Annotated in this window: 400 protein-coding genes, 5 tRNA genes, 4 rRNA genes and 15 pseudogenes (2 of these 424 running past the window's edge); 215 read left to right on the top strand and 209 right to left on the bottom strand. The window is 59.2% G+C overall.

The genetic code is table 11. The annotated features are described in order from the left end of the window. The 8 genes from ACA051_RS02380 to glnE all read right to left on the bottom strand — a co-directional run. On the bottom strand, nt 1-352 hold the start of the coding sequence (locus ACA051_RS02380; protein WP_497307348.1) for a lipopolysaccharide kinase InaA family protein. It extends 1,100 nt beyond the left edge of the window; only the first 352 of its 1,452 coding nucleotides appear in the window; its start codon is at nt 350-352; its stop codon lies beyond the left edge, outside the window. Next, a complete protein-coding gene (locus tag ACA051_RS02375; RefSeq protein ID WP_497307346.1) occupies nt 352-1,104 on the bottom strand; it encodes a lipopolysaccharide kinase InaA family protein in 753 nt (250 codons plus the stop codon). Before ACA051_RS02375 ends, ACA051_RS02380 begins: the two co-directional genes overlap by 1 nt. Beyond that, on the bottom strand, nt 1,101-1,835 hold the full coding sequence (locus tag ACA051_RS02370; protein WP_497307344.1) for a lipopolysaccharide kinase InaA family protein: 735 nt from the start codon (nt 1,833-1,835) through the stop codon (nt 1,101-1,103). The genes ACA051_RS02375 and ACA051_RS02370 overlap by 4 nt, the downstream gene beginning before the upstream one ends. Next, nucleotides 1,835-2,641, bottom strand: coding sequence for a lipopolysaccharide core heptose(I) kinase RfaP (gene rfaP, locus ACA051_RS02365; protein WP_497307343.1), 807 nt, complete (start codon nt 2,639-2,641; stop codon nt 1,835-1,837). The genes ACA051_RS02370 and rfaP overlap by 1 nt, the downstream gene beginning before the upstream one ends. Beyond that, a complete protein-coding gene (locus ACA051_RS02360; protein WP_497373368.1) occupies nt 2,641-3,762 on the bottom strand; it encodes a glycosyltransferase family 4 protein in 1,122 nt (373 codons plus the stop codon). The genes rfaP and ACA051_RS02360 overlap by 1 nt, the downstream gene beginning before the upstream one ends. Next, nucleotides 3,762-4,823 (bottom strand): lipopolysaccharide heptosyltransferase I, encoded by a 1,062-nt coding sequence (gene waaC, locus ACA051_RS02355; protein ID WP_497307341.1) that lies wholly within the window; start codon nt 4,821-4,823, stop codon nt 3,762-3,764. The genes ACA051_RS02360 and waaC overlap by 1 nt, the downstream gene beginning before the upstream one ends. Nucleotide 4,824: 1 nt before the next feature. Then, nucleotides 4,825-5,859 (bottom strand): lipopolysaccharide heptosyltransferase II, encoded by a 1,035-nt coding sequence (gene waaF / locus ACA051_RS02350; RefSeq protein ID WP_497307339.1) that lies wholly within the window; start codon nt 5,857-5,859, stop codon nt 4,825-4,827. A 307-nt stretch (nt 5,860-6,166) separates the two neighbouring features. After that, complete coding sequence (gene glnE / locus ACA051_RS02345; RefSeq protein WP_497373366.1) at nt 6,167-9,106, bottom strand: bifunctional [glutamate--ammonia ligase]-adenylyl-L-tyrosine phosphorylase/[glutamate--ammonia-ligase] adenylyltransferase; 2,940 nt, start codon at nt 9,104-9,106, stop codon at nt 6,167-6,169. A gap of 384 nt (nt 9,107-9,490) precedes the next feature. On the opposite strand from glnE, the gene aceE reads away from it, so the two are divergent. The 5 genes from aceE (at nt 9,491) to msrA (ending at nt 19,537) form a co-directional block, all read left to right on the top strand. Then, the gene (gene aceE / locus ACA051_RS02340; protein ID WP_497307336.1) at nt 9,491-12,136 is read left to right on the top strand and encodes a pyruvate dehydrogenase (acetyl-transferring), homodimeric type; all 2,646 of its coding nucleotides are present in this window, start codon (nt 9,491-9,493) and stop codon (nt 12,134-12,136) included. Nucleotides 12,137-12,147: 11 nt separating this feature from the next. After that, the gene (gene aceF / locus ACA051_RS02335) at nt 12,148-14,130 is read left to right on the top strand and encodes a dihydrolipoyllysine-residue acetyltransferase (RefSeq protein ID WP_497373364.1); all 1,983 of its coding nucleotides are present in this window, start codon (nt 12,148-12,150) and stop codon (nt 14,128-14,130) included. Nucleotides 14,131-14,399: 269 nt separating this feature from the next. Next, the gene (locus ACA051_RS02330) at nt 14,400-15,794 is read left to right on the top strand and encodes an alkaline phosphatase D family protein (protein ID WP_497373362.1); all 1,395 of its coding nucleotides are present in this window, start codon (nt 14,400-14,402) and stop codon (nt 15,792-15,794) included. Between the two features lie 194 nt (nt 15,795-15,988). Beyond that, nucleotides 15,989-18,682 carry a putative bifunctional diguanylate cyclase/phosphodiesterase gene (locus ACA051_RS02325; RefSeq protein ID WP_497373360.1) on the top strand — a complete coding sequence of 898 codons (2,694 nt, stop codon included), beginning with the start codon at nt 15,989-15,991 and terminating at the stop codon, nt 18,680-18,682. A gap of 207 nt (nt 18,683-18,889) precedes the next feature. After that, the gene (gene msrA / locus ACA051_RS02320; protein ID WP_497310528.1) at nt 18,890-19,537 is read left to right on the top strand and encodes a peptide-methionine (S)-S-oxide reductase MsrA; all 648 of its coding nucleotides are present in this window, start codon (nt 18,890-18,892) and stop codon (nt 19,535-19,537) included. A gap of 151 nt (nt 19,538-19,688) precedes the next feature. Here the strand turns inward: msrA and ACA051_RS02315 are convergent, their stop codons facing one another. Then, nucleotides 19,689-20,528: a 23S rRNA (adenine(2030)-N(6))-methyltransferase RlmJ gene (locus ACA051_RS02315; RefSeq protein WP_497373358.1), complete on the bottom strand. Its 840-nt coding sequence runs from the start codon at nt 20,526-20,528 to the stop codon at nt 19,689-19,691. Nucleotides 20,529-20,699: 171 nt separating this feature from the next. Here ACA051_RS02315 and ACA051_RS02310 point away from each other — a divergent pair, with 171 nt between their 5' ends. Continuing rightward, nucleotides 20,700-21,113, top strand: a complete 414-nt coding sequence (locus ACA051_RS02310; RefSeq protein ID WP_497373356.1) for a T6SS amidase immunity protein Tai4 family protein — start codon at nt 20,700-20,702, stop codon at nt 21,111-21,113. Nucleotides 21,114-21,132: 19 nt separating this feature from the next. Here the strand turns inward: ACA051_RS02310 and ACA051_RS02305 are convergent, their stop codons facing one another. From ACA051_RS02305 to putP, 7 genes are all read right to left on the bottom strand, one after another. Then, complete coding sequence (locus ACA051_RS02305) at nt 21,133-21,630, bottom strand: hypothetical protein (RefSeq protein ID WP_497373354.1); 498 nt, start codon at nt 21,628-21,630, stop codon at nt 21,133-21,135. 146 nt (nt 21,631-21,776) lie between these two features. After that, nucleotides 21,777-22,100, bottom strand: a complete 324-nt coding sequence (locus ACA051_RS02300; RefSeq protein ID WP_497373352.1) for a hypothetical protein — start codon at nt 22,098-22,100, stop codon at nt 21,777-21,779. A gap of 347 nt (nt 22,101-22,447) precedes the next feature. Then, nucleotides 22,448-22,756 carry a contact-dependent growth inhibition system immunity protein gene (locus ACA051_RS02295; RefSeq protein ID WP_497373350.1) on the bottom strand — a complete coding sequence of 103 codons (309 nt, stop codon included), beginning with the start codon at nt 22,754-22,756 and terminating at the stop codon, nt 22,448-22,450. Further along, nucleotides 22,753-27,411 (bottom strand): RHS repeat-associated core domain-containing protein, encoded by a 4,659-nt coding sequence (locus ACA051_RS02290; RefSeq protein ID WP_497373348.1) that lies wholly within the window; start codon nt 27,409-27,411, stop codon nt 22,753-22,755. The genes ACA051_RS02295 and ACA051_RS02290 overlap by 4 nt, the downstream gene beginning before the upstream one ends. Beyond that, nucleotides 27,411-28,148 (bottom strand): DUF4123 domain-containing protein, encoded by a 738-nt coding sequence (locus ACA051_RS02285; protein WP_497373346.1) that lies wholly within the window; start codon nt 28,146-28,148, stop codon nt 27,411-27,413. Before ACA051_RS02285 ends, ACA051_RS02290 begins: the two co-directional genes overlap by 1 nt. Continuing rightward, on the bottom strand, nt 28,138-30,156 hold the full coding sequence (locus ACA051_RS02280) for a type VI secretion system Vgr family protein (protein WP_497373344.1): 2,019 nt from the start codon (nt 30,154-30,156) through the stop codon (nt 28,138-28,140). Before ACA051_RS02280 ends, ACA051_RS02285 begins: the two co-directional genes overlap by 11 nt. Nucleotides 30,157-30,517: 361 nt before the next feature. Beyond that, a complete protein-coding gene (gene putP / locus ACA051_RS02275; protein WP_497373342.1) occupies nt 30,518-32,002 on the bottom strand; it encodes a sodium/proline symporter PutP in 1,485 nt (494 codons plus the stop codon). A gap of 462 nt (nt 32,003-32,464) precedes the next feature. On the opposite strand from putP, the gene putA reads away from it, so the two are divergent. Together putA and ACA051_RS02265 are read left to right on the top strand one after the other, a co-directional pair. Continuing rightward, nucleotides 32,465-36,415: a trifunctional transcriptional regulator/proline dehydrogenase/L-glutamate gamma-semialdehyde dehydrogenase gene (gene putA / locus ACA051_RS02270; protein WP_497373340.1), complete on the top strand. Its 3,951-nt coding sequence runs from the start codon at nt 32,465-32,467 to the stop codon at nt 36,413-36,415. A gap of 261 nt (nt 36,416-36,676) precedes the next feature. Then, nucleotides 36,677-38,479 (top strand): acyl-CoA dehydrogenase, encoded by a 1,803-nt coding sequence (locus tag ACA051_RS02265; protein ID WP_497307311.1) that lies wholly within the window; start codon nt 36,677-36,679, stop codon nt 38,477-38,479. A 132-nt stretch (nt 38,480-38,611) separates the two neighbouring features. On the opposite strand, the gene ACA051_RS02260 is transcribed toward ACA051_RS02265, so the two are convergent. From ACA051_RS02260 to ACA051_RS02245, 4 genes and pseudogenes are all read right to left on the bottom strand, one after another. After that, a complete protein-coding gene (locus tag ACA051_RS02260) occupies nt 38,612-39,319 on the bottom strand; it encodes a methyl-accepting chemotaxis protein (protein WP_497375493.1) in 708 nt (235 codons plus the stop codon). Between the two features lie 204 nt (nt 39,320-39,523). Further along, a pseudogene (locus tag ACA051_RS02255) lies at nt 39,524-40,402 on the bottom strand (cache domain-containing protein); the annotation flags it as partial. Nucleotides 40,403-40,664: 262 nt separating this feature from the next. After that, a complete protein-coding gene (locus ACA051_RS02250) occupies nt 40,665-40,967 on the bottom strand; it encodes a cell division protein ZapA (protein ID WP_010464343.1) in 303 nt (100 codons plus the stop codon). After that, nucleotides 40,964-41,194: a hypothetical protein gene (locus tag ACA051_RS02245; RefSeq protein ID WP_094469479.1), complete on the bottom strand. Its 231-nt coding sequence runs from the start codon at nt 41,192-41,194 to the stop codon at nt 40,964-40,966. Before ACA051_RS02245 ends, ACA051_RS02250 begins: the two co-directional genes overlap by 4 nt. 275 nt (nt 41,195-41,469) lie before the next feature. On the opposite strand from ACA051_RS02245, the gene ACA051_RS02240 reads away from it, so the two are divergent. The 4 genes from ACA051_RS02240 to selO all read left to right on the top strand — a co-directional run bounded on the left by ACA051_RS02240 (nt 41,470) and on the right by selO (nt 50,051). Next, entirely contained in the window at nt 41,470-43,095 is a 1,626-nt protein-coding gene (locus ACA051_RS02240; RefSeq protein ID WP_497373338.1) for a methyl-accepting chemotaxis protein, read from the top strand. Nucleotides 43,096-43,411: 316 nt separating this feature from the next. Further along, a complete protein-coding gene (locus tag ACA051_RS02235; RefSeq protein WP_497373336.1) occupies nt 43,412-45,154 on the top strand; it encodes a potassium/proton antiporter in 1,743 nt (580 codons plus the stop codon). Nucleotides 45,155-45,188: 34 nt separating this feature from the next. After that, the gene (gene mscK, locus ACA051_RS02230) at nt 45,189-48,539 is read left to right on the top strand and encodes a mechanosensitive channel MscK (RefSeq protein ID WP_497307306.1); all 3,351 of its coding nucleotides are present in this window, start codon (nt 45,189-45,191) and stop codon (nt 48,537-48,539) included. Between the two features lie 48 nt (nt 48,540-48,587). Then, nucleotides 48,588-50,051: a protein adenylyltransferase SelO gene (selO, locus tag ACA051_RS02225; RefSeq protein ID WP_497373334.1), complete on the top strand. Its 1,464-nt coding sequence runs from the start codon at nt 48,588-48,590 to the stop codon at nt 50,049-50,051. A gap of 30 nt (nt 50,052-50,081) precedes the next feature. On the opposite strand, the gene ACA051_RS02220 is transcribed toward selO, so the two are convergent. Then, nucleotides 50,082-50,291, bottom strand: a complete 210-nt coding sequence (locus ACA051_RS02220) for a hypothetical protein (RefSeq protein ID WP_497307303.1) — start codon at nt 50,289-50,291, stop codon at nt 50,082-50,084. A gap of 203 nt (nt 50,292-50,494) precedes the next feature. On the opposite strand from ACA051_RS02220, the gene trxC reads away from it, so the two are divergent. Continuing rightward, nucleotides 50,495-50,929 (top strand): thioredoxin TrxC, encoded by a 435-nt coding sequence (trxC, locus tag ACA051_RS02215; RefSeq protein ID WP_497307302.1) that lies wholly within the window; start codon nt 50,495-50,497, stop codon nt 50,927-50,929. Nucleotides 50,930-51,055: 126 nt separating this feature from the next. Here the strand turns inward: trxC and ACA051_RS02210 are convergent, their stop codons facing one another. Next, on the bottom strand, nt 51,056-51,826 hold the full coding sequence (locus ACA051_RS02210; protein WP_219093459.1) for a ParA family protein: 771 nt from the start codon (nt 51,824-51,826) through the stop codon (nt 51,056-51,058). A 354-nt stretch (nt 51,827-52,180) separates the two neighbouring features. On the opposite strand from ACA051_RS02210, the gene ACA051_RS02205 reads away from it, so the two are divergent. From ACA051_RS02205 to queC, 20 genes are all read left to right on the top strand, one after another. After that, on the top strand, nt 52,181-52,906 hold the full coding sequence (locus ACA051_RS02205; RefSeq protein ID WP_497373332.1) for a beta-ketoacyl synthase chain length factor: 726 nt from the start codon (nt 52,181-52,183) through the stop codon (nt 52,904-52,906). Continuing rightward, nucleotides 52,882-53,691, top strand: coding sequence for a lysophospholipid acyltransferase family protein (locus tag ACA051_RS02200; RefSeq protein ID WP_497307296.1), 810 nt, complete (start codon nt 52,882-52,884; stop codon nt 53,689-53,691). The genes ACA051_RS02205 and ACA051_RS02200 overlap by 25 nt, the downstream gene beginning before the upstream one ends. Next, nucleotides 53,672-53,932 carry a phosphopantetheine-binding protein gene (locus ACA051_RS02195; protein ID WP_008149626.1) on the top strand — a complete coding sequence of 87 codons (261 nt, stop codon included), beginning with the start codon at nt 53,672-53,674 and terminating at the stop codon, nt 53,930-53,932. The genes ACA051_RS02200 and ACA051_RS02195 overlap by 20 nt, the downstream gene beginning before the upstream one ends. Before the next feature lie 9 nt (nt 53,933-53,941). Continuing rightward, the gene (locus ACA051_RS02190) at nt 53,942-54,196 is read left to right on the top strand and encodes an acyl carrier protein (protein ID WP_007992314.1); all 255 of its coding nucleotides are present in this window, start codon (nt 53,942-53,944) and stop codon (nt 54,194-54,196) included. Continuing rightward, complete coding sequence (locus tag ACA051_RS02185; RefSeq protein WP_497307294.1) at nt 54,193-54,738, top strand: COG4648 family protein; 546 nt, start codon at nt 54,193-54,195, stop codon at nt 54,736-54,738. The genes ACA051_RS02190 and ACA051_RS02185 overlap by 4 nt, the downstream gene beginning before the upstream one ends. After that, complete coding sequence (locus ACA051_RS02180; RefSeq protein ID WP_497373330.1) at nt 54,735-56,414, top strand: ApeI family dehydratase; 1,680 nt, start codon at nt 54,735-54,737, stop codon at nt 56,412-56,414. The genes ACA051_RS02185 and ACA051_RS02180 overlap by 4 nt, the downstream gene beginning before the upstream one ends. 163 nt (nt 56,415-56,577) lie before the next feature. Then, nucleotides 56,578-57,312 carry a glycosyltransferase family 2 protein gene (locus tag ACA051_RS02175; RefSeq protein ID WP_497373328.1) on the top strand — a complete coding sequence of 245 codons (735 nt, stop codon included), beginning with the start codon at nt 56,578-56,580 and terminating at the stop codon, nt 57,310-57,312. Next, entirely contained in the window at nt 57,309-58,256 is a 948-nt protein-coding gene (locus ACA051_RS02170) for a lysophospholipid acyltransferase family protein (RefSeq protein ID WP_497307288.1), read from the top strand. The genes ACA051_RS02175 and ACA051_RS02170 overlap by 4 nt, the downstream gene beginning before the upstream one ends. Continuing rightward, nucleotides 58,237-59,781 (top strand): HAL/PAL/TAL family ammonia-lyase, encoded by a 1,545-nt coding sequence (locus ACA051_RS02165; protein ID WP_497307286.1) that lies wholly within the window; start codon nt 58,237-58,239, stop codon nt 59,779-59,781. Before ACA051_RS02170 ends, ACA051_RS02165 begins: the two co-directional genes overlap by 20 nt. Next, nucleotides 59,774-60,199 carry an acyl-CoA thioesterase gene (locus ACA051_RS02160; protein ID WP_497307284.1) on the top strand — a complete coding sequence of 142 codons (426 nt, stop codon included), beginning with the start codon at nt 59,774-59,776 and terminating at the stop codon, nt 60,197-60,199. Before ACA051_RS02165 ends, ACA051_RS02160 begins: the two co-directional genes overlap by 8 nt. Beyond that, on the top strand, nt 60,196-60,798 hold the full coding sequence (locus ACA051_RS02155) for an outer membrane lipoprotein carrier protein LolA (RefSeq protein WP_497373326.1): 603 nt from the start codon (nt 60,196-60,198) through the stop codon (nt 60,796-60,798). The genes ACA051_RS02160 and ACA051_RS02155 overlap by 4 nt, the downstream gene beginning before the upstream one ends. Then, on the top strand, nt 60,782-63,121 hold the full coding sequence (locus tag ACA051_RS02150; RefSeq protein WP_497373324.1) for an MMPL family transporter: 2,340 nt from the start codon (nt 60,782-60,784) through the stop codon (nt 63,119-63,121). The genes ACA051_RS02155 and ACA051_RS02150 overlap by 17 nt, the downstream gene beginning before the upstream one ends. Beyond that, on the top strand, nt 63,118-64,278 hold the full coding sequence (locus ACA051_RS02145; RefSeq protein WP_497373322.1) for a cation:proton antiporter: 1,161 nt from the start codon (nt 63,118-63,120) through the stop codon (nt 64,276-64,278). Before ACA051_RS02150 ends, ACA051_RS02145 begins: the two co-directional genes overlap by 4 nt. After that, nucleotides 64,265-65,512 carry an NAD(P)/FAD-dependent oxidoreductase gene (locus tag ACA051_RS02140; RefSeq protein WP_497307278.1) on the top strand — a complete coding sequence of 416 codons (1,248 nt, stop codon included), beginning with the start codon at nt 64,265-64,267 and terminating at the stop codon, nt 65,510-65,512. The genes ACA051_RS02145 and ACA051_RS02140 overlap by 14 nt, the downstream gene beginning before the upstream one ends. Then, entirely contained in the window at nt 65,509-65,991 is a 483-nt protein-coding gene (locus ACA051_RS02135; protein WP_497307276.1) for a hypothetical protein, read from the top strand. The genes ACA051_RS02140 and ACA051_RS02135 overlap by 4 nt, the downstream gene beginning before the upstream one ends. Continuing rightward, entirely contained in the window at nt 65,988-67,184 is a 1,197-nt protein-coding gene (locus tag ACA051_RS02130; protein WP_497373321.1) for a beta-ketoacyl-[acyl-carrier-protein] synthase family protein, read from the top strand. Before ACA051_RS02135 ends, ACA051_RS02130 begins: the two co-directional genes overlap by 4 nt. Then, nucleotides 67,181-67,642 carry a hotdog family protein gene (locus tag ACA051_RS02125; RefSeq protein ID WP_497307273.1) on the top strand — a complete coding sequence of 154 codons (462 nt, stop codon included), beginning with the start codon at nt 67,181-67,183 and terminating at the stop codon, nt 67,640-67,642. Before ACA051_RS02130 ends, ACA051_RS02125 begins: the two co-directional genes overlap by 4 nt. Further along, complete coding sequence (locus tag ACA051_RS02120; protein ID WP_497307271.1) at nt 67,639-68,367, top strand: 3-ketoacyl-ACP reductase FabG2; 729 nt, start codon at nt 67,639-67,641, stop codon at nt 68,365-68,367. The genes ACA051_RS02125 and ACA051_RS02120 overlap by 4 nt, the downstream gene beginning before the upstream one ends. After that, a complete protein-coding gene (locus ACA051_RS02115) occupies nt 68,367-69,593 on the top strand; it encodes a beta-ketoacyl-ACP synthase (RefSeq protein WP_497373319.1) in 1,227 nt (408 codons plus the stop codon). Before ACA051_RS02120 ends, ACA051_RS02115 begins: the two co-directional genes overlap by 1 nt. Nucleotides 69,594-69,721: 128 nt before the next feature. Further along, entirely contained in the window at nt 69,722-70,420 is a 699-nt protein-coding gene (queC, locus tag ACA051_RS02110; protein ID WP_497307267.1) for a 7-cyano-7-deazaguanine synthase QueC, read from the top strand. A gap of 33 nt (nt 70,421-70,453) precedes the next feature. Here queC and ACA051_RS02105 read toward each other — a convergent pair whose 3' ends face one another. Next, nucleotides 70,454-71,326: a queuosine precursor transporter gene (locus ACA051_RS02105; RefSeq protein WP_497373317.1), complete on the bottom strand. Its 873-nt coding sequence runs from the start codon at nt 71,324-71,326 to the stop codon at nt 70,454-70,456. Further along, on the bottom strand, nt 71,319-71,915 hold the full coding sequence (locus tag ACA051_RS02100) for a helix-turn-helix domain-containing protein (protein ID WP_497307264.1): 597 nt from the start codon (nt 71,913-71,915) through the stop codon (nt 71,319-71,321). Before ACA051_RS02100 ends, ACA051_RS02105 begins: the two co-directional genes overlap by 8 nt. Nucleotides 71,916-72,348: 433 nt before the next feature. Between ACA051_RS02100 and ACA051_RS02095 the strand changes: the two genes are divergently transcribed. From ACA051_RS02095 to ACA051_RS02085, 3 genes are all read left to right on the top strand, one after another. Further along, on the top strand, nt 72,349-72,720 hold the full coding sequence (locus ACA051_RS02095) for a DUF6124 family protein (RefSeq protein WP_497373315.1): 372 nt from the start codon (nt 72,349-72,351) through the stop codon (nt 72,718-72,720). A gap of 33 nt (nt 72,721-72,753) precedes the next feature. Further along, nucleotides 72,754-73,008 carry a hypothetical protein gene (locus ACA051_RS02090; protein ID WP_109627596.1) on the top strand — a complete coding sequence of 85 codons (255 nt, stop codon included), beginning with the start codon at nt 72,754-72,756 and terminating at the stop codon, nt 73,006-73,008. 160 nt (nt 73,009-73,168) lie between these two features. Beyond that, nucleotides 73,169-73,990: a hypothetical protein gene (locus ACA051_RS02085; protein WP_497373313.1), complete on the top strand. Its 822-nt coding sequence runs from the start codon at nt 73,169-73,171 to the stop codon at nt 73,988-73,990. 195 nt (nt 73,991-74,185) lie between these two features. On the opposite strand, the gene ACA051_RS02080 is transcribed toward ACA051_RS02085, so the two are convergent. From ACA051_RS02080 to ACA051_RS02070, 3 genes are all read right to left on the bottom strand, one after another. Further along, entirely contained in the window at nt 74,186-74,473 is a 288-nt protein-coding gene (locus ACA051_RS02080) for an addiction module antidote protein (RefSeq protein ID WP_166495958.1), read from the bottom strand. Beyond that, complete coding sequence (locus ACA051_RS02075) at nt 74,470-74,775, bottom strand: type II toxin-antitoxin system RelE/ParE family toxin (protein ID WP_497373311.1); 306 nt, start codon at nt 74,773-74,775, stop codon at nt 74,470-74,472. The genes ACA051_RS02080 and ACA051_RS02075 overlap by 4 nt, the downstream gene beginning before the upstream one ends. Nucleotides 74,776-74,852: 77 nt before the next feature. Beyond that, nucleotides 74,853-75,755: a LysR family transcriptional regulator gene (locus tag ACA051_RS02070; RefSeq protein WP_497373309.1), complete on the bottom strand. Its 903-nt coding sequence runs from the start codon at nt 75,753-75,755 to the stop codon at nt 74,853-74,855. Between the two features lie 166 nt (nt 75,756-75,921). Here ACA051_RS02070 and ACA051_RS02065 point away from each other — a divergent pair, with 166 nt between their 5' ends. Continuing rightward, entirely contained in the window at nt 75,922-77,148 is a 1,227-nt protein-coding gene (locus ACA051_RS02065) for an MFS transporter (RefSeq protein WP_497375491.1), read from the top strand. A 174-nt stretch (nt 77,149-77,322) separates the two neighbouring features. Here the strand turns inward: ACA051_RS02065 and hemE are convergent, their stop codons facing one another. From hemE to ACA051_RS02010, 11 genes are all read right to left on the bottom strand, one after another. Beyond that, nucleotides 77,323-78,390, bottom strand: a complete 1,068-nt coding sequence (hemE, locus tag ACA051_RS02060) for a uroporphyrinogen decarboxylase (protein WP_497307257.1) — start codon at nt 78,388-78,390, stop codon at nt 77,323-77,325. 252 nt (nt 78,391-78,642) lie between these two features. After that, complete coding sequence (locus ACA051_RS02055) at nt 78,643-80,061, bottom strand: FAD-dependent oxidoreductase (protein WP_497373307.1); 1,419 nt, start codon at nt 80,059-80,061, stop codon at nt 78,643-78,645. Between the two features lie 33 nt (nt 80,062-80,094). Continuing rightward, the gene (gene gltB / locus ACA051_RS02050; RefSeq protein ID WP_497307253.1) at nt 80,095-84,540 is read right to left on the bottom strand and encodes a glutamate synthase large subunit; all 4,446 of its coding nucleotides are present in this window, start codon (nt 84,538-84,540) and stop codon (nt 80,095-80,097) included. Nucleotides 84,541-84,890: 350 nt separating this feature from the next. Further along, nucleotides 84,891-86,489 (bottom strand): SPOR domain-containing protein, encoded by a 1,599-nt coding sequence (locus tag ACA051_RS02045; protein ID WP_497307251.1) that lies wholly within the window; start codon nt 86,487-86,489, stop codon nt 84,891-84,893. Nucleotides 86,490-86,499: 10 nt separating this feature from the next. Continuing rightward, nucleotides 86,500-87,600, bottom strand: a complete 1,101-nt coding sequence (aroB, locus tag ACA051_RS02040; RefSeq protein ID WP_497307249.1) for a 3-dehydroquinate synthase — start codon at nt 87,598-87,600, stop codon at nt 86,500-86,502. A gap of 151 nt (nt 87,601-87,751) precedes the next feature. Continuing rightward, entirely contained in the window at nt 87,752-88,270 is a 519-nt protein-coding gene (gene aroK / locus ACA051_RS02035; protein WP_010464421.1) for a shikimate kinase AroK, read from the bottom strand. Between the two features lie 4 nt (nt 88,271-88,274). Next, nucleotides 88,275-90,347, bottom strand: a complete 2,073-nt coding sequence (locus tag ACA051_RS02030) for a type IV pilus secretin PilQ (RefSeq protein ID WP_497307248.1) — start codon at nt 90,345-90,347, stop codon at nt 88,275-88,277. A 13-nt stretch (nt 90,348-90,360) separates the two neighbouring features. Beyond that, nucleotides 90,361-90,888: a pilus assembly protein PilP gene (locus tag ACA051_RS02025; RefSeq protein ID WP_497373305.1), complete on the bottom strand. Its 528-nt coding sequence runs from the start codon at nt 90,886-90,888 to the stop codon at nt 90,361-90,363. Then, a complete protein-coding gene (pilO, locus tag ACA051_RS02020; RefSeq protein WP_497307244.1) occupies nt 90,885-91,508 on the bottom strand; it encodes a type 4a pilus biogenesis protein PilO in 624 nt (207 codons plus the stop codon). The genes ACA051_RS02025 and pilO overlap by 4 nt, the downstream gene beginning before the upstream one ends. Then, nucleotides 91,505-92,071, bottom strand: a complete 567-nt coding sequence (locus ACA051_RS02015; protein ID WP_497307242.1) for a PilN domain-containing protein — start codon at nt 92,069-92,071, stop codon at nt 91,505-91,507. Before ACA051_RS02015 ends, pilO begins: the two co-directional genes overlap by 4 nt. Then, nucleotides 92,071-93,135 carry a pilus assembly protein PilM gene (locus tag ACA051_RS02010; protein ID WP_497307241.1) on the bottom strand — a complete coding sequence of 355 codons (1,065 nt, stop codon included), beginning with the start codon at nt 93,133-93,135 and terminating at the stop codon, nt 92,071-92,073. Before ACA051_RS02010 ends, ACA051_RS02015 begins: the two co-directional genes overlap by 1 nt. Nucleotides 93,136-93,352: 217 nt before the next feature. Between ACA051_RS02010 and ACA051_RS02005 the strand changes: the two genes are divergently transcribed. Then, a complete protein-coding gene (locus tag ACA051_RS02005; RefSeq protein ID WP_497375489.1) occupies nt 93,353-95,797 on the top strand; it encodes a penicillin-binding protein 1A in 2,445 nt (814 codons plus the stop codon). A gap of 256 nt (nt 95,798-96,053) precedes the next feature. Here the strand turns inward: ACA051_RS02005 and ACA051_RS02000 are convergent, their stop codons facing one another. From ACA051_RS02000 to rpmE, 3 genes are all read right to left on the bottom strand, one after another. Next, nucleotides 96,054-97,322, bottom strand: a complete 1,269-nt coding sequence (locus tag ACA051_RS02000; RefSeq protein WP_010464435.1) for a malic enzyme-like NAD(P)-binding protein — start codon at nt 97,320-97,322, stop codon at nt 96,054-96,056. A gap of 182 nt (nt 97,323-97,504) precedes the next feature. After that, nucleotides 97,505-98,305 carry a thermonuclease family protein gene (locus tag ACA051_RS01995; protein ID WP_497373303.1) on the bottom strand — a complete coding sequence of 267 codons (801 nt, stop codon included), beginning with the start codon at nt 98,303-98,305 and terminating at the stop codon, nt 97,505-97,507. Between the two features lie 14 nt (nt 98,306-98,319). Then, nucleotides 98,320-98,550 (bottom strand): 50S ribosomal protein L31, encoded by a 231-nt coding sequence (gene rpmE / locus ACA051_RS01990; RefSeq protein ID WP_008080648.1) that lies wholly within the window; start codon nt 98,548-98,550, stop codon nt 98,320-98,322. A 170-nt stretch (nt 98,551-98,720) separates the two neighbouring features. Here rpmE and ACA051_RS01985 point away from each other — a divergent pair, with 170 nt between their 5' ends. The 10 genes from ACA051_RS01985 (at nt 98,721) to ACA051_RS01940 (ending at nt 111,716) form a co-directional block, all read left to right on the top strand. Continuing rightward, nucleotides 98,721-100,940 (top strand): primosomal protein N', encoded by a 2,220-nt coding sequence (locus ACA051_RS01985; RefSeq protein ID WP_497373301.1) that lies wholly within the window; start codon nt 98,721-98,723, stop codon nt 100,938-100,940. A gap of 236 nt (nt 100,941-101,176) precedes the next feature. After that, nucleotides 101,177-102,913, top strand: coding sequence for an arginine--tRNA ligase (argS, locus tag ACA051_RS01980; RefSeq protein WP_497373299.1), 1,737 nt, complete (start codon nt 101,177-101,179; stop codon nt 102,911-102,913). A 1-nt stretch (nt 102,914) separates the two neighbouring features. After that, complete coding sequence (locus ACA051_RS01975) at nt 102,915-103,622, top strand: SPOR domain-containing protein (protein WP_497373297.1); 708 nt, start codon at nt 102,915-102,917, stop codon at nt 103,620-103,622. Between the two features lie 232 nt (nt 103,623-103,854). Further along, nucleotides 103,855-104,385 (top strand): ATP-dependent protease subunit HslV, encoded by a 531-nt coding sequence (gene hslV, locus ACA051_RS01970; RefSeq protein ID WP_007899242.1) that lies wholly within the window; start codon nt 103,855-103,857, stop codon nt 104,383-104,385. A 55-nt stretch (nt 104,386-104,440) separates the two neighbouring features. Continuing rightward, the gene (gene hslU, locus ACA051_RS01965; RefSeq protein ID WP_497307233.1) at nt 104,441-105,778 is read left to right on the top strand and encodes an ATP-dependent protease ATPase subunit HslU; all 1,338 of its coding nucleotides are present in this window, start codon (nt 104,441-104,443) and stop codon (nt 105,776-105,778) included. Between the two features lie 128 nt (nt 105,779-105,906). Further along, nucleotides 105,907-106,284, top strand: coding sequence for a gamma-butyrobetaine hydroxylase family protein (locus ACA051_RS01960; RefSeq protein WP_008149540.1), 378 nt, complete (start codon nt 105,907-105,909; stop codon nt 106,282-106,284). A gap of 258 nt (nt 106,285-106,542) precedes the next feature. After that, nucleotides 106,543-108,222: a class II poly(R)-hydroxyalkanoic acid synthase gene (phaC, locus tag ACA051_RS01955; RefSeq protein WP_497307230.1), complete on the top strand. Its 1,680-nt coding sequence runs from the start codon at nt 106,543-106,545 to the stop codon at nt 108,220-108,222. A gap of 147 nt (nt 108,223-108,369) precedes the next feature. After that, nucleotides 108,370-109,224, top strand: coding sequence for a poly(3-hydroxyalkanoate) depolymerase (phaZ, locus tag ACA051_RS01950; RefSeq protein WP_219093393.1), 855 nt, complete (start codon nt 108,370-108,372; stop codon nt 109,222-109,224). A gap of 129 nt (nt 109,225-109,353) precedes the next feature. After that, complete coding sequence (gene phaC, locus ACA051_RS01945) at nt 109,354-111,036, top strand: class II poly(R)-hydroxyalkanoic acid synthase (protein ID WP_497307228.1); 1,683 nt, start codon at nt 109,354-109,356, stop codon at nt 111,034-111,036. A gap of 59 nt (nt 111,037-111,095) precedes the next feature. Beyond that, a complete protein-coding gene (locus ACA051_RS01940; RefSeq protein WP_219093389.1) occupies nt 111,096-111,716 on the top strand; it encodes a TetR/AcrR family transcriptional regulator in 621 nt (206 codons plus the stop codon). A 191-nt stretch (nt 111,717-111,907) separates the two neighbouring features. Here ACA051_RS01940 and ACA051_RS01935 read toward each other — a convergent pair whose 3' ends face one another. The 3 genes from ACA051_RS01935 to ACA051_RS01925 form a co-directional block, all read right to left on the bottom strand. Then, nucleotides 111,908-112,768, bottom strand: coding sequence for a phasin family protein (locus tag ACA051_RS01935; RefSeq protein WP_497307224.1), 861 nt, complete (start codon nt 112,766-112,768; stop codon nt 111,908-111,910). Nucleotides 112,769-112,778: 10 nt separating this feature from the next. Then, nucleotides 112,779-113,201: a phasin family protein gene (locus ACA051_RS01930; RefSeq protein ID WP_497307222.1), complete on the bottom strand. Its 423-nt coding sequence runs from the start codon at nt 113,199-113,201 to the stop codon at nt 112,779-112,781. 225 nt (nt 113,202-113,426) lie between these two features. Beyond that, nucleotides 113,427-113,702, bottom strand: a complete 276-nt coding sequence (locus ACA051_RS01925) for a polyhydroxyalkanoic acid system family protein (RefSeq protein ID WP_497307220.1) — start codon at nt 113,700-113,702, stop codon at nt 113,427-113,429. A 155-nt stretch (nt 113,703-113,857) separates the two neighbouring features. On the opposite strand from ACA051_RS01925, the gene ubiE reads away from it, so the two are divergent. From ubiE to ACA051_RS01875, 10 genes are all read left to right on the top strand, one after another. After that, a complete protein-coding gene (gene ubiE / locus ACA051_RS01920) occupies nt 113,858-114,628 on the top strand; it encodes a bifunctional demethylmenaquinone methyltransferase/2-methoxy-6-polyprenyl-1,4-benzoquinol methylase UbiE (protein ID WP_007948968.1) in 771 nt (256 codons plus the stop codon). After that, complete coding sequence (locus tag ACA051_RS01915) at nt 114,628-115,251, top strand: ubiquinone biosynthesis accessory factor UbiJ (protein ID WP_497307218.1); 624 nt, start codon at nt 114,628-114,630, stop codon at nt 115,249-115,251. The genes ubiE and ACA051_RS01915 overlap by 1 nt, the downstream gene beginning before the upstream one ends. Further along, entirely contained in the window at nt 115,248-116,852 is a 1,605-nt protein-coding gene (gene ubiB, locus ACA051_RS01910; protein WP_497307216.1) for a ubiquinone biosynthesis regulatory protein kinase UbiB, read from the top strand. The genes ACA051_RS01915 and ubiB overlap by 4 nt, the downstream gene beginning before the upstream one ends. An 81-nt stretch (nt 116,853-116,933) precedes the next feature. Continuing rightward, nucleotides 116,934-117,335: a phosphoribosyl-AMP cyclohydrolase gene (gene hisI / locus ACA051_RS01905; RefSeq protein WP_010464478.1), complete on the top strand. Its 402-nt coding sequence runs from the start codon at nt 116,934-116,936 to the stop codon at nt 117,333-117,335. Further along, nucleotides 117,328-117,660, top strand: coding sequence for a phosphoribosyl-ATP diphosphatase (locus ACA051_RS01900; RefSeq protein ID WP_008047820.1), 333 nt, complete (start codon nt 117,328-117,330; stop codon nt 117,658-117,660). The genes hisI and ACA051_RS01900 overlap by 8 nt, the downstream gene beginning before the upstream one ends. A 25-nt stretch (nt 117,661-117,685) precedes the next feature. Further along, a complete protein-coding gene (locus ACA051_RS01895; RefSeq protein WP_497307213.1) occupies nt 117,686-117,964 on the top strand; it encodes a twin-arginine translocase TatA/TatE family subunit in 279 nt (92 codons plus the stop codon). A 10-nt stretch (nt 117,965-117,974) separates the two neighbouring features. Further along, the gene (tatB, locus tag ACA051_RS01890) at nt 117,975-118,424 is read left to right on the top strand and encodes a Sec-independent protein translocase protein TatB (RefSeq protein ID WP_497307212.1); all 450 of its coding nucleotides are present in this window, start codon (nt 117,975-117,977) and stop codon (nt 118,422-118,424) included. Then, nucleotides 118,421-119,215 (top strand): twin-arginine translocase subunit TatC, encoded by a 795-nt coding sequence (gene tatC, locus ACA051_RS01885; protein ID WP_497373294.1) that lies wholly within the window; start codon nt 118,421-118,423, stop codon nt 119,213-119,215. The genes tatB and tatC overlap by 4 nt, the downstream gene beginning before the upstream one ends. After that, nucleotides 119,212-119,919, top strand: coding sequence for a 16S rRNA (uracil(1498)-N(3))-methyltransferase (locus tag ACA051_RS01880; RefSeq protein ID WP_497307209.1), 708 nt, complete (start codon nt 119,212-119,214; stop codon nt 119,917-119,919). The genes tatC and ACA051_RS01880 overlap by 4 nt, the downstream gene beginning before the upstream one ends. A gap of 238 nt (nt 119,920-120,157) precedes the next feature. Next, nucleotides 120,158-122,074: a methyl-accepting chemotaxis protein gene (locus ACA051_RS01875; protein ID WP_497307207.1), complete on the top strand. Its 1,917-nt coding sequence runs from the start codon at nt 120,158-120,160 to the stop codon at nt 122,072-122,074. Between the two features lie 126 nt (nt 122,075-122,200). Here ACA051_RS01875 and ACA051_RS01870 read toward each other — a convergent pair whose 3' ends face one another. From ACA051_RS01870 to hutC, 21 genes are all read right to left on the bottom strand, one after another. Beyond that, nucleotides 122,201-122,935, bottom strand: a complete 735-nt coding sequence (locus ACA051_RS01870; protein ID WP_497307205.1) for an amino acid ABC transporter ATP-binding protein — start codon at nt 122,933-122,935, stop codon at nt 122,201-122,203. Beyond that, on the bottom strand, nt 122,928-123,887 hold the full coding sequence (locus ACA051_RS01865) for an amino acid ABC transporter permease (RefSeq protein WP_497307203.1): 960 nt from the start codon (nt 123,885-123,887) through the stop codon (nt 122,928-122,930). Before ACA051_RS01865 ends, ACA051_RS01870 begins: the two co-directional genes overlap by 8 nt. Before the next feature lie 162 nt (nt 123,888-124,049). Continuing rightward, nucleotides 124,050-124,847, bottom strand: coding sequence for a transporter substrate-binding domain-containing protein (locus tag ACA051_RS01860; RefSeq protein ID WP_497307201.1), 798 nt, complete (start codon nt 124,845-124,847; stop codon nt 124,050-124,052). Between the two features lie 192 nt (nt 124,848-125,039). After that, the gene (mdoH, locus tag ACA051_RS01855) at nt 125,040-127,610 is read right to left on the bottom strand and encodes a glucans biosynthesis glucosyltransferase MdoH (RefSeq protein ID WP_497373293.1); all 2,571 of its coding nucleotides are present in this window, start codon (nt 127,608-127,610) and stop codon (nt 125,040-125,042) included. Continuing rightward, on the bottom strand, nt 127,603-129,426 hold the full coding sequence (locus ACA051_RS01850) for a glucan biosynthesis protein G (protein ID WP_497373291.1): 1,824 nt from the start codon (nt 129,424-129,426) through the stop codon (nt 127,603-127,605). Before ACA051_RS01850 ends, mdoH begins: the two co-directional genes overlap by 8 nt. Nucleotides 129,427-129,747: 321 nt before the next feature. Then, nucleotides 129,748-130,185, bottom strand: coding sequence for a D-aminoacyl-tRNA deacylase (gene dtd, locus ACA051_RS01845; RefSeq protein WP_008149496.1), 438 nt, complete (start codon nt 130,183-130,185; stop codon nt 129,748-129,750). Beyond that, a complete protein-coding gene (gene pip / locus ACA051_RS01840; RefSeq protein ID WP_056741134.1) occupies nt 130,182-131,153 on the bottom strand; it encodes a prolyl aminopeptidase in 972 nt (323 codons plus the stop codon). The genes dtd and pip overlap by 4 nt, the downstream gene beginning before the upstream one ends. Nucleotides 131,154-131,266: 113 nt before the next feature. Then, a complete protein-coding gene (locus ACA051_RS01835) occupies nt 131,267-132,187 on the bottom strand; it encodes an alpha/beta hydrolase (protein WP_497373290.1) in 921 nt (306 codons plus the stop codon). Between the two features lie 195 nt (nt 132,188-132,382). Beyond that, nucleotides 132,383-133,330 carry a choline ABC transporter substrate-binding protein gene (locus tag ACA051_RS01830; RefSeq protein WP_497373289.1) on the bottom strand — a complete coding sequence of 316 codons (948 nt, stop codon included), beginning with the start codon at nt 133,328-133,330 and terminating at the stop codon, nt 132,383-132,385. A gap of 251 nt (nt 133,331-133,581) precedes the next feature. Continuing rightward, the gene (gene hutG / locus ACA051_RS01825; protein ID WP_497373287.1) at nt 133,582-134,385 is read right to left on the bottom strand and encodes an N-formylglutamate deformylase; all 804 of its coding nucleotides are present in this window, start codon (nt 134,383-134,385) and stop codon (nt 133,582-133,584) included. 10 nt (nt 134,386-134,395) lie between these two features. After that, nucleotides 134,396-135,601 (bottom strand): imidazolonepropionase, encoded by a 1,206-nt coding sequence (gene hutI / locus ACA051_RS01820; protein WP_497373286.1) that lies wholly within the window; start codon nt 135,599-135,601, stop codon nt 134,396-134,398. Between the two features lie 38 nt (nt 135,602-135,639). Beyond that, the gene (locus ACA051_RS01815) at nt 135,640-137,028 is read right to left on the bottom strand and encodes an amino acid permease (protein WP_497373284.1); all 1,389 of its coding nucleotides are present in this window, start codon (nt 137,026-137,028) and stop codon (nt 135,640-135,642) included. 109 nt (nt 137,029-137,137) lie between these two features. Then, nucleotides 137,138-138,670: a histidine ammonia-lyase gene (gene hutH, locus ACA051_RS01810; protein ID WP_497373282.1), complete on the bottom strand. Its 1,533-nt coding sequence runs from the start codon at nt 138,668-138,670 to the stop codon at nt 137,138-137,140. Nucleotides 138,671-138,785: 115 nt separating this feature from the next. Then, on the bottom strand, nt 138,786-140,309 hold the full coding sequence (gene hutH, locus ACA051_RS01805; RefSeq protein ID WP_497373280.1) for a histidine ammonia-lyase: 1,524 nt from the start codon (nt 140,307-140,309) through the stop codon (nt 138,786-138,788). A 179-nt stretch (nt 140,310-140,488) separates the two neighbouring features. Next, complete coding sequence (locus ACA051_RS01800; protein ID WP_497373278.1) at nt 140,489-141,319, bottom strand: quaternary amine ABC transporter ATP-binding protein; 831 nt, start codon at nt 141,317-141,319, stop codon at nt 140,489-140,491. Further along, entirely contained in the window at nt 141,316-142,167 is an 852-nt protein-coding gene (locus tag ACA051_RS01795) for an ABC transporter permease (RefSeq protein WP_074872803.1), read from the bottom strand. Before ACA051_RS01795 ends, ACA051_RS01800 begins: the two co-directional genes overlap by 4 nt. Nucleotides 142,168-142,237: 70 nt before the next feature. Continuing rightward, entirely contained in the window at nt 142,238-143,206 is a 969-nt protein-coding gene (locus ACA051_RS01790; protein WP_497307179.1) for an ABC transporter substrate-binding protein, read from the bottom strand. A 69-nt stretch (nt 143,207-143,275) separates the two neighbouring features. Further along, nucleotides 143,276-144,748 carry a purine-cytosine permease family protein gene (locus ACA051_RS01785; RefSeq protein ID WP_497307178.1) on the bottom strand — a complete coding sequence of 491 codons (1,473 nt, stop codon included), beginning with the start codon at nt 144,746-144,748 and terminating at the stop codon, nt 143,276-143,278. A gap of 147 nt (nt 144,749-144,895) precedes the next feature. Next, the gene (gene hutU, locus ACA051_RS01780) at nt 144,896-146,578 is read right to left on the bottom strand and encodes a urocanate hydratase (RefSeq protein WP_497373275.1); all 1,683 of its coding nucleotides are present in this window, start codon (nt 146,576-146,578) and stop codon (nt 144,896-144,898) included. A 499-nt stretch (nt 146,579-147,077) separates the two neighbouring features. Next, the gene (locus ACA051_RS01775; RefSeq protein ID WP_497373273.1) at nt 147,078-147,650 is read right to left on the bottom strand and encodes a HutD/Ves family protein; all 573 of its coding nucleotides are present in this window, start codon (nt 147,648-147,650) and stop codon (nt 147,078-147,080) included. A gap of 9 nt (nt 147,651-147,659) precedes the next feature. Further along, the gene (gene hutC / locus ACA051_RS01770; protein ID WP_154505298.1) at nt 147,660-148,370 is read right to left on the bottom strand and encodes a histidine utilization transcriptional repressor HutC; all 711 of its coding nucleotides are present in this window, start codon (nt 148,368-148,370) and stop codon (nt 147,660-147,662) included. A gap of 146 nt (nt 148,371-148,516) precedes the next feature. On the opposite strand from hutC, the gene ACA051_RS01765 reads away from it, so the two are divergent. After that, nucleotides 148,517-149,881: a formimidoylglutamate deiminase gene (locus ACA051_RS01765; RefSeq protein ID WP_497373271.1), complete on the top strand. Its 1,365-nt coding sequence runs from the start codon at nt 148,517-148,519 to the stop codon at nt 149,879-149,881. 119 nt (nt 149,882-150,000) lie between these two features. Here ACA051_RS01765 and ACA051_RS01760 read toward each other — a convergent pair whose 3' ends face one another. After that, nucleotides 150,001-150,570 (bottom strand): lipocalin family protein, encoded by a 570-nt coding sequence (locus ACA051_RS01760; RefSeq protein ID WP_497307170.1) that lies wholly within the window; start codon nt 150,568-150,570, stop codon nt 150,001-150,003. A 31-nt stretch (nt 150,571-150,601) separates the two neighbouring features. Then, complete coding sequence (locus ACA051_RS01755) at nt 150,602-150,856, bottom strand: hypothetical protein (RefSeq protein ID WP_497307168.1); 255 nt, start codon at nt 150,854-150,856, stop codon at nt 150,602-150,604. A gap of 283 nt (nt 150,857-151,139) precedes the next feature. Between ACA051_RS01755 and ACA051_RS01750 the strand changes: the two are divergent. Further along, a pseudogene (locus ACA051_RS01750) lies at nt 151,140-152,126 on the top strand (cache domain-containing protein); the annotation flags it as partial. Nucleotides 152,127-152,267: 141 nt separating this feature from the next. Further along, on the top strand, nt 152,268-153,032 hold the full coding sequence (locus ACA051_RS01745; protein WP_370694726.1) for a methyl-accepting chemotaxis protein: 765 nt from the start codon (nt 152,268-152,270) through the stop codon (nt 153,030-153,032). Between the two features lie 115 nt (nt 153,033-153,147). On the opposite strand, the gene ACA051_RS01740 is transcribed toward ACA051_RS01745, so the two are convergent. From ACA051_RS01740 to ACA051_RS01720, 5 genes are all read right to left on the bottom strand, one after another. Next, complete coding sequence (locus ACA051_RS01740; RefSeq protein ID WP_497373269.1) at nt 153,148-153,750, bottom strand: DUF924 family protein; 603 nt, start codon at nt 153,748-153,750, stop codon at nt 153,148-153,150. 3 nt (nt 153,751-153,753) lie between these two features. Then, nucleotides 153,754-154,764 (bottom strand): class 1 fructose-bisphosphatase, encoded by a 1,011-nt coding sequence (locus ACA051_RS01735; protein ID WP_497373267.1) that lies wholly within the window; start codon nt 154,762-154,764, stop codon nt 153,754-153,756. A gap of 272 nt (nt 154,765-155,036) precedes the next feature. Beyond that, entirely contained in the window at nt 155,037-156,410 is a 1,374-nt protein-coding gene (locus ACA051_RS01730; protein WP_497373265.1) for a DUF3999 domain-containing protein, read from the bottom strand. Next, nucleotides 156,407-160,006, bottom strand: coding sequence for a DUF2339 domain-containing protein (locus tag ACA051_RS01725; RefSeq protein ID WP_497373263.1), 3,600 nt, complete (start codon nt 160,004-160,006; stop codon nt 156,407-156,409). The genes ACA051_RS01730 and ACA051_RS01725 overlap by 4 nt, the downstream gene beginning before the upstream one ends. Before the next feature lie 288 nt (nt 160,007-160,294). Continuing rightward, entirely contained in the window at nt 160,295-162,745 is a 2,451-nt protein-coding gene (locus ACA051_RS01720) for a glycogen/starch/alpha-glucan phosphorylase (protein WP_497307159.1), read from the bottom strand. A gap of 261 nt (nt 162,746-163,006) precedes the next feature. Here ACA051_RS01720 and ACA051_RS01715 point away from each other — a divergent pair, with 261 nt between their 5' ends. Next, entirely contained in the window at nt 163,007-163,447 is a 441-nt protein-coding gene (locus tag ACA051_RS01715) for a YkgJ family cysteine cluster protein (protein ID WP_149416955.1), read from the top strand. A gap of 205 nt (nt 163,448-163,652) precedes the next feature. Here ACA051_RS01715 and typA read toward each other — a convergent pair whose 3' ends face one another. Both typA and thiI read right to left on the bottom strand, forming a co-directional pair. Next, on the bottom strand, nt 163,653-165,473 hold the full coding sequence (gene typA / locus ACA051_RS01710) for a translational GTPase TypA (RefSeq protein WP_131061253.1): 1,821 nt from the start codon (nt 165,471-165,473) through the stop codon (nt 163,653-163,655). A gap of 139 nt (nt 165,474-165,612) precedes the next feature. Next, the gene (gene thiI, locus ACA051_RS01705) at nt 165,613-167,067 is read right to left on the bottom strand and encodes a tRNA uracil 4-sulfurtransferase ThiI (protein WP_497307156.1); all 1,455 of its coding nucleotides are present in this window, start codon (nt 167,065-167,067) and stop codon (nt 165,613-165,615) included. A 330-nt stretch (nt 167,068-167,397) separates the two neighbouring features. Here thiI and glnA point away from each other — a divergent pair, with 330 nt between their 5' ends. The 5 genes from glnA to ntrC all read left to right on the top strand — a co-directional run bounded on the left by glnA (nt 167,398) and on the right by ntrC (nt 172,981). After that, complete coding sequence (gene glnA / locus ACA051_RS01700) at nt 167,398-168,804, top strand: glutamate--ammonia ligase (RefSeq protein WP_131061256.1); 1,407 nt, start codon at nt 167,398-167,400, stop codon at nt 168,802-168,804. Nucleotides 168,805-169,104: 300 nt separating this feature from the next. Beyond that, the gene (locus ACA051_RS01695) at nt 169,105-169,614 is read left to right on the top strand and encodes a DUF4124 domain-containing protein (RefSeq protein WP_497307155.1); all 510 of its coding nucleotides are present in this window, start codon (nt 169,105-169,107) and stop codon (nt 169,612-169,614) included. After that, a complete protein-coding gene (locus ACA051_RS01690) occupies nt 169,611-170,231 on the top strand; it encodes a DUF4124 domain-containing protein (RefSeq protein WP_497307153.1) in 621 nt (206 codons plus the stop codon). The genes ACA051_RS01695 and ACA051_RS01690 overlap by 4 nt, the downstream gene beginning before the upstream one ends. 231 nt (nt 170,232-170,462) lie before the next feature. Continuing rightward, nucleotides 170,463-171,548, top strand: coding sequence for a nitrogen regulation protein NR(II) (gene glnL, locus ACA051_RS01685; RefSeq protein ID WP_010464561.1), 1,086 nt, complete (start codon nt 170,463-170,465; stop codon nt 171,546-171,548). Beyond that, nucleotides 171,545-172,981, top strand: coding sequence for a nitrogen regulation protein NR(I) (ntrC, locus tag ACA051_RS01680; protein ID WP_010464563.1), 1,437 nt, complete (start codon nt 171,545-171,547; stop codon nt 172,979-172,981). The genes glnL and ntrC overlap by 4 nt, the downstream gene beginning before the upstream one ends. 541 nt (nt 172,982-173,522) lie before the next feature. Here the strand turns inward: ntrC and ACA051_RS01675 are convergent. Continuing rightward, nucleotides 173,523-173,963, bottom strand: a complete 441-nt coding sequence (locus tag ACA051_RS01675) for a hypothetical protein (RefSeq protein ID WP_497373261.1) — start codon at nt 173,961-173,963, stop codon at nt 173,523-173,525. Between ACA051_RS01675 and ACA051_RS01670 the strand changes: the two genes are divergently transcribed. Continuing rightward, complete coding sequence (locus ACA051_RS01670; protein WP_095634211.1) at nt 173,962-174,417, top strand: tRNA (cytidine(34)-2'-O)-methyltransferase; 456 nt, start codon at nt 173,962-173,964, stop codon at nt 174,415-174,417. The two genes, ACA051_RS01675 and ACA051_RS01670, sit on opposite strands and share 2 nt — an antisense overlap. Nucleotides 174,418-174,548: 131 nt before the next feature. Here the strand turns inward: ACA051_RS01670 and secB are convergent, their stop codons facing one another. From secB to ACA051_RS01655, 3 genes are read right to left on the bottom strand one after another with little or no spacing between them, the layout of a single operon-like run. Then, complete coding sequence (gene secB, locus ACA051_RS01665) at nt 174,549-175,040, bottom strand: protein-export chaperone SecB (protein WP_017336062.1); 492 nt, start codon at nt 175,038-175,040, stop codon at nt 174,549-174,551. Between the two features lie 41 nt (nt 175,041-175,081). Next, complete coding sequence (gene grxC, locus ACA051_RS01660) at nt 175,082-175,336, bottom strand: glutaredoxin 3 (protein ID WP_010464569.1); 255 nt, start codon at nt 175,334-175,336, stop codon at nt 175,082-175,084. Nucleotide 175,337: 1 nt separating this feature from the next. Next, nucleotides 175,338-175,751, bottom strand: coding sequence for a rhodanese-like domain-containing protein (locus ACA051_RS01655; RefSeq protein WP_497307151.1), 414 nt, complete (start codon nt 175,749-175,751; stop codon nt 175,338-175,340). Nucleotides 175,752-175,904: 153 nt separating this feature from the next. Between ACA051_RS01655 and gpmI the strand changes: the two genes are divergently transcribed. The 4 genes from gpmI (at nt 175,905) to ACA051_RS01635 (ending at nt 181,100) form a co-directional block, all read left to right on the top strand. Then, nucleotides 175,905-177,434, top strand: a complete 1,530-nt coding sequence (gene gpmI / locus ACA051_RS01650) for a 2,3-bisphosphoglycerate-independent phosphoglycerate mutase (RefSeq protein WP_497373259.1) — start codon at nt 175,905-175,907, stop codon at nt 177,432-177,434. A 241-nt stretch (nt 177,435-177,675) separates the two neighbouring features. Beyond that, complete coding sequence (locus tag ACA051_RS01645; RefSeq protein WP_497307147.1) at nt 177,676-178,968, top strand: murein hydrolase activator EnvC family protein; 1,293 nt, start codon at nt 177,676-177,678, stop codon at nt 178,966-178,968. A 34-nt stretch (nt 178,969-179,002) separates the two neighbouring features. After that, on the top strand, nt 179,003-180,322 hold the full coding sequence (locus ACA051_RS01640) for a S41 family peptidase (protein ID WP_497373256.1): 1,320 nt from the start codon (nt 179,003-179,005) through the stop codon (nt 180,320-180,322). Nucleotide 180,323: 1 nt separating this feature from the next. Beyond that, nucleotides 180,324-181,100, top strand: coding sequence for a divergent polysaccharide deacetylase family protein (locus ACA051_RS01635; RefSeq protein ID WP_497307143.1), 777 nt, complete (start codon nt 180,324-180,326; stop codon nt 181,098-181,100). Nucleotides 181,101-181,236: 136 nt separating this feature from the next. On the opposite strand, the gene ACA051_RS01630 is transcribed toward ACA051_RS01635, so the two are convergent. From ACA051_RS01630 to ACA051_RS01600, 7 genes are all read right to left on the bottom strand, one after another. Continuing rightward, complete coding sequence (locus ACA051_RS01630) at nt 181,237-181,992, bottom strand: substrate-binding periplasmic protein (RefSeq protein WP_497373254.1); 756 nt, start codon at nt 181,990-181,992, stop codon at nt 181,237-181,239. Nucleotides 181,993-182,070: 78 nt separating this feature from the next. Beyond that, nucleotides 182,071-182,841 carry an imidazole glycerol phosphate synthase subunit HisF gene (hisF, locus tag ACA051_RS01625; RefSeq protein ID WP_497307139.1) on the bottom strand — a complete coding sequence of 257 codons (771 nt, stop codon included), beginning with the start codon at nt 182,839-182,841 and terminating at the stop codon, nt 182,071-182,073. 9 nt (nt 182,842-182,850) lie between these two features. Further along, nucleotides 182,851-183,588, bottom strand: a complete 738-nt coding sequence (gene hisA, locus ACA051_RS01620) for a 1-(5-phosphoribosyl)-5-[(5-phosphoribosylamino)methylideneamino]imidazole-4-carboxamide isomerase (RefSeq protein ID WP_010464588.1) — start codon at nt 183,586-183,588, stop codon at nt 182,851-182,853. 42 nt (nt 183,589-183,630) lie between these two features. Then, the gene (locus ACA051_RS01615; protein WP_403104477.1) at nt 183,631-183,891 is read right to left on the bottom strand and encodes a DUF2164 domain-containing protein; all 261 of its coding nucleotides are present in this window, start codon (nt 183,889-183,891) and stop codon (nt 183,631-183,633) included. Further along, nucleotides 183,892-184,530 carry an imidazole glycerol phosphate synthase subunit HisH gene (gene hisH / locus ACA051_RS01610; RefSeq protein WP_090176778.1) on the bottom strand — a complete coding sequence of 213 codons (639 nt, stop codon included), beginning with the start codon at nt 184,528-184,530 and terminating at the stop codon, nt 183,892-183,894. Then, nucleotides 184,530-185,123 (bottom strand): imidazoleglycerol-phosphate dehydratase HisB, encoded by a 594-nt coding sequence (gene hisB, locus ACA051_RS01605; protein WP_003218037.1) that lies wholly within the window; start codon nt 185,121-185,123, stop codon nt 184,530-184,532. The genes hisH and hisB overlap by 1 nt, the downstream gene beginning before the upstream one ends. Before the next feature lie 226 nt (nt 185,124-185,349). Continuing rightward, nucleotides 185,350-187,014, bottom strand: coding sequence for an OFA family MFS transporter (locus tag ACA051_RS01600; protein WP_497307135.1), 1,665 nt, complete (start codon nt 187,012-187,014; stop codon nt 185,350-185,352). Between the two features lie 223 nt (nt 187,015-187,237). Here ACA051_RS01600 and ACA051_RS01595 point away from each other — a divergent pair, with 223 nt between their 5' ends. From ACA051_RS01595 to ACA051_RS01540, 12 genes are all read left to right on the top strand, one after another. Next, complete coding sequence (locus tag ACA051_RS01595; RefSeq protein ID WP_497373252.1) at nt 187,238-187,642, top strand: acetyl-CoA sensor PanZ family protein; 405 nt, start codon at nt 187,238-187,240, stop codon at nt 187,640-187,642. A gap of 78 nt (nt 187,643-187,720) precedes the next feature. Beyond that, a complete protein-coding gene (locus ACA051_RS01590) occupies nt 187,721-189,946 on the top strand; it encodes an AsmA family protein (RefSeq protein WP_497373250.1) in 2,226 nt (741 codons plus the stop codon). Further along, entirely contained in the window at nt 189,943-191,010 is a 1,068-nt protein-coding gene (mutY, locus tag ACA051_RS01585) for an A/G-specific adenine glycosylase (RefSeq protein WP_497307129.1), read from the top strand. The genes ACA051_RS01590 and mutY overlap by 4 nt, the downstream gene beginning before the upstream one ends. Then, entirely contained in the window at nt 191,007-191,279 is a 273-nt protein-coding gene (locus ACA051_RS01580) for an oxidative damage protection protein (protein WP_008149405.1), read from the top strand. The genes mutY and ACA051_RS01580 overlap by 4 nt, the downstream gene beginning before the upstream one ends. Nucleotides 191,280-191,382: 103 nt before the next feature. Then, a tRNA-Phe gene (locus ACA051_RS01575) sits at nt 191,383-191,458 on the top strand. Beyond that, complete coding sequence (locus ACA051_RS01570) at nt 191,426-192,682, top strand: hypothetical protein (protein WP_497373248.1); 1,257 nt, start codon at nt 191,426-191,428, stop codon at nt 192,680-192,682. The genes ACA051_RS01575 and ACA051_RS01570 overlap by 33 nt, the downstream gene beginning before the upstream one ends. Nucleotides 192,683-192,933: 251 nt before the next feature. Beyond that, complete coding sequence (locus ACA051_RS01565; RefSeq protein ID WP_497373246.1) at nt 192,934-194,853, top strand: type I restriction-modification system subunit M; 1,920 nt, start codon at nt 192,934-192,936, stop codon at nt 194,851-194,853. After that, nucleotides 194,850-196,199 (top strand): restriction endonuclease subunit S, encoded by a 1,350-nt coding sequence (locus tag ACA051_RS01560; protein WP_497373244.1) that lies wholly within the window; start codon nt 194,850-194,852, stop codon nt 196,197-196,199. Before ACA051_RS01565 ends, ACA051_RS01560 begins: the two co-directional genes overlap by 4 nt. Then, a complete protein-coding gene (locus ACA051_RS01555; RefSeq protein WP_497373242.1) occupies nt 196,196-197,146 on the top strand; it encodes a GIY-YIG nuclease family protein in 951 nt (316 codons plus the stop codon). Before ACA051_RS01560 ends, ACA051_RS01555 begins: the two co-directional genes overlap by 4 nt. Next, nucleotides 197,143-198,825, top strand: coding sequence for an RNA/DNA-binding domain-containing protein (locus tag ACA051_RS01550; RefSeq protein ID WP_497373240.1), 1,683 nt, complete (start codon nt 197,143-197,145; stop codon nt 198,823-198,825). Before ACA051_RS01555 ends, ACA051_RS01550 begins: the two co-directional genes overlap by 4 nt. 122 nt (nt 198,826-198,947) lie before the next feature. Beyond that, entirely contained in the window at nt 198,948-202,082 is a 3,135-nt protein-coding gene (locus ACA051_RS01545) for a type I restriction endonuclease subunit R (protein WP_497373238.1), read from the top strand. Nucleotides 202,083-202,091: 9 nt separating this feature from the next. After that, nucleotides 202,092-202,466 carry a hypothetical protein gene (locus ACA051_RS01540; protein WP_497373236.1) on the top strand — a complete coding sequence of 125 codons (375 nt, stop codon included), beginning with the start codon at nt 202,092-202,094 and terminating at the stop codon, nt 202,464-202,466. 37 nt (nt 202,467-202,503) lie between these two features. Here the strand turns inward: ACA051_RS01540 and ACA051_RS01535 are convergent, their stop codons facing one another. Continuing rightward, entirely contained in the window at nt 202,504-202,953 is a 450-nt protein-coding gene (locus ACA051_RS01535; protein ID WP_497373234.1) for a carboxypeptidase regulatory-like domain-containing protein, read from the bottom strand. Between the two features lie 261 nt (nt 202,954-203,214). On the opposite strand from ACA051_RS01535, the pseudogene ACA051_RS01530 reads away from it, so the two are divergent. The 6 genes and pseudogenes from ACA051_RS01530 (at nt 203,215) to vapC (ending at nt 207,063) form a co-directional block, all read left to right on the top strand. Next, a pseudogene (locus ACA051_RS01530) lies at nt 203,215-204,277 on the top strand (PDDEXK nuclease domain-containing protein). A gap of 69 nt (nt 204,278-204,346) precedes the next feature. Beyond that, nucleotides 204,347-205,321: an alpha/beta hydrolase family protein gene (locus tag ACA051_RS01525; RefSeq protein ID WP_497307123.1), complete on the top strand. Its 975-nt coding sequence runs from the start codon at nt 204,347-204,349 to the stop codon at nt 205,319-205,321. A gap of 38 nt (nt 205,322-205,359) precedes the next feature. Beyond that, the gene (locus tag ACA051_RS01520) at nt 205,360-205,776 is read left to right on the top strand and encodes a hypothetical protein (protein WP_497307121.1); all 417 of its coding nucleotides are present in this window, start codon (nt 205,360-205,362) and stop codon (nt 205,774-205,776) included. Nucleotides 205,777-205,781: 5 nt separating this feature from the next. Then, nucleotides 205,782-206,234 (top strand): hypothetical protein, encoded by a 453-nt coding sequence (locus ACA051_RS01515; RefSeq protein WP_497373232.1) that lies wholly within the window; start codon nt 205,782-205,784, stop codon nt 206,232-206,234. A gap of 191 nt (nt 206,235-206,425) precedes the next feature. Further along, nucleotides 206,426-206,656, top strand: a complete 231-nt coding sequence (gene vapB / locus ACA051_RS01510; RefSeq protein WP_497373230.1) for a type II toxin-antitoxin system VapB family antitoxin — start codon at nt 206,426-206,428, stop codon at nt 206,654-206,656. Continuing rightward, complete coding sequence (gene vapC / locus ACA051_RS01505) at nt 206,656-207,063, top strand: type II toxin-antitoxin system tRNA(fMet)-specific endonuclease VapC (protein WP_497373228.1); 408 nt, start codon at nt 206,656-206,658, stop codon at nt 207,061-207,063. The genes vapB and vapC overlap by 1 nt, the downstream gene beginning before the upstream one ends. Nucleotides 207,064-207,145: 82 nt before the next feature. Here vapC and ACA051_RS01500 read toward each other — a convergent pair whose 3' ends face one another. Together ACA051_RS01500 and gabP are read right to left on the bottom strand one after the other, a co-directional pair. Beyond that, nucleotides 207,146-207,472 carry a hypothetical protein gene (locus tag ACA051_RS01500; RefSeq protein WP_497307117.1) on the bottom strand — a complete coding sequence of 109 codons (327 nt, stop codon included), beginning with the start codon at nt 207,470-207,472 and terminating at the stop codon, nt 207,146-207,148. A 359-nt stretch (nt 207,473-207,831) separates the two neighbouring features. Next, nucleotides 207,832-209,223, bottom strand: a complete 1,392-nt coding sequence (gene gabP, locus ACA051_RS01495; protein ID WP_497373226.1) for a GABA permease — start codon at nt 209,221-209,223, stop codon at nt 207,832-207,834. A 553-nt stretch (nt 209,224-209,776) separates the two neighbouring features. Between gabP and ACA051_RS01490 the strand changes: the two genes are divergently transcribed. The 10 genes and pseudogenes from ACA051_RS01490 to ACA051_RS01445 all read left to right on the top strand — a co-directional run bounded on the left by ACA051_RS01490 (nt 209,777) and on the right by ACA051_RS01445 (nt 217,657). After that, on the top strand, nt 209,777-210,550 hold the full coding sequence (locus tag ACA051_RS01490) for an ABC transporter ATP-binding protein (protein WP_027922189.1): 774 nt from the start codon (nt 209,777-209,779) through the stop codon (nt 210,548-210,550). Between the two features lie 13 nt (nt 210,551-210,563). Then, nucleotides 210,564-211,310 (top strand): ABC transporter substrate-binding protein, encoded by a 747-nt coding sequence (locus tag ACA051_RS01485; protein WP_497307114.1) that lies wholly within the window; start codon nt 210,564-210,566, stop codon nt 211,308-211,310. Nucleotides 211,311-211,388: 78 nt separating this feature from the next. Then, nucleotides 211,389-212,084, top strand: a complete 696-nt coding sequence (locus tag ACA051_RS01480) for an ABC transporter permease (RefSeq protein ID WP_010464638.1) — start codon at nt 211,389-211,391, stop codon at nt 212,082-212,084. Further along, nucleotides 212,081-212,770, top strand: a complete 690-nt coding sequence (locus ACA051_RS01475) for an ABC transporter permease (protein ID WP_497307112.1) — start codon at nt 212,081-212,083, stop codon at nt 212,768-212,770. The genes ACA051_RS01480 and ACA051_RS01475 overlap by 4 nt, the downstream gene beginning before the upstream one ends. After that, nucleotides 212,751-213,980 (top strand): annotated as a pseudogene (locus tag ACA051_RS01470) (methyltransferase). The gene ACA051_RS01475 and the pseudogene ACA051_RS01470 overlap by 20 nt, the downstream one beginning before the upstream one ends. Nucleotides 213,981-214,322: 342 nt before the next feature. Continuing rightward, nucleotides 214,323-215,147, top strand: a complete 825-nt coding sequence (locus ACA051_RS01465) for an FkbM family methyltransferase (RefSeq protein ID WP_497307110.1) — start codon at nt 214,323-214,325, stop codon at nt 215,145-215,147. Nucleotides 215,148-215,225: 78 nt separating this feature from the next. Then, a tRNA-Thr gene (locus ACA051_RS01460) sits at nt 215,226-215,301 on the top strand. Nucleotides 215,302-215,411: 110 nt separating this feature from the next. Then, complete coding sequence (locus ACA051_RS01455; RefSeq protein WP_497373224.1) at nt 215,412-216,026, top strand: DUF4145 domain-containing protein; 615 nt, start codon at nt 215,412-215,414, stop codon at nt 216,024-216,026. Between the two features lie 645 nt (nt 216,027-216,671). Continuing rightward, a pseudogene (locus tag ACA051_RS01450) lies at nt 216,672-216,832 on the top strand (IS5/IS1182 family transposase); the annotation flags it as partial. A 504-nt stretch (nt 216,833-217,336) separates the two neighbouring features. Next, entirely contained in the window at nt 217,337-217,657 is a 321-nt protein-coding gene (locus ACA051_RS01445) for an addiction module antidote protein (RefSeq protein WP_497373222.1), read from the top strand. A 273-nt stretch (nt 217,658-217,930) separates the two neighbouring features. Here ACA051_RS01445 and ACA051_RS01440 read toward each other — a convergent pair whose 3' ends face one another. Further along, complete coding sequence (locus ACA051_RS01440; protein ID WP_497373220.1) at nt 217,931-218,206, bottom strand: hypothetical protein; 276 nt, start codon at nt 218,204-218,206, stop codon at nt 217,931-217,933. A gap of 1,083 nt (nt 218,207-219,289) precedes the next feature. Here ACA051_RS01440 and ACA051_RS01435 point away from each other — a divergent pair. Both ACA051_RS01435 and ACA051_RS01430 read left to right on the top strand, forming a co-directional pair. Next, the gene (locus tag ACA051_RS01435; protein WP_497373218.1) at nt 219,290-220,423 is read left to right on the top strand and encodes a hypothetical protein; all 1,134 of its coding nucleotides are present in this window, start codon (nt 219,290-219,292) and stop codon (nt 220,421-220,423) included. Further along, nucleotides 220,420-220,809, top strand: coding sequence for a hypothetical protein (locus tag ACA051_RS01430; protein WP_497373216.1), 390 nt, complete (start codon nt 220,420-220,422; stop codon nt 220,807-220,809). Before ACA051_RS01435 ends, ACA051_RS01430 begins: the two co-directional genes overlap by 4 nt. Nucleotides 220,810-220,847: 38 nt before the next feature. On the opposite strand, the gene ACA051_RS01425 is transcribed toward ACA051_RS01430, so the two are convergent. From ACA051_RS01425 to ACA051_RS01410, 4 genes are read right to left on the bottom strand one after another with little or no spacing between them, the layout of a single operon-like run. Next, nucleotides 220,848-221,573, bottom strand: a complete 726-nt coding sequence (locus ACA051_RS01425) for a hypothetical protein (RefSeq protein ID WP_497373214.1) — start codon at nt 221,571-221,573, stop codon at nt 220,848-220,850. A 19-nt stretch (nt 221,574-221,592) separates the two neighbouring features. After that, complete coding sequence (locus ACA051_RS01420) at nt 221,593-222,339, bottom strand: SGNH/GDSL hydrolase family protein (RefSeq protein ID WP_497373212.1); 747 nt, start codon at nt 222,337-222,339, stop codon at nt 221,593-221,595. Continuing rightward, nucleotides 222,336-222,713: a phage tail protein gene (locus ACA051_RS01415; protein WP_497373210.1), complete on the bottom strand. Its 378-nt coding sequence runs from the start codon at nt 222,711-222,713 to the stop codon at nt 222,336-222,338. Before ACA051_RS01415 ends, ACA051_RS01420 begins: the two co-directional genes overlap by 4 nt. After that, nucleotides 222,710-223,231: a head completion/stabilization protein gene (locus tag ACA051_RS01410; RefSeq protein WP_497373208.1), complete on the bottom strand. Its 522-nt coding sequence runs from the start codon at nt 223,229-223,231 to the stop codon at nt 222,710-222,712. The genes ACA051_RS01415 and ACA051_RS01410 overlap by 4 nt, the downstream gene beginning before the upstream one ends. A 5-nt stretch (nt 223,232-223,236) precedes the next feature. Between ACA051_RS01410 and ACA051_RS01405 the strand changes: the two are divergent. The 11 genes and pseudogenes from ACA051_RS01405 to ACA051_RS01355 all read left to right on the top strand — a co-directional run. Next, nucleotides 223,237-223,827 (top strand): annotated as a pseudogene (locus tag ACA051_RS01405) (phage terminase large subunit family protein); the annotation flags it as partial. After that, a pseudogene (locus tag ACA051_RS01400) lies at nt 223,739-224,473 on the top strand (phage portal protein); the annotation flags it as partial. The pseudogenes ACA051_RS01405 and ACA051_RS01400, both read left to right, overlap by 89 nt. Beyond that, nucleotides 224,459-225,487 (top strand): annotated as a pseudogene (locus ACA051_RS01395) (bifunctional DNA primase/helicase); the annotation flags it as partial. The pseudogenes ACA051_RS01400 and ACA051_RS01395, both read left to right, overlap by 15 nt. A gap of 18 nt (nt 225,488-225,505) precedes the next feature. After that, on the top strand, nt 225,506-225,829 hold the full coding sequence (locus ACA051_RS01390) for a hypothetical protein (RefSeq protein WP_497373206.1): 324 nt from the start codon (nt 225,506-225,508) through the stop codon (nt 225,827-225,829). A gap of 59 nt (nt 225,830-225,888) precedes the next feature. Continuing rightward, nucleotides 225,889-226,152 carry a hypothetical protein gene (locus ACA051_RS01385; protein WP_497373204.1) on the top strand — a complete coding sequence of 88 codons (264 nt, stop codon included), beginning with the start codon at nt 225,889-225,891 and terminating at the stop codon, nt 226,150-226,152. Beyond that, nucleotides 226,149-226,349 carry a hypothetical protein gene (locus ACA051_RS01380; protein WP_497373202.1) on the top strand — a complete coding sequence of 67 codons (201 nt, stop codon included), beginning with the start codon at nt 226,149-226,151 and terminating at the stop codon, nt 226,347-226,349. The genes ACA051_RS01385 and ACA051_RS01380 overlap by 4 nt, the downstream gene beginning before the upstream one ends. Nucleotides 226,350-226,505: 156 nt before the next feature. After that, nucleotides 226,506-226,718: a hypothetical protein gene (locus tag ACA051_RS01375; protein WP_497307027.1), complete on the top strand. Its 213-nt coding sequence runs from the start codon at nt 226,506-226,508 to the stop codon at nt 226,716-226,718. Beyond that, the gene (locus ACA051_RS01370; RefSeq protein WP_497373200.1) at nt 226,715-227,863 is read left to right on the top strand and encodes a site-specific integrase; all 1,149 of its coding nucleotides are present in this window, start codon (nt 226,715-226,717) and stop codon (nt 227,861-227,863) included. The genes ACA051_RS01375 and ACA051_RS01370 overlap by 4 nt, the downstream gene beginning before the upstream one ends. Before the next feature lie 98 nt (nt 227,864-227,961). Beyond that, nucleotides 227,962-228,378 (top strand): transposase, encoded by a 417-nt coding sequence (locus ACA051_RS01365; protein WP_497373198.1) that lies wholly within the window; start codon nt 227,962-227,964, stop codon nt 228,376-228,378. A gap of 102 nt (nt 228,379-228,480) precedes the next feature. Further along, nucleotides 228,481-229,224 (top strand): hypothetical protein, encoded by a 744-nt coding sequence (locus ACA051_RS01360; protein WP_497373196.1) that lies wholly within the window; start codon nt 228,481-228,483, stop codon nt 229,222-229,224. Between the two features lie 563 nt (nt 229,225-229,787). Further along, the gene (locus ACA051_RS01355; RefSeq protein ID WP_497375487.1) at nt 229,788-230,000 is read left to right on the top strand and encodes a hypothetical protein; all 213 of its coding nucleotides are present in this window, start codon (nt 229,788-229,790) and stop codon (nt 229,998-230,000) included. Between the two features lie 148 nt (nt 230,001-230,148). On the opposite strand, the gene ACA051_RS01350 is transcribed toward ACA051_RS01355, so the two are convergent. Genes ACA051_RS01350 through ACA051_RS01340 form a run of 3 tightly spaced genes read right to left on the bottom strand, consistent with a single transcriptional unit; the run spans nt 230,149 to nt 231,777 of the window. Next, nucleotides 230,149-230,859, bottom strand: coding sequence for an SDR family NAD(P)-dependent oxidoreductase (locus ACA051_RS01350; RefSeq protein WP_497373194.1), 711 nt, complete (start codon nt 230,857-230,859; stop codon nt 230,149-230,151). A 43-nt stretch (nt 230,860-230,902) separates the two neighbouring features. Then, the gene (locus ACA051_RS01345; protein ID WP_497373192.1) at nt 230,903-231,559 is read right to left on the bottom strand and encodes a DsbA family oxidoreductase; all 657 of its coding nucleotides are present in this window, start codon (nt 231,557-231,559) and stop codon (nt 230,903-230,905) included. Then, entirely contained in the window at nt 231,556-231,777 is a 222-nt protein-coding gene (locus tag ACA051_RS01340) for a tautomerase family protein (RefSeq protein ID WP_059406388.1), read from the bottom strand. The genes ACA051_RS01345 and ACA051_RS01340 overlap by 4 nt, the downstream gene beginning before the upstream one ends. A gap of 226 nt (nt 231,778-232,003) precedes the next feature. Here ACA051_RS01340 and ACA051_RS01335 point away from each other — a divergent pair, with 226 nt between their 5' ends. Both ACA051_RS01335 and ACA051_RS01330 read left to right on the top strand, forming a co-directional pair. Beyond that, nucleotides 232,004-232,192, top strand: coding sequence for a hypothetical protein (locus ACA051_RS01335; protein WP_497307018.1), 189 nt, complete (start codon nt 232,004-232,006; stop codon nt 232,190-232,192). 227 nt (nt 232,193-232,419) lie between these two features. Continuing rightward, nucleotides 232,420-232,701, top strand: a complete 282-nt coding sequence (locus ACA051_RS01330; protein ID WP_497307016.1) for a DUF3077 domain-containing protein — start codon at nt 232,420-232,422, stop codon at nt 232,699-232,701. Nucleotides 232,702-232,773: 72 nt separating this feature from the next. On the opposite strand, the gene ACA051_RS01325 is transcribed toward ACA051_RS01330, so the two are convergent. Beyond that, nucleotides 232,774-234,387, bottom strand: a complete 1,614-nt coding sequence (locus tag ACA051_RS01325) for a Fic family protein (protein WP_497307014.1) — start codon at nt 234,385-234,387, stop codon at nt 232,774-232,776. Nucleotides 234,388-234,924: 537 nt separating this feature from the next. Here ACA051_RS01325 and ACA051_RS01320 point away from each other — a divergent pair. Beyond that, complete coding sequence (locus tag ACA051_RS01320; protein ID WP_042932449.1) at nt 234,925-235,851, top strand: LysR family transcriptional regulator; 927 nt, start codon at nt 234,925-234,927, stop codon at nt 235,849-235,851. Here the strand turns inward: ACA051_RS01320 and ACA051_RS01315 are convergent. From ACA051_RS01315 to ACA051_RS01285, 7 genes are all read right to left on the bottom strand, one after another. Next, nucleotides 235,768-236,085, bottom strand: a complete 318-nt coding sequence (locus ACA051_RS01315; RefSeq protein ID WP_094469616.1) for an AzlD domain-containing protein — start codon at nt 236,083-236,085, stop codon at nt 235,768-235,770. The genes ACA051_RS01320 and ACA051_RS01315 overlap by 84 nt on opposite strands. Next, nucleotides 236,064-236,780, bottom strand: a complete 717-nt coding sequence (locus tag ACA051_RS01310; RefSeq protein ID WP_497307009.1) for an AzlC family ABC transporter permease — start codon at nt 236,778-236,780, stop codon at nt 236,064-236,066. The genes ACA051_RS01315 and ACA051_RS01310 overlap by 22 nt, the downstream gene beginning before the upstream one ends. Further along, nucleotides 236,777-237,190, bottom strand: coding sequence for a GNAT family N-acetyltransferase (locus tag ACA051_RS01305; protein ID WP_169857613.1), 414 nt, complete (start codon nt 237,188-237,190; stop codon nt 236,777-236,779). The genes ACA051_RS01310 and ACA051_RS01305 overlap by 4 nt, the downstream gene beginning before the upstream one ends. Nucleotides 237,191-237,236: 46 nt before the next feature. Beyond that, nucleotides 237,237-237,986, bottom strand: coding sequence for a 2OG-Fe dioxygenase family protein (locus ACA051_RS01300; protein WP_094469618.1), 750 nt, complete (start codon nt 237,984-237,986; stop codon nt 237,237-237,239). Between the two features lie 231 nt (nt 237,987-238,217). Continuing rightward, nucleotides 238,218-239,504, bottom strand: a complete 1,287-nt coding sequence (locus ACA051_RS01295) for an OprD family porin (protein WP_497373190.1) — start codon at nt 239,502-239,504, stop codon at nt 238,218-238,220. A gap of 239 nt (nt 239,505-239,743) precedes the next feature. After that, entirely contained in the window at nt 239,744-240,139 is a 396-nt protein-coding gene (locus ACA051_RS01290; RefSeq protein WP_497307005.1) for a nuclear transport factor 2 family protein, read from the bottom strand. 17 nt (nt 240,140-240,156) lie between these two features. After that, a complete protein-coding gene (locus tag ACA051_RS01285; RefSeq protein WP_497373189.1) occupies nt 240,157-240,828 on the bottom strand; it encodes a DsbA family protein in 672 nt (223 codons plus the stop codon). 254 nt (nt 240,829-241,082) lie between these two features. On the opposite strand from ACA051_RS01285, the gene ACA051_RS01280 reads away from it, so the two are divergent. Then, nucleotides 241,083-243,176 carry a TonB-dependent receptor gene (locus ACA051_RS01280; RefSeq protein ID WP_497373188.1) on the top strand — a complete coding sequence of 698 codons (2,094 nt, stop codon included), beginning with the start codon at nt 241,083-241,085 and terminating at the stop codon, nt 243,174-243,176. A gap of 220 nt (nt 243,177-243,396) precedes the next feature. Here the strand turns inward: ACA051_RS01280 and ACA051_RS01275 are convergent, their stop codons facing one another. From ACA051_RS01275 to ACA051_RS01260, 4 genes are all read right to left on the bottom strand, one after another. Beyond that, nucleotides 243,397-243,609, bottom strand: coding sequence for a hypothetical protein (locus ACA051_RS01275; RefSeq protein ID WP_094469623.1), 213 nt, complete (start codon nt 243,607-243,609; stop codon nt 243,397-243,399). 245 nt (nt 243,610-243,854) lie between these two features. Beyond that, nucleotides 243,855-244,961: an agmatine deiminase gene (gene aguA / locus ACA051_RS01270; RefSeq protein WP_497373187.1), complete on the bottom strand. Its 1,107-nt coding sequence runs from the start codon at nt 244,959-244,961 to the stop codon at nt 243,855-243,857. Between the two features lie 4 nt (nt 244,962-244,965). Further along, on the bottom strand, nt 244,966-245,844 hold the full coding sequence (aguB, locus tag ACA051_RS01265; RefSeq protein ID WP_497306998.1) for an N-carbamoylputrescine amidase: 879 nt from the start codon (nt 245,842-245,844) through the stop codon (nt 244,966-244,968). A 296-nt stretch (nt 245,845-246,140) separates the two neighbouring features. Beyond that, on the bottom strand, nt 246,141-249,053 hold the full coding sequence (locus tag ACA051_RS01260) for an aminotransferase (RefSeq protein WP_497373185.1): 2,913 nt from the start codon (nt 249,051-249,053) through the stop codon (nt 246,141-246,143). A 304-nt stretch (nt 249,054-249,357) separates the two neighbouring features. Between ACA051_RS01260 and rfbC the strand changes: the two genes are divergently transcribed. From rfbC to ACA051_RS01240, 4 genes are all read left to right on the top strand, one after another. After that, nucleotides 249,358-249,903, top strand: coding sequence for a dTDP-4-dehydrorhamnose 3,5-epimerase (rfbC, locus tag ACA051_RS01255; RefSeq protein WP_497306994.1), 546 nt, complete (start codon nt 249,358-249,360; stop codon nt 249,901-249,903). Between the two features lie 106 nt (nt 249,904-250,009). Then, nucleotides 250,010-251,818 carry a sensor histidine kinase gene (locus ACA051_RS01250; RefSeq protein WP_497373183.1) on the top strand — a complete coding sequence of 603 codons (1,809 nt, stop codon included), beginning with the start codon at nt 250,010-250,012 and terminating at the stop codon, nt 251,816-251,818. Continuing rightward, nucleotides 251,815-253,209, top strand: coding sequence for a sigma-54-dependent transcriptional regulator (locus tag ACA051_RS01245; RefSeq protein WP_497373180.1), 1,395 nt, complete (start codon nt 251,815-251,817; stop codon nt 253,207-253,209). Before ACA051_RS01250 ends, ACA051_RS01245 begins: the two co-directional genes overlap by 4 nt. A gap of 40 nt (nt 253,210-253,249) precedes the next feature. Further along, nucleotides 253,250-253,705, top strand: a complete 456-nt coding sequence (locus ACA051_RS01240) for a YiiD C-terminal domain-containing protein (RefSeq protein ID WP_497373178.1) — start codon at nt 253,250-253,252, stop codon at nt 253,703-253,705. A gap of 170 nt (nt 253,706-253,875) precedes the next feature. Here ACA051_RS01240 and cysQ read toward each other — a convergent pair whose 3' ends face one another. Beyond that, nucleotides 253,876-254,703, bottom strand: a complete 828-nt coding sequence (gene cysQ / locus ACA051_RS01235) for a 3'(2'),5'-bisphosphate nucleotidase CysQ (protein WP_497373176.1) — start codon at nt 254,701-254,703, stop codon at nt 253,876-253,878. Continuing rightward, a complete protein-coding gene (gene nudE / locus ACA051_RS01230) occupies nt 254,700-255,266 on the bottom strand; it encodes an ADP compounds hydrolase NudE (RefSeq protein ID WP_497306987.1) in 567 nt (188 codons plus the stop codon). Before nudE ends, cysQ begins: the two co-directional genes overlap by 4 nt. Before the next feature lie 90 nt (nt 255,267-255,356). On the opposite strand from nudE, the gene yrfG reads away from it, so the two are divergent. Further along, nucleotides 255,357-256,019: a GMP/IMP nucleotidase gene (yrfG, locus tag ACA051_RS01225; protein WP_497306985.1), complete on the top strand. Its 663-nt coding sequence runs from the start codon at nt 255,357-255,359 to the stop codon at nt 256,017-256,019. Nucleotides 256,020-256,136: 117 nt separating this feature from the next. Here yrfG and lysM read toward each other — a convergent pair whose 3' ends face one another. Further along, entirely contained in the window at nt 256,137-256,580 is a 444-nt protein-coding gene (gene lysM, locus ACA051_RS01220) for a peptidoglycan-binding protein LysM (protein WP_497296969.1), read from the bottom strand. A gap of 136 nt (nt 256,581-256,716) precedes the next feature. On the opposite strand from lysM, the gene ACA051_RS01215 reads away from it, so the two are divergent. The 4 genes from ACA051_RS01215 to ACA051_RS01200 all read left to right on the top strand — a co-directional run bounded on the left by ACA051_RS01215 (nt 256,717) and on the right by ACA051_RS01200 (nt 261,729). Next, nucleotides 256,717-257,604: a LysR family transcriptional regulator gene (locus ACA051_RS01215; RefSeq protein ID WP_497373174.1), complete on the top strand. Its 888-nt coding sequence runs from the start codon at nt 256,717-256,719 to the stop codon at nt 257,602-257,604. Between the two features lie 93 nt (nt 257,605-257,697). Then, complete coding sequence (fdhD, locus tag ACA051_RS01210; protein WP_497306981.1) at nt 257,698-258,537, top strand: formate dehydrogenase accessory sulfurtransferase FdhD; 840 nt, start codon at nt 257,698-257,700, stop codon at nt 258,535-258,537. Then, the gene (locus tag ACA051_RS01205) at nt 258,534-260,882 is read left to right on the top strand and encodes an FdhF/YdeP family oxidoreductase (RefSeq protein ID WP_497373172.1); all 2,349 of its coding nucleotides are present in this window, start codon (nt 258,534-258,536) and stop codon (nt 260,880-260,882) included. The genes fdhD and ACA051_RS01205 overlap by 4 nt, the downstream gene beginning before the upstream one ends. A gap of 358 nt (nt 260,883-261,240) precedes the next feature. Continuing rightward, nucleotides 261,241-261,729: a glycine zipper domain-containing protein gene (locus ACA051_RS01200; RefSeq protein WP_145309130.1), complete on the top strand. Its 489-nt coding sequence runs from the start codon at nt 261,241-261,243 to the stop codon at nt 261,727-261,729. Nucleotides 261,730-261,797: 68 nt separating this feature from the next. On the opposite strand, the gene ACA051_RS01195 is transcribed toward ACA051_RS01200, so the two are convergent. From ACA051_RS01195 to ACA051_RS01180, 4 genes are all read right to left on the bottom strand, one after another. Beyond that, on the bottom strand, nt 261,798-262,217 hold the full coding sequence (locus tag ACA051_RS01195; protein ID WP_497306977.1) for an acyl-CoA thioesterase: 420 nt from the start codon (nt 262,215-262,217) through the stop codon (nt 261,798-261,800). Nucleotides 262,218-262,247: 30 nt separating this feature from the next. Further along, nucleotides 262,248-263,474: a 3-hydroxyacyl-CoA dehydrogenase gene (locus ACA051_RS01190; RefSeq protein ID WP_497373170.1), complete on the bottom strand. Its 1,227-nt coding sequence runs from the start codon at nt 263,472-263,474 to the stop codon at nt 262,248-262,250. A 245-nt stretch (nt 263,475-263,719) separates the two neighbouring features. Continuing rightward, complete coding sequence (locus ACA051_RS01185; RefSeq protein WP_497306973.1) at nt 263,720-265,654, bottom strand: RecQ family ATP-dependent DNA helicase; 1,935 nt, start codon at nt 265,652-265,654, stop codon at nt 263,720-263,722. Between the two features lie 197 nt (nt 265,655-265,851). Further along, on the bottom strand, nt 265,852-266,355 hold the full coding sequence (locus tag ACA051_RS01180) for a polysaccharide deacetylase (RefSeq protein ID WP_497373168.1): 504 nt from the start codon (nt 266,353-266,355) through the stop codon (nt 265,852-265,854). A gap of 271 nt (nt 266,356-266,626) precedes the next feature. Between ACA051_RS01180 and ACA051_RS01175 the strand changes: the two genes are divergently transcribed. The 6 genes and pseudogenes from ACA051_RS01175 (at nt 266,627) to ACA051_RS01150 (ending at nt 269,953) form a co-directional block, all read left to right on the top strand. Continuing rightward, nucleotides 266,627-266,890, top strand: a complete 264-nt coding sequence (locus ACA051_RS01175) for a hypothetical protein (RefSeq protein WP_497373166.1) — start codon at nt 266,627-266,629, stop codon at nt 266,888-266,890. An 87-nt stretch (nt 266,891-266,977) separates the two neighbouring features. Beyond that, a pseudogene (locus ACA051_RS01170) lies at nt 266,978-268,099 on the top strand (hypothetical protein). Nucleotides 268,100-268,290: 191 nt separating this feature from the next. After that, the gene (locus ACA051_RS01165; RefSeq protein ID WP_497373164.1) at nt 268,291-268,587 is read left to right on the top strand and encodes a hypothetical protein; all 297 of its coding nucleotides are present in this window, start codon (nt 268,291-268,293) and stop codon (nt 268,585-268,587) included. 155 nt (nt 268,588-268,742) lie between these two features. Then, complete coding sequence (locus tag ACA051_RS01160; protein ID WP_497296958.1) at nt 268,743-269,186, top strand: antitoxin PaaA2 family protein; 444 nt, start codon at nt 268,743-268,745, stop codon at nt 269,184-269,186. Then, entirely contained in the window at nt 269,186-269,458 is a 273-nt protein-coding gene (locus ACA051_RS01155) for a type II toxin-antitoxin system RelE/ParE family toxin (protein WP_497373162.1), read from the top strand. The genes ACA051_RS01160 and ACA051_RS01155 overlap by 1 nt, the downstream gene beginning before the upstream one ends. Before the next feature lie 129 nt (nt 269,459-269,587). Beyond that, nucleotides 269,588-269,953 carry a DUF1493 family protein gene (locus ACA051_RS01150; RefSeq protein WP_497373160.1) on the top strand — a complete coding sequence of 122 codons (366 nt, stop codon included), beginning with the start codon at nt 269,588-269,590 and terminating at the stop codon, nt 269,951-269,953. A gap of 130 nt (nt 269,954-270,083) precedes the next feature. Here the strand turns inward: ACA051_RS01150 and ACA051_RS01145 are convergent, their stop codons facing one another. Continuing rightward, nucleotides 270,084-271,625: a phosphoenolpyruvate carboxykinase gene (locus ACA051_RS01145; RefSeq protein ID WP_497373158.1), complete on the bottom strand. Its 1,542-nt coding sequence runs from the start codon at nt 271,623-271,625 to the stop codon at nt 270,084-270,086. Between the two features lie 182 nt (nt 271,626-271,807). Next, a complete protein-coding gene (gene hslO, locus ACA051_RS01140; protein WP_497306962.1) occupies nt 271,808-272,710 on the bottom strand; it encodes an Hsp33 family molecular chaperone HslO in 903 nt (300 codons plus the stop codon). A 101-nt stretch (nt 272,711-272,811) separates the two neighbouring features. Between hslO and ACA051_RS01135 the strand changes: the two are divergent. Continuing rightward, nucleotides 272,812-273,030, top strand: a pseudogene (locus ACA051_RS01135) (phosphatase PAP2 family protein); the annotation flags it as partial. Nucleotides 273,031-273,203: 173 nt separating this feature from the next. Here the strand turns inward: ACA051_RS01135 and ACA051_RS01130 are convergent. After that, nucleotides 273,204-273,611 carry an RNA-binding S4 domain-containing protein gene (locus tag ACA051_RS01130; RefSeq protein ID WP_497373156.1) on the bottom strand — a complete coding sequence of 136 codons (408 nt, stop codon included), beginning with the start codon at nt 273,609-273,611 and terminating at the stop codon, nt 273,204-273,206. 116 nt (nt 273,612-273,727) lie between these two features. Here ACA051_RS01130 and rimA point away from each other — a divergent pair, with 116 nt between their 5' ends. From rimA to rimK, 3 genes are read left to right on the top strand one after another with little or no spacing between them, the layout of a single operon-like run. Then, a complete protein-coding gene (gene rimA / locus ACA051_RS01125; protein ID WP_497310521.1) occupies nt 273,728-274,507 on the top strand; it encodes a S6 modification regulatory phosphodiesterase RimA in 780 nt (259 codons plus the stop codon). 17 nt (nt 274,508-274,524) lie between these two features. Next, the gene (gene rimB / locus ACA051_RS01120; protein WP_010464766.1) at nt 274,525-275,004 is read left to right on the top strand and encodes a retropepsin-like aspartic endopeptidase RimB; all 480 of its coding nucleotides are present in this window, start codon (nt 274,525-274,527) and stop codon (nt 275,002-275,004) included. Continuing rightward, entirely contained in the window at nt 275,001-275,906 is a 906-nt protein-coding gene (gene rimK, locus ACA051_RS01115; protein WP_007949201.1) for a 30S ribosomal protein S6--L-glutamate ligase, read from the top strand. The genes rimB and rimK overlap by 4 nt, the downstream gene beginning before the upstream one ends. Before the next feature lie 129 nt (nt 275,907-276,035). Here the strand turns inward: rimK and ACA051_RS01110 are convergent, their stop codons facing one another. Continuing rightward, nucleotides 276,036-277,349, bottom strand: a complete 1,314-nt coding sequence (locus ACA051_RS01110) for an ATP-binding protein (protein WP_461978476.1) — start codon at nt 277,347-277,349, stop codon at nt 276,036-276,038. A gap of 101 nt (nt 277,350-277,450) precedes the next feature. Further along, the gene (gene ompR / locus ACA051_RS01105) at nt 277,451-278,191 is read right to left on the bottom strand and encodes an osmolarity response regulator transcription factor OmpR (RefSeq protein ID WP_010464774.1); all 741 of its coding nucleotides are present in this window, start codon (nt 278,189-278,191) and stop codon (nt 277,451-277,453) included. 360 nt (nt 278,192-278,551) lie between these two features. Here ompR and ACA051_RS01100 point away from each other — a divergent pair, with 360 nt between their 5' ends. The 7 genes from ACA051_RS01100 (at nt 278,552) to tauD (ending at nt 286,984) form a co-directional block, all read left to right on the top strand. Further along, a complete protein-coding gene (locus ACA051_RS01100) occupies nt 278,552-280,876 on the top strand; it encodes a Tex family protein (RefSeq protein WP_497373154.1) in 2,325 nt (774 codons plus the stop codon). Further along, entirely contained in the window at nt 280,876-281,259 is a 384-nt protein-coding gene (locus tag ACA051_RS01095; RefSeq protein ID WP_007949206.1) for a PaaI family thioesterase, read from the top strand. The genes ACA051_RS01100 and ACA051_RS01095 overlap by 1 nt, the downstream gene beginning before the upstream one ends. A 292-nt stretch (nt 281,260-281,551) precedes the next feature. Next, on the top strand, nt 281,552-283,135 hold the full coding sequence (gshA, locus tag ACA051_RS01090; RefSeq protein ID WP_497306954.1) for a glutamate--cysteine ligase: 1,584 nt from the start codon (nt 281,552-281,554) through the stop codon (nt 283,133-283,135). Nucleotides 283,136-283,378: 243 nt separating this feature from the next. Then, entirely contained in the window at nt 283,379-284,356 is a 978-nt protein-coding gene (tauA, locus tag ACA051_RS01085; RefSeq protein ID WP_497373152.1) for a taurine ABC transporter substrate-binding protein, read from the top strand. A 16-nt stretch (nt 284,357-284,372) separates the two neighbouring features. Continuing rightward, nucleotides 284,373-285,167, top strand: coding sequence for a taurine ABC transporter ATP-binding subunit (gene tauB, locus ACA051_RS01080; protein ID WP_497306951.1), 795 nt, complete (start codon nt 284,373-284,375; stop codon nt 285,165-285,167). Continuing rightward, on the top strand, nt 285,164-285,997 hold the full coding sequence (tauC, locus tag ACA051_RS01075; RefSeq protein WP_497373150.1) for a taurine ABC transporter permease TauC: 834 nt from the start codon (nt 285,164-285,166) through the stop codon (nt 285,995-285,997). Before tauB ends, tauC begins: the two co-directional genes overlap by 4 nt. Nucleotides 285,998-286,141: 144 nt before the next feature. Then, a complete protein-coding gene (gene tauD, locus ACA051_RS01070; protein ID WP_497306947.1) occupies nt 286,142-286,984 on the top strand; it encodes a taurine dioxygenase in 843 nt (280 codons plus the stop codon). A gap of 153 nt (nt 286,985-287,137) precedes the next feature. Here the strand turns inward: tauD and mgrA are convergent, their stop codons facing one another. From mgrA to ACA051_RS01050, 4 genes and pseudogenes are all read right to left on the bottom strand, one after another. Continuing rightward, nucleotides 287,138-288,175: an L-glyceraldehyde 3-phosphate reductase gene (gene mgrA, locus ACA051_RS01065; RefSeq protein WP_497373148.1), complete on the bottom strand. Its 1,038-nt coding sequence runs from the start codon at nt 288,173-288,175 to the stop codon at nt 287,138-287,140. Between the two features lie 136 nt (nt 288,176-288,311). Continuing rightward, the gene (locus tag ACA051_RS01060) at nt 288,312-288,776 is read right to left on the bottom strand and encodes a type II toxin-antitoxin system HicB family antitoxin (RefSeq protein WP_497373146.1); all 465 of its coding nucleotides are present in this window, start codon (nt 288,774-288,776) and stop codon (nt 288,312-288,314) included. Next, nucleotides 288,773-288,954, bottom strand: a pseudogene (locus tag ACA051_RS01055) (type II toxin-antitoxin system HicA family toxin). Before ACA051_RS01055 ends, ACA051_RS01060 begins: the two are co-directional and overlap by 4 nt. A 129-nt stretch (nt 288,955-289,083) precedes the next feature. Next, nucleotides 289,084-289,212 (bottom strand): annotated as a pseudogene (locus ACA051_RS01050) (LysR family transcriptional regulator); the annotation flags it as partial. On the opposite strand from ACA051_RS01050, the pseudogene ACA051_RS01045 reads away from it, so the two are divergent. Next, a pseudogene (locus ACA051_RS01045) lies at nt 289,195-289,314 on the top strand (SDR family oxidoreductase); the annotation flags it as partial. The pseudogenes ACA051_RS01050 and ACA051_RS01045 sit on opposite strands and share 18 nt — an antisense overlap. Before the next feature lie 136 nt (nt 289,315-289,450). Continuing rightward, entirely contained in the window at nt 289,451-289,711 is a 261-nt protein-coding gene (locus ACA051_RS01040) for a hypothetical protein (RefSeq protein WP_497306942.1), read from the top strand. A gap of 8 nt (nt 289,712-289,719) precedes the next feature. Here the strand turns inward: ACA051_RS01040 and betT are convergent, their stop codons facing one another. The 3 genes from betT to epsC all read right to left on the bottom strand — a co-directional run bounded on the left by betT (nt 289,720) and on the right by epsC (nt 294,763). Next, the gene (gene betT / locus ACA051_RS01035; RefSeq protein WP_497310519.1) at nt 289,720-291,675 is read right to left on the bottom strand and encodes a choline transporter BetT; all 1,956 of its coding nucleotides are present in this window, start codon (nt 291,673-291,675) and stop codon (nt 289,720-289,722) included. A 338-nt stretch (nt 291,676-292,013) separates the two neighbouring features. Further along, nucleotides 292,014-293,345, bottom strand: coding sequence for an IS110 family RNA-guided transposase (locus ACA051_RS01030; protein WP_497373144.1), 1,332 nt, complete (start codon nt 293,343-293,345; stop codon nt 292,014-292,016). Nucleotides 293,346-293,836: 491 nt separating this feature from the next. Further along, nucleotides 293,837-294,763: a serine O-acetyltransferase EpsC gene (gene epsC, locus ACA051_RS01025; protein ID WP_109627305.1), complete on the bottom strand. Its 927-nt coding sequence runs from the start codon at nt 294,761-294,763 to the stop codon at nt 293,837-293,839. A 190-nt stretch (nt 294,764-294,953) separates the two neighbouring features. On the opposite strand from epsC, the gene ACA051_RS01020 reads away from it, so the two are divergent. From ACA051_RS01020 to ACA051_RS00960, 13 genes are all read left to right on the top strand, one after another. Continuing rightward, nucleotides 294,954-295,946: a D-cysteine desulfhydrase gene (locus ACA051_RS01020; protein WP_497306941.1), complete on the top strand. Its 993-nt coding sequence runs from the start codon at nt 294,954-294,956 to the stop codon at nt 295,944-295,946. A gap of 250 nt (nt 295,947-296,196) precedes the next feature. After that, a complete protein-coding gene (tcyJ, locus tag ACA051_RS01015) occupies nt 296,197-296,997 on the top strand; it encodes a cystine ABC transporter substrate-binding protein (protein WP_497306939.1) in 801 nt (266 codons plus the stop codon). Further along, nucleotides 296,997-297,662 (top strand): cystine ABC transporter permease, encoded by a 666-nt coding sequence (gene tcyL / locus ACA051_RS01010; protein WP_010464804.1) that lies wholly within the window; start codon nt 296,997-296,999, stop codon nt 297,660-297,662. The genes tcyJ and tcyL overlap by 1 nt, the downstream gene beginning before the upstream one ends. A gap of 4 nt (nt 297,663-297,666) precedes the next feature. Beyond that, on the top strand, nt 297,667-298,422 hold the full coding sequence (gene tcyN / locus ACA051_RS01005; protein WP_403104331.1) for an L-cystine ABC transporter ATP-binding protein TcyN: 756 nt from the start codon (nt 297,667-297,669) through the stop codon (nt 298,420-298,422). Nucleotides 298,423-298,907: 485 nt separating this feature from the next. Further along, a complete protein-coding gene (locus ACA051_RS01000; RefSeq protein WP_497373142.1) occupies nt 298,908-299,672 on the top strand; it encodes a hypothetical protein in 765 nt (254 codons plus the stop codon). Nucleotides 299,673-299,995: 323 nt separating this feature from the next. Further along, nucleotides 299,996-301,237 (top strand): SfnB family sulfur acquisition oxidoreductase, encoded by a 1,242-nt coding sequence (locus tag ACA051_RS00995; protein ID WP_497373140.1) that lies wholly within the window; start codon nt 299,996-299,998, stop codon nt 301,235-301,237. Nucleotides 301,238-301,260: 23 nt separating this feature from the next. Then, the gene (locus ACA051_RS00990) at nt 301,261-302,454 is read left to right on the top strand and encodes an SfnB family sulfur acquisition oxidoreductase (protein ID WP_497373138.1); all 1,194 of its coding nucleotides are present in this window, start codon (nt 301,261-301,263) and stop codon (nt 302,452-302,454) included. Next, entirely contained in the window at nt 302,454-303,812 is a 1,359-nt protein-coding gene (locus ACA051_RS00985; RefSeq protein ID WP_497373136.1) for an LLM class flavin-dependent oxidoreductase, read from the top strand. The genes ACA051_RS00990 and ACA051_RS00985 overlap by 1 nt, the downstream gene beginning before the upstream one ends. A gap of 144 nt (nt 303,813-303,956) precedes the next feature. Then, nucleotides 303,957-304,766 (top strand): MetQ/NlpA family ABC transporter substrate-binding protein, encoded by an 810-nt coding sequence (locus tag ACA051_RS00980; protein WP_497373134.1) that lies wholly within the window; start codon nt 303,957-303,959, stop codon nt 304,764-304,766. 2 nt (nt 304,767-304,768) lie between these two features. Continuing rightward, nucleotides 304,769-305,890 carry a methionine ABC transporter ATP-binding protein gene (locus tag ACA051_RS00975; protein WP_497373132.1) on the top strand — a complete coding sequence of 374 codons (1,122 nt, stop codon included), beginning with the start codon at nt 304,769-304,771 and terminating at the stop codon, nt 305,888-305,890. Next, the gene (locus ACA051_RS00970) at nt 305,880-306,524 is read left to right on the top strand and encodes a methionine ABC transporter permease (protein WP_077747487.1); all 645 of its coding nucleotides are present in this window, start codon (nt 305,880-305,882) and stop codon (nt 306,522-306,524) included. Before ACA051_RS00975 ends, ACA051_RS00970 begins: the two co-directional genes overlap by 11 nt. Nucleotides 306,525-307,066: 542 nt before the next feature. Continuing rightward, nucleotides 307,067-307,423, top strand: a complete 357-nt coding sequence (locus ACA051_RS00965; RefSeq protein WP_497373130.1) for a DUF6124 family protein — start codon at nt 307,067-307,069, stop codon at nt 307,421-307,423. Nucleotides 307,424-307,598: 175 nt separating this feature from the next. Continuing rightward, nucleotides 307,599-308,225, top strand: a complete 627-nt coding sequence (locus tag ACA051_RS00960; protein WP_497306926.1) for a class I SAM-dependent methyltransferase — start codon at nt 307,599-307,601, stop codon at nt 308,223-308,225. A 144-nt stretch (nt 308,226-308,369) separates the two neighbouring features. On the opposite strand, the gene ACA051_RS00955 is transcribed toward ACA051_RS00960, so the two are convergent. From ACA051_RS00955 to ACA051_RS00945, 3 genes are read right to left on the bottom strand one after another with little or no spacing between them, the layout of a single operon-like run. Next, nucleotides 308,370-311,420 (bottom strand): efflux RND transporter permease subunit, encoded by a 3,051-nt coding sequence (locus ACA051_RS00955; RefSeq protein ID WP_497373128.1) that lies wholly within the window; start codon nt 311,418-311,420, stop codon nt 308,370-308,372. Further along, on the bottom strand, nt 311,417-312,484 hold the full coding sequence (locus ACA051_RS00950) for an efflux RND transporter periplasmic adaptor subunit (RefSeq protein WP_497306923.1): 1,068 nt from the start codon (nt 312,482-312,484) through the stop codon (nt 311,417-311,419). Before ACA051_RS00950 ends, ACA051_RS00955 begins: the two co-directional genes overlap by 4 nt. Further along, nucleotides 312,481-313,584: an efflux RND transporter periplasmic adaptor subunit gene (locus ACA051_RS00945; protein ID WP_497373126.1), complete on the bottom strand. Its 1,104-nt coding sequence runs from the start codon at nt 313,582-313,584 to the stop codon at nt 312,481-312,483. Before ACA051_RS00945 ends, ACA051_RS00950 begins: the two co-directional genes overlap by 4 nt. A gap of 284 nt (nt 313,585-313,868) precedes the next feature. Here ACA051_RS00945 and ACA051_RS00940 point away from each other — a divergent pair, with 284 nt between their 5' ends. Beyond that, nucleotides 313,869-315,029, top strand: coding sequence for an AAA family ATPase (locus ACA051_RS00940; RefSeq protein ID WP_497373124.1), 1,161 nt, complete (start codon nt 313,869-313,871; stop codon nt 315,027-315,029). Between the two features lie 118 nt (nt 315,030-315,147). On the opposite strand, the gene ACA051_RS00935 is transcribed toward ACA051_RS00940, so the two are convergent. The 8 genes from ACA051_RS00935 to ACA051_RS00900 form a co-directional block, all read right to left on the bottom strand. After that, entirely contained in the window at nt 315,148-316,011 is an 864-nt protein-coding gene (locus ACA051_RS00935; RefSeq protein WP_497373122.1) for a transporter substrate-binding domain-containing protein, read from the bottom strand. Continuing rightward, a complete protein-coding gene (locus ACA051_RS00930; protein WP_497373120.1) occupies nt 316,008-316,790 on the bottom strand; it encodes an amino acid ABC transporter ATP-binding protein in 783 nt (260 codons plus the stop codon). The genes ACA051_RS00935 and ACA051_RS00930 overlap by 4 nt, the downstream gene beginning before the upstream one ends. Then, entirely contained in the window at nt 316,787-317,446 is a 660-nt protein-coding gene (locus tag ACA051_RS00925; protein ID WP_403107649.1) for an amino acid ABC transporter permease, read from the bottom strand. The genes ACA051_RS00930 and ACA051_RS00925 overlap by 4 nt, the downstream gene beginning before the upstream one ends. Continuing rightward, nucleotides 317,427-318,092: an amino acid ABC transporter permease gene (locus ACA051_RS00920; protein WP_497306913.1), complete on the bottom strand. Its 666-nt coding sequence runs from the start codon at nt 318,090-318,092 to the stop codon at nt 317,427-317,429. The genes ACA051_RS00925 and ACA051_RS00920 overlap by 20 nt, the downstream gene beginning before the upstream one ends. A 569-nt stretch (nt 318,093-318,661) precedes the next feature. Beyond that, the gene (locus tag ACA051_RS00915) at nt 318,662-319,444 is read right to left on the bottom strand and encodes a MetQ/NlpA family ABC transporter substrate-binding protein (RefSeq protein WP_497306911.1); all 783 of its coding nucleotides are present in this window, start codon (nt 319,442-319,444) and stop codon (nt 318,662-318,664) included. 158 nt (nt 319,445-319,602) lie between these two features. Continuing rightward, nucleotides 319,603-320,538, bottom strand: a complete 936-nt coding sequence (locus ACA051_RS00910; RefSeq protein ID WP_497306909.1) for a sigma 54-interacting transcriptional regulator — start codon at nt 320,536-320,538, stop codon at nt 319,603-319,605. A 59-nt stretch (nt 320,539-320,597) separates the two neighbouring features. After that, nucleotides 320,598-321,179 carry an alpha/beta hydrolase gene (locus ACA051_RS00905; protein WP_497306908.1) on the bottom strand — a complete coding sequence of 194 codons (582 nt, stop codon included), beginning with the start codon at nt 321,177-321,179 and terminating at the stop codon, nt 320,598-320,600. A gap of 407 nt (nt 321,180-321,586) precedes the next feature. Next, complete coding sequence (locus tag ACA051_RS00900; protein WP_497373118.1) at nt 321,587-322,660, bottom strand: fatty acid desaturase; 1,074 nt, start codon at nt 322,658-322,660, stop codon at nt 321,587-321,589. Nucleotides 322,661-322,760: 100 nt separating this feature from the next. On the opposite strand from ACA051_RS00900, the gene ACA051_RS00895 reads away from it, so the two are divergent. Further along, on the top strand, nt 322,761-323,765 hold the full coding sequence (locus ACA051_RS00895) for an AraC family transcriptional regulator (protein ID WP_497373116.1): 1,005 nt from the start codon (nt 322,761-322,763) through the stop codon (nt 323,763-323,765). Between the two features lie 111 nt (nt 323,766-323,876). Here the strand turns inward: ACA051_RS00895 and ACA051_RS00890 are convergent, their stop codons facing one another. From ACA051_RS00890 to ACA051_RS00875, 4 genes are all read right to left on the bottom strand, one after another. Beyond that, complete coding sequence (locus ACA051_RS00890) at nt 323,877-325,109, bottom strand: type II toxin-antitoxin system HipA family toxin (RefSeq protein WP_497373114.1); 1,233 nt, start codon at nt 325,107-325,109, stop codon at nt 323,877-323,879. Beyond that, complete coding sequence (locus tag ACA051_RS00885; protein ID WP_497306900.1) at nt 325,102-325,350, bottom strand: helix-turn-helix domain-containing protein; 249 nt, start codon at nt 325,348-325,350, stop codon at nt 325,102-325,104. The genes ACA051_RS00890 and ACA051_RS00885 overlap by 8 nt, the downstream gene beginning before the upstream one ends. Before the next feature lie 114 nt (nt 325,351-325,464). Further along, nucleotides 325,465-325,830, bottom strand: a complete 366-nt coding sequence (locus ACA051_RS00880; protein WP_497306898.1) for a response regulator — start codon at nt 325,828-325,830, stop codon at nt 325,465-325,467. A gap of 244 nt (nt 325,831-326,074) precedes the next feature. Next, the gene (locus ACA051_RS00875) at nt 326,075-326,761 is read right to left on the bottom strand and encodes a Crp/Fnr family transcriptional regulator (RefSeq protein ID WP_497373112.1); all 687 of its coding nucleotides are present in this window, start codon (nt 326,759-326,761) and stop codon (nt 326,075-326,077) included. An 84-nt stretch (nt 326,762-326,845) separates the two neighbouring features. On the opposite strand from ACA051_RS00875, the gene ACA051_RS00870 reads away from it, so the two are divergent. Continuing rightward, nucleotides 326,846-327,364, top strand: a complete 519-nt coding sequence (locus ACA051_RS00870) for an Mpo1 family 2-hydroxy fatty acid dioxygenase (protein WP_497373110.1) — start codon at nt 326,846-326,848, stop codon at nt 327,362-327,364. Nucleotides 327,365-327,457: 93 nt separating this feature from the next. On the opposite strand, the gene ACA051_RS00865 is transcribed toward ACA051_RS00870, so the two are convergent. The 6 genes from ACA051_RS00865 to dibA form a co-directional block, all read right to left on the bottom strand. Further along, nucleotides 327,458-328,447: a sulfate/molybdate ABC transporter ATP-binding protein gene (locus tag ACA051_RS00865; protein ID WP_497306893.1), complete on the bottom strand. Its 990-nt coding sequence runs from the start codon at nt 328,445-328,447 to the stop codon at nt 327,458-327,460. Between the two features lie 3 nt (nt 328,448-328,450). Further along, entirely contained in the window at nt 328,451-329,320 is an 870-nt protein-coding gene (gene cysW / locus ACA051_RS00860; RefSeq protein WP_150702616.1) for a sulfate ABC transporter permease subunit CysW, read from the bottom strand. Nucleotides 329,321-329,332: 12 nt separating this feature from the next. Then, nucleotides 329,333-330,151 carry a sulfate ABC transporter permease subunit CysT gene (cysT, locus tag ACA051_RS00855; RefSeq protein WP_007899634.1) on the bottom strand — a complete coding sequence of 273 codons (819 nt, stop codon included), beginning with the start codon at nt 330,149-330,151 and terminating at the stop codon, nt 329,333-329,335. A 175-nt stretch (nt 330,152-330,326) separates the two neighbouring features. Beyond that, nucleotides 330,327-331,340: a sulfate ABC transporter substrate-binding protein gene (locus tag ACA051_RS00850; protein WP_497306891.1), complete on the bottom strand. Its 1,014-nt coding sequence runs from the start codon at nt 331,338-331,340 to the stop codon at nt 330,327-330,329. A 71-nt stretch (nt 331,341-331,411) separates the two neighbouring features. Beyond that, on the bottom strand, nt 331,412-331,594 hold the full coding sequence (oscA, locus tag ACA051_RS00845; protein WP_007945260.1) for a sulfur starvation response protein OscA: 183 nt from the start codon (nt 331,592-331,594) through the stop codon (nt 331,412-331,414). A gap of 147 nt (nt 331,595-331,741) precedes the next feature. Then, nucleotides 331,742-333,661: a phosphodiesterase DibA gene (gene dibA / locus ACA051_RS00840; RefSeq protein WP_497306889.1), complete on the bottom strand. Its 1,920-nt coding sequence runs from the start codon at nt 333,659-333,661 to the stop codon at nt 331,742-331,744. Between the two features lie 146 nt (nt 333,662-333,807). Between dibA and desA the strand changes: the two genes are divergently transcribed. Further along, nucleotides 333,808-334,992 carry a delta-9 fatty acid desaturase DesA gene (desA, locus tag ACA051_RS00835; RefSeq protein ID WP_497373108.1) on the top strand — a complete coding sequence of 395 codons (1,185 nt, stop codon included), beginning with the start codon at nt 333,808-333,810 and terminating at the stop codon, nt 334,990-334,992. A 290-nt stretch (nt 334,993-335,282) separates the two neighbouring features. Continuing rightward, complete coding sequence (locus ACA051_RS00830) at nt 335,283-336,272, top strand: GGDEF domain-containing protein (RefSeq protein ID WP_497373106.1); 990 nt, start codon at nt 335,283-335,285, stop codon at nt 336,270-336,272. 71 nt (nt 336,273-336,343) lie between these two features. Here the strand turns inward: ACA051_RS00830 and ACA051_RS00825 are convergent, their stop codons facing one another. From ACA051_RS00825 to gabD, 3 genes are all read right to left on the bottom strand, one after another. Further along, nucleotides 336,344-337,558, bottom strand: a complete 1,215-nt coding sequence (locus ACA051_RS00825; RefSeq protein ID WP_497373104.1) for an HDOD domain-containing protein — start codon at nt 337,556-337,558, stop codon at nt 336,344-336,346. A 139-nt stretch (nt 337,559-337,697) separates the two neighbouring features. Further along, a complete protein-coding gene (gene gabT, locus ACA051_RS00820; protein ID WP_497306884.1) occupies nt 337,698-338,975 on the bottom strand; it encodes a 4-aminobutyrate--2-oxoglutarate transaminase in 1,278 nt (425 codons plus the stop codon). Nucleotides 338,976-339,159: 184 nt separating this feature from the next. Further along, nucleotides 339,160-340,602 carry an NADP-dependent succinate-semialdehyde dehydrogenase gene (gene gabD, locus ACA051_RS00815; protein ID WP_010464868.1) on the bottom strand — a complete coding sequence of 481 codons (1,443 nt, stop codon included), beginning with the start codon at nt 340,600-340,602 and terminating at the stop codon, nt 339,160-339,162. A 349-nt stretch (nt 340,603-340,951) separates the two neighbouring features. Between gabD and ACA051_RS00810 the strand changes: the two genes are divergently transcribed. Then, nucleotides 340,952-341,028, top strand: a tRNA-Arg gene (locus tag ACA051_RS00810). 150 nt (nt 341,029-341,178) lie between these two features. Here ACA051_RS00810 and ACA051_RS00805 read toward each other — a convergent pair. From ACA051_RS00805 to ACA051_RS00785, 5 genes are all read right to left on the bottom strand, one after another. Next, nucleotides 341,179-341,445: a hypothetical protein gene (locus tag ACA051_RS00805; protein ID WP_462029503.1), complete on the bottom strand. Its 267-nt coding sequence runs from the start codon at nt 341,443-341,445 to the stop codon at nt 341,179-341,181. A 20-nt stretch (nt 341,446-341,465) separates the two neighbouring features. After that, complete coding sequence (locus ACA051_RS00800) at nt 341,466-342,098, bottom strand: hypothetical protein (RefSeq protein ID WP_497373102.1); 633 nt, start codon at nt 342,096-342,098, stop codon at nt 341,466-341,468. Then, nucleotides 342,095-342,661, bottom strand: coding sequence for an RNA polymerase sigma factor (locus ACA051_RS00795; protein ID WP_497306880.1), 567 nt, complete (start codon nt 342,659-342,661; stop codon nt 342,095-342,097). The genes ACA051_RS00800 and ACA051_RS00795 overlap by 4 nt, the downstream gene beginning before the upstream one ends. A 1-nt stretch (nt 342,662) precedes the next feature. Further along, nucleotides 342,663-344,363, bottom strand: coding sequence for a vWA domain-containing protein (locus ACA051_RS00790; RefSeq protein WP_497373100.1), 1,701 nt, complete (start codon nt 344,361-344,363; stop codon nt 342,663-342,665). An 89-nt stretch (nt 344,364-344,452) separates the two neighbouring features. After that, nucleotides 344,453-345,013 carry a YbhB/YbcL family Raf kinase inhibitor-like protein gene (locus ACA051_RS00785; RefSeq protein ID WP_497306876.1) on the bottom strand — a complete coding sequence of 187 codons (561 nt, stop codon included), beginning with the start codon at nt 345,011-345,013 and terminating at the stop codon, nt 344,453-344,455. An 85-nt stretch (nt 345,014-345,098) separates the two neighbouring features. Here ACA051_RS00785 and ACA051_RS00780 point away from each other — a divergent pair. Beyond that, nucleotides 345,099-345,591 (top strand): annotated as a pseudogene (locus ACA051_RS00780) (pyridine nucleotide-disulfide oxidoreductase); the annotation flags it as partial. Nucleotides 345,592-345,667: 76 nt separating this feature from the next. On the opposite strand, the gene ACA051_RS00775 reads toward ACA051_RS00780, so the two are convergent. The 10 genes from ACA051_RS00775 to ACA051_RS00730 form a co-directional block, all read right to left on the bottom strand. Next, a complete protein-coding gene (locus tag ACA051_RS00775; RefSeq protein ID WP_497306874.1) occupies nt 345,668-347,173 on the bottom strand; it encodes a YdgA family protein in 1,506 nt (501 codons plus the stop codon). 284 nt (nt 347,174-347,457) lie between these two features. Further along, on the bottom strand, nt 347,458-348,093 hold the full coding sequence (locus ACA051_RS00770) for an NADH:ubiquinone oxidoreductase subunit N (RefSeq protein WP_497306872.1): 636 nt from the start codon (nt 348,091-348,093) through the stop codon (nt 347,458-347,460). An 81-nt stretch (nt 348,094-348,174) separates the two neighbouring features. Further along, a complete protein-coding gene (locus ACA051_RS00765) occupies nt 348,175-349,623 on the bottom strand; it encodes an efflux transporter outer membrane subunit (protein ID WP_497373098.1) in 1,449 nt (482 codons plus the stop codon). Then, complete coding sequence (locus ACA051_RS00760) at nt 349,620-350,507, bottom strand: efflux RND transporter periplasmic adaptor subunit (RefSeq protein ID WP_497306869.1); 888 nt, start codon at nt 350,505-350,507, stop codon at nt 349,620-349,622. Before ACA051_RS00760 ends, ACA051_RS00765 begins: the two co-directional genes overlap by 4 nt. Further along, nucleotides 350,504-350,713: a DUF1656 domain-containing protein gene (locus ACA051_RS00755; protein WP_010464893.1), complete on the bottom strand. Its 210-nt coding sequence runs from the start codon at nt 350,711-350,713 to the stop codon at nt 350,504-350,506. Before ACA051_RS00755 ends, ACA051_RS00760 begins: the two co-directional genes overlap by 4 nt. Next, the gene (locus ACA051_RS00750; protein ID WP_497373096.1) at nt 350,710-352,782 is read right to left on the bottom strand and encodes an FUSC family protein; all 2,073 of its coding nucleotides are present in this window, start codon (nt 352,780-352,782) and stop codon (nt 350,710-350,712) included. The genes ACA051_RS00755 and ACA051_RS00750 overlap by 4 nt, the downstream gene beginning before the upstream one ends. Next, nucleotides 352,779-353,207 carry a MarR family winged helix-turn-helix transcriptional regulator gene (locus tag ACA051_RS00745; protein WP_154913457.1) on the bottom strand — a complete coding sequence of 143 codons (429 nt, stop codon included), beginning with the start codon at nt 353,205-353,207 and terminating at the stop codon, nt 352,779-352,781. Before ACA051_RS00745 ends, ACA051_RS00750 begins: the two co-directional genes overlap by 4 nt. 131 nt (nt 353,208-353,338) lie before the next feature. Then, nucleotides 353,339-354,814 carry a Fic family protein gene (locus ACA051_RS00740; protein ID WP_497373094.1) on the bottom strand — a complete coding sequence of 492 codons (1,476 nt, stop codon included), beginning with the start codon at nt 354,812-354,814 and terminating at the stop codon, nt 353,339-353,341. A gap of 101 nt (nt 354,815-354,915) precedes the next feature. Continuing rightward, the gene (locus tag ACA051_RS00735; protein ID WP_131060483.1) at nt 354,916-355,161 is read right to left on the bottom strand and encodes a DUF2789 domain-containing protein; all 246 of its coding nucleotides are present in this window, start codon (nt 355,159-355,161) and stop codon (nt 354,916-354,918) included. 140 nt (nt 355,162-355,301) lie between these two features. Then, the gene (locus ACA051_RS00730; RefSeq protein ID WP_497373092.1) at nt 355,302-355,763 is read right to left on the bottom strand and encodes an aminoacyl-tRNA deacylase; all 462 of its coding nucleotides are present in this window, start codon (nt 355,761-355,763) and stop codon (nt 355,302-355,304) included. Nucleotides 355,764-355,962: 199 nt separating this feature from the next. Here ACA051_RS00730 and ACA051_RS00725 point away from each other — a divergent pair, with 199 nt between their 5' ends. From ACA051_RS00725 to ACA051_RS00715, 3 genes are all read left to right on the top strand, one after another. Then, entirely contained in the window at nt 355,963-356,493 is a 531-nt protein-coding gene (locus ACA051_RS00725) for an NfeD family protein (protein WP_497310518.1), read from the top strand. A 2-nt stretch (nt 356,494-356,495) separates the two neighbouring features. Then, nucleotides 356,496-357,254 (top strand): slipin family protein, encoded by a 759-nt coding sequence (locus ACA051_RS00720; RefSeq protein ID WP_131060480.1) that lies wholly within the window; start codon nt 356,496-356,498, stop codon nt 357,252-357,254. A 327-nt stretch (nt 357,255-357,581) separates the two neighbouring features. Further along, the gene (locus ACA051_RS00715; RefSeq protein ID WP_497373090.1) at nt 357,582-357,965 is read left to right on the top strand and encodes a DUF6124 family protein; all 384 of its coding nucleotides are present in this window, start codon (nt 357,582-357,584) and stop codon (nt 357,963-357,965) included. 150 nt (nt 357,966-358,115) lie between these two features. On the opposite strand, the gene ACA051_RS00710 is transcribed toward ACA051_RS00715, so the two are convergent. From ACA051_RS00710 to ACA051_RS00680, 7 genes and pseudogenes are all read right to left on the bottom strand, one after another. Beyond that, nucleotides 358,116-358,982, bottom strand: coding sequence for an ABC transporter permease (locus ACA051_RS00710; RefSeq protein WP_497373088.1), 867 nt, complete (start codon nt 358,980-358,982; stop codon nt 358,116-358,118). A 20-nt stretch (nt 358,983-359,002) separates the two neighbouring features. After that, nucleotides 359,003-359,806 (bottom strand): annotated as a pseudogene (locus tag ACA051_RS00705) (ABC transporter ATP-binding protein). Between the two features lie 62 nt (nt 359,807-359,868). Continuing rightward, on the bottom strand, nt 359,869-360,894 hold the full coding sequence (locus tag ACA051_RS00700) for an ABC transporter substrate-binding protein (RefSeq protein ID WP_497373086.1): 1,026 nt from the start codon (nt 360,892-360,894) through the stop codon (nt 359,869-359,871). 17 nt (nt 360,895-360,911) lie between these two features. Next, a complete protein-coding gene (locus ACA051_RS00695; protein WP_497373083.1) occupies nt 360,912-361,799 on the bottom strand; it encodes a TauD/TfdA dioxygenase family protein in 888 nt (295 codons plus the stop codon). A gap of 302 nt (nt 361,800-362,101) precedes the next feature. Next, nucleotides 362,102-363,469, bottom strand: a complete 1,368-nt coding sequence (locus ACA051_RS00690) for an HlyD family type I secretion periplasmic adaptor subunit (RefSeq protein ID WP_497373081.1) — start codon at nt 363,467-363,469, stop codon at nt 362,102-362,104. Beyond that, nucleotides 363,459-365,615 carry a type I secretion system permease/ATPase gene (locus ACA051_RS00685; protein ID WP_497306849.1) on the bottom strand — a complete coding sequence of 719 codons (2,157 nt, stop codon included), beginning with the start codon at nt 365,613-365,615 and terminating at the stop codon, nt 363,459-363,461. The genes ACA051_RS00690 and ACA051_RS00685 overlap by 11 nt, the downstream gene beginning before the upstream one ends. Before the next feature lie 36 nt (nt 365,616-365,651). After that, a complete protein-coding gene (locus ACA051_RS00680) occupies nt 365,652-367,004 on the bottom strand; it encodes a TolC family outer membrane protein (RefSeq protein ID WP_497306848.1) in 1,353 nt (450 codons plus the stop codon). 361 nt (nt 367,005-367,365) lie between these two features. Here ACA051_RS00680 and ACA051_RS00675 point away from each other — a divergent pair, with 361 nt between their 5' ends. Together ACA051_RS00675 and ACA051_RS00670 are read left to right on the top strand one after the other, a co-directional pair. Next, nucleotides 367,366-382,098 (top strand): retention module-containing protein, encoded by a 14,733-nt coding sequence (locus ACA051_RS00675; protein ID WP_497373079.1) that lies wholly within the window; start codon nt 367,366-367,368, stop codon nt 382,096-382,098. 147 nt (nt 382,099-382,245) lie between these two features. After that, entirely contained in the window at nt 382,246-382,584 is a 339-nt protein-coding gene (locus ACA051_RS00670; RefSeq protein ID WP_497306846.1) for a tryptophan synthase subunit beta, read from the top strand. 137 nt (nt 382,585-382,721) lie between these two features. On the opposite strand, the gene lapD is transcribed toward ACA051_RS00670, so the two are convergent. Both lapD and lapG read right to left on the bottom strand, forming a co-directional pair. Next, nucleotides 382,722-384,668, bottom strand: a complete 1,947-nt coding sequence (gene lapD, locus ACA051_RS00665; RefSeq protein ID WP_497306845.1) for a cyclic di-GMP receptor LapD — start codon at nt 384,666-384,668, stop codon at nt 382,722-382,724. Nucleotides 384,669-384,682: 14 nt separating this feature from the next. Continuing rightward, nucleotides 384,683-385,375, bottom strand: coding sequence for a cysteine protease LapG (lapG, locus tag ACA051_RS00660; RefSeq protein ID WP_219097826.1), 693 nt, complete (start codon nt 385,373-385,375; stop codon nt 384,683-384,685). Nucleotides 385,376-385,595: 220 nt separating this feature from the next. Here lapG and ACA051_RS00655 point away from each other — a divergent pair, with 220 nt between their 5' ends. The 5 genes from ACA051_RS00655 (at nt 385,596) to ACA051_RS00635 (ending at nt 392,620) form a co-directional block, all read left to right on the top strand. Beyond that, nucleotides 385,596-386,306 (top strand): GntR family transcriptional regulator, encoded by a 711-nt coding sequence (locus tag ACA051_RS00655; protein WP_497306843.1) that lies wholly within the window; start codon nt 385,596-385,598, stop codon nt 386,304-386,306. A gap of 697 nt (nt 386,307-387,003) precedes the next feature. Then, nucleotides 387,004-387,780 (top strand): DUF3050 domain-containing protein, encoded by a 777-nt coding sequence (locus ACA051_RS00650; protein WP_497373077.1) that lies wholly within the window; start codon nt 387,004-387,006, stop codon nt 387,778-387,780. After that, nucleotides 387,777-388,706, top strand: a complete 930-nt coding sequence (locus tag ACA051_RS00645) for a diiron oxygenase (RefSeq protein ID WP_497373076.1) — start codon at nt 387,777-387,779, stop codon at nt 388,704-388,706. The genes ACA051_RS00650 and ACA051_RS00645 overlap by 4 nt, the downstream gene beginning before the upstream one ends. A 13-nt stretch (nt 388,707-388,719) precedes the next feature. After that, entirely contained in the window at nt 388,720-392,130 is a 3,411-nt protein-coding gene (locus ACA051_RS00640; protein ID WP_497306837.1) for an amino acid adenylation domain-containing protein, read from the top strand. Between the two features lie 22 nt (nt 392,131-392,152). Then, nucleotides 392,153-392,620, top strand: coding sequence for an SRPBCC family protein (locus ACA051_RS00635; RefSeq protein ID WP_497306835.1), 468 nt, complete (start codon nt 392,153-392,155; stop codon nt 392,618-392,620). A 127-nt stretch (nt 392,621-392,747) separates the two neighbouring features. On the opposite strand, the gene ACA051_RS00630 is transcribed toward ACA051_RS00635, so the two are convergent. From ACA051_RS00630 to ACA051_RS00585, 10 genes are all read right to left on the bottom strand, one after another. After that, a complete protein-coding gene (locus ACA051_RS00630) occupies nt 392,748-394,628 on the bottom strand; it encodes a methyl-accepting chemotaxis protein (protein WP_497306833.1) in 1,881 nt (626 codons plus the stop codon). Between the two features lie 347 nt (nt 394,629-394,975). Then, nucleotides 394,976-395,091 (bottom strand): 5S ribosomal RNA (gene rrf / locus ACA051_RS00625). A 107-nt stretch (nt 395,092-395,198) separates the two neighbouring features. Next, nucleotides 395,199-395,314: ribosomal RNA gene (gene rrf / locus ACA051_RS00620) — 5S ribosomal RNA — on the bottom strand. A gap of 173 nt (nt 395,315-395,487) precedes the next feature. Then, nucleotides 395,488-398,379, bottom strand: a 23S ribosomal RNA gene (locus ACA051_RS00615). Nucleotides 398,380-398,628: 249 nt separating this feature from the next. Then, nucleotides 398,629-398,704 (bottom strand) — tRNA-Ala (locus ACA051_RS00610). A gap of 27 nt (nt 398,705-398,731) precedes the next feature. Next, nucleotides 398,732-398,808: transfer RNA gene (locus tag ACA051_RS00605), tRNA-Ile, on the bottom strand. An 82-nt stretch (nt 398,809-398,890) separates the two neighbouring features. Then, nucleotides 398,891-400,429 (bottom strand): 16S ribosomal RNA (locus ACA051_RS00600). Together the 16S, 23S and 5S rRNA genes with 2 tRNA genes alongside form the textbook arrangement of a ribosomal RNA operon. 292 nt (nt 400,430-400,721) lie before the next feature. After that, nucleotides 400,722-401,042 (bottom strand): hypothetical protein, encoded by a 321-nt coding sequence (locus tag ACA051_RS00595; RefSeq protein ID WP_497306832.1) that lies wholly within the window; start codon nt 401,040-401,042, stop codon nt 400,722-400,724. Between the two features lie 29 nt (nt 401,043-401,071). Further along, nucleotides 401,072-402,292, bottom strand: coding sequence for a CaiB/BaiF CoA transferase family protein (locus ACA051_RS00590; RefSeq protein ID WP_497306830.1), 1,221 nt, complete (start codon nt 402,290-402,292; stop codon nt 401,072-401,074). Nucleotides 402,293-402,305: 13 nt separating this feature from the next. Next, a complete protein-coding gene (locus ACA051_RS00585) occupies nt 402,306-403,487 on the bottom strand; it encodes an acyl-CoA dehydrogenase (protein WP_497373075.1) in 1,182 nt (393 codons plus the stop codon). 157 nt (nt 403,488-403,644) lie between these two features. Here ACA051_RS00585 and ACA051_RS00580 point away from each other — a divergent pair, with 157 nt between their 5' ends. The 11 genes from ACA051_RS00580 to ACA051_RS00530 all read left to right on the top strand — a co-directional run bounded on the left by ACA051_RS00580 (nt 403,645) and on the right by ACA051_RS00530 (nt 413,744). Beyond that, the gene (locus ACA051_RS00580; protein WP_219094784.1) at nt 403,645-404,544 is read left to right on the top strand and encodes a LysR family transcriptional regulator; all 900 of its coding nucleotides are present in this window, start codon (nt 403,645-403,647) and stop codon (nt 404,542-404,544) included. Nucleotides 404,545-404,979: 435 nt separating this feature from the next. Continuing rightward, nucleotides 404,980-406,101: a Re/Si-specific NAD(P)(+) transhydrogenase subunit alpha gene (locus ACA051_RS00575; RefSeq protein ID WP_461983374.1), complete on the top strand. Its 1,122-nt coding sequence runs from the start codon at nt 404,980-404,982 to the stop codon at nt 406,099-406,101. 15 nt (nt 406,102-406,116) lie between these two features. Next, nucleotides 406,117-406,440, top strand: a complete 324-nt coding sequence (locus tag ACA051_RS00570) for an NAD(P) transhydrogenase subunit alpha part 2 (protein ID WP_003187010.1) — start codon at nt 406,117-406,119, stop codon at nt 406,438-406,440. Beyond that, entirely contained in the window at nt 406,440-407,876 is a 1,437-nt protein-coding gene (locus ACA051_RS00565) for an NAD(P)(+) transhydrogenase (Re/Si-specific) subunit beta (RefSeq protein ID WP_497373073.1), read from the top strand. Before ACA051_RS00570 ends, ACA051_RS00565 begins: the two co-directional genes overlap by 1 nt. A 179-nt stretch (nt 407,877-408,055) precedes the next feature. After that, nucleotides 408,056-409,549 carry a succinyl-CoA:acetate CoA-transferase ScpC gene (gene scpC / locus ACA051_RS00560; protein ID WP_497373072.1) on the top strand — a complete coding sequence of 498 codons (1,494 nt, stop codon included), beginning with the start codon at nt 408,056-408,058 and terminating at the stop codon, nt 409,547-409,549. A 380-nt stretch (nt 409,550-409,929) separates the two neighbouring features. After that, nucleotides 409,930-410,082 carry a DUF1127 domain-containing protein gene (locus ACA051_RS00555; RefSeq protein WP_370694728.1) on the top strand — a complete coding sequence of 51 codons (153 nt, stop codon included), beginning with the start codon at nt 409,930-409,932 and terminating at the stop codon, nt 410,080-410,082. Nucleotides 410,083-410,341: 259 nt separating this feature from the next. Continuing rightward, nucleotides 410,342-410,551 carry a DUF1127 domain-containing protein gene (locus tag ACA051_RS00550; protein ID WP_497375658.1) on the top strand — a complete coding sequence of 70 codons (210 nt, stop codon included), beginning with the start codon at nt 410,342-410,344 and terminating at the stop codon, nt 410,549-410,551. Between the two features lie 144 nt (nt 410,552-410,695). Then, nucleotides 410,696-411,013 carry a DUF2388 domain-containing protein gene (locus tag ACA051_RS00545; RefSeq protein WP_010465729.1) on the top strand — a complete coding sequence of 106 codons (318 nt, stop codon included), beginning with the start codon at nt 410,696-410,698 and terminating at the stop codon, nt 411,011-411,013. Nucleotides 411,014-411,119: 106 nt separating this feature from the next. Next, nucleotides 411,120-411,437: a DUF2388 domain-containing protein gene (locus tag ACA051_RS00540; protein ID WP_497306822.1), complete on the top strand. Its 318-nt coding sequence runs from the start codon at nt 411,120-411,122 to the stop codon at nt 411,435-411,437. 28 nt (nt 411,438-411,465) lie between these two features. Next, on the top strand, nt 411,466-411,786 hold the full coding sequence (locus tag ACA051_RS00535; protein ID WP_094469762.1) for a DUF2388 domain-containing protein: 321 nt from the start codon (nt 411,466-411,468) through the stop codon (nt 411,784-411,786). Beyond that, nucleotides 411,783-413,744, top strand: coding sequence for a DUF7844 domain-containing protein (locus ACA051_RS00530; RefSeq protein WP_497306820.1), 1,962 nt, complete (start codon nt 411,783-411,785; stop codon nt 413,742-413,744). The genes ACA051_RS00535 and ACA051_RS00530 overlap by 4 nt, the downstream gene beginning before the upstream one ends. A gap of 54 nt (nt 413,745-413,798) precedes the next feature. Here the strand turns inward: ACA051_RS00530 and ACA051_RS00525 are convergent, their stop codons facing one another. The 3 genes from ACA051_RS00525 to trpB form a co-directional block, all read right to left on the bottom strand. Then, nucleotides 413,799-414,254 (bottom strand): anti-virulence regulator CigR family protein, encoded by a 456-nt coding sequence (locus tag ACA051_RS00525; protein WP_497306818.1) that lies wholly within the window; start codon nt 414,252-414,254, stop codon nt 413,799-413,801. 121 nt (nt 414,255-414,375) lie between these two features. After that, nucleotides 414,376-415,188, bottom strand: coding sequence for a tryptophan synthase subunit alpha (gene trpA, locus ACA051_RS00520; protein ID WP_219094778.1), 813 nt, complete (start codon nt 415,186-415,188; stop codon nt 414,376-414,378). Next, nucleotides 415,188-416,423, bottom strand: coding sequence for a tryptophan synthase subunit beta (gene trpB / locus ACA051_RS00515; RefSeq protein WP_497373071.1), 1,236 nt, complete (start codon nt 416,421-416,423; stop codon nt 415,188-415,190). The genes trpA and trpB overlap by 1 nt, the downstream gene beginning before the upstream one ends. Nucleotides 416,424-416,535: 112 nt before the next feature. Here trpB and ACA051_RS00510 point away from each other — a divergent pair, with 112 nt between their 5' ends. Next, the gene (locus tag ACA051_RS00510) at nt 416,536-417,429 is read left to right on the top strand and encodes a LysR family transcriptional regulator (protein WP_497306813.1); all 894 of its coding nucleotides are present in this window, start codon (nt 416,536-416,538) and stop codon (nt 417,427-417,429) included. On the opposite strand, the gene ACA051_RS00505 is transcribed toward ACA051_RS00510, so the two are convergent. After that, nucleotides 417,426-417,752 carry an ElaB/YgaM/YqjD family protein gene (locus ACA051_RS00505; RefSeq protein WP_010465712.1) on the bottom strand — a complete coding sequence of 109 codons (327 nt, stop codon included), beginning with the start codon at nt 417,750-417,752 and terminating at the stop codon, nt 417,426-417,428. The two genes, ACA051_RS00510 and ACA051_RS00505, sit on opposite strands and share 4 nt — an antisense overlap. A gap of 157 nt (nt 417,753-417,909) precedes the next feature. On the opposite strand from ACA051_RS00505, the gene ACA051_RS00500 reads away from it, so the two are divergent. Next, a complete protein-coding gene (locus tag ACA051_RS00500; protein WP_497306811.1) occupies nt 417,910-418,125 on the top strand; it encodes a dodecin in 216 nt (71 codons plus the stop codon). A 123-nt stretch (nt 418,126-418,248) separates the two neighbouring features. Next, nucleotides 418,249-418,473, top strand: coding sequence for a DUF1161 domain-containing protein (locus tag ACA051_RS00495; protein WP_497306809.1), 225 nt, complete (start codon nt 418,249-418,251; stop codon nt 418,471-418,473). 64 nt (nt 418,474-418,537) lie between these two features. Here ACA051_RS00495 and ACA051_RS00490 read toward each other — a convergent pair whose 3' ends face one another. After that, nucleotides 418,538-419,539 carry an LLM class flavin-dependent oxidoreductase gene (locus ACA051_RS00490; RefSeq protein WP_497306808.1) on the bottom strand — a complete coding sequence of 334 codons (1,002 nt, stop codon included), beginning with the start codon at nt 419,537-419,539 and terminating at the stop codon, nt 418,538-418,540. A 243-nt stretch (nt 419,540-419,782) separates the two neighbouring features. Between ACA051_RS00490 and ACA051_RS00485 the strand changes: the two genes are divergently transcribed. Together ACA051_RS00485 and ACA051_RS00480 are read left to right on the top strand one after the other, a co-directional pair. Then, nucleotides 419,783-420,214, top strand: a complete 432-nt coding sequence (locus ACA051_RS00485; RefSeq protein WP_046044847.1) for an OsmC family protein — start codon at nt 419,783-419,785, stop codon at nt 420,212-420,214. 208 nt (nt 420,215-420,422) lie between these two features. Beyond that, a complete protein-coding gene (locus ACA051_RS00480; RefSeq protein WP_497373068.1) occupies nt 420,423-420,656 on the top strand; it encodes a DUF1161 domain-containing protein in 234 nt (77 codons plus the stop codon). Nucleotides 420,657-420,662: 6 nt separating this feature from the next. Here ACA051_RS00480 and ACA051_RS00475 read toward each other — a convergent pair whose 3' ends face one another. Both ACA051_RS00475 and ACA051_RS00470 read right to left on the bottom strand, forming a co-directional pair. After that, complete coding sequence (locus ACA051_RS00475) at nt 420,663-421,085, bottom strand: PA0061/PA0062 family lipoprotein (protein ID WP_497373066.1); 423 nt, start codon at nt 421,083-421,085, stop codon at nt 420,663-420,665. A 40-nt stretch (nt 421,086-421,125) separates the two neighbouring features. After that, complete coding sequence (locus ACA051_RS00470) at nt 421,126-421,548, bottom strand: PA0061/PA0062 family lipoprotein (RefSeq protein ID WP_497373064.1); 423 nt, start codon at nt 421,546-421,548, stop codon at nt 421,126-421,128. Between the two features lie 60 nt (nt 421,549-421,608). On the opposite strand from ACA051_RS00470, the gene ACA051_RS00465 reads away from it, so the two are divergent. Beyond that, nucleotides 421,609-422,685 (top strand): aminopeptidase, encoded by a 1,077-nt coding sequence (locus ACA051_RS00465; protein ID WP_497373062.1) that lies wholly within the window; start codon nt 421,609-421,611, stop codon nt 422,683-422,685. Between the two features lie 100 nt (nt 422,686-422,785). On the opposite strand, the gene ACA051_RS00460 is transcribed toward ACA051_RS00465, so the two are convergent. The 3 genes from ACA051_RS00460 to ACA051_RS00450 all read right to left on the bottom strand — a co-directional run bounded on the left by ACA051_RS00460 (nt 422,786) and on the right by ACA051_RS00450 (nt 424,642). Beyond that, complete coding sequence (locus tag ACA051_RS00460; protein ID WP_497373060.1) at nt 422,786-423,244, bottom strand: REP-associated tyrosine transposase; 459 nt, start codon at nt 423,242-423,244, stop codon at nt 422,786-422,788. Between the two features lie 175 nt (nt 423,245-423,419). Continuing rightward, on the bottom strand, nt 423,420-424,070 hold the full coding sequence (locus ACA051_RS00455) for an HAD family hydrolase (RefSeq protein WP_497373058.1): 651 nt from the start codon (nt 424,068-424,070) through the stop codon (nt 423,420-423,422). 26 nt (nt 424,071-424,096) lie between these two features. Then, nucleotides 424,097-424,642 carry a gamma carbonic anhydrase family protein gene (locus ACA051_RS00450; RefSeq protein ID WP_497306798.1) on the bottom strand — a complete coding sequence of 182 codons (546 nt, stop codon included), beginning with the start codon at nt 424,640-424,642 and terminating at the stop codon, nt 424,097-424,099. Nucleotides 424,643-424,731: 89 nt separating this feature from the next. On the opposite strand from ACA051_RS00450, the gene prlC reads away from it, so the two are divergent. The 3 genes from prlC to ACA051_RS00435 all read left to right on the top strand — a co-directional run bounded on the left by prlC (nt 424,732) and on the right by ACA051_RS00435 (nt 429,228). Continuing rightward, complete coding sequence (prlC, locus tag ACA051_RS00445; protein ID WP_497373056.1) at nt 424,732-426,783, top strand: oligopeptidase A; 2,052 nt, start codon at nt 424,732-424,734, stop codon at nt 426,781-426,783. Further along, nucleotides 426,780-427,067, top strand: a complete 288-nt coding sequence (locus ACA051_RS00440; protein WP_497306796.1) for a YheV family putative zinc ribbon protein — start codon at nt 426,780-426,782, stop codon at nt 427,065-427,067. The genes prlC and ACA051_RS00440 overlap by 4 nt, the downstream gene beginning before the upstream one ends. Nucleotides 427,068-427,179: 112 nt before the next feature. Then, nucleotides 427,180-429,228: a M3 family metallopeptidase gene (locus ACA051_RS00435; RefSeq protein WP_497373054.1), complete on the top strand. Its 2,049-nt coding sequence runs from the start codon at nt 427,180-427,182 to the stop codon at nt 429,226-429,228. 3 nt (nt 429,229-429,231) lie between these two features. On the opposite strand, the gene ACA051_RS00430 is transcribed toward ACA051_RS00435, so the two are convergent. Further along, on the bottom strand, nt 429,232-429,879 hold the full coding sequence (locus ACA051_RS00430) for a phosphatase domain-containing protein (RefSeq protein ID WP_497306792.1): 648 nt from the start codon (nt 429,877-429,879) through the stop codon (nt 429,232-429,234). Nucleotides 429,880-430,110: 231 nt separating this feature from the next. Continuing rightward, nucleotides 430,111-430,416, bottom strand: a complete 306-nt coding sequence (locus tag ACA051_RS00425) for a hypothetical protein (protein ID WP_497306790.1) — start codon at nt 430,414-430,416, stop codon at nt 430,111-430,113. 223 nt (nt 430,417-430,639) lie between these two features. Here ACA051_RS00425 and ACA051_RS00420 point away from each other — a divergent pair, with 223 nt between their 5' ends. The 3 genes from ACA051_RS00420 to ACA051_RS00410 all read left to right on the top strand — a co-directional run bounded on the left by ACA051_RS00420 (nt 430,640) and on the right by ACA051_RS00410 (nt 434,285). Next, on the top strand, nt 430,640-431,698 hold the full coding sequence (locus ACA051_RS00420) for a PA0069 family radical SAM protein (RefSeq protein ID WP_497373052.1): 1,059 nt from the start codon (nt 430,640-430,642) through the stop codon (nt 431,696-431,698). A gap of 243 nt (nt 431,699-431,941) precedes the next feature. Next, the gene (locus ACA051_RS00415; RefSeq protein WP_109627117.1) at nt 431,942-432,673 is read left to right on the top strand and encodes a carbonic anhydrase; all 732 of its coding nucleotides are present in this window, start codon (nt 431,942-431,944) and stop codon (nt 432,671-432,673) included. Nucleotides 432,674-432,758: 85 nt separating this feature from the next. After that, nucleotides 432,759-434,285, top strand: coding sequence for a SulP family inorganic anion transporter (locus tag ACA051_RS00410; protein WP_497306787.1), 1,527 nt, complete (start codon nt 432,759-432,761; stop codon nt 434,283-434,285). Between the two features lie 97 nt (nt 434,286-434,382). Here ACA051_RS00410 and ACA051_RS00405 read toward each other — a convergent pair whose 3' ends face one another. Beyond that, on the bottom strand, nt 434,383-435,033 hold the full coding sequence (locus ACA051_RS00405; protein ID WP_497373050.1) for a hypothetical protein: 651 nt from the start codon (nt 435,031-435,033) through the stop codon (nt 434,383-434,385). A gap of 372 nt (nt 435,034-435,405) precedes the next feature. On the opposite strand from ACA051_RS00405, the gene coxB reads away from it, so the two are divergent. The 4 genes from coxB to ACA051_RS00385 all read left to right on the top strand — a co-directional run bounded on the left by coxB (nt 435,406) and on the right by ACA051_RS00385 (nt 439,832). Continuing rightward, nucleotides 435,406-436,533, top strand: a complete 1,128-nt coding sequence (gene coxB, locus ACA051_RS00400; RefSeq protein WP_497306783.1) for a cytochrome c oxidase subunit II — start codon at nt 435,406-435,408, stop codon at nt 436,531-436,533. Between the two features lie 82 nt (nt 436,534-436,615). After that, entirely contained in the window at nt 436,616-438,202 is a 1,587-nt protein-coding gene (ctaD, locus tag ACA051_RS00395; RefSeq protein WP_461956485.1) for a cytochrome c oxidase subunit I, read from the top strand. Between the two features lie 165 nt (nt 438,203-438,367). Then, nucleotides 438,368-438,919: a cytochrome c oxidase assembly protein gene (locus ACA051_RS00390; RefSeq protein ID WP_497306781.1), complete on the top strand. Its 552-nt coding sequence runs from the start codon at nt 438,368-438,370 to the stop codon at nt 438,917-438,919. Nucleotides 438,920-438,944: 25 nt separating this feature from the next. Further along, a complete protein-coding gene (locus tag ACA051_RS00385) occupies nt 438,945-439,832 on the top strand; it encodes a cytochrome c oxidase subunit 3 (RefSeq protein ID WP_497306779.1) in 888 nt (295 codons plus the stop codon). 4 nt (nt 439,833-439,836) lie between these two features. Here ACA051_RS00385 and ACA051_RS00380 read toward each other — a convergent pair whose 3' ends face one another. Continuing rightward, complete coding sequence (locus tag ACA051_RS00380; protein WP_094469789.1) at nt 439,837-440,040, bottom strand: twin transmembrane helix small protein; 204 nt, start codon at nt 440,038-440,040, stop codon at nt 439,837-439,839. 70 nt (nt 440,041-440,110) lie between these two features. On the opposite strand from ACA051_RS00380, the gene ACA051_RS00375 reads away from it, so the two are divergent. The 5 genes from ACA051_RS00375 to ACA051_RS00355 are packed head-to-tail and all read left to right on the top strand — an operon-like array spanning nt 440,111 to nt 444,034. Beyond that, entirely contained in the window at nt 440,111-440,851 is a 741-nt protein-coding gene (locus ACA051_RS00375) for an SURF1 family protein (protein WP_497373048.1), read from the top strand. Then, on the top strand, nt 440,817-441,425 hold the full coding sequence (locus ACA051_RS00370; RefSeq protein WP_497306775.1) for a PA_0111/PP_0108 family redox-active disulfide protein: 609 nt from the start codon (nt 440,817-440,819) through the stop codon (nt 441,423-441,425). Before ACA051_RS00375 ends, ACA051_RS00370 begins: the two co-directional genes overlap by 35 nt. A gap of 10 nt (nt 441,426-441,435) precedes the next feature. After that, a complete protein-coding gene (locus tag ACA051_RS00365; protein WP_497373046.1) occupies nt 441,436-442,515 on the top strand; it encodes a COX15/CtaA family protein in 1,080 nt (359 codons plus the stop codon). Next, complete coding sequence (gene cyoE, locus ACA051_RS00360; RefSeq protein WP_497306773.1) at nt 442,503-443,402, top strand: heme o synthase; 900 nt, start codon at nt 442,503-442,505, stop codon at nt 443,400-443,402. The genes ACA051_RS00365 and cyoE overlap by 13 nt, the downstream gene beginning before the upstream one ends. Then, on the top strand, nt 443,399-444,034 hold the full coding sequence (locus ACA051_RS00355; protein ID WP_497306772.1) for an SCO family protein: 636 nt from the start codon (nt 443,399-443,401) through the stop codon (nt 444,032-444,034). The genes cyoE and ACA051_RS00355 overlap by 4 nt, the downstream gene beginning before the upstream one ends. A gap of 148 nt (nt 444,035-444,182) precedes the next feature. Here ACA051_RS00355 and ACA051_RS00350 read toward each other — a convergent pair whose 3' ends face one another. The 3 genes from ACA051_RS00350 to ACA051_RS00340 form a co-directional block, all read right to left on the bottom strand. Further along, nucleotides 444,183-444,953 carry a MetQ/NlpA family ABC transporter substrate-binding protein gene (locus ACA051_RS00350; protein WP_497306770.1) on the bottom strand — a complete coding sequence of 257 codons (771 nt, stop codon included), beginning with the start codon at nt 444,951-444,953 and terminating at the stop codon, nt 444,183-444,185. A 72-nt stretch (nt 444,954-445,025) separates the two neighbouring features. Next, the gene (locus ACA051_RS00345) at nt 445,026-445,700 is read right to left on the bottom strand and encodes a methionine ABC transporter permease (protein ID WP_497306768.1); all 675 of its coding nucleotides are present in this window, start codon (nt 445,698-445,700) and stop codon (nt 445,026-445,028) included. Further along, nucleotides 445,700-446,707 (bottom strand): methionine ABC transporter ATP-binding protein, encoded by a 1,008-nt coding sequence (locus ACA051_RS00340; protein WP_497306766.1) that lies wholly within the window; start codon nt 446,705-446,707, stop codon nt 445,700-445,702. Before ACA051_RS00340 ends, ACA051_RS00345 begins: the two co-directional genes overlap by 1 nt. A 260-nt stretch (nt 446,708-446,967) precedes the next feature. Between ACA051_RS00340 and katE the strand changes: the two genes are divergently transcribed. After that, nucleotides 446,968-449,106 carry a catalase HPII gene (gene katE, locus ACA051_RS00335; protein ID WP_497306764.1) on the top strand — a complete coding sequence of 713 codons (2,139 nt, stop codon included), beginning with the start codon at nt 446,968-446,970 and terminating at the stop codon, nt 449,104-449,106. A 123-nt stretch (nt 449,107-449,229) separates the two neighbouring features. Here katE and ACA051_RS00330 read toward each other — a convergent pair whose 3' ends face one another. Genes ACA051_RS00330 through zur form a run of 4 tightly spaced genes read right to left on the bottom strand, consistent with a single transcriptional unit; the run spans nt 449,230 to nt 452,032 of the window. Beyond that, complete coding sequence (locus ACA051_RS00330) at nt 449,230-449,946, bottom strand: PA5502 family lipoprotein (RefSeq protein WP_497306763.1); 717 nt, start codon at nt 449,944-449,946, stop codon at nt 449,230-449,232. A 37-nt stretch (nt 449,947-449,983) separates the two neighbouring features. After that, a complete protein-coding gene (gene znuB, locus ACA051_RS00325) occupies nt 449,984-450,772 on the bottom strand; it encodes a zinc ABC transporter permease subunit ZnuB (protein WP_497373044.1) in 789 nt (262 codons plus the stop codon). Beyond that, nucleotides 450,765-451,550 (bottom strand): zinc ABC transporter ATP-binding protein ZnuC, encoded by a 786-nt coding sequence (znuC, locus tag ACA051_RS00320; protein WP_497306759.1) that lies wholly within the window; start codon nt 451,548-451,550, stop codon nt 450,765-450,767. The genes znuB and znuC overlap by 8 nt, the downstream gene beginning before the upstream one ends. Next, nucleotides 451,550-452,032, bottom strand: coding sequence for a zinc uptake transcriptional repressor Zur (zur, locus tag ACA051_RS00315; protein WP_010465632.1), 483 nt, complete (start codon nt 452,030-452,032; stop codon nt 451,550-451,552). Before zur ends, znuC begins: the two co-directional genes overlap by 1 nt. Nucleotides 452,033-452,098: 66 nt before the next feature. Here zur and ACA051_RS00310 point away from each other — a divergent pair, with 66 nt between their 5' ends. Then, nucleotides 452,099-453,019, top strand: coding sequence for a zinc ABC transporter substrate-binding protein (locus ACA051_RS00310; protein ID WP_497306757.1), 921 nt, complete (start codon nt 452,099-452,101; stop codon nt 453,017-453,019). Nucleotides 453,020-453,137: 118 nt separating this feature from the next. Here the strand turns inward: ACA051_RS00310 and ACA051_RS00305 are convergent, their stop codons facing one another. Together ACA051_RS00305 and ACA051_RS00300 are read right to left on the bottom strand one after the other, a co-directional pair. Then, on the bottom strand, nt 453,138-454,088 hold the full coding sequence (locus ACA051_RS00305) for a homoserine kinase (protein WP_497373042.1): 951 nt from the start codon (nt 454,086-454,088) through the stop codon (nt 453,138-453,140). Between the two features lie 58 nt (nt 454,089-454,146). Further along, nucleotides 454,147-454,437 carry a DUF2782 domain-containing protein gene (locus ACA051_RS00300; RefSeq protein WP_076029142.1) on the bottom strand — a complete coding sequence of 97 codons (291 nt, stop codon included), beginning with the start codon at nt 454,435-454,437 and terminating at the stop codon, nt 454,147-454,149. Nucleotides 454,438-454,511: 74 nt separating this feature from the next. On the opposite strand from ACA051_RS00300, the gene polA reads away from it, so the two are divergent. Continuing rightward, a complete protein-coding gene (gene polA / locus ACA051_RS00295; protein ID WP_497306754.1) occupies nt 454,512-457,283 on the top strand; it encodes a DNA polymerase I in 2,772 nt (923 codons plus the stop codon). Between the two features lie 284 nt (nt 457,284-457,567). On the opposite strand, the gene yihA is transcribed toward polA, so the two are convergent. After that, nucleotides 457,568-458,212 (bottom strand): ribosome biogenesis GTP-binding protein YihA/YsxC, encoded by a 645-nt coding sequence (yihA, locus tag ACA051_RS00290; RefSeq protein ID WP_497306752.1) that lies wholly within the window; start codon nt 458,210-458,212, stop codon nt 457,568-457,570. A gap of 191 nt (nt 458,213-458,403) precedes the next feature. Here yihA and ACA051_RS00285 point away from each other — a divergent pair, with 191 nt between their 5' ends. The 5 genes from ACA051_RS00285 to ACA051_RS00265 all read left to right on the top strand — a co-directional run. Then, nucleotides 458,404-458,694: a c-type cytochrome gene (locus tag ACA051_RS00285; RefSeq protein WP_497306750.1), complete on the top strand. Its 291-nt coding sequence runs from the start codon at nt 458,404-458,406 to the stop codon at nt 458,692-458,694. Between the two features lie 46 nt (nt 458,695-458,740). Beyond that, nucleotides 458,741-459,352 carry a c-type cytochrome gene (locus ACA051_RS00280; RefSeq protein WP_461978199.1) on the top strand — a complete coding sequence of 204 codons (612 nt, stop codon included), beginning with the start codon at nt 458,741-458,743 and terminating at the stop codon, nt 459,350-459,352. Nucleotides 459,353-459,552: 200 nt separating this feature from the next. After that, the gene (locus tag ACA051_RS00275) at nt 459,553-460,194 is read left to right on the top strand and encodes a thiol:disulfide interchange protein DsbA/DsbL (RefSeq protein WP_497306748.1); all 642 of its coding nucleotides are present in this window, start codon (nt 459,553-459,555) and stop codon (nt 460,192-460,194) included. 14 nt (nt 460,195-460,208) lie between these two features. After that, nucleotides 460,209-461,084 carry an endonuclease/exonuclease/phosphatase family protein gene (locus ACA051_RS00270; protein WP_497373040.1) on the top strand — a complete coding sequence of 292 codons (876 nt, stop codon included), beginning with the start codon at nt 460,209-460,211 and terminating at the stop codon, nt 461,082-461,084. Next, nucleotides 461,085-461,373, top strand: partial view of a diguanylate cyclase gene (locus tag ACA051_RS00265; protein WP_497306746.1) — the 5' portion only. Its footprint extends 1,742 nt past the window's final position; the window shows 289 of its 2,031 coding nt (coding positions 1-289); the start codon lies at nt 461,085-461,087; its stop codon lies beyond the right edge, outside the window.

The raw sequence follows: 461,373 nt of genomic DNA, 5'->3' as shown, positions 1-461,373 counted from the left end.
TCCAGGTCTCCCCCAGGCTTTCGGCACCCTCAAGGAAATCGAACAGCAACCAGCCGCCCTCGCCTTCTTTCAGGCCGTCCACCAGCAACTGGGGCGTGGTCAGCCCTTGATCGGCGAGCAAACGCACGCCGTCCAGTTCACGCTGAAAATGCCGCGCCGCCTTGCTGCCGACCAACAACTTGGCCAGTACCGGCCGACCGCGCCACACGCCGGCGCCGACGTAACGCTGCCCCGGCAATACGCGCAACAAGCTCAGCAACTGCAGCTCGGCGGGCCCGGCGGCGTCGGCCAGTGAAATACTCATCGGCAAGCTCGGGCTGCGACCGGCGCCTTTCAATTCGGACAAGCGCATCAGCGCGCCTCCTTGTGACTGCGTCGCGCGGTCAGGCGCGAAACCCAACTGTCCACCAGCGAACTGTCCCGTGGCTGATCCACGTAAACCGACAACAACTCGCGCAACTGCGCTTCAGTCCATTCCGGGGCGCGGCGCAGCAGCGGCTCCAGGTCCTTGACCCGGTCACGCTGGCCGAACAGCAACGGCCGGGTTTTTTCCAGGTCGATCAACTGCGCCTGATAACCGTCGCCCGTGGCCTGCAGAAAAATGTGTTTGGGGTAGAAGCAACCGTGGACCTGGCGCACGCCGTGCAGGCGCCGCGCCAGTTCGCCACAGGCTTTCATAATGGCCGAGTGTTGCGCCTCGCTCAGGTCCGACCAGCGCTGCAACAGCGAATCCAGATCGTCCCAACCGTCCAGCGCGCGCGTCAGCAGAACCGCCCGCACTTCCCCGTCGACTTTGCGCTCACCAAAAAACGCCGCTTTCAGCGCCGGAATACCCAACTTCTGATAACGACTGATGTTGCGAAACTCGCGGGCAAAACTCGGTTCGCCGAACGGCGCATGGAAGGTGCGCGTCAGGTAGTTGCTCTGGCGCTTGAGGTAGAAGCCATGACCTTCCAGATCCAGCCGAAACACGCTGCTCCAGCCGCCACCGACGGTGTTGGGTTCATCCACCGCGTCGAGCTGCCGAGCCCACAGTGCGTCAAAAGTGCCGAGGCCGTGACGCTCAAGCAGCGCACGGTCTTCAGCGGCCAGAAAATCAGTCATTCGCGTCCCTCGAAAAATCTCACCACGTGCCGGATGCGTTTTTTGTCGTCGGCGTTCAGCCGGTCACGCTGGCGGTATTGCAGGTAAAAGCGCAAGCGCTGGGTGGCCGACAGGTGATATTTGGCCACCTTGTCGAGACAGGCCAGGTCCTTGGTGATCCGGTACTTGAGCCAGAAGCCGCGCCAGAAATCGCCGTTGGGGCAATCGATCAGGAACAGCTTGGCCTCGTCGTCGATCAACAGGTTGCGCCACTTCAAATCGTTATGGGTGAAACGGTTGTCGTGCATGGTCCGGGTGTAACCGGCCAACTGACGACTGACCGTATCGACCCAGGCGCGGTCCGCCAACTTGGGATCGTGCCGGTCTGCGAGGGCCGACAAGTCTTCGGTGTTGGGCAGTTCGCGGGTGATCATCGCGCCACGGGCATACGCCGCACCGCGCCGCTCCAGCCCCCAGGCAACCACTTCAGCGGTCGGAATGCCCCACTTGGCGAAACGCTTGAGGTTCTGCCATTCGGCCTTGACCCGAGGCTTGCCCAAATAACGGCGCAGGCCTTTGCCGGCACCTACGTAACGTTTGACGTAATAATTGACGCCGTTGCGATTGACGCGGATGACCTCGGACAACGGGTCGCGGGTCAAGCGTTCGCCCTGCAGCTCGAACACCGCTTCCAGGCTGCCAAAATCTTCCGCCAGGTCGCTGTATTCAGGTTCCAGTTTCCAACCCGGCATCAGAGCGCATCCCCGTATCGCTGTTTACGGTCGTAGAGTTTGTTGGCCTTGCCTTCGAGCCAGGCGAGCAATCCGGCTTCCTCGCCCAGAATCTGGCGCAAGGGCTGTTGGAAGTAGCCTTTGAGGAAGCGCAGCTTGTCGCGTCTGGTCAGACCGATGTCCAGGGCCGAAAAGTACAGCGCCGCCAGATCCTTGTTGCGCCAGCGCTGGGTGATCGCCGGGCGGGTCTGGGCGCGGTGCAGGTCGATCACCGAGAGCTTGAAGTCGTCGGCCGTCACCGGTTTATCGGTGTGCAGCAGGAAGTGACAGATGTAGCAGTCGCGGTGGTTGACCCCGGCGCGGTGCATCATGCCGGTCATGCGCGCGACCTCGGCGATCAGCGCGCGCTTGAGTTTGGGCTCGGGCGGGTTCTTGATCCAGTCGATGCTGAAGTCTTCGAGGCTGACGGTGGGCGCCAGCTCTTCGGTGACGATAAACGAGTGCTGATCCGCCGGGTTGCTGCCCTTCTCGCCGTAAGCGACGGCGGTCATGGTCGGCACGCCGACTTCTTTCAGGCGCTGAATGGCCTTCCACTCCTGGCCCGCGCCGAGTACCGGCAGCTTGGCCGTCAGCAGATTCTTGAAGATCTCGCCCCAACCGATGCCACGGTGGATCTTGACGAAAAAGCCATTGCCGTTCACTTCAGTGCGCAAGGTCCGGCGCGCTTCCAGTTCACGGTAAACCTCGCCCTGCAAGCCTTCGACTTCGGTGAACGCATCGCGTCCGGCCCAAAGGCTCTTGAACGGTTCAGCCAGCATCAACTTCATTAAGCGTGCTCCGCCAGAATCACATCGGCCGCGTGCTGCGGCATGCTGTAGAGGTCGGCCGTCTCAGCGAAGGCCAGACCGTTGCGGCTCCAGGCCGCCCGTGCTTGAGCGTCGTTCAACATGCCGGTCAGGTACTGGGTCAGTTGCGCCTGATCGAACGGTTCGTCCAACACCAGGCCAGCGTCGGCCTCGGCGATGTAATGGGCGTAACCACAGACCGCACTCACCAATACCGGCAATCCGGCCACCAAGGCTTCGAGCAACACAGTCCCGGTGTTTTCGTTATACGCCGGATGAATCAGCAGTTCGGCACCCAGCAGGAAACGCGGGATATCGCTGCGGCCCTTGAGGAACGTCACATTGTCGCCGAGCCCCAAGGTGGCGCTCTGCATCTGGAATAATTTGGGGTCATCCTGGCCAATTACAAACAGCCGGGTGCGTTTCTTCAGATCAGCGGGCAACGCAGCCAGCGCCTTAAGACTGCGATCCACGCCCTTGGTCTTGAACCCGGAGCCGATCTGCACCAGCAGCAGCTCATCATCCTTGAGGTTGAACTCGCGACGGAAATCGGCACGGATTTCAGCGGCATTCGCCGGCGCGCGACGGTCCTGGGAAATACCCGGTGGCAGCAAATGGAAGCGTTCCAGCGGTGTGTCGTAATGCTTGATGAACAGCGGCTGCTGGACTTCGGAAATCATCAGCACTTCAGTCTTGGCGTCCTTGGCGAACACCGCGCGCTCGTACTCGGCGAAGTGCCGGTAGCGGCCCCAACGGCGGTACAGCGAGTTGCGCAGGTTCTGCGCCTTGTCTTCGAAACAGCCGTCGGCGGCGTAGTAAACGTCCAGCCCCGGCATTTTGTTGAAGCCGATCAGACGGTCCACGGGACGCTTGGCCAGGTCCGCTTCCATCCACTCGCTGAGCTTTTCATTACGGCGATGGTTGAAGAAGGCTTTGACCGGTGCCACCAGCACTTCGAAACCCGGCGGGACATCGCCTTCCCAGATCAGCGTGTAGACGCGAATCTGATGGCCGCGCTGTTGGCACTCCAGGGCGATGCGCATGAAGTCGCGCTGCAAGCCCCCGAACGGAAAGTACTTGTACAAGACGAATGCCAATTGCATCAGCGCAGCTCCTCAGCCAGTAACAACGTGCTCAGTCGGGTCGCGACACGCTCGGGATTCAGACGCGTGAAGCACAGGGGCCACTCGCGTTTCAGGTCGAACTGACGGGCATCTTCGGCCGTCGGTTGATACGTACATTTCTTTTGCAGGCACGGCGCGCAGGGGAAGTCGCTGGCGATGTGAATCTGTGCCTTGCCGTAGGCGCCGGTCAGCCCCGGGTTGGTCGGGCCGAACAGCGACAGGGTCGGTACGTCGAGTGCGGCGGCCAAGTGGCCGAGGCCGGTGTCCACAGCCACGCAGGCCTGAGCGCTGGCGAGTACTTTGCCGACACCCGCCAGGTTCAGTTTGGGCAGCACTTCGACATGTCGAAACCCTGCGGCAATCCGTTCGGCCCGGGCTTTTTCAATGGGATTGCCCCACGGTAGTTTCACGGCGACACCCAGATAACCCACGCGCTCGGCCAGTTCACGCCAATAGGCTTCCGGCCAGTGCTTGGTGTCCCAGGTGGTGCCGTGCAGAAACAGCACGTACGGATTCTTGCGCGGCAGTTCCACCAGGCGTTCGACGTTCAGGCCGTAATCGCCCAGGCCTTTGGGCAAGTCGTAGCCCAGTGCCAGGGCGAACAATTGACGCACCCGCTCTACCGCGTGTTGTCCACGGCCCACCGCCAGGCGACGGGAATAAAAACGTGCGGCGATGGGCTCGCGCGCCGAGTCCTTGTCGAGCCCGGCGACCGGTGCTTTGACATAGCGCGTCAACCAGGCGCTTTTCAGCAGGCCCTGGGCATCAATCACCAGATCGTATTGGGTCGCGCGAACGCTTTGCTTGAAGCGCTTCCACTCGCCACTTTTTAGGGTTTGCCAGAGGTTCTTGCGCCAGCGACGGATCGCCACCGGAATCACCTTGCCCACGGCCGGGTGCCAGGTCGGGATTTCGGCGAAGCCTTCTTCCACAACCCAGTCGAACGTGATGCCGGGGATCGCCCGCGCCGCGTCGGTCAACGCTGGCAACGCGTGAATCACGTCGCCCAGCGAAGAAGTCTTGATCAGCAGAACGCGCAAACTATTTGACCTCGACCACAGTGCCTTGCAACCGCTGCAAGGCTTCGTTCACCGCTTGCGGCATGAGTTGGCGCAGACAGTTGTAATGACCGAAGCGGCAGGTGCGATCGAAGCACGGGCTGCATTCGAGGCCCAGACGCACGATCTCGACGTGCTCGGCCAAGGGTGGCGTGAAGCCCGGCGACGTCGAACCGTAGACCGCCACCAGCGGACGGTTCAGCGCTGCGGCGACGTGCATCAGGCCGGAGTCGTTGGACACCACCGAATCGGCGCAGGACATCAAGTCAATGGCCTCGGCCAGGGAGGTGCCGCCACTGAGGTTGACCGACTCTTCGCGCAGACCGGGAATCAGCCGCGCGCGGATATCTTCGCCGACCGCGTGATCGTTTTTCGAACCGAACAACCAGACCTGCCAGCCTTCGCGGATCTTCGCTTCGGCGACCTTGGCGTAGTGCTCGGACGGCCAGCGCTTTGATTCGCCGAACTCGGCGCCGGGGCACAGGGCCAACACCGGACGGTCGAGGGCCAGACCGAACTTGGCCAGCGCCGCCTCGCGGGTGACCGGGTCGATCTGCAGGCTCGGCCGTGGATACGGTGTCGGCAGTTCGGCACCGCGCTCATAAGCCAGCGCCATGAAGCGCTCGATCATCAGCGGATAACGTTCTTTATCCAGCGTACGCACGTCATTAAGCAGGCCGTAGCGGAATTCGCCGCGCCAGCCGGTGCGTTTCGGGATGCCGGCGAAGAACGGCACCAGCGCCGACTTCAAGGAGTTTGGCAGCAGGATCGCCTGGTCGTACTGGCCGGCCAGGGATTTGCCGATGCGCCGACGCGTCGCCAGCTCCAAGGCGCCGTGGCCGAGTGGAAAGCTCAAGGCCTGACGAACTTCGGGCATGCGCTCCAGGATCGGCCGGCTCCATTCGGGGGCCAGGACGTCGATTTCGCATTGCGGGTGGCGTTGCTTGAGACACTGAAAAAGTGTCTGCGCCATCACCATGTCACCGACCCAACTGGGCCCAACGATCAGAATTTTCATGTGGTTTCCATAAACGAGCCGGGGAGGCATACGCCTCCCCGCCTCGAGAATCCAGCACCCGCAGCCTTGGCTGCCAGGTCATTTGGACGAGCCGGTTGGGGCTCGTCGGATCAATTTCATACACATCAATTTCAGTCAGCATAAAACTGTGTGGCGAGGGAGCTTGCTCCCGCTGGGCTGCAAAGCAGCCCCAAAACCTGCCACTGAGTTTCATCTGGCGAACCGCGCCGACTGAGTTACGACTGCTTCGCAGCCGAGCAGGAGCAAGCTCCCTCGCCACAAAAGCCCGCCACCTTCCAGGTCAGTTTCAGCTTAACCCCAGCTCACGCCAAATCCGCAATACCTGCCGGCGTTCATCGACAAACTGGTCGCCCGGTATCACCCCGGCGTCCTTCTGCAAGGCCTGTCGGTGCGCGGCGGAGCGGTAGGCTTTGTAGGCCTCGCGCAACAGGCTGGCGTCTTCGGCGGGCATCAGCCCTTCGTGCTCCAGCTCTTCCAGAATGCGGATGTTATCCGTCCAGCGCAGCAATGGCGGGTGTGTTTCGGACCACGCCAGGGCCGCGTATTGCACCATAAATTCAATATCGACGATACCTCCGGCGTCCTGCTTGAGATCGAACGGCGCCGTGGCCTCGAAGGCGTTTGCCGCAGTGCCGGCCGCGGTGCTCTTGCTGCCGAGGTTATCGCGCATCTTGGCGCGCATTTCGCTGACCTCCTGACGCAAGGTCGTCAGGTCCCGTGGCTTGCCCAATATCGCCGCGCGCACCTTCTCGAATGCCTGGCCGACATCCTGGCTGCCCACCAGCACCCGCGCCCGCACCAGCGCCTGATGTTCCCAGGTCCAGGCTTCGTTTTCCTGATACCGGGCAAACGCCCCGACCGAACTCACCAGCAACCCAGAGGCGCCGGAAGGCCGCAGCCGCATATCGACTTCATACAGCTGGCCGGAGTTGGTCTGAGCCGTGAGCAAGTGAATGATCCGCTGCCCCAGCCGGGTGAAGAATTGCGCGCCGTCGATAGGTTTCGGCCCGTTGGTTTCCGCCTGTGGATCACCGTCGTGGATGAACACCAGGTCCAGGTCCGAACCATGCCCCAGTTCCAGGCCGCCGACTTTCCCATAACCGACAATGATGAAGCCCGGATCGCACAACGTGCCATCGGTGCGCAAAGGCGTGCCGTATTTGGCCACGGTCTGGCGCCAGGCCAGGGCCAGCACTTGCTCGAGGATCGCTTCAGCGAGCCAGGTCAGGTAATCGCTGACTTTCATCAACGGCAGGCTGCCGGCAATTTCCGAAGCGGCGACCCGTAAACGGTGCGCCAGTTTGAAATGCCGCAAGGCTTCCATTTGCTGTTCGAGGTCGTCTTCGGGAATCCGGGTCAGACGCTCACGCAATTCAGCGGCCAGTTCCGGCGCCAGGGGCGGTTTGAACAATCGCCCTTCATTGAGCAACTCGTCGAGCAGCAGCGGGAAGCGGGTGATCTGCTCGGCGATCCATGGGCTCGCAGCGCACAAGGTCAGCAAACGTCGCAACGCGCCGGGGTTCTCGGTCAGCAACACCAGATACGCCGAACGGCGGGCCACCGCCTCAACCAGCGGCAGCACACGCTCCAGCACCAGATCCGGATTGGCATGCTCGACCGCCTGAGCCAGCAACCTCGGAATAAACGCATCGAGGCGTTCGCGCCCCAAGCGTTGCATCGCGCGCAGTTGCGGGCTGCCGCGCAGACCGACCAACGCTTTCAGGGCCTTGGTGGGGTCGGCAAAACCGCCCTCTTCCAACTGGCGGCAGGCGGCTTCTTCATCCTGGGCTTCTTCCCACAGCGGCAGCCATTCGCCGCCGACCACCACTTCGCTTTCCGTGCCTTCCTCTTCATCGGGATCGGCAATCACCTGACCGAAGTGCCACGCCACGCGGCCCCGCCAGTACATCAATTGCTCATGGAAAGCCTCCCAGTCGGCAAATCCCAACATAAAGGCAATGCGCGCCTGATCCTGCGCGCCGTCCGGCAGCATCTGGGTCTGGCGGTCGGCAATCGCCTGGATCGCGTGCTCGGTGTACCGCAGGAACTCGTAGCCTTCGCGCAGTTCGCTGATCACGGCCGGTGGCAGGTAACCCTGACCTTCCAGGGTACTCAGTACTTTTAATAGAGGACGTTGCTGCAGGCTCAGGTCGCGACCGCCGTGGATCAGCTGGAACGCCTGGGCGATAAACTCCACTTCGCGGATGCCGCCGGAGCCGAGCTTGATGTTGTCGGCCATGCCCTTGCGCCGCACTTCCTGCTGGATCAGCTGCTTCATGGTGCGCAGCGCTTCGATCGCCGAGAAGTCGAGGTAACGCCGGTAAACGAACGGGCGCAGCATCTCTTGCAGTTGCGCGCCGGCCACTTGATCGCCAGCCACCACCCGCGACTTGATCATCGCGTAGCGTTCCCAGTCGCGGCCCTGGTCCTGGTAATACTGCTCCAGCGCGTTGAAGCTCAGCACCAGCGCACCGGCCGAACCGTAGGGCCGCAGACGCATGTCGACGCGGAATACAAAACCATCGACGGTCATCGGGTCCAGCGCCTTGATCAAGCGCTGGCCGAGACGAATGAAGAATTCCTGGTTATCCAGCGAGCGTTTCACACCAACGGTTTCGCCGCCCTCGGGGTAGGCGAAGATCAGGTCGATGTCCGACGACAGATTGAGCTCCACTGCCCCGAGCTTGCCCATGCCGAGAATGACCATCTGCTGCGGCTCGCCACTGCGCCGTCCGGTGGGCACGCCGAACTGCTGGCAATGCCGCGAGTACAACCACTGATAGGCCTGATCGATGCTCGCATCGGCCATGTCCGAGAGGTCGCGGCAGGTCTGGACCAGGTCGGCCTGGCGAGTCAGGTCGCGCCAGATGATCCGCACTTGCTGACGGGTGCGCTGACGGCGCAAGGCACGACCTAGCTCGTCGTCGGTTTCGGCCGCATTCACCGCCGCCGCGATCTGCCCGCACAACTCGCCGGGCGCGAAACTGCGGTCCAGTTCGCCGGACTGCACCAGCGCCAGCAACATCAAGGGGTCACGCACGCTCTGTTCGGTCACGAAGTCGCTGGCGGCGGTGACGCGGGCGAATTGCGCCCAGCGTTCAGGCGTCCAGGCAGACAGGCCATGGTCGTCGTCGAGTTCGGCAACGGCGGTGCGGAACGACTGCTCGGCGCGGGTGACAAACGGCAGGAGAATGCCGGGCAGTTCGGCAAGCGGAGGGAGGCTCATGGTCTATCCTTGATCGGCGTGTAGAGGGCGGCATGTAGTGAATTTTCAAAATGCACTACGTGATCGACTGTCGAACAAAGGTTAGAAATAGCTGAAATTTCTCTATTTTTGGCAGACCGCATCAAGCTTTCACCTTTTTCGGTTGGCAAAAGACCAACCTTAACGATTATTCTCACAACGCAGCCGGAGGCCACAAGCCGCTCATCTGTAGTTTTACTACTCGTATATACATCCAGATAGCTGAAATGCCCGATGATTTGTAGTAAAACTACACGCCGCCGGAACCTACCACTCGGCAATCCAAGAATTTATATCGTCTGCCCACAAGGCCAGTCGCAAACTCAGGCAACCGATTCTGGAAGCCTTTCCGCCCTGGAGCAAGCCATGCAAGACCTCGATCCCGTCGAAACCCAGGAATGGCTGGACGCCCTGGAATCGGTTCTCGACAAAGAAGGCGAAGACCGCGCTCACTATCTGATGACCCGTATGGGCGAACTCGCAACCCGCAGCGGTTCGCAGTTGCCTTACGCCATCACCACGCCATACCGCAACACCATTCCCGTTACCCACGAAGCACGCATGCCTGGCGACCTGTTCATGGAACGCCGCATTCGCTCGCTGGTACGCTGGAACGCGATGGCCATGGTGATGCGCACGAACCTGAAAGATTCGGATCTGGGCGGTCACATCTCCAGCTTCGCCTCCAGCGCCACCCTGTATGACATCGGCTTCAACTATTTCTTCCAGGCCCCGACCGACGAACACGGCGGCGACCTGATCTACTTCCAGGGCCACACCTCGCCAGGCGTTTACGCCCGTGCGTTCATGGAAGGCCGCATCACCGAAGACCAGATGAACAACTTCCGCCAGGAAGTCGACGGTCAGGGCCTCTCGTCCTATCCGCACCCTTGGCTGATGCCTGATTTCTGGCAGTTCCCGACGGTTTCCATGGGTCTGGGCCCGATCCAGGCGATCTACCAGGCACGTTTCATGAAGTACCTGGAAGCCCGTGGCTTCATTCCTGAAGGCAAGCAGAAAGTCTGGTGCTTCCTGGGCGACGGCGAGTGCGACGAGCCGGAATCCCTGGGCGCAATCTCGCTGGCTGGCCGCGAGAAGCTCGACAACCTGATCTTCGTCATCAACTGCAACCTGCAGCGCCTCGACGGCCCGGTTCGCGGCAACGGCAAGATCATTCAGGAACTCGAAGGCGTGTTCCGCGGTGCTCAGTGGAACGTGACCAAAGTTATCTGGGGCCGTTTCTGGGACCCACTGCTGGCCAAAGACGTCGACGGTATCCTGCAACGCCGCATGGACGAAGTCATCGACGGCGAGTACCAGAACTACAAAGCCAAAGACGGCGCGTTCGTGCGTGAACACTTCTTCAACACGCCGGAACTCAAGGCGATGGTTGCTGATCTGTCCGACGACGAGATCTGGAAACTCAACCGTGGCGGCCACGACCCGTACAAGGTCTACGCGGCGTACCACGAAGCGGTCAACCACAAAGAACAACCGACCGTCATCCTGGCCAAGACCATCAAGGGTTATGGCACTGGTGCCGGCGAAGCGAAAAACACCGCGCACAACACCAAGAAGGTTGATGTTGAAAGCCTGAAGCTGTTCCGCGATCGCTTCGACATCCCTGTGCGCGACGAAGAGCTGGAAAACCTGCCGTTCTTCAAGCCAGAGCCAAACAGCGCCGAAGCCCGTTACCTGAGCGAACGCCGCACGGCACTGGGCGGTTTTGTGCCACAGCGCCGCGCCAAGAGCTTCGATATCCCGACACCGCCACTCAATACCCTCAAGGCTATCCTGGACGGCTCGGGCGACCGTGAAATTTCCACCACCATGGCCTTCGTGCGGATCCTCGCGCAACTGGTCAAGGACAAGGAAATCGGCTCGCGCATCGTCCCGATCATCCCGGACGAAGCCCGTACCTTCGGTATGGAAGGCATGTTCCGTCAGTTGGGCATCTACTCGTCCGTCGGCCAGCTCTACGAGCCAGTCGATAAAGACCAGGTGATGTTCTACAAGGAAGACAAGAAGGGCCAGATCCTCGAAGAAGGCATCAACGAAGCGGGCGCCATGAGCTCCTTCATCGCTGCCGGTACTTCGTACTCCAGCCACAACCAGCCAATGCTGCCGTTCTACATCTTCTATTCGATGTTCGGCTTCCAGCGTATCGGCGACCTCGCCTGGGCCGCTGGCGACAGCCGCACCCGTGGCTTCCTGATCGGCGGCACCGCCGGCCGGACCACGCTGAACGGCGAAGGCCTGCAACACGAAGACGGTCACAGCCACATCCTGGCTGGCACCATCCCGAACTGCCGCACCTTTGATCCAACCTACGGCTACGAGCTGGCGGTGATCATCCAGGACGGCATGAAGAAGATGACCGAAGAGCAGCAGGACGTTTTCTACTACATCACCGTGATGAACGAGTCCTATCAGCAGCCAGCCATGCCGGCCGGTGTCGAGGAAGGCATCATCAAGGGCATGTACCTGCTCGAAGAAGACACCCGCGAAGCGGCGCACCACGTTCAGCTGATGGGCTCCGGCACCATCCTGCGTGAAGTCCGTGAAGCAGCGAAGATTCTGCGTGAAGAGTTCAACGTTGCCGCAGACGTCTGGAGCGTTACCAGCTTCAACGAACTGCGTCGCGATGGCTTGGCCGTCGAGCGCAGCAACCGTCTGCACCCGGGCCAGAAGCCTAAACTGAGCTATGTCGAAGAGTGCCTGAACGGCCGTAAAGGTCCGGTCATCGCGTCTACCGACTACATGAAGCTGTTCGCTGAGCAAATTCGTCAGTGGGTCCCGTCCAAGGAATTCAAAGTCCTGGGCACCGACGGTTTCGGCCGCAGTGATAGCCGCAAGAAGCTGCGTCACTTCTTCGAAGTCGATCGTCAATTCGTGGTGTTGGCAGCCCTGGAAGCACTGGCTGACCGTGGCGATATCGAACCTAAAGTGGTGGCTGAAGCCATCGCCAAGTTCGGGATCAACCCGGAAAAACGCAACCCACTGGACTGCTGAGGAGACACTCTGTGAGCGAACTCATTCGCGTACCTGACATCGGCAGCGGTGAAGGTGAAGTAATTGAACTGTTTGTGAAGGTCGGCGACCGAGTCGAAGCCGACCAGAGCATTCTGACGCTGGAATCGGACAAGGCGAGCATGGAAATTCCTGCGCCGAAGGCCGGTATCGTCAAAGCGATCAAAGTGAAGCTGGGCGACCGCCTGAAAGAAGGCGACGAACTGCTGGAGCTGGAAGTCGAAGGTGCCGCTGCTGCGGCCCCTGCGGCTGCCGCTGCGCCGGCGGCCAAGGCTGAAGCAAAACCGGCTGCTGCTGCTGCGCCTGCCGCCGCGCCTGCGCCTGCCGCCGCGCCTGCTCCTGCTGCTGCGCCGGCTGCTGCCACTGCCCAGCAAGTGCACGTGCCGGACATCGGTTCGGCGGGCAAGGCCCAGATCATCGAGATCCAGGTCAAGGTCGGCGACACCGTCGAGGCTGATCAATCGCTGATCACCCTGGAATCCGACAAGGCCAGCATGGAAATTCCATCGCCTGCCGCTGGCGTGGTCAAGAGCATCAGCGTCAAGCTCAACGACGAAGTCGGCACTGGCGACCTGATTCTGGAACTGGAAGTGGCAGGTGCTGCGGCCCCGGCTGCTGCCGCGCCAGCTCAGGCTGCTGCACCGGCTGCCGCTGCTCCGGCGCCAGCCGCTGCGGCCCCAACTGCACCAGTTGCCGACAGCGTTCAGGACATTCATGTCCCGGATATCGGTTCGTCGGGCAAGGCCAAGATCATCGAAGTACTGGTCAAGGCGGGCGACACCGTCACCGCCGACCAGTCGCTGATTACCCTGGAATCCGACAAGGCGAGCATGGAAATTCCATCGCCTGCCGCTGGCGTGGTGGAAAGCATTTCCATCAAGCTGGATGACGAAGTCGGTACTGGCGACCTGATTCTGAAGCTGAAAGTCAAAGGCGCTGCACCTGCTGCTGCCCCGGCGACCGCCGCTGCTGCACCGAGCGCTCCTGCCCCGACCGCAGCGACGCCTGCTGCTGCGGCACCTGTCGCACCCGCGGCTGCACCGGCCAAGCCAGGCGCCAAGGTTCACGCTGGCCCGGCGGTACGCCAACTGGCCCGTGAATTCGGCGTCGAGCTGAGCGCGGTCGGCGCAAGCGGCCCGCACGGTCGTGTGCTGAAAGAAGACGTGCAGGTTTACGTCAAAGCCATGATGCAGAAGGCCAAGGAAGCACCGGCCGCTGCCGCTGGCGCAACCGGTGGCGCGGGCATCCCGCCAATTCCGGTCGTGGACTTCAGCCGCTTCGGCGAAACCGAAGAAGTGCCGATGACCCGCCTGATGCAAATCGGCGCGTCGAGCCTGCACCGCAGCTGGCTGAACATTCCGCACGTGACTCAGTTCGATTCGGCTGATATCACCGACCTGGAAGCGTTCCGTATCGCTCAGAAAGCCGTTGCAGAGAAGGCCGGCGTCAAGCTGACCATCCTGCCGCTGCTGCTCAAGTCGTGCGCGCACCTGCTCAAGGAACTGCCGGACTTCAACAGTTCGCTGGCACCAAGCGGCAAGGCGATCATCCGCAAGAAGTACGTGAACATCGGCTTCGCAGTCGACACGCCTGAAGGCCTGCTGGTACCGGTCATCAAGAACGTCGATCAGAAGAGCCTGTTGCAACTGGCAGCCGAGGCCGCTGTGCTGGCCGCCAAAGCCCGCGACAAGAAGCTCACCGCTGACGACATGCAAGGCGCCTGCTTCACCATTTCCAGCCTCGGCCACATTGGCGGCACCGGCTTCACGCCGATCGTCAACGCGCCGGAAGTGGCGATCCTCGGTGTTTCCAAGGCAACCATCCAGCCAGTCTGGGACGGCAAAGCCTTCCAGCCGAAACTGATGCTGCCACTGTCGCTGTCCTACGATCACCGTGTGATCAACGGCGCCGCTGCTGCACGCTTCACCAAGCGCCTGAGCGACCTGCTGGCGGACATCCGCACCATCTTGCTGTAACACCGACGGCCCTCCTTCACCGGAGGGCCTGTCGCGTTCCACGTTTTCCGAGCGCCACGCTCGTACCTCAACCCCGCCAATTTGGCGGGGCTTTTTTTGCCTTGAATAAAGCATCTTCCTACACTCGTGGTTTACATCGCCCACAACTCATGGCGACTTTCGCTCGATATTTTTTGCTGCTTAATAACTAGGCTTAGTTCGACAGAATTTTCTTATAAATACTGAAAACCTCACTTGCTTAGTTAACGTTATTTCGAACGGACTCGAACATGCTCAAACCAACTGTCGGCCCTATTATTGGCCATACTACAACTAACCACGTACGTATTTTTTTGCGCGGAGAACTTCAGGGTAACTCACTGGTATTTGCCGGCATTCGTTATCGGCGCGCGGGAGAAGAGCGTTGGTCGCAAGGTGTCTTCGCCAAACTGTCGATCTTGCGCGATATGTCCGATGTGATTGCACTCAACAACCTCGCCACCGACACCGAGTACGAATACCAGGCTGGATGGTTCAGCCCCATGAGTCCGGTGCACACCGTGGAGACCGTTCAGGAACTGCCGCTGCAATGGCCACGGGAGATTTATCGCTTTCGCACCCTGCCCAGCAAGGCCAGCACACCGCGGGCGTACATCGTCGGCTCATGCCGCTACCTGCGCATGACCGCGGGAATCCCTTCGGCACCTCGTCTGGGCGACCGGATTTTTGCCTCGATCACCGAACTTGCGCAGCAGGCCGAGCCGCCCATCAGCGCGATGTTGATGACGGGTGATCAAATTTACGTCGATGACCTGAACGTTATTGCACCCGACCGGGAATACAAGGAAATACTCAGCAAGTATCGCGCGGCGTTTTCCCAGCCGAATATCGCCAGGTTAATGTCCAACATCTCGACTTATATGATCCTCGACGATCATGAAATAGAAGACAACTGGCCCGCCAACGAAAGCAAGGCCGACGCCTATTTATATAAGAATGCCATGGCAGCCTATGAGATATACCAAGCCAGCCACAGTCCGGCGCATGACTTATTGGCTAACGGTCAAGTAAGCCGAAAACTGGAACAGTATTGGTATCAGTTCGCCGACGGCGATATTGAATGGTTTGTCACCGACAGCCGAACCCGCCGCAACCTGTCGCCCGATGATCGACGCATCCTCGACGAAGATCAGGAACAGGCGCTGTGTAAATGGCTGATCCACAGCCCGGCGCGGGTCAAGTTCGTGGTCACCAGCGTGATGTTCTACCCCGACCGCAAACTCAACGGTGATGACGCCTGGAAAGCCTTCCCGGAACAACGACTACGGCTGCTGGAGACGATTCGTACGCACCGCATCAAGAACGTCATCTTCGTTTCCGGCGATGTCCACGGCTCCCTGAGCAGTCGCCTGACCCACAGCGAGGATCCGGACTTCGACGTGCACACCATCGTGTCGTCACCGCTGTGCAACAGCAAATTGCTGCCGTATGCCTCCGCGTCCACCTTCATTCTCGATCAGGCGCTGGCGCGAACCGCTGCGGGAGATTATCGACATGAATTGACCAGCAAGGTGGTCAGCGAAGACAACTTTGCCCATCTGGTGGTGGATCGAGAGCAGATTCAGGTCAATTACCATGACCGGAACGGCCAGCACCTGCATTCGACCAGCATCCCGTTGCGCTAAGGCAATGAAGGCCAAATGCATTAGTTTTCGGCTCTTGCTGGAGAAATCTTCGCCCCTGCCGACATATTCTTATAGCACTTGGCCTTCATGTCTCTTGTCAGTCAGTGTCGCAATGATGCAACCTTGCCGCAGGCAACAGTAAAGAGGGCGAGAGCCCGGCGCGATCAGCACATTCGAAGCGAGTTTCCCTCCATATGAAGAGCCAACCCGATGCCGCCAGCCGTATGGTGGCCGAGGTAGTGACGCAATTGCCAGTGCCCTCGCGGCTCGGCATGCTGCGTTTCGAACGGCTGAATGAAGCTAGCTGGGCGCTACTGTTTCTCGATCCCAATTGCGAACGACAGTTTGGTCTGCCGGCCGTGGAGCTTTGTGCCCTGGTCGACTCACCGTATGCCAGCCTGATGGAGCCCGAAGCGCGCTATCAGCTGCACGACGCGATTCAGCAGCAACTCAGCGACAGCCCGCATTACCTGATCCGCTACAACCTGCACACCGCCAAAGGCTCCCTGAGCCTGCTCGAGTTGGGCGAAGCCTACCGACAACACAATCGACACCTGCTGCGCGGTTACCTGATGGTCGTGGACGGTTTGTTCGAGGGTGTCCCCCTGCTGCCGTCGCTGGACCTGGAAACCCAGAACTCGCGCCTGCAAATCGCCCTGGAACTCAATCAGCGCGCCCAGCTGGAACAACTGCAGCATCTGGATCGGGTCCGCGCCCAGCAAGACTTGATCCTGCTGCTGACCCGCCAGCGCTACAGCACCAACAATTCCCTGCAAGAAGCCGCCGAACTGATCACCCGCTGCGCCTGCGATATCTACGAAATCGACTGCGCCAGCCTGTGGAACCTCGACGGCTCGATGCTGGTGCCGATCTCGGCCTATCACCGTGCCTCCGGGGTTTACCAACTGCCGGATCCGATCGACGTCAGCGGCTTCCCGGATTACCTCGACGCCTTGCACAGCAGCCGCGCCATCGATGCGCACAACGCCATGCGCGACCCGCGCACCCGGGAAATGGCCGAGAGCCTGCGCCCACGCGATGTGAACGCGATGCTCGACGCCAGTATCCGCGTCGACGGCCAGGTGGTCGGCGTGCTGTGCCTGGAACAGACCGGCGCGACCCGCGCCTGGCAGTCGGACGAAATCGCCTTCGCCGGCGAGCTGGCCGATCAGTTCGCCCAAGTCATCAACAACCACAACCGCCGTACCGCCACGAGTGCCTTGCACCTGTTCCAGCGTGCGGTCGAGCAAAGCGCCAACGCCTTTTTGCTGGTCAATTGCGATGGCGTGGTGGAATACGTCAACCCAAGCTTCACGGCGATCACCCAGTACACCACCGAAGAAGTCCACGGCCAGCGGCTGTCGGAACTGCCGGCCCTGGAAAACCTCAGCGAACTGCTGTTCGACGCGCCCTCGGCGCTGGCCAAGAGCAACAGCTGGCAGGGCGAGTTCAAGAGCCGCCGTAAAAACCTCGAACCCTACTGGGGCCAATTGTCGATTTCCAAGGTCTACGGCGACAACCGTGAGCTGACGCATTACATCGGCATCTACGAAGACATCACCCAGACCAAGCTCGCCCAGCAGCGCATCGAGCGCCTGGCCTACACCGACAACCTGACCAATCTCGGTAACCGCCCGGCGTTCATCCGCAACCTCGACGAACGCTTCGCCCGAGACACCGATACACCGATCAGCCTGCTGCTGGTGGACATCGACAACTTCAAGCGGATCAACGACAGCCTCGGCCACCAGACCGGCGACAAACTGCTGATCAGCCTGGCCCGGCGCCTGCGCAACAGCCTGAGCCCGAGCGGCAGTCTGGCGCGCTTCGCCAGTAACGAATTCGCCGTGCTGCTGGACAACACCGACATGCGTGCCGGCCAACAGATCGCCAATCAATTGCTGGCGACACTCGACAAGCCGATGTTCGTCGACAACCAGCTGATCAGCGTCACCGGCTCCGTGGGCCTGGCTTGCGCGCCGCTGCATGGCCGCGATCCACAGACATTGATGCGCAACGCCGGCCTGGCGCTGCACAAGGCCAAGGCCAACGGCAAACATCAGGTCCAGGTGTTCACCGAAGCACTGAACGCCGAGGCCAGCTACAAGCTGTTCGTCGAGAACAACCTGCGCCGCGCCCTGACCCAGAACGAGCTGGACGTGTTCTATCAGCCTAAATTGTGCCTGCGCAGCGGTCGCCTGCTGGGCATGGAAGCGCTGCTGCGCTGGAACCACCCGGAAAAAGGCATGATCCGCCCGGATCAGTTCATCAGTGTCGCCGAAGAAACCGGCTTGATCATCCCCATCGGCAAATGGATCGCCCGCCAGGCCTGCCGCATGAGCAAAGACCTGACCGCCGCCGGCCTGGGCAATCTTCAAGTGGCGATCAACTTGTCGCCCAAGCAGTTCTCGGACCCGGACCTGGTGGCGTCCATCGCCAACATCCTCAAGGAAGAAGCGCTGCCAGCGAACCTGCTGGAGCTTGAGCTGACCGAAGGCCTGCTGCTGGAAGCCACCGAAGACACCCACTTGCAGCTCGATCAGCTCAAGCGCCTGGGCCTGACCCTGGCCATGGACGACTTCGGCACCGGTTATTCGTCCCTCAGCTACCTGAAAAAATTCCCGATCGACATCATCAAGATCGATCGAAGCTTCATCCACGAAATCCCGGACAACCAGGACGACATGGAAATCACCTCCGCCGTGATCGCCATGGCCCACAACCTGAAACTCAAGGTCGTGGCGGAAGGCATCGAGACCGCCGAGCAGCTTGCGTTTTTGCGGCGTCACCGTTGCGATGTCGGCCAGGGCTACCTGTTCGACCGCCCCATCCCGGGCGCCGAGCTGATCGAAAAGCTCAAGCGCTACCCGCGCGGCCCCATCGCCTGAAACTGGCTGAATGCTCTTTCTGCCTAGACACAAAACCCTGTGGGAGCGGGCTTGCTCGCGAAAGCGGCGTGGCAGTCGACATCGTTGTTGCCTGACACACCGCCTTCGCGAGCAAGCCCGCTCCCACAGGGGTAGTGATTAACTTGGCATCATTGGGCAAACTGCGTGTCTGACAATTTACATTCAACCTGACTGAGGGGACTGATGATGGTCTTGCGCTCGGAAATCCTGGTGAACAAAAACGTGCTCCCTACCAAAGAACAAGCTCTGCCTGGCCGCGAAACCCCAATGAACCTGCCGGAAAAACACTTCGTCCACGACGCCCCGCTGCTGGGCCCGTTCGCGATGGACGTGGATTTCGCGATCTTCGGCCTGGGCTGCTTCTGGGGCGCGGAACGCAAGTTCTGGCAACGCGAAGGCGTGGTCAGCACGGTGGTGGGCTACGCCGGCGGCTTTACGCCGAACCCGACGTATGAAGAAGTCTGCTCGGGCCTGACCGGGCACAGCGAAGTGGTGCTGGTGGTCTATGAGCCGGCAAAAGTCAGCTACGAAGCACTGCTGAAAATGTTCTGGGAATTGCACAACCCGACGCAAGGCATGCGCCAGGGCAATGACATCGGCACTCAGTATCGCTCGGTGATCTATGCGACCAACCCGACTCAACTGGCAGCCGCCAATCACAGTAAGGACGTGTTCCAGGCTGAGTTGACCAAGGCAGGCAAAGGCGAAATCACCACTGAGATCGACGAAGCGCCGACGGTCTACTTCGCCGAGGCGTATCACCAGCAGTACCTGGCGAAGAACCCTGAAGGGTATTGCGGGATTGGCGGTACGGGCGTGACCTGCCCGATATAAATCTCGGGCCCTGAAAAGCTTCGCGGGCAAGCCTCGCTCCTACAGGGATCGATGTCTGAGCACAATTTTGTGATCGACATAAACTCCTGTAGGAGCGAGGCTTGCCCGCGAATGCGTCCTGTCAGACACCATCAAGGCATCTGATCAGCCATCAACTCTCTGCAATCAACCAATCCATCTGCCACCCACCTTGGGTCTGCCCAAGCTTCTTGGACAACCACGGCAGCAGTTCACGTAATTCCTCTTCCAGCCCCCACGGTGGATTCGCAATCGCCAACCCGGACCCGTTCAAACTGATCGGCGTATCCAGCGGATGCACCAGCAACTCCACGCGCAACAACTTCGGCGCGCCGCTACCTGCCAAATCCTGATAAAAACGACGCAACAGGCGCTGGTCCTTTACCGGATACCAGATCGCCGCCACCGTTTGACGCATCCGGCCAATCGCCTCTTTCAGCGACGCCGCACACCGCTGCATCTCATCGAGCTGCTCGAACGGCGGATCGATCAACATCACCGCCCGCTTCTCCTGCACCGGCAACATCGCCCGCGGCACATGCCAGCCCTCGCCCAGATGCACTTTCACCCGACGGTCGCCGGCCATATTGTCCTTGAGCAACACGCCATCCTCGGGGTGCTTCTCGTTAAGCATCACCCGATCCTGCGGCCGCGTCAGACGCCGCGCCAACTCCGGCGACCCCGGGTAATAGCGCAACTGGCCATCCGGGTTCATGTCGTGCAGCACTTTCATGTAATCGGCGGTCAGTTCCGGCAGATCCGGCTGATCCCACAACCGCGCGATCCCTTCCAGGTATTCACCGGTACGGCTCGCCTGATCGCCCTGCAAGTCATACAGACCAATGCCAGCGTGAGTGTCGAGATAGGCAAACGGCTGCTCCTTGCGCGACATCAGGGCGATGAGGCGGGTCAAAGTCAGGTGTTTGAACACATCGGCGTGATTGCCGGCATGGAAGGCGTGACGATAATTCATGGCTGCTCCTGCGAAGGGCGGGAAGTTTACCTTGTACGGGGCTGGACGTCAGGGGTGGCAGCCGAGCGGCCAGACGAAAACCCGCTGGCGAGGGCGCATGCGACCGGCACATACTTCTGACCCACCGAGCGACACACTCACCCCAACCAATGACACGGAGTCAAAAAACCGATGCGAACTCTATGGACGGCATTAGTTTATTTACTGTCGGCAAGCCACGTTTTTGCTGACGAGCCGCACATGGCAGAGGCGCGCCAATCCTTAAAAAATTACGGGCTTAGCCATTGCATTCTCAAGCACTTTAAAGAGAAGTCCGAGTTAGAAGCAGACATCGGGCGATCGGCGGGTGCTTACTCGTTCATGGGTAACGGCATGCATATCGTGATTCAGGATGAAGACACCTTGAAGGTCAAACATGATCCTTACATGAATACCCGAATCTACGTATTTAATGCTTATGACAACACCTCATCTGTCAGCAAATACACGGACAAGAAGCTGGTAATGCATGGATGCTTGAGCGTTTATAACTCGCCGGCGTTCGACGCCTTTATCAAGACCCAGGATCAATTCATTACCGAATAATCTTCTGAAAACCGACCATTCAGGTCAGATTAGTGCTGAACAGACTGAGATCCAGATTTTTCAAGCACTGATAATAAAACTCAGCGCTACCGCTGACTTGGTCATGCCTGAAATCAAGTATCTGCTTATAGAGCGACTGAATCGCGGGGTCCTTGATGGATCGCATACTGTCCAGGACAAGACAGATTTCATAAATCCTCTCCTCCCGTTCCTCGTTCATACGCCGATAGTCTTCTCTCGACATAATTCCAAGAAAACGAGAGAAATGAAAAGGTAGACCCGCGTTACTTCTAAACATCCATAGAAACTTCTTTGCCAGCAAGTCTACAAAGTATAGCCGTGCCAGACAGGCGGGATCGGCGGCAAAATCCAGCAGCCCCTTGACGCCGAAAAACTCAAAGACTGCGATTTCAAAGCGTGCTGCATCGCCATCATCACCACTTTCATAGGCATCGATGACGATATCGCTGTAAGCCCATTTTTCGATTAACGCCCGTGTTAGCTGTTGACCCGACATACCTACCCTCTTGTTTTCAGGAAACGCCTTTTAACGCGCCGCTCTGCGCTCCAGCCACGCTGCCGATTCGGGCCTGACACCGATGTGACGCAGAGCGTCACGGGCTGCATTCCCACGCAGAGCATGGGAACGCTCGCTCAGCAGCCCTACTCCGAAGACCGCGCCCGCAACCGCCGCCCAATCACATCCAGCACATCGCATCCATCCCGCAACGGAATGGCACACAGCAACGCAAAATCACTAAGAATGAACGACTCACACTCAACCGAACCGCGCATCGACATGTTCTCGAGCACCTGTGTCACGGCGCGAATTCGATAGCTGGCAGCGTCATATAAAACATCGAGCGGCGCGTGGGTATCGACGAACAGTGTGGGCATGTCGGTGCAGTTGCTGGTGAGGGCCATGAAGCGGCTTTTGGGGTGGGGAATAGGCTTTTCGTAAGGTGGATCGGGGTGAAGATTTTTCATTATTGAAACCTCTGGTAGAAGTGGAGCTACCATCGGCCTTCCTACAGGCTTGGGTGGCAGCTATACGCGGGGTAGGAATATCGAGACCAGAGAACTCGACCACACCGAAGCGTGCCCGCGCACAGCCGCCGCAACTGATCTTACGGACGCATGGTGATGGCCGCAATTCAGGTGTCGACGCCAAAGCGTCCTCTCTAGTCTTGAAGGGTTCCTACACCCCGCCACTGAGTTTTCAGTGACCACCAGAGACTATCGATTGAACACATTTCCCACCAGTTCATGAAAGCCGCCGCAGATTGAAGGAAATTTCCGACGACCTTGCCCAGAAATTTCGCAATCTTTTGCCATCATTGATGGTCAAGTCGACTAGCCAATCTGTCAGCTATATGGCGCAACCAAAGCTCGCCTGAATTCCATGCATGCCAGTAGCAGTAGTAACAGCTCAACTCTTTCAGCAAGTAATCCCGTAATACAAACTCCTCTTTCCGCTGGCCAAGCAAAATGTTGAGCTCATGCTGCACAGCCAATAGATCCTCAGGATCGGAGTCAGCTAAAAAAGCCTCAATCACCTGCTCAGCTGTGTCATGTTCGACTGTCCAATCTTGATGAAAGTAGGCGCCAAAAAAATCGTGTAACTCAGGAAACTCTATGCTCATATCTCTGGAAACCCCGTAAGTAAAAAGTATCCCTCAGGTCGCCGCGCGTCCTTTATCAACACCAACAATATCTTCGTCGCAGGCACAGCATCGGTACTTCCGTTCGGCACGCTGACCCCTACTGGGTAGGGAAACTTATGAGTAACTGTCGTCTTTACTTTCCTCCCATTAAGAAATTTTTGGATTTTTGTTCTATTTGCCTCTAATGCTCTCGCAGAAGCCGACTCAGCAGTAGCCCGATCAGGAAATGTTGATGCCGCAGGTATTCTGGGTTCCGCCTCTAGCCTTTTGACTAACTGCATATCCGTCCTACCTATGTGCTTAGCGATTAGGTGCCCACCTTGAGCTTCATGCGTCGCCAACCCACCACCAGGAACAATTTCGCTATACGGTCCATCGACATTTCTATCACCAGGGCACGGGTTACAAGCCAACCCCAACGGATCAACCCACCCCGTCGGATTCGGCGTGTACTGGTACTGATTCAGCCCACCCGCCAACTTCACCGGGTCCGGCGTCAGATACCGCCCAATCTCCGGATCATAGTACCGATGCCGGTTGTAGTGCAGACCGCTCTCGGCATCAAAGTACTGCCCCTGAAACCGTAACGGCTGCTCAAGCTGCTCGCCCCCGCCGAACGCCAGGTGCGTGACTTTGCCGTAGGCGTTGTACTTCGCCGACCACACGATCTCGCCACCAAAATCGGTCAGTTCCTGCGGCGTGCCGAGGTGGTCGAGTTGGTAGTAGAACGGGCAAGCCTTGCGTGGGCCTTTGCCGTCGAGCATGGCGAGCGGGCGGAAGGTGCCGGGTTCGTAGACGTAGCTGCGGTAGTGTTCGCGGCTGCTTTCGGCGATGAGATTGTCGCCTTGCCAGAAGAACTCGGTGGTGTTGCCGTCGATGGTTTTGGCGATGCGGCGGCCGAAGGCGTCGTAGCGGTAACTTGAGCAGCGGCCGTCCGGGGCCGTGACGCCGACCAATCGGTGCTGGCAGTCGTAGCGGTATTCGGTGACGAGTTTTTGCGCGGTGCCGCGGTGTTCGCGGATGAGGTTGCCGAAGGCGTCGTAGTCGTAATGCCGGTCGCCCTGCATCAGCAGGCGATTACCTTTTACGCTCGCCAAGCCAGGCCGATCCTGCATCAGCAGGTTGCCCGCCGGGTCGTGGGCAAAGCTTTCCGGCGGGTCGTCGCGGGTATGGCGCACGCGGGTCAGGCGGTTGAGCGGGTCGTATTGGTAGTTACGTTGGCCGTGACGGGTGTCGGCGATGCTGTCGAGATTGCCGTTGGTGCTGTAGGCATAGTCGCGACGATACTGCGTTTGGTGCTGTTGACTGACAGCATGGGCCTTCAATCGGCCCTGATCGTCGTAGGCATATTCGCTAAGCAGTTGACCTTGCTGGCGTTGCTGTTCGCGGCCGAAGACAAATTGGTGGGTGGTGAGCCGCGCGCCGTTGAGGTCGATGGCGGTCAGCGCCCCGCCCTTGGCGTGGTGGTAATCGAGTTTGCTGCCATCCGGCAGGCGCAGGCGATTGAGCTGGCCGCAGGCGTCGTAGCCATAACGCAACGTGCCCCAGCCCTGATGCTCGGTGATCAGGCGATCCTGATGGTCGTACTCGAATTCCAGCGGGTGGTCGTGGCCGTCATCGACGTCGATCAGTCGGCCGAGGCTGTCGTAGCGGTATTCGACCTTGATGCCGTCGGGCAGCGTTTTGACCAGAAGACGGCCGGCGGTATCGCGCTCGTATTGCGTGACGAGCTGCGAGCCGTCGTCGCCGAACTCGGTTTTTTCCAGCAGGTGGCCGTTGAGGTCGTAGGCATACGCCGTGCGTTGGCCGTCGAAGCCGGTTTCCTGTCGGATCAATCCATTGGGCGTGTAGTCCAGCTGATACTTTTCGCCGGATTCGTTTTCGATCTCGGTAAGAAGCAGCTGCGCGTTGTCGTAGCGATACTTCAGCTGGGTGCCATCGGCATTGATTCGGCGGCTGACCAGATGCAGATCGTCGACGTATTCGTAGCGCGTAACGCGGCCCAGTTCGTCGCGTTCGGCGGTGATTTTTCCGTAGGCGTTGTAGGTAAAGGCGCGAACGGCACCGGTAGGCAGCGTCGTCTGGATCAGTCGGCCAACGGCATCCCATTGAGACTTCGTGATCGTACCGTGTTCGTCCTGCCGGGTAATCTGCCGCCCCAGCGCATCGTAGGAAAACCGCCGTACACCACTGTCCGGCAGCGTCTCTTCGACCAGTTGCCCCAAGCCATTCCAGACGAAGACATGCCGACTGGTGTCCGGGGAGCGGATCGACAGCAGCTGACCTTTTTCGTCGTAGTGATAGTGGGTGACATGGCCGTCGGGATCGGTCGCTTCGGTGACATCGCCCTGGGCATTGCGCTGATATTTCCACACGGCTTTGCCGCGATAACGTGCGTGCAGGAAACCGTTGCGGTACTCGTAGGACGTCGGCTCGTCTTGCGGCGGAATCAGCGCCACGAGGCGTCCGACTTCGTCGTAGCGGTATTCGGTGACGGCGCCAAGCGGGTCTTGCTCGGCAGTCAGCCGGCCCTGGTCGTCGTAGGCCTTGAGGTGTTCGCCGCCATCCAGTTCGACCTTGCGCACCAGCCGCGCTCGGTCGTCGTGGACGTAAACCTCTTCGCTGCCATCGATGTTGTGGACGGTGACGCTGCCCTCGTCATCCCAGGTATACCGCGCATCCATCTGCGCAAACGACGCCCAGTGGCGGATGCATCGGGCAGCCTTGCCGGACCTTTCCCACTCCCAGAAGAAACTCGCCCCACCGGCCAGTTGCCGCTGAAGAATGACGTGCTGATCGTCGTAGTCGTAGCGCTCGCTTTCGCCGGCGGCGTTGGTGGCCTCGATGAGTCGACCGCGTTCGTCGCAGCTGTAACCGACCAGGGTCTGCTCGGTCTGCCACGCTTCTTCGAGGGTTTGGGCCGGGACAAAAATCTGATAGTCGACGGCAACCAGATGGCTGCGTTCATAGCGCAACAGCAAGGCTCGGCCGGCACCGTTGTCGAGGCGCTGGATGCGGCCCTGGCGGTCGCGGGTGATGCGCAGGCGGTTGTCGTAAGCGTCACTGATGGCTGTGAGAAAACCATGATGAAAATGGTAGAAACGTGTCTCCTCGCCGGCCTGGGCGAGGATCAGTTCTTCAGGTTCATTGCCGAGGTAAATTGCCGCGCGCGAGAGGCTGTTGTGGATCGCCGGGCGTGCCCTGTTCGGCAGCGGGAAGGTGGTGCGACGGTTCTCGTGGTCGATCCAGGTGACGGTGTCGCCGTTGATTTCCAGTCGATGGGAGAGCGAATGGCTCCAGCCAAATCCGAGGCCGACATCGATTTCAGCGGCACTTGTGCGATAGAGCCGGGTGAAGTCGAACGGCAGGATGCCGTCCAGCGAACCGTCGGTGAGGGTCAGCAGTTCTTCGCCGGTGACCATCGAAACCGGGCATTTGTTAGTGGCGGTTTTATCGACGGGGTCGGCGCTGTCGCCGTTGGGGTTTTTCGCCTGATCCGGAACGTTGTCGTGATGTTCGTTTTGCTTGAGCGTGGTATTGCGCTTGGCATCCCATCGCAGTTGCATGCGACCTTTTTTGAGGCCTGCCGCAACGCCGCGTGCGGCGACTTTTTTGTAGCGGTCGACGTAGTTGATGAAGTTATTGATGATCGTGAAAATTGCTTTGACGAGGCGCAGAACAGCGCTGAGCAACTGCGCGGCCCGATCAGCCAGACGCATCGTCAAATAGGCAATTCCAGCCCCCGCCCCGGCAAAGGTCAGAACGATACCGATCAGGATGTCGATCAATAGCTGCACCGCCACCGTCGAAACGGCTTCGGCGGTTTTACCGGCGATCTCGCTGGGCGGCAGCATGTCCAACCAGAGACTGGCGGAGCGCAACAGCAAACACAGCGCCGCTTCGTCGCTGGCCAGCAGCTGGGCTTTTTCCATGACCTTCGGTGCGATGTTCGCGAGCCTTTTCAGCTCTAAGGCACTCTCGCCCAACCGCTCACCAAACTTTCCGGGGTCCTTGAGGATTTCTGAAAGCAGACTGATGCCGTCCCACACGCCCTCGATGGCCGCCCAACTTCCCGCAAGCATTCCATTGCCTACAGCAACCGCAGACGATTCCGACCACTTCGGTTTAAACGTCTTCCACTCATCACGCAGCCACTTTTCCAGCTCCTTCGTCAGGCCGTCATAGGAAGAGAACAGATCTTCAACTTGCTGCGGTGTGACTTCGTCGTGAACGTGAATGCGGTAGAACTTGCCCTCTTTGCCCTCGAAGGTCCCTTTGCCATTTTCGTCGAGCGTGACCTGCTTTATCTCTCCGCTCTCAGCCGCAATCACATCGACCTGAATATTCCCCACGGGAATGTCATAAACCGATTCGAACTTGCTCTCGATCTCCAGCACCCCGCCCTTTGGGCACTGCACGACGGTGGAGATAAAATCGTCATCGCCGCTGCTCACAATGGTGCTGGCATTACCGAACCGAACGATCCGTTCCATCCCCATCAGCGAAGGCAAATCAGCCGTGCGACTGGCCTTGTCTGCCGCCTGGCTAAGCCAATGCTTTAGCTGTTCACGGTAGAGGGACAACGTGTTTGGAAAACCGTCGAGCTCCTGCTCGATGCGCACAATCTGATCCATCAGTTCAGCTCCGCCATCAGGTAATCCACCAAGTCATGTTTCGGCGATTGAGGCAGGTCCGGCGCCTGCAGAAAGATCGCGACTTTGTGCCGCAACACATGCTCAGAAAACGCTTCAAAAAGATCAGGACGGTCCTCGTTCAACCACTTCATCAAGTTGTTGATGCGGGTTATCGCGGACTCGGTGGCGAGGTCTTCGAGTAGCGATTCGCCAACTTCCCACCACGGAAAAACCCTGGAGGATTTCAACGCCCTGCCACCGATATCGAGCGGTTGTCCATTGATCAAGCAGCGGTCAAGTACCGGCATTAAGTGCGCGGCGTTAACGTCGGCGGACTGAAGAATCGGCAACAGATAACGCCCATCCCAGAAGCGAAAAAACACCGCATTACCGTTGGGCAATAGAACTTGCGTGAGGCTGCGCAGATGCTCGACCAGCACTTCTTGAGGGACAGAAGAAACCGCCAGCCAACCCCAATCCCGAGACTCGGTCGTGGCGACCCACTCCAAAAACTCACTGCCAGTGGCGACGATTCCGACATAGGGCATCACCGGTTCCCACTCGGCATACGCGGTGTCGGCCCAAATCGGACTCGGCGCTTGTGCCGGGGTCGAGAGCTGCCAGGCGTTCATCGGTTGCGACGCACTGGCGTTGCCAAAAATCGCGAACAACTGCTCACCAGGTTCGAGCGGTCGGCGTTCCAGCCAGGCGTGGGGTGACATGCGATCAGGCAGCACAGACACCGTCCTTGCAGCGCTCGCATTCTTCGCAGAATGGTGCATCGCTTTGCAGGCTCATGATCTGCGCGGCGCTCAGCAGGGCGGCCGGGGCGGCGACGAGTTTCAACGGTGTATTCGGCGACACGGGCGCCGCGGCCATCGGCGGCATCAACGCGCCACCGACCTGAATCGGCACGCTGCTGAAAATTCCACCAGGGCCAATGTTGATCCACTGCCCACCCGCCTGAATCGTCGCGCTGGCGCCACCGTCGATCACCACTTGCTGGCCAGCGCTGACATGGAATTGCTGACTGGCGGTGAGTGCCTGGCTCGTGACGCGGATGTGCCGGTCGCCGACCACCAGCAAGTGATCGTCGAGCTTCACTTCGGCCTGGCGCTGGCCGTGGGTGATGCGTTGTTCGTCAGCCTTCAGCTCATGGCGAGCGGTCCCCGTGACGACGATGCTGCGCTGGTTATCGACCTGCACCTGCTGATCGTTCAACACGTGCTGGGTCCAGTTTCGCTGGGCGCGCAGGTAGATTTCCTCGGCGCCTTTGCGATCCTCGATGCGCAATTCGTTGTAACCGCCGCCGCCCGGACTGCTTTGGCTACGGAAAATACTGCGGGTCTTGTCGGCGGGCAGATCCAGTGGCACCGGTGTTGCGGCGTTGGGCAGGCAACCCATTACCAGCGGTTTGTCGGCATCGGCGTCGATGAAACCCACCAGCACTTCCATGCCGACTCGCGGAATCAGCACGCTGCCGTAATGGTCGTGGGCCCAGCCCGTGGCGACCCGCAACCAGCAACTGGAATGTTCATTGAGCTGACCGTCGCGGTCCCAGGCAAGCTGGACCTTGACCCGACCGAACTCATCGCAATGGATTTCGCTGTCGACTGGGCCGGTGACCACGGCCGGTTGGTAACCGAGCATGCGGGGCTTTTCCGGCCCCAGCGGTGGGCGAAACGAAACGTCCCACGGCGTCACCAGAAAGGTATTGCGGTAACCCTGGAAATCATCCGGGTCGTCGCTGGTGGCGGACTCTTCCAGCACTTGCGGTTGTCGGCCACGGTGTTCAATGCCAGTGATCAGCCACAGATCGTTCCACGCCTGACGCGGATGCTCGGCGAGGTGCAGGAAATGTCCGCTGACCAAGGCAGCATCGTCGCCACGGCCTTCGGCTTGGCGGAAGTCCGCGTTGTGCCGCTCCAGTGCTCGCTGCGTTAGCTGTTTGCCATGCTTGCGGTCGGTGAATTGACCGGGAAAGTGGTAATCCTCCAGCACCGGACGCTGTTCGCTATCAACACGGCTTTCAAGTGTCAGACGCGGTTTCTGGAAGTCGTAATCGCGACGGGTGACCGCTGTGGTACGGGTCTCCAGGCGCACGTTGAAACGCTTGATGGCCGGCGCATCCGCTGCCATGCCGCTGCCCGGCAGGTACAACGTCGGCTCGGGCAGGCGCGGGAATACCGTCTGATCATCGCCAAACACCAGCAGATGCCCGTCGGGGCTGTGCTGGAAGTGGTAATGAATACCGATTTCGGCACACAGGCGCTGGATAAACGCGAGGTCGCTTTCGGCGTATTGCACGCAGTACTCGCGCGGTGAGTAATCGCTGCCGAGTTGAAATTCGAAGGCATCGCGCTGGATACCGTGGTCCTTGAGGACCTGGGCGATGATCGCCGGCACGTTTTTGTGCTGGAAGATCCGCTGATTGATGCGCTGACCGAGGTAGGCCAGCCGCGGTACGAGACTGATTTGGTAGCCCGTCAGACGTTTCCCGGAATCGCTTTGACCGACGCGAAAGATCTGACCGTGTATGCCGCAACCTTGTGCATCGAAACTCAGAAAGGCCTGACGATGCAGCAGGTTTTCGAGCTCGATGTCCGGCCGGTCGCTGACCAGTTCCAGGTCAAAGCGGTAGGGTTGGCTGATGGCTTCCGTGCCCGTGAACTCAAGCACCTTGAGCTCAATCTGGACGCCGTCGATCGTCAACGTGAAACGCGGTTGATTGGCAGGAGCGAACATCCGATGTGTCTCTGCAGAATGAGGGCGGGCGATTCTGCATGAGCGACAAGGGGTGTTGAGGGAGGGACAGTAAAATCAGATTTGCCCTACTTTTTTAGGGATTTGTCCTTCAAAAGTTGGGATGTTTGGCTACAGACATTTCCTGCAAAAGTAGTGTGTTGCTGCTGATGGCCTCTTCGCGGGCAAGCCTCGCTCCTACAGGATTTGCGATTCACCGCAAAACTGTAGGAGCGAGGCTTGCCCGCGAAGACGGCAACACTGACACCAAACCTTTCCTGCAAACCAAAAAAACGGCCCGCCTCCAAAAGGAAGCGGGCCGTTTTCATGTTCGGCGAAAGGTCAGAGCCTCAGCTCATCCCCATCACTTGTTCAGGCGGAAATCAGCCTCGGCAGCGGCGAAGCGCTGAAGCATGCCGTGAGTCGGCGCGCCCAGTTTGCTGACGATATAGATGGCCAGGCTGGCGAAGATGAAGCCTGGGATGATTTCGTACAGGCCCAACAGTTCGAAGTGTTTCCACACGATCACAGTGATCGCGCCGACCAGGATACCGGCCAGTGCGCCATTACGGGTCATGTCTTTCCAGATCACGGAGATCAGGACAACCGGACCGAATGCAGCACCGAAACCGGCCCAGGCGTAGCTGACCAGACCCAGTACGCGGTTTTCCGGGTTAGCGGCCAACGCGATGGCGATCAGGGCAACCAGCAGCACCATGGCGCGGCCGACCCAGACCAGTTCCACCTGGGAAGCGGTTTTACGCAGGAAGGTTTTGTAGAAGTCTTCGGTCAGGGCGCTCGAGCACACCAGCAACTGGCAGCTAAGGGTGCTCATGACGGCAGCCAGAATGGCCGACAGCAGTACACCGGCAACCCATGGGTTGAAGAGGATTTTGGCCAGTTCGATGAACACGCGCTCTGGGTTTTCAGCCACAGGACCAGCGACTTCAGGGTGCGCGGAGAAGTAAGCGATGCCGAAGAAACCTACCGCGACGGTGCCGCCCAGGCACAGGATCATCCAGGCCATGGAGATGCGGCGAGCGTTAGCGATCGACTTGACCGAATCCGCCGCCATGAAACGCGCGAGGATGTGCGGCTGGCCGAAGTAGCCCAGGCCCCAGCCCATCAGCGAGATGATGCCGATGAAGGTGGTATTTTTCAGCATGTCGAAATTGCTTGGATCTTGCGCTTCGATGGCCAGGAACGTGGTATCGACGCCGCCGGTGGCCAGCAGCACGATGATCGGCGTCAGCAACAGGGCGAAGATCATCAGCGTGGCTTGTACGGTGTCCGTCCAGCTCACTGCCAGGAAACCGCCAACGAAGGTGTAGGCAATCGTCGCCGCAGCACCGGCCCACAGCGCGGTCTCGTAGGACATGCCGAAGGTGCTTTCGAACAGACGGGCGCCGGCCACGATACCGGAGGCGCAGTAGATGGTGAAGAACACCAGGATCACGACGGCAGAGATGATCCGCAGCAGGCCGCTTTTATCTTCGAAACGGCTGGAGAAGTAATCCGGCAGGGTCAGTGCATCGCCGTTGTGCTCGGTCTGCACGCGCAGACGGCCGGCGACGAACAGCCAGTTCAGGTAAGCACCGATGATCAGGCCGATGGCGATCCAGCTTTCGGACAGACCGGACATGTAGATGGCGCCCGGCAGGCCCATCAACAACCAGCCGCTCATGTCCGAAGCACCGGCGGACAATGCAGTCACGACGCTGCCCAGGCTGCGACCGCCCAGAATGTAGTCAGAAAGGTTGTTGGTGGAGCGATAGGCCATGAAGCCGATCAGTACCATTGCTGCGATGTAGATCACGAAGGTGATCAGTGTTGGATTGCTAACGCTCATTAAGTTACGCCCTGGCTTTGTTTTTATGTAGCGGCGGCTGGTGAACCGCGCGCAAACGACGACGTTTGACAGACGATTTCAGATCCCGCGCATTTATGACTGATGTTTCCCCAGGAAAGCCATCAGCCGGTACACCTGTCTTTTATGACCGGTTGCACCTTGGGCGCGAATGCTATTCAACAAAGCAAATAAGGTGCAACCAGTTTCGCGAGAATAAGTTGCACCTAGTCGGATTTATCTGAAAAAGCCCTGTTTTTGCTCCCTTTTAGCGCAGTCTTGACGATTTACTAGAAGCAAAAGCACCAAGCAGGAGCGGTACGCTCGTACCGGAATTTAATTCCTGACGAACTGCTGATTTTTCCGACAAAAAAAGGGTTGCACCCGGTTGCACCTCGACGGTTGCGCAGCTAATCTTGCCGCCAGCTGATGCCACGCGGTCGTGGCAAACATGAGGATAAAAATATGGCTACCACCACCCTTGGGGTCAAACTTGACGACCCTACCCGCGAGCGCCTCAAGGCTGCCGCGACCTCGATTGATCGCACGCCGCACTGGCTGATCAAGCAGGCAATTTTCAATTACCTGGAAAAACTCGAGGGTGGTGCAACCCTGACCGAGCTGAGCGGTTTGACCAAGGATTCCGACGAAGCCGTCGATGCGCCTCTGGATCACGCCCACCAGTGCTTCCTCGAGTTCGCCGAAAGCATCCTGCCGCAATCGGTACTGCGCGCCTCGATCACCGCCGCCTACCGTCGCCCGGAACCTGAAGTGGTGCCGATGCTGATCGAACAGGCGCGCCTGCCTGCGGCGATGGCAGAAGCCACCAACAAGCTCGCCTCCTCGATTGCCGAGAAACTGCGCAATCAGAAAAGCGCCGGCGGCCGTGCCGGTATTGTTCAGGGGCTGTTGCAGGAATTTTCCCTGTCGTCCCAGGAAGGCGTAGCGCTGATGTGCCTCGCCGAAGCGCTGCTGCGCATCCCGGACAAAGGCACCCGTGACGCGCTGATCCGCGACAAGATCAGCACCGGCAACTGGCACCCGCACTTGGGCAACAGCCCGTCGCTGTTCGTCAACGCCGCCACTTGGGGCCTGCTGCTGACCGGCAAACTGGTCGCCACGCATAACGAAGCAGGTTTGACTTCGTCGCTGAGCCGCATCATCGGCAAGAGCGGCGAGCCGATGATCCGCAAGGGCGTCGACATGGCCATGCGCCTGATGGGCGAGCAGTTCGTGACTGGCGAAACCATCGCCGAAGCCTTGGCCAACGCCAGTAAGTTCGAAGCCAAAGGTTTCCGCTATTCCTACGACATGCTGGGTGAAGCCGCACTCACCGAGCACGACGCCCAGAAATACCTGGCTTCGTATGAACAAGCCATCCACTCGATCGGCAAAGCCTCCCACGGTCGTGGGATTTATGAAGGCCCGGGCATTTCGATCAAGCTCTCGGCACTGCACCCGCGTTACAGCCGTGCGCAGTACGAGCGCGTGATGGAGGAGCTGTACCCGCGCCTGCTGTCGCTGACCCTGCTGGCCAAGCAATACGATATCGGCCTGAACATCGACGCCGAAGAAGCCGACCGCCTCGAACTGTCGCTGGATCTGCTGGAACGTCTGTGCTTCGAGCCACAACTGACCGGCTGGAACGGCATCGGTTTCGTGATCCAGGCTTACCAGAAACGTTGCCCATATGTGATCGACTATGTGATCGATCTGGCTCGTCGCAGCCGTCATCGCCTGATGATCCGCCTGGTAAAAGGCGCGTACTGGGACAGCGAAATCAAGCGTGCCCAGGTCGAAGGCCTGGAAGGCTATCCGGTCTACACCCGCAAGGTGTACACCGACGTTTCCTACATCGCTTGCGCACGCAAACTGCTCTCGGTACCAGAAGTCATCTACCCGCAGTTCGCCACGCACAACGCCCACACCCTGTCGGCCATTTACCACATCGCCGGTCAGAACTATTACCCGGGTCAGTACGAGTTCCAGTGCCTGCACGGCATGGGTGAACCGTTGTACGAACAGGTTGTAGGCAAAGTCTCTGAAGGAAAACTGAATCGTCCGTGCCGCGTGTACGCACCGGTCGGTACTCATGAAACGCTGCTGGCGTACCTGGTGCGTCGCCTGCTGGAAAACGGCGCGAACACTTCGTTCGTCAACCAGATCGCCGATCAGTCGATCTCGATTCAGGCCCTGGTCGCCGATCCAGTGGCCAACATCGAGCAGATGGCGACGCTGGAAGGCGGCTTCGGCCTGCCGCACCCGCGTATCCCGCTGCCGCGTGATCTTTATGGTGCCGAGCGCGCCAACTCCAGCGGCATCGACATGGCCAACGAACATCGTTTGGCTTCGCTGTCCTGTGCTTTGCTGGCCACCGCTCACAACCACTGGAAAGCCGCACCGATGCTCGGTTGCGCCTCCAGCACTGAAACCCCGGCTCCGGTACTGAACCCGTCGGATCTGCGTGACGTCGTCGGTCATGTACAGGAAGCGACCGTCGACGACGTCGACAACGCGATCCAGTGCGCCCTGAACGCTGCACCGATCTGGCAGGCCACCCCGCCTGCCGAACGCGCTGCAATTCTGGAACGTGCCGCTGACTTGATGGAAGGCGAGATCCAGCCGCTGATGGGCCTGCTGGCTCGCGAAGCTGGCAAGACCTTCGCCAACGCCATCGCCGAAGTGCGTGAAGCCGTGGATTTCCTGCGTTATTACGCGGTGCAGGCACGCAACGATTTCACCAACGACGCCCACCGCCCATTGGGTCCGGTGGTCTGCATCAGCCCATGGAACTTCCCGCTGGCGATCTTCAGTGGCCAAGTCGCTGCAGCACTGGCCGCCGGTAACCCGGTACTGGCCAAACCAGCGGAGCAAACTCCGCTGGTGGCGGCTCAAGCTGTGCGTTTGCTGCTCGAAGCCGGGATTCCGGAAGGCGTGCTGCAACTGCTACCGGGCCGTGGCGAAACCGTCGGCGCCCGCCTGGTCGGCGACGATCGGGTCAAAGGCGTGATGTTCACTGGCTCCACCGAAGTCGCTCGTTTACTGCAACGCAACGTCGCCGGTCGCCTGGATGCTCAGGGCCGTCCGATTCCGCTGATCGCCGAAACCGGTGGCCAGAACGCAATGATCGTCGACTCCTCGGCGTTGACTGAACAAGTCGTGATCGACGTCGTATCGTCGGCCTTCGACAGCGCCGGCCAACGTTGCTCGGCCCTGCGCGTCCTGTGCTTGCAGGAAGATTCCGCTGACCGTGTCATCGAAATGCTCAAGGGCGCCATGGCTGAATGCCGTCTCGGCAACCCTGAGCGCCTGTCCGTGGACATCGGCCCGGTGATCGACGCCGAAGCCAAGGCGGGCATCGAAAAGCACATCCAGGCGATGCGCGACAAAGGTCGCAACGTGTATCAGGTGGCGATCGCCAACAGCGAAGAAGTCAAACGCGGCACCTTCGTGATGCCGACGCTGATCGAGCTGGAAAGCTTCGACGAACTGCAACGGGAGATCTTCGGCCCGGTGCTGCACGTGGTTCGCTACAAGCGCAAAGACATCGATCAGCTGATCGGTCAGATCAACGCTTCCGGCTACGGCCTGACGCTGGGTGTGCACACCCGGATCGACGAGACCATCGCCAAGGTGATCGATAACGTCAACGCCGGTAACGTCTACGTGAACCGCAACATCGTGGGTGCAGTGGTCGGCGTGCAGCCGTTCGGTGGCGAAGGCCTGTCGGGTACTGGTCCGAAAGCAGGTGGTCCGTTGTACCTGTACCGTCTGCTGTCGACGCGTCCTACCGGTGCGATCGAACAATCCTTCGCTCGCGGTGACGCAGTCGTTGCACCGGACGTTCGTCTGCGTGATGCCATGAGCAAACCGCTGAACGCCCTGAAAGCCTGGGCCGACAGCAATAAGTTCAGCGACTTGAGCGCCCTGTGTGGGCAGTTCGCGGCGCAATCGCAAAGCGGTATCACCCGTGTCCTGGCGGGCCCGACCGGCGAGCGCAACAGCTACGCCATCCTGCCGCGTGAACACGTGCTGTGCCTGGCGGAAGTCGAAGGCGACCTGCTGACTCAACTGGCGGCGGTATTGGCAGTCGGCGGGTCGGCGGTATGGCCGGAAGCTGAATTGACCAAGGCTGTGTTCGCACGTCTGCCGAAGGAAGTTCAGGCGAAGATCAAACTGGTTGCCGACTGGAACAAGGACGAAGTGGTGTTTGATGCGGTCCTGCATCATGGCCATTCCGACCAGCTGCGTGCGGTGTGCCAGCAAGTGGCCAAGCGTGCCGGAGCGATTGTTGGGGTTCATGGCTTGTCGCAAGGCGAGACCAGCATTGCGCTGGAGCGCCTGGTGATTGAGCGGGCGTTGAGCGTCAACACCGCTGCGGCGGGTGGTAATGCCAGCTTGATGACTATCGGCTAAACAGCTTCAAAACCAGGCGTACAGCAATGATTGCCTGGAATGCAAAACCCCTTGTGGGAGCGGGCTTGCTCGCGAAGGCGGAGTGTCAGTCGACATCTACATTGACTGGTACGCCGCCTTCGCGAGCAAGCCCGCTCCCACAGTTGTTTTGGGGTGTCTGGTAGGTCGGTGCTCTGATCTACCATCACGCTCATCAATCATCCTGTTCAGCCTCTATCCCCACGCCTAGACTCGGTCCATTCCAAAAAAAGGTAGGCCGCCATGTCCGAGACGTTGCTCAGTTCCCGCAATCTGGCTTTCGAGCTGTACGAAGTCCTCGATGCCGAAGGCCTGACCCAGCGTGAGCGTTTCGCCGAGCACAATCGCGAGACCTTCGATGCCGCCATCGGCACTGCCCGCAACATCGCCGAGAAGTTCTTCGCCCCGCACAACCGCAAGGGCGATGAGAACGAGCCGCGCTACGAGAACGGTCAGGCGATTCTGATTCCGGAAGTGAAACCGGCGGTGGATGCGTTTCTCGAAGCGGGTTTCCTCAACGCCGCGCGCAGTTTTGACGCTGGCGGCATGCAACTGCCTACGCTGTTGTCCCAGGCCTGCTTCGCACACTTCCAGTCGGCCAACGCGGCGTCGACCTCGTACCCGTTCCTGACCATGGGCGCGGCGAACCTGATCGAAAGTTTCGGCACCGATGAGCAGAAACAACGCTTCCTGCAACCGATGATCGACGGTCGCTTCTTCGGCACCATGGCCTTGACCGAACCGCATGCCGGCTCATCGCTGTCGGATATTCGCACCCGCGCCGAGCCAGCGCCCGACGGCACTTATCGCCTGAAGGGCAACAAGATTTTCATCTCCGGCGGCGATCACCCGCTGTCGGAGAACATCGTGCACATGGTGCTGGCCAAGCTGCCGGATGCGCCGGCCGGGGTGAAGGGCATTTCGCTGTTTATCGTGCCCAAGTTCCTGGTCAACGATGACGGCAGCCTCGGCAAGCGCAATGACGTCTTGCTGGCGGGCCTGTTCCACAAGATGGGCTGGCGCGGCACCACGTCCACCGCGCTGAACTTCGGCGATAACGGTGAGTGCGTCGGCTACCTGGTGGGCAAGCCGCACCACGGTTTGAGCTACATGTTCCAGATGATGAACGAGGCGCGGATCGGCGTCGGCATGGGCGCGGTGATGCTCGGTTACGCCGGGTATCTGTATTCCCTGGAATACGCCCGCGAACGTCCGCAAGGTCGCGTGCCGGACAGCAAGGACCCGAACACCGCGCCGGTGCCGATCATTCAGCACGCCGACGTCAAACGCATGTTGTTGACCCAGAAAGCCTACGTCGAAGGCTCGTTCGACTTAGGGCTGTACGCGGCACGGTTGTTTGACGACACCACGACCCTTGAGACTGAGGCCGAGCGCAAACAGGCCCATGAGCTGCTGGATTTGCTGACTCCCATCGTCAAATCCTGGCCTTCGGAGTTTTGCCTGAAGGCCAACGAACTGGCGATCCAGATTCTCGGTGGTCACGGTTACACCCGCGAATACCCGGTGGAGCAGTATTACCGCGACAACCGTTTGAACCCGATCCACGAAGGCACCCACGGGATTCAGTCGCTGGATTTGCTGGGGCGCAAACTGGCGCAGAACGGTGGCGCGGGACTCAAGCAGTTGATCCGCTTGATTGCCAACACCGCCGAACGGTCGCAGGCGCATGAGTCGTTGACCGCCCTGCGTGAACCGCTGGAGAAACTGGTGGCGCGCCTGCAAACGGTGACCATCGGCTTGCTGACGGACCTGGGCCAAGGCAAGGTCAACAGCAGCCTGGCGAATTCGGCGCTGTACCTGAAAGTATTCGGGCACACGGTGATTGGCTGGCGCTGGCTGGAACAGGCTATTCGCGCCGAGGAAGGGTTGGCCAAAGGGCACGCGGCGGATGTGAGCTTCTATAAGGGCAAGTTGCAGGCGGCGCGGTATTTCCTGACATGGGAAGTGCCGGGTTGCCACCATGAGCTGGCGATTCTCGAGGCTCGGGATGATGTGTGTTTGACGATGCAGGATGAGTGGTTCTAACTAGAGCCTTGTGGTGCTGCTGACATCCATTCGCGAGCAAGCCCGCTCCCACAGTTGACCGCGTTGTCTGATGCATCGCGGATCAAATGTGGGAGCGGGCTTGCTCGCGAAGGCGCCCGCACAGACAACTCATCAACTCAACTTGAACCCACCCACTTGCCGCGCCAAGTCATCCGCCAACCGCTGCAATGTCTGGCAGTCCTCCCGGCACGCTCTCACTTCGCCAGCCGTCGCCCGGGCCAAATCCGAAATCCCCTGCACATTGCGGTTGATCTCTTCCGTCACCGCCGACTGTTCTTCCGTGGCCGTCGCCACCTGATGGTTCATGTCGCTGATGCGCTCGACCTGTCCGGTAATCGCCGTCAACGATGCGCCGGTGCGCTGGCTCGACTCGACGCCGGTGCCCGTCGCTGCCTGCCCGGAATGCATGGATGAAACGGCATTCTCCGCGCCCTGCTTGAGGCTGCCGATCATCTGCTGGATCTCGTCGGTCGACGTCTGGGTGCGCCGCGCCAACGTGCGCACTTCATCCGCCACTACCGCAAACCCACGCCCCATGTCGCCGGCCCGCGCGGCTTCGATGGCCGCGTTCAGTGCCAGTAAATTGGTCTGTTCGGAGATCCCGCGAATCACTGCCAGCACCTGATCGATGGATGCGACCTGTTCGGCCAATTCGCCAACGGCACTGGCGGCGATGCCGATTTCGTCGGACATGCTTTCGATATGCCGGATCGAACCACCGACCACTTCCCGCGCCTGCATCGCTTCATCCCGGGCGCTCTGCGAAGCGACGGCGGCGTTACCCGCGTTCTGGGCGATTTCCTGCACGGTCAGGCCCATTTCGTGGACGGCGGTGGCGACCATATCGGTCATTTCCTGCTGACGACCGGAGCGTTCGGCGGTGTTGTCCACGACCTTCGCCACTTGGCCGACGGCCGTGCGCAAACGCTCGCTGGTGGTCAGCACCTCGCCGATCATTTCACGCTGGCTGTCGAGGAATCGATTGAAGCCGCGCGCCAAGTCACCCAGCTCATCGGCGCGACTGGAATCTAACCGATGGGTCAAATCTCCCCCACCGCTACCGATGGCTACCAGCGCGGCTGTTACCTGACGGATCGGCCGCACCAGCCCACGGGCCAGCAACACCACCAGCAACAGACACACCAGCGCCACCGCCAAACCAATTCCGCTGCTCATCCACATGGCGCGACGGGCTTCGGCGTAGATCTGCGACTGCGGCACTTCGGCCACCAGGGTCCAGCCCAGGTCGCGCAACGGCAGGCTCAACGCCAGATAATCTTCGCCATCGCGGACAAAGCTGCTGTGGGTGGCAGATGCTTTTGAGCTAGAAAGTTGACCCATGACCGCTTGCGCAGCGGGCGAGCCGATTTGCTCGGCCAAGGTGCGCTTGCCGCTGAATTGCGCCTCAGGGTGAACCTGGATCAAACCGTCGGAACGCACGAGATAGACCTTGCCGCGCTCACCGAAGTTGAAGTTGTGGATCAGTTCCGACAGCTCTTTCATGCTTAACCCAAGCCCGGCAACACCCACGACTTTACCGGCCTGCTCGACCTTGAGGTCGATGAACAGCGCCAACTCTCCGGTCGCGGTGTCATTGTCGATATTGAGGGTGCGCGGCTGGTTGCTGTCGAGGAATGCGTAGAACCAGGCGTCTTTGGGATTGGAACGGCTGAGGGTCCGGTCCAGGCCTTTTTCAGTGAAGTAATGGTTTGAAGCCGTGCCGACGATCAGCGCGGTGAAGGCCTTGTGTTCGGCGCGGATACCTTCCAGATACTCGACGAACGCGGCGGTTTGAGCACCGTTTTCACCCTCGGCCAGCCAGTCGCGCACCATGCTGTTGCTGGCGATGTCCTTGGCGGCGGTGAGGGGTTGGACGAGGACTCGTTCGATGTCGTTGCGCATCGCTTCGATGCTCGACGGCAGTGCCTGTTCGACCAGATAGCTCTGGGCGAGGCGGTTGACCACGAGGGTATAAATGCCAACCACGATCAGAATACTGACCAGCAGGGCAGTGCCCATACTCAGGATTAACTGCCATTGAATACTGCGTCGCCAGAACTGCATGGAGCACCCCCAAAGAATAAGAGGCTGAAACACTGCAACAGCCGTGCCGATTGTATACAACTCAAACGACAATCTATTCTTTGGTTGTGCGCAAAGCCGATCAGGCCTGATTGATCGTCTTGGAGATCACTTCAACCGTGGCGCTGACTTGCTCTTGGTAACGGTCGAGTTCCTGCTTGTGCTGCTTTTGCATTTCAATCTGCTGGGAACACAGATTCATCGCAGCCAGCACCAGCAGTCGGTCACCGATCAGCGTCGGGTACTTCCTTTTGGTGTCGGCCAAGGCAGCTTTCAACATCATCGCGGCGTCCAGCAGGGTTTGCTCTTCCCCGGCCGGCGCCTTGATCGAATAGTCCTCCCCCAGGATCGAGACGACTTTTACCCCTGCGGCGCCATGATTCATGCGCTGACCGGGCCGGCGCTGACGCGCTCAACCAGGGCCTGGATGCGGGCCGCGGTGGCGCCTTGTTTCTCTTCCTGTTCCATCAGGTTCAGTTGCAGGCTTTCGTTTTCATCCTTGGCCTGGGCCAGTTCTGCGCTCAGGGTCTGGTTGGTGGCGAGCAAGGTCTGGTTCTGTTGCACCAGGTCGCTGACCAGCTGTTCCAATTGGCTAAGGGATGCTTCCAACATTTTGATTTTCCAAGCATTTTCAAAGGGCGCGTACGATAAAGAAAAGTCATCATGGACGCCAGGGTTATTCAGGCGCAAAGCCTTGATTTTCCTGGCGGACGGCCTTCCTCGCGAGCTTTAAAGACTGTGATTGGCGGATCTGGTTCCTGCACTTCGTCGCCGGGGCCCTTGTGCGACAAAAACGCGCAGGCACTCAAGACTTTAGTCGCATGACCGATAAGTCACTCATACGTCAGCTTCAGCGCCGCACGGGTGCGCTCACTTTGGTAAACAGCATGTCCCTTCGTAATATGAATATCGCACCGCGGGCGTTCCTCGGTTTCGCCCTGATTGGCGGTTTGATGCTGGTTTTGGGGGTGTTTGCCTTGAACCAGATGAGCAAGATTCGCGGCGCCGGCGAGAACATCGTCGAGAGCAGCGTGCCGAGCATCAAAGCGCTGGATGAGTTCACCCAACTGACCCTGCGCCTTCGGGTTCTGTCCTATCGCTTGTTGACCAACCGCGAACCCGACGTGCAGCAAAAAACCATCGAGCTGTTCGACCAGCGCAACCAGCAGATCCGCGCCGCACAGACAGAGTATGAAAAATTCATCAGCAGCCCTGACGAGCGTGCGGCTTACGACCAATACGTGCAGTTGCTTGGCCAGTACCGTCAGCTTGAAGACCGGATGAAGAGTCTGTCGCGCAACAACCAGGTGGAAGAACTGCGCACCTTGCTCAACACCGATCTGTTGAACAACTCTGAAGCCGTCAACGCCGTGCTCAACCGCCTGATGCTGATCAACAACCAACAGGCGGTCGACCTTAATCAGCAAGCAACGGATCAGTATTCCTCGGCGTTCACCCTGGTCGTCACCCTGCTGGTGATCGCCACCGGCCTGACACTGCTGTTCGCCTGGCTCCTGACCAACAGCATTACCAAGCCGATAGCCAACGCCTTGAGCGCGGCCGAAGAAATCGCCGAGGGCAACCTGACGCGCCCGATTCATGTCGATGGCGAAGATGAAGCCGGCCGCTTGCTGCTGGCCATGTCGAAGATGCAGGACAAGCTGCGTGACACCCTGCAGCGGATTTCCGGCTCAGCCACGCAACTGGCGTCCGCCGCTGAAGAACTCAACAGTGTCACCGACGAAAGCGCTCGTGGCCTGACCCAGCAGAACAACGAAATCGAACAGGCCGCCACCGCCGTCAATGAAATGACCAGCGCCGTGGAAGAGGTCGCACGCAACGCCGTGAGCACGTCCGAAGCCTCGAAGAACGCCACCACCTCGGCCGGCGACGGTCGTGACCTGGTGCAGGAAACCGTCAGCGCCATCGAACGCATGAGCGCCGATGTGCAGAGCACCGCGACCCTGATTGGCGACCTGGCCAACGAGTCCCGTGACATCGGTAAAGTGCTGGACGTGATTCGCGGTCTGGCTGACCAGACCAACTTGCTGGCATTGAACGCAGCCATTGAAGCCGCGCGTGCCGGTGAAGCCGGACGTGGCTTCGCGGTGGTGGCGGATGAGGTACGTGCACTGGCGCATCGCACTCAGCAGTCGACCAGCGAGATCGAACGCATGATCGGCAGCATCCAGAGCGGCACCGAACACGCGGTGGACTCGATGCGCAACAGCACCGAACGTGCTGAGTCGACCTTGAACATTGCCCGCGGTGCAGGTCTTTCGCTGGACACCATCAACAGCGCCATTGTCGAGATCAACGAGCGCAACCTGGTAATCGCCAGCGCGGCTGAAGAACAGGCGCAGGTCGCCCGTGAAGTGGATCGCAATCTGGTGAACATCCGTGATTTGTCGGTGCAATCGGCGACCGGGGCGAATCAGACGAGTGCGGCGAGCAATGAGTTGTCGCGATTGGCGCTGGACCTGAACAACATGGTTGGGCGGTTTAGCCTGTAAACAGCGACACCTTCTCTGTGGCCAGGCGATTTATCTGTGGCTGAGGGATTTATCTGTGGTGAGGGGATTTATCCCCGTTCGGCGGCGAAGCCGTCGCAAGATCTGTTTGCGGTGTGTGCCTGAAAGAACGCAGGGGGCCGCTCCGCAGCCCAACGGGGATAAATCCCCTCGCCACAGGGATCAAGCTCAACCCGAGTGACGTTGTCGCTGCTGCAAAAGCTTTTTGACAGCATCACATTTCAACAGGTTAGAATCGCTGGCACGCAGACTGCATGGTCAGTTTGTGCCCGCCTTTCAGCTTTCTGGAGTACTGCCTTTGAATGCGACGACCATCAACAGCCTGTTCTTGATCGGCGCGTTGCTGGTAGGTGCGAGCATTCTGGTGAGCTCACTTTCCTCGCGCCTCGGCATCCCGATTCTGGTGATCATCCTCGCCGTGGGCATGGCCGCTGGCGTCGACGGCGGCGGCATTATCTTTGATAACTACCCAACGGCTTATCTGGTCGGCAACCTCGCCCTCGCGGTGATCCTGCTCGATGGCGGCTTGCGCACCCGCGTATCCAGCTTTCGCGTGGCGTTGTGGCCGGCGTTGTCGCTGGCCACGGTCGGGGTGTTGATAACCACCGCGCTGACCGGCATGGTCGCCGCCTGGCTGTTCAATCTGAACATGATTCAGGGCCTGCTGATCGGCGCCATTGTCGGTTCCACCGACGCCGCGGCGGTGTTCTCACTGCTGGGCGGCAAAGGCCTGAACGAACGGGTGACTGCAAGCCTCGAGATCGAATCCGGCAGCAACGACCCGATGGCGGTGTTTCTCACCGTCACCCTGATCGACATGCTCGCCAGCGGCCAGACCGGCCTGCACTGGAGCCTGCTCGGGCACTTCGTGCGCGAATTCGGCATCGGTGCCGTGATCGGCCTCGGCGGTGGCTGGGTCATGCTGCAATTGGTCAACCGGATCAACCTCGCCAACGGCCTCTACCCGATTCTGGTGATTGCCGGCGGCCTGGTCGTGTTCGCCCTGACCAACGCCTTGCACGGCAGCGGCTTCCTGGCGGTATATCTCTGCGGCCTGGTGATCGGCAATCGTCCGGTGCGCAGCCGCCACGGCATTCTGCACATGCTCGACGGCATGGCCTGGCTGGCGCAGATCGGCATGTTCCTGGTGCTGGGGCTGCTGGTGACGCCTCATGACCTGCTGCCTATCGCCCTGCCCGCTCTGGGTCTGGCGCTGTGGATGATTCTGTTTGCGCGGCCGCTGTCGGTGCTGGTCGGCCTGCTGCCGTTCAAGGCGTTCCATGGCCGCGAAAAGGCGTTTATTTCCTGGGTCGGCCTACGCGGCGCGGTCCCGATCATTCTGGCGGTGTTCCCGCTGATGGCCGGCCTGCCAAATGCCCAGCTCTACTTCAACCTCGCCTTCTTTATCGTGCTGGTGTCGCTGCTGGTGCAGGGCACGAGCCTGCCGTGGGTGGCGAAGCTTTTGAAAGTGACCGTTCCGCCGGAGCCGGCGCCGATCTCCCGCGCAGCGCTGGAGGTGCATGTCACCAGCGAGTGGGAGCTGTTCGTTTATCGCCTCGGCGCCGAGAAATGGTGCATCGGTTCGCCCCTTCGTGAGCTGAAAATGCCCGACGGCACGCGTATCGCCGCTCTGTTTCGTGGCCAGCAACTGCTCCATCCGTCGGGTAGTACGGTGCTCGAAGTCGATGATTTGCTGTGTGTTATCGGCCATGAACACAACCTTGCGGCCCTCGGAAAACTCTTCAGTCAGGCACCGCAACGCGGCCTCGATTTGCGCTTCTTCGGCGACTTCGTACTCGAAGGAGACGCCCAGCTGGCCGCGGTTGCGGCGCTGTACGGGTTGAAAGTCGAAGGCATCGACCCGGACATGTCGCTCGGCCATTTCATTGCCCAGAAAGTGGGTGGTGCCCCAGTTGTCGGCGACCAGGTGGAGTGGAACAACACCATCTGGACTGTCGCGGTCATGGAGGGGAACAAGATCGGCAAAGTGGGCGTCAGATTCCCCGAAGGAAGTCGCCCCGGCCCGGGCTTGTTCCTCTAAACTCCATTCTTCGTCTCGTTTTCGATCGGTCTCTATGTCAACCCTGCGCACTTTTTTCATCATGGCCCTACTGGGCTTGAGTCTTTCTGTCGGTACCTTGCAAGCGGCCGAACCGCCGACCAGCGAAGCCGTGCAGGCGAGTCTGAACAAGATCGCCGATCGCAAACTGCCGGAAGCAGATCAGAAAGCCCTGCAATCCGTCCTGCAAAGCACGCTGACCCAGCTCGGCAACCAGCGTGACTACGAACAAAAGCTGGTCGCACTCAAGCAGCAGCTGGCCACCGCGCCCAAGCAGAACATCGAAAACCAGCGTGAGCTGACCAAGCTCAAAGCCACCAGAATGCCGCCGGTGCCGCAACGCTACGCCAGCCAGTCGATCCAGCAGCTCGAGCAAATGCTCACCGAGCGCTCGACCCAGCAAAGCGACTTGCAGAAGGCGCTGGCCGATGCCAACAGCCTGGTGATCACCGCACAGACTCGCCCCGAGCGTGCACAGGCCGAAATTTCCGCCAGCCAGACACGCATTCAACAGATCAACAACATCCTCAAGGCCGGCAAGGACGCCGGCAAGACCTTGAGCGGTGAACAGCGTGACCTGCTGAATGCCGAGTTCGCGGCATTGAATGCGCTGATTCCGTTGCGTCGCCAGGAATTGGCCGGTAACAACCAATTGCAGGATCTGGGTAACAGCCAGCACGACTTGCTGAGCGAAAAATCCGATCGCCTGGATCAGGAAATCCAGGAGCTGCAAACCCTGATCAACCAGAAGCGTCTGGCCCAGTCCCAGGAGACGGTGACGCAACAGTCCATCGAAGCGCAGAAGTCCGGCGGCAGCGCGCTGCTGGCCACCGAAAGTTCGGCCAACCTGAAGCTCTCGGACTACCTGCTCAAAAGCACTGACCGCCTCAATGAGGTCACTCAGCAGAACCTGCAGACCAAGCAGCAGCTGGACAACGTGACCCAAAGCGATTCGGCGCTGGACGAACAAATCAACGTACTCAAGGGCAGCCTGCTGCTGTCGAAGATTCTCTACAAGCAGAAACAGGCCCTGCCACGTCTCAAGCTCGACCGCGACCTGGCTGACCAGATCGCCGATATTCGCCTCTACCAGTTTGAAGTGAGCCAGCAGCGGGAATTGCTCAGCAACCCCGCGACCTATGTCGACAACCTGTTGTCCACCCAGCCGCCGGAGCAAGTCACCCCGCAGCTGCGAAAAAGTCTGCTGGAACTGGCCACCACCCGCGCAGACCTGCTGGAACGCCTGAACCGCGAACTGAGTGCGGTGCTCAACGAATCCATCACCTTGCAACTCAATCAGAAACAGCTGCTCAGCACCGCGCAAAGCTTGCGGGCGACTCTCGATGAGCAAATGTTCTGGATCCCCAGCAACAAGCCACTGGACCTGGAATGGATGCGTGCGGTGCCGGAACGCCTGCAACGTCAGGTCACCACGCTGCCGTGGGCTTCCAGCCTGAGCGAATTGAGTGATGGCCTGATCCAGCGGCCGTTGCTGTTCCTGCCCCTGGTGTTGCTGATCGGCGCCCTGTTGTGGCGGCGTAAAAGTCTGTATGCCCGACTGAGCAAAGTTCACCAGGACATCGGCCACTTCAAGCGTGACAGCCAGTGGCACACGCCGCAGGCCATCCTGATCAATATCCTGCTGGCAATGCCGGTCTCGCTGGGCCTGGCCTTGTGCGGCCTGGCCTTGCAGATCGACGCCCGCGGGCAGAACGCCAACATGGGCGCGGCGTTGCTGCAAATGGCCCAGGCCTGGCTGGTGTTCTACACCGCTTACCGGATCCTCGCCCCCGGCGGCGTGGCTGAACTGCATTTCCGTTGGGAAAAGCCTCAGGTCGAGTTCCTTCAGGGCTGGGTCCGCCGACTCGGGTTGGTGGTGATGGCATTGGTTGCCGTGGTGGCGGTGGCCGAACTGCAACCCTCGACGCTGGCTGATGACGTACTGGGCATGCCCGTGGTGCTGATCTGCTACGCCTTGATGGCCTGGCTGCTCAGCCGCCTGCTGATCAGCAGCCCGACTCACCAGAACGCTTCGCTGTTCCGCAAAGCGGTCGGGGTGATGTTCACCGTCCTGCCCGTGGCGTTGTTCGTGGCGGTATGCTTCGGCTATTACTACACCGCGCTGAAGCTCAGTGACCGGTTGATCAACACCCTTTACCTGCTGATGTTCTGGCTGGTGATCGAGGCCACTTTCGTTCGCGGTCTCAGCGTTGCAGCACGACGCCTGGCCTACCAGCGCGCCCTGGCCAAACGCCAGGCTGCGAAAGAGGCTGGCGACGGCGAAGCGGTGATCGAAGAGCCGACGCTGGACATCGAGAAGGTCAACGAACAGTCCCTGCGCCTGATCCGTCTGGCACTGCTTGGCGGTTTCATCGCGGCGCTGTACTGGGTCTGGTCCGATCTGATCTCGGTATTCTCGTACCTCGACAACATCACCCTTTACGAATACACCAGCGGCACCGGGGCCAATATGAGCATGGTGCCGATCAGCATCGGCGATATGCTCGGCGCGCTGATCATCATCGGTATCACCTTTGCCCTCGCGCGCAACTTGCCAGGTTTGCTGGAAGTGTTGGTGCTGTCGAAGTTGAACCTGGCGCAGGGCAGTGCTTATGCCACGACCACGTTGCTGTCCTACGTGATCGCCGGCATCGGCTTCGTCTCGACCCTGTCGACCCTCGGCGTGAGCTGGGACAAGTTGCAATGGCTGGTGGCGGCGCTGTCGGTGGGCCTCGGTTTCGGGATGCAGGAGATTTTCGCCAACTTCATCTCCGGCATCATGATTCTGTTCGAGCGTCCGGTGCGGATCGGCGACACCATCACCATCGGCAACCTGTCGGGTACGGTCAGCAAGATCCGTATCCGCGCCACGACCATCACCGACTTCGACCGCAAGGACATCATTGTCCCGAACAAGACGTTCATCACCGGGCAACTGATCAACTGGTCCCTGACCGACACCATCACCCGGGTGACCCTCAAGCTCGGCGTCGACTACGGTTCGGACCTGGATCTGGTGAAAGAGCTGCTGCTAAAAGCCGCGCGCGATAACCCGCGTGTCCTGAAAGACCCGGAACCCCATGTGTACTTCCTGAACTTCGGCGAAAGCACCCTCGACCACGAGTTGCGCATGCACGTGCGCGACCTCGGTGACCGTAACCCGGTGCTGGACGAGGTCAACCGCTTCATCAATCGCGAGTTCAAGAAGCAGCACATCAACATTTCGTTCCGGCAGATGGAGGTTTACCTCAAGAACCTTCACGGTCAGGAATACAAAATGGTGCCGATCGAGCCGGAAGCCAAAACCATCGTGCCGCTGGTGGAAGGCAAGTCGCCCCTTCAACCCCCGCCCGCCAAGCTCGACTAACCACCCTATCCCTAGCAGAATGCTCGGACATTCTGCTGGAGATGGCCGGTGAAAGCCCTCGACGAACTGACCTTCGATAATCGCTTCGCCCGCCTGGGCGATACGTTTTCCGCCCATGTGCTGCCCGAGCCCATCGACAACCCGCGTCTGGTGGTGGCCAGCCCTGCGGCTATGGCGCTGCTGGATCTCGAGCCCGCCGTAGCGGATACCCCGGAGTTCGCCGAACTGTTCAGCGGTCATAAGCTCTGGGCCGACGCGGTGCCTCGGGCGATGGTCTATTCCGGGCATCAGTTCGGCTCCTACAACCCACAGCTGGGCGATGGTCGCGGCCTGTTGCTGGGCGAGGTCTACAACCAGGCCGGCGAACACTGGGATTTGCACCTCAAGGGCGCCGGCCAGACGCCCTTTTCGCGCATGGGCGATGGACGCGCGGTACTGCGCTCGTCGATCCGCGAGTTTCTCGCCTCCGAAGCACTTAACGCCCTGAACATCCCGACCACCCGCGCGCTGTGCGTGATCGGCTCCGACACCCCGGTGTGGCGCGAGAAGCAGGAACGCGCAGCCATGGTCCTGCGCCTTGCGCCGAGCCATGTGCGCTTCGGGCATTTCGAATATTTCTACTACACCAAACGCCCCGAGAAGCAGAAAGAACTCGGCGAGCACGTATTGGCCATGCATTTCCCGGAATGCCTGGAACAACCGGAACCGTACCTGGCGATGTTCCGCGAAATCGTCGAGCGCAATGCCGAGCTGATCGCCAAATGGCAGGCCTACGGTTTCTGCCACGGCGTGATGAACACCGACAACATGTCGATCCTGGGCATCACCTTCGACTTCGGCCCGTTCGCTTTCCTCGACGACTTCGACGCCCATTTCATCTGCAACCACTCGGATGATCAGGGCCGGTATTCCTTCAGCAATCAGGTGCCGATCGGCCAGTGGAACCTCAGCGCCCTCGCCCAGGCACTGACGCCTTTCATCAGCGTCGAGGCCCTGCGTGAAACCCTTGGCCTGTACCTGCCGCTGTATCAGGCCCACTACCTGGACCTGATGCGCCGCCGCCTCGGTCTCACCACCGCTGAAGACGATGACCAGAAACTGCTGGAGCACTTGCTGCAATTGATGCAGAACAGCGGCGTCGATTACACGCTGTTCTTCCGCCGCCTGGGGGATGAATCACCGGAACTGGCCGTCACCCACTTGCGTGATGACTTTGTCGACATCAAGGGCTTCGATGCCTGGGGCGAGCTGTATATCGCCCGGGTTGCCCGTGATGGCGAGGTTGATCAGGAGCAGCGGCGCATGCGGATGCATGCAGTCAATCCGCTGTACATCCTGCGTAACTACTTAGCGCAAAAAGCCATCGATGCGGCGGAGAGCGGTGATTATTCAGAGGTTAGGCGACTGCATGCGGTGCTGAGTAATCCGTTTGACGAGCAAGCGGGGATGGAAAGCTACGCCGAGCGGCCGCCGGAATGGGGGAAGCATTTGGAGATCAGTTGTTCGTCGTGAGAGTGAACACTGCACGCTTCAGATGGGCATTTACCGGTGCCCACGGTCATAGGCTTCGACATGGTCGCCTATGATCGACACCAAACCCTCCAGGGGGTGCAATTCATCACCGCCCATCATTTTTAACAACTCATCTCGTGATTCGACCAACCGATCATACTCAGTTTCCGATTCAGGTCGTTTTAACAACCATGATACGGATGGCCAGTGTTCTATGGCCTGTTTGACGATATCGCTCATTTTTCACCTCGTTGATCGCAGTCGGATTGAAGAAGTGAAGAATAAGAGTTGAACAACTCGCTACCTAGCAGACGGAACCGTCTTGACCTGTAAGTCGCTTCTCCAATTGCAGCAGGCTCCTGCCTACACATTCCTACCTTGATAAACAGGAACTTTGCCTCCAGATCCATTGCATTGACTGCCAATTCTCGAAGAGCCCGACCATGACCGACCCACTCCTCATCCCCTGCCCCCACTGCAACGGCCTCAACCGCATCCCCGCCGAACGCCTCAACGACCATCCAAAGTGCGGCCGCTGCAAGGCCGAGGTCTTGCTGAGCAAGCCGTTCGAGTTGAAGCAAGGCGATTACGCCAGTCAGATCAAGGGTGATCTGCCATTGCTGGTGGATGTGTGGGCGGAGTGGTGTGGCCCGTGCAAGTCGTTTGCGCCGGTGTTCGAGCAGGCGGCGGGGCAACTGGTGGGTAAATGCCGGCTGGCGAAACTGGACAGCGAGGCGAACCAGCAATTGTCGGCGCAGTTGGGGATTCGCTCGATTCCGAGTCTGATTTTGTTCAAGAACGGCCGGGAAGTGGCACGCCAGAGCGGCGCCTTCCCGTTACCGCAATTGATGAGCTGGTTACGCAGTCAGGGCATCTGAACAAGATCTCGTAATCACCACGGAACTGTAGGAGCGAGGCTTGCCCGCGAAGAGGGCATCACATTCAACACTATCGTTGACTGTCAGACCGTCTTCGCGGGCAAGCCTCGCTCCTACAGAGGACTGTCAGGCGTTTTCGAGCAGGTTGTGCAGCTCGACAAATTGCTGCGTCAACTTGTGCCGTGGGTCGAGGTGGATCAGCGGCGTATTGGCCTGATGGGATTCGCGCATGCGCACCGAGCTGGTCAGGTACACCGGCAGCACTGGCAAACCTTCAGCGATCAGCTCGTCGAGAATTTGCTGCGGCAGGCTGGCACGGGCCTGGAACTGATTGACGACGATGCCTTCAACTTCCAGGCCTTCGTTGTGGTCTTCCTTCAATTCTTCGATTTCCGCCAACAGACCGTACAGCGCCTGACGCGAGAAGCTGTCGCAATCGAAGGGGATCAACACTCGGTCAGCGGCAATCAATGCCGATACCGCATAAAAGTTCAGCGCAGGCGGGGTATCAAGGTAGATGCGGTCGTAATCTTCCCCCAGTTCCTCAAGCAATTTGCGCAGCTTGTTGATCTTGTGTTTGGCCTCAAGTTTAGGCTGCAGGTCAGCCAACTCGGCGGTCGCGGTGATGACGTGGAGGTTTTCGAACGGCGTTTCGTAGATGTCGACCTGGTTTTTCTTCGAGAACGGCCCAGAGGACAGGGTTTGCTTGAAGAAGTCGGCAATGCCCATCGGGATGTCATCCCCGGTGAGGCCCGTCAGGTACTGAGTGGAGTTGGCCTGGGCATCGAGATCCACCAACAGGGTGCGATATCCCTCGCTGGCGCTGACCGCCGCCAGATTGCAGGCAATGCTGGACTTGCCCACGCCACCTTTCTGATTGAAAACCACGCGCCGCATGTCAAAAACCTCCGTGTATCAAAGAATGACCGAGTGTAGTAGTCCACGGCGCTGCTTAGCTACCTCGCCGGCATGGGGACTACACAGTCAGCGGCAATCTCTTAATAAAAAAGCCGCCAAACCCACCATTGATTACCGACAGAGCTGACAGACATGCTCACCCCGATGTGGATAATGGCCAAACGACAGCTTTTCCACGAACCAACCAGTACGTTTCATTGAGCAAAATGTAACCATCGTTTGCTACACACCCGTCGCAACGGGATAATGCGCGCCACTCGGCGCCAAGCGCCACCTAGGCAGTTTGTTTTTTTGCGATTCGCCGCGTCAAGGAAGCCCGCAGGGGCGGGATGAATGCCTGTGATCAACTTCAACATCGCCCAATGGTGCGCGTGGGCTCCTGGGCTCGAAAGCGTGGACGATTGGCAGGCCTGGAGCCGACAACCGGTCGTGCTTCAGAGCAGCGATGCCGCCCCCGACGTGTCTTTTCTGCCGGCCATGCAGCGCCGGCGGCTCAGCCGCCTGGCGCGGATGGCGTTCAGCGTCGGCTGGCCCCTGGCCGACGGTCGCCAGGACCTACCGTTGGTCTTTATTTCCCGTCATGGTGAAACACCCCGGACGTTCGAAATCCTCAGCGACCTGGCTGCCGAACAACCGTTGTCGCCGACCCAATTCAGCTTGTCGGTGCACAACGCGGTCATTGGCCTGTGGTCGATCATGCGCGGTGAAACCAGCGAAATGACCGCCCTGGCCGCCGCCGGCGACGGCCTTGAACACGGCATGCTAGAGGCCGCGGCGCTGCTTGCCGAAGGCGCGCCGGCCGTGCTGCTGATCGTCACCGAAGAACAACCGCCCGAGGCCTATTCGGCCTGGATCGACGACGTGCCGTTCCCTTATGCAGTCGGCCTGTTACTGACACCGGGTACCGACTGGCAGCTGTCCTTGAACAGCGCTACGGATGCGTTGTCCAACGCCCACTGGCCCCATGCCTTGAATCTCTTGCGTACCCTGCTCGGCCAGCAGACTACCTGCCAACATGCCTGGAAAAATCGTGTATGGACCTGGCAACGCAACCTATAACCGAAAAAAACCGCGACGCCTATTACTGGCGCCTGCTGGCCACTGCCGCAAGCTTCACCCTGTTCGGGTTGGGCGGGCTGTGCCTGCGACTGGTGGTTTTCCCATTGCTGAGCTGCCTGCCCGGCGACGCCCAGACCCGTCGGCTACGGGCACGGAAAACCGTCAGTCGCTGCTTTTGGTTTTTTGTCCGGTTCATGGCCCGAACCGGCGTACTGACCTACGACATCCAGGGCGCAGAAAAGCTCGGTCGTCCGGGGCAGATGATCATTGCCAATCACCCGTCGTTGATCGACGTGGTGTTCCTGATCGGCCTGGTGCGTCACGCCAACTGCGTGGTCAAAAACAGCCTCTGGGAAAACCCGTTCACCCGCGGCCCGCTACGCCGCACCGAATACATCAGCAACGACGGCAGCATGGACATGCTCGACGCCGCGGCTGACGCACTGAAAAGCGGCCAGACCCTGATCATCTTTCCCGAAGGCACACGCACCCAGCCGGGCGAACCGCCGGCCTTTCATCGGGGTGGCGCGGCAATCGCCCTGCGTGGTGCGAAAATCCTCACCCCGGTCATTATCAAAGTCAGCCCGACCACACTGACCAAGGCCGAACCCTGGTATCGCATCCCGAAACGTCGCGTGCACTTCAGTTTCCGCGTCGGGGCCGATATAGACCCACAAGCCTTTGCCGCGTGTGGCCCTGCGCCTCAGGCTTCGCGCAAGCTCAACGATTATTTGCATTCTTACTTTATTAAGGAGCTCGCCGAAGATGAGCGATCTACACCGTGAAATCAAAGAACTGATCATCGACGCCCTGGGCCTTGAAGACATCAGCGCACAAGACATCGGCGACGACCAGACGCTGTTCGGCGAAGGCCTGGGCCTGGATTCGGTAGACGCCCTGGAACTCGGCCTGGCGATCCAGAAAAAGTACGGCATCAAAATCGACGCCGACGCCAAGGACACCCGTAATCACTTCAGCAACGTGGCGAGCCTTGCGGCGTTCGTCACCGCAAAACAGGCAGCTTGAGACCGGACCATGCAAACTCGTGACGACATTTTCAACACCCTGCGCGATGCCTTGGTCGAACTCTTCGAGCTGGACCCTGAGCGCGTGAGCCTCGAATCCAATCTGTATCAGGACCTGGAAATCGACAGCATCGACGCCGTCGACCTGATCGATCACATCAAGCGTCAGACCGGCAAGAAAATCGCCGCCGAAGAATTCAAATCGGTGCGCACCGTCAGCGACGTGGTCGAGGCGGTCTACCGTCTGGTTCAACCGGCCGCATGAGTCGACTGATCGGCCTTGGCCTGCTGCTGGCGGGCCTGTTTTACCCCTTTGCGGTGTATTTCGGCATGGAACACTTTGCTCCGTGGCAGTTCGGTCTGCTGCTGGGCAGCCTGTGGCTGGCGCGGGCGCTGCTCGGTGTCCATCGCCCCGGCAGTCTGTGGATGGCGATCACCGCTATTGGCTTTTGCCTGTTGCTGGCGCTGTTCGACAGTCCGCTGTTGCTGCGCTGGTACCCAGTGCTGATCAGCGCTTTCATGCTCGGTCTGTTTGGCCTGAGCCTGAAAGTCGGGCCGCCGATGGTTGAACGCCTGGCGCGCCTGCGTGAGCCGCACTTGCCGGCCAAGGCGATTGTTTACACCCGACAGGTGACCGTCGTCTGGTGTGTGTTTTTCCTCTGTAACGGTTTGCTCGCCGCCGCCCTGACCCTCTGGGCGCCGCTGAGTTGGTGGATGTTGTACACCGGCCTGATTTCCTATGGATTGATGGGCCTGCTGTTTGCCATTGAATGGCTCATACGACAACGGGTACGAGGCCACCCATGAATTGGATATCACTTGAGCAGCTGTTGCTCAAGACACAGCCAGAGCGTGCCATTACGGCCAAACCGGCGTTGAATCACGCACACCTGTGCGAACAGGCGTTGAGCCTCGCGGCCGGCCTGCAAACCCAGGGTGTGCAGCGCATTGCCGTGCACCTTGAAGATGCCGCTGACCTGGCGATTGCCCTGCTCGGCGCCTGGCGTGCCGGGGTCAGTGTGCTGCTGCCTGCCGACCTGCAACCGCAGACTCGCCAACGCTGGTCGAACGAAGTCGATCTGTGGCTGACCGATCAGGCAGACGACGCGCACCTGAGCGATTACCGGCATGCACCGCTGAGCACCGCCGCACTGGATCTGGATCGCTGCCAGCTGAGCCTGTGCACATCCGGTTCCAGTGGCGAACCCAAGCGCATCGACAAAACCCTGCGCCAGATTGCCAATGAAGTTGAAGCGTTGGAGCAGCTGTGGGGTGCAGATCTGGGCCAGGCGTGCATCATCGGCAGCGTCGCCACCCAACACATCTACGGTTTGCTGTTTCGGGTGTTGTGGCCGCTATGCGCCGGGCGGGCGTTCGTGCGCAAGCAACTGGCCTTCCCGGAAGACTTGCAGCGCGCCAGCCGCGAACACCCGGTGTTCGCCTGGGTCGCCAGCCCGGCGCTGCTCAAGCGCATGGGCGACAACCTGGACTGGCCGGCATTGAGTGCGGTTCGTCGAGTGTTTTCTTCCGGTGGCGCGCTACCGGCAGAGGCCGCACAAAGCCTTCACGAACGCCTGCAGCAATGGCCGACGGAAATCCTCGGCAGCTCGGAAACCGGTGGTATCGCCTGGCGTCAGGGTCACGATCTCTGGCAACCGTTTGCCGACGTCAAACTGACTCAGGACAGCGATGGAGCCCTGCTGGTCGCCTCTCCCTACTTGCCCGCCGGCCATATCGAACACACCGCTGATGCCGCCAGAATCGCTGCCGACGGCCGATTCGAATTGCTCGGACGACTGGACCGGATCGTCAAACTGGAAGAAAAACGCATCTCGCTGCCGATGCTGGAAAAGGCGCTGATGGACCACGGCTGGGTCGCCGACGCGCGCCTCGGCGTGGTCCAGGAAAACCGCGCCTCGCTGGGCGCGCTGCTGGTGCTGACGGACGCAGGCCTGCATGCCTTGCGCAATCAGGGCCGACGCACTGTCACGCAAGAATTGCGTCAGCACCTGAGCCAGCATTGCGAAGCCTTGGCCCTGCCTCGACGCTGGCGGTTGCTGCGGCAATTGCCCCTGAACACTCAAGGCAAACTGCCCCAGGCTGACGTCGAAGCCTTGCTGCTGGCACCCCGCCCGAAAGCGCCGGAAGTGTTGGATCAGGTCGAAGTCGATGGCGAATGGAGCCTGCAACTGGCCGTTCCGCCGGACCTTGCCTACTTCAGCGGGCACTTCCCGCAAACGCCGGTATTGCCCGGTGTGGTGCAGGTGGATTGGGCGCTGAGCCTCGGCCAGCAATTGATGGACCTGCCGGCCAAATTCGCTGGCATGGAAGTGCTGAAGTTCCAGCAACTGGTGCGCCCCGGCGATGAAGTGCAACTGCACCTGCGCTTCGATCCGGAGCGCGGCAAATTGTATTTCGCCTACCGCAATGAAACCGCGACCTGCTCCAGTGGGCGGATTTTGCTGGAGGCTGCCAATGGATAAGTTGAGATCCCCTGTAGCAGCTGCCGAAGGCTGCGTCCGAGTGCGAAGCGCTCGCATGGCAACCGCCACCATTTTTCTGAAACACCGCACATACCGGTTTACGACCGCTTCGCGGCCGAACGCAGGCTTCGCCAGCTGCTACAAGGGTGAGGTGTGACCCGGCATGCATAACCCCTGCGCAATCATCCCGGTCTACAACCACGAAACCGCGATCACCACCGTCGTCGACGCGCTGATCGCCAGTGGTCTGCCGTGCATTCTGGTGGACGACGCCAGCGATCAACCCTGCGCCAGGGTTCTCGATCAACTGGCCCAGCGTGAAATGGTCAACCTGATCCGCCTCGCCGCCAATCAGGGCAAGGGCGGCGCGGTCATGACCGGCCTGCGCGAAGCCTCGCGCCTGGGTTTCAGCCACGCTCTGCAAGTGGACGCCGACGGCCAGCACGACCTGCAGGATGTCGCGACCTTCATCGCACAATCACGCGCTCATCCCAACGCCGTGATCTGCGGTTATCCACAATACGACGCCAGCGTGCCGAAAGGTCGTCTGTACGCCCGCTACCTGACGCACGTCATGGTCTGGATCAACACGCTGTCATTGCAGATTCGCGATTCCATGTGCGGTTTCCGGGTCTATCCATTACCGCCAACCCTGTCGCTGATCGACACGGCGAAGATCGGCAAGCGCATGGACTTCGACTCGGACATCCTCGTGCGCCTGGCCTGGCGTAATCAGCCGATGCAGTGGCTGCCAACCAAGGTGCATTACCCGCTGGACGGTGTCTCGCACTTCCGAATGTTCCACGACAATGTGCTGATTTCGAGCATGCACACCCGGCTGTTCTTCGGCATGTTGCTGCGGGCCCCGGTGATCCTCTGGCGACGGTGGCGAGCATGAGCAGCAACGCAGACAAACAGCACTGGGCCGATCGCCAGGAGCGTGGCAGTTTCTGGCTGATGAAGCTCACCGCGTTCGGTGCCAGAGTGCTCGGCCGTCGGCTGTTGAGTCCGCTGCTGTATGGCATCGTCCTGTACTTCTTCCTGTTCGGTCGCAGCGCCCGCCGCAGCGCCTGGCAATACCAGCAACGCCTCGCGGACTGGAGCGGTCGCAACGAATTGCGTCCGACCCACTGGCGAGTGTTCAGCCAGTTCATGGCCTTCGCCGATTCGATGCTCGACAAGCTTGACGTGTGGAACGGCAAGTTGAGCATCGAACACATCGAAATCGTCGACCCGGCGCTGCTGCGCAGTCAGCTGCGTGGCACTCGCGGGCAGATGCTGGTGGGCGCGCATTTGGGCAATCTCGAAGTCTGCCGCGCACTGGCGGAAATCGGTGAGAAAGTCACCATGAACGTGCTGGTGCACACCAAGCACGCCGAGCAGTTCAACCGTTTGCTGGGCGAAGCCGGCGCGACCAATCTGCGGCTGATTCAGGTCAGTGAGCTGGACCCGGTGATCATGCTGCAACTGCATGAACGCCTGGAGCGTGGCGAGTGGCTGGCGATTGCCGGCGACCGCGTCCCCCTGCATGGCGGGCGTAGCGTGACCGTGGACTTTCTCGGCCATCAAGCCGCGCTTCCTCAAGGGCCGTGGCTGCTGGCCGGTTTACTGAAGTGCCCGATCAATTTGCTGATGTGCCTGAAGAAACCGACGGGCCAATATCGAGTAACCCTCGAACCGTTTGCCGAGGCCGTGGTGTGGAAACGCAGCGACCGCGAGCAGGTCATTCATCAGTGGGCTTCGCGCTACGCCGAACGCCTGGGTCACTATTGCCTTGAAGCGCCCCAACAATGGTTCAACTTTTACCCTTTCTGGAAGACCGATGACGACGCCAACGCTTGAGCCGGTAACCTTCGGCGAACTCCCTTTGCGCATCGAGGACGTGCTGGCCGCGGCCAACCGCCAGGTGCCAACGCAGTTGCAAAGCGACCCTGCGTACCGTGAGCGCATCGCCAAGGGCGCACGATTCCTCGACTCCCTGCTGGACAAGGAAGGCGTGATCTATGGCGTGACCACCGGTTACGGCGATTCCTGCGTGGTCGCGGTGCCGCTGCATCACGTCGAGGCATTGCCTCGTCATCTGTACACCTTTCACGGCTGTGGCCTTGGCAAACTGCTCGACGCCCAGGCCACGCGTGCCGTCCTGGCGGCGCGTTTGCAGTCGCTGTGCCACGGCGTGTCCGGGGTGCGCGTGGAACTGCTGGAACGCCTGCAAGCGTTCCTCGAACACGACATCCTGCCGCTGATCCCGGAAGAAGGGTCGGTGGGCGCCAGCGGTGATCTGACGCCGCTGTCCTACGTCGCCGCGACCTTGTCCGGCGAGCGCGAAGTGATGTTCCGTGGCGAACGTCGCCAAGCCGCCGATGTGCATCGCGAACTCGGCTGGCAGCCGCTGGTGCTGCGCCCGAAAGAAGCCCTGGCGCTGATGAACGGCACCGCCGTGATGACCGGCCTCGCCTGCCTGGCCTATGCCCGCGCCGATTACCTGCTGCAACTGGCCACCCGTATCACCGCGCTGAACGTGGTCGCGCTGCAAGGCAACCCGGAACACTTCGACGAACGTCTGTTCGCCACCAAACCGCATCCGGGGCAGATGCAAGTCGCCGCGTGGTTGCGCAAGGATCTGGCGATCGACGCGCCGACCGCGCCGTTGCATCGCCTGCAAGACCGCTACTCCCTGCGTTGCGCACCCCACGTGCTCGGCGTTCTGGCCGACAGCCTGAACTGGCTGCGTTCGTTCATCGAGATCGAACTCAACAGCGCCAACGACAACCCGATCATCGACGCCGAAGCCGAACGTGTTCTGCACGGTGGGCACTTCTACGGCGGCCACATTGCGTTCGCCATGGACAGCCTGAAAAACCTGGTGGCCAACGTCGCCGACCTGCTCGACCGGCAACTCGCGCTGCTGGTGGACGAGCGTTACAACCATGGCTTGCCGAGCAACTTGTCCGGCGCTACGGCTGACCGCGCGATGCTCAATCACGGCTTCAAGGCGGTGCAGATCGGCACCAGCGCCTGGACCGCCGAAGCGTTGAAAAACACCATGCCGGCCAGCGTCTTCTCGCGCTCCACCGAGTGCCACAACCAGGACAAGGTGAGCATGGGCACCATCGCCGCACGCGATGCGATCCGTGTGCTGGAGCTGACCGAACAAGTCGCCGCCGCCACCTTGCTCGCCGCCAACCAGGGCGTGTGGCTGCGCAGCAAGGCCGAGGATGCGCGCCCGTTGCCGCCAGCCCTGGCCGCGATGCACGAAGAACTGGCCAAAGACTTCCCGCCGGTCATCGAAGACCGTGCGCTGGAAGGCGAATTGCGCCTGTGCCTGAAACGCATCGCCGAGCAACACTGGAGGCTGCATGCGTAGCAAGGGAGTGCTTCACGCCGATACGGAAATCCTCGTGCCGTTCTTTGACGTCGACACCATGAACGTGGTCTGGCACGGCCATTACGTCAAATACCTGGAAGTCGCCCGTTGTGCGCTGCTGGACAAGATCGGCCACAACTACACCGCCATGGTTGAGTCGGGTTACGCCTGGCCGGTGATCGACCTGCAACTGCGCTATGTGCGCGGCGCCGTGTTCGGTCAAAAGCTGAACGTGCGGGCCAATCTGGTGGAGTGGGAGAACCGTTTGAAGATCAACTATCTGATCAGCGATCTGCAAACCGGTGAGCGTTTGACCCGCGCCAGTTCCGTACAGGTGGCCGTTGACATGAGCAGCCGTGAAATGCAGCTGGCCTCACCGAAGATCTTCACCGATGCCGTTGAAAGGATGCTGGCATGAACCCGTTTTTCAAATACCTCGCTGCGTTGGCGCTGCTCGGATTGTCATCGATTGCTTACGCCTTCGATTTGCAGCAGCTGAGCGATCAACTGGCCAAGCCCGATGTGATCCACGGCAACTTCATCCAGGAAAAACACCTGCGAGCATTGCCCAAGCCGCTGACCAGCAAGGGCACTTTCGTCCTCGCTAAAAACCACGGTTTGCTCTGGTTGTTGAAAACCCCGCTGCAACAGGATTACCGCATCACCAACAAAGGCATCGCCCGTCGCGACGCCAGCGGCTGGCAAATGCTCCCGGGCAAGAGCGCCGGCGCCGAGCAGAACCGCTTGTTTCTTGCCGTGCTGCAAGGCGACAGCAGCGGGCTGCAACGGGACTTCGAACTGTCCCTGAGCGGCGACGCGCAGAACTGGACACTGACGCTGATCCCGCGCTCATTGTTGCTCAAGCAAGTGTTCAACCAGATCAACATCACCGGCAGCGAATTGGTGCACAGCATCGAGCTGCTGGAAACCCAGGGCGACAGCACGCTTTTGCGCATGCAGGACAGCACCAGCACCCAACCGTTGAGCGACGCGGAGCAACATGACTTTGCCGAGTGAACGCAGACTTCCATGGCTGTTTCTGATCCTGCTGCTGGCGGTGCTCGCGCTCGCCGGTTGGCAATGGCGCGACGGCGCACCGCTGTCGGCCAACCTGATGGAACTGGTGCCGGGTACCGCGCCGGACGCGCTGGAACTGCGCGCAGAACAACGCATGCAAGAACCGCTGAACCGCGAAATGCTGGTGCTGGTGGGCCATAAGGATCGCCCGCAAGCCATCGCCATGGCGCAGAAACTGGGCGAGCAGTGGCAGGCCAGCGGTGTATTCGAGAAGGTTCAGTGGAACCTGCAAGCCGACTTGCCGGCGCTGCGCACGCAACTGCTGCAAGGCCGACTGTCGATGCTCTCGGCGATGGACCGGCAGCAGCTGATCGGACATCCCGACGCCTTTATCCAGCAGCGCGTGCAAGCACTGTTCGACCCGTTCACCGGTTTCAGCCTGGTGCCGAGCCAGGATGACTGGCTGGGCCTGACCGGGCGTATCCAGAACAGCCAGCCGCAACATGGTGCGGTGCAACTGGACATCGGCAGCGGTGCGCTGGTCGCCGATGCCGACGGCAAGAGCTGGGTGTTGCTGCGGGCAAAAACCACGGGCAATGCCTTCGACATGAGCCTGCCGCTGCAAGTGGCTGACCTGCTTGAACGCAGCCGCAAAGAAGCCGGCCAGGCCGACGTGCAACTGCTCGCCGCCAGCGGTTTGCTATACGCGGCCAACGGTCAGCAACAAGCCACCCGCGAGATGACGTGGGTCGGTGGCGGTGCCACCGTCGGCATTCTGTTGTTGCTGTTGCTGGCCTTCCGGCGCTGGCGTGTCTTGCTCGCTTTCGTTCCGGTGCTGGTGGGCATGCTGTTTGGTGCGGTGGCCTGCGTGGCGCTGTTCGGCCACATGCATGTGATGACGTTGGTGCTGGGCTCGAGCCTGATCGGCGTGGCCGTCGATTACCCGCTGCATTACCTGTCGAAAAGCTGGAGCCTGAAACCCTGGAACAGCTGGCCGGCGTTACGCCTGACCCTGCCTGGCCTGACGCTGAGCCTGATCACCAGTTGCATCGGCTACCTCGCCCTGGCCTGGACACCGTTCCCGGCCCTGACCCAGATTGCCGTGTTCTCCGCCGCCGGCCTGCTCGGCGCCTACCTGTCAGCGGTGTGCCTGCTGCCCGCGCTGCTCAAGGGCGTGAACCTGCGACCGGCGCAATGGCCGCTGCGTATCTGCGAGTGTTTGCTGAACCTGCGCGAGGCGCTGCTCAAACACGTCAGTACGCCAGTGTTATTGGCCCTGCTGATCGCCTTCTGCGTCGGCGGTCTGTTGCAACTCGACAGCAAAAACGATATCCGCCAGTGGATCGGCGCACCCCAGCAATTGACTGACGAAGCCCGGACCATTGCGCGCATCACCGGTTATCAGCCGACCAGCCAGTTCTTCCTGGTGCGTGCGGCCAATCAGCAGGAACTGCTCGAACGCCAGACCGCGTTGAGCGAGCGGTTGGATCAGTTGGTCAACCTGGAAAAACTCCAGGGTTATCTTTCGCTGAATCAATTGGTCAGCCAGCCAAGCGAACAACGACAAGTGCGCGAAGCGTTGAGCAAGTTGCCGCAGTTCTGGCAACCGTTGCTCGACCTCGGCGTGCCGGCAGAAGCACTGCAAGCGGAGCTTGCAACGTTGCTGGCGCTGCCCGCCGAAGACATCGACGCCTCGCTGGTCGGTCCGCTGGCGGAACCTTATCGCGCCCTGTGGCTGGGGCCGACCGATGACGGCGTGGCGGCGATGGTCAGCCTGCAAGGCCTGAACAACCCTTCGCTGTTGCGCGTTCAGGCGCTGGACTTGCCGGGCGTCGAATTGGTCGACCGTCTCGGTGAATTGAACAACGTTTTCGCTGCAACTCAGATCAGCGCCGCTGAATTGAAGCTCGCCTCCTGCGTGTTGATCGTGCTGGTGCTGATCCTGCCGTTTGGCTTCGGCGGCGCACTGCGAATCGTCGCCCTGCCGCTGCTGGCTGCGCTGTGCAGCCTGGCCAGTCTTGGCTGGCTGGGGCAGCCGCTGACCCTGTTCAGCCTGTTCGGCCTGTTGCTGGTGACGGCGATCAGCGTCGATTACGCAATCCTCATGCGCGAACAGGTTGGCGGCGCCGCCGTGAGCCTGCTGGGCACCTTGCTGGCGGCGGTGACCACATGGCTGTCGTTCGGTCTGCTGGCGGTGTCCAGCACGCCGGCGGTGAGCAACTTCGGTCTGTCGGTGAGCCTCGGCCTGGCCTTCAGCTTTATCCTTGCGCCGTGGGCCGGACGCCAAGTGCATGCCGCCGCCGTCGTGGAGCCTGCAGCATGATGATCGCCTTGTTTTGGCTCATGGCCCTGGTGATATTCGCCGTGGCCACCCGTGTGGGTCGTCACTTCGGCCTGATCCCGATCGTCAGCCAGTTGCTGCTGGCGACCTTCGGCCTGCCGCTGCTGATGTACTTCTGGATCGAACCGGACTGGCAACTCAGTGGCGCCGAACTGATCTCGCCGGTGTGGCTGAAAAACCTCTACAGCCTCAGTTTTGCCTTGCTGCTCGGGCACATCCTCAGCGACGTGATCGACCTGCGACTGGATCGCCAGAGTCTGAAAATCGCCTTGCCGAGTTTCTGCATTCCGTTCGCCTGTGGGCTGGCGACAGCGGTATGGCTGTTGCCGCCGCAACCATGGATCAGCTCGCTGGCGGTCGGCCTGGTGTTCGCCATCACCGCCATTCCGGTGTTGTATTTGTACCTGCGACACATCAATTACCCGCCCACCGCGACCCGACGCCTGGTGCAAACCGCGATTCTCATCGACCTGACGTGCTGGACGCTGTTCGGCTTTGCCCAGGGCAGTCTGCACCTGAGCAGTCTGCTGCTGCCGCTGGCCGGCGCCTGCCTGCCGGCGCTCCTGCGTTTGCTGGGTTTGCGCCAACCGTTGCTGCACAGCGGCTGCTTCTTTGCGCTGCTGGTGGTCGCCGAGCACTTCAAGCTCAATGCGCTGATTTTCGGCATCGGTTATCTGCTGTGCATGGCCGCGCTGAAAGTGCCGCTGGTGTTGCCGCTACCGGCGATCTGGATGAACCGTTTGCAAACCTGGATCGCCATTCCACTGATCCTCACCTTCGGCATCGTGCAGATCAACGTCCACGCCGCCATGGCCACTCTCGGCTGGGTGCAGTTGGCGGCGCTGCTGCTGTTGCCGATTGCCAGCAAACTGCTGGGCAACTGGCTCGGCCTCGGCTGGGCCGGCGCTTCATTTGAAGGCGCCAGTCGCTGGCGCGAAAGCCTGCTTCTGAACATTCGCGGTTTGAGCGAGATCGTCTTTCTCAACCTGCTGCTGCAACAACAGCTCATCAGCCCGGCGCTGTACTTCGCGCTGATGGTGATGGGCCTGATCGCGACACTGCTACCGGCACTCGCCGGCATGCACCAAACCCCTTTGAATATCGCCGCCCCGGCAAGGAGCCCCCGTGCCAACAGTTGAAATGGAACATCGCCAGGTTGTTGTCATTGGCGCGGGTCCTTCGGGCGCCATTGCCGCCGCGCTGCTCAAGCGCAAAGGCCACGACGTGCTGATGATCGAACGCCAGCACTTCCCACGGTTTTCCATCGGTGAAAGCCTGTTGTCGCACTGCCTGGATTTCGTCGAAGAAGCCGGCATGCTCGAAGCCGTGAACGCCGCCGGGTTCCAGATGAAAAACGGTGCCGCGTTCGCTTGGGGTGAGCACTACAGCGCCTTTGATTTCGGCGACACGTTCAGCAACGGCAAGCCGACCACCTTCCAGGTCCAGCGCGCCGATTTCGACAAACTGCTGGCCGATCAGGCCGCGCTGCAAGGCGTGGAAGTGCGCTATGGCGAAGCCATCGTCAGCGCCGATTTCGACCTGCCGAAGCCGCAGCTCGATGTGCTTCGCGAGGATGGCAGCCAGTACCGTGTCGAAGCTGATTTTGTGCTCGATGCCAGCGGCTACGGTCGCGTGTTGCCACGCCTGCTGGACCTTGAAGCACCGTCGAATTTCCCGGTGCGTCAGGCGGTGTTCACCCACATCGAAGACCACATCGACAGCCCGACCTTCGAGCGCGAAAAGATCCTCATCACCACCCATCCGACCCATCGCGACATCTGGTTCTGGACCATTCCGTTCAGCAACGGCCGCTGCTCGGTGGGCGTGGTCGCGGCCGCCGAACACTTCGAAGGCCGCATGGAGAATCTGGACGATTGCCTGCGCGGCTTCATCGCTGAAACCCCGAGCCTGGCCGGCGTCCTGAAAAACGCCGTGTGGGACACGCCGGCCCGCACCATCGGCGGCTACTCGGCCAACGTCAAAACCTTGCACGGCCCGGGCTTTGCGTTGCTCGGCAACGCCGCAGAATTCCTCGACCCGGTGTTCTCCTCCGGCGTGACCATCGCCATGCGCTCGGCCAGCATGGCCGCCGGCGTTTTGCATCGCCAACTGCAGGGTGAAAGCGTCGACTGGCAGACCGAGTTCGCCGCACCGCTCAAGCGCGGCGTTGACACGTTCCGTTGCTACGTCGAAGGCTGGTATGCCGGGACCTTCCAGGATGTGATTTATCATCCAGGCAGCTCAGCGGATATCCGCCGTATGATCAGTGCGATCCTCGCCGGTTATGCCTGGGACGAGCGCAATCCGTTCGTCAGCGAACCCAAACGTCGGCTGCGCGTGCTGTCGGAACTTTGCGCAAGAGATGCCACATGATCCGTTACTTGCTTCTGGGTTGCCTCCTGCTGCTGAGCGCTTGCGCCAGCCAGGCACCGCTGCCCGGGCAAACCCAAAACCTGCCGTTGCCGCAACAACTGCACATTCAGCGCTTGCTCGCTGATCAGCGTCAGGACTGGGTACTGGTGATTGCGCGCGAAGGCCCCGGCATTCGCTGGTCGATGATGGACTTGTTGGGCATTCCGCAGGCACGCCAGAAACTGATCGATGGCCAGTGGCAAGCCGACGGCCTGCTGCCGCCGAATCCGGAAGCACGGGAATTGTTCGCGGCGTTACTGTTCGCGCTGACCCCGCAAGGCGAGTTGCAGGGCAACTACCCCGACGCCTGGCAACATGGCTCGCAACGTTCCCTGCCCACTCGCTGGGACGTGCATTACTCGCAACCTCTGAGATTTGAGTTGAACCTGCCTAAAGGTCCGAAGTACCTGGTGACGCCCCTGAGCGGGGAGACGCCATGACCGCCTACCTGAATGCTCTCGGGGTGATCTGCGCCCTGGGTCGCGACAAACAGGAAGTCGCCCGCAACCTGTTTGCCGGCGATTGCTCCGGCATGCGCAGCGAGTCCGGCTGGGTGCCGGAGCGCTCGTTGCCAGTGGCGGCGGTGCGTGGTGAATTGGCGCCGATCCCGCCGGAACTGGTCGAGCAAAGCAGCCGCAACAACCAACTGCTGCTGGAAGCCGCGCTGCAAATTCGCGACGACATTGATCAAGCGATCCAGACTTACGGCCGCGATCGAATCGGCGTGATCCTGGGCACCAGCACTTCCGGCATCGATGAGGCCAGCCGTGGCTTGGCCCATTACATCCGCGAACATGAATTCCCCGCCGACTACGACTATCAGCAGCAGGAACTCGGCGCGCCGGCCAACTTCCTCGCCGACTGGCTGCAATTGAGCGGCCCGGCATATGTGATCTCGACCGCTTGCACCTCTAGCGCCCGGGCGCTGATGAGTGCCCAGCGCCTGCTGGATCTGGGTATGTGCGATGCGGTGCTGTGCGGCGGCGTCGACAGTTTGTGCAAGCTGACCCTCAACGGCTTTTCGGCCCTGGAAGCGGTCTCCGAGCAGCGCTGCAACCCGTTTTCGGTCAACCGCAACGGCATCAATATCGGCGAAGCCGCCGTGCTGTTTTTGATGAGCAAAAAAGCAGGCGCGAGCCAACCGATTGCCCTGCTCGGCAGCGGTGCCAGTTCCGATGCGCACCATATCTCGGCGCCGGAACCGACCGGCCGGGGCGCCCTTCAAGCCATGAGCAAAGCCCTGAACCGCGCGAAGGTGCAGCCCGGGCAAATCGGCTACCTGAACCTGCACGGCACCGCGACCCAACATAACGACGCGATGGAAAGCCTGGCGGTCTCGGCGCTGTTTCCGCACGGTGTGCCCAGCTCTTCCACCAAGCCAATGACTGGACATACGCTCGGCGCTGCCGGCGCACTGGAGGCGGCGTTCTGCTGGTTGAGCCTGAGCACGAACAACCAAGAAAACCTTTTGCCGCCGCATGTCTGGGACGGTCAGCCTGACCCCGACTTGCCAGCCTTGCAGTGGGTGACCCCGGCCGAGCGCCTGACGTCCATTGCACCTCGCTACCTGATGAGCAACTCCTTTGCCTTCGGTGGCAACAACGTCAGCCTGATTATCGGAGACGCCCCATGATTGACTGGCCGCTCGCCGAGCTGCTGCCGCACGCTGGCGACATGATCCTCATCGATCAGATCCTGGCGTTCGATGACGAGCAGATTCACACCCGCCTCACCGTCAAGCCCGGGGGCCTGTTCAACCGTCCCGACGGCAGCCTGCCGGCGTGGGTCGGTATCGAACTGATGGCCCAGAGTGTCGCGGCCTACGCCGGTTGCCATGCGCGCCAACGCGGTGATGCCGTGGAGCTGGGCTTCCTGCTCGGCACCCGTAAATTCGAATGCAACGTGGAGCACTTCCCGGCGGGCACCGAGCTGACCATCTACGGGCTGCGCTCGCTGGAAGACGACAACGGCATGGGCGTGTTCGAATGCCACATCAACGCCCCCGGCATTCACGCCACCGCCCGCCTGAACGTGTTCCGTCCGCCTCAGGCCGCTCAATACCTTCATGAATCCCCAGGAGTCCAGTCATGACTGAATCCGTACTGGTCACCGGTTCCAGCCGTGGCATCGGCCGTGCTATTGCGTTGCGTCTGGCCCAGGCCGGGCATGACATCGTGCTGCATTGCCGCAGCGGCCTGGCCGACGCCATCGCCGTCCAGGGCGAAATCCAGGCGCTGGGACGCAATGTTCGAATTGTGCAATTCGATGTCTCAGACCGCGCCAGCTGCAAAGCCATCCTCGAAGCCGATGTGGAAGCTCACGGCGCCTATTACGGCGTGGTGCTCAACGCTGGCCTGACCCGCGACGGTGCTTTTCCTGCGCTGAGCGAGGATGATTGGGATGTGGTGATGCGCACCAACCTCGACGGTTTCTACAACGTGCTGCACCCGGTGATGATGCCGATGATTCGGCGTCGTGCTGCCGGACGGATTGTCTGCATCACTTCGGTTTCCGGGTTGATCGGCAACCGTGGCCAGGTCAACTACAGCGCCTCGAAGGCCGGTTTGATCGGCGCGGCGAAAGCGTTGGCGATCGAATTGGGCAAGCGCAAAATCACCGTTAACTGTGTCGCACCCGGCCTGATCGACACAGCCATGCTCGATGAAAATGTGCCGGTGGAAGAACTGATGAAAATGATCCCCGCACAACGCATGGGCACCCCGGAAGAGGTGGCCAGCGCGGTGAATTTCCTGATGTCGGCGGAAGCGTCGTACATCACCCGGCAGGTTCTGGCCGTCAACGGAGGCCTGTGCTGATGAAGCGCGTCGTCGTCACCGGCATGGCCGGCATCACCTCACTGGGCAGCGACTGGGACACCATCGCCGGCAACTTCGCGGCCAACCGCAGCGGCATCCGCCGGATGGACGAGTGGGATCGCTTCACCGAACTCAATACGCGCCTGGCCGGCCCCATCGACGACTTCAAGGTCCCGAGCCACTGGACCCGCAAGCAACTGCGCAGCATGGGCCGGGTCTCGCGCCTGGCGGTCGCCGCATCCGAGCAAGCGCTGGCCGACGCTGGACTGCTGGGCAACCCGATCATCAAGGACGGGCGCATGGGCGTCGCCTGCGGCTCCTCCACCGGCAGCACCGACGAGATCAAGGCGTTCGGCAACATGCTGCTCAACTCGGTCGCCGAGGGCCTGAACGCCAACTCCTACGTGCGAATGATGCCGCACACGACGGCAGCGAACATCAGCATCTTCTTCGGCCTCACCGGTCGGTTGATCCCGACGTCCAGTGCCTGCACCAGCGGCAGCCAGGGCATCGGTTATGCCTACGAGTCAGTCAAGTTTGGCCGCCTGCCATTGATGCTCGCCGGCGGCGCTGAAGAGCTGTGCCCGACCGAAGCCATGGTCTTCGACGCGCTCTACGCCACCAGCCTGAAAAACGATGCGCCGCAGACTTCCCCACGCCCCTACGACAGCGGCCGCGATGGCCTGGTGATCGGTGAAGGCGGCGGCATGCTGGTGCTCGAAGAACTCGAACACGCATTGGCTCGCGGTGCGCACATCCACGCCGAACTCGTCGGTTTTGGCAGCAACGCCGACGGCCAGCACGCCACCCGTCCAGAGCAGGCCACCATGCGCCGGGCCATGGAACTGGCGCTGGAAGACGCCGGGCTACAGCCTTCAGACATTGGCTACGTCAATGGCCACGGCACGGCGACAGAACAGGGCGACATTGCCGAAACACTGGCCACCAGCGCGTTGTTCGGCGAACACATGCCGATCAGTTCGCAGAAGAGCTTCCTCGGTCACACCCTGGGCGCCTGCGGCGCACTGGAGTCCTGGTTCAGCATCGAAATGATGAACCGCGACCTATACGTGCACACGTTCAACCTCGACGAGGTCGATCCGCACTGCGGCAAGCTCGACTACCTGCGCGGCGAGTTCCGGCAGATGAGTAATGAGTACGTGATGAACAACAATTTCGCTTTTGGTGGCGTCAACACCTCGTTGATTTTCCGTCGCTGGTCATAAGCAACGAAAAGACACAATCGGAAACCGGAGTACACGATTTCGGAAACGTCCCACAGCCAGAATTTGAGCTTCGCGCTAGGGTCAATGCCCCCGTGACACATCGGGGGAATCCCAAGGAAGAACGAACCATGACTAAAAAGGCCGTTATCGTTTTCAGCGGTGGACAGGACTCCACAACCTGTTTGATCCAGGCGTTGCCGCTCTACGATGAAGTTCACTGTATTACGTTTGACTATGGCCAGCGTCACCGTGCAGAAATTGAAGTGGCTCAACAGCTTTCGAAAGCGCTCGGAGTGACGATCCATAAGGTGCTGGACACTTCATTGTTGAATGAGCTGGCCATCAGTAGTTTGACGCGCGATAACATCCCTGTTCCAAGCGCCAACACTTCCGAAGAAAATGTACCCAACACCTTCGTACCGGGTAGAAATATTTTATTTTTAACCTTGGCGTCTATTTATGCGTACCAGATACGCGCTGAAACTGTAATCACAGGCGTTTGCGAGACAGAAAGTTCTGGCTATCCTGATTGTGGCGATGCGTTTGTAAAATCTTTAAACAACTCCATCGAACTGGGCATGGATTATAAAGTACGCATTGATACTCCGCTTATGAGGTTAAACAAGGCTGAGACGTGGGCCTTGGCTGAGTATCACGGAAAATTCGAATTGATTCAGCACCATACGCTGACTTGCTATAACGGAATAATAGGCAGTGGATGCGGTGATTGTGACGCGTGTAATCTTCGAGCAAGAGGTATGGTAGCGTTTCTTGAAAACAAATCAGCGGTGATGAATAGTTTGAAAGAAAAACTGAACTCAAAATAGTTTAAAGCGCAGGGGAGAGAGCGTCCCCTGCGTTTATGCAACCTTGGCTTCAGCCACATACCGTTTAAATAAAGACCTTGCTCCATAGGCTGGAAAAACGTTAAAAACAGCGAAGCACATTTTTATGGCGATCTGAATATAAATTATATTAAGTATTTCCGCGCTAGTCATTGTTCCATAAAACGCAATAAAGCAGAAAATAAAGCTGTCGATTATTACTGCAAAAAACGTACTTAAAAACACGCGCAAAAACAGCAACCTCGCACTCGTAAGTTCCTTTATCTTGTTCAGCAAGTATGAGTTCACATATTCAGAAAAAATAAAAGACACAGAGGACGCTACCAACACTGAGGATACATGCGCCATGACTTCACTATATGGTGTATCGAGTTTCCAGCCCGTCAAACCGGGAAGATAGCTGGTAAAACTTAGCAGCACAGTAATTAGCGCGTTACTTGCGAATGCAAACAAGATGGCTTTTCTTGCCAATCTAAGCCCATAAAACTCATTCAACATATCAACTACCAAAAATGTCAACGGATACAGAAAAACTCCTGGGGTCACGATAACGTCGATCGACTCGATAAACACAAGCTTTGTCGCTGCAACATTAGTGAAAATATAGAGTGCGAAAAGCATTAAATTGAGCGCCACATAAACCATCCACGATTTTTCATGTCGATCATTTATCTCATAAGCCGTCAGTGCAGCCCCGCCAGAATAAAATTTCCTATACACCGACTTTATCTCTGACCTGCTTAAATCATCCACCATTTCACTTCTTAATAAATCATCAAGCTTTACTTTCGTGATCTTTCCTGTCGAGACAATCATGATAATGGCAAGACCTTTACTATTTTCAAAGCCTAACAACTTATACCGACTGTTCTCTAAAACACTATCCATTGAACCGCTCCTCCATTATCTCTCCGATGACAATAACAGCATCTGAGCAACAGAAGGGCTCAATGGTTATGAACAACCGTTTCGTCAACTTGTCATACGCCAGCTTCTCTTTGTTATTACTCACCAACCCCTTCTTGACTATTAACAAGTCTCCCGACTCGTTCACACCGATAATTTCATTCTCCAGAAGCACACCGATTAAATTGCAGGCTGTGCCGAAAAAATAAGTCAGAGGATGGGTAGCGACCAACTCGCCAATCCTCTTGCCCAGACTTTGCTCAAGCAAGCTCTCTTTGATGATAGGGACGGCTGCAGGATTCATATTACCTTGCAAAGAAACGCTACTTTCTATGATGTCTCTTTCTTCAAAGTCAACAGTCTCTATCTCCCTATAAGAGACACCGAAAAAATCAGAAATTTTGCGGATGGTGGACTGTTGAACATTGACAACCCGCCCCTCCAAAATGTTGTAGATAGTCGTCCTGGTCAAACCACTGGCATTGCACAGAGACAGCCGCGTTTCTCCGCGACTTTTTATCAAATACTTAATATTACTTTTCAACCTTTCAGTCTTTTCTCGCTTAAACATCAAGATACTTACCATTTGCTTGTAGTTAAAACAGACCATGCATGCTGACTGAATGGCTAAGAAAGTGACTGCCCGCCTTTTTCGCAATCTAAAGAGGCGGCACTGCACAGACAATATCTCAAACACATCAAACAAACGTCAAACATTGCTTCACACCGATACTGATAGGTAAAAAATCTGACAGCGATAACTTACTTCATTTAACGACACTTCTTACAACAACAAGGGAATTTGCTTGCAATGCAACCCACACCATTACTGACGCTCTTCTTAAACATGAATCATTTAATTACACAGATGTTAATTTATTTGATTAATACATCTGAATTTTCTGGTAATAAATCTACTGGCAGGTCAATTCACGCATTGCCGCCAACCAATCCCCCTGATGGTTTTGGACTGTCACTTCTTTAATCTTGCAAGGAACTTCGATATGAAAAGAACTCCCCCCAACTCTCCACAATCAGCCGACGACGATATTGATTCATCCAAACTATCCGATCTCACTGAACACCGCGTCAGCGCCCGCTTGCGCAAACCCGGGCAACCCGACCCTGTCAGCTATTTCTTCACCCTCCAGCCAGACATCGACACGCCTTCGCTGCTCGCTCATGCCTATGAAACGCTGGCCTCGCTCAATGTCATGAGCACGGACCTTGCCCGCAATCTCGAAAGCTCCCATCGCAACATTGCGCTGGCAATCCAACAGTTGGCGGTGCTGGCGGAACTGATGATAAATCGGGCACTGGACAACCTGGACCCACCCGGCGGGGCGTCTGAGGTTCCCTCCAATAATGCCCACTGAATCGTCGCGTTTTTTACCGAGTGGAGGTTTGTCATGGATCGATATATGCCTATCACCGGCACCGATAGCACCATCGCATCGCTGCTGATCGACACCGAAGCACCGCTGGACGTGTTGCATGAAACGGCGGCCTACCGGATCCGCACGGCAACTCAACTGCTGGAGAGTCTCGCCTTTAGCGAGGGGGTTTACAGTGAGTTGGCACGCGTATTAGTCACGTCATTGCGCGATGGTTGCGACTTGCTGGATGTCGTCGGACGGCGATTACAAATGCAGCTCTCAGCGTAAAAAAACAGGTCGACCTCATTGAGGTCGACCCGCGCTGACGCGTTCGGGCAGAATGCGCACCGAACACGTGATGAACAACAATTTTGCCTTCGGTGGCGTCTACACCTCGTTGATTTTCCGTCGCTGGCACTGATCTGAAAAAACGTCTGGAGTGAAGGGAATGACTCGGTTTCAGCGCATCGGCGCAGTATTCACCCTGGCCGTTGCACTGAGTGGCTGCACCAGCCCGGTGTACACCGCCAAGGAAAACTTTACCGCCGACAAGGGCCTGAGCGACGACCGGATGAGCCGCGCCATCGTCACCGCGCTGATTGAGCGCCGATGGACCGTGCAGTCCGCGCGCCCCGGCATGATCAAAGCGGCGATCACCGTGCGCGATCGGCACCACGCCGAAATCGACATCCCCTATACCTCCACCTCGTTCGAAATGGACTACCGCGACAGCCGCGGCCTGGATTACAAGGACGGCAGGATCCACGGCACCTACAACCGCTGGATCAATTACCTGCGCGACGACGTGGTCAAGCAACTGGCCTCCGACCCGGACGCTGATCAAGTCTTCGCCTCGCGGGGCGCCTATGAACCTACCTACCAGGACTTTCAGGAAGGCGTGAAACGCGCCACCGAAGTCGGCCTGCTCGACGGCAGCGTCAAGTTCTACCTGGCGGGAGAAGCGCTGCCGACTCAGGTGCACAAGCTGAATGCGGTGAGCAGCAGCCGAAGAGCCGACGACAACGAAGAAAAATCCGCTGAAGACGCCTGTTACTGGGCCTTGCAATCGACCTTGGCGACCTTGCAAAGCAAAGCCAAGAAGGCCGGTGCCAACGCCGTGATCAACATCGCCGGCATCAACAAGCGCAACCTGAGCCAGGACACCGGCAAATACCAGTGCAGCGACGACGAGGAAATACCTGGGCTGGAAGCGCTCAAGGCTGTGGTGACCGGGGTGGCGTTGCGTGGGGATCTGGTGCGGGTTGACTGAGGCAGGCGCCTCGAGAACGACAAAGGGCGCCTTTCGGCGCCCCTTCACAAACAGGTCGGCTTGTCATCGCCCTGTACCTGTCTGGCTCTGCGATGGCTGGTTGCCCAGGATCCTCAGAGTCTCACAAGCCCCTTACGGGAACGGGGGGAGTATTGCTTATGACACCACTAGTCGTCTTTTTTCTTTTGGTTCGACTCAGGTACTGGCGTGTAACTTCAGTCCTAAAGCCTTCACAACCTTAAGAATGGTACCGAATTCCGGATTGCCTTCACCCGAAAGTGCACGGTAAAGGCTTTCCCGAGAGAGCCCCGCATCCCGTGCGACCTGGGTCATGCCCCGAGCACGCGCAATAGTCCCAAGTGCTTTGGCGATAAATGCTGGATCATCTCCCGCTTCTTCCATGCTAGCGTCAAGATAATTGGCCATGTCCTCTTCGGTCTTGAGGTACTCAGCAGAGTCCCAGCGAGTGAATTGTTCGGTCATGGGTTTTGCTCCTGCCAGGATTTTGCAATGAGCCTGGCTTGTTTGATGTCACGTGTTTGGCTGCTTTTGTCACCTCCGCAAAGGAGGATGACTAACTGACGACCTTGCTGCATGAAGTAGACCCGATAACCGGGGCCGTAATCTATGCGGATTTCACTCACCCCTTCCCCGATGGCTTTGACATCACCGAATTGCCCATCGGCCATACGATCGATTCGCACCTGAATACGCATCCTGGCGCGGCTGTCGGCCAGCTTCAATAGCCAGCTAGAAAATGTTGAGCTTCGAAGGATCTCGGTCATGCTGCGAGTGTAGCTCTTGAGCTACACCCGCTCAACCAGAAATTTTAATCCGCCGAAATTCTATGACCGCAAAACAGTCACGACTTCAACGGCTCAACCTTCCTCGTCAACAACTCCACAAACGCCTTGGCCATCGGTGATTTCTGATCCTTGCGCTGCACCAGCCACACTGCCGACACCGCTTCCGGATCGAGCAACGGCCGATACACCACGCCTTCAATGCGCATTCGCTGATAAGACGCCGGCAACACCGACACGCCCAAGCCCGCCGCCACCAACCCGATAATGGTCATTGCCTCGCCCGCCTCTTGCGCGAAGTGCGGGCTGAAACCGGCATCGCGCGCCAGGCTGAGTAACTGTGCGTATAGACCACTGCCATAACTGCGTGGGAAGAATACGAACGGTTCGAGGGCCAATGCCGAGAGGAACAAACCTTCTTCGCTGTCGTTGACCAGCGGATGTTTGGAGCTGAGCACCGCGACCAGCGGCTCACGCATCAGCTCCACGACGCTCAGAGAATCCGGCAATCCCAGCGGTCGCATGATGCCGACCTCAATCGACTCATCAACCAGCGCATCGGCCACTTGGGTGCTGCTCATCTCCCGCAGATTCAAATGCACGGCCGGGAAGCGCTGGCGGAACGAGAAAATCGCCTGTGGAATGGTCGAGTTGAACGGCGCCGACGAGGTGAAGCCAATTTTCAGTTCGCCCAACTCACCCAGCTGCGCACGCCGTGCCACATCAGCGGCTTTGTCGACCTGCGCCAGCACCAGTCGCGCTTCTTCCAGAAACAACCGACCGGCTTCGCTGAGTTCGACCCGACGATTGGTTCGCTCGAATAACCGTGCACCGACTTCCTGTTCCAGCGCCTGAATCTGCTGACTCAGCGGCGGTTGCGAGATGCCCAGCACCTGGGCGGCGCGGCCGAAGTGCAGTTCTTCGGCGACGGCGATGAAGTAGCGCAGGTGACGCAATTCCATGAAAACTCCATTAGGTCGTTAAACCTATCAAACAGGTCGAACAATATATTGGATTGAATCATTAGGCAGCTATATGCTTTTTTCATTGCCTGACCGGCTGCGCCCTCCGAGGTCTGAAGTGAAAACTGCTGTCGCCCCTCTTGCCCATGAAGTTCCGCCCGCGGCGGTGGACGATGTTGTCGCCGAATTGAAAGAGATTTACATCGAGAAAGGCACGCCGATGTTCATGCGCACGGTACTGGCGCTGTTCTCCGGCGGCTTCGCGACCTTCGCCCTGCTCTACTGCGTGCAGCCGATGATGCCGCTGCTGTCCCACGAGTATTCGATCAATGCGGCGCAGAGCAGCCTGATCCTGTCGGTGGCCACCGGCATGCTCGCCATTGGCTTGCTGATCACCGGCCCGATTTCCGATCGTGTCGGACGCAAACCGGTGATGGTGGCGGCGCTGTTCGCTGCTGCGTTGTGCACCATGGCCAGCGCGATGATGCCAAGCTGGCAAGGCGTGCTGGTGATGCGGGCGTTGATCGGGTTGTCGTTGAGCGGCCTGGCGGCGGTCGCCATGACGTACCTGAGCGAAGAGATCCACCCGCAACACATCGGCCTGGCGATGGGCTTGTACATCGGCGGCAACGCGATTGGCGGGATGAGCGGGCGCTTGATCACCGGTGTGTTGATCGACTTTGTCAGTTGGCACACGGCGATGCTGGTGATCGGCGGTTTGGCGCTGATCGCGGCGACGGTGTTCTGGAAAATCCTCCCCGAATCACGCAACTTCCGCGCTCGCTCGCTGCACCCGCGCAGTCTGGTTGATGGCTTTACCATGCACTTTCGCGACGCCGGTCTGCCGCTGCTGTTCCTAGAAGCTTTCGTGCTGATGGGCGCGTTTGTCACCCTGTTCAACTACATCGGCTATCGCTTGCTGGCCGAGCCGTATCACATGGACCAGGTATTTGTCGGTCTGCTGTCGGTGGTGTACCTGTCGGGTATCTACAGCTCGGCGAAAATCGGCTCATTGGCCGACCAACTGGGCCGGCGCAAAGTGCTGTGGGCGACAATTGTGCTGATGCTCGCCGGCCTTGCGCTGACGATGTTCACACCGCTGCCGCTGGTGATTATCGGCATGTTGATCTTCACCTTCGGCTTCTTCGGCGCGCACTCCGTGGCCAGTAGCTGGATCGGACGGCGGGCGATAAAGGCCAAGGGGCAGGCTTCGTCGCTTTACCTGTTCAGCTATTACGCCGGATCGAGTATTGCGGGGACAGCGGGCGGGGTGTTCTGGCACTTGGGCGGATGGAACGGCATCGGCTTGTTCATTGGTGCGTTGCTGGTGATTGCGCTACTGGTGGCGTTGAAGCTGGCGAAGTTGCCGCCACTCGGCGATTTAAAAACCTGACACAAATCCCCTGTGGGAGCGGGCTTGCTCGCGAAAGCGGTTCGTCAGGCAACATCGATGCTGACTGACACCCCGTCTTCGCGAGCAAGCCCGCTCCCACCTTTGACCGAGTACGACCCGATTCCCCAAACAAAAACGCCCGGCATAAGCCGGGCGTTTTTTATTGGGCGACGATCACTCGTGATATTGCGCCGACAGCTCATGCACCGCGCGCATGAACGCCCCCGCATGTTCCGGATCAACTTCCGGCGTGATGCCATGACCGAGGTTGAACACGTGACCACTGCCCTTGCCGTAGCTCGCGAGGATGCGGCCGACTTCGGCGCGAATGGCTTCTGGCTTGGCGTACAGCACGGTCGGGTCCATGTTGCCTTGCAGGGCGACTTTGTTGCCAACGCGCCGGCGGGCTTCGCCGATATCGCAGGTCCAGTCCAGGCCCAAGGCGTCAGCACCGGCGTCGGCGATGCTTTCCAGCCACAGGCCGCCATTCTTGGTGAACAGGATGACCGGCACTTTGCGGCCTTCGTGTTCGCGGATGAGGCCGCTGACGATTTTGCGCATGTAGGCCAGGGAGAACTCCTGGTACGCCGCCGCCGAGAGGTTGCCGCCCCAGGTGTCGAAGATCTGCACCGCTTGCGCGCCGGCCATGATCTGGCCATTGAGGTAGCTGGTGACCGACTGCGCGAGCTTGTCCAGCAGCAGGTGCATGGCTTGCGGGTTGTCGTAGAGCATGGCTTTGGTCTTGCGGAAGTCTTTCGACGAGCCGCCTTCGACCATGTAGGTGGCCAGGGTCCATGGGCTACCGGAGAAGCCGATCAGCGGCACGCGGCCGTTCAGTTCGCGGCGGATGGTGCTGACCGCGTCCATGACGTAGCCGAGGTCTTTGTGTGGATCCGGAATCGGCAAGGCTTCGATGTCGGCCATCGTACTGACGACTTTCTTGAAGCGCGGACCTTCACCTGTTTCGAAGTACAGGCCTTGGCCCATGGCATCCGGGATGGTGAGGATGTCGGAGAAGAGGATCGCCGCGTCCAGTTGCGGATAGCGGTCGAGCGGCTGCATGGTGACTTCGCAAGCGAACTCCGGGTTCATGCACAGGCTCATGAAGTCACCGGCCTTGGCACGGCTGGCGCGGTATTCCGGCAGGTAGCGACCGGCCTGACGCATCATCCATACCGGCGTGACGTCTACGGGTTGCTTGAGCAGGGCGCGAAGGAAACGGTCGTTCTTCAGGGCAGTCATGTCGGCATCCGGAAAAAAAGTGCGGGCATTTTCTCAGAGCGCGACGCAAAAGGCACGGTTGCAGGTCAGCCTTTTGTCTATCGGGTCAATTTGTCGCGGTGGAACACGGCTTTCGCAACACCACAAAACCAATGTGGGAGCGGGCTTGCTCGCGAAAGCTGTGTGTCAGTCGAAATCAATTTTGACTGTTACTCCGCTTTCGCGAGCAAGCCCGCTCCCACATTTTGATCCCATTTCACGTCAGGATCGGGGTTAGACGCCCAGGTAATCCAGGATCCCTTCAGCCGCATTGCGGCCTTCGAAGATCGCCGTTACCACCAGGTCAGAACCGCGAACCATGTCGCCACCGGCGAAGATTTTCGGGTTACTGGTCTGGTGCTTGTATTTACCCTGCTCCGGTGCCACTACGCGGCCCTGGCTGTCGGTCTGGATGCTGAACTGCTCGAACCAAGGCGCCGGGCTTGGACGGAAACCGAAGGCGATGACCACGGCGTCGGCCGGGATGATCTCTTCGGAGCCCGGGATCGGCTCAGGGCTGCGACGGCCACGGGCGTCCGGTTCGCCGAGACGGGTCTCGACCACCTTCACGCCTTCGACCTTGTCCTCACCAACAATGGCGATCGGCTGGCGGTTGTAGAGGAATTTCACGCCTTCTTCCTTGGCGTTCTTCACCTCTTTGCGCGAGCCCGGCATGTTCGCTTCATCACGACGATAGGCGCAGGTCACCGACTTGGCGCCCTGGCGAATCGAGGTGCGGTTGCAGTCCATCGCCGTGTCGCCGCCACCCAGTACCACGACCTTCTTGCCTTTCATGTCGACGAAATCTTCCGGCGACTTTTCAAAGCCCAGGTTGCGATTGACGTTGGCGATCAGGAAGTCGAGCGCGTCATGCACGCCCGGCAAATCTTCACCGGCAAAGCCGCCCTTCATGTAGGTGTAGGTGCCCATGCCCATGAACACGGCATCGTATTCTTCGAGCAGTTGCTCGACGGTCACGTCCTTGCCCACTTCAGTGTTCAGGCGGAACTCGATGCCCATGCCGGTGAAGACTTCGCGACGATTGCTCAGCACGGTCTTTTCCAGCTTGAACTCGGGGATGCCGAAGGTCAGCAGACCGCCGATTTCCGGGTTCTTGTCGAACACCACCGGGGTCACGCCGCCACGTACCAGCACGTCGGCACAGCCCAAACCGGCCGGGCCTGCGCCGATCACTGCAACACGCTTGCCGGTCGGTATGACCTTGGACATGTCCGGGCGCCAGCCCATGGCGAACGCGGTGTCGGTGATGTATTTCTCGACCGAACCGATGGTCACCGCGCCGAAGCCGTCGTTGAGGGTGCAGGCACCCTCGCACAGACGATCCTGCGGGCACACTCGGCCGCATACTTCCGGCAAGGTGTTGGTCTGGTGCGACAGTTCGGCGGCCTGGAGGATGTTGCCCTCGGCCACCAGTTTCAGCCAGTTCGGAATGAAGTTGTGCACCGGGCACTTCCATTCGCAATACGGGTTACCGCAACCCAGGCAGCGGTGGGCCTGATCGGCCGAATGCTGGGGTTTGAAGGGTTCGTAGATCTCCACGAACTCTTTCTTGCGTTGACGCAACAGTTTCTTCTTCGGATCTTTGCGCCCGACGTCGATGAACTGGAAGTCGTTATTCAGACGTTCAGCCATTGTTAAAACCTCATCAAACTCTTCAGGCGCATATCACTGCGGGTTGGCACGGGTGCTGGAAAGCAACGATTTCAGGTTGGCAGCCTTGGGCTTGACCAGCCAGAAACGACGCAGATAGTCATCGAGGTTTTCAGCGAGGTTACGGCCCCATTCGCTGTCGGTTTCCTCGACGTATTCGTTCAGCACGCGTTGCAGGTGGCTGCGATAGGCTTCCATCGCCTCACCGCTGATCCGCTGGATTTCCACCAGTTCGTGGTTGACCCGGTCAACGAAGCTGTTGTCCTGGTCGAGCACGTAGGCGAAACCGCCGGTCATGCCTGAGCCGAAGTTGTAACCGGTCTTGCCCAGGACGCAGACGAAACCACCGGTCATGTACTCGCAGCAGTGGTCGCCCGTGCCTTCCACAACCGTGTGGGCACCGGAGTTACGCACGGCAAAACGCTCGCCCGCGGTGCCGGCGGCAAACAACTTGCCGCCCGTGGCGCCGTACAGGCAGGTGTTGCCGATGATGGCACTGTCCTGAGTCTTGTAGACGCTGCCCTTCGGCGGAACGATAACCAGCTTGCCGCCGGTCATACCCTTACCGACGTAGTCGTTGGCGTCGCCTTCCAGGTACATGTTCAGGCCACCGGCGTTCCACACACCGAAGCTCTGACCGGCCGTCCCTTTGAAGCGGAAGGTGATCGGCGCGTTCGCCATGCCTTGGTTGCCGTGCTTGCGGGCGATTTCGCCGGAGATCCGCGCACCAATCGAACGGTCGCAGTTGCAGATACTCAGCTCGAAATCAGCGCCGCTCTTGTCGTTGATGGCCGAAGTGGCCATGTCGACCATTTTCTCGGCCAACAGGCCTTTGTCGAACGGCGGGTTGCGGTCGACCTGGCAGAACTGAGGCTTGTCTGCCGGGATGTGATCGCTGCCCAGCAATGGCGTCAGGTCCAGGTGTTGCTGCTTGGCGGTCTGGCCTTCGAGGATGTCCAGCAGATCGGTACGACCGATCAGCTCTTCGAGGGAACGCACGCCCAGCTTGGCCAGCCACTCACGGGTTTCTTCGGCGACGTAGGTGAAGAAATTCACCACCATGTCGACGGTACCGATGTAGTGATCCTTGCGCAGCTTCTCGTTCTGAGTCGCGACGCCGGTGGCGCAGTTGTTCAGGTGGCAGATACGCAGGTACTTGCAGCCCAGGGCGATCATTGGCGCGGTGCCGAAGCCGAAGCTTTCAGCGCCGAGGATCGCAGCCTTGATCACGTCGAGGCCGGTTTTCAGGCCGCCGTCGGTTTGCACCCGGACTTTACCGCGCAAGTCGTTGCCACGCAGGGTCTGGTGGGTTTCGGCCAGGCCGAGTTCCCACGGTGCGCCCGCATATTTGATCGAGGTCAGCGGCGATGCGCCGGTGCCACCGTCGTAGCCGGAGATGGTGATCAAGTCCGCGTAGGCCTTGGCCACACCGGCGGCGATGGTGCCGACGCCCGCTTCTGCGACCAGCTTCACCGAAACCAGAGCCTTCGGGTTGACTTGTTTCAGGTCGAAAATCAGCTGCGACAAGTCTTCGATCGAGTAGATGTCGTGGTGCGGCGGCGGCGAAATCAGGGTCACGCCCGGCACGGCGTAACGCAGCTTGGCGATCAGACCGTTGACCTTGCCGCCTGGCAGCTGACCACCTTCACCAGGCTTGGCGCCCTGGGCGACTTTGATTTGCAGCACTTCGGCGTTGACCAGGTATTCCGGAGTTACACCGAAACGGCCAGTCGCGACTTGCTTGATTTTCGAGCTCTTGATAGTGCCGTAGCGCGCCGGGTCTTCGCCGCCTTCGCCGGAGTTGGAACGCGCACCGAGGCGGTTCATGGCTTCGGCCAGGGCTTCGTGAGCTTCTGGCGACAACGCACCAAGGGAGATGCCCGCGGAGTCGAAGCGCTTGAGCACCGATTCCAGCGGTTCGATCTCGCTGATGTCCAGCGGCGTGTCGAGGGTCTTGACCTTGAACATGTCGCGGATCATCGACACCGGACGGTTGTCCACCAGCGCCGTGTATTCCTTGAACTTGCTGTAGTCGCCCTGCTGCACAGCGGCTTGCAAGGTGCTGACCACGTCCGGGTTGTACGCGTGATATTCGCCACCGTGGACGAACTTCAGCAGACCGCCCTGCTGGATCGGCTTGCGCGGGCTCCAGGCTTCGGCGGCCAGGGCTTTCTGCTCGGCTTCGATGTCGACGAAACGCGCCCCCTTGATGCGGCTCGGAACGCCACGGAAGCTCAGTTCGCAGACTTCTTCAGACAGGCCGATGGCCTCGAACAATTGCGCACCGCGGTACGAGGTGATGGTCGAGATACCCATCTTCGACAGGATCTTGAGCAGACCTTTGGTGATGCCTTTGCGGTAGTTCTTGAACACCTCATAGAGGTCGCCCAGGACTTCACCGGTACGGATCAGGTCGCCCAGCACTTCGTAGGCCAGGAACGGATAGACCGCCGAGGCGCCGAAACCGATCAGCACTGCAAAGTGATGCGGGTCGCGAGCCGTCGCGGTTTCCACGAGGATGTTGGAGTCGCAACGCAGGCCTTTCTCGGTCAGGCGGTGGTGCACCGCGCCGGTGGCGAGCGAAGCGTGGATCGGCAACTTGCCCGGGGCAATGCGACGGTCACTCAGCACGACCTGGGTGCGGCCGGAGCGCACGGCTTCTTCAGCCTGATCGGCGACGTTGCGGATGGCCGCTTCGAGGCCGACGCTTTCGTCGTAGTTGAGGTCGATGATCGCACGCTCGAAGCCCGGACGATCCAGGTTCATCAGCGAACGCCACTTGGCCGGGGAAATGACCGGCGAGCTGAGGATCACGCGCGAGGCGTGTTCCGGCGACTCCTGGAAGATATTGCGCTCGGCACCGAGGCAAATCTCCAGCGACATGACGATGGCTTCACGCAGCGGGTCGATCGGTGGGTTGGTGACCTGCGCGAACTGCTGACGGAAATAGTCGTACGGCGTACGCACGCGCTGGGACAGCACGGCCATCGGCGTATCGTCGCCCATCGAGCCGACGGCTTCGTAGCCTTGCTCGCCGAGCGGACGCAGCACCTGATCACGTTCTTCGAACGTGACCTGGTACATCTTCATGTACTGCTTGAGCTGGTCCACGTCGTAGAACGCCGAACCGTGGTCGTTGTCTTCCATGGTCGCCTGGATGCGCAGGGCATTCTTGCGCAGCCATTGCTTGTACGGATGACGGGACTTCAAGCGGTTGTCGATCGCGTCGGTGTCGAGGATCTGACCGGTTTCGGTGTCCACGGCAAAGATCTGACCTGGGCCTACGCGGCCCTTGGCGATCACGTCCTCAGGCTGGTAATTCCAGACACCGATTTCGGAAGCCAGGGTAATGAAGCCGTTTTTGGTGGTGACCCAACGCGCCGGACGCAGACCGTTACGGTCGAGCAGGCACACCGCGTAACGACCGTCGGTCATTACCACGCCGGCCGGGCCGTCCCACGGTTCCATGTGCATCGAGTTGTATTCGTAGAACGCCCGCAGATCCGGGTCCATGGTTTCGACGTTCTGCCACGCAGGCGGAATGATCATCCGCACGCCACGGAACAGGTCGATGCCACCGGTGACCATCAGCTCGAGCATGTTGTCCATGCTGGAGGAGTCGGAACCGACACGGTTGACCAGCGGGCCGAGCTCTTCCAGGTCCATCAAATCGTTGCTGAACTTGGTGCGACGGGCCACGGCCCAGTTGCGGTTGCCGGTGATGGTGTTGATCTCGCCGTTGTGCGCCAGGAAGCGGAACGGTTGAGCCAGCGGCCATTTCGGCAGGGTGTTGGTGGAGAAGCGCTGGTGGAACACACAAATCGAGGTTTGCAGGCGCTGGTCGCTGAGGTCTGGATAGAAGGCGGTCAAGTCCGCCGGCATCATCAGGCCTTTATAAATGATGGTCTTGTGCGAAAAGCTGCAGATGTAGTGATCGGTGTCGGCGGCATTCGCCACGGACGAGCGACGACGGGAGGTGAACAGCTTGATCGCCATGTCCTGGTCGCTCAGGCCTTCACCGCCGATGTACACCTGTTCGATCTGCGGCAGGCGCTCCAGGGCCAGGCGGCCGAGGACGCTGGTGTCGATCGGCACTTTGCGCCAGCCGACGAGTTGCAGGCCGGCAGCGAGGATCTCGCGATTCATGTTCTCGCGAGCGGCTTCGGCTTTGACCGGGTCCTGGTTGAAGAAGACCATGCCTACGGCATATTGCTTGGGCAGTTCGACGCCGAAGGTTTCCTGGGCGATGGCTCGCAGGAACACATCCGGCTTTTGAATAAGCAGACCGCAACCGTCACCGGTCTTGCCGTCGGCGTTGATCCCACCGCGGTGGGTCATGCAGGTCAGGGCCTCGATGGCCGTTTGCAAAAGGGTATGACTGGGCTCGCCCTGCATATGAGCTATCAGGCCGAAACCGCAGTTATCCTTGAATTCATCTGGTTGGTACAGACCTGCTTTCATAGACACTTTCTCACCAGGCTGCCTCTTTTCGAGGCAAATTTCTTTTCAATTCAACCACTTGCGATCCGCGCCGAACGTTCGTCGGCTTAGCGGGGGCAAAAGGGTGGTCATTGTACACAGCGACACAGAGGCTCACAAATTTGACGACGAACTGTCGCAAATCTATGTCGCATTTGTGAAAGGTTTAAAGCGATCTGCTGTGCTAGTCAAAACTTTTTTAATTTTGACCGCAACGACTCAAAGACTACTGTAACGCAGACACCACAAGGCACGCGGCCTGGAGAGGCGGCGCGCACTTGCAGAAATTTTGAGGTGCTTGGAGAGGCGGCCTGGGTAAGGCCGCCGAATCTTCAGCGAGTTGTTGCCAGTTCCTGTTGGACGCTGGCGACAGTGCGAGGCCAAGGTTTACCAGCCTGAACCTTCGCTGGCAAGGCCTTGATGGCGGTCAGGGCTGCATCGCGGTTGGCGAAGTTACCGTAGGTGATGACGTAAAGCGGCTTGCCGTTGAGGACTTTCTTGAAATAACGGTACTCACCGCCTTGCTCTTTCACGAAGTTTTGCGCGGTCGCTTCGGAGCTGGTGCCGAGGATCTGCACCACGTAGTTGCTTGTAGGCTGCCCGGCGTACCAGGTGCCACCGGCGCCTTTCGCAGGAGCGGCGGCTGGCTTCTCGACCGGCTTGGCGGTAGCCACGACGGCCGGCTTGGCTGGCGCTGGAGTCGGCTTCACGGCAGGCGCAGTCGGGACTGGCTTGGCGGTCGCGACCTGAGTCGGCGCTGGGGCCGGTTTAGCGGCAGGCGTTGGCGCAGGGCCAGGCTGGATGCCCGCCGGCGGCGCAGTGGTGGTCACGGTTGGCGGTGTAGCGCTGGAACCTTCGACCGGCACACCGTCGTCGCCTTCGGTAATGCCACCGGCTGCTTCGGCCAGCGGACCGCGCATGACCGGTTGCGAGTTGCCGACCAGCGGCAATGGCATCGGTTGCGAATTACCGGCGAATTCGACGGAAGGCGCACCGCCGCTGTTCGGTTGCGGCGTGCCCTGGCCGAGTGGCAGTTGCGCCTGTTCGTTGGCAGGCGCGCCGGTGGTCGGTGCTTTGCTGCGCCCCGGCATCAACCAGGCGGCGGCTACCGCGACCACGACGACGGCGGAAATCGCCAATACGTGTTTCTTCGGCATGTTGAACCCCATACTTGGACGCTTGACCGCTGAGCGGCTGGCAATCATGGCTTCGATCATTGCATCGCGGGCAACCTGGTTGATGGTGCCAGGCCAGCCGTCGGAGCTTTCGTGAATATCAGAGATCTGTTCTGCGGTGAAAAGTTCGATACCCCGGCCGGCGCCTTCGAGCCGCTGGTCCAGGTATTCGCGGGTTTCTTCTTCGGTGTAAGGCTGCAACTCGATGACGTGGAAGCGCTCTTCCTCGAGGCTCAGCGCATCCAGTTGCGCAATCAGCGACGACTCACCGAACAGGAACACATGCGGACGACCTTCCGGCGCACCGGCGGCCAGCGCCAGCAGGGCCTCCAGCGCGGACTCGTCGAGCTGCTCGGCGTCATCCACCAGCAAATAGACTTCCTGCCCGGTAAGCGCAAGCTGCACGACCTGGGCCAGAATCGCGTTGACCTCAGCCTGGGCGACGTTCAGCGCCTGGGCCACCTGACGCAGCACGCCGGCCGCATCGCCAGCACCACGGGCGGAAACCACCACGCTTTGCACCGATTGCTTGTTGGTGCTGGCTACCAGGGCTTGGCGCAACAGGGTCTTGCCGCTGCCCTGCGGGCCGGTAACCACCAGCAGCAACTGGCTGTAACGTGCCAGGTGATGCAGTTGCCCCAGCACCGGTTTGCGCTGGGCCGGGAAGAATTTGAAGCCAGGCACCCGTGGAGCAAAAGGGTCATGACTCAACTGGTAATGGCCGAGGAAAGCCTCGTCGGCATGCAAACTAGTCATCGGGATCTTATTAACCTTTAAGCTGAGCCAGGGCGCGGTAATCCGCTCCCAGCGTGGCCTGTAAAACTTCTTTCGGATAATCGTCGGTCACCACTGCTTCGCCCATGCGGCGCAGCAGCACCAGGCGTAAACGACCGTCGATCACTTTCTTGTCAATTGCCATGTGTTCGAGAAAATCGGCTTCGGTCATCTCTTCCGGTGGGATGACCGGCAGGCCGGCACGCTGAAACAGGCGAATGCCGCGATCGCGCTCTTGCTCGCTGATCCAGCCCAGTCGCGCGGACATTTCCAACGCCATTACAGTGCCAGCAGCGACGGCTTCACCATGAAGCCAGACACCATAGCCCATATGGGTTTCGATAGCGTGGCCGAAGGTGTGACCCAGGTTCAACGTGGCGCGAACACCTGTCTCCTTCTCGTCAGCACCGACGACCTCGGCCTTGGCCGCACAGGAACGCTCGATGGCATACGTCAGGGCGACCTGGTCCAGGGCGCGCAGGCGATCGACGTTTTCTTCGAGCCAGGTCAGGAACGGCTCGTCGCAGATCAGCCCGTACTTGATGACTTCCGCCAGCCCCGCAGAGAGTTCGCGGGCCGGCAGGGTATTGAGGGTCGCGGTATCGATCAGCACGACGTTCGGCTGATAGAACGCGCCGACCATGTTCTTGCCCAGCGGATGGTTGATCCCGGTCTTGCCGCCCACAGAGGAGTCGACTTGCGACAGCAACGTGGTCGGGACCTGAATGAAATCAACACCGCGCTGATAGCAGGCAGCCGCGAAACCGGCCATGTCACCAATCACACCGCCACCGAGGGCGATTACCGTGGTACGGCGGTCGTGGCGTGCAGTCAGCAGGCCGTCGAAAATCAGTTGCAGGGTTTCCCAGGTCTTGAAGGCTTCGCCGTCTGGCAGCACCACGGAAATCACCGAGAACTGCGCGAGGCTGCGGGTCAGACGTTCAAGATAGAGCGGCGCAACGGTCTCGTTGGAGATGATCGCTACTTGCCGCCCGCGAATATGCGGGGCCAGCAGCTCAGGCTGATCCAACAAACCTTCGCCAATGTGAATCGGGTAGCTGCGCTCGCCTAGATCGACCTTGAGTGTCTGCATGTGTCCCCACAGTGAAGATGGAATCAGGCGTCCTGCCTTGAGTTAACGAATGTCCACGGCGTCTGCTGGTGTGACGCCGTTCGGTAGCCATCCGCCACAACCTTGAGCGGTCGTGACCGGACGCCGAGGATAGCGCATTTCGCGCTGCGCTTTAACGGGGAGGTAGCTGCTGCAAGCGCTCGAGAATATCGAGCACGACCATTCGCGGCGGCCGCTCATCGGTTTCCACCACCAGGTCGGCGATTTCCCGATACAGCGGATCGCGGATCGCCAACAGATCCCGAAGGGTCTTGGCCGGATCGGCGGTGCGCAACAAGGGTCGATTGCGATCGCGGGACGTGCGGCCGACCTGCTGCTCGACTGATGCATGCAGATAGACCACCCGCCCCCCGGCGTGCAGCGCCCGACGATTGGCTTCGCGCATCACCGCGCCGCCACCGGTCGCCAGCACCACGCCATCGCAGCCGCACAGCTCGGCAATCATCGCCTGCTCGCGGTCACGAAAGCCTGGTTCGCCTTCTTTATCGAAAATCCACGGGATATTGGCGCCCGTGCGCAATTCAATTTCCTTATCGGAATCTTTGAACGGCAGGCGCAGCTCTTTGGCCAGCAACCGGCCGATGGTGCTTTTTCCAGCCCCCATCGGTCCAACAAGAATCAAATTTCGCACAGAATCAATGACTCACAGCAATCGCCTGGTTATTCATGATACGCGGAGTGAGAAATACCAGCAGCTCGGATTTTTTCTCCGAAACCACGTCACGCCGGAAAAGGCGGCCAAGATACGGCACATCACCGAGAAATGGCACCTTATCTACAACCTTGCTCTGAGTATTTGAGAAAACCCCGCCGATCACGATGGTCTCGCCATCATTGACCAAGACCTTGGCATTGACCTCGTTTTTCTTGATCGGTGGTACATCCTGGACCTTGTTCAGGTAGTCCGGCTCATCCTTGGTGACTTTGACCTCCATGATGATCCGGTTGTCCGGGGTGATCTGCGGCGTAACCTCAAGGGACAGCGACGCCTCCTTGAACGACACCGACGTGGCACCGCTGGAGCTGGCTTCCTGATAGGGAATCTCGGTGCCTTTAAGGATTTTCGCGGTTTCCTTGTCGGACGTGACCACCTTGGGTTGCGAGACGATTTCGCCGTTACCGGTCTTCTCCATCGCGGTCAACTCCAGGTCCAGCAGCACGTTATCGGTGATGAAGGCGATGCCGATCCCCGAGGTGTTGCCCGCAGCGCCCAGGTCGACAAACGGCGAGTTGGTGCTGGTGCTGCCCGGAGTACCGATAGTGGTCGACGAACCATTGCTGACGCCGGATGTGTTCCAGTTGCCCTTGTTCTGCACCGAACCACCCCAGCGCACACCGAGGCTTTTGTCGTAGTCGACGTTGGCTTCGACGATTCGCGCCTCGATCATCACCTGACGCACCGGGATATCCAGTTGCGCGACGATGCGACGAAGTTCGTCGAGTCGGTCCTGGGTCTGGTAGGCAATGATGTTGTTCGTCCGCTCATCGACCGTAATCGAGCCCCGCTCGTCGATTTTCGATTCGGCACTGGTCACCGACGTGAACAGCTTGGCGATGTCCGCAGCCTTGGCGTAGTTGACCTGCAGCAATTCACGACGCAAAGGCGCCAGTTCGGAAATCTGCTTCTGCGATTCCAGTTCCTGACGTTCACGCGCGGCGATTTCATCGGCCGGCGCCACCAGCAGGACGTTGCCGATCATGCGTTTGTCCAGGCCTTTGGTTTTCAGCACCAGGTCCAGCGCCTGGTCCCACGGCACGTTCTGCAAACGCAAGGTGATGCCGCCTTGCACCGTGTCGCTGGCCACCAGATTGAGGTTGGTGAAATCGGCGATCAGTTGCAGCACCGAACGCACGTCGATGTCCTGGAAATTCAGCGAGAGTTTTTCACCGGTATAGGCAAAGCGTTCGGCGTTGCGCTTTTGCAGGTCATCGACGGTCATTGGCCGAATGCTGACTGTCAGCTTGTTGTCGGTCTGATAGGTCGAATAATCGAACGCTCCGCTGGGCTCGATACTGATCGTGGCCCGATCGCCCGTGGCGCTGGCATTGACGAACTGCACTGGAGTGGCGAAATCCTTGACGTCCAGTCGCACGCGCAACGGCTCTGGCAATTGGGTTTTGGCGAAACCGAGGATGATCTTGCCGTCGCGCTCCTGGATGTCCGGGGCGATGGACGGATCCGACAGATCAATCACCACGTTGCCTTCACCCTGAGTGCCGCGCTGGAAATCCACACCGCGGATGGCCTTGCCGACGGGCGCATAGGCTTTCGTCGGGGCGGGCGCTGCAGTCGCTGCGCGGGTAGTCGGCCGGGGCGCTTTGTTGTTGGCGCCTTGCCCGACCACCACGATCAGGTTGTTGCCCTCGACACGGGCGCTGTACGGGGTCAACTGGGTTAGATTGATGATTAGCCGCGTCCGGTCCTTGGCTTCCACCACCGTCGCGCTACGGGCATTGCCGCCGCCCAGCTCACGACTCTTGCTCGAAAGCTGATTGACCACGCCGGGCAGATCCAGCGCGATTCGTGCAGGCGACTCGGTCGTATAACCGTGAGGTTGCGGTGGCGGGCCATCGAAAGACAACTTCAACTCGACACGATCACCCGGCAGCGCGGCGACATCCAGCGCTTTGAGGTTGGCCGCTTGTACCATCGGCGACAGCAACGCTATCCATAGCGAGATACCGAGGGTTGAGAAAATCCTGTTCATTATTCGAGTTCCACTATGAGTGCTCTTTCAAAGGGATGGTCCGTGGCCGTTCCAGCCAGGCACCTTCGCCGTCGGGAACGATTTCGACCACATCGACTTGCGAGCCGCTGATGGCGACGATCCGTCCATCGTTACGCCCCAGGTAATCGCCGACTTTCAGCCGATGCACCCCGCCTGCCCCGCGCAACAGCGCAAAGGAGCCGGTCGCATTGGAGATCGTGCCGACCATTTCAAACTGCTCGATGTTGAAACCTTCGAGGTATTGCCGGGCGCGGTTGGGGTCGGGCTTGACGTTGCGCGAGCCGCGCTTCTGCCCCGCCAGGTCGACCCTGACCTGCCGGGAAAACGGGCTGCGCAGGTTGGCAGCGCTGTAGGTGAATGTGGGGTAAGACCGGAACGTCGGCGTTGGTTCAATCTTGCCCGGCGGCCTGAGACGCACTTCATTCATGAAAGCGTCGAGGTCGCCGACGTCATTGCCGTTGCCGCAACCGGCCAGGCCAGCGAGCAACACAACCATCAACAAGCAACGAATCGGGTTCATTTCTGCAACCCCTTGTCGTTGTAGCGATAGGTCTTGGCAAGGATGCTCATGCGCAGTTTCGGGCCGCCCTCGGGGTCGGCCGGCGCAAGGTCGAAATCATGCAGCGTAACGATCCGCGGCAACCCGGCCACGCCACTGACGAACGTCGCCAGGTCGTGATAGGCACCCGTCACGGTGATCTGGATCGGCAGTTCGATGTAGAACTGCTGGGTTACCTCCGGCAGCAGCTTGATCTCTTCGAACTCCAGCCCGCTACCGAGGCCAGTGCGGGTGATGTCCTCCAGCAGCCCGGGCACTTCGGTGTCACTGGGCAATTGCCGCAGCAGCACGCCAAAAGAGTTCTCCATCTCTTTCATCTGTTGGGTATACAGCTCCAGGTTTGCCGCCATGTGCGCCTTGTTCGCGAATTGCTCCTTGAGGGTCGACTCCTCTTCACGCTTGAGTTCGAGGTGATCTTCCTGATCGCTGATGTAAAAGGTGTAACCGAGGGCCAACACCAGAACCACGAGCAAGCCCCCCGCCAGCGCCTTGATCGCCGGAGGCCAGGAACCCATGTTGTTGGTGTCCAGATCGTTGATGTCGATCTTGCGCAGGCCTTCGAACCATTCCGAGGGGCTCATTTGCCAGCCTCCACAACGGCGGGCTGAGTCTGACGGACGGTCAACTGAAAGACGTTGGCCTGATCCAGCTGACCGGCGGTGGTGGCTTTGACTTCCGTGAGACTCGGCGCATCGAACCAGTCGGACGCATCCAGATTGCGCATCAGGTCCGAAACACGATTGTTCGATTCCGCCGCGCCGGTGATGGACAGGGTTTTGCCGGCCATTTTCACTTCGGTGAAATACACCCCGTCCGGCAGGGTACGCGCCAACTGATCGAAAATCCGCCCGCTGATCGGACGGTTGCCTTGCAGGTCCTGGATGATGCGCATGCGCTCGACGAGCTGCTGGCGACGGGACTTCAAGTCGCTGATCTGCTTGATGCGCTCGTCGACCACGGCAATCTGTTTGCCGATGAAATCGTTACGCGCCACTTGTCGGTCAATGGCGCCACTGATGACCTGGTCGGCAATGAAAATCGCGCCCACCGAACACGCCAAAACGCCGACCAGTGCCAGCAAAAAGCGTTTGCGACGCTCTTCACGAAGTTCTTCGCGCCAGGGTAAAAGATTGATCCGCGCCATCAGTCGAAACTCCTGAGCGCGAGCCCGCAGGCGATCATCAGTGCTGGCGCATCGCTTGCCAGGGCCCCGGCGTTGACCTTGCTGCTCAACGCCATGTCGGAGAACGGATTGGCCACCTGGGTCGGCGTGCCCAACCGCTGTTCGATCAGGCGATCAAGCCCCGGGACCGACGCGGTACCGCCAGCCAGCAGGATGTGATCGACCGCGTTGTACTGACCGGAAGCGAAGAAGAACTGCAGCGACCGGGAAACCTGCTGCACCAGCGCCTCGCGAAAAGGCTGCAAGACTTCGCTGACGTAGTCATCCGGCAACCCGCCCTGCTTCTTCGCCAGCCCCGCCTGCTCGATGGTCAGGCCATACCGGCGCTGGATTTCCTCCGTGAGCTGACGACCGCCGAACAATTGTTCCCGGGTGTAGATGATCCGCCCGTTGTACAGCACGCTCAGGGTGGTCATGGTCGCGCCGATGTCGACCACCGCCACGGTCAGCCCCTCCTGCGAGACCGCCAGTTGACCGGCCAGCAGGGAGAACGATCGCTCCAGCGCATAGGCTTCGACGTCCACCACTCGCGCCGTCAGGCCGGCCAGCGCCAGGGCAGCCTCACGCACCTCGACGTTTTCCTTGCGACAGGCCGCCAGCAGCACATTGACCCGCTCGGGGTTACGCGCCGACACGCCCTGGACTTCGAAGTCGATGGCGACTTCGTCCAAAGGATAGGGGATGTACTGATCGGCCTCGATCTTCAGCTGGTTTTCCATCTCGTCGTCGGAAAGACCTGCGTCCATCTCGATGGTTTTGGTGATGACTGCCGAACCGGCGACGGCCACGGCGACATTCCTGAGGTTGGTTTTGGCCTTGAGCAGCACGCGCGCGAGTGCCTGGCCCACGCCTTCGAGTTCGGCGATATTTTTTTCGACCACTGAGTTAGCGGGCAAGGGCTCGACCGCATAGGCCTCGACCCGATAACGCTCACCCTGGCGACTGAGCTCAAGCAGCTTCACCGACGTGGAGCTGATGTCGATGCCCAGAAGCGTATTGGCTTTTTTATTGAAGAGTCCTAGCACTACCAATTCCCTATGACTATCCGTGTCTTACGGACTCTGTAATACCCGTTGCGTTCAAACCACCCGTCTTGACAGCAGCGCAAATGACGCCCTCGACGGAAAAATGCTTATAATGCCCAGCGTTTTTTTCCGGTTTTACTGCAAGCGCGGGTTGCTCCCTGTTTATCTGAACCCTGTTGCCTAATTCATTCTTTGCCCTGGATATCCCAAAGCCTTGATTCGTCTGCTGAAATTTTTCGGTTGGTCCATCGTCGCCGTTTTCTGCGGACTGCTCCTTGGTCTGAGCGGCGCGTTTCTTTACCTTAGTCCGGGATTGCCATCTGTGGAGGCTCTGCGAAGCATCCAGTTGCAGATTCCATTACGGGTATACAGCAGCGACAACAAGCTGATCGCAGAATTTGGCGAAATGCGCCGCACACCGATCCGTTTCGCCGACATTCCCCCCAATTTCATCAATGCGTTACTAAGTGCTGAAGACGACAATTTCGCCAACCACTACGGTGTCGATCCCAGCAGCCTGATGCGCGCAGCGACCCAACTGATAAAAAGCGGACACATCCAGTCCGGTGGCAGCACTATCACCATGCAGGTGGCGAAGAACTTCTTCCTGACCAGCGAACGCAGTTTCTCGCGCAAAACCACCGAAATCCTCCTGGCCCTGCAGATCGAACGGCAGCTGAACAAGGACGAGATCCTCGAGCTGTACGTCAACAAGATTTACCTGGGCAACCGCGCCTACGGCATCGAAGCCGCCGCGCAGGTTTACTACGGCAAATCGATTCGCGACGTCAGCCTGGCGCAGATGGCGATGATCGCCGGCCTGCCAAAAGCCCCTTCGCGCTTCAACCCGCTGGCCAACCCGGCCCGCAGCAAGGAACGTCGCGACTGGATCCTGGGGCGCATGTACAAACTCGGCAAGATCACCGAAGCCGACTACACCACCGCGATCAACGAACCGCTGAACGCCAGTTACCACGTGCCGACCCCGGAAGTGAACGCCCCGTACATCGCTGAAATGGCCCGCGCCGAAATGGTCGGCCGCTATGGCAGCGATGCGTACACCGAAGGTTTTCGCGTGACCACGACGGTGCCGAGCAATCTTCAGGAAATGGCCAACACTGCGGTGCACGAAGGCTTGATGACCTACGATCAGCGTCACGGCTATCGCGGTCCTGAGTCGCGCCTGCCGGGCAAGACTCGCGAGGCCTGGGCCACCGAACTGACCAAACAGCGGACCATCAGCGGCCTTGAGCCGGCCATTGTCACTCAGGTCGACAAGAACGGCCTGCAAGTGATCACCCGCACCGGTGACGAACACATCGGCTGGGACAGCATGAAATGGGCCCGTCCATTCCTGAACACCAACAGCATGGGCGCCAATCCGAAGCAGCCGTCGGACGTGGCTCAGGTCGGTGACCTGATTCGCGTGCAGCGCCAACCGGATAATTCGCTGAAATTCAGCCAGATCCCGCAAGCGCAAGGCGCGCTGGTTTCCCTGGATCCGCAGAACGGCGCCATTCGCTCGCTGGTCGGCGGTTTTGCCTTCGAGCAGAGCAACTACAACCGCGCCATGCAGGCCAAGCGTCAGCCGGGCTCGAGCTTCAAGCCCTTCGTGTACAGCGCCGCGCTGGATAACGGCTACACCGCCGCCAGCCTGGTGAACGATGCGCCGATCGTGTTCGTCGATGAATACCTGGACAAGGTCTGGCGCCCGAAGAACGACACCAACACCTTCCTCGGCCCGATCCGCCTGCGTGAAGGGCTGTACAAGTCGCGCAACCTGGTATCGATCCGACTGGTACAGGCGCTGGGCATTGATCGCACCATCGACTACATCAGCAAGTTCGGCTTCAACAAGCAGGACCTGCCACGCAACTTGTCCCTGGCCCTGGGCACCGCGACCCTGACGCCAATGGAAATCGCCACCGGCTGGAGCACCTTCGCCAACGGTGGCTACAAAATCAGCCCGTACATCATCGACAAGATCGAAAGCCGCAATGGCGACACGCTGTTCGTCGCCAACCCGCCGAGTGTTCCTCAGGGCGACACAGCGACCAACGGCATCGCCGCACCGACCGACGCCCAGGCGTTCACGGTCAATGCGACGCCGGGGGAAGCGCCGGCCGCACCCGGCACTGCGCCGCAAACGCCGGCCGTGGCCGAACGCATCGTCGACGGTCGCACCACTTACATCCTCAACAGCATGCTTGAGGACGTGATCAAACTCGGCACCGGCCGCCGCGCACTGGCCTTGGGTCGCAGTGACATTGCGGGCAAGACCGGTACCACCAACGAATCCAAGGACGCCTGGTTCTCCGGCTACAACGCCGATTACGTGACCACCGTCTGGACCGGGTTCGATCAGCCTGAAAGCCTGGGCAAACGCGAGTTCGGTGGCACCGTCGCGCTGCCGATCTGGATGAACTACATGGCTGCCGCGCTCAAGGACAAGCCGCCCCACACCCAACCAGAGCCGGAAGGCATTCTCAGCCTGCGGGTTGACCCGGTCAGCGGCCGCGCGGCCAGCCCAGGCACGCCAGGCGCGTACTTCGAGCTGTTCAAGGCCGAAGACACGCCTCCGTCGGTGAATGAGCTGGGTAACGGCAATGCGCCGGGCAGCCCACTGCCTGCGGATGAAGCGGCGCCGATCGATTTGTTCTGATCGCGTAGCGCAACGCAAAAGCCCCGCCTTCGGAAGAAGAGCGGGGCTTTTTATGGCCTGCAGGTTTTGCTTTGTCCTTGAGGGCCTCTTCGCGGGCAAGCCTCGCTCCTACGGATATGGAAAGTTCCCAGCGTTTGCCCCTGTAGGAGCGAGGCTTGCCCGCGAAGAGGCCCTTACAGACACCACAAAAACCACAGACAAAAAAAAGCCCCGACTCACTACGAATCGGGGCTTTCGGTTGAAGCGCTACAACGGCTTAGCCGTTGAACACGTCATCCACGCTTTTCAGCGGGTAGTTCTTCGGATACGGCAGGGTCGCTACGCCGGTCTCGATGGCAGCCTTGGCCACGGCATCGGAGATCACGGTTATCAAGCGAGCATCCATTGGCTTCGGAATGATGTACTCACGACCGAACTCCAGCTTGATGCCGCCGTAGGCGTCGCACACTTCCTGAGGAACCGGCAGCTTGGCCAGTTCACGCAGGGCGTTGGCCGCTGCCACTTTCATCTCTTCGTTGATGCGCTTGGCGCGAACATCCAGGGCTCCACGGAAGATGAACGGGAAGCCCAGTACGTTGTTGACCTGGTTCGGGTAGTCCGAACGGCCGGTCGCCATGATCACGTCGTCACGGGTGGCGTGCGCCAGTTCCGGGGCAATTTCAGGATCAGGGTTGGAGCACGCGAACACGATCGGGTTGGCCGCCATGGATTTCAGGCCTTCAGCGCTCAACAGGTTCGGGCCGGACAGGCCAACGAACACGTCAGCACCGGTCAGGGCGTCAGCCAGGGTGCGCTTGTCGGTCGCGTGAGCGAAGACAGCTTTGTACTGGTTCAGGTCGTCACGGCCGGAGTGGATCACACCGGTACGGTCAACCATGAAGATGTTTTCGATGTTGGCACCCATGCTCACCAGCAATTTCATGCAGGAGATGGCGGCCGCACCGGCGCCCAGGCAGACAATCTTGGCGTCAGCCAGGGTTTTGCCAGCGATTTCCAGGGCGTTGATCATGCCGGCAGCAGTAACGATCGCGGTGCCGTGCTGGTCATCGTGGAATACTGGAATGTCGCACTGCTCGATCAGAGCGCGTTCGATCTCAAAGCACTCAGGCGCCTTGATGTCTTCCAGGTTGATGCCACCGAAGGTGATGGAGATACGCTTGACGGTGTCGATGAAGGCTTGCGGGCTTTCGGAGTCGACTTCGATGTCGAAAACGTCGATGCCGGCGAAGCGCTTGAACAGCACGCCCTTACCTTCCATCACTGGCTTGGAAGCCAATGGGCCGAGGTTACCCAGGCCGAGAATCGCGGTGCCATCGGAAATGACTGCAACCAGGTTGCCTTTGCCGGTGTATTTGTAGGCCAGTTCAGGATCGCGGGCGATTTCGCGTACTGGTTCGGCTACGCCGGGGCTGTAGGCCAGCGACAGGTCGCGGGCGGTAGCGGTGGCCTTGGTGAGCTCGACACTCAGCTTCCCTGGACGAGGATGGGCGTGATATTCGAGAGCGGCAGTTTTCAAATCAGACATGTGGGCATTCCGCTTTTACTGTTGGACAGACGGACCGCCGAGGATACGCGTGTCGCAAAGTCCCCACAAGACTGACCAGTCACCCCTGTCAAGCGCCCTGCCTTACGACTTTGGGCCAAGAGCCGCGAAACACAAGGGATAGACTGTTCACAATCTCCATAAAAAATGTCTACAATTTTTTATCAGGGTGCCGCTTGTAACATCGCCGGATCGGTCAGCGGTAGAAGCCAGCGCGCCTGCCCGGATTTCAAACCGCCCCGACGCGATCGATCCACCACCCAGCCACGCGCCTCGATCTGCCTGCCCTTCAGCCGTTCAAGCGATGCAACATCGAACTGCTCGAGCAAATTGGGTGCAACGCGCAATACAACCGCGTCCTGCAACTCAATCCAAACCCCGCCGCGATTGCGCTGAACCTTGCTCACGCGACCACTGAGCACGGCAAAACCGGAGGCGTTGATCTGCTCCGCTTTCAGTACAGGCGATTGCCGCCACAGGCCAAGGCCGGCCTGACGGGCGCTGCGTTCGGCGGCTTGCTGGCAGCTGACCAAATCGACATTCGGCGCAACCGCCACTTGAAAACCAAGGCCCTCGGCGAGCATCTGCGCTTCGAGGTTGGCGCCATTGGCGCCATAGACATGGGCCAGCGTGCGACCGTAATGATCTTTGCTCTCTTTACCGGGCAGTAAACCCACACGCCCGTCGCTGGCCGCCACCAGCGCTTCCAGGCGTTTGCGTGCGGCCACGGCGAACGGCTCGTCGGAACGGCCCTGCTTGCCCAGCTCAGGCGTATTCAAGCCGATCATGCGTACACTGCGGCCATCGCTCAGGCGCAGGGTGTCGCCATCCACCACACGCTGCACCGCCACCGAGGTCAGCCCGCTCGGCGCCGGACAGAAGGCCTGGGCACCGGAAAGCCAAATCGCAGACACAAAAAAGGCGCCCGCAAGGGACGCCTTTTTCAACAGCAAGGTAAAGCCCATGGGGCTTTTCAACCTTACTCTGCAGCAGCAGGAGCTTTCTTGCCGAAAGCGCCGAAACGGTCTGCGAAGCGCTGTACACGACCGCCAGTATCCAGAGTCTTCTGCTTACCGGTGTAGAACGGGTGGCACTCGTTGCATACGTCAGTACCCAGTGGCTTGCACAGGTTCGAACGAGTTTCGAACTTGTTGCCGCAGCTGCAAGTTACTTCGATGGTTTCGTACGCTGGATGGATATCGGCTTTCATGGTGTATTCCTCAGGCTAGTGTGCCGCCACTCAACACTATTGTTGAATACCGCACATAATTAGGCCGCGGATTCTACCAGACCTTTGCGATCACGCAAGCTGTCCCTTACACCGACCGTCTGCTAGGCTCCCGGCCTTCTTCACCGTCCCATCATCGAGTAAACCATCGCGTGCCCGACGCCATTTTGCGCCTCGCCCTGCCTTCGCCCCTGCGCCGCCTGTTCGATTACCGTGCCCCGGCCGGGATCTTGCGTGCCCAGTTGCAGCCGGGCATGCGCCTGCGGGTGCCGTTCGGCCGACGGGAGATGATCGGGATTCTGGTGGAGGTGACCGATCACAGCGAAGTGCCGGTAGAAAAGCTCAAGCCGGCGCTGGCCCTGCTAGACGCCACGCCGCCACTGCCACCGGCGCTGTTCAAGCTGTGCCTGTGGACCTCGCAGTATTACCAGCACAGCCTTGGCGACACCTTGAGCTGGGCGCTGCCGGTGTTGCTGCGCCAGGGCGAACTGGCCGAGGCGCGTCAGGAACGCTTCTGGTCCGCCGCGCCCGGTGCCAGCCTGGATGATCCGCGTATCGCCCGTGCGCCGCGCCAGCGCGAAGCCCTGGCCACGCTGGCCCAACATCCCCACGGCGTGGCCCATCAGCTGTTGAGCAAACTGATGCTGAGCAAGGACAGCCTGGATCTGTTGCTGGCCAAGGACTTGGTGCAGGTGGAAATCCGCAAGCACGCCCCCGGCGCCCGTCACGAACACTGGCTGGCGCAACCGGAGTTGCCGCTCAACCCTGAGCAGCGCGCCGCGTATGAAGCGATTCGCGCCGGGTTCGACAGTTATCACGCGTTCCTGCTGGCCGGCGTTACTGGCAGCGGCAAGACGGAAGTCTATTTACAGCTGATCCGCGAAACCCTCGAAGCCGGCAAGCAGGCGCTGGTGCTGATCCCGGAGATCAACCTCGGCCCGCAGACCCTGGCGCGCTTCGAGCAGCGTTTCAATGCGCGCATCGCGCTGATTCACTCGGCCGTCAACGACCGCGAACGCCTCGAAGCCTGGCTCGCGGCCCGGGATGGCGACGCCGACATCATTATCGGCACCCGTTCGGCGCTGTTCACGCCGATGAAAAACCCTGGCCTGATCATCATCGATGAAGAGCACGACGGCTCCTATAAACAGCAGGAAGGTCTGCGTTACCACGCCCGCGATCTGGCGTTGGTGCGCGCGCGACAGGAAAACATCCCGATTGTCCTCGGCTCCGCCACGCCTTCACTGGAAAGCCTGCACAACGCCTACACCGGTCGGTATGGGCTCCTACGACTGAACGAGCGCGCTGGCGGCGCCAAGCAACCGCGATTCCTGCGCCTCGATGTAAAAAGCCGTCCGCTGGACAGCGGTATTTCCGGGCCGATGCAGCAGGCCATCGGTCAGACCCTGGAGGCCGGTCAACAAGTGTTGGTGTTCCTCAACCGTCGCGGTTTTGCGCCGACGCTGCTGTGTCATGACTGCGGCTGGATGTCCGAATGTCAGCGCTGCGATGCGCGGATGACCGTGCACCAGCGCTCCGGCGAATTGCGCTGCCACCATTGCGGCTACGTCGAGCGCGTGCCTCGGCATTGCCCGAAGTGCGGCAAGGTCGATTTGCGGCCGGTGGGTGCCGGCACCGAGCGCGCAGAAGAACGCCTGGCGATTCTGTTTCCGGACGTCCCGGTGCTGCGGGTCGACCGCGACAGCACGTCGCGCAAGGACGCGATGAATCAGCTGTTCGCCACCATCCAGAAAGGCCAGCCGTGCATTCTGGTGGGCACGCAAATGCTCGCCAAAGGGCACCACTTTCCACGGGTGACGCTGGTGTCGATTCTCGATGCCGACGGCGGACTGTTCTCCGGCGACTTCCGCGCCAGCGAGCGCATGGCTCAGTTGATCGTTCAGGTGGCCGGGCGCGCCGGACGGGCGGAAGAGCCGGGCAGAGTGATTATCCAGACGCACCTGGCCGATCATCCGTTGCTGGTGCAATTGACCGAACAAGGCTATTTCGCCTTTGCCGAACAGGCCTTGAGCGAGCGTCGCTCTGCGGGATTGCCGCCGTTTGCGCACTTGGCGTTGCTGCGGGCCGAAGCGCACAAACCGGGACAGGCCGAAGGTTTTCTTGATGAGGCGTGCAGCGAAGCCGAGCGCGTGCTGGCTGAGCAGAACCTGACCGGGATTGAGCTGCTTGGCCCGGTGCCGGCACCGATGGAGCGCCGCGCGGGACGTTATCGTGCGCAGTTGTTGTTGCAGGCCACGGCCCGGGCGCCATTGCATCGACTGTTAAGCAGTTGGTTGCTGATGCTGGAGCAGATGCCGAGTGGGCGGGCGGTGCGTTGGTCGCTGGATGTGGATCCCGTCGATTTGTATTGATTGTTCGATCGCCTTCGCTGGCAAGCCTCGCTCCTACAGGGGGCGAGTCGTTTGCCAATATTGTGAACGACACGAACCTGTAGGAGCGAGGCTTGCCCGCGAAGAGGCCCGATTTGTCACCACATATCCATAACCTGCCCGCTATAGTTGGCAAGCACGTCTGGGCCACGGATAATGCCCAGTTTTTCCACTAGCGCATCGAAGCGCCGCCGCGCTTGCGGTCGAAAGAGAACACCATGAAAGACACCATTCGCCAGCTGATCCAACAAGCCATCACCCAACTCGTCAACGAAGGTGTGTTGCCTGAAGGCCTGTCGCCGGCGATCCAGGTGGAAAACTCCCGTGACAAGAAGAACGGCGACTTCGCCAGCAACATCGCGATGATGCTGGCCAAGCCTGCGGGCATGAAACCGCGTGACCTGGCAGAGAAAATCATCGCCGCGCTGCCGGCTGATGAAAACGTCAGCAAGACCGAAATCGCCGGCCCGGGCTTCCTGAATTTCTTCCAGAACACTGATGCCCTGGCCACTCGCCTGGATGCCGCCCTCGCCGACGACCGCATCGGTGTGCGCAAGGCTGGCCCGGTGCAGCGCACCGTCGTCGACCTGTCGGCCCCGAACCTGGCTAAAGAGATGCACGTCGGCCACTTGCGTTCGACCATCATCGGCGACGGTGTGGCACGTGTTCTGGAGTTCCTCGGCGACGATGTCGTCCGTCAGAACCACGTCGGCGACTGGGGCACCCAGTTCGGCATGCTGATGGCTTATCTCCAGGAAAACCCGATCACCAGCGACGAGCTGTCGGACCTGGAAAATTTCTACCGCGCCGCCAAGCAACGCTTCGACGAATCCGAAGAGTTCGCCGATCGCGCCCGCGGCCTGGTGGTCAAGCTGCAAGCCGGCGACCCGGACTGCCTGGCTCTGTGGACCAAGTTCAAAGACATCTCGCTGTCGCACTGCCAGAAAATCTACGAGCTGCTCAACGTCAAACTGACCATGTCCGACGTGATGGGCGAAAGCGCCTATAACGACGATTTGATCAACGTGGTCAACGACCTGAAAGCCGCCGGCATGCTGGTCGAAAGCAACGGCGCGCAATGCGTATTCCTCGACGAATTCAAGAATGCCGACGGCGACCCGCTGCCGGTGATCATCGTCAAGGCCGATGGCGGCTACCTCTACGCCACCACCGACCTGGCGGCCGCGCGCTATCGCAGCGGCAAGCTCAAGGCTGACCGCGCGCTGTACTTCGTCGACCAGCGCCAGGCGCTGCACTTCCAGCAAGTGTTCGCGGTCGCTCGCAAGGCCGGCTTCGTGACGCACCCGATGGAAATGGAACACATGGGCTTCGGCACCATGAACGGTAAAGATGGCCGCCCGTTCAAGACCCGTGACGGCGGCACCGTGAAGCTGATCGACCTGCTGACCGAAGCCCAGGAACGCGCCTACACCCTGGTGAAAGACAAGAACCCTGAGTTGGCCGAAGCGGAATTGCGCAACATCGCCAAGGTCGTGGGCATTGGCGCGGTGAAATACGCCGACCTGTCCAAGCACCGCACCAGCGACTACAGCTTCAACTTCGACCAGATGCTGAACTTCGAAGGCAACACCGCACCGTACCTCCTGTACGCCTACACCCGCGTAGCCGGTGTGTTCCGCAAGCTCGGCAAGGATTTCAGCGAAGTCGAAGGCCAGATCGTCCTCGAAGCGGCGCACGAACACGAATTGGCAGCCAAGCTCGCGCAATTCGGCGAAGTGTTGAACAACGTGTGCGAAAAAGGCACGCCGCACATCCTGTGCACCTACCTGTACGATGTCGCCGGCCTGTTCTCCAGTTTCTACGAGAATTGCCCGATCCTCAGCGCCGACTCCCCGGCGCAAATGCAGAGCCGCCTGCGCCTCGCCGCGCTGACCGGCCGCACTCTCAAGCAAGGCCTGGAACTCTTGGGTCTGGAAACTCTGGAGCGTATGTAAGTTGGCTGCCAAGAAAAAACCTGCACCCAAGCGTGGCGCCAGCCGTTATCAAGCTCCTGCAAAGCAACCGATCCCGGGGTGGCTGTGGATGGCCATCGGCCTGACGGTCGGCGCGTTCATTGTGTTCCTGATGAAACTGGAACCGGGCAAGGGCAGTGATAGCGTCAAGCGCGAGAAGATCGAACAGCAGAAAGCCACCAAGATAGCCGAGGCCAACAAGACCCCGCCGAGCCCGACGCAACCGGTGAAGCCGAAGTACGACTTCTACACCTTGCTGCCGGAATCGGAAGTCATCGTGCCGCCGGATGCCGTGCCGGAGAAAACCCTGCCGACGCCGCAAGTGCCGGCCATTCCGACGACGCCGGTCACGCCAGAGCAAGCGGCAAAAATCGACACCGCGCGGGCTCAGGCCGCACTGGCCGGGATCACGCCGCCGCCAGCGCCACCAGTGTCCAAAGCGGCCCCGGTGACCAAGTTCTTCCTGCAGGCCGGTTCGTTTCGCAAGGAGGCTGACGCGGACAAGGTTCGGGCGCAGATCATCCTGTTGGGTCAGGCGGTGGCGGTTGAATCCGGCACGGTCAAAGACGAAACCTGGTATCGGGTGCTGGTCGGGCCTTTCAGCAATCGCGAGCAGCTGACCACGGCGCAGAAACAACTGTCCGGCGCTGGCTTCAGCAACCTGTTGTTACAACAACGCCAGAACCGCTAATCCCGTCAGGGACACCGCGTCATCGTTCTTCGCGGGCAAGCCTCGCTCCTACAGGGATCACGCAGAACCTGTAGGAGCGAGGCTTGCCCGCGAAGGCGTCATACCGAACAACACATCCCTCCCCTGCTATACACCGCTCGTCCCCTCTCCCGCCCCGCAGTTGAAAAACGCATCACCACCCCCATATGAGTTGGCATAAGGCATTTTCGCCCCGCTGCGTGGAGACTCTCCCTTGACCACCATCGTTTCAGTTCGCCGCCACGGCAAAGTCGTCATGGGCGGCGACGGCCAGGTTTCTCTCGGCAATACCGTGATGAAAGGCAACGCGAAGAAAGTTCGCCGCCTGTACCACGGTCAAGTAATTGCCGGTTTTGCCGGGGCCACCGCTGACGCCTTCACCCTCTTCGAGCGTTTCGAAGGCCAGCTTGAGAAACATCAGGGCCACCTGGTTCGCGCCGCTGTCGAACTCGCCAAAGAATGGCGCACTGACCGCTCCCTCAGCCGCCTCGAAGCCATGCTCGCGGTCGCCAACAAAGACGCTTCCTTGATCATCACCGGCAACGGCGACGTGGTCGAACCCGAAGAAGGCCTGATCGCCATGGGTTCCGGTGGCGGTTACGCCCAGGCCGCCGCCAGCGCGCTGTTGAAGAAAACCGATCTGTCGGCCCGGGAAATCGTCGAAACCGCCCTCGGCATCGCCGGCGACATCTGCGTATTCACCAACCACACCTTCACCATTGAGGAGCAGGACCTCGCCGAGTAAGCCTGTTTTGGCCACCACGCCACGGCTCACTTTGACCTGAGGACCGCCAATTACTATGTCCATGACTCCCCGTGAAATCGTCCACGAACTCAATCGCCACATCATCGGCCAGGACGATGCCAAGCGCGCCGTCGCCATCGCGCTGCGGAACCGCTGGCGCCGGATGCAGCTGCCCGAAGAGCTGCGCGTTGAAGTCACCCCGAAAAACATCCTGATGATCGGCCCGACCGGTGTCGGTAAAACCGAGATCGCCCGTCGCCTGGCCAAACTCGCCAACGCGCCGTTCATCAAGGTCGAAGCCACCAAGTTCACCGAAGTCGGCTACGTCGGTCGCGACGTCGAATCGATCATTCGTGACTTGGCCGACGCGGCGATCAAGCTGCTGCGCGAACAGGAAATGACCAAGGTTCGCCACCGCGCCGAAGACGCCGCCGAAGAGCGCATCCTCGATGCCCTGCTGCCACCGGCACGCATGGGCTTCAACAATGACGACGCCCCGTCGGCCGACTCCAACACCCGCCAGCTGTTCCGCAAGCGTCTGCGCGAAGGTCAGCTGGATGACAAGGAGATCGAAATCGAAGTCGCCGAAGTGGCGGGCGTCGATATCTCCGCGCCACCGGGCATGGAAGAGATGACCAACCAGTTGCAGAGCCTGTTCGCCAACATGGGCAAGGGCAAAAAGAAAAACCGCAAGCTCAAGGTCAAGGAAGCACTGAAACTGGTGCGTGACGAAGAAGCCGGCCGTCTGGTCAACGATGAAGAGTTGAAGGCCAAGGCACTGGAAGCGGTCGAGCAGCACGGCATCGTGTTCATCGACGAAATCGACAAGGTTGCCAAGCGCGGGAATTCCGGTGGCGTCGACGTATCCCGCGAAGGCGTGCAGCGTGACTTGCTGCCACTGATCGAAGGCTGCACCGTCAACACCAAACTGGGCATGGTCAAGACCGACCACATCCTGTTCATCGCTTCCGGTGCGTTCCACCTAAGCAAGCCAAGCGACCTGGTGCCTGAGCTGCAAGGTCGCCTGCCGATTCGTGTCGAGCTGAAGGCGCTGACGCCTGAAGATTTCGAACGCATCCTCAGCGAGCCGCACGCCTCGCTCACCGAGCAGTATTGCGCTTTGCTGAAAACCGAAGGCCTGGTCATCGAGTTCCAGCCCGACGGTATCAAACGCATCGCCGAGATTGCCTGGCAGGTCAACGAGAAGACCGAGAACATCGGTGCCCGTCGCCTGCACACCTTGCTTGAGCGTCTGCTCGAAGAAGTGTCGTTCAGCGCCGGCGACCTGGCCAGCGCCCACGACGACAAGGTAATCCTGATCGACGCCGATTACGTCAACAGCCACCTCGGCGAATTGGCGCAGAACGAAGACCTGTCCCGTTATATCCTGTAAGCCAAACTTGTAGGAGCGAAGCTTGCTCGCGAAATCGGTCATTCATTCAACAGACATGTCGACTGACCTGACGCTTTCGCGAGCAAGCTTCGCTCCTACAGGGTTCCATCCATAACGGAACTCAGGTCATGACCCAACTCCCCACCGACATCAAACTGCACAAAGCCTCGAAAACCCTGTCGCTGAAATACGCGTCCGGTGAGGAACATCACCTGCCCGCCGAGTTCTTGCGCGTGCACTCTCCTTCCGCCGAGGTCCAGGGCCACGGCAAACCTATCCTGCAATTTGGCAAGATCGGCGTAGGCCTGACCAAAGTAGAACCGGCCGGTCAGTACGCACTGAAATTGACCTTCGACGACGGCCACGACAGCGGCCTGTTCACTTGGGAATATCTGTACCAGTTGGGAGTGCGCCAAGAGGATCTCTGGAACGATTATCTTGCCGAGCTCAAAGCCGCCGGAAAAACCCGCGATCCCAACGAATCCATCGTCAAGCTGATGCTCTAGGTCAGCCCTCTTGCTCTTTAGAGGGCATTTTCTAATTCCATCTGTTTGAATGCTCCGCTCCTGGGTCAATGATTGGCCCGCTTGCGAAAAAAATTAAACTCGGGTAACCAATGGAGCTGGCAAGTTCCCTGCCGTGCTCTCTGCCGTAAAAAGCAGCGATGCAGAATTAACGGTCACCCGAGCAGAAGTACCTGGCATTGGCTGTGTGATGACACGGCTGGACCCTGGTACTCGTCTCAGGACAATGGAGCGTCGTAGATGAGTAACAAGAATAACGATGACTTGAAGTATCAAGCCTCGGAAAACACCTTGGGGCTGAATCCTGTCGTTGGGCTGCGTGGAAAGGATCTACTGGCGTCTGCTCGAATGGTGCTCAGGCAGGCCATCAAACAACCCATTCACAGTGCCAAGCATGTTGCCCATTTCGGCCTGGAACTGAAGAACGTGCTGTTCGGCAAATCCGAGCTTCAACCGACGAGCGATGACCGTCGCTTCCACGATCCTGCCTGGAGCCAGAACCCGCTCTACAAACGTTATTTGCAAACTTACCTGGCGTGGCGCAAGGAACTCCACGACTGGATCGACGACAGCAATCTGCCGCCCAAAGACGTCAGCCGCGGGCATTTCGTGATCAACCTCATGACCGAAGCCATGGCGCCGACCAACAGTGCGGCCAATCCCGCAGCGGTCAAACGCTTCTTCGAAACCGGCGGCAAAAGCCTGCTCGACGGCCTCTCGCACCTGGCCAAGGATCTGGTACACAACGGCGGCATGCCGAGCCAGGTCAACATGGGCGCGTTCGAAGTCGGCAAAAGCCTGGGCGTGACCGAAGGCGCGGTGGTGTTCCGCAACGACGTGCTGGAGCTGATCCAGTACCGCCCGACCACCGAGCAGGTGCACGAGCGCCCACTGCTGGTGGTGCCGCCGCAGATCAACAAGTTCTATGTATTTGACCTGAGCCCGGACAAGAGTCTGGCGCGGTTCTGCCTGCGCAATCACGTTCAAACCTTCATCGTCAGCTGGCGCAACCCGACCAAGGAGCAACGCGAGTGGGGTCTGTCGACCTACATCGAGGCGCTCAAGGAAGCGGTCGACGTAGTCACCGCGATCACCGGCAGCAAAGACATCAACATGCTCGGCGCCTGCTCCGGCGGCATCACCTGCACTGCGCTGCTGGGCCACTACGCCGCGATCGGCGAGAAGAAGGTCAACGCCCTGACGCTTTTGGTCAGCGTGCTGGACACCACCCTGGACAGCGACGTCGCGCTATTCGTCGACGAGCAGACCCTTGAAGCCGCCAAGCGCCATTCCTATCAGGCCGGTGTGCTGGAAGGCCGCGACATGGCGAAAGTCTTCGCCTGGATGCGCCCCAATGATTTGATCTGGAACTACTGGGTCAACAACTACCTGCTCGGCAACGAGCCGCCGGTGTTCGACATCCTGTTCTGGAACAACGACACCACCCGGTTGCCCGCTGCGTTCCACGGCGACCTGATCGAGATGTTCAAAAGTAACCCACTGATCCGCGCCGATGCACTGGAAGTGTGCGGCACGCCGATCGACCTGAAGCAGGTCACGGCCGACATCTTTTCCCTGGCCGGCACCAACGACCACATTACCCCGTGGAAGTCCTGCTACAAGTCGGCGCAGTTGTTTGGCGGCAAGGTTGAGTTCGTGCTGTCCAGCAGCGGGCATATCCAGAGCATTCTGAACCCGCCGGGCAACCCGAAATCGCGCTACATGACCAGCACGGAGATGCCGGTCAAAGCCGAAGACTGGCAAGAAAATTCCACCAAGCACACTGACTCCTGGTGGCTGTACTGGCAGGCCTGGCAGGCCGAACGTTCGGGCAAGCTGAAGAAGTCTCCGACCAGTCTGGGCAACAAAACCTATACAGCCGGCGAAGCAGCGCCGGGCACTTACGTACACGAGCGGTAACCGACACACCTCGCGCCCTCTGTAGGAGCGAAGCTTGCTCGCGAAAGCGGTCTTTCATTCAACATGGATGTCGACTGACTTGACGCCTTCGCGAGCAAGCTTCGCTCCTACAGGGGACCGGGATAATTCACCCACAGGGCCTGAAGCATGCCGCAACCGTTCATATTCCGTACCGTCGACCTGGATGGCCAGACCCTCCGCACGGCGGTACGCCCCGGCAAGCCTCACTTGACGCCCTTGCTGATTTTCAACGGCATCGGCGCCAACCTGGAGCTGGTGTTTCCGTTCGTCGCAGCACTGGACCCGGACCTGGAAGTCATCGCCTTCGACGTCCCCGGTGTCGGCGGTTCGTCGACGCCGAATCGGCCGTATCGCTTTCCGGGCCTGGCGAAACTCACGGCGCGGATGCTCGACTATCTCGACTACGGACAAGTGAACGTCATCGGCGTTTCCTGGGGGGGTGCCCTCGCCCAGCAGTTCGCATACGACTATCCCGAGCGCTGCAAGAAACTCGTGCTGGCGGCCACGGCGGCCGGCGCGGTGATGGTACCGGGCAAGCCGAAAGTGCTGTGGATGATGGCCAGCCCACGGCGCTACATCCAGCCGTCCCACGTGATTCGCATTGCGCCGATGATCTATGGCGGTTCGTTCCGTCGCGACCCGACCCTGGCGGCCAGCCATGCGGCGAAGGTCCGCTCGGCGGGCAAGCTCGGTTACTACTGGCAGCTGTTCGCCGGGCTCGGCTGGACCAGCATTCACTGGCTGCACAAGATCAATCAGCCGACCCTGGTACTGGCCGGGGACGACGATCCACTGATCCCGCTGATCAACATGCGCGTGCTTGCCTGGCGGATCCCCAATGCCCAGTTGCACATCATCGATGACGGGCATTTGTTTTTGATTACCCGGGCCGAAGCGGTGGCACCGATCATCATGAAATTTCTCGAGGAAGAACGTCAGCGCGCAGTGATGCATCCGCATCCGGCGCCATTGGGCGGTTAACCGTCCCCGGCTTTTGTTAACGAAAAGGGGTCGGCAGGACGCCGCGCCGCGCAACAACCCGTAACAGCGTCTATGGTGTTCTGGTTCGGTGTATATGTATTTGGCCTGAAGACGAAGGAGTGTTGATTCATGCGCGAAAAACCAGCGAGGGACTTTTTACCCACTCCCGCCGCGTTCATCAACGCACAGAGTGCGATTACCGGCCTGCGCGGCCGCGACCTTTTTTCGACCCTGCGCAGCGTTGCCGCCCATGGCTTGCGCAACCCGGTGCACAGTGCCCGCCACGCCTTGAAATTGGGCGGTCAGCTGGGCCGGGTACTGCTGGGTGAAACGCTGCATCCGACCAATCCGCAGGACAGTCGCTTTTCCGACCCGGCGTGGAGCCTCAACCCGTTTTATCGCCGCAGCTTGCAGGCCTACCTGAGCTGGCAGAAACAGGTCAAAAGCTGGATCGACGAAAGCAACATGACACCGGACGATCGCGCTCGCGCCCACTTCGCCTTTGCCTTGCTCAACGACGCCGTGGCGCCGTCCAACACCCTGCTCAATCCGCTGGCGATCAAGGAAATCTTCAATTCCGGCGGCAACAGCCTGGTGCGTGGCATCAGCCATCTGGTCGACGATTTCCTGCACAACGACGGCCTGCCCAGACAAGTCACCAAGCAAGCGTTCGAGGTCGGTAAAACAGTCGCCACCACCACGGGCTCCGTGGTGTTTCGCAACGAACTGCTGGAACTGATCCAGTACAAGCCGATGAGCGAAAAGCAGTATTCCAAGCCGCTGCTGGTGGTGCCGCCGCAGATCAACAAGTACTACATTTTCGACCTGAGCCCGCATAACAGCTTCGTCCAGTTCGCCCTGAAAAACGGCCTGCAGACCTTCATGATCAGCTGGCGCAATCCGGATGTGCGTCATCGCGAATGGGGGCTATCGACGTATGTTGAAGCCGTGGAAGAAGCGATGAATGTCTGCCGTGCGATCACGGGCGCTCGCGAAGTGAACTTGATGGGCGCTTGCGCTGGCGGGCTGACCATCGCCGCGTTGCAAGGCCACTTGCAGGCCAAGCGACAACTGCGGCGGGTGTCCAGCGCGACTTACTTGGTGAGCCTGCTCGACAGTCAGATGGACAGCCCCGCCACCTTGTTCGCCGACGAGCAGACCCTGGAAGCGGCCAAGCGTCACTCCTATCAGAAAGGTGTGCTGGACGGGCGCGACATGGCCAAGGTCTTTGCCTGGATGCGTCCCAACGATTTGATCTGGAGTTACTTCGTCAATAACTACCTGTTGGGCAAGGAGCCTCCAGCGTTCGACATCCTCTACTGGAACAACGACAACACCCGGTTGCCGGCAGCCCTCCATGGTGACCTGCTGGACTTTTTCAAACACAACCCACTGAGCCATCCGGGTGGCCTTGAAGTGTGCGGCACGCCGATCGACTTGCAGAAAGTCACCGTCGACAGCTTCAGCGTGGCCGGCATCAACGACCACATCACGCCGTGGGACGCGGTCTATCGCTCGACACTGCTGCTGGGGGGCGAGCGACGCTTCGTGCTGTCCAACAGCGGTCATGTGCAGAGCATCCTCAACCCGCCGAGCAACCCGAAAGCCAACTTCGTCGAGAGCGCGAAACTGAGCAGCGACCCTCGGGCGTGGTATTACGACGCCAAGCAAGTCGACGGCAGTTGGTGGACCCAATGGCTGAGCTGGATTCAGGAACGCTCAGGGACGCAAAAAGAAACCCACATGGCCCTCGGCAACCAGAACTATCCACCGATGGAGGCGGCACCCGGTACTTACGTGCGTGTGCGCTGACTGACAACGAACCACGGCACACGCCTGCCGTGGCATGACTCGACCATTAAGAAGACTGGATGAAAACCCGCGACCGGATCCTCGAATGTGCCCTGCAGTTGTTCAATCAGAAGGGCGAACCGAACGTCTCCACCATGGAAGTTGCCAACGAAATGGGCATCAGCCCGGGCAACCTCTACTACCACTTCCACGGCAAGGAACCGTTGATTCTCGGATTGTTCGAGCGCTTCCAGGCAGAGCTTGCGCCACTGCTTGATCCGCCGGCCGATGTGGAATTGGCACCGGAAGATTACTGGTTGTTCCTGCACCTGATCGTCGAGCGCCTGGCGCACTATCGGTTCCTGTTCCAGGACCTGTCGAACCTGGCCGGGCGCTTGCCGAAACTGGCCAAGGGCATCCGCAATCTGCTCAATGCGCTGAAGCGCACGCTGGCTTCATTGCTGGCGCGATTGAAGGCTCAGGGGCAGTTGGTCAGCGATACGCAGGCGCTCGGGCAGTTGGTGGAACAGATCACCATGACGCTGCTGTTCTCGCTGGACTATCAGCGGATTCTGGATCGCGAGGGTGAAGTCAGGTTGGTGGTGTATCAGATCATGATGCTGGTGGCGCCGCATTTGCTGCCGCCGATCAAAGTGGCGACCGAGCACCTGGCGCTGCAATACCTCGAAGAACACGACTAACCCCTGAACACCGCTGCCCCTGTGGGAGCTAGCCTGCTAGCGATAGCGGTTCATCAGTCAACAACAATGTCGACGGATAAATCGCTATCGCTAGCAGGCTAGCTCCCACAGGGGCAGCGGTGTTTTCAAGATCGTGCACAAACAAAAACGCCCGACCTTTGCAGGCCGGGCGTTTTCTTGAGCCCTGAAAATCAGGACTGACTGGTTGGCGTCGATGGAGCTGGCGCGACAGTCGGGGTTGCAGCAGGGGTCGGTGCAGCGGCGGAGTTCGACGTGCTGATCGGGGTTGCCGGTTTGGCGGCAGCCACTGCTGGTTTTGGCGCGGCAGCTTTAGGCGCGGCCGGTTTTTTCACTGCTGGCTTCTTCGCTGCGGCAGGTTTTGCCGCTGGCTTGGCTGCCGGTTTAGCGGCAGCTGGTTTGGCAGCGGCTTTGGCAGCGACCGATTTGACCGCTGTCTTGGCTGCTGCAGGTTTGGCGGCGGCAGTTTTAGCAACAGACTTGGCGGCGGACGCGACTTTCGACGCGGCTTTGGCGACCGGTTTAGCAGCAGCTTTGGCCAGTGGCTTGGCTGCGCTTTTGGTTGCTGGTTTAGCTGCCGCAGGTTTGGCCGCTGCGGTTTTCGCCGCAACAGGCGCGACCTTGGCACCGGTCAGGCGCTCGATCTGCTTGGTCAGGGTATCGACCTTGCTGTGCAGCGCTTTCACTTCATTGCGGCTCGGTACACCCAGGCGCGAAATGGCGCTGTTCAGGCGCTTGTCGAAAGCCCCTTCCAGCTCATCCCACTTGCCCAGCGCACGATCTTTCACGCCGCTGATGCGCGACTTGGCCGACGAAGCGGAGTCCTTGGCAGCATCAACTTTCTTGCCGACAGCACTCTTGGTGAGCTTCTCGGCTTTCTCGCCATCTTTAACCAATGTATCGAAGAGCTTGCTGCCGTCAGTGTCGATCTTCGAGTACACGCCTAAACCAGCCAGCCAGATTTTGCGGGAGTAGTCTTCGACTTTCCCGATCCACGAGCTGCCTTCTTTTTCGGTGTTCTTTTTACCAGCCATCCCGTTCTCCTTAAGATTTACGCGCGACGCGTTCGAGCAATGCCGTCAGCTCATCGAGCTTAGCAGAGAGTGTCTCAACGTCATGTTTAGACGGAATGCCGATACGATTCAAGGCACTTGCGACACGCGAGTCAAAAGCCTTCTCGACCTTGTCGAGTTGAACTTCGACCTTGGCTTTGAAAGTGCTCACTTCACTCTTTGCTTCATCGATCTCTGAGTTAGCGGCTTCAAGTTTCTCGGCCACTACTTTTTTGCCTTTGGTTTCAACAGTTTGACCAGCCTTGATCAACTCTTGAAAGTACTCGCTGCCCTCTTGGCCGACCTTGGTGTAGGCCCCCAGGCCTGCCAGCCAGATCTTGCGGGCATAGGTTTTGACATCGCCCAGAGCAGTGGTCGATGCGTCGATTTTTTTCTTCAAAATAACTTTGGCCATGGTGCACCTCACGCGCAGAAGGTTTGAGGAACTGCCCGCGAAAGTGTCGGGCTCATGCACAAAGTAGGGAGAAAAATTAGAAACGGCACCCTAACAACCGCAACATTTGCGTGCCGTGAAACCTATAGGAGCGAGGCTTGCCCGCGAAGGCGTAGTTCCTGCCATAGAAGAAGGAGCGAATGTACCGGCCTCTTCGCGAGCAAGCTTCGCTCCTACAGGTATTAGTCAGACCAACGCTTTATCGAGGGCCTTTTCGATTTCCGATTTGATCATGCCGCTCATGGCCGACATCATCAGGCCCAACTCGACATCGACGCGGATCGAGTCTTCGCTGACATGCACCGCGCCTTTAACGCCGGAGCGTCTGAGGTTCAGCGTGTCACCGGACCACTGCGGCTCCAGGCCATATTGATCGGACAGTTTCTGCGCCAACTGGTCGGCCTTCTCGCGGGCCGCTTCCTTGCCCAGGCCGTGGGCACGTTCAACACTAATACGGGCCATCGAATGACTCCTGCTTTATGAATGCTTTCCTGAAGCATCTTGACCGCTGCTGCGGCAAAACGTCCCGGCGGTTGCCTATCTTACCTTCAGCCTTGCCAAGACAAAGCAGGCCACCGGGATTAGAATGTCCCGCATTCTCTTTTGGTGACAGCGATATGACTGATCAGCGCAAAGGCAGCGATGCCGAACCCACCACTCACTTCGGCTTCAAAAACGTTCCGGAAAGCCAGAAAGCGGAAAAAGTCGCTGAGGTTTTTCACTCGGTAGCCGCCAAGTACGACTTGATGAACGACCTCCTGTCGGGCGGCATGCACCGTCTGTGGAAGCGTTTTGCGATCGAGCTGTCGGGTGTTCGCACCGGTAACCGCGTGCTGGACATCGCCGGCGGCACGGGCGATCTGACCAAGAAGTTCTCGCACCTCGTTGGCCCGACCGGCCAGGTGGTGTTGGCCGACATCAACGAATCCATGCTCAAGGTCGGTCGCGACCGCCTGCTGGATCTGGGTGTGGCCGGCAACGTCGAATTCGTCCAGGCCGATGCGGAAAAACTGCCATTCCCGGACAACCATTTCGACTGCGTGACCATCGCCTTCGGCCTGCGCAACGTCACGCATAAAGAAGACGCCCTGCGTTCGATGCTGCGCGTACTCAAGCCGGGCGGCCGTTTGCTGGTGCTGGAATTCTCCAAGCCAACCAACGCGCTGATGTCCAAAGCCTACGATGCCTACTCGTTCGCCTTCATGCCGCTGATGGGCAAGCTGATCACCAACGACTCGGAAAGCTATCGTTACCTGGCCGAATCGATCCGCATGCACCCGAATCAGGAAACCCTGAAATCGATGATGGTCGAGGCCGGTTTCGACCGCGTGACCTACCACAACATGACCGCAGGCATCGTCGCCCTGCACCGCGGCATCAAACCCTGATGTTGCTGGCCGGCCTGCTCGCCAGCGTTGAACTCGGTCTGAACCGGGTGCTGCGTCTCGACAGCACGGCGCTGCCGCGGCTGGCGCATTTGAGCGGCAGGGTGATTGCGGTCGACTGCCGCAGCCCGGCGTTGCAGGTGTTCATCCTGCCCAGCGACGAAGGCTTGATGCTCGCCTCCCACTGGGAAACCGGCGCTGACTGTACGTTACGCGCACCGGCTTCAAGCCTGTTGAAACTGGCGATGAGCAAGGACAAGACCTCGGTCCTGCATGGCCCTGAAGTCGAGCTCGACGGTGACAGCGGTGTGCTGCTGGAACTGGCGGCGATCCTTCAGGACCTTGAGCTGGACTGGGAGTACGAACTCTCGCGCTGGCTCGGCCCGGTCGCCACGCAACTGGTCAGTGGCCACGTGCGCAGTCGCGCACGCTGGTATCAGCAAGGGTTCGCCAGCCTGAACCAGAACATGGGCGAATACCTGGCCGAAGAATCGCGCACCCTCGTCGGTCAGCGCGAAGCCGAAGCCCGTTTCAGTGAACTGGACCAGATCAAACTCGATCTGGAACGTCTCGAGGCGCGTTTCGAGCGCCTTTCCCGATCCCTCGACCCAAGCGATAACGCATGAAGCTGCTTGCCGTCCGCCGTTTGTTGCGCATCCAGCGCGTTGTGATTCGCTACCGCCTCGATGACCTGTTGTTCGCCCTGCCATTGCCCTGGTTCCTCCTCGCGCTGCGCTATGCGTTGCCGTGGCGCTGGTTCCCGCGCAAGACGCTGGACCTGAGCCGTGGTGCACGCTTGCGCCTGGCGTTGCAGGATCTTGGGCCGATTTTCATCAAGTTCGGGCAGATCCTTTCAACACGCCGCGACCTGCTGCCAGGAGACATCGCCGATGAGCTGATGAAGCTGCAGGACCGCGTGCCGCCGTTCGACTCGCAGGTGTCGGTCAACCTGATCGAAGAGCAGCTCGGCAAAAAGATCAGTGAAGTGTTCAGCCGTTTCGACGTTGAACCGCTGGCCTCGGCCTCGGTGGCGCAGGTGCATGCCGCGCAACTGAAGACCGGCGAAGAAGTGGTGGTGAAGGTGATCCGCCCGGGCCTGAAACCGATCATCAAACAGGACCTGGCATGGCTGTTCATCCTCGCCCGCGCCGCCGAAAAGCTCTCGGCCGATGCACGCCTGCTGCACCCGGTGGATGTGGTTCTGGACTACGAAAAAACCATCTACGACGAACTCGACCTGCTGCGCGAAGCGGCCAATGCCAGCCAGTTGAAGCGCAACTTCGAAGGCTCGCCGCTGCTGTACGTGCCGCAGGTCTACTGGGACTGGTGCCGGCCGAAAGTGCTGGTGATGGAGCGCATCTACGGCATTCAGGTCACCGACCTTGCGACCCTGGCCGACCAGCGCACCGACATGAAAATGCTCGCCGAACGCGGTGTGGAAATCTTCTTCACCCAAGTGTTCCGCGACAGTTTTTTCCACGCCGACATGCACCCCGGCAACATCTTCGTCAGCACCGTGAACCCATGGAGCCCGCAATACATCGCGATTGACTGCGGCATCGTCGGCAGCCTGACCCCGGAAGACCAGGATTATCTGGCGCGCAACCTGTTCGCGTTCTTCAAACGCGATTACCGGCGCGTCGCCCAACTGCACATCGATTCGGGCTGGGTACCGGCGGAAACCAAACTCAACGAATTCGAAGCAGCGATCCGCACCGTGTGCGAGCCCATCTTCGAAAAACCGTTAAAGGATATTTCGTTCGGTCAGGTGCTGATGCGCCTGTTCCAGACCGCACGACGCTTCAACATGGAAGTACAGCCACAGCTCGTGTTGCTGCAAAAAACCCTGCTGAATATCGAAGGCCTGGGCCGTCAGCTGTACCCGGACCTGGACCTGTGGAACACCGCCCAACCCTTCCTCGAACGCTGGATGCGCGAGCGCGTCAGCCCCAAAACCTTGCTCGGCAACGTACAGAGCCAGTTCGAACAGATTCCGCACCTGGCCAACATGGCCCGTGACCTGCTCGAACGCATGTCCCAGCCCCATGCCAACGACCCACCGCCACCGTGGCACAAGCGCAGGGATGACTGGTTCCTGCGACTGCTCGGCACTGCGCACCTGGCTGGCGGTGCCGTACTCGCGGCGGGTGGGCCGTTGAACGAACTGGGTCACTGGCCGGCCGGAATCATGATGGCGGTCGGTTTGTATCTGGTCGTTCGCCGATAGCCAGCGCCTTCGCACGCTGGCACACTGTTTGAACGCTTGGGTTCTGCTCATGAAGTGTGGAACCCGCTGTCGGAGTCGAAGATGAAAAACTGGCTGGACGAGATCAAGTGGGACGCAGACGGCCTGGTGCCGGCGATTGCCCAGGATCACAAGACCGGGCGCGTCCTGATGATGGCCTGGATGAACCGCGAATCACTGGAACTGAGCGCTGCCGAGAACCGCGCCATTTACTGGTCACGTTCCCGTGGCAAGCTATGGCGCAAGGGCGAGGAGTCCGGCCACGTGCAAACGCTGCATGAAATGCGCCTGGACTGTGACGCCGACGTGATCATTCTGATGGTCGAGCAGATCGGCGACATCGCCTGCCATACCGGCCGCCAGAGTTGCTTCTACCGTGTCTTCGAGAACGGCGACTGGAAAACCGTCGACCCGGTTCTGAAAGACCCGCACGCCATCTATTCCGCAGGACACAGCCATGAGTGACACATTGACCCGACTGGCCGAGGTGCTAGAGGAGCGCAAAGGCGCCGCCGCCGACAGCTCGTATGTCGCCAGCCTGTACCACAAGGGCCTGAACAAGATTCTGGAAAAAGTCGGCGAAGAGTCGGTCGAAACCATCATTGCCGCCAAGGATGCCGCCATCAGCGGTGACTGCAGCGATGTGATCTACGAGACCGCCGATCTGTGGTTCCACAGCATGGTCATGCTCGCCCAACTGGGGCAGCATCCACAGGCTGTACTCGATGAACTGGACCGTCGTTTCGGTCTGTCCGGACACGCCGAGAAAGCCTCGCGCCCGTCCGCCTGAATAACTATTAGAGAGGAGCAGCAACATGGGCATTTTTGACTGGAAACACTGGATCGTCATCCTGGTTGTTGTCGTGCTGGTGTTTGGCACCAAGAAACTGAAAAACCTCGGCACCGACGTCGGCGAATCGATCAAGGGCTTCAAGAAAGCCATGAACGATGATGACAAGCCGGTTGACCCAACGGTGACCCCGGCCCAACCGGTTCCACCTGCTCAGCCACAGACCACACAGTCCGTGAACCAGCCGCACACCATCGACGTGCAGGCGCAAAAAGTCGAAGAGCCGATCCGCAAAGACGTGTGAGCACTGACTAATGTTTGGTATCAGCTTCTCTGAACTGCTGCTCGTCGGCCTTGTGGCCCTGCTGGTGCTGGGTCCCGAGCGTCTGCCGGGCGCTGCGCGCACCGCCGGCCTGTGGGTCGGCCGTCTGAAGCGCAGCTTCAACGCGATCAAACAGGAAGTTGAACGTGAAATCGGTGCCGACGAGATTCGTCGGCAACTGCACAACGAGCACATCCTGTCGCTGGAACAGGAGGCGCGGAAGATCTTCACGCCGACCCAACAGGAAGCCACACCGGTTCAGCCGGTTGAACCGGTGGCGGAGCAGACGATTCATGCTCCCGCCGCCAAGCCAGCACCTGTTGTCGCGGCTGTAGAACCTGCGCCCGTTGTTGCAACGCCACCGGTTGAACCTGCCACGCCTGCGGCTGTGCCAGTTGCGCCGGCCCCTCATGACCCAACACTGCCGCCGCGAGCCCCATGAGCGATCTTCCTGAAAACGACCAGCACATGCCGCTGGTTTCGCACCTCACCGAGTTGCGTACCCGCCTGCTGCGTTGCGTAGCGGCGATCTTCATCATCTTCGCCGGGTTGTTTGCCTTCACCCAGCAGATCTACACCTTCGTCTCCACGCCGCTACGTCAATACCTGCCCGTGGGCGCGACGATGATCGCCACCGATGTTTCGTCGCCGTTCCTGACGCCGCTGAAGCTGACCATGATGGTCTCGCTGTTCCTGGCGATCCCGGTGATCCTGCATCAGATCTGGGGCTTCATCGCGCCGGGCCTCTACAAACATGAGAAGCGCATCGCCGTGCCGCTGCTGGTGTCCAGCATCATGCTGTTCTACGCCGGCATGGCGTTCGCCTATTACCTGGTGTTCCCGCTGATCTTCAAATTCTTCGCCGCCGCCACCCCGGCCGGCGTGGAAATGATGACCGACATCAGCAGCTACCTCGACTTCGTCATGACGCTGTTCTTTGCCTTCGGCGTGGCGTTCGAGATCCCGGTGGCCGTGGTGCTGCTGGTGTGGATCGGCGTGGTCGACGTCCAATACCTGAGGAAAATCCGCCCCTACGTGATCATCGGCTGCTTCGTGGTCGGCATGATCCTGACACCACCGGACATCTTTTCGCAGACGCTGTTGGCCGTACCGATGTGGCTGCTGTTCGAAATCGGCATCCTGTTCGGCGGCCTTATCAGCAAGCGTGGCGACCATCCTGACGATCAGCCGGTCGACGATCACAACGACCAGCCGCCAGCGACCCAGCCGTGAACCTGCTGCTCCTCGAGGAGGCCGATTTCATTGCGGCGGACCGGGTGATCCTGCGTGATCGCCGGTTGACGCACATGCAGGAAGTCCACCGTTGTGAAGTGGGGGACAGCATGCGCGTCGGGCGTATCGGCGGGCTAATGGGCTCGGCCGAAGTGCTGCGCCTGGACGCTGATGAAGCCGAACTGCGCGTCACCCTTGACCAGCCGCCACCGACCAAGCTGCCACTGACACTGATATTGGCCCTGCCACGGCCGAAAATGCTGCGCAGGGTGTTTCAGACCGTGGCAGCCATGGGTGTGCCACGAATCATTCTGGTGAACAGCTATCGCGTCGAGAAGAGCTTCTGGCAAACGCCGTTTCTGGAGCCAGAGGCGATTCGCGAGCAATTGATCCTCGGCCTGGAACAGGCTCGGGACAGCGTGCTACCGGAAATAGTCATCGAAAAACGCTTCAAGCCGTTCGTCGAAGATCGGCTGCCGGCCATTTCCGAAGGTACGCTCGGTCTGGTGGGTCACCCGGGCAATTACCCGCCCTGCCCTCGCGGCCTGAATGAACCGGTGACCTTGGCCATCGGCCCCGAAGGCGGCTGGATCCCTTACGAAATCGACCTGCTGGCCAAGTCCGGCCTGCAACCGGTACAACTCGGCGAGCGCATCTTGCGCGTCGAAACCGCCGTCACCGCGCTGCTCGCCCGGCTCTTTTAAGATCAAACACGGTCACTGTGGCGAGGGAGCTTGCTCCCGCTTGGGCGCGCAGCGGCCACCGCTTTTTTCCTGCAAAACCGTATCAGCCTGATTTGCGACTGCTTCGCAGCCGAACGGGAGCAAGCTCCCTCGCCACAGGGATTTACTCGACCCGAATACCGCGTTGCGCCTACAGATTCCCGGGCACCTGCCGATATAGCCCCCATAAAACCAATGAGTGGTCCGAGGGAGTAGCAGCATGTACCGTTGGCTAGCCGAGAGTCTGGGAAATGTAAGCGTCAATCGCAAACTGGGGATCGGTTTCGGTCTGGTGCTGCTGCTAACGCTGCTGATCACCTTCACTGGCTGGACCGGCCTGACGGGCGTGATGAGCCGTGGCGACAAGCTGGGGTTCATTGCCAGCCTCAACGACCTGACCAAAGACCTGCGCCTGGCCCGTCGGGACTACGAAATGCGCCGAGGCGAACAAGGCCCGGGCGCCGTCAACGATCTGTTGAGCCAACTCGACGCGGGCCTGCAAACCGCGCGCAAGTTGATCGAACAGCCGTCTGACGTGGCGATGATCGACCAGCAATTGGCCGCCGTCAGCCAGTACAAACAAGCCTTCATCGCGATGACCCAGGCCGGCGCCAACCGCGAAGACGCCCGCAGCAAACTGGGCGCGACCGCCGACAACGCCGTGGCCCGCGTCGCCGAAGTCGAAAAATCCATGCTGCAAGGCGACAGCGTCGCCGACTTCAACAGCGTGATCGACCTGAGCAAACTGATTCAGCAGGCACGCTTCCAAGTGCGCGGCTACACCTACAGCGGCAAGACCGAGGCCGAGCAACCTGCTCTGGACGCCATCGACAACGCCCTGAAGAACCTCGAAAGCCTGCCATCCAAACTGCCGGAACAGCACATCGCCAACCTGCAACAGGCCACCGATTCGCTCAAAGCCTACCGCGCCGCCGTCAGCCAGTTCCGCGACTCGCAAGTGGCTAGCGCCGCCGCCCTCAAGCGCATGGCCGAGCAAGGCGATACCTTGCTCGACGTGAGCAAAAAACTCACCGTGTCACAAACCATCGTCCGCGACACCGACGCCGCACACGCCAAGAACCTGCTGCTGATGGCGACTGTTCTGGCCCTGGCGTTTGGCTTGCTGGCGGCATGGGCGATCACTCGCCAGATCGTGATCCCGCTGAATCAGACCCTCAAAGTGGCCGAGCGCGTGGCGGCGGGCGACCTGACGCAAAACCTTGTTTCCGAGCGTCGCGACGAATTGGGCCAGCTCCAGCGCGCCATGCAGAGCATGACCCTGGGCCTGCGCGAACTGATCGGCGGGATCAGCGATGGCGTTACACAAATCGCCAGCGCCGCCGAAGAACTGTCCGCGGTCACCGAGCAGACCAGTGCCGGGGTCAACAGCCAGAAGATCGAGACCGACCAGGTGGCCACGGCAATGAACGAGATGACGGCCACCGTGCAGGAAGTCGCGCGCAACGCCGAAGAAGCCTCCGAAGCCGCCGTCGCCGCCGATCAGCAGGCCCGCGAAGGTGACAAAGTGGTTGGCGAAGCCATCGCTCAGATCGAGCGCCTGGCCCTCGAAGTTGGCAATTCCACGGCGGCCATGGGCGATCTGAAACGCGAGAGCGACAAGATCGGCAGCGTGCTGGACGTGATCAAATCCGTGGCCCAACAAACCAACCTGTTGGCACTCAACGCTGCGATTGAAGCCGCCCGTGCCGGTGAGGCCGGACGCGGTTTCGCGGTGGTCGCCGATGAAGTCCGTAGCTTGGCCCAGCGCACCCAGAAGTCCACCGAGGAAATCGAAGAACTGATCGTCGGCCTGCAAGCCGGCACCCAGCAAGTGGCCACCATCATGGACAACAGCCGCACCCTGACCGACAGCAGCGTCGAACTGACCCGCCGCGCCGGTAGCTCGCTGGAGAGCATCACCCGCACCGTGTCGGCGATTCAGTCGATGAACCAGCAGATTGCCGCCGCTGCCGAGCAGCAAACCGCGGTGGCCGAGGAGATCAACCGGAGCGTGCTGAACGTGCGCGATGTGTCCGAGCAGACCTCGGCAGCCAGTGAAGAGACCGCGGCCTCCAGCGTTGAGCTGGCGCGGTTGGGGACGCATCTGCAGATGTTGGTGGGGCGGTTCAAGGTTTGAAACCGAGGTGATGCCTTCGCGGGCAAGCCTCGCGCCTACAGGGCTTTGTGTATCGCTCGATTGAGCCACGACACAATACTGTAGGAGCGAGGCTTGCCCGCGAAGGCGTCAGGACAGGCGCTAAAGCTACAAAACCTGGCGCAAGAAGGCCTGCGCCCGCGGATCCTTCGGTGCATCGAAGAACTCGGCCGGCGATGCATCTTCCAGCAGTTTGCCGTGATCGAAAAACAGCACCCGATCCGCTACTTCCCGCGCAAAGCCCATTTCGTGGGTGACGCAGACCATAGTCATGCCTTCCACGGCCAGGGTTTTCATCACGTCCAGCACTTCGCCGACCATTTCCGGATCAAGCGCCGAAGTCGGCTCATCGAACAGCATGACCTTGGGTTCCATGGCCAATGCCCGGGCAATCGCCACACGCTGTTGCTGCCCCCCGGACAGGCGTGACGGAAACTCGTTGGCCTTCTGCGCAATACCGACCTTCTCCAGCAATGCCAAGGCCTTGGCCTCGCGCTCCTTCTTGCCGCGCTTGCGCACGACTTTCTGGGCCAGGCAGAGGTTTTCCAGCACGGTCATGTGCGGGAACAGGTTGAAATGCTGGAACACCATGCCGACTTCTCGGCGGTAGGCGTTCACGTCGGTTTTCGGGTCGGCCAGTTGCAGGCCGTCGATGCTCACCGAACCCGAATCGAATTCTTCCAGACCGTTGAGGCAGCGCAGGAAGGTCGACTTGCCGGAACCGGACGGGCCGATCACCACCAATACTTCGCCTTTCGCCACCTGCGTGGAGACGCTATCCACCGCGCGCACCACCTGGCCACGGGTGTCGAAGACTTTTACCAGATCGCGGACTTCAATCACTTTGCGCGAGCCTCCGCTCAAGCCGACTGGCGATTTTCGACAGCGGCAGGTTGATCAACAGGTACAACCCGGCCACGCAGAACAATATTTCGAACGGCGAAAACGAGGTGGTGATGACTTCACGGCCGCTTTTCAGCAGCTCGGTAATCGCGATCACCGACACCAGCGAGGTGTCCTTGACCAGACTGATGAACTGCCCGGCCAGCGGCGGCAGCACCCGCTTCAAGGCTTGCGGCAGCACCACGTGGCGCATCGACTGGCCAGCGCTCAAGCCCAGGGAACGCGCGGCTTCGTTCTGGCCACGGGCGATCGACTGCACGCCTGAGCGAATAATCTCGGCCACGTAGGCACCGGTGAACAGCGACAGCGCGGCGATCCCGGCGAACTCCCGGGACAGGTTCATTACGGTGCCAATGAAGAAGTAGAAAATGAAAATCTGCACCAGCAGCGGCGTGCCGCGCACCAGTTCGACGTAGATCGTCGAGAGATCGCGCAGCGTCGGGTTGCTCGATAGACGGCACAGGCCGGTGGCGAGGCCGATCAGCAGCCCGAGCACGCCAGACACCACGGACAACCACAAGGTGGTCCAAAGACCCCACATCAGCGGTCCGGCGGCCCAATGCCGGGTGACACCGATCACGTCGCCTTCAGCAACGTCATCGCCTTGGGCGACTTGCAGGCTGTTGTCGTCGACGGTCACGCGCTGCTCGTCACCCGCGTCATTACGCAGGGTGACTTCGGCCTTGTCGCCCTTGCGCACCAGTTCGCTGACGGTGGAGATGTCGACGGCGCGCTGGGACTCTTCGGCGTGGTAGGCGAAGTATTGCGGCACGCGGTTCCAGCGCCATTCGTAGGACATCAGCGAGGTGGCGTAATACAACGCGCCGGCCAGGCCGATCAGCAGCAGCACGGTTAGCACGTGCCAGGGCCATTGGGCTTTTTTCTGTTTCATTTGCTCTGAAAGTTCCGAATATTGTGCCGACAGGGATGCCGTCTTCGCGGGCAGGCCTCGCTCCTACAGCACTCACATTTGCCATCCAAACGTGGGAACGACACAAAACCTGTAGGAGCGAGGCTTGCCCGCGAATGGAGCGACTCGGTTTATCTGACCGAGTTACTCCATATCCTTGAGCCAGGCGGTGTCCTTGAACCACTTGTCATGGATGCGATCGTAGGTGCCGTCTTCGTGGATCTGGTGCAGGAAGTTGTTGATGAAGTTGAGGCTGTCGTAATCACCCTTCTTCAGGCCGAAGGCCAGCGGCTCGTAGGTGAACGGCTTGTCGAGGAACACCAGCTTGCCGGCGCCGACCTTGTTCACGGCCACGACGTTGTACGGCGCGTCGTAGATGAAGGCATCTGCCTTGCCGTTGACCACGTCGAGCACGGCTTCCTGCTCGTTGTCGTAGCCGTGGTACTTGGCTTTGGAGATCAGTTTTTTGGCGACCATCTCGCCAGTGGTGCCCAGCTTGGAAGTGATGCGGTAGTCGGCGGTGTTCAGGTCTTTGTAGGACTTGATGCTGCCTTCCAGCTCCTTGCGGATCAGCAGGGTCTGGCCGACCACGATGAACGGTTCGCTGAAGTTCAGGCGCAGGTTGCGTTCCTGGGTCAGGGTCATGCCGCTGCCGATCATGTCGAACTTGTCGGTGAGCAGGGCCGGGATGATGCCGTCGTAACCGGTGGACACCAGTTCCAGCTTGACGCCCATGGCCTTGGTCATGGCTTTGAGAATGTCGACTTCAAAGCCGATGATTTCGCCGCGTTTGTTGGTCATTTCGAACGGCATGTAAGTCGGATCCATGCCGACTTTCAGCGTGCCACGCTTGACCGCCTCATCGATGGCACCGGCCTGCGCCGCGCTGACTGCAACCAGTGCCGTGACGCCGACCAGCAGCATCGACAGATACTTCTTCATCATCAAGTCCCCAAAACCATTGCGGTGTGAGGCGCGCAAACGGCGGATTTCCTTCAGGAAACCGGCAGATACGAACAGAAAGTTGTCCAGGCGCACCAATTCGGGGACGGATGCTAACGCACTCGTCCGTTTGCACAAGGGTTTGGCAACGTTCAGGCGAAAAAAAGCCCCGCTGGCTAGCGGGGCTCTTTGTTACGCCAACTGAGGCTGCGCACTCAGCGGCTTGAGCGGCAGCAGCGGCGCATGGGGATCGGCTTTCACCGATTTGCGCCAGGCCTGCAGCCACTCGGGGTGGCCTTCATTCCAGATCTGCTCATGCAAGCGAGCCAATGCCACCGGATCGCTCAGCAATTGCACACGCTCATTGTTGTTCAGGCCGTCAGGCCCGACTTTCAATGCATGACGCACACGCTCGATCCGCAACCATTCGATCGGCTCGGCCTGACCGTGACGCGATGTCGCCAGCGAGCACGCCAAGGCGTTCTGCTGTGGATCGACCACTGCCCGGATGAAGCCGTCGTTCAGCGCATGCCAACGGTTTTCGTGGGTGTACTGGTCGGTCGCCACCAACGCCTGTGGCGGATTGTATTCCTCAGGGATCAGGAACAGGCTTTCGTCACGGGACTTGAGGCCCAGGCCGACTCGGCTGGAGATCACCGACACCGGAATCGACAGCATCAACGAACCGACGATCGGCACCAGCCACCAGAGGAAGCTCGGGTTCAGCCAGATCACCAGCAGGGCCCAGAAGAAGCCCAGCAAGGTTTGCGGGCCGTGGCGCTTGACCGCTTCGCTCCATGGCGTCGAGTCGTCGTCACGTTGTGGCGAGTTCCAGGTCGCAGCCCAGCCGAGGAACGCTGCGAGTACGAAGCGGGTGTGGAAAATCATCCGTACCGGCGCCAGCAGCATGGAGAACAGTACCTCCAGCAGCATCGACATCGTCACCTTGAACTTGCCACCGAACTCTTTCGCACCTTTGGCCCAGATCAGGAGGATGCTCAACAGCTTCGGCAGGAACAGCAGCACGATCGTCGTCGAGAACAGCGCAATCGCCTTGTCCGGGTGCCATTGCGGCCACAGCGGATAGAGCTGACGCGGTTCAAGGAAGTACTGCGGCTCCATCAGGGTGTTGACCGCCAGCAGCGCCGTCGACAACACGAGGAAGAAGAACCACAACGGCGCCGACAGGTAAGACATCACGCCGGTCAGAAACACCGCGCGGTGAACCGGGTGCATGCCCTTGACCAGGAACAGACGGAAGTTCATCAGGTTGCCGTGGCACCAGCGACGGTCACGCTTGAGTTCGTCCAGCAGGTTCGGCGGCAGCTCTTCATAGCTGCCCGGCAAATCGTAGGCAATCCACACGCCCCAGCCGGCACGGCGCATCAGCGCTGCTTCAACAAAGTCGTGGGAAAGAATCGCACCGGCGAAAGCACCTTTGCCGGGCAACGGCGCCAGGGCGCAGTGCTCGATGAATGGCTTCATGCGGATAATCGCGTTGTGGCCCCAATAGTGGGATTCGCCCAACTGCCAGAAGTGCAGGCCGGCGGTAAACAGCGGACCGTACACACGGGTCGCAAACTGCTGCATACGCGCATAAAGGGTGTCCATGCCCGACGCACGCGGCGCGGTCTGGATAATGCCGGCGTCCGGCGTAGCTTCCATCAAGCGCACCAGACTGGTCAGGCAGTCACCGCTCATCACGGAGTCTGCGTCGAGCACGACCATGTACTTGTAGTCACCACCCCAGCGACGGCAAAAGTCGTCGAGGTTGCCGCTTTTACGTTTCACACGACGGCGACGACGGCGATAGAAGATCTTGCCGAAGCCCTTGGCTTCACGGCAGACGTCCAGCCAGGCCTGTTGCTCGGCCACGCAGATGTCCGCGTCGTTACTGTCGCTGAGTACAAAGAAGTCGAAACGATCCAGGTCACCCGTGGCCGCCACCGATTCGAAGGTCGCCCGCAAACCGGCAAACACGCGCGGCACGTCTTCGTTGCAGATCGGCATCACCAGTGCGGTGCGCGCGTTCTTGGCGATCGGTTCGTTGCCGGCACTTTTACCGGAGATCCGGTATTTATCGTGGCCGGTGAGCAACTCGAGGAAGCCCATCAACGCCGTCCAGAAACCGGCCGACACCCAGCAGAACAGAATCCCGAACAGAATCAGGATGCTGGTTTGCAGCGCATACGGCAGCACTTGCGTGACGGTTTGCAGGATCGGTTGATGCAGGACTTCGTTCAGGTCGACGAACGACCAGCCCTGGTACGGCATGATGCCTTTCATGTACCAGCCGGCGACGATGGTCTGGCCAAGCATGAGGACCAGCAGGATGTAACGCCGGATCGAACCGACAGTGCGCCAGCGAGCAGCCGGCAGCACGTTCTCGTCTTTCGGCGGGGCCGGCGGATTGGTGCGACCGGTCAGACGACGCCAGCCACGCACCAGAATGTTGGTGCGCCACGGCTCCGGCACGACTTTGGTCCGGCGGATCGGCGGGGTGGCCTTGAGGCAAACCCGACCGCTGGCGTCGACCGCCAGCATCTCCGCCTCTTCCAGTTCCTCAGCGGAATTAAGGGTCAAGCGACGGCCCACCGAGGCTTGCGCAGCCTCGGTCGGAGCGTCGAACGTCGAAGACGACAGACGCTGGTGCAGTTCGCTGAAGGACTGGCAGCCCGCGAGTTCCGCGCGCTGCTGGTCGGTCATCGGTAGATGCGCCAGATACTCGGCAAGCGTCTCTGGCTGTACTTGAGAATTACTCATCGGCAGGCAACTGGTAGCTCCAGGTCTCGGTCAGGACTTCTTCCGTCGCTGCCGATTCCGGTGTGGCTGGGGCCGCGTCCGCAGCAACAGGCTGCTTGGCGTCTTTGTTGTCCTTGTCCTTGGTATCGGCGGCTGGCTTGGCGTCGGCCTGCTTGGCTTCTGCTTGCTTGGCGTCCTTGGCCTCCTTGTCGGCCTTCTCTTGTTGCTTGGCAGCGACCTTGTCGGCCTTGGCAACAGAAGAGTTGGAGACGGGCAGCGAGGTCTTGGCGAGATCGGCCGGCACGATGTTCTCGACCAGTGCAGCACGCATCTCGGTAGGCTTGCCCGGATCCTTGATTTTCATCCGCAGGGTCAAGCGCCAGCCCTTGGTTTCAGGGTTGTAACGCACGCTGTTCTCGACCAGCTCGGCATTGTCGCCAACGCTGACCTGGCTGCGAACGTCCGCAGTTTCCGGCAGTGCCGCCAGGGACGGACCTTCGAAGTCCACCAGATAGGCAACGCTGCCATCCGGCTGACGAATCAGGTTGGACTGTTTCACGTCACCCGTGGAGCGCAGGGTCTGTTGGACCCAGGCGCTGTCCGGTGCATGAAGAGCGGCTTCGTCGATAGTCCAGTGCATGCGATAAGCGACGTCCAGCGGCTGGCCAGGCTCAGGCAGTTTTTCCGGGCTCCAGAACGCAACGATATTGTCGTTGGTTTCGTCGGCAGTCGGAATCTCTACCAGATCGACGGAGCCCTTGCCCCAATCGCCTTTTGGTTCGATCCAGGCACTTGGGCGCTTGTCGTAGCGGTCGTCGAGGTCTTCGTAGTGGCTGAAGTCGCGGCCACGTTGCAGCAAGCCAAAACCACGCGGGTTCTCGATCGAGAAGTTGCTCACGGCCAGGTGTTTTGGATTGTTCAACGGGCGCCAGATCCACTCGCCGTTGCCGGCATGGATCGACAGACCGCTGGAATCGTGCAGTTCACGACGGTAATTCAGCACTTTCGACGGCTGGTTGGCGCCGAACAGGAACATGCTGGTCAGCGGCGCAACGCCAAGCTTGGTGACCTTGTCACGCAGGAACATCTTGGCCTTGACGTCGACAACGGTGTCGCTGCCCGGACGCACGGTCAGGCGATAGGCACCGGTAGCGCGTGGCGAATCCAGCAGCGCGAAGATCACCAGGTGCTTGTCACCCGGTTTTGGCTGTTGAATCCAGAACTCGGTGAAACGCGGGAATTCTTCACCGGACGGCAACGCGGTATCGATGGCCATGCCGCGAGCGGACAAGCCATAGGTGTGACCCTTGCCGACAACGCGGAAGTAGCTCGCGCCGAGCATGGTCATGATTTCGTCTTGCTTGTCGGCCTTGTTGATCGGGTAAAGCACACGGAAACCGGCATAGCCCAGTTGTTCGGTGGCTTTAGGATCGAACTTGACATCGCCGAAATCGAAACGACTTGGGTCGTATTTGATCTCTTCGACGGTGTTGGCCGTGATTTCGTTGATTTTCACCGGCGTATCGAAGTGCATGCCCTGGTGATAGAACGAAAGCTTGAACGGGGTTTTCTGATCGGCCCACTCGGCTTTTTCAGTGCGGAAACGAATTTTTTGATAGTCCGCGAATTTCATTTCACGGAATTCGTTCGGCAGGTTACTGCGCGGGGCTTCGTATTTTTGTCCGGCCAGCTCTTTCGCCTTGACCGATACATCATCCAGATTGAATGCCCAAATCTGGCCGGCGCTGAGCAGGCAGAGCAGTGCAGAGCCCGCTACCAGAGCGCTTCGGAACCGTTTGGCAGTCAATTTTGGTGCATTACAGGGACTAACAATCACGAGCAACCCTCGCCGAAAACAGATCAAAAAACCAACGGCCAGTTAAAGTGCCTGTGAGGTGTACGGCATGAAAAAACCGACCCTACAGACCACTCTTGCCAAGTTGGCGAGCATTGTTCCGACTCCTATGGGGCTAAATGATTCCCCAAGAGGTCCAGGACAAGTCTCTACCTAAGTCAAAATGGACCAACGAACGCTGATCCCCGTAGCGCGCGATTATCTAGTAGGCCGCGTTACAACGCATCAGGGGTAACAAAGTATTTATCGCGAAAAACGCCTGTTTTCAGTCGAAAAGCCCTTAAAAACATGTTTCAAGCGCTTTCAGGTCTGTAACAGGAAGGTTACCGGGCCGTCGTTGACCAGGTGCACCTGCATATCCGCGCCGAATCTACCTGATGCCACAGTGCCATGCACCTGTTTCGCCTTACCTAATAAATAGTCGAAAAGTTCCTCGCCCAGGGCCGGAGGGGCAGCGGTCGAAAAACTCGGGCGCAACCCGCTCTTGGTATCGGCGGCCAGGGTGAACTGTGAGACCAGCAGCAACCCACCGCCTACATCCGCCAGGGACAGATTCATCTTGCCCTCGGCGTCACTGAACACACGATAGTTAAGCAGTTTCTGCAGAAGTTTGTCGGCGCTGGCCCGAGTATCCTCGGGCTCGACCGCCACCAGCACCAGCAAACCCTGATCGACGGCGCCAACCACCTCCCCCGCTACCTCGACTCGCGCGCCGCGCACGCGTTGCAGCAGGCCCTTCATGCTTCTTCAGGGGCCAGGTCGAGCAGACGATGGGCCATCTGATCAGCGGCGCGAACCAATGCGTCAGTAATGCCAGGTTCGGAGGCGGCATGGCCGGCGTCACGGATCACCTGCAATTCACTGTTCGGCCAGTTCTGATGCAGTTCCCAGGCGTTGTCCAGCGGGCAGATCACGTCGTAGCGACCGTGGACGATCACGCCAGGCAAATGGGCGATCTTGCCCATGTCGCGGATCAGCTGGTTGGGCTCAAGGAACGCATTGTTGGTGAAGTAGTGACATTCGATGCGGGCAATCGACAGCGCGCGCTGTGGCTCGGAGAAACGATCGACCACCATCGGGTTCGGGCGCAGGGTGGCGGTCCGGCCTTCCCAGGTGGACCAGGCCTTGGCCGCGTGCATCTGGGCAATCTGATCGTTGCCGATCAGGCGCTTGTGGAAAGCCGAGAGCAAGTCTTCGCGCTCGTCCAGCGGGATCGGCGCGATGTAGTCCTGCCAGTAATCGGGGAACAGACGACTGGCGCCACACTGGTAGAACCACTCGATTTCCTGCGGACGGCAGAGAAAAATCCCGCGCAGAATCAGACCGTGCACACGCTCCGGGTGGGTTTGCGCGTAGGCAAGTGCCAGGGTCGAACCCCACGAACCGCCAAACAACACCCATTTATCAATGCCAAGGTGCTGGCGAATTCGCTCAAGGTCGGCGACCAGATCCCAGGTGGTGTTGTTTTCCAGGCTGGCGTGGGGCGTGGAACGACCGCAACCGCGCTGGTCGAAGGTCACAATGCGATACAGGTTCGGATCGAAAAACCGACGGCTCTGGGCATCACACCCGGCGCCGGGGCCGCCGTGGATGAATACAACCGGCAAACCTTCCGGCGAACCGCTTTCGTCGACATACAGCGTGTGGGTTTCATCGACGGCCAGATCGTGCCGGGCGTGGGGTTTGATCTGCGGGTACAAAGTCTGCATTGCGCGCTCCGTAAGGGGTCGAGGTCATCCCTGGGGGGACTTCTATTATTCTGCCGTCCGGCATCATAAACCCGAATTACGCCAATGAGCATGCCTTGCAGAGTCAGAGTTTTTCAGCCCGTTTTTTCAGACAAATAGCCGAGCAGCGTTTCATAGAGTGCATCGACCTCGGCGACCTGCCCCCGAGCCCGCAGACAGCCGTGAACCAACCCTTCCCCGTAATAAAGCGTCGCGGCCACGCCTGCTGCGTTCAGTCGCTCGGCGTAGAGCATGCCGTCATCGCGCAACGGATCGAATTGCGCCACGGCGATCAAGGCCGGCGGCAACCTACTGAAGTCCTCGGCGAGCAACGGCATCGCATAGGCCCCTGGCTGTCCAGTGCCACGCAAGTACAGGGCGTGATAACAATCCAGATCGCTGCTGCTAAGCAAGGGAGCATCGACGCATTCACTGCGCGACGGCAATCGGTGATCACCGCCCAGCCCCGGATAAATCAGCACCTGCGCCGCCGGCAAGGGCTCCCCCGCATCGCGCAACGCCAGACACAACGCCGCCGCAAGGTTGCCACCGGCGCTGTCCCCGGCCACCAGCGTTCGCTCGGGGTCGAGCCGGAATGGCCCGGTCCGCAGCGCGCGCCAGACACCCAGGCAGTCCTCGAACGCCGCCGGAAACGGATGTTCCGGCGCCAACCGATAATCGACGGCGATCACCAGCACGCCGAGCGTCGACGCCAGTTCGGCGCAGATGAAGTCGTGGGAATCCAGGTCTCCCACCACCCACCCGCCGCCGTGCAGATACACGATGCACGGGCAACCGCTGGTCGGCGGCGAAACCGGCGGTTGATACGACCGCACCGGCACGCCGGCCAATTCAAAGTCGACCACATAAAGCCCGGCGGGACGTGACGGAGTGAACGCCCGGCACATCCCGCTGTAGGCCTGACGCAAACCGGCGAGGCTGCTGTCGGTGCTGTTGAAGATGGCGGTTTTCTCGACGAAAGCCGTCATCTGTTGGGAGAGCGGATAAGGAGCCATGAGTCAGGTGCCGGTCAGTTCAGAGGATGTTGATTTGGAAATACGGCTTTTGTGGCGAGGGGCTTGCCCTCGTTCGAGTGCGCAGCGCTCGCAAAATCCAAGGTCAATCCGACATTTTGGGGCCGCTTCGCAGCCCAACGGGGGCAAGCCCCTTCGCCACAATGATCTCACTCACCCTGGCAAGGGTTCAGTTCGTCAGTTTTTCAAACTGGTCTGAACGGTCGCCACGCCATCCTTGCCATCAAAACTGGTGACACCTGCCAACCAGCGCTGCAAATCTTCCGGATGGTCGCGCAACCACTGCTTGGCAACGTCCTGAGGCGTTTTACGCTCCATGATCGGCACCATCAACTGGCTTTCCTGGGCGGCGGTGAAGGTCAGGTTTTCCAGCAGGCGATTCACGTTCGGGCAGCGCTGGGCGTAATCCGGGGCGGTCACGGTGGAGACGGTGGCGGCGCCTTCGTTCGGGCCATAAACGTTTTCACTGCCAGTCAGGTAGACGATTTTCATGTTGATGTTCATCGGGTGCGGGGTCCAGCCGACGAACACCACGAATTCCTTGCGATTCACCGCCCGCTGAACGGCGGCAAGCATGCCGGCCTCACCCGACTCGATCAGTTTGAAATCCTTCAAGCCAAATTGATTGGTCTCGATCATGGTTTTAATGGTGGTGTTGGCGCCGCTGCCCGGCTCGATGCCGTAGAGCTTGCCGCCGAGCTGATCCTTGAATTTGGCGATATCGGCGAAGGTTTTCAGGCCCGCTTCGGCAACGTACTCAGGTACGGCGAGGGTCGCCTGAGCATCGGCCAGGCTCGGTTTGTCCATGACCTTCACCTGATTGGCGGCCAGGAACGGCGCGATGTTTTTGTCCATCGCCGGTTTCCAGTAACCGAGGAAGATATCGAGACGCTTGTCGCGGATGCCGGCGAAGATGATTTGCTGCACGGCGCTGGTTTGTTTGCTTTCGTAACCGAGGCCGTTGAGCAGTACGTCAGCCATGCCGCTGGTGGCGATCACGTCGGTCCAGTTGACCACGCCCATGCGCACGGCCTTGCAGGAAGCGTCGTCACTGGCCAGAACGCTGGTGCTCAGGAGAGCAGTGCCGCAGAGGATTGAGAGACAGCGGGTGAACAGTCTTTTCATTGGGGGAGTCTCGTGCGGCAGATTATTGTGAGGGCCGGTGTCTTCGTGCACCGTGCCCGGAACATTACGCAGCGTCGAGAGGGTAAAAGCGAACTGTAGCGACCGTGTTTTGCACGGTGGCGACTGTTCCAATCAGGTATCGAGACAAACGCCAACCTGTGGGAGCGGGCTTGCTCGCGAAAGCGGTGTACCAAACAACATCAATGGCGACTGACACGCCCTCTTCGCGAGCAAGCCCGCTCCCACAAGGGTTACGCGCTGTAGTGCTTTTCGCCCCAGGCCAGCAGCCCTTGCAGCAATTCTTTGAGCACCACCTGCGTCGGCGCCGCCAGGTCCGGGCGATAACGGAACGGCTCGAACTCTTCCATGTAGGTGCACTGGCCCAACTCCAGTTGCACGGCATGGATGTTCTCGGCCGGATTGCCGTAATGCCGGGTGATGTGGCCGCCCTTGAAGCGACCGTTCAGCACATGGCTGTAATCGCCGTGGCACGCGCAGATGGCTTCCAGCTGAGTGGCCAACTGTGGATCGCAACTGGCGCCGTTAAAGGTGCCGAGGTTGAAGTCCGGCAGCTTGCCGTCGAACAGGTGCGGGATCACCGAACGGATCGAGTGCGCATCGAACAGCAGCGCGTAGCCGAACTCGGCCTTCAGTCGCGCCAGCTCGTTCTGCAACGTGCTGTGGTACGGCGTCCAGACTTGCTCCAGGTAAGTCGCGCGTTCTGCGGCCGACGGCTCATGCCCTTCGCGGAACAACGGAATACCGTCGAACAGCGTCGCCGGGTAAAGACCGGTGGTCGCGCCGACATACAAAGGCTTGTCGTCAGACGGTCGATTCAGGTCGATGACAAAACGCGAGTACTCGGCGGCCAAGGTGCTGGCACCCAGCTCGGCAGCAAATTCGTAAAGCTGCGGGATATGCCAGTCGGTGTCCGGCAGGCTTTTCGCGTCGGGGATCAACCCGGCTTCGACCGCCGGGGTCAGGCGCAGGCCGGCGTGGGGCATGCTGATCAGCAGCGGTACGCGACCTTGTTTGAAGTTCAGAACCTTATCCACAACTGTTCTCCTAAATGCTCACTTCAACGCCGTGACGCACGACGCGTTTTTCCAGGTCACCGCCCAGCCAGTACGACAGGTCGGCCGGACGATCGATTTGCCAGGCGACGAAATCTGCACACTTGCCGACTTCCAGCGAACCGTGGGTTTCAGCCATGCCCAGCGCCGTGGCGGCATGAATCGTTGCACCCGCCAAGGCTTCTTCCGGGGTCATGCGGAAACAGGTGCACGCCATGTTCAGCATCAAACGCAACGACAGTGCCGGTGAGGTGCCTGGGTTGAGGTCGCTGGCGATGGCGATTTTCACGCCGTGTTTGCGCAGAGCCTCCATCGGCGGCAATTGGGTTTCCCGCAGAAAGTAGAACGCGCCGGGCAGCAACACCGCGACGGTGCCGGACTTGGCCATGGCGATGGCGTCGTCTTCGGTCATGAATTCCAGGTGATCGGCCGACAGTGCGTGGTAACGCGCTGCCAGGCTCGAACCGTGCAGCGACGACAACTGTTCGGCGTGCAGCTTCACCGGCAAACCGAGCTGCTGCGCGGTGATGAACACCCGCTCGACCTGCGACGGCGAAAACGCCAGGTATTCGCAGAACGCATCCACCGCATCCACCAGCCCTTCGGCGGCCAGGGCCGGGAGCATCTCGGCGCAGATGTGATCGATGTAATCGTCGGCACGGTCCGCGTATTCCGGCGGCAAGGCATGAGCGGCCAGGCAGGTGCTGCGCACGCTGACCGGGAGCTCGGCACCGAGACGGCGGATGACCCGCAGGATCTTGCGTTCGCTGGCCAGGTCCAGGCCGTAGCCGGATTTCATTTCGACGGTGGTCACGCCGTCGCGCATCAGGCTCTTCAGACGCTTGGCGGCGCTGGCGAACAGTTCATCTTCAGTGGCCGCGCGAGTGGCGCGCACGGTGCTGGCGATGCCTCCACCGGCCGCTGCGATTTCTGCATAGCTGACGCCTTGCAGACGCTGTTCGAATTCACCGCTGCGGTTACCGCCGAACACCGTGTGGGTGTGGCAGTCGATCAGGCCCGGCGTCACCCAGGCCCCTTTAAGATCATTGACTGCCGGGTACTCGCCCGACGGCAGTTCGGCGCGTGGGCCGATCCACTCAATGTGCGCTCCTGACGTCACGATGGCCGCATCCTCGATGATCGAGTAGACGCCTTGCGCCATGGTTGCGACGTGGCAGTGTTGCCAGAGAGTTTTCATCCGTGGCCTCCGTTAGGTTATCGATGAGAAAAAGAGGGTTACCGCTCCACCGGTACTGCCTTCCCTGCCGCCGGTTTCACCCACGTCAGGTAGGCCAGCACCAGCAATACAATCCAGACCACGCCGACGATCAGCGCCGCCTGGGTGTCCGGGAAATAGCCCAGCACGCCAAAGATGAACAGCATGAAGGCAATCGCCGCCATCGGCGCATAGGGCCAGAACGGCACCGGGAATTTCAACTGTGCGGCCTGCTCCGCGCTCATGGAACGACGCATGGCCACTTGGGTGAACAGAATCATCAACCAGACCCACACCGTCGCAAAGGTGGCGATAGAGGCGATCAACAGAAATACGTTTTCCGGAATCAGGTAGTTCAGCAGCACGCCCAACAGCAACGCGGCACTCATTACCACCACGGTCATCCATGGCACGCCATTGCGCGACAAGCGGGCGAAGCCCTTGGGCGCATGCCCTTGCTGGGCCAGACCGTACATCATGCGGCCAGCGCCGAAGATGTCGCTGTTGATCGCCGACACCGCTGCCGAGATCACCACGATATTGAGAATGGTCGCCGCCGAACTGATCCCCAGGTTGTCGAAAATCTGCACGAATGGGCTGCCTTGGCTGCCGATCTGCTGCCATGGAAAGATCGACATCAACACGAACATCGTCAGCACGTAGAACAGCAGGATACGCAACGGTACGGCATTGATCGCCCTGGGCAGCACGCGCTGCGGGTCTTTGGCTTCACCGGCGGTCACGCCGATGATTTCAATGCCGCCGAAAGCAAACATCACCACCGCGAACGAAGCGATCAGACCGCCCACACCATTGGGCATGAAGCCGCCATGGCTCCAGAGATTGCTGATGTCGGTCGCCTGGGCGCCGGGGGCCGTGCTGATACCGAACAGCATGATACCGAAGCCACCCAGGATCATCGCGACGATGGCCGCGACCTTGAGCAGCGACAGCCAAAACTCCATTTCACCGAAAACTTTGACGTTGCACAGGTTCAAGCCACCGACCACCGAAACGATGCCCAGCACCCAGATCCAGCGGGCGACTTCCGGAAACCAGAAGCCCATGTAAATACCGAATGCGGTGACGTCGGCCATGCCGACGATGACCATTTCAAACGCGTAGGTCCAACCGAGGATGAAGCCCGCCATCGGCCCAAGATAGGTGCTGGCGTAGTGGCCGAAAGAGCCGGCCACCGGGTTGTGCACCGCCATCTCGCCGAGGGCGCGCATGACCATGAACACCGCTGCACCACCGATCAGGTAAGCGAGCAGTACCGCAGGCCCGGCCATTTGAATGGCCGAGGCAGAACCGTAAAACAGCCCGGTGCCGATCGCCGACCCCAGCGCCATGAAGCGAATATGTCGGGCAGAGAGCCCGCGTTTCAAACCCTTTTCTGACTGTTGCATTGCTCGTCCTTAATTATTCTTATTCGACGCTAAATCGAATCGCGAGCAAGCTCGCTCCCACAGGTTCAGCGCAATCCATGCGGGAGCGGGTTTGCCCGAGAAGAAGCCGTTACAGGCTAGGCAGCAACTTCGCCGGTACCAGCTCGTTCAAACAACGGGTCGCCAACAACTCGCTCGCCGCGTTGATGTCCGGCGCAAAGAAGCGATCCTTCTCATAGAAAGGCACTTGCGCACGCAGAATCCCGCGGGCCTCTTCCAGCTTCGAAGAAGTCTTCAAGCCATCACGCAGATCCAGACCTTGGACCGCAGCCAACCATTCCACCGCGAGAACGCCGCGAGTGTTTTCGGCCATTTCCCACAGACGCTTGCCGGCAGCCGGGGCCATGGATACGTGGTCTTCCTGGTTCGCGGAAGTCGGCAGGCTGTCCACCGAGTGCGGATGGGACAACGCCTTATTCTCGCTGGCCAGTGCCGCAGCGGTCACCTGGGCGATCATGAAGCCGGAGTTCACGCCGCCATTGGCCACCAGGAACGGCGGCAGTTGCGACATGTGCTTGTCCATCATCAGCGAGATACGACGTTCGCTCAGGGAACCGATTTCCGCGATGGCCAACGCCATGTTGTCGGCGGCCATGGCCACCGGTTCGGCGTGGAAGTTACCGCCGGAGATCACGTCGCCTTCAGCGGCGAACACCAGCGGGTTGTCCGAAACGGCGTTGGCTTCGATGGCGAGCACTTCGGCAGCCTGACGGAACTGGGTCAGGCAAGCACCCATGACTTGCGGCTGGCAGCGCAGGGAGTACGGGTCCTGGACCTTGTCGCAGTTCTGGTGCGAGTCGGACACTTCACTGCGCTCGCCCAGCAGATCGCGGTAAGCGGCAGCGGCGTCAATCTGGCCTTTCTGGCCACGAGCGGCGTGGATGCGAGCATCAAACGGCGAGCGCGAGCCCAATACCGCTTCAACGGTCAGTGCGCCCAGCGCCACAGCGCCAGCGAACAGATCCTCACCTTCGAACAGACCACGCAGCGCATAAGCGGTGGACACCTGAGTACCGTTGAGCAGCGCCAGACCTTCTTTCGCGGCCAGGGTCAGCGGGGTTAGACCGGCCACTTTCAGCGCTTCGGTTGCTTCCATCCACTCGCCTTTGTAGCGAGCTTTACCTTCGCCCAGCAGCACCAGCGACATGTGGGCCAAAGGCGCCAGGTCACCGGATGCACCGACCGAACCTTTCAATGGAATGTGCGGGTAAACCTCGGCATTGATCAGGGCGATCAGTGCGTCGATGACCTTGCGACGAATGCCGGAGAAACCACGGCTCAGGCTGTTGACCTTGAGCACCATGACCAAGCGAACCAGTGCGTCGCTGATCGGCTCGCCGACACCGGCGGCGTGGGATAGCACCAGCGAGCGCTGCAGGTTTTCCAGGTCTTCACTGGCGATACGAGTCGAAGCCAGCAGGCCGAAACCGGTGTTGATGCCATAAGCGGTGCGGTTCTCGGCGAGGATTTGTTCCACGCAGGCAACGCTGGCTTCGATCTGCGCCGAGGCGCTGTCGTCGAGGGTGATTTTGACCGGCTGCTGATAGATATCACGCAGTTGGGCAAGGCTCAGTTGGCCGGGAATCAGGTTTAGCGCAGTCATTTCGTGCTCCTTTTGAGAGTTTGTCATTAACTCACCAGACGCTCCGGAGATGTCCGTTGTCCGTCGCGTCTCGCCTTCTGGGGAGCCGCGCCTTGGCACGCTGGTGTGGTGGAAATCAGTTCAGGTTCGGTAACACTTTGTGCAGCAAAATCGGGTCTTTCAAAACGGCGGCGGCACTGGCGATGTCCGGTGCCAGCCAGCGGTCCTGGTCGTAGGCCGGAACACGTTCACGCAGCAGACGCCACGCTGCATCGGTGCCAGCGCCGAAGCGTTGATCTTTCAGGAATTCAAACGCCTGGGCCGCCAGCAAGTACTCGATGGCGAGGATCTGTGTGCAGTTTTCCAACGCGCGATGCAGCTTCAGCGCGGCATTGGTGCCCATGCTCAGGTGGTCTTCCTGCAGGCCTGAGGTGACGTAGTTGTCGAGCACTGCCGGTTGCGCCAACTGGCGGTTTTCTGCACACAGCGAAGCGGCGACGTACTGGACGATCATCATCCCGGAGTTCACTCCCGGATTGGCCACCAGGAATGCCGGCAAACCGCTGACATGCGGATTGATCAAGCGATCCAGACGACGTTCGGCGATGGAGCCGATTTCCGCCATGGCGATCGCCAGCAAATCCGCGGCGAGCGCGACCGATTGGCCGTGCGGGTTGGCTTGGGACATGACGCGGAAGTTGTCCGGCGTGCCCAGAAGCATCGGGTTGTCGGTGACAGAGTTGAGTTCGGTTTCGATCTGCTTTTTCGCGTGCTCAAGCTGATCGCGAGCGGCGCCGTGGACTTGCGGGATCGAGCGGATGCTCAGCGCATCCTGAGTACGAATGCCTTTGCTGCTGGCGATCACTTCGCTGCCATCGAGCAACGCACGCAGGTTGATGCCGACTTGCTGCATGCCTGGATGCGGTTTGAGCGCGATGATCTCGGCATCGAACGCAGCAATCTGACCGCGCTGGGCTTCGAAGCTCATGGCACCGATCACGTCAGCCCATTGCACCAGACGCGTGGCGTCGGCGAGTGCCAGGCAGCTGAGGCCGGACATGCACGGCGTGCCGTTGACCAGGCACAGGCCATCTTTGGCGCCCAGCTGAACTGGTTGCAGACCTTCTTCGGCCAGAGCTTGCTGCGCGGAAACGATCTGCCCGCGATAGCTGACATTGCCGACGCCCAGCAGCGTGATGCTGATGTGCGCCATGTGGGTCAAGTAACCGACCGAACCCTGGGACGGCACTTGCGGGGTAATGCCGCGATTGAGCAGTGCCAACAGCGCTTCAACCACCCGGCGATGAATGCCGGATTTGCCGTGGCTATAGTTGCGAATGGCGGCGCAGATGATTGCGCGGGTCTGTTCGTCGGCCAATGGTGCGCCAACGCCACAGGCGTGACTGAGCAAGGTGTTGCGCGACAGTTGGCTGAGTTGTTCGTCTTTGAGCGAGACGTTGCACAGCGCGCCGAGGCCGGTGTTGACGCCATAGGCGCGCTCACCGCTGACGACGATGCGCTGGACGATTGCCTGAGCATTTTCGATCCGCGCCCAGGTCTGTGGCGACAGTTCAAGCTGTGCGCCATGACGGGCGACGGCAACCACATCCTGCCAACGCCACGGGGCGTCGGCGATAACGATTTTTTCAGCCTGGGACATCTTGAGCCTCATACCAATTCTGCTGATCAATGAAACCCTGTGGCGAGGGGGCTTGTCGGATCGCCGCACCGCCCCGTTCGAGCGCGCAGCGGTCGCAAAATTTTTGGGGCTGCTCCGCAGCCCAACGGGGGCAAGCCCCCTCGCCACAATGGATTTTCACCACCTTCCAATCATCAACTTCAAACCACCGCAGCCCGACGCTGTACGAACCGGTCCACATACTCATCCGCCGGCGAATGCAGGATCTCTCTTGGCGTACCCACCTGAATCAGGCGGCCATCTTTGAGAATCGCAATGCGGTTGCCGATGCGCACGGCCTCGTCGAGGTCGTGGGTGATGAAGACGATGGTCTTGTGCAGGGTCTTTTGCAGTTCCAGCAACTGATCCTGCATCTCGGCGCGAATCAGCGGGTCGAGGGCGCTGAAGGCTTCGTCCATCAGGATGATGTCGGTGTCTGCCGCCAAGGCGCGAGCCAGGCCCACACGCTGACGCATGCCGCCAGAAAGCTGATGCGGGTATTTGTTTTCGTAGCCCTTGAGGCCCACGGTGCTGATCCAGTGCAGCGCGCGCTCGGAGCACATTTGCTTGGTCTCGCCACGCACTTTCAGGCCGTAGGCGACGTTATCCACCACGGTCTTGTGCGGCAGCAGGCCGAAGCTCTGGAAAACCATGCTGATTTTGTGCCGGCGAAATTCGCGCAGGGCTTCCATGTCGTATTGCAGGATGTCCACGCCGTCCACCAGGATCGCGCCGCTGGTCGGGTCGATCAGGCGATTGAAATGGCGCACCAGCGTGGACTTGCCGGAACCCGACAGGCCCATGATCACGAAGATCTCGCCGGTGCCGATGCTCAACGACAAGTCGTTCACGCCGACCACGCAGCCGGTTTCGGCCAGCACTTGATCCTTGGTCTTGCCCTGGCCAATCATGCCCAGCGCTTCCTTGGAACGGTTGCCGAAAATCTTGAAGACGTTTTTGACTTCGATTTTGCTGATGGCTTCGTTGTTCATTTGCTCACCTCATGCCGTGGCCGACCATACGCCTGAGTAATGCGGTCGATGACCACTGCCAGAATCACGATCGCCAGACCGGCTTCCAGGCCACGTCCGACGTTGAGGGTCTGAATCCCCACCAACACATCTTCACCCAGGCCTCGGGCACCGATCATCGAGGCAATCACCACCATCGACAGGGCCATCATGGTGGTCTGGTTGATCCCGGCCATGATGCTCGGCAGGGCCAACGGCAGTTGCACGCCGAACAGTTGCTGCCAACGGTTGGCACCGAAGGCGTTGATCGCTTCCATCACTTCACCGTCCACCTGGCGAATGCCGAGGTCGGTCAGGCGAATCAGCGGCGGCGCGGCGTAGATCACCGTGGCGAAAATCGCCGGGACCTTGCCCAGGCCGAACAGCATCAGCACCGGGATCAGGTACACGAAACTCGGCATGGTCTGCATGATGTCCAGCAACGGCATTAACACCGAACGCAGGCGATTGCTGCGTGCCGAGAGAATGCCCAGCGGAATGCCGATCAGCACCGAAATGACCGTCGCCACCATCATCAGCGCCAGGGTCTGCATCAGCTTGTCCCAGAGGCCGACCGCGCCGACCAGGAACAGCAGGCCGACGATGACCGCCGTGGTCACCACTTTACGAGTCGCGTGCCAGGCCACGCCCGCCACGATGGCCAGCATCAGCCACCAGGGCGCCGCACGCAGCAGCCCTTCAAGATTGACGATGGCCCACAACAGGGTGTCGGAGATGCTGCGGAACACATCGCCGTAGTTGGTGACCAGTGAATCGACCCAACTGTTGACCCAGTCGGCGATGGAAAAGGTAAAGCTTTCGGGAAACATAAGAGACTCTCAATCAAGGGGTTGCGATCAAGCGCCCGACTGCCGCTTACGGCAGTCGGTGAAGCTCGACCTACAAGGCCGCGTCGATCTTTTTGGCTGCGTCTTCGCTCACCCATGCGTGCCAGACTTCAGGATGTTCCTTCAAGAAGATCTTGGCCAGTTTTGGCGATTCGATCCGCTCTTTGGCCATGCGCCCGAGGTTCTGGTTGAGCAAGTCGATTGGCAGATTGACCTTTTCCAGCACAGCCACCAGTTCCGGGGCTTGCTCGTGGAAGGTTTTGGACAGGCCGACCTTGATGGTCACGGTCTTGTCCACGCCTGGTTTCTCTTCGAGTTTCACCAGATCAACTTGGCCCATCAGCGGGGTTGGCGACCAGTAGTAGAACAAGATCGGCTCGCCACGCTTGTAGCTCGACAGCACGGCGGCATCCAGCGCCGGGCCAGTGCCTGGACGGAAGTTGGTGTAGGTGCTTTCCAGGCCGTAGCTTTTCAGCATTTCGCTGTTGTCCAGCTCACAGGTCCAGCCGGCCGGGCAGTTGTAGAAACGGCCCTTGGAGGGCTCTTCCTGGTCCTTGAACACGGCGGCGTATTTGCCCAGATCGGCGATTGCTTTAAGGTCCGGGGCCTTGGGCTCCAGCTTGCGCTTGGCGTCGCCTTCGATCACGTAGCGTGGCACGTACCAGCCTTCGATTGCGCCAACGACCGGAGCGCCGACACCGACGACTTTGCCGGCCTTCTCGGCCTTGTTCCAGACTTCGCTGCGGCCGACCCATTCTTCGGCGAACACTTGAATGTCGTTGCTGCTCAGGGCGTTTTCCATGGTGATGGAGTTGCCTGGAAGGCTGTCGACCTTACAGTCGTAGCCCTTCTCCAAAACGATTTGCATGACGTCGGTCAGCAGCATGCCGCTTTCCCAGTTCAGGCCGGCGAACTTCACCGGTTTGCCCGACTCGCACCAACCGGCCGCCTGGGTGGCGCCAGCACTGGCCAGCAGGCCCATGGAAAGCAATGTGGTCAGCAGGGTCTTGTTCGATTTCATTGTAGTGACGCTCCTAATCATGAATTGGCTTACGGCAGTCAAGAGGCATCCAGCCCTGTCCACGTCCAATCAGGCCTGCGCCGCAGCGCGACCAGCCCCACTTGTTTTAGGTTTTACGATGCTGTCCTGCTCGACCGGCAGAATCAGTTGATCGGGTACGGTGCCATGCCATTTTTTCGCGCAGAGGTAATACAGGGCTGCGGGAAGCACCAGACCGATGATCCAGGAAACATCCACACCACCCAGGGCCTCCACCAGCGGACCGGTATAGAACTTGGTGGAGATAAACGGCAGTTGCACCAGCACACCGAAGACATAGACGCTGATACCGAGTGGGTTCCAACGGCCGTAGCGACCGTTCGGATCAGCCAGCGCCGGCACGTCATAGCGCTCGCGAGTGATGCAGTAGTAGTCCACCAGGTTGATCGCACTCCATGGCGTAAAGAACGCCAGCAGGAACAGGATGAAGGACTTGAACGCACCGAGGAACGAGTGCTGACCGAGCAACGCGATCAGGGTCGCCGTACCGACGATGAACAGCACGAACACCAGTCGCTGCAAGCGTGATACCTGCAGGTGACCACGGAAACCGCTGATGATGGTCGCAATGCACATGAAGCTGCCGTAGGAGTTCAGCGTGGAGATGGTGACCTTGCCGAACGCGATGCTGAAGTACAGCAGCGCAGCGGTGGCACCGGTACCGCCCAAACCAACGATATAGGCCACTTCGTGACCGGCGAATTGTCCGTTGGCCGAAGCAGCGGCAAACACGCCGAGGATCATCGCCACCTGTGCGCCAATGACCGAACCCGCGCCAGCGGCGAAAAAGGTTTTCACCGAGGAAGTCTTGCTCGGCAGGTAGCGTGAGTAGTCAGCCACGTAAGGACCGAAGGCGATCTGCCAGGACGCCGCGAGCGACACCGCAAGCAGGAAGCTGCTCCAGCTGAAGTGGCGGATTTGCAGGAGTGCACCAACGTCCGTCTGGCTCATCAGACGGCTGAACAGATAAACAAAGGCAATCACACCGATGACGCTGGCGACACGGCCGATGAAATGGATCACCCTATAGCCGAGCACCGTGACCAGCACGATGACACTGGCGAAGATCAGGATGCCGACGCTGTCGCTGACGCCAAACAACTGGCCCAGCGCCTGACCGGAAAGCACGGTGCCCGTTGCGGTGAAACCGAGGTACATCAAACAGACCAGCACGATCGGGATGGCTGCGCCATAAACGCCGAACTGCACGCGGCTGGAGATCATCTGCGGCAGGCCAAGCTTGGGCCCTTGCGCCGCATGCAACGCCATCACGCCGCCGCCGAGCAGTTGACCGATTAGCAAACCGATCAACGACCAGAACACGTCACCGCCCAGCACCACGGCGAGCGCCCCGGTGACAATCGCGGTGATTTGCAGGTTGGCACCCATCCACAGGGTGAACTGGCTCAACAGACGACCGTGTCTTTCCGCTTCCGGGATGTAGTCGATCGAACGGGTCTCGATCAACGGTTTACTGCCTGCACGATCGTTGTTAACAGCCATGATTCAACCTCTGTGGATTGTTCTGGAATTCAATGTGAAGCGGCTCTTTGTGGGAGCGGGCTTGCTCGCGAAGAGGCCGGCACATCCAACATCAATGCCGACTGGTCTACCGCTTTCGCGAGCAAGCCCGCTCCCACAGGTATTGCATTACTTGCCGGTAATCATCGGCAGGTTCAGGCCCTGTTCCTTGGCGCAGTCGATCGCGATCTGGTAACCCGCATCGGCGTGACGCATGACACCGGTAGCCGGGTCGTTGTGCAGGACGCGAGCGATACGCTCGGCTGCTTCGTCAGTACCGTCGCAGACAATCACCATGCCCGAGTGCTGGGAGAAACCCATGCCGACGCCGCCGCCGTGGTGCAGGGAAACCCAGGTCGCGCCGCTCGCGGTGTTGAGCAGGGCGTTGAGCAGTGGCCAGTCGGACACGGCGTCGGAGCCATCCTGCATCGATTCGGTTTCGCGGTTCGGGCTGGCCACAGAGCCGGAGTCCAGGTGGTCGCGACCGATCACGATGGGCGCGGACAATTCACCGCTGCGAACCATTTCGTTGAACGCCAGACCCAGCTTGGCGCGCTGGCCCAGACCCACCCAGCAGATACGTGCCGGCAGACCCTGGAAGCTGATGCGCTCGCGCGCCATGTCCAGCCAGTTGTGCAGGTGCGCGTCGTCCGGGATCAGTTCTTTGACCTTGGCGTCGGTTTTGTAGATGTCTTGCGGATCGCCCGACAGTGCAGCCCAACGGAACGGACCGATACCGCGGCAGAACAGCGGACGGATGTAAGCCGGTACGAAACCCGGGAAATCGAATGCGTTCTCGACGCCTTCTTCTTGGGCCATCTGACGGATGTTGTTGCCGTAGTCGAAGGTCGGAATGCCCATCTTCTGGAATTCGAGCATCGCTTTAACGTGCACGGCCATGGATTGCTTGGCGGCTTTGACCACGGCAGCAGGCTCGGTCTTGGCGCGAGCACGGTACTCTTCCCAGGTCCAGCCGGCTGGCAGGTAACCATTGAGCGGGTCGTGGGCGCTGGTCTGGTCGGTGACCATGTCCGGGCGCACGCCGCGCTTGACCAGTTCTGGAAGGATTTCAGCTGCGTTACCCAGCAGGGCGATGGAAATCGCCTTGCCTTCCTTGGTGTATTTGGCGATGCGGGCCAGCGCGTCGTCGAGGTCGGTGGCTTGCTCATCGACGTAACGGCTGTTCAGGCGGAAATCGATGCTGACCTGCTGGCATTCGATGTTCAGCGAGCACGCGCCGGCCAGGGTCGCGGCCAGCGGTTGAGCGCCACCCATGCCGCCGAGGCCTGCGGTCAGGACCCAACGACCTTTCAGGTCATCGTTGTAGTGTTGGCGACCGGCTTCGACGAAAGTTTCGTAGGTGCCCTGGACGATGCCCTGGCTGCCGATGTAGATCCAGCTGCCGGCGGTCATCTGGCCGTACATGGCCAGGCCTTTGGCGTCGAGTTCGTTGAAGTGTTCCCAGCTCGCCCAGTGTGGCACCAGATTGGAGTTGGCGATCAGTACGCGCGGGGCGTTGCTGTGGGTCTTGAACACGCCGACCGGCTTGCCGGATTGCACCAGCAGGGTCTCGTCGTCATTCAGGTTGGTCAGGCTTTCGACGATCTTGTCGTAGCATTCCCAGTTACGTGCCGCACGACCGATACCACCGTAAACCACCAGTTCTTTAGGGTTCTCGGCGACTTCCGGGTCGAGGTTGTTCATCAACATGCGCAGCGGCGCTTCAGTCAGCCAGCTCTTGGCGGTCAGCTTGTTACCGCGGGCAGCGCGGATTTCAACGTCACGAAACTTCGTAGGTTTATTGTCAGTCACGAAAAAGACTCCTCAGCGATCAATCCAAACCAACCCTGGCGGTGGGTAAGCCAAGCCTGTGCGCTTCAAAGCGACACAAGCGAATCAGTGGACGCTGCGAGGAGTCTCGGTCGACTCATACGCATACGTCTTTACTTGTACATACAAGCATATGCAATCAAGCGGCCAACTTGTTGGAGGGGTGTTCAAGAAAAGTTTTAAAAGGGCTGGCAAGCGCCTGGATCAAGGGGTGTAGCAGAGATGAAATTTTTTGGGGGGCTTTTTCGGGGGACGGGTCAGCTGTTACTTGAGCGTGGTTTTGCGCCACGCTGGGGCGTTCGGTAACAAAGTGGTGCGCGATGGGGAACGGGTTTAGGGCTGCTTTTGTGGCGAGGGAGCTTGCTCCCGCCGGGCTGCGAAGCAGACCCAAAACCGGGAGCATGCGGTGTATCAGAGGGAATCGGGATTCAGGATTGACGACTGCTGCGCAGCCGAGCGGGAGCAAGCTCCCTCGCCACAGTTAACGGTGCGCTGTCAGTTCGATCACGCAGCATTGGCCGCTGACGGAGACTTCCAGCAGGCCGGTGTTACCGTCGAGTCGCAGGCAATCATGGCGACCCAATTGTGCGTCGTGGCTACCCACCTTCGCTTCCAGCGCATCGGTGACACTGAAGACGATCACGGTGCCAGCCGAAGTGAAAAACCGTTGCTCACCCTCCAGCCAGTGCAACCGCGCGTCGCAACGCTGCGGCGCATAAATCAGGTTGAAATCGCGAATCGGCCCGCCCAGCAAGGTGCAGGTAACGTGGCTCTCACCGCTGAAAGCAAACGGCTCCAACGGTAACAACGGATCGGTGTCCTGGCCATCGACGCGCAAAGTCATGCCATCGCCTTGCAGCACGGTAATCACGCGCTCATAGCCGGCGAACATTGAGAATCCGCCCGATTCACCAATATCGGCAATCGACAGACGCCAGCCGAAACCATCAAGGCCAACACCCGCATCACGGGTGATTTCTTCAGTGCTGCCACCGCCGTTTTTCCACGGCATGCGCGGGTAATCCTTGGCGCGTAAAACGTTCACTTCATTCATTTATGGCGCTCACTTGTGAAACCGACCTTCCAGGCGATGACGGGAACCAGGGTGGATCAAACGGGCGGCGGTCACAGGCTGGCGGCCGGACCAGGTGCGGCGACGAATCAGCAGGCATGGCTCGCCCTTTTCAATCTGCAGCAATTTGCACTCGCTGGCCTCGGCCAGAATCGCCTCGACCACGTGCTCGCCTTCGGTCAGCGGCGCGACCTGGTTCAGATAGGCATAAGGCGTTTGTAGGGTGAAGTCCTGCTTGAGGTAGTCCGGCGCCACCAGGGCGTTGACGAAACGGTCTTCGATCTGCACCGGAATATCGTTTTCGAAATGCACGATCAGCGAATGGAAAACCCTCTGGCCTTCGCGCATGTCCAGCGCCAAAGCGCGCTCGGAACCGGCGGCCTCTTCTTCGAGGGTGATCACCTTGCAGGTATGGCGATGGCCACGGGAGGCGATTTCGTCGGCGATGTTGTGCACTTCAAACAGCGCGGACTGGCTCTTCGGCTCGGCGACAAACGTGCCGACACCTTGCATGCGCACCAGCAGACCGTCAGCGGTCATCTCGCGCAGGGCGCGGTTGATGGTCATGCGGCTGAAACCGAGCTGGCTGACCAGCTCGCTTTCCGACGGAACGCGGTAATGCGGCGGCCAGTTTCCACTGTCGATTTGCTGGGTGATCATCTGTTTGACGCGGGCGTACAAGGGCGCCGGACTGTCGCCCATGTGTGCGGCCAACGGAGAGACTGCAGGCGGAGTCGGCACGGTTAATCCTTGTTCGTTGAAGAGAGGTTGCTAGCTTGCCGGAGTTTACCGAGCAGGCAAACGTCTGTATATGTATATACAAATAACACACGATGGGGTGCTGAACCATGTCCGCCTTCTTTGCCGAACGCGCGCTGCTGCCTAGTGGATGGGCCAACAATGTACGTCTTGAGGTCAGCGCCGACGGCGTTTTGACCCATATCCAGGCCGATTCCCACGCAGATGGCGCCGAACGGCTGAGCGGTCCTCTGTTGCCGGGCATGCCCAATCTGCATTCCCACGCCTTTCAGCGGGCCATGGCCGGGCTGGCCGAAGTGGCGGGCAATCCGAACGACAGTTTCTGGACCTGGCGCGATCTGATGTATCGCCTCGTCGGAAAAATCAGCCCGGAGCAACTCGGCGTCATTGCTCGTCAGCTGTACATCGAAATGCTCAAGGCCGGTTACACCTCGGTCGCGGAATTTCATTATGTGCATCACGACACCAATGGCCAGCCTTACGCTGATCCGGCCGAACTGGCGCTACGCATCAGCCAAGCCGCCAGTTCCGCCGGTATCGGTCTGACCTTGCTTCCGGTGCTTTACAGCCATTCCGGTTTCGGCGGCCAGACGCCGAACGACGGCCAGCGCCGCTTCATCAACAGCACCGAAAACTACCTCTCGCTTCAGTCGCGTTTGCAGCCGATCCTCGCGCAACAACCGGCGCAGTCGCTGGGCTTGTGCTTCCACTCGTTACGCGCGGTCACACCGCAGCAAATCAGTGAAGTGTTGGCGGCCAGCGACAAGCAGTGCCCGGTGCACATCCACATTGCCGAACAGCAGAAGGAAGTCGAGGACTGCCTGAGCTGGAGCGGTCGTCGTCCGTTGCAATGGCTGTACGAAAACGCCGAGGTCGACCAGCGCTGGTGCCTGGTCCACGCGACCCACGCCAACCCGGAAGAAGTTACGCTGATGGCCAAGAGTCGCGCCATTGCCGGCCTGTGCCTGACCACCGAGGCCAACCTCGGCGACGGAATTTTCCCGGCGGTGGATTTCCTCGCGCAGGGCGGACGCATGGGTATCGGGTCTGACAGCCATGTGTCATTGAGCGTGGTGGAAGAACTGCGTTGGCTGGAATATGGCCAGCGTCTGCGCGATCAGAGGCGCAATCGGTTGTATGGCGCGGATCAGCCGATGGTCGGCCGCACGCTGTATGACGCTGCGCTGGATGGCGGCGCTCAGGCGCTGGGTCAGCCGATCGGCGCGTTGGAAGTTGGAAAACGTGCGGATTGGCTGGTGCTGGACGGCAACGACCCGTATCTGGCAACGGCTAGCGGTGACGGGATTCTCAATCGTTGGTTGTTTGCCGGTGGCGATCGCCAGGTGCGGGATGTGCTGGTCAATGGCCAGTGGGTTGTGCGCGACGGGCGTCATGCGGACGAAGAAGAAAGTAACCGCGCGTTTACCCAAGTCCTCCGCGATCTCCTGGGCTGACCCCAAACAAAATGTGGGAGCGAGCCTGCTCGCGATAGCGGAATATCAGTCAACACTTCCGTTGAATCTGATGTCCCTATCGCGAGCAGGCTCGCTCCCACATGGGTATGCGTTAGCCGTCAGTTCGAGGTCTTGGCCATCTGCGTATCCGACGCGCGCCAGATCAGCCGCGTGGTGTCGTAGCCCTGCTGACGCGCCTTGCTCAGCAGTTCTTCACGCACTACACCGTTGACCGTCGGCGTTCGCGACAGCAGCCACAGGTACTTGCGGCCCGGGTCACCGACGATGGCGGTCTTGTAATCGTCGCTGACGTACAGCACCCAGTACTCCCCTTTCGCCACACCCGGCAGCAAGCGCGAGAACCAGGTATCGAACTCGACCCACAATTTGTCGGTCTTGCCCGGCACTTGTGGATAAGCCGTGCCCTTGGCCTCTTCCCATTGCCAATCCGCCGTCAGGCAGCGATTCAACACCAGCACGTTGCCGTCAGGCTTGAGCGTGTAATGGGCTTCGGATTGTGCGCAGTTGCGCTGGAAATACATCGGCAGACGAGCCAACTCGTACCAGGTCCCTTGGTACTTCTTGAGATTGACGCTATTGGCGGTTTTCGGTGCCAACGGATCTTCGCCAGAAGTGGCGCAGCCGGCCAATACCAGGCCGGCAAAAAGGAGTATCAGTAACCGCTTCATTGTTTTTCTCCCGTGGGCGCGTAGCCCCGGATTACTTCAGGCCTTGGCCGGAAAACATCAGTACTTTGTCACCGGCGTACTGCACGCTGATAAAGCTGTTCTTGTCACCCCAGGTGCAACTGGACATGCCGAGCGCGCCCGAGCAATCAGTGGCTTTACCCAGCAAGGCTTCAACCTCTGCCTTGGGCATGCCGGCCGACAGTTTCGAGTAGTTTTCCTGATTGACCTTGCTGCATGCGACCAACAACACGCAGAACGAGAGCAGGGCAATAGAACGCAGCGACATGGTGTAGCTCCTGGGGCGAAGGGGAATGGCATGGCTGCCAAGCAGAAGCTTAGAAGAGAAAACCCCCATCTGGTTCCCCGACCGCCCGGCTATTTATCGGGCCGCTCGTCTGCCTTTTTCCGAAAAATCAGCGACTCTCCTGCGCCGTTGAGTATTTCATCGGTTTTCGCAAAAAGACGCCTAATCTTTGGCGCTGGCCAGTCGACATAGAAGCAGCGCAAAGCCCTCGACTGTGGCAAATTGACGCCCCTCGCTGACCAGCCCCTTCGCGGTAGTGTATTTAATGACCAGAAACATGAAATTCAGCCACAAGATCCTGCTGGCAGCCGCCCTCGTGGTCGCCGTTGCGTTCGCCTGCTTTATCCTGTTCAACGACTACCGCCAGCGCCAGACCTTGCGCAGCAGTACCGAATCCTCGATGCAGGAACTCGGCAGCCTGACCACCAGCAACATCCAGACCTGGCTGGAAAGCCGCATGCAGTTGCTGCAATCGTTGTCCCAGCAGATCGCCGTGGACGGCAACGCACCGGCCAACCTCAAGCGCGCCATCGACTTGCCGGCCTACACCGGCAACTTCCAGCTGAGCTACTTCGGCGGCACTGACGGCGTGATGTTCTCGATCCCGGCCGGCAATCGTGCGCCGGACTACGATCCTCGCGCACGCGGCTGGTACAAGGCGGCCAACAGCACGCAACAGACCATCGTCACCGAACCGTACATCGCCGCCTCGTCCGGCAAACTGGTGATCACCGTGGCCACGCCGGTGCAGCATCAGAGCCAGATGATCGGCGTCGCCGGTGCGGACATCGACCTGTCGAGCGTGAGCGCGATCATCAACTCGCTGAACTTCGGCGGTCACGGTCACGCGTTCATCGTCAGCGCCGACGGCAAGATCCTGATCCACCCGGACAGCAAACTGGTGCTCAAGAGCCTCGCCGAGGCCTACCCGAACGGCGCGCCGAAAGTCAGCCCGGGCATGAAAGAAGTCGAGCTCGACGGCAAGACCCAGTTCATCTCCTTCACCCACGTCAACGGTGTGCCTTCGGCAGACTGGTACGTGGCGCTGGTGCTGGACCAGGACACCGCGTTCGCGATGCTCAGCGAATTCCGCACCTCGGCGATCATCGCCATGGTCATCGCCGTGGTCATCATCATCGCGCTGCTGGGCATGCTGATCAGCTTCCTGATGCAGCCGCTGCTGACCATGGGCCGCGCCATGCATGACATCGCCGAAGGCGAAGGTGACCTGACCAAACGCCTGACCATCCACGGCCAGGACGAATTCGGTGCACTGGGCACCTCGTTCAACCGCTTCGTGGAACGTATTCACACATCGATTCGCGAAGTCTCATCGGCCACCGGCCAGGTCAACGAAGTGGCCTTGCGTGTAGTGGCGGCCTCGAACTCGTCGATGTTCAACTCCGACCAGCAAGCCTCACGCACCAGCAGTGTGGCTGCAGCGATCAACGAACTGGGCGCCGCCGCCCAGGAAATCGCCCAGAACGCCGCCCTCGCCTCCCAGCATTCGAGCGACGCCCGTGCCTTAGCCGAAGACGGTCAGCAAGTGGTGGATAAAACCATCGCCGCGATGCAGCAGCTCTCGGCGAAGATCAGCGATTCGTGCGGCAACATCGAAACGCTTAACAGCAACACCGTGAACATCGGACAGATTCTGGAAGTGATCACCAGCATCTCGCAGCAGACCAATTTGCTGGCATTGAACGCGGCGATTGAAGCGGCGCGTGCCGGTGAAGCCGGCCGTGGTTTTGCCGTGGTCGCGGACGAGGTGCGCAACCTCGCCCACCGGACTCAGGATTCGGCGCAGCAAGTGCAGAAGATGATCGAAGAGCTGCAAGTCGGCGCCCGCGAAGCGGTGAGCACCATGACCGACAGCCAGCGCCAGAGCGAAAGCAGCGTCGGCATCGCCAACCAGGCCGGTGAGCGTCTGGGCAGCGTGACCCAGCGTATTGGTGAGATCGACGGGATGAACCAGTCCGTGGCGACCGCGACTGAAGAGCAAACGGCGGTGGTGGAGTCGATCAACGTCGACATCACCGAGATCAACACCCTGAACCAGGAAGGCGTGGAGAACCTGCAGTCGACCTTGCGTGCTTGTGCGGATTTGGAGCAGCAGGCGGCGCGGCTTAAACAGTTGGTCGGTAGTTTCCGGATTTAAGCTGCTTTCACTGGCCCCATCGCCAGCAGGCTGGCTCCCACAGGGGATTGTGAACGACACAAACCCAATGTGGGAGCCAGCCTGCTGGCGATGACGGCATCAGCCACGATGAAGATTAGAACCTTGAACCAGGCCGCGAAAGAAACGCCAGTTCCTCAGCCGTAGACTCCCTTCCCAACACCGCATTCCTGTGCGGAAACCGCCCAAACTGCGCAATCACCTTCCGATGCCGCTCGGCATAATCCAGGTTATCGGCAAACACTGCCCGATCAGCCTCCGGCTGCTGCGCCACCAATTCGATGAACCGTGAGACGGCTTCGTTCTGCACCGCCAGATGCTCGCAATGCTCCAGCACCAGGTAGATAAACACCCGCTGAATCGGCCGCAACTGCCGATCGAAATCCGCCGCAATGCCTTGCGCCACGAGAGCCTGAGCCCTGAGATCACCTGAAAAGGATTTGGGAGTGTCGCGAAAGATCATTCGCGGGAGTTGATCGAGCAGCAGCACCAGGGCCAGCCAACCTTCGGGGCGTTGCGCCCAGTCAGTCAATCCGCCGGCCAGTGCCTGCTCGACCCAGTCCCCGAAACGCGTTTGCGCTTCGAGGTCCTGGCTGTCGCGCTTGCCGAACCATAACTTGCCCTTGTCAGCCGCTATGTCGTTGGGGGATTCGAGCGTTCCGAACCACCATTCGAGCAACGGCTGCCAGGGCGCGGTCATGGTTTATTCCTTGTGGTAAGCCGTGACGCGTTCGACTTCTTCTTTCGAACCGAGGAACACCGCGACACGCTGGTGCAAGCCGTCAGGCTTGATGTCGAGGATGCGCTGATGGCCGTCGGTGGACGCGCCGCCGGCCTGTTCAACCAGGAACGACATTGGGTTGGCTTCGTACATCAGACGCAGCTTGCCCGGCTTCGACGGTTCGCGGCTGTCACGTGGGTACATGAACAGACCGCCACGGGTCAGGATGCGGTGCACGTCGCCAACCATCGCGGCGACCCAGCGCATGTTGTAGTTCTTTTTCAGCGGGCCTTCATCGCCCGCCAGCAATTCGCCGACGTAGCGTTGTACCGGCGCTTCCCAGTGACGCTGGTTGGACGCGTTGATCGCGAATTCCTGGGTGGATTCCGGGATCCGGATATCTTCATGGGTCAGCACGAAGCTGCCCATTTCGCGGTCCAGGGTGAAGCCTTTCACGCCGTCGCCCAAGGTCAGCACCAGCATGGTCTGCGGGCCGTAGATAGCGTAACCGGCAGCGACCTGCTCAGTGCCTGGCTGCAGGAAGGCCTTTTCGTTCAAGGCTTCGTTCTGGCTCAGGTATTCGCTCGGGCAACGCAGCACCGAGAAAATAGTGCCTACCGGTGCGTTGATGTCGATGTTCGACGAGCCGTCCAGCGGGTCGAATACCAGCAGGTACGCGCCTTTCGGGTATTTGCCCGGGATCTGGTAGGCATTGTCCATTTCTTCGGACGCCATGCCGGCCAGGTGACCGCCCCATTCGTTGGCTTCGAGCAGGATCTCGTTGGAGATCACGTCGAGTTTCTTCTGCACTTCGCCTTGGACGTTTTCAGTGCCCATGCTGCCCAGAACGCCGCCGAGGGCGCCCTTGGACACGGCGTGGCTGATTTCCTTGCAAGCACGCGCCACCACTTCGATCAGGAAACGCAGATCGGCAGGGGTGTTGTTGCTACGGGTCTGCTCAATCAAATAGCGACTCAGGGTAACGCGGGACATGGAAGGCTCCGGTGGAATGGGGGACTAAAAACCCGCGCAGTTTAACGCGAGTCGGGGCGCATTTCCTCCTATCAGACGTGATACGCCCAATAGAGTTCATGCGCGGGGTTGAGCGTAGCCGTAAATGAACTCAATTGTGGCGAGGGAGCTTGCTCCCGTTGGGGTGCGAAGCGGCCCCCTGAAGCATTCGCCGCCATTTGTCCGAGAAAATGCAGCCGCAGAATCTACGACTGCTTCGCAGCCGAACGGGAGCAAGCTCCCTCGCCACAGGTTCAGGGTTTGACGGGAGGCTTGCGCAGCAAACTGAACGCCATCGCCGCCAGGAATAAAACGCTCAGCAGCAATACCGCCCACAACCCGTACTTCTTCCAGTTCGTGCCCGTTGTCGCAGCCGCTGTAACCGTGGGAATGCCGCTGGCCACCACCGTACCGTCCACCGATGCCTTGCCCAGCGTGGCCCACTTCGCCGCGCTGTAAGCGGGAATCAGCGTCGACAGCGGCAAGCTCGCCGCCTTCACCGTCGCACTCCCCAGCGCCAGCGTATAAGGCCCGGCCCCGCGCGCCAGAAACACCAATTGCGTCGAGCGCACAGCAAACTTCACCGTCGGCGCTTCAGCCCCCAAGCCACCGCCGCGCTCATCCACGACAAGCTTCAACTGCTGCACGGCCTGCCCCGACAGCTGCAATTCGTTCTGCACCACGTCCTGGCCGTTCTGGGTCAGGCGATAGAGCAAACCGCTGGTCAGCGGCTGCCACGGCAGGCTGCTTTCGCGACGACCGGACAACGTCACCGGCGCCAGGCTGTTGGGCTGACTCAACTCGACCTGCACCCGCTCGACATTCAGCCCCATCGGCAATTGCCACGTGTACTCACCCGCTTTCACGCTGCTGCCAGCCAGCGGTTGCGACCAGACCAACGGCAGCGGCAGGCTTCGGGTGCTCGCGCTTTGCAGTTGCGCAGATGTCAGTGCCGGTGCCGATTGCGGTGAATTCCACAGCAAGCGCAGATAACGTGTCGATTGCCCCGGCAAGCCGACTTCATGCTGCTCGACCCGTTCATCGGCAAACGTCAGCCGCGCCACCTGGCCTTCGCCCCACGACTGCCAATGCTGCAAGTCGTCGCTGGCCTCGATGGTGAAACGCTGAAAGCCATCGCGCTCGCTGGTCCAGTCGAGGATTAACTGCTGCAACGGCGCCTTGATGGCGCTGGCGTCGAGCAACCAGCCACGCAGCACTTCTTCGCCTGCCTCCAGCTGACTGGACGGTTGCACTTCGACCAAGGTGCCGTTCGCGCTCGATTGCACGCGGATGCCCGGCACGCGTTCAGTGGCGTCCGCCGAGGTGTACAGCGGGAACCATTTCACGTCGGTCAGCGTGCGGTTTTCGCGGGTTGACGCCGCCTCCTGGGCCAAGGCATAGGCTTGGACCTCGCCGGCAGTGTTGAACACGCGAACATCGCTGAGGTCCGTTTGCCGCGCATTCAGTTGCACGCTCAAGGGCAATTCGAGGCGATACCAAGGCCCTTCGCCGCTCACCGACAACGGCACTTGCGTGGCGAAATCCGTCGGTTTTTCCTGAGCGCTGGCGGACAGCGCCACACCCAGCGCAACAGCGCCCAACCAACCCAGGTTCAACTTCTGACTCAAGACGACACTCCTTCGGTTTCAGGGGCCGGCCTTTCAGCGTCGGCTCCGCCTTGGCGCGCAGCCTCGACGCGCTTGGGCGGCAGCGGCGCGAAATAGCCCACCACCAACAGCAAGACGCCGACGCCGATAAACGACACGATCCGGGCGAGTCCGCCGCGGTTACTCAGCTCGACAAAGAACAGTTTCGCGACGACCACGCCAATCAGCGCGGCGCCGATCAGCCATACTTCGCGGCGATGACGCAGATGGCCGCCGATCATCAGACTCAGCGCCATCAGGGTCCAGACGATGGACAGACCGGCCTGCACCAGCATCGATTCAAGCAACGCATCCAGTTCGAACGGCACACCGCCCCAATGGTGCGCGGTGCGCATCACCAGCGCGGTGAAGAACGCGAACAACGAGACCCCGGCAATCAGTTGCGTGGCTTGCTCTGTGTAGTCCTTGCGAATCGCCAGTTGCGTCACGGCGCTGCGGGACCACACATAGACGCCAAACAGCGCAAACAGCAGACCCAACTCCAACGGGTTGATCAGCGGCACATAGGGCAGCGGCTCGGCCGTGCCGTCGCTGACGATATTTGCCAGCCAGAACCAGCCGAGCATCAGCAGCGCCAACGGTGCCGCCGCGTAGAAGCGGTATTCGCGGGGGTAAGCCGAAACAGGCCAAGGCCAATTGCGTGGCGCCGCCATCAGCACCAGGTACAGACTCGGCAGGATTGCCCAACCCAGCCAGCGCCAGGCGTTGTACTGCTCGGACAACAGCAGCAAGCCGTAACGCAGCTCCAGCGCCAGCACACCGATCAACAGCCAGCAGCCGAGCACATGGGCGGTGCTCAGGGCGCGCGCCGGCAACATCGGCGCCAGAAGTCGCAGGGAGACGAAATGCACGACGAACACCGCCGCCCACACCAGCCAACCGAAGCTGGCGGCCGGGTGATAACGCGAATGCCACGCGGCCAGTAGCACCAGACCGGCAGCGGGAATCAGCAAGGTACAAAGCAGGCCCAGCGACGACCATTTCAAGCGCAACGCCAACACTGTCCACAGCGCCACGCTCAGCGCCGCAACCGCCAGCAACAAGGTTGCTTGCAGATTCAACGGCGCAAAGCGCAGCACTTCGCTGATCCACGCCAGCGCCCACCAGCCCGCGCCCCACACCAGCAACACGTCGGACAAACGCTGCAAGCTCAGCACATCGAACGCCGAAGCATGGTTGCCGAGCTGCAAGCGCCACGCTCCGACCATCGCGGCCAGGCCCAACACCAGCGGTGTCCAGAAGCCGCTGTGTGCCAGAGGTTTCAACCCTTCGCTGGCCAGCGGCCCGAGCAGGTCCGGACCGGCGAACAGGAAGGCTGCGCCGCCAATCACCTGCAACAGCAGGCCGAAGACAAAACTCACGCGCTGCTTGAGGTACAGACTGAGCCAGATGATGAACAAGCCACTGGCTGCCCACACCGCACTCGCGGTCTGCCATGGCAGCACGAACAGCACCGCCAGATTGATCAACACCAGGCCGGCGAGCAACACCACCGACAAGCCGCGCAACAGTCGCACATCGCTGCGCACCATCTCATCGCGAGCAGCGAGCAACATGCCGGCAATCAACGCCAGGCCGATCAGGGACGCGCTGAGCAAACCGCTCCAGCCCGCGCTGAACACCGCGCCAGACTCACCGCTCGAACCTTGCAGTCGCAACAGGAACAACGCACCGCCGAGCAATTGCACGGCGAACGCGGTGAACAGGAACGTGCGCGATTGCAGACGCAGACCGACAAACAACGTCGCCAACCCGGCCAACGCCCAACTGATCGCCGTGCCGTGGGTCAGGAAGAACAACGGCGCCAGGAGATAGAGGAAGGTCAGGCCGAGGCAGGCCAATACCGGTAGTCCTTTGCGTTCCCATTCCGATGTCTGTTCGGGCGGGGCTTTGCGCAACTGATAGAAGCTGAACAACAACGCTGCGCCGAGCATCAACGCGCCCAACGGAGCGCCGTCGAGCAAACTGCCGTCGCCGATGCGCAATTCGCTGACAAACGCGATGGCCGAGCCCAGTTGCAGCAGCAAGGCAAACGCTCGGGCCAGCGGTCGTTGCTGACGCAGGCCGAGCCAGAAGATGCCCGCGCCCTCGACGGCCCAGGCGGCAGCCGTCCAGCGCGCGTCGAGCCCCAGCGGAATCGCGAGGCTGGCGAAGATCACGCCCAGCGCCAGGCAGGTTTCGGCGAGCAGCAATGCACGGCCGCCCATCAGCAAACGGGCGAGTCCCATGTAGATCATGCCCAACGCCAAAGCACTGAACGCAGCGGCGAACTCCAGATGCTGAACCAGTGCAAACTGCAAACCGAAGCCCACCAGCGGCGGGCCGAACAGCATCGTGCCGTCGACGTAATCACCCTTGCGCGCCGACCAGCGCAGTAACGCCTCGCGACTGCCGTCCTCGGGTGCGTCGCCCATCTCCAGCAGCTTGCGCCGGGCGAACAAAAGGCCGATGGCCAAATACATCAGGAAGAACAGAATCAGGAACGGCTCGGTGCTCCACAGCAACTCCGGCGTGTAGGAGCGCAGGCCCCAGGCGAAACCGATGCCGAAGGTGCCGACGAAGCCGATCAGGTTCAGCAGTCGCCAGGCCTTGAACCAGGCGATGGCGAGGATGCCGGCGTTGAGCAACGCGAAGTAGCTGAACAGCGCGACATGGTTGCCGGCACCGGTGGACGTCAGGATCGGCGCCGCGAAGCCGCCGAGCGCAGCAGCGGCGGCCAGGCCCAACGCATCCTGAGTGATGGCGAGAATCGCCGAGAACACCGTGACCGCGACCAGCAGGCCCAGGGCCGCCGTTGGGTCGAGTAATGGGTGCAGACGCATCGCCGCAAACACCGTCAGGTACAACACGGCGATCCCTGTGCCTTGCAGCATCAGCGCGTAGTTGCTGTTGCGTGTCCTGAGCCACCACCCCAGCCCGAGCAAGCCCAACGCAGCCGCCGCAACCCCGGCGTAACGCAGTTCGATCGGCACCACCATGCCTTCGGTGGCATAACGCAGCAAGAACGCCAGACCGAGGAACAACAGCACCACGCCGACCCGCAGCACGGTGTTGCCGCCGAACAGCCAGTTGCGTGCACCACTGATGGCGCGCTCGATAAAATTCGGGCTACGAGGGATGGCCGGTTGTTGCGGTTCGCGAGTGACCGGCTCAGGTTTCCAGACATCGTCGGGCAGCGGACGGCTGGTTTGCGCTGCCGTTGCGGCCATTGGTTCGAGTTCGGGCGGAAGATCCCAGATCAGCTCCGGGGTTTCGACAGGAATGTCATCGAGGGTGAATTCAGGCGACGGGGCGGCTTCGCTGACAATTGGCTCGCTGGTTTCAGGCGTTGTGACGCCAGGAACCTCCAACAATGCCAGGCGTTGCTGCACCCCATTCAGCGCAACCTGCGCCTGTTCCAGCAGACGACGCTGCTCGGCCGCTTGTGAATCCAGGCGGCCGATACGAATGGCCTGGCCAATCCCCAAGCCGAGCAACGCGCCCAACAGCGCATCGCTGAACGACTCGTCGAGTATCCAGCCCAGCACCAGCCCAATCAGCATGAACATCCATTGCATGGTCGATATCCCTAAGCGGCCCCGCTGCGGGGCGAATCCGGGTGAAGCAACGTCTGATCCAGTCTAGTGACCAGACACTCGGAATCCAGTGTGAGAGCAGATTGCACCTGCACCCCAAATCCAATGTGGGAGCGGGCTTGCTCGCGAAGGGGCCGGCACATTCAATATTGATGTTGAATGTGCCGGCCCCTTCGCGAGCAAGCCCGCTCCCACATGGGTCAAGTTGATGCCTAGTATATCGATCAGGCCCAACAACCGTCGGGCCTTGCTCGCAATTATTGCTAAAAGTTACTCCAGCGCCTTCCAAATCTCCGTGGCGTACTCACGAATGGTCCGGTCGGACGAGAACCAACCCATCCGGGAAGTGTTCAACACCGCCGACCGCCACCACGCCTGGGAATCGTGCCAATGGGCTTCCACGCGCATCTGCGCGTCCCAGTAGGAATCGAAATCGGCGCAGACCAGGAAACGGTCGTAGTCGATCAGCGAATCGATCAAGCCTGCGTAACGGGACGGATCATCCGGCGAGAATACCCCGCCGCGAATTGCTTGCAGCACGTCGTTAAGTCGATGAGACGCGGCAATGTCCGGTGTCGCATTGAACTCATGGTTCTGCTTGCGCGCTTCGACCTGCTGGGCGCTGAGACCGAAGATGAACATGTGCTCGACGCCGATGCGCTCGCACATCTCGACGTTGGCGCCGTCCAGGGTGCCGATGGTCAGCGCACCGTTGAGGCCGAACTTCATGTTGCTGGTGCCCGAGGCTTCGAAGCCTGCGGTGGAAATCTGCTCCGACAAATCCGCCGCCGGAATAATGCTCTCCGCCAGGCTGACGTTGTAGTTGGGCAGAAACACCACTTTCAACAAGCCGCGCACCGTCGGGTCGTTGTTCACCACCCGGGCGATGTCGTTGGTCAACTTGATGATCAACTTGGCCTGGTGATAACTGGCCGCCGCCTTGCCAGCGAAGATTTTCACCCGCGGCACCCAGTCGATTTCCGGTTCAGCGCGAATCGCCTGGTACAACGCCACGGTGTGCATCAGGTTGAGCAACTGGCGTTTGTATTCGTGGATCCGTTTGACCTGCACGTCGAACATCGCCGCCGGGTTGACTGCGATCCCCAGCCGCTCATGAATCAAGTAGGCCAAGGCTTTTTTGCTGTGCAGGCGCTGTTCGGCGAAGGCCTTGCGGAAAGCAGGCTTCTCGGCGAACGGCTCCAGCTCCAGTAAACGCTGTTCAGCGTTATCCAGCAGATCCGGACCGAGGGCATCGACCATCATCGACGTCAGTTCAGGGTTGGCCTGGTAGAGCCAGCGGCGGAAGGTGATGCCGTTGGTCTTGTTGTTGATCCGCTCCGGGTAAAGCTTGTGCAGCTCGGAGAACACGGTTTTGCGCATCAGCTGCGTGTGCAACCCGGACACGCCGTTGACGCTGTGGGAGCCGAGGAACGCCAGGTTGCCCATGCGCACGCGACGGCCGTTGTCTTCTTCGATCAGCGACACCGCGCGTAGCACGTCGAAGTCGTGAATGCCTTTGGCGCGCAGCGAGTCGATGTGCTGGGCGTTGATCAGGTAAATGATCTGCATGTGCCGCGGCAACATCCGCTCCATCAGACCGACTGGCCAGGTCTCCAGCGCTTCCGGCAACAGCGTGTGGTTGGTGTACGAGAGCGTGTCGACCGTAACCTGCCACGCGGCATCCCATGCCACGTCGTAGACGTCGACCAGCTGACGCATCAGCTCGGCCACGGCAATCGAAGGGTGCGTGTCGTTGAGCTGGATCGCTGCGTGGTCACCCAAGGTCAGGACCGAGGTGTGCATGTTGCGATGGCGGCGCAGCAAATCCTGCAAGGACGCGGCGACGAAGAAGTATTCCTGACGCAGGCGCAGTTCCTGGCCGGCTTCGGTGCTGTCCGCCGGGTAGAGCACGCGGGAGATACTTTCTGCCCGGGCGACTTCTGCCACAGCGCCCAGGTGGTCACCGGCATTGAAGCGTTCCAGGTGCAGATCTTCCATGGCTCGGGCACGCCACAGGCGTAGCGTATTGACGCTCGCCCCGCGCCAGCCGACCACGGGCGTGTCGTAGGCAATGGCCCGCACGGTTTCCGCCGGGGACCAGACCTGCTTGGACTTGCCGTTTTCATCGATGACGGTTTCGACACTGCCGCCGAAGCCGATCGGGTACACGACTTCAGGCCGTTCAAATTCCCACGGGTTGCCGAAATCCAGCCAGTGCTCGGTCTGCTCCTGCTGCCAGCCATCGACGATGGCCTGACGGAACAAGCCGTGCTCATAACGAATGCCGTAGCCGTGGCCAGCGATACCCAGCGTCGACATGCTTTCCATGAAGCACGCCGCCAGACGACCAAGGCCGCCGTTGCCCAGCGCCGCGTCGGGCTCCAGCAGGCGGATGCGTTCCAGGTCGACGCCGAGCTCAGTCAGCGCCTCGCGGGCGACGTCGAGCAGGCCGAGGTTGCTCAGGCTGTCGTAGAGCAGACGGCCAATCAGAAATTCCAGAGAGAGGTAGTAAACCCGTTTCTGACCTTTGCGGTAGATCTGCCGGGTGTGATCCATCCAGTGCTCGACCATGTGATCGCGCGCTGCCAAGGCAATGGCTTCGAACCAGTCGTGGTCGAAGGCGTGATCCGGGTCTTTACCCACCGCGTAGGTGAGTTTGGTCAAGACGGCATCGCGAAATGCGGCCACCTCTGCTTCGCGAACAAGTGGTTCTTGAGTCATCGATAGGACCTCGAGCGAGCGTTGAGTTGTCTGAGCCTAGACGGTCTGACAGACAGTGGCGGCTCTGGTTCGGCAGTTTTTCCTGATAGTTCGAGATAGGTCGGCATTACATTGTCGTGTGCCTGAATCAATGCAGGGGCCGTGCCGGATTAACGGTGCTTTGGGGGTGGGACAGAAAAAATCTGGCGAAAGGTTGTTCAAAAATCCACCAGTCCCGGTATGATCGCGCGCCCTGATGCACGTAGCTGGTAACAACCGATGATGAAGTCCAACCTGATCGCTGCCGCAGAGATCGATCGCCTCGATACCTGGGCCAAGTACTCTGCGCCGATGTGCGGTTCCTGCGTGTCCAGCTGCTGCACGCTGCCGGTCGAGGTCAAGATCAAGGATCTGATCCGCATCGGCATCGTCGACGAGTTCGAGCGCGGCGAGCCTGCGAAGAACATCGCCAAGCGCTTGCAAAAGGAAGGGATCGTCGAGCGTTACAACCAGAAGTCCGAGATCTTCACCCTCCAGCGCATGAGCAACAACGATTGCCTTTACCTGGATCGTAAGAGCCGTCTGTGCACTATTTATGAAAAGCGCCCGGACACTTGCCGCAATCACCCGAAAATCGGACCACGGCCGGGGTATTGCGCTTACAAGCCGAAGGAAGTGGCGCGTGAGACCAGCAGCTCCCGCCGCACTCTCGAAAAATTCTGATCCGCAATCTCGCTGCCCGATAGATCGCTTTCGCGGGCAAGCCTCGCTCCTACAGGTCATGCGCACGTCTTTAGAGCAGCGCAAAAACTGTAGGAGCGAGGCTTGCCCGCGAAGGGTCCTTCACTGACACAGCCCAAACCCCAGACAAACAAAAACGCCCCCGACCTTGCGGTCGGGGGCGTTTTTTTGCAGCTAACTAAATGACTTAGTTACCGGCTTTCTTGGCAGCGCGGGTACGCTCGCTTTCGCCCAGGATCTTCTTGCGAAGACGGATGGACTTAGGAGTGACTTCGCACAGTTCGTCTTCTTGCACGAACTCAAGAGCTTGTTCCAAAGTGAAACGGATAGGCGGAACCAGAGCGATGGTTTCGTCTTTACCCGAGGCACGCATGTTGTCGAGCTTCTTGCCTTTGGTTGGGTTGACGCCCAGGTCGTTGTCGCGGCTGTTGATGCCGACGATTTGACCTTCGTACACGTCTTCGCCGTGACCCAGGAACAGTTTGCCGCGAGCTTGCAGGGTTTCCAGCGAGTAAGTCAGAGCCTTACCGGTAGCAACCGAAACCAGCACGCCGTTCTGACGGCCGGACATGTCGCCGGACTTCATCACGTCGTAACGGTCGAAGATCGAGGTCAGGATGCCTGCACCGGAGGTCAGGGTCAGGAACTCGTTACGGAAACCGATCAAGCCACGAGCCGGGATGTTGTACTCAAGGCGCACACGGCCCTTGCCATCCGGAACCATGTTGGTCAGGTCGCCCTTACGGATACCGATCTGTTCCATGATCGCGCCCTGGGATTCTTCCGGCAGGTCGATGGTCACGTTTTCGTACGGTTCGTGCTTGACGCCGTCAACCAGACGGATGATCACTTCCGGACGACCAACACCCATTTCGAAGCCTTCGCGACGCATGGTTTCGATCAGTACCGAGAGGTGCAGCTCACCACGGCCGGAAACTTTGAACTTGTCGGCGGTGTCGCCTTCTTCAACGCGCAGAGCAACGTTGAACAGCAGTTCTTTGTCCAGACGCTCCTTGATGTTACGGCTGGTGACGAACTTGCCTTCTTTACCGCAGAAAGGCGAGTCGTTTACCTGGAAGGTCATGGAAACAGTTGGCTCGTCAACGGTCAGCGGCTTCATCGCTTCAACATTCAGTGGGTCGCACAGAGTGTCGGAGATGAACAGCTGGTCAAAGCCGCTGATGCAGACGATGTCGCCGGCAGCTGCTTCGTCAACGTCGATGCGGTGCAGACCGTGGTGACCCATCAACTTCAGGATACGACCGTTGCGCTTCTTGCCATCAATGTCGATAGCCACAACTTGAGTGTTCGGCTTGACGCGACCACGAGCGATACGGCCAACGCCGATAACACCCAGGAAGCTGTTGTAGTCCAGTGCGGAGATTTGCATCTGGAACGGGCCGTCACGGTCAACTTTTGGAGCTGGAACGTGGTCAACGATGGCCTGGTACAGCGGGGTCATGTCTTCCGCCATGGCGGTGTGTTCCAGACCGGCAATACCGTTCAGGGCCGAAGCGTAAACAACCTGGAAGTCCAGTTGTTCTTCGGTAGCACCGAGGTTGTCGAACAGGTCGAAGATCTGGTCCAGAACCCAGTCCGGACGTGCGCCTGGACGGTCAACCTTGTTGATCACCACGATTGGACGCAGGCCGGCTTCGAAAGCCTTCTTGGTCACGAAACGGGTTTGCGGCATAGGGCCGTCTTGAGCGTCAACCAGCAGCAGAACGGAGTCAACCATCGACATTACGCGTTCAACTTCGCCGCCGAAGTCGGCGTGGCCCGGGGTGTCCACGATGTTGATGTGGTAGCCGTTCCAGTTGATGGCGGTGTTTTTCGCCAGAATGGTAATACCGCGCTCTTTCTCCTGGTCGTTGGAGTCCATCACGCGCTCGTCGTTGAGCTCGTTGCGCTCCAGGGTGCCGGATTGACGCAAGAGTTTGTCTACCAGGGTGGTCTTACCATGGTCAACGTGAGCAATGATGGCGATGTTGCGTAGATTTTCGATCACTTGTGTATCTCGATCAGAGGATTCGGTGTGCTGACAAGTCTTGGCAGCGATTAACAGTAGAGTCCGGCAAAGCCGTTACAGCTTGACGGCGGCGTCGGGGGGCCGGTGACGCAGGCCACAGGCAAACAGCCCCGGGCTCTTAGCTCGGTCGATAAACGCGCACATTGGCATGCCCCTCACTGAGCAAATGGTGGGCATGCAGGCGACTCATCACGCCTTTGTCGCAATACAGCAGGTACTGGCGAGTAGGGTCCAGTTCCTTGAAACGAGCGTTCAATGCATAAAACGGCATCGCTTGTACCTCAATGCCAGCAAGGCCCAGCGGGTCGTCTTCAGCGGCATCCGGGTGACGGATGTCGATGACGATCTGACCAGCCAACGCTTCGCCGACTTCTTCGATTTGCAAGTCCTGGCCCAATTCGTCGATCACGCGATCGATCGGCACCAGTTTGGCGTTCTCGAGCGCACGCTCAAGTACTGCCATGTCGAACTGTTGTTCTTCGTACTCCACGCGTGGACGCTTGGCGTGGGTCTTGGGGTTCACCGAGATGACCCCGCAATATTCCGGCATGTGCTTGGCGAAGTCGGCCGTGCCGATTTCGTTGGCCAGGTCGATGATGTCCTGCTTGTGACTGGCGATCAGCGGACGCAAGACCAGCTTGTCGGTTACGCAGTCGATCACGGACAGGTTCGGCAGTGTCTGGCTCGACACCTGGGAAATCGCCTCGCCGGTAACCAGCGCATCGATGTCCAGCCGATCGGCAATACGGGAAGCAGCGCGCAACATCATACGCTTCAAAACTACACCCATATGACTGTTATCGACTTTCCCGAGAATTTCTCCCAGGACTTCCTCGAACGGCACACTCACAAATAACACGCGCTGGGAGCTGCCATACTTCTTCCAGATGAAGTGCGCGACTTCCATGACGCCCAGTTCATGGGCCCGTCCGCCCAGATTAAAGAAGCAGAAATGGCTCATCAGGCCGCGGCGCATGATCTGGTAAGCAGCCACCGTGGAATCGAACCCACCCGACATCAGGACAAGTGTCTGTTCCAGTGCACCCAGCGGATATCCGCCGATGCTGTTGTGCTGGCTGTGGATCACGAACAACCGTTTGTCGCGAATTTCGATGCGGACTTCGATTTCCGGGTCTTTCAGCGAAATTCCGGCGGCGCCGCACTGGCGACGCAGTTGGCTGCCGACATATTTCTCGACGTCCATCGAGCTGAATTCATGCTTGCCGGCACGCTTGCAGCGCACCGAAAAGACCTTCCCGGCCAACGCCTCACCGAAGTGCTGCTTGCACTTGGCGACGATGTCGTCGAAATCGCCCAGCGGGTATTCGTCGACTTGCAGGAAATGCGCGATGCCCGGCATGCAGCTCAGGCGCTCGGTCATCTCCTTCAGGGCTTTGGGATCGCTGACGCGGGTTTCCAGCTCGAGATTGTCCCACACGCCGTTCACCACCACAGCCGGGTCCAGGTCGCGGAGCACGGTACGGATGTTTTTGGCCAACTGGCGGATGAAACGCATCCGTACCGGGCGGCTCTTGATGGTGATCTCGGGGAAGACTTTTACGATTAGTTTCATGAAAACAGCGCGCGCTGGGCCAGCCGAAAAAGGGGGGCGCGGATTATAGCGGAAATTGCTCAAGGTTTAACCAGTTAATGTGCAGAAGGTTTTGCGCGCACCAAAACAGGTCATTTGTCGATTTTAACGCTACATTGTAGGGCGAGATTTTCCGCTTACAGATGCTTTGTGCCTTTATAAGCGTGATATTGGGGCAAAAAACCCATGCTGGGGCACTGGCATGCAATTTGCTCCCTTGTGAGGCAGGTTGCCTTGGCAGAGTATTCGCGCCGGCATCACCCACATTCTAAGGGCATCCACTACTAAGCCCGAAGCCACCCGGAGGACACTATGTCGAAGTCGGTTCAACTCATCAAAGATCATGACGTCAAGTGGATTGATCTGCGCTTCACGGACACCAAAGGCACTCAGCACCACGTGACCATGCCGGCTCGCGACGCGCTGGATGAAGCTTTCTTCGAAGAAGGCAAAATGTTCGACGGTTCCTCCATCGCTGGCTGGAAAGGCATCGAAGCTTCCGACATGATCCTGCTGCCGGACGACAGCACTGCCGTTCTCGACCCGTTCACCGAAGACCCAACGCTGATCATCGTTTGCGATGTAATCGAGCCTTCGACAATGCAAGGCTACGATCGCGACCCACGTGCGATCGCCAAGCGTGCCGAGGAATACCTGAAGTCGACCGGTATCGGCGATACCGTTTTCGTTGGTCCGGAGCCTGAGTTTTTCATCTTCGATCAGGTGAAATTCAAGTCCGACATCTCCGGCTCGATGTTCAAAATCTTCTCCGAACAAGGTTCGTGGATGTCCGACCAGGACATCGAAGGCGGCAACCATGGCCACCGTCCAGGTATCAAAGGCGGTTACTTCCCGGTTCCTCCGTTTGACCACGACCACGAAATCCGTACCTCCATGTGCAACGCCATGGAAGAAATGGGTCTGGTCATCGAAGTTCACCACCACGAAGTGGCAACTGCCGGTCAGAACGAAATCGGTGTGAAGTTCAACACCCTGGTCGCCAAGGCTGACGAAGTTCAGACCCTGAAATACTGCGTGCACAACGTGGCTGTCGCTTATGGCCGCACCGCGACCTTCATGCCTAAGCCTCTGTACGGCGACAACGGTTCGGGTATGCACGTCCACCTGTCCATCGCCAAAGACGGCAAGAACACCTTCGCTGGCGAAGGCTATGCCGGCCTGTCTGACACCGCCCTGTACTTCATCGGCGGCATCATCAAGCACGGTAAGGCGCTGAACGGCTTCACCAACCCGTCGACCAACTCCTACAAGCGTCTGGTCCCAGGTTTCGAAGCTCCGGTAATGCTGGCCTACTCGGCTCGTAACCGTTCCGCTTCGATCCGTATTCCTTACGTGTCCAGCCCTCGTGCTCGCCGTATCGAAGCCCGCTTCCCGGATCCAGCAGCCAACCCGTACCTGGCCTTCGCTGCCCTGGTAATGGCCGGCCTGGACGGCATCCAGAACAAGATCCACCCTGGCGATGCAGCTGACAAAAACCTGTACGACCTGCCGCCTGAAGAGGCGAAAGAGATCCCACAAGTTTGCGGCAGCCTGAAAGAAGCTCTGGAAGAGCTGGACAAAGGTCGTGCGTTCCTGACCAAAGGCGGCGTGTTCTCCGATGACTTCATCGACGCTTACATCGCTCTGAAAAGCGAAGAAGAAATCAAAGTACGTACCTTCGTACACCCACTGGAATATGAGCTGTACTACAGCTGCTGATCCGGTAGCGCCTGTGCAAGCGGCGTGACAAAAAAGAGGCCTCCTTCGGGAGGTCTTTTTTATGCCCGCGATTTGGCGATCACTGAAAAACCCTGTGGGAGCGGGCTTGCTCGCGAATGCAGTGTGTCAGCTTGCATTGATGGTGACTGACACTCCGCTTTCGCGAGCAAGCCCGCTCCCACAGGGGTTTTGTGGTGTTTGAGGGATTTTGGCAATTCATGCCCAAATGTTAACGAGCTGGGTCAATCACCACCCCCTGACCTATGCTGCACCCCAACGCTTTCGCTTCCGGTCGATTTTATGGGTCGTGGTTTTCTTTTGATGTTGCTGATGATCGCCCTGCCCGCCGCAGCGCAGATCTATAAGTACACCGACGCCTCCGGGAACACCGCCTATAGCAATCAACCACCCGACGGCGTCAAGGCGCAGCCGGTCGAGTTGCCACCGCTCAACAGCGTTGCGCCCCAGGCACCTCCTGCGCCCGCTGCCGAAACCGGCAACCGCGAGCAACCGCGCAGCGCCTATGAGGTACTGGAGTTGACCGGCCTGCCCACCGACGAAGCCCTGCGCGCCAACAACGGCACGTTCACCGTCAGCGTCCTGATCAAACCGCGCCTGCGAGCGCCGCACCTGTTCAGGTTGTTGCTTGACGGCCAACCCTACGGGCAATCGAGCAACGTGCCGATCCTGCAACTGGTGAACATCGACCGTGGCGAACACAGCCTGGCAGTGCAAGTAATCGACGGTGAGAACATCGTCCAGCAAAGCCCGACGGTGACATTCACCGTGCAACGGGTGCACAAGCGATGAGGATGTGGCTGCTGATCGCCTGCCTGATCGCACTGCCGGTCACGGCCGAGGTGTTCACCTACGTCGACGCTCAGGGCCATCGGGTCTACACCGACCAGCCAGGCTCAGGCAACGCCAAGCGCGTGCCGCTGGCGACGAGCAATCGCATGTCTGCCAACCCCACCGGGGCGACGCCGGTGATTGCCAAGCAAAAAACCGAAGACAAACCATTGTTCCATTACGACATGCTCCGCGTGCTGGTCCCGGAACCGGACGCTACGGTCCGTAGCAATGCCGGTGAGCTGATCGTCAGTGTCACCCATGAACCCGGCCTGCAACGAGGGCACCGCTACCGATTGCTGCTCGACGGCCAACCCACCGCCGAGCCCGGCCTCAGTCCGGTGTTCGCCCTGAGCAACATCGACCGCGGCAGCCACAACCTGTCCGTGGAAATCCTCGACGAACAAGGCCGCACCGTAGAACGCACGGCCAATCAACCCTTCCAGATGCTGCGCATCTCCCTCGCACAGAAGCGCAAAGTCAAACCCTGCGTCCTCACCGACTACGGCCAACGGCCGGAATGTCCGCTCAAAGACAAACCCGAGGAAGAAAAAAACCCCTTCCTGCGTTTCTTCTAACGCCGTTCAGCTTTACGCACTATATTGGTGCAATAGGTTGCACCGTTCCCAAATCTCAACCCATTTTGGTTCGAAAGTACCCGCGAAAGCCGGCAGAACGCCACGCAAACGAGCGTCAAACGCCCGTTTCAGGCCTTAAACGCTTCTTTTCGGAGCCTTGGTTTGGTTTTTGCATTTTCCTCGTATCAGCGCGTTATTCACGCGCATGCCCTGCTCCAAAAGAGGTCCTAAATGACCATCAGTGATGCACTCCATCGTCTGCTTCTCGACAATCTGACCACCGCTACCATTTTGCTCGACGCCGAATTGCGCCTTGAGTACATGAACCCGGCGGCGGAGATGCTCTTGGCCATCAGCGGTCAGCGTAGCCATGGGCAGTTCATCAGCGAGTTGTTCACCGAATCCACCGAAGCGCTGAATTCCTTGCGCCAGGCGGTCGAGCAGGCGCACCCGTTCACCAAGCGCGAAGCGATGCTCACCGCCCTCACCGGCCAGACGTTGACCGTCGACTACGCAGTAACGCCGATCCTGGCCAACGGCGCCACGATGCTGCTGCTGGAAGTCCACCCCCGTGACCGCTTGCTGCGGATCACCAAGGAAGAGGCGCAGCTGTCGAAGCAGGAAACCAGCAAAATGCTGGTGCGCGGTCTCGCTCACGAAATCAAGAATCCGCTGGGCGGTATTCGCGGCGCGGCTCAGCTGCTCGCCCGCGAACTGCCGGAAGAAAGCCTGCGCGATTACACCAACGTCATCATTGAAGAAGCCGACCGTCTGCGAAACCTCGTGGATCGCATGCTCGGCTCCAACAAGTTGCCATCGCTGGCCATGTGCAACGTCCACGAGGTGCTGGAGCGTGTCTGTCATCTGGTCGAGGCCGAAAGTCAGGGCTGCATCACTTTGGTGCGCGACTACGACCCAAGCATTCCCGACGTCTTGATCGACCGCGAACAAATGATCCAGGCCGTGTTGAACATCGTGCGCAACGCGATGCAGGCCATCAGCAGCCAGAACGAGCTGCGCCTGGGCCGCATCAGCCTGCGCACCCGCGCCATGCGCCAGTTCACCATCGGCCACGTGCGGCATCGCCTGGTGACCAAGATCGAAATCATCGACAACGGCCCCGGGATTCCCGCGGACCTGCAAGAAACCATCTTCTTTCCCATGGTCAGCGGCCGCCCGGACGGTACCGGGCTGGGCCTGGCCATTACCCAGAACATCATCAGCCAGCACCAGGGCCTGATCGAATGTGACAGCCACCCAGGCCACACCACTTTCTCGATCTTCCTGCCCCTGGAACAAGGAGCCACATCGACATGAGCCGTAGTGAAACCGTGTGGATCGTCGATGACGACCGTTCTATCCGTTGGGTCCTGGAAAAAGCCTTGCAGCAGGAAGGCATGACCACGCAAAGCTTCGACAGCGCCGATGGCGTGATGAGCCGCCTGGCGCGCCAGCAGCCGGACGTGATCATCTCCGACATCCGCATGCCGGGGGCCAGCGGCCTGGACCTTCTGGCGCGGATTCGCGAACAACACCCACGGTTGCCGGTGATCATCATGACTGCGCACTCCGATCTGGACAGCGCTGTCGCGTCCTATCAGGGCGGCGCGTTTGAATACCTGCCAAAACCGTTCGACGTCGACGAAGCCGTTTCGCTGGTCAAACGTGCGAACCAGCACGCCCAGGAACAGCAAGGACTGGAAGTCCCGGTCGCCTTGACCCGCACCCCGGAAATCATCGGCGAAGCGCCGGCGATGCAGGAAGTGTTTCGCGCCATCGGTCGCCTGAGCCACTCCAATATCACCGTGCTGATCAACGGCGAATCCGGTACCGGTAAAGAATTGGTGGCCCACGCCCTGCACCGCCACAGTCCACGGGCGGCATCGCCGTTCATCGCGCTGAACATGGCGGCGATTCCGAAAGACTTGATGGAGTCCGAACTGTTCGGCCATGAGAAAGGCGCATTCACCGGCGCGGCCAACCTGCGTCGCGGGCGCTTTGAGCAGGCGGACGGCGGCACGCTGTTCCTCGATGAAATCGGCGACATGCCAGCGGACACCCAGACGCGTTTGCTGCGCGTTCTGGCCGATGGCGAGTTCTACCGCGTCGGCGGTCATACGCCGGTGAAGGTCGATGTGCGCATCATCGCTGCGACGCACCAGAACCTGGAAACCCTGGTGCACGCCGGGAAATTCCGTGAGGACTTGTTCCACCGCCTCAACGTGATCCGCATCCACATTCCACGGCTGTCGGACCGTCGCGAAGACATCCCGACCCTCGCCAAGCACTTCCTCAGCCGTGCCGCGCAAGAATTGGCGGTGGAACCGAAGCTGCTGAAAAGCGAAACCGAGGAATACCTGAAGAACCTGCCGTGGGGCGGCAACGTGCGTCAGTTGGAGAACACCTGCCGCTGGATCACAGTGATGGCTTCGGGTCGCGAAGTGCACATCAGCGACCTGCCGCCGGAACTGCTGAGCCTGCCGCAGGATTCAGCACCAGTGACCAATTGGGAGCAAGCGTTGCGTCAATGGGCTGATCAGGCGTTGGCTCGCGGTCAATCGAGTTTGCTCGACAGCGCCGTACCGGCATTCGAGCGGATCATGATCGAAACCGCCTTGAAACATACCGCCGGACGGCGTCGGGATGCTGCGGTTCTGCTGGGTTGGGGGCGTAATACCCTGACGCGCAAAATCAAGGAATTGGGAATGAAGGTTGATGGTGGGGATGATGATGAAGGGGAAGAGGGCTAAACAGCCTCTAGATCTTCGCTGACAGTTGCATCCATTCGCGGGCAAGCCTCGCTCCTACAGGTCATGCGCCGATCTTGAAATGGCACAAACCCTGTAGGAGCGAGGCTTGCCCGCGAAGCTTTTGGGGCCAACGTGCACCGACTGAATGCACCGTGAACCGCAATCGCGCACAAAAACTCATTCAAAACCCCGTTCGCTTTCGCAACCGAACCGCTACCGAAAAAACACGAAAGCCCCGAATCTCGGGGCTTTCGGCATTCCAAGGCAGCTTTCTGTTTCAACTTGTTAAAACCTGGCACGCCCCCTGCAATAGTCCATTCAGTGATTCAGTTCACTACCCGGTTTCGGGGACCTTGGTACAGGCAGGCCGGGGATTCCCCTCTTTACATCGGGCTCACACCGCACTTGCGACGAGCCCCTCCAGTTTTGGGGCCCTTGATACAGGCAGGTCAGGGGTTCCTTCTTTACACCGGGCTCGACGCCATGCGCGAGCCCTGCCGTTTTGGGAACCTTGGTACAGGCAGGCCGGGGATTCCCTCTTTTATTGCTCCCGGAGATGGATCTCCAGCCGCCAACGGTCATCGACCTCGCTACCGGTCCACTCGCCCTGCAGTGGCCGGGCCGCCACTACCGTCAGCAACAACCCCCCATCACTCAAGCGCGTCCGCCAGTTCACGACCTTGTCGTTGAGCTTGAGCTGACCTTTCTGCGCCTTGCCTTGCGCCTCGAACAGCAGCGCGAGGCTGCCGTCCACGAATTCGCCATGGGACTTGGGTTCGTTGTTGAACCACACCACCAGCCCATCGTCCGTCACCTCGATCTGTTGCAATTCGCTGGGGTCAGGCGTGGTCAAGCGACCGATCATCAGCCCCACCATCAGTCCGACAATCGCCAGCGAACCCATCACCCGCGGTAATAGTTTCGAACGTGGATCGATGGGCGGCGTAGAATGCCGCTCATCTTTACCTTCGGAGCCGTGCATGTTTCACGTCATCCTCTTTCAACCAGAAATTCCGCCGAATACCGGCAACGTTATCAGGCTGTGCGCCAACAGTGGCTGCCACCTGCATTTGATCGAACCGCTGGGCTTCGAGATGGACGACAAGCGCCTGCGCCGCGCCGGTCTCGACTACCACGAGTATGCCACCCTGCAACGCCACGCGGACCTCGCCAGTTGCCTGGAAAGCCTTGGCCATCCTCGGCTGTTCGCGTTCACCACCAAGGGCTCGCGTCCGTTCCACGATGCCAGTTTCGCCGAGGGCGACGCGTTCCTGTTCGGCCCGGAAAGCCGTGGTTTGCCGGCGGAAGTGCTCGAGGCCCTGCCCGGCGAACAACGCCTGCGCTTGCCGATGCGCGAAGGCTGCCGCAGCCTGAACCTGTCGAACACCGTGGCGGTCGCCGTCTACGAAGGCTGGCGCCAGCTCGGCTTCAAATAACACCGCATAACAAATGTGGGAGCGGGCTTGCTCGCGAAGGGGCCATAACATTCAACATCATCGTTGACTGTTACACCGCTTTCGCGAGCAAGCCCGCTCCCACATTGGACTTGCTTCGACGCTCAGACCGATTACTGAACGGTCGGAGTCTCGCCAGCCGCCTGCATGCGTTGCAGTTCTTGTGCGTACAGCGCGTCGAAGTTCACCGGCGCCAGCATCAGGGCCGGGAACGAGCCGCGGGTCACCAGGCTGTCCAGGGTTTCGCGAGCGTAAGGGAACAGGATGTTCGGGCAGAACGCGCCGAGGGTGTGGCTCATCGAAGCGTCGTCCAGGTTCTTGATCAGGAAGATCCCGGCCTGTTGCACTTCAGCGATGAACGCCACTTCTCCGTTTTCACCGTTTTTCACGGTCACGGACAAAGTCAGCACGACTTCGTGGAAGTCGCCTTCCAGCGCCTTTTGACGAGTATTCAGATCCAGACCGACGCTTGGCTCCCACTGCTGGCGGAAGATCGCCGGGCTTTTCGGGGCTTCGAACGACAAGTCACGTACATAGATGCGCTGCAAGGAGAATTGCGGTGCGGTGTCTTCTTCGCTAGCTGCAGTGTTCTGTTGGTCAGTCATCTCAGATCCTTTCTGATCTTGGGGTCTTATAGGGAAGGCATTCAGGCCTTGAGCATGGCGTCGAGCTTGCCGGCGCGCTCAAGGGCAAACAAATCATCACAGCCACCAATGTGGCGCTCGCCGATCCAGATCTGCGGCACGGACGTCCGTCCGGCCTTCTGGGCCATGGCGGCACGCACCTGCGGCTTGCCATCGACCTTGATCTCTTCGAAAGCCACGCCTTTGTTCTCGAGCAGGTACTTGGCTCGCGAGCAGTAGGGGCAGTAATCGCTGGAATAGACGACGACGTTGCTCATATCACTTCACCAGCGGCAGGTTGTCGCCTTTCCAGCTGGAAATACCGCCGGACAGCTTGGCGGCGGTGTAGCCGGCCTTCATCAGTTCGCGGGCGTGGGTGCCGGCGGTCTGGCCCATGGCATCGACAAGGATGATGGTCTTGGCCTTGTGCTTTTCCAGTTCGGCAATGCGAGCGGTCAGTTTGTCGTGGGGAATATTCAACGCGCCAACAATGTGACCGGCGGTGAAATCCTTGACCGAACGAATGTCGATCACAACGCCTGCGTCCTTGTTGACCAGCCCGGTCAGTTCACCGGTGCTCAGGCTGCGGCCGCCGCCTTGCATCTGATAAGCGATCAGCAACGCCAGCAGTACGACGAAGATACCGACGAGCAGATAGTGGTTAGTGGCAAATTCAATCAGGTGAGCAACCATCGAAGGAGGTTCCAGGGCGTTAAAATGTCGGCCAGTATACACAGCCACTATGGTGGGCCAAACCCCGTCCGGCGGTGACGTGGCCGGAACTTCGCTTTAAACTGCCACTCCCTTTTCCATCGCCCTCTTTTAATTCAGCCACGAGTGGAATCCATGACTACCACGCCTAAACCTTTGGTCCTGATTATTCTCGACGGCTTCGGTCACAGTGAGAGCCCTGAATCCAACGCCGTGTTTGCGGCGAAGAAGCCCGTACTGGACCGCTTGTGGGCCACTGTGCCGAACGGCCTGATCTCGGGCAGCGGCATGGACGTCGGTCTGCCGGACGGCCAGATGGGCAACTCCGAAGTCGGCCACATGAACCTGGGCGCCGGTCGCGTGGTGTATCAAGATTTTACTCGCGTGACCAAATCGATCCGTGACGGCGAGTTTTTCGAGAACCCGACCATCTGCGCCGCGGTGGATAAAGCCGTTGCTGCCGGCAAAGCCGTGCACTTCATGGGCCTGCTGTCCGATGGCGGCGTTCACAGCCACCAGGATCACCTGGTCGCCATGGCCGAACTGGCCTACAAGCGCGGCGCTGAAAAAATCTACCTGCACGCCTTCCTCGACGGCCGCGATACACCGCCGAAAAGCGCCCAGTCGTCCATCGAACTGCTCGACGCGACGTTCCAGGCTTTGGGCAAAGGCCGGATCGCCAGCATCGTCGGCCGTTACTTCGCCATGGACCGCGACAACCGTTGGGACCGCGTGTCCCAGGCCTACAACCTGATTGTCGACGGCAACGGCGAATTCAATGCCGCCACCGCACAGGAAGGGCTGCAAGCTGCCTATGAGCGCGGCGAGAGCGATGAATTCGTCAAAGCCACTTCCATCGGCGAGCCGGTGAAAGTCGAAGACGGCGACGCCGTGGTCTTCATGAACTTCCGCGCCGACCGCGCCCGTGAACTGACCCGCGTGTTCGTCGAAGACGATTTCAAGGAATTCGAACGTGCGCGCCAGCCGAAACTGGCCGGTTTCGTGATGCTGACCCAATACGCCGCCAGCATTCCCGCGCCATCGGCCTTTGCCGCCGGCAGCCTGGACAACGTGCTGGGCGATTACCTGGCGCAAAACGGCAAGACCCAGCTGCGCATCGCCGAAACCGAGAAATACGCCCACGTAACCTTCTTCTTCTCCGGCGGTCGCGAAGAACCGTTCCCGGGCGAAGAACGCATCCTGATCCCGTCGCCGAAAGTCGCCACCTATGACTTGCAGCCCGAGATGAGCGCCCCGGAAGTCACCGACCGCATCGTCGACGCCATTGAAAATCAGCGTTACGACGTGATCGTGGTCAACTACGCCAACGGCGACATGGTCGGCCACAGCGGCGTGTTCGACGCAGCAGTGAAAGCTGTTGAATGTCTGGACCTGTGCGTTGGTCGCATCGTCGAAGCGTTGGACAAGGTCGGCGGCGAAGCGCTGATTACGGCCGACCACGGCAACGTCGAGCAAATGTCCGATGAATCCACTGGCCAGGCTCACACCGCGCACACCACTGAGCCGGTGCCGTTCATCTACGTCGGCAAGCGTGACTTCAAGGTGCGTGATGGCGGCGTACTGGCGGATGTGGCACCGACCATGTTGATGCTGATGGGCCTGGAAAAACCATCTGAAATGACCGGCACGTCGATTCTGGTGTAATCAGCCCTATCAAACACCGCTAACCCCTGTGGGAGCGGGCTTGCTCGCGAATGCGGTGTGTCAGTCAACGTTGATGTCGACTGACACACCGCATTCGCGAGCAAGCCCGCTCCCACATTGGTTTTTGGGTGTTTTCAGATGCGACACTGCTCCAGTTATCACACAACCCCAATTGGGCGTTTTTTTTGCGGCGCTTGGCGGGCATACTAGGCCGTCCCTTTCCCTGGTGTCGCCCGCCTCTATGCTTCGCGTCCTGATTGCCCTTGCTCTGACTTGCCTGCTCCAACCGGCCTTCGCTGACGAGCGCGCGCAAACCCAACAACAGTTGGACGCCACGCGTCAGGACATTGCCGAGCTGAAAAAACTGCTGGGCAAGCTGCAGGAGGAAAAATCCGGTGTGCAGAAAGACCTCAAGGGCACCGAGACCGAAATGGGCAAGCTCGAGAAGCAGGTCGAAGCCCTGCAAAAAGAGCTGAAGAAAAGCGAATCCGAGCTGCAGCGACTCGATGGAGAGAAAAAAAAACTCCAGAGCGCGCGCACTGAACAGCAGCGACTGATCGCCATTCAGGCCCGTGCGGCCTATCAGAACGGCCGTCAGGAGTACTTGAAGCTCTTGCTGAACCAGCAGAATCCGGAAAAATTCGCCCGCACCCTCACCTATTACGACTACCTGAGCCAGGCCCGCCTGGAGCAGCTGAAGAATTTCAACGAAACCCTGCGCCAACTGGCCAATGTCGAAAAAGACATCGCGTTGCAACAGGCGCAATTGCTGGTGCAGAAAAGCAGCCTCGACAGCCAGCGCGACGAACTCGACAAGGTTCGCAAGGAGCGCCAGCAAGTCCTGACCAAGCTGAGCGACGACGTGAAGGCTCGCGACCAGAAGCTGGCCGCCCGCGAGCAGGATCAGGCAGACCTGTCTAAAGTCCTTAAAACCATCGAAGAAACCCTGGCCCGCCAGGCTCGAGAGGCTGAAGAGGCGCGACAAAAAGCGCTCATCGCCCAGCAGGAAGCCGAAAAAAAGCGTTTACGTGAGGCTCAGGAACAGGCAGATGCCACTGACGCCCCACGTAAACCGGTTAAATCAACACCTGGCGCACTGGTTTCAAGTTCAGGCGAAACCTTCGGCGGCGCTTTTGCTTCAACTCGCGGCAAACTTCCGTGGCCCGTTGATGGTCGACTGCTGGCACGCTTTGGTGAATCCCGTGGCGACGACGCCCGTACCAAGTGGGACGGCGTGATGATCAGCGCCTCCGCCGGCAGCCAGGTGCACGCCGTACATGGCGGTCGCGTGGTGTTCGCCGACTGGTTGCGTGGCGCCGGGCTGCTGGTGATTCTCGACCACGGCAACGGTTTTTTGAGTCTTTATGGTCACAACCAGACGCTGCTCAAGTCTGCGGGTGACGTGGTAAAAGCCGGTGAGTCCATCTCCACTGTCGGTAACAGTGGCGGGCAGGACACACCAGCGCTGTATTTCGCTATTCGTCAGCAGGGTCACCCGAGTGATCCGGCGCAATGGTGCCGCGCGCAAGGATAGGCGTTGAGTCACCTACATTAGGAGTTCGTTCGACATGCTGCATTTGTCCCGCCTTACCTCGCTGGCCCTGACGATTGCCCTGGTGATCGGCGCGCCTCTGGCGTTTGCCGCTCAACCGGCCCCGGCGGTCGCGCCTGCGGGCACTGCTGCGACCACCAAGGCGCCGTTGCCCCTGGAAGAGTTGCGCACCTTTGCCGAGGTCATGGATCGGATCAAGGCCGCCTATGTCGAACCGGTGGACGACAAGACCCTGCTGGAAAACGCCATCAAAGGCATGCTCAGCAACCTCGATCCGCACTCCGCCTACCTGGGCCCGGAAGACTTCGCTGAATTGCAGGAAAGCACCAGCGGCGAATTCGGCGGCCTGGGCATCGAAGTCGGCGCCGAAGACGGTTTCATCAAAGTGGTTTCGCCCATCGATGACACCCCGGCCTCCAAGGCTGGCATTCAGGCTGGCGACTTCATCGTCAAGATCAACGGCCAGCCGACTCGCGGCCAGAGCATGACCGAAGCCGTGGACAAGATGCGCGGCAAGATCGGCCAGAAAATCACCCTGACCCTGGTGCGCGACGGCGGGACACCGTTCGACGTGACCCTGACCCGCGCGATCATTCAAGTGAAGAGCGTCAAGGCGCAGCTGCTGGAGTCGGGCTACGGCTACATCCGCATCACCCAGTTCCAGGTCAAGACCGGCGAAGAAGTTTCCAAGGCCCTGACCAAGTTGCGCAAGGACAATGGCAAGAAGCTCAACGGCATCATTCTCGACCTGCGCAACAACCCGGGCGGCGTGCTGCAATCGGCGGTGGAAGTGGTCGACCACTTCATCACCAAGGGCCTGATCGTTTACACCAAGGGCCGCATCGCCAACTCCGAGCTGCGCTTCTCTGCCACCGGCAAAGACGAAAGCGAAGCCGTGCCAATGGTTGTGCTGATCAACGGCGGCAGCGCCTCGGCTTCGGAAATTGTCGCCGGCGCCTTGCAGGATCAAAAACGCGCGGTGGTCATGGGCACCACCAGTTTCGGCAAAGGCTCGGTACAAACCGTGCTGCCACTGAACAACGATCGCGCACTGAAGATCACCACGGCGCTGTACTACACGCCGAACGGCCGCTCGATCCAGGCCCAGGGCATCGTCCCGGACATCGAAGTGCGCAAGGCCAAGATCACCAACGAGCAGGACGGCGAATACTTCAAGGAAGCCGACCTGCAGGGTCACCTGGGCAATGGCAACGGCGGCGCCGACAAACCGACCGGTTCCAGCGGTAAAGCCAAAGCAATGCCACAGGATGACGATTACCAATTGGCCCAGGCGCTGAGCCTGCTCAAAGGGCTGAGCATCACCTCCGGTCGCTGAGGTGCGCCTGCGGTTCTTGATCGGTCTGCTGTGCTGTCTGGCGGGTGTTGCTCACGCAGAACCCGCCAAGCCGACGCCACACAAGGCCTACCTGACATTGATCATCGATGACCTGGGGCAGAACCTGCCCCGGGATCGTCGTGTGCTAGCCCTGCCCGGTCCGGTGACCGCGGCGATCATGCCCGACACCCCCCACGCCACCGAATTCGCCCGCGAAGCCCATCGCGCCGGCAAGATCGTCATCCTGCACATGCCCATGGATCCGGCCACCGGCCCGTTCGCCTGGCATCCCGACTTGCCCATCGACGAACTTGAGAAACGCCTGAGCGCGGCATTCAAGGTCGTGCCTTATACCGCCGGTATCAACAACCATATGGGCAGCCGCATGACCGCTCAGCAACCCGCCATGGCCTGGTTGATGGCGGACTTGCAGCGCCGGCACAAGCTCTTCGTCGACAGCCGCACCAGCGCGCAAACCGTCGCGGCGGCCGAGGCGCAGAAAATTGGCTTGGCGAGTGTTTCGCGGGATGTGTTTCTGGATGATGAGCGCACCGAGGCGGCGATTTTTACGCAACTACAGACGGCGATTGATCTGGCACGCAAGCAGGGCTCGGCGGTGATGATCGGGCATCCGTATCCGCAGACACTGGCGGTGCTGGAGCGCGAATTGCCGAAGCTCAAGGCGCAGGGGATCGAGTGGATCGACATCAAGCAGATGATCAGCGTGCGCAGCAATCGCGCAACGGCTGCTCACGGTAAGGATGGCGTGTACCGGTAATCAGCGACACCACCTAACCCCTGTAGGAGCCGGCTTGCTGGCGATGGCGGCAGTGAGATCGATGCAAGATTTGAGGCCGCTTCGCCAGCAAGCCGGCTCCTACAGGGAGCGGTGGTGGCTCGGGAATGGTGGGCGGCTAGAGATACCGCGCCATGATCTCGTCCACCACGCCTTCTTTGCGAAGCTGATCCAGTGCAGCTTGCAGCTTGGCCACTACTTCATCCGGTACATCTTTGTTCAACGCCAGGTACAACTCGGCGCTATTGAACCGCAACACCGTCTTGAGGCCGTTAACGCCTTCCTGACGCGCCAGATAGCGCCCAGCCGGATCGCCCGTGGCCCACAAATCAATCTGACCACTCACCAGTTTTTTCGCGTTGTCCTGATCGCGCAGCACCACAATGGGCTTCAACCCTTGCTTGGCCAGCGTCTCGGCAATCGCATCGCCCTTATACGCGCCGATTTTGTATTTGCGCGCCTGATCCAGGGTCTCCAGGCTGATCTTGCTATCAGCCTTGGCCAGCATGATCCAGTCATCCGGGCCGATGGGACCAACCCACTTGAACAGCTTCTCGCGATCCGGCAAGCGCGCCATCACGAACACGCCGTAGCCGGGTTTCTCGAGGGCGAGTTTGTAGATTCGCTCCCAAGGGAAGCGCAGTGTCAGGCTGTAGGTGACATCGGCACGTTTGAACATCTCGCGGACGATGTCCACAGCAATGCCATTGATGTTCTCATCCTGAGCGAAGTTTTTGCCGTTCTTCGCCATGTTGTACGGCGGGAAATTTTCCGTCAGCAACACCAGGTCGGTGTCGGGACTTTCTTCAGCGTGGACCCCATTGATGAGCAACAGAGAAGCGCTGGCGAGGACAAGAAGAAGACGTTTGATCATGTCGGGCTACCGAAATCCATGGCGTGCCCAAGAGTGCCTTGAGCCCGCCATGCTGTCCACTGGCCTGCATGGATTTGTTTAGCGCATCACGATCCCGCGATGGGCCATGTAGGCCTTGGCTTCCTGCACGGTGTATTCGCCGAAGTGGAAAATACTCGCCGCCAATACTGCGCTCGCGTGGCCTTCGATGATGCCGTCGGCCAGATGCTGCAGGTTGCCGACGCCGCCGGAGGCAATCACCGGGATACCCAGCGCATCGCTGATGGCGCGCGTCACGCCCAGGTCGAAGCCGTTTTTCATGCCGTCCTGGTCCATGCTGGTCAGCAGGATTTCACCGGCACCGAGGCCTTCCATTTTCATCGCCCACTCAACGGCGTCGAGGCCGGTCGGTTTGCGGCCGCCGTGGGTGAAGATCTCCCAGCGCGGGGTTTCGCCCGGGCCGGAGACTTTCTTGGCGTCGATGGCGACGACGATGCACTGCGAGCCGAAATGCTGGGCCGCTTCGCCAACGAACTCCGGGTTGAACACCGCTGCGGTATTGATCGAAACCTTGTCCGCACCGGCATTCAGCAAGTTGCGAATGTCCTGCACGGTGCGCACGCCACCGCCCACGGTCAGCGGGATGAATACCTGGCTGGCCATGCGCTCGACGGTGTGCAGCGTGGTGTCGCGGCCATCGACGCTGGCGGTGATGTCGAGAAAGGTAATCTCGTCGGCGCCTTGCTCGTCGTAGCGACGGGCGATTTCCACCGGATCGCCGGCATCACGAATGTTCTCGAACTTCACACCTTTGACGACCCGGCCGTTGTCCACGTCCAGGCAAGGGATGATGCGTTTGGCCAGCGCCATGGTCAGTCCTCAGCCTTTGTACGAATCGCAGAAAGCTTGCGCTTCAGCGACGTCGAGGGTGCCTTCGTAGATCGCCCGGCCGGTGATCGCGCCGATGATGCCTGGCGCCTTGGCGTCGAGCAGCGACTTGATGTCACCCAGGTTGTGAATACCGCCGGAAGCGATCACCGGAATGCGCGTGGCAGCGGCCAGGGCAGCGGTGAACGGTACGTTGCAGCCCTGCATCATGCCGTCTTTGGCGATGTCGGTATAAACGATCGCGGACACGCCGTCGGCTTCGAATTGCTTGGCCAGGTCGATCACCTGAATGGTGCTGATTTCAGCCCAGCCGTCGGTGGCGACGAAACCGTCTTTGGCGTCCAGACCGACGATCACTTTGCCCGGGAACGCGCGGCAGGCTTCAGCGACGAAGGCTGGATCTTTCACGGCTTTGGTGCCGATGATCACATAGCTCACGCCTGCCTTGACGTAGTGCTCGATGGTTTCCAGGGAGCGGATGCCGCCACCGATCTGGATCGGCAGGTTCGGGTAGCGCTTGGCGATGGCAGTGACCACTTCGCCATTGACCGGCTGGCCTTCGAAGGCGCCGTTCAGGTCGACCAGATGCAGACGACGGCAACCGCCCTCCACCCACTTGGCAGCCATGCTCACCGGGTCATCGGAGAACACCGTGGAATCTTCCATGCGGCCCTGGCGCAGACGAACACAGGCACCGTCTTTAAGATCGATAGCGGGAATAATCAGCATCTGGCAAACCTTCAAATTCGAGTGTTCAGCTTCGCTCGGAAATCAGTTTTTCTCGAGCGCCCACAGGTCGCTTTCGATGCTTTCGAACCTCTCTTTGAGGTGTGTCTGCACATCGAAAATCGCCCTGTTGTAATAGTGCGGCGCAATTTCACGGGTAAACAGCTCAAGGATTTCGGCCGCTTCGAACGAACCCAGGTCCAGCTCGAAGCGGTCCTCCATGAAGCGTTTGATCTTGTGATTGGCCTCGTTCTCCTGTTCGGGAGTGAGGGTCAGGATCGGTGGCTTCGTTTTCTTGGCTGCCATTTACCAGCGACCATCCCACGCAGCGAAGTTCTGCAGCAATTGCAGGCCATGGGTATGGCTCTTCTCCGGGTGGAACTGCACGGCGAAACGCGAGCCATCGGCCAGCGCCGCAGCGAAATCGACACCGTAGTGACCGCCACCCACCACCTGCCGCGCATTGCCGGCGGCGATGTAGTAGCTGTGCACGAAGTAGAAACGCGCCAGGTCCGGAATGTTGTGCCACAGCGGGTGACTCACCGTCTGCTTCACTTCGTTCCAGCCCATGTGCGGGACTTTCAGGTGTTCGCCATCTTCGTGCAGGTCCTTGCCGAAGAACTTCACCGCACCCGGAAACAGGCCGATGCAGTCAACGCCGTCATTCTCTTCACTGCTGTCGAGCAAGGCTTGCATGCCGACGCAGATGCCTAGGAACGGACGGTCCTGGCTGACTTCGCGCACCAGCGAGTCGAAGCCCAGGCGACGGATCTCCGCCATGCAGTCGCGAATCGCACCGACGCCGGGGAAAACCACCCGGTCGGCTTCGCGAATCACATCGGCATCGCTGGTGATCAGGACCTTGCCGGCACCAACGTGCTCGAGGGCCTTGGCCACCGAGTGCAGGTTGCCCATGCCGTAATCGATAACCGCGACCGTCTGCATTACAGAACGCCTTTGGTCGACGGCATCTGACCGGCCATGCGGTCGTCGAGCTCTACGGCCATGCGCAGGGCGCGGCCGAAAGCCTTGAACACGGTTTCGATCTGGTGGTGGGTGTTGGTGCCACGCAGGTTGTCGATGTGCAGGCTGACCAGCGCATGGTTGACGAAGCCCTGGAAGAATTCCTGGAACAGGTCAACGTCGAAACCACCAACGGTGGCGCGGGTGTAGGGAACATGCATCTGCAGGCCAGGACGGCCGGAGAAGTCGATCACCACGCGCGACAGCGCTTCATCGAGCGGCACGTAGGCGTGGCCGTAGCGACGGATGCCTTTTTTGTCGCCGATGGCTTTGGCGAAGGCTTGACCCAAGGTGATACCGACGTCTTCCACGGTGTGGTGGTCGTCGATATGCAGGTCGCCCTTGCTGACAATATCCAGGTCGATCAGCCCGTGACGGGCGATCTGGTCCAGCATGTGCTCAAGAAAAGGAACACCGATATCAAATCGGGCCTTTCCGGTGCCATCCAGGTTGATCGAGGCTTTGATCTGGGTTTCCAGAGTGTCGCGCTCGACTGACGCCTTACGTTCGGCCATCACCAGCTCCGCAAAATCATTGGGCGAAAAAGGCAGCCATTATAGGGGCGCGGGCGCGAAACAGAAACACGGGAGGTGATATGACTGACGGACAGAACCCGGTGTTGTCGGAGATGTACCTGTAATGACATGTAGGAGCTAGGCTTGCCCGCGAAGACGGTGTGCCTGACACACCGCGTTATCGTTCTTCGCGAGCAAGCTTCGCTCCTACAGGAGGTACGCGGAATTAGTGGAACAGCACTGCCGTTTTCTGCAGCGTCACCCAAACACCCCACGCCAACGGAATACCCACCACCAGCCACGCAGCAACCGCCAACGGCTTGGTGCCCGGCGCCGCTTTCCACTCCAGCACGGTGCTGGCATCAGCACCCTTGTCGTGGCCCAGCGCCTGTTCGGCAGCCAGTTCGGCGTCGGTCATGAAGTACTTGTCGGCCACCGGGCGAACCATCAGGTTGCACAGGAAACCCAGCACCAGCAGGCCTGCGAGGATGTACAACGTGATGTCGTAAGCCGCGGCACGTTCAACGCCGATGCTCAGCTGATACTCACGAATGTAGTTCACCAACACCGGCCCCAACACACCCGCCGCCGCCCACGCCGTCAGCAGACGACCGTGGATCGCGCCGACCATTTGCGTACCGAACAGGTCCGCCAGGTAAGCCGGCACGGTTGCAAAACCACCGCCGTACATCGACAGGATGATGCAGAACGCCGCCACGAACAGCGCAACGTTGCCCAGGTGACCGAGGTTCGGAATCAGCGCGTACAGAGCAAAGCCCAAGGCGAAGAACACGAAATAGGTGTTTTTACGGCCCAGGTAATCCGAGAACGAAGCCCAGAAGAACCGACCACCAATGTTGAACAGACTCAGCAAACCGGTGAAACCGGCCGCAATCGCCGCGATCGAAGCCAGTTGCCCGGCGTCCAGCTGACCGAATGGCAGGTCAACACCGATCAATTTACCGCCGAACACTTCCTGCAACAGCGGCGAAGCCATACCCAGGATGCCGATACCCGCCGACACGTTCAGGCACAGCACCAGCCACACCAGACGGAATTGCGGGGTTTTCCACGCCACATTCACGTGAACGTGACGGTGAGTGATCATCGCGTTCGAGGCTTTCTTCGCCGGAGCGGCCCAGCCTTCAGGCTTCCAACCGGTTGGCGGAACGCGGTAGGACAGTGCGCCCCCGATCATGAACACGAAGTAGATCGCGGCCATCACCAGGAAGCTCTGCCACACGCCGACGCTGTCTGCCGAAGCGAAGTGGCCCATCAGGGCTGCGGCCAGTGGCGCACCGACCATCGCACCACCGCCGAAGCCCATGATCGCCATGCCGGTCGCCATGCCGCGCTTGTCCGGGAACCACTTGATCAAGGTCGACACCGGCGAGATGTAACCCAGGCCCAGGCCAATGCCGCCAATGACCCCGGAGCCGATCCACATCAGCCAGATCTGGTGGGTATAAATCCCCAGCGCCGAGATCAACAGACCGCCACACCAGCACAGCGCCGATACAACGCCAGCCTTGCGAGGCCCGGCGTGTTCCAGCCAGCCGCCCCAGATCGCTGCCGAGCAGCCGAGGAAGATGAAGAACAGGGTGTAGATCCAGCCGAGCATCGAGATCGGCCAGTCGCATTGCGACGAGAAGACTTGCGAGATGAAGCTCATGTCCGGCGCGCAGGCCACTGCCTTGGTCACGCCCAGGGCTTTGGACAGTGGCAACCAGAACACCGAAAAGCCGTAGGCCATGCCGATGCAAAGGTGAATGGCCAGGGCGGCCGGTGGTACCAGCCAACGGTTGAAACCGGGCTTGGCGATGATGCGCTCCTTGGACAGGAACGCGGGCTGGTCGGCTTTGAAGCCGTCCGCCGTGATGCTCGTGGTCATTGTGTATCCCCCAATTATTAGTATGGTTCGCCAGCCACTCTTCACCCCCAGCCTTATGCGCACGCATGACTGTCTTTTGCAGGGTAAAGCTCCATTTTTATGCGACATCACGTCGCAGAAGGACGGACGAACTGGCAGAGGTTACCATCTGTACGTGACAGAAAAACCAAAGTGACATCACCTTTTGCAAGTCATCTGTTCTCGTACCACTGAAGGAACCGCCATGCCGATCATTGTCGAGCCGCTGAACGAAGCCACTTACCAGGATCAGCTAGACCTGCAGAAAATTTACCGCGACGCCCCGGATTGGCTATTCGCCCCGTTTTCAGGGGACTTGCAGCTGATCGAAGGCTGCCTGGGCGACGGTTCGCTGATCGCCGGACGCTTCAATGATCGGTTGCTCGGAGCGGCTCGTTTGCAGAGACAAACTGATGTTTGGCACTTGTCCCAAATATGCGTGCGAAAAATTACCCGTCGTCGCGGCGTTGCCGAGCGTCTGGTGAACGAAGCGCAGAAAATGGCCTCGCAATCGGGCGCGACATTGCGTTTGCTGGCGCCTGCCGGGCATCTGGAAGCGCAGGCCCTGGCCGCCAAGCTGAAAGTGCCGCTGGATGTGCTGCCGACGTGATCGCTGACCGGTCGTCCGCTTCGGAGCGCTATACTCCCCGGCTAAATTTCGAATTCGACTAACTACAAGGACTCGCCCATGAAAGCGTTCGGCAAAATCCTGGGTCTGGTGCTTCTCGGGCTGTTGCTGATCATTGTGGCGCTGGGCTTTGCCCTGACCCACCTCTTCGATCCCAACGACTATAAAGACGAGATTCGCCAGATTGCCCGCGACAAGGCCCACATCGAGCTGACGCTCAATGGCGATATCGGCTGGAGCCTGTTCCCGTGGCTTGGCCTGGAATTGCACGAAGCCAGTGTCGCGACCCTCGCCAAGCCCACCGAGCCGTTCGCCGACTTGCAGATGCTTGGTCTGTCCGTGCGCGTGCTGCCGCTGCTGCGCCGTGAAGTGCAGATGAGCGATGTGCGCGTCGAAGGCTTGAACTTGCGGCTGAACCGCGACAAGGACGGCCACGGCAACTGGGAAGACATCGGCAAGGCCCCGGCGCCAGCCACTCCGGCCACGCCACCGGCCACTGCTGGCGAACCGGCGCCGACCTCCACAGCACAGACGGAGAAACCGGCCCAGCCGATTCGCCTGGACATCGACAGCCTGACCGTCAATAACGCCCGCGTTGAATACAGCGACGAGAAGACCGGCAAGCAGTTCAGCGCCGAAAGCATCCAACTGAGCACCGGCCCGGTCCACGACTCGACCAACATTCCGGTCAAACTCACGGCGTTCCTCGGCACCAACCAGCCGGTCTTGCGGGTACGCACCGAGCTCAATGGCGAACTGCGTTTCGAACGCGCCTTGCAGCGCTACAAATTCGAGGACATGAAACTCTCCGGCGAAGTCGCCGGCGATCCGCTGCAAAGCAAGACCATGACCTTCGCCGCCCAAGGGCAGTTGCTGCTGGATAAAGCTGCTAACGTCGCCGAATGGACCGGCATCAAGATCTCTGCCAACCAATTGCGCGCACTGGGCGAACTGAAGGTCAACGACCTCGACAAGACGCCGCAAATCAGCGGTGGCATTTCGATCGCCCAGTTCGACCTGGCGAAATTCGTCGACAGCATTGGCCAGAAACTCCCGGCCATGGCCGAAGGCAGCCTGAGCAAAGTCGAACTGGTCAGCCGCCTGGCGGGCACGCCTTCCAGCCTGTCGCTCGACAACCTCAACCTGAAAGTCGACGACAGCACCTTCAGCGGCCGCATCGCCGTCGAGGACTTCGCCAAGCAATCGCTGCGCGCAACCCTCAAGGCTGACACCTTCAACGTCGACCGTTACCTGCCGCCGAAATCCGCCGAAGCCAGTAGCGCGACGCAAGTGCGTCAGGCCGAAGTCGCCAGCACCGAAGCCGATGCCATGGCGGGAGCCGGCAGCACACCCCTGCCGAGCGCACCGACCAAAACCGCATGGAGCACTGAACGCCTGCTGCCGGTAGAGCGCTTGAGCAAACTCGACGCGGACGCTGACCTGACCTTCGGCCAGTTGACCCTCGATAAACTGCCGATCCAGAACGCGGCGCTCAAGGCCACCGGCCAAGGCGGCCTGCTGACCCTGGAAAACCTGCGCGGCGACCTGTACGGCGGCAACTTCGAAGCCAAGGGCACCCTGGACGTGCGCCAAGCAGCACCCGCGCTGAACCTGCAGACGCGCATCACCCAAGTGCCTGTGGAAAAAATCCTTGAAAGCCAAGGGAAGAATCCGCCGGTCAAAGGTCTGGTGACGCTCAACAGCGCGTTGACCGGCAGCGGCAATAGCCAGCAAGCACTGATCGACAGCCTCAACGGCAACGCCAGTTTCGTCATCAACAACGGCGTGCTGCTCAATGCCAATCTTGAGCAACAACTGTGCAAAGGCATCGCCACCCTGAACCGCAAATCCCTCAGCGGTGAACCACGGGGCAAGGACACACCGTTCCAGGAGCTCAAGGGCAACCTGACCTTGCGTAACGGCGTGGCCAGCAACCCGGACCTGAAAGTGCGTATCCCGGGCATGACCGTCAACGGTGACGGCGACGTCGACCTGAGGGTGCTGGGCATGGATTACCGCGTGGGCATCGTCGTCGAAGGCGACAAGAGCGACATGCCGGACCCGGCCTGCCAAGTTGGCGAGAAGTTCGTCGGCATCGAGTGGCCTCTGCGTTGCCGTGGCCCGCTGGAGCTAGGCGCCAAGGCCTGCCGCCTCGACAACGAACGCATGGGGCAGGTTGCGAGCAAACTGGCGGGGGACAAACTCAGCGAAAAAATCGACGAGAAGCTTGGCGACAAAGTCAGCCCGGAGCTGAAAAACGCGCTGAAGGGGCTGTTCAAGCGATGAGAGCCGAGAAGTTTTCATCGGCGGTGCTGGAATGGTACGACCGCCACGGACGCCACGATTTGCCCTGGCAACAAGGCATCACGCCGTATCGGGTGTGGGTCTCGGAAATCATGCTGCAGCAAACCCAGGTCAGCACCGTGCTGAATTACTTCGACCGGTTTATGGCCTCGCTGCCGACGGTCGAGGCCCTGGCCGCCGCCCCGGAAGACGAAGTACTGCACCTGTGGACCGGACTCGGCTATTACACCCGTGCGCGCAATTTGCAGAAGACCGCGAAGATTGTCGTGGCCGAGTACGGCGGCGAGTTTCCGCGGGATGTTGAAAAGCTTGTCGAGTTGCCGGGCATCGGCCTGTCTACCGCTGGCGCCATCGCCAGCCTGAGCATGGGCCTGCGGGCGCCGATCCTCGATGGCAACGTCAAACGGGTCCTGGCGCGCTTTACCGCACAAGAGGGTTATCCGGGCGAGCCGAAGGTTGCCAAACAGCTGTGGGCGAACGCTGAGCGCTTCACGCCCCATGATCGGGTCAACGCCTACACCCAGGCGATGATGGATCTGGGCGCCACGCTCTGTACCCGCAGCAAACCGAGCTGCCTGCTGTGTCCGCTGGAAAAAGGCTGCGAAGCGCACATGCTCGGCCTGGAAACCCGCTACCCGATCCCCAAGCCGCGCAAAACCGTGCCACAGAAGCGCACGCTGATGCCGATGCTCGCCAACGGAGAAGGCGCGATTCTGCTTTACCGTCGGCCCTCCACGGGCTTGTGGGGCGGTCTCTGGAGCCTGCCGGAACTCGACGACCTCGACGACCTGCAACATCTGGCCTCGCAGCACTCGCTGGAACTGGGCAGCCAACAAGCACTGCCGAGCCTGGTCCACACCTTCAGCCACTTCCAGTTGTCCATCGAACCCTGGCTGGTTCAGGTCCAGGAGGCCGGCCATCACGTGGCCGAGGCCGACTGGCTCTGGTATAACCTCGCCACCCCGCCGCGCCTGGGCCTTGCCGCCCCGGTCAAAACCTTGCTCGAACGCGCGGCCGCCGTATTGAACGCAGGAGAGTCGTCATGACCCGCACCATCATGTGCCGCAAGTACAAAGAAGAATTGCCCGCCCTGGAGCGCGCTCCATTCCCGGGCGCCAAAGGTCAGGACATTTTTGACCACGTCTCGGCCAAGGCCTGGGCCGACTGGCAGAAACACCAGACCCTGCTGATCAACGAAAAACGCCTGAACATGATGAACGCCGAAGACCGCAAATACCTGCAGGGCGAGATGGACAAGTTCTTTTCCGGCGAGGAATACGCCAAGGCTGACGGCTACGTTCCGCCGGCTGAATAATCCCGTTTTATCGGGGGTCGGAACGTAAGCGACGGTAATAGTTAAATTTTTTTTGAAAACTTGCTTGACGACCCCCTGAAAAACCCGTTTAATGCGCCCCGTTGCCCAGATAGCTCAGTCGGTAGAGCAGGGGATTGAAAATCCCCGTGTCGGCGGTTCGATTCCGTCTCTGGGCACCAAATACCGAAAACCCTGAATCGCAAGATTCAGGGTTTTTTTATGCCTGCGATACACCAAACGCCTTGGAAGGCTTTTGCGGCCAACCTTGGATCCGACTCAGCAATGAAAAAGGAAGCATCATGAGTAAGGACGCCCCCGTGGCTAGCTCACCGAGTAAACCAGCACTTGAATCTGGCACCTCGCAATTTCAAGAGCTCGACGTAGCGCTCAGTTTTGTCGCAAAACACAATTGGAAATTTTTCCAGATCGTCTCTCTGGCGTTCGGCTTTCTGATTTTTCTAGTTTATTTTTGCCAGAATAGTTTTTACCCGGACTTCGACCTGTTCAGTTTCATATCCTTGTTAGCTGCCGCTGCCGTGTTGGGTGGAGGAGTACTTGCCGTCGTTGGCTTTGGATTTGCTGCTCCCGGGTGGATTTGGTCCGAAATGTTTTTCAGCGATAAACAGATCAATGAAGAACTGGGATATCGAATCAATAAAAATACACCGAAGGACAAACTTGATCACAGGTTGACCAACCGTTACTTCTTCTTCCCCGCCTTACTCTGCAACCTGATACTTATTGTTGCTATGTATCTTTTTGATTCAGATACCGCTTATACATTCGGTCTAATTCTAGCGCCCATAGTAGTGGGCCTCTTATTCGGATTTTTTGTACAGAAAAATTACGAACTGCCCTCTTGGAGCTGGTTAAAGTTTGCATTCACGGCTTTTCTGACATTTTCCATCTGCAACCTTGTTGCCCTCCTGTCGACGCTAAAAATTGATCAGACATTTCCTGAAATAACGTTGATGATCGGACAATATCCTTTCATGATCCTCTCTTTCTTCGTTACGCTACTACTTTTGACTCTATTGACCACATTCGTTAGAAGAGATCAGCGATTCCTGCTTCTGATTACGCCGCTACTGGCATTTTTTTTGATGCTAGCAACCAACACGTGGAATGTGCTGCCAAGCAATATCGTTAACCAGTTGGGCATCGGCAACTACGAAGCAGAACAAATACTGCTTAACAGTGATACCTGCGAAAAATACAAAGTAATTCCCACGTATGGAGTCACTAGTGACTGCGCCCTTAACAATGTCCACGTCGTTTGGTCGATGGGCGGCCTCTACTCGATCAGATGGTCGTCAGAGGGTAAAACGATAAAAGTAAAACTCCCAAGCGGCGCCATCATTTCTACAAAGCTTCCAGAAACAAAAAAAACGACCAAAAATTAACCAACCAAAGCCCTATCAGCGATGACAGGGCTTTTTTCTGAATAAAACATTAACCAGATCCAATGGTGCCCCGAGCGCCATTTGCTGGCATCCTAGCGCCCATTAAATCGCCCGATGGCGACACGCCTTTTCAGGGCCTTTCTGCACAGGGATGAACGTTCTCCAGCCGGGTTACCCCGCTTCACGCCCTCCCTTGCAGTCTGGCCCGCGCCGGTTATTTCCGGCGCTCGCACGCATTGAGAGGAACACCTTTGAACCAGCAGAACCTGGCCGATTTCATCTGGAACGTTGCAGATGTACTGCGTGGCGATTTCAAGCAATCCGAATTCGGTCGCATCATCTTGCCGTTTACCGTATTGCGTCGACTGGAATGCGTGCTCGAACCTACACGCGACAAAGTTCGCACACAGTTCACAGCCCTGAAGAACACCACCGTCGATAGGGATCTGATTCTGCCGGGCATCGCCGAGGCGACGTTCTACAACATCTCGCAATACGACCTTTCAAGCGTCGGCGCTACGAGCACGCGGGCCAACCTGGAAGACTACATCGCCAAGTTCTCGGCCAATGCTCATCAGGTTTTCCAGCATTTCAATTTCAGCGACTGGCTGACTCGCCTCGAAAGCGCCAACCTGCTGTATCTGGTCACCCAGAAGTTCGCCAGTATCGACCTGCACCCCGATGCCATCAGCAACCATGAAATGGGCCTGGTGTTCGAACACCTGATCCGCAAGTTCGCCGAGTCGGCCAACGACACCGCCGGTGAGTTTTTCACCCCGCGTGATGTGGTACGCCTTGCCACCACGCTGGTATTTGCTCCAGATCATGAAGCACTCAATGGTAAAGGCGTGATTCGCACCGTTTACGATTGCGCTGCGGGCACGGGTGGCTTCCTGTCCTCCGCGATTGAGCTGGTAGGCGAGTGGAACCCTAAGGCGGACATGATCCCCTACGCTCAGGAATTGAACCCAGAGACCTACGCGATCTCCTTAGCGGACAAATTGATCCAGGGCTTCGAAACCAAGAACATCAAACTCGGCAACACCCTCTCCCACGACCAACTGCCCCACGAACAGTTCGACTACTGCCTGGCTAACCCGCCATTCGGCGTGAAGTGGGAGAAAGTCCAAAAGCAGGTGCAGGACGAACAAAAAAACAAAGGCTTTGCCGGACGGTTCGGCGCTGGCCTGCCACGGGTTGGCGATGGCTCGTTGTTGTTCCTGATGCATTTGCTGTCCAAGCGCAAACCTGTCGAATTGGGCGGTAGCCGGATCGGTATCGTGCTGTCGGGATCACCGCTGTTCAACGGTGGTGCAGGCTCCGGTGAATCGGAAATCCGTCGCTGGATTCTGGAAAACGACTGGCTGGAAGCGATCATCGCCCTGCCCAACGACCTGTTCTACAACACCGGCATCGGCACTTACATCTGGGTGCTGTCCAATCACAAGGACGCCGCACGCAAGAACAAAGTGCAACTGATCGACGCAACGGCCATGCATACGCCGATGCGTAAATCCCTGGGCAGCAAGCGCAAGCTCCTTTCGGAAAGCCAGATCGCCGACATCGCTCGCCTGCACGATGCGGGTGAGGACGCACCCAACAGCAAAATCTTCAACACCACGGACTTCGGCTACCGCCGCATCACCGTCGAACGCCCGCTGCGTCTGCGCTTTAGCGTTACTCCCGAGAAGGTTGCCGCTTACGCCGATAGCAAAGGTGCCGATCACATCGCTCAGTTTGCTGTGGTAGAAGGCAGCTTCGATAACCTGCCGGCCTTCCTCAAGGCTGCCGGGGTGAAAAAGCTCGGCAAAGCCGCGTTGAAAGCCCTGTTCAGCTGTTTTAGTGAACGCGACCCTGATGCCCAGCCAGTTCTGGATGAAAAAGGTCAGCACCAGGCTGATAGCGATCTGCGTGAAAACGAAAACGTCCCGCTTAATCAGCGCATCGAAGACTACTTCGCCCGCGAAGTGCTCCCGCACGTACCCGATGCCTGGATTGATACAAGCAAGTGTGACGAGAAGGATGGACTGGTTGGCATCGTGGGTTATGAGATCAACTTCAACCGGTATTTCTACCAGTACCAGCCGCCACGTTCGCTGACTGAGATTGACGCTGACCTGAAGGCTGTGGAAGCGGAGATCGCTGCGCTGCTGAACGAGGTGACGGCATGAGTCATTACAAGCCGTATCCGGCTTATAAGGATTCTGGGGTGGAGTGGTTGGGGCGGGTGCCGGAGCATTGGGAGGTAAGCCGGTTACGTTTTTTTGCGGAGCTTAACCCTTCAATCAGCAAAGCAGTCTTGGCAGATTTAGACGCTGAAGTATCCTTTCTGCCCATGGAAACAATAGGAGAAGACGGGTCTCTCAATCTGGAGCAAACGCGATCAGTTGCAACTGCACGCAACGGATATTCATATTTTGAAAATGGAGACGTGGCATTTGCGAAGGTAACTCCCTGCTTCGAGAATGGCAAAGGTGCGCTTTTGCGCAACCTTGTAGGGCAAGTGGGATTTGGCACAACTGAGCTCACCGTATTACGCCCAAAATCAGAAACAGATGCGCGTTTTCTAAACTTTATCGTCCAAAGCGGCCGCTTCCGAGCATTTGGCGCGGGCGCCATGACCGGCGCAGGCGGCCTAAAGCGGGTCCCGGATGAATTCACTCGAAACTTTGTTTCCGCATGGCCGCCTCTTTCAGAGCAGAGCTCAATTGCAAATCACCTTGAATCCGAAATCACCCATATAGATGGCTTGCTGCTCAAGAAGACCCGCTTTATCGAACTGCTGCGTGAAAAACGCCAAGCGTTGATCTCCCATGCCGTCACCAAGGGTCTCGACCCCGCTGTCAAAATGAAAGACTCCGGCGTGGAATGGCTTGGTGACTTACCCAAACATTGGAAAATGAAAACCGTAAAAAGAGTAATCACTTCGATCGAGCAAGGTTGGAGCCCTGAATGCGAAGCTCGGACAGCAGAAGATGAAGAATGGGCTGTTTTGAAGGTCGGCTGTGTTAACGGCGGGGTTTTTCGGGCATCCGAGAACAAAGCTCTTCCATCAGCACTAAAGCCGAGACCCGAACTAGGGCTTCGAAAGGGAGACATCCTCGTTTCACGCGCCAATACTCGGGAACTGGTTGGTGGGTGCACCGTTATTCCGAAGGACTTTCCCCGCCTGATGCTCTGCGACAAGCTATATCGACTCAAGGCTAGCAACCAAATTCAAAGTGAGTTTCTCGCTGCTCTTATTGCTGTGCTTGGGCGCAGAGAAGTCGAGGTAGAAGCTACAGGGGCAAGCTCATCAATGGTAAACATTGCTCAATCCGTGATTCTCAACCTGAAAATCGGGCTTCCTCCAAAGAAAGAGCAAAGCGAGATTATTGCTGCCGTCAATGCTGGCACCACCCGTCTCGACACCCTAATCACTAAAACCGAACTCAGCCTCACCCTGCTAAAAGAACGTCGCTCCGCCCTGATCACCGCCGCCGTGACCGGCCAAATCGACCTTCGAGAAGCCTCATGACCCAAGGCCGCAGCATTCGCCTGTTCCTGGTGGACGGCACGCCCACAGGCCTGCTGACGGCCGAAATCATGCATTGGACCGGTCATGTACTCACTGGCCCTCGCAGCAAGCTTGTCGAGCTGATCCAGCGCCCCGAATGCGCCCGCACCGGCGTGTACTTCCTGATCGGTCCTGATTCACAAGACAGCCTGCGCACTCAGGTGTACATCGGCGAATCAGACGACGTCGCGCAACGCCTGAAGCAGCACAATCGCCCAGAAAATGTCGAAGGTCTCCGAGGAGGCAAGGACTTCTGGGAGAAGGTCTGCCTGGTCACCAGCAAAGACCAGAACCTGACCAAAACCCATGTAAAACACTTGGAAAGCCTGCTGATCAGCATCGCCAACGACAGTGGCCGTTGCGAGTTGATCAACGGCACTGCCCACGATTACACCAGCCTGCCGGAATCCGATCGCGCCGACATGGCGTTTTTCCTCGAGCAAATTCGTACCGTGCTGCCAGTGCTGGGTTTTGATTTCCTGCGTGAATCCACTCGCCCCTCGACAATCCCCCTCTCCACTTCAGAACAGTCCACTAGCCTTTCCCCCTGCTTTTCCGCCCAACTCCCAAGCTATGGCATCTGCGCTAAAGGCCAGGAAATTGATGGCGAGTTTTTTGTCCTGAAAGGTTCGAAAGCCCGTTCTAACTGGGTTGGAACTCAACGCGGCTACCAGAGTTTGTTCAACCAACTGGTCAGCGACGGTGCGTTGATTCCGGACGGCGAAGACTTGCTGACCTTCGTTGACGATTACCGCTTCAGTAGCCCCAGTGCCGCTGCGGCCGTAGTCTTCGGTCGTAGTGCCAACGGCCGAACGGCTTGGACAGTCGAAGCCAGCGGTCAGACCTACGCCGAATGGCAAGACTTTGAACTCACAAACGCTTTTGCCAACTTCGGAAAAAACCAATGAACGAAGCCGCCCTTCAACTTTATCTGCGCGAGCATTTCCCCAAGGAGAATGCCGCCTGCGAGTGGAAGGAGTTCAAGAACCTCACCCACGCCGTGTCCGGACGCAAAGGCGAAGACATTGCCAGCTATCTGTCAGCAATCGCCAACATGGCTGGCGGACACTTGGTGATTGGTGTTGAAGACGCCTCGTTACGTATTGTCGGCATCGACAAGTTTCACGATTACACGCCCGAAAACATCCGCCAACGCTTGTTGGGACGCTGCACCAATCTGAACTCAGAAGGGTTTCGCATAGAAAGCTTCACAACCAGCGATACCGCTAAAGTCGTGTGGGTCTTCCACATTCCGCAGCATCAACCTCGATTGCCGGTGTATGCCCACGACAAAGCCTGGCAGCGCCTGGATGACGCACTGATTGAAATGCGTCCAGAGCGACTGGAAGCCATTTTGAGTGAGCCGGTCGACAATCGTGACTGGTCAGCCGAAACAGTAGAGGGTGCCACTCTCGCCGACCTGGATGAACAGGCGCTGATCGTGGCACGGGAGAAGTTTTCCGAGAAATATCGCAACGCCTCTTTTGCGGCGCAAATTCCCGCTTGGGATACCGCAACCTTTTTGGACAAAGCGAAGATCACCATTCAGGGCCGGATCACTCATACCGCTCTGTTGTTACTCGGCAATCCACAGTCCAGCCACTTCCTGCCTACGCTGGCGCAAATCACTTGGAAGTTGACGGGCGAAGAGCAGGCTTACGAGCATTTCGGTCCGCCATTCCTTTTGGCGACCACCCAGGTCCTGCACCGCATCCGTAACATCAGTTACAAGCTGTTCCCGCAAAACCAGTTGCTCGCCACTGAAGTCAGCAAGTACGACACACGCGTTATCCTCGAAGCGTTGCACAACTGCATCGCCCACCAGGATTACCAGCTGCGCTCACGCATCATCGTTACTGAGCGGGTTGATCGACTGGTATTTGAAAACGCGGGAGGATTCTTCGAAGGGCAGCCTGAGGATTATTTCAGCGGCGAGCAGACCCCGACTCGATACCGCAATCCGTGGCTGACCCAAGCCATGGTCAGTCTAAGCATGATCGACACCATGGGCTTCGGTATCCGCACCATGACCCTCTCACAGCGCAGTCGCTATTTTCCGCTGCCGGATTACAGTAAATCCGAACCGAAAAAGGTCGTGCTGGAAATATACGGGCATGTGATCGACGAGAATTACACACTGCTGCTGCTTGAACGTGACGATCTGCCCCTGAACACGGTGATGTTGCTGGACCGGGTTCAGAAAAAGCAGCCCATCACGGACGCGGCCGCAGGAATGCTTCGTAAGCAAGGGCTCATCGAAGGCCGAAAACCGAACTACTACACTGCCGCACAGGTAGCGCAAACCACTGGCAACAAGAGCGATTACATTCGCAATCGGGCCTTTGACGATGCTTACTACAAACGCCTGATCCTCGATTATCTGAAGCAATATGGCTCTGCCTCCCGCGACGAGTTGGTGACGCTGATCCTAGACAAACTGTCAGACGCTTTAGACGAAAAACAGAAGCAGAACAAATTTCGAAACCTGCTGAACGCTATGTCGACTCGCGACAAAACCATTGAAAAATCAGGCGGTTTACACAAAGGTCGATGGGTTCTGAGGCCCTCAGACAGCATCTTTATCTAGACAAACTTTAGTCAAACTCTAGACAAACTCCCCCGCTGAGCCGGGTTCAATTTAGCTGTGAAGGATCGCACATGTCCCACATCCACCATGAATGTGAACTGGAACGCCATATCATCGAACAGTTGGCCGACAGCGGCTGGCTGATTGGTAAATCCAGTGGTTATGACGTCGCACGGGCGTTGTATCCGGAAGATGTGCTCGATTGGCTAAATGACACCCACCCACAGCAAATGGCTGCACTACGAAAGATGCACGGTGAAAGTACGCGCACCGTTCTGTTCGATCGATTGGGCGCACAGCTCCAGAACAAACTGGGTGGCACGATCAATGTGTTGCGCCATGGTTTTGCCGTTTCGGGTGCCGGCGTTTTGGCCATGAGCCAAGCCTTGCCTGAGGACGCTCGCAACGACACCGTTATTGCTCTCTATGCCGCCAACCGTCTGCGCGTGGTGCCACAACTGCGCTACTCCCAGGACAAAACCGATGAGATTGACCTGGTGTTTTTCATCAACGGTTTACCCGTCGCGACTGTCGAGCTTAAAACCGACTTCACTCAGTCAGTGGAAGCAGCCATGCAGCAGTACTGCGAGGACCGTCCGCCCAAAAGCCTAAAGACCGGCCTGGCTGAACCGTTGCTGACGTTCCGCCGAGGCGCGGTGGTGCATTTCGCGATGAGCGACAGCGACATTCGCATGACCACCCGATTGGCTGGCGACTCGACGTTTTTCCTGCCATTCAACCGTGGCGATGACGGCGCTGCTGGCAACCCGACCAACAAGGACGGAAGCTATCCGGTCAGCTATTTGTGGCAACAGGTGCTGCAAAAAGACAACTGGTTGCGGATCTTCCACCGCTTTGTGCTGCTGGAGCGCAAGGAGGTGCAGGACGCCAAAGGCATTGCCTCTTTCAAGGAAACACTAATTTTTCCACGCTTCCACCAGTGGGAAAGTGTGACGGCAATGCTCAAAAAGGTAGAGCAAGAAGGCGCAGGCCAGCCTTATCTTATCCAGCACAGTGCAGGCTCCGGTAAAACCAACACAATCGCCTGGACTGCACACTCGCTGATCCGTATTCGCCGCCCGGATGGCGAACCTTACTTTCACAGCGTCCTGGTGATTACTGATCGCCAAGTGCTGGACAAACAACTGCAAGACGCCATCAAGCAAATCGATCACCAGACGGGGTTGGTGCGGGCTATTGACCGTGAGGACAACCATCAGCCCAAAAGCGTGCAATTGGCGAACGCCATGCTCGAAGGCACTCCAATCATCATTTGCACATTGCAGACGTTTCCTCACGCACAGAAGGCGATTCTGGGCGAGAAATCTCTGCGCGATAGACGCTTCGCTATCATCATTGACGAAGCCCACAGTTCTACTGGCGGCACTACAGCGGACGATCTGCGTTATGTGCTGACGGGTCAAAGTGAAGAAGAATGGGAGCAACTCAGCAAAGAGGAACGTCTTTCTGTTTGGCAGTCCTCGCGCCAGAGGCCCGGCAATGCCAGTTACTTCGCGTTTACTGCTACCCCTAAACACTCGACGATGAGTCTGTTTGGCCGTCCACGACATCCAGATAAACCAGTCAGCATCGATAATCCTCCCGTGCCCTTCCACCTGTACACAATGCAGCAGGCGATTGAAGAGGGCTTCATTCTCGATGTACTGAAGAACTACAGCAGCTACAAAGTCGCCTTTAAAATCGGTTCGGCGTTCATGGACAGCCAAGATGAGCGGGTCGATGAGAAAAGCGCCAACCGGGCCTTGGCCAAATGGTTGTCACTCAACCCGGTCAACGTTGGTCAGAAGGTCGAACTGATCGTTGAGCACTTCAAAAAAAATGTCAGCCATCTGCTTAATGGACAAGCCAAGGCAATGATCGTGACGCCTTCTCGCGCTTCAGCGGTCAAGTATCAACTGGCTTTACAGGATTATTGCGAGCGCAATGGTTACACCAGCATCAAGTCGATGGTGGCATTCTCTGGCGATGTGCCCAACCAGGAAGTCAAGGCCACAGGTTTCAAGGAAGATCATGCCTTTAGTGAAATCAACCTCAATCCGGGCCTGCATGGTCGTGACATGCGCAGTGCCTTTGACACGCCCGATTACCGAGTGATGATCGTTGCCAACAAATTTCAGACCGGTTTCGACCAACCGAAACTGGTTGCGATGTACCTCGACAAGAAAATCTCAGGTGTGGAGGCGGTGCAAACACTGTCCCGCTTGAATCGTACCTACCCCGGTAAAGACAAGACATTTGTCATCGATTTCGCCAACGAGTCAGAAGAAATCCTCAAGGCCTTCAAAACCTTCTACCGCGATGCACAGGTAGCCGATATTCAAGACCCGAACATTGTTTACGACATCAAACAACGTCTGGATGAGATGTATATCTACGACAGTGCCGAAGTGACGGCGTTCGGCGATGCGATTGTTGACCGAAAAGTGACGCATCAGAAGCTGTATGCCCTGACTCAACCGGCAACTGATCGTTTTAACGGCAAGCTCAAGCTGCTCAATGACGGTATTGATCAATGGGAAAAAGCTTGGGAGATTGCCAATGAACAGGGCGATGAGCAGGACATGCAGAACGCTGATGTTCAACGCGCCGAATTTGCAAAAAAACGCGACGAACTGATGATCTTCAGTGAAAGCCTGACCAAATTTGTTCGTACCTACGAGTATGTGGCACAACTGGTAGAGTTTGCCGACCCGTCGCTTGAGGCATTCGCGAGTTTCGCTCGCTTACTGCGCAAGCGATTAAAGGGGATCGGCTCCGACCAGGTCGATCTGGCCGATCTGACGCTCAGCCACTTCAAGATCAACCAAGGTCGCTCACTGGGTGGTGTGCTTCCAACGGGAGAGACTCCAAGCCTTTACAGCGTGACCGACAATGGTCTGCGGGACGCGCGGGATCGAGAAAAGAAATACCTTTCCGAACTGATTGAAAAGCTCAATGAAGCGTTTGGAAAAAGCATTACCGATACCGACAAAGTTGCCTTTGCTGTGCACGTGTCAGAGAAGCTACGATCCGATACCGTTGTGATGGATCAAGTCCTGAACAACACTCGCGAACAAGCCATGAAGGCTGATCTTCCAAGAAAAGCCATTCAAGCCATTGCCGGCGCCATGAATAGCCACCACAGCATGGCCACGCAACTGCTAAGCGACGAGGCGACAAGAGACGTTTTCATAACGGTACTCTATGAGCTGCTGAAAAAGGACGCGGGGGCAGATTTGATCGAACAGATCAGGTAAGGGATCTACTTGCTGTTGTGGTTGTACAAGAGCAACCAGAAGATCAACGAAACGACGAAAATCAAAGTGGTCGACGACACTTACGTTATTTGGGTCGCCGTCTGCCTTGGCTGGAGCGGCGCGTTGTCGAACCTGGGCGACGTGTTGTTCGACTCGCTGTCCGGCATTTTGCTGATCGCATTGAACGCGCTGTACATCGTGTGGGCCTTCAAGGCAAAAAATGCGCTGTCGGAATACGCCCTCAACGAGCACAAAATCGACCTGCGCATGAACGGGTTCTATACCTTTTTCCTGAACATTTTTTACGTTAACTACTGCATCAACGACTTGCCTGAAGAGCAGCGTAAACAACTGATCCTGCGCGGCCAAACGACGCAAGCCTGATCAACTGGCAAGGGGCAGTCTCGACGGACTGCCACCGTCACTCATCACCCTTCCAGTTGAACACCAGATTACGCACGCCGGCGCTGCCGACATCTGTCGTGTCACGCTTTGCCTCACCGTTACGGCTGGCGACCACGGTGTACTTGCCAGCAGGTAACTGGACATAAACCAGAGGCCCTGCCTGACTGAGTGTCAGCACTGATTGACCTTGAGCAGTCTGGATAACCAACTCTACATCCGGTACATATTTGCCCTCCGGCCCAATGGAAAAGGTCATGTGCAGGTTGTATCCGGTCGTTTGCTGAATGGCCTTCGCTTCATCTTCGCCAATACCGCCGGACAAATAGGTAATCCCGTTTTGCTCCTGCCGCTGAATCTGCACGCCTGTGCTGTCGATGGGCTCGAGGCTGGCGGACCCTGCCATGGCGGGAAACATCAGCACACCGACGGTGGCAATGATCAACATGAGGGAATGGATGGACTTCATGATGGTGACTCCCGGGCTCAACGGACCCAATCGTTACTCCTTTTGGATTTCTCGCTGGATGCTCAAGTTTTAGATTGATTGGTACTTGAGCTCACTGCGAAATGGACTACACCCTGTATTCCTCAAATCCGGGCTGCCGTCGGCACGATCCTGCAAAACGAATCCGGTATTTCCTGCGGATTTCCCGGCTTCGCCCGGCATCGCCGCCCTGCCCTCTCTTGCCATCCTCTTTCGCCTGATCCTCCAGCCGCGGAAGACTTCATGAGCATCGTCAAAACCGAAAACACTCAAGACCCACAACTCGCCTCTCTGGTGGGCAACCTTAGGGAATTGATACGTCATCAGGCACGCCAGAAGGTATTGCGAGCGGTCGATACCGTTCAGGTGCAAACCTGCTGGCAGATTGGAAAGGCATATTGTCGAGTTTGAGCAGGAAGGGGCTCGGCGGGCGGCCTACGGCAAGCACTTGCTGTCGACGCTGGCGAAGGTACTGACAGTGGAGTTCGGGAAAGGCTTTGACGAAACCAACTTACGGAAAATGCGACTGTTTTATCAGGCGTTTCCAATTCGAGACGCACTGCGTCTCGAATTGAGTTGGACCCACTACCGCAGGCTGCTACGAGTCGACAGTGACATGGCACGCAAGTGGTACATGGACGAAGCCGCCAACCAAAACTGGTCAAGCCGCGCCCTGGAGCGCCAGATCAGCACCCTCTACTACGAACGCCTGCTTATGAGTCGGGACAAGTCTGCCGTCATGACAGAAGCCATTACGAACATCCACGCGATGAACAACAATCCCAGGGAGTTCGTTAGAGATCCCGTGATGCTGGAGTTTCTTGGTTTGCCCGATACCGGAGTGATACTGGAGACCGAACTTGAACAAGCACTCATCGAGCAACTTCAGGGCTTCCTGCTTGAGCTGGGAAAAGGTTTTGCCTTTATCGCGCGACAACAACGAATAAGCACCGAAGGCAGAGACTTCTATATCGATCTGGTGTTCTACAACTACTTGCTCAATTGCTTTGTCATCTTCGACCTGAAGCGCGGCGAATTAACCCATCAGGATGTCGGACAGATGGACATGTATGTACGCATGTACGACGACCTGAAGCGCAAAGATACAGACGGACCGAGCGTTGGCATCATTCTTTGCGCTCAAAAAAACGAGTCAGTGGTGCGTTACTCAGTATTACAGGGGAACGAACAACTGTTCGCCAGCAAGTACAAACTAGTGCTGCCAAGCGAAGACGAACTTCGCGCTGAGCTGGACCGGGAACGGGCGGCAATAGAAGAGCGCCTGCTCGATCAAATCCGCCTATAAACACAGATGGATTGTTCACAAGCCGTTCGAAGACTATCGTTGGCAGCTACCCGCAAAGGTCCAAAGCCGATGAATTTGCAGGACATGCCGTCACTGGCGCCGACTCAGATCGAATTGCCGCTGACCACCGACACTGCTGGCGAACCGTTCAAGGAACCCGCCGCAGACGCCTTCATCCTCGGCGGCTTCACTTGGCGGCACGCTGCTCAGGACCGCGCACGCCCGATCATTATTATCAACGCGGCCACTTCGGTTCGTTGCCGGCACTATTCGCGCTTCGCCGACTACCTGTTCGCCAACGATTTCGATGTCATCACCTATGACTACCGCGGCATCGGCGAGTCGCGCCCAACGTCGCTGAAAGGGCTGCAGGCTTCATGGTCCGATTGGGGCGCGCTGGATTTCGAGGCGATGCTCAAGCGCGCACAGCGCGAATTCCCCGACCAACCCATCGACGTTGTCGGCCACAGTTTTGGAGGCTGTGCAGCGGGCCTGGGAGCGTCCGGGCATTTGATTCGGCACTTGGTGACGGTCGGTGCGCAATTCGCGTACTGGCGCGACTATGCGCCCGCCCATCGCTGGCGGATGTTCGGCAAGTGGCATGTGGTGATGCCGTTGATGACCCTGATTTACGGCTACTTCCCCGGCAAGCGTCTCGGCTGGCTGGAGGACACGCCCGCCGCTGTGGTTCGCGACTGGAGCACGCCCACTGCGCGCTACGAAACGCGGCCCAGTGGTCGTGTCATGCACGCGAAGACCGGTCGGCTTCCCTTTGCATCCGTTACCGCAAAAACGCTGGCGATCAGCATCAGCGACGACCCTTACGGTACGAATGCCGCCATTGAACGTCTGCTCGGCTACTTCACTGGCAGTACAAACACCCACCTGCGAATCGCCCCCGAAGACATCGGCGAAGAAGAAGTCGGACATTTCGCCTTTTTTCGCAGCGCATACCAAGCCACACTATGGCCCATTGCATTGTCCTGGTTGCAGACCGGCGAACTGGCCCCCGACACACCCGGGCGGCGAGTGCCACGCAACTGATTGACCCGCCCCTCTCACCGAATGACGGAACGACACCCATGGCATCCGCCAACAAGCAGAACAAACGCGCCTCCCGCGCCAAAGCCAAGGCCAAGCAGAACCGCACCCAACGGGCCGCCGCGCCGGTCGAGCTGGACCCAAACGACGATCGCATCGACTTCGAGTCGGTGGACCTGACCGAACTGTTCAAGAAAATGATCGACGCGGAAAAAGCCAGCCAGCAAGCGATGTGCGTGGCCTTCCTCGAAGACCCGCTGCTGGAACTGGTGTACGAGCAGGAAGGCGAAGAAGGCGCGATGGATTTCATCCTCGCGGCGCTGATCGAATATCGCCAATGGTCCACCGAAGTCGATGAGGCCGGCGCCCTGGCGTGGATCGAATCGCCGGCCTTCCAGGCTGACTACGTCGCGGCGTCCGACATCATTGCGGCTCAAACCCAACAGAAAGCGAACTGAATTTAATGGCATCCCTGAACAAGCAGCAAAAACGCGCCAAACGCGCCAAGATCAAAGCCAAACAAATCAACATCCATGGCCGCAAACCCGCTGCGCTGGACGATGACCTGGGTGAAATCGGCGAGCCGATCCCGGAATACACCCTGGCGATGTTCAGCAAAATGCGCGACGCCGAAGCCGTTAGCCGTAACGACATGCTGCTGGCCCTGCTGTCAGACCTCGCCGGGATCATCAGCGACCATCCAGACCTGCTGGACATGGAAAACGCCGACAACGAAGCCATGGCCGCCACTCACCTGGCCGCCGACATGCTGATCGACTACCGCATGTGGGCCGATGGCATGGACCGCGATGCCGCGCAGACGTGGCTGACCGATCCGCAGTTCATCACCGATTTTGGCGATGCGCTGGACAGCTATCGTCAGTCGTTGGATGCGCAGGAAGAAAAGAGCGAATAAACACTCGCCTCAGGAAACAAAAACGGCCGCTTGTCATCACTGACAGCGGCCGTTTTTTTTGAAGTCTATTCCCATTTTCATAACGATCTGCCCGCTACCTCTCGTCAGCGAGAGTGTATATCCCGTTGACATATCCCTCTTTAAATCTATTCTTTGCACTTACAACACACCCCAAAGAGTCGGAGGTCAAAATGGAACAGACCACCCTTTTCATGAGTAATAGAAGTCAGGCCGTCCGGCTTCCGAAAGCTGTGGCAATGCCAAGTAATGTGAAACGAGTCAACGTAGTCGCCATCGGCAGGGCTCGTATCATCACCCCGGCGGACGAAACATGGGATAGCTGGTTCGATGGAGATGGTGTAAGCGCAGACTTTATGACTGACCGCGACCAACCCTTCGAGCAGGAGCGTGAGTCGTTCTGATGATCAAGTTCATGCTCGATACCAACATCTGCATCTTCACCATCAAAAACAAACCGCAAATCGTAAGAGAAGCTTTCAACCTTCACGACGGGCAGTTGTGCGTCAGTGCAGTCACGCTGATGGAGTTGATCTACGGTGCCGAAAAATCTGCGACTCCCGAAAAGAATCTGGCGGTGGTCGAGGGCTTCGCAGCACGCCTTGAGGTCTTGCCTTTCGACAATGACGCGGCCGCACACACTGGAATGATTCGGTCAGAGTTGGCGAGGGCGGGAACCCCCATTGGCCCTTATGATTACATGATTGCCGGACATGCCCGCTCACGCGGGCTCATCGTTGTAACGAACAACCTGCGCGAGTTCGAACGGGTCCCAGGACTACGTGTAGAAGACTGGGTTCACCCCAGTTGAGTCGGACACAGCCAACGAAACACAAACGGCCGCTTGTCATCACTGACAGCGGCCGTTTTTTTTCAAGCCTGAAAAACAACAATCAGGCAGCAACACCTTCCAGACGCGGAATATCAATACCGATCTTGGCGCTGGCATAGCTCAGATCGCCTTTGGCGATGGATTGAGCCTTGTAACCGGCGCCGATCAGGTCCTGCACGTACAGCTTGTTGTAGATGAACATGAACACCAGGTTGCTGAGGCTGAACGTGAAGCAAGCCACGACAAACATGATCGCTGCCCACTTGAAATCACCACGGAACAAGGCAGGGAAAAAGCCAAAGAAAAACACGGTCCACGAGAAGCCGATTGGCGCTTCTTTCATGGCACCGGTGTTAGGGTTTTTGAACACAACCGATGTAAATGCCATGCCTATCTCCTTGATGCCCCAATGGGTTGGCTGAATGGCCGGGCGGTCTCCATGCAGCGCTTTTAAACGGCAAGCACACGCAAATGCATCTGTGACTCGCGTCAGATGAGGGAGCAGGCAAGAAAGGGTCGGGGCTTTAGCCAGGAAGGCTGGGGGCGTCGAACAATCCGTGTCCTGAAACTCCATCGCATCCCGCAACAGCGAGATACACATTCGGCGAGAAGGCTACTATCTAGCCATCATCGTATCCATCAGATAGCGGCTCGATCACTTGACTCAATGAAAGCAAAAACGACCGCGATCATTTCTGATGGCGGTCGTTTCTGTGTTTCAACAGCGTTTGGCTGGAGTCAGAACACTCAGCGCGCTACCGCTGCGACCAACTTCTCATTGCGACGACGGCGCGCCACAAACAAGCCCGCAGCCACAACCAACAAGCTCAGCAGACCGGTCGCGAGGATTTCCACACGATGGGCTTCCTGGAACAGCATGATGGTCAGGGCCGCGACGATGAAGATAATCACCGCGTAGGTCAGGCCCGGGAACAACCACATGCTGAAGGCGATTTTTTCACCGCGAGCCATACGCTGTTTGCGCATACGCAGTTGCGAAATCGCGATCACCAGATACACCAGCAGCGCGATGGCGCCGGAGCTGGCGAGCAGGAATTCAAACACGGCAGCCGGGGCCACATAGTTCGCGAACACGGCGAGGAACGCTGCGCCTGTGGACAACATGACGGCCCAGTACGGCGTGCCGCTCTTGTTGGTGCGTTGGGAAACGGCCGGCGCATCACCGCGTTTGCCCAGGGAGAACATCATGCGCGATGCAGTGTAGAGCGCCGAGTTCAAGCAGCTGGTCACGGCAACCAGTACCACGATGTCGACGATCAGCTTGGCATTCGGAATGCCCATGCGTTCAAGCACGGTCTGGTAGGAACCAACAGCAGCCAGTACCGGATCATTCCATGGCACCAGGGCCACGACGATGAAGATCGACACGAGGTAGAACAAGCCGATCCGCCAGATCACCGAGTTGGTGGCCTTGGAGATTTGCTGGCCCGGGTTCTTCGATTCCGCGGCCGCGATGGTCACGATCTCGGTGCCCATGAAGGAAAACATGGTGGTCAGAATGGCGCCCAGTACCGCGCCCATGCCGTTTGGCAGGAAGCCCTGGGTGTCGAACAGATGCGAAACGCCGCTGACCTGGCTGTTAGGCAGGAAGCCGAAGATCGCCATGATGCCAAGAGCGATGAAACCGATGATCGCGATGACTTTGACCAGGGCGAACCAGAATTCGAACTCACCGTAGTTCTTCACGCTGAACAGGTTGGTCACTGTCAGCAGCAAAGTGATGACCAACGTGAAGGCCCAGATGGCCACGTTGGGGAACCAGGCATGCAGGATGGTCGCGGCGGCGTTGGCCTCCAGCGGGATCACCAATACCCAGAACCACCAGTACAACCAGCCGATGGTGAAACCGGCCCAATGACCGATCGCGCGATCGGCGTAGGTCGAGAAGGAGCCTGTATCTGGCGATGCGACGGCCATTTCGCCAAGCATGCGCATGACCAGAACCACCAGGGCACCGGCGGCAGCGTAGGCCAACAGAACAGCCGGGCCTGCGGCGGCGATGGCGTGGCCGGAGCCGACGAACAGGCCGGCGCCGATAACCCCGGCGATCGACAGCATGGTCACATGACGCGGTTTGAGCCCCTGTTCGAGGCCATTGGAGCTTGGGGTACTGCTCATTGAAACTACCTTTGTAAGGGAAAGCGGTGTGCATCCATCCCGTCAGGAGCTCCTTCTCGTAAAAAGAAACCAACGGGGCGTTCCGTATTCTGCACGCAATAATTGCGCCAAAATGTTTCAAACTCCCCCGGCGCGGGGCCTGTGGCGTGACCGGACAGTCATCGCAAGTCATTGAGATTAATGGCAATTCGCCAGAGCGTTACCCTGTGACCCACTTTGAGAACGAAACTGCGCACCAGAAACACACCTGCAAATGCGTTGACGCACAATAAAAGTGCAGATCAGGAACGTTTAGCCGGTTAGCGCTTCCAACACCCCGTCAAAGCTGGCAACATCGCGCCCTTTTTTACGCGGCACCCGCGTGGCAGCTGGTTCAAACGGCTGTTCGGTTGATAGCAGCGCGACAGTCTGCTGTACCGATGCGACAACCTGCCACATACCACACGTTTACCGCCTGTAGCGCTGTTGGCTGCCATTCGAACGCTATGCTAGCTTGGCCGCCTCGCCAGGAAGGCCAGCCAACAGCAGGAGCGAAACACTATGAGGAACGCACATGGCTGAGGCCACGCCCGCGCTTGAAATCCGCAACTTGCACAAACGCTACGGACAGCTTGAGGTGCTCAAAGGCATCTCGCTGACCGCCCGCGACGGCGACGTGATCTCGATCCTGGGTTCTTCCGGTTCCGGCAAGTCCACCTTCCTTCGTTGCATCAACCTGCTGGAAAACCCGCATCAGGGACAAATCCTGGTGGCCGGCGAAGAACTCAAGCTCAAGGCCGCCAAGAACGGCGAACTGGTCGCAGCCGACGGCAAGCAGATCAACCGCCTGCGCAGCGAGATTGGTTTTGTGTTTCAAAACTTTAATCTGTGGCCGCACATGAGCGTTCTCGACAACATCATCGAGGCCCCGCGCCGAGTGCTCGGTCAGAGCAAAGCCGAAGCCATCGAAGTCGCCGAAGCCCTGCTGGCCAAGGTCGGCATCGCCGACAAGCGCCACGCCTATCCGGCGCAACTGTCCGGCGGCCAGCAACAACGCGCGGCCATCGCTCGCACGCTGGCCATGCAGCCCAAGGTGATCCTGTTCGACGAACCCACCTCCGCCCTTGACCCGGAAATGGTTCAGGAAGTACTTAATGTCATCCGCGCACTGGCCGAAGAAGGCCGCACCATGCTGCTGGTCACCCACGAAATGGGGTTTGCCCGTCAGGTCTCCAGCGAAGTGGTGTTCCTCCACCAGGGCCTGGTAGAAGAGCAAGGATCGCCACAGCAGGTGTTCGACAACCCGCTTTCGGCGCGCTGCAAACAATTCATGTCCAGCAACCGCTAACGGAGCTACCCGCATGCAGAACTACAAAAAAATCTTTCTGGCGGCTGCCGTCACCCTGGCCTTCAGCGCCGGTGCCGCTGCCGAAACCTTGAAGATGGGCATCGAAGCGGCCTACCCGCCGTTCAACAACAAAGATGCCAGTGGCAATGTCGTCGGCTTCGACAAAGAAATCGGCGACGCCCTGTGCGCCAAGATGAAAGTCGAATGCACCGTGGTCACGTCCGACTGGGACGGCATCATCCCGGCCCTGAACGCCAAGAAGTTCGATTTCCTGATCTCCTCGATGTCGATCACCGACGAACGCAAGCAAGCGGTGGACTTCACCGACCCGTACTACTCGAACAAGCTGCAGTTCATCGCCAAGAAAGATGTCGACTTCAAAACCGACAAGGACTCCCTGCAAGGCAAAGTGATCGGCGCACAACGTGCGACCCTCGCCGGCACCTGGATGGAAGACAACATGGAAGGTGTTGAACTCAAACTCTACGACACCCAGGAAAACGCCTACCTCGACCTGACTTCCGGTCGTCTGGACGGCATCCTGGCGGATAAGTACGTCAACTACGAGTGGCTGAAAAGCGACGCCGGCCGCCCTTACGAATTCAAGGGTGACCCGGTGGAAGAAAGCGACAAGATCGGTATCGCTGTACGTAAAGGCGACACGATCCGCGCGAGGCTGAACCTTGCCCTGAAAGAAATCGTCGAAGACGGCACTTACAAGAAGATCAACGACAAGTACTTCCCGTTCAGCATCTATTGATTCTGACTTGCCTGACTGGCGCCGCTCTCTAACGGCGCCAGTCCCTGGCATTGCCTGCGGCACATTGAAAAGAAATCCATGACTATCGATCTCTACGGATTCGGCCCGGCACTCGCCGCTGGCGCGCTGATGACTGTGAAACTGGCACTCTCGGCCCTGTGCCTGGGGCTGGTGCTCGGTCTGCTCGGCGCCTTGGCCAAGACTTCCCCGTACAAGCCGTTGCAATGGCTTGGCGGTACTTATTCGACACTGGTTCGCGGCATCCCGGAATTGCTCTGGGTGCTGTTGATCTACTTCGGCACGGTCAACCTGATGCGTGCCTTGGGCGAGTTTTTCGGCAATCCCGACCTCGAACTCAATGCCTTCGCCGCCGGCGTGATTGCGCTGGGGCTGTGCTTCGGCGCCTACGCCACGGAAGTGTTTCGTGGTGCGATCCTGGCGATTCCCAAAGGTCACCGTGAGGCCGGTGTCGCGCTGGGCCTGTCGAAGTTTCGCATTTTCACCCGGTTGATCATGCCGCAGATGTGGCGCATCGCCCTGCCCGGCCTGGGCAATTTGTTCATGATCCTGATGAAAGATACCGCGCTGGTATCGGTCATCGGCCTGGAAGAAATCATGCGTCACGCGCAAATCGGCGTAACCGTGTCCAAGCAACCGTTCACCTTCTATATGGTGGCCGCGTTCATGTACCTGGGCCTGACCATTCTGGCCATGACGGGCATGTACTTTATGGAAAAACGCGCCGCTCGCGGCTTCGCGAGGAGCACCCAATGAACTGGGAAGTCATCATCAAGTGGCTGCCGAAGCTGGCTCAGGGCGCAACACTGACCCTGGAGCTGGTGGCCATCGCCGTCATCGCAGGTTTGCTGCTGGCCATTCCGCTGGGCATCGCGCGTTCGTCGCGACTCTGGTACGTGCGGGCATTTCCCTACGGCTACATCTTCTTTTTCCGCGGCACGCCGTTGCTGGTTCAACTGTTCCTCGTCTACTACGGCCTGGCGCAATTCGATGCCATCCGTAACAGCGCGATGTGGCCGTACCTGCGCGATCCGTTCTGGTGCGCCACGGCGACCATGACCCTGCATACAGCGGCCTACATCGCTGAAATTCTGCGCGGCGCGATCCAGGCGATTCCACCGGGTGAAATCGAAGCGGCGCGGGCTTTGGGCATGTCCCGGCCCAAGGCGCTGTTCTACATCATCCTGCCCCGTGCTGCGCGCATCGGCCTGCCGGCCTACAGCAACGAAGTGATCCTGATGCTCAAGGCCAGTGCCCTGGCCAGCACCGTGACCCTGCTGGAACTGACCGGCATGGCCCGCACCATCATTGCCCGGACCTACCTGCCGGTAGAGATCTTCTTCGCCGCGGGCATGTTCTACCTGCTGATGGCTTACGTGCTGGTGCGCGGCTTCAAGCTGCTGGAGCGCTGGCTGCGCGTCGATGCCTGCCAAGGGCGTTGATTCCCATGTGCTGACGGGCGAGGCCCTACTCGCCCGTTTCTCGGCGCTGGATGCTTTTCTGATAAAGCATCAGGCGTTGTGAAAGCCTCGTCCGTTTACCCATCTGCAGCTTCCTTGGGAAGCGTCCTACCCGGAACTGGCAACGTGGCTACGCGGCCGGTCGCTGAAGGAAGCGGAAAGCAGCCATAACCAACCTGGTTTACTGGACGCACCGGAGCCGTTTTCTTCGTTGGCGGCGTTGTCCCTTGAGTTGAGTTCGGTGGGCGACCTGCCAGCTCATACGCTGAAAGCGGCCGGGCATCGATTGGATGTCGACGTGCCCGGGCGAAAGTGGCAGCAGATTGAAGCGTTCGCCCGTCGCTTGTCGTTTACCTCAACGCCCAGTCATTGGCTGGATTGGTGTTCAGGCAAGGGCCATTTGGGTCGGCGGTTGCTGCAACACGGGCAACAACTGACGTGCCTGGAATACGATCCGGCGCTGGTTTCCAGCGGCCAGGCCCTCAGCCAACGCCATCACTTGCATGCGCTGCATGTCGAGCAGGATGTGCTCGCGGTAGAAGCTGCGTCTTTCTTGAGTCCCGACCACACGCCAGTAGCGCTGCACGCCTGCGGGGATCTGCATGTCCGGTTGATGCAACTCGCCAGTGCGGCATTCTGCAAACAAATGGCCATCGCGCCCTGCTGCTATAACCGGATCAGTCGTCCTGCGTACCAACCACTTTCCTCGGCCGGTATGCGATCCGACCTACAACTCTCCCTCGACGATCTCTCGCTGCCGATGAGCGAAACCGTCACCGCCGGTGCTCGCGTCCGACGCCAGCGCGACACCTCCATGGCTCGGCGCCTGGGTTTCGACCTGCTGCAACGACAGCTACGTGGCGTTGACGAGTACTTGCCAACCCCTTCCCTACCGAGTGCCTGGCTGGATAAATCCTTCGCCGACTACTGCCATCATTTGGCCGCATTGAAAGAGTTATCCACAATCGGCCCGCAAGATTGGTCAGCACTGGAAGCCGCAGGCTGGCAGCGACTCGCTGAAGTGCGCAATCTGGAGCTGCTGCGAGGCCTTTTCCGACGCCCGCTAGAGCTTTGGCTGGTACTCGATCGGGCACTTTTCCTCGCCGATCAGGGCTACACCGTTCGCCTCGGCACCTTCTGCGAAACCCCACTCACGCCACGCAATTTCCTGCTCCTGGCGGAACGTCCATAAAAGCCACAGCCTGTGGATAACTCTGTTGATGAAATTATCATGGATCCAATATAAGCGCCTGTTTCAGGGGTGAAACGCTACTGTTCAATTTTCGTACACCTGATAAAAAACCGAGAAAAACAGGCATTTGCGCACAAATGAGAACGGGTCCGCAAAAAAATCATGAGCGCCACTTCCGAGTGAGCCCGTTGTGCATAAGCGTCCGACGAAAAGGACATAACCGCCGAAACCCGGTCGCGCTCGGCGGAAAATTGCGTGCCGCGACCACCCTTGTTATACAGGCAGACAAGAGCGCCAAAGTGCGCCCACGAACAAGAAATCTCTGATAGACAGGAAGCCACAGTGACGTTCATTTCTTACGCACAGAATTTCGAAGACATCCGCCTGTGGCGCGCCCTCAAAACCGTCGAAAACGGCTTCTACATTGACGTCGGTGCCAACCATCCCACCCACGACTCCGTGACCAAAGCCTTCTATGACCGTGGCTGGACCGGCATCAACGTCGAACCGATGCCCAATTATTACGACGCCCTGTGCCAGGAACGCCCCAAAGACACCAACCTGCAATGCGTCGCCGGCGAAAGCGCCGACGACCTGACCTTCTACGGCATCGCCGGCACCGGCCTCTCCACCCTCGACCCGGCCATGGCGCAAATGCACAAAGACGCCGGCATGGACGTGCGCAGCCAAACCGTCAAATCCCGCACCCTGACCTCCATCTGCGAAGAACACGCCCAGGGCCGCGAGATCCACTTTCTGAAAATCGACGTAGAAGGCCACGAAGAAACCGTCCTGCGCGGCATGGACTTCACCCAATGGCGGCCGTGGGTCATCCTCATCGAAACCCCATGGGACCGCGACCAGGCCTGGGAAACCCTCGTCACCGACGCCGGCTATCAGTCCATCCTGTTCGACGGCATCAACACCTACTACCTGGCCAACGAACACCTGAACCTCAAACCCGCCTTCGACATCCCACCGTGCAACCTGGACGAGTTCCAATTCTGCAAAGGCCACATCTTCAGCCACCCCGTCAGCGACGCCGAACACCAACTCGCCGCCGCCCTGCAACGCGCCGAACAGGCCGAAGCACAGCTGCGAGCGATGCAAAACAGCCGCACCTGGAAAGCCCTTCAGAAACTCAAGAAAACACTCCTTCGAGCCTGACCTAAAGCCTGCGCAAAAATAGTCTGAATTCAGGGGTTTACAGAACCAACCCAATCGCTATAATCGTCGCCCTAACACGCCGGTATAGCTCAGTTGGTAGAGCAACTGACTTGTAATCAGTAGGTCCCGGGTTCGACTCCTGGTGCCGGCACCATACAAAACAAAGGCTTGCAGCGATGCAGGCCTTTGTCGTTATAGGCAAACGTAATAAGCGACGTAATAAGACTTAGCAGAGCCTCAGTATCCCCCTGTAAACGGAGACGAATGAAAATGCGCCACGGTGCAACACTTCCACTCCCGCGCCGCCCTCACTTCAACGTCGCTAAACCTCCGTTAAACCGAATTCAAACTTTCGACTCAGATGACGATCGCGGTAATAACCGGCGTCATTGGGTTTTTTACAAGTGCTCGATCTGCGGCGGCTTCGTAATGGCTGTGGCGCCCGTAGGCGTGGACAAAAACGGTCGCCCCGAATCTCGGGACATCAGTGAAATCTGGCCTACCCCGCAGACCGTACATGAAGCTGTACCCGACAGAGCGAAGTCGTACCTGGATCAAGCGATCGCTAGCATTCATGCCCCCGCAGGTGCTGTGATGCTCACAGCGTCTGCTGTAGACGCAATGCTTAAAGAAAAGGGTCTTAAAGATGGCTCTCTTTACAAGCGCATAGAAGAGGCAGCTGCATCTCATTTAATCACCGCTGAGATGGCAGCATGGGCTCATGAGGTCCGATTGGACGCCAACGATCAGAGGCATACCGATGATGATGGCGCCCTTCCTGATGAGGCGGACGCTAAAAAGGGTATTGATTTTGCGACAGCCCTGGCGCAATTCCTTTTCGTGCTCCCCGCTCGTGTCGATCGGGGTCGGGCGCAATGACACACTCCAGTTTCCCAAGCTGATAACGAGAGTTCGATTCCCTTCACCCGCTCCACTATTTTCAAGGCCTCCAGCGCAGTCCTCGGACATCCAATCGTGTCTGGTGACAGTTTCCAAGAATCCACCTCTTCCCATGCTAGCGAACGAGCCGCATGGTCGGATCGTGAGAGCCCCGCCCGTCAGATAGCCTCCCCCTACCGGATAGAATCGATTTTCCGGTTGAGGTTTAAAGTGACTGTTAAAGCTATTTTATTTTCTTTCTCCTCTACAACCCAGTCATAGCAAGGCTTTCAGAGCTTTCAAGAAACCTATTTTTTTGATCACCCGAGCTATTTTTAGGGGTATCAGGAATGCTATTTAAACCGACAAGTCAAGTAGTTGATTTATAAGGGTTTCACAGTCAAATACCTTTTCAAATAGCCCCCCCGTCCATTTAATCGCCACCCATCAAAGCCCCTCTCCACGCGGACTGCAGAGCATTCATCTCTCCGTTTTGCGAAGGGTGGCGAAAAATAGCCACTTTTGACGACCACCTGAAAGCTGGCTACTCCCCCACTGGTGGGCGCGCTCAGATGTATTGATTTGTACGGGGATAAAAGCGAAGGCTTGCACCGTCGCTGCAAATTCAGCGACCGGGCTTGGTAAGCCGATGTCACACAGGTTGCCGAACTGCTGCATGGCGAGAAAACGCAGTCTATGCCGATGCGGGCTACACCGGTGTCGAAAAGAGCGAAGAGCATGGGAGTCGCGAGGCTGTTTGGCAGATCGCAGCTCGGCGTAGCACCTACTCCAGGCTGAAAAAGCGCTTCGGTGAGCAAGGCACGAAGGCTGGACGGATTGAGGATAGGCATGGATGCAGCTCTTTTTTTTGTGTGTGAAGCTGCCACCGTTGGCCGCGAAGCAAATTAGGGGGGCTGGGGCTGTGCCCGGGTTCGCGGAGCGGACACAAAGGACTCCGGCAGATCCGAAGATCTCCCATGCACAGTCCCCATAAAACGACATAGCGAGCACAAAAAATCGCCAGTAATCGAAGTGGGGCGCGTTTGCTTCCTTTGTGTACTCGGGCCGCGACGCCCAGGTAGTTGAATTTGCAGCGACGAGCGGACCATGCAGGCGGTGTCGGTACGCTGTCAGCGCCCAACGCTTGTGAAAACGTTTTTACCTTCGTAGGGCATCGCATTAATTCCATTTATTTTTGATTTATATGACAGGTGGTCTAAATTTCCAATATGCGCGTCCTCGCCGACACCTGCGTGGGAAGCATCTCTGTCAGGGCGGACATGCGGAGGCGCATCCCCGAGGAGGTCGCTATGAGTAACAAAAAAATCAATGGGCCGGATGTAGTCGGAGCGCCCATATCCGATCAGGAACTGGCTGAGCATTTGGAAGACTGCCTTCGTGAAAGTGATCCGGGGCTGTTGGCCGGGGCACTGAGGCACATTGCCCGCTTCAAAGGATTTACCGAGCTTTCGCGTGACACCGGCATTCGGCGAACAACTCTCTACAGGGTCCTCTCTACGGACGCTGATCCAAGTTTTTCGGATATTCTCAAGGTGACCCGCGCACTGGGTTTCAAGCTGCGCTTCGAAGCCGTTTCCGCGAAGAAGGAACAAATCAATGACTACCATTGACGCAGCACCAGTGAAGGGACTGCCGAAAACACGGGAGAGATCAACCAACGCGGTTATCGCCCCCTCTCTCAAAGTCCAGCCAGAATCAGATTGGTTCGACGCTGACAGCGCACTCGACCTGCTCAACTCAATGACACGCAAGAAGCGGCCCTCAGCCGAACCACTGGTACGGTTGTAGGTGCTGGAGACACCTCTCCTAATCAGGTTCGAGCCGGTAGCGCGGAGGCGGTAATGAGCTGCCACCGCGTTTTTATTTGAGGTCAACATGCCGCATCACTCCCCCTGCCGCTTGACCTGTAGGTCCTGTGCGTAGCCCAGCAAGTTGGTCTTGCACTCAGCAAATGGCAGGCCCTGACCAATCAACACCGATTCGCGAAGCTCCACCAGGATGACAAGTTCTAGTTTGTGCGCGCTCAGTTGGTCACGGTCGCCCCCCCTCTCGAAGGCATCAGCAATCACCGCGCCGCTACGCTGTGCCTCGTTGATGAAGTGGTGGCGCTCGTGGTTCTTGTCGCGTGCCTCGTAGCTGATTGCCAGGGCGTCATACATGGCGAGATATCCTACTGAGGCTTCACGGGGGGCGGTGGTCAGCGGTTTCGAGTCGCAGCATACCAAGCCGTCTATTTGCTCGTTGCCCCAGATCTCAAAGTCTACTGATAGCCAGCGGGCGAACTTAGCCGAACTCTCTCGGGATCTGATTGGAGATGCTTGCAAAAAAGCCGACACAGATGATGTCAACAAAGCGCTACGCGAATTGGGGTACCAACGTCAATTTGAAATTGGTGACCCTGAGTTCGCATCCATTGAGCTGTTCAGACCTACGGTGCTGATGAATCTGTAGCCTTAGTCCATCTAACCATAGGCAATGATATTCAACTTTACGGAATGGAGTCCGCCCACGACGTTCTGGAGTTTATGAAAGAGTACGTCCCAACAATCAAAGCGATGACTGAACTCGCTGAAAAAAACTTCGACTAAATTTGTGCAATCCTCCTGAATGCCCTGTAGCGCTGAAGACCTTAGCCTGCGGGGCTTTCAGCTCCCCCGCCCGCCCGATCAAAGTTACGGCACCGATACCGTTGTGACTCCCCCCATTTTTGAAAACACACCAAAACCCAAGTTTTAAAAGTTTTCGCCCAATGAAACCGGGGGCTCCAGCTTTGCACCGTTCGTGACCGCCCGCAGCACCGCTGTGCAACCGCGCTTCATTTCTCTTCCAAACCTTTCATTTTGTGCAAAGGCTAATCCCCTGCAGAGGCCCACGGCCCGCCTGGGCTGGAGAATCGTTTGCACTACATCAAGATTTGCATAAACAACTGACACAAAGCCCGTCGGCGGGAGGGGGATAAGTGCTTTTTCTGATGTTTTTTTCTTCGCCTGGCGATATTTGCACTTAAGTGGCCATGATTGGCAGACAACGCGCCAAAGGAGCAAGCCGTATCTGGTATGGCTATACGCCTCCATTTGGCCGGTTTCCTCAACACGTTATCCTTCCTTCGCAGCACATGACAGTGATCAGCGTTCCAGCACTGCATTTGGGATTTATCCTACAGCCAGTACTTGAACTTCTTGATAACGTCATTCTGCCCAAACTTCTGGTTGGGATTCCTCAAGGACGAACAAGGATGATTCATGAGCGAATACGGAAACGTACCAAAGCCAGCATTGGCCAACCCAGCAAGGGATAAGCGGTATCGCGGCGGCGAGCCTACCGACATGCATGCCAAGCATTGGGCAGAATACCCAGAGGCTGTTCCAGCAAAAAAAACAGCGGAGCCCGGTTTTTACATCGTGCAAGAATCAATGCCGCGATCTGCCCTAGAAGCAGTCCTCTTTGATAAACCTGATAGAGCCGCGCTTGAGAAGTTCAAGCGACTCAACCCGCACGTGACCGGCTACGCCAAGCCAGGTCAACTCATCGTCTTGAGCGATCCGAATAATCAGCAATGCACGCGTGAAGAAGCTCTACTGACAGAAGCGGCCCAGAAGGTGGACGCGGCACTCAAACCCATGAGTGACGCAGAAGCCAGCTTCATGGTTCGCCACCGTGACTCGATAGAGACCACCCTCTCTCTAGGGTCAACGTCTATCGGTGTTGGCGAGTCAATCTTTGCGAAGAACTTGGGAGACGTGAATACCACACTGAAAGATATCGAGGCCTTACATAAGAAGAGTTTTCAGCGTGACGGTCACTTGCGCAGCCCTGAATTTTTTACTGAGCGAGCTCAACTGTTTGCACGGCTTGATAGCCAGCTCACCTTTTTGACTAAAAAAGGTATTGGCTTCCCTGATCATCCGAACTTGAAAACAGCTCTAGGTATATCCAGCAAAAGCCTGGTCCATCACTGGAGTTTGGCGGGCGCACCCGGCCAGATTCCCGGTTATGCCACACACTCGGAAGGTGTAGCCAAAGCAGCCAAATTCGTTAAATACGGAGGCTGGATTGGAACAGCCATTGGGGGCGGGACTTCCTATTTGAAAGTGCAAGACGTTTGCACCGCTGGCAATACGGAAGCTTGTAAAAAAATCAGATTCACTGAGAGTGGCAGCTTTATTGGTGGAGTGGCAGGTGGGGCAGCGGCGGGGGCAGCGCTGACGGGGACAGCTGTAAGCGCAATCTGTGTTGGGCTAGGAATTCCAACAGGTGGTGCTGCCACATTGCTATGTGGCCTTGTCGTCGTTGGGGTCGGTTCTTATGCGGGCGGTGCACTTGTGGGCGCTGGTGGAGAGGCGCTGGGTGAAGGCATATACGAGGTCGTAAAATGAGTACAGCAGCATTTGTAGTCAGCTTACTCTGCGGAGCAGTTCTTCTTGGCATCATCGTTTGGATCGGAATATGCCTGGATCTGGCATACACACGCATGGAGGAGATGCTGGAACACCTGGAGAACAGTTCGGCGGTGATGGTTCGGGCGCCACTTAGGCACGGTGGGCCATGGGGGAAATTATTACTTGTGGGCGGCATATCAGGAATCGTGACGTTCCCGAACTTTTTCATTAAACGCGGAGAGGTAAGCACTGACGATCTAGGCCGCCTTCCATTGGCTTTGAAGCAAAAGCTGGTTTTTTTGCAGTGGAGCGTGTGGGGCTTGTTCGCAGCAATGGCTGTGTTCGTCGCCATATTCAATATAATTAAGGCGTATGAACTCTAGCGCAATCATGCCCCGCCGATGCGGGGCATGACACGTATTTAAGAAATTGCGTACGCTCTGTGAAGCTCGATTGAGACCGCCTCAATGTCCGAATTGTTCAGAGCTCGATCGTAAGCCCTGATAAAGGCGTAACCACCCATCAGCCCTGCTGTGGCCAGCGCCGATCCTTGCCCACCGAGAATATTCCGTCCGCTGAGAGACACCCCGGTCGCGCCTTCGACGATAGGGCTGGTGCCAACTTTGATTTTGGACGTGGGTCCGTCGAACACCGCAAGGATGACGGTCCACGCGGTCGATTTATCGCCGCTTTCCAGTCGGCTGGCCGCCGAGATACTTTCGTAGAAGCCATTCGCACCTGGTGCGAGGATCTGGGCACCGGACGTCATCAAGCGCGCCTGATTGGCCGCAAAAACGGAAGCCTTGACGACCATCGCGTAAGTCATCGACTGCGCGACAGCGACCGTACCCGCCCCGTTTCCGATCTGCTGTGTCCCGTCAAATAAGACGGCTGAGTTACCGCTTGGCCCACCGGTCAACGAAAACGTTGGTTTCCCCCAACCCGTGTACTGAAAGTTGAAGGTGCGGTTGACGATCGGCGCCGGTCCATTTGCCAGCCACGTGTCTACGGCGGCACCGTCGGCCAGCGCAGCCAGGCTGGCGGCATCAAGCTCGTAGATGATATTGGACTGCACATCAGGGATGGTCGGCGTATCGGGCAGCGGGTTGGACAACACACCAGGTGCGCTAATCACGAGGGAAAACATTTGATGCTCCTTACTGCGTTCAGCGCAGCGCGGTGTAGAAAAACTCGGAAATCACTGGGGCACCCTTCGCCGGATCCGGATGGATTTTGTCATCACTGATCAGCGGGGTTTGGCCGGTGCTGGCGTACTTCGCCGGGTCACCCATGGCGGCGTATTGCATGTCCATAAAGGCAATGCCCTGCGTCCAGCACCAGGCGGCGGCGAGCTTGGTGTAAGCACTCATGGGGTACTGACTCGATCGTGTGGTGTCCCACCGCATGGCGACGATGAAGGACGCCCCGGGATGGACTTCCAGATGAGTCGCGACCACGCCCTGCAGGTTGGCGAGAAAGGTCGCCGGCGTAACCGACGCGCCCTGGTCATTGCCACCCAGCATCACCAGCACTGCGTCAGCAGGAATGAAGCCCGTGGCCGTCTTCTGCTGCGTTAACCAGGTCGCGTCGTTCTTGTACCAGTCACCCGACGCCGAACCGCTGGCCGCGCACTTGGAAACGACCACACCCGACGCATTGTTTTCGGTGTAGATGCCAAACAGCGTCGGTGTGCCGGTGACGACTTCCATTCGGAACTTCCAGTTACTACCGGCAGGCAGGACCGGGAAAGGCAATTGCTGGGGACCGACTCCGGCCAGTGACAGCGTGTTCCACTCCTGGGCATCACCCCAGCGATACCGCAGGGTGGAACTCGTGCCGTCACCCAGGAACAACAGCTTCGCCTTCGTCGCTGCGGTCGAGATATCCGCGGTGTCGACGGCGGTGATGCTCACGTACCGAAGGCCTCGATCTCACCGGCGGGATCTTCGGCCAGGTATTGCGGCTCGTTAAACTCCAGGGTGATGTCGACGTCGGCCAGATCGTTGTCGAGCATGGTGATGTCGAACTTCGCCGCCGGCAGGTCGTCACGATCCCGGTCGTTGCCCTCGAGCCAGCTGCCCACCAACGCCATCAAGCGCCCCGGGTGATCGGCGAAACGCTCGAGCGCGATCGTGGCGCTGTAACGCATGTCACCCATGCGCAGGCCGTCGAGGTCCGGTTTCCAGATCAGCTCCAGGTTCACCTGGTCAGTCCAGCTATCGAGCTGTTCCGGCAGCACCAGGCGCCGCTCGATCAGGTAGGTGGTCAAGGCGCGCAGTTTGATCACAACAGCACCGCCGTAATGCGGCCACGGCCCTGCAGTGAGCGGACAGCCTGTTGGCTGAACTCCAGAAAGGTTTCGCCGCGCTCGGGTAGTTCTTTGCCGGTGTTTTCGGCACTTTCACGGCGGGTGACCGTAGCGAACTGGGTCAGCAGGCTGGCCTTGGCGCGGCAGTACACGGCGCGCTTGTACGTCGCTGCGTGAAATGTGCGCTCGGGCAGCACCGTGGTGTCCGCAGATTCCACGGTGGTGACGCCGACGTTCTGCCATTGGCTTTTGCGCTTGGCCAGATCGCGGTTGACCTCGGTCATCGCCGTGGTCAGTTCAGCGGCCAGCATGTCTACCAGGTATTCCGCCGGCAGGCGGTAATCCGCACGCTCGGTGATCTTGTCGTTCAGTTCCTGGGCAATGCTCGGCTCGACATTGAACTGGCGAGAGACGTCGACACTGTACGTCTCGGCGATCGCTTCACGCAGCGCGGCGTATTGCTTCAGAGCACGATTGCTCAAAGATTGCTGGCTCATGTCACAGCACCGGCATCGGTTACGGCGTGTTCGACCTGGTGCGCGACTTCTACCCGCGTGCAACCTCGATCCACTACAGCCTTGAGACTAAAAACACCCTGGTGCTCAAGGCGCAGGACACGATCCAAGGCAGCCGCATCGAGTGGGACGCCGGCTGGAACGATATCGCTCAGGCCTTCCTGACGATCAAGCGAGGCACCACTGGCGGCGGTCAAGTGACCTACAGCGCATCGCGCACCGACGCCTCCGGCCACGCCGACATTGCCTGGGCGATCATGCACGCCCTCGCCCATGAACCCCTCAACACCAATAAACAGCGGCGCAGCCGCTACACCTTCAGCGGATCAAGCACCCATGGGCAAACCAGCAAAAAATCAGCAGCAACCACCGGCAACCGGTCCGATGCGAGCCTTTTCATTCGGTGCGCCGGAACAGGTGCTATCCGAAAACATCGGACATTACCTGGGCGTGTTCGCCACCCACGACGGGCGAACCTACACCCCGCCAGTGTCGCGCCAAGGCCTGGCCAAACTGCTGCGCGCCAACGCGCACCACGGCGCTATTCCGGGATTCAAACGCAACCTGTTGCTGCGTGAGTTCGTATCATCCAAAGGCTGCTCGATCAAAACCATGAGCTGCGCAGCGCTGGATTTCATGGTGTTCGGCGAAGCGTATTTCCGCCGAAACCGCAATGCCTTCGGCCAGGTGCTCGAGATGGATCACCTGCCGGCGATCAACATGCGGGTGAAGGTCGGCGGCGGGTTTGTGATGCTGCAGAAAGACGGCAAAGAGCTGGAGTTCAGCGAAGACGAGGTTGAGCACGTCATGAACTACGACGTGGAACAAAACATCTACGGCGTGCCTGAGTACCTGGGCGGCATGCAGGCGCTGCTGCTCAATGAGGCCGCTACCCTCTTTCGCCGGCGCTACTACAGCAACGGCGCCCACGCAGGCTACATCTTCTATACCAACGACCCGAACCTGACCGAGGAAGACGAAGTATCGCTGCGCGATCAGATCAGTGCGAGCAAGGGTGTGGGTAACTTTCGATCGCTGTTCGTGAACATCCCGGGCGGTACCGAGAAAGCGATTCAAATTATTCCGGTGGGTGACTTCCAGGCCAAGGACGAACTGGAAAAGGTCAAGAACATCACGCGTAATGACGTGATCGCTGCCTGGCGGATGAACCCCGCACTAGCGGGCATCATTCCGGAAAACAACGCAGGCTTTCCGTTCCTTGAGGCCACCGGTGAAGCGGACGCCGGCAAGACCACGTTGATCGTGTTCTTGTGGAAACTTTTTGGACGCCATTACGAGGGCTTCGATCCGAAAAAAGGCACCACATCCGGGCGCAGTCGGGCAATGGGCCAAGTTGCCGGCATGCCCGTCGTGCTGATCGAAGGCGATCGGAATAGCGACGCAGCAAACACAAAATCATTTGATTGGGACGAACTGAAAGACTTTTTCGGCGGCGGTCTGCTGGGCACTCGTGGCGTGAAAAACAATACGAACGAAACCTACGAGCCTGAGTTTCGTGGCACGATCGCTATCAGCATGAACGCCCCAGTGACCGGCCACGAGGCCATCATGAGCCGGATCGTAAAACTGCACTTCCTCAAACCTAAGATCACACCTGAAAGCACCACAGCAGCGGATGCGCTTAACCAGGTGGAAATAGACGAAGTCAGCAATTTTCTTGTTCTAGCGATCAGCCACGAACCGCAGGTGCTGGCTCTATTTGCAGAGAGCTACCCGAAACATCGCGAGTATCTACGTTCCCTGCGAACTCTCGGTTCGGCTCGGATCATCAAGAACCACAGCATGATGCTCGCGGTACTGGACTGTCTCGCCCTTGTACTGCCCCTAAGCGGAACAATGATCGAAGACGCCCGCAGCGAAGTCATCGCAATGGCGCACGAACGTCAGGCCGCGATCGTTACCGATCCGCCGGAAGTGGTCGAATTCTGGCAGGTCTACGAGTACTTGGAATCGCTCAGCAGCGAGCCGCTAGTTAATCACAGCAAGAAGCCCGACGTCATCGCGATCAACCTAAACGGCTTCGCCAAAGTCGCGGCCGAGCATCGCCAGAAGCTCGCAGACATCGGCACGTTACGCCAACTGCTGCGCGACTGCCGCTCCCACAAGTTGATTGACGTCAACCGCACCACGTCCAGCGCCATCAACAGCATTCAACGCAAGAACATGCCACTCAGCCCCGCACCTGAATCGGTGAGCTGCTGGCAGTTCAAGGCCTGACCACCACGGAGAGAAAACATGCACGTTCAAGTCATCACCGGCGCCGGCCGGGAGGGTCATACAGATCGCCTCAAGCACCTGCTGGGCCTACAGGACTGGATGGGGCAACCAGTGTCCGCTCACGCCGAGGCGTACGGAGCAACGGGCTTAGTTGAGATTCTTGAGGTACGTGCAGTAGGAGGCGACACCGAAATCTTGGTGCGGGACTGCACGATAGAACAAATCCACGCGGTACTTAAATGGCAGTCCGCAACAGAGGAAGTGGCCGAGCTTGAGGATCTGCTGATCCACCTGGTCAAGAAGGAAGGTTCGCCACAACTACGTGCCGGCGAAGGCCGGTAATTAAGGTGGTGCCGAGGAGTTACAGCTCCCCGGCACCGACCACCACTGAGGGCAACACCATGGAAGCACAGCACCAAAGCGGCAGCGAATTGAAGGCTAACACAACGCCCAACGATGACGTCCAGTCGGCACGGCATCTGATGGCCATTCGGATCGTCGGCACCGCATTGTTCGATTACCAGGTGCGGAAAACAGACGACGCAAGGATTCGTCTTGAATGCGTAACCAGCTTTGCAAAAGAGCTTGGCGACATCAGCGCACACGAAGTCGCCGTGGTCGCCCAGTTGCTGGCCAGCCGAGGGTCATCAGGGGTCGTTGCGTGAGTACCCGTGAACGTCCAGCAATGGCCAGCAAACGGCTGGACCTGCCGAGCATCTGCGATATATGCGGTACAGCCAGATCCACCCGCAAACACAAAAAATGCAGCCGCATCCGTCAGCACCGTAAAACTGACGAATGGGCCGCAGTGATGGCCGAAAAGGCTGCAATCAAGACAGCAAAGGAACTCCGCTATGTATAACTGCCGATCGCCAGCCAGGTTTGTAGTCCGCCTTCCCGGTGGACTGCGCGTACAGCCAGAATCTGACGTCTGGGTTTCTACTACGCTTGTACCTGAATCCGCCTCTAAACTCGGCTTCCACCAGGTGCGGAAATTGTCAGATTCGGGGGCTGTGCCGTGACCTTGGCCACATCAGGTATTTTGACCTTTCAAGACCTACAGCACATCACTGGCTATCAGCGCAGGTCGGATGTTGAACGATCGCTGATTGACCAGGGCGTGCGACTGTTTCGCGGCCGCACCGGTCCCTGGACAACGCTCGATCTGATTAACCATGCCGGCGGCGTCAAGCCGGCCAGCTCTGAACGGTACGACGTCGATATCATATGAGGCGAGCCAGGAAGCGTAAGCATAATCCCCACATCCCTGCGCATGTCGATCAGGCCGCCCTTCCGGCGGCCGTTTACTTTGATCATCGCGGCAGCGGCGTTTGGTACACCCTTCATTACGACGAGACAGGAAAACAGCGCCGGAAGAATTTAGCGCCGGCGGTCGCCTCACTCGCAGAACTTCACCGAATTATGGACGAGGCGTCCAACATTGATCGGGGCACCCTGCGCTATGTTTGTGAGCAATTCCACGAGAGCGACCGCTATAAAAAACTCAGCCCCAAAACCCACGATGATTACTGCTATTCCCGCGACGTGATGCTCAACGTACCTACCAAACTGGGCAAGCCGCTGGGCGACCTGGCTGTAAAGAAATTTACGGCTGCTCTGGTGCAACGCATCGTCGATCGACTCGCGGATGAAGGCACACCTTCGAAAGCAGCGCACGCACTGCGATACCTGCGGCGCGTATTGCAGTGGGGCCGCAACCGTGGATTTCTGGAAGTGAACCCCGCGCTCGGCATCGAGGCGCCGATCGAGCGTAAACAGCGCCGGCTGCCACGTCACAACGTGATGGACGTCCTGATCGATCGCGCAACTGCACGCGGCCGGCTGGCACGCAATGAACCAGGAGGTTGTCCGGAGTATCTGGCCAGCGTCATGGAGTTGGCCTACCTCTGTCGTCTACGCGGCATCGAGGTCGTAACTCTCACGGACGCTAACGAACTGGACGAGGGACTGTTGACCAACCGACGCAAGGGCAGCCGTGACAACATAGTGCGTTGGACTCCGCGGTTACGTGCGGTTTGGGATAGCGCGAAGGCGCTTCGTGCAAGGACCTGGGAAAGTCGCAAGACGGCAATTCCGATCGCACCATTACGGCGTCACATCATCGTGGCCAGCCACGGCGGCCCGCTTCGCAAGTCCAGCCTCGACACCGCCTGGCAGAGGTTCATCACACTGGCGATCGCGGACGGAGCTGTCACACCGGAGGAACGTTTTGCGCTGCATGACCTGAAACGACGCGGCATTACCGATACGGCAGGCACCCGTGCCGACAAGCAAGAAGCGAGCGGACACCGTGACCCGAAGATGATGGACGTCTACGACCACAGCACCCCGCTCGTATTCCCTTCTGCCGACTAACGTAGTCGGCTTTCGTACTGCCTTGTCGCAACTCAATGTGTCTTTCCGATTGCCTGCTAGCCTGAGAGCGGAAACAACCAACGAAAAAGGACGACGCTATGTCAGACGAACACATGTCTCCCTTGCAACACACCATGCGACAACTCGTGGATCTCTCAATGAGAGAGGGCTATTGCGATATCACTTTCCACAATTCCCCTCCTTTGATAGGTGTTCGCTTAAGTCCCAGACTGAACGCCGCACTTATGTATGGAGCCGGAGCAGCAAAAATCGCTGAACTGATGGACAGGGTGGAAACAAAGAGCGGTGCCGTCTTTCGCGCAGTCGATGTGTGGGTGATTGTCCAATTCCCGTACGGCCTACCTACAGCTGAGGACCTTGCGAGCGTCGATCTTTCGGACGGTGACGCTGAGGTTATCCCTGGTAAGTCGATGAGGCTGATGGCGAAAGAAATCTACCACTGCAAGGACGATGTAGAGACAGCAGCAATGCTTAGACGAGTGCTGGCCGCTTAGTAAAATCCCCATAATCCCACAAGCCCGCGATACATGCGTGCTTTGAGGCGAGACGCGCACTCGACCATTCGCCTCACAGATCGGCTTATTAGGTAGATACCCATGGATCAACCTTCAGCATCGCCTAACCGGCGCATCTTCCTCGGTGCAGGTTCGGATTCATTCCAGATATTCAGCATTACGCAGAATCGAGACGGAAGCATCTACATTGCCGCGCCTGGCTTTGAAGACATTGTATGGATAGTTCCCGCACTCGACCTAGATCAAAAACCTGTGCTTCTTTCATATCAAGCTGGAGGCGACGGGAAGCTCAGCCTTCATGGCACTGGGGTGACCCATGTACGCCCGTATGATCGATCGGGCGCTAGTGGCTTCTCAATTCGGGGTAATCAGCTTCGGAGTGAAGATGGAGATACGCTCGGCATGCGCCATCTGATGACAATTTTTTTGTCAGAACCAAAACTCCGGCCAAACTCTCCGGCTGGGGCCAGAAAGAGTGATGGCTTGTTGACAACAAACCACTGGCATCCCTATGTACTGATTTTTTGGGCGGTCCCAGCAGGGCGATCTATGACCGTCAATGTTCAGGGCTCATTTGCCGTCGATGACCTAGAAGAGGTACCTCCCAATGCAGGATGGGGATCGCTCTTGATGCTCCATCATTCCATTGTGTTTTTTGCATACCGAACAAAACACATGGAACAGTGGCCCTTGAACTCACAGGCTTTCTACAGCGATGGTCATACTGTGCCTTTGATTATAGGCACAGGCGTTGGTCAATTTCGGGTCGAGTTCCGCGAACCGAAATATACGCTGACCAATGACACCCTCTCTATCCAGCTTTGATCCAAGATGGCCTGATAAACCACACTCGCAAACTACACAATGGACTGTGGCATGCTCTGTGGGTGCAATGCACAACTTCAAGGGCCGAGAAATAACTGATACGGCGAACTGAAAGCCCACGTAAGAAGCGAACCAGAGCCCGCGAATATCGCGGAGTTTGGCATACCCGCACGTAATAAGGATTCTCTCAAGCCCTTGATTTTACGGTTCTGAGCAGCTTCCTTGTAATCAGTAGGTCCCGGGTTCGACTCCTGGTGCCGGCACCATACGCAGTATCGAAAAAGGCTCACCGAAAGGTGGGCCTTTTTCGTTTATGGGTCTGACGCTCCTGAGTTTCCCCTGCTCGCTCCTCGTTTCGTGTTCGCTCCTCCTCCGCCCCTCTCGCTGAAGGATGGTTATATTCATCAAAGGTGCGAATCGACGCATCCAATTCTGGTACCGCACATCTACATACCTCACCAAAACGATGAGCGGTTAAGGTCGAAAATCAGTGAGGCGGCATAATGGCATCAGTGCTTATGCACAACCTGCCACTTCACTCCGCCGTTGCGAGCCTCTTTGTAATGAACACCGAACGACGTTACTCGATCATCTTGGAGCACAGCGCCGAGGTGCTGCTTGAAGATGCGCTCATGGCGCAGATAGAGGCATTTTGGGACGCCAACGATACCCGCTACTTCGGGTTGCGTATGGAGGACGAGCACAGCGCGCATGCACGAGTGATTGTTACGGACGAAATCCCCGACGACGAAGATGTGGAGCTTTCCTGTCTGTAGCGAATGGGATCACTCGCCACCTACGAGAGGTGGGGAGCCGACCAGACGATTCTCAGATCTATTTTCAGATCTGGTGCCGACACCAAAAAACAAAGCCCTCGTAAAAATACGAGGGCTTTGTTGTTTCTGGCCTTTGAAAAAACCGCTTTTAGTGACCCGCGCTCTGCCCACCATCCACATGCAAAATCTCACCAGTAACAAAGTTCGCGCTATCCAGATAAACAACAGCCTGCGCAATGTCATCAATCTCACCCATATGCCCAACCGGATGCAGATTCCCCAGCGCCTCATGAGTTTCCTCACCATGCATCGGAGTCTTGATGATGCCTGGGGAAACCGCATTCACCCGAATCCCACGCTTGGCGTACTCAATGGCCAGGGACTTGGTCGCAGCGTTCAAGCCACCTTTGGTCAGCGAGGCCAGTACCGACGGCACACCGTCAATCGCGTGATCCACCAGACTGGTGGTGATGTTGACAACGTGGCCTTTGCCTTGTTTTTCCATCTCGGTGATCGCGAGTTGGGTGATGTAGAAGAAGCCATTCAGGTTTACCGACAACACAGCAGCGTAGTCTTCAGGGGTGTAAGCGGTGAACGGCTTGGCAACGAAGATTCCGGCGTTGTTGACCAGAGTATCGATGCGGCCAAAACGTGCGATGGCTTCACGGATCACTTGTTGCGCGACTGCCGGGTCGCCGATGTCGCCGGCCACGGTGAGGATGTCCGGGTCGGTGGACGGTTTGATCGAACGCGAAGTGGCGACAACTTTGTAATCCAGTTCACGGAAGGCTTTGACCATGCCTGCGCCGAGACCTTGGGATGCGCCGGTAATAACGATGACTTTTTTCGAATTGCTCATGATGAACCTCTACTAATAAATGATGGTTTGAAAAAGTAAGTAATCAGGCTTCAGCGGGGGCCTTGGCCATTTGTCTCAACATCTGTTCGTAGTACTCGACCGACTGCGAACCGGACACCAGGTGACGACCGTTCAGCACCATGGCCGGAACCGAGTTGATGCCGTGCTGGCGGTAGAACGCTTCGAGCTCACGTACTTCTTTGGCAAACGCGCCGGACGCCAACACCTCTTGAGCAGCCGCCGCATCCAGTCCCGCTTCAGCCGCCAGACGAACCAGCGTCTCGCGATCACTCGGGTTCTGGCCGTCGGCGAAGTAAGCGCGCAACAGGATTTTCTTCAGAGCGACCTGCCGCCCTTCCTGCAACGCCCACAACAGCAGCCGATGCGCATCAAACGTGTTGTAGAAGTGAGTGCGTTTCTCCAAATCGAACTTGAAACCGATGGCCGCGCCACGCTCGATCTGCATCGCTTTGCCGGCGGCGACGTCTTCGGCAGTCCTTCCATATTTGCGCATCAAATGCTCGACCGCTTTTTCGCCGACTGCCGGCATGTCCGGGTTCAGCTCGAAGGGCTTGTAGGTCAGCTCCACCGAGACTTCACCAGCCACGTTCTCGATCGCCTGCTCCAGCGCCGTCGCGCCCAATGCACACCACGGGCACACCACGTCGGAGATGAAATCGATGGAGACTGTCGCGGTCATGACTTGCCCTCCGCCTCAGCCAGTTGCTTTCGGTACTGGGTGGTGGTGATGCCGGCGTAACCCCAGTTATCGGTGTCGACTTCTTCGATCACGATGTGGGTCAGGTGCGGATCCTTCTTCAGGACGCGCTCCAGGGTTTCAGTGATTTCGGCGATCACCTGAGCTTTCTGCTCAGAGGTAACGCCATCGCGGGTGATGCGTACGCTTACGAAAGGCATGAGGACTCTCCAGTGACCTTCCCTTCGGAATGAATGGGTCGGCGTTGGAGCTCAATGTATGGAGTTAGCTGGAGGGGATAAAGGTGGGAGCGGGAACATCATTAGTTACTTCGTGTAATGATTGTCTCGATGGAGGACGCTAAAACTGTTTGCGTCGAAAATGATTAATCGGCCAACTTCCATTTAACGCAACGTTTAGATATCGCCAAAAAATGGAGAAATGCTCATGACAATTCTATTTTTCGACAGCCCGTTCCATGTCACGCACGACGAGGAAATCGCCAACAAAATGGTGGGGGAAGTGGAGCTATCGATAGTCACTGATTGCCCGCAAAAGCCTGGCGTCGAAGAGAATGAGGCCGGCGTCAGATTAGACGTGGGGCATTCCCCTATTCCCAAGCCTCAGGACCAGTAAATCACCGAAGCTCTCACCCTACGCCACCACCTAGCCACGATTGCGCATCCGCGGCCCTCAAGCTACTTTCAACCCGTCGCTGCCAATTCAGCGACCGGGCCTGAGAACTCGAATTTGATGCAGAAACCAACTGGAGTTCTCCTTATGAATGCCCGCAATCCATTCAAAATTTTTGCCATTGCTGCACCAAGTCACGCACACCACCGCCCAAAAACCGGAGGTGCCCAATGACCAACCCTCAAGACCTGAAAACCATCGGCCTCACCCCTTTCTCCTACCACGCCAACCAACCGCTCTTCCGCATAAACGCCGGCGTCCCGGTCATCGCAGCCCTCTCCCACGCATCCGACCTGCTCCACGTCGCCAAACTGCTCGCATCAGACGCCGCAATGGTCCGCGACACCGACCGGCATGCCTGGGCATCGCATTATTTGCAGGATATGAGTAAGGCGATCATTGATGACGTGGTGAAGGTGTTGGACGCGCCGATGAACAATCGCAATCAGTAACGCCGTCACGTCCATCAGAAAACTGCGCGCAAAAAAAGCCCCGAATCAATCGGGGCTTTTTGCGTAAGTAGGTCATCGACCCACTGGCTGATTCGGGTGGTATCGATCACTCACGCTACTGTCTATCGGCTCCTCCCCCCGAACCGACTGAGCCACAGCGTCGACAATGGCAGCCCAAATATCCGGCCTTGCCAGCACAGGCATTTCCTTTGCCAATACGTTGCTCAGCTTCCCTTCGTTCTGCTCTATGGATCGCAAGAGCCGATCAGCCTGTTGATCAGGCATTTCAACGACTTCCTTGATCGCCTGTCTGGCCCTTATGTGGCTGCGCAAATACCGCGACTCTTCACGCATCTGTTCGGTGATCGTGCGACGAATGACGTTGGACATGAACACAACGTGTGGTCCCAGGTTCGGGTAGCGCCACACCGGGCGGGCCTGATCCTGGCCTGTGAATTCAATATTCGAGACCACGCCGTCAGGGTATTGCGTACGCGTATTGGCGAATGTTACCTGGTCTCGTATGCCCTGCATGAGTGGTTTTGAAACCTGATCCAGCACGCTGTCATAAAGACGCCGCTCAGCAGAGTCGTCAGTGATAACAGCTGAAATCGGGAGAATCACCGGGTCTGGGATGGCCCCGTCACGACGCAGAATGTCATTGATCAGGAAGCGATGGACCCGGCCGTTGCCGTCGGCCAGCGGATGGATATAGACGAACGCGAACGCTGCTACAGCACTGCGCATGACCGGGGACTGCCCTTGAGTACGATTCAGAAAGACGCGAATGCCTTCCAACATCCGCTCCAGATCGCCTTCCGGGGGAGCGACGTAATGGACAATCTCCTGATAACGGACAGTTTCGCCAACAAACACCGGAGATTGCCGAATCCCCATTCGTGTCAGTGTGGTCACTGCTCCAAGGATTTCTTCTTGCATCTCAGCCAGGGCAGCATCGGTGAGCGGCAGTTCGCCCTGACCGGTTCGTCGCGCCAACACATCTGCGAAACGCTGGATACGCGTAGAACGGTCCGCCTCCCCTTCAATGGCGAAGCTGGCTTTGCTTTCCCTGAGCGTCATCCATGCGGCGGCGCGCAGCAGAAGCGCTTCGCCAAACTCTGCGGTCAGTTGACCAAAGAGGTGAGGCACATCGAGGTCCGCTGCTGACTGGACGGCTGCTGTCTTGACGACGATTGGGCAGAAGTAGGTCGTGCCAGGCAGGTTGTCATTCACTCGCCAACGCGGCACCTTCACTGCCTCTTCGGGTGAAGCCGCCACCATCAGATCGGCGTTGATGGCGTCGACATACTTGCCGCCTATAGGTTCTGGCGCCTGCAACCGCTCGCCAGTGAGCCACTCAAACAAGAACGCCGACCTGCGGGCATATTGGCCGGTGGGCTCGTCCTTCAACCAGCCTTGTAACGGTGCAGCACCCACCTTGGTAAACAGTCTGGTCAAGAACTCAAGGTTCGGGACTTCATGCCGCAGGTGAAATTGCAGATGGGATGAAAAGTCCGGATCGGGGCGCATGTTTTCCGTATAGGTCTCAAGACGAAACCCGTCTTCGACCTGGGTTGACCGTCGGCTACCGACCTGACTTAACACAGGTAGCCGTGCCATTGGGCGCACGTCGAATGTTGTTGCTAACCAGGCAGCACCGATGGGGTCTACGGGAAACTCGCTCACCTCACACTCCTTTTGAAACCTCGGCCAAATCAAATCGCCATAAATGGAGATTAACGATCAAAATCAGGTTTTGCTGCATAAAAATGATTATTTTTCGGGGCTAATGCATAAAAACGAACATTTAGAGCACTTCAAATTGAGCTTCGCCAATCGAATTGGGCACCTCAAACTGACCCAAGCGTATAAAAACGATTTTACTTGCTCAAAAACGATCATAAATCTGGCTTTTTGCACAAAACCGTTTCGAAACCAGACAATTTCACTGAACCCCTCACACGCTGAAACCCGAAACGTCGCTGCCTTTTCAACCAAAAAAAATGCCCAAACCTCCCGGTCCGAGCATTTTTTTGACCCTGATCACCCACCCCTCCCCAAAAACCTCGACTCTATGTAAGCCTCCAGCCATCGGACGCAGCATCATTTCGCTACTAAACTCGGGACAAGCGTGTTCATGTGCAGGATTATAGCCGGCACGTATCGCCCAACCGACGGCCAGGTACTCAACAATAGCCAGCCCACTTTAGAGGGCATTACCCAATGGATAGCAGAACCCTACGCAATCTGATGCGCATCGTTCAGACCGGCTCTTTGTCGGCGGCGGCAGAGCATTCCTGTTTAACCGTGCAGGCATTGGCTGCGCAGTTGAACAAGGTCGAAGAACAGTTCGGTTTTAGGTTATTTCGTCGCTCCAACAAGGGATTGACCTTGACCACCCAGGGCACGGAACTCACGCCTTACATGGACAAGGTGTTGGTTGCCACGCGGCAACTGGAAGAAAAAGTCGCCGCGCTGAAGGTGCCTGGGCAGCGCACGCTCAAGGTGGCGCTGAACACGACGCTGTCGGCTGACTTCAATCGGCGGATGATCGGACGCTTGATTGAGGTGTTTCCCGACTATCAGCTGGAATTCAGCTACGCCGAGTCGATGGAAAACCTCAGCAAGCTGAAGAACGAAGACTTCGACCTGGCGGTGCTGATTGGTCCGCAGAAGCCGGGATTGCCCAGCATCATCCTGCCCGAGGTCCAGGTGCAGGTGGTCGGTGCGCATTGCGGTCAGGAACATGATCCGCTGGTGCTGCTCGGAAACAAGTTTCAGGTGCGCCCGGCAGACGATTGTCCGTATTCCCACAGCTTCTTGCGCTTTCTCGACGCCGGTCTGGGCAATTACGAGTCGGGCAAGCGGATGGTCTATTCCTGCAGCGAAACCCTGACGTTGTCGTTGATCACGCAAATGGACGGCCTCGGCATGGTCTCGCGGGATGCGGCCCAGCGTAACGGCTTGACCATTTTCCCCGGTTTCGAGGATGCCCTCGAAGTGCGGCTGGCGATCAATAATCCGGAGTTGTCGGGGCAGGCCTTGCACGATGTGGTCGACCTCCCGCTACATGAACGAGCCGAGCGCAATGTACGCAGCCGTTCCCACCGCAACGGAGAGAAAGAGGTTTTTGCTGAAATACGCACATAACAACGTCGGAATCGCGGCATAGAATTCCGGGCGATCGAGCTGCACGTGCTGATCCTTGATCAACAACGGCGTAAGGCTGATTGCAGCGACGATCGCCACAGGCAAGTATTCCAGCGCCCGGGCGACGAAGGGCGGCCAATGGTCGGTGTTCACTTGCAGCGGCAACGCACGCGGCAGGAAGGTCACGGCCATCATCAGCGCGACCACCAGGATCAGGAACGTTTGGTCAGGCATACGCCCACCCCGCAGCCCACGAATGTGGCGATGAATACGTTGAAAGGCGAGCTGCCGACCAGGCTCAGCGCGCCCATGCAGGCGACAGCGGCCAGGGCGGCGATGAGTTTGTTACGTGTGTTGCACAGCGACACCAGCACGTAGAGCATCATCGCGGTCAGCGCATAGTCGAGCTGATACTGAATCAAGTGCGCCGCGTACTGCGCGCAAATCGCCCCCAGCAAACCGCCGAGCACCCACGAGGTGTGGCAATACAGATTGAAACCAATCAGGTAACGCACGTTGACGGGCGAGCCTTTACCCAGTTTGACGCTGTGAAAAGCGAATGACTCATCGGTCAACCCACCCGCGTAACACCAGCGCTCCATTCGACTGAGCCCCATCGCTTGCAACGCCTTGGCCATGTAGACCGACATCAGCATGTGCCGCGCATTGATCAGAAACGTGGTGAGGATGATGGTGGTGAGCGAAGCGCCGCTGGAAATCAGCGCCAGGGCGGCGAACTGCGAAGCGCCGGCATAGACGAACAGGCACATGGCGACCGGCAGCCATACGGGCAACCCGGCATTTACCGCCATCAAACCGAACACAAACGCCACCGTGAAGTAACCCGCAACCACCGGGCTGGCCTCGGCGAAGGTGCGCGAAGCGTGGGGCTCGACCATCAGCGGCGGGCTGCTGGACGTCTCATTCATAGGTCCCTCTCAAATGTTCTTTCGCCGCGCGGTTCGCAAAAACCCTGGGCACTCCAGAAGCGCTGGCCGGCAAGGTTAGCATCGTCGACAAACAGGAACATCCGCAGCACGCCCACGCGCTTCATGTCTGAGGACGCCGCTTCAACCAGGCGTTGACCGACGCCTTGGCTGCGGTAATCCGGGCTCACGGCGAGGTGGTTGATCGTGCCGCGACTGCCGAGCATTCCGCCCAACACGGCGCCGACGATTTCGCCGCTGACGTCCAGCGCGATAAACGCGGTGGTGGTCTTTTGCACCAGCACACTGCGCAGGCATTTGGCGTCCTGCCATTCACAGAAAGACACTTCTTCGAATTGCCGAAAGAAGCGTTCCAGGCGCTGTGCATCCTTGGCCGTGGTGCGCCGCAACATCACCGGTGCGGGGCACTCGGCGAGGCTGGTCACGGAGTTGTACTGTTCAGCGAACAATGTCGAAAGCGGTCCCGGGCCGCGAGAAAGAGATCGCCAGAATCTGCCGGTACGCCATGTCGTGAGAATGGGTATTGCGCGCCGGTGTCACGTAGTGACGCATGTCGCGATCGAGAAAGTAGGTGGTGTCGAGGATTTCCTGATACGTCGTCGAGGCCAGGTGTTCCTGGTTTTCCGTGTCGTACAAACGGCTCTCTGCCCCTTCAACGTTATTGCGTCCCCAAAAGTGCACGCCGCTGAACGGATAACCGTCGCAGTGAATACCTTCCGGGGTGATTTCCAGTTGTTTGCCAGGCTTGATCTCGATGCGGATCTGGTGAATCTGGCATTGCCAGATTTCGTCGTGCAACTCAGGTGGCAAAACGTTTTTGTACACTTCGAAGTCGGTGTCGATCAGGCTGCGCATCACCGGCGAACTGATGATCTCATCGGAGAAGTCCTGGAAGTGCCGAACCATCCCGCCAACGTAACTGTTGTTCGCCTTGGACTGAACATACGCGCGGTGTTCCAGTTGCTTCAGGTCGCGCGTGACCGGGTTGTACTCGAAATCGCTGTAGCGACGGTACCGCATGCCCGCCTCGGCCTGACCGTAGTAACTGTCCGGCTCCATGTTTTCCCAACTTCTGGTCAATCTGACGAAGTCGTTGAAATGACCGAAAAGATTGAAGTCAGCACCCCGGACGTTCGCATATTTGTCACGCCGTAGAAATTCGCCCACTTCTTTGTTCAAAACGATCATTTTAAAAATCTCCGTGCATTTAGCTGCCTAATCTAGAGAGCACAGGATTTACGTCCATGAGAAAGAATTTGAGGCATATCAAGCGCTGTTTGAAACGGGGCATGACGTTGCTTTAATTCAACTTTTCATGATCGAAAATGGCCGTTTTATGCGTTTTTCGATGGTTCTCAGGCGAAAAAAAACCCCGAGCCAGTCGGGGTTTTTAGCGAGTGTTGAACACTCAATCGATCATCAGAAGATGTTGATCGGGTAGTCCACGAACACACGCACTTCGTTACCGCTGACGTTGTACTCACTGGATTTCTGCGAAACACGCAGGATCGAGCTGCGCAGTTTCACGCTCAGGTCTTTGGCCGGGCCGCTTTGCACGACGTACTTGAACTGGTTGAAGATTTCGCGCTCGGTGCCGCCTTCGCTGGTGGACGTGGTGATGTTGTCACCGCGCACATAAGCGAAGTTGTAGCTCAGCCCCGGAATACCGAAGGTGCTGAAGTCCAGACCGTAGCCCAACTGCCAGCTGCGCTCGTCTTCGGCGTTGAAGTCGGACCAGTAGGAGTTCGCCAGGTAGATGGTGTTGCCGCCGTCACCAACACGACCTTGACCCTTCTGGTAACCGCCGTAGGCGTAGCCCAGGTTGCTGTCGCCAGTGCTGCGCTGGTGAGCGAGGGTGAACGAGTGCGGGCCGGTGGCGAAAGTCGCAGCCAGGCTCCAGATTTTGTTGTCGTCGCCGGTAGCGCCGCTTTCGCGGACGTAGGCATCATCCAGCTTGGTGCGGTAGCCGTTGAAGTCCAGGGTCAGGGACTGATCCTTGTCGACCGGGAACACGTAGTTGGCGTTCACGTATTGCTTCTTCAACACGTCTTCGACGTCGGAGGCGTACACCGCAGCCTTGAATTGTTCGGTGAACTGGTAGCTGCCGCCCAACACGTTGATCGACTTCAGGCCACCACTGTCACGGCCTTCAGCGCTTTTGCGCGACTCGGCGGTGAAGCGACCGGCGTTCAGCTCCAGGCCTTTGATCTCCTTGGAGGTGATCAGGGTGCCGGTGTAGCTTTCTGGCAGCAGGCGCGAGTTGTCGTAGCTCAGCACCGGCAGGGCCGGCATCTGGTCGCCGTAGGTCAGCGTGGTGCTGGAGAGACGGAATTTGACCGCTGCGCCGCCCTTGGACAGGTCGTCAGCCGCGTTGCCGCTGTCGCCCTTTTTAAAGAAGTCGATGCCTTGTGCGCCGGTACGGCCCTTGCCGCCATCCAGACGCAGTGCGTACAGACCGAAAGCATCCACACCCACACCGACAGTGCCTTGGGTGAAGCCGGACGAGAACGTACCGATGGCCGCTTGGCCCCACTCGGCTTTGTCCGGGTTGCCGTCTTTGTAATCACGATTGATGTAGGCGTTGCGCAGCAGCACTTTGAGGCTGCTGTCTTCAACAAATCCCTTGGACTCGGCCTGGTCGTTAGCCATGGCCTGTGTAGCGCTCAACATCCCCAGAGCGATCAGGCTGATTCGCTTATTCAACATTTTGTTCTTTTCCTTATTACCGGTTGATACGCGCTGTGTCGAACGGCTGAAACGGCGCTATCGCACTCTTTTTTCACCCAAAACAAAAAGGCCCGCCCACGAAAAAATCGTGGCGGGCCTTTTTATTTTTTATGAGTCATGGCGGTTAGCCACAGGCGTTGGGCGCGATCGTAGCCGCGCCCAGAAGGCTGTGTCAATTTCATGAATCGTCTATGAAAAGGTGAAAATCGTCTAAGAGATTACTTGCCAGCGATTGCCAGTTGCACCGTATGGCTATCGACGAACTGTTCGAAGTGGGTGACTTTGCCTTCGGCCAAGGTCCACAAATGCGCAACGCGAGCGTTCATCGCACGGCCAGTGGCTTTGTAGATTGCGCTGTAATTGCCGTAGGCAAACACCTTGTCGCCCTGTGCGACGTAGTCCTCGATCTTCAACTGAAAATCGTCCCATTCAGTGGCCAGGCGTTTGAACACGTTCTCGACGATGGCGTCGAAACCGACGTAGGTACCGGCGTAAGGGAAGCCTGCAGCTTCGGTCCAGCGGGCATCAGCGGCCAGCGCCGCCTCGGTGTTGCGTGCGTTTTCCTGGGAGTTGGCGCCTTCGTAGGTGCTTTTGATCAGACTCAGGTTGTCCATGGTGACTCCGGATGAATTCAAGGGGCGCAGCCGTCGAGGCCACAGGCTTGCACGGATGTTGATGGAGCTTGTGCGTGAAGCGATTGGCTTAACCATTGCGCGAACGCTTGCGGCTTGCCGAGCCAGGGGCCGATATCTACCACGGTGAATTGACCCTTCTGTTCAAGGACGAAGGTCGGAAAACCCTGGCCGCCTACCTTGGCCAAGAGAGCGCGGGTCTCCCTGATATGGTGATCGGTTTCGGCTGCTTCGAACGCCTGCTGGAACGCTTGGGATTCAAGGCCGATGTCTTTTCCGAGCGCCAACAAAACCGCTTTATCGGCGATGCGCCGACCTTCCACGTAATGAGCCGTCTGCAAAAGCCCCAGCAACTCGAGCCCGCGACCGGCAACCTGCTCGGCGGCCAGCACCGCCGCAATCGGTGGCGTGGAATCGTACACAGCCGTCTCATCGCGCAGCAGGCCTTCGAAATACGCTTCGCCGAATGGTTGGCCGGTGTACTCGGCGATGCGGCGGTCGTGGGGCATCACGTAGTTGCGCAGCTGTGGCGAAACGGTTTGGCGGTTGGCGCCACTCATCATGCCGCCACCGTGAGCGTTCACCGGCAACACGCCTTGAGCCGCTTGCACCAGCGGTTTGGCGCCGTAGCACCAGCCGCATAAAGGGTCGTAAATGTAGTGAAGGATCATGGGAAGACTCCGGCAGCCAATCGGGAAAATTCGATGCCGGCAGACTAATCCTCGAACCGTTTCGGAAAAACGCTGGAATGGCGTTCAGTCTGTTTCATGAATCGGTCGAATAGCCTCGAGGAGCCTCTGTAGCAATCTCGACACAACTCGAAACAATCAAGCAACGGAACTTTTCAGGAATAATTAACGAAAGTAAATAACAAGCATTACCATTCGCACCCTCGAATTCTTCCACCCCTTCGGATGCGCTTCAGATGCCTGCCCCCTTCCGCCTTACGCCCGTAACCCTTGGGCTTTCTGCTTTTCTGTCTGCCGGTTTCACCTGCGCCGCGACCACCGTTTTACCCGAAACCTCGATCAGTGCCGAAGCGGAGGCCGACGACCCGCGAGTGAAGGAAACCAGCACCGCCACACGCACCGCGACACCGGTACGCTACGTGCCTCAAGCCATCGACTCGATTAAAACCGCAAACGTCTCGGATTACGGCACCAATGATCTGGGCACTGCGTTAAGCGGCATCCCCAACGTCAGCAGCGGTGCCGACACACGTTTCGACAGCCTGCGCATCCGCGGTTTCGACGCGAGCAACGACTTCTACCTCGATGGCATTCGTGACGACAGCCAATACGTGCGCGACTTGCACAATATCGAGCGCATCGAGGTCCTCAAGGGCCCGGCGGCCGTTCTATACGGCCGTGGCAGCCAGGGCGGGATCGTCAACCGGGTCAGCAAACTGCCCGAGTTCGGCCGCCGCTCGACCATCGAAGCCCAAGGCGGCAGCGATGATTTGCGCAGCCTTTATGCCGACCTCAGCACCGATCCGTCCGAAAACATCAGCCTGCGCCTGAACATGGGCAACATGGATCAAAACAGCTTTCGCGATGGTGTCAGCGGCAATCGCCAATTGTTCGCGCCGTCCATGAGCTGGCAACTGACGCCGGACCTGAACTGGTTGGTGCAGTACGAATACAGCCGTTACAACCGCACGCCGGATCGCGGCATTCCCGGGGTAAACGGGCGTCCGGCAGACGTAGGACGCGATACGACCTACGGCAGCGAGCACGATTTCATAGACGACAAGTCGCAATCCCTGCGTTCCAAACTCAGCTATGAACTCAGCGACAACTGGCAGCTGCGCCACACATTGGGTGTGTTCAAGCTCGACAGCGATTTCGACAACACCTACCTGACCGATTACACCCCGGCGACCAACAAGGTCACGCGCCAGCACTGGCAACAGGACCTGACCACCCGCAACGTCTACAACAACGTCGAACTGGAAGGCGGCTTCAACACCTTCGGTCTGGAGCATCGCCTGCTGACCGGCATCGAGATCGGCAGCCAGCGCCGTGATCCGACCTTGTACAACGCGGCCACTTCCGGGCCGGGGAGCTCACCGGTGCCTGCGCTGGACCTGTACAACCCGAATCGAGATCTGCGTCATACCGGGCGCATGCAGGTGTCCAGCGACAACCACACCGAAGTCGAAAGTCGTGCGGTGTACGTGCAGGATCAATTGCGCCTGAGCGATCAATGGCAACTGCTGGCCGGTCTGCGCTACGACACCTTCGACATCGAATCGACCAACAAGCTGCGGGGCATTTCCGAAGATCGTGACAGCCACAGCACCAGCCCGCGTGTAGGACTGGTCTGGACGCCGCTGCAGAATCATTCCTTCTACGCGTCCTGGACCAAGACGTTCTCGCCGGTGGGCGGTGGTTTGATCGGCATCACGCCGGGCACTGCCGGAAACAGCAACGACTTGAGCCCGGAGCTGACCAAGCAGAAGGAGATCGGCGTGAAGAGCGACTGGCTCGACGATCGCCTGAGCACCACCCTGGCAATCTACGAACTGGAACTCTACAACCGCCGCACCAGCGATCCGCTCAACCCGACCATCACCTTGCTCTCGGGCCTGCAACGTTCCCGCGGGATCGAGCTGACCGGCACTGGAAAAATCGCTGGCAACTGGTATGTACGCGGTGGTGTGGGCGTGCAAGACGCGACGGTCGAGAAGGACAACAACGGCTTTGAAGGCAAACGCATCAGCAACGTAGCCAAGCACAACGCCAGCCTGTTCCTGACCTGGAAACCAGAAATGGGCTGGTATGCAGAAACCGGGTTGACCCTGGTGGGCCAGCGCTATGCGGATAACCTCAACACCGTCGTGCTGCCGGGTTATGGCCGCTGGGATGCACTGGCCGGTTTCCGGCAGAAGGACTGGGACTTGCGCGCGGCGCTGAACAACATCAGCGACAAGACCTATTACTCCTCCGCCACCAGCGCCGCGCAGATTCAACCGGGTGAACCGCGCAGCCTGGTGGTGACTGGGACCTATAGCTTCTAAAACACCACCGGATGTCCACACCAATCCCCTGTGGGAGCGGGCTTGCTCGCGAATACGGTGGTTCAGTCAACATAGATGCTGATGATCTACCGCATTCGCGAGCAAGCCCGCTCCCACAGGGGGTTGGTGGTGACCAAAAAATCTGTATTTCAAAAAACCATCGCCCATAAAAAAGCGCCGCCATCCCGGCAGCGCTTTATCAATCCTTTGTTTTTTCTTCTTATCCTTCCATCACATCCCACAACGCTTCCAGTTCCGCCTCGCTGAACAAACCAGCGGGGTAACGCTCGATCATCATCCGGCGCGGATCAGGTTCTCTGATCTGACGCGTTCCATTGGACTTCAACCAGTGCGCCAGCACCTGGAGCGATTCGCTATTGACTGCCAGGGGATGCAACGCCCGCTCGCTCACTACGTTCACTTCGGCGTTCATTTCAGCGCTCTCTCCTGATTCCTGAGCGGCTAACTTATCCAAGGTTTATGACAGAACATCGCAGTTCTCCCCCTCCCTGTTTTACGCCTTGAGAGATACAAGAGCTGTGCCAATATTTCCGGGCTGTCGACAAGCGGATACAAAAAAGCCCGCAGCCCATAAGGGCTGCGGGCTTTTACTGTCGATGCGGTGGTTGACGTTTGCTCGATTGGCTGAACCATCAACTCACGCTGTTACAACCTCACTCACTCCTTGTGCGGCGCCGGTTGCTGTTGGGTAAGGCAGTGGATATTGCCGCCCCCCAGTAACAGTTCGCGGCCTGGCACCATCACCACTTCGTGCTGCGGGAACAGCCCCTGCAAAATCTCTTTCGCCGGACCGTCCAGAGGGTCGTCGAAGCTCGGTGCGATGATGCCGCCGTTGACAATCAGGAAGTTCACGTAGGAACCGGCCAGACGAACGGTTGGATTACGTTCCTGAGTCCCGTCCACCGGATCCACGCCGGCGCATTCTTCCTCGGTCGCATACAGCGGCCCCGGGATCGGCATCTTGTGCACCGTGAATGGGCGACCTTTGGCATCGGTGCTGCTTTCCAGCACCTTCATTGCCGCCTGGCAGCGCGGGTAGTTCGGGTCCTGCGGATCATCGGTCCAGGCCAGCAAAACTTCGCCCGGACGCACGTAGCAGCAGAAGTTATCCACATGACCGTCGGTTTCGTCGTTGAACAGACCGTCCGGCAACCAGATGATCTTATCCACAGCCAGATGAGCGCTGAGCACCGCTTCGATGTCTGCACGATTAAGGTGCGGGTTGCGATTGCGGTTGAGCAGGCATTCTTCGGTGGTGATCAGGGTGCCTTCACCATCGACGTGAATCGAACCACCCTCGAGCACGAAGCCCTCGGTACGGTAGCGCTGACTGCGCTCGATCTCGAGGATCTTGCCGCCCACCTGCGAGTCGCGGTTCCACGGCGAGTACAACCCGCCATCGAAACCGCCCCACGAGTTGAAGTCCCAGTTCACACCACGGACTTCGCCACTGTTATTGATGACGAACGTCGGGCCAGTGTCGCGAACCCAGGCGTCGTCGCTGGACATCTCGACCACACGAATATTCGGCACGTCGAGGCGGGCACGGGCGTTTTCGTATTGGCCGGCGGAGACCGCCACGGTCACCGGCTCGAAACGGGCGATGGCTTTGGCGACGGCCACGTGCGCGGCTTGCGCGGGTTTGCCACCCAGGCGCCAGTTGTCCGGGCGCTCCGGCCAGATCATCCAGGTCTGGGTTTGTGGCGCCCACTCGGCGGGCATGTAGAAGCCGTCGGCGCGCGGGGTGCTGTTTAAAGTGGTCATGCGATCAGGACTCCAGGGAACCGTCGAGGGTTTTGATCGCATTGTATAGGTTCGGGCGACGATCACGGAATGATCCCCACGCGCTGCGAATGTGCTCCAGTTCGTCGAGGTCGAAGCTCTGAACCAGCACGCCTTCTTCGGTCTTGTCGAGTTCCTGGACCTTTTCGCCGAACTGGTTGGCGATGAACGACGAGCCGTAGAACGTGATGTCGTAGCCGTCCTGTTCTTCATTGCCGATGCGGTTGCTGGCGATCAGCGGCATCAGGTTGGCGCCGGCATGGCCTTGTTGCACGCGTTGCCAGTGGTCGCGGGAAGAAATGGTCTTGTCGTGCGGCTCGCTGCCGATGGCGGTCGGGTAGAACAGGATTTCCGCGCCGAGCAACGCCATGCTGCGGGCGCACTCCGGGAACCACTGATCCCAGCAGATGCCCACGCCGATTTTCGCGTAACGGGTGTTCCAGACTTTGAAGCCGGTATCGCCCGGGTTGAAGTAATACTTTTCGTGGTAACCCGGGCCGTCCGGGATGTGGCTTTTACGATAAATCCCGAGGTTGCTGCCGTCGGCATCGATGATCGCGATGCTGTTAAAACGAGCGCGGCCAGCCAGTTCATAAAAGCTGATCGGCAGCACCACTTGCAGTTCCTTGGCGACGTTCTGGAAGTGCTTGATGGCGACGTTATCTTCAACCGTCGTGGCCAGTTGCAGATAATCGGGGTTCGGCTTCTGGCAGAAGTACGGCGCCTCGAACAGTTCCTGGATCAGGATGATCTGCGCGCCTTTGGCTGCAGCCTCACGGACCAGTTTCTCAGCGGTCTCGATGTTGGCTTCTAGGTCCCAGGAACAGGCCATCTGGGTGGCGGCGACGGTAACGATACGGCTCATGAATCATCTCCGGGCAAGTGCTGTGGGTCGAGCGTGGCCTCGACCGATGACAGAAACGAGAAGCACGGACGCGATGAAACACGCCGTGAGCAATGGCGACTTTATAGCCGATAAAAATCGACTTTAAAAGCAATTAGTCTTCAATCTGTCTATTTTTAAGCACTTAAACCCGATAACAATCGATGTTCTTGAAGAAACCTTCGCGGGCAAGCCTCGCTTCTACAGGTCATGCGCCAATTTTGAAATCGCGCAGTTTCTGTAGGAGCGAGGCTTGCCCGCGAAGGCGATATCAAGCCTTACAACCCTTCATCCAACACCTTCGAGAGCATGTCGACAAAGAAATCCACACTCCGGCGCGAGGTCACCATCGGTGGTTTGATCTTGAGGACGTTCAGGTAATCCCCCGTCGGCTGCATGAAAATCCCCAACTCCCGCAACCGATCACACAGCGCCGTGGTTTCTTCGGTCGCCGGTTCCAGGGTCTCGCGGTTGCGGATCAGCTCGACCCCCAGATAGAAGCCGGAACCATGCACCGCGCCCACCAACGGATGAATATCAATCAGTGCCTCAAGCCGATCCTTGAAATACTCGCCCACCACCTGAGCGTTTTCCCAGAGCTTTTCTTCCTCCATCACATCCAGCACCGCCATGCCGATCTGGCAACTGACCGGACTACCACCGGCCGACGAGAAGAAATAACCCTCGGCCTCCAGCGCTTCGGCGATTTCCCGGCGGGTGATCACCGCGCCCAACGGTTGGCCGTTGCCCATGCCTTTGGCCATGGTGATGATGTCCGGCACCACGCCTTGCTCTTCGAAGCCCCAGAAAAAGTTGCCCATGCGCCCATAACCGACCTGCACTTCGTCGGCGATACACACGCCGCCCTGCGCGCGTACCAGCGCATACACCTGTTTCAGATAGCCCGGCGGCAGCGAGATCCCGCCGGCATTGCCGTACACCGGCTCGCAGATGAAACCGGCCAACTGGCGTTTCTGCTCAGCTATTTTTGCCAGGTTGTGTTCAACGCTGCGCACGTAGTCCGGCGCGCTGCCCGGGCCACGGAATTCGCCGCGATAGGTATTCGGCGCGGTCACCGGATGCACCCAATCCGGGCGGCTGCTCAAGGCTTTAGGGTTATCGGCAATCGAGGTCGAGACCGCGTCCGCGCCCACTGTCCAGCCGTGATAAGCCTCCAGCACGCTAAGCATGTCGCGACCGCCGCTGTAGGCCCACGCCAGACGAATGGCCAAGTCGTTGGCCTCGCTGCCGCTGTTGACCAGAAACACCCGGTCCATGCCTTCCGGCGACAACTTCAGCAAACGCTCGGAAAACTCGGCCACCGCGGCGTAGTTGAAGCGCGAGTTGGTATTGAGCAACGACCACTGACGACTGGCCACCGCCGCCATGCGCGGATGCCCGTGGCCGAGGACTGCGACGTTGTTGAGCATGTCCAGGTAGGAACGGCCCTGCATGTCGATCAAGTGATTGCGCCAGCCGCGCTCGATGCGTGGCGGGTCGACGTAATAGTGCTTTTGCGTGCGCGCGAAACTGGCGTCGCGGCGCGCCAGCAATGTCTGCGAATCGAGCTCGGCTTCAGCATCGCAAGCCAGTCCCAGCAGCGCTGCCGGTGACGGGCACAAAGCTTGCCAGGCCGCAGCGCGAGACGGCGTGCAAAACAACGGCGCATCGAACGAAGCGCCTCGGCTCAACTGCACAATCAACGGCCCGCTGACCGCGCCCAACACCTGACCTTTGACCAACGCCGCACCGGAGTGCAGCGACGGCGTCACGCCCCACAACCGCACGCTCAGTTGCGGGCCGTCCAGTTGCAGCACACCCGCCGCCGGCTGATGCACCACGCCGGCAAACGGCGACTCGACCGCCGTGCCGTTTGGCACTCGCAACTCCACGTGCAACGGGCAGGTGTCGGGTTCGCCTGAGCTATCTGGACGAGTACGGGACAGCCGGTATTGACCATAACGACTGGCCGCCAATCCGTGAGCCGCCGCAGCTTCAGTCAGCAAACGCTGATCAATCCCCTCCTGCTCCCAGTTGCCCGCCTCAAAATGCGGGCTCAGCACGCCCAGATCAATCAAGGCAAATTCACGCCCCACCAGGCTCGGCAGCAACGGTGCGAAACCCTCGCTGCCAATGCCCGGCAGTGCCTGACCGACCGACGTCAGGATCGCCGCTTCCATCAATTCCAGCGGCAGCGACGTGGCTACGCGAAAGATCTCCCACTCATGGGTCAGGTTGTCGCGGCTGTAATCATTGCCCGGATCAATGCTGACTTGCTGTTCGCCACTGAGCACCAGCACCGCCGCGCGCGCGACGATCAGCGGCCACAGCGCCAGCAGTTCTTCATGCGTGAGGGGATTGACCGCGTGATAAGCCTGGACCGCCGGCAAAATATAGAATGGATCGCCATCGGCGTGATGCAGCAACGCCGCGCAGGTGACTGACAGATCGGTAATGCGCCAGGTACGGATCAGGTCGCCGAAATCGATCACGCCCTGCAACTGCCACTGGCGTTGCGAGTCGCGCTGCCAGACCACGTTGTCGTCGGTGATGTCCATGTGAATCGCCTGCACCGGCAGCTTTTCCACCAGCGGCTGCAAATGGCGCTCGGCCCGTTCCGCCGCTTCGGCGATCAACCGGCGTTGTGCATCATCCTTGATCACCGGCAGCAAATGGCCAATCAGCGCGCTGGCGTGGCGGGCGTCCCACTGCAGCGTGCGCTCAAGGCCCGGATGCTCGAAAGCGGTCAGCGCCAGGTCCATTTCGCCGCAGAGTCGACCGAAACCGGCCACCACCGGACCGGGCAAATGATCAAGGTGCGTCAGCGACTGGCCTTCGATGTAATCGAGCAGGCGCACATGCACGGCCTGACCACCGACTTCCAGCGTGAGCAGGTCTGCACCGCTCATAGAGGGAATCACTCGCGGCACATGCACGCCGGAGTGTTCACCCAACTGCTTGAGCCCGGCATGCTGGGCTTGCAGCTCCAGCGCCGAATAGTCGCCACGGCAAATTTTCAGGACGAAACGCCCTTGATCGCTGTCGACCCGAAAGTTGAGGTCCTGCTGGCTGCCCAGGGCGTGCAACCTTCCACTCAGCCCGTAATGTCCCTCCAGCAGCTCTAGCGCTTGCTCCGCAGTCACTTGCGGGCTGGGCAAACTGGCGCGGTGAATCAACGTGGCGAGCGGCATACAACGACCTCTGAAATTTTATTAGGTGCTTATATCGCCACTGCTTGAGGCGATACGCAACCCCCCTCTCAAACCTGCAACCTCTTAGCTGAACTTTCCTGCACGAACCCCGGATTGCTTTAATTGACCCCGACTTCATGGAGAAACGAACATAACCACAATGCGTCGCCTTTCACTGTCAAACGGTGAGGCTTGGCTGACGGGCTCAAGTCGCCAATTCTGTCCTGATAAACCACACCACTCGCGCCGGCTGGCACTTTGCGCAAGAATGTCGGCCATCAACGCCAATTGCTGGAGAAAGGATATGAATGTAGTCACCACCGATCTGCCCGGTGTTCTAATCATCGAACCCAAGGTATTTGGTGACGAGCGTGGCTTTTTCTATGAAAGTTTCAACGCGAAGGCTTTCGAAGAAGCGACGGGCCTGGCCACACAGTTTGTTCAGGACAACCATTCCCGCTCGCAAAAAGGTGTGCTGCGCGGCCTGCACTACCAACTGGAAAACACTCAAGGCAAATTGGTGCGCGTCACCGTCGGTGAAGTGCTTGATGTGGCCGTGGACATTCGTCGCAGCTCGCCGCAATTCGGCAAATGGGTCGCCGTGCGCCTGTCCGCCGAGAACAATCGCCAACTATGGATTCCGGAAGGTTTCGCACACGGATTTGTGGTGTTGAGTGATTTTGCCGAGTTTCTTTACAAAACCACTGACTATTACACACCGTCGGCGGAGCGCAGCATCCGTTGGGATGACCCGGACCTGGCCATTGACTGGCAACTGGACGAAGCACCGCAACTGTCCGGCAAAGATCAAGCCGCTGCGTTCTTCAAGGACGCTGACGTCTTTTCCTGAAACGCTGTCCGAATGTTCACCGTACAGGCGTGCCTGCCCCATGGTGCGCAGACTGCGCCGGCAAGCCTAGGCATAATGCGCCGGTACCCACAGGCGCTAGATGCTCATGACTCCGACCCTCCCCCGCAGACCCCGCTGGCGCAGCCTCGCACTGCTTGCACTGTGCCTGGCGCCGTTGCTGTGGCCGCTGGAGCATCTGGCCGAGCGTTATTACCGCAGCGAACTGGCCGGGCAGAACCGTCAGACCCTCGACCTTTACGTCGCCAACCTGCTGGGCACGCTGCACCGTTATGAAGTGTTGCCGCAGATCCTCGGCGACCTGCCGGCCCTGCGCGCGGTGCTCGGGGCGCCGGACGACAGCGTCACCCAAGGCAATGCCAATCGCTTGCTGAAAAACATCAGCGCCCAGACCGGCGCCGAAGTCATGTATCTGATGGACACCACGGGCAAGACCCTCGCCGCGTCGAACTGGGATAAACACGACAGTTTCGTCGGCCGCAATTTTTCCTTCCGTCCGTATTTCAGCGAAGCGATGGCCGGGCGGCTCGGGCGCTTTTTCGGTTTAGGCACAACGTCAGCCAAGCGCGGCTATTTCTTCGCCGCCGCCGTGCGCAACGGCGAGAAAATCATCGGCGTGCTGGTGGTCAAGGTCGACCTGGACCACACCGAAAGCCTGTGGGGCAAAACCCCGGAACAACTGCTGCTGACTGACCATAACGGCGTGGTCATCCTCACGTCGCGGCCTGAGTGGCGATTCCGCTCGACCCGGCCCTTGAACGAAGAAGAAAGCAAAGCGATCACTGCGATCCAGCCGTACCCGACCCGCGATCCGAAACCGTTGAAACTCAACCCCAACGCCTGGCTGACCCAGTCGCAGCAGATCGCCGAAACCGGCTGGAATGTCAGCATCCTCGCCCCACGCACCCTGATCGACCGCCCGGTGCGCACCGTCGTCGCCATTGGCGGCGCGACGTTACTGGTAGTGATGCTGCTGCTCGGCTTGATGATGCAGCGCCGCCGCCATTACCTCGACCGCATCGCCTTCGAAGCCAAGGCCCGGCGGGAACTGGAAGGCCGGGTCGCCGAACGGACCAGCGACCTCGAAGGCCTCAACCGTCGACTGAAACAGGAAGTGCTGGAGCGCGAACACGCCCAGCAGGAACTGGTGCACGCCCAGGACGACCTGGTGCAAGCGGGCAAGCTGTCGGCGCTGGGGACGATGTCCGCGAGCATCAGCCACGAATTGAATCAACCGCTCGCCGCCATTCGCAGCTACGCGGAAAACGCCGAAGTGCTGCTCGATCATCAGCGCACCGACGATGCCCGCGGCAACCTCAAACTGATCAGCGAACTGACCGGGCGCATGGCGTCGATCATCGCCCACCTGCGCGCCTTCGCCCGGCGCGATCGCCATGCCCCGGAAAGCGTCGCCCTGCAACCGGCGCTTGATGACGCCCTGGCGTTGCTGGCCAAGCGTCGGCGCAGCATGGAAGTCGAATTGATCCGCGATTTACCGGCGGCCACGCTGTGGGTCGAGGCCGGGGAAACCCGTCTGCGCCAGGTGCTCGGCAACCTGTTGGCCAACGCGCTGGACGCACTGACCGAAAAAGGCCCGCCGCGTAAACTCTGGTTGAGTGCCCAATCCACCGCGGACGGCGTCATTCTGTACATTCGCGACAACGGCCCCGGCTTTTGCATGGAGGCCCTTGGCCGCGCCAGCGAGCCCTTCTACACCACCAAGACCCGCACTCAGGGGCTTGGGTTAGGGCTGGCAATTTGCGAAACCCTGATGCGCGCCTTCGGCGGTGAACTGTCGTTCGCCAACCACAAGGAAGGCGGCGCCCTGATTACCCTGAAGTTGCGCGCAGGCGCGCCGGGCGTGAGCCTGCAACCGTCCGAGGACCGAAGTGCATGACCATCGACAACCGCATCCAGGTCGTGCTGATCGACGACGATCCCCACCTGCGTCAGGCCCTGAGCCAAACACTGGACCTCGCCGGCCTGAAGATCCTGCCGCTCGGCGAAGCCAAGGGCTTGGCCGCTCAATTGGAGCGCGACTGGCCGGGTGTAGTGGTCAGTGACATCCGCATGCCGGGCATGGACGGCCTCGAATTACTGACCGAACTGCATGCCCAGGACCCGGATCTGCCGGTGCTGCTGATCACCGGCCACGGCGATGTGCCGCTGGCCGTGCAAGCGATGCGCGCCGGCGCTTATGACTTCCTGGAAAAACCCTTCGCCAGCGACGCGCTGCTGGACAGCGTGCGCCGTGCCTTGGCTCTGCGCCGACTGGTGCTGGATAACCGCAGCCTGCGTCTGGCCCTGAGCGATCGCAATGAACTGAGCACCCGATTGGTGGGGCACTCGGCGCCGATGCTGCGCTTGCGCGAGCAAATTGGCGCGCTGGCGGCGACCAGGGCCGACGTGCTGATCCTCGGCGAAACCGGTGCTGGCAAAGAAGTCGTGGCCCGGGCACTGCACGATCTGTCGAGTCGACGTAACGGCCCGTTCGTGGCGATCAACGCCGGCGCACTGGCCGAATCGGTGGTGGAAAGCGAGCTGTTCGGTCACGAGCCAGGTGCGTTTACAGGCGCGCAAAAGCGTCGCATCGGCAAGTTCGAATTCGCCAACGGCGGCACGCTGTTCCTCGACGAAATTGAAAGCATGAGCCTGGATGTACAAGTGAAATTGCTGCGCATGCTGCAAGAGCGGGTGGTCGAGCGCTTGGGCGGCAATCAGTTGATCCCGCTGGACATCCGCATCATCGCCGCGACCAAGGAAGACCTGCGTCAATCCGCCGATCAGGGCCGCTTCCGGGCCGACTTGTATTACCGCCTGAACGTCGCACCGCTGCGCATCCCACCGTTGCGCGAACGCGGCGAAGACGCGCTGATGCTGTTCCAGCATTTCGCCGATGAAGCCAGCGCCCGCCATGGCTTGCCGCCCCATGAACTGCAACCGGGGCAACGCGCTCTGCTGCTGCGCCACACCTGGCCGGGCAACGTGAGGGAACTGCAAAACGCTGCCGAACGTTTTGCCCTGGGCCTGGAACTGGCCCTGGACAATAACGCATCGGATGGCGCTGTCGGTATGAACGTCGAAGTGGTCAGCGGTGGCCTGAGCGAGCAAGTGGAAAACTTCGAGAAATCGTTGATTGCCGCCGAACTGACGCGCCCTCACAGCTCAGTGCGCAGCCTCGCCGAAGCCCTCGGCATTCCGCGCAAGACCTTGCACGACAAACTGCGCAAGCACGGCCTGAACTTCGCCGACGGTGGCGCCAGCAGCCACACCGACGAACTCGATTGAGCTACCGTCCCATCATCATCTTTAAAAAAGAGACCCGTGAATGAGCCGCGACAGTCGTCACCTGGAATCAGTCCTCCATCGCGATATTCCGTTGACCCGGGACATGGGCCTCAAAGTGCTCGACTGGCACGACCAGCAACTGCGCCTGCACTTGCCGCTGGACGCCAACGTCAATCACAAAAGCACCATGTTCGGCGGCAGCCTGTATTGCGGCGCGGTGCTGGCAGGCTGGGGCTGGCTGCATTTGCGATTGCATGAAGAAGGGGTTGAAGGCGGGCACATCGTGATTCACGAGGGGCACATCACCTATCCGCTGCCGGTGACCCTGGACGCGATTGCGATCTGCCAGGCGCCAAGTGCGGCGGTGTGGAAGAAGTTTTTGGCGACGTATCAGCGATACGGACGTGCGCGGTTGGCACTGCATTCGCGGATCGTCAATGCCGATAGCAATGACGATGCGGTGAGGTTTACCGGGCAGTACGTCCTGCACCGGTAAAGACACAAAACCTGTGGCGAGGGAGCTTGCTCCCGCCGGCCGGTCCGCGCTCGGGCGCAGCCGTCTCAAATCAGGCAGCCGGGTTTAACTGATGCTGCGCGGTGTCTGGGTTTTGGGGCCGCTTCGCAGCCCAGCGGGAGCAAGCTCCCTCGCCACAGGTTTGGGTGAACTCAGGATCGGGCCAGTTCCAGTAACTTCTCCCGCCACGCAGCCTTCGCCGGCAGCGCCAAAAAGAACTCATTCAACAACGATTCCCGCGCCGGATAACAAAACGGCTTCCCGCTCAAATCCAGCACCTCACCGCCCGCCCCTTCCAGCACGCCTTGAGCCGCCGCCGTGTCCCACTGCGAAGTCGGCGCCAGGCGCGGATAACAATCCGCCGCCCCTTCCGCCAGCAAACAGAACTTCAACGAACTGCCGATATTCGCCAGTTGCAGCTCACCCAGACTGGCATTCAACCCGGCCAGCAAGCGCTCCTGCTCGGGGCTTGAATGTCGGCGGCTGGCGACCACGGTAAACGCCTCACCCGGCGCCGGCACCTCGCGAACCTGAATCGGCAGCACGTCGGCACCTATGTCGCCACGCCACGCGCCCAGACCGGCACCGCCGACATAAAACCGCCCGTTGGTCGGCATCGAGACCACGCCAAACACGACCCGGCCCTGCTCGATCAGCGCAATGTTGACGGTGAACTCTTCGCTGCCGGAGATGAACTCCTTGGTCCCGTCCAACGGGTCCACCAGCCACCAGCGCTGCCAGCCGGCGCGCACGCTCTGGGGGATATTGGCGTCTTCTTCGGACAGCACCGGAATGCTCGGGTCCAGCGCCGTCAGTCCGTCCAGAATCAAATGGTGGGCGGCCAAGTCCGCAGCCGTCACGGGTGAATCATCAGACTTTGCAGTAACCGCCACGCCCGAGCGCCAGAACGGCAGAATCGCTTCGCCAGCCTTCAATGCCAGCTCAACCACCGGCGCCATCAATGGATGCGGAAAATTCATGGCACAAACACCCCACGCTGAGTCAGCAGATCACGGGCCAGGTACAGCGCCGCCAAGGCACGGCCCTCCGTGAATCGCGGGTTCTGCGCCAGGGCCGACAGCTCGCGCAGGTTGATCTTGTCCACGCCCATCGGCTCGGGTTCGTCGCCCTCCAGGCGTTCTTCGTACAGATCAGTGGCCAGCACCACCTGGATCTTCTGGCTCATGTAACCGGGGGACAACGACAACTCGGTCAGGTGCTCCAGCTGCCGCGCACCATACCCGGCCTCTTCCTTGAGCTCGCGCTCGGCCGCCGCCAGCACGTCCTCGCCCGGCTCGATCAATCCCTTGGGCAACGACAGCTCATAGGCATCGGTGCCGCCGCAATACTCTTCGACCAGCACGGCATGATCCGCATCGAGCATCGCCACAATCATCACCGCTCCATACCCGGCCCCTTTGCCGACCAAACGCTCGTAGGTGCGCTCCACGCCATTGGAAAAGCGCAGCTTCAGCTCCTCGACGCAAAACAAACGACTGGTGGCGACGATCTCGCGGGCGAGTACGGTGGGTTTCTGGCGCATAAGCGGCTCCTGGGCGATAGCGGGTTACTATACCCGGCCTATCCTGATTGTTGACCTCGGATATCTTTTTTACCGCTGGAGAAGTTTTTTATGTCCCTGCTGCCCTGGCGCGACATCGATACCGTTCTGCTGGATATGGACGGCACGCTGCTGGACCTGCACTACGACAACCATTTCTGGATGGAGCACCTGCCTCAGCGTTATGCCGAGTTGCACGGGGTCAGCCGGGCCATGGCCGAGATGGAATTGCAGCCGCTGTTCGAACGCAACGCCGGTCAGTTGCAGTGGTATTGCCTGGATTTCTGGAGCGCCGAGCTGAAGCTGTCGGTGCGTGAACTGAAACTGGAAACCGCTCACCTGATCGCACTGCGCCCGGACGCGGACACGTTTCTGGCGGCGATCAAACAGGCGGGGAAACGCGTGGTGATGATTACCAATGCTCACCGTGATTCGCTGTCATTGAAACTGGAACGGATTGAACTGGCACCGTATTTCGAGCGGTTGATCAGCTCGCATGACTACGGTTTTCCCAAGGAAAATCCGCAGTTCTGGGATGCCTTGCAGGCCGACATCGGGTTCGACCCGGCGCGTAGCCTGTTTATCGACGACACGTTGCCGATCCTGCGCAGTGCGCGCAGTTTTGGGGTGGCGCATTTGTTGGCGGTGAGTGAGCCCGACAGTCGCAAAGGGCCGAAGGACACGGCGGAGTTTGCGGCGGTGGGGGATTATCGGGAGTTGATTGCAGGGCTTTGAGACCGAGGCGCCTGGTTCGCGGGCAAGCCTCGCTCCTACAAGTCCGTGCCGTTCGCGAAGTCTGCGTACGACCTAAAACTGTAGGAGCGAGGCTTGCCCGCGAAAGCGATCTCAAGATTATTCAGGAATCCGCAATGACTGCCCCGGATAGATCTTGTTCACGTCCTTGAGCATCGGTTTGTTTGCATCGAAGATTTTTTGATACTTGTTGGCGTCGCCGTACACGCGCAGGGAAATCGCGCTGAGGGTGTCGCCCTTCTCAACCACAACGAACTTCGCCTCCACCAGCGTCGCCCCACCGGCGACGGTAATCTGATCATCAACACTACCAACGCCAGCGATATTGCCCACAGCCAGCAGAATTTTTTCCTTCTCCTCCTGGGTTGCCACTTCACCGGTGACGGTGACTTTGTCGCCATCTACCGTGGCCTGCACGTTCGGATTACCCAGGCCGACCTTGCTGATGTGTTCCTTCAACTGCTCACTGGCATTGGCATTGCCGGGTGTCAGCAGATCCAGCAGTTTTTCGCCCGCTTCTTTCACAAAGCTCAAAAGACTCATGATGCACTCTCCTTGGGTTTTAGGTTCCAGACGCAAAAGCCTAGACCAAGCTTCAAACCCCTGGCTCCAACCCGACCAATGACGTTGATCCGGCGCAAGCGCTAGAATCCCCCCTTCACCGCGCCCTGGAGCGAAGATGGACATCAAGCAGCTGAAATTCCTCATCGCCCTCGACGAAACACGCCACTTCGGCCAGGCCGCCGCGCGCTGTCATATCACCCAGCCGACCCTGTCCATGCGCCTGCGCAGCCTCGAAGAAGAACTCGACCTGCCGCTGGTCAATCGCGGCCAGCGCTTCGAAGGCTTCACCGCGCCGGGCGAACGCGTGCTGGCGTGGGCGCGCACGGTGATGGCCGCCTACGACGGCTTGCAGGCTGAGGCCGCCGCCTGTCGCGGCAATCTGGTCGGTACGCTGCGGTTGGGCGTGGTGCCGCTGTCGAGTTTCGATCCGCTGCCGTTGATGCAACGCCTGCATGCCGAGCACCCGAACTTGCGCTTTGAACTCTCGGCCCTGAGCTCCGAACAAATCCTCGAGCAACTGGCGAACAACCGCCTGGACCTCGGCGTCTCGTACCTGGAGCGCCTGGACAACGAGCGTTTCGATTCCCTGGCCTTCAGCGAGACCCACATGGGCCTGCTCTACGATCAGCGCTTCTTCAGCTTCGGCGAGGCGCCGTTGAGTTGGGAGTCATTGATCGAACTGCCGCTGGGCATGCTCACCAGCGGCATGCATTTTCGCCAGTCGATCGATCACAATTTCCACAGCCGCGGCCTGACGCCCCAGCCGCTTCTGCAGACCGACGCCGTCCATCAATTGTTACAAGCGGTGCACGGCGGCCTTTGCTGCGCGGTGATGCCGTTGGATGGCGGTTTGGAAAATCTCACCGATCACTTGCGCCTGCAACCCATCGAAAACGCCCAGACCCTTGCCCGGCTGGGGCTGATCATGCGCCGTAGTGCCCCTCGTTCGGCGCTGGCTGAAGCCTGTTTTGCGATCTATCAGAAATCGCTGACAGCTTCTTGATCGACGTCATCTATCGGTAGATCGGTATAAGCGATTAGACGCGACAAGTTGACGCGCCTAGGCTTAAAGCTGACTAAACCGTCGGTGATGCCCATGAAAGCCAAGCGCCCTGCCTGCGCGGCGCCAGCCTTTGAAGCGCCCGCACCCGCCGCCAGCCAGACTTACAGTTACAGCGACCTTCAGCAAACCGAATCGACCAGCACCGCGCTGGCCGAGGAAGTCGCGTTGGCGATCGCTTATAACGGCATCAGCCAGGCGGTGATGTTGGTAACGCCGACGGACCTTGAAGACTTCATCGTCGGTTTCAGCCTCGGCAGCGGCATCATCGAAGACGCGTCCGACATTTATGACCTGCAACTCAGCGGCTCGGGCTCGGCGCAGTACGCGCAAGTGACCATCGCCAACCGCGCGTTCTGGAACCTCAAGCAACAGCGTCGGCAAATGGCCGGCACCAGCGGCTGCGGGCTCTGCGGCGTAGAGGCTGTTGAACAGGCATTGCCGGACCTCAAAGTGTTGCCCGGAGCGCCCTTGCCACCTGCCGAATGGCTTGATGGTTTGCGCCAGCGCATCGGTGCATTCCAGCCGCTTGGCCAGTATTCCGGCGCGGTGCATGCGGCGGTGTTCATGAACGGTCAGGGCGAGTTGCTGCTGGGCCGCGAAGACATCGGCCGACACAACGCCCTCGACAAACTGATTGGCGGGCTCATCCGCCAGAAGATCCCCACTGAAGGCGGCCTGGCGATTGTCACCAGCCGATGCAGCCTCGAATTGATTCAGAAAGTATTGCGCGCCGGCATCCAGACCCTGGTTAGCCTGTCGTCGCCCACGGGCCTTGCCGTGCAATGGGCCCGTCGCCACAACCTCAACCTCATCCATCTGCCCCAGAAGAATGCGCCGCGGGTCTACAGCCCGGCATTGGAGAATCAAGCGTGAGTCAACACCGTCAAGACGACCAGAAACCCGTCCCCCGCTACAAGCCCTACAAGGGCCCGGCCGGTGGCTGGGGCGCACTGGCCAGCGTTGCCCGGGCCTGGTTGACCAGTGACAACGCGCTGAAGAACCTGCGCATGATGCTCAAAACCAACAAGAACGGCGGGTTCGACTGCCCCGGTTGCGCCTGGGGCGATTCCAACGAAGCCGGCATGGTGGCGTTCTGCGAGAACGGCGCCAAAGCGGTGAACTGGGAAGCGACCAAACGGCGTGTCGACGGCGCTTTCTTTGCTAAACACAGCGTCAGTTCGTTGCTGGAACAAAGTGACTATTGGCTGGAATATCAGGGCCGTCTGACCGAGCCATTAAGCTATGACGCCGAAACCGATCGCTACCAGCCGATCAGCTGGGAAGCTGCGTTCGCCTTGATCGCCAAACATTTGCAAGGCCTGTCGAGCCCGAATCAGGCCGAGTTCTACACCTCGGGCCGCGCCAGCAACGAAGCGGCCTACCTCTATCAATTGTTCGTGCGCACCTACGGCACCAACAACTTCCCCGACTGTTCGAACATGTGCCACGAGGCCAGCGGTGTGGCACTGGCGCAAAGCGTCGGCGTCGGCAAAGGCACCGTGACCTTCGACGACTTCGAACACGCCGATGCGATTTTTGTCTGGGGCCAAAACCCGGGCACCAACCATCCGCGGATGCTCGAACCTTTGCGCGAAGCCGTCAAACGCGGCGCGCAAGTGGTGTGCGTCAACCCACTGAAAGAGCGCGGCCTGGAACGCTTCCAGCACCCGCAGCACCCGATCGAAATGCTCACCAACGGCGACAAGCCGACCAACACCGCCTACTTCCGCCCCGCGCTCGGCGGCGACATGGCGTTGTTGCGCGGCATGGCGAAATTCCTGCTGCATTGGGAGCGCGAAGCGCAGCAGACCGGCAACCCTTCCGTGTTCGATCACGACTTCCTCAATGAACACAGCGCCAACGTGTTGGAATACCTGGGCGCCATTGATGACACGCCGTGGGCGCAGATCGTCGAGCAGTCCGGCCTGACCCTGGTGGAAATCGAGCAAGCGGCGCGCATGTACGCCAAAGGCAAGAACGTCATCATGTGCTGGGCCATGGGCATCACTCAGCACCGCCACTCGGTGGCAACCATCCAGGAAATCGCCAACCTGATGCTGCTGCGCGGCAACATCGGCCGGCCCGGCGCCGGCCTGTGCCCGGTGCGCGGCCACAGTAACGTGCAGGGTGACCGGACGATGGGCATCAACGAACGTCCGCCGGTGGCATTCCTCGATTCCCTGGAGCGGCGCTTCCAGTTCAAGGTGCCGCGTGAAAACGGCCATAACGTGGTCGAGGCGATTCATGCCATGGCCGAAGGTCGCGCCAAAGTCTTTATCGGTCTGGGTGGCAACTTCGCCCAGGCGACCCCGGACAGCCCGCGCACCTTCCAGGCCCTGAGCAATTGCGACCTGACCGTGCAGATCAGCACCAAGCTCAACCGCAGCCATTTGGCCCACGGTAAAGAGGCGCTGATCCTGCCGTGCCTGGGCCGTACCGACATCGACATACAGGCCGAAGGCGCGCAAGCGGTGACCGTCGAAGATTCGTTCAGCATGGTCCACGCCTCCAACGGCCAGCTGCAGCCGCTGTCGAACCAGATGCGTTCCGAGCCGTCGATCATCGCCGGTATCGCAGCCGCCACACTGGGCAGCAAACCGGTGGACTGGAACTGGCTGGTGGCCGATTACAGTCGCATCCGTGACTTGATTGCCGACACCATCCCGGGCTTCCGAGACTTCAACGAGAAGGTCAAGAATCCGGGCGGTTTCTACCTCGGCAACAGCGCCGGTGCACGCAAGTGGAACACCCCGTCAGGGCGCGCCAATTTCCGGCCGAACGTCCTGCCCAAAGACCTGGTGCACGAACGCACGCGCGCCACGGGCGTGTTGCCGGACCTGATCATGCAGTCGATGCGTTCTCACGATCAGTACAACACCACGATTTATGGGCTGGATGACCGTTATCGTGGCGTGAAAGGTCAGCGGGATGTGTTGTTTGTAAACGAGGCGGACATCATTCGTCTGGGGTTCAAACCAGGGCAGAAGGCTGACATCGTTTCGATCTGGGATGACGGGCGTGAGCGTCGGGTGAAGGGCTTTACGCTGCTCGCGTTTGATATTCCTGCGGGGCAGGCGGCGGCGTATTACCCGGAAGTGAATCCGCTGGTGCCGCTGGAAAGCACCGGGGATCGCAGCCATACGCCGACGTCGAAGTTTGTGGCGATCCGGCTGGAAATGGCGAGTGAGACCGGGTTGATTTTGGCCAAGTCGGCTTAACGGGACAGCAGGTCTGGCCTCTTCGCGGGCAAGCCTCGCTCCTACAGGATCTGTGTCTTACGCATTTTTTTGTACATGACGCGGATCCTGTAGGAGCGAGGCTTGCCCGCTAAGGCGTCCGACATGGCAACTCATGATCGGGACTTTCGGCCACTTTCCAATCGCCCACAAAAAAGGCCGTTTTTTCACAAAAACGGCCTATCCGAAGTAGCTAAAGACCGGCGAAAAATACTTAAGTTCCGCCCAAAAAACAGCAACTTATAGATATGTGTTGAAGTCGTGTTACTCGTCGGATTTCGATTGTCACGACCATGACACAGCCTCAGGATCGCGCCGTCATCCCCTTGAGGTTCCTCTAATGAAGTTCTCCTCGATACTCTTGTTGTCCCTTGGCCTGGTCAGTGGCTTCGCTTCTGCCGGAGGCACCACCGAAGCAGGTGTGGGCGGCGCATTGGGCGGGGTTCTTGGCTCGGTCGTCGGTCAGTCGCTGGGCGGCAATACAGGTTCGACCATTGGCGCGGCCCTGGGCGGCGCGGGTGGTAGCGCAGTCGGCGCAGACAAACGCAGCCGTGGCGAAGCCGCCATTGGCGGTGCGTTGGGCGCAGCAGGCGGCAACGTGGTCGGCCGCAGCATGGGCGGCACCACCGGCAGCCTGATCGGCTCCGCAGCAGGTGGCGGCGCCGGTGGCGCGCTGGGTAACTACATGGGCAACAAGAGCGATGAAGACGATGATCGTCGCTCCTATCGCGGCGGCCGTGATGATCGTCGCTACTACCGTGACGGCCATCCGGGCCGAGGTCATGCCTATGGTCATCGCAAACATAAAAAGCACTATCGTCATCATTGAGGCCTGAACGGCATCGCTGACAGATAAATAAAAAATCGCAGCTCAAGGGCTGCGATTTTTTTTGTCCATCAAGCCACCAGTCGCTCCAATGCGCCGCGCAACCCGGCAGGAATCGTCACCGGCTGATTCGACGCCCGATCCACAAACACATGCACGAAGCGCCCCGCCGCGCAGGCCTCGTCCTCCCCGGCCTTGAACACCGCCAGTTCGTACTGCACCGAGCTGTTGCCCAACTTGCCCACCCGCAGACCGATCTCGATCCGGTCCGGAAAGGCGATGGAGGCGAAGTAATCGCAAGACGAACTCACCACAAAACCCACCACTTCGCCGTCATGGATATCCAGGCCACCGACTTCGATCAGGTAGGCGTTCACTGCCGTGTCGAAAAAGCTGTAGTAAGTGACGTTGTTGACGTGACCGTAGGCGTCGTTGTCGTGCCAGCGGGTGGTGATGGGCTGGAAGTGCGGGTAGTCGGTGCGTTGGTTCATGCGCAGCTCTCGTCTTGAAGTGGATGAAGTCTACCGATCCGCAAACCCTTTACCCACCGCCTCCAACTCGCCAATCAACCGCGCCGGCTTCCAGTGATCACCCTGGCGGGTCTCCAGCGCCATCAAACGCTGATGAATATCCGCCAGCCCTTGCTGATCCGCCCACGCCATTGGCCCGCCCTTGTCCGCCGGGAAACCGTACCCGTTGAGGTACACCAGATCGATGTCGTGCGCCGACCCAGAAATACCTTCCTGAAGGATCTTCGCGCCTTCATTGACCAGCGCCAGCAGACAGCGCTCGAGAATCTCCTCAGGGCTTATCTCCCGACGCTGGAAGCCAAGCCCTTCGCTAACATTTAGCACCAGCGCATCGACTTCAGGATCGTGTTCAGCCTGTCGACTGCCCGGTTCATAGTGGTAATAGCCATTGCCGCTCTTCTGACCAAAACGCCCCAATTCGCACAGACGGTTATCCACTTGAACCTCCGGCGCGTCCTGCCCTTCACCAGCCAATTCCCGAGCCCGCCATCCCAGGTCGACGCCAACGACGTCGTACATGCGGAACGGCCCCATAGCGAAGCCAAAACTTTGCAGCGCGGCATCCACCTGGTAGGGATAAGCGCCCTCGAGCAGCATCTTGCGCGCTTCAAGCACGTAGGTATTGAGCATGCGGTTGCCGATGAAACCATTGCAGTTGCCTGCCACCACGCTGACCTTGCCCATGCGCTTGCCCAGCTCCAGCGCCGCATCAAGCACCGCCGGCGAGGTTTGCGCACCGCGAACGATTTCCAGCAATTTCATGATGTGCGCCGGGCTGAAGAAGTGCAGCCCCAGGACCTGAGCCGGACGGCGAGTCGCCGCGGCGATGGCGTCGATATCCAGCGCCGACGTGTTGCTGGCTAGAATGGCTTCGGGTTTGAGCAGACCGTCCAGTTCGCGGAAAATCTTTTGCTTGAGCTCAAGGTTTTCGTAAACCGCTTCGATCACCAGATCAACCTCGCGGATCGACGCATAGTCGGCCGCCACCGTGACCCGTGCAATGCGCGCCTCCGCCTCGGCCTGATCGATGCGGCCCTGGCGCACATTGTGTGCATAGGTGTCTGCCACGGTGACCAGCGCCTGTTCCAGCATCTGCGGATTGTTATCGACCCACTGCACCGGAACGCCGGCGTTGGCCAGGCACATGACAATGCCACGGCCCATGGTGCCCGCACCGATCACGGCGGCGCGCTGAATGTTGAACGGTGTCTGGCTCATGGTTGCTCTCTTGTTGGCGATCCAAAGACAGTCCTCACCATAGTCAGCCGCCGGGTATTTTTGAAATTTATTCCTGTGATGAGCAACATTCAGCGGATGGATCTACCCGCGAATACACCAAAGATCCCTGTGGGAGCGGGCTTGCTCGCGAAAGCGGTGTGACAGTCAGTGATGATGTCGACTGACACACCGCTTTCGCGAGCAAGTCGAATCGTCGCACCGCCGCTCCCACATTGGTCCGCGTTTTAACTCGGCAGATGCGCTTCAGCCCACTCCCGCACCTCGGCATACGGATAATTTTCCAGCGCCGCAAATCCCGATATCGAACGCGCCTTGAGCTTGGTAAACAGCGGCACGCTGATCCCGCACAAAAACCGCGTTACGCGTTCGGCCGACGGTACATTGCCGGTGTGCTGTTCATGCCTGTGGATAAAATCACCGCACAGCGCTTCGAAGTGTTTATCCACAAGTGCCGGCAATTCTGGCGGCGATGGCAGCCGCGCCACTTGCCCATGACACACCGAACAATGCCCGCACTGACGAGGCGCGTTTTCATCGCCGAAGTACTCGGCCAGGCGATAGCCCAGGCAATGGTCGGTGGCGAACAGATCCAGCATCGCGTGAATCCGAGCAATCTCGGTACGTTCATGCTGGGTGAAATAGGCGTGCAGTTCGGCGCTCAGTGCCTGACTGTCGACATTCGCTTGCAGCAGGCTGTAGACCTCGGTCATCTGCTTGCTTTCCAGCTCGACCCAGCCCTTCTCCTGGAAATAATCCAGCGCCTTGACCACCCGGTTGCGCTCGGCTTGATGCTGTTCATAGAGCGCGTCGAAATTCACCGTGGCCCAGGTTCGGGCGCGGCTGGAGGTCTGGATGATGGCAGCGACAAAATCTTTGCGCTCGCCCTCGAAGCGGGCCAGCAAAGCTTCCGGTTCTTGCAAATACTTGAAGCGGTATTCGGCGTAATAGGCGTAACGCGGGGCAATCAAACCACGCAGTTCGAGCTGCACCAGTAAAGTCTTGAGCGGCAACTGACGAATGTTGCTCTGGTCCGACAAGGGCCCCAACAAAAACTCCCACTGCCCCTCAGGCGCAGCAGCTTGCATCTCATCGAGCACACAGCGAATGCCGTCCAGTTCTGGCGTGTCGCCGTAGACGAAGTTTTCCAGCACGTTGAGGCTGTCGCGGTTCGCCAATACCAGGCAGTCGGATGGGTGCCCGTCACGCCCGGCGCGGCCGATTTCCTGGCTGTAGTTTTCGATGGATTTGGGCAGGTCGAAATGCACCACGTTGCGGATGTCGCTCTTGTCGATGCCCATGCCGAAGGCGATGGTGGCGACAATGCAATTCGACTGCCCGCTCATGAAACTCTTTTGAATGGCTTCGCGTTTTTCGTGAGGTAAACCGGCGTGATAGGCCTCGGCCTGAATGCCGTTGCGGCCCAGGTGTTCGGCGATGTGCTCGGCGGTTTTTTGCAGGGTGACGTAGACGATGCTCGGCTGGCCAGGACGTTCGCTCATCCATTCGACGAGTCGTCGGCGTTTGTCCTGACCGCGTACCGGCTCGACCAGCAGATTCAGGTTTGGCCTGTAAAAACCGGTGGTCACCACGTCTTCGGGAGCGATGGCGAACTTCGCCTCCATGTCCGCGATCACTTTGGGCGTCGCAGTGGCGGTCAGCAGCAGCGCCTGCGGAATGTTGAACTGACGCTGGTAGTCGGGAAGCTTGAGGTAGTCGGGGCGGAAATTGTGGCCCCACTCCGAGATGCAGTGAGCCTCGTCCACCACCAACAACGAGATCGGCACCTGCTGCAGAAAATTGCGGAAGCGCTCGTTCTTCAGGCGCTCCACAGAGATCATCAAAATCTTCAGTTCGCCGGACTTGGCCCGGGCCATCACGTCGCTTGCGTCGTCACGACTCTGGGCCGAATCGATGCTGCCCGCTGCAATGCCATGGCGTTGAAGGAACGCCAACTGATCCTGCATCAATGCCAGCAGTGGCGAGACCACCAGCGTCAGGTGCGGCAATAACAGGGCCGGCAATTGATAACAAAGGGACTTGCCCGAGCCTGTGGGAAAAATTGCCGCCGCCGAGCGCCCGGCCAACACCGCGCTGACCGCCGCCTCCTGGCCAGGCCGAAACTGTGGATAACCGAAAACCTGTTCCAGGGTGTTGTGCATAAGCTGTCACTCCGTTGACCGCTGCGAAGCCCAAAGCCTAGCCGGCAAACGCAGCGAGTCGAGAAAAGGTCGGGGGCCAAAACGATACGGGATGATACAGCGGATGCAACGCAGGGTTCGCGGGCAACGCGGTCTAATGTGGGAGCGAGCTTGCTCGCGAAGCGGCCAGCCAAGTCAGCGCAACAACAGGAATGAACTCAGGGCACCAACACCGCCACCCGCAGTTGCTCATTCAGAGCCAGCTCATGAAACACCCGGCTCTTGCTCGCCCAAACCGCATGGGCCGGGCTGATCTCCCCCGTGAAAGCCGCCGCCAACTGACGCAAATCGGCGACGCTTCGCACGCGGGGGCAGAAGGGTTCGCCGTCGCAGTTCTGACTGGCGCCGCGGTAAGTGGCCAGTAAACGATCCCACAACCCGTCACGCACCTGCCTGACCGACTTGAGCTTCACATCCTGCACGCCCAGTCGCTGTTTCAGACTTTTTTCGTCGAGCATTTCGCTGGCCAGCAGTGCCTTGCCGAACATCAGCACTTCGGCGCGGGAGGCCGTGTCCACGTTCGCCTGGCTGGTCAGGGCCTCTGGCCAACCGGTGCGATCCATATTGGCAAGGCCCATCGGGTTATTCGCGTCAGCTGCGCCAGCCAAACGACAAACACCCGCCCACAACAACAAAATCGAGGCCATACGTAGCCATTGCATACTTAATTCCCTTTAAGCGTTGAAGGGACGTTTTTCGAAACGTCCTACACATTCTGGCGCGCACCATACAGAGGATTGATGCGCTGCGCCTGACAAACACGTAGGAAATTCGACCTCTAGGGGAATTGCTGAAAAGTGCCTCGGGGAACACGTAGGCAAAAGGCCACAACGCAGGTAAATCCCCTACAAACCCCGTCCATTTGCGCTGTATTGCGACGCCTGGGAGCGGGCCTCTATAGTTTGCGCCGCCGCTGAACACAGGACTGACCTCATGCAAGACCGCTATCGCCCGCTCAAAACCAGTTACAGCGAAACGCCCGTGTTGGTCATCGACACTGCAGCCAGCACCGGCGCCGTCCTCGACGCCGCTCACCAACGCCTGCGCGCCGCCAGCGACCTACTCGAAACACTTTACTGCCTGTGCTTCAAACAGGCAGATGTGAAAGATATCCCTCATATAGTGAATGCACTTTATTTATTAACGCAGGACGGCTGCGAACTTCTTGAAGTTGCAAGGCAACGAATAGAACTTTAAAACACAAATACAAAAACAACTGACTTCTTCAACTTACAAATAACAAACACTAGTCTGCAAGCTCTTAAACTAATCAAGAGCACTACAATGACTACATTAACTATTTTCTTCTGCGGCACCGGTTCGACCAAATTCGACAACCAGAACCCGACTTACTGGAACGGCGAACTGGTCTCGACACTGGCTTCCCATCACGGCGGCCGCGAATTTGCCGAATGGATCGTGATTGACGGACCCGGCACCAGCAACCTGCAAGCTGACGAGCTGTTCACCAAAACCGGGGACTACGGCCTGAGCGGCACGCTGTTCGGCAAGGGCTGGGAAGAGAACGTCAAACACGCCATCAACATCATTAAAGGCAAATGCGACTGGGAGCGTGAAAAACTGACCGAGGCTGAATACAACCGTCTCAAGGCTGCCGGAATCCCTATTGAAGATGTGATCGTCGAAGGTTCCTGGATGTGGCGCGAGTACAACTACGGCGACCGCAGCATGACCCAACAGAAGTTACAGGAACAAATCATCAAAACATTCCGCAAGAACGGCGTTATTCCAACCAACGTCAACTTGGTAGGCTGGAGCCGCGGCAGTATTAGTTGCCATATGCTGGCCAATGCCATGTTCAAGGACAGCGCACTGAAGGACATCCCGGTGAACATCTTTGCGATTGATCCGGTACCGGGCATCGGTAACTTCCAGGAAGACAAAGTCAAACTGAATGCCAACGTAAAAGAATACGTTGGCTTCTACGCCCGGGACGAACGCTCCAAAGGCTTCAGTTGCGTCATCCCGCAAACGGCCACCGGCACCCGCATCTACCCGATGCCCGGCCGCCACGCCACGCTGGTGGGCAACGCCGCAGTCGATGGTGTCAGCGGCCCTTAAACGCTGGCCGAACCCGGCCTGATCGTCCGCCACTTTGCCGAGGTGTGCCTGAAACGCTGGGGGGTGCCGCTGAACAAAACCACCAACCTGACCCCGACCGACCTGCAAAACCACCACAACACGATGGCCAGCGCCGCCGCGAAATACAAAGCGATGGAAAAGTGCTCGTACACCTTCTTCACAGAACTGGACCAGGGCGAGCGCTACGTTTCGCTGGGCAGCAACGGGGTCAAGTTCTCGGCAGTGAAAGGCACGATCTACGCGCCGGCGACTGGGTTGACCACTGGCCTGTTGGATGTGGCGGCTTATCAGCACATTCGTTGAATACGCGGGCAGATTTGTAGGAATGGCCTCATAGAAACCTCATCCCGTTCCTACAAACAACGACTCCTTGTCGTCTATCGCTACCCGTTGGCTCACATCTATAGTTCCGAGTGTCGCTGAAGGTTCAGCGGCTCGGGCTTGGTCACTCGACAAAGAGAGCGCACATTTCTAACTAATAAAGGTGTAACTCAGTGACAACGTTAAATCCTCTTTTTGATCGCTACCACCCACTCAAAACAACTCTCACCGATTCCCCGCCCCTAATCATCGACACAGAGGCCAACCCCCAGGACATCCTCGAAGCCGCCCTCCAGCGCATCCGAGCCTCCAGCGACCTCCTCCAGACCCTGCATTGCCAATGCTTTAAGCACGGCGATGTCGAAGACATCCCGCACATCACCCACGCAGTCTACTTGCTGACCCAAGACGGCTGCGACCTGCTGCAAGTTGCCCAACAACGCATGATGGGCTGGAAAGCGCCTACCTAAGAAGTTGTGTTTCAAGGGCATGCCAGCCTCACTGTGAGCTGGCTGCCCACGAAAAAAGGATACTAATTCCTACACCCTCAATGGAGATTGAAGATTGCAAACTATTATTGATTGCGTAGCATGTGGGCCACTGATCAGCCATGGGCCTCCTTCTTATGACTACCGAAACGATCGATCACACCGCGCTCGTCAAACTGGTTGAAAGCGGCGCTGTTAACGCCACTCACATTTCAGCCAAGCAAGGTGGGTGGGCAGTTCAAGTTCAACATGGATCACAAACGCATTCCCTGGCAGCGCAACGCAGCCAGCAAATTCGCTTATTTAAGCGTCTCGAAACCCTAGTGATCTATTTGCAAGGAATAGGCATCTGTCATTTCGATGTCGATACCTCTGGTTACGACCCACTACAATTAAAAACCTATTCTCGCCCTGACCGTTCCGAGGCACTGAAGCAAGTTCACGATGCAGCGGCTTACGACGAATGGTTCAGGAAGCAGGTTCAAGCCAGCATCGATGATCCCCGGCCAAGTGTGAGCGACGAAGAGGCGCGCCGAATCTTTGCGGCAAAACGTGATGCCATACGTCAACGGGCGCGCTAATGCGGGTGTTTTGGCGCCCCACGGCGCTGACTGACCGGGACGACATCCTGAATTACATTAGCGAAGATAACCCTTACGCGGCCATTGCTTTAGACGAAGTCTTTGAGTCCAAATCAGAGCAAGCTTGCCAGCATCCAAAGCTTTATAGAAAAGGCAGAATTTTTTGCACTCATGAGATAGTCGCCACACCCAATTACTTCATGGTCTATACAGTCCTGCCACACGCGGTAGTGGTAATGCGGGTACTGCATGCGAGACGACAATGGCCGTGACTAGATCAACCGCAGACGCCCCTAAGTTTGAGGCCAGCAAGGGCCCGGATAGATCGACGCAACTGCTCGTTATTTGAAAGGAGGCGCTGAGCACATCAGCGCCATCCTTTCCTCCCACTGGACGCAATCATGCACCTCGCCCCCAACTTCCCCGACGACCACACCATGCACTTGCTTATGCAGCTGCTGCACGAGGAACTCGGCCTGCCAGAACGCAAAACCATCAGCCTCACCACCTCGATCAACTTCGACCTTGGCTGCAAGGGCGCTGATGCACGGCATTTGATGGAAGCGCTGGAAGAACAGTTCGGGATCGACCTCGTGGACTACGACGCCTATCGCTACTTTCAGCCAGAAGGATTTGATGTGCATCTCAAACGAAGGGCAAAGGGTCGCGGTGACAAAGTCCCGCTGACCATCGGCATGCTTTACCAGGTGGTCAAAATACAACGGTGGGATACGCAGGCACTGGAAGTCATCGAGCCTATCGCATAAGTGCCATTATTCTGGTCGTTTAGCGCCAATACGGCTGGAATATTGGCAGTTGTGAATTGGACGATGAAACCAAAGACCCAAAAAAAAGCCGCCCTCAAAGGGCGGCTTTTTCATTCGCTAAATCCAAGCCTTACAGCTTAGGACCCGCAGCCTTGATCGCGTCACTAACCTCAAACTTCTTGAAGTTCTCAACAAACAACCCAGCCAGTGCCTTAGCCGCTTCATCGTAAGCAGCCTTGTCAGCCCAGGTATTACGTGGGTTCAACAGGCCAGTCTCAACGCCCGGCACAGCCAACGGCACGTCCAGGTTGATGGTGTCGAGGTGTTCGGTTTCTGCACCGATCAACGCGCCGCTCTGGATCGCTGCAATCACGCCACGGGTGGTCGGGATGTTGAAGCGTTTGCCAACGCCGTAGCCGCCGCCGGTCCAGCCGGTGTTGACCAGGTAAACCTTGGAGCCGAAGCCGCGGATGCGCTTGATCAGCAATTCTGCGTATTCGCCGGCCGGACGCGGGAAGAACGGTGCGCCGAAGCAGGTGGAGAAGGTCGACTTGATGCCGCTGCCGGAACCCATTTCGGTCGAGCCCACCAGTGCGGTGTAGCCGGACAGGAAGTGGTAGGCCGCTTGTTCTTCGCTGAGGATCGACACAGGCGGCAGAACGCCGGTCAGGTCGCAGGTCAGGAAGATCACCGCGTTTGGCTCGCCACCGAGGTTCTTCTCGGAACGCTTGGCAACGTGCTCCAGCGGGTAAGCGGCGCGGCTGTTCTGGGTCAGGCTGACGTCGGCGTAGTCGGCGTGCTTGGCGTCATCGATAACGACGTTTTCCAAGACTGCGCCGTGTTTGATGGCTTTCCAGATAACCGGCTCGTTCTTCTCGGACAAGTCGATGCACTTGGCGTAGCAGCCGCCTTCGATGTTGAAGACAACGCCTTCGCCCCAGCCGTGTTCGTCGTCACCGATCAGGTAACGGCTTTCGTCGGCGGACAGGGTGGTTTTACCGGTGCCGGACAGACCGAAGAACAGGGTTACGTCGCCCGCTTCACCGATGTTGGCCGCGCAGTGCATTGGCAGCACGTCAGCGGCCGGCAGCAGGAAGTTCTGCACCGAGAACATGGCTTTCTTCATTTCACCGGCGTAGCGCATGCCGGCGAGCAGCACTTTCTTCTGGGCGAAGTTGATGATCACGCAGCCGTCGGAGTTGGTGCCGTCACGCTCTGGAACGCACTCAAAGTTGGCGACGTTCAGAACTTGCCACTCATCACGACCGGCCGGGTTGTACTGAGCCGGGTTGATGAACAGGCAACGACCGAACAGGTTCTGCCAGGCAGTCTGGGTGGTCATTTTCACGGCGAGGTAGTGCTCTTCAGCCGAACCAACATGAACGTGGGAAACGAAATGCTCTTGCGCGTTGTTGAAGGCCTCGACGCGGTCCCACAGGGCATCGAACTTGTCGGCCGGGAACTTGCGGTTGATCGGGCCCCAGGCAATGGCGGCCTGAGTGGACGGCTCTTCAACGATGAAACGGTCGACTGGCGAGCGGCCGGTACGGTGACCGGTGCGAACAACCAGCGCGCCAGTGTCGGCAAGCTCGCCTTCACCGCGATTCAAGGCTTCTTTTACCAGATCATCAACACTCAGATCGGTATACACGGCGTTATTGGCTTGCGTCATGAGATTCCCCGTCGGCCAGTGGCCGAGTGTGCTCCAAACGTTTTGTAGTAGAAAGTCGTGCACTACTACCGCGACAAAAAGTGGGCCGGATTATGCCAGAAACGCCCAAAAAAAGTAGGGCCCTCCCGTCAGAACGGCGTTATTCCGGCGCTATCCAGTGAATTTACCTGCGCTGAACCGTTTTAGTGCCGGGTATCTGACGGCGTATCGACACCCGCTCCCGCGAACAATTGACTGATATCGGCCGCATCAAACAGGTAGCGCTGGTTGCAGAACTGGCAATCGATCTCGATGTGGCCGCCGTGCTCGATCACCAGCGCCTGCGCGTCTTCCATACCCAAGCTGACCAGAGCATTGGCCGAACGTTCGCGCGAGCAGCTGCAACGGAAACGCAGTTTCTGCACATCGAACAGGCGCACTTGTTCTTCGTGGTAGAGGCGATGAAGCACGGTTTCGTTGTCCAGGCTCAGCAGTTCATCGGCGGTCAGGGTGCTACCCAGCGCGGTGATGTGCTGCCAGCTGGCGGCGCGTTCTTCTTCGTCTTTCAGGCGGTCGGCAGGCAGTTGCTGCAGCAGCAGGCCACGGGCGCGACGGCCGTCGGCGTACAGCCAGAAACGAGTGCCAACCTGTTGCGACATGACGAAGTAATTCGTGAAGCACTCCGACAGGGTTTCGCCATCCAGGTCGACAATACCTTGGTAACGCTGACCCTGGGTCGGATCGACGGTCAATGCCAGCACGCCGTTGGGCATCAAGTCGGCGAGGGTCGCGTCGGGGGCAATCCGGTCGGCTTCATAACGGGCCAGGCCACGGATTTCACGCTCGCTGGAGCACTCGATCATCAGCAACGGAATCGGGCCATCGGAACGGGCCTGAAGAATCAGCAAGCCATCGAACTTCAAGGTGCCGACCAGCAACGACGCCGCAGCCATCAGCTCGCCGAGCAGTTGCGCGACCGGCTCTGGATACGGGTGTTTGGCGAGGACTTCGGCGTAACTACGCTCCAACGAAACCAGCTCGCCGCGGGTGTCGCTGTCATCGAAGATGAAGCGTTGGGTGTAGTCGGTATCCGGTAGATCGGTCATAGGTCTGGGTTCTGAAGTAATGACAAAATGGTTACAGGTCGTGAAATTGCGCCTTTGCAGCACCGTTTTGGTGCGCGATGTTCAGCCATGGGGGGCATTTTATGAACAATCCGGGTTTGTTCCAAGCAAGGTGGAATCTGCGCCGGTTGGCTCTGTGCAATTTTGTGCCTCTGGCACTGCTGGCCTTCTGGTTATGGCCTACGGGTCAGATGCTGTGTGTGATTTTCGACGAGTGGCTATTTCATCTGCTGAATGCGCCGCTGGCCATCAACCCGATATGGCTACGCATCTGGGCGATTGCAAGTCTGCGCCCATTCGATGTGGGGAGTTTCGCGGATGAGTGTGGTGTTTAGCGCCTGATTTTGTGGTGCTGCCGGCGAGTGCTGCGCACTCGATCGCGAGCAGGCTCACTCCCACATCGGTCTGCGCAATACCTGTGGGAGCGTGGCTTGCCCGCGAAGATGTCAGCCCAGACGACACAGAAGCATCTACCTCACTCGTCGTTACTGCTGCCCCGAAACTTGAACAAATCCCGTCGCTGTTTTTTGCTCGGCTTGCCATCGGTGCTCACGCCCAACGCGCCAGCCTTGCGCATGGCCGCGGCCGCTTCGCGCTTGGCGATGCTGGCATCGGTTTCCGCATACAACGCCTGAGCTTCAGGGGCGCCACGGCGCACAATCGATAGCGCCTGAACCACCACCGTGCGTTCCTCGAACCCTACGCGAATCTGAAACTCATCGCCGATCCTCGGCTCCTTGCCCGGTTTGCAACGCTCACCCCGACAATGCACCTTGCCGCTTTCAATCGCCGCTTTCGCCAAGGCACGTGTTTTATAAAAACGCGCAGCCCACAACCACTTATCGAAACGGACCTTGTCGTCCTCTTCCTGTTTTTGTGCCACTGGAATTCCTCTTTCAGCCGATAGTCGGAACTGTACTACCGTTTCTGTCGGGCGCAAGAACTCGCTCCTCCAGATAGACTGTGATCTTGGCCGGCTCACCAGCATGGAGTAATCGATTGACTATATTCCCGTCTACATTGACCTCGCCGCAGGGCGGTTGCCAGGGCTGCCAGCAAAGCGAGCCGCTTGGCTTCGATTTTTCTTTTGCCTACCAACCGATCGTCGATCTGCGCGACCGGTCGGTTTTTGCTCATGAAGCGCTGGTCCGCGGCATTGCCGGGGAAGGTGCCCTGTCCGTACTCGACCAGGTCAACGAGGAGAATCGCTACCGCTTCGACCAGCTCTGCCGGACCCGCGCCATTGAAGGGGCGGCCAATCTAAACATGCAGACACACTTGTCCATCAACTTCATGCCCAACGCCGTGTACCGCCCGGAGCTGTGCATCCGCACCACTCTGGAGGCCGCGAAAAAACACAACTTCCCCATCAACCGTCTGATTTTCGAAACCCTGGAAAGCCAGCACGTAGATAACTATCGCCATTTGACTAATATTCTGCGTGAATACCGCGAATTCGGCTTCAAGACCGCCATCGACGATTTCGGCGCGGGCTACTCGGGGCTCAATCTGCTGGCTGATTTCCAACCGGACCTGATCAAACTCGACATGGCACTAATCCGCGATGTCGATCGCGACCGTGTTCGTCAGGCTATCGTTCGAGGGGTTGTCACAATCTGTGCGGAGTTGAACGTTACAGTCATCGCCGAAGGCATCGAAAGCGCCGGAGAACGGGATTTCCTGGCGGACTGTGGAATATTTCTGATGCAGGGTTACTGGTTCGCCAAGCCTGCATTCAAAGCGTTGGCCCAGGTAACACCTGAGGCCTGGACGCGTTAATCGCCGGTTTTTTCCTATTGAAGACATTTGACCATTTGACCGTTATCGGTCTGCGCGAGTGGGTGGCGCTTCCGGATCTGGGAGTCGCGGGCCTGCGCGCAAAGATCGACACCGGCGCCAGCACCTCAAGCCTGCATGCCACCGACATCGAGCCGTTCGAGCGCGACGGTGAAAGCTGGGTGCGCTTCACGGCGCACCTGGGCACGGTGGTGCAATTGCGTCATCGACGCTGCGAGGCGCCTTTGGTGACGCGCAAAACCATTAAAAGCTCCAACGGTCACGCGCAGATGCGTTACGTGGTCAGCACCACACTGGCCCTGGGTGATCGGGTATGGCGGGTGGAATTCACCCTCGCCTGCCGCAAGTCCATGCGTTATCGCCTGCTCCTCGGTTCCAAAGCCCTGATCGACGGCCAACTGGTGGTCAATCCGGGCATTAAATATGTACAAGACAAGCCGGTGTTCCCGGTATCTACCTCTTCCACAGGTGTTGCATGAAGATCGCTGTGCTGTCGCGGAACCCGCGTCTGTATTCCACTCGTCGTCTGGTCGAAGCCGGTACCGAGCGTGGCCATGAAATGGTGGTGATCGACACCCTGCGCGCCTACATGAACATTGCCAGCCACAAGCCGCAGATCCACTACCGCGGCAAGCCGCTGGAGGGTTTCGACGCGGTGATCCCGCGGATCGGTGCGTCTGTGACGTTTTATGGCTGCGCGGTGTTGCGCCAGTTCGAAATGATGGGGGTTTTCCCGCTCAACGAATCGGTGGCCATTGCCCGCTCGCGGGACAAACTGCGTTCGCTGCAATTGCTCTCACGCCGCGGGATTGGTTTGCCGGTGACCGGGTTTGCGCACTCCCCGGATGACATTCCCGACCTGATCGACATGGTCAACGGCGCACCGCTGGTGATCAAGGTGCTGGAAGGTACTCAGGGCATCGGCGTGGTGTTGTGTGAAACGGCGACGGCGGCAGAGTCGGTGATTGAAGCCTTCATGGGCCTGAAGCAGAACATCATGGTTCAGGAATACATCAAGGAAGCCGGTGGTGCAGACATTCGCTGCTTCGTGGTCGGCGACAAGGTGATCGCGGCGATGAAACGCCAGGCCAAGCCGGGGGAGTTCCGCTCCAACCTGCATCGCGGTGGCAGTGCCAGCCTGATCAAGATCACTCCGGAAGAACGCATGACGGCGTTGCGTGCGGCGAAGGTCATGGGGCTGGCGGTGGCGGGCGTGGATATCCTGCGCTCCAATCACGGACCGCTGGTAATGGAAGTGAACTCGTCGCCGGGGCTGGAAGGGATTGAGACCACCACCGGGAAGAATGTGGCGGGGATCATCATCGAGCATCTTGAGAAGAATGGCGGGCCGAATATGACGCGGACCAAAGGCAAGGGTTAAGCCCGGAATCATGTGGCGGTAGGGACACCGCCTTCGCAAGCAGGCTCGCTCCCACATGGGAAACGCATTCCAATGTAGGAGCGAGCCTGCTCGCGAAGAGGCCATCAGTCTCAGCAAAAATGCCAGCTGTTAAACCGCATCCCGAGGCAGCATCAACCCAAGCGGCAACCGCACCCGCGCTTCCAGCCCGCCACCCGACCGATTGCGCAACTCGACATTACCGCCATGCATCGAAGCAATCCGCTTAACGATGGCCAGTCCAAGTCCTGTCCCCTTTCCGCCCCGAGCACGATCACCCCGAGTGAACGGGTTGAAGATCGCCTCCAGCTCCGACGGATCAATCCCTGCCCCACGGTCCATGACGCTCAGCACCACATACGGGGCGCTGGTATCGCCGGAGACATAAGCCGCCACCTCAACCCCGCTGCCAGCATGGTGCAAGGCGTTGCCGATCAAATTGTTCAGCAATCGCTTCATCGACACCCGACGCAGCGGAAACGGCTGGATCGGCTCCAGGCGCAACCGCACTTTTTCTTCGTTCTGGTTGTAGGGCGCAGCGACTTCACGAACCAGGTCGCTCAGGTCCACTTCTTCGACAGACTCGTCACGACCATCGCGGATAAACGCCAGGAACTGGTCAAGAATCGCGTCCATGTCTTCGATGTCGCGCACCATCGCGTCGGTGAGGTCGTTGTGGTCGCCCATCAATTCCAGGGACAAGCGCAAACGGGTCAGTGGTGTACGCAAGTCGTGTGATACCCCGGCCAGCATCAGCTCACGCTCGCGGCCGGCTTGCTCAACGTCTTCCGCCATTTGGTTGAAGGCGCGATAAACCTCGGTCATCTCACTCGGTGTGTCACTGATCGGCAGGCGCACGCTACGACCCTGGCCGAGTTGCCGTGCGGCATAGACCAGACGTTTCAACGGTTGATTGAGCTGGCTGACGAAGATCCACGCCGAGGCGGTGGACAGCAAGCCGATAGCAAGGAACCAGCCGAGCACGTTCCAGATTTTCTGGCCGCGCAACGGATGCGGATACAGCGGCACTTTCAGCCAGCCATCGCCCAGGCTAGGTGCCCGAACCCACAGGGCCGGCGGTGAGTGCATGCGTAATCGCACTTCGGTGTCGGCACCCAGCTCCGCCTGCATCTGCCGCTGATAGATCTCGCTGTAGGGCCAGTGTTGCTCGCCTTCCGGCACACCCGCACCCACGACCCGGATCAGGGTGGCGGCATCAGCGATCTTCTCTCGGTTTTTTTCATCGGCAGCCCAATAGGCGCGCAGCGTCAGGGCGACGCCGTGGCTGTATTGGCGATCCACCAGCACGTCTTCGTTCATCAACAGATAAACCAGGGTCAGTGCCTTGGAAAACAGGACGACGATCAGCACCAGCCACAGGGTGCGGGAGAAAAAACTCTGGGGGAACCAAACGGGGGTTTTCATGAATAACCGCTACACACTTGCAGGAGCGAGCGATGCTCGCATATTGCGGATCGCGAGTCTGCGGACAATTGTTCGCAAGACCCGCTCCTACAAATCGCCGATCACTTGGTGGCGGCGCCATCCGGAACGAACACGTAGCCCACGCCCCAGACCGTCTGGATGTAACGCGGTTTGGACGGATCAGGCTCGATCATCCGGCGCAGACGGGAAATCTGCACGTCGATGGAACGCTCCAGGGCATCCCATTCGCGGCCACGGGCCAGGTTCATCAGCTTGTCGCGAGTCAGTGGCTGACGCGCGTTCATGACCAAGGCCTTGAGCACCGCGAATTCACCGGTGGTCAGCATGTGCACTTCGTCACCGCGCTTGAGTTCGCGGGTGGCCAGGGACAGCTCGTAGTCACCGAAGGTCACGCTTTCGTCTTCGCTGCCCGGTGCACCCGGCACAGGTGTCGACTGACGGCGCAGGACCGCTTTGACACGGGCCATCAGCTCATCCGGGTTGAAGGGCTTGGCCAGGTAATCGTCGGCGCCCAGTTCCAGGCCCTTGATACGGCTCAGCTCATCGCCCTTGGCGGTCAGCATGATGATCGGGATCTGATTGTTCGCCGTGCGCAGCCGGCGGCAGGCGGTGAGTCCGTCTTCGCCGGGCAGCATCAGGTCGAGGACGACCAGGTTGAACACTTCACGCGCCAGCAGGCGATCCATTTGTTCGGTGTTCGGCACGGCGCGGGCGCGGTAGCCCTTGCTGACGAAAAAACGTTCCAGCAGGCTGCTCAGCCCTGGATCGTCATCAACAATAAGAATTTTTTCGCCTTCAGCATTGTTTGCAGTGCTGCTCATTAGATGCTCCTTTGATCTCGGCGCGCATTATGGCGTAGCTGCCGTTATACGCACCGTGTGCATTGTTAGCAGATTTTTCCTTCACCGCCAGAAATCCGGCCTTCGCGCTACCGCCTGCGATGCCCCTGAATGATAGAACGCTGGTTATAATGCGCGGCCTTTTGTGTCAGGCAACGTCTGATCATTACTGTAGGTGGCCGTTTTTTATTTTCATGGCACAGGCAGTAATTGTTCGATTTCACGGGTCAACGGGATACCTGTTGATCCAGGTAGCGGCGCACGCCAGGCCGCTCAACCAGACTCGCCGAGCCTTTATCCCTGCGCCTGCGAGCCTGCTTTCACAATTTGTCAGGTGGTTTTATGGACAGCATCAACAGCCGCATCGCCGAGGAACTCGGTGTACGCCCACAACAGGTCGAAGCGGCCGTCGCGCTACTCGATGAAGGCTCTACCGTTCCCTTCATCGCCCGCTACCGGAAAGAAGTGACCGGCAGCCTCGATGACATCCAGTTGCGTCATCTGGAAGAGCGTCTGCGCTACCTGCGAGAACTCGACGAACGGCGTATCAGCATCCTTGCCAGCATCGAAGAGCAGGGCAAGCTGACCCCGCAACTCGAACGCGACATCAAACTCGCCGACACCAAGACCCGCCTCGAAGACTTGTACTTGCCGTACAAGCAGAAGCGCCGCACCAAGGGCCAGATCGCCCTGGAAGCCGGCCTCGGCGAGCTGGCCGACGGCCTGTTCAACGACCCGACCCTGACGCCAGACGCCGAAGCTGCACGCTTCGTAAACGCCGAAAAAGGCGTGGCCGATGTGAAGGCGGCCCTTGAAGGCGCCAAATACATCCTGATGGAACGCTTCGCCGAAGACGCCGGCCTGCTGGACAAGCTGCGCAGCTACCTCAAGCAGGAAGCGACCCTCAGTGCCCGCGTGATTGCCGGCAAGGAAGAGGAAGGCGCCAAGTTCCGCGATTACTTCGAACACGACGAACCGCTGAAAAGCATGCCGTCGCACCGCGCGCTGGCGATTTTCCGCGGCCGCAACGAAGGTATTCTCAGCTCCGCACTGAAGGTCGGCGAAGAACTGCCGGGCGCCATGCATCCGTGCGAAGGCATGATCGGCCAGCAATTCGGCATCCAGAACCAGAACCGCGCCGCCGACAAATGGCTGGGCGAAGTGGTGCGCTGGACCTGGAAGGTCAAGCTCTACACCCACCTCGAAACCGACCTGTTGGGTGAACTGCGCGACGGCGCGGAAACCGAAGCGATCAACGTGTTCGCTCACAACCTGCACGACTTGCTGCTATCGGCCCCCGCCGGCCCGCGTGCCACCCTGGGCCTCGACCCCGGTCTGCGCACCGGTTGCAAGGTGGCCGTGGTCGATTCCACCGGCAAACTGCTGGATCACGCCACGGTTTACCCGCACGTGCCGCACAACAAGTGGGACCAGACCATCGCGATTCTTGCCGCCCTGTGCGCCAAGCATGCGGTGGACCTGATCGCCATCGGCAACGGCACCGCCAGCCGTGAAACCGACAAGCTCGCCGCTGAGCTGATCAAAAAATACCCAGCCATGAAGATGACCAAAGTCATGGTCTCCGAGGCCGGCGCATCGGTTTACTCGGCGTCGGAACTGGCTTCCAAGGAGTTCCCGGACCTCGACGTGTCGATCCGTGGCGCCGTGTCGATTGCCCGTCGCCTGCAGGATCCGTTGGCCGAACTGGTGAAGATCGATCCGAAATCCATCGGCGTCGGCCAGTACCAGCACGACGTGTCACAGTTGAAACTGGCGCGTGGCCTGGATGCCGTGGTCGAAGACTGCGTGAACGCCGTGGGCGTCGACGTCAACACCGCCTCCGTGGCGCTGCTGGCACGCATCTCCGGCCTCAACGCGACCCTGGCACAGAACATCGTCAGCCACCGCGACGAGCACGGCGCGTTCAAAACCCGTGCGGCGTTGAAGAAAGTCGCTCGTTTGGGCGAGAAAACATTCGAACAGGCGGCCGGTTTCCTGCGCGTGATGAACGGCGACAACCCGCTGGATTCGTCGGCGGTTCACCCGGAAGCCTATCCGCTGGTGCAGCGCATTGCCGCTGAAACCGACCGCGACATTCGCTCGTTGATCGGCGACGCGAGCTTTCTCAAGCGTCTCGACCCGAAGAAGTACACCGACGAAACCTTCGGTCTGCCAACGGTCACCGACATTCTGCAAGAGCTGGAAAAACCGGGTCGTGACCCGCGTCCCGAGTTCAAGACCGCCGAGTTCCAGGAAGGCGTCGAAGACCTCAAGGACTTGCAGCTGGGGATGATCCTCGAAGGCGTGGTGACCAACGTGACCAACTTTGGCGCGTTCGTCGACATCGGCGTGCATCAGGACGGTTTGGTGCATATCTCTGCGCTTTCGGAGAAGTTCATCAAGGATCCGCGCGAAGCAGTGAAGGCCGGTGACGTGGTGAAAGTGAAGGTCATGGAAGTCGATATCCCGCGAAAACGCGTGGGTCTGTCGATGCGCATGAGCGACACCCCGGGCGAGAAAATCGACGGCGCTCGTGGTGCACGTCCGGGGTCGGCGCCACGCCAGTCCCAGAACACCGCACCACGCAAAGAAACCACGGCAGCGGCCCCGGCCAGTAACGCCATGGCTTCGTTGTTCGCCAACGCCAAGCAGTTGAAGAAACGCTGATGGAGATCCCCGCCGGGCTGACCGAAAGCGCTTTTTTCAAGCTGCTGGGATGTCGCTTGCACAGCCTGGAAACCGGGGTGGCGCAAGTCGCCCTGGGGCTTGCGCCAGAGCTGCGCAATCGCGGCGGCAAGCTGCACGGCGGGGCCTTGTTCAGTCTGGTGGACATTGCCATGGGGCTGGCCTGTTCCAGCACCCACGGCTTTGACCAGCAGAGCGCGACCATCGAGTGCAAGATCAACTACATTCGCGCTGTTTCAGACGGTGAAGTGATGTGCACGGCGCGGGTGATTCACCCGGGCCGCCGCACGCTGGTGGTAGAAGCCGACGTGATGCAAGGCGACAAACTCGTCGCAAAAGCACAAGGCACGTTCGCTGTCCTGTAGCTACCCACCCTCGATTTGAGTTAATTTCGGCGCTATGAAAGCGGCGCCGGGATTTTCTGTGGGAGCGGGCTTGCTCGCGAAAGCGATGGGTCAGGCGACTTAAATGTTGACTGACATGCCCTCTTCGCGAGCAAGCCCGCTCCCACAGGGTCCGTGGCGACTGATCCTTGACCGACTGGCATGAGGTCTGTGCTGCTCAAAAACCAGGCGAAAACGCCAGTTTCAACTTCACCCTTGTAGACCGTCTTGCCCACCCCCATATTGGGGCGACTGACGCGTGAAGGAATCCAACTTGAGCGAACTTCTCAACCGCCGCCTGGCTCTGCTCGGCGAGCGCGCTAACCTCTCTCTGCTCGAACAGTGCCTTCACGGCATCGAACGTGAATGCCTGCGCGTGACCGGCGAAGGTCGCCTGGCGCAAACGCCGCACCCGGAAGAATTGGGTTCCGCGCTGACCAATGAACAAATCACCACCGACTATTCCGAGTCGTTGCTGGAGTTCATTACCCCGGCCCTGCCAGACCCGGCCGATACGCTGGCGAGCCTGGACAAGATCCACCGTTTTGCCTACAGCAAGCTCGGCAACGAGTTTCTGTGGAGTCCATCGATGCCGTGCCCGTTGCCGGCCGAGGAAGACATCCCGATCGCCTATTACGGCACCTCCAACATCGGTCAGCTCAAGTACGTCTACCGCAAGGGCCTCGCCCTGCGTTACGGCAAAACCATGCAGTGCATCGCCGGGATCCACTACAACTTTTCCCTGCCGGAAAAGCTCTGGCCGCTGCTTAAAGAAGCTGAAGGCTTTGTCGGCACCGACCGCGACTATCAGTCGTCGGCCTACATCGCGCTGATCCGCAACTTCCGCCGCTACAGCTGGCTGCTGATGTACCTGTTCGGCGCCTCCCCTGCGCTGGACGCCGGTTTCCTGCGCGGTCGTTCGCACCAGTTGGAACAACTGGACCCGGACACCTTGTACCTGCCATACGCCACCAGCCTGCGCATGAGTGACCTGGGTTACCAGAGCAACGCCCAGGCCGGCCTGACGCCGTGCTACAACGATCTGGCCAGCTACACCGACAGCCTGCGCAAAGCGGTCGCCACGCCGTATGCGCCGTATGTCGAAATCGGCACGCATCAGGACGGTGAGTGGGTTCAGCTCAACACCAACATCCTGCAGATCGAAAACGAGTACTACTCCAACATCCGCCCGAAACGCGTGACCTATACCGGCGAGCGGCCGATCCAGGCGCTAGTGGCCCGCGGCATCCAGTACGTCGAAGTGCGCTGCCTGGACATCAATCCGTTCCTTCCGATGGGCATCGACCTCATCGAGTCGCGGTTCCTCGACGCGTTCCTGCTGTATTGCGCGCTGAACGACAGTCCGCTGCTGACTAACACCTCGTGTGGCAACGCGACCTCGAACTTCCTCAGCGTGGTCAAGGAAGGTCGTCGTCCGGGCCTGCAACTGCAACGCGACGGTCAACCGGTCGACCTGAAGGAATGGGCCGGTCAATTGCTGGAGAAAATAGCGCCACTCGCGGCGATGCTTGATCAAAGCCATGGCGGCGACGCCCACAGCAAGGCATTGGACGCGCAGCTGGCCAAGGTCAAGGACCCGTCCCTGACACCCTCGGCCCAGGTGCTGGCGGCGATGGCCGAGCACAAGGAGAGCTTTGCCCAGTTCTCTCTGCGTCAGAGCCAGGTGCATGCCGAGTTTTTCCGCAGCGAACCTTTGAACGGCGAAGATCAGGCGAAGTTTGAAGACCGCGCGCGTTCCTCGCTGGCTGAGCAGGTGGAGCTGGAACAGAACGAAGTCGGCGATTTCGATGTGTTTGTCGGGTCGTATCAGGCGAGCATTCTGTCGATCAGTAACTAACCTCTGAAGGTCCTTCGGACCTTTTCGCGGGCAAGCCTCGCTCCTACAGGTTCGGGGTCGAGTCACAAATGGGTGACCGACACAAACTGTAGGAGCGAGGCTTGCCCGCGAAGGCCGCACCGCGGTCTCCCTTAGAATTTTCCGCTCATAAGCTCATTCGAAAAAGTTATTTATTTTCGGATTCTTAGATCATTTAGTCTCCTTTTCACGCCGACTCTCGGTCGCCTGACAAGGAGCTTCTCAATGAAACTGAATTTCCCTCTTCGCCTCCTGGCGGCCGCGTCTCTGGCTGCGGCGAGCTTCTTTGCCCAGGCGGCAGACGTCACCGTCGCCTACCAGACCACCGTTGACCCGGCGAAAGTCGCCCAGGCCGAGGGCGCCTACGAAAAAGCCACCAATGCCAAAATCGACTGGCGCAAATTCGACAACGGCGCCGACATCATCGCCGCCATCGCCTCCGGTGACGTGCAGATCGGCTACCTCGGTTCCAGCCCCCTGACGGCGGCGATCACCCGCAAAGTCCCGGTAGAAACCTTCCTCATCGCCACACAGATCGGTGCCGCCGAAGCCCTGGTCGCCCGCGACGGTTCCGGGATCAAGACCCCGCAGGATCTGATCGGCAAAAAAATCGCCGTGCCGTTCGTTTCCACCGGCCACTACAGCCTGCTGGCCGCGCTGAAACACTGGAACATCGATCCGTCGAAAGTCACCGTGCTCAACCTCGCTCCGCCCGCCATCATCGCGGCGTGGAAACGCGGTGATATCGACGCCACTTACGTGTGGGACCCAGCCCTCGGTGTGGCCAAGGAAAACGGCAAAGTGCTGATTACCTCCGGCGAACTGGCCAAGTTCGGCGCGCCGACCTTCGATGCCTGGATCGTGCGTAAGGACTTCGCCGAGAAGCACCCGGAAATCGTCACCGCGTTCGCCAAAGTGACCCTGGACGCCTACGCCGATTACCGCAAAGACCCGAAAGCCTGGCTGGCCAATCAAAGCAACGTCGACAAACTGGTGAAACTCTCCGGTGCCAAGGCCAGCGACATTCCGTTGCTGCTGCAAGGCAACGTCTTCCCGCTGGCGGCTGACCAAGTGATCACCCTCGGCGCACCGACCACCAAGGCCATTACCGACACCGCCGCGTTCCTCAAGGAACAAGGCAAGGTCGAGGCTGTGCTGCCGGACTACGCCCCTTACGTCAGCGCCAAGTACATCACCAACTGATCGGGAGTTAACCGCAATGGCTTTGCTACAGCTGGAGCGCATCAGCGCACAGTACCCCGGCAGCCCGGAACCGGTACTGGCGGATATTTCCCTGAGCCTGGGCCCCCAGCAGTTGCTGGTTGCCCTCGGCCCGTCCGGCAGTGGCAAGACTTCGCTGTTGAACCTGATTGCCGGTTTCGTCGAGCCCAGCGCCGGGCGCATCACCCTTGACGGCGTGCCGGTCAAAGGCCCGAGCGCCGAACGCGGCGTGGTGTTTCAGGACGACGCCCTGCTGCCTTGGCAGGACGTGTTGGCCAACGTCGGTTTCGGCCTGGAGCTGGCCGGCGTTGCCCGGGACAAACGCGAAATCCGCGCTCGGGAAATGCTCGCACTGGTGGACCTTTCCGGTTTCGAAAATCGCCGCATCTGGCAGCTCTCGGGCGGCCAGAAACAGCGCGTCGGCCTGGCCCGCGCGCTGGCTGCCGACCCACGCGTTTTGCTGATGGACGAACCCTTCGGCGCCCTCGACGCCTTCACCCGTGAACAGATGCAGGAGCTGCTGCTGCAAGTCTGGCAGCGCACCGCCAAACCGGTATTCCTGATTACCCACGACATCGAAGAAGCGGTGTTCCTCGCCACGGATTTGATTCTGCTGGCGCCAAACCCGGGGCAAATCGTCGAGCGCCTGAGCCTGGATTTCGGTCAGCGTTACGCTGCCGGTGAGTCGGCGCGAGCGATCAAGTCCGACCCGCGCTTCATCGAAACCCGCGAACACGTGCTCGCCAAAGTGTTCTCCCAACGCAGCACCGCCCAGCGGCAGGAGCGCGCATGAGCAGTTATCAGATTCCCGCCGTTGCGGTGAAGCCAGGTTCGACGGTCATCCCGGTTCGTCGCAAGCTCAGCACTCGGTGGATCAGCGTGCTGACGCTGGTGGCGCTTGTTGTCATTTGGTGGGCCGTCACCGCCACAGGGATGATCGAACCGCTGTTCCTGCCGCCACCGTCCGCCGTGCTGCAAAAAGGTTGGTTGCTGGTGACCAGCGGCTACATGGATTCAACGTTGTGGCAGCACTTGGGCGCCAGCCTGAGTCGAATTGGTCTGGGCCTGGGTTTCGCGGTGCTGACCGCCGTGCCCGTCGGCATCGCCATCGGCCACAACCGCATCGCGCGCGGCATTCTCGATCCGTTGATCGAGTTTTACCGCCCGATTCCGCCACTGGCTTATCTGCCGCTGATCGTGATCTGGTGCGGCATCGGTGAACTGTCGAAAGTCTTGCTGATTTACCTGGCGATCTTCGCCCCGATCGCCATCGCCACCGCCACTGGCGTGCGCACGGTTGACCCGGCCAAGTTGCGGGCCGCTCAGTCGCTGGGCGCAACCCGGGCGCAGTTGATTCGCCATGTGATTCTGCCGAGTGCCTTGCCGGACATTTTGACCGGTGTGCGCATCGGGTTGGGCGTGGGTTGGTCGACGCTGGTCGCCGCCGAATTAATCGCTGCCACCAGCGGCTTGGGTTTTATGGTGCAGTCGGCCGCGCAATTCCTGGTCACCGATGTGGTGGTGCTGGGGATTCTGGTCATCGCACTGATCGCCTTCGCCATGGAAATGGGCCTGCGCGCCCTGCAACGCAAATGGGTGCCGTGGCACGGCCAGGCCCACTGAAAAATCATCATGTGACAAACCCTGTGGGAGTGAGCCTGCTCGCGAATGCGTTGAGTCAGTCACTGCGATGTTGCCTGACAGACAGCTATCGCGAGCAGGCTCACTCCTACAAAAGCTCAGCGCTCCGGATTGAAGAGAATCACCATGAGTAACCTGACCATCGTCCCCCTCAGCTCGGCCCTCGGCGCCCAAATAAGCGGCATCGACGTCAGCCAGCCACTGAACCTGGAACAGCGCGACGCCGTCGAGCAGGCGTTGCTCAAGCATCAAGTGCTGTTCTTCCGCGACCAGCCGATCACGCCACAACAGCAGGCGCGATTCGCTGCGAATTTTGGCGATCTGCACATCCATCCGATTTACCCGAATGTGCCGGAACAGCCCGAAGTATTGATCCTCGACACCGCCGTCACCGACGTGCGCGACAACGCGATCTGGCACACCGACGTGACCTTCCTGCCGACCCCGGCCATGGGCGCGGTGCTGAGCGCCAAGCTGCTGCCGGAGTTTGGTGGCGACACGCTGTGGGCCAGTGGCATTGCGGCGTATGAAGCGCTGTCCGCGCCGATGAAAAGCTTGCTAGAAGGCCTGACGGCAACTCACGATTTCACCCGCTCGTTTCCGCAGGAACGTTATGGCAACACGCCTGAAGCCCTGGCCCAGTGGGAAGAAGCACGCCGCAAAAATCCACCGTTGTCGCACCCGGTGATCCGCACACACCCGGTGAGCGGGCGCCGGTCATTGTTCGTCAATGAAGGCTTCACGTCGAAGATCAATGAGCTGTCGGACACCGAGAGCGAAGCGATTTTGAAGTTTCTGTTTGCTCACGCAACGCGGCCGGAATTTACGATTCGCTGGCGTTGGCAGAAGGATGACGTGGCGTTCTGGGATAACCGCGTGACACAGCATTACGCCGTGGATGATTACCGACCGGCGCGGCGGGTGATGCAGCGGGCGACGGTGTTGGGGGATGTGCCGTTTTTTAAGTGAACCCTGATTTCTTCATTGACTGGTCTGGCCCCTTCGCGAGCAAGCCCGCTCCCACATTCGACCGCGTTCTTATTTGAGGACGCGGTCGAATGTGGGAGCGGGCTTGCTCGCGAAGGCAATCTGACAGGCGCCGGTAGACCCGGCGCCGAACACTTACTCAGCCGTCGAAGGCTTCTCCCAAAGATTGATCCCGCCTTCCTGGGCAAACCGGTCAATCTCCGCCAGTTCTTCCGCGCTAAAGCTCAAATTCTTCAACGCCCCGACGTTCTCGATAATCTGCTCCGGCCGGCTCGCACCGATGAGCGCCGAGGTCACGCGCGGATCGCGCAACGCCCACGCCAACGCCAGTTGCGCCAGGCTCTGACCGCGACGCTTGGCGATTTCGTTGAGTCCGCGCACATGGGCGATGTTGGCCTCGGACAAGTGCGCAGACTGCAATGAACCACCGCCCGGACGATTGACCCGCGCATCCTTCGGAATGCCATTGAGGTATTTGTCAGTCAACAAACCCTGCGCCAACGGCGTGAAAGCAATCACGCCGGTGCCGAGTTCGTCGGTGACCTCCAGCAGATCCTTTTCAACCCAGCGATTGAGCAAGTTGTAAGCCGGTTGGTGAATCAGCAACGGCACTTTCCACTCTTTCAACAGCGCCGCCATCTCACGGGTTTTCACCCCGGAATACGACGAGATACCGATGTACAGCGCCTTGCCCTGCTGCACGGCGGTGGCCAGCGCACTGGCGGTTTCTTCCAGCGGTGTATCCGGGTCGAAGCGGTGGGAATAGAAGATGTCCACGTAGTCCAGGCCCAGGCGTTGCAGGCTCTGATCAAGGCTGGCCAGCACATATTTGCGCGAACCGCCGCCCTGGCCATAAGGGCCGGGCCACATGTCCCAACCGGCCTTGCTCGAGATGATCAGCTCGTCGCGGTACTGCTTGAAGTCTTCACGCAGCAAACGACCGAAGTTGATCTCGGCACTGCCATACGGCGGGCCATAGTTGTTGGCCAGGTCGAAGTGGTTGATGCCCAGGTCGAAGGCCGTGCGCAACAGCGAGCGCTGAGTGTCGATCGGCGTGCTGTCGCCGAAGTTGTGCCACAGGCCCAGGGACAGTGCCGGCAGCACCAGACCGCTGCGGCCTACGCGGCGATAAGGGATAGAGTCGTAGCGGTTTTCGGCAGCGGTGTAAGTCATCGAATCCTCTCTTGTCTGTCTTGAAGTTGGTATCGACTGTTTCGCAAGTTGCCCAGCATACGCCCAGACAAACGCCGATAAACCTCGGACTCGAGAAAATGCTGAAACGTTTCACAGATTTTTAATCCTTCAACGTTTAAGCCGACAACTCACGTAGCGCGGCGGCCGCCAAAAAGCCAGACCTTGAGCTATATCGCTGATCCCGCCGGACAGTCTGGTCGATACGCTCAAGCAACTGCTCAGGCAGAGTGGCATTGAAGCGCACTGACTTACCGAAGTAAGGCGTGATATCAAATTCGACCACACCCCACACACCACCCGCGTAATCAGGGTTATCGAGATGAGCATCGATCTCGTGTATCTGCGGAAGTGGATCGCCATCGGCGACCAGGCCTTCGTAGTGCAGCGACAACGCTTCCTTCACGTTTTCAAATGCCTGCGCCACAGTAGCGCCCGCGGAGAAGCAACCCGGAACGTCCGGGATAATCACTCCGTAGTTTGAGTCGGCATCCTTGTGCAGAACGACCGGGAATTTCATTTCGGTGAGTCCTTCCTGTGATATGGCCCCTTCGAGGCTCTCGTTTCCGATCTCGGGCCTCATTTCAGACCCGCCTGTTTCAATAGGCTGTTGATCGTTCCTTTTGGAAGGTCCGAGTCAGGGTGCTTTATCGTCACCCTTCCAGGCTGCCTGGATGCTTGTACTGATGGTGGCTGCCTTTCACGGCGACCAGATACCAACCGTCCTCCTCGATCATCCTGATCATTTCTCGACTTCGGATCACCTTCGTCCTTGTGGGCAGCTCCTTCTGCGCACGTTACGCGACGTACGATTTTTTAATACACACCATACACACTCTGACAAATATTAGCCGTTCTGGCCCAACGCTGTTTCGCCCCCGGACCAACGGCTACCGAGCCCCGGCGAACACTTCCCCCAACCAATCCACAAACACCCGAACCCGTGGCGACATGTGTCGGTTGTGGGGATACAGCACCGACACCGGCATGGGTGGGGGTGGCCTCCGCTTGAGCGTCTCGGTCAGCCGGAGGATATTGCTCGCGTAGTGTCTTTTTTGGTTGGGCCGGATTCGGCCTGGGTCAATGGACAGATTCTGCGGGCTAATGCTGGATTGGTTTAAGCTGGTTTGCAGGCAGGCCAGACGCCTTCGCGGGCAAGCCTCGCTCCTACAGGGGTTGCGCGCAATCTGTAGGAGCGAGGCTTGCCCGCGAAGGCGGTCTTGAGGGCAGCACACATCTGAAGGGAGAACACGCATCATGCACACCACGATCATCATCACCTTCGGCCTGATCCTGCTGGCACTGATGCTGTTCATCGGCGAGAAAATCGGCTTCAGCCGCCAGACCCTGGCCTACAGTTTTGTGGTGCTGTGGCTGGCACTGACGCTGATCAACGGCGCGGTCGGCATGGTCCATGCCGGCCAGCCGTTGAGCACGGAACTGGTCGTCGGCAGCGCCGTGTTCGGTGTCCCGGTGGCGGCGCTGGTGCTGTTCATGGTGTTGACCACCGAGACGTGAGTGCTCGATCAACGCACCAAATGCAAAAACTGCATATGCCGTTCGTACTGGTCGAGGATGTCGTTGATGATCTGCTCCTTGGTGTAACCCACCAGATCGTAGTCCTGACTGCCCTCTGCAAGATGCACTTCAGCCCGGTAATAACGACGGTTGTTGAGTTCCTTGGAACCCATGCCGCCACGAGCAAACGACGGCGTGAAGTAGCCACGCATCTGCACCTGATAGATAAACGGATGCTCCTCGCCGTGACCGATTTCCAGGCTGACGTTGTCGTTGGCCGGGTCCGGCTGAGTGACCACGTTCAACCCTTTCTCGATGAACACGGCGCTCACTTCTTCGATCGCCGGACGCACCGTCGTGTCGAGGAAGCGATAGACCTCATCGCGAGACGGGAAATGCACGGCCTGGGTCAAGCGCTGACGCCAGCCACCCCGCCGCGAACCTGAAACCGGCGCCAGGGAATGCAACTGCGCGATCTGCTTCTGCGACTCCAGATAAAACGCTTTGTGCAGCCCCCACATCATCAGCAGCAAGATCATCGAGAACGGCAACGAAGTCAGCACCACCGCGGACTTCAGCGCATCGATGCTGCCGGAGAACAGCAGCGCACTGGTCACCAGCGCGGTCATCGCGCCCCAGAACACCCGCAGCCATTTCGGCCCGTCTTCATCAGGGTTGCCGCCCTTGGCGGAGAGCGTCGACAGCACCACGGTGCCGGAGTCGGCCGAGGTGACGAAGAACACGAAGCTGATGAACACCGTCACCGCAATAACGGTCTTGCTCCACGGGTAGGTTTCCAGCAGCAGGTAGAGGGTCATCGACGGGTTATCGATGGCCGACATGCCGAGGGCGCTCATACCGTGGTTCAGGACTTGGTCGATGGCGCTGTTGCCGAAAATCGACATCCACGCGAGGGTGAAGCCGAGCGGAATCAGCAGCACGCCGAAGACGAATTCGCGGATGGTCCGGCCACGGGAAATCCGTGCGATGAACAGGCCCACGAACGGCGACCACGCGATCCACCAGGCCCAATAGAACACCGTCCAGCCGCCCAGCCAGTCGCTGGGTTTGTCGTAGGCGTAGAGGTCGAAACTCTTCATCGGCAACGCGCCGAGGTAGTCGCCGATGTTCTGGATCAGGGTGTTGAGCAAGTGCTGAGTTGGGCCGGCGAACAGCACGAACAGCAACAGCGCACAGGCCAGCAGCATGTTGATATCGGACATCACGCGCACGCCTTTGTCGACGCCGGACACCGCAACGATAATCGCCGCGCCCATCATCAACGTGATCAGGCCGACCTGGATCCACTGGGTGTGAGCGATGCCGAACAGGTAGTCCAGACCCGAGTTGAGGTGCAACACACCGAAGCCCATGTCGGCGCCAAGACCGAACACCGTGGCGATGATGCCGAAGCCATCCACGGCGTAACCGATCGGGCCGTTGATGCGCTTGCCGATCAGCGGATAAAGCGCCGAACGCAGGGCCAGCGGCAGGTTGTGACGGTAGGCAAAGTAGGCCAGCGCCATGCCGACAAAGGCGAACACGCCCCAGCCGTGCAGGCCCCAATGCAGGAACAGAATCTGCATCGCCTGACGCGCCGCATCCGCCGTGCCGGCCTCGCCTTGCGGCGGTTGCGCCAAGTGGGTCAGCGGTTCGGACACACAGAAGAAGAACAGCGTGATGCTGATCCCGGCGGCGAACAGCATGCCGGCCCACGATAGATAACTGAACTCGGGCTCGTCGTGGTCGGCACCGAGCTTGATCTTGCCGTAGCCAGACAAGGCGGTGACCACCACGAAGACCAGATACAGCGTCATCGCGAGCATGTAATACCAGCCGACCGTATTGGCCGCCCAGTTTTGCGCTTCCAGCAGCCAGGCACCGGCCTGTTCAGGCATGGCGATGACGACAATGCCGAACAGCAGAATGAAGGTCGCCGCGAAGTAAAACACCGGCGGATTCATGCGGACCTGGCCGCTTGGAGGGACGGACGATGCACTCATGACAGGTGCACCTCAAGGGGATGAAACAGGGCAATCAGTAACGGACTCGGCAAGGCAAGCCTCCTGTTGTGAACGGGCAGCAAACCGGCGGTTTAACTTGAATGAGCGTTCAAGTTAAACATGAATAGGCTGCTAAGGACTAATCGCAAGGCTCGGCGGTACCCTGTGGCGAGGGAGCTTGCTCCCGTTGTGCCGCGCAGCGGCACCCGGTTTTTTGCAAAATTACGGCTGCTTCGCACCCGAGCGGGAGCAAGCTCTTATCAAACAAAAAATAACCCATTGTTTTTGCTCTTGAAAAATCATGCTGCTTTGACCAGTTGCATGCCTAGCTTGCGTGCTTTTCGCTCCAGAGCGCGCAGCTGTCGGCTGCGGCTTTTTTCTTCAAACTCTTCAATTCCCTTCTCAACATAGGGCTGCCCCTTCGTCAGCATGGCGTAGATCAGCCGCGCCAATTGGTGTGCGGTGGCTTTGATCGCGCAACTGGTGTCCATCCGCGTCAGGCGGGCGCGGTGGCTGGCGCCGATGAAACTTTTGTCCTGTCGCCCATTGGAAGCCGCTTGCTTAAGCGCTTGAGCTGCTCGATTAATGATTTTCGGTGCTTTCCCTGGAAGCGGTTTACCTCCTGATATCCGCGTAGGCGGTGCCACGCCCAGCCAGGAGCAAAAGTGCTGAGAGGTGGGAAAACGTGACAAATCCGGCCCCAATTCACTGGCTAATACCAGCGCCGTATCAATCCCGATGGTGGGGATAGCCGTCAGGTCCACACCCATTACCTTGTTCAATGCCCGGTGCAACGCTTGCTGTTGGTCGGTCGAGCGGTGCGGGCTGCGCAGCGGCTTGCCGGGTGCCACTGGTTCATGCTCAAGAACCGGTAGTCGCTCAAGTGCCTGGGCGATGGCCCGGTCACACTCGGCGATCTGGGTTTCCAGAAAGTCATGGCAGGCCAATTCCTGACTCAGAGCATGCAAGTGCTCGGCTCGCCAGTTGCCATGCAAACTGCGGGCAATGGTCGCCTGATCTGCCTTGATGCGCCCGTCTTTCATCGTTGCGAGTTGTTCAGGGTTACGCTCGCCGCCGACAATAGCCCGCAAAATCTTCAGGCCCGTCACCCCGGTGATATCGCTGATGACTTGGGCCAGCTGGATGTTCATCTGGCTCAAGGCTTTTTGCATGCGATTGATGGACTTGGCTTGATCGCAGACTTTATTGGCTCGCTGACGGACCAGAGAGCGCATTGAGCAGATTTCATCCGAAGGGCGAAACGCACCGCTGAGCAGGCCATGGGTCATGAGCTGCCAAATCCACTGGCAGTCGAGCACATCGGACTTGCGACCTGAGGTCTGCCGGGTGGCGCGCGAGTTGACGAGGTAAACCTCGAATCCGCGTGCATCCAGCACTTCGAAAAGGGGGATCCAGTAGACCCCCGTCGCCTCCATGGCCACCACGTTGATGTTCAGTGACTGGAGCCAGTCGGCCAAAGCAATCAAGTCGTCGGTGAAGGTGGAGAATTGACGAACAGGCGGATCACATCGCCCTGAATCCACGGCGACCCAGTGTTCGCGAAGGCCGACATCAATGCCGGCACAGTGATGATGGATAATCTCAAAACGCTTCTGGTTCTTGCGCGCCATGACAATTCCTCGCAGGATTGAACGACGCGCGCGGGGTACACGGTGGCGAACGGATTCACTCTCTTATACGAGGTCATGGCTTACGCCATGCCGTCAGCGACTCCACGCCGATACCGTGCAGGCCACTCTCCCTCTCGGGTGCTGTCACACCAGTGCTGGTTACGGCCTTTGCCCCGCGCGCGTTCTTCAAACTTTACGATGAACCTGTTTGCTGCGCGACAGCGCGGCGTCGAAGACGGCGCGGGGCCTCCCTCGCCACAAAATCTTGTGCCTTTACGCTAGCTCAAGGATGGGTATGACGGGGGATCGGGAGGATTCGTTCAGCGGGAAATTAGTTAAATGCCAGTATTTGCGTTCGCCTTGAAATCCAATCGCGAGCAGGCTCGCTCCCACAAGTTTTGTGTCGTTCATAAAATTGTCGTTCGACACAATACCTGTGGGAGCGAGCCTGCTCGCGATGAGGCCGGTTCAGTCAGCGAAAATTCCAGGCCTTACTTCTGCGTCCCATCATCATGCTGCAAATTCGCCTGCGTCAGGTTGCACCCCGGCGGCACGCTACGGGTCAGCCAGACGTTGCCGCCAATGGTCGAGCCCTTGCCAATGGTGATCCGCCCCAAAATCGTCGCGCCGGCATAGATCACCACATCATCCTCAACGATTGGATGCCGTGGATGACCCTTCTGCAACTGGCCGTCCTCATCCGACGGGAAGCGCTTGGCGCCCAGCGTCACGGCCTGATAAATCCGCACGCGCTCACCAATGATCGCCGTCTCGCCGATGACCACACCCGTCCCGTGATCAATGAAGAAGCTGCGGCCGATCTGCGCGCCAGGGTGGATGTCGATACCGGTAGCCGAGTGGGCGATTTCTGCGCTGATCCGCGCCAGCAGCGGCAACCCCGCGCGGTACAAATGGTGTGCCAGACGATGGTGAATCACCGCCAGAATGCCCGGATAGCACAGCAACACTTCATCGACGCTACGGGCCGCCGGGTCGCCGTGATAGGCCGCCAGTACATCGGTGTCCAGCAAGCTGCGCAGCCCCGGCAACGCGAGGGCGAAATCCTGAATGATCGCAATGGTCTTGGCCTCGACCTCGGTGTCGGCCGCGGCGCTGTGGCGAGCGGCGTAACGCAGTTCGAGTCGCGCCTGCGCCAACAATGCATTCAACGCGACGTCCAGGGTGTGGCCGACGTAGAAGTCTTCACTCTCCTCACGCAAATCCACCGGTCCCAGACGCATCGGAAACAGGGCACCGCATAGCGCTTCAAGTATCTCCGCCATGGCGGCACGGGAAGGCAACTCGCGACCGCCCTGCTCGCCGCTGGCGCGGCCGTTTTGTGCGCGCCACTGGTCACGCGCCGTACGCAGTTGACTGACGATGGTCTGCAATTGCCAATGGCTGGAACGCTCGCTCACGGTAAAAACTCCTCACGGGTGGCCGGACTGTCTGGCCGCACTGACGGCGATTACTTTACGGCAAGGTCTGGAAGCCGAATTAAGAACCAATTGTGCTGTGTTCAGCACTTATGGATATAAGCGATTGGCGGTTGCCCATGCATATAGGCGTGCCTATAGTCCTGACATCTCCCTTGGCCAGTACGGACCCATGATCAAACAACAGCTTGCCCGCTTTAACCGCCTCGACCTCCTCGGCCACCCTACCGCGCTTGAAAAACTCGAACGGCTGTCGACCTGGCTCGGCCGCGACGTGTACGTCAAACGCGATGACCTGACACCGCTGGCCATGGGCGGCAACAAGCTGCGCAAACTCGAATACCTCGCGGCCGATGCCCTGGCACAAGGCGCCGACATGCTGATCACCGCTGGCGCGCTGCAGTCCAACCACGTGCGCCAGACCGCCGCCATTGCAGCCAAGCTTGGCCTGGGCTGCGTCGCACTGCTGGAAAACCCGTTGGGCACCGACGACGCCAACTACCTCGGCAACGGCAATCGGCTGCTGCTCGACCTGTTCGATGCCAAAGTCGAACAGGTGGAAAACCTCGACAACGCCGACGAGCAACTGCAAGCCCTGGCCGACCGTTTACGCAATAACGGCAAGAAGCCGTATCTGGTACCGATTGGTGGCTCCAATGCGCTGGGCGCTTTGGGTTATGTGCGCGCCGGGCTGGAACTGGCCGAGCAGATCAAGGACACCGGCCTGCAATTTGCCGCCGTGGTGCTGGCCTCGGGCAGTGCCGGGACCCACAGTGGTCTGGCACTGGCGTTAAGTGAAGCACTGCCGGATTTGCCAGTGATTGGTGTCACGGTTTCCCGCAGCGATGAAGATCAGCGCCCGAAAGTCCAGGGCCTGGCCGAGCGCACTGCCGAGTTGCTGGGCGTGAGCCTGCCGGCGAGTTTCAAGATCGAATTGTGGGACGAATATTTCGGTCCGCGTTATGGCGAGCCGAATGCCGGGACGCTGGCGGCGGTGAAACTGATGGCGAGTCAGGAAGGGTTGCTGCTGGACCCGGTGTACACCGGCAAGGCCATGGCCGGGTTGCTTGACGGCATCGGTCGTCAGCGCTTTAACGACGGTCCGATCATCTTCCTTCATACCGGTGGTGCACCGGCGTTGTTTGCCTACAAAGACTTCCTGTAGACGATAGACCTGTGGCGAGGGGGCTTGCCCCCTCATCACAGAGGATCGTGTGAATCGCATATTCGATAGAAGAATAACAAACGTAATATTTATTATTTTCCTATCTAAAAGCGCCATCATATAGTCACGCCGCAGGCGAATTTGCAGCGAGACGCATACGCTGCATTAGGGCAGGATATTGCAGTCGTTCAAATCCCGAATTTGCCAACATTCCTAAAAGCGTCTTCATAAGAAAACACAGGGGCTTGTCATGAATTTTTCCGCACTACGTCGAAATCTGCTGGTCGGTTCGCTGGGCCTGGCGCTGAGCGCCGGCCTGCTGGGGCAAGCGGTTGCCGGTGAGCAACTGCAAAAAATCAAAGACGCTGGCGTGATCAACGTTGGTCTGGAAGGCACTTACCCACCATTCAGTTTCGTCGACGCCGACGGCAAACTGGCCGGTTTCGAAGTCGAGTTCTCCGAAGCCCTGGCCAAAGAGCTGGGCGTGAAGGTCAAGCTGCAACCGACCAAATGGGACGGCATCCTCGCGGCGCTGGAATCCAAGCGTCTGGACGCGGTGATCAACCAGGTGACCATCTCCGAAGAGCGCAAGAAGAAGTATGACTTCTCCGAGCCGTACACCGTTTCCGGGATTCAGGCGCTGGTGCTGACCAAAAAGGCTGCGGAGCTGAACATCAAGACTGCCGCCGATCTGGCCGACAAGAAAGTCGGCGTAGGCCTGGGCACCAACTACGAGCAGTGGCTCAAAGACAATCAGCCAAAAGCCATCATCAAGACCTATGACGATGATCCGACCAAGTTCCAGGACCTGCGCGTCGGCCGCATTGACGCCATTCTGATCGACCGTCTCGCCGCGCTGGAATACGCCAAGAAAGCCAAAGACACCACCGCCGCCGGCGAAGCGTTCTCCCGCCAGGAAGCCGGTATTGCCCTGCGCAAAGGCGAGCCTGAGTTGCTGGCAGCCGTGAACAAGGCCATCGACAAGCTGCGCGCCGACGGCACGCTGAAAAAGCTTTCGGAAAAATACTTCAGCGCTGACGTCACTCAATAATGGAAGAAGCTTTCCAACTTGCACTGGACTCCCTGCCTTTCCTGCTCAAGGGGGCCTACTACACGGTCATCTTGAGCCTGGGCGGGATGTTCTTCGGCCTCATGCTGGGCTTCGGCCTGGCACTGATGCGCCTGTCGCGCTTCAAGCTGGTGAGCTGGATCGCCCGCATCTACGTGTCGTTCTTTCGCGGCACGCCGTTGCTGGTGCAACTGTTCGTGATCTATTACGGCTTGCCGCAATTGGGTATGGAACTCGATCCGCTGCCGGCTGCCCTGATCGGCTTCTCACTGAACATGGCCGCTTACGCCTGTGAAATCCTGCGTTCCGCGATCAGCTCCATCGAACGCGGTCAGTGGGAAGCTGCCGCCAGCATCGGCATGACCCGTGCGCAGACCCTGCGCCGGGCCATCATCCCGCAAGCAATGCGCACTGCATTGCCGCCGCTGGGCAACAGCTTCATTTCGCTGGTCAAGGACACCGCGCTGGCCGCCACCATCCAGGTGCCGGAGCTGTTCCGCCAGGCGCAGCTGATCACGGCACGCACCTTCGAAGTGTTCACCATGTACCTTGCCGCCGCGCTGATCTACTGGATTCTGGCCACGGTGCTGTCGCACCTGCAGAACAAGTTGGAAGAGCGGGTCAATCGGCACGACCAGGAGTCCTGACCCAATGATTGTCGTGGAAAAACTGACAAAGCAGTTCAAGGGTCAAGTGGTGCTCAACGGCATCGATCTGCAAGTGAAGGAAGGTGAGGTCGTCGCGATCATCGGGCCTAGCGGCTCGGGTAAAACCACCTTCCTGCGATGCCTGAATTTTCTGGAAGAACCTACCAGCGGCCGGATCAAGGTCGGTGACATCGAGATCGATGGCAGCCGCCCGTTGAACCAGCAGCAGAGCCTGGTGCGGCGCTTGCGTCAGCACGTCGGCTTCGTGTTCCAGAACTTCAACTTGTTCCCCCATCGCACCGCGCTGGAAAACGTCATCGAAGGCCCGATCATCGTGAAGAAGATCCCGCACGCCGACGCCGTTGCCCTGGGTAAAAAGCTGTTGGCCAGGGTTGGCCTGGCGGGCAAGGAAGACGCTTACCCGCGACGCCTTTCCGGTGGTCAGCAACAGCGCGTGGCGATTGCCCGTGCGCTGGCAATGGAGCCGGAAGTGATCCTGTTCGATGAACCCACCTCAGCGCTTGATCCGGAGCTGGTGGGTGAAGTGCTGGCGACCATCCGCAGCCTGGCCGAAGAAAAGCGCACCATGGTGATCGTCACCCACGAAATGGGCTTTGCTCGGGACGTGGCCAACCGTGTGGTGTTTTTCGACAAGGGTGTGATCGTCGAGCAAGGCGAAGCCAAGGCGCTGTTTGCCAACCCGAAAGAAGAACGGACGAAGCAGTTCCTCAGCAAGTTTCTGAATAACGCCAACCATTAATATCGCTTCACCACTTGTTAACTTCCATGGATGGAAGTGACAACTTCCCCCCCGCTTCTCCCGACACTCTCTTCTCGCTCACTCAAATAGTAGATCAATTTTTAAAACTGCACGCGGTACATATATATGTTCTGCAACAGATTTAACTCGCCTAACATTCACCAAATCCAGTGCCCTCGCCGAGCACACGATTGCCGCCACCCACGCCTGAAAATCGACAAATACGCGGCAAAATTCGACAGAGTGGTGCGGCTTATTAACTTCAATGCGTAGGATTTTTCTGAATAACACTGAATGCACTACTTAACTAGCCACCTCTATTGACACCCATTCAAGCGCACTCTTATCTAGTCTCCAGCAGGCGTCAGCCATCGTTAAAAATCATTATTGAAACTTGCAAATAGTGAACAACTTTGTTGCTCGGTAATACACGCCTTTTGATTTTTCAGAAACGGACTTCGCTGCAAGGCTTCAAGGAGAAACCCATGACAAGCACCTCGAATAAAACCGGACTTGCGGCCCCTACCCTGGCGCAATCCCACAAGACCGGCATCAATGTCACTTCGGCGGCCCATCTGCTGATCGATGTGGCGCCCTACCCCGACATGGACGAAGGCGACCTGATCGAACTGTTCTGGGACAACTGCTACGTCGCTTCCCGCGTCCTCACGGCCGATGATGTCGGCGAAGTCGTCAGCCTGCGTGTGCCGCAAAGCTTTATCGCCAATGGCTCCTCCTGCATTCACTACCGCGTCATGCAGGTCGGACAAGGGCCGGCGCTGTCCCTCGCCACCCAGGTACAGATCAAGCTCGATTGCCCGGGCGGTCAGCCACTCACGCTGTGCGGTCACGAAAACGAGCACTTGGCACTGGTGGGCATCCCCGAAACCATTCGCCGTCAGGGGGTCAATCCGAACCAGATAAAGCGCGGCGTACCGTTGACCATCGAGCCTTACCTGAACATGGCCGTCGACGATGAAATCACCTTGCGCTGGGGTGATGTGCGTATGGACCTGCCGCAGCTCAAAGCCAATGAGGTGGGCCAGTCCGTTCAGGTCTGGGTGCCGCCGGCGATCATTCTCGAAGCCGGCGAAGACCTTCGGCTGGAGGTGACTTATTGCATCCTCGATCGGGTGGGCAACAACTCCGGCTGGGCACCGCCGCGCAGGCTCAAGATCGGTTGCAACAATCCCTATCTGAAAGTGCCGTTCAAAGAAGAATTGAAAGCCGCCGAAACGCGCAAAAACTGAAAACACCGCCGTCTTTGTAGGAGCGAGGCTTGCCCGCGAAGGCGGTGTGCCAGTCAACATCAAAGGTGCCCGACACTCCGCCTTCGCGGGCAAGCCTCGCTCCTACAGAGGAAAGCGGCACCCTTCTATGCATATTCCTAAAAGTTAGTTTATTTAATTTTTATACGCGCTTACGGTATATGCACCGGACCACCGGACATTCTTGTTTTTATTGCGCCGCAACCATCGCGGCGACCCATGAGATGTGAGGTAGGTATGGTCCGGAACACAATCACCCCAGTGCAGATCGCCAGGGCATTGCGTGCAGCCAAGGAGCGGCACTGATGTCCAGTCTGGCAGATGCAATCGTTCAGAGTGATCTGGACATCGCCCCGTTGTTGTTGCCCGCACAGGTTTTGCGCAACGACGCACAAGCCATCAAGGCCGCCCATGAGCTGGCGCAAGTCGCCCGCCTGCAAGCAGCCAAACGTGACCGGCAACGCAAGTTACCCTGGTCGGAAATCGAACAGTTCACCCGCAGCGGATTGGGCAGCATATCCATCCCGCACGAGTACGGCGGCCCACAAGTTTCGTTCGTCACCCTGGCCGACGTCTTCGCGATCATTTCCGCGGCGGACCCGGCACTGGGACAGATCCCACAGAACCAGTTCGGCATCCTGAATCTGGTGCTTGGCAGCGCCACCGAAGCGCAGAAAAAACAGCTGTTCAAAAGCGTGCTTGAAGGCTGGCGCATCGGCAATGCCGGGCCGGAACGCGGCACCAAAAACACCCTCGAACTCAAGGCACGGATCACCGCTGACGGGGATGGTTTTGTCATCAGCGGCCAGAAGTTTTACTCCACCGGCGCACTGTTCGCCCACTGGGTGGCGGTCAAGGCGCTGAACGACGACGGTAAGCAAGTGCTGGCCTTCGTCCGTCGCGGCACACCGGGCCTGCGCATTGTGGATGACTGGTCGGGCTTCGGTCAGCGCACCACCGCCAGCGGCACCATTTTGCTCAACAACGTGCGGGTCGACGCCGAGCTGGTGGTGGACAACTGGAAGATCAATGACAGCCCGAACATCCAGGGTGCCGTGTCGCAACTGATTCAAGCCGCCATCGACGCAGGCATCGCGCGCGGTGCCATCGACGACGCCATCGAGTTCGTGAAAACCCGCGCCCGGCCATGGATCGACGCCAAGGTCGAACGGGCCAGCGACGACCTGTATGTGATCGCCGATATCGGCAAACTGAAAATCGAACTGCACGCCGCCGAAGCGCTGCTGCGCAAGGCCGGGCAAGTGCTCGATCAGGTCAACGCCGCGCCACTCACTGCCGAGTCTGCCGCACGCGCTTCGATTGCCGTCGCTGAAGCGAAAGTGCTGACCACCGAGATCTCGCTGCTCGCCAGCGAAAAGCTCTTCGAGCTGGCCGGCAGTCGCGCAACCCTCGCCGAATTCAACCTCGACCGCCACTGGCGCAACGCCCGCGTGCACACGCTGCACGACCCCGTTCGCTGGAAGTATCACGCGGTCGGAACCTATTACCTCAACGGCACGCTCCCCGCTCGCCATTCCTGGATTTAACGACCAGACCTCTGGAGAAACACATGACTCTTTCTCACCACGTCGCGGTCATCACCAGCGATGAGCAAGCCCTGATCGTCGCTACCGATCTGGCCGAAGATTTCAAACGCGACAGCGCCCTGCGCGACCGCGAACGCCGTTTGCCGCACCCGGAGCTGGAAGTGTTTTCCCGCTCGGGTCTTTGGGGCATCAGCGTGCCCAAGGAGTACGGTGGCGCTGGCGTTTCCAACGTCACCCTGGCCAAAGTGATCGCACTGATTGCCCAGGCTGACGGCTCGCTCGGACAGATCCCGCAGAACCATTTCTACGCCCTCGAAGTGCTGCGCGTGAACGGCAGCGAAGAGCAGAAAAAGCGCCTGTACGCCGAAGTTCTCGCCGGCCAGCGCTTCGGCAATGCCTTGGCAGAACTGGGCACCAAAACCGCCCACGACCGCGTCACCAGCCTGACCCGCGACGGAGACGGTCATCGCATCAACGGTCGCAAGTTCTACGCGACCGGAGCGATCTACGCGCAACGCATCCCGACCTCGGTGGTCGACGAAAACGGCGTGCAGCAACTGGCGTTCGTCCCCCACAACAGCAAGGGCCTGACCGTCATCGACGACTGGAGCGGTTTCGGCCAGCGCACCACCGGTAGCGGTTCGGTGGTGTTCGAAGACGTCTATGTCGCCGCCGAAGACGTGATCCCGTTTCAAAGTGCCTTCGAGCGCCCGACCACCGTTGGCCCACTGGCACAGATTCTTCACGCCGCCATCGACACCGGCATCGCCCGCGCCGCCTATGAAGATGCCCTGCACTTCGTGCGCACCAAAACCCGGCCGTGGATCGACGCCACCCATGAAAAAGCCACTGACGACCCGCTGACCATCAAGAGCTTCGGCCACCTGAGTATTCGCCTGCACGCCGCTGAAGCCTTGCTGGAACGCTCCGGCGAATTCCTCGACAAGGCTCAGGCCACGACCAACGCAGAGACCGTCGCCGCCGCGTCGATTGCCGTCGCCGAAGCCCGCGCCATCAGCACCGACATTTCCCTCGCCGCCGGCAGCACGCTGTTTGAACTGGCCGGCAGCCAGGCGACGCTGATCGAACACGGCCTCGATCGCCACTGGCGCAACGCTCGCGTACATACGCTGCATGACCCGGTGCGCTGGAAGTATCACGCCGTCGGCAACTACTACCTCAACGATGAAAACCCTCCGTTGCGAGGGACCCTCTGATGGCCGAGGTGAAAAAGAAGATCCTGCTCAACGCGTTCAACATGAACTGCATCGGGCACATCAACCACGGCCTGTGGACGCATCCACGGGACACCTCCACCCAATACAAAACCATCGAATACTGGACCGAACTGGCGCAGTTGCTGGAGCGCGGGTTGTTCGACGGTCTGTTCATCGCGGACATTGTCGGCGTGTACGACGTCTACCAGAACTCCGTCGATGTGCCGCTGAAAGAGTCGATCCAGCTGCCGGTCAACGATCCGCTGCTGCTGGTTTCGGCCATGGCGGCGGTGACGAAAAATCTCGGCTTCGGCCTCACCGCCAACCTGACGTACGAACCGCCGTACCTGTTCGCCCGGCGCATGTCGACGCTCGATCACTTGAGCCGAGGCAGGGTTGGCTGGAACATCGTCACTGGCTACCTCGACAGCGCCGCCAAAGCCATGGGCCTGAGCGAACAGGTGGAACACGACCGCCGTTACGACCAGGCCGATGAATACTTGGAAGTGCTCTACAAACTCTGGGAAGGCAGCTGGGAAAACGGCGCGGTGCTGAATGACCCGCAGCAACGGATCTACGCCCAACCGGAAAAAGTGCACAAGGTCGAGCACAAGGGCGAGTTCTATCAGGTCGAGGGTTATCACCTCTGCGAGCCGTCGCCGCAGCGCACGCCGGTGCTGTTCCAGGCGGGCAGTTCCGATCGCGGTTTGCTGTTCGCCGGGCGTCATGCCGAGTGCGTGTTCATCAGCGGGCAGAACAAACCGTCGACCAAGGTTCAGGTAGACAAGGTTCGCGCCAGCTCTGTTGAAGCCGGGCGCAATCCCGAGGACATCAAGGTGTTCATGGGCTTGAACGTGATCGTCGGCGCCACCGAAGAGCTTGCCTGGAAGAAGCACGCCGAGTACCTGAGCTACGCCAGCGCCGAGGCCGGTGTCGCGCATTTTTCGGCGTCGACCGGGATCGACTTCTCCGAATACGAGATCGACGAGCCGATCCAGTACGTGAAGAGCAATGCGATCCAGTCGGCGACCAAAAACCTGCAAAACAACGACTGGACCCGGCGCAAATTGCTCGAGCAACACGCCCTCGGCGGCCGCTACATCACGGTGGTCGGCTCGCCTGAGCAAGTGGCGGACGAACTGGAATCGTGGATCGCCGAGACCGGGCTGGATGGCTTCAACCTGACACGGATTGTCACGCCGGAAAGCTATGTGGATTTCATTGAGCGGGTGATTCCGGAGTTGCAGCGGCGTGGGTCGTACAAAACGGCTTATGACAACGGCAGCCTGCGGGAAAAGCTGTTTCACGGTGAAGCGCATTTGCCTGAGCAACATACCGGCTCGGCCTACCGCCGCTAATAGCTTCGCGGGCAAGCCTCGCTCCTACAGGTATCGAGTCGTTCATAAATGTCCGATACGACGCTGAACCTGTAGGAGCGAGGCTTGCCCGCGAAGAGGCCCGCCCAAACACCCCAAATTTATGCACTGACTGGAAAATCCACCATGAAAAAGACCTGCCTCTCCCACCCAGTCAAAGCACTGGCCCTGGCCCTCGGCCTGTTCAGCTCTGCGGTTTTCGCCGCCGAAGCGCCGTTAAAAGTCGGCACCACCGCCGCCTTCGCCATCCCGCTGGAAGCCGCCGTCGAGGAAGCCAAAAAACAAGGCCTGCAAGTCGACCTGGTGGAGTTCAGCGACTGGATCGCCCCCAACGTCAGCCTCGCGGCCGGCGACATCGACGTGAACTATTTCCAGCACGTCCCGTTCCTGGAGAACGCCAAGGCCGCCGCCGGTTTTGACCTGGTGCCGTTCGCGCCGGGGATCATCAACAACGTCGGCCTCTACTCGAAAAAATACAAAAGCTTCGACGAGCTGCCACAAGGCGCCAGCGTCGCCATCGCCAACGACCCGATCAACAGCGGTCGCGGCCTGCAACTGCTGGCCAAGGCTGGCCTGATTACGCTCAAACCGGGTGTCGGCTACAAGGCCACCGAAGAAGACATCATCACCAACCCGAAGAAAATCAAAATCCTCCAGGTCGAAGCCGTGCAACTGGTGCGCGCCTACGACGATGCCGATCTGGTCCAGGGCTACCCGGCCTACATCCGGCTGTCGAAGACCTTCGATGCCGGTTCGGCGTTGCTGTTTGATGGCCTCGATCACAAGGAATACGTGATCCAGTTCGTGATCCAGCCCAAGAGCAAAACCGACCCGCGCCTGATTAAGTTCGTCGACATCTACCAGCATTCGCCGGCCGTTCGTGCGGCGCTGGACAAGGCTCACGGCAAGCTCTATCAAGCTGGCTGGGAAAGCTGAGGATGACGGCCGCGATCCAACGGCGACTGGATGTTCCAGAGCCACATATAGCCGAACAGACCGAACTGCATCCGGACCTGAACCGTGCCCACGTGCGCTTTATCGGCCTGGGTAAAACCTACACCGGCCAGCAGGGTCCGGTGGCGGCGTTGCACGGCATCGACCTGGCGATCCAGCGCGGTGAGGTGTTCGGCATCATCGGTCGCAGCGGCGCCGGCAAGTCGTCGCTGATCCGCACCATCAACCGCCTCGAACAACCGAGCAGCGGCCGGGTGCTGATCGATCAAGTGGACATCGGCGAGTTCGATGAAGACCGCCTGGTCGCGCTGCGCCGACGGATCGGCATGATCTTCCAGCACTTCAACCTGATGTCGGCCAAGACCGTTTGGCAGAACGTCGAATTGCCGCTGAAAGTGGCCGGTGTGCCCAAGGAAAAACGCGAACAGAAAGTCCGCGAACTGCTGGAGTTGGTCGGCCTGCAAGGCAAGCACAAGGCCTATCCGGCGCAGCTGTCCGGAGGGCAAAAACAGCGCGTCGGCATCGCCCGCGCCCTGGTGCATGACCCGGAAATTCTGCTGTGCGACGAAGCCACTTCCGCGCTGGACCCGGAGACCACACAATCGATCCTCGGCCTGCTGCGCGAGATCAACCAGCGGCTGGGTTTGACCATCGTGCTGATCACCCACGAGATGGCGGTGATCCGCGATATCTGTGATCGGGTGGTGGTGCTGGAACACGGGAAAATCGTCGAGCAAGGGCCAGTCTGGGAAGTGTTCGGTAACCCGCAGCATGAGGTCAGCAAAACCTTGCTCGCGCCGCTGCAACACGCTCTGCCGGAAGAACTGCAAAGCCGCTTGCGCCTGCAACCTCAGTCCTCGGACGCGGCGGTTGTGCTGCGTTTGCGCTTCACCGGCAGCGCCACGGACGAACCGGATCTGGCAGCACTGTTCAGCGCCCTCGGTGGCCGCGTGAGGCTGCTGCAAGGTGGCGTGGAACGCATTCAGGGCCACGCGCTAGGGCAATTGCTGCTGGCGGTGACCGGTTCGGCGCTCGGCGCTGAAGAACTGCGCCAGCGCGCCGGCCACTGGGCGCAACAGGTGGAGGTGCTCGGTTATGTGGTTTGATCGCTTGCTGCAAGGTTTCATCGACACGTTTCTGATGGTGGGCGTGTCGTCGCTGATTGCGCTGCTGGCGGGCATTCCGCTGGCGGTGATTCTGGTCACCAGCACCAAGGGCGGCATCTACGAAGCACCCGCGTTGAACCGTGCACTGGGCGCCTTCGTGAACCTGTTCCGCTCGATTCCGTTTCTGATTCTGATGGTGGCGCTGATTCCGTTTACCCGATTGATCGTCGGCACCACGTATGGTGTCTGGGCCGCCGTGGTGCCGCTGACGATTGCGGCCACGCCATTCTTTGCACGCATTGCCGAAGTCAGTTTGCGCGAAGTGGACCACGGGTTGATCGAAGCCGCGCAGGCGATGGGATGCCGGCGCTGGCACATTGTCTGGCATGTGCTGTTGCCTGAGGCGCTGCCGGGGATTGTCGGTGGTTTCACCATTACGCTGGTGACCATGATCAACTCGTCGGCCATGGCCGGGGCGATTGGTGCGGGTGGGTTGGGGGACATCGCGTACCGGTATGGGTATCAGCGGTTTGATAGCCAGATCATGCTGACGGTGATTGTGCTGCTGGTGGTGTTGGTGGCGATTATCCAGCTGGGTGGGGATCGGTTGGCGCGGGGGCTTAACAAGCGCTGAACACGGTCAAGGTTGTAGAGCTTTTGTGGCGAGGGAGCTTGCTCCCGCTCGATTGCGCAGCAGTCGCAAGATCTTTAGACCGGGTTTATCTGACACACCTCATTGAATGGCTGGGGGCTGCTTCGCAGCCCAGCGGGAGCAAGCTCCCTCGCCACAAAAGCGTCCTCGACACAGGCAATTTCCTTCGCAACAGGGGGAATATTTCCCACAGGAAAATCAGCGTGCCTACAGGCTTGGTCCCTTTCATTTGCAGGACATTTCCTAGATCATTCCGCTCGCTTGCGCCTGCCAATTTCGGTGGCTAGTCTCGGCCCGTCACTGCTCATCAGTGATCGGGTTTAGTAGCCCGGAACAATAGGCGTATGGCGGTTCCATGCTCATGCCCGGTGTTTCTTACCGCGTGCAGAAAATGGCGGCTGTGCGTGGGGCACTCTCGGGTGCACCGGTTTTCCTATTGACCGGCCTACTACCTGCGCACAGCTGCCACCCACCGCTTAGTAGGCGAAGGTGTCAGCTCCCCTGCAGCAATAGGAGCAACACCAATGAAAAGATCCGTCCCCGATCCACCTCCCGAAACGTCCACCCAAGGCAAACCCACCGACGACAGGCTAAGAGACCGCTCCGCCCTTTATCGTGCGATCGATTTCTACCTCACCGGAGAACAGCCTTCGGCGCCCGATGAACTGCGGTTCTACAACGTCAGTGAAGACGTGAGCTTTGAAGACACCCAACTCTATGTCGCGGATTTGCTGCGCTGTGCTTCGGTCACGGCGTATCAGTGTGGCGACCACCTCAAGGGGGCGGATCGAGCCATGGTGTTTTCCGTTTGGCATTTGCTGGAGATTGCCAAAGCCATGGTTGATCGCTCCATTGATTGTTTGGGGATGAAGCAGCGCTGAGGCTTCGTCGTCAGTGAAATCGCCTTCGCGGGCAAGCCTCGCTCCTACAGGAGTACGCGTCTGTCGAAACAACTCGGTCAACTGTAGGAGCGAGGCTTGCCCGCGAATGGCTGCGAAGCAGCCCCAAGTCTGATGGCGTATATTCGGCAAATCCCCATTGCCTGCGCAGCCGACCATGAAACAGACCCCCGACGACCTCCAGAAGATCACCGCCACCACCCTGGGCCATTACAACTCGGTGGCCGAAGATTTTCGCGAGGGGACTCGCGATCATGATGTCAGCCAGAACATCGACGCCCTGCTGCGGCATATTCAGGGCGAGGCGCCGTTCGACGTTCTCGATTTTGGCTGTGGGCCGGGGCGGGATTTGCAGACGTTCACACGCATGGGCCACACGGCTGTCGGGCTCGACGGTTCAGAGAAGTTTGCACAGATGGCGCGCGAGGACAGTGGATGCGAGGTGTGGCAGCAGGACTTTCTGAAGCTGGATCTGCCGGCCGAACGCTTTGACGGGATTTTTGCCAACGCGGTGTTGTTTCATATCCCGCGCCAGGAATTGCCTCGGGTGTTGAAGGCGTTGCGCGGGGCGTTGAAGCCGGGGGGTGTGTTGTTCAGTTCCAATCCGCGAGGGGAGAATCAGGAAGGGTGGAACGGGCCGCGGTATGGGGCGTATCACGATCTTGAGGCGTGGCAGCAATTGCTGACTGAGGCGGGGTTTGTGGAGCTGGAACATTACTACCGGCCGGCGGGGCTGCCGCGGGAGCAGCAGCCTTGGTTGGCGAGTGTTTGGCGCAAAGTGTGAAGCCTTCAGACTTGTGGTGCCTGGGCTGACGTCTTCGCGGGCAAGCCACGCTCCCACAGGTTTTTGTGTCGATCCTGGAAGTTGTTATCGACGCAAATCCTGTGGGAGCGTGGCTTGCCCGCGATGAGCGCGGAGCGCTCGATTTCAAGTCTCTTTTTTCGGCTCGCGGATTTTGTACCAGGCGACATAAAGCGCCGGCAAAAACAGCAACGTCAGCAACGTCGCAATAATGATCCCGCCAATCATGGCGTAAGCCATCGGCCCCCAGAACACTTCCCGGGCAATCGGGATCATCCCCAGGCTGGCCGCCGCAGCGGTCAGCAGAATCGGTCGGCGCCGATGCTCCGTGGCCTGCGCCACGGCATCCCAAGGTGAAACGCCCTCTTTCTCCAAGGCATCGATCTGGGTCACCAGAATCACCGAGTTGCGGATGATGATGCCGATCAGCGCCAGAATCCCCAGGATCGCCACAAAGCCCATCGGCGTGCCCGTCGGGATCAGCGCCAGCACCACGCCAATCAAGCCGAGCGGCGCGACACTCGCCACCAGGAACAGCTTCTGCACGCTGTGCAGCTGGATCATCAGGAAGGTCGCCATCAGGAACAGCATCAACGGCACCACCTTGGCAATCGGCCCCTGGGCCTTGCCGCTCTCCTCCACCGTGCCGCCCGTGGCAACCGAGTAACCCACCGGCAAACCGGCGGCGAATTTATCGATGTCGGGTTTGAGCTGTTTCACCAGATCAGTCGGCTGAATCTCGTCGCGCACCGCCGCCTTGATCGTGATGGTCGGCTTGCGGTCGCGGCGCCAGACCAGCGGTTGCTCGAGTTCATAGCGCACCGTGGCGAAAGCCAGCAGCGGAATCGACGTGCCGCTCTGGGTCACGATTTGCAAGTTCTGCAGGGTTTCCGGCGTGCCGCGCTCCGCGTCCACCGCGCGTCCCACGACGTTGATCAGGTAGATATCGTCATCGACCTGAGTGACCGGCGAACCGACCACGATGCTGTTCATCAGGTTGGCCACGTCTTCCGACGACAGCCCCAATTGACGCGCCTTGTCCTGAGCGATCTCGATGCGCAGGACTTTGCCCGGTTCGTTCCAGTCGTAAATGATCTCGCCGATGTGCGAGTTCTTGTCCAGCTCGGTGGCCAGGGCGATGGCGTGCTTGCGCACCTGATCGATGTCCTTGCCACTGACCCGGTACTGAATCGGGCGACCCACCGGCGGGCCCATTTCCAGCGCCTGGACGTAGCTGCCGATGCCGACGAAATCTTTGCGCAGCCGCTCGCGCAAGCGTTGGCTGAGGGCGTTACGCGATTCCAGGCCTTTGCTGACGATCACCAATTGCGCGTAGTACGGGTTTTGCAATTGTTGGTCGAGGGGCAGGTAGAAACGGATCGCCCCCTCGCCGATGTAAGTGCTCCAGCGCACGATGTCCGGATCGTCCTTGAGGGTCGCTTCGAGCTTGTCCACCGCCTTGCGGGTTTCGGCGATCGAGGCGTTTTGCGGCAGGTTGAGGTCGACGAGGATTTCCGGGCGGTCCGAGGACGGGAAGAACTGGTTCTGCACGAACTGCATGGAAAACACCGAGGCCACGAACAGCGCAATGGTGATACCGATCGCCCACCAGCGATTACGCATGGCCCAAAACATACCGTAATTGAACGCACGACCGATGCGGCCCGGCTCGGCGTTATGGGGTTTCACGTTGGTGCTGAGAATGTGCACGCCGATCACCGGGGCAAACAACACGGCGACAACCCACGACACCAGCATCGCCACCGCGATAACGGCAAACAGCGTGAAGGTGTACTCGCCCGCCGAGCTGGCGTTCAACCCGATGGGCACGAAACCGGCCACCGTCACCAACGTACCGGTGAGCATCGGGAACGCCGTGGAGGTGTAGGCAAACGTCGCCGCCTGCTCCTTGGTCTCGCCCATTTCCAGGCGCGTGACCATCATTTCGACCGTGATCATGGCGTCGTCCACCAGCAGGCCGAGGGCGATGATCAGCGCGCCGAGGGAAATTCGCTGCATGGTGATGCCGCTGTACTCCATGAAGATGAACACCATGGCCAGCACCAGCGGGATCGAGCACGCCACCACCAGCCCGGCGCGCACCCCGAGGCTGACGAAGCTTACGACCAGCACGATCACCACCGCTTCGAACAAGGCACTGGTGAAGCCGCCGACGGCTTTTTCCACCACTTCGGCCTGATCGGACACCGTGTGCACACCGACGCCCACCGGCAAGTCGGCGGTCAGGTCGGTCATGCGCTGGTGCAACGCCTTGCCGAATTCCTGAATGTTGCCGCCCTTCTTCATGGCAATGGCGAGGCCGATGGCCGGGTGGCCGTTGAACCGAAACTCCGGGGTCGCCGGGTCAACGTACCCACGGCTGATGTCGGCGATGTCGGCCAGGCGGTAGAAGCGGTCATTGAGCCGCAGGTTGACGTTGGCCAGGTCTTTCTCGGAAGCGAACTGCCCCGAGGTGCGCACCGAGATGCGCTCCGGACCGGCCTCGATCACACCGGCCGGGGTCACCGCGTTCTGGGTTTGCAGGCTTTGCACCACCTGGCGCTGATCGATGCCCAGCGCCGCCAGTTTGCGGGTTGAGAAATTCAGGTACAGGACTTCATCCTGCTCACCGACCATCTCAACCTTGCCCAGCCCCGGCACTTCACGAATTTCAGCGCGAACCTGTTCCACGTAATCGCGCAACTGGCGCATGGACAAGCCGTCGGCGGTAAAAGCGTAGACCGAACCGAACACATCACCGAATTCGTCGTTGAACCCCGGCCCTTGCAGGCCTTGGGGGAAGTCGCCGCGAATGTCGTTGATCTTCTTGCGCACCTGGTACCAGATTTCCGGGATGTCCTTGGCACTGGTGGTGTCGCGCAGGTTGACGAACACCGTCGATTCGCCCGGCCGTGTGTAGCTTTTCACGTAGTCGAGGGAATCGAGCTCTTCGAGTTTTTTCTCGATGCGGTCAGTGACCTGCTTGAGGGTTTCTTCCTGGGTCGCGCCCGGCCAGCGGGTCTGGATGACCATGGTTTTGATGGTAAACGACGGGTCTTCCTCGCGGCCCAGGTTCATGTACGAGAACACGCCCATCAGCAGCGCGACAAACATCAGGTACCAGACAAACGACTGATGTTTGAGGGCCCATTCGGATAAGTTGAAACTCCCTTTCATTGGGGGCTGTCCTCGTCGATTTTCACTTTTTGCCCGGGTTTCAGGCTGTTCACACCCGCGCTGACTACCCGCTCACCGGACTTCACGCCATTGGCCAGGATCATCGTTGAATCCGTGCGGCTGACCAGGCTGACGTCCCGTGGGGAAACGGTCTGGGTCTGCGTATCGATGACCCAGATGCGCGATTTGCCGTCGACTTCCTGCAGCGCGCTAAGCGGCAATTCGATACGCGGTTTGATCGCTGAACTGAGGGTGACGCTGATCGCGGTGCCCAGGCGAAAACCGGGCGGTGTGTCTGTCAGGGTCAGGCGGGCTCGACGGGTACGGGTCGCACTCTGGGCCTGGGGCTCGATTTCACGAACGATGGCGGTGGTGTTGATGCTCGGGTCCAGTTGCGCTGCAACCTGGAACACGACGTCGGTCGGCAGCTGGTCGACCAGGGTGTCCGGCAGGTCGATCACAGCTTCCTTGATGTCCGGCTGCGCCAGGGTCACCACTTGCTGGCCGGCGGTGACGACTTGCCCGGCTTCGGCATTCCACGCGGTGACGATGGCTTTGTGGTCGGAGCGCAGCTCAACGTAATTGAGCTGATCCTTGGCCTGATCGACCGCTGCCTTCGCTTGATCGAGGGAGGCCTGGGTGGTTTTGAGGTCAGTCTGGGCAATATCGAGCTGTGCCTGGGCGCCGACGCCGCGATCGAACAATTCCTGCTGGCGCCGGGCATTGGCCTGGGCGTTGATGTATTGCGCCTGGACGCTGGCCAGATTGCCCTGGGCGGAACGCAGCTGGTTCTGCTGATCGGTGGGGTCCAGGGTGGCAAGCAGCGCACCCTTTTCCACTTCGGCACCGATATCGACGTTACGGCTGGCGATGCGCCCCGGCACGCGGAACCCGACATTGCTTTCATAGCGGGCCTGGATGCTGCCGGCGAAACGGCCGAGATTTTCCTCGTCCAGCGACTGGACCTTGACCGACAGCACCGGACGTATCGGCTCCGGCGGCGGTTCTTCTTTCGAGCAGGCCGCCAGCATCACCGCAGTGCACACCAGTAACAGACGCTTCATGGCTGGGCTTCCACTGCGAGATCCTTGTAGGTGTTTTCGGCGATTTCAACTTTCACGCCGGGGTGCAGCAACTGACCGCCCGCGATAACGACCTTTTCGCCGCCCTGCAGGCCGGCGCTAATGATCACTTTGCCGGTCAGGTAACGACCGACCGTGACGGTGTGCAGTTGCGCCTTGCCTTCACCGTCCACCAGCCATACTGCCGGATCGCTGAGGTTTTTGGTCAGGGCCGACCACGGCAACTCCACGGCGGACTTGCCCGGTGTCTTGGCCGTGGCGCTCACCACCGAGCCCAGTTGCATGCCCTCGGGCAGGCCATTGAGGGTGACTTTGACTTGCACGGTGCCGGTCTGCGCGGACACCGCCGGGGTGATCTCCCGCACGGTGCCGGTGGTCTTGATCGACGGGTTGTCGAGCAGGCTGACCACGATGGTTTTATCCTCCGGCGCCTCGGCCAGCAGCGATTCGTAGACGTTGAACACCGCGTCACGCTCACCATCGCGCGCCAGGCTGAAAATCGGCACCGTCGCCTGCACCACTTGGCCGACCTCGGCCTGACGCGCCGTAATCACGCCCGGCGCCTCGGCAATCAGCGCGGTGTAGCCGAGCTGTTCACGGGCGTTGGCGAATTGCGCCTGGGCAGCGGTCAACGCGCTCTGACTGCTGCGCAAGGCGGCTTGCGCGGAATCGTATTCGCTTTGGCTGGTGTAACCCTTGGGCAGGAGTTTTTGCTGGCGAACGAACGCGGCGGCGGTCTGTTTGACCCGGGCCTGCTCGGCGGTGACTTGGGCCTGGGCTGAGTCGACGTTGGTCTGCAGGTCCTTGGGATCGAGTCTGGCCAGCACTTGTCTGGCCGACACCCGGTCACCGACATCGACCATGCGCTGAATGATCTTGCCGCCCACGCGGAACGATAATTCGGTCTGGACCCGGGCCTGAACATCGCCGGTGAGCGTTACCGACGCAGCGTAATCCAAGGGTTTGACCTCCTGGACGAAGACCCGTGGACGGTCCTTCTCGACCGGTTTTTTATCGCCGCACGCGGTCAGCAGCGCAAGGAGGCTCAGGCCAACCACTATTTTCAATCCGGGACCAGCCATGCAGACTCCTTTGCGTTGTACGGACGTGCCATTGGCGATACGACTGTGAGCTTAGAACAGGGTTCAACGGGTACACCTGACGGCTTCAAATAAAGCGATCACGCCACAATTCTTGTAGCAGCTGGCGGAGCCCCTGTGGGAGCGAGCCTGCTCGCGATGGCGGTGTTTCAGTTGGCATCAATGTTGGCTGAGGCACCGCCATCGCGAGCAGGCTCGCTCCCACAGGGGATCACAGTGCTCCCGACAATAAGGCAAACTGTCTGCCCCTGTAGCAGGAAGCTCCCATGCTCAAAACCCTCGCGGTGGCCAATTACCGCTCGATCAACAAGTTGGTGATTCCGCTGGGTCGGTTGAACCTGATCACCGGCCCCAACGGCAGCGGTAAGTCCAATCTGTACCGCGCGTTGCGCCTGCTGGCGGAAACCGCTCAGGGCGGCGTCGTCAATGCCCTGGCCCGCGAGGGCGGGCTGCATTCGACGTTCTGGGCCGGGCCGGAAAACATCACCCGGCGCATGCGTAGCGGTGAAGTCCCGATCGAGGCAACCGTGCGCCACGGCGCCAAACGCCTGCGCCTGGGGTTTGCCGGTGAGGATTTCAGCTATTCGATTGCCCTGGGGTTGCCGGAGCCGAGCGAATCCGCGTTTTCCCTGGACCCGGAAATCAAGAAGGAATGCATCTGGAACGGCCCGTTTTATCGCCCGGCCAGTCTGCTGGTGGATCGCGACGGCCCGATGATCCGTAACCGGGCCGGTCGTGGCTGGGACGTGCTGGCCCACCACACGCCGAATTTCGACAGCCTGTTCGATCAGGTCGGCAGCTTCCGTACCTCGCCGGAAGTCATGCAACTGCGTGAATTCATCCGCCGCTGGCGCTTCTACGATCACTTTCGCAGCGATGCCGATGCGCCGGTGCGCCAACCACAATTGGGCACCCGCACACCGGTTTTGCACCACGACGGTCGCGACCTCGCCGCCGCGTTGCAGACGATTCGTGAAATCGGCGACCCCGAGGCGTTGCAGTCCGCGATCAGCGACGCGTTCCCCGGTGCACGATTGAATATCGCGCCGTTGCAGGGCGGGCGGTTTGCGATTGAGTTTTTCCAGGAAGGGTTGCTGCGGCCGTTGTCGGCGGCCGAGTTATCGGACGGGACCTTGCGCTATTTGCTGCTGGTGGCGGCGCTGCTGACGCCTCGGCCACCGACGCTGATGGTGCTGAACGAGCCGGAAACCAGTTTGCACCCGGACCTGTTGCCGGCGTTGGCCCGGTTGATTATCCGAGCGTCGGAGCAGTGTCAGGTGTGGGTGGTATCCCATGCGCGGCGGTTGATCTCTGCGTTGCAGGAGGACCTGGAGTGCAATTGCATTGTGCTGGAGAAAACATTGGGCCAGACGGGGATCGTGGGTCAGCGGATGCTGGATGAGCCAGCTTGGCATTGGCCGGACTGAATCAGCGCCTGATAAACCGCTTTCGCGAGCAAGCCCGCTCCCACAGGATTTAGGTGATCCCTGTGGGAGCGGGCTTGCTCGCGAAGGCGTCCGAAAGATCGCTGCAAAAGCTAGAGAATCACCCCTGCCACTTCCCGCCCTCAACAATCACGCTCTCAGGCTTGGTGTCATCGCTCAGCTCTTTACGCACATATTGGTCATACAGCTTGAGCAAATACTTCTCCTCACCCAGCTTCGCCAATTCATCATTCACCCAATCACGCAGCTCGATATTGCCCTTCTTCACCGCCGGCGCAATCGGTGCTTGCGCACCCAACGTCTGGCTCAGCACGCGATAGCCAGGGTTCTGCTTGGCCCAGCTGAACAGCACCAGATTGTCCTGCGCATACGCATCGCCGCGCCCATTGGCCAGCGCTTGCAATGACTCGGAGTTCTTCTCGAATTTCAACAGTTTCCAGTCCGGGTGATTCTTGGTCAGCCAGATATCGGCCGTGGTGCCGGTGGTGACGATGGTGGTGCGAGTCGCCAGGTCATCGAGGTTCTTCACCGTGCTGGCTTGCGGAACCAGCGCCTGAACCGCCACCTTGAGGTTCGGGTTGGTGAATTCCACCGCTTCCTTGCGCTCCGGGGTGACGGTCATGTTGGCCAGGATCAGGTCGACCTTGTCGCTTTGCAGGAACGGAATCCGGCTGGCAGGTTCCACCGCGACGAACTCGACTTTGTTCTCGTCGCCCAACAGGTCCTTGGCGAATTGACGGCCGATGTCGGTATCGAAACCCACATAACGCCCGGCTTCATTGACGAAACCAAACGGCGGTTTGTCGGTGAAGACACCGACGATCAGCTTGTCCCGAGCCTTGATTTTTTCCAGATAACTGGCGGTGGCCGCAGGCTTGGCGGGTTCTTCGGTTTTGTTGCAGCCGGCCAGCAAAGCGAGGCCGAGCAGCGGGAGTAGCAGCAGTGAAGTCTTGGCAGTTTTCATAGCGGTTCCAGTTCCTTTGTTTGAGTCGTTTTGGGTAAAGCGGCGACATAGGAGAACTTCTCCAGGAACTGCTGCGCTCGTGCGGTTTGCGGGTTCGTAAAGAAAATCTCGGGTGGGTTTTGTTCGAGGATTCGCCCGGCATCCATGAACACAATTCGGTCAGCCACGGCACGGGCAAAGGCCATTTCGTGGGTAACGATCAGCAGGGTCATGCCCTCGCGAGCCAGGCCCTGAATGACTTCCAGCACTTCCTTGACCATTTCCGGGTCGAGGGCGGCGGTGACTTCGTCGAAGAGCATGACCTTGGGGTTCATGCACAGCGAACGGACGATGGCGATGCGTTGCTGCTGGCCACCGGAAAGCTGACGCGGGAAGGCATCGCGCTTGTCCAGCAGGCCTACGCGAGCCAGCAAGGCTTCGGCCTGATCGCGGGCTTCGCGGCGGTCGCGTTTCTGTACTTTGACCGGGCCGAGCAGCAGGTTGTCGAGCACGCTCATGTGCGGGAACAAGTGATAACTCTGGAACACCATGCCGATCTGCTGCCGCACTTCGCGCCAGTCGGTGCCCTTGTCCAGTAACTCGCGACCGGCAAAGTTCAAGCTGCCGCTGTGGGCGACTTCCAGGCCGTTGAGGCAGCGCAGCAAGGTGCTTTTGCCGCAACCGCTGGGGCCGAGGATGACAATCACTTCGCCTGACTTCACTTGCAGGTCGATACCGTCCAGCACTTGCTGGTCGCCGAAAAACTTGTTGAAACCCTTGAACTCGATCAATGCGCTCATGCTTGCGTCCAGCGCCGCTCCAGCACACGCGAGGCGGCCGACAGCGGGTAGCAGATGAAAAAGAAAAACAGGAACAGCGCGCCGTAGATCAGCACGGATTCGTAAGTGCGTTCGATGATTTGCTGGCCGACCTTGATCACGTCCACCACGCCGATCAGCACCGCGAGAGAGCTGGTCTTGATGATGCGCGTGTAGACGTTGATGGTCGGCGGCGTCATGCGTTTCAGCGCTTGGGGCAGGAGTACGTAGCCGTAGAGTTGCGGGCCGTCCAGGCCAATCGACAACCCCGCTTCACGCTGCCCGCGCGGCAACGAATGCAACGCGCCACGCACCACCTCGCCGACTTCGCTGGCGCCCCACAGCGACAGCACCAGCACCGCGCACCAGAAGCTGGGAATGCTCAGGCCGAAAAAGATCGGCAGGCCAAAAAACAGCAGGTACAGCCACACCAGCACCGGGATCGCCCGGAACAATTCCAGGTAGACCCGCAGGATCGCGTTCAGCCATTTGACGTTCAGCGTGCGCAATACACCGTAGAGCACGCCGCCAACGGTGCTGATGGCGATGCTCAGAAAAGAGATCGACAAGGTTTGCGCCGCACCTTTGCCCAGTTGCGGCAAGGACACCCAAAGCAACTCAAGACCCGAACTGGCCATGCTGGAGCCTCCTTTCCAGGCGGCTGAGCAGCAGCGACAGTGGCAAGAACAGCAGCACGCAGATCAGCGTCAGCACGGCGAGCATTTCGTAGGTTTTGTAGTAAAGCGCGATGTAGCTCTTGGTGGTGTAGAGAATCTCCGGCACCGCCACCGCCGAGACCACGGTGGTTTCCTTGAGCAGGAAGATGAAATTGGCGAACAGCGACGGCAGGCTGAGAATCCCGGCTTGCGGCAGGATTACGTAGCGCAGCAATTGCCCGCGGGACAAGCCGATGGAGCGGCCGGATTCGAGTTGGGCCTGGGGCACGGCGTCTACGCCGGCGCGCAGGACTTCGGTCAGGTAAGCGCCGCCGAGGAAGGTCATGGTGATGATCGCCGCGGCAAACCCCGAGACCTTGATGCCCAATACCGGCAAGGCGAAGTAAACGAAGAACAGCTGGATCAGCAGCGGCGTGTTGCGCGCCAACTCGACGTAAAGTCCGACCAGCCGCTGCAGGTAGGGCGTGCGAAACACCAGAATCGTTGCGTTGATCAAGGCCACCAGCAGCGACGTGCCGATGGCGATAAAGCCGACCTGCAGCGTTACGCCCACGGCTTTGAGAAACGCCGGCAGGGTGCTGAGGATAAAAGCGTAATCGAAGTTCATTGAACATCCTGGACGTCGCGGGGTAAGCGACGGTGGTGCAGTCCATGGGCAGTGGATAACTGCCCGGCAGGCACCGACTTTAAAGGTATAAAAAGAAGAATTTAAATACCGTTAAAGCATATTAATATCACGCAAAAAACTATCCTGCGGATTTGCCGTGGCGAAGGAAGACGACTATTTTCCTTGCAGCTGTAGGAGGGATCTTTTTTTCAAAAAGACCCTCCAAGGACGCACAGCTTTTGGCCAGACTCCCTGGCCGAACCCTCACAAGGAAGAGAAAAATGGCTGACATGAAAGTGCCACAGCGGTTGGATCCGCAGGAAATCGTGAAGTTATTGGTGGCGTTGCGCCGGGCGCTGAAGGCCAGGGTGGCCTGACCTATTCTTGGCTGATCAACCCTGTGGGAGCGGGCTTGCTCGCGAATGCGGCGTGTCAGCAACATCAATGTTGACTGACACTCCCTCTTCGCGAGCAAGCCCGCTCCCACATAGGATGTGCACATGCAAAAAAACGCCGACGCTATTGCTAGCCGTCGGCGTTCAAAACCTTGAAGGGGTTTACCTCGCGAATCAGAACGCCGGCAGTACCGCGCCGCTGTACTTCTTGGCGATGAATGCTTTCACTTCCGGGCTGGTCAAGGCTTTGGCCAGTTTCTGGATGGCGACGCTGTCCTTGTTGTCCGGACGAGCCACCAGGAAGTTCACGTAAGGCGAATCGGCACCTTCGATGACCAGCGCGTCTTTAGCCGGGTTCAGACCTGCTTCCAGCGCGTAGTTAGTGTTGATCAAATCCAGATCCACTTCCTTCAGAACGCGCGGCAACATGGCCGACTCCAGCTCCTTGAACTTGAAGTTGTGCGGGTTTTTGGCGATATCTTTCGGAGTGGACAGGGCGTTTTTCGGGTCTTTCAACTCGATCAGGCCAGCCTTCTGCAGTAGGAGCAGGGCACGGCCACTGTTGCTGCCTTCGTTAGGCAGAGCGATGGTCGCGCCGTTTGGCAGCTCGGCCAGGGATTTGTATTTGCTCGAGTAGCCGCCGAACGGTTCAACGTGAACACCGATGACGGTTTCCAGGTTGGTGCCTTTGCCTTTGTTGAAGCTATCCAGATACGGCTTGGTCTGGAAGTAGTTGGCATCCAGACGTTTTTCAGCGACCTGTACGTTCGGTTGAACGTAGTCGGTGAACACTTTGATTTCCAGGTCCACGCCTTCTTTGGCGAGGGTTGGCTTGATCAGTTCAAGAATCTCGGCGTGTGGAATCGGGGTCGCCGCAACCACCAGTTTCTCGCCCGCCTGGGCCAGGCCCGCGCTCAGGGCAGCCGCCAGTGCGGTGAACAACAGAACCTTTTTCATGCAGTGTCCTTATCGAAAATCACGGTCGTCATCGACGACGGCTATTAGTACGTGTGCCAGTGAAGTGCTATCGCTGGCGTGAAGCGGACAATACCGGGATTTTTTATTCCCGAACAATATCTTTTATTCACTTTCATATTCCATTTTGTTCATAAAGATCACTGCAGCGTCTGCGTCAGGCGTTCCAGCAAACGCTTGAGTGCCGAACGCTCCTCAGCCGTGCCGTTTTTGCTCACTTGCGCGATTTGCTGCTCGATCTGCAGCAACGACACGGGCACTTCAGGCAGATTCAAATGCTCCGGCAAAATCTCGTCGCCGGTGCTGACCAGCAGCGCAAAGTGAATGACGTTCTCCAGCTCCCGGGTGTTGCCCGGCCAACTGTGCCGCTCCAGTACAAGCTGTGCAGACTCGCTGATCAGCGGCACCGGCAGGTCGAGGCGCTGGCTGTAGATGCCGAGGAAATATTCGGACAACGAAAGGATATCGCCGACCCGCTCGCGCAATGCCGGCAGTTCGAGCTGGCCTTCGCTGAGGTAGTGATAAAGCCGCTCATGGAATTTCCCGGCCGCCACCGCCTGGGCCAGATCGATACTGGTGGCCGCCACCAGGCGCACGTCCACCGGGCTCGGTTGATGCGCGCCAACGCGGGTGACTTCGTGGTTTTCCAGGGCGGCGAGCAATTTGATCTGGATCGGCAGCGGCAAGTCGCCGATCTCATCCAGATAGAGCGTGCCGCCGTTGGCCGAACCGAACCACCCCGCGCGGCTGCTGGCCGAGCCGCTGTAACTGCCGGCGGCATAGCCGAACAGCTCGGCATCGGCATAGGTCGGGCTGATAGCGCCGCAATTGACCGAGACGAACAACCCGCCGCGATCACTGGCACGGTGGATATGCCGCGCGAGCAATTCCTTGCCGCTACCCGTTTCACCACGGATCAGCACCGAGATCGAGCGCGGCGCCAATTGTTCCAGCTCCTGGCGCAACTGCCGGGAGCGTGGATCGACAAACACCAGCGCCTTGGCGCGAATGCTCAGGGGACTTTTTTCTGCGTCGGGAAAGGTCAGCAGTGGCTGACCGAAGGCTTCAAAACTCATGGCAGACTCCCGCCCAAAACCGCCGGGAGACGGGTTGGCGTTCTAAAAAAGAAAAAGGTTCAAGCGCGTCGCAGGGCGTGGTGTTCCATTCGGTTTTGCAGGCGGTAGAGATAGGCAAAGCCCTGCTCCCAGCGCTGATGCCCGGACTTCACGTTGATGTGTCCGGCACCCGCCAGAATCCCCGCCTCGGCGCCCCAGTTGCGGGCCAGCTCAAGGGCTCGCGGCGCACTCACGGCGCTGTCGTTGTCGGAGCTGACGACCTGGCTCGGGAAGGGCAACAAGTGGTCAGGGATCGGTGCGAAGTTACGCAGCGCCGGCGAGCACGCGGGGCGCTCGACGTCCGCCGGTGCGACCAGCAAGGCGCCGCGTACCTGACGCAAGAAATGCAGCGGTGCAGTGGCGGCCCAATGGGCGACCGTAATGCAACCCAGACTGTGCGCAATCAAGATCACCGGCGTGCTGTCGGCAGCAATCGCTTCGGCCAGCGCCGCGACCCAGTCTTCACGACGCGGCGTCAGCCAGTCGGCCTGCTCCACCCGCGCGCTATTCGGCAGACTGTTCTGCCAGTGGCTTTGCCAATGATCTTCCGGCGATCCTTGCCAGCCCGGCACAATCAGGTAGCGAATTGATTCGTTGCGCATGGGGGAGCTCTCCTGCTGCGTGTCTGTTCCCGACCGAGTATAGGGAGGAGAGTTATATCCGTTAAGGAATAAGAAGCTATTTATTAAGACCCATAAAGAATATATAGCCTGATCGCATCTTTCTGGAACAGACAAAAAAAGGGGCCGCACCCTGCCAAGGAGACGGCCCCGGAAACTCAAAATCTGCTAGCGCAATCAACCTCATTGGGATGCGATGATTGGCTGAAACGGTCATCCAATAAAGGAATATTTAATGCCTTTATTAGATTAAAAACGCATAAATTACCGTTAAGCCCCTCCTGCTCACGTCATTAACGTATCGTCCCTTTGGGTCAGATTGATGACGAGCGCCTTCGCCGCCTTAGCTGTCTCGCTGTCCCTTGCCATTGAGTTTCCGAACGCATTCATCAAGCCTGAGCGGCACCCACCTGCTGCGCCTCTGTGGCCTCCTCACGCACAAATCGGTTCGCACGCCCAAACGTTCCGAAATCATTGAACCGCACGCCCATCTCGCGCATCACCTTATGCGCCACCGGCACGGTCATCTGGCGGATGTAAAACGGTTCCTTCACCACAAAGTGATGAATCCCGTGGCTGCTGCCGAAGTTGAAGCAGAACGCCTGCATCGGCCACATCCACCAAGGGTTCAGCACCTGGGTTTGCTGAATCACATTACCCGGCTCCACATCACCGTAGTAATGCATGTTCGAACTGACAAAGTGCAGGCAAAACGTGCGCAACACGTTCGGGCCGATGATCACCACCGCCGCGATGTCGATGACCTGCATCACCGACAGCGTGGTCGCCGACCATTCGATTGGCGCCCCCATCAAAGAGGCGATGCCATTCGCCCCATGGAAACCGAGGAACACGTACCAGGCGCCCCAATGCACCAGCGCCAGCGGCGCGTAGACCTTCAGCGTGCGTTTGATGATGCTGAATTTATGCGCCCAGGTCTTGGCTCGCAGCATGCGAATGAACGCCGACATCACGTTATCGCCGACCATCAACAACCGCGCGAATCCCCAAGGCTCGCCGTTGGTGATCGCGCGCTCTTCCATGTCGGCTTCCGTACCGGACACCTTGTGGTGATTGAGGTGAAGATGCCGGCGAATCCATGGATTGATCGTGCTTGGCCGCGCCAGCCACACCAGGCCCATCATCAAGTTGTGCGGCACGCGTTGTTTGCGGAAGTACATGCTATGAATCAGGTCGTGTTCCAGCTCGTGGGTCAACGAGGCGAAAAACGCGTTGAGCAACAGGCACGCCCACCAGGCCATATGCCCGGTCATGTAGAGCGCCGCGGAACCGATCATTCCAGCCAGTGCAAAGGCCAGAATGCCCGCGCCCAAGGCGTCCTGATGGTTGAGAATCGGATAGCGCTTGCGCAGCTCGACCCCTCTGGCCAGCACCACTTGGCGAATATGGGCTGATCGTTGGGCTGCATTCAGTCGCTGGGGACTTGCAGAAGTACCGTCCATGCTTCCATCCTCTGGTTATTGATGTTCGCATCCTGCCTTGTGAACCCTCACAAAGTGGTAGCCGTGAACGCCAACCTGTTGACCGGAAGCGCCAATCAGCATGACTGAACCGACCTCCCTCGCCAGCTGGACCCGCGCCCTGCGCAAGCAACTCGATGCGCTGGGCCTCGACAGCACCGCCCTGTGCCACCAGGCGGGGCTCGACCCGCAATTGATGGACGACCCGAACGCCCGTTACCCGTTGTCGGGCACCACGCGCCTGTGGGAAATCGCGGTACAGGTCAGCGGCGACCCGGCGATCGGCTTGCGTGTATCACGCTTCGTCAGCCCGACTACGTTTCACGCGCTCGGTTATGCGCTGGTGGCCAGCGGCAGTCTGCGCGAGGTGTTCGAGCGCATCGTGCGTTATCACCAGGTGGTCAGCGATGCTTTGGAACTGGAGCTGACTCGCACCGAGGATCGCTACCGCTTCCGCCTGAAAATCCCCGAAGGCAATCCCGCACCGGCACTGGAAGCCATCGACGCGTTTGCCGCGATTTACGTGCGCACCTGCCGCAATCGCCTGGGCCGCGAATATGCCCCGCTGGCGGTGTACCTGCGCCGCCCGGAGCCGGCCGACCCGCATCAATGGCACAAAGTCTTTCGTTCGCCGGTGCACTTCGCCGCCGACGAGGACCGACTGGAATTTGCCCTCGTGGACTTCGACAGCCACCTGGACGATGCCAACCCGGAGCTGGCCGAACACAACGAGGCGGTGCTCAAGCGCACCCTGGCGCAACTCAAGCCGCTGACCTGGGAGCGCAAGGTCCGCGACGCCATTGAAGAACAATTGCCCGAAGGCGAGCCCAGCGCCGAACACATCGCCAAGGCCCTGCACCTGAGCTTGCGCAGCCTGCAACGGCATCTGGCGGACGAAGGCTATCGATTCGACACGCTACTCAATGAAAGCCGCGAAAACCTCGCGCTGCTGCACCTGCGCGACCCGCAATGCTCGTTGAGCGAAATCAGTTATTTGCTGGGGTTCGCCGATACCAGCAGCTTCAGCCGCGCCTTCAAGCGCTGGACCGGGATCACGCCGGGGCAGTTTCGGGATGGGTTGCGGTGACTGATCTGGAAGGTGGGTTGCCTGTTCTGGCCTCTTCGCAGGCAATGACCGCGTATCACTGTAGGAGCGTGGCTTGCCCGCGAAGGCGTCCGTTGCAACGCCGCAAATCTTTCAGCTTTTGACCAGACTTCGTGCAACACCTGATTTCCACTGATCCATCATCGCGTTGCCAACCTCGGCAAAACCGCTGTTAGCCCGAATGTAGTGAGCCATCTCACCCATCGCCACATCCATCCCATGAGCAACCTGTTGCAGCAGTTCATTACAACGCCCTTCCGTCAGGTTGCAGGCCGAACGACCAAACCGCATCAGCATTTTGTACTTGGGCCAAGCCTTTGATCCGCCCAACAGCAACGCCATGCTGTCGGACTTGATGTAGACCGATGTCGTGACGATGTCGTAGGCCGGAGCAAGGCTGATCTGCGCATCGGCGGCGCAATGCTCGTACAGCACGCCGAAGTTCTTGAGGTGAGCGTCGCCATTCTTCACTCCAGAAGAGAGCGCGACGATTTTGAAAAAAGATTCAAGCGCCTGGTTGAGCAATGGCGGGGAGACGAATTCTTTGATTTGCTTCGCAGCACCTTCATACGAGCCATCGTATTTGGCCTTCGTCGGCCAGGCATTGAGGACACAAAAATCCTCGAATCCCAAATAGCCTTTTTCATTGAGATCGAAACGTTCAACGACCAGAAATTTGCCGTGATCGCTGAGTTCAAATGTCGGCACTTCAAGTCCGCAATGCAGTGCAGCCCGCATGCAGAAATATTCGTTGGCCGCGAGTTCGGGGTATTCCTCTGGACGAAAGGATTTGACCAGGTGCGTCGCGCCTCGATGGGTCAGCCGGTCGACCGATGTCGCACTGTCCCGGACCAGCACTTTCGGCTGCACACCCGAAACACCCGAGTACTGGCCATAGGTGTGCAACAGATCATCGAACAAGCCCTGCGCACCGTCATGCACCAGAAGATCCGCGAGGCTGGTTTCCGGGGGCCGTTCACTCGCATCTGGAGCGTTCGCAATACCCACTCGTCCAAGCTGATACGGGCCAACGATCGCCAGCATGGCAAAATCATCAAACCCGCGGACCGCTTTGCTGAAACGGCGAACCAACTCATCGCGCAGGGCACCCTCTGGCAGGTTCATTTCGAAAATGGGCGGTATACCTTGCTCCCACATGTAACTCTCAAGACGAGTTGGCATGGTCAGCGAGACTGCGTTTTCCTCCTGCGCGTTTTCAGCGTAGGTAAAGACTGAATCGCCGCGGGACTGACCACGACCGAGCGTGCCGACGGCCGTTGCGGACACACTGATGTGCAGCCTGTCCTTTCCCTGCGGCTCACCCATGGAAGTTAACCTTTTTCAGAGCGTCCAGCGTTGGGCGCTTCGACTGACGGGGCACGGCGGTGAGCTCGTATCCGAAGCCGTTGAGGATCGCCTCAACCTTGCGGAGACCGATTTCGGAGATTGTATTGTTCTCGATGCCTGAAATCGTGGAACGGCTCATGCCGTACTTTTTTGCCAGTGCATCCTGAGAAAGTTTTCGCTCTTTGCGTAAAGACCGAATGAGTTTGCCAAGGTTTTCCATTGTTCATCCCGCATCGTATACCGTGCAATTTACAACAAACCGTTAATATGCATTGTATTTAGTGCAGTTTGACGCCTAAGTCCAGCTCATTTTTTACCCTGAGGCCCGCGAACCTCAGCGCCCCCGATCCCGCCGCAACAACTTGCGCACCCGCGCCACCAATTCACTCACGGCAAACGGCTTGAGCAGGTAATCGTCCTCATGCAGCTCCAACCCACGCAGGCGATCTTCGATGCCATCCTTTGTGGTCAGCAACAGCACCGGTGTTTCGCCGAGCTTGCGGATCTGTTGCAGCAACTGCCAGCCGTTGAGCCCCGGCAGCATCACGTCGAGGATGATCAACTCGTATTCGCCGGACTCGATGAAGCGGCGGCCGTCCATACCGTTGAGCGCCACATCGACTGAGTAACTCGCCTCGTTCAGGCCGTTGGCCAGGAGTTTGGCGATCTCCGGTTCGTCTTCTACTAACAGCACACGCATGGCACACCTCGATTGTCGTCATCACAGGCTAGGCGCCTTCGCAAAGAAAGCCCAGTCATAACAACATCTGTAGCAGCTAGCGAAGCCTGCGTTCGGCTGCGCAGCAGTCGTAAATACTGTGTGCACGATCGGTCTGATACACCGCATTGCCTGATATTACGACTGCTGCGCAGCCGAACGCAGCCTCGCAAGCTCGACAGCTGCTACAGATCCGAACGCAGGCTGCTAAATGGTTTGTGGTGGTTTAAACAATCGCCAGTACCCGCAACCGTTGTGCATCCAGAATCTCGATCTCGCCATAGCTGAGGTCGAGGATTCCCTGTCCTTGTAAATCCTTGAGAATCTGGTTGGTGGTCTGGCGCGACAGCGACAACATCGACGCCAATTGCTCCTGGGGCAGTTGCAGCACCCGGCGCGGCGGATCGAATTCGCCGTAGCCTTCGGCGATCATCAGCAGGCGGTGAGCCAGGCGGGCCGGGGCGGGCATCAGGCTCAGCTGTTCGAGGTTGATGAAGGTCAGGCGCAGTTTGTGGCTCATCAGCAATGCCAGCTGCCGCCAATACACCGGTTGTTCGTCGAGCAACGCCAGCAGCGCAGCCTGCGGGATGTGCAACAGCGTGCACTGGCCCACACCGAAAGCATCGTGGGTGCGTGGCTGACCGTCGAACAGACAGATTTCGCCGAACCAATGGGGCGACTCCACCAGGCTCAGCAACGCCTCCTTGCCCTGCTCGCTGACCGCTCCGATGCGCACCGAGCCCTCGATCACCGCATACAACCCGCACGGTGGATCACCGCGTTTAAACAACAGCTGCCCCGCCGACAACCGCCGCACCCGGGCCGCAGCCAGCAGACTATCCTGTAAGGGAACCGGTAAATGACTGAACCACTGCCCCGACTCCAGGCGCGAACGCCAAACCTGCATGTTCATGAAAACTCCTGGAGATTGTCGCCTGCCTGACAGAGCGAAACGTGAACCTGAGGCATGATCAATCACCCTACAGGAGGAATAACAATGAAAAGCCTCGTTGACCATCTCAGTCAATACGCCGCTTACCACCGTGACCCGCGCAATATTGCCAGCCACTTTATCGGGATTCCGCTGATTGTGGTGGCCGTGGCGGTGTTGCTGTCGCGGCCGCAATGGGTTGGTGGCTGGGTGTCGCCGGCGGTGCTGGTGGCGCTGGCCTCGGCGTGGTTTTACCTGCGCCTGGAGGTACGCCTCGGGGTGTTGATGACGGTGTTGCTGGGGCTGTGCGTTTGGGCGGGTCAGGTTCTCGCGCAGCAAAGTACGCTGGTGTGGTTGGCGAGCGGGATCGGGATGTTTGTGGTGGGCTGGGCGATTCAGTTTGTCGGTCATCACTATGAAGGACGCAAACCGGCGTTTGTCGATGATGTGACGGGGTTGATTGTCGGGCCGTTGTTTGTGGTGGTTGAGCTAGCGTTTTTGCTGGGGATGCGGCGGGATTTGAAAGAGCAGATCGAGGCGCGGGTGGGTGGGGTGCGGGTCAATCCGAAACGTGCTGCTGCGTAGATCGCTTTCGCGGGCAAGCCTCGCTCCTACTGGGGATCTATGGCGTACATAGATTCCCAGTAGGAGCGAGGCTTGCCCGCGAAGCTTTTGATCTCAAAGGCTAGCGAGTTTCTGCCAGACCTTCGGCTTGAAGAACAATGTCTCGCCCTTCGCCAGGCCGATCAGGCTGTCGTGATCCTTCACCACTTCAGCTTCGATCAACTCGCTCTGGCCTTCGACCTTCAACGTCACCCGAGTCGTCGCGCCCAACGGACGGATATCCCGCACTTCCGCCGCGTGGTGGTCTTCCAGTTCATGCCGCGACAACGACACTTCGTGCGGGCGGAACAGCACGTGTTTGTCTTCACCCAGATGCAGACGGTTCGAATCACCGAGGAAGTGATAAACGAAATCGCTGGCCGGGTTCTCGTAAACGTCGCCCGGTGAGCCGATCTGTTCGATCACGCCTTTATTCATCACCACGATACGGTCGGCGACTTCCATGGCTTCTTCCTGGTCGTGGGTCACGAATACCGAGGTCAGGTTGATGTCTTCGTGCAGCCGTGCGAGCCAGCGACGCAGCTCTTTGCGGACCTTGGCGTCGAGCGCCCCGAACGGTTCGTCGAGCAGCAGGACTTTCGGCTCGACCGCCAGGGCACGGGCCAACGCAATACGCTGGCGCTGGCCGCCGGAGAGTTGTTCCGGGTAGCGATCCGACAACCAATCCAGTTGCACCATGTTCAGCAGTTCGTGGACTTTCACCGCGATCTGGCTTTCGCTCGGGCGCTGGTTTTTCGGTTTCATGCGCAGGCCGAACGCGACGTTATCGAACACGGTCATGTGGCGGAACAACGCGTAGTGCTGGAACACGAAACCGACGTTGCGATCACGCACGTCATGGCCGGACACGTCTTCACCGTGGAAGACGATGTTGCCCTTATCGGGCGTTTCCAGACCGGCGATGATCCGCAGCAGCGTGGTCTTGCCGCAACCCGACGGGCCGAGCAGGGCCACGAGTTCGCCGCTTTGAATGTCCAGGCTGATGTTGTCCAGCGCCTTGAACGCGTTGAAATTCTTGCTGACGTTACGCACTTCGATCGACATGAATTATTCCTCCGCGGCGCTGGCGCGCAGGCGGTTAATACGGTTTTCGCTCCACTGCTTCAGCAGCAGGATGAAGAGCGCCATGATCAGCAACAGGCTCGCCACAGCGAACGCGGCCACGTGGTTGTATTCGTTGTAGAGGATCTCGACGTGCAGCGGAAGGGTGTTGGTCACCCCGCGAATGTGCCCGGAAACCACCGACACTGCACCGAACTCACCCATCGCCCGCGCGGTACACAGCACCACGCCGTAGATCAGGCCCCACTTGATATTGGGAACGGTGACGTGCCAGAACATCTGCCAGCCATTGGCCCCGAGCAAGCGCGCGGCCTCTTCTTCCTGGGTGCCTTGTTCCTGCATCAGCGGGATCAGCTCGCGGGCCACGAACGGCACGGTGACGAAGATCGTCGCCAGCACGATGCCCGGCAAGGCGAAGACGATCTGGATGTCGTGATCCTGCAACCACGGCCCGAACAGGCCCTGGGCGCCAAACATCAGCACGTAGACCAGGCCGGCGATGACCGGCGACACCGAGAACGGCAGGTCGATCAGCGTGACCAACATACTTTTGCCACGGAACGAGTATTTGCTCACGCACCATGCAGCGCTGACACCGAACACCAGGTTCAGCGGCACTGAAATCAGCACGGCGATCACCGTGAGTTTCAGGGCCGACAAAGCGTCGGGTTCGAAGATCGCGGTGAAGAACGCACCGATTCCGAGCTTGAGGCCCTGAGACACCACGATCACCAGCGGCAGCAACAGGAACAGGGCGAACACCAGCCAGCCAAGGCCGATCAGGATTCGCCGCGATGAAGCACTGCCACGGCGGGCGGCGTTCGAGGAAGCAGCAGCAATAGACGATTGGGACATTTATGCGCCTCCTTATGGGGTTTCGATGCGCCGCTGCAGCAAGTTGATCAGCAGCAACAGGACGAAGGAAACCACCAGCATCAGTACACCAATGGACGTGGCGCCGGTGTAATCGTACTGGTCGAGTTTGACCATGATCAGCAGCGGCAGGATCTCGGTTTTCATCGGCATGTTGCCGGCGATGAAAATCACTGAACCGTACTCGCCGACCCCACGGGCAAAGGCCAACGCGAAACCGGTCAGCCAGGCTGGCAGCAGCGCGGGCACCAGAATATGGCGGAAAACCTGCAGCGGTTTTGCGCCCAGGCACGCCGCCGCTTCTTCCACTTCACGCGGGATATCAGCCAATACTGGCTGTACGGTACGTACTACGAATGGGAGCGTCACAAAAGTGAGGGCAAGGGTGATGCCGAGGGGGGTATACGCGATCTTGAAACCCAGGTCCGCTGCAAACTGACCCACCCAACCATTGGGCGCGTATAGCGCAGTCAGCGCGATACCGGCCACGGCAGTGGGCAATGCGAACGGCAGATCGATCATCGCATCGATGACTTTGCGTCCAGGGAAGGTATAGCGCACCAGCACCCAGGCCAGCAGCGTGCCAATGATGCCGTTGATGATCGCGGCATAGAGCGCGGTGCCGAAGCTCAGCTTCAACGCCGCCAGCACCCGTGGCGCCGAGATAATCGCCCAGAACTGATCCCAGGTGAGTTGGGCGGCATGCACGAACATTGCCGCCAATGGAATGAGCACAATCAGGCTGAGGTACACCAAGGTGTAGCCCAGCGTCAGCCCGAAGCCGGGTATGACGGGGGAAATACGACGCGACATAAAAGTCCTTGGTTAAAAAGCTATCCGCTAAACGCATCAATGTGGGAGCGGGCTTGCTCGCGAAGAGGGAGTATCAGTCAACATTTTCGTCGTCTGACACACCGCCTTCGCGAGCAAGCCCGCTCCCACAAAATACGCGCCCAAGCATAAGGCTCGTGGTGTGGCTTAAGTCAGGTTACTGCGCCTGATAGATCTGGTCGAACACACCGCCATCATTGAAGAATTTCGGTTGAGCGCTTTTCCAGCCGCCGAAGTCCTTGTCGATGGTCACCAGGTCCAGGGTCGGGAACTGCTTGCTGTACTTGGCGGCCACATCCTTGTCACGTGGACGATAGAAGTTTTTCGCCGCAATTTCCTGGCCGGCCGGGCTGTACAGGTGCTTGAGGTACGCCTCGGCGATCTCGGTGTTGCCCTTTTTCTCGGCGTTCTTGTCGACCACTGCTACCGGTGGTTCGGCGAGGATCGACAGCGAAGGCACGACGATTTCGAACTTGTCGGCGCCGCCGTCTTCTTTCAGCGCCAGGAAGGCTTCGTTTTCCCAGGCCAGCAACACGTCGCCCTGACCATTGTTCACGAAGGTGATGGTCGAACCGCGAGCACCGGTGTCCAGAACCGGAACGTGCTTGAACAAGGTCTGCACGTACTCTTTAGCCTTGGCTTCGTCACCGCCGTTGGCTTTCAGGCCGTAGGCCCAGGCCGCGAGGAAGTTCCAGCGCGCACCGCCGGAGGTTTTCGGGTTTGGAGTGATGACCGACACGTCATTCTTGACCAGGTCGCCCCAGTCCTTGATGCCTTTAGGGTTGCCCTTGCGTACCAGGAACACGATGGTCGAGGTGTAAGGGGTGCTCGCCTCCGGCAGACGCTTCTGCCAGTCGGCCGGCAGGGTCTTGCCGAGTTTGGCGATTTCGTCGATGTCACCGGCCAGGGCCAGGGTCACCACGTCGGCGCGCAGACCGTCGATCACGGCCCGGCCTTGTTTGCCGGAACCACCGTGGGACTGCTGGATTTTCACGTTATCGCCAGCGTGGTCCTTCTTCCAGAAGTTGACGAACTCGGCGTTGTAATCCTGATACAGCTCGCGAGTCGGGTCATACGACACGTTGAGCAACTCATAATCCTTGGCAACCGCGGAACCAGCAAAAAGGGCACTGGCCAGGGCGGCCAAAGCGAAATGACGAATCGACGACATGGTGAAAGCTCCTGGAATTCTTGGTGTATTGGCTTTTTTTTTAGGTGTGCTGGATGCGGGTTGCCGGTTTGTTAGCTCGGTTTGTTGCTCGGGTTCTGCAAACGGAATTTTTCTTTGCGCTCGATCTGGACCACTTGGGCGTTGTGCACAGTAATTTCGACTGCGCCAAAACGCAGGTCGCGCAGTGCGCTCTGGATCTCACGCAAGATGGTGGCTTCGTCTTGACCGTCAACGCTACGTAGGGATGCGCTCATGGTGCTGCTCCTTCAACTGAGAGGTTGCCTGGCAGTGGCGGCACTGCTTGTGGCGTGGGAGCAATAGTAGAGACGCCTAGATATTCTTAAAAAGACTATTTAAGAATGTTTATATAACCAAATAAAATTATTTGACGGGGCGCGGGCTTAGCGAATTTCCGGCGTGTGCTTCCATTCCAATTGCTCGGCAGGGCCCGGTCGCCCAAACCAGTAGCCTTGCCCCAGATCGCAGTCGTGTTCGAGCAGGAAACACGCCTGCTCGACCTGCTCGATCCCTTCGGCGTGCACCTGCATCCCCATGCTTTGCGCCAGCGCGATAATCACCCGCACGATCGCCGCGTCATCCTCATCCCACGGCAATCCTGCGACAAAGCCCTGATCGATCTTGAGCTTCTGCACTGGAAAACGCTTGAGTCGCAGCAGCGACGAATAACCCGTGCCGAAATCATCGATGGCCAGCCGTACACCCAACTCGCGCAGTCGATGCATCTGCTCCAAGGCCACTTCCGGGTCTTCCATTACCGCGCTCTCGGTGACTTCCAGCTCCAGAAACGCTGGATCGAGCCCGGTTTCGTGAAGCACTTTCGCCACTTGCTGAAAGAGCTCACGGCGAGCGAACAGTCGAGACGAGACGTTCACCGCGATAAACGACAACGCCACCCCGGTCTGCTGCCACGAGCACATTTGCTGACAAGCCTGGCGCATCACCCAGGCATCGATTTGCGCGATCAATCCGGTGCGTTCGGCGATGGGAATGAATTCTGCCGGCGACACCATCCCACGTTGCGGATGCTCCCAGCGCACCAGCGCCTCGGCGCCCACCAGGCGACGGGTCCTGAGGTCGTGAACCGGCTGGTAATAAACGCGCAGCTCCTGCTGTTCCAGCGCTCGGCGCAGTTCAACAGCCGTCTCGACCCGATTCTGGGCATGGGCTGTCAGTTCTTCGGTATACAGGGCGTAGCCATCGCGACCGGTGCTTTTGGCCTTGAACAGCGCCGAGTCAGCGTTACGCAATAGCTGTTCGGCACTCAAGGCATCGCCGGGAAACAGGCTGATACCGATGCTGGTATTGATGAACAGATGATGCCCGCCGATCAGGAAAGGCTCTTTGAGAGCATCAATGATCCGCTGCGCCAGCGCCGCCGCCTGCATCAACTGCGGACAGCTTTCGGCGAGCACCGCGAACTCATCGCCACCCAGTCGAGCCAGCGTGAGCTCCGGGCCGAACATGGCCTGCAAACGCTCGGCCACGGCTTTGAGCAGTGCGTCACCGATGGTGTGCCCGAGGCTGTCGTTGATCATCTTGAAATGATCAAGATCGATCATCAGTAACGCACAGCCACGCTTGTGGAGGTGCGCCGAAGTCAGTGCCTGCTCCGTCCGGTCGGTGAACAGCAAGCGGTTAGGCAGGTCCGTCAACGGGTCGTGATGGGCCAGATGCTTGAGATCATGTTCGGAGTTCTTGATTGCGCTGATGTCGGAAAACACGGCAACGTAGTGGCTGAGCTGGCCCCGATCGTCGTGGATGACGCGGATCGTCTGCCATTGCGGGTAGATCTCGCCGCTTTTTCGGCGGTTCCAGATCTCCCCGCTCCACTCGCCGATGCTGTTGAGTGTCGCGAACATCGCCTGATAAAAATCCGCGGGGTGATGGCCCGACTTGAACATATTCGGTCGCTGCCCCAGCACTTCCGCCTGCGAGTAACCGGTGATTTCCATGAACGCCCGGTTAACGTGGACGATCAACCCATTGCTATCGGTGACCAGCACACCTTCACGCGTGCAATCGAACACCGCAGCCGCCTGACGCAAACGCTCGCGGTCGTCATGACCCTCACGCAATGTGTTGCCAATCCCCAGGCAACGGAACAATCGCGCTCGGGCGATGAAAATCAACCCGGTGCTCAGCAGAATCCAGGCATAGCCGTTGATCAGTTGCCACCGCACCAGTTCGTCGGAGCTATCGAATAAGCTGTTCAATAAATAGCCACTAAGCTGCAGCCAGACGATGGAAAGCAACAGATAAAGCAGCGCTGCACGCAAAGCGTCGCGATAGGTGGCAGACATTAGTCGTCCTTGTCCCTGCGAAAAGTATGGGATTATAAGTTAAAGAAACATCCAGCCACTCTTATCTGAAAGGGTGACTGGTTTTATCTGTGGGCTTAGTGATAATGCAACGGCTGTTTTTTTCTTTATCGAGGGCCCTATAGCCTATGTGGTACGAAGGTATTCTCGGCTTGTCGCCCTGGTCACTGGTGGCAGTCACCCTGCTGATGACCCACGTGACGATCATCGGCGTCACGGTCTATCTGCACCGTTATTCAGCCCATCGCTCGCTTGAGCTCAATGCTGGCCTGAAACATTTCTTCCGCTTCTGGCTGTGGTTGACCACGGCGCAGAACACCCGTGAGTGGACCGCTATCCACCGCAAGCATCACGCCAAATGCGAAACCGTCGATGACCCGCACAGTCCGGTCATCAAGGGCCTGTCCACCGTTCTGCGCAAAGGTGCCGAGCTGTACCGCGCCGAAGCGGAAAACCCGGAAACCCTGCGCATCTACGGCAAGAACTGCCCTGAAGACTGGATCGAGCGCAACCTCTACAGCCGCTTCCCGCTGCTGGGTGTGGCGATCATGGGCGTCATCGACCTGCTGCTGTTCGGCACCATCGGCATTACCATCTGGGCCATCCAGATGATGTGGATCCCGGTGTGGGCCGCCGGCGTGGTCAATGGCCTGGGTCATGCCATCGGTTACCGCAACTTCGAATGCCGCGATGCAGCGACCAACCTGGTGCCTTGGGGCATCCTGATCGGCGGCGAAGAACTGCATAACAACCATCACACCTACCCTAACTCGGCAAAACTGTCGGTGAAGAAGCGGGAGTTCGACCTCGGTTGGGCCTGGATCCAGGTCTTCAGTTTCTTCCGTCTGGCCAAGGTCCAGCGCGTTGCGCCGATCGCCCACCGCGTCGAAGGCAAAGGCAACCTGGACATGGACACCGCCATGGCGATCCTCAACAACCGCTTCCAGATCATGGCCCAATACCGAAAATTGGTGATCGCGCCCCTGGTCAAGCAAGAACTGGAAAAGGTCGATCATTCGGTCCGTCACCAGTTCCACCGCGCCAAACGCCTGCTTTCGCGGGAAACCAGCCTGCTTGACGAAAAACACCACGTGCGCATCCAGACCATGCTCGAGCACAGCCAGGCGCTGAAGGTAATTTACGAGAAACGCCTGGCCTTGCAGCAGATCTGGGTCAAGACCAGCTCAAATGGTCACGACATGCTGGCCGCCATCAAGGATTGGGTTCACGAAGCGGAAGCCAGCGGGATTCAATCCCTGCGCGACTTCGCTGACCAGCTGAAAACCTACTCCCTGCGCCCTGCCGCTGCCTGACCTGGCGTCACAAGCTTGCCTCTGGAAAGAGGCATGCCTGTGAAGGTGGCTTGCCTGTGGCGAGGGGATTTATCCCCGTTCGGTTGCGAAGCAACCGCAAAACCGGCGACGCGTTTCAACTGACTGAACGCGTCACCTGTACCGCCCGGCAGGAGCAAGCCCCCTCGCCACCTAGAGCGGGAACCAATCTCCGAATCCCCTATCTCAAAGACACTTCGCCATACCCCGGCGGGCTTCGCTGTTGCCGCTTTCGAACCTCGAGCGGCGCACGCCCTTTGAGAGTTGTCCCGATGGTCCCAAAAAACCTGCAAGACGCATCCTTCGCTCAATCGCCCGACACTGCTCAAACCCTGATGGCGCTGATGCACGCCCAGAGCGAAGTCGCGCGCCTGAGCGAACGCGAACAGCTGTTCAGCTCCCTGCTGGTGAGCGTCAACGCGGTGCTTTGGGCCTTCAACTGGGAGACCCGTCAGGTGCTCTACGTCAGTCCGGCCTATGAACGGATTTTCGGTCGCTCCGCCGGCAGTTTGCTGTCCGATTACAACGAATGGCGCGACAGCATTTACCCCGATGACCTGGACTACGCCGAGCGCAGCCTCGCCGAAGTCCTGGTCAAAGGCGCCGTTGAAGACCGCGAATACCGCATCATCGCCGCCGACGGCCAAGTGCGCTGGCTCAGCGACAAATGCTTCATCAACCGCCAAGCCGAGCCGGGCCAACCGGTGATCATCGTCGGCATCGCCGAAGACATCACTGAAAAGAAACGGATGGAGGCCGAGCTGCAGCGCCTGGCGACCACCGACGTGCTGACGCAAAGCAGCAATCGCCGACACTTCTTCGAATGCGCCCAGCGCGAGTTTGCCCAGGCGCGCAAGCAAGGCGCACCAATGGCCTTCCTGTTGCTGGACATCGATGATTTCAAAATGGTCAACGACACCTACGGTCATCAAGCTGGCGACAACGTACTGCAACGAATCGCCGAGAGCGGTCGTGCCGCATTACGCCGGGGAGATGTGTTCGGGCGGATCGGAGGTGAGGAATTCGCAGCGGTGTTCCCCGGCTGCTCACCCGATATGGCCATGCAAGTCGCCGAACGCCTGCAACGGCAAATTCAGCAATTGAGCTTCAGCCATGACGACCAGACGTTCGGCATCACTGTCAGCCAGGGCTTGACCAGCCTGACGGCGGAGGACGATTCCCTCGACAGCGTGTTCGCCCGCGCCGATGCCTCGATGTATGAAGCCAAGCGCCAGGGTAAGAACCGCATCATTTCCGGCTGACCCAACCCAAAATCCAACACATAACCCCTGTGGGAGCGAGCAGGCTCGCTCCCACAGGTTTTGTGTGAAGTTTACTTTTTGCGCAAACGCATCAATTCTGGCAAGCCGATCTTGAGCAACCGCGCCGTCCGGCTCTTCGCCAATTCCTCAATGCCCTCATGCTCGGTCAGACGCGCCAGTTGCGCGGCCATGTTCATCACTAGCGCTTCGCGCGAGTAAACGCCGCCACCGAGCTGGTAGGCCGCTGCGATCAGCTCTCGCAACTCCAGCGGCAGCCGCCAGCGGGCTCGCAACGCCGAACCGTAGCCTGCGCCGAATTCGGCCAAGGCATTGCCTACCTCCTCCCGTTCATCCAGCTCGCCACCGGCCTGCTTCCATTCCTGCAAACACATCAGCAACGCAAGGTCGCCGAGGCAATGCAGCATGCCCGCGCAATAACAGCGCTCCTGATCCAGATCCAGCAACCGCGCCAGCGTGCGGGCATATTCGGCGGTGTGCAGCGACAAGTCCCAGAAACGCTCGGCATAGTCCGCCAGGAACGGATCACTGAGCCGGGCACTGCGCTTGAGCGCCAACCCCAGGATCAGGTTCATGCTTTGCGCGGAGCCCAAGCGGCGCAGCGCCTGAGACAAGGTCTGGACCGCATCGCCAACGTGCAGCGCTGCGCTGTTAGACGCCGCGATCAGCACTGCGGTGATGTGCGGGTCGGTGCGGATTTCCTCTTCCAGCCGCACCAGATCAAGACCGCGGGTATTCAGGCTGGCTTTGACCGCCACCTGCACATCGGCCATCAGCGGCGCACCCTCCGCCAGTTCGCGACGGCGCTCCAGATACACCGACAAGGTCATGCCAGCCGCCAGCGTCGGCATTTCACAGAAAACCTCTTCACCGGCGTTCAGCAGCAGATCCTGCAGACGCTGGGTCAGGCTTTCCATGTTCAGGGGTTTGGTCAGGTACGCCGTGGGCGCCAGGGGCAAGGCTTCGCGCACACTGGCGCTGTCGTTGCGGCTGCTCATCAGGATGAAAGGCAGCGGCGGATTGCGTTTGCGTTGCCGGACGTTGCGCAAGACATTCAAGCCATCGACGCCAGGCAGCTCCCAGTCGACGATCACCAAGTCGTAAGGATTTTCCGCCAACAGCCGCAACGCTTCCTGACCGTCGGCACACAGATCAAGTCGTGCGTCACAGCGCACGCTCAACAACACTTGTTTGATTAGGTCACGAGACCAAGGGTCAGCCTCGGCAACCAACACACGCGGTACACCAAGTAAAACCACAGCGGTCATCTGCATACTCCCTTTGCGATGCTTGTACCTTAGTCAATGCTGGTCATTCGGGACGGTGCAGTTTGTCTCAGGGACAAAAAAACCCGCCGAAGCGGGTTTTTTGTCGATCAGCTCACACACTCATGGTGAGCATTTTAGATCAGAGTTCCGAGAAGCACTCTTCGATGATTGCCAGACCTTTGTCCAATTGCTCATCCGGCGAGGTCAGCGGTACCAGGACGCGCAGAACGTTGCCGTAAGTGCCGCACGACAGCAGGATCAGACCCTTGTCGCGAGCCTTGGCCACCACCGATGCCACCGCGGCAGCGTTCGGCTTGTGGCTGTCACCGTCGACGAACAGCTCGACCGCGATCATCGCGCCCAGGGCACGGACTTCACCGATCACCGGGTATTTGGCCTGGATGGCCTTGAGACCAGTCACCAGACGCTCACCGACTGCCTTGCAACGGTCCAGCAGGTGCTCTTCTTCGAACACTTCCATCACGGCCAGGGCCGCGGCGCAAGCAATCGGGCTACCGGCGTAGGTGCCGCCTAGGCCGCCTGGAGCAATGGCGTCCATGTATTCGGCCTTGCCGCACACACCGGCCAATGGGAAGCCGCCAGCGATGGATTTGGCGAAAGTGGTCAGGTCGGCAGAAACGCCCATCTGTTCCATGGCGAAGAACGTGCCGGTACGGCCAGCGCCGGTTTGCACTTCGTCAGCGATCAGCAGGATGCCGTGCTGGTCGCACAAGGCACGCAGACGCTTCATGAACTCTTTAGGCGCGACGTAGAAACCGCCTTCGCCCTGAACCGGCTCGATGATGATGGCAGCGATGTCACGCGGCTCGGCGTCGTTCTTGAAGATGCGTTCGATGCTGGCGATCGAGTCGTCGATGCTCACACCGTGCAGTTCGTTCGGGTACAGCGCGCGGAAGATGCCGCCTGGCATCAGGCCCATGCCGGCCGAGTAAGGCACGACTTTACCGGTCAGGCCCAGGGTCATCATGGTGCGACCGTGGTAAGCGCCGGTGAACGCGATCACGCCGGCACGGCCAGTGGCGGCACGGGCGATCTTCACGGCGTTTTCAACGGCTTCGGAACCGGTGGTCACCAGCAGGGTTTTCTTGGCGAAATCACCTGGCACCTTGGCGTTGATTTTTTCGCACAGTTCTACGTAAGGCTCGTAGGCCAGCACCTGGAAGCAGGTGTGGGTCAGCTTGTTCAGCTGCGCGGTCACGGCGGCGATGATTTTCGGGTGCAGGTGACCGGTGTTCAGCACGGCGATACCGCCAGCGAAGTCGATGAACTCGCGACCTTCAACGTCGGTCACGGTGGCGTTCTTCGCGGACTCGGCGAAGATCGGGTGAATCTGGCCAACACCGCGTGGTACAGCGGCTTCGCGGCGTTTCATCAGGGATGCGTTAGTCTTGCTCATAAAGTCCTCATTCACCGCTCATCGGGCGGTGTGGTTCAAGGAAAATGCGGCGGGGAGGCAACTACGGCAGCATGCGATGATCGACTGCCACAGCGTTCCCGGCCACAGAGAAAATTCCGTTTGAAGCGCAGAAAGGGACAGCGCTCTCGTGCCCTTTCCGCTTGAAGCAATGCCTGGCCCGAGCTTAGATGCCCAGGCAGAGGTATTTGATTTCCAGGTAATCTTCGATGCCGTACTTGGAGCCTTCACGGCCCAGGCCCGACGCCTTGATGCCGCCAAACGGCGCGACTTCGTTGGAGATCAACCCGGTGTTTACGCCGACCATGCCGTATTCCAGGGCTTCTGCCACACGGAACACACGACCCAGGTCGCGGGCATAGAAGTAGGAAGCCAGACCGAATTCGGTGTCGTTGGACATCGCGATCACTTCGGCTTCGTCTTTGAAGCGGAACAGCGGCGCCAATGGACCGAAGGTTTCTTCCTTGGCCACGGCAGCGTTCTTCGGCACGTTGGTCAGGATGGTCGGCTCGAAGAAGTTACCTTCCATGACCTTGCCACCCGCCAGAACGGTCGCGCCTTTGCTGATCGCGTCAGCAATGTGCTCTTGAACCTTGGCCACGGCTTTTTCGTCGATCAGCGGGCCTGTGGTGGTGCCTTCTTCCAGACCGTTACCGATCTTGAGTTTGGCCACGGCCACTTTCAGCTTCTCGGCAAACGCGTCGTAGACCGAATCCTGAATATACAGACGGTTGGCGCAGACGCAGGTCTGGCCGTTGTTGCGGTACTTGGAAATGATCGCGCCTTCGACGGCCTTATCCAGGTCCGCGTCGTCGAACACGATGAACGGCGCGTTGCCACCCAACTCCAGGGATACTTTCTTGATGTCCTTGGCGCATTCAGCCATCAGCTGACGACCGATTTCGGTCGAGCCAGTGAAGGACAACTTACGCACGATCGGGTTGCTGGTCAGCTCGCTGCCGATGTCGCCGGCACTGCCGGTCACCACGCTGAACACGCCGGCAGGGATGCCGGCACGCTGGGCCAGTTCAGCCAGCGCGAATGCCGAGAACGGAGTTTGCGACGCAGGCTTGAGCACCATGGTGCAACCGGCGGCCAGGGCCGGGCCGGCTTTACGTGTGATCATCGCGGCCGGGAAGTTCCACGGGGTGATGGCAGCGGTCACGCCGATTGGCTGCTTGATCACGATCAGGCGCTTGTCTGGCTGGTGGCCCGGAATCACGTCACCGTAGATGCGCTTGGCTTCTTCGGCGAACCACTCGATAAAGGAAGCGGCGTAAACGATTTCGCCCTTGGCTTCGGCCAATGGCTTGCCCTGTTCCAGGGTCATCAGGCGAGCGAGGTCGTCCTGGTTTTCGATGATCAGTTCGAACCAGCGACGCAGCTTGTTCGCGCGGTCCTTGGCGGTCAGTGCACGCCAGGCCGGCAGCGCTTTGTCAGCGGCTTCGATTGCACGGCGGGTTTCGGCAGCGCCCATTTTCGGCACAGTGCCCAGAATCTCGCCCGTTGCCGGGTTGTTGACCTTGATCGTCAGACCATTGTCCGCATCAACCCAAGCGCCATCGATAAAGGCTTGCTGGCGGAACAACTGGGTGTCTTTAAGCTGCATGTCGGCTTTCCTTAACAGCACCGCGGCCAGCGCGGAGCGAATTATGATTGTAGAAAGGCGCCTTGTAGGCTGCCGTCAGGGAAATCATTCACCGGGCTGAAGCACATAAATAGCGCACTGTTCGAAACTCGTGCGGTTCAGCACCCAGACAAGAGCGTTTGAAATCTCGAACGAATCCTAGGATCAATGCCGGGAAAGGACAATAGGGCGTTCGAAAAAAAGAACGAAAACGGCGCATTTGCCTATTTTTTCTGATCAACGTAGCAAACGGTTGTTACGGTTGCTAAAACCGCAATCGATTCAGCAGCATGGACGCCCGCAACGCATATGAGTATCATGGCGCCCGCTTGCACCAGTAGCTCAGCTGGATAGAGTACTGCCCTCCGAAGGCAGTGGTCGTGGGTTCGAATCCCGCCTGGTGCACCATATAGTAGAAACGAGAAAGCCTCAGGCCTTAGGGACTGGGGCTTTTTTGTGGGTGCTGGTTTGCTCTGAACAAGGGGGGAGCTGAGTAAAGATTCAGTTGTTCGGTTTAACCGAACTACTGCGCCGGAAAAAACCGCCTAAGCGGTTTTTTCACTCCGTCGTCCAATCAAACTCGTCGTACTCATCATCCTCTTCGTCCTCAACCTCTTCCTCATCAAGGACGTCTTCCTCCAGCGCCTCTTCTGCCTGCTTCGCCAGAAGAAACTCCTTACGACTCTCCGTCACTGCTCGCCGCAATTCCTCGCCCTTGACCGGGCAGTTGAGCATTTGGGCGATGCGGTCGATTTTTTTTGCCACGGCATCCTCCAACGCATCGGCTATGGCCCGATAGTGCGCGCTTTCGGGGGTTGATGCCAAATGGCTGACCGCTTTGCGCCTCAGTTTTTTTGCAGATTCTTGAGTCGCGCCGTGAGATTTTCCTTGGGAAAGCGCTTGAGCAAGGTCGACATCAGGTCGTCGGCTGCTTTGGTTTGACCGGCATTTTGCAGGCGAATCACTTCACGTAATTGATCGTCGATAAACTTCGACGGGGCCGCAGCTGGGCGTTTACTCACCTTTGCTTCTTCCGCCCTGTCAGCGCTGATCGATTCGCTCTGGGCCGGCGCAGCAAAATCAGCCATTGGCGCGACAGGCGCGGGCGCGGACATCGCGCCGGTCGGGGCCGCCAGGGAGCGGGCAACTGATGCAGGTGCTTCTGCGGCTTCTTTCTTGGCCGCAAAAGACGAAGTTTTGGGCGCCGGGGTGGAATCGTAGGTGGGCACTTGCTCGGGAGTACGTTGCACCAGCGCCAGCATCAGTGCGACACCAACGAGACTGGCGAACGCGACCTGCCAACGGGGTTTCTGGCAAGCCTGAACCCAGCGTTGCCACAGGTTCGGTTTGTGTGCAGGCGCTTCACGGTGTGCGGCGGCCAGGATGAATGCATCCAGATGGGCCGGTGGTTCGCCGGTCGCGTGTTCACGGAAATGCTTAAGCACGGGGTCTTCCGGTGTTTTACGGGCGTCAGTCATGTCAGTACCTCCTCGGCCAGCAGCCGACGCAGTTTTTGCTGGGCGTAGCGCAAGCGACTCTTGACGGTTTCCAAGGGTGTTTCGGTGAGGGCGGCGATCTGCGGCAGGTCGAGATCGCCGTGGGCGCGGAGCAGGAACACTTCGCGCTGGTCGGCGGGCAGGTCTTGCAACGCGGCTTCGAGGCGCTGGCTGTCGCGGCTCAGGCTCAGCAGTTGCTCGGGATCGGTCGCCTCATCAATCACGGCGTGGGTCTGTTCGTCGTAGCTGTCGTGCAAAGGGTTGTGAATGCCATGTTTGCGCCAGTGATCGATTAATCGGTTGCGGGCAATCTGATAGAGCCATGTACGAAAATTCGCTCGGCCTTGTGGCTGACTGGTGCTGCGAATCAGGCTCAGCCAAGTGTCCTGGTAAACCTCTTCGGCCAGTTCGGGCTTGCCGCTCAAACCGAAGAGGAATCGGTAGAGGCCCTGGCGATGACGGGCGTACAAGATCTCGAACGCTGGCCCGTCGCCTGTGCGATACCGGGCCAGCAGCGATTCGTCGCTCGGTTCAGGCGCGGACATGTCAGTTGTAATCTCCTTTGTGCGGCTGACTGTTGGAGGCGGTGGTGGTTCGCAGGCTCTGTGCTAATTCCACCAACTGCACGAACTCTGCGCGCAGACCAAATGGGTCGTCGCCGCGTGCACCGCGCGCCAATGCTTCGGTGTCCTTCAGGCTGAAATCACCGGTGTAGCGTCCATCCTTGAGCTGCTGGGAAAACGCCGCCACGGCAGCTACAAATCTCAGGTCGTCACTGGCTTTGCCTTCCGAGCCACCCGCGATCGGTCTTTCGATCAAGCGACTTTTCCCACCTTCCGGCAGCTGATAACGCACACGCAGCATCGCCAATTCCCCGACTGTACCGGAAGCCACCGACTCAGCCTTGCCGTACCGCAGCGGCGCCAACCAGCCTTTCTCGCCCTTGGGTACGATTTCGTACAACGCCGTCACCGTGTGTCCTGCACCGATTTCACCGGCATCGACTTTGTCATTGCTGAAATCCTCACGCTTCAACGCTCGGTTCTCATACCCAAGCAACCGATATTCGCTGACCTGCGCCGGGTTGAACTCCACTTGCAGCTTCACGTTCTTCGCCACCACCGCGAGGGTCGAACCGAGTTGATCCACCAGCACTTTGCGCGCCTCGCGCAGGTTGTCGATGTAGGCGTAGTTGCCATCGCCGGCGTCGGCCAGTTGTTCCATCAGGTGTTCATTGTAGTTATCCACACCAAAACCCAAGGTGGTCAGGGAAACGCCGGTCTTGCGTTTATCCACAGCCATTTGCTTGAGGCTGTCGAAGTCGCTGATGCCGACGTTGAAGTCACCGTCCGTGGCCAGCAGGATGCGGTTGATGCCTTTGGGGATGAAGGCCTGTTGCGCCATCTGATAGGCCAGTTCGATGCCCGAGGCGCCTGCCGTCGAGCCACCGGCGGTTAATTGATCAATCGCGGTCCGAATCTTCGCTTTTTCCCGTCCAGAAGTTGGCTCAAGAACCACACGCGAATCGCCGGCGTAGACGACCAACGAAACCCGGTCCTGTTCGCGCAGTTGATCGACCAGCAATTTCAGGGTGCTTTTGACCAGCGGCAAACCTTCGCGACGGTCCATCGAGCCGGACACGTCCACCAGAAACACCAGGTTGGCCGGGGCCAGTTCCGCGACTGCACGGTCCGAGGCTTTGATGCCGATGCGCAACAAACGGGTATGCGGATTCCATGGCGACGGGGCCAGTTCCGTGGTCACGCCGAAGGGCGAGCCGTCGGTGGGCAGCGCGTAGTCGTAGGGGAAGTAATTGACCAATTCCTCCAGGCGCACCGCACCTTCGGGCGGCAGCCGTCCCTCATTCAGCAGACGCCGGACATTGGCGTAAGCGCCAGTGTCGACATCGGCGCTGAAGGTCGAGACCGGCGCTTCGGCCACGCTGTGAATCGGATTATCCGCCAGGGCCTGATATTGCTCGCGCTGCTCATCCCGATAACCCGGCGCAGCCACCTCCGGCGCATGGCCCGCTATGGGGGCCGGACGCACGCTGCGTTTGGCCATCGAGGCATCCGCCGCAACGGACTCGCTGCGCACCAGCGCTTCAGTCTTCATTGCACCTTGGGCCGGTGGCGACACCGCTGCGAAATCAGGTGTTGAGGACACGCCGCAACCGGCAACGGCCAGCAGCAACCCGACGGCGAAACCTTGGGCGGCCGGGCGGAGGAAATGCAGAGGGAGGGACATGGGGGCTGACCTCAGGAGGAAATTGATCCATTCATCCTCTGAGACGAGCCCCTTTTACGGTTCGGGTTAAACCGACCAAGAAATAAATCTCAGCGGTGATAACGCCGTACCACGCTGCTGTTTTTCAGCACATGGCCTTTGATTTTCTCCAGCAACTGCGCACGCGTCAGGCCGGCAGGCAGGGCGTCCGGAGCGAGGTCCAGGGCGTAGAGCTGAATAATGTAGTGATGCGCACTGTCGCCAACCGGGGGGCAAGGACCGATGTAACCGGTGGTGCCTTTGCTGTTAGTGCCGCCAACGCCTTCCAGGGCGGATTTTGCGCCGACACCGGCCGCAATCTGATGCGTCGTGGCTTTGATGCCGTAATGCACCCAGTGATCGACGCCCTGGCCTTTTTGCCCGTCGGGATCGTGCATGACAAGGGCATAGCTCAAAGTGCCCGCCGGGCCAGCATTCCAGTTCAGCGCCGGTGACGCGTTGTGTCCGCCGCAACCCGGGGCATCGCTGGCGGCGGCCGAGGTGAACAGTCGGTCATCCGTAACACCCGGGATATTCAGGGTGAAACGCTCCTGGGCCTGCGCCGGAAATTGCACGCAAAAGGCGACTGCAACGGCCGCCAGCCAAGGGTTCAGAGAGGTCAATCGGGTCATTCCGGAGCACCTTGTGCGGATGGGGCCTTCGTTGGCCTGCGAACTATAGCGGTACCGTTCGTGCGGTGGCAGTGGGAATTAGCTGCAGTCAATGACCTATGACGCTGCGTTGCTCGCGACCGGCGGCACACCCTCCCCCATCAAGCTGCCCGGCGCCGACTTGCCGCACGTCTTTTTGCTGCGCTCCAAGGATCAGGCGACGCGGATTCTGAGCGCTGCAAAACCAGGCCAACGGCGTGGTGTTTCATAGCGACAGCGACGCCGCGCAGATCGAAGGCACGGACAAGGTCGACGCGGTGAAACTGGAAAACGGTCAACGTTTGCCATCCGACCTGGTGCTGTTCGGGAAAGCGCGAATCGCCGCAGCGAACCTGCTCGGCCACGCCGGAAACTGGGACAAGGTTGAGTTCAAGGGCAATCCCGACCGTTCACCCTTTATCGGCTTGTTCAGCAAGAACGGCGTGATTGCGGCGGCGGTTGCCTGCGATAAAGAGCGGGCAATGGCGATGCTCGCTGAACGGATGAAACAACCGCAGCCGGTGGATGAGGAGTGGTGGTTGATTCGGGATGTGGATTAGCACTCAAATCCCCGACAGCAAAACGCCCGGCGCCTGCGTGTGGCAGAGGCCGGGCGTTTTGCTGAAAGCTACGGTTTTACTGGATTTCGCCAGCGCCGCCGAGCTTGCTCATCACGAAGCCGACAAATTCTTCAACGGTCATTTTCTGGCCATTGAACTCAACCTGATTGTTGGCGTAGTGCAATTTGCTGACGATGTCATTGCCTTCCAGTTTGGCCAACTGCGTGCCGACCGCCATGCTGCTGAACATGTCCGCAGTCGCCGTCGCCTGATCGGCAACGAGCTTGGCGTCGGTCTGACCATCAATTTCCGATTGCACGGTGAGCAGGTCAACGAGCATTGGCTTGGACACTTTCAAATTGAAATCCAGCAGCGCAATCAGCTGTTGGGTCAGTTGGTCTGGCGGCAGGTCCATGGACTTCGGCTTGGTCAGGTTGAGCACCAGGTTGGCGCGGCTTTCACCGTTGGTGGATTTGAACGACAGATTCTCCAGGGCCACCTGCGGGCCAGCGGCGAGCAGTTTTTCCAGGCCGGTTTTGACCTGCGCCTCTTCTTCCGGGGTCAAGACCAGTTCCGGGGCTGGTTCACCGGCGGCAGCGGCCTCAGCGGCAGCCTTTTCGTAAGGCTGCAGTTTGGTCTGGTAGATCTGCATCAAGGCCATGGCCGCCGGCATATCGAGGTTTTTCAGGCTCATGGCCATCTGCGCAGAGCCGACAGCCTTGCCATTCAACGACACTTCGCCAACCTTGTAATCCGCACGCCCCGAACCATTGGTGCCCGTTTCCTCGGTCAGGTTTTTCATTTCAAATTTCTTGAAACCCAGAATCGATTGCTTGGCGCCGAAGGTAGTTTTGCTGTCGGTCAGCTCAAGGGTGTTGTCGCCGATGTAATAGCCGAAGGGGCTTTTGGTCAGGTTGCTGGCCACGGTCAGGCCTTTCAGCTCGACCTTCACCGGCGTCTGGTCTTCAGCCACCGAGGTCAACGTCAGGCTGTCCATGTAGCCGTTGGCCTTGATCTTTTGGGCTTGGGCGCTGGCGGCAACGTCGAGGTTCAGACCGGAGAATTTCAGGTTGGACTTGTCATCCAGAGCTACGTCCAGCGGCAGCAATTCAAGGGTGCCGTTGGTGGAATTGTCGTAACCGATGTTGACCAGGCCCTTGAGCGGCGACTGGTCCTTGGCGGCGGCAAACCATTTTTCCGTCGTCGGGGTTCTTTCCAGTTCGTAATGACTGGTGGCCAGGACCGGCAGCCATTTCAGCGAAACCAGACGCGAGAACGGCAGCGGGCCGTGTTCGAGGCGGTCGACGAACAGCAACTCGACCGGCGCTTCGCCAAACATTTCGCCTTCGCCCTTGAGTCGGTAGTGCGCGGTGCTGCTGAACACATGGCGCTCCAGCGAGACCAGTTCCAGCGAGGCCGTACCGTTGGAACCCACCAGCGCGGCGTTCAGCTCTTTGTTGGCATCGGCGATCGAGGTGTTCAGCACACCTTCGATTTTGGTGCCGGTATACCAGGCACCACCGGCACTGATTGCACCGATGGCAACGACGATTCCAAGAAGCACGCCTGCTGATTTATTCATGAATTACCCGATCAATGTCCGTTGTTGAAAATGTGGTCGTCTTCCCTGAACCCATGGCGGGTTGCGGTCGCGACTGCGCTGAAAGTGCGAGGGAGATTAGCATCAGGCGCACTGGGAGGCCCAATGTTTAAAGGTTAAAGAGTGTCTATGGACCGCACACACGGGGCGAGAGTTTCGGCGGGCATGAAATCGCCTTCGCGGGCAAGCCTCGCTCCTACAGGTATCCCATGATCCTTGTAGGAGCGAGGCTTGCCCGCGAAGGCGTCAATACAGACAACATCAATTCAGGAATACTGAACTTCCATCTCATCCAGCTGATGATCAAAGCTCTTGAGCCGCGCCGTCCACGTATACACCAGCACTTCAAAATCACGATTGATCACCGCCCCGCCCGTCACGTCCGCACGGGGATCGCAGAAGTCCAGCTGATAACGTTCGCGGGCCATGGCGGCGGCGACATCGGAGAGTTCGCGGGCGTTAATCAGCCAGTGCCTGCCGTCCTCGGAGACTTGCCTGTCCAGTTCAAGGCATTGCTTTTTCAGGGTCTCGAGGCTTTTTTCCAGCGGCGTGCCGGTGAGTTCGCCCATGACTTCCTGGAACGTGCGCCCCGGCTGCCAGTAACTGCCCCAGAAATAGCGGTCGAACACCGTTTCGACCCGGCGCAAAGCCACCTTGGTGTCCCAGATCAGCACCAGGGTCTTGCCTTGTTCGAGTTGTCTTTTCTTGATGCGCTGGCCCTGGACTGACGCCCAGGCCACCACGACGATCGCCATCACGGCAATCAGCGCCGCAGCGCTGTCGAGGAACACCAGCGCCTTGTCGATCTGGTGGGCCAGCATGATGCCGTAGAAATAGGTGGCCGACAGCAGGACCAATGCCGTAATAGCGCACCAGAAGCCGGGAGCATAAGGGTTTTTCATTATTAGATCCCCATGACCAACGCGAGCCTTGATCGATGAGCCCGTCGCGCGACCTCATCAAATCAAAGCATAGCAACGGCCTCAGGGTTTGCCGGTGTTCGTGCCTTGCGTTCGTCCGCTTTCCCAACCGCCGCCCAACGCGAGGAACAGATCGATCTGGCTCATGGCAACTTGCGTGTTCGCGGAGGCCAATTGCGCCCGCACATCGGTGTAGGTGCGGGTCGCTTGCAGGTCCGCCAGGAACGATGCGCGGCCGGCCTGGAAGAAGCGGTGGGTCTGGTCGGCGGCCAGTTGCGCCGATTGTTCGGCGTCGGCCAACGCATCGCGGCGTTGCAGCAGCGCCGAGTACTGCGCCAGGCTGGTCTGGGTTTCGCGGATGGCGTTGAGCACCACGCCGTCGAAATGCGCCAGCGTGCCTTGGGTCGTCGCTTCTGCCTCGCGGATTCGTGCGCGGGAACCGTTGGATGGCACGGTCCAGGTCAGCAATGGGCCGAAGCCCCAGCGATTGGTCGCCGGTTTGCCGAGGTTTTCCAGGATACCGACTGTGCCGACGGTCGCGCCGATGCTGATGTCCGGGTACAGCTCACCCGTGGCGATGCCAATGCCCGCGGTCGCGGCCGCCAGTCGACGTTCCGCCTGGCGCACATCCGGGCGGCGCTTGAGCAGGGTTGCGCCGTCACCGACCGGCAATAATTGGGTAATTTTCGGCAGTTGGTTGCAAGTGGCGGTTCCGGCCGGCAACTGCTCGACCGGTTTGGCCAACAGCATCGACAAACGGAACAACCCGGCCTGACGCGCCGCTTCATAACGCGGCATGTCGGCGCGCAAGGATTTGAATTGGGTTTGCGAGCGAGTGACCTGGGTTTCATCGCCGCGTCCGGCGTCCCGCAGGCGCTGGATCAGGGTGGTGCCCTGGGCTTGCAGATCGAGGGAATGCTGGGCGATTTCCCGCTCTTCATTGGCCGCGCACACTTGGGTGTACGCCCGGACCACATCGGCGACCAAGGTGATTCGTGCGGTATCGGCGGCGGCCTGAGTCGCGTCGGCATTGGCCTTGGCCGCTTCGATACCGCGCTGCAAGGTGCCGAACAGGTCGAACTGATACGAGGTGGTAATGCCGATGTCGCCGACGTTGGCCACCGGCACTTTCTCTGGCAGCAAGAAGGCTTCGCCGGATTCCTGCAAACGCTGGGCGCCCATCTTCACGCCGCCGCTCCAGCCGCCCGCCGCCTGCGCTTCGTCAACCTGAGCGCGGGCCCGTGAAAGGCTCGCCGCCGCCACGCGCAAATCGGTATTGGTGACCATGGCCTGCTGCACTAATTGGTCCAGGCGTGGGTCTTGATACAAGCGCCACCAATCGGCGGGCACCGGGGCCGAGACGACATTTTTGCCGTTCACCGCAAGGTCGCCCTGCAGGTCTTCACGGTGGACAGCGGCTTCGTCCGGCAACTGATAATCCGGCCCGACCACCTGACAGGCCGACAGCAACAAGCCTAAACCGGCGACGGCCAAACCCGAGGCCCTGCTCATTTAGCGGGCTCCTGCGGCTGGTCATCCATGATCGATACCGTCGCGGTGCGCCCGGCGATCATGCGGAAGTCCGCGGGTACGTCATCGAAGGCAATCCGCACGGGAATCCGCTGGGCCAGCCTCACCCAGCTGAACGCCGGATTGACGTTGGGCAGCAGGTTGCTGCCGCTGCTACGGTCGCGGTCTTCGATGCCGGCAACGATGCTTTCCACATGGCCGCGCAAACGCGCGCGGTCGCCGATCACGCGGATGTCGACCGACTGGCCGACATGAATGCCATCGAGTTTGGTTTCTTCGAAATAGCCGTCGATGTGGAACGAATTGCTGTCCACCACCGACAACACCGCGCGCCCGGCCGTGACGAATTCCTGTGCTCGCGGTGCACGGTCGTTGACGTAGCCGTCCACCGGGCTGCGGATGGTCGAACGGTCAAGGTTGAGTTGGGCGCTGTCCACCGCCACCTGGGCTTCCATCAAGGCCACTTCGGCACGGGCGACCCGCGACTGGCTTTCTTCCAGCTGCTCGCCCGGCACCAGATTGCCCAGGCCACGGTTACGCTTGGCTTCGCGTTGCGCCTGGGCCAGGGTTTCCTGACGGTCAGCGACCGCGGCCTTCGCCTGACGCAAGGCCAGTTTGAATCGGTCCTGGTCGATGCTGAACAGCACCTGCCCACGTTTGACCAACTGGTTGTCACGCACCTCCACTTGCTGGATCAGCCCGGACACGTCCGGCGCGATCTGCACGATGTCTGCACGGATGTGCCCGTCCCGGGTCCAGGGCGCGAACATGTAATACATCACCATGCGCCAGACCACGACGACGGCGAAGGTCACGATCAGCAAGGTCAGGACCACGCGACCGAGGGTCAAAAAAGGCTTTTTCATGTCATCAGGTATCGACTGAGTGAGTCCACGGCGCCGAGCAGCAAGGCGTAGAGAGCCACGTTAAACAATGCCCGGTGCCAGACCAGACGGTAAAAGTGCAGACGCGTCAGCAACCCGTGCACCAACAGGAACAACAGATACGTAATGCCCATCAGCACCAGCAGCGTGGGCAGGAACACCCCGCTGATATCCAGATCACCGATCATAAAGGCGCTCCATCGATGCCATGGGGAAGCGGTTCTTCGAGTTCGCCCGAGGCGACGAATTCCACCCCTGGCAACAGAGACAGGCGCAGGCCGCTCAACGCGTGCAACAGATGCAGGCGAGCGCCGTCATCACACTCGGTGTTCAGGGCGCGGCGGGTGCGGTCGAGGGTCATCAGCAGCGGGCTTGGTGCAGGCAATCGCTCGCCCGCCTTCAAGCACGCCTTGAAGTAGTCGCCGACCTCGGCCACCACTTGATGCAGCAGCACTTGCGGTGCGCCGAGCACTCGCGGCGTGTAAGCCAGCAAGTCGAGCAGGTTCAGTGCTACGCGCACTTCCCGCAGCGCGATGCCAGTGTCTTGCCCGGTCATGGCCAGGCGCGGCAGATGCTGCATCAGGCGATCGAGCATCTGCACGCCCAGGTGCCGATGTTCGGCCAGCGTGGCGGGCTCGGTCAGGCTGACAATGTCGCGCCAGCTGAAACGGGTCAGGCGCTTGGCCGCCAGTTCCGCGCCGAACGGCCGGGCGATCAGGGTCCAGACAAAGGCAAACAGCAAGCCGACGGGGCCGGCGAGGTTGGAGTTGGCGAAGCTGAGGAAATCCGCGTCGTAAGCGCCCTGAATGCTGATGAACGACGAGGTGTTGACCAGAGTCAGCAGCATGCCCAGGTAAAACTGCGGCTTGACCGTCAGGGTGCCGATGCAGATGAACGGCACGGCAAACGCCAACACCAGCATCGGGAAGTCATGCAAGTTGGGCAGGACCAGGAACAGATAAAGACTGGCGAACAACACCGACATCGCGGTCCAGAAAAAGAACCGGAAAATCTGCGGCGCCGGGTCGTCCATCGAGGCGAAGAAACTGCACGCCACCGCCGCCAGAATCACCGCAGCGCCGCCATCGGTCCAACCGAGCAGAATCCACAGCACCGAGGCGACAATGATCGCGGTCACCGTGGACGCCGCCGAATAAAGCATCAGCCCCCGGTCGAGAAACGGCGACAGGCGACCCAGGCGCCAATGCCGATACACCGCGCGCCAGCTGTCCTGGCTTTCGCACTGAATGGCGTCTTGCAGGCTGCGGCAGTCTTGCCATAAATCGATCCACTCACCGAGGCGATACAGGGCGTTGGAGAACAGCAGCTGCTTGCGGTCATTCAGCGCTTCGGCGGACGGCTGCAAGGCCTCAAGTTGATCTTTGAGTGCCTGCCAGCGGCCGAGGTCGGCATCCTTGTGATCCAGCCATTCGGTGGTCGATACCAGCAGCGGCGAGAACTTATCCACAAGCTCGGGCGTTCTGCGTTCAAGGGCGTAGAGCGCGTCGTCGAGGGCATCGATCACGGGCAGCAGGTGAATCATCCGACCGCGCAGTTCCTTGGTATTACGCACCGTCTGCGGCCGCGCGCCCTCGTGGGGCAACTGGCCGATCATCAATTCCAGGCTGTTGAAGGTCGCCACCATTGCAGAGCGCAAGGCACTGACTTCGTTCGGCTGTACGTCCCGGCTGAGAAAACGCTGGCTGTAAGTCGAGGCATCGGCGAACCATTTGTTCACCGAATCGTTGAACACCGGCGCCAGTCGCCGGGGCCAGAACATCGCGCCGACCACCGCCGCCACGGCGATGCCGAGGAAGATTTCTTCGGTCCGCGCCTCGGCGATGTCCCACACCGCCAGCGGGTTATCCAGCACCGGCAGGGCGATCAGCGGCAAGGTGTAACCGGCGAGCATCAAGGCGTAACTGTTGGCCGTGCGCAGATGCAGGGACAGGAACAGCAACGTCCCGGTCCACAGCGCGATCACGACCACCAGCACATACGGGCTCTGGACAAACATCGGCACGAAAAAAACCGCGGCCGCCGCACCGAGAAAAGTGCCGACCGCACGGTACAGCGCCTTGGAACTGGTGGGCCCGACGAAAGGGCTGGAAACGATGTACACCGTGGCCATCGCCCAATACGGACGCGGCATTTGCATGAGCATGGCGATGTACAGCGCAATCATCGACGCCGCGAACGTGCGCACCCCGTAGAACCAGTCCCGCGCAGGAGGAACGCCGGTGAAAAATCCGCTCAAGGGTTGGCCACCGAGGGCGGGTTGGCCGCTTCAAAGGCTCGCAGCACCCGCAGCGTCGCTTCCAGATCACTGCGGTCGATGCCTTCGAGCACTTCATTGCGCAAACGCACCAGCTCGATCTCGACAGCCTGCACCAGTTCCCGACCGGTTTCGGTCAAGCTCAGGCATTTGGCGCGGCGGTCATGGACGTCTTCAGTGCGACAGACATAACCGGCATGGCACAGCTGGTCGAGCAGACGCACCAGCGACGGACTCTCCATCCCCGCCGCCTGCGCCACCGTCACCTGCCGCACACCCTCGCCCAGACGCCCGATCATCAACAACGGGACGGCGCAGGCTTCGGAAATTCCATAGTTGACCAGCGTGGTCTGGCAGATCTTCCGCCAATGCCGGGCGGCCACCACCATGGAGCTGCTGATGTTCATCTGGAGAGCGTCGAGGTTTTTCGGCACGAGGGGAAATGCACACTGTTAGTTTGCTAACTATCAATATGGCATTGGAGGGGAAAGTTGGTCAAGTTTTGAAACAATTCTGTGACCAGAGGGATGTTTGTCCCCTAACCATCGCCCAACAATCTTCCCGCTTCTCTCTCAATAAAATCCAAAACCTCCTCCGTCACGCTGTACTGAAACTGCTTGCGTCGGTGTTTTGAAACCTTGCCGTCGTTATCCAGGCACATCATCACCAGCTTCGACAAATCGCTGCCGCGAACATCGAAACGCTGATTGACCGCTTTGACCACACGGTCGTAACGGTCAAGAAACTCGGTCTCCTCCCGCAATTCGATTTCCAGCGCGCGGCGCGCCATCTGCAACGTGAATTCGACGCAATGGGTGGCGTCCCAGAAGCGATAAATGGACGGGTGGCCAATGAATTCGAAGGCCATTTGGTCGGCGTCCAGCCAGGTGACGTTCCAGAACTCGCGAGCAGGTTTTGAGAATTCCTTAAGCGCTTCCAGGTAGTTCGCCTCCTCGTGTTTCATGGCCACGGAGACGGGCAACAGCAAACCATTTTCCAAGGCCCCGGAATGGCAAAGGGTTTGATGAATCAGGAAACGTGAAAGTCGACCATTACCATCCATGAACGGATGGAGGAAAACGAATCCAAATGCCGTCACGGCAGCCGCCACCAGTGGATCGACTTGCTTTGAAGACTGATTGCCGAAGGTCATCAACTCTTCCATCAGCTCACGGCACAGATCCGGTGTGGGCGGTACGTAGCTGACGCCAGCGGCGCCACGCAAACCGTTATGCAGATGATTCTGTTCGTGGCGAAACAGGACAGCTTTATCGAAAGGATTGGAAACGGTGCTGTTCTGCAATTCGACCAGATAGTCTTCACTCAACTCGCGCCCTTCATGGGCCTGGCGCAGCAGTTGAACAAAGCGGCGTGATTTTTCCTCGCTGGGTTCTTCTTTCTCGATGGCGAAGGAATCGCGGGTTTCGTGCAGGTAAGCCCAGTTGATGGCGCGGTCCATCATTTCGGGCGGTAATGTCGCCATAAAGGCTTTGGCTCGGCCGAGAATGTCGAGATCAAGCAAGGCTTCGAGTTCAGGCGTTCGTTCTACGGTGGCGCAGTAGCGTAGAGAGCCCAAGCCGTTAAAGTCGACGCGCCAGCGGCTATTGCGCGATGCTGGGCCAGTTACATAGCGTTTGGGATCGAATAGCGCGACAACACTGCCCCGAACCGGTGTCGAATACTCAAGTTGTTGCCCGTTGAAGCTCTCCCACAAAAAGCAGGCTTTACGGATAAACACACCATTCGGGGATTTGGCCAACTCATTCAGCAGTTGCTCAGCAGAAACAGCTTCAAGCGCTTGGGCAAGAATGCAAAGATTGACGCCTTCGTGCTTGAGGGCGAAGAGAATATGCTCAAGCATCGAGCCCTGAGCGGGAGCCACTGACTGGGGAACAGCCAAGCAATCACCGATCAATGTAATACGAGTGACTGGCTTGATCATCGCAGCGCGTTGGGGTGCGAATGCCTTAAGGCTCAGAGCATCATGCAGGTAGGCGTATCCAACAAATGGCATAGCGAGCGTCCACAGAAAAAATTCACTTTGGCGATTAAAGCCCAGATTTTTTTACCGCTCACCAGTTTTTTTTACATTTCGCCATTTTCCATCAGTTTTTTTTACACCCCACGCCCCTTCCTCATCAGCACATCCAGTTGATCCACCACCTCCGCCCAATCCGCGTCATCCAGAATTTCCTCACGCAACAACTGCGCTTGGCCCTCGCTCCAGAAAAACGCATCGGCCAGATGCAATTCGGGCTTGAGCGGTGAATGGGTGGCGATGAATTTGTCGATGCTTTCGGCGTCGTCCGGCAGGCCGAGTTGTTTGAACAGCGAGGGGAGGCTGTGGGTTGGGGATTCCATGTCGGGCTCCTTTTTTATGGCAAATGATGGGGTAACTGCTGCGCAGTCATTCGCGGGCAAGCCTCGCTCCTACAGGATCACGCTGTCACCAGTAGGAGCGAGGCTTGCCCGCGAAGGCGATGTAGCTGACTCCACAAAACTCACTGGCTCAACTCTCGCACCTCGGCGTGCGGCACCATTTTCAGAAACTGCGTCATGTCCATGTGAAGCAGATTGGTGTGGTTGCCGGCTTCCAGGTAAATTTCTTTCTGCCGGGTCAGTAGCGGATCGATGACCACATCGAGCCCATAGGCCTCGCCCAAGGCGGGCACAGCGCCGCGTTCGCAATCAGCGAACATGTGCGGCAGGTTGCTTTCCCGGGAGACCTGCCATTCACCGCTGCTGCGCACTTTACTCAGGTCCAGATGACGGCTGGCGGGCAGCACGGCCATCAGGTAGTGACCGTGGTGGTCGTCGAGGATCACCGACTTGGCCATCCGTTCGGCAGGAATGCCCGCAAGCCGCGCAGTCTCAAGGCTGCTGGCCGAGTGCGGGTGGGAGACGATGTCATATTCGCAGTGCGCCTTATCCAGACTGCTCTGCAGGGTTCTTGCCATACGCATGATGCACCTCGGTGTCCGCAAACACTGTTTGGCGGACGATGGTTAACACTCTTCTTCGTACTGAAAGTCTAGGCCTGCTGGCGCGTTGCGGAGTGAAATCCGCCCGCCGGGCCAAGGTCAACAACTGGTCAAAATTCGTACAATCCACAGCTCAGCTAGACTGTATAAAGAACCATCAATGACTCTCCCGGAGGGTCACGTGAACACTCGTTGCTGGGCAATTGCGCTGCTGTTGGCCTTGAGCGTATCGGTCTTCGCGGCGGACACCGTCGTCCTGCTGGCTCCCAACCCCATGGGGATCTGGCTGATCACGTTCGGCATCGCGTTTCTGATCGCCGAGGCGGCCTTACCCAATTACGGCGTGATCGGGCTGGGCGGCATTGTGATGTTCGTGATCGGCGCGGTGATCATGACCAACACCGAAGTCCCTGTTCCGTTGATGATCGGCCTGGGACTGGTGAGTGCCCTGCTGCTGATCTTCCTGCTGATCCACGCCCTGAAAACCCGACCGCGCGAAAACGTCAGTGGCGATGCAGGACTGGTGGGTAGCGTGGCCCCGGTGTTGTCGCTGGCCGGCAATGCCTATAACGGCTGGGTGCATCTGCAAGGAGAGAAGTGGCAAGTCCTCAGCGTCACGCCGCTGCAACCCGGGCAAAGGGTCCGGGTAGTGGCGCGCAAGGGATTACTGCTGGAAGTGGCCGCGGCTGATGCGGCGTCGAAGGGAGAATAGACATGGGCCTGCAACTGGGATTTGCCGCGCTGCTGTTACTGCTGATCGCGCTGGCGGGGTCGACCTTCCGCATCCTGCGCGAATACGAGCGCGGGGTGGTGTTCCAGCTCGGGCGCTTCTGGCAGGTCAAAGGCCCGGGCCTGATCCTGCTGATTCCGGTGGTCCAGCAAATGGTTCGCGTCGATCTGCGCACCGTGGTGCTCGACGTACCGCCGCAAGACGTGATCACCCGCGACAACGTCTCTGTCAAGGTCAACGCCGTGCTGTATTTCCGCGTGCTCGACCCACAGAAAGCCATTATCCAAGTTGAAGACTTCCTCATGGCCACCAGCCAATTGGCCCAGACCACGTTGCGGGCGGTGCTGGGTAAACATGAACTCGATGAACTGCTGGCCGAACGGGAACGGCTGAACATCGACATCCAGCAAGTGCTCGACGCCCAGACCGATGCCTGGGGCATCAAGGTGGCGAACGTCGAGATCAAGCACGTCGACCTCAACGAATCGATGGTCCGCGCCATCGCCAAACAGGCCGAAGCCGAACGGGAACGGCGAGCCAAGGTGATTCACGCCGAAGGCGAATTGCAGGCCTCGGAAAAACTCATGCAAGCGGCAGAAATGCTTGGCCGCCAGCCTGGGGCGATGCAGTTGCGGTACATGCAGACGTTGAGTTCGATTGCCGGTGACAAGACGTCGACGATTGTCTTCCCGTTGCCGATCGAGTTGCTCAAGGGGATGGCGGATTTGTCGTCCAAATCCTGACCTTCTGCGCAAACACCAACGTCTGGCAGCTGCGTCGGAGATTTCCTTCAAGTTGTAGTGGTGTTGGTGAACTTGTTCCGGCCTGAACCCAGGTCTAGTCTGGGTTTGTCACTGAATAAACGGTGACACGGACGTGCAAGTCCGACGAAACTGTTTGGGTCGCAATTGCCATGGCTCATTGCTTTATGGCGGCTGCGCGCAGGAGATCCTCGGATCTGCTGGGTGTCCTAAACAGTCCCGGTCTTGCACACCTGCGCACGGCCGCCACCCTATTCGCGTGCAAGCGAACGGTGACGGCTCTAACTTACTGTTTAGGAGTTTTTATATATGCACAAAATTACGCCGAATCCGCCAGGTAACTCTGGCAATGATTCCGAAGATTCCCTCGAAGCCGAAAAACTCAAAGAAGCCGCAGACCGCGCCTTTGCCCACTACTTCCCCCCGGCTGACGGAAAACCAGCCAAACGCCGCAAAGGCCATCTCTTCACCGTCTCTCCCGACATCGACACTGAAGCCCTGCTGGCCAACGCCTCCGAAGACCTGCTGTCCATCAGCGCCATTGCGGCCGATCTGGCAGACGACGTGGACGGCACACGCCGCTCGGTCGCCCTGGCGCTCAGCCGCATGGCCGATGGTGTGCAGTTGCTCGTAGAGCGAGCGCTGGATCATTGGGAGGAATTGAAGATGGCGCAGGCTCAGGCCAAGGTTTAGCCGGGTAGATTGGCGGTGAATTGACCGCCGCCATCGCGAGCAGGCTCGCTCCCACATTGGATCTCCGTCGTATACATAATTTGTGTTCACTGAAGATCAACTGTGGGAGCGAGCCTGCTCGCGATGGCGTCAGACCAGACACCGCAAAACTCAGCGCTGCATCCCCCAGCGCTTAACGGTGACCCGCTCCAGCGAGTCAAACACCAGGTTCTCCACCAGCAACCCAATCAAGATCACTACCGCCAACCCGGCAAACACCTTGTCGGTGTACAGCTCATTACGGTTCTGAAAAATGTACCAGCCCAGCCCGCCTTTGCCGCTGGTAGCGCCAAACACAAGCTCAGCGGCAATCAGCGTGCGCCAGGCGAACGCCCAGCCGATTTTCAACCCGGCAAGGATCGACGGCAGTGCCGCTGGAATCAGGATGAACAGCACAAAACGCATCCCCTTGAGGCCGTAATTACGTCCGGCCATGCGCAGGGTTTCCGAGACACCGAGAAACCCGGCATAGGTATTCAGCGCCAAGGCCCAGAGCACCGAGTGCACCAACACAAAAATCAGGCTGTTCTGCCCCAGACCAAACCACAGCAGCGCCAAAGGCAACAACGCAATCGCCGGCAGCGGGTTGAACATCGAGGTCAAGGTGCTCAGCAGATCGCGCCCGAACTGCGTCGACACCGCCAACGTAGTCAGGGCAAACGCCAGGACGATGCCGATCAAGTAACCCTTGAGCAACACCACCAACGAAATCCAGACCTTGCCTAGTAACTCGCCGCTGAGCAAACCGTCATACAGCGCGCTGCCAGTTTGCAGAAAACTCGGCAGCAGCAGGTCGTTGTTCTGAATCCGCGCAACCACCTCCCACAGCAAGGCGAGCAAAATCAGGATCAGGCCTTTACGCAGCCAGGCTTGTTGCCACAGGCGCTGGCCGAGCGGCAATTCCCGCTCCACCGGCACGCTGGTCAATGGCTGCAATACGGTTTCGAATGCTTCACGCGCAGATGATAAATGGCTCATCGGGCACTCCTCTTAATGGCTCAATAAGCGATGCGAATGTCGGAAAAATCCAACTCACGCTCGGTTTCCGGCGACTGGCCTTCATCGAACAACAGCCGATGAATCCGTCGCGCCGACGCTTGAAACGCCACGCCGCCAAGGCTGTGCAAATCGTATTGATGGCTGTGGACTTCGGCCCGCACCCGCCCCGGGTGCGGCGACAGCAGCAGGATACGATTGCCCACCACCAGCGCTTCTTCGATGGAGTGCGTGACGAACAGCAGCGTGAAGCGCACCTCTTCCCAGAGCAGCAGCAATTCTTCCTGCATCTTGCGGCGAGTCAGCGCATCGAGGGCGGCAAAGGGTTCGTCCATCAGGAGGATTTACGGCTGCATCGCCAACGCCCGGGCAATCGCCACACGCGCCTTCATGCCACCGGACAAGGTGTGCGGATAGGCATCGGCAAACGCCGCCAGACCAACTTTGTCCAGGTAATGCAGCGCCCGTTCTTCGGCCTCTTTGCGCTTGAGGGTTTTCGACGCCAGCAGCGGAAAAATCACGTTCTGTTTGACGGTTTTCCACGGCGGCAGCTGATCGAATTCCTGGAAGACGACAATCCGGTCCGGCCCCGGTGCATGGACGGTCCGGCCTTGCAGCCGAATCTCGCCCTCGCACGGTTGAATGAACCCGGCGACCGCTTTGAGCAACGTCGATTTACCGCAACCCGAAGGGCCGAGCAGCACAAAGCGGTCCGCCGGGTCGATTTCAAAACTGACGTGGTGTGTCGCCCGAACCACCCGCTGAGGCGTGCGGTATTCGAGGCTGACATTGTCGACCGACAGCAGCGCATGGGCTGGCGCGTTCGGTTTGCTGACCGTGTGGCCTTACAAAGGGGCGTTCATGTCGATCAGCTCCCTTGCAGCGGTTTGGCGTCCTGGAAGAAGTAATCCTTCCACGAATCCGGTTTGTTTTTGATCGCGCCAACGCGGTACAGGAATTCGGCCAGTGGGTAGGTATTTTTCGGCGTGACGCTGAATTCGAACTGCGGGTTGTCGATGATTTTCAGCAGTGCGGCGCGGTCGATTTTGGCTTTGGTGACACGGATGTACGTGTCCGCTGCGGCGCCTTTATCGTTCTGGGCGAATTGCGCCGCTTCGGTCAGTGCCTCGACGAACGCCTTGTAGGTTTTCGGGTTCTCATCGCGAAATTTCTCGGTGGCGAACAGCACCGTCGGCGAGTTCGGACCGAGCAGGTCATAGGTGTTCAGCACCACATGCACATTGGGGTTTTCCAACGCTTGATCCTGGAACGGCGGGTTGGAGAAATGACCGGTCAGTTCAGTGCCGCCAGCGATCAGCGCAGCCGTGGCGTCCGGGTGCGGAAGGGCGATGGTGTACTTGTCGAGACGGTTGAATTCCTTGTCTCCCCACTGTTTGGCGGCCGCGTATTGCAGGAAGCGCGACTGCACCGAAACGCCCACCGCCGGTACCGCGATGCGGTCCTTCTCCGTGAAATCGGCGATGGTTTTGACCTTGGGATTGTTGCTCACCAGGTAGTACGGAAAGTTGCCAAGGGAAGCCACGGCCTTGACGTTCTGCTTGCCGTGGGTGCGATCCCAGATGGTCAGCAGCGGACCAACGCCCGCACCGGCGATATCAATCGAGCCTGAGAGCAGCGCATCGTTGACCGCCGCGCCACCGGACAACTGAGTCCAGTCGACTTTGATGTCGATGCCTTCCTGCTTGCCGTACTTCTCGATCAAGTTCTGATCACGCACCACGTTGAGCAATAAGTAGACGATGCCGAACTGCTCGGCGATGCGGATTTCACCTTCGGCGTGGGCCACGGTCGGCGCCACCAGGCTGCCGGCGATCAGGCTCAAACCCAAACCGATAGCAGCGGCCAGCGGCGCGAATGGAAGACGTTTGGACATGGAAGTTCTCCGACAAATCAGAAAGGCGCGTCGCCCTGGATGGTGGTGCGATACAGCTTGCGGCGCAGATGGCTTGGGCATCCGGCGGCAAGGTGGATCAGCGAACGGTTGTCCCAGAACACCAGGTCATGGGCCTGCCATTGATGGCGGTAGATGTTTTGCGGCAAGACGCTGTGGGCATAGAGCTCGTCGAGCAGCTGCTTGCTCTCGTCTTCTGGCAAACCGACGATGCGGGTGGTGAAGCCTTCGCTGACGAACAACGCCTTGCGACCGTTTTCCGGGTGGGTGCGCACGATCGGGTGGACCACTTCGGCGACTTGAGCGAGTTGATCCGGCGTCAGGGTCGGGCGCCAGTTGCCTTCGAATTTGGTTTCGCTGTAGCGCGCGGTGTAGGAGTGCGCCGCCGAGCGGCCTTCAACCGCTTTGCGCAGTGCGTCGGGCAGGTTGTCCCAGGCTTTGTACATGTCGGCGAAGAGCGTGTCGCCGCCCTCGGACGGCAACTCCTGGGCGTGCAACATCGAGCCCAGGCTTGGCAGTTCTTTATAGGACAGGTCGGAGTGCCAGAACTTGCCGGCGTCACCGAGGCCGATGGATTGGCCGTTTTCGATGATGTTGGAAACGATGAGGATTTCCGGGTGACCGGCCAGCAAGAACTGCTTGAGCACATGGATCTGCAACACGCCGAATCGGCGGCTGAAAGCGATGTGCTGCTCGGGGGTAATGCGCTGGTCGCGGAACACCACGACGTGATGATCCAGGTGCGCGCGGTGGATGCGGGCGAAATCCTGATCATTGATCGGGCGAGACAGGTCCAGACCGATGATTTCGGCACCGACAGCGCCGCTGAACGGGCGAATGTCGAAGGTTTGTGGCGCGATTGCGGGTGACGCAGAGACGGCTGACATAAAAATCACTCCCACGCACGGCACGCTCAAGGGCGCGCGCGTCGATCAAGAAACTCACGGAGGTCCCGTGTTGGTTCGTGTCGTGCGGCGCGCCGATTGGTCGGCAGGTACGCAGGAGGATGACTTTATAGGTATAAGAATTTAAATTTAAATACCGTTAATGAATAACGATATGGCTTTTGGGTTACGCCGTTCTTGAGGCCGCCTTCGCGGGCAAGCCTCGCTCCTACATGGGATAGTGCGTTCAAATCCCTGTAGGAGCGAGGCTTGCCCGCGAAGAGGCCATCAGCCCCAACCGAGAACTACCGCTCGTGCAACGCCTCGGCCCGAGCCCGGATAATCGGCTTGAGCAAATAGCTGAGCACGGTCTTCTTGCCGGTAATGATATCCACCGAAGCCACCATCCCCGGGATGATCAACAAGGGCTTTTCATCCGTCCCCAAGTGACTGCGATCCGTGCGCAGTTTGATGATGTAGTACGTGGTTTTCTTGTCTTCATCGGTGATGGTGTCGGCACCGATCTGCTCAAGCCTGGCCTTCAGCCCACCGTAAATGGTGTAGTCATACGCCGTGAACTTCACCGTCGCTTCCTGGCCCGGGTGCAGGAACGCGATGTCCTGCGGGCGGATCTTCGCTTCCACCAGCAAGGTGTCGTCCAGCGGTACGATTTCCACCAGGTCGCTGCCCGGCTGGATCACGCCGCCAATGGTGTTCACCAGCAACTTGTTGACGATGCCGCGCACCGGCGAGGTGACCAGCGTCCGGCTGACCCGATCTTCCAGCGCCTTGCCGGTGGCCTGGGCCTTGTTCAGATCGGTGCGCGCCTCGTTGAGTTGGGTCAGGGCTTCGCTGCGGAACTTGCCGCGCGTCTCGTCGATCTTGCGCTGCACTTCCTTGATTGCCGATTCGGCGCGCGGGATTGCCAGCGTCGTGGCGTCCAGTTGCCCACGGGTTTCGACCTCGGCACGCTTGAGCCGCAACACCTCGACCGGCGATACCGCGCCCTGAGCCACCAACGGCTCGGACATGTTGATTTCCTGACGCTGCAGCGACAACGCGTTGCGATACTGAGACTGTTTGGAGGTGAACTCGCGCAGTTCTTGTTGACGCTGGATGAACTGCTCCTGCAAACCACCGATTTCATCGTGCAGTTGCTGACGACGACTGATGTACAGCGACTCTTCGCTGGCTGCCTGGCCAGGAACAGCCTTCAGCACATCAGCGGGGAAGTTCAACGGACGGTCATCAACCTCGGCGCTCAAGCGCTCCACGCGCAGCAGCATCGACAGTCGATCGGCTTCGGTCTCGCCCACATTGGAGGCAAACCGCGTGTCGTCCAGGCGAATCAGCGGTGCGCCGGCATCGACAATCTGCCCTTCGGTGACGAACAGCTCGGAGACGATACCGCCCTCAAGGTTCTGGATTTTCTGGATCTTCGATGACGGAATCGCTTTACCGTCGCCCTTGGTGACTTCGTCGATCACCGCGTAATTGGCCCAGAGCATCAGGAACACGAAGAAACCGATAATCGCCCAGATCGTCAGCCGCACCACGCGCGGGGCGTCTTCGATAAGGGCTTTATTGACCTCGGGAAGTGGCTGGCCATGGAGCGACTCGGAGCCTTTGAAGTAACGGCTGATCGAATCCTTGAAACCCGACTTAAGCAACACTGATCTGCCCCTTCTTCAACGCTTCCATCACGGCGGCTTTCGGGCCATCGGCGAGTATTTGTCCACGGTCGATGACGATCAGGCGATCCACCAGCGACAACAGCGATGCCCGGTGCGTCACCAGCACCACGGTCTTGTTTTCAATCACCGCCGCGAGGCGTTGCTTGAGGCGTTCTTCGCCGGTGTTGTCCATGGCGCTGGTCGGTTCGTCGAGCAGCAGGATCGGCGGGTTGAGCAGCAACGCACGGGCCAGGGCCACGTTCTGGCGCTGACCGCCGGACAGGTTCTGCCCGCGTTCGCCGACTTGCAGCTCATAGCCTTGCGGATGCAGGCGGGCGAACTCATGCACGCCGGCCAGTTCGGCGGCTTGCAGCACCACTTCGTCTTCTACATAGCGCGCACCCGAGACCAGGTTGTCGCGCAGGGTGCCGGCCAGCAGCTGGATGTCCTGCGCCACGTAGCCAATGTTGTGGCGCAATTCGCTGACGTCGATCTGACGGATGTCGACGCCGTCCACCAACAAGGCGCCGTCGTCCGGTTGATAGAGCCCCACCAGCAGTTTGGCCAGGGAGCTTTTGCCCGAGCCGCTGCGACCGATGATGCCGATCTTCTCGCCCGGCTTGATGACCAGGTTGATGTTGTTCAGCGCCGCGTTCTGTTGATTCGGGTAGGTGAAATTCATCTGCCGGCATTCGATGGCGCCTTGCAGCACCTTGCGGCTCAGCGGACGTTCTTCGAAGTTGCGTTCTTGCGGCAGCTCCATCATCTGGTCCACCGATACCATGGTCACCCGCGCTTGCTGGTAGCGGGTCAGCAGGCCGGACAACGAAGCCAGCGGGCTGAGCGCGCGGCCACTGAGCATGTAGCAGGCGATCAGACCGCCCATGCTCAGATGACCGTCGATGATCTGGTACACGCCGAAGACGATCATGATCACCCCGGCCAATTGCTGGATCAGCAAGGTGATGTTCATCGCCAGACCGGAGAGCATTTTCACCCGCAGCTCGAGGCGGCTGAGGGTGCCGATGGTCTGTTCCCACTGATACTGGCGTTCGCTTTCGGCGTTGTTGACCTTCACCGCATCGAGGCCGGCGAGGGTTTCGATCAGGCTCGACTGACGCTCGGCGCCCAAGGCCATGGTTCGTTCCATGGTCGCCACCAGCGGCTTCTGCAAGGCATAGCCGATCAGCAAGGCAATGGGGAACGCCAGCACCGGAATCCACACCAGGTGCCCGCCGAGAATGGCGATGACCATGAAGATCAGCAGTGTAAACGGCAGGTCGATCAGGCTGGTCAGGGTCAGCGAGGCGAGGAAGTCGCGCAGGCTCTGAAACTCATGGATGTTCTGGGCGAAGCTGCCGACCCGGGCCGGGCGGTACTTCATGGCCATGCCGACGATGCGCTCGAACAACGTGGCCGAGATGATCAGGTCGGTTTTCTTCCCGGCCAGGTCCAGGCACAAGCTGCGCAGGCTCTTGAGGATCAGGTCGAACAGATACGCGCCGGTGATGCCGATGGCCAGCACCCACAGGGTCGATTCAGCCTGGTTCGGCACGACGCGATCGTAGACGTTCATCACGAACAGCGGCGCGGCCATGGCGATGATGTTGATCAGGAAACTGGCGGCGATGGCATCGGCATACAGCCAGCGCGAACGCTTGAGGGTGTCACGGAACCACGAGCGCGCGCGCGGGATCAGCGTGCCGTGATTGACGTCGAATTTGTGCTGGGGTTGAGCGAAGAACACTTTGCCGATGTAGTCATCGGCCAGCAGTTCGCGACTGACAACACTTTCGCCGCCATCACTTTCGCTGAGCAGCAGGCGCGCCTGGTCGTCACCTTGCCAGCCGAGCAGGACGGCACTTCGGCCATCCTTGAGCAGCAACAGCGCCGGCATCGCAATCGCCGGGATTTGCTCCAGTTTGCGCACCAGCACCCGCCCTTGCAGGCCGGCGCGTGCGGCGGCACGGGGCAGCAGTTCCACGCTCAGGCGCTGCTTGGGCAACGGCAGGCCGGTGGTCAGCATCGCGGCGCTGGCCGGCTTCTGATGCAGGGTGCAAAGGGCTAGCAGACCATCCAGTAGCGGATCGTCGTGCAGCGCGCGTGGATCATGAATGAGTTGAACTCGACTGACTTCTGATTCCACGCTCGGCACTCTTGGCTAACAGTAAAAAGGGAAGACTCAATTCATCCCGGGTAGCTGGACCTTGGGCTTCACGTCGTTCTGCACAACGGATGCCAACGGTGCGACCACTCCCTGGCTCTTGAGCAACTCGCCCATGGTCGCCTTGATTCGGTACTGAGTAAATAACTGAATGTTTTTGATCTCCGCCAGGCGACGTGAAGCGGTGAACAGTTCGTTTTCACTGTCGAGCAAGTCGAGCAAGGTACGCTCACCAAGGCTGAACTGCTTCTGGTACGCGGTGCGCACGCTGGTGCTGTGATCGACATATTGCTGGGCGATCGGCACTTGGGCATTGGCGTTGTTCAACGCATTCCAGGCCAGGCCCAGTTCTTCATTCAATACGCGCAGGGCGTTATTGCGGATATCCAGGGCCTGGTTAGACAGGTAGGACTTGGATTCCAGATCCGCCTTGTTGCTGCCGCCGGCATACAGATTGAAGCGCATGCGCAACATGGCCTGCCATTCATTGCTGTGACCGTTCTGACCGTCGAGATCGTTGTCGGCGGAGCGACCCAGCTCGGCATCGAAGCGCGGATAGAAGGACGATTTTGCGGCGTCGTACTGTTTCTCGGCGGCGGCGATATCGGACTCGGCCGAACGCAGGATCGGGCTGTTTTCCAGCATCTGCGCCCGGGCTTCATTCAAGTTGGCCGGCAATAGCGCGAGGAAATCGGCCGGGCGCTCCAGTTGATCGGGCATCTGGCCCACGGCACTGAGGAAGTTGGTCTCGGCGTCCGCCAGGTTGGTTTGTTCGGTGATCAGGTTGTTGCGGGCCTGGGCCATACGCGCTTCGGCCTGATCGAGATCGGCACCGCTGCCGACGCCGCGCTGGGTGCGCAACTTGATCTGGTCAAAAATGCGCTCGTGGCTTTTCAGGTTATCTGTGGCCAGGCGCACGAACTCGCGGCGGGTCAGTACATCCAGATAAACCTGGGCCACGGTCAGAGCGGTACGTTCGGACGTGCCCAACAAGGAATAAGCGCGGGAATTAACGGTGGCTTGTTGACGGCCCACTTCACTGGACGTCGCAAAACCGTCAAAAACCATTTGCGACAGGCGCAAACTCGACTCGCTACGGTTGAGCGTTTCCCAATGATTGTTGTTGCCGGCAGCGCGAGTGGTGACGCTGTCAGTGCCTTCTCGACCATAACCGCCCAGCAGATCGACCCTTGGAAGGTATCCACCTTTTGCTGCTTTTAACTGATAATCCGCGGCCAATCGACTATTAACACCTGCCTGGATTTCCGGATGGACATCCAACGCTTGTTGCATGGCCTCCGGAAGTGACTGCGCCTGAACAAAACTGGCGGCAAGGGCGAAGGGTAAAGCCTTGAACAGGTGCAAACGCATGGTTGGAATTTCCCGGAATTACTTGTCTTGGATCACTGCAGAACGTGCCGCTGCATCGGATGATGACCATCGGAATGACCGTGTGTCGGAAAGGTTGAATTTGGAACTGAGTCACACTCTGTGGGGCAGGTAGTTACCTAAATATCAATGTGACATTACGGGGGCGAGTGTTTAGGATGACAACTGCAAGGTCAATAGTTTGGCATATAGTTTATAGCGAAAAAATATAGACAATTTGTTGACGATTACCCGCGTCAAAGTTGTGCCTCGAATATCTTGAAAAGTACGTCCAGACTGATTTTGGCGAACACGCCATCAGGTCCATGGAAGTCAACTGAACGTGACACCCGGAGAGTCTTCAATGAGCAGTGTTGTGGCCATCGTCAAAAGCATTGTCGGTCAGGTTTTCGCGGTGTCCCCAGAGGGCATTCGCCGCGTACTCGTTGAAGGCGACCGGTTGTTTGTCGGCGATCAGGTAGACACTGGCGCGGCGGGCGCCGTTACGCTTGAACTGGCTGACGGCCGGACTCTGGACCTGGGCCGCGACACTCAATGGAGCGCCAGCGATCCGGATTCCAGCACGGACCTGTCAGAAGCCACTGCACAAGCCGCGCCATCGGTTGAAGAACTGCAACAAGCCATCGTTGCCGGCGCCGACCCGACCACTGAACTCGAAGCCACCGCAGCTGGCCCGACGGCTGCGGGCACGGGCGGTGCGGCAGGTGGCGGTCACAGCTTCGTGATGCTGGATGCCACCGCTGGCCGGGTCGACCCGACCATTGGTTTCCCGACGGCGGGCCTCAGCTCTGCGGCACAGGCTGCACAACTCACCACCGGTGGCCAGACGGCTGACACCAGCGCCAATGTGCAGCGCGAATCGACCCTGAGCCTGAGCGCCACGCCGACCATCACCGAAGCGGGTGGCGTACTGGTTTACACCGCGACCCTGACCCAAGCACCGCTGACCGACCTGACCATCACCCTGTCCAACGGCTCGGTGATCGTGATCCCGGCCGGCCAGCTGACCGGCACCGTCAACGTCCCGCTCGCGCCGAACGACACTGTTTATAACGACTCGACCCAGATCAACGTGACCGTCACCGGCACCACGGGTGGCAATGGCATCACCGTCACCCCGCCGACGACTCCGGCCGTGACACAGGTCACCGACACCGTCGACACCACCACGGTCACCTTGACCGCTGGCGCCAGCGTCACCGAAGGCGGCCAGATTACTTACACCGCGACATTGACCAACCCGGCGCAGACACCGGTCACCATCACCCTGTCCAACGGTTCGACCATCACCATCGAGGCTGGCAAAACCACTGGTACTGTTGACGTGTCGACACCGGCCAACGACGTCTATAACAACGGCAGCACGGTCACCACCACCATTACCGGTGCCACCGGCGGCAATTTCGAGAACCTGGTGCCAAACCCGGCCCCGGCCGTGACCACCATTACCGACTCGCCTGACACCACCACCCTCACACTGACGGCGGGTTCGACGGTCACCGAAGGCGGCCAGATCACCTACACCGCCACGCTGAACAACCCGGCTCAGACGCCGGTCACTGTCACCCTGTCCAACGGTTCGACCATCACCATCGAAGCCGGCAAAACCACAGGCACCGTGAACGTCGACACTGCGGCCAATGACGTTTATCAGAACGGCAGCACCGTCAGCACCACGATCACTGGCGCCACCGGCGGCAACTTCGAGAACCTGGTGCCGAGCACCACGCCAGCGGTTACCACCATTACCGACTCGGTCGACAACACCGGCCTGAGCCTCAGTGCCACCGGCACCGTGGTCGAAGGCGGCCAGATCATTTACACCGCCACCCTGACCAACCCGGCCGGCACGCCGATGACCGTGACTTTGAGCAATGGCTCGGTCATTACCATCGAAGCGGGCAAGACCACCGGCAGCGTGACGGTCGATACGGCGGCGAATGACGTCTACAACAACGGCAGCACCGTCAGCACCACCATCACCGGGACCACCGGCGGCAATTTCGAACAGCTGACCCCAAGCACCACGCCAGCGGTCACCACCGTTACCGACTCGGTCGACAACACCGGCCTGAGCCTCACCGCCACCGGCACCGTGGTCGAAGGCGGCCAGATCATTTACACCGCCACCCTGACCAACCCGGCCGGCACGCCGATGACCGTGACCTTGAGCAATGGCTCGGTCATCACCATCGAAGCGGGCAAGACCACCGGCAGCGTGACCGTCGATACGGCGGACAATGACGTCTACAACAACGGCAGCACCGTCAGCACCACCATCACCGGGACCACCGGCGGCAATTTCGAGCAGCTGACCCCGAACACCGAGCCGGCACTGACCACTATTACCGACTCGAAGGACGACACCGGCCTGAGCCTGTCGGCGTCCACCGAAGTGGCCGAGGGCGGTCAGATTCTGTACACCGCAACCCTGACCAATCCGGCTGGCACGCCAGTCACCGTCACCCTTTCGAACGGCGCGGTGATCACCATCGCGGCCGGCGCCACCAGCGGTTCCGTCTCCGTTGCGGCGCCTGCCGATGACGTCTACAAAGACGCCGGCAAAGTTGAAGCGACCATCAAGGACGCCACTGGCGGCAACTTCGAGAACCTGGTGCCGAGCACTGTTGCGGCAGTGACTGACGTGACCGACACCCTCGATACCTCGACCGTCAGTCTGACCGCCAACGGCACCGTGGCCGAAGGCGGCACCGTGGTGTACACCGCGTCTGTGACCGCTCCGGTGACCGGCTCACCAGTTGTCGTGACCCTTTCGAATGGCCAGACCATCACAATTCCGGTCGGCGCCAGTTCGGGTAGCGTGAATTTTGTTGCACCGAACGATGCCCTCGCGGGCGGTGGTTCCTTGAGCGTCAAGATTGATGATGCCAAGGGCGGCAATTACGAGAAACTGGACGTCGACGGCAAGTCGGCGGACACCTCGGTGACTGACTCGGCCGACACCACCACCCTGAGCCTGACAGCAACCGATTCTGTCGCTGAAGGCGGCTCGATCGTTTACACCGCGAACCTGACCAATGCGGCCGGCACTCCAGTCACCGTCACCCTGAGCAACGGCGCCGTAATCACCATCGCCGCCGGCGCCACCAGCGGTTCCGTGACCGTCAAGGCACCAACCGATGACGTCTACAAAGACGCCGGCAAAGTCGAAGCGACCATCAAGGACGCCACTGGCGGCAACTTTGAGAACCTGGTGAAAGATCCGGCTGCGGCTGTGACTGACGTGACCGACACCCTCGACACGTCGACCGTCAGCCTGACCGCGACTTCGTCCGTGGTTGAAGGCGGCACCGTGGTTTACACAGCGTCCGTGACCGCGCCAGTGACCGGTTCGCCGGTTGTCGTGACTCTGTCCAACGGCCAGACCATCACCATTGCGGTCGGTGCGAGCAGCGCCAGCGTCAACTTCGTCGCGCCGAATGATGCCCAGGCCGGTGGCAGTTCGCTGAGCGTGAAAATCGACGACGCCAAGGGCGGCAACTACGAGAAACTCGACGTCGATGGCAAGTCGGCGGACACCTCGGTGACTGACTCGGCCGACACCACCACCCTGAGCCTGACAGCAACCGATTCTGTCGCTGAAGGCGGTTCGATCGTTTACACCGCGAACCTGACCAATGCGGCCGGCACTCCAGTCACCGTCACCCTGAGCAACGGCGCCGTAATCACGATCGCCGCCGGTGCCACCAGCGGTTCCGTGACCATCAAGGCACCGACCGATGACGTCTACAAAGACGCCGGCAAAGTCGAAGCGACCATCAAGGACGCCACTGGCGGCAACTTTGAGAACCTGGTGAAAGATCCGGCTGCGGCTGTGACTGACGTGACCGACACCCTCGACACGTCGACCGTCAGCCTGACCGCCACAAGCACCGTGGCTGAAGGCGGCACCGTGGTTTACACCGCCTCGGTCGGCGCACCTGTCACCGGCTCGCCTGTGGTCGTAACGCTGGCCAACGGTCAGACCATCACCATTGCGGTCGGCGCCAGCAGCGGCACCGTCAACGCCGTGGTCTCGAACGATGTGCTGAGCGGCCACGCGCCGGTGAGTAATTCGATCACCAACGTCAGCGGTGGCAACTTCGAAAACCTGGTCGCCGATAAAACCCCGGTCAGCACCAGCGTGACCGACACCGTCGACACCACCACCCTGTTGCTGACTGCCACTGGCAACGTCAACGAGGGCGGCTCGATCGTTTACACCGCGACCCTGACCAACCCGGCCGGCACTCCGGTCACCGTGACCCTGAGCAACGGTGCCGTGATCACCATTGCGGCCGGTAAAACCACCGGCACCGTGACCGTCGACGCACCGAAAGACGACGTTTACAAAGACGCCGGCAAACTGGAAGTCACCATCAAGGACGCCGCTGGCGGCAACTTTGAGAACCTGGTCACCAGCCCGAATCCGGCCGTGACCAACGTCGCCGACACCACTAACACCACACAACTGACCCTCAGCGCTGACAAGTCTGTGCTCGAAGGTTCGCACATCACTTACACCGCGACCCTGACCAACGCCGCGCAAACCCCGGTGACCGTCAAGCTGAGCAACGGCGAGACCATCACCATCGCAGCCGGCAAGACCAGCGGTTCGGTCACCATCGCGGCGCCAAGCGACGACGTCTACAAGGATGCCGGCAAGCTCACCGTCAAGATGACGGACGCCAGCGGTGGCAACTTCGAAAAACTCGACGTCAGCAAGACGTCAGTGAGCACCACCGTCAAAGACACGGTGGACTCAACGTCCCTGTCCCTGTCGGCCAGCCACACCGTGAGCGAAGGTGGCCAGATCACCTACACCGCCACCCTGAGCAACCCGACGGACACGGCGATGACCGTGAAGTTGAGCAACGGCGCAGTGATCAACATCGCCGCCGGCGCCAGCAGCGGTTCGGTCAACTTTGCTGCACCGGCCAACACGCCGTACATCGACGGTGGCAAAGTCCAGGCGACGATCGCCAGCCAGAGCGGCGGCAACTTCGAAAAAGTCGTCACCAACTCTTCGCCGGCGGTCACCACCGTCACCGATTCGACCGACACCACGGGCCTGAGCCTGAGCGCCACCGATTCGGTCGCCGAGGGCGGTTCGATCGTCTATACCGCGACCCTGACCAATGCCGCTGGCACCGCCATGACCGTGACGTTGAGCAACGGCGCGGTCATCAACATCGCCAAGGGCGCCACCACCGGTTCGGTGAACTTCGCCGCTCCCAAGGATGACGTCTACAAAGACGCGGGCAAAGTTGACGCCAGCATCACCAAGACAACCGGCGGCAACTTCGAAAACCTGGTAGCCGACAAGACGCCAGCGGTCACCGACGTGACCGACACCATCAACAACAGCACCGTCTCCCTGACCGCCACGGCCAGTACGGTCGAAGGCGGCACCGTGGTTTACACCGCGTCGGTCAATGCGCCAGTGACTGGCTCGCCGGTGGTGGTGGCGTTGTCCAACGGCCAGTTCATCACCATCCCGGTCGGCGCGAGCTCGGGTAGCGTGAATTTTGTTGCACCGAACGACGCCTTGGCTGGCAACGGTTCGCTGAGCGTGAAAATCGATGGCACCACCGGCGGCAACTACGAAAACCTGGTGGCGAATCAAACCCCGGCGGTTACTTCGGTAACCGATGTGAAGGACACCACCACCCTGAGCCTGAGCGCTTCGGATTCGGTGGCTGAAGGCGGTTCGATTGTCTACACCGCAACCCTGACCAACGCCGCCGGCACGCCGGTCACCGTGAACCTGAGCAACGGTGCCGTGATCACCATCGCGGCCGGCGCGACGGTTGGCTCCGTGACCGTCAAGGCTCCGGCCGATGACGTCTACAAGGACGCCGGCAAGGTCGAAGCAACCATCAAGGACGCCACTGGCGGCAACTTCGAAAACCTGGTCACCAGCCCGGCGGCTGCGATCACCGATGTGACTGACACCGTCGATACGTCGACCGTCAGCTTGACGGCCAACAGCAGCGTGGCGGAAGGCGGCACCGTGGTTTACACCGCGTCCGTTACCGCTCCGGTGACCGGCTCGCCGGTTGTCGTGACCTTGTCCAACGGCCAAGTCATTACCATTCCAGTGGGCGCCAGCAGCGCCAGCGTGAACTTCACCGCGCCGAACGATGCACTGGCCGGTGGCGGATCGTTGAGCGTGAAAATCGACGACGCCAAGGGCGGCAATTACGAGAAGCTGGACGTCGATGGCAAGTCGGCGGACACCTTGATTACTGATACCGCAGACACCACCACCGTCAGCCTCAGCGCTACCGACTCGGTCGCGGAAGGTGGCTCCATTGTCTACACCGCAAATCTGACCAACGCCGCCGGCACGCCGGTCACCGTGAACCTGAGCAACGGTGCCGTGATCACCATCGCAGCCGGCGCGACGGCTGGCTCCGTGACCGTCAAGGCACCGGCCGATGACGTCTACAAGGACGCCGGTAAAGTCGAAGCGACCATCAAGGACGCCAGCGGCGGCAACTTTGAAAACCTGGTCACCAGCCCGGCAGCGGCGGTTACCGAGGTCACTGACACGCTCAATACGTCGACAGTCAGTCTGACGGCAACTGCCTCTGTCGCCGAAGGCGGCAACGTGGTCTACACCGCTTCCGTCACCGCGCCGGTCACCGGTTCGCCCGTCGTCGTGACCTTGTCCAATGGCGAAAAAATCACTATTGCGGTCGGCGAAAGCAACGCCTCGATCACCGTCAAAGCGCCGAACGATGCCTTGGTCGGCCACGAGCCGCTGACCAACGCCATCAAGGATGTGTCGGGTGGCAATTACGAGAACCTGGTCGCCGACAAGACCCCGGCCTCGACCGCCATCAGTGACACCCTGGACACCACCAAAGTGACCATGACTGCCAGCGCCTATGTGGTCGAGGGCGGCACCATCACTTACACCGTCAACCTCAGCAATGCCGCCGGCACTGACATGACGGTCAAACTGAGCAACGGAGAGAGCGTGGTGATCAAGGCCGGCGACAAGTCGGGCTTCATCACCGTTCCGGCGCCGAGCGATGACGTCTACAAGGACGGCAGCAAAATCACCGTTGGCATCGCCAGCACCGACGGCGGCAACTTCGAAAAACTCGACGTCAGCAAAACCACGCACACCACCACCGTCAACGACACCATCGACACCACCACGCTTAAACTCAGTGCCGATGTGAGCACGGTCGGCGAAGGTGGTCAGATCACCTATACCGCCACACTGAGCCACCCGGCCGACACGGCGATGACCGTGACCCTGAACAACGGCCTGGTGATCAACATCAAGGCCGGCGAGTCCAGCGGCTCGGCGCCGTACACCGTGCCGAATGACGTCTACACCGGCGCCTCGCCCGTCAGGGCAGCGATCGCGGACAGCACGGGCGGCAACTTCGAAAAACTCGACACCGACCGCTCGGCCGTCGTCACCAACGTGACCGATAGCGCTGACACCACCACCCTGAGCCTCAGTGCGACTGATTCCGTGGCTGAAGGCGGCTCGATTGTCTACACCGCGAACCTGACCCACGCGGCCGGTACGCCGGTCACCGTGAACCTGTCGAACGGCGCGGTGATCACCATCGCGGCCGGCGCCACCAGCGGCTCCGTGACCGTCAAGGCACCGGCCGATGACGTTTACAAAGACGCCGGCAAAGTTGAAGCAACCATCAAGGACGTCACTGGCGGTAACTTCGAAAACCTGGTCAAGGACCCGGCGGCTGCGGTTACCGATGTGACCGACACCATAAACACCTCGACCGTCAGCCTGACGGCCAACGGTACCGTGGCTGAAGGCGGCACTGTGGTTTACACGGCGTCCGTCACTGCGCCAGTGACCGGCTCGCCAGTCGTTGTAAACCTTTCAAATGGCCAGACCATCACCATCCCGGTCGGCTCGAGCAGCGCCAGCGTGAATTTCACCGCGCCGAACGATGCCTTGGCGGGCGGCGGATCGTTGAGCGTCAAAATCGACGACGCCAAGGGCGGCAACTACGAGAAGCTGGACGTCGACGGCAAGTCGGCTGACACCTCGGTCACCGACTCGGCGGACACCACCACGCTTAGCCTCAGTGCGACTGATTCCGTGGCTGAGGGCGGTTCGATTGTCTACACCGCCAACCTGACCCACGCGGCCGGCACGCCGGTCACCGTGAACTTGTCGAATGGCGCGGTGATCACCATCGCCGCCGGCGCCACCAGCGGCTCCGTGACCGTCAAAGCACCTACCGATGACGTCTACAAAGACGCCGGCAAAGTTGAAGCGACCATCAAGGACGCGACTGGCGGTAACTTCGAAAACCTGGTCAAGGACCCGGCTGCGGCCGTCACTGATGTGACCGACACCGTCGACACCTCGACGGTCAGCCTGACCGCCACTCCTTCCGTGGCCGAAGGCGGCACCGTGGTGTACACCGCGTCCGTCTCCGCGCCAGTGACCGGTTCGCCAGTCGTCGTGACCCTCTCCAACAATCAGACGATCACCATCCCGGTCGGCTCGAGCAGCGCCAGCGTGAACTTCGTTGCACCGAACGATGCCTTGGCGGGCGGCGGATCGTTGAGCGTCAAAATCGACGACGCCAAGGGCGGTAATTACGAGAAGCTGGACGTCGATGGCAAGTCGGCTGACACCTCGGTCACCGACTCGGCCGACACCACCACGCTTAGCCTGACAGCAACCGATTCGGTCGCTGAAGGTGGTTCCATTGTCTACACCGCCAACCTGACCCATGCGGCCGGCACGCCAGTCACCGTGACCCTGAGCAACGGCGCAGTGATCACCATCGCCGCCAACGCCACCAGCGGCTCCGTGACCGTCAAGGCACCGGCCGATGACGTTTACAAAGACGCAGGCAAAGTTGAAGCGACCATCAAGGACGCGACTGGCGGCAACTTTGAGAACCTGGTCAAAGATCCGGCTGCAGCCGTGACTGATGTGACCGACACCGTCGACACCTCGACGGTCAGCCTGACCGCCACTCCTTCCGTGGCCGAAGGCGGCACCGTGGTGTACACCGCGTCCGTCACTGCGCCAGTGACCGGCTCGCCAGTCGTTGTAAACCTTTCGAATGGCCAGACCATCACCATCCCGGTCGGCTCGAGCAGCGCCAGCGTGAATTTCACCGCGCCGAACGATGCCTTGGCGGGTGGCGGATCGTTGAGCGTGAAAATCGACGACGCCAAGGGCGGCAATTACGAGAAGCTGGACGTCGACGGCAAGTCGGCTGACACCTCGGTCACCGACTCGGCCGACACCACCACCCTCAGCCTCAGCGCAACTGATTCCGTGGCTGAGGGCGGTTCGATTGTCTACACCGCCAACCTGACCCACGCGGCCGGCACGCCAGTCACCGTGACCCTGAGCAACGGCGCAGTGATCACCATCGCCGCCAACGCCACCAGTGGCTCTGTGACCGTCAAGGCACCGGCCGATGACGTTTACAAAGACGCCGGCAAAGTTGAAGCGACCATCAAGGACGCGACTGGCGGCAACTTTGAGAACCTGGTCAAAGATCCGGCTGCAGCCGTGACTGATGTGACCGACACCGTCGACACCTCGACGGTCAGCCTGACCGCCACTCCTTCCGTGGCCGAAGGCGGCACCGTGGTGTACACCGCGTCCGTCACTGCGCCAGTGACCGGCTCGCCAGTCGTTGTAAACCTTTCGAATGGCCAGACCATCACCATCCCGGTCGGCTCGAGCAGCGCCAGCGTGAATTTCACCGCGCCGAACGATGCCTTGGCGGGTGGCGGATCGTTGAGCGTGAAAATCGACGACGCCAAGGGCGGCAATTACGAGAAGCTGGACGTCGACGGCAAGTCGGCTGACACCTCGGTCACCGACTCGGCCGACACCACCACGCTTAGCCTGACAGCAACCGATTCGGTCGCTGAAGGTGGTTCCATTGTCTACACCGCCAACCTGACCCATGCGGCCGGCACGCCAGTCACCGTGACCCTGAGCAACGGCGCAGTGATCACCATCGCGGCCGGCGCCACCAGCGGCTCCGTGACCGTCAAGGCACCGGCCGATGACGTTTACAAAGACGCAGGCAAAGTTGAAGCAACCATCAAGGACGCCACTGGCGGTAACTTTGAGAACCTGGTCAAAGACCCGGCTGCGGCCGTCACTGACGTGACCGACACCGTCGACACCTCGACGGTCAGCCTGACCGCGACTCCTTCCGTGGCCGAAGGCGGCACCGTGGTGTACACCGCGTCCGTCTCCGCGCCAGTGACCGGTTCGCCAGTCGTCGTGACCCTCTCCAACAATCAGACGATCACCATCCCGGTCGGCTCGAGCAGCGCCAGCGTGAACTTCGTTGCACCGAACGATGCCTTGGCGGGCGGCGGATCGTTGAGCGTAAAAATCGACGACGCCAAGGGCGGCAACTACGAGAAGCTGGACGTCGACGGCAAGTCGGCTGACACCTCGGTCACCGACTCGGCCGACACCACCGCGCTTAGCCTGACAGCAACCGATTCGGTCGCTGAGGGCGGTTCGATTGTCTACACCGCCAACCTGACCCATGCGGCCGGCACGCCAGTCACCGTGACCCTGAGCAACGGCGCAGTGATCACCATCGCCGCCAACGCCACCAGTGGCTCTGTGACCGTCAAGGCACCGGCCGATGACGTTTACAAAGATGCAGGCAAAGTTGAAGCAACCATCAAGGACGCCACTGGCGGTAACTTCGAAAACCTGGTCAAGGACCCGGCGGCTGCGGTTACCGATGTGACCGACACCATAAACACCTCGACCGTCAGCCTGACGGCCAACGGTACCGTGGCCGAAGGCGGCACCGTGGTGTACACCGCGTCCGTCACTGCGCCAGTGACCGGTTCTCCGGTAGTTGTGACCCTGTCCAACAACCAGACGATCACCATCCCGGTCGGATCGAGCAGCGCCAGCGTGAACTTCACCGCGCCGAACGATGCCTTGGCCGGTGGCGGCTCCCTGAGCGTCAAAATCGACGACGCCAAGGGCGGCAATTACGAGAAGCTGGACGTCGATGGCAAGTCGGCAAACACCTCGGTCACCGATACCGCTGATACCACCACTGTCAGCCTGAACGCGACCAACTCGGTCGCTGAAGGCGGTTCGATCGTTTACACCGCAAACCTGACCAATGCCGCAGGCACTCCGGTGACTGTGACCCTGAGCAACGGCGCGGTGATCACCATCGCTGCTGGTGCGACTGCCGGTTCCGTCACCGTCAAGGCTCCCGCCGACGACGTCTACAAGGACGCAGGCACGGTCCAGGCGACCATCAGCAACGCCACCGGTGGCAATTTCGAAAACCTGGTCAAAGACCCGGCCGCCGCCGTCACCAATGTCACCGACACCCTCGACCGGACCGAAGTCAGCATCACCGGCAGCACCTCGGTGACCGAAGGCCAGACCGCCAGTTACACCCTCAGCCTGACGAGCCCGGCGCAGACCGAAGTCACCCTGAAGATCACCTACAGCGGCACCGCTGCCGACGGTTCGGACTTCACCGGTGTGTACACCGTGAAGATTCCGGCGGGTAGCAGCACGGCGAATTTCAACGTCGCGACCCTGGAAAACAGGATCACCGAAGGCACTGAAAACTTCGTGGTCAAGATCGACTCGGCCACCGGCGGCAACTTCGAGAACCTGGCGATCAGCGCATCCAACGGCAGCATCAGCACCGCGATCGTCGACAACGACGCGCCGCCCGTGCTCGACCTGGACGCCAACAACTCCAGCGGCGCCACCGGTGCCAACTACAACGTGACCTTCACCGAAGGCACTACCGGACAAGGCGTATCAATCGGCGACACCGACCTGAAAATCACCGACCCGGACAGCACGATGCTGACCGGCGCGACCATTGTGCTGACCAACCGTCAGCCGGGCGACGCGCTGAACCTGGGCAACAGCGTCAACGGCATCACCATCAATGCCAACAGCAAAGAGGGCACGGTCACGCTGACGTTGTCCGGCAATGCGACGCTGGCCGACTACATGCAACAGATCAAAAACATCAGTTTCACCAACAACAGTGAAGACCCGAGCACCGTGCCGCGGATCATCACCGTGACGGTGACCGATGGCAGCAACTACTCCAACACCGCGACCACCACCGTCAACGTCGTGGCGGTGAACGATGCGCCGACGGCCGCGCCGGTCAATGTCACCGGCACCGAGGACACCCCGCTGATCCTCGGCTGGTCGACCTTCGGCGTCAGCGATGTCGACAGTCCGGCCGCCAGCCTCGGCGTGAAAATCACCGGCCTGCCGGGCGAAGGCAAATTGCAGTACCTGAACGGTTCGAGCTGGACCGACGTGACGACCAACCAGACCCTCTCCAAGGCTGACATCGACGCGGGTAAAGTGCGCTTCCTGCCGGATGCCAACGAATCCGGCGCCAATGGCTACGGCGGCATCGGCGTAGGCAACAATCTGGCGGACTACGCACAGATCAAGTTCCAGCCAACCGACGGTTCGCTGCTGGGCAATACTGGCACGATCAAAATCGACATCACGCCGGTTGCTGACGCGCCGTCCTTGAGCGTTGCGGACAACAGTGTCAAATCCACCGGGCTGATCAAGGAAGTCTGGACCGGCCTGTCGGGCCTCGGCACCGACGGCAGCGGTGCGGCGACGAACACGCTGAAGTCGGTGATCGACGCAGCCGGCAAACCGAACAGCAGCACCACCGCGACCAACGTGCAGTCCGACGGCAGCGTGACCGCCGGCACCGCGTCGAAAACGTCCGGCCTGATCTACCTCGAAGCGGGCAAGACTTACACCTTCAGCGGCACCGGCGATGACAGCCTGCTGGTGACCATCGGCGGCAAGAACGTCGCGGCCATCACCTGGGGTGCGGGCGGCAACCTGAACGGTTCGTTCATCCCGACCACCAGCGGTTACTACACGCTGGACATCTACCACCACAACCAGAGCGGCCCGGGCAGCTATGACGTCAACCTGTCGGTCAACGGCGGGGCGGCAGTCGACCTGAGCAGCGCTGGCGTGCCGTTGTACACCGGCATTGCAGACCTGGCCGCCTCCGGCGTGACAGTGTCCGATTTGCACGGTACCAACGGTGAAGGCTACTACGACGGCTACAAGCTCAACGAAGCAGCGGAAGGCACCAGCGTTCATCTGTCGGCGATCAAAACAGCCCTGACGGACACCGACGGCTCCGAAAGCCTGAGCGTGAAGATCAGCGGCATCCCGGCGGGTTCCGTACTCACCGATGGCGCCGGCCACACCTTCACCGCCAGCACCACGTCGGGTGAGGCCAACGTCACCGGCTGGAACCTCGGCTCCCTAACCGTGACCCCGCCGCCGTACTACAACGGCCAGTTCAACCTGACCGTGACCTCGACCTCCACCGAGGCCCTCGGTGGTTCGGCGCCAAGCACCGCGACGATCCCGGTCACCGTTTACCCCGCGGTCTACAACGCCATCACCGCCACGGCGGCCAATGACACCATCACCGGCACCGACGGCAACGACATCATCGTCGCCGACATCGGTGGGCTGACCGTGGTGCCGGGCACCAACTACAACATCGCCTTCATGGTCGACAGTTCGGGCAGCATGAGCGCGTCGTCGGTCAGCTCAGCCAAAGACTCGCTGACGTCGGTGTTCAACACCCTCAAGCAGAGCATGGGCGGCAACTCGGGGACGGTGAATATCTTCCTCGTGGACTTCGACACCCAGATCAACAAATCGGTGTCGGTCAACCTGAACGATCCGAACGCACTGACCTTGCTCAAATCTGTTCTGGACTCCATGTCGTCCGGCGGCGGTACGAACTATGAGGACGTGTTCAAAACCACGGCCAACTGGTTCCAGAGCGCCGACGCGGTCGCCAACAAGGGCGCGACGAACCTTACGTACTTCATCACCGACGGCAAACCGACTTACTACCAGAGTGATGAATCGAGCAACCCGAATCTGTATGGCGGCGCCAAACTCGACAGCGTCATCACCACCAGCAATTACAAGTTGGGCCAGGCGATCAGCCTGTACCCGGACAGCAACCACCAGATCGATATCACTGCTTCGGGCTACGTTACGGTCTGGAGCAAGTCCGGGAACAGCTGGTCTTATAAAGAGTTCGGCGCATTGCACGCCCAAGGCGATGGTACGTATGAGTTCTCGTCCCGCGATGGCAGCGGCGGCAGCACCAGTGGGGACGCCATCGACAACTCCACCGACAGCTTCGCGCTCCTGAGCAAAGTCTCGACAGTAGAAGCCATCGGCCTGAATAAGGACGTAACTCTTGGCGATCTGACACCTTACGATTCGGACAAGACGCCGCAAACCAACATCGACCCCAAAGACCTGGCCAACTCGATCATCGGTCACACCGAAGCGACATTGCCGGGTTCCGACACGGTCAATGGCGGCAATGGTAACGACCTCCTGTTCGGCGACCTGGTGAGCTTCAACGGCATCGCCGGCGAGGGTTACCAGGCGATGCAGGCGTTCGTTGCCAAAGAGACCGGCGTGGACGTCAGCAAAGTCACCACCAGCAACGTGCACCAGTACATCACCGAGCACTACAGCGCATTCGATGTGTCCGGCGCCCATGACGGTAACGACACGCTGTTGGGTGGCGCGGGCAATGACATTCTCTTCGGCTCGGGGGGCAATGACCTGCTCGACGGCGGCAAGGGCAATGACATCCTGCTCGGCGGCACGGGTAATGACTCGCTGATGGGCGGTCAGGGCAACGACATCCTGATTGGCGGCTCGGGTGCGGATACTTTTGTCTGGAAATCCGGCGACACCGGCAACGACGTGATCAAGGACTTCAAGGCCAGCGAAGGAGACCGCATCGACCTGCGCGATCTGCTGCAAGGCGAAACCGGCAGCACCATCGACAACTTCCTGAAGATCAGCACGGTGGATGGCGTGTCGTCGCTGCAAGTCAGCTCCGGCGGCAAGTTCAACTCAGGCGATGCGGCCGCCGCAACGCCGGATGTGACGATCAAACTGGAAGGCAACAACTGGTCCAGCGCCAACCTGAACTCGTTGATTGCCGGCAGTGACCCGACCATCAAAGTCGATCACAACAACAGCTGATCCAACGAAAAACGGCCGCCCTGATGGGGCGGCCGTCACGTTTGCGCCCATCCCCCGGTGACGATTTCGTCGCCGCACCGCATACTCGCGTCCAGTTGGCCTATGCTGCTGACAGCATGACGCTGGTTCACTTCTGAGGGATGCTCAATGTTCTACGTGCAACGCGATGCGCAAGGTCAGTTAGTGCGCGTGGAAGCCGCGGCCTACGCCGAGGCCACGGAAACGCTGCCGGCCGACAACCATGAAATCCAGGCTTGGTACGCCAACGAAGTGATGGAAACCAGCCTCAAACAGCTCAAGCAGAGCGACCTGGAAATGATCCGGGTACTCGACGACTTAATTCAGGTGCTGACCAGCAAAGGCGTGATCCGCGTCACCGACCTGCCAGCCGCCGCCCAGGCCAAGCTGATGGACCGGACCCAGGCCCGAGAGGCGTTGGGTGGGTTGAGTCAATTGATTGATGATGATGAGACGGGGTTGATCTAAGCCTCAGCCTTCGATGTTGTCTGTGCTGACGCCATCGCGGGCAAGCCTCGCTCCTACAGGTTTACGCCAACGCACGACCTTGTAGGAGCGAGGCTTGCCCGCGAAGACGGACTCCCAGACGACCAAATCCTAAAGCCTCACTGCCAAGGCTTCGGCTCACCAAACAACTGCCCCTGAACCCCATACAACCCCATCTCCCGAATCACCACCAACTCCCCTTCGGTCTCCACCCGCTCGGCAATCAACGGCAGATCAATGCTATGTGCCGCCCGCTGGATCGCCTCGATAAACAGGCGCTTGTCGCTTTCCTGGTCAATCGCCCGGATGTAACTGCCGTCGATCTTCAAATACGCCAACCCCAGATGCGCCAGGTTGCCGATCATGCTGAAGCGTCCGCCAAAACGTTGCAGGCTCAAGGAGAACCCAAGCTCACGCAGGCGCCGCGTCAGTTCTTCCAGCTTTGCTTGCTCGGGCAGTTGCTCCTCGCCGATTTCCAGGGTCAGCCGCGGTCCGAGATCGGAGTGGGCACGCAAAATCTCGAAGACTTTATTCAGCGCCTGCGGATCAGCCAACGTCGCCGAAGACAGGTTGAGCGCCAGCGATTCCTCATGCTCGGCCATCTGCTCAAGCACCAGATCCAACATCAGCCGATCCAGGCGCGCGGTCCAGCCAAAGCGCTCGAGCCACGGCAGGAAGCGTCCGGCGGGAATGGTCTGGCCGACGTCGTCGATCAACCGCGACAGCACCTTGTAATGCAGCACCAGTTGCGTGTCCTGGCTGGCCACCACCGGTTGGAAATACAACTGGAAACGCCGCTGATTCAACGCCTGATCCAGCAAGTTGTTCCAGGCATGATGGTCATCCCCGACGCTGGCCGAGGCGCTGTGATCCAGGCACGCCCAGCTCTGTTCACCCTGACCTTCAGCCTGAGCCAACGCCTGGTCGCCCAACCCGAGCACCGCTTGCGGTGAGTCTCCGTGAACAAACGGCGCGAGACCGATCGACGCGACCGAGGCCACGTCAGTGGCGCCGGTCGCATACAGGCTGGCCAAGGCACTGTCGAGGTTCTGCGCCAGTTGCAGCGCTTCTTCGCGCACCAGCCCCGGCGCCAGCACGGCGAACTCACCGCCACGGATCCGCGTGACGAGGTTCTGCGTTTCCGGGAACTTGGCGCACTCGCGGGACAGTTGCTCGCCCACTGCTTGCAACAATTGGTCGGTGCGTTGACCGCCCAGACGCTGGTTCAAACCGGCCAGGTCCTTGACCCGCAACAGCAGCAGATAACCCGAACTCGCCTGCTCCGGATTGCTCACCCGGGCGTTCAACTGCATCTCGAAATAGCGACGGTTGGCCAGCCCCGTCAGGTTGTCCTGGTAGGACTCGACCCGCAGTTTTTCACTGCGCTCGGCCTGTTCCTGAAACAGCGCCTTGAGCTTCTCGACCATCTGATTCATGGCCTGCACCACACGCCGCAATTCCGGTGTGCGCGGTAGTTCCGGCAGGCTGAGGAATTCGCGGCGAGCGATGGCGTGGGATTGCTTGACCATGTAGTCCAGCGGTTTCAGTTGTCGACGCAGCAACAGCGCGCCCAATACCGCGCTCACCGCGCCGCAGATCAGCAACCAGCCGAGGCTGCCCAGCGCGCTCTGCCACAGTTTGGCCAACGCGAACATCGGATGGCTGACCACCTCGACCCGCGCCGCCTGCTCCCAGCCACGGCTTACCAGCGCATCGCCACCGGCCGGTTCCAGGCCGATCATTTTGACGAACCAGTCCGGCACGTTGTTCACCGCTGGAATGCCGCTGCGCTCGACGATGGTCTGATCAGTCTTGAGGTCAACCACGCGGATACTCGCGTAATACCCACTGTCGAAAATCGAACTGACCAGCAACTCGACCATCGCCGGGTCGTCGATGTTCGGCGTCAGGGACAGCGCCAGTGCCGTCGCGGCATCCTGGGCATGGGAACGCAACTGATTGACGTATTGGGTCCGCGAGCTTTCCAGGCTGACCACGAAGCTACCGGTGAAGGCGACCACCAGGAACAGACAGATAGCGATCAACAGCTGTTTGAACAAAGACATCTGAGCGCGTGCTCCTAGTTAGTCGTCTCGACCGGGAAACCTTCGGCCTGCATTTTCTTCAACACATCCTGCCAGCGCGACAGGCGTTTGGTATCTCCGACCTTTTTATTGCCCTTGGCGCCCGGCAACCACAACCCTTCGGCATTGAAAGAGTAGACCGGCAGCAAGTCGGTTCGTTGGCTGGCCGGCTTTATTGCATCGATCAGGCTGTCGAGGACCAGCGGCATGGCCTCGGGGCTCGAATAGTAAGTCAGCACCATGTGCGCGCGGTTCAGGCGCAGAGCCTTGACGTAGGTGATGCGCAGCTTGTCACTGGAAACGCCGAGGTGGCGCAGGCTGAAGTACTTGGCGATCGCGTAATCTTCGCAGTCGCCGGCGCCCTTCCACAGGGCTTCGATGGGCGTTTCCCAGTAATCAACCTCGTGCCACAGGTCGATGTCCTCAACGTAACGCACTTGTTTATTGAAAAACTGATTAACCACATTGAGCTGTTCCAGTTCGCTGGCCTGTTTTTGCGTGGCCAGCAACTGCTGCCAGGCATCGATGCGCGGCTTCCCGTCGCCCAACGGCCCGTACAAGACCTGCGCCTTGCGGCTGATCAGCGAAAAATCCCAATCGGCATGCAGCCCGCCCAGCATGACGCCGGCCAGCAGCAACGCGCAGCACAGCCAGCGCAAAGTCCGAGGGATCGCGAAACGTACCGCCAATGCGAGGCATCCAGGTCAGGCAGGTAGAATTCGGTTGATGGTGCAGGTTAGCCCGTTAAAAGACAATGGCACGGTGCAATCACTGGCGACGCGCTAGACTTTGAATGGTGAGTGACATGAAAAGTCCCGGACTGCGATCTTTTGTCCGTTTGACAAGCTGCATGGCAGTCATTAGTGTCCCTTTGGATCCAAATATTTCAGCCAACCAGGGTGCGTAGTCGTGACACAGAAGCCCAACCCCCTCAGCAGTATCAAAGTCAACGGGCCGATTCCCGCTCACCTGGCACGTTCGGTGATCGAAGAAACCCTGCGTTCGGCCATTCTTGACGGACGCATTCCCTGCGGCACCGCGTTGCGCCAGCAAGATCTGGCCGACCTGTTCGGCGTCAGCCGCATGCCGGTGCGCGAAGCCTTGCGCCAACTGGAAGCCCAGACGCTGCTCAACGTTATCGCCCACAAAGGCGCAGTGGTCGCACCGCTGGTTCAGGGCGATGCCGTTGAAACCTATGCGTTACGGATTCTGCTGGAATCCGAGGCGCTGCGCCTGTCGATTCCCTTGTTGGAGAAGGAAGACTTCGAACGGGCAGCCCTGCATATCGACGGCATGGAAACGGAGCACGATTACAGCGAGATCGGCCGCCTCAATCGGCTCTTCCACATGGCGCTTTATTGCAAGGCGCCGAACCAGCGGCTGTTGCGGCTGGTCGAGGAAGGGTTGAACGAAGAAGAGCGCTTCCTGCGCTTCAACCTGGAAGCCATGGGCCTGGGCAAGTTATCTCAGGAAGACCACCGAGCACTATTGCTGGCCGTCGAAGACCGCGACATCGAGCGTTCGGTAAAGCTGCTCGAGCTCCACCTCAATCGCGGTGTCGAGGTCATCACGCGCTACCTCAACAGCCCTGAAGCGCTGAACAAGAAAACCACCAGGTAACCCCCGCCGCCACGCCTGGGCGCGCAGTTCGAACTGCGCGCCGCGTTTGCCGTGAATAATCTCCTTACCTCCCCCCGCTTCAGCGACCGCACGTCCCCTCCCCAAGCCTGCCATCGATTGACCTCCCTCAAGTTCCATCAATACGCCAGCAAAGATGACGTCCGCGCGATAGCGGCGGCCGTGATTTACGCTCACTCTTGGGCTGCCAACGAATAATGAACGGGCGACGCGCCGCCATGGCGGCGCAGTCCTCGCACCAAGAACCTACGGAAGGAGTCTTGTCACGGGAAAGGAAGCACCGGCGTCAATCCCAGCCAACTTCCACCCCCTTGAAGCATTCAACGGAACAACTTTGAAAGTTGCTTTGAGTGAGGCATTCACTCTTCATTTGAATTTTGACGATACTTCGTCGAAAGGAGCAACTACGCCCAAATAAAACTGGAACTTATAGTTTTATAGGAACTTGTCGCGCACAAGAAAGTTAAACTTGCAAATAATATAAAAATAACTTGCCCGATACTTTATTCGTGTATTAGTTTTTCTCCGCCACCAGTAAACACGGCACCAAGCGACTATATCGTACTTGATGACATCAATTTAATTGAGGCCTCCGCTCGCCAATAAAAAACGTTAAACGACCGTCACTTATTGATCACACCACACTTAACGGCAACTCAGATCACTTATAGGCTCGCTCATGAAAACGAATAAAGACCGCCTCAATCAGAAGAAAGCAGAACTTAGTGCACACCCGATTTTCTCTGAAATACATTCACTCTCGGTACTTCAACGTTTCATGGAAACCCATGTCTTTGCGGTATGGGATTTCATGTCGCTGACCAAACGTCTGCAACAGGAACTGACCTGCGTTCAACTGCCCTGGTTGCCGCCGCAAGATCCTCAGGCCGCGCGTCTTATCAATGAGATTGTGCTGGGTGAAGAGTCCGATGATCGTCCGGCCGAAGGTCATTACAGCCATTTTGAGTTGTACCTCGATGCGATGCGCGAAGTCGGTGCCAGCACGGCCGCCGTGGAACGCTTCGTGGCGTTGCAGCAAGAAGGGGTGAGTTACGACGTGGCGCTGCAAAGCGTTGATGTCGACCCGGCGGCGGCGCAGTTCGTGCGGCACACCTTGCACACTGCGCTGCATGCACCGGGACACAGCGTTGCCGCAGCGTTTTTGCATGGTCGTGAGAGCGTTATTCCGCAGATGTTCCAGCGGATTCTCGACGACTGGGGCATCGGCATCGAGCAGGCGCCAACCTTCCGCTACTACCTGGAGCGGCACATCGAAGTCGACTCCGAGGACCACGGCCCCGCAGCAGAAAAACTCCTCGCACGGCTGGTCAACGGCGATTCGCAACGCCAAGAAGACGTCTACGCCAGCGCCATTGCCGCGGTGGAAAGCCGCATCGCCCTGTGGGACGGCTTGCGCCTGAGCATGAGCGAACCTATGCCTGAGGTGAACGCATGAACGCCGCCGACTACCAATCCTTCGCCGACGCTTGGGAAAGCCGTGCGACCATCCGCACGCGGCCCCGGCGGGTGCTGGAAAACGACGACAAGCTGATCTACCCGTTGAGCCGCCAACCGTTGGTGCTGAGCGAAACCTTCCTGCGCGAATGCCCGGAGCAGCGCGACTTTGCGCTGGTGCAGACGCTCTACAAATTCATCAACGACGTGGTGATTTTCGAAACCGAGATCGTCGACAAGACAGCCCGCAGCATCGCCAAGAATCGCTTTGCCGTGGCGTTCCCGTTCGCCTGTCGCTACGACGCCATGACCGTGGTGGTGGACGAGGATTACCACGCGCTGGTGGCCATGGACTTCATGCAGCAGACCGTCGCCATGACCGGCATCACGCCGATCAAGCTGCCGGATGAAATCGAGCTGAGCCGGGCGATTCCGGCGGCTGTGGCCCTCGCTCCGGAGCACCTGCGCAGCGCCGTGGAACTGATCTGCGTGGCCATCGCCGAGAACACCGTGACCGGCGATGTCGCGGCGTTCGCCAAGGACGACACGGTCAAGCAGTCGATCAAGGGCCTGATGGCCGATCACTTGCTCGACGAAGGCCGCCACTCCGGATTCTGGTCGCGGATGGTGCGCATCTACTGGCATACCGCGAGCGAAGACGACCGCCAGCTCATCGCGCAAATCCTGCCGGTGTTCATTGATCATTACCTGACCAACGACATCCAGAAGTCCTTCGACTTCCGCTTGATCGAAGCCTTGCAGATCAGCGACGCGGCACGCCAGGCACTCAAGAACGAAATCTCGGGGCTGGCCTTCCCGATCAATCGTCATCACCCGCTGGTCGCCAACATCGTGCGGTTTTTCCGCAGCAGTTCGCTGCTGGATTCGCCGTGCGTGCAAGACGCCCTCAGCGACTACCTGATTTAACGAGGAGAACATCATGAGACGTCTCGACATTCTGCTCATTGGGCAAAGCCAGGCCTTGACCGACCTGGCGCTGGAACTTGAACAACAGGGTCATTCGTTGGTGCGGCTCGAGGCGTTCGAGGAGGCGCCGTCGTTTGATCTGCTGATTGACGACGCCAGCCAAGCGTTCTCAGTCCCGGGTGATGCGCCACGGCTGACGCTGCAACTGGGAATTGGCGTGCCAAGCGTCACCGGGCTACCGCCGATGGACCTGCTGTGCATGCAGGGATCGACGCTATTCACGCGCGTGCCGATTGCCGATGAGCCTAGTGGAAACGGCCAGGCCTTGCGTCTGCGAGCGGTGGCGGAACTGGTGGATCACGTCTCACTGCTGGTCAGCCGCTTCTCTCGGGATGAAACGTATTTTCTGCATGCCGAGCCGACAGCGGTGGCTCACTTCGAACGGGTGGAAAACCTGCAATTTTTAGAGCGCCTGGCGTTCGTCCATCAGCTCAACAAAACGGCTCAACCGTGGCTGCAGCAACTCGCCAGGATCCCGATGATCGAGCGCCTGGAACAGCGCTTCATCGAGTCCGCCGAACGCCCCGCGCTGAACATTGACGGCACATCGCTGAGCTATCGGCAATTGCACGCCCAGAGCCGTGCGATCCAGCAACGCTTGCTGCCGTTGCTCGCTCAGCATCAAGGGCCGTTGGTGGTCGGGATTTGCCTGCCGAAATGCAGTGCGTTGTATGCAGGGATCCTGGCGATTCTGGGCAGCGGCGCGGTGTACTTGCCACTGGAGCCGAGCCATCCGCTGCAACGTCAGCAGTACATCCTTTCGAACGCCGGAGCGGTGTTGTTGCTGCATGACGGCCAGCATCCCCTCGCCGACGAAATGCCGGGACTGGACATCAGCTGCATCGACTTTAATGACGTCGACCTCGGCCAACCCTTGATGCGCCAGCGCCCCGCCCTCGACGCGCCGTGCATGGCGCTCTACACCTCGGGCACCACCGGGCATCCCAAAGGCGTGCTGCTCAGCCAGGCCAACCTCGCGCACTTCACGGCGTGGTATGCCGACTATGTGCAACTGACCGAACACAGTCGGGCCTTGCAGTTTTCGTCGTTGAGTTTCGACTCGTCACTGATCGATATTTTCCCGACCCTGCTTCAGGGCGCCGAACTGATCGTGCCAAACGACGACCAGCGCCGCGATCCGCTGCAACTGGTCGAGCTGATTCGCCATCAACGCCTCAGCCACGCCTTTTTACCGCCGGCGCTGTTGAGCATTCTGCCGCTGGATCAATTGCAGGTCCTGGATCATGTGATGACCGGTGGTGATGTCTGCGAACCCTATGTCATCGAGCAGCTCAGCCGTCAGGGCAACCTCTATAACCTCTATGGCCCGACCGAAGCCACGGTGCTGATCACTGCGCGCCAACTGCGCGCTGGCGACAGCAACCGCACCCTCGGGGCACCGATTGCCAACAGCCAGGTGCTGATTCTCGACGAGGCATTTCAGCCGGTGGCCGAGCAGACCGTCGGTGAGTTGTACATCGTCGGGCCGGGGGTATGCCTGGGTTATCTGAACAACCCGCAGCAGACTGCCGAGCGTTACCTGGACTTGAACTTGCCAGACGGCCAGCGCCTGCGCGCCTACCGTACCGGCGACATGGCGAAATGGACCCGCGACGGTATCGAGCTGTGCGGACGGCGGGACAATCAGGTGAAAATCCGCGGCTTTCGCGTCGAGCCGGAAGAGATCGAACGTTGCCTGCGCGACAGTCAGTTGTACCGTCAGGTGGCGGTGGTCATCGACAGCCAACGTCGGATTCTGGCCTTCCTCGCGCAACCTCAGGAGGACCAACCGGGCGTCGCTCGCGAAGCCTTGAAGGCTCATGCGATGCAGTTTTTGCCGGACTACATGCAACCTGGCGCCTGGACCGAACTGCCGAGTATGCCGTTCGCCAGTAACGGCAAAGTCGACCGCAAAGCGCTGCTGTCGATGCCGGTGAATGTTGCCGAAAACATGACACGACGGCTGCCCGCCAGCGCCGATGAAGCGCTGTTACTGGAGATCTGGGCTGAGCTGCTGGAGCTGCCGGCCAGCGATATTTCGACCGACGAAAGTTTCTTCAATCTGGGCGGCCACTCGATTCTGTTGTCACGGATGCTGCTGCGATTGCGTGAAGAATTCGGCCGCAGCATCTCGATCAACCGCTTCATTGAGTTGCCGACCATTGCAAAGCTGGCGACGTTGGTGCGCGGCTCCGGCACCGAGGAAGTCCTGAGCGCGCAAGCGCTGGCGGATGCCTTCCGCGAGCTGGATATTCAGCCGCTGCCCATCAGCCGCATGGGCGATGTGCACAAGGTGATCGTCACCGGCGCCAACAGTTTTGTCGGTGTGCACATCGTCGAGGCGTTGCTGGCGTGGGGCGTCAGTGAAGTCGCCTGCCTGGTGCGCGATGGTGGCGGGCAATCGGCGGCTGAGCGCTTCGCTCACGCGTTGCGGGAAAACCGTCTGGAGCACCTGGACCTGAGTCGGGTAAAGGTTTACGCGGCAGACATCACTCGCCCGTCATTGGGGCTCGATGCGGACGTTTACGAGCGCCTCGATCGAGAGTTCGGCGCGCTGGTGCACAACGCTGCCAACGTCAATCACGTGCTCGATTACGAGTCGCTGGCGCGGGACAACGTCGAGCCGATTTTCGAATGCCTTCGGCTGTGCGAGGGGCGCAGCAAGAAAATCTTCAACTTCGTCTCCACGCTCTCGGCGTCCAGCACGATTGCCGACGATGGCCGGGTGCTGGAATTACCCGCAGCGCAGACGCCGCCGATCTACATCAAGAACGGCTACAACCTGTCCAAGTGGGTCGGCGAACGAATCCTCGAACGAGCGCGAGAACTTGGGGTGAGGGTCAATCTTTATCGCCCCGGCAATATCAGCTTCAACAGCCTGACCGGCGTCTGTCAGCCGCACAAAAATCGCTTGATGCTGATGCTCAAAGGCTCGATCCAGCTCGGCCAGGTGCCGGAGTTCGCGTTGAACTTTGATCTGATGCCGGTGGACTTTCTCGCTCGCTTCATCGGCTTCCATGCCAGCCGTTATTCGCCTGAAAAAGCGGTGTTCAACCTGCACAACCCCGAGCCCCTGAGTTGGGACGATTACGTCGCGTCATTCCGTGAGGCCGGCCGGGAATTCTCCATGGTCAGCGTCGCCGACTGGCAACAGCAACTGGGCCGGGTCGACAGCGACAACGCGTTGTTCGGCGTACTCGGCTTCTACCTCAACGGCTTCGAGGAAGACATCGGCGACATCTCGATGATCGGCCACGACAACGCCCAGGCCGGCGTGCGGCAGATGGGCGCGCACTACCCGGAAAAATCCCCGGCACTGCTGCGTCGCGGCTGCGACTACCTCAAAGAAATCAATTTCATCTGATTCATTCAACCGGAGCAAAACCATGAAAACGCTGCAACCCGATACCCTGATCAAAAACCCTCAAGGCTGCCACGTCGTGTCTTCGGTGGAAGTGCCGGCGGATGCCTCTCAGGTCTGGGCGGTGGTCGGCAACTTTGCCGGCTTCGATCAATTCATTCCGGCGCTGTCGCACATCGAGATGACAGGCGAAGGCGTGTCGTCGCTGCGCAAGAAATTCTTCAAGGACGGTAACCTGGTGGTCGAGCAACTCAACTCGCGGGATGACCAGGCGCTGAACATGACGTGGACCACGATTTACAACACGTTGGGCGTGGCCAATTTGTGGGCGGCGATGAGTGTTGAACCGCTAGGCGCGGGAAAGTCGCGGGCGACCTGGATCATCATTGCCGAACCGGCACAGGGAGGCGTTGAGGCGTTGCCGGGGTTCAAGGAATTTGTGCAGGGATTTGCGGATGATGCGATGGGGAATGTGTTGAAGCTGTTTGTGTAGGGCTTTGGTTCAGCGGTGACTTTTCTACCGCTTTCGCGGGCAAGCCTCGCTCCTACAGGGTTTTCGATGCCCTTGTAGGAGCGAGGCTTGCCCGCGAAGAACGATAACGCAGCAGAACTGACCCGAATCAGATCTTGAAGCTGTCCACCAACTGCTTCAACCGATTCGCCTGCAACGACAACGCATCACAATCCTTCAACGTTTCATTGAGGTTGGCCACGCTCTGCTGGTTCAGCAAGTTGATCTGGTTGACGTCGACGTTAAGGGTTTCCACTACCGCCGTCTGCTCTTCGGTCGCCGCCGCCACCGACTGGTTCATGCCGTCGATTTCGCCGATGCGCTGGGTCACGCTGACCAAGCGCAGGCCCGCCTGATTGGCTACTTCAACACTCTCTTCGCTGGAGACCTGACTGGCATTCATGGTCGTCACCGCTTCGCGAGAACCGATCTGCAGCGAGGTGATCATCTTGTGGATCTCTTCCGCCGACTCCTGCGTGCGATGCGCCAGGTTGCGCACTTCGTCCGCCACGACCGCAAAACCACGACCGGCTTCACCGGCACGCGCCGCTTCGATGGCGGCGTTGAGCGCGAGCAAGTTGGTCTGCTGGGAGATGCCTTTGATCACATCCAGAATGTGCCCGATGTTGTCAGTACTCGCATTCAGGGTTTCGATCTGGGTGCAGGACAGGCTGATTTTCTGCGACAACTCGGTCATGGCCAGGATGGTTTTCTCCACGACCTGACGACCATCATCCGCCTGCTCGCTCGCACCGCTTGCATGCTGCGAAGCATCGGCAGCATTGCGGGCGATTTCCTGGGTGGCGGCACCCAATTGGTTGATGGCGGCAGCCACGCTGTTGGTGCGCGCGCTTTGCTCGTCGGAGCCGACGATTGAGGCGTTGGACGATGCCATCACCCGTTGCGACAAATCGTGGACTTGACGGGTCGCCGAGGACACTTCGGAAATCGACGCGTGAATCCGCTCCACGAACTGGTTGAACGAACCGCCCAACTCGCCGAACTCGTCTTTGCTTTCCACGGCCAGACGACGGGTCAGGTCGCCTTCGCCCTGGGCGATGTCCTGCATCGCGCGGCCCATGGTGGTCAGCGGACGCATCAGCACGTTGATCAGCAGGCTCAACAGCACCGCAATAACGCTGACGGCGATAAACATGGCGATCAGCGCCGAGGTACGGAATTGGCTCAGTGGTGCGTAGGCCTTGTCCTTATCGATCGACAGACCGATGTACCACTCGGCATTTGGCAAACCGCTCACCGGGGTGAACGAGAGGATGCGGTCCTGCTTGTTCAGGGTGACGTCCTGATTGCCCTTCTCGATGCGTACGCCAGAGTTTGGATAAATGTCCTTCAGGTTTTTCATCACCTGGTCTTTGTCCGGGCTGACGATCACCTGACCGTCGGCACTGACCAGGAACGCGTGGCCGATGCCACCGAAGTCCACCGAGTTGATGATCTTCACCAGGGTCTCCAGGCTCAGATCACCGCCAACCACGCCGAGCAATTCGCCGTTCTTTTTCACCGGCATGGCGATCGTCACCACCAACCCACCGACGGCGGCCATGTACGGCGGCGTCAGCATAGTCTTGTCGGCAGCCACTGCTTGTTTGTACCAAGGGCGCTGACGCGGATCGTAACCGTCCGGCATCCTCGCGTCAGGACGTTGGGTGAACACGCCATTGGCCTGGCCAACGTAGGTGAACTGGAAGTTCGAGGTGAAGGCCGGTTGATCCACCAGGCCTGGAAGGTCCGCATTGGCGCCTTGATGAGCGACGTTCTGTGCGAGGTTTTCCAGCACCAACACACGGCCGCTCATCCAGTTCTGCACGCTGCTGGCGGTCAAATCGCCGGCTTGCTGGACGGAGGATTCGAGGTTTTGCCGGATGGTGTTTCGCTGCAGATAGTCGTTGTACAAAGTGAACAACGCAAAAGCCAGCACCACGACGCCAGAGGCGGCCAGAAGGATTTTATGGCTGAATTTGAGATTCATTTCATGGGACTTCTTATGCAAAAAGTGGGGATGCGTTCCAGGTGCAACATTCCATGTAACAGCGCAGGCGGCATTCTTCGGCCGCTCTACTTTGGTGCACGCATGTCTCACCAGTCTGTCGGCACCAGTCGGAGAAATCTTAGGGGTTTGTACGAAATGATCGATATTCCCGCCGGACGGCGTGCTAGCGCGGTTGGCGGTCGATGTACTTCTTGAATACTTGGGAATGCTGGGGAAGGACGTGACGCAGATGTGGCATGTCACGCCGGGGACAATGGCCCGAAGTTTATGGAGCTAAAACGACAAAACCCCTGTCTGCGTTAGCAGACAGGGGTTTCGGAATTCAATCTTGACGATGACCTACTCTCACATGGGGAAACCCCACACTACCATCGGCGATGCATCGTTTCACTGCTGAGTTCGGGATGGGATCAGGTGGTTCCAATGCTCTATGGTCGTCAAGAAATTCTGTAACCAGCCCGTTAAAGTCGTAACGTGCCAGAAAAATTGGTGACTTCTACTAAAACAAAACCCCTACCTGCATACGCAGATAGGGGTTTCGGAATTTAATCTTGACGATGACCTACTCTCACATGGGGAAACCCCACACTACCATCGGCGATGCATCGTTTCACTGCTGAGTTCGGGATGGGATCAGGTGGTTCCAATGCTCTATGGTCGTCAAGAAATTCGGTAGCCAGGTCGTTCTCCTTACGGATTACGCTCCAGCGAATGGGTATGTGATAGATCTCGGTGTTTTGTGAGTCTTTCGAACTTTCGGTTCGTTTCGTCTTCACACACCGCAATCTGGTGCTCTTTCGCTTTTCAGCTCAAAGCTTGCAAATTGCTTGGGTGTTATATGGTCAAGCCTCACGGGCAATTAGTATTGGTTAGCTCAACGCCTCACAGCGCTTACACACCCAACCTATCAACGTCGTAGTCTTCGACGGCCCTTCAGGGGACTCAAGGTCCCAGTGAGATCTCATCTTGAGGCTAGTTTCCCGCTTAGATGCTTTCAGCGGTTATCTATTCCGAACATAGCTACCCGGCAATGCCACTGGCGTGACAACCGGAACACCAGAGGTTCGTCCACTCCGGTCCTCTCGTACTAGGAGCAGCCCCTCTCAAATCTCAAACGTCCACGGCAGATAGGGACCGAACTGTCTCACGACGTTCTAAACCCAGCTCGCGTACCACTTTAAATGGCGAACAGCCATACCCTTGGGACCGGCTTCAGCCCCAGGATGTGATGAGCCGACATCGAGGTGCCAAACACCGCCGTCGATATGAACTCTTGGGCGGTATCAGCCTGTTATCCCCGGAGTACCTTTTATCCGTTGAGCGATGGCCCTTCCATACAGAACCACCGGATCACTAAGACCTACTTTCGTACCTGCTCGACGTGTCTGTCTCGCAGTCAAGCGCGCTTTTGCCTTTATACTCTACGACCGATTTCCGACCGGTCTGAGCGCACCTTCGTACTCCTCCGTTACTCTTTAGGAGGAGACCGCCCCAGTCAAACTACCCACCATACACTGTCCTCGATCCGGATAACGGACCTGAGTTAGAACCTCAAAGTTGCCAGGGTGGTATTTCAAGGTTGGCTCCACGCGAACTGGCGTCCACGCTTCAAAGCCTCCCACCTATCCTACACAAGCAAATTCAAAGTCCAGTGCAAAGCTATAGTAAAGGTTCACGGGGTCTTTCCGTCTAGCCGCGGATACACTGCATCTTCACAGCGATTTCAATTTCACTGAGTCTCGGGTGGAGACAGCGCCGCCATCGTTACGCCATTCGTGCAGGTCGGAACTTACCCGACAAGGAATTTCGCTACCTTAGGACCGTTATAGTTACGGCCGCCGTTTACCGGGGCTTCGATCAAGAGCTTCGCGTTAGCTAACCCCATCAATTAACCTTCCGGCACCGGGCAGGCGTCACACCCTATACGTCCACTTTCGTGTTTGCAGAGTGCTGTGTTTTTAATAAACAGTCGCAGCGGCCTGGTATCTTCGACCGGCATGAGCTTACGGAGCAAGTCCTTCACCCTCACCGGCGCACCTTCTCCCGAAGTTACGGTGCCATTTTGCCTAGTTCCTTCACCCGAGTTCTCTCAAGCGCCTTGGTATTCTCTACCCAACCACCTGTGTCGGTTTGGGGTACGGTTCCTGGTTACCTGAAGCTTAGAAGCTTTTCTTGGAAGCATGGCATCAACCACTTCGTGTTCTAAAAGAACACTCGTCATCAGCTCTCGGCCTTAGAATCCCGGATTTACCTAAGATTCCAGCCTACCACCTTAAACTTGGACAACCAACGCCAAGCTGGCCTAGCCTTCTCCGTCCCTCCATCGCAATAACCAGAAGTACAGGAATATTAACCTGTTTTCCATCGACTACGCTTTTCAGCCTCGCCTTAGGGACCGACTAACCCTGCGTCGATTAACGTTGCGCAGGAAACCTTGGTCTTTCGGCGTGGGTGTTTTTCACACCCATTGTCGTTACTCATGTCAGCATTCGCACTTCTGATACCTCCAGCAAGCTTCTCAACTCACCTTCACAGGCTTACAGAACGCTCCTCTACCGCATCACCTAAGTGATACCCGTAGCTTCGGTGTATGGTTTGAGCCCCGTTACATCTTCCGCGCAGGCCGACTCGACTAGTGAGCTATTACGCTTTCTTTAAAGGGTGGCTGCTTCTAAGCCAACCTCCTAGCTGTCTAAGCCTTCCCACATCGTTTCCCACTTAACCATAACTTTGGGACCTTAGCTGACGGTCTGGGTTGTTTCCCTTTTCACGACGGACGTTAGCACCCGCCGTGTGTCTCCCATGCTCGGCACTTGTAGGTATTCGGAGTTTGCATCGGTTTGGTAAGTCGGGATGACCCCCTAGCCGAAACAGTGCTCTACCCCCTACAGTGATACATGAGGCGCTACCTAAATAGCTTTCGAGGAGAACCAGCTATCTCCGAGCTTGATTAGCCTTTCACTCCGATCCACAGGTCATCCGCTAACTTTTCAACGGTAGTCGGTTCGGTCCTCCAGTTAGTGTTACCCAACCTTCAACCTGCCCATGGATAGATCGCCCGGTTTCGGGTCTATTCCCAGCGACTAGACGCCCTATTAAGACTCGCTTTCGCTACGCCTCCCCTATTCGGTTAAGCTCGCCACTGAAAATAAGTCGCTGACCCATTATACAAAAGGTACGCAGTCACCCAACAAAGTGGGCTCCCACTGCTTGTACGCATACGGTTTCAGGATCTATTTCACTCCCCTCTCCGGGGTTCTTTTCGCCTTTCCCTCACGGTACTAGTTCACTATCGGTCAGTCAGTAGTATTTAGCCTTGGAGGATGGTCCCCCCATATTCAGACAAAGTTTCTCGTGCTCCGTCCTACTCGATTTCATGACTAAGAGATTTTCGCGTACAGGGCTATCACCCACTATGGCCGCACTTTCCAGAGCGTTCCGCTAATCTCAAAGCCACTTAAGGGCTAGTCCCCGTTCGCTCGCCACTACTAAGGGAATCTCGGTTGATTTCTTTTCCTCAGGGTACTTAGATGTTTCAGTTCCCCTGGTTCGCCTCTTAAGCCTATGTATTCAGCTTAAGATAACCATCTTATGATGGCTGGGTTCCCCCATTCAGACATCTCCGGATCAAAGTCTGTTTGCCGACTCCCCGAAGCTTTTCGCAGGCTACCACGTCTTTCATCGCCTCTGACTGCCAAGGCATCCACCGTATGCGCTTCTTCACTTGACCATATAACCCCAAGCAATCTGGTTATACTGTGAAGACGACATTCGCCGAAAATTCGATAATACTCAGTTAAGAGTAACTCACAAATTTTACCTTAGCCTGATCCGTTACCAGTGAAAGTAACGTTCAGTCTATCTTTCTATCACATACCCAAATTTTTAAAGAACGATCTAGCCAAAGACTAGAAATCAACATTCACCATCATCACAATGGAATGCTCATTTCTAAGCTTTCAACAAACAGAAGCAGTAGTGGTGGAGCCAAACGGGATCGAACCGTTGACCTCCTGCGTGCAAGGCAGGCGCTCTCCCAGCTGAGCTATGGCCCCGTATTTCTACAGGTTCCCACACAAAATTGGTGGGTCTGGGCAGATTCGAACTGCCGACCTCACCCTTATCAGGGGTGCGCTCTAACCAACTGAGCTACAGACCCAATTTCGGGCTGCTTCTTATCGTCTTCTTCAATGAATCAAGCAATTCGTGTGGGAACTTATGGAGCAGCTGATGTCGTCGATTAAGGAGGTGATCCAGCCGCAGGTTCCCCTACGGCTACCTTGTTACGACTTCACCCCAGTCATGAATCACACCGTGGTAACCGTCCTCCCGAAGGTTAGACTAGCTACTTCTGGTGCAACCCACTCCCATGGTGTGACGGGCGGTGTGTACAAGGCCCGGGAACGTATTCACCGCGACATTCTGATTCGCGATTACTAGCGATTCCGACTTCACGCAGTCGAGTTGCAGACTGCGATCCGGACTACGATCGGTTTTCTGGGATTAGCTCCACCTCGCGGCTTGGCAACCCTCTGTACCGACCATTGTAGCACGTGTGTAGCCCAGGCCGTAAGGGCCATGATGACTTGACGTCATCCCCACCTTCCTCCGGTTTGTCACCGGCAGTCTCCTTAGAGTGCCCACCATTACGTGCTGGTAACTAAGGACAAGGGTTGCGCTCGTTACGGGACTTAACCCAACATCTCACGACACGAGCTGACGACAGCCATGCAGCACCTGTCTCAATGTTCCCGAAGGCACCAATCCATCTCTGGAAAGTTCATTGGATGTCAAGGCCTGGTAAGGTTCTTCGCGTTGCTTCGAATTAAACCACATGCTCCACCGCTTGTGCGGGCCCCCGTCAATTCATTTGAGTTTTAACCTTGCGGCCGTACTCCCCAGGCGGTCAACTTAATGCGTTAGCTGCGCCACTAAGAGCTCAAGGCTCCCAACGGCTAGTTGACATCGTTTACGGCGTGGACTACCAGGGTATCTAATCCTGTTTGCTCCCCACGCTTTCGCACCTCAGTGTCAGTATCAGTCCAGGTGGTCGCCTTCGCCACTGGTGTTCCTTCCTATATCTACGCATTTCACCGCTACACAGGAAATTCCACCACCCTCTACCATACTCTAGCTTGTCAGTTTTGAATGCAGTTCCCAGGTTGAGCCCGGGGATTTCACATCCAACTTAACAAACCACCTACGCGCGCTTTACGCCCAGTAATTCCGATTAACGCTTGCACCCTCTGTATTACCGCGGCTGCTGGCACAGAGTTAGCCGGTGCTTATTCTGTCGGTAACGTCAAAACACTTACGTATTAGGTAAATGCCCTTCCTCCCAACTTAAAGTGCTTTACAATCCGAAGACCTTCTTCACACACGCGGCATGGCTGGATCAGGCTTTCGCCCATTGTCCAATATTCCCCACTGCTGCCTCCCGTAGGAGTCTGGACCGTGTCTCAGTTCCAGTGTGACTGATCATCCTCTCAGACCAGTTACGGATCGTCGCCTTGGTGAGCCATTACCTCACCAACTAGCTAATCCGACCTAGGCTCATCTGATAGCGCAAGGCCCGAAGGTCCCCTGCTTTCTCCCGTAGGACGTATGCGGTATTAGCGTCCGTTTCCGAGCGTTATCCCCCACTACCAGGCAGATTCCTAGGCATTACTCACCCGTCCGCCGCTCGCCACCAGGTACAAGTACCCGTGCTGCCGCTCGACTTGCATGTGTTAGGCCTGCCGCCAGCGTTCAATCTGAGCCATGATCAAACTCTTCAGTTCAAACATCTTTGGGTTTTTAAGAAACCCTAAACTTGGCTCAGCAATCGTTGGTTACATCTTTGATTTCTCGCGGAGTAACTTGTGATGCTGATAATCTTGTTGACTATCAGTCTGACTCCACAAGCACCCACACGAATTGCTTGATTCAGTTGTTAAAGAGCGGTTGGTTAAGATCTTTCGTCTCAACCGAGGCGCGCATTCTACAGCAGCCTCTGTTGCTGTCAAGCGGTTATTTTCAGAAGTTTTCAAAGTTTCCTTTGCAACTTCAACCACTTGCGCTTCCGATCTCTCGTTAGCGGGAGGCGAATTCTACAGCGTTACTCGCTGCTGTCAACACCTCTTTTTCTCCGCTTTCGACCGAGAAGATCGAATCGTCAATCAAGCTAAACAACCCTGCCTGACCAACTCCTTCTGGGCTTCGATGACCTGAAGCAACTCGCTGTCGAAAACTGCGTAACTCTTTGTTTACCAAGGAGTTTTCCGTTTCGACTGCGCCGGAAGTGGGGCGAATTATAGACTTCCAGAATCTGCCGTCAACCCCTGATTTGGCTTTTCTATCAATAACTTGCAGAAAGCTGGAAAACAGGCCGATTCCCTCTATATAGGAGGGCAAAACCACCCCCTTCTATATAGAAGGAATCTTCAGAGTACCCCTGCCACTTTGAAAGCGGCGACCGTATCAGCGTCCAGACCCAACACCCGCTGCAGAACCTCCAGCGTGTGCTCGCCCAATAACGGAGGCGCATTACGATACTCCACTGGCGTTTCCGACAGGCGAATAGGGCTCGCTACCTGCGGCACCATCCCTGCCAACACATGGGGTAGTTCGATCGCCAAGCCACGCGCCTTGACCTGAGGATCAGCAAACATCTGAGCCAAGTCATTAATAGGCCCGCATGGCACACCCGCCTGCTCCAGTTGCAGCACCCACTCAGCCGTGGTCTTGAAGACGGTCGCCTGACGGATTAGCGGAATCAACACCGAACGATTCGCCACCCGCAGCTTGTTGGTCGCGAAGCGTGGGTCATCCGCCCACTGAGGTTGCCCAGCCACCTCCGCAAACTTGCGGAACTGCCCGTCATTGCCCACGGTGAGGATGAAGTCGCCATCTGCCGTAGGAAAATCCTGATAAGGCACGATGTTCGGATGAGCATTACCTAGGCGCTTGGGCGCATTTCCCGTAGTCAGATAGTTCATCGCCTGGTTGGCCAGGCACGCAACCTGAACATCCAGCAACGCCATATCGATATGCTGACCGCCACCGTCATGATTCCTATGGGCCAACGCAGCAAGGATCGCCACCGTCGAATAGAGCCCGGTCAGGATGTCTGTCAGCGCCACACCGACTTTCACCGGCCCTGCGCCCTCATCTCCCTCAGGTCGACCGGTCAGACTCATCAGCCCGCCCAAGCCCTGGATCATGAAGTCATAACCCGCACGCTTGGCGTAAGGCCCGGTCTGGCCAAACCCGGTAATCGAGCAATAAATCAGATTCGGATTGGTGGCTTTAAGCGACTCATAGTCCAACCCATAAGCCGCCAGGCCACCAACCTTGAAGTTCTCGATCAGGATGTCCGACTTGGCTGCCAGATCACGCACCAACTTTTGCCCCTCTGGACGCGTGAAGTCGATGGTCACCGATTGCTTGTTGCGATTGGCAGACAAGTAATAGGCGGCCTCGCTGGTGTTCTCGCCATAGGCGTCTTTCAGGAAGGGCGGTCCCCAGGCGCGCGTATCGTCGCCATTGCCCGGGCGCTCGACCTTGATCACTTCGGCGCCAAGGTCCGCAAGGATCTGCCCGGCCCAAGGCCCGGCCAGCACCCGCGATAAATCCAGTACCCGTAGATGCGAAAGCGCGCCCATGGACGTTCTCCTATTAATAGAACGCCTGGATGCCGGTCTGCGCGCGACCGAGGATCAGTGCGTGGACGTCATGCGTACCTTCATAGGTATTCACCACTTCCAGGTTGACCAGGTGGCGGGCAACACCGAACTCATCGGAAATGCCGTTACCGCCCAACATGTCGCGCGCCATGCGCGCGATGTCCAGGGACTTGCCGCAGGAGTTGCGCTTCATCATCGAGGTGATCTCGACTGCCGCAGTGCCTTCATCTTTCATGCGACCCAGACGCAAGCAGCCTTGCAGCGCCAGGGTAATTTCGGTCTGCATGTCGGCCAGTTTCTTCTGGATCAACTGAGTGGCGGCCAACGGACGACCGAACTGCTGACGATCCAGGGTGTACTGGCGAGCGGTGTGCCAGCAGAACTCGGCAGCGCCCAAAGCGCCCCAGGAAATGCCGTAGCGCGCTGAGTTGAGGCAAGTAAAAGGGCCTTTCAAACCGCGGACGTCAGGGAAAATGTTCTCTTCAGGGACAAACACGTTGTCCATGACGATCTCGCCGGTGATCGATGCACGCAAGCCAACCTTGCCATGGATCGCCGGAGCACTCAGGCCTTTCCAGCCTTTCTCCAGAACGAAGCCACGGATGTCGCCCGCATCATCCTTACCCCAAACCACGAACACATCGGCAATCGGGCTGTTGGTGATCCACATCTTGCAGCCGGTCAGGCTGTAGCCGCCTTCCACTTTGCGTGCACGCGTAATCATCGCGCCCGGGTCGGAACCATGGTTAGGCTCCGTCAGACCGAAGCAGCCAATCCACTCGCCCGAGGCCAGTTTCGGCAGGTACTTCTGCTTCTGGGCTTCAGTGCCGAATTCATTGATCGGCACCATGACCAGCGAGGACTGCACACTCATCATCGAGCGGTAGCCGGAGTCGACACGCTCGACTTCACGAGCAATCAGCCCGTAGCTGACGTAGTTCAGGCCACTGCCACCGTACTGCTCGGGAATGGTCGCACCCAACAGGCCCACTTCGCCCATCTCGCGGAAGATCGCCGGATCAGTCTTCTCATGACGGAAAGCTTCAAGCACGCGCGGTGCGAGCTTCTGCTGAGCGAATTGCTCGGCAGTGTCGCGGATCATGCGTTCTTCTTCGGTGAGCTGTTGATCCAGCAGCAGGGGATCGATCCAATTGAAGCTAGCTTTACCGCCCATGAGTGTGTCCTCTCGAATCGGGTCAAATAACGTGGACTGATCCTAGGCGCGGTTCAGCGTTACGGCAAACGAGGATTTTGCATACTGTTGTGCTAATTTCTCACTCCGTAACGTCGCGAAGTAGCCTTTATGCGATGTATTAGTGAGGTTGAAGTACATGCGTCGGAAAATCCCTAGCACAACCGCCCTGATCAGCTTTGAAGCGGCAGCGCGCCATGAGAGCTTTACCAAAGCGGCGCAGGAGCTTTCGCTCACTCAAGGCGCCATTTGCCGACAGATCGCCAGCCTCGAGGAGTTCCTCAGCGTAGAACTTTTCCGACGCTCGCGGCGCGGAGTGAAGCTGACGGAAGCCGGACTTTCCTACAGCCGCCGCGTAGCCACCCAGCTCGACGCGGTTGAGCGGGACACTTTGTCAGTGATGGGGCAACAGGGTGCCAACGTGATCGAGTTGGCCGTCGTGCCGACCTTTGGCACCCAATGGCTGCTGCCACGGCTCAAGGACTTCCAGCACAAACACCCGGAAGTGACGGTCAACCTAACCAACCGCACACGCCCCTTCCTGTTTGCCGATACCGACTTCGATGCCGCGATTTACTTTGGTGATGCGGATTGGTCGGGTACCGAATCCCACAGGTTGATGGGCGAAAATCCGATGCCGGTGTGCAGCCCTACGCTACTGGGCAAAAAAGCCAATCTGACAGCCGATGAAATCGCCGAAATGCCCCTGCTGCAACAGACCACACGCCCTTATGCCTGGCGCCAATGGTTCAACTCCCAGCACCTGAATGTGCCGCGCGACATGACAGGACCGCGCTACGAGCTATTCTCCATGCTTGCCCAAGCGGCGATGCACGACATGGGGATCGCGCTGATTCCGCCATTCCTGATTCAACGCGAGCTGGCGGAGAAGCGCTTGGTAATAGCCAACACCCAGGCGCTGTCGAGCATCAAGGCTTATTACTTGATGATTCCGGAGCGAAAGGTCGAATCGGCGTCTCTACGAGCATTTCGCGATTGGCTGGTCACCCAGGCACAAAGCTACAGCCTAGAAGGGTAAAGGCTTACACCTTTTAGCTGACCCTGTAGTCAGCAAAATCAAAACCCTACAGATATACGTATTTGTCGCATATTCGCAGACTGTACCGACAACCAGTACAAACGTCCCACAAGTGCCTGCCGACGTGGCTTTGAGCCTCTATTCACCAGCAATGACGCCTCATTCACCGTGCCGATGTGTAAATTCTTCAAATTCGGCCAGAATCGTTACAAGGCACGGCCTACAAGGGATTGAGGCGGCTGGTTGCGACATTCGGTCACGGGGTGACTTGTAGTTAATTTTCCGTCACCCGTCATAATCCCTTGAAGGCCACAAAGTTCGCCTGCAAAATGCCGCGCCCCGCCTAGATTTGGCGGGATCGTGCTGATCGGCCGCCCCAGCCGCACCATCCGAAGTGCCTGGGTTTACTCAATAAGATCACGCAGGAGATTTGACGTGCACATTGGTGTTCCTCTCGAAACCCAGACGGGTGAAACACGGGTTGCTGCAACCCCGGAAACCATCAAGAAGCTGATCGGCCAGGGTCATAAAGTCACTGTGCAAAGCGGCGCCGGCATTAATGCCAGCGTTGTCGACAGTGCTTATGAAGCGGCAGGCGCAATGATTGGCAGCGCCAACGATGCGTTTGGTGCCGAGCTGATTCTCAAGGTGGTCGCCCCCAGCGACAGCGAGCTGACGCTGATTAAAAGCGGCACCGTTGTGGTGGGCATGCTCAACCCGTTCAGCAATGAAACCATTGCCAAGCTGGCTGAGTGCGGCATTACCGCGTTCGCGCTGGAAGCGGCTCCGCGCACCTCCCGCGCTCAAAGCCTGGATGTGCTGTCTTCCCAAGCGAACATCGCCGGCTACAAAGCCGTGTTGCTGGCCGCTCACCACTACCCACGCTTCATGCCGATGCTGATGACGGCTGCGGGCACCGTGAAAGCGGCGCGCGTTCTGATTCTTGGCGCTGGCGTTGCGGGTTTGCAGGCGATCGCCACGGCGAAACGTCTGGGGGCGGTGATCGAAGCGTCTGACGTTCGTCCTGCGGTAAAGGAGCAGATTGAATCCCTCGGCGCCAAATTCGTCGACGTGCCGTATGAAACCGATGAAGAGCGCGAATGCGCTGTCGGTGTCGGCGGTTACGCCCGGCCAATGCCCGCCAGCTGGATGCAACGTCAGGCCCTGGCCGTGCACGAACGCGCCAAACAGGCTGACATCGTCATCACCACCGCACTGATCCCGGGCCGCAAGGCGCCGACGCTGTTGAGCGCGGAAACCGTGGCGCAAATGAAGCCAGGCTCGGTGGTCATCGACCTCGCCGCAGCCCAGGGCGGCAACTGCCCGCTCACCGTGGCCGACCAGGTCGTGGTCGAGAATGGCGTGACCATTTGCGGCCCGACCAATCTGGCCGGTGCTGTCGCGGCAGACGCTTCGGCCCTGTACGCACGCAACCTGCTGGACTTCCTGAAGCTGGTCTTCAACAAAGAAGGCCAGTTCGAGATCAACCTCGAAGACGACATCGTCGCCGCGTGCCTGATGTGCCGCGACGGCCAAGTCATCCGCAAAAACGCCTAAGCAGGGATTCAGACGATGGAAGAGCTTATCTCCCCCGGTATCTACAACCTGATCATCTTCGTGCTGGCGATTTATGTCGGGTATCACGTGGTCTGGAACGTTACGCCTGCACTGCACACGCCATTAATGGCGGTGACCAACGCGATCTCGGCGATTGTCATCGTCGGCGCCATGCTGGCCGCGGCTTTGACCGTAACGCCCCTGGGCAAGACCATGGGCACACTCGCGGTGGCTCTGGCTGCAGTGAACGTGTTTGGTGGCTTCCTGGTGACCCGCCGGATGCTTGAGATGTTCAAGAAAAAAGCCCCGAAAGCCGTAAAAGAAGAGGCGCCCAAGTAATGAGCATGAATCTTGTAACGACGCTCTACTTGATCGCGTCGATCTGCTTCATCCAGGCCCTTAAAGGCCTGTCGCACCCGACCACATCGCGGCGCGGCAACGTATACGGCATGCTCGGCATGGCGTTGGCGATCCTCACCACAGTCGGCCTCATCTATAAGCTGGGCGCGGAGCTGGCCACCGCTGGCATCGGCTATGTCATCGTCGGCTTGCTGGTCGGCGGCACTGCCGGCTCGATCATGGCTAAGCGCGTTGAAATGACCAAGATGCCGGAACTCGTCGCCTTCATGCACAGCATGATTGGTATGGCCGCGGTGTTCATTGCGATCGCAGCTGTCGTTGAGCCGCAATCGCTGGGCATCGTCAAGCAACTCGGTGATGCGATTCCGGCCGGTAACCGTCTGGAGCTGTTTCTCGGTGCGGCCATCGGTGCAATCACCTTCTCCGGTTCGGTGATCGCGTTCGGCAAGCTGTCGGGCAAGTACAAGTTCCGCCTTTTCCAGGGCGCTCCGGTACAGTTCGGTGGCCAGCACAAGCTGAACCTGTTGCTGGGTCTGGCCACACTGGCGCTGGGCATCACCTTCATGCTGACCGGCAACCTCAGTGCCTTCGCACTGATGCTGGCCCTGGCTTTCGTGCTGGGTGTGCTGATCATCATCCCGATCGGCGGTGCAGACATGCCGGTAGTGGTGTCGATGCTCAACAGCTACTCCGGCTGGGCAGCGGCAGGTATCGGCTTCTCGCTGAACAACTCGATGCTGATCATCGCGGGTTCTCTGGTGGGTTCGTCCGGTGCGATCCTCTCGTACATCATGTGCAAGGCGATGAACCGCTCCTTCTTTAATGTACTGCTTGGTGGTTTCGGCAACACGGCGGACCCGGCTGGCCCGGCCGGTTCGAAAGAAGCCCGCCCGGTGAAGTCCGGTTCGGCTGACGACGCGACCTTCCTGCTGACCAACGCCGACACCGTGATCATCGTTCCGGGTTACGGCCTGGCGGTCGCTCGGGCGCAACATGCGCTTAAAGAGTTGACCGAGAAGCTGACCCATCGCGGCGTCACCGTGAAGTACGCGATCCACCCGGTTGCCGGTCGTATGCCTGGGCACATGAACGTTTTGCTGGCTGAGGCAGAAGTGCCTTACGACCAGGTGTTCGAGATGGAAGACATCAATTCCGAGTTCGGCCAGGCCGACGTGGTGCTGGTGCTCGGCGCCAACGACGTGGTCAACCCGGCCGCGAAGAACGACCCGAAATCGCCGATTGCCGGTATGCCGATTCTCGAAGCGTTCAAGGCCAAGACCATCATCGTCAACAAGCGCTCGATGGCCAGCGGCTATGCCGGTCTGGACAACGAACTGTTCTACCTCGACAAAACCATGATGGTCTTCGGCGACGCCAAGAAAGTCATCGAAGACATGGTCAAAGCTGTCGAGTAAAACCTGCTCCAACGCAATACCCAAAACCTCAGCCTTTAGTAGGCTGGGGTTTTTTATTCCCCGTGAAACCCGACCAAAGGCTCTAAATCAGGTCTCTGCATTCGACCATGGTAGCGGGACGGATTTTTTTCAAATCACTAGACTGCACACCTTGCTTCCGTTGCCCGAGATAACCATCCATGTACCGTGATCGTATTCGCTTGCCTTCGTTGTTGGATAAGGTGATGAGCGCCGCTGACGCTGCCGCTCTGATTCAGGACGGCATGACCGTCGGCATGAGTGGTTTCACTCGCGCTGGCGAAGCCAAAGCCGTCCCCCACGCCTTGGCCGAGCGCGCCAAAATCACTCCGCTGAAAATCACGTTGATGACCGGCGCCAGCCTGGGCAACGACCTCGATAAACAGCTCACCGAAGCCGGTGTACTGTCGCGACGCATGCCATTCCAGGTCGATAGCACTTTGCGCAAGGCGATTAACGCCGGCGAAGTGATGTTCATTGACCAGCATCTCTCGGAAACCGTCGAGCAACTGCGCAACCAGCAGCTCAAGGTGCCTGACATCGCGGTGATTGAAGCCGTAGCGATCACCGAGCAGGGCCATATCGTGCCGACAACTTCGGTGGGCAACTCGGCCAGCTTTGCGATTTTCGCCAAGCACGTGATCGTCGAGATCAACCTGGCGCACAACCCGAACCTTGAGGGTTTGCACGACATCTATATCCCGACTTATCGCCCGACCCGGACGCCGATTCCGCTGGTCAAAGTCGACGATCGCATTGGCAGCACCGCCATCCAGATCCCGCCGGAAAAGATCGTCGCCATCGTGATCACCAATCAGTCCGACTCGCCCTCCACTGTCCTGCCGCCGGACGTCGATACCCAAGCCATTGCCGATCACCTGATCGACTTCTTCAAGCAAGAAGTGGCCGCAGGGCGCATGACCAACAAGCTCGGCCCATTGCAGGCGGGTATTGGCACCATCGCCAACTCGGTGATGTGCGGCCTGATCGACTCGCCATTTGAAGACCTGACCATGTACTCCGAGGTGCTGCAGGACTCGACCTTCGACCTGATCGACGCCGGCAAGCTGAGCTTTGCGTCAGGCAGTTCGATCACCCTGTCGAGTCGACGCAATGCCGATGTTTTCGGCAACCTGGAGCGCTACAAGGACAAACTGGTCCTGAGGCCGCAGGAAATCTCGAACCACCCGGAAGTGGTGCGGCGCCTCGGCATCATTGGCATCAACACTGCGCTGGAGTTCGACCTGTACGGCAACGTCAACTCCACCCATGTCTGCGGCACACGCATGATGAATGGCATCGGCGGTTCCGGGGACTTTGCGCGCAACGCGCACCTGGCGATCTTCGTTACCAAATCGATCGCCAAGGGTGGCGCAATCTCCAGCGTGGTGCCGATGGTCAGCCACGTCGACCATACCGAGCATGACGTCGACATCCTTGTGACGGAGATCGGCCTGGCGGACCTGCGCGGCCTGGCGCCAAGGGAGCGGGCTCGAGTGGTTATCGACAACTGTGTGCACCCGGACTATCGCCAGGCGCTGGATGACTACTTTACGTCGGCCTGCGCATTGGGCGGGCACACCCCGCATATCCTGCGCGATGCCCTGCGCTGGCACATCAACCTGGACGAAACCGGGCGAATGCTGGCGGTCTGATTCGGCGAAAACAGCTGACGCAAGCACAGTTGCGTCAGCTGGCATTGGTCGCAGTAGATTATGTTTAAAACTGTACTGCTGTACTGGTCATTTCCTACCGTAATTGCCTACCAAATCCACACAAAACATAGAAATCGCACTAATTTGGTGCTGACAGGTACAGTTGCCTCAATTTCGACCAGTACACCCCCTATTAGCAGTTAACTGGTCCCTCACAATACAGGTGAACTGTATCTACAGAGACTAGCCAAACGAGAGGATCATTGGCATCAGTTAAACCACTACCTAATCCCGCCACAAGCGGAAGGATGTCAACCATGGAACGTACACTCAGTTCCGAACTGTTCTTCGAAGATACCGCTGCAAAAACCCAGGCTTCCATGCCTCTTCGCGTTATTGCCAACCTGATGCTGTGGCAGCGCCGCATCTCCAGCCGCCATCAACTGGCTCGTCTGGATTCGCGTCTGCTGGCTGATGCCGGGATTAGCGAAGCACAACGCTACGAAGAGCTGAGCAAGCCGTTCTGGCGCTAAGTTAGCGTCGCTGGCCCTGACCCACCGGGTCCACAGCCAGCACTCCAAATTGAAAAAACAAAGCCCGTCGTGGGTAACCACGACGGGCTTTGTCGTTTTCGGCCTTTGTCAGTGCCAGTACAAAAGGGATAGCGGGCGACAGTTACAGTTATAACTATTTAATAATTGCACCAGTACAATTTCTTTGCGGTGTATCTGTAGGTCCAGAAGCAAAGAGCTCAACATGGAAGTCCTGACTCACCGGCAAAAGGACTGCGCCATGAATAACCTACTGAATGTTTCCGCTTCTGCCCTTCAAACGAAGCCGCGGTTCCTCAGGCTTAAACGTTTGCTGAGGGTGCTCGCTGACAACGTTGATAGAGCTAGAACCCGACGTTTGCTGGGCCAGCTCAATGATCAGCAACTCTCGGACCTGGGCATCAGCCACGCGGATCGGCTCAATGAATTGGATAAACCGTTCTGGCGCTAGGCCCCTGCTTTAACAGAAGGGACTGTTCGAACCGATAAAAGCAGGCCTAATATCAAACCAGAACGTGGCGAGCGCTGTACGACAGGCGTCTGACTCAACAGCTACCTCAACACCTCTCAATCGGTTATCCAAAGGAGTTACACCATGTCCCGTCTTCGTCTGCTCAGCGCTGCAGCCCTGCTTGCCGTGGCTGCCAATTCCCACGCGACCAGCTTTATCGTGACCACGGATGCCGTTGTCGGCGCGCTGAAGTCCAGTTCCGATGCAACCTCCGATGTCACTTCTTCCTTTCGCGATGACAAGATCGTGCGCGCTGCCCGTGACGACGCCGCCAGCTTCGTCGCCAGCGAAGGCGCCATTCGTGGCGTGAAACTGGAAAGCGCACTTGACCACATTCGCCACCAGGCGCCTCAGCTGAACGCCACTGATGCACAACTGGCACAGGCCATCCTGACGATCTAAGCGACACTGTCACATGGGACACGCTTGTCGTGTCCCAATATTTCGGGGCTGGCTCTAGCCCGGGCATTGCGCTAGCCTTTGGACTCGCTTTCGACAATCGAGTCTCATGCGTTTTCTTTCAAAGCCGTCTTTCACCTCAGTATTTCTCGCGGCCTGCTGGTCGAGCCCGACCTATGCCTTCGACGCGTTCAACCTGTCGACCCAAGGCATTGTGGTGACTGGTTACGCTTCAAGCATGGTGACCGCCGCCCCCTTCGACCGTAAGTTGCTGATCGAGGCACACGATGACGCTGCGGCGTTCATTGCCAGCGACGGCCAATTACGCGGAGCGCAGCTGGAATCCGCGCTGATTTACCTGCGCCGCAGCCAGCCAAAACTTCATGCAAGCGACCTTGAACTGGCGCAGGCAATTCTCGTCCAATAGTTATCCTTTGTCCTTGCGGAGTCGTTCCATGCGTAGCCCTCTGATTGCTGTTGCCCTTGGCCTGCTTTTATTGGCCGATGTGACCCAGGCGCATACCCTGGTCGCCACCAGTAATATCATCATCAATGCCACCCAGCGCACCCTTGATTTCACGTCCGATACCACCACGTCGATCCGGGATTCAAAGATCATCCGTGAAGCCCACGACGATGCGGCCAGTTTTGTTGCCAGTGACGGCGACATACGCGGCGCGCACCTCGAAGCGGCCATCAACACGTTGCGCACCCGCGTGCCGGAAGCCCGGGACGCCAGTGATCAGGTGCTCGCCGAAGCCATCCTCGCACTGTGAAGTCGCCAAGCGCCTGGCTGCTGGCCGGGCTGATGTTGCTGCTGTGCAACACGGCCCAGGCTGGCCTGCAATTACGGCTCAAGACCGAGGGTCTGAGCCCCGAACAACAGCAAGCCAGTCAGGTGTTGCTCGATGAAGCCATGCAGGCCTTGCCGCCACGCTTTATCGAAAAACTGGACCGCCGCATTGATGTCGGCTGGACCGACGACATGCCGAGCAATGCCTATGGCCAGGCCTCGCTGGTGTCCGAACTCGACCTGAACCGCAACCTGCTCGCAAGCCTCACGGACGGCAGCGCCGCCACCAAGAAAACCTATCGCCCCCACGGCACCGTCCGCCGCGAAATGCTCGCAACGGTGTTGCATGAACTCACCCACATTTACGACCGTTCGCGCCTGTGGCCGGACGCGGAACGCACGCTGATCCAGCGCTGTACCCGGCGCAACAACAGTTCCGGCCTGATCGGCATCCCGGATGAATGCCGTGGTCAATCCGACCGCCGCTTTACCCTGAGCGATGACCCGCGCCTGCTCGATCTGGCCGGCTGGCCGCAATACGTCGGTCGCCGTGGCGAGCGCGAGCAGCACAACCGGCAAATCGCCCGCAGCCCGGACATCTACGAAACGAGCAGTCCCAAAGAGTTTGTCGCGGTCAACATGGAGTATTTCCTCCTCGACCCGAGCTATGCCTGCCGTCGCCCCGCGCTGTATCGCTACTACAAAGAACATTTCGGTTGGGCTCCCGCTGCCAAGGACGCTTGCAGCAAGTCCTTTGCCTTCCTCAATGCCGGCAACGACTTCGCTAAACAACCGCTGGGCCAGGTCGATCCGGAACGGGTGTACGCCGTCGACTATCTGCTGGCCGAAGCCAACCAGAACTGGGTCAGCCGCTGGGGGCACAGCATGTTGCGTCTGGTGATCTGCGCGCCAGGTCGGCCCCGTGGGCCAGATTGCCGATTGGATCTCGACCAGCACCTGGTCTTGTCCTATCGCGCCTTCGTCGGCGACGTACAGCTCTCGAGCTGGGATGGATTGGTGGGTAAATATCCGTCGCGGCTATTTGTATTGCCGTTGGCCCAAGTGATCGACGAATACACCAAGACTGAACTGCGCAGTCTGGCTTCGGTGCCGCTGAACCTGTCGCGCAACGAAATTGAAGACGTGGTGGAACACGCCGCCGAGATGCACTGGAGTTACGACGGCAACTATTTTTTCCTGTCCAATAACTGCGCGGTAGAAGGCCTGAAATTGCTGCGCAGCGGCACCAACAACGCGAAACTGGTCGGGCTCGACAGCATCATGCCCAACGGCTTACTGGAAGTGATGAAAGGCCGCGGACTGGCGAATACCAGCGTGCTGGACGACCCACGCGAAGCGCTGCGCCTTGGTTATCGCTTCGATTCCTTCCGTGATCGTTACCAAGCGATGTTCGAAGTGCTGAAGAAGCACTTGCCGATCAAGCAGGAAAAAGTCGAAGACTGGCTGGCACTGAAAGCTGCAGAACGTCGGCAATGGTTTGAGCAAGCTGATTTGCGCACCAGTGCCGCGTTGCTGTTGCTGGAGCAGGCAAGCTTCCGTCAACAGCTGGTGCTGGCCCAGGATGAAGTGAAACAGCGTTATCTGGGCGCTCGGGAATTGAAGAACGGCGGCATGGACAAGGCGAACGCGACCTTGCAGCAGATTCTCGCCAATAGCGGCTTCCTCAGTCGTCCGGCGGAGCTGCTCGGCACCGGCGGTTACGGATTGCCTCAACCGAATGAATGGCAGCGCCTGGAATCGGAAAGCAACCTGCGGCAGAAGCAGCTTCAGCTGCTGACCGGCGATCTGGACAAGGAAGTCAGAGCGCTGCTCGAACCAGGCCGGGCAGCTGAGATGGCCGCCAATGAAGCCAACCTGAAACTGGTGGGCGAACATTTGCGCAAATTGCATAAAGCAGCAGGCGGGCTGGAGTTGCCATAAGCAAGAAGGCGTCGTGGATGATCCATGACGCCTTCTTTTTGCCTGCACGTTAAATCAAAGCACCCCTTCAAGAATTTCATAGACGATCCCGGTGCCCACGGCAATTAGCACAATATCGCCCCCCGCACGGCGCCATTCGTAGCCCGTGTAATACGGCAGCCGCCCCAAGGCGCGATTATCCAGACGCTCACCGTAATAGCCGTGAGGCAACGGCCGACCACGCACCAGATGAACACCTGGAGGAGGTGGTGCCCCGCGTACAAAATAGCCGTGGTTATCGTGAATAGTCTGGCGCACCGGGCCGAAATCCCGTGGCGGAGGGCCGCCGCGATGATTGTCCTGCGGGCCACGGTGGTCATCGCCATGATTGTCACCACGGTTGTCGTAATGGCCCTGCTGCGGGCCGCCGCGGTCGTGATCGTCGCGCTGATCAGCACTCGCATTCAGCAACGGGGTGGCACTGAGCATCAGCACGCCCAGGCTGGCAATCAGACGTTTCGGCATTTTCATCAGGTCTTTCCTCACCGCACATACAGCAAAAAGGGCTTCAGAACGTAGTCCTGAAGCCCTCGGTCTTGCTGTTTAGTCTGTGCCGCGCGGCTCTAATTCCTCTGTATCAGGAACTTTACCTTCAGCTGACGCGGGCCTTACGCACACCGTCAGCCAGCGCCGAGCAAAGGCTCAGTACGCCATCAACCGCCTGTTCCGGCGTGGTGGCATTGGCGATGTGATCGATCAATGCCGAACCCACCACCACACCATCGGCCAGACGCGCGATGGACGCCGCTTGCTCCGGTGTGCGAATGCCGAACCCGATACTGATCGGCAGGTCGGTGTGGCGACGCAGACGGGCAACGGCTTCTTCAACATGCTCCAGCGTCGCCGCGCCCGCCCCGGTCACACCGGCAACCGACACGTAGTAGACGAAGCCAGAGCTGCCGTTCAGAACAGTCGGCAGACGCACATCATCGGTTGTCGGCGTGGTCAGACGGATGAAGTCCAGGCCCGCTGCCTGAGCCGGGTCGCACAGCTCACCGTTATGCTCCGGCGGCAGGTCGACCACGATCAAACCATCAACCCCGGCCTCTTTGGCGTCAGCAATGAAACGCGGCACGCCGTACATGTGGATCGGGTTGAAGTAACCCATCAGCACCAGCGGCGTCTCGGTATTGCCTTCACGGAACTCGCGAACCATTTGCAGGGTTTTTGCCAGGTTCTGCTTGGCACCCAAGGCGCGGATGTTCGCCAATTGAATCGCCGGGCCGTCAGCCATCGGGTCGGTGAAGGGCATGCCCAGCTCGATCACGTCGGCGCCAGCACCGGGCAAGCCTTTGAGGATCGCCAGGGAAGTGTCATAGCTCGGGTCGCCAGCGGTGACGAAGGTCACCAGGGCGGCGCGGTTCTGTTCCTTGAGTTCGGCAAAACGGGTTTGCAGGCGGCTCATCAGTGTTTCTCCTGCTTGGACTGCTCGTGTTGAGCGTTTTCCATGTGGTGCATCACGGTTTGCATGTCTTTGTCGCCACGGCCGGACAGGTTGACCACCATCAGGTGATCTTTCGGCAGGGTCGGTGCGCGCTTGAACACTTCGGCCAGGGCGTGGGCGCTTTCCAGTGCAGGAATAATCCCTTCCAGGCGGCAGCATTTGTGGAACGCATCGAGGGCTTCGTCGTCGGTCACCGAGGTGTACTGAACGCGGCCGATGTCATGCAACCAGGCATGCTCAGGGCCGATGCCTGGATAGTCGAGGCCGGCCGAGATCGAGTGGGCGTCGATGATTTGGCCATCGTCGTCCTGCAACAGGAAGGTACGGTTGCCGTGCAGTACACCCGGAACGCCACCGTTCAGGCTGGCAGCATGCTTACCGGTTTCGATGCCATAACCGGCGGCTTCCACACCAATGATCTCGACGCTTTTGTCGTCAAGGAACGGGTGAAACAGGCCCATGGCGTTGGACCCGCCACCGATGCACGCCACCAGGCTGTCCGGCAGACGGCCTTCTTGGTCTTGCAATTGAGTACGGGTTTCTTTGCCGATAACAGCCTGGAAGTCACGAACCATCGCAGGATAAGGGTGCGGGCCGGCCACGGTGCCGATCAGGTAAAAGGTGCTGTCGACGTTGGTCACCCAGTCACGCAACGCTTCGTTCATCGCGTCTTTCAGGGTGCCAGTCCCGGCGACCACCGGGATCACTTCGGCGCCCAGCAGCTTCATGCGGAACACGTTGGCCTGCTGACGCTCGATATCGGTGGTACCCATGTAGATCACGCAGTCGAGGCCAAAACGTGCAGCCACGGTCGCCGTCGCCACACCGTGCATGCCGGCGCCGGTCTCGGCGATGATACGTTTCTTGCCCATGCGCCGCGCCAGCAGGATCTGGCCGATGCAGTTGTTGATCTTGTGCGCGCCGGTGTGGTTCAGCTCTTCGCGCTTCAGATAAATCTTCGCGCCGCCGCAGAATTCGGTCAGGCGTTCGGCGTAATACAGCGGGCTTGGACGTCCGACGTAGTCCCGCTGGAAGTAGGCCAATTCTTCTTTGAATGCCGGATCTTCCTTGGCCAATTCGTATTCACGGGCCAAGTCGAGGACCAACGGCATCAGGGTTTCGGCAACGTAGCGGCCGCCGAACGCGCCAAACAAGCCGTTGGCGTCGGGGCCGGTACGCAAATTAGTCTGGGTCATGGGTCGCTCCAGTTGGATTCGTGAGATGACAATGACGGTCACTCTACCCCTGACGCCCAAGCCTGAAAACCGATAAGATCGCCACAACCTGTCAGGAAAACTCACAGATCCCATGAGCCACGACCTTCCCCCGCTCAACGCCCTTCGCGCCTTTGAAGCCACGGCCCGGCTGAACAGCGTCAGTCACGCTGCCGAACAGCTGCACGTCACTCATGGCGCGGTCAGCCGGCAACTCAAGGTGCTCGAAGAACACCTCGGCGTCAGCCTGTTCATCAAGGATGGGCGCGGCCTGAAACTCACAGATGCCGGCGTGCGTTTGCGCGATGCCAGCGGTGAAGCCTTTGAGCGTCTGCGGACTGTGTGCGCAGAGCTGACCCAAAGCACCGCTGACGCGCCGTTCGTACTGGGTTGCTCGGGCAGTTTGTTGGCGCGCTGGTTTATTCCACGCCTGGGACGACTGAATGCGGACCTGCCGGACCTGCGCCTGCACCTGTCGGCCGGGGAAGGCGATCTCGATCCGCGACGGCCGGGGCTCGATGCCCTGCTGGTGTTTGCCGAGCCGCCATGGCCGGCGGACATGCAAGTCTATGAGTTGGCCAGCGAACGAATCGGTCCGGTGATGAGCCCACGCTTCGCGGGTTATGAAAAGCTGCAAGGCGCGCCAGCCACAGTGCTATTGGATGAGCCATTGCTGCACACCACTTCGCGCCCACAGGCCTGGCCGAGCTGGGCACAGCAAAGTGGCCTCGACGCCAAGGCGTTGAAGTACGGTCAAGGTTTCGAGCATTTGTATTATTTGCTGGAAGCGGCCGTAGCGGGGCTGGGGGTGGCAATTGCACCTGAACCGTTGGTGGCTGAGGACTTGAAGGCCGGTCGCCTGGTTGCGCCCTGGGGATTCAGTGAAACCCCGGCGCAACTGGCTTTGTGGCTACCCAAGCGCGCCGCGGACGGGCGCGCTCGGCAGTTGGCGCAGTGGCTCAAGGCTGAACTGCGCCAAACCGATTAGTCGCCGCGCTTGAACAGCAGATATGCCGCGAGCAGACCCAGTGCGCCCACAGCAACGCCCGCGGTAGTCCAAGGGTGTTCCTGAGCGTAGTCGCGTGTGGCAATCCCGGTTTCACGGGTTTTGACTTTGACTTCTTCATACGCATCGCTGAGCAGATGGCGCGAGTGTTTCAGCGCGTTCTCGGCGTTGCCTTTCAGCGCTTTGAGGGTTTTACGCGACTCGTCCGAGGCGTCGTCTTTCAGATTTTCCAACGATTTCAGCAGACTCTCGATCTCGGCTTCCATGCTTTGCAATGAGGCTTTACGTAAAGAGGTGTTGGCCATGGTGGCTCTCCTTCATTGATGATGAGTAGCGTGTGTTGGTTGGGACTTCAAGGGTTCGAGAAAGTGCAGTAAATCTGAACTTCTGCGTTGCAACAGCCGACAGAAGTAATACGAAAAATCACTGCTAGGCTGTATTTCATACCCCAAGGAGAACGCCATGACTGACCATCACACCTACAAGAAAGTCGAGCTTGTCGGCTCGTCCACCACCACCATTGAAGACGCCATCAACAACGCATTGGCCGAAGCCAATAAGAGCATCAAGCACCTGGAATGGTTTGAAGTGACCGAAACCCGCGGGCACATCAAGGACGGCAAGGCTGCCCACTTTCAGGTGACGCTTAAAGTCGGGTTCCGGATTGCCAGTAGCTGAGTTTGAGCTAGTCTTCTGAACTTGCGCGCTGGCCGAATGCCATAGGGAAATAGCAAAGCGCTACATGAGTGCCTCCGGCTGATGGCTGGAAGCTCCCTTTGATCCGACCAGGGAATGCGACCGATGAAGCAATTTATTTTAGCGGTAGGTTTATTAAGCCTTGCGGGAACAGCCTTTGCTGACGGCAAATCGTGCGAAGAGCTGAAAGCCGAAATCGCGGCGAAACTGGATGCCAAGGGCGTTGCCGGCTATTCGCTGGAAATCGTCGATAAGGACGCTGCTGCCGACGGAAAAGTCGTTGGCACCTGTGAAAAAGGCTCTAAGCAAATCGTCTACAAGCAGGGCTGACCTCCCTCCAAAATAAAAAAGCCGACGCAATGACGTCGGCTTTTTTGTGCTCGCTATTTGAGCGTCAGCCCTTCATGACCTGCGCCAGCAGCTCATAGGAATGTACCCGATCCGCATGTTCGTACAGATCGCAGGTGAAAATCAGCTCGTCTGCCTGAGTCTGCTCGATCAGCACTTCCAGCTTGGCGCGGATTTTCTGCGGGCTGCCCACCATCGCAAGTCCGAGGAAATCACCCACGGCTTCTTTCTCATGGGGCAGCCACAAGCCATCCATGGTTTTCACCGGCGGACGCTGCACCAGGCTTTGGCCACGCATCAACGCCAGAATGCGCTGATAGACCGAAGTCGCCAGGTAATCCGCCTGTTCGTCAGTGTCAGCGGCCACCAGCGGCACACCGAGCATCACATACGGTTTATCCAGCACCGCCGAAGGCTTGAAGTGATTGCGGTAGACGCGAATCGCCTCATGCATGAAGCGCGGTGCAAAATGCGAGGCGAAGGCGTAGGGCAAACCGCGTTCACCGGCCAGTTGTGCACTGAACAGGCTAGAGCCCAGCAACCAGACAGGGACATTGGTGTCAGTGCCAGGCATAGCGATGATTCGCTGGTCAGGCGTGCGTGGGCCGAGATAACGCATCAGCTCGGTGACATCTTCCGGAAACTCGTCGGCGCTGCCGGATCGTTCGCGACGCAGGGCGCGGGCAGTCATTTGATCGGATCCGGGCGCGCGCCCCAGACCCAGATCGATCCGGCCTGGATACAAACTTTCGAGGGTGCCAAATTGCTCCGCGATCACCAGTGGCGCGTGGTTGGGCAGCATCACGCCGCCGGAGCCGACACGAATGGTCGTCGTGCCACCGGCCAGGTAGCCGAGCAGTACCGAGGTGGCGGAACTGGCGATGCCGTCCATGTTGTGGTGTTCGGCAACCCAGAAGCGGTTATAGCCGAGTTTTTCGACATGCTGTGCCAGGTTCAGGGAATTACGCAGCGACTGGGCCGCGCTGCCGTTCTCTCGCACGGGCACCAGATCAAGGGTCGAGAACTTGATATCGGACAGTCGTTTCATAAGCCTGCTTCTCCAATTGAGGGCGCAGGTTTTTTCTTGCGAACGAAAACCTGCCGAATCTATAAGCGTGCTTCATGCAATGAGGGCATATACCCGAGATTCAATAGCCAAGACATAAATTCCTACGAAAACGGTAGGACTTATGAGATGAGGTGAACTTTGCACCACCGTCTATCCTCAGAACCCTAGCAACCGAAAACCACGAAGGTGCGACGTTTCGCGCCGGATCTTGAGGAGGCAGACATGGCTATTACAAAGAAAGCATCGGCTCATTGGGAAGGTGATCTGAAAACGGGCATCGGCTCGATCTCCACTGAAACCGGTGTACTCAGAGAAGCGCCCTACGGCTTCAAGGCTCGTTTCGAAGGCGGCAAAGGCACCAATCCGGAAGAACTGATCGGCGCGGCGCATGCGGGATGTTTCTCGATGGCGTTTTCGATGATCCTGGGTGATGCCGGGCTCAAGGCCGACAGCATCGATACCAATGCTGAAGTCACCCTGGACCAAGTCGACGGTGGTTTTGCGATCACGGCGGTGAAATTGATCCTCAAGGCGAAAATCCCCGGGGCCACTCAGGCGCAGTTCGAGGAGCTGAGCAACAAGGCCAAAGAAGGTTGCCCGGTGTCCAAAGTGCTGAATGCGAAGATCAGTCTGGATGCAACGTTGATTAGCTGATGTTCATGCGCTGAAGGTACTGACGCCTTCGCGAGCAGGTCGGATCGCCGCACCTGCTCGCGAAAGCGATCTGGTAAGCGACTCAATCCCTACTGCAAAACATAAGCCTTATGAGCGATGTCAGAACTCGCTTTATCAAACTGTGGTCGAATAAATGACAGCGGCTGAAACGCAGCCCCCTGCGCGCTGCCTCAATGGAGTTTCAACCATGAAACGTTTTGCCTTGGCGATTATCTGTTGTGCGCTGGCCACTTCGGCCCTGGCGGCACCGAAATCCTGCGAAGAACTCAAGGCCGAGATCGAGGCCAAGATCCAGGCCAATAACGTCACGTCCTACACCCTGGAAATCGTCACCAATGACGACGTTCACGATAAGAACATGGTCGTCGGCAGCTGCGAAAACGGCACCAAGAAAATCATTTACCAGAAAAACGACCGCTGATTCACCTCACGGGACGCAATTGGCCTCCCGATCTTCAGCGACAATTTCCCGCTTGGCGTTGAACAACCGCGCGCCAGGGGTGAACGCTATCGAACGGCCCTCCAGCACATAACGCTGGCCGGCTTCGAAATGATCATAGTTGAGGGTCAGGTAGCACAGCCGCTCCGTGGGGGCGCTCATCATGCCCATGCCCCCACCACCGGGCACCTCAAAGTCAAACCTGACGACCAGCTCATGGCTGCCGGGTGTGACCTGAAAAAAACGCCCGTCGCGCATTCGCTGTTTGTCCAGTCGCTCTGCCATCAGCAACTTGTCGTTGGGGAATGGCGTCGAGAAATCGATCCAGGCCATCTGCGGATTTACCGCCGGTAACGGACTCTGGCAGCCGGCAACCACACCTGCCGCGAGCAACAGCATCAACCTGCGCATGATGAATGTCCCAAAGGATGGTCATTCAGCATAACGCCGATTAGCTGCGTTGGCAGCCCGCCGGTGTGCCCTGGCCAATCACTTTTCGTTGCTGATCATAGAGTTTGGCCCACGGCCGGAAGCCGATATTCCCCGCTTGCAGCTGATACCGCTCACCGGCGTTGAAGTCATTGAATTTCACATTCAACTGGCAATCACGCCATAGCGGTTCGGCGTCAGGGCCGATGTTGGTGGGCTGGACCGGAAACTGGTAACGCACCGTCAGCTCATGACTGCCCGGATGCACTTCGAAATAGCGCTTGTCGGTAGAGGCCTTGTCATCGACATCCAGCGCTTGCAGGGCGGTGTCTTCTTGCTGTGAGTCCAGGTCGATCCACGCTTGCGACGGATCGTGGTGAGGTAATCCAAATCCGGCACAACCGGTCAGCATCAACAAGCCTCCCGTCAGCATCAATTTGCGCATAGCGGAGCTCCAGTCAGGCGGGATAGTCTTGCGGGCAGACTCTCCAGGGATGATTTTATTTTGATCAGGCCGCTTCCAAGCCATGGGTTACTTGATCGCGTTTTGCGGGTTTTGTTTCCAGGTGTGTTGCTTTTATTCCTCAGCGGCTGCGCCGGCGTCAGCTATTACAGCCAATTGGCCAGTGGTCAGTTGCAGTTGCTCAGGGCCAGGGAGCCGGTGGCCGACGTGGTGGCCGATCCGTCTCGCGATCCGATGCTGCGTGCGCACCTGACCCAGTCGCAAAAGGCCCGGACATTCGCCAGCCAACAGCTGCATCTGCCCGATAACCAAAGCTACCGCCTGTACGCCGACATTGGCCGGCCGTTCGTGGTCTGGAACGTCTTTGCCACGCCCGAATTTTCCCTGACACCGCAAAATCATTGTTTCCCCATCGCTGGTTGCGTCGCCTATCGAGGTTATTACAGTCAGAGTGCCGCCCGCGGCGAGGCGGCCTTGCAACGCCTGAAAGGTATGGACGTATCGATTGGCGGCGTCGAGGCCTATTCGACGCTCGGCTGGTTCAACGATCCGATTCTCAGCTCCATGATGGGTTGGGGCGACGAGCGGCTGGCGACGCTGATCTTCCATGAGCTCGCTCATCAGCGCGTCTATGTAAAGGACGACACCGAGTTCAACGAGTCCTTCGCCACCTTCGTCGAGCAGGAAGGCACCCGGCAATGGCGTGCATCACGTGGTCTGGCACCGGACAACGGCGCGCAGGCGCAGCAGCGGGACCTGTTCATTCAATTGGTTCTGGACACTCGCACGCGACTCGAAAAGCTCTACGCCCTGCCGCTGCCCACCGACCAGATGCGCCAGCGCAAAGCAGCAGAGTTCGAACGCCTGCGTCTTGAATATCGACAACTGCGCGACAGCCGCTGGGCCGGGGATAAACGCTATGACGCGTGGATCAATGCGCCGATGAACAATGCCCGCTTATTGCCGTTTGGGTTGTATGACCAATGGGTGCCAGCGTTTACGGCGCTGTTCAGGCAGGAGGGTGGGGATTGGCTGAGGTTTTATGCGGCAGTCGAACAGCTTGGTGCGTTGCCGATGGCTGAGCGCAAGTTGGTGCTGAAGGCTTTGGCGGGGTCATAAAATCTGGTGGCTGGGCGGGCCTCCGCGGGCAAGCCTCGCTCCTACGGGATCTACGTTGCTTTTGTCGGAGCGAGGCTTGCCCGCGAACGCGTTTTCAACCTCACAACCAGATCGCGTCCCACAGCGGATAATCCCCTACCCTCTCGACCAAGCCAGCTCGCAACGGATTGGCGACGATGTAGCGAGCAACTGCCTGTAGATCTTCTTCCTTACGAATGGCGCGATCGTGATAACCATGTTGCCAAACCGGACCTTGGCGTCCTGCCGAGCGATTAAGCGTTACTGCGATGCGTGATTTGGTTCGAGCCATCAAACTGGGTAACTGAATATTCTGTAACTCGATCAGCCAATGGAAATGATCGGGCATGACGACCCAGGCCAGTGACGTCGCAAACCCTTCTTGCTCAGCAGCTTTCAGGGCATCGACTACCAGTCGCCCACTCTTGAAGTCATGGAATAACGGTTGCCGGTTCAAAACGACGGCTGTCAGGAGGTAAATCTGTCCGGGCTCCGAATATCGGCCGGTGCGCAATCGATGAGCATGTTTTAGCTCTGACATTAATGATCCTCCTTGATCGTGACCTCAGACTTTGAGCCTAGGACGATTAGAAGGGACTTGGGTGGTAACTGTTGCACAGGATGTATCTGGGCGGGCCTCTTCGCGGGCAAGCCTCGCTCCTACGGGATCTACGTTGCTTTTGTAGGAGCGAGGCTTGCCCGCGAACGCGTACTGATCAACGCCGCAAAAACGCCTGATGCATCTCATCCAGCGTTTCAAAGTGATAGGTCGGTGCTTCTGCGCTCAATTCTTCCCGGCTGCCAAAACCGTATCCAACCGCCGCCGCATCCAGCCCGTTGCTGCGCGCGCCGATCAGGTCGTGTTTGCGGTCGCCGATCATCAGGGTGCTGGCCGGGTCCAGGCCTTCTTCGGCCATCAGGTGGGCAATCAACTCGACTTTGTTGGTGCGTGTCCCGTCCAGTTCGCTGCCGTAAATCACCTTGAAGTGCTTGGCGAAGTCGAAGTGCCGGGCGATTTCTCGGGCGAACACCCACGGCTTGGAGGTTGCGATGAACAACTGTCGCCCTTGCCCGCCGAGAGTTTCCAGCAGCAGTGTGACGCCGTCGAACACACGGTTTTCATACAGGCCGGTAACCTTGAAGCGTTCGCGATAGAAATTCACCGCTTCCCAGGCCTTGGGCTCGTCGAAGTCGTAGAACTGCATGAACGCCTGCAACAACGGCGGGCCGATGAAGTGCTCGAGCTTGGTCAGGTCCGGTTCATCGATGCCCAGTTTGCTCAGGGCGAACTGGATCGAACGGGTGATGCCCTCGCGCGGGTCGGTCAGGGTGCCATCGAGGTCGAACAGTACAGTTTGGTAATGCATGTTGAATCCTGAATTAGGGCGAAGGCTCAAAGCTGGTCGTAGCCTTCAGCCAGATGCAAATTCTTGAGCTTCACGTAGTTCGCCGCGCTGTAGGTGAAAAAGGCATTTTCCTTGTCCGTCAGCGGGCGGATTTTCTTCACGGGGCTGCCGACATACAGGAAGCCGCTTTCCAGACGCTTGCCCGGCGGCACCAGGCTGCCCGCGCCGACAATCACATCGTCCTCGATTACCGCGCCATCCATGACGATGCTGCCCATGCCGATCAGAATCCGGTTGCCGACCCTGCAGCCATGCAGCATGACCTTATGGGCAATGGTCACATCGTCTCCGATCAAGCAGGGAAAGCCATCGGGATTGAACGGCCCGGCGTGAGTGATGTGAAGCACGCAACCATCCTGGACACTGGTGCGCGCACCGATACGGATGCGGTGCATGTCGCCACGAATCACTGTCAGCGGCCAGACCGAGCTGTCTTCGCCGATTTCAACGTCGCCGATCACCACCGCCGAGCCGTCGACAAAAGCGCCTTTGCCCAACAGCGGCGTGTGGTTCTGATACTTGCGAAGGGTCACGATAGGGTTTCTCTCTGTTGCTGATAGCTGCGGTGAGCGTCGATTGTAATTAAGATGGCCGCATGTTTCTTCCAGCCAAGGTGCCAACCGTGAGCGTGAACAACCCTCTTTTGCAGTCCTACGACCTGCCGCCGTTCTCGGCGATCCGTGCCGAACACGTGCAACCGGCCATTGAACAGATCCTGGCTGACAACCGTGCCGCCATTATTGAGATCCTCAACAGCCAGGGCAAACAACCGACTTGGGCCGGCCTGGTGCTGGCGATGGACGAACTGAACGATCGTCTGGGCGCCGCCTGGAGCCCGGTCAGCCACCTGAATGCCGTGTGCAACAGCGCCGAACTGCGCGAAGCCTACGAGTCCTGCCTGCCCGCCTTGAGCGCCTACTCCACCGAGCTGGGCCAGAACCGTGAGCTGTTCGAGGCCTTCGAAGCCTTGGCGAACAGCCCGGAAGCCGCCGGTTTCGACGTGGCGCAGAAAACTATCCTGGAACACTCCCTGCGTGACTTCCGTCTGTCGGGTATCGACCTGCCGGAAGCCGAACAGAAGCGCTACGCCGAAGTGCAAAGCAAATTGTCGGAGCTGGGCAGCCGCTTCTCCAACCAGCTGCTCGACGCGACTCAAGCCTGGACCAAGCACGTGACCGATGAAGCCGCCCTCATCGGCCTCACCGATTCGGCCAAGGCGCAAATGGCCGCCGCGGCACAGGCAAAAGATCTGGACGGCTTCCTCATCACCCTGGAATTCCCGAGCTATTACGCGGTGATGACCTACGCCCAGGACCGTGCCCTGCGCGAAGAAGTCTACGCCGCCTACTGCACCCGTGCGTCGGACCAAAGCCCGAACGCCGGTCAGAACGATAACGGTCCGGTCATGGAAGACATCCTCGGTCTGCGTCAGGAGCTGGCCAAACTGCTCGGCTTCGCCAGTTTCTCGGAACTGAGCCTGGCCACCAAAATGGCCGAATCCAGCGATCAGGTACTGAGTTTCCTGCGCGATCTGGCCAAACGCAGCAAACCGTTCGCCGCCCAGGACCTGGAACAGCTCAAGGCCTACGCCGCCGAACAAGGCTGCCCGGACCTGCAAAGCTGGGACAGCGGCTTCTACGGCGAAAAACTTCGCGAGCAGCGTTACAGCGTGGCCCAGGAAGCACTGCGCGCCTACTTCCCGATCGACAAAGTGCTGGGCGGCCTGTTCGCCATCGTCCAGCGCCTGTACGGCATCGAGATCGCCGAGCTGAAAGGGTTCGACGCCTGGCACCCCGATGTCCGCCTGTTCGAAATCAAGGAAAACGGCCAGCACGTCGGCCGCTTCTTCTTTGACCTCTATGCCCGCGCCAACAAGCGTGGCGGAGCCTGGATGGACGGCGCCCGCGACCGTCGCCGCACGATAAGCGGCGTGCTGCAAAGCCCGGTGGCCAATCTGGTGTGCAACTTCACCCCGGCCGACAGCGGCAAACCAGCCCTGCTAACCCACGATGAAGTCACCACCCTGTTCCACGAATTCGGCCATGGCCTGCATCACCTGCTGACTCGCGTTGAACACGCCGGCGTGTCCGGCATCAACGGAGTGGCCTGGGATGCGGTCGAGCTGCCAAGTCAGTTCATGGAAAACTGGTGCTGGGAGCCAGAAGGTCTGGCGCTGATCTCCGGTCACTACGAAACCGGCGAGCCGCTACCTCAGGATCTCCTAGAGAAAATGCTCGCGGCGAAGAACTTCCAGTCTGGCCTGATGATGGTTCGTCAGTTGGAGTTCTCGCTGTTCGACTTCGAACTGCACGCCACCCACGGCGATGGCCGCAGCGTGCTGCAAGTGCTCGAAGGTGTGCGTGACGAGGTCTCGGTGATGCGTCCACCGGCCTACAACCGTTTCCCGAACAGCTTCGCCCACATCTTCGCCGGCGGTTACGCGGCGGGTTACTACAGCTACAAGTGGGCTGAAGTGCTGTCGGCGGATGCCTTCTCGAAGTTCGAAGAAGACGGCGTGCTCAATGCCGAAACAGGTCGTGCGTTCCGCGAAGCGATCCTGGCGCGTGGCGGTTCTCAGGAACCCATGGTGCTGTTCGTCGACTTCCGTGGCCGTGCCCCATCGATTGACGCACTCTTGCGCCATAGCGGCCTGAGTGAGGACGCGGCAGCATGAACGAGGGGCCTGTGATCACGAAAAAACGCTTTATCGCCGGGGCGGTCTGCCCGGCATGCAGCGAGCCGGACAAATTGATGATGTGGAACGAAGACGAGGTCCCGCATCGCGAATGCGTGGCCTGCGGTTATTCGGACACGCTCAATGAACAAGGTCTGTCGGTGCCCAAGGAATTGGGCACGCGGGTCAACACTTCGGCGCTCAAGGTGCCGGACACCAAGGTTCAGGCGGTGCAGTTCTTCCCGAACCCGAAGCTGAAGAAAAAGCCTGACGAGCAACACTGAGCCAACGCCATCTTCCAACCTTTGACCGGGTGGAAGGTGGTATCTATTTACCACCCTTCCCCCGCGCTTCCTCCTTAGGCTGAATCCCTCAGCCCTACTCAAGGAAGACGCCATGCCTGATAACAATCCACTGTTGCAGCACTGGGACCTGCCGCCCTGGCCGGACATCCGCGCCGAGCACCTGGTGCCTGCCATCGACACCCTTGTTGCCGAAAACCGCCAGGCCATTGCCGGGATTATCGCGAGTCAATCCACGATCCCGAACTGGGATGATCTGGTATTGGCCGTTGATGAAACCGATGCGCGTCTGGATGAGGCCATGGGTGTCATCGAAACCCTTTCTATGGTGAAACATGAGGGCAAGGCCTGGGACGCAGCCAGCGCGACTTGCAGCGACGCCGCTGCGCAGTACAAATCTGAAAAGATGGGCAATCACGCTCTGTTCCGGGCTTATCAGCGGCTGGCGCAGAGTCCGGCTGCGTCGAATTACGATGAGCCGCGCAAAGCGGTTTTGAACAAGATTCTGCGCCGGTTTCGCTTGTCCGGCATCGAACTGCCCATCGACCAACAGCAGACGCTGGCCCGGCTGAATCGCGACATCGGGGTGCTGCAAAGCCTGTTCATGACCCACCTGGAAGGCGCCAGCGCAGCCTGGACCAAGCGCATCGACGACGTCTCGCAATTGCGCGGTTTGTCTGCGGCGACACTGGAGCGTCTGGCAGTCAACGCGCAACTGGCAGGGCACGAAGGCTGGCTGATGCGTCTGGACCAGGACACTTTCACTCGCGTCATGGCCTATGCCGAAGACCGATCCCTGCGCGAAGAATATTTTGTCGCCTACTCCACCCGGGCTTCCGATCAAGGTCCGCACGACGGGCATTTCGATAATGGTCCGGTGCTGGAGCTGCTGTTGTCCATGCGTCACCAGAAAGCCAGGTTGCTGGGGTATGAGAACTTCGCGCAACTCAGCCTTGTAACGGAAATGGCCGAATCCACCGAGCAAGTCACCGGTTTCCTGCGGCGGCAAATCGTGCAGGCAGCACCGGAACTCGAGAAGGACGCACAAGAACTCAAGGCATTTGCGCTTGAGCGCGGCATTATTGAGGTCAAAGCTTGGGATCACGAGTTTCTCGCCGAACAACTACGCCAGCAACGTTTCGGCGGGGCGTTGAAAGAACTGAGATCGTACTTTCCACTGGACGGGACGCTGCATCGACTTTGCCTGTTCAGCGAGCGCATGTTTGGCATCCAGATCGTCGAACAGCGGGTAGTCAGCCGCTGGCATGACAGCGTGCGCCTGTTTGAAATCAGCGAGCATGGCCAGGTCGTCGGGCACATTTACCTCGACCCTTTTCATCGGGATGAAGCGCCGGACTTTGCCTGGACCTCCACGCCACGAAATCGGCGGCTGGATGCCGAAGGTCGGTTGACGCTGCCGATCGCCGTGCTTCATGGCAACTTCACGCCCGGGAACGCCGAGCGTCCTTGCCTTCTCGCCCATAAGGACCTGCGCGTTCTGTTCCATGAATTTGGCCATTGCTTGCAGCACGTGCTGACCCGCTCGCCTCACCATCGCCTGTCCGGTATTACCCAGCTGGGACGCGACACGGCAGAATTCACCGGGCAATTGTTCGAACTTTGGTGCCTGTCAGGGGAGTTTGTGCTGTGGCTGGCCGCACACCACCAGACCGGCGAGCGCCTGAGCGAAGCACGCGTCGATGCAGCGCTGGCAGCCATTCGCACCCATACCAGTCGGCAAACCGCAGAGCTGTTAATGGCGTCATTGTTCGACTTCGAATTGCACCGCAACCAAGGTGATGGCCGAAGCGTTGAACACATTTTCGACGACGTGCTGCGAGAGATCCCTCACCTGCAACTGCCGCCCTATTGTCGGTTTGCCAACAGCTTCGATTACATGGTGACCGGGTACGCGGCGTCGGTTTACGCCTACAAATGGTCGGGCGTACTGGCGACCGAGGCGTTCAAACGGTTTCAGCGCGAGTGGGTGTTCAACCCGCAAACAGGCAAGGCCTTTCGCGAAGCCTTTTTTTCACCGGGGGATTCGCGCTCGCTGCTGGTGGCCCTGGAAGAATTCCAAGGACGCCCGATCGCCGACAGCTTTTTCGCGATGCCGGCCAGTAGCGGCTGCCCGATGCACTGATGCTTATTCGACGTGGGCGGATTTGAACCAATTCTTCATCGAGCAGGCCGCAAACGGGCTGGTGCTGCAATCGCCGTTGGCGAGCGCGGTCCGAAGCTTGTCGGCATCGGCCTGCATCATGTAACGCACACCGTCCTTGAAATGGGTGCTGTCACCAAAGCCGCCCTGGGTCATTTCGCTCAGGGCGTCGTCCTTGCTCCAGCCTTGCACCACCACCCGATACATCGCCGACATCAGGCCGGTGCGGTCCGAACCGTGTTTGCAGTGCATGAGCACCGGGCCATGGGATTCGGCGGTCTGGATGGCACGAAGGGCTTTGAGCACCTGGGCGTCATCCACGTGATTGGTGCGATAGGGCAGTTGCACCTGAGTAATGTCCGGCGCGGTCAACCAGCTTGAATCCGACTCGGGCAGAAAATTGATGACGGTCGCGACGTTGAGTTTTTTCAGCAACGATACGGCGCCGCTGTCGGGCAAGGCGCTGCGGTAAAGCGTCGGGGTCATTTGGTAGAGGTTGTATTGCACCTCGACCGGCTGGGCCCATTCCGCCGGGCGGGGCAAATCGGCGTCGTCCGCAAAGGCCACCGTCAGGTTGAAAAGTGCGGCCAGCGACAACAGGCATGTAGCAGGTAAGAAGCGCAATCGGGGCATGCTCGGACGACCGTGTGGGGAAAAATGGTTAGGTGCCACTAGCTTCCGCCCTGAGCAGTCAAAGGCCCGTGAGACTTCTGTCAAAGAACCGTGAATTGAAGGATTTAAACCTGCTTTCGTACGGACTGGCGCTTAATAAAAAAAAGCGGTACTAAAACCCCATACCGCTTTAAGTAATTACTCAAGATGCATGCGCATGAATACTTAAAAGTTTCATGCGCTCAATAACAATCAAGGATTAACGATTTTCGAATACGCCGTCGCCAGAGCAATCAGAACGGCCTTGTCCTGGGCATCGACATTCCTGTCACCGTTCACGTCAGCCGGGCTTTGACGCATGGAGAAGGTTAAACCACCGTCATTCGAAACGGCTTCATGGGTGCTAGAGTCCAGCAGGGAGTACGTAGGCGTACGGTGTTCCGGGTCGTAACCCTCTTCTTTCAAAGCAAACTGCATGGACACCCGAACTTCTTTCGGACTAACGACAGACGGGGCCAACAGTTGTAGAAAGACACCGCGCTGATTGTAATTCGACATTAATTAAATCCTTTTAATAGTGAGAACACGACAACTTCGTGTGAAGCGCATAATACCGATGGATTATAACTAAGCTACTTTCGATCTGTTTCTCATAATTACAAGAAACTCATTAGTAATAAACAACCCTTCAAGACTTAACACCTTTTCAGGTGCCGAACGGCACTGGCCTATTCGGTCGCGGCCATATACTGTATGAATATACAGCTTGAGGATCATATCGATGGCGACCCCACTGCCCCCTCGCGGCCGCGGCACCGCAACCAACCCGCACAACCGCTTCGCGCCGAATCGCTCGGTGGCCGAGGATGACGGCTGGTATCAGGAAGCGCCCGTCACGCAGGGCACGGAAGTGCGCATCGAAACGGCGAAAACCATCATCACCCGCAACAACTCACCGGATTTGCCCTTTGACCGCTCGATCAATCCTTACCGCGGCTGCGAGCACGGTTGCATCTACTGCTACGCACGCCCCAGCCACGCCTATTGGGACATGTCACCGGGGCTGGACTTCGAAACCAAACTGATCGCCAAGACCAACGCCGCCGATGTGCTGGAAGAACAGCTGTCCAAACGCGGCTATCAATGCGCGCCGATCAATCTGGGCTCCAACACCGATCCCTATCAGCCGATCGAGCGCGAACACAAAATCACCCGCAAGACCCTTGAAGTGCTCCTGCGTTATCGGCATCCCGTGACGATCATCACCAAGGGCTCGCTGATTCTTCGGGATCTGGACCTGCTGGCCGAACTCGCCGAGCGACGGCTGGTGGCGGTGATGATCAGCCTCACCACCCTCGACGATGAGCTCAAACGCATCCTCGAACCGCGCGCGGCTGCGCCCAAGGCTCGGCTGCGCGCCATACGGGTAATGCACGAAGCCGGCATCCCGGTGGGCGTGCTGTGTTCGCCGATGATTCCGATGATCAACGACAGCGAACTTGAAAGCCTGCTGGCCGAGGCCCATGCAGCCGGTGCCCAGAGTGCGGCTTACATGATGTTGCGTCTGCCGCTGGAAGTGGCGCCGCTGTTCGAAGAATGGCTGGCCGCCCACTATCCGCAGCGTGCCGCTCATGTGTTGAGCCTGATCCGCCAGAGCCGTGGCGGTGAACTCTACGACAGTCGGTTTGGCAGCCGGATGCGCGGTGAAGGGCCGTTTGCCGACTTGCTGGCGCAACGCTTTGCCAAAACCATCAAACGACTGGGGCTCAATCGGCGCGAAGGTTTTAATCTGGACTGCGACGCCTTCTGTCCGCCGGGTCGCCAGATGTCGTTGATTTGAGGACAATTGGCCTATGGTTGAGTAGTGGGAAATGCACTTGGCCATTACGCTGGTCACGTTTTTAGTGACCTGGAACACACGTACTAGAGCGCTTGATTCAGTTTGAGTTAAGTTTCGGCAGTTACCTTGCTCATCGAGTGACTGACGGGTCGAGATCTTCGGCCTGGATGTTTTTTAAACAGCCACTGGCTTCACACCGGACAAAACGGGAAAATTCCCTGACTCCGCCAAAGAGGATGAATCATGAGTGACAAGGATAAACAGCCGTTGGCTGCGTCGGCTTCAGCCCAACCCGAGGCGGAAACCGCCGATGCAGCGCTGAAGCATATCGTTGACGGCTTTTTGCATTTTCATCACGAGGTTTTTCCCCAGCAGGAAGAACTCTTCAAAAAACTCGCCACGGCCCAGAGCCCCCGAGCGATGTTCATCGCCTGCGCCGATTCGCGCATCGTTCCTGAACTGATCACCCAAAGCGCCCCCGGCGATCTGTTCGTGACCCGTAACGTCGGCAACGTTGTGCCGCCTTATGGGCAGATGAACGGCGGTGTCTCCACGGCCATCGAATACGCGGTCCTGGCCCTCGGCGTACAGCACATCATCATTTGCGGGCACTCCGACTGTGGAGCGATGCGCGCCGTACTCAACCCGCAAAGCCTGGAAAAAATGCCGACGGTCAAAGCCTGGCTGCGTCATGCGGAAGTGGCGAAAACCATGGTCCAGGAAAACTGCCATTGCGCTGACGAAAGCGAAAGTATGCACGTCCTCACCGAAGAGAACGTGATCGCCCAGCTTCAGCATTTGCGCACTCACCCTTCGGTCGCCTCGCGTATGGCCAATGGTCAGCTGTTTATCCATGGCTGGATCTACAACATCGAAACCAGCGAAATCAGAGCTTACGACGCGGACAAAGGGTGTTTCCTGCCGCTCGATGGCAGCCATCCGATTCCCGTGGCGACGCCCAAAGCGCGCTTCTAAATCCTCCCAAGCGTGGTTTAGCCGAGGTTGCTGATCAAGCAGCCTGGCTTTGCCACGCCTGAAGAAAACATGGGGAGATGTCACCATGCGTGCCGCTCAACTCAAAGCTGTTCTGCCACGGGAGCTGCTGGCGTCCGTGGTTGTGTTTCTGGTCGCCCTGCCCTTGTGCATGGGCATCGCCATCGCCTCGGGCCTGCCGCCAGCCAAGGGTTTGATCACCGGGATCATTGGTGGCCTGGTGGTGGGCTGGCTGGCCGGCTCACCGCTGCAAGTCAGTGGCCCGGCGGCGGGTCTTGCGGTTCTGGTGTTCGAACTGGTGCGCCAGCATGGCATTGCCATGCTCGGGCCTATTCTTCTGCTGGCGGGTTTTCTACAACTGGTGGCCGGGCGCTTGAAGCTGGGCTGCTGGTTTCGGGTCACGGCGCCTGCGGTGGTGTACGGCATGCTTGCCGGGATTGGCGTACTGATCGTGTTGTCACAGGTGCATGTGATGCTCGACGCCGTGCCCAAGCCCTCGGGACTGGATAACCTTGCAGCCTTCCCGGCGGCCGTCCTCCAGGCCTTGCCCTCCCTTGGCTGGCAAGCCGGTTTGCTTGGGCTGTCGACGATTGCGGTGATGTGGCTGTGGGAGAAATTCCGCCCCCACCCCCTGCGTTTCATTCCCGGCGCGCTGCTTGGCGTAGGTCTGGCGACGGTCGCCAGCCTGATGCTCGCCTTGCAGGTCAAACGCGTGGAAGTCCCGGCCAACCTGGCAGAAGCCATCGACTGGCTGAAGCCCGCCGACTTGCTCAATCTGGCTGACCCGACCTTACTGATCGCCGCATTTGCCGTGGCGTTTATCGCCAGCGCCGAGACCCTGCTCTCCGCAGCGGCAGTGGACCGCATGCACAGCGGCCAGCGCTCCGATTTCGATCGGGAATTGTCGGCTCAGGGCGTCGGCAACATGCTCTGCGGTCTGCTTGGCGCGCTGCCCATGACCGGTGTGATCGTGCGCAGTTCAGCCAACGTCCAGGCCGGCGCCACCACGCGAATGTCGGCGATCTTCCACGGTCTGTGGTTGCTGGCTTTTGTCTTGCTGCTGTCCAGCGTGCTGCAAAGCATTCCGGTAGCAAGCCTGGCGGGCGTGCTGGTGTACACCGGTTTCAAACTGGTCGACCTCAAGGCCTTTCGCGGTCTGGGCCGTTATGGCCGGATGCCGATGTTCACTTACGCGGCGACGGCGCTGGCAATCATCTTCACCGACCTGTTGACCGGCGTGCTGATCGGCTTCGGATTGACCCTGGCCAAACTGGCCTGGAAGGCCTCGCGGTTGAAAATCAGCCTGATCGACCTGCCTGCCGAAGGTGAGATGGAGTTGCGATTGACGGGAGCAGCAACCTTTCTCAAGGTGCCGGCGTTGACCCAGGTGCTGGGGACCATTCCCCCAGGCGCGACGGTGCATGTGCCGCTCAACAACCTGAGCTACATCGATCACTCGTGTCTGGAGTTGCTGGAGGAATGGGGCCGGGCCAATGCGGCCAAGGGGTCGAAGCTGCTGATTGAAGCGCGGGGGTTGAAGCGTCGGTTGGAGGGGCGTTTGCGGACCACTTCCGGAGTCGGTTCCGCCACATAAATCGCCCTCCTGTAGGAGCGAGACTTGCCCGCGAAGGCGTCTTCAAATACGCCAAAAGCTTCGCGGGCAAGCCTCGCTCCTACAGGGGGATATTGCGTTAGGCCGCTGGCTGATCCAGCGCCAGCCCTACACCCAGCTGGCGCGACAGGCACGGCCAGCGCTTCCATGCGGCGCCGGTGTCCGGGCTGTTGAGTTTTTCGCGATAAGCCTCCACGGACTCCAGCGCGAAACTCTCTTCATCAAGCATCTCGTCCACCGCGTGATGAACCGCCTCGTCCAGCTGGTTGGCGAAGTCCTCGCCGATCAGTTGGTGGGCAATCAGGTTGGCGACAGTCATGTCCAAGGGGATCAGTGGCTGGCCAAAATGCTTGATGTACAGGTCATTGACCTCTTCAACCAACCGATGCGCCAGATAAGCTTCGTCCAGCAGGCTGTCCAGACCGACATGACCGGTCATGATTGCCGGTGGCTGGAGGAAGAACTGCTCGGCGATGTTCAGCACCGGCTTGATCTGTGATTCGATACCCGCTTCCCTGGCGACTTCATTGGCTGCGTCCAGCAGGTCCGGCACTTGCTCTATATACGCGGCCACAAAACGCGTCATCACGCCGTTGGCGTCGACATCCGGCAATTGGATGGCGGAGTGAAGGTGTGGCAATTGAGTTTCAAGCTGACGCGTCAGCAGGCCGGTTTCGGCCTCGTGTTGTTGGGCTTTTTGGATCTGCTCGCGCAATGCGGCGGTGTTCATGAAAACTCCAGGAAACAAAGGCAATGAAATAGGGAAGACATAACTTAGCTGGCTTATGAAAAATGCTAAGACGCATTTGTCATAATTGTTTCATTATTGAGACGCCTCCGTTATATCGATTTGCCACCACTCGTCTGCATCCTTCTCCATTCGTGCCCTTGAACGCAAGTCCCACCTGTTTCAGATCATTTACGCCATCACGTTGCGAGGTAGCAGTCGCTGTCTATACTCGGGTGGGAATGGAGTTAGCTGATGACGCCCGACTGCACACGCAGCAAGGCTCGGCGATTCAAGTTTCGTAGTCTGAAAAAGCCGCTCCCTTGCCGCAGGTGAAAGCCGGCGGGATAACAAGAACGATAAGGGGAACCCGCAATGATGCGACATCCACACGTCTGGATGGGCCTCCTGTTGTGGTCGATTTTCAGCCAGGCGCAAGCCGCCTGGACTGTGAATATGGCGCCGGGAGCGACTGAAATCAGTCACGCAGTATTTGACCTGCACATGACCATTTTCTGGATCTGTGTAGTGATCGGCATCATCGTCTTCGGCGCCATGTTCTGGTCGATGATGGTCCACCGCCGCTCCACGGGGCAGGTGGCCGCAAAATTTCATGAAAGCACCACCGTTGAAATCCTCTGGACCATCGTGCCCTTCCTGATCCTGGTGGCCATGGCGGTTCCTGCGACGGCAACCCTGATCAAGATGTACGACGCCAGTGAGCCGGATATCGATATCCAGGTCACCGGCTATCAGTGGAAGTGGCATTACAAATACCTGGGCCAGGACGTCGAGTTCTTCAGCAACCTGACGACCCCCGCCGACCAGATCCACAACAAGGAAACCAAGGGCGAGCATTACTTGCTCGAGGTCGACAAGCCGCTGGTGCTGCCGATTGGCGCCAAGGTGCGCTTCCTCGTGACGTCGGCCGACGTTATCCACTCCTGGTGGGTACCGGCCTTTGCGGTCAAGCGCGATGCGATTCCGGGGTTCGTCAACGAAGCCTGGACCCGCGTCGACAAACCCGGCATCTACCGTGGCCAGTGCGCCGAGTTGTGCGGCAAAGACCACGGCTTCATGCCGATTGTGGTCGAGGTCAAGGAAAAGGCCGATTACGAAAAATGGCTGGCCGAGCGCAAGGCCGAAGCCCTGCAGCTTAAAGAGCTGACCAGCAAGGAGTGGACCCTCGACGAACTCAAAGAGCGCGGCGACAAGGTCTATCACACCACCTGCGTCGCCTGTCACCAGGCCGAAGGTCAGGGCTTGCCGCCGATGTTCCCGGCGCTCAAGGGCTCGAAAATCGCTACCGGACCGATCAAGGATCACCTGAGCATTGTCTTCCACGGCAAGCCCGGCACCTCCATGGCGGCGTTCGGCAAACAGCTCTCGGAAGTCGATATCGCAGCGGTCGTGACCTACGAACGTAACGCCTGGGGCAACAACAAAGGCGACATGGTCACTCCTAAAGAAGTGCTGGAGCTGAAACAGGCGGAAAGCAAATGACCCGGTCTATTGCGCAACCAAGGAACCGGTCGGGGCAGCGCGCCCCGGCCTGCCCAGCCCATCTGTTTGCAGGAGACACGCCATGAGCGCCGTCATCGATGACCATGGTCATGCCGATCACGCCCACGGTCCCGCCAAAGGCCTGATGCGTTGGGTGCTGACCACCAACCACAAGGACATCGGCACGCTGTACCTGTGGTTTGCGTTTTCCATGTTCCTGTTGGGCGGCTCGTTCGCGATGGTGATTCGCGCCGAGCTGTTCCAGCCGGGACTGCAAATCGTCCAGCCGGAATTCTTCAATCAGATGACCACCATGCACGGTCTGGTCATGGTGTTCGGTGCGGTGATGCCAGCGTTCGTCGGCCTCGCCAACTGGATGATCCCGTTGATGATCGGCGCGCCCGACATGGCCCTGCCCCGGATGAACAACTTCAGCTTCTGGCTGTTGCCGGCGGCATTCATCCTGCTGGTGTCGACCCTGTTCACCCCCGGCGGTGGACCGAACTTCGGCTGGACGTTCTACGCCCCGCTGTCGACGACCTACGCACCGGAAAGCGTGACCTTCTTCATCTTCGCCATCCACCTGATGGGGATCAGTTCGATCATGGGTGCGATCAACGTGATCGCCACCATCCTCAACCTGCGCGCCCCCGGCATGACGTTGATGAAAATGCCTCTGTTCGTCTGGACCTGGCTGATCACCGCGTTCCTGCTGATCGCGGTAATGCCGGTACTGGCCGGGTGCGTGACGATGATGCTGATGGACATCCACTTCGGCACTAGCTTCTTCAGTGCCGCCGGTGGCGGTGACCCGGTACTGTTCCAGCATGTGTTCTGGTTCTTCGGTCATCCCGAGGTGTACATCATGATCCTGCCGGCCTTCGGTGCCGTCAGCTCGATCATCCCGACCTTCTCGCGCAAACCGCTGTTTGGCTACACCTCGATGGTCTACGCCACGGCGAGCATCGCGTTCCTGTCGTTCATCGTCTGGGCGCACCACATGTTCGTGGTCGGCATTCCGCTGGTGGGCGAGTTGTTCTTCATGTACGCCACACTGCTGATCGCGGTGCCGACCGGGGTGAAAGTGTTCAACTGGGCCAGCACCATGTGGCAAGGCTCACTGACCTTCGAGACACCGATGCTGTTCGCGGTGGCCTTCGTGATCCTGTTCTCCATCGGGGGCTTCTCCGGGCTGATGCTGGCCATCGCCCCGGCAGACTTCCAGTACCAAGACACCTACTTCGTGGTCGCGCATTTCCACTACGTACTGGTGCCCGGGGCGATCTTCGGGATTTTCGCCTCGGCCTACTATTGGTTGCCGAAATGGACCGGCCACATGTACGACGAAACCCTCGGCAAGCTGCACTTCTGGCTCTCGTTCATCGGCATGAACATGGCGTTCTTCCCGATGCACTTCGTGGGGCTGGCGGGCATGCCGCGGCGGATTCCGGACTACAACCTGCAATTCGCCGACTTCAACATGGTGTCGTCGATCGGCGCGTTCATGTTCGGCGCCACGCAGATCTTCTTCCTGTTCATCGTGATCAAGACCATCCGCGGCGGCGAGCCGGCACCGGCCAAACCGTGGGATGGCGCGGAAGGCCTGGAGTGGAGCATCCCGTCACCGGCGCCGTATCACACCTTCACCACACCGCCGGAAGTGAAATGAACAGCCTTGCCTTTGTGGAAGCGAGCTTGTGTGGCGAGGGAGCTTGCTCCCGCTCGGCGGCGAAGCAGACGCCAAGCTTTTGGGGCCGCTTCGCGACCCAGCGGGAGCAAGCTCCCTCGCCACAAAGGCCCGCTCCTATCGGGTTATGCGTAGAGGCTGGAAACCATGGCTGATTCGATTTCGATGAAGAAGCTGGTCACCCGCCTGCTGTTGGTCGTGGTGGCGATGTTTGTCTTCGGCTTTGCCCTGGTGCCGATCTACGACGTGATGTGCAAGGCGTTCGGCATCAACGGCAAGACCGGCGGGCAGTACGAGGGCGAGCAGACGGTCGACACTTCGCGCCAGGTGCGCGTGCAGTTCCTGTCGACCAATTCCGCCGACATGTCCTGGGATTTCTATCCCAAAAGTGACGAACTGACGGCTAACCCGGGGGCCGTGAACGAGATGATTTTTATCGCGCACAACCCGACCGACAAACCGATGAGCGCCCAAGCAGTGCCAAGCATCGCGCCGAGCAATGCAGCGGCGTACTTCCACAAGACCGAATGTTTCTGCTTTACCCAGCAAGTGCTGCAGCCCGGTCAACGGATCGAGATGCCGGTACGTTTCATCGTTGACCGCGACATGCCCAAGGAAGTGAAGCACCTGACGCTGTCCTACACGCTGTTCGATATCACCGCCCGACATCCACCGGTCGCTGTAAACACTGGCGGCTGAGCGTGCCCGATAAGGAGAACAATAAATGGCAACTCATGAGCACTATTACGTACCGGCCCAGAGCAAATGGCCGATCATTGCCACGCTCGGTATGTTCGTCACCGTGTTCGGCCTGGCCACCTGGTTCAACGACCTGAAGGCGGCGCGGCCGGAGTCTCACGGCCCGCTGATCTTTTTCGTCGGTGGACTGCTGCTGGCCTACATGCTGTTCGGCTGGTTCGGAACCGTGATCAAGGAAAGTCGTCAAGGGTTGTACAGCGCACAGATGGATCGCTCGTTCCGCTGGGGCATGAGCTGGTTCATCTTCTCGGAGGTGATGTTCTTCATCGCGTTCTTCGGCGCTCTGTTTTATGTGAGAACTATTTCCGGCCCGGCGCTCGGGGGTGAAGGGGCCAAAGGCCTCGCTCATATGCTCTGGCCTAATTTCGAGTTCGTCTGGCCGTTGCTGAACAACCCTGACTCAAAACTGTTTCCGCCGCCCAAGGAAGTCATCAGTCCCTGGGGCCTGCCGCTGCTCAATACCGTGTTGCTGGTGAGTTCCAGCGTCACCGTGACCATCGCCCACCACGCCTTGAAAAAGGGCCATCGCGGTGCGCTGAAAATCTGGCTGGCGATCACCGTATTGCTGGGCTGCGCGTTCCTCGGTTTTCAGGCCGAAGAATATATGCACGCCTACAACGAACTGGGCCTGACGCTGGGTTCGGGCATCTACGGCGCAACGTTCTTTATGCTCACCGGCTTCCACGGCGCCCACGTGACCATGGGCACCATCATTCTGTTTGTGATGCTGATGCGGATCATGCGCGGGCACTTCGATAACGAACACCAGTTCGGGTTTGAAGCGGCGAGTTGGTATTGGCACTTCGTGGACGTGGTGTGGATCGGTCTCTTCGTTTTCGTCTACGTGCTCTGAGGCGTTACCAAGGCGCAGTAGAAACCAACTGGCCGCTGAAAAATCCCCAGGCAATCAAGCCGACGGTGATGGCGGCCAGGGCAACACGAACACTCAAGGCAATGACGAGGCGGTTCGAGCTGCTGTCGTCCTTGACCAGAAAAAACAGGCCGCTGAACAGGCTGACAACCGTGGCAATCAGCATCAGGACGATGGCTGCTTTGAGCATGGTGGGACTCCGGGGGGAAGGCGATGCACTTGAGTATAGCTATCGCAACCATCGACTTTCTGGCGACGCCATGAAGCGCTTCCGGCCGGGTATCGTGCCGACCCTGGTGGTCGCACTTCTATTGCCCATGCTGGTGTCACTCGGGTTCTGGCAATTGAGCCGGGGCGCGGAGAAAAGCGCGCTGTTGCAAAGCTACTCCGAGCGCCGGGCGGCTGAACCGATGGCCAGTACCGAGCTGCCACACACCGAGGATCCGGCTTTTCGCCGGGTTCGAATTCACGGTCAGTTCGATGCCGCACACAGTCTGCTGCTGGATAACCGCCAGCGCGACGGCAAGGTCGGCGTCGAACTGCTGCAACCGTTTCAGGATCAGGCGACCGGGCTCTGGTTGCTGGTCAATCGTGGCTGGCTGCCGTGGCCGGATCGGCGCACCCCGCCGCAGTTCACTACACCGACTCAGGCCCTGAGTCTGGATGCCTGGGTTTACGTCTCCCCTGGCGCCACCTTCCAATTGCACGCCGACCCAAGCACCACCACGTGGCCACACCTGATCACTGCCGTCGAACCGGCCAAGCTGTGGACGACGCTCGACCGTGACGGTTTTGCCTACGAGTTACGCGCAGAAGCCGGCCCCGCGTCCTACCAGGCCGATTGGCCCGTAGTGGCCATGGGGCCGGAAAAACATATCGCTTATGCCGTGCAGTGGTTCGCCATGTCGATCGCCCTGTTCGGCCTTTATCTCTATCTCGGCTGGCACAACGCAAAGGAGAAACACCATGGGAGCGGCCATGAATCCACCCAGCATGTCTGAGGCGAAAACGCCGGTGAGTCGGCGCAAGGGCCGGTTGCAGTTATTGCTGATCCTGATGGGGGTGATCGGTCCGATGATCCTCGCCACGGGCATGTACAAATTGCAGTTCTGGGTGCCGGAGGGCCGCAGCTATCACGGCGAGCTGATCGGAAACGGCCAGACCCGTGCCGAGCTTGGCGTGCAAGCGCAAGAGGACCGTTGGCAATTGCTGGTCACCGCGCCCAAGGAGTGCTCGGTGGACTGCCAGCAACTGGTGTACCTGGCGCGGCAGGTCCAGATCGGCCTCAGCCGCGATGCGTCACGCGCCAGCCACGCACTGGCTGCTGCGCAACCGCTGACGGCCGATTACGACGCCAAGCTGACCCGCGAATACCCGCAACTGCAACGCTACCCAATGGACCTGACCACCTTCAGCGCTTTCAATAAAAAAAGCGGGACCGGCGACAAAGCCGCACCACAACTGTGGATCATCGACCCGCACGGCAATCTGGTGCTGCGCTATGACCCGACGGTGAAGGGCAAGGACTTGCTCAACGACCTGCGTCATCTGTTGAAACTGTCGAACATCGGATAAGGGCATCGTCATGGCCAAACCTGGATTTCGCCTCGCGCTGTTTGCCACCTTGCTGGCACTGATTGTAGTGTTGCTCGGCGCCTACACCCGCCTGACCCACGCCGGCCTCGGCTGTCCGGACTGGCCGGGGTGCTACGGCTTTATAAGCGTGCCGAAAAGCGAAGCCCAACTGGCCCATGCCGAATTGCATTTTCCCGATGCGCCCGTCGAAGCCCACAAAGGCTGGAACGAGATGGTCCACCGCTATTTCGCCGGCACCCTCGGGTTGTTGATTTCAGTACTGGCCGGTCGCGCCTGGGTGCACCGCCGGCATCCGGGGCAATCGGTGAAGTTGCCGTTGTTTCTGCTGGCGGTGGTGATCGCCCAAGCGGCGTTCGGCATGTGGACGGTGACGCTCAAGCTCTGGCCGCAGGTGGTGACCGGGCATTTGCTCGGCGGGTTTGCGACATTGAGTCTGTTGTTTTTGCTGACATTGCGATTGTCCGGCGTATTGCCGGCGCTGACCGTGCCACGGCGTTTGCAGCACTGGGCGACGGCCGGGTTGCTGCTGGTAATCCTGCAAGTCGCCCTTGGGGGCTGGGTCAGTTCCAACTATGCAGCCGTGGCGTGCATCGACTTCCCGACCTGCCATGGGCAATGGCTGCCACCGGCTGATTTCGCCAACGGTTTTCACCTGACCCAACACATCGGCCCCAATTACCTCGGCGGGCAACTGGACAGCGATGCCCGCACGGCGATTCACCTGACTCACCGCATCGGCGCGTTGTTGGTAACGCTCGTGCTGCTGGGGCTGGCCTGGCAACTGAAAGTGGTTGGCATGACGCGCTTGGCCGGACTGGTGCTGATCGCACTCGCCGCGCAAATCACCCTCGGCATCAGCAACGTCTTGTTCCACTTGCCGCTGCCCGTCGCCGTCGCGCACAACGCGGGTGGCGCAGCGCTGCTACTGACAATGGTGCTGGTCAATTATCACGCGCGAACCAGCCTGGTTCGGGTCAAACAGCAAAATCCTGCGCGCTGGCGGTTCAGCCCGCGCAAACACTCAGCCGGGCCCATAACAATAAAAGGAGAGATGCCATGGCGACTCTGATCGGCGAACGTCACAGTCAGGCGATCTGGCGTGACTACCTGGAGCTGACCAAGCCGAAAGTGGTGGTGCTGATGCTCATCACCTCGCTGGTCGGCATGTTCCTCGCGACCCGCGCCGGGGTGCCGTGGACGGTGCTGGTGTTCGGCAATCTGGGGATCGCGTTGTGTGCCGGCGGTGCGGCGGCGGTGAACCATGTGGTGGACCGGCGTATCGATGCAGTGATGGCGCGTACCCACAAACGTCCCTTGGCAGAAGGTCGGGTATCACCGGCGGCGGCGCTGACGTTTGCCTTGGTATTGGCGGTGCTTGGGCAAGCCGTACTGCTGGCCTTCACCAACGCGCTGACCGCCTGGCTGACCCTCGCGTCCTTGCTTGGTTATGCGGTGGTCTACACCGGCTTCCTGAAACGCGCGACGCCGCAGAACATTGTCATCGGCGGCCTGGCTGGTGCGGCCCCGCCGTTGCTCGGCTGGACCGCTGCCACTGGCCATATCAGCGCCGAACCCTTGCTGCTGGTCCTGATCATCTTTGCCTGGACCCCACCACACTTCTGGGCCCTGGCCATACACCGCAAAGAGGAATACGCCAAGGCTGACATCCCGATGTTGCCGGTGACCCATGGCGAGCATTACACCAAGGTCCACATCCTGCTTTATACCTTCGTGCTGCTGGCCGTCAGCCTGATGCCCTACGTGATCCACATGAGCGGCATGCTCTACCTGATTTGCGCCCTGGGACTGGGCGCAAGGTTTCTGCAATGGGCCGTGGTGCTGTACCGTGGCACTCGGCCGCACGCGGCGATCAACACGTTCAAGTACTCTATTTACTACTTGTTCCTGCTGTTTATCGCGCTGCTCGTAGACCACTACTTATTGTTGAACCTATGACTCGAACTCAGAAAACCGTCTTTATCCTCGTCGCCCTGATCGCGCTGGTCATGGGCCTGACCATCAACAAAGTGCTGTCCGGCAAAGGCCAGGGCGATCCGACAGCATTGATCGACGCCGGGATCATTTTGCTGCCGCAAAGCCGCAACCTGCCGGACGTGACGATGACCGATCAGGACGGCAAGCCAGTGATGGTCAACGAGCTGAAAGACAAGTGGTCACTGCTGTTCTTCGGCTACACCTTCTGCCCGGACATCTGCCCGACCACCCTCGCCCAGCTGCGCCAGATCAAAAGCGAACTGCCGCCAGAGGCCGTGGCGAAGTTGCAGATCATCCTGGTCAGCGTCGACCCGAACCGCGACACGCCCAAACAGCTCAAACAGTACCTGGGCTACTTCGATCCGCAGTTCACAGGCCTGACGGCTTCGTCGGTTGAAGACATTCAGAAACTGGCCAATGCGGTGAGCATTCCGTTTATTCCGGCAGATACCAGCAAGCCGAATTACACGGTTGATCACAGCGGCAACCTGGCGGTGATCGGCCCGGACGGGACACAGCGTGGGTTCATTCGCGCACCGCTGAATAACGCCAAGTTGGTGGCGCAGTTGCCGGTGATGCTGAACCGCAAATAAGCGACGTCCTCTGTAGGAGCCAGGCTTGCCGGCGAAAGCGCCCGTGAGATCGCCTTCGCCGGCAAGCCTGGCTCCTACAGGGGACGGTGTTTCAGGCATAAAAAATGGGGCGCATTCAATGCGCCCCATTTTTCGTTCAAGCGGTAGATCAGAACGCCGGCAATACCGCGCCTTTGTACTTCTCGAGGATGAAGGCCTTCACTTCCGGGCTATGCAGGGCAGCAACCAGCTTCTGCATCGCTGCGCTGTCCTTGTCGTCCGGGCGGGCTACGAGGATGTTCACGTAAGGCGAGTCGTTGCCTTCGATGACCAGCGCGTCCTTGGACGGATCGAGCTTGGCTTCCAGCGCGTAGTTGGTGTTGATCAGCGCCAGGTCGACCTGGGTCAGCACGCGCGGGATGGTCGCGGCTTCCAGCTCACGGAATTTCAGGTCCTTGGGGTTCTCGGTGATGTCCTTGACGGTCGACAGGATGTTGTTCGAATCCTTCAACTTGATCAGGCCGGCCTTGGCCAGCAGCAACAGTGCACGACCGCCGTTGGTAGCGTCGTTCGGGATCACCACGTTGGCGCCGCCCGGCAGCTCGGTCAGTGCCTTGTACTTGCTGGAGTAAGCGCCCAGCGGTTCCAGGTGCACACCGGCAACGGCGACCAGGTCGGTGCCCTTGGCCTTGTTGAACTCATCGAGGTACGGCTGGTGCTGGAAAAAGTTGGCGTCCAGGCGTTTTTCGGCGACCTGCACGTTTGGCTGGATGTAGTCAGTGAACACTTTGACTTTCAGGTCCACGCCTTCTTTGGCGAGGGCCGGTTTGACGAATTCGAGGATTTCCGCATGCGGGACCGGGGTGGCTGCGACGGTCAGGGTGTCCGCGTGGGCGGAAAATGCTGCAACGGCTGCGAACGCGACGAATAGTTTTTTCATTCAGCTAACTCCTTGTGGGGCACCCGCTTGCGGCGCCCGTTTGGCACCTGCCAGCGAATGGCCGGCTCAATCTTATTTACGTGAGAAATGGACGACCAGTTTGTCGCCAACCATTTGCAGAACCTGCACCAGCACCAGCAACAGCACCACGGTGACGATCATCACATCGGTCTGGAAACGCTGGTAGCCGAAACGGATCGCCAGGTCACCCAACCCACCGGCGCCGACCACCCCGGCCATCGCCGTGTAGGACACCAGTGTAATAGCCGTCACCGTAATCGCCGCGTAAATGCCCGGGCGGGCTTCTGGCAGTAAGGCGTTGATGATGATCTGCCGGGTAGTCGCTCCCATGGCCTGGGTGGCTTCGATGATGCCGCGATCCACCTCGCGCAGAGCGGTTTCCACCAGTCGCCCGAAGAACGGCGTGGCGCCCACCACCAGCGGCGGGATCGCACCGGCGACGCCGAGCGAGGTGCCGGTGATCAGCACGGTGAACGGGATCATCACGATCAGCAAAATGATGAACGGCAGCGAACGCAGGATGTTCACCGCCAGTGACAGCACGGCGTAGAGGGCTCTGGATTCCAGCAACTGACGCGGACTGCACAGGAACAACAGCACGCCCAGCGGGAGGCCGAGCAACACGGTGAACAACAGCGAACCGAAGAGCATCAGCAGGGTATCGCCGGTGGCCAGCCAGATTTCGAACCAGTCGATATTAACGAAGAAACTTGTCAGGACTTCCATTAGCGCAGGACCTCCATGTGGACGTCAGCCGCGGTGAAGTGGGCGAACGCCGCCTCCATGTCGCCACCGGTAACAGCCAGGGTCAATTGCCCATAGGGGACGTCTTTGATGCGGTCGATACGACCGGCCAGGATGCTGTAGTCCACACCCGTTTCCCGAGCGACGGTGCCCAGCAATGGCGCGTAGGTCGCTTCGCCCTGGAAAGTCAGACGCACGATGCGGCCCGGCACGTGAGCGAAGTCGTCACGCTGTTCGCTTTCATCGATCTGATCGTCTTCTTGCACGAAACGCTTGGTGGTCGGGTGATTGGGATGCAGGAACACCTGGGCGACCGAACCTTGCTCGACGATCACACCCGCGTCCATGACTGCGACCTGGTCGCAGACCCGGCGGATCACGTCCATCTCGTGGGTAATCAGGACGATGGTCAGTTTCAGCTCGCGATTGATCTCGGCCAGCAATTGCAGGACCGACGCCGTGGTCTGCGGGTCCAGGGCGCTAGTGGCTTCGTCGCACAACAGAATTTTCGGCTTGGTCGCCAGGGCGCGGGCAATGCCGACGCGCTGCTTCTGGCCGCCGGACAGCTGCGCCGGGTACTTCTTGGCGTGGTCGGACAAGCCGACCCGAGCCAGCAACTCGGCGACACGCTGGTCGATCTCGCTGCGCGACAGTTCACCGGCCAGGGTCAACGGCAGCGCGACGTTGTCAGCCACGGTCTTGGACGCCAGCAGATTGAAGTGCTGGAAAATCATCCCGACCTGCTGGCGGAAGCGGCGCAGGCTGTTGGCATCGAGCGCCGTGACTTCTTCGCCGTCGACGAAGATCTTGCCGCCACTGGATTCTTCCAGGCGATTGATCAGACGCAGCAGGGTACTTTTTCCCGCGCCGGAGTGACCGATCAGGCCGAAGACCTGACCGTTCTCAATCGACAGACTGGTCGAGTGCAGAGCGGGGATATCCTTACCGGCGACGCGGTAGGTTTTGTGGACGTTTTGAAACTCGATCACGTAGCGAACCTTGTGGGGCGCGTTGGAATAGGGTCAGCAGTTAGCCGGGCGCGCATTTTAGCCTGTCCGTATAGAGGTTATTAGCATTTATTCCGCATTCAACCTTCCATTTGGCAATAACGCGATCGAAGGTTAGAAAAAAGGAACGGCTAAAAAGCTCGCCAGTCACTAATAAGGCAACTCGAAAACGCCCCCGGTGCCGTGCCTGGGGAATGCATATAAGTCCTGGCTACGGGATCGCAACGAGGAGTTTACGACTGATGAGCACTAAAAAGCCTGCCGCACCCAAAAGCGCACTGGCCGGGACCGATACCCTGGACCGCGGCAACACCAATGCCAAGCTCGATAGCCTGGAAAAATTCCGCTCCGACGCCACCGAGCAAGCCCTGCGGACCAATCAGGGCGTGAAGGTTTCGGACAACCAGAACACCTTGAAGGTCGGCGCCCGCGGGCCGTCGTTGCTGGAAGACTTCATCATGCGTGAAAAAATCACGCATTTTGACCATGAGCGGATCCCGGAGCGCATCGTCCATGCACGGGGCACTGGCGCTCATGGTTTTTTCCAGACCTATGAAAACCATTCCGTACTGACCAAGGCCGGTTTCCTACAGGACCCGGGCAAGAAAACCCCGGTCTTCGTGCGCTTTTCCACGGTGCAGGGACCGCGCGGGTCAGGCGATACCGTGCGGGACGTGCGAGGTTTCGCCGTGAAGTTCTTCACCGACGAAGGCAACTTCGACCTGGTGGGCAACAACATGCCGGTGTTTTTCATTCAGGATGCAATCAAGTTTCCTGACTTCGTGCATGCTGTGAAACCGGAGCCACACAACGAGATTCCTACCGGCGGCTCGGCTCACGACACCTTCTGGGACTTCGTTTCTCTGGTACCGGAATCAGCGCACATGGTGATCTGGGCCATGTCCGACCGGGCGATCCCGAAAAGCCTGCGCAGCATGCAAGGCTTTGGCGTGCATACGTTCCGGTTGATCAACGCCGAAGGGAAGTCGCGCTTCGTCAAATTCCACTGGCGCCCTACCGCCGGTACTTGCTCACTGGTGTGGGATGAAGCGCAGAAGCTGGCCGGCAAAGACACCGACTACCACCGTCGCGATCTGTGGGAATCGATCGAGATGGGCGACTACCCGGAATGGGAACTGGGCGTGCAGGTCATCGAGGAAGAAAACGAACATAAATTCGACTTCGATATCCTCGACCCGACCAAGCTGATCCCGGAAGAACTGGTGCCGATTACCCCGCTGGGCAAGATGGTGCTCAACCGCAACCCGGACAACTTCTTCGCTGAAACCGAGCAAGTTGCGTTCTGCCCGGGCCATATCGTGCCAGGCATCGACTTCTCCAACGATCCTTTATTGCAGGGACGGCTGTTTTCCTACACCGATACGCAGATCAGCCGACTCGGCGGGCCGAACTTTCACGAGATTCCGATCAACCGCCCGGTGGCGCCGTTCCATAACGGCCAACGGGATGCGTTGCATCGCACCACCATCGACAAGGGACGCGCATCCTACGAGCCGAACTCCATCGACGGTGGCTGGCCGAAGGAGACGCCGCCCGCCGCGCAGGACGGTGGGTTCGAGACCTACCCTGAGCGCATCGATGCCAACAAGATTCGCCAACGCAGCGAGTCGTTCAGCGACCATTTCTCCCAAGCGCGCCTGTTTTTCCACAGCATGAGCAAGCACGAACAGGAACACATCATCTCGGCGTACAGCTTTGAGCTGGGCAAGGTTGAGCGTGAGTTCATCCGGGCGCGTCAGGTGAATGAGATCCTGGCCAATATCGACCTGGAACTGGCAAAGCGCGTGGCGCAGAACCTCGGCTTGCCCGCGCCGAAGGCTGGCACCGTTGAAGTGCGCAAGACTTCGCCGGACCGCTCACCCGCCTTGAGCCAGGCCAATCTGCTGCCCGCAGATATCAAAACCCGGAAAGTGGCGATTCTCGCGGCCAACGGTGTCGATGGTGCTGCGATTGATGCGATGAAGAAGGCGCTGAAGGCCGAAGGTGCGCACGCCAAATTGCTCGGCCCGACTTCCGCGCCGGTGACCACCGCCGATGGCAAAACACTGCCGGTGGACGCTTCGATGGAAGGCTTGCCTTCGGTGGCATTCGATGCGGTATTCGTGCCCGGTGGCGCGGCGTCGATCAAGGCGTTGAGCACTGATGGCGTGGCGCTGCATTACCTGCTGGAGGCGTACAAGCACTTGAAGGCGATTGCGCTGCATGGCGAGGCGAAGCAGTTGCTGGATGTGTTGAAGCTGGAGGCTGATGCGGGGCTGATCGTGGGTGCGGATGCCAAGTTGATCAAACCGTTTTTTGCCGCGATCGGGCAGCATCGGGTTTGGGATCGGGAGCCGAAGGCCAAGGCGATTCCGGCTTAAAGTGTTGTATTGCTAGATGAGACGCCTTCGCGGGCAAGCCTCGCTCCTACAGAGTTTCGTGTCGTTCATTACATTAGCGAACGACACACATCCTGTAGGAGCGAGGCTTGCCCGCGAAGGTTTTTAGGGTTTACGAGGGCTCAACACCATCTGCGCCGGAACGTTGCGCAGGATCTGCTTCTCAAGGTTCAGATCAAACCCTGAATCCAGCTTCTTCACCCGTTTGGTGAGCAATGTGGCCAGCCAAGGGAAATCCTGAGTACGCGGCGCCTGGATGCTGACATCGCACTGGTAATTCACCACATCGGCGGCGATCGCATCCAATTGACGACGAAGCTTGGTCATATCGGTGAGGTTCAACGCAATCGTGGTGCTTTCAGCCGTAGGATCGATGACTTTGGCCTGTGGCTTGGCCTCGGCAGCCATGAGCGCCGCTTCAGCCCTGTCCAGCTCAGCTTTACGGGCATTAACGATGGCGTTGTTGACCCCACCCGTCAGCGCCGGAGCCTTTGGCATCAATGCCCGAGCCCGAGCCAGCGCCGTGGCGGCCGCATTCACATCACCCTTTTGCAACACGATCTGGCTGCGGCGCAAATAGGCTTCGGCCAATTGCCGCTGATATTGCACAAGGGATGGATCGTCGGGCGACTGGGCCTGCAAGGTTGCCAGTTGATCTTCGGCAGTGGCCAGCTCGCTGCTGGCCAGGTTTTGTTCCAGCTGCGCGATGGCCGTGGCCCGTGCATCGGTCGCCACAGTGGTGGCCGATGGCGTGCTTTGGCAAGCGCCCAGTAGCAGCGAAAATGCGACAAGGAGCAGATAACGGGAGGCTAACAGCTTCATTCCTGCGACTCTCTATTTGCGCAAAAAACGAGCAAGTCTACACCCCTCGACGGGGCAGGACAAAACTCAGCAGAAACAGTGCGGCGGCCGTCACAACAATCGATGGGCCCGCCGGGGTGTCCTTGAACCACGACAGCGCCAGCCCGCCACAGACCGCGAGCATGCCCAGCAGGCTCGCGCCCAGTGCCATCTGCTCCGGCGAGCGGGCGTGACGTTGTGCCGCAGCCGCCGGGATGATCAACAGCGAAGTAATCAGCAACACACCGACGATTTTCATCGCCACAGCGATCACCACCGCGATCAGCAACATCAGGGTCAGGCGCAGCGCCGGCACGGGCAAACCTTCCACCCGGGCCAGTTCTTCATGCACCGTGATTGCCAGCAATGGCCGCCACAATGTCAACAGCAACGCGAGAACGCCGGCGCTGCCGCCGAGTATCCAGGCCAGGTCGGTCGGGCTGATCGCCAGCAAGTCACCGAACAGGTACGCCATCAGGTCGATCCGCACTTCGTGCATGAAGCTTAGTACGACCAGACCCAGAGAGAGCGTGCTCGGTGCGAGAATTCCCAAAAGTGTGTCGGACGCCAGCGGCTGCCGCTGTTGCAACGTCACCAGCAACACCGCCAACAGCAAACAGCCGACGGTGACCGCCACCGTCGGGCTGACATCCAGCAGAAAGCCCAACGCCACTCCGAGCAAGGCCGCGTGGGACAAGGTGTCGCCGAAATAGGCCATGCGCCGCCAGACCACAAACGAACCCAACGGTCCTGCGACCAGTGCCAAAGCCAGACCTGCAAGCAGGGCGTAGAGCAGAAAATCAGCCATGCTTGCAGCTATCTCCATGGACATGGGTGTGGGCCGCCGGGACCGCGCTGACTACCGAACCATGCAGGTCATGGGCGTGGTCGTGGTGGTGGTGATAAATCGCCAGGCTTTGTGCGTTCTTTCCGAACAGCTCGACGAAAGCCGGATCGCCGCTGACCTGTTCCGGGTGCCCGGAGCAACAGACATGACGATTCAGGCAAACCACCTGATCGGTGGTGCTCATGACCAGGTGCAAATCATGGGAGACCATCAACACGCCGCAGCCGTGACGGTCGCGCAGGCGCGTGATCAGGCTGTAGAGCTCGGCTTGGCCGGCCACGTCGACGCCTTGCACCGGTTCGTCGAGCACCAGCAGTTCCGGCTCACGCAGCAGGGCCCGAGCCAATAGCACGCGCTGCATTTCACCACCGGAAACACTTTGCACCGGACTGTCGATCACTTGCTCAGCGCCGACTTCCTTGAGTGCCGCCAAGGCCCTGGCGCGGTCCACGCCCGGCACCAGACGCAAGAAGCGCAGCACGGACAGCGGCAGCGTCGGATCGACGTGAAGTTTTTGCGGCATGTAACCGACCCGCAGTTTCGGCTTGCGCCAGACGCTGCCACTGTCCGGCTTCAACAGGCCGAGCACGGCGCGCACCAGCGTGGTTTTGCCAGCGCCGTTCGGGCCGATCAGGGTGACGATCTGCCCCGGCTCGACGCTCAGCTCGATGTTATCCAGCACGTTTTGCCCGGCAAAGGTGACGGCAACGTTCTCGAGGCGGATCAGCGCATTGCTCATTAAGCCCCCTGGCAACCCGAGCAGAGGCCGACCACTTCGACGGTCTGGCCTTCGACGACGAAACCGACGTCCTTGGCGCTGCTGATGATCGCGTCGCTGATGGATTTCTGTTCGAGCTCGATGGCGGCGTGGCATTCGCGGCAAATCAGGAACTGGCCTTGGTGGGCATGCTCCGGGTGATTGCAGCCAACGAAGGCGTTGAGCGAGGAGATGCGGTGGACGAGGCCGTTTTCCAGCAGGAAATCCAGCGCACGGTACACGGTTGGCGGCGCGGCGCGGCGGCCGTCCTGCTCACTGAGTACCGCGAGAATGTCGTAGGCACCCAGCGGCTTGTGGCTTTGCCACACCAGCTCCAGCACCCGCCGACGCAAGGCAGTCAGGCGCAGGCCTTGACGTGCGCACAAGGCATCGGCCTCAGTCAGTGCGCTATGCACGCAATGAGAGTGGTCGTGGGGACGGCTGGCAATCGGTGTTTTAGGCATGAGCGGCGACGAGTTTTGTGAGAGACGTTATTATGTTACCCGTTCTCGCCTCTTCGAGTGGTCATCGTGTCCCGACTTTTTTCTATCTTTGTCACATTTGTCGCCAGTTTTCTGTTCATTGGCTCAGTTCAAGCCGACGTCAAAGTCCTCACCAGCATAAAGCCGCTACAGCTGATTGCCGCTGCGGTGCAGGACGGCGTGGCGATCCCGGAAGTGCTGCTGCCACCGGGTGCTTCGCCGCATAACTATGCGTTGCGTCCGTCCGACGTGCGCAAGGTGCAATCGGTGGATCTGGTTTACTGGATCGGTCCGGCCATGGAAGGTTTCCTGCCTCGCGTACTGAACGGTCGAACCCTGCCGAGCGTCGCCGTGCAGGATTTGCCGGGGCTAAAACTGCGCCACTTCGGCGAAGACAGCCATTCCCACGCGGAAGAAGCCGACGAGCATGACCACGATCATCGCCCAGGCAGCCTGGACGCGCATTTGTGGTTGTCGCCGGTAAACGCTCGGGTGATTGCCACAAAAATGGCTGCTGACTTGAGTGCAGCCGATCCGGCCAACGCCATGCGTTATCAGAGCAACCTCAAGGCGTTCGATGAGCGTCTGGATGCAATGGATCTTCGCTTGAAAGCGCGTCTGGCCGGCATCGCAGGCAAACCGTACTTCGTATTCCACGAGGCCTTCGACTACTTTGAAAACGCCTACGGCCTCAAGCACACTGGCGTATTCAGCGTCGCCGCCGAAGTCCAGCCGGGCGCCCAGCACGTCGCGGCGATGCGCACGCGGTTGCAGGAAGTCGGCAAGACCTGTGTGTTCAGTGAGCCGCCCCTGCGTCCACGCCTGGCGGAAACCCTGGTGGCCGGCCTGCCGGTGAAATTGGCGGAACTGGATGCGTTGGGTGGGTACACGCCGGCGACTGCGCAGGGGTATGAGCAGGTGCTGGAGAAGTTGGGGAATGATTTGGCGGGGTGTCTGGAGTCGTTGTAACGGCGGGATCTGCGACGCCCCAATTCGCGGGCAAGCCTCGCTCCTACGGAATTTGCGCCGTTCGCAGATAATGTGAACGACACAAACCCTGTAGGAGCGAGGCTTGCTCGCGAAGCTTTCAAAGGGCGAAAGGTAGCGGTGTGCTGACCTTTTGCCGCTGCGCCAACCGCTGCTGGAATTCCATCGGATCGTGAATCAACACATCCTGCCCGGCAAACGACTCCGCGGCAATCAACCGTGACAACCAGAACCGCACACACGCCACGCGCAGCATGGTCGGCCACAACTCGGCCTCGGCTGCCGTAAATGGCCGCAACGCCGCATAAGCGCCCAACACCGCCCGCGCCCGAGGCCCATCGATCAGTCCGTTGTCGTCCGAACACCAGTCATTCAAGGCAATGGCCACGTCGTAGAGCATCGGCCCCGAGCACGCGTTGTAGAAATCAATCAACCCGGTCAGGTGCGTGCCTTCGAACATCGCGTTATCGCGGAACAGATCCGCGTGGATGTTGGCCCGTGGCAACGCCAGAATTTTCGTCTTCTGCTGAGTGATTTCGTCCAGCGCCCGTTGCAACAAATCACTCTGCTCGGCATTCAGGTGGGACAGCAACTGCGTGCCCTCCTCCAGCATCCAGTCCAGGCCACGATCGGTTTTGCGCTTGATCATGTTGGCCTGCGTCGCCAGGTGCAGATGGCCTAGCAACTCGCCGACTTGAGCACAATGCTGCGCGTTGGCGTCCTTGATGTGCTTGCCGGCCAGGCGTGGTTGCAACAGCGCAGGCTTGCCGGCCAGTTCGCGCAAGGCAACGCCGTCGGTAGTGCGCAACGCGTAAGGCACTGGCAGATCAGCCTCGTGCAGCACATCAAGCAGTTCGATGAAGAACGGCATCTCCTGAACCGGACCGCGCTCGACCAGGGTCAGGACAAATTCGCCCTGCTCCAGGCTGATGAAGAAATTGGTGTTTTCACTACCGGCGGCAATTCCCTGGAAATCAAGCAGGCGGCCGAGCCCGTATGGGGCGAGAAAGGTTTCCAGCTCGGGCCGAGCCAGCGGGGTGAACACAGACATGTTTAAACTGCCAGTACGGGCGCCGCTGCTTGAGCCAGCGCCGATTGAAATTAAGAAACTACTTCCACTCAAAAATTTTCCACGACGGAATCAGCATATCCGGCTGATCCGAGCGGATGAAGTTTGCATCTGTACCGTCCGCACGCACCAGGAAATACGGCGGTGCGCCCTTCGGCGTGACCTTGATCGCGTACAGGAAACCGTTTTGGCGGTACTCCTGGATCGTTTTGTCCCCTTCCGTGCGGATCGTGACTTCCGGCTCCGGTGTCGGCGCATCGTCCGCCGCCATGACGGCCAGGGGAACGGTTGCAAACAAGCCAGCCAGCAACAGGCGATTTAGTGTGCGCATGATAACCTTGTCCCTTTGTCGTCAACGGTCCCGCTATTCTAGCGCCGGACCCGCCGAAAAGGTTGATCCTGCTCATGAGCCAAGCCCCCCTCGTCCTGGTGGACGGTTCTTCTTACCTGTACCGCGCCTTTCACGCCCTGCCGCCGCTGACCACTTCCAAAGGTCTGCCGACCGGTGCGGTCAAAGGCGTGCTGAACATGCTCAAGAGTCTGCGCAAGCAGTACCCGGACAGTCCGTTCGCCGTGGTGTTCGACGCCAAGGGTGGGACTTTTCGCGATGACATGTACGCCGAATACAAGGCCAACCGTCCGAGCATGCCGGATGACATGCGCGTACAGATCGAGCCACTGCACCAGAGCGTGATCGCCCTGGGCTTCCCGTTGTTGTGCGTCGAAGGCGTCGAGGCCGATGACGTGATCGGCACCCTGGCCCGCAGCAGCGCCGCGGCCGACCGTCCGGTGGTGATCTCCACCGGCGACAAGGACATGGCGCAACTGGTCGACGGCCACATTACCTTGGTCAACACCATGACCGGTAGCGCGCTGGACGTGGAGGGCGTGAAGGAGAAATTCGGCGTCGCTCCCGAGCAGATCATCGATTATCTGGCACTGATGGGCGATTCTTCCGACAACATTCCGGGCGTTCCGGGCATTGGTCCGAAAACCGCTTCCGGCCTGCTGGTGGGCGTGAACGGCGGCCTGACCGAGCTGTACGCACAGCTCGACATCGTCCCGACCCTGCCGATTCGCGGCGCCAAGACCCTGCCGGCCAAGCTCGAAGAGCACAAGGAGATGGCGTTCCTCTCCTATCAACTGGCAACCATCAAGATCGACGTGCCGCTGGACATCGGGCTCGACGACCTGCAAATGGGCCGGCCGGATCACGACAAACTCGCTGAGCTCTACACCCTGCTCGAATTCAAGAGCTGGTTTGAAGATAACCAGCGTGATGCCAAGCGTTCCGGCCAGGAAGTCAGCACCCCGGTGGTTGAAGAAGCCGCTGTCGAGACCGTGCTCAAGTACACCACGATCCTCACCCAGGCCGATTTCGACCTGTGGCTGAAGAAACTCAACGACGCCAAGCTGATCGCCTTTGATACTGAAACCACCGGCATCGATGCGCAGCAGGCGCAACTGGTCGGCCTGTCGTTTGCTGTACAGGCCAACGAAGCGGCCTACATCCCGCTGACCCATTCCTACATGGGTGTGCCGGATCAGCTTGATCGCGACACCGTGCTGCGCGCGTTGAAACCGATTCTGGAAGACCCGAACAAACTCAAGGTCGGCCAGCACGCCAAGTTCGACATGAACATCCTGGCCAACTGCGCCATCGGTGGCGACCAAAACTGCGGCATCACCGTGCAAGGCATCGCGTTCGACACGATGCTCGAATCCTACGTGCTGGATTCCACCGCGACCCGCCATGACATGGACAGCCTGGCGCTCAAGTACCTGAACCACACCACTACGAGTTTCCAGGACATCGCCGGCAAGGGCGCCAAGCAGCTGACGTTTGACCAGATCTCGCTGGAACTGGCCGGGCCTTACGCCGCCGAAGACGCCGACGTGACGCTGCGCCTGCATCAAACTTTGCAGGAAAAGCTCAATGCCATTCCGAGCCTGAGCAAAGTCCTGAGCGAAATCGAAATGCCGTTGGTGCCGGTGCTCGCCCGCATCGAACGCCAGGGCGCGCTGGTCGATGCCAATCTGTTGGGCATTCAAAGCGTTGAACTGGGCGACAAAATGGTCGCGCTGGAGCGTGAGGCATTCGCCATCGCCGGTGAAGAATTCAACCTCGGCTCGCCGAAGCAATTGGGCGTGATCCTGTACGAAAAACTCGGCTTGCCGATCCTCAGCAAAACCGCCAAGGGCCAGGCGTCCACCGCCGAAGCGGTACTGGCGGAACTGGCCGAGCAGGACTACCCGCTGCCCAAAGTGCTGATGCAGTACCGGTCGATGAGCAAACTGAAAAGCACATACACCGATCGCCTGCCGGAGCAGATCAACCCGCGCACCGGGCGGATTCACACGTCCTATCATCAGGCTGTCGCGGCGACCGGGCGTTTGTCGTCCAGCGATCCAAACTTGCAGAACATTCCGATCCGCACGGCCGAAGGGCGGCGGATTCGTCAGGCGTTCGTCGCGCCAAAAGGCTACAAGTTGCTGGCGGCGGACTATTCGCAAATCGAACTGCGGATCATGGCGCACCTGGCCAAGGACGAAGGTTTGCTGCACGCGTTCCGCAATGACCTGGACGTGCATAAAGCCACCGCCGCCGAAGTGTTCGGCGTGGAACTGGCCGAGGTCACCACCGATCAGCGTCGCAGCGCCAAGGCGATCAACTTCGGTTTGATCTACGGCATGAGCGCGTTTGGCCTGGCCAAGCAGATCGGCGTTGATCGCAAGCAATCCCAGGCGTACATCGACCGTTATTTCGCCCGCTACCCGGGTGTTCTGGCGTACATGGAACGCACCCGCACCCAGGCGGCCGAGCAAGGTTTTGTCGAAACGATCTTCGGCCGACGCCTGTACCTGCCGGAAATCAACGCGAAGAACCCGGCCCTGCGCAAAGGGGCCGAACGCACGGCGATCAACGCCCCGATGCAGGGCACGGCGGCGGACATCATCAAGAAAGCCATGGTGGCTGTGGATAACTGGCTGACCTCATCGGGCCTCGACGCCAAAGTCATCCTGCAGGTGCACGATGAATTGGTGCTTGAGGTGCGTGAAGATCTGGTCGACCAGGTTCGCGATGAAATTCGCGTGCACATGAGCGACGCCGTGAAGCTGGATGTTCCGTTGCTGGTCGAGGTTGGCGTAGGCAATAACTGGGATGAGGCTCACTGAGCCGTCTGAAAAGGCGTTTTCTGCTGCGGCATAGTGCCGCGGCAGAAGGGTGAAGGGCCCTTATTTCGGAAAGAAATCACACTTATTACAAATGGTTTCTGAAGCTCCGGAACTAAACCTGTGAACTGCCACTCAGAGTTACTGAATGGCTGGTGAAGCCCTTCGAAGCTCCTATGTTGTGTTAAGTGTTGGCAGATATCTGGATCCCGCCCTAGCGGTCCGGAACTTGAACCCCGGAACTTCCCCCTCCCCATAAGAAGTCCGGGGTTTTTTTTGCCTGCGATTTATTGCGGGGCAACCTCGGAGCCTTTGTCCGCCAGTTCCATCCAGCCTGCCAATACAGTGTAGGCGTCTTCCAGGCCCATGCGTTTTGGCGCCGAGAACAACTGGATGCTGATCGCATCGCCCCACCCTTTGCGGATGTCTGTCTGAACCTTGAGCAGAACGTTTTTCGCCGCGCCGTAGGTCAGCTTGTCGGCTTTGGTCAGCAAAATGTGCATCGGCATGCCGCTGGCGACGGCCCAGTCGAGCATCAACAGGTCGAAGTCGGTCATTGGATGACGGATGTCCATCATCAGAATCAGGCCTTTCAAACTTTCGCGACCACCCAGATAAGCTTCCAGGTGACGCTGCCAGTGCAGCTTCAACGGGATAGGCACTTTCGCGTAACCGTAACCCGGGAGGTCGACCAGACGACGATCATCGTCTAGCTTGAAGAAGTTCAAGAGCTGCGTGCGACCCGGAGTTTTCGAGGTCCGCGCCAGGCTGGCGTGCGTCAGGGTGTTCAGCGCACTGGATTTGCCGGCGTTGGAACGCCCGGCGAAGGCCACTTCAAAGCCTTCGTCATCGGGACATTGGTCGACTTTGGCAGCGCTGAGCATGAAGGTGGACTGTTGGCACAGGCCGAGGATGGGGTTCTTGAGTTGCATGGGATTTCCGATGTGGGCGGCGCCGGGAATGGACGCGGCGAGCAGTGTCGTTTCCGTTTCAGTGACGCCAGTATATAATGCCGCAGATTTTGTGTGCGCTTTGTCCCAGCGTAGGATGAAGTTCACGAGAGCGATAGACCTTGATTGCGCATTAGAACGCAGAACGCTCTCAACCCTGAAAAGGTCGTTTTATGACGAAATGGCTGCTAGCTGCCGGTGTCTTGATGCCGCTTTACAGCGCTCAGGCTACACAGGATCCGGAAGCTGTGTACAACCGTGTTTGTGGTGCCTGTCATTCCGGCCAACTACCCATGGCGCCCAAAAAGGGCGATCAGGAAGCTTGGACGCCGAGGTTGGCGAAAGGTATGGAGACGCTGGTGCAACACGTGACCCAGGGTTTCAAGGCGATGCCGCCGCGTGGTTTGTGCATGGACTGCAGTGCCGAGGATTACCATGCCATCATCCAGTGGATGAGCGAGTGATCCCGGTCCATAACTCTTTAACCCTTAGCCGTAGTTGGATTAGCTGATGAACAAATTGATCGTGAGTCTGCTGTTGACCGTGGGGATCTCCGGCGTAGCCCATGCTGCAGGTGATGCGACTGCTGGTCAGGCGAAAGCCGCAGTATGTGGCGCCTGTCATGGCCCGGATGGCAACAGCATGGCGCCTAACTTTCCGAAACTGGCAGGCCAGGGCGAGCGTTATCTGAACAAGCAGCTGCACGACATCAAGTCCGGCAAACGCACCGTTCTGGAAATGACCGGCCTGCTGACCAACCTGAGCGATCAGGACCTGGCTGATATCTCCGCCTACTTCGCCAGCCAGAAAGGCAGCGTTGGCGCCGCCGACCCGAAAGTCGTGTCTCGCGGTGAAGCCTTGTTCCGCGGCGGCGACCTGGCCAAGGGCCTGCCAGCCTGCACCGGCTGCCACTCTCCAGATGGCAAGGGCAACGCAGCTGCCGGCTTCCCGCATCTGGGTGGCCAGCACGCTCAATACGTTGCCAAGCAATTGACCGACTTCCGCAAGGAAGAAGGCGGTCGTGCCAACGATGGCGATACCAAGCCGATGCAGAGTATTGCCAAAAAACTCAGCGACGAAGATATCGCGGCAGTGTCCAGCTACATTCAAGGCCTGCATTAAGACCGGCGAATCGGGCGTCGTGCGGGACGTACATCTCCTGCAACGTTAACGCTCTATTAATCCGTCGCAGCAAGTATAAAAAGGGTGGCTCAGGCCGCCCTTTTTTGTGGCCGCTGCCGTTACACTACAGAACTCAAGCCCGCCAGGACCTGTCTGAAAACAGGTCGCGCGAGGCGACCAAAATTGTCCAGGAGTAAAGCATGCGTAATCTGATCATCAGCGCCGCACTCGTCGCTGCCAGCCTGTTCGGCGTGACTGCCCAAGCCGCCGAAGCACCCGCCGCCCCTTATGTCGAACTGACCAATCCGGTCCCGGTCGCCGTGCCTGGCAAGATCGAAGTCGTGGAGCTGTTCTGGTATGGCTGCCCGCACTGCTACTCGTTCGAGCCGGTGATCAATCCCTGGGTTGAAAAATTACCTTCCGATGTGAACTTCGTGCGCATTCCTGCCATGTTCGGCGGCCCATGGGACGCACACGGCCAAATGTTCCTGACCCTTGAAGCCATGGGCGTTGAGCACAAGGTTCACACGGCGGTTTTCGAAGCTATCCAGAAAGAACACAAAAAACTGACCACTCCAGAAGAGATGGCAGAATTCCTTACCACCCAGGGCGTCGACAAAGACAAGTTCCTGGCCACCTTCAACTCCTTCGCCATCAAAGGCAAAGTCGCACAGGCCAAAGAGCTTGCGAAGAAGTATGAAATCTCCGGCGTACCGACCTTGATCGTCAACGGCAAGTATCGCTTTGACGTGGGCTCTGCCGGCGGCGCCCAACAAGCACTGCAACTGGCCGACAAACTGGTCGACCAAGAGCGAGCGGCTAACAAGGCTGCTGCCAACTAAGCGCGGGGCCCGCCATGCGCCGCTGGGGAACTGAACGCGTCGTTGGCCTGCATGATCCGCAGGTCAACGAGCATCACTTGGAATCGACGGGCTTGCCCGCAGACAGCCGTCTGCGCTTGCTCAGTTTCAATATCCAGGTCGGTATCAGTACCGAGCGCTATCGGCACTACCTGACCCGGGGCTGGCAGCATCTGTTGCCGCACACCGGGCGCGCCGACAACCTGCAAAAGATCGGCAATCTGTTGGGCGACTTCGATCTGGTTGCCTTACAGGAAGCCGATGGCGGCAGCCTGCGATCAGGCTACGTCAATCAGGTGGAACACCTGGCGCAACTCGGCGCCTTTCCCTACTGGTATCAACAACTCAATCGCAATCTCGGTCGTCTCGGCCAGCACAGCAATGGCGTGCTCAGCCGCCTGCGTCCGTGGGCGATTGAAGATCATCCGCTGCCGGGGCCAAAGGGCCGCGGGGCGATTCTGGTGCGTTTCGGCGAAGGTCCGGAGGCGCTGGTGGTCGTCATGATGCACCTGGCGCTGGGCGCTCGGGCCCGCAGCATGCAACTGGCTTACATCCGCGAGTTGATCGGCGGCTATAAACACCAGGTGCTGATGGGCGACATGAATACCCACGCCAGTGACTTGCTGCAAAACTCCCCGTTGCGTGACCTCGGCCTGCTCGCGCCGCAACTGGAAGCGACGTTCCCTAGCTGGCGCCCACAGCGCTGTCTGGACCATATTCTGCTCAGCCCCACCCTGACCCTTGAAAAGTTCGAGGTACTGGCACAACCGATTTCAGATCACCTGCCCGTCGCGGTAGAGATTCGTCTGCCGGGTTCGCTCACGGCCGATGCATTCCCCGCGTTGAGTCCTGCCCCTTCGCGGATCCCATGAATGAGCGACGAAACACAGCGCTGGAAAGAGAAATACCTTAAAAGCATCGAACAACAGGAAAAGCTCGAACGCCGATGGGATGCCCGGCTCGACCTGCTGCGTCGTGGGCTGGTGCGCAGCACCCTGGCCGCAGAAGGCACCGATCGCGCCGTTGACCAGTGCATGAAGGAAATGCGCGAAGTCGTGCGCACCGATGACATGGACGCCGGCCTGGCCGCCCTGCTTCCTCGTCTGGAAAAAGCCGTACTCGATTCCGAGCAACGCCGGGAAACCCGGGTCAATCAGACCA

The organism is Pseudomonas sp. LBUM1669, assembly GCF_059695705.1.
The sequence above is the reverse complement of the archived record's forward strand: the minus strand, read 5'-3'. Positions and strand labels throughout refer to the sequence as shown.

Bases quoted from the DNA above. Each gene is read 5' to 3' on its own strand.
- ACA051_RS02375 (WP_497307346.1), bottom strand. From the start codon at position 1,104: ATGACTGATTTTCTGGCCGCTGAAGACCGTGCGCTGCTTGAGCGTCAC.
- ACA051_RS02370 (WP_497307344.1), bottom strand. From the start codon at position 1,835: ATGCCGGGTTGGAAACTGGAACCTGAATACAGCGACCTGGCGGAAGAT.
- rfaP (WP_497307343.1), bottom strand. From the start codon at position 2,641: ATGAAGTTGATGCTGGCTGAACCGTTCAAGAGCCTTTGGGCCGGACGC.
- ACA051_RS02360 (WP_497373368.1), bottom strand. From the start codon at position 3,762: ATGCAATTGGCATTCGTCTTGTACAAGTACTTTCCGTTCGGGGGCTTG.
- waaF (WP_497307339.1), bottom strand. From the start codon at position 5,859: ATGAAAATTCTGATCGTTGGGCCCAGTTGGGTCGGTGACATGGTGATG.
- glnE (WP_497373366.1), bottom strand. From the start codon at position 9,106: ATGAGCCTCCCTCCGCTTGCCGAACTGCCCGGCATTCTCCTGCCGTTT.
- aceE (WP_497307336.1), top strand. From the start codon at position 9,491: ATGCAAGACCTCGATCCCGTCGAAACCCAGGAATGGCTGGACGCCCTG.
- ACA051_RS02330 (WP_497373362.1), top strand. From the start codon at position 14,400: ATGCTCAAACCAACTGTCGGCCCTATTATTGGCCATACTACAACTAAC.
- ACA051_RS02325 (WP_497373360.1), top strand. From the start codon at position 15,989: ATGAAGAGCCAACCCGATGCCGCCAGCCGTATGGTGGCCGAGGTAGTG.
- msrA (WP_497310528.1), top strand. From the start codon at position 18,890: ATGGTCTTGCGCTCGGAAATCCTGGTGAACAAAAACGTGCTCCCTACC.
- ACA051_RS02315 (WP_497373358.1), bottom strand. From the start codon at position 20,528: ATGAATTATCGTCACGCCTTCCATGCCGGCAATCACGCCGATGTGTTC.
- ACA051_RS02310 (WP_497373356.1), top strand. From the start codon at position 20,700: ATGCGAACTCTATGGACGGCATTAGTTTATTTACTGTCGGCAAGCCAC.
- ACA051_RS02305 (WP_497373354.1), bottom strand. From the start codon at position 21,630: ATGTCGGGTCAACAGCTAACACGGGCGTTAATCGAAAAATGGGCTTAC.
- ACA051_RS02300 (WP_497373352.1), bottom strand. From the start codon at position 22,100: ATGAAAAATCTTCACCCCGATCCACCTTACGAAAAGCCTATTCCCCAC.
- ACA051_RS02295 (WP_497373350.1), bottom strand. From the start codon at position 22,756: ATGAGCATAGAGTTTCCTGAGTTACACGATTTTTTTGGCGCCTACTTT.
- ACA051_RS02290 (WP_497373348.1), bottom strand. From the start codon at position 27,411: ATGGATCAGATTGTGCGCATCGAGCAGGAGCTCGACGGTTTTCCAAAC.
- ACA051_RS02280 (WP_497373344.1), bottom strand. From the start codon at position 30,156: ATGTTCGCTCCTGCCAATCAACCGCGTTTCACGTTGACGATCGACGGC.
- putP (WP_497373342.1), bottom strand. From the start codon at position 32,002: ATGAGCGTTAGCAATCCAACACTGATCACCTTCGTGATCTACATCGCA.
- putA (WP_497373340.1), top strand. From the start codon at position 32,465: ATGGCTACCACCACCCTTGGGGTCAAACTTGACGACCCTACCCGCGAG.
- ACA051_RS02265 (WP_497307311.1), top strand. From the start codon at position 36,677: ATGTCCGAGACGTTGCTCAGTTCCCGCAATCTGGCTTTCGAGCTGTAC.
- ACA051_RS02260 (WP_497375493.1), bottom strand. From the start codon at position 39,319: ATGGGCCTGACCGTGCAGGAAATCGCCCAGAACGCGGGTAACGCCGCC.
- ACA051_RS02250 (WP_010464343.1), bottom strand. From the start codon at position 40,967: ATGAATCATGGCGCCGCAGGGGTAAAAGTCGTCTCGATCCTGGGGGAG.
- ACA051_RS02245 (WP_094469479.1), bottom strand. From the start codon at position 41,194: ATGTTGGAAGCATCCCTTAGCCAATTGGAACAGCTGGTCAGCGACCTG.
- ACA051_RS02240 (WP_497373338.1), top strand. From the start codon at position 41,470: ATGTCCCTTCGTAATATGAATATCGCACCGCGGGCGTTCCTCGGTTTC.
- mscK (WP_497307306.1), top strand. From the start codon at position 45,189: ATGTCAACCCTGCGCACTTTTTTCATCATGGCCCTACTGGGCTTGAGT.
- ACA051_RS02220 (WP_497307303.1), bottom strand. From the start codon at position 50,291: ATGAGCGATATCGTCAAACAGGCCATAGAACACTGGCCATCCGTATCA.
- trxC (WP_497307302.1), top strand. From the start codon at position 50,495: ATGACCGACCCACTCCTCATCCCCTGCCCCCACTGCAACGGCCTCAAC.
- ACA051_RS02210 (WP_219093459.1), bottom strand. From the start codon at position 51,826: ATGCGGCGCGTGGTTTTCAATCAGAAAGGTGGCGTGGGCAAGTCCAGC.
- ACA051_RS02205 (WP_497373332.1), top strand. From the start codon at position 52,181: ATGCCTGTGATCAACTTCAACATCGCCCAATGGTGCGCGTGGGCTCCT.
- ACA051_RS02200 (WP_497307296.1), top strand. From the start codon at position 52,882: ATGGACCTGGCAACGCAACCTATAACCGAAAAAAACCGCGACGCCTAT.
- ACA051_RS02195 (WP_008149626.1), top strand. From the start codon at position 53,672: ATGAGCGATCTACACCGTGAAATCAAAGAACTGATCATCGACGCCCTG.
- ACA051_RS02190 (WP_007992314.1), top strand. From the start codon at position 53,942: ATGCAAACTCGTGACGACATTTTCAACACCCTGCGCGATGCCTTGGTC.
- ACA051_RS02185 (WP_497307294.1), top strand. From the start codon at position 54,193: ATGAGTCGACTGATCGGCCTTGGCCTGCTGCTGGCGGGCCTGTTTTAC.
- ACA051_RS02180 (WP_497373330.1), top strand. From the start codon at position 54,735: ATGAATTGGATATCACTTGAGCAGCTGTTGCTCAAGACACAGCCAGAG.
- ACA051_RS02175 (WP_497373328.1), top strand. From the start codon at position 56,578: ATGCATAACCCCTGCGCAATCATCCCGGTCTACAACCACGAAACCGCG.
- ACA051_RS02170 (WP_497307288.1), top strand. From the start codon at position 57,309: ATGAGCAGCAACGCAGACAAACAGCACTGGGCCGATCGCCAGGAGCGT.
- ACA051_RS02165 (WP_497307286.1), top strand. From the start codon at position 58,237: ATGACGACGCCAACGCTTGAGCCGGTAACCTTCGGCGAACTCCCTTTG.
- ACA051_RS02160 (WP_497307284.1), top strand. From the start codon at position 59,774: ATGCGTAGCAAGGGAGTGCTTCACGCCGATACGGAAATCCTCGTGCCG.
- ACA051_RS02155 (WP_497373326.1), top strand. From the start codon at position 60,196: ATGAACCCGTTTTTCAAATACCTCGCTGCGTTGGCGCTGCTCGGATTG.
- ACA051_RS02150 (WP_497373324.1), top strand. From the start codon at position 60,782: ATGACTTTGCCGAGTGAACGCAGACTTCCATGGCTGTTTCTGATCCTG.
- ACA051_RS02145 (WP_497373322.1), top strand. From the start codon at position 63,118: ATGATGATCGCCTTGTTTTGGCTCATGGCCCTGGTGATATTCGCCGTG.
- ACA051_RS02135 (WP_497307276.1), top strand. From the start codon at position 65,509: ATGATCCGTTACTTGCTTCTGGGTTGCCTCCTGCTGCTGAGCGCTTGC.
- ACA051_RS02130 (WP_497373321.1), top strand. From the start codon at position 65,988: ATGACCGCCTACCTGAATGCTCTCGGGGTGATCTGCGCCCTGGGTCGC.
- ACA051_RS02125 (WP_497307273.1), top strand. From the start codon at position 67,181: ATGATTGACTGGCCGCTCGCCGAGCTGCTGCCGCACGCTGGCGACATG.
- ACA051_RS02120 (WP_497307271.1), top strand. From the start codon at position 67,639: ATGACTGAATCCGTACTGGTCACCGGTTCCAGCCGTGGCATCGGCCGT.
- ACA051_RS02115 (WP_497373319.1), top strand. From the start codon at position 68,367: ATGAAGCGCGTCGTCGTCACCGGCATGGCCGGCATCACCTCACTGGGC.
- queC (WP_497307267.1), top strand. From the start codon at position 69,722: ATGACTAAAAAGGCCGTTATCGTTTTCAGCGGTGGACAGGACTCCACA.
- ACA051_RS02105 (WP_497373317.1), bottom strand. From the start codon at position 71,326: ATGGATAGTGTTTTAGAGAACAGTCGGTATAAGTTGTTAGGCTTTGAA.
- ACA051_RS02100 (WP_497307264.1), bottom strand. From the start codon at position 71,915: ATGTTTAAGCGAGAAAAGACTGAAAGGTTGAAAAGTAATATTAAGTAT.
- ACA051_RS02095 (WP_497373315.1), top strand. From the start codon at position 72,349: ATGAAAAGAACTCCCCCCAACTCTCCACAATCAGCCGACGACGATATT.
- ACA051_RS02090 (WP_109627596.1), top strand. From the start codon at position 72,754: ATGGATCGATATATGCCTATCACCGGCACCGATAGCACCATCGCATCG.
- ACA051_RS02085 (WP_497373313.1), top strand. From the start codon at position 73,169: ATGACTCGGTTTCAGCGCATCGGCGCAGTATTCACCCTGGCCGTTGCA.
- ACA051_RS02080 (WP_166495958.1), bottom strand. From the start codon at position 74,473: ATGACCGAACAATTCACTCGCTGGGACTCTGCTGAGTACCTCAAGACC.
- ACA051_RS02075 (WP_497373311.1), bottom strand. From the start codon at position 74,775: ATGACCGAGATCCTTCGAAGCTCAACATTTTCTAGCTGGCTATTGAAG.
- ACA051_RS02070 (WP_497373309.1), bottom strand. From the start codon at position 75,755: ATGGAATTGCGTCACCTGCGCTACTTCATCGCCGTCGCCGAAGAACTG.
- hemE (WP_497307257.1), bottom strand. From the start codon at position 78,390: ATGACTGCCCTGAAGAACGACCGTTTCCTTCGCGCCCTGCTCAAGCAA.
- ACA051_RS02055 (WP_497373307.1), bottom strand. From the start codon at position 80,061: ATGGCTGAACGTCTGAATAACGACTTCCAGTTCATCGACGTCGGGCGC.
- gltB (WP_497307253.1), bottom strand. From the start codon at position 84,540: ATGAAAGCAGGTCTGTACCAACCAGATGAATTCAAGGATAACTGCGGT.
- ACA051_RS02045 (WP_497307251.1), bottom strand. From the start codon at position 86,489: ATGACTAGTTTGCATGCCGACGAGGCTTTCCTCGGCCATTACCAGTTG.
- aroB (WP_497307249.1), bottom strand. From the start codon at position 87,600: ATGCAGACACTCAAGGTCGATCTAGGCGAGCGCAGCTACCCGATTCAC.
- ACA051_RS02030 (WP_497307248.1), bottom strand. From the start codon at position 90,347: ATGAACAGGATTTTCTCAACCCTCGGTATCTCGCTATGGATAGCGTTG.
- ACA051_RS02025 (WP_497373305.1), bottom strand. From the start codon at position 90,888: ATGAACCCGATTCGTTGCTTGTTGATGGTTGTGTTGCTCGCTGGCCTG.
- pilO (WP_497307244.1), bottom strand. From the start codon at position 91,508: ATGAGCCCCTCGGAATGGTTCGAAGGCCTGCGCAAGATCGACATCAAC.
- ACA051_RS02015 (WP_497307242.1), bottom strand. From the start codon at position 92,071: ATGGCGCGGATCAATCTTTTACCCTGGCGCGAAGAACTTCGTGAAGAG.
- ACA051_RS02000 (WP_010464435.1), bottom strand. From the start codon at position 97,322: ATGTCTGATTTGAAAACTGCCGCTCTCGAATATCACGCCCATCCTCGT.
- ACA051_RS01995 (WP_497373303.1), bottom strand. From the start codon at position 98,305: ATGGGCTTTACCTTGCTGTTGAAAAAGGCGTCCCTTGCGGGCGCCTTT.
- rpmE (WP_008080648.1), bottom strand. From the start codon at position 98,550: ATGAAAGCCGATATCCATCCAGCGTACGAAACCATCGAAGTAACTTGC.
- argS (WP_497373299.1), top strand. From the start codon at position 101,177: ATGAAAGACACCATTCGCCAGCTGATCCAACAAGCCATCACCCAACTC.
- hslU (WP_497307233.1), top strand. From the start codon at position 104,441: ATGTCCATGACTCCCCGTGAAATCGTCCACGAACTCAATCGCCACATC.
- ACA051_RS01960 (WP_008149540.1), top strand. From the start codon at position 105,907: ATGACCCAACTCCCCACCGACATCAAACTGCACAAAGCCTCGAAAACC.
- phaC (WP_497307230.1), top strand. From the start codon at position 106,543: ATGAGTAACAAGAATAACGATGACTTGAAGTATCAAGCCTCGGAAAAC.
- phaZ (WP_219093393.1), top strand. From the start codon at position 108,370: ATGCCGCAACCGTTCATATTCCGTACCGTCGACCTGGATGGCCAGACC.
- phaC (WP_497307228.1), top strand. From the start codon at position 109,354: ATGCGCGAAAAACCAGCGAGGGACTTTTTACCCACTCCCGCCGCGTTC.
- ACA051_RS01940 (WP_219093389.1), top strand. From the start codon at position 111,096: ATGAAAACCCGCGACCGGATCCTCGAATGTGCCCTGCAGTTGTTCAAT.
- ACA051_RS01935 (WP_497307224.1), bottom strand. From the start codon at position 112,768: ATGGCTGGTAAAAAGAACACCGAAAAAGAAGGCAGCTCGTGGATCGGG.
- ACA051_RS01930 (WP_497307222.1), bottom strand. From the start codon at position 113,201: ATGGCCAAAGTTATTTTGAAGAAAAAAATCGACGCATCGACCACTGCT.
- ACA051_RS01925 (WP_497307220.1), bottom strand. From the start codon at position 113,702: ATGGCCCGTATTAGTGTTGAACGTGCCCACGGCCTGGGCAAGGAAGCG.
- ubiE (WP_007948968.1), top strand. From the start codon at position 113,858: ATGACTGATCAGCGCAAAGGCAGCGATGCCGAACCCACCACTCACTTC.
- ACA051_RS01915 (WP_497307218.1), top strand. From the start codon at position 114,628: ATGTTGCTGGCCGGCCTGCTCGCCAGCGTTGAACTCGGTCTGAACCGG.
- ubiB (WP_497307216.1), top strand. From the start codon at position 115,248: ATGAAGCTGCTTGCCGTCCGCCGTTTGTTGCGCATCCAGCGCGTTGTG.
- hisI (WP_010464478.1), top strand. From the start codon at position 116,934: ATGAAAAACTGGCTGGACGAGATCAAGTGGGACGCAGACGGCCTGGTG.
- ACA051_RS01900 (WP_008047820.1), top strand. From the start codon at position 117,328: ATGAGTGACACATTGACCCGACTGGCCGAGGTGCTAGAGGAGCGCAAA.
- ACA051_RS01895 (WP_497307213.1), top strand. From the start codon at position 117,686: ATGGGCATTTTTGACTGGAAACACTGGATCGTCATCCTGGTTGTTGTC.
- tatB (WP_497307212.1), top strand. From the start codon at position 117,975: ATGTTTGGTATCAGCTTCTCTGAACTGCTGCTCGTCGGCCTTGTGGCC.
- tatC (WP_497373294.1), top strand. From the start codon at position 118,421: ATGAGCGATCTTCCTGAAAACGACCAGCACATGCCGCTGGTTTCGCAC.
- ACA051_RS01875 (WP_497307207.1), top strand. From the start codon at position 120,158: ATGTACCGTTGGCTAGCCGAGAGTCTGGGAAATGTAAGCGTCAATCGC.
- ACA051_RS01865 (WP_497307203.1), bottom strand. From the start codon at position 123,887: ATGAAACAGAAAAAAGCCCAATGGCCCTGGCACGTGCTAACCGTGCTG.
- ACA051_RS01860 (WP_497307201.1), bottom strand. From the start codon at position 124,847: ATGAAGAAGTATCTGTCGATGCTGCTGGTCGGCGTCACGGCACTGGTT.
- mdoH (WP_497373293.1), bottom strand. From the start codon at position 127,610: ATGAGTAATTCTCAAGTACAGCCAGAGACGCTTGCCGAGTATCTGGCG.
- dtd (WP_008149496.1), bottom strand. From the start codon at position 130,185: ATGAAGGGCCTGCTGCAACGCGTGCGCGGCGCGCGAGTCGAGGTAGCG.
- pip (WP_056741134.1), bottom strand. From the start codon at position 131,153: ATGCAGACTTTGTACCCGCAGATCAAACCCCACGCCCGGCACGATCTG.
- ACA051_RS01835 (WP_497373290.1), bottom strand. From the start codon at position 132,187: ATGGCTCCTTATCCGCTCTCCCAACAGATGACGGCTTTCGTCGAGAAA.
- ACA051_RS01830 (WP_497373289.1), bottom strand. From the start codon at position 133,330: ATGAAAAGACTGTTCACCCGCTGTCTCTCAATCCTCTGCGGCACTGCT.
- hutI (WP_497373286.1), bottom strand. From the start codon at position 135,601: ATGAAAACTCTCTGGCAACACTGCCACGTCGCAACCATGGCGCAAGGC.
- ACA051_RS01815 (WP_497373284.1), bottom strand. From the start codon at position 137,028: ATGCAACAGTCAGAAAAGGGTTTGAAACGCGGGCTCTCTGCCCGACAT.
- hutH (WP_497373282.1), bottom strand. From the start codon at position 138,670: ATGACTGCGCTAAACCTGATTCCCGGCCAACTGAGCCTTGCCCAACTG.
- hutH (WP_497373280.1), bottom strand. From the start codon at position 140,309: ATGTCCCAGGCTGAAAAAATCGTTATCGCCGACGCCCCGTGGCGTTGG.
- ACA051_RS01800 (WP_497373278.1), bottom strand. From the start codon at position 141,319: ATGAACAACGAAGCCATCAGCAAAATCGAAGTCAAAAACGTCTTCAAG.
- ACA051_RS01795 (WP_074872803.1), bottom strand. From the start codon at position 142,167: ATGTTTCCCGAAAGCTTTACCTTTTCCATCGCCGACTGGGTCAACAGT.
- ACA051_RS01790 (WP_497307179.1), bottom strand. From the start codon at position 143,206: ATGAAATCGAACAAGACCCTGCTGACCACATTGCTTTCCATGGGCCTG.
- ACA051_RS01785 (WP_497307178.1), bottom strand. From the start codon at position 144,748: ATGGCTGTTAACAACGATCGTGCAGGCAGTAAACCGTTGATCGAGACC.
- ACA051_RS01775 (WP_497373273.1), bottom strand. From the start codon at position 147,650: ATGAATGAAGTGAACGTTTTACGCGCCAAGGATTACCCGCGCATGCCG.
- hutC (WP_154505298.1), bottom strand. From the start codon at position 148,370: ATGGGCGACAGTCCGGCGCCCTTGTACGCCCGCGTCAAACAGATGATC.
- ACA051_RS01765 (WP_497373271.1), top strand. From the start codon at position 148,517: ATGTCCGCCTTCTTTGCCGAACGCGCGCTGCTGCCTAGTGGATGGGCC.
- ACA051_RS01760 (WP_497307170.1), bottom strand. From the start codon at position 150,570: ATGAAGCGGTTACTGATACTCCTTTTTGCCGGCCTGGTATTGGCCGGC.
- ACA051_RS01755 (WP_497307168.1), bottom strand. From the start codon at position 150,856: ATGTCGCTGCGTTCTATTGCCCTGCTCTCGTTCTGCGTGTTGTTGGTC.
- ACA051_RS01745 (WP_370694726.1), top strand. From the start codon at position 152,268: ATGTTCAACTCCGACCAGCAAGCCTCACGCACCAGCAGTGTGGCTGCA.
- ACA051_RS01740 (WP_497373269.1), bottom strand. From the start codon at position 153,750: ATGACCGCGCCCTGGCAGCCGTTGCTCGAATGGTGGTTCGGAACGCTC.
- ACA051_RS01735 (WP_497373267.1), bottom strand. From the start codon at position 154,764: ATGTCCCGCGTTACCCTGAGTCGCTATTTGATTGAGCAGACCCGTAGC.
- ACA051_RS01725 (WP_497373263.1), bottom strand. From the start codon at position 160,006: ATGCAATGGATGTTCATGCTGATTGGGCTGGTGCTGGGCTGGATACTC.
- ACA051_RS01720 (WP_497307159.1), bottom strand. From the start codon at position 162,745: ATGACTCAAGAACCACTTGTTCGCGAAGCAGAGGTGGCCGCATTTCGC.
- ACA051_RS01715 (WP_149416955.1), top strand. From the start codon at position 163,007: ATGAAGTCCAACCTGATCGCTGCCGCAGAGATCGATCGCCTCGATACC.
- thiI (WP_497307156.1), bottom strand. From the start codon at position 167,067: ATGAAACTAATCGTAAAAGTCTTCCCCGAGATCACCATCAAGAGCCGC.
- glnA (WP_131061256.1), top strand. From the start codon at position 167,398: ATGTCGAAGTCGGTTCAACTCATCAAAGATCATGACGTCAAGTGGATT.
- ACA051_RS01695 (WP_497307155.1), top strand. From the start codon at position 169,105: ATGGGTCGTGGTTTTCTTTTGATGTTGCTGATGATCGCCCTGCCCGCC.
- ACA051_RS01690 (WP_497307153.1), top strand. From the start codon at position 169,611: ATGAGGATGTGGCTGCTGATCGCCTGCCTGATCGCACTGCCGGTCACG.
- glnL (WP_010464561.1), top strand. From the start codon at position 170,463: ATGACCATCAGTGATGCACTCCATCGTCTGCTTCTCGACAATCTGACC.
- ntrC (WP_010464563.1), top strand. From the start codon at position 171,545: ATGAGCCGTAGTGAAACCGTGTGGATCGTCGATGACGACCGTTCTATC.
- ACA051_RS01670 (WP_095634211.1), top strand. From the start codon at position 173,962: ATGTTTCACGTCATCCTCTTTCAACCAGAAATTCCGCCGAATACCGGC.
- ACA051_RS01675 (WP_497373261.1), bottom strand. From the start codon at position 173,963: ATGCACGGCTCCGAAGGTAAAGATGAGCGGCATTCTACGCCGCCCATC.
- secB (WP_017336062.1), bottom strand. From the start codon at position 175,040: ATGACTGACCAACAGAACACTGCAGCTAGCGAAGAAGACACCGCACCG.
- grxC (WP_010464569.1), bottom strand. From the start codon at position 175,336: ATGAGCAACGTCGTCGTCTATTCCAGCGATTACTGCCCCTACTGCTCG.
- ACA051_RS01655 (WP_497307151.1), bottom strand. From the start codon at position 175,751: ATGGTTGCTCACCTGATTGAATTTGCCACTAACCACTATCTGCTCGTC.
- gpmI (WP_497373259.1), top strand. From the start codon at position 175,905: ATGACTACCACGCCTAAACCTTTGGTCCTGATTATTCTCGACGGCTTC.
- ACA051_RS01645 (WP_497307147.1), top strand. From the start codon at position 177,676: ATGCTTCGCGTCCTGATTGCCCTTGCTCTGACTTGCCTGCTCCAACCG.
- ACA051_RS01640 (WP_497373256.1), top strand. From the start codon at position 179,003: ATGCTGCATTTGTCCCGCCTTACCTCGCTGGCCCTGACGATTGCCCTG.
- ACA051_RS01630 (WP_497373254.1), bottom strand. From the start codon at position 181,992: ATGATCAAACGTCTTCTTCTTGTCCTCGCCAGCGCTTCTCTGTTGCTC.
- hisF (WP_497307139.1), bottom strand. From the start codon at position 182,841: ATGGCGCTGGCCAAACGCATCATCCCTTGCCTGGACGTGGACAACGGC.
- hisA (WP_010464588.1), bottom strand. From the start codon at position 183,588: ATGCTGATTATTCCCGCTATCGATCTTAAAGACGGTGCCTGTGTTCGT.
- ACA051_RS01615 (WP_403104477.1), bottom strand. From the start codon at position 183,891: ATGGCAGCCAAGAAAACGAAGCCACCGATCCTGACCCTCACTCCCGAA.
- hisH (WP_090176778.1), bottom strand. From the start codon at position 184,530: ATGCAGACGGTCGCGGTTATCGATTACGGCATGGGCAACCTGCACTCG.
- hisB (WP_003218037.1), bottom strand. From the start codon at position 185,123: ATGGCCGAACGTAAGGCGTCAGTCGAGCGCGACACTCTGGAAACCCAG.
- ACA051_RS01600 (WP_497307135.1), bottom strand. From the start codon at position 187,014: ATGACCACGAGCATCACGGCGGACGGCTTCAAAGCCGACCAGCCCGCG.
- ACA051_RS01595 (WP_497373252.1), top strand. From the start codon at position 187,238: ATGCCGATCATTGTCGAGCCGCTGAACGAAGCCACTTACCAGGATCAG.
- ACA051_RS01590 (WP_497373250.1), top strand. From the start codon at position 187,721: ATGAAAGCGTTCGGCAAAATCCTGGGTCTGGTGCTTCTCGGGCTGTTG.
- mutY (WP_497307129.1), top strand. From the start codon at position 189,943: ATGAGAGCCGAGAAGTTTTCATCGGCGGTGCTGGAATGGTACGACCGC.
- ACA051_RS01580 (WP_008149405.1), top strand. From the start codon at position 191,007: ATGACCCGCACCATCATGTGCCGCAAGTACAAAGAAGAATTGCCCGCC.
- ACA051_RS01560 (WP_497373244.1), top strand. From the start codon at position 194,850: ATGAGTCATTACAAGCCGTATCCGGCTTATAAGGATTCTGGGGTGGAG.
- ACA051_RS01555 (WP_497373242.1), top strand. From the start codon at position 196,196: ATGACCCAAGGCCGCAGCATTCGCCTGTTCCTGGTGGACGGCACGCCC.
- ACA051_RS01550 (WP_497373240.1), top strand. From the start codon at position 197,143: ATGAACGAAGCCGCCCTTCAACTTTATCTGCGCGAGCATTTCCCCAAG.
- ACA051_RS01535 (WP_497373234.1), bottom strand. From the start codon at position 202,953: ATGAAGTCCATCCATTCCCTCATGTTGATCATTGCCACCGTCGGTGTG.
- ACA051_RS01525 (WP_497307123.1), top strand. From the start codon at position 204,347: ATGAATTTGCAGGACATGCCGTCACTGGCGCCGACTCAGATCGAATTG.
- ACA051_RS01520 (WP_497307121.1), top strand. From the start codon at position 205,360: ATGGCATCCGCCAACAAGCAGAACAAACGCGCCTCCCGCGCCAAAGCC.
- ACA051_RS01515 (WP_497373232.1), top strand. From the start codon at position 205,782: ATGGCATCCCTGAACAAGCAGCAAAAACGCGCCAAACGCGCCAAGATC.
- vapB (WP_497373230.1), top strand. From the start codon at position 206,426: ATGGAACAGACCACCCTTTTCATGAGTAATAGAAGTCAGGCCGTCCGG.
- vapC (WP_497373228.1), top strand. From the start codon at position 206,656: ATGATCAAGTTCATGCTCGATACCAACATCTGCATCTTCACCATCAAA.
- ACA051_RS01500 (WP_497307117.1), bottom strand. From the start codon at position 207,472: ATGGCATTTACATCGGTTGTGTTCAAAAACCCTAACACCGGTGCCATG.
- gabP (WP_497373226.1), bottom strand. From the start codon at position 209,223: ATGAGCAGTACCCCAAGCTCCAATGGCCTCGAACAGGGGCTCAAACCG.
- ACA051_RS01490 (WP_027922189.1), top strand. From the start codon at position 209,777: ATGGCTGAGGCCACGCCCGCGCTTGAAATCCGCAACTTGCACAAACGC.
- ACA051_RS01485 (WP_497307114.1), top strand. From the start codon at position 210,564: ATGCAGAACTACAAAAAAATCTTTCTGGCGGCTGCCGTCACCCTGGCC.
- ACA051_RS01480 (WP_010464638.1), top strand. From the start codon at position 211,389: ATGACTATCGATCTCTACGGATTCGGCCCGGCACTCGCCGCTGGCGCG.
- ACA051_RS01475 (WP_497307112.1), top strand. From the start codon at position 212,081: ATGAACTGGGAAGTCATCATCAAGTGGCTGCCGAAGCTGGCTCAGGGC.
- ACA051_RS01455 (WP_497373224.1), top strand. From the start codon at position 215,412: ATGAAAATGCGCCACGGTGCAACACTTCCACTCCCGCGCCGCCCTCAC.
- ACA051_RS01445 (WP_497373222.1), top strand. From the start codon at position 217,337: ATGAGTAACAAAAAAATCAATGGGCCGGATGTAGTCGGAGCGCCCATA.
- ACA051_RS01440 (WP_497373220.1), bottom strand. From the start codon at position 218,206: ATGTATGACGCCCTGGCAATCAGCTACGAGGCACGCGACAAGAACCAC.
- ACA051_RS01435 (WP_497373218.1), top strand. From the start codon at position 219,290: ATGAGCGAATACGGAAACGTACCAAAGCCAGCATTGGCCAACCCAGCA.
- ACA051_RS01430 (WP_497373216.1), top strand. From the start codon at position 220,420: ATGAGTACAGCAGCATTTGTAGTCAGCTTACTCTGCGGAGCAGTTCTT.
- ACA051_RS01425 (WP_497373214.1), bottom strand. From the start codon at position 221,573: ATGTTTTCCCTCGTGATTAGCGCACCTGGTGTGTTGTCCAACCCGCTG.
- ACA051_RS01410 (WP_497373208.1), bottom strand. From the start codon at position 223,231: ATGAGCCAGCAATCTTTGAGCAATCGTGCTCTGAAGCAATACGCCGCG.
- ACA051_RS01390 (WP_497373206.1), top strand. From the start codon at position 225,506: ATGCACGTTCAAGTCATCACCGGCGCCGGCCGGGAGGGTCATACAGAT.
- ACA051_RS01385 (WP_497373204.1), top strand. From the start codon at position 225,889: ATGGAAGCACAGCACCAAAGCGGCAGCGAATTGAAGGCTAACACAACG.
- ACA051_RS01370 (WP_497373200.1), top strand. From the start codon at position 226,715: ATGAGGCGAGCCAGGAAGCGTAAGCATAATCCCCACATCCCTGCGCAT.
- ACA051_RS01365 (WP_497373198.1), top strand. From the start codon at position 227,962: ATGTCAGACGAACACATGTCTCCCTTGCAACACACCATGCGACAACTC.
- ACA051_RS01360 (WP_497373196.1), top strand. From the start codon at position 228,481: ATGGATCAACCTTCAGCATCGCCTAACCGGCGCATCTTCCTCGGTGCA.
- ACA051_RS01355 (WP_497375487.1), top strand. From the start codon at position 229,788: ATGAACACCGAACGACGTTACTCGATCATCTTGGAGCACAGCGCCGAG.
- ACA051_RS01350 (WP_497373194.1), bottom strand. From the start codon at position 230,859: ATGAGCAATTCGAAAAAAGTCATCGTTATTACCGGCGCATCCCAAGGT.
- ACA051_RS01345 (WP_497373192.1), bottom strand. From the start codon at position 231,559: ATGACCGCGACAGTCTCCATCGATTTCATCTCCGACGTGGTGTGCCCG.
- ACA051_RS01340 (WP_059406388.1), bottom strand. From the start codon at position 231,777: ATGCCTTTCGTAAGCGTACGCATCACCCGCGATGGCGTTACCTCTGAG.
- ACA051_RS01335 (WP_497307018.1), top strand. From the start codon at position 232,004: ATGACAATTCTATTTTTCGACAGCCCGTTCCATGTCACGCACGACGAG.
- ACA051_RS01330 (WP_497307016.1), top strand. From the start codon at position 232,420: ATGACCAACCCTCAAGACCTGAAAACCATCGGCCTCACCCCTTTCTCC.
- ACA051_RS01320 (WP_042932449.1), top strand. From the start codon at position 234,925: ATGGATAGCAGAACCCTACGCAATCTGATGCGCATCGTTCAGACCGGC.
- ACA051_RS01315 (WP_094469616.1), bottom strand. From the start codon at position 236,085: ATGCCTGACCAAACGTTCCTGATCCTGGTGGTCGCGCTGATGATGGCC.
- ACA051_RS01310 (WP_497307009.1), bottom strand. From the start codon at position 236,780: ATGAATGAGACGTCCAGCAGCCCGCCGCTGATGGTCGAGCCCCACGCT.
- ACA051_RS01305 (WP_169857613.1), bottom strand. From the start codon at position 237,190: ATGTTGCGGCGCACCACGGCCAAGGATGCACAGCGCCTGGAACGCTTC.
- ACA051_RS01300 (WP_094469618.1), bottom strand. From the start codon at position 237,986: ATGATCGTTTTGAACAAAGAAGTGGGCGAATTTCTACGGCGTGACAAA.
- ACA051_RS01295 (WP_497373190.1), bottom strand. From the start codon at position 239,504: ATGTTGAATAAGCGAATCAGCCTGATCGCTCTGGGGATGTTGAGCGCT.
- ACA051_RS01290 (WP_497307005.1), bottom strand. From the start codon at position 240,139: ATGGACAACCTGAGTCTGATCAAAAGCACCTACGAAGGCGCCAACTCC.
- ACA051_RS01285 (WP_497373189.1), bottom strand. From the start codon at position 240,828: ATGATCCTTCACTACATTTACGACCCTTTATGCGGCTGGTGCTACGGC.
- ACA051_RS01280 (WP_497373188.1), top strand. From the start codon at position 241,083: ATGCCTGCCCCCTTCCGCCTTACGCCCGTAACCCTTGGGCTTTCTGCT.
- ACA051_RS01275 (WP_094469623.1), bottom strand. From the start codon at position 243,609: ATGAACGCCGAAGTGAACGTAGTGAGCGAGCGGGCGTTGCATCCCCTG.
- aguA (WP_497373187.1), bottom strand. From the start codon at position 244,961: ATGACCACTTTAAACAGCACCCCGCGCGCCGACGGCTTCTACATGCCC.
- aguB (WP_497306998.1), bottom strand. From the start codon at position 245,844: ATGAGCCGTATCGTTACCGTCGCCGCCACCCAGATGGCCTGTTCCTGG.
- ACA051_RS01260 (WP_497373185.1), bottom strand. From the start codon at position 249,053: ATGCCGCTCGCCACGTTGATTCACCGCGCCAGTTTGCCCAGCCCGCAA.
- rfbC (WP_497306994.1), top strand. From the start codon at position 249,358: ATGAATGTAGTCACCACCGATCTGCCCGGTGTTCTAATCATCGAACCC.
- ACA051_RS01250 (WP_497373183.1), top strand. From the start codon at position 250,010: ATGACTCCGACCCTCCCCCGCAGACCCCGCTGGCGCAGCCTCGCACTG.
- ACA051_RS01245 (WP_497373180.1), top strand. From the start codon at position 251,815: ATGACCATCGACAACCGCATCCAGGTCGTGCTGATCGACGACGATCCC.
- ACA051_RS01240 (WP_497373178.1), top strand. From the start codon at position 253,250: ATGAGCCGCGACAGTCGTCACCTGGAATCAGTCCTCCATCGCGATATT.
- cysQ (WP_497373176.1), bottom strand. From the start codon at position 254,703: ATGAATTTTCCGCATCCATTGATGGCGCCGGTGGTTGAGCTGGCATTG.
- nudE (WP_497306987.1), bottom strand. From the start codon at position 255,266: ATGCGCCAGAAACCCACCGTACTCGCCCGCGAGATCGTCGCCACCAGT.
- yrfG (WP_497306985.1), top strand. From the start codon at position 255,357: ATGTCCCTGCTGCCCTGGCGCGACATCGATACCGTTCTGCTGGATATG.
- lysM (WP_497296969.1), bottom strand. From the start codon at position 256,580: ATGAGTCTTTTGAGCTTTGTGAAAGAAGCGGGCGAAAAACTGCTGGAT.
- ACA051_RS01215 (WP_497373174.1), top strand. From the start codon at position 256,717: ATGGACATCAAGCAGCTGAAATTCCTCATCGCCCTCGACGAAACACGC.
- fdhD (WP_497306981.1), top strand. From the start codon at position 257,698: ATGAAAGCCAAGCGCCCTGCCTGCGCGGCGCCAGCCTTTGAAGCGCCC.
- ACA051_RS01200 (WP_145309130.1), top strand. From the start codon at position 261,241: ATGAAGTTCTCCTCGATACTCTTGTTGTCCCTTGGCCTGGTCAGTGGC.
- ACA051_RS01195 (WP_497306977.1), bottom strand. From the start codon at position 262,217: ATGAACCAACGCACCGACTACCCGCACTTCCAGCCCATCACCACCCGC.
- ACA051_RS01190 (WP_497373170.1), bottom strand. From the start codon at position 263,474: ATGAGCCAGACACCGTTCAACATTCAGCGCGCCGCCGTGATCGGTGCG.
- ACA051_RS01185 (WP_497306973.1), bottom strand. From the start codon at position 265,654: ATGCACAACACCCTGGAACAGGTTTTCGGTTATCCACAGTTTCGGCCT.
- ACA051_RS01180 (WP_497373168.1), bottom strand. From the start codon at position 266,355: ATGCAATGGCTACGTATGGCCTCGATTTTGTTGTTGTGGGCGGGTGTT.
- ACA051_RS01175 (WP_497373166.1), top strand. From the start codon at position 266,627: ATGCAAGACCGCTATCGCCCGCTCAAAACCAGTTACAGCGAAACGCCC.
- ACA051_RS01160 (WP_497296958.1), top strand. From the start codon at position 268,743: ATGACTACCGAAACGATCGATCACACCGCGCTCGTCAAACTGGTTGAA.
- ACA051_RS01155 (WP_497373162.1), top strand. From the start codon at position 269,186: ATGCGGGTGTTTTGGCGCCCCACGGCGCTGACTGACCGGGACGACATC.
- ACA051_RS01150 (WP_497373160.1), top strand. From the start codon at position 269,588: ATGCACCTCGCCCCCAACTTCCCCGACGACCACACCATGCACTTGCTT.
- ACA051_RS01145 (WP_497373158.1), bottom strand. From the start codon at position 271,625: ATGACGCAAGCCAATAACGCCGTGTATACCGATCTGAGTGTTGATGAT.
- hslO (WP_497306962.1), bottom strand. From the start codon at position 272,710: ATGACCGATCTACCGGATACCGACTACACCCAACGCTTCATCTTCGAT.
- rimK (WP_007949201.1), top strand. From the start codon at position 275,001: ATGAAGATCGCTGTGCTGTCGCGGAACCCGCGTCTGTATTCCACTCGT.
- ACA051_RS01110 (WP_461978476.1), bottom strand. From the start codon at position 277,349: ATGAAAACCCCCGTTTGGTTCCCCCAGAGTTTTTTCTCCCGCACCCTG.
- ompR (WP_010464774.1), bottom strand. From the start codon at position 278,191: ATGAGCAGCACTGCAAACAATGCTGAAGGCGAAAAAATTCTTATTGTT.
- ACA051_RS01100 (WP_497373154.1), top strand. From the start codon at position 278,552: ATGGACAGCATCAACAGCCGCATCGCCGAGGAACTCGGTGTACGCCCA.
- ACA051_RS01095 (WP_007949206.1), top strand. From the start codon at position 280,876: ATGGAGATCCCCGCCGGGCTGACCGAAAGCGCTTTTTTCAAGCTGCTG.
- tauA (WP_497373152.1), top strand. From the start codon at position 283,379: ATGAAACTGAATTTCCCTCTTCGCCTCCTGGCGGCCGCGTCTCTGGCT.
- tauB (WP_497306951.1), top strand. From the start codon at position 284,373: ATGGCTTTGCTACAGCTGGAGCGCATCAGCGCACAGTACCCCGGCAGC.
- tauC (WP_497373150.1), top strand. From the start codon at position 285,164: ATGAGCAGTTATCAGATTCCCGCCGTTGCGGTGAAGCCAGGTTCGACG.
- tauD (WP_497306947.1), top strand. From the start codon at position 286,142: ATGAGTAACCTGACCATCGTCCCCCTCAGCTCGGCCCTCGGCGCCCAA.
- mgrA (WP_497373148.1), bottom strand. From the start codon at position 288,175: ATGACTTACACCGCTGCCGAAAACCGCTACGACTCTATCCCTTATCGC.
- ACA051_RS01060 (WP_497373146.1), bottom strand. From the start codon at position 288,776: ATGAGGCCCGAGATCGGAAACGAGAGCCTCGAAGGGGCCATATCACAG.
- ACA051_RS01040 (WP_497306942.1), top strand. From the start codon at position 289,451: ATGCACACCACGATCATCATCACCTTCGGCCTGATCCTGCTGGCACTG.
- betT (WP_497310519.1), bottom strand. From the start codon at position 291,675: ATGAATCCGCCGGTGTTTTACTTCGCGGCGACCTTCATTCTGCTGTTC.
- ACA051_RS01030 (WP_497373144.1), bottom strand. From the start codon at position 293,345: ATGGCGCGCAAGAACCAGAAGCGTTTTGAGATTATCCATCATCACTGT.
- ACA051_RS01020 (WP_497306941.1), top strand. From the start codon at position 294,954: ATGATCAAACAACAGCTTGCCCGCTTTAACCGCCTCGACCTCCTCGGC.
- tcyJ (WP_497306939.1), top strand. From the start codon at position 296,197: ATGAATTTTTCCGCACTACGTCGAAATCTGCTGGTCGGTTCGCTGGGC.
- tcyL (WP_010464804.1), top strand. From the start codon at position 296,997: ATGGAAGAAGCTTTCCAACTTGCACTGGACTCCCTGCCTTTCCTGCTC.
- tcyN (WP_403104331.1), top strand. From the start codon at position 297,667: ATGATTGTCGTGGAAAAACTGACAAAGCAGTTCAAGGGTCAAGTGGTG.
- ACA051_RS01000 (WP_497373142.1), top strand. From the start codon at position 298,908: ATGACAAGCACCTCGAATAAAACCGGACTTGCGGCCCCTACCCTGGCG.
- ACA051_RS00995 (WP_497373140.1), top strand. From the start codon at position 299,996: ATGTCCAGTCTGGCAGATGCAATCGTTCAGAGTGATCTGGACATCGCC.
- ACA051_RS00990 (WP_497373138.1), top strand. From the start codon at position 301,261: ATGACTCTTTCTCACCACGTCGCGGTCATCACCAGCGATGAGCAAGCC.
- ACA051_RS00985 (WP_497373136.1), top strand. From the start codon at position 302,454: ATGGCCGAGGTGAAAAAGAAGATCCTGCTCAACGCGTTCAACATGAAC.
- ACA051_RS00980 (WP_497373134.1), top strand. From the start codon at position 303,957: ATGAAAAAGACCTGCCTCTCCCACCCAGTCAAAGCACTGGCCCTGGCC.
- ACA051_RS00975 (WP_497373132.1), top strand. From the start codon at position 304,769: ATGACGGCCGCGATCCAACGGCGACTGGATGTTCCAGAGCCACATATA.
- ACA051_RS00970 (WP_077747487.1), top strand. From the start codon at position 305,880: ATGTGGTTTGATCGCTTGCTGCAAGGTTTCATCGACACGTTTCTGATG.
- ACA051_RS00965 (WP_497373130.1), top strand. From the start codon at position 307,067: ATGAAAAGATCCGTCCCCGATCCACCTCCCGAAACGTCCACCCAAGGC.
- ACA051_RS00960 (WP_497306926.1), top strand. From the start codon at position 307,599: ATGAAACAGACCCCCGACGACCTCCAGAAGATCACCGCCACCACCCTG.
- ACA051_RS00955 (WP_497373128.1), bottom strand. From the start codon at position 311,420: ATGAAAGGGAGTTTCAACTTATCCGAATGGGCCCTCAAACATCAGTCG.
- ACA051_RS00950 (WP_497306923.1), bottom strand. From the start codon at position 312,484: ATGAAGCGTCTGTTACTGGTGTGCACTGCGGTGATGCTGGCGGCCTGC.
- ACA051_RS00945 (WP_497373126.1), bottom strand. From the start codon at position 313,584: ATGGCTGGTCCCGGATTGAAAATAGTGGTTGGCCTGAGCCTCCTTGCG.
- ACA051_RS00940 (WP_497373124.1), top strand. From the start codon at position 313,869: ATGCTCAAAACCCTCGCGGTGGCCAATTACCGCTCGATCAACAAGTTG.
- ACA051_RS00935 (WP_497373122.1), bottom strand. From the start codon at position 316,011: ATGAAAACTGCCAAGACTTCACTGCTGCTACTCCCGCTGCTCGGCCTC.
- ACA051_RS00930 (WP_497373120.1), bottom strand. From the start codon at position 316,790: ATGAGCGCATTGATCGAGTTCAAGGGTTTCAACAAGTTTTTCGGCGAC.
- ACA051_RS00925 (WP_403107649.1), bottom strand. From the start codon at position 317,446: ATGGCCAGTTCGGGTCTTGAGTTGCTTTGGGTGTCCTTGCCGCAACTG.
- ACA051_RS00920 (WP_497306913.1), bottom strand. From the start codon at position 318,092: ATGAACTTCGATTACGCTTTTATCCTCAGCACCCTGCCGGCGTTTCTC.
- ACA051_RS00915 (WP_497306911.1), bottom strand. From the start codon at position 319,444: ATGAAAAAGGTTCTGTTGTTCACCGCACTGGCGGCTGCCCTGAGCGCG.
- ACA051_RS00910 (WP_497306909.1), bottom strand. From the start codon at position 320,538: ATGAGTTTTGAAGCCTTCGGTCAGCCACTGCTGACCTTTCCCGACGCA.
- ACA051_RS00905 (WP_497306908.1), bottom strand. From the start codon at position 321,179: ATGCGCAACGAATCAATTCGCTACCTGATTGTGCCGGGCTGGCAAGGA.
- ACA051_RS00900 (WP_497373118.1), bottom strand. From the start codon at position 322,660: ATGGACGGTACTTCTGCAAGTCCCCAGCGACTGAATGCAGCCCAACGA.
- ACA051_RS00895 (WP_497373116.1), top strand. From the start codon at position 322,761: ATGACTGAACCGACCTCCCTCGCCAGCTGGACCCGCGCCCTGCGCAAG.
- ACA051_RS00890 (WP_497373114.1), bottom strand. From the start codon at position 325,109: ATGGGTGAGCCGCAGGGAAAGGACAGGCTGCACATCAGTGTGTCCGCA.
- ACA051_RS00885 (WP_497306900.1), bottom strand. From the start codon at position 325,350: ATGGAAAACCTTGGCAAACTCATTCGGTCTTTACGCAAAGAGCGAAAA.
- ACA051_RS00880 (WP_497306898.1), bottom strand. From the start codon at position 325,830: ATGCGTGTGCTGTTAGTAGAAGACGAACCGGAGATCGCCAAACTCCTG.
- ACA051_RS00875 (WP_497373112.1), bottom strand. From the start codon at position 326,761: ATGAACATGCAGGTTTGGCGTTCGCGCCTGGAGTCGGGGCAGTGGTTC.
- ACA051_RS00870 (WP_497373110.1), top strand. From the start codon at position 326,846: ATGAAAAGCCTCGTTGACCATCTCAGTCAATACGCCGCTTACCACCGT.
- ACA051_RS00865 (WP_497306893.1), bottom strand. From the start codon at position 328,447: ATGTCGATCGAAGTGCGTAACGTCAGCAAGAATTTCAACGCGTTCAAG.
- cysW (WP_150702616.1), bottom strand. From the start codon at position 329,320: ATGTCCCAATCGTCTATTGCTGCTGCTTCCTCGAACGCCGCCCGCCGT.
- cysT (WP_007899634.1), bottom strand. From the start codon at position 330,151: ATGTCGCGTCGTATTTCCCCCGTCATACCCGGCTTCGGGCTGACGCTG.
- ACA051_RS00850 (WP_497306891.1), bottom strand. From the start codon at position 331,340: ATGTCGTCGATTCGTCATTTCGCTTTGGCCGCCCTGGCCAGTGCCCTT.
- oscA (WP_007945260.1), bottom strand. From the start codon at position 331,594: ATGAGCGCATCCCTACGTAGCGTTGACGGTCAAGACGAAGCCACCATC.
- dibA (WP_497306889.1), bottom strand. From the start codon at position 333,661: ATGTCTGCCACCTATCGCGACGCTTTGCGTGCAGCGCTGCTTTATCTG.
- desA (WP_497373108.1), top strand. From the start codon at position 333,808: ATGTGGTACGAAGGTATTCTCGGCTTGTCGCCCTGGTCACTGGTGGCA.
- ACA051_RS00830 (WP_497373106.1), top strand. From the start codon at position 335,283: ATGGTCCCAAAAAACCTGCAAGACGCATCCTTCGCTCAATCGCCCGAC.
- ACA051_RS00825 (WP_497373104.1), bottom strand. From the start codon at position 337,558: ATGACCGCTGTGGTTTTACTTGGTGTACCGCGTGTGTTGGTTGCCGAG.
- gabT (WP_497306884.1), bottom strand. From the start codon at position 338,975: ATGAGCAAGACTAACGCATCCCTGATGAAACGCCGCGAAGCCGCTGTA.
- gabD (WP_010464868.1), bottom strand. From the start codon at position 340,602: ATGCAGCTTAAAGACACCCAGTTGTTCCGCCAGCAAGCCTTTATCGAT.
- ACA051_RS00800 (WP_497373102.1), bottom strand. From the start codon at position 342,098: ATGACTGACGCCCGTAAAACACCGGAAGACCCCGTGCTTAAGCATTTC.
- ACA051_RS00795 (WP_497306880.1), bottom strand. From the start codon at position 342,661: ATGTCCGCGCCTGAACCGAGCGACGAATCGCTGCTGGCCCGGTATCGC.
- ACA051_RS00790 (WP_497373100.1), bottom strand. From the start codon at position 344,363: ATGTCCCTCCCTCTGCATTTCCTCCGCCCGGCCGCCCAAGGTTTCGCC.
- ACA051_RS00785 (WP_497306876.1), bottom strand. From the start codon at position 345,013: ATGACCCGATTGACCTCTCTGAACCCTTGGCTGGCGGCCGTTGCAGTC.
- ACA051_RS00775 (WP_497306874.1), bottom strand. From the start codon at position 347,173: ATGAATAAATCAGCAGGCGTGCTTCTTGGAATCGTCGTTGCCATCGGT.
- ACA051_RS00770 (WP_497306872.1), bottom strand. From the start codon at position 348,093: ATGAAAAACCCTTATGCTCCCGGCTTCTGGTGCGCTATTACGGCATTG.
- ACA051_RS00765 (WP_497373098.1), bottom strand. From the start codon at position 349,623: ATGAGCAGGGCCTCGGGTTTGGCCGTCGCCGGTTTAGGCTTGTTGCTG.
- ACA051_RS00760 (WP_497306869.1), bottom strand. From the start codon at position 350,507: ATGAAAAAGCCTTTTTTGACCCTCGGTCGCGTGGTCCTGACCTTGCTG.
- ACA051_RS00755 (WP_010464893.1), bottom strand. From the start codon at position 350,713: ATGATCGGTGATCTGGATATCAGCGGGGTGTTCCTGCCCACGCTGCTG.
- ACA051_RS00745 (WP_154913457.1), bottom strand. From the start codon at position 353,207: ATGAACATCAGCAGCTCCATGGTGGTGGCCGCCCGGCATTGGCGGAAG.
- ACA051_RS00740 (WP_497373094.1), bottom strand. From the start codon at position 354,814: ATGCCATTTGTTGGATACGCCTACCTGCATGATGCTCTGAGCCTTAAG.
- ACA051_RS00735 (WP_131060483.1), bottom strand. From the start codon at position 355,161: ATGGAATCCCCAACCCACAGCCTCCCCTCGCTGTTCAAACAACTCGGC.
- ACA051_RS00730 (WP_497373092.1), bottom strand. From the start codon at position 355,763: ATGCGTATGGCAAGAACCCTGCAGAGCAGTCTGGATAAGGCGCACTGC.
- ACA051_RS00720 (WP_131060480.1), top strand. From the start codon at position 356,496: ATGGGCCTGCAACTGGGATTTGCCGCGCTGCTGTTACTGCTGATCGCG.
- ACA051_RS00715 (WP_497373090.1), top strand. From the start codon at position 357,582: ATGCACAAAATTACGCCGAATCCGCCAGGTAACTCTGGCAATGATTCC.
- ACA051_RS00710 (WP_497373088.1), bottom strand. From the start codon at position 358,982: ATGAGCCATTTATCATCTGCGCGTGAAGCATTCGAAACCGTATTGCAG.
- ACA051_RS00700 (WP_497373086.1), bottom strand. From the start codon at position 360,894: ATGTCCAAACGTCTTCCATTCGCGCCGCTGGCCGCTGCTATCGGTTTG.
- ACA051_RS00695 (WP_497373083.1), bottom strand. From the start codon at position 361,799: ATGTCAGCCGTCTCTGCGTCACCCGCAATCGCGCCACAAACCTTCGAC.
- ACA051_RS00680 (WP_497306848.1), bottom strand. From the start codon at position 367,004: ATGCGTTTGCACCTGTTCAAGGCTTTACCCTTCGCCCTTGCCGCCAGT.
- ACA051_RS00675 (WP_497373079.1), top strand. From the start codon at position 367,366: ATGAGCAGTGTTGTGGCCATCGTCAAAAGCATTGTCGGTCAGGTTTTC.
- ACA051_RS00670 (WP_497306846.1), top strand. From the start codon at position 382,246: ATGTTCTACGTGCAACGCGATGCGCAAGGTCAGTTAGTGCGCGTGGAA.
- lapD (WP_497306845.1), bottom strand. From the start codon at position 384,668: ATGTCTTTGTTCAAACAGCTGTTGATCGCTATCTGTCTGTTCCTGGTG.
- ACA051_RS00650 (WP_497373077.1), top strand. From the start codon at position 387,004: ATGAAAACGAATAAAGACCGCCTCAATCAGAAGAAAGCAGAACTTAGT.
- ACA051_RS00645 (WP_497373076.1), top strand. From the start codon at position 387,777: ATGAACGCCGCCGACTACCAATCCTTCGCCGACGCTTGGGAAAGCCGT.
- ACA051_RS00640 (WP_497306837.1), top strand. From the start codon at position 388,720: ATGAGACGTCTCGACATTCTGCTCATTGGGCAAAGCCAGGCCTTGACC.
- ACA051_RS00635 (WP_497306835.1), top strand. From the start codon at position 392,153: ATGAAAACGCTGCAACCCGATACCCTGATCAAAAACCCTCAAGGCTGC.
- ACA051_RS00630 (WP_497306833.1), bottom strand. From the start codon at position 394,628: ATGAATCTCAAATTCAGCCATAAAATCCTTCTGGCCGCCTCTGGCGTC.
- ACA051_RS00590 (WP_497306830.1), bottom strand. From the start codon at position 402,292: ATGGGCGCGCTTTCGCATCTACGGGTACTGGATTTATCGCGGGTGCTG.
- ACA051_RS00585 (WP_497373075.1), bottom strand. From the start codon at position 403,487: ATGGGCGGTAAAGCTAGCTTCAATTGGATCGATCCCCTGCTGCTGGAT.
- ACA051_RS00580 (WP_219094784.1), top strand. From the start codon at position 403,645: ATGCGTCGGAAAATCCCTAGCACAACCGCCCTGATCAGCTTTGAAGCG.
- ACA051_RS00570 (WP_003187010.1), top strand. From the start codon at position 406,117: ATGGAAGAGCTTATCTCCCCCGGTATCTACAACCTGATCATCTTCGTG.
- ACA051_RS00565 (WP_497373073.1), top strand. From the start codon at position 406,440: ATGAGCATGAATCTTGTAACGACGCTCTACTTGATCGCGTCGATCTGC.
- scpC (WP_497373072.1), top strand. From the start codon at position 408,056: ATGTACCGTGATCGTATTCGCTTGCCTTCGTTGTTGGATAAGGTGATG.
- ACA051_RS00555 (WP_370694728.1), top strand. From the start codon at position 409,930: ATGCCTCTTCGCGTTATTGCCAACCTGATGCTGTGGCAGCGCCGCATC.
- ACA051_RS00550 (WP_497375658.1), top strand. From the start codon at position 410,342: ATGAATAACCTACTGAATGTTTCCGCTTCTGCCCTTCAAACGAAGCCG.
- ACA051_RS00545 (WP_010465729.1), top strand. From the start codon at position 410,696: ATGTCCCGTCTTCGTCTGCTCAGCGCTGCAGCCCTGCTTGCCGTGGCT.
- ACA051_RS00540 (WP_497306822.1), top strand. From the start codon at position 411,120: ATGCGTTTTCTTTCAAAGCCGTCTTTCACCTCAGTATTTCTCGCGGCC.
- ACA051_RS00535 (WP_094469762.1), top strand. From the start codon at position 411,466: ATGCGTAGCCCTCTGATTGCTGTTGCCCTTGGCCTGCTTTTATTGGCC.
- ACA051_RS00525 (WP_497306818.1), bottom strand. From the start codon at position 414,254: ATGAAAATGCCGAAACGTCTGATTGCCAGCCTGGGCGTGCTGATGCTC.
- trpA (WP_219094778.1), bottom strand. From the start codon at position 415,188: ATGAGCCGCCTGCAAACCCGTTTTGCCGAACTCAAGGAACAGAACCGC.
- trpB (WP_497373071.1), bottom strand. From the start codon at position 416,423: ATGACCCAGACTAATTTGCGTACCGGCCCCGACGCCAACGGCTTGTTT.
- ACA051_RS00510 (WP_497306813.1), top strand. From the start codon at position 416,536: ATGAGCCACGACCTTCCCCCGCTCAACGCCCTTCGCGCCTTTGAAGCC.
- ACA051_RS00505 (WP_010465712.1), bottom strand. From the start codon at position 417,752: ATGGCCAACACCTCTTTACGTAAAGCCTCATTGCAAAGCATGGAAGCC.
- ACA051_RS00500 (WP_497306811.1), top strand. From the start codon at position 417,910: ATGACTGACCATCACACCTACAAGAAAGTCGAGCTTGTCGGCTCGTCC.
- ACA051_RS00495 (WP_497306809.1), top strand. From the start codon at position 418,249: ATGAAGCAATTTATTTTAGCGGTAGGTTTATTAAGCCTTGCGGGAACA.
- ACA051_RS00490 (WP_497306808.1), bottom strand. From the start codon at position 419,539: ATGAAACGACTGTCCGATATCAAGTTCTCGACCCTTGATCTGGTGCCC.
- ACA051_RS00485 (WP_046044847.1), top strand. From the start codon at position 419,783: ATGGCTATTACAAAGAAAGCATCGGCTCATTGGGAAGGTGATCTGAAA.
- ACA051_RS00480 (WP_497373068.1), top strand. From the start codon at position 420,423: ATGAAACGTTTTGCCTTGGCGATTATCTGTTGTGCGCTGGCCACTTCG.
- ACA051_RS00475 (WP_497373066.1), bottom strand. From the start codon at position 421,085: ATGCGCAGGTTGATGCTGTTGCTCGCGGCAGGTGTGGTTGCCGGCTGC.
- ACA051_RS00470 (WP_497373064.1), bottom strand. From the start codon at position 421,548: ATGCGCAAATTGATGCTGACGGGAGGCTTGTTGATGCTGACCGGTTGT.
- ACA051_RS00460 (WP_497373060.1), bottom strand. From the start codon at position 423,244: ATGTCAGAGCTAAAACATGCTCATCGATTGCGCACCGGCCGATATTCG.
- ACA051_RS00455 (WP_497373058.1), bottom strand. From the start codon at position 424,070: ATGCATTACCAAACTGTACTGTTCGACCTCGATGGCACCCTGACCGAC.
- ACA051_RS00440 (WP_497306796.1), top strand. From the start codon at position 426,780: ATGAACGAGGGGCCTGTGATCACGAAAAAACGCTTTATCGCCGGGGCG.
- ACA051_RS00435 (WP_497373054.1), top strand. From the start codon at position 427,180: ATGCCTGATAACAATCCACTGTTGCAGCACTGGGACCTGCCGCCCTGG.
- ACA051_RS00430 (WP_497306792.1), bottom strand. From the start codon at position 429,879: ATGCCCCGATTGCGCTTCTTACCTGCTACATGCCTGTTGTCGCTGGCC.
- ACA051_RS00425 (WP_497306790.1), bottom strand. From the start codon at position 430,416: ATGTCGAATTACAATCAGCGCGGTGTCTTTCTACAACTGTTGGCCCCG.
- ACA051_RS00420 (WP_497373052.1), top strand. From the start codon at position 430,640: ATGGCGACCCCACTGCCCCCTCGCGGCCGCGGCACCGCAACCAACCCG.
- ACA051_RS00415 (WP_109627117.1), top strand. From the start codon at position 431,942: ATGAGTGACAAGGATAAACAGCCGTTGGCTGCGTCGGCTTCAGCCCAA.
- ACA051_RS00410 (WP_497306787.1), top strand. From the start codon at position 432,759: ATGCGTGCCGCTCAACTCAAAGCTGTTCTGCCACGGGAGCTGCTGGCG.
- ACA051_RS00405 (WP_497373050.1), bottom strand. From the start codon at position 435,033: ATGAACACCGCCGCATTGCGCGAGCAGATCCAAAAAGCCCAACAACAC.
- coxB (WP_497306783.1), top strand. From the start codon at position 435,406: ATGATGCGACATCCACACGTCTGGATGGGCCTCCTGTTGTGGTCGATT.
- ctaD (WP_461956485.1), top strand. From the start codon at position 436,616: ATGAGCGCCGTCATCGATGACCATGGTCATGCCGATCACGCCCACGGT.
- ACA051_RS00390 (WP_497306781.1), top strand. From the start codon at position 438,368: ATGGCTGATTCGATTTCGATGAAGAAGCTGGTCACCCGCCTGCTGTTG.
- ACA051_RS00385 (WP_497306779.1), top strand. From the start codon at position 438,945: ATGGCAACTCATGAGCACTATTACGTACCGGCCCAGAGCAAATGGCCG.
- ACA051_RS00380 (WP_094469789.1), bottom strand. From the start codon at position 440,040: ATGCTCAAAGCAGCCATCGTCCTGATGCTGATTGCCACGGTTGTCAGC.
- ACA051_RS00375 (WP_497373048.1), top strand. From the start codon at position 440,111: ATGAAGCGCTTCCGGCCGGGTATCGTGCCGACCCTGGTGGTCGCACTT.
- ACA051_RS00370 (WP_497306775.1), top strand. From the start codon at position 440,817: ATGGGAGCGGCCATGAATCCACCCAGCATGTCTGAGGCGAAAACGCCG.
- ACA051_RS00365 (WP_497373046.1), top strand. From the start codon at position 441,436: ATGGCCAAACCTGGATTTCGCCTCGCGCTGTTTGCCACCTTGCTGGCA.
- cyoE (WP_497306773.1), top strand. From the start codon at position 442,503: ATGGCGACTCTGATCGGCGAACGTCACAGTCAGGCGATCTGGCGTGAC.
- ACA051_RS00355 (WP_497306772.1), top strand. From the start codon at position 443,399: ATGACTCGAACTCAGAAAACCGTCTTTATCCTCGTCGCCCTGATCGCG.
- ACA051_RS00350 (WP_497306770.1), bottom strand. From the start codon at position 444,953: ATGAAAAAACTATTCGTCGCGTTCGCAGCCGTTGCAGCATTTTCCGCC.
- ACA051_RS00345 (WP_497306768.1), bottom strand. From the start codon at position 445,700: ATGGAAGTCCTGACAAGTTTCTTCGTTAATATCGACTGGTTCGAAATC.
- katE (WP_497306764.1), top strand. From the start codon at position 446,968: ATGAGCACTAAAAAGCCTGCCGCACCCAAAAGCGCACTGGCCGGGACC.
- ACA051_RS00330 (WP_497306763.1), bottom strand. From the start codon at position 449,946: ATGAAGCTGTTAGCCTCCCGTTATCTGCTCCTTGTCGCATTTTCGCTG.
- znuB (WP_497373044.1), bottom strand. From the start codon at position 450,772: ATGGCTGATTTTCTGCTCTACGCCCTGCTTGCAGGTCTGGCTTTGGCA.
- znuC (WP_497306759.1), bottom strand. From the start codon at position 451,550: ATGAGCAATGCGCTGATCCGCCTCGAGAACGTTGCCGTCACCTTTGCC.
- zur (WP_010465632.1), bottom strand. From the start codon at position 452,032: ATGCCTAAAACACCGATTGCCAGCCGTCCCCACGACCACTCTCATTGC.
- ACA051_RS00305 (WP_497373042.1), bottom strand. From the start codon at position 454,088: ATGTCTGTGTTCACCCCGCTGGCTCGGCCCGAGCTGGAAACCTTTCTC.
- ACA051_RS00300 (WP_076029142.1), bottom strand. From the start codon at position 454,437: ATGCGCACACTAAATCGCCTGTTGCTGGCTGGCTTGTTTGCAACCGTT.
- polA (WP_497306754.1), top strand. From the start codon at position 454,512: ATGAGCCAAGCCCCCCTCGTCCTGGTGGACGGTTCTTCTTACCTGTAC.
- yihA (WP_497306752.1), bottom strand. From the start codon at position 458,212: ATGCAACTCAAGAACCCCATCCTCGGCCTGTGCCAACAGTCCACCTTC.
- ACA051_RS00285 (WP_497306750.1), top strand. From the start codon at position 458,404: ATGACGAAATGGCTGCTAGCTGCCGGTGTCTTGATGCCGCTTTACAGC.
- ACA051_RS00280 (WP_461978199.1), top strand. From the start codon at position 458,741: ATGAACAAATTGATCGTGAGTCTGCTGTTGACCGTGGGGATCTCCGGC.
- ACA051_RS00275 (WP_497306748.1), top strand. From the start codon at position 459,553: ATGCGTAATCTGATCATCAGCGCCGCACTCGTCGCTGCCAGCCTGTTC.
- ACA051_RS00270 (WP_497373040.1), top strand. From the start codon at position 460,209: ATGCGCCGCTGGGGAACTGAACGCGTCGTTGGCCTGCATGATCCGCAG.